The organism is Saccharopolyspora erythraea NRRL 2338, from assembly GCF_000062885.1.
Taxonomy (GTDB): domain Bacteria; phylum Actinomycetota; class Actinomycetes; order Mycobacteriales; family Pseudonocardiaceae; genus Saccharopolyspora_D; species Saccharopolyspora_D erythraea.
The window spans coordinates 5,263,756-5,725,128 of sequence record NC_009142.1 but is presented as its reverse complement, the minus strand read 5'-3'; the positions used below and the strand labels follow the sequence as shown (position 1 = coordinate 5,725,128).

Below are 461,373 nucleotides of genomic sequence, written 5' to 3'. Positions count from 1 at the left end.
CCACGATTCGACCCCGATCACCGAGATTCCGACCGACTGGCCCGACTGGTATCGCGAGATCGTGCAGAACCGGATCGATGTGATCGAGAAGCGCCGCGACATCGCGTTGATCGAGCGTCCGGAGTGCAAGCGCCGCTGGTCGAGCGAGCCGTGGGAGAAGAAGGAAGCCGAGGCGCTCCGCACGTGGCTGCTCGACCGGTGCGAGCGGCGGGATCTGTGGTTCCAGGTGCGCGACGGGTTCGAGCAGCCCCGCACGAGGACTGTCCATCAGCTCGCGGACGCGTTCCGCACCGACGAGGACCTGCACGCGGTCGCCCGGCTGTACGCGACCGACCACCTGGGCAAACCGGACCTCAACCTCTCGCAGGTGCTGGAGCGGATCGTCGCAGACCAGCACGTGCCCTATCTGGCTGCCCATCGCTACAAGGACTCCGGCTTACGCAAACGAGCCCAGTGGGAACAAGTCTGGGAACTCCAGCGCGAGGAAGACCGCACCGGGACGCGCATGGACATCCCGGTCCCGCCGAAATACACCTCCGCAGATTTCCGCAAGACGAGCTACTGGTCGCAGCGCGGGAAACTCGACGTCCCGAAGGAGCGGTTCATCTCCTACCCCGACGCCGCGCCCGGCTCCGATACGTCGCTGCTGCTCGGCTGGGCAGGGTGGGACCACAAGGACCAGGCGCAGGCGTTGGTCAATATCGTCAACGACCGGGGCGAGAAGGAGGGCTGGGGTGCCGAGGAACTGACGCCGGTTCTGGCGGGCCTGGCCGAGGTGATGCCGTGGGTGCGTCAGTGGCACGGCGAGTACGACGAGGAATGGGGCGGGGTGCCGGCAAACGAGTACCAGGCATTCCTGGATGAACAACGCGGCAAGCACCACCTCACTGAGGACGATCTGAAGGCGTGGCGGCCGACGGGCCGTCGCGGCGGCGCGAAGGGTGAACGCCAGTGAGCCAGACGTTTCTGCGCGACGTCATCCACATCCCGGAGTCGGTGCACTCCGGGGACTTCAAGGTCGAGCTTTCCGGGGGGTTCGGCAAGACCGCCGAGAGGGTCGAGCAGTACGTCGTCACCGACCAGCTGCGGACCGCGTTCGGCAAGGCGCTGTCGATCGTGCGGGCCGCGCTGCGCGACGGCAGTTCCCATGCCGCCTACCTGCACGGTTCGTTCGGGTCCGGTAAGAGCCATTTCCTGACCGTCCTGCACGCGGTGCTCAACGACGACCCGGCCGCGCGGGCGAAGCTCGGTCTGCAGTCCGTCATTGCCGACAACGAGTCGTGGCTGTCCGGCAAGCGGTTCCTCATGGTGCCGTACCACCTGGTGGGGGCCACCGACATCGACTCGGCGATCCTCGGGAAGTACGCCGAATACGTACGCATCGAACACCCGGACGCGCCCGTGCCTGCGGTGTACCGATCCGATGCGCTGCTCGCCGACGCGCGGCGACTGCGCGAGTCGGTCGGTGACACGAAGTTCATCGAGATGCTCGGGGAGTCCTCACAGCCCGCCAAGTCGGGCAGCGGTGGCATCAAGGACGTGCCGAACCTCAAGCGGAAGCCGTCCTCTTCGTGGGAGTCGTCCACACTGGACGCTGCGTTCGCCGCGCCGGTGGGTGACGGGAATCGGGACGCGCTGGTGTCGGCACTTTTGTCCGGGCCGATGTCGTCGTACCAGCGGGGCGCCAGCGGCGACGAGAAGGCGTTCATCCCCCTGGAAGACGGCTTGTCGGTCATCTCCCGGCACGCTCGCGACCTCGGGTACGACGGGCTGATTCTCTTCTTGGACGAGCTGATCCTGTGGCTTCAGGCGAAGATGTCCGACCAGAAGTTCGTCAACGAGCAGGTGCAGAAGCTCGTCAAACTCATCGAGTCCGGCAACGCCGACCGGGCGTTGCCGATCGTTTCGTTCATCTCCCGGCAGCGTGATCTTTCGCAGCTCGTCGGCGACGATATCGCCGGCAAGGACGTCAAGAACCTCGAAGCGCAGGTGCACTACCTGGCCGAGCGGTTCGACACCGTGTCGCTCGAAGACCGCAACCTGCCCGCGATCATCAAGGAACGCGTGCTCAAACCCCTGCCGGGCGGTAGGGAGATCCTGGACGAGGCGTTCTCGACGATCGAGTCGAGCAAGGCCGCCGATCGCGAGGTGCTACTCGACGCGGACGGCGCCACCGGGGCGTCGTGGGAGAACTTCCGTGAGGTCTATCCGCTCTCGCCCGCGCTACTCAATGTGCTTGTCGCGTTGTCCGGGGCGCTGCAGCGGGAGCGTACGGGGTTGAAGCTGCTGCAGGAGATGCTGCACCGGCGGCGGAACGACATGAAGGTCGGGGAGCTGATCCCGCTCGGCGACCTGTGGGACGTGCTCGTCGACAACAGCGGTGACGCGTTCACCGACCGGCTCAAGGGCGAAGCAGCTGCGGCCACCCGGTTCTACGCGAAGTCAAGAGCGCACCTCGAAGCAAAATATGGTTCGGGCAGCCAGGATTTCGTCGCGGTCGATCGTCTCGTGAAGACGTTGTTGCTGGCGGCACTCGCGCCGAGTGTGTCCGCACTGGGCCGGTTGACCGGGCAGCGGCTGGCTGCGCTCAACCACGGCTCGCTGCGCTCGCGGACGGTGCAAGCGGGGTCGCTGGTGGTGTCGAAGCTGCGGGACCTGCAGGCTGATTTCGGGGAACTGCGCTCCGAGGGCGACGAGGACCCGGTATTCCGGCTGATGCTGTCCGACCTGGACATCGAGCCACTGCTGGACCAGGTCGGTGAGCAGGACTCGCTCGGCGCGCGGCGGATCTGGACCAAGAAACACCTGTGGGCCGAGCTGGGGATCCGCGACGCCGACAGCAGAGTCGCCGAGCGCGAGGTCGTGTGGCGGGGGACTCGTCGGACCGCCGAGTTCCTGTTCGCCAACGTCCGCGACACCAGCGAATTGCCCGACGCCGACTTCGCGCCGAGCGTGCCCGGACGGGTCCGGTTCGTATTGGACTATCCGTTCGATGATCCTGACAAGTCTCCTGCTGACGACGCCGCACGAGTCGCCCGGCTGCGGCGGGACGAGCACGCGCCGACGATCGTGTGGCTGCCGCACTTCTTCTCCACCCAGAAGGCTGCGCAGCTCGGCCGACTGCTCAAGATCGAGTATCTTCTGGAGCGGGACCGGCTGTCCGACTACGCGGGCACGCTGTCCGAGGACTCACGGCTGAAGATCCGCCACCAGCTGCAGGCCAACGCCGACAACCTCCGCACCCAACTCGTCGCCACGCTCCGGCAGCTTTACGGGATCGCGCAGGTCGACGAGAACGCGGTGGGCCGGCACGTCGGCGAGGACGGGCACCTCATGTCGCTGCAGCCTGGCCACAAGCCGAGGCCGTACGGCGGGGCCGGTTTCGACTACAACGTGCTCGCGCTGGCCGACGGGCTGTTCGACGTGCTGCATCCAAAGCACCCGGACTTCGACGTCAACCGCAACCGCAAAGCGGTTACGAACGCCGAACTGCGCACCGTGTTTTCCTGGATCGCGCAGGCCGCTGAGAACGGCGGTCGCGCCGTCGTCGACGCGAAGCAACTGCCGCTGGTGCGCCGAATCGTGCACCCCCTGGAGCTCGGCGACGTCGCTGACGGTCCTCTTAACCTGAGCTCCGAGTGGCGGAGACGTATCGAACAGGCGGCCGCGCAGCACGGCGTCTCCGGCGACTACCCCGTCGACAAGATCCGCGAATGGATCGAGGAACTCGGCTACACCGGTATGGACAAACCCGTGCTGGGCCTCGTGATCGCCACCTACGCTCTGCTGGCCGACCGGGCGTGGCTCATCAACGGCTCCCCGCTGGGTGAGACACCGGACCTCGACAAGATTGGGCTCGGCCACTCGCTACGCGCCCAGGAACTGCCCAGCGCCGAGGAGTTCGCGCGGGCGCGCGAGCGGGCGGCCGTGGTGTTCGGAGTAAAGATCGCGGAGACGCTGTCTGCTCGCAACGTCGGGAAGCTGGCGAGCGCGGTTCGAGTGCCGGCGAAATCGTCCGAAGAGGCGTTGTCGCAGGTCCGCCACGCGCTGGAGAGGCACCACGCGAAGCTGGGCATTGCAGGGGACGCGCCACGGATCACCTCGACGCTGGACGCGTCCGATCTAGTGGCCCGTCTGGTGCGTCGAGCGGACGGTGACACCGCGCTCGTGCGCGAGCTGGCGGCGGCCGAGTACCGCACAGCCGACGCGTCGCTTGGATCGGCGATCACGTCGGCTCCAAGCCTGGCTACGGCGCTGACGACCATCGAATGGCAGCTTGTCGACTCGGTGCGGTCGTTGGTCGGTGGCGGCGACCCGGTATCGAACCGAGCGGAAGGACTCGTCGACCAGCTGGCGGAGGTCGCCTCGGCTGACGAATGGACGCGGGATCTCGCGCCGGTGTTGCAAGAGTTCCGGCCCGCGGCGTTGCAGCTGTTGGCGGACGCGTTGGAACGGGATCGGCGGAGCAAGGAGGCGGAGCGGGAGAAGGCCGGGCCCGACGTTCCGAACCCGCCGCTGCCGCCAGCTCCCTCTAAGGCCGATGACATCGCCCTCCCCGATAACGGGAGACCGTCGGTATCGGGAACGATTGGGCACCCGACCGAGCAGAGAAATCCGCGGACCACCAAGCGCGTTCGGGCGAGCGCCGTCGAGGACCGCCTCGCCGAGTTCCTCAATCAGCTCAAAGACGAGATCGGTGAACACGCGGCCGCGCACCCCGACGACGAAATCGAGATCACCTGGCACGTCGTCCGTGACGAGGAAGCGCGATGACTCCACCGCCCACAGTGGACCACCGGGTCATCGAGGCGCTCGTCAAAGACCAGCTCCAGCACCACACCAACCGGCGGCTGCTGCTGGTCTACGCCCGCTACGCCGACACGGTGGAGTCTTTCCCGCTAACCGGGCAGCGTCGTCGAGTGCACGTAGCCGACCATCATTCGGTGCTGGGCATGTCCGAGGCGTGGCAACGGCATCTGGCGGACCACCCTGCCGACGACGATCTGCTGGTGGTCACCACCAGCGTGCCGGAGGAGCAACTCGGCTGGGACCTGCGGGCGTATGCGATCAAGCGGTCGATCCGCAACGTTGACCGGGCGCGGATCGTGGCGCAACGGTTCGGGGCGGTCGACGTCGATGCGCGGGTGCGGGCCGAGGAATGGCTTATCGACGGGCTGCTCGACGCCGAACCTTCCACCGGTTGGCCGCGCGCCGGCTCGGTGCTCACCCGGGACCGAGCGATCCGGGCGTTGATCGGCGCCCGGCTGGGCCGCACCGTCCCCGCCGACGGAACTCTGGATGCGGGCACGCTGCTGGAATGGTCACGCGGCGCGGAGGCCGGCAGGTTCAGCGAACTCTCCCCGGCCGAGCGCGACGGGCTGGTGCGCTGGCTGACCGATACCGTCGGACCAGCCGCGGCCGTGCTGCTGCGCCTGGTGGAGGAGGGCAAGGCGACCGACGCGATGCCGTTGGGCGTCGTCGCGGCTGTCGCGGCCGGACCGAACCCGCCCTTGGAAGCCGGACTTGCGCTCGGCGGACTGCTCGGGAGCGCACATGGCTCTGAACTGCGTGCCTTCACCGATGCCGTCGAAGGCACCCTGACCCGGTGGGCCCACGAGGCCGAGGTGAGTCGTAACGGCGAACCCGCACGACGCCGCGTGTGGGAGGTCGTGCGGCGGTCGGACGAGATTGCGGCCCAGGTTAGGTTGACGGAGTCGTTGCGAGGGAACGGGTTCTTGCCCTCGGCGTTCAGCGCGCGACTGCAGGCACTCGCGACTGCCGTGTCGGGGCCCCGGGCGCGCCTAGGCGACGCGGAGCGGGCATTGGAGTCGCTGCGCGATCACGTGGTGGCCCGGTTGGCGCCGGAACGGGTGCGGGTCGCAGAGATGGCCGTGCGTCTGGTGCGGTGGTTGCAGGAGGCTCGGACCGACGTGGCGTCGGTGGCCGACGGCATCGCCCGGTACATCTCCGACACGGCGTGGGTGGACCGGGCGCTGCAGGTGCTTTGGCACGGCGATCCTGGCGGCGACGCGGTCGTGGGCCAGGCGTATCGCTCGGTGTGGGAGGAGATCCGCAGCGTGCGAGACCGCATCGACGAGGCATTCGCGGGGCGATTGGAGTCTTGGGCGCAGCACGCGAGCAGCGTTGAGTCGAGCGGTGCGCTGCTGATCGAGCAGGTACTCGGTGAGATCGCGGCGCCGGTGGCGCGTAAGACTGCCCCTCTGGTGATCGTGCTAGACGGTATGAACGGCGCCGTGGCTGCCGGACTCGGCGAACAGTTGGCGGAGTGGTCGGAGACCAGCCGCGAGCCGGGGCGCCGGGACGCGGCGGTGGCGGCGATCCCGTCGGTGACGCAGATCAGCCGCACGAGTCTACTCACGGGGACCGTGACCGAAGGCGGACAGACCGTCGAGAAGGACGGGTTCAAGAAATTCTGGCGCACACGACGCCGCCAGGCCCAGTTGTTCCACAAAGCCGACATCGTGGGGCAGGCGGGATCGTGGTTGTCGGACGAGCTCTTCGCCGCGTTGGCGGACCCCGACATCGTGGTCGGCGCCGTCCTCAACACGATCGACGACGCCCTGGACCATGGGCAGGAGGGCGACCGCGTCGAATGGCGCCTCGACGACATCACCTACCTGTCCACTCTGCTCAACGAGGCACGCAACTACGGACGCCCTGTCGTGCTGGTCTCCGACCACGGGCACGTGCTCGACCGCGGCGGGCAGCAGACCCAGGCCGACGGAGTGGAGTCGGCACGTTGGCGGCGCGGTGCGCCGAGCACGGGTGAGGTCGCGTTGCGCGGCCCGCGCGTCGTCCCCGGTGACCTCGTGGCGCCATGGCGGGAAGACCTTCGCTACACCCCGCGCAAGGCCGGATATCACGGCGGCGCGTCCCTCGCGGAGATGACGGTGCCCGTGCTCGTGCTGTTGCCGAGCCTGGAACTGCTGCCCAACGGCTGGCACGTGCTACCACGTGAGCGCACCGAACCACCGTGGTGGTCGGCGCGCACCGTGCACGCAGAGACGGAATCGGCACCGGTGAAGGCTCCGTCGCGGCGGAAGAAGACACCCGATCCCGCCGTAGAAGCGCTGTTCCCCGTTGACGCGGCCGCTGTCGAGCCCGTCACCTCGCTGGGCGATCGGGTTGCCTCCGGGGAGGTCTACGAACACCAGCGGAAGCTCGTGCCGCGCCCGCCGGACAATCAGGCGGTCGCGGCGGTGATCGACGCTCTGGCCGCGCAACCCGACGGAATGCTCACCACGAGCGCGGTCGCCGCGGCGGCGGGGCGTGCGGCACGGCGCCCGGAGTTCTTCATGAGCGTGCTCGGTCGACTGCTCAACGTCGACGGCTATCCGGTCGTGTCCGTTGTGGATGGAGGAGCGCGCGTGAAACTGAGTCTGGAGAACCTTCGCACACAGTTCGGGATCGACAAGCCGTGAGCGTGGTCAGCGAAGCTCGACGCCGCGACGTGATCGACGCGTTGCGGCGCGGCACTGTGCCCCAGGCTGGACTGGACCTGCTCGTGGTCGGACTTGACCGGTTCACGACCGCGATGAGCGACGATCTCGACACCGTGGCGCGGGGTGGTGCCGCCTTCCACGCAGTGCGCGGCGAGTACGGGTCGGGCAAGACGTTCTTCTCCCGCTGGCTGGCCGAATCCGCTAAGCGGCGCGGGATGGCGACCTCCGAGATCCAGATCTCCGAGACCGAGACCCCGTTGCACAAGCTGGAGACGGTGTACCGGAGGCTCACCGAACGCCTCGCCACCGCCGCACATCGGCCCAGCGCGCTGCGTTCCATCGTAAACTCCTGGTTCTACACGCTTGAAGAACAGGTCCTCGATGCCGACGAGATCAACCCCGACGACCAGGCTGCCCTCGGCGAGGCCGTCGACGCACTTCTGGAGAAACGCCTCGCCGACGTCGCGCGCACGACCCCCGCGTTCGCCGCTGCCCTGCGTGGGTATCGGCATGCCGTCGACTCCGGCGACACCACCACAGCCGAAGCACTGATCGCATGGCTCGGGGGGCAGAGGTCCGTCGCTGCATCCGCGCGTCGGGCCGCCGGTGTACGCGGGGATCTGGACCACTTCGCCGCTTTGGGGTTTCTGCAGGGACTGTTGACGGTGCTGCGTGACTGTGGGCATCCCGGACTGCTGCTGGTGCTCGACGAGACCGAGACGTTGCAGCGTGTGCGGGGCGACGTTCGGGAGAAGGGGCTCAACGCCCTGCGGCAGCTCCTCGACGAGATCGACGCGGGACGCTTTCCCGGGTTGTTCCTGGTGATGACTGGAACCCCGGCGTTCTTCGACGGGCGTCAGGGTGTGCAGCGGCTGCCCCCGCTCGCGCAGCGTCTCGCCACGGACTTTACGACAGACGCGCGGTTCGACTCGCCGCGCGCCGTGCAACTGCGGCTGCCAGGATTCGACCTGCCGTCCCTGGGCGAGCTGGGGAGACGCGTGCGGAACCTCTACGCCGATGGAGCACGGAATCCCGAGCGAGTGCGTTCCCTCGTCGACGATTCGTATGTGGATACGCTCGCTCGGGCGCTCGCCGGCGAACTTGGCGGTCAGGTCGGAGTGGCGCCGCGGATCTTCCTGCGCAAACTCGTCGCCGACGTGCTCGACCGCGTCGACGATTTCGACGACTTCGATCCCCGGCAGTACTACACCCTCACACTCAGCTCGGGTGACCTATCCGAAGTGGAACGCAACGCGTCACGTGCTGAGGACGTCGACCTGGATCTGCCGTGAGTGATCAAGAATTTCAGCCGTCGTCGGTTGCTCGGGGAAACGTTCCCGAACCGTTCACGCGGCTGCATCCGGTGCTTACACACCACATCGTCAACACGCTCGGTTGGCGGTCGCTACGCCCATTGCAGCGGGAGGCGATCGACCCGGTGCTTGACGGTTCCGACGCGCTGCTGCTCGCACCCACTGCGGGCGGCAAGACCGAGGCCGCGTGCTTTCCGCTGCTGTCAGCGATGGAGACCCACGCCTGGTCGGGCGTGTCGGTGCTGTACGTGTGTCCGCTCAAGGCGTTGCTGAACAACCTCGAACACCGCCTCGACACCTACACCTCCTGGCTCGGGCGCCGGGTCGGGATCTGGCACGGCGACGTCGCGGCCGGGGCTAGACAGCGCCTGCTGCGCGACCCACCCGACGTACTGCTCACAACCCCGGAATCCCTCGAGGCGATGCTGGTCAGCACCAAGGTCGACCACAGGACGCTGTTCGGCGGTCTGCGGGCGATCGCGGTCGATGAGGTCCATTCGTTCGCCGGAGACGACCGAGGTTGGCACCTCCTTGCTGTGTTGGAGCGGCTGATGAGGGTGGCCGGTCGGCCGATCCAGCGGGTCGGGCTCTCAGCGACAGTCGGGAATCCGCACGAACTGTTGTACTGGCTGCAGGGATCGAGGCGTGGTGCGCGGCCCGGGGCGGTGGTGGCACCGGGTGTTCTGAACGGGGGCCACGCCACGCCCCCGGGAACAACGTCTCCGACTCTCGAACAAGAGAAGTCGTCGATCTCGACGAACGCGACCGGAAACACCGGACCCACGCGCATGATGTCCTCAGCCGAGGAAGCAGCAGCCACATCGAACGTCGTTCAGCGGGTGCCTCCGCCCGGCGACATCGAGCTTGACTACGTCGGCTCGGTCGACAACGCCGCCACCGTCATCGCCGCCCTGCATCGCGGCGAGAAGCGCCTGGTGTTCTGCGACTCTCGGCAACTCGTCGAAGAACTCGGCGCGTCGCTGCGGAGCAGGGGCGTGACGACGTTCCTGTCCCACGCATCGCTGTCCCTGGACGAGCGGCGTCGCGCGGAGGAGGCGTTCGCCGACGCCAGGGACTGCGTGATCGTCTCGACGTCCACATTGGAACTCGGCATCGACGTCGGCGACCTAGATCGGGTCATCCAGATCAACGCGCCGACCACCGTCGCCTCGTTCCTGCAACGCCTCGGCCGCAGCGGCCGACGCCCCGGCAGCACCCGCAACTGCCTGTTTCTGGCGTTGAGGAAGGACGCACTGCTGTGGTCAGCTGCGCTGCTGGAGCTGTGGGGGCGTGGGTACGTGGAGCCTGTCACCGCCCCCCCGGAGCCCCGGCACATCGTCGCTCAGCAACTCCTGGCGCTGTGTCTGCAGCACAACGCGGTCGGCGACGCGTTGTGGAGCGAGGAATGGAACGGGCTCGCGCCGTTCGATCGCACCGCTGAGCCGGTCCTGCGCCATCTGCTGAGAGAGGGTTTCGTCGAGCGCGACGGCCCGATGCTGTTCATCGGCCCGGAAGCCGAACGCCGGTTCGGGCGCAGGCACTTCATGGACATGACGGCCGTGTTCACCGCCCCGCCCCAGTTCACGGTGCTCGAGGGACGCCGCGAGATCGGGCACACCGACTCGGCACTGCTGACCGAGAAGGTCGAGGGCCCGAGACTACTGCTGCTCGGCGGCAGAAGCTGGAAGGTCACCAGTATCGACTGGAAGACCCGCCGCTGCTACGTCGAGTCCGCCGACAAGGGCGGCCGAGCGCGTTGGCAGTCCTTCGGCGCGGGGGGAGTCGGTTTCGCGCTTGCGCAGGCCGCACGAGACGTGCTGCTTGGGGCGGTCCCGCCGATCGCGCTGACGCAGCGGGCACAACGCGTGCTGGTCGAACTACGTGAGACGCGATCCGGCCAGGTTAGCGCCGATGCCACAGTGATCACACGCGATGGTAATGACGTCCGATGGTGGACATGGGCTGGCTTCCGCGCGAATGCGTCGCTCTCCGCGACGTTGGAAGACCTAACGGACCAGTACACCCGCTTCGACGACGTGTCGATCCGCCTACGCGGCGACCTAACACGCGAGATGTGGCAGGCGGGAGTCGCCGACCCCGAAACCCGCTCGCGTCTACCGGAAATCGAGGAAAGAGCACTGAACGGCCTCAAGTTCAACGAGGCACTCCCGCAGGAACTGGCAACGTCGACGCTGGCGGCGCGGCTAGCGGACATCGACGGGGCGATCAAGGCGCTGAAGCAATCTGTGCGGTTCGTTGCGCAGGGATGACTGGAATGCGCTTCGGACGCTCTCAAAAACTCCGCCGTGGGCGGTGACCAATGACGGAGAAACCGCGGACGACTGGGACGGAAACCGGCACATTCCTAAGTGGAGTCTGTCAGTTGATCGGCACTGTATCGTCCTGTACCGCTCGAAAAGTCATCGCTGAACCGCCCGGGGCGTCTGGACCTTGCGATACCCGGTCTCGGTGGAGTACTGGAGTGCCCTTGCCGAAAACCTCATCCGTGCAGGTCAAGCTGCATGCTCGTACTCGTGGAGGATGCCGCCGAGGCGATCGCGTCGGCGTATGTCGAGGTGAACGATCTTGTCCGGGTCTGCGATGGGAGTCGGCAATGGGTTCAGCGGGCGGGTGTTCGCGATGCCTTGGTGAGGCCGGTGGGAGTTGTAGAACTGTTCGAACTCACGTAGGGTGTGGAGTAGGTGCCGCTGATTCCAGATCAAAGTGCGGTCCAGCAGCTCACGTCGGCAGGTCTGTACCCACCTTTCCATGATCGAGTTCATTCTCGGCATCTGGACGCCGCTGAGCACGACCTCAATCCTCGAATCCGACAGGACAGTGTCGAATAGGGCGGGAAATTTGCCATCGCGGTCCCGGATCAGGAACCGCGCCCGGCAGTCGGCGTCCTCGAGGTCCGTGATCTCGACGTCCTTGTCCCGGTCACTCATCGGCAGCAGACGCAGCATGGCGAACGCATTCGTCACGCCCAGGTAGGCCAGTCGCAGCAGCACGGTCGATCAGCATGTCGGGTGCTCGACAGCGGCGAAAGCGTCCGGTCGAGCGACTACGGTCGACCTACCCCTACGCCGCACCCGCCGTGTCTCACCAGGGCGGATGAGGTTGTCGGCAAGGGCAGCGTTGATCACCGTCATCACCGGCGCCGCCCGGGGCTTCGGCGCGGAAATCGCTCGCGCGGCGCTGGCCGGAGGGACAACGTCGGGGTCGCGGTGCGCAACCCGGACGGCGGTCTGGTGCCGCAAGCTCAGCGCGGGTAGCGGTTCGCGCTCATCGCTTGCCGACAGCGCAGCATTACAGAGCTATCTCGCGGGTGAACTGCGGAAGTATTCTTGGGCGGGTCCCGGGCGAGGTGGTCGGTGATGTGCTGGAGGTCGATTCGACGAGGATTCGGCCAGATCCTTTTGTGTCGACCGTATGACCATTCCATCATCATTATTTCATGTCTGCTTCGTTGTGGTCACAGTTGGGTAGGGCGTCGACCGTAGGAGCGATTCACGTATATTATTAGCCCTGATATTTCGAGCAGTGCGAGGATGTTTAGAATGCGATAGCCAAAGCTGCTAATAGTGGGCGCATTTGGAGTGCCCTGAGGCTGAGGATTCGAGGGTGCGGTCAGTGCATTTGGATCCATCAGGCCGGGAGTCAGAAGCGCTATAAGCAAGACGGCGCCAGTAAGGATGATCACTGCAGCTATTCGACTTCTCAGGAATTGCACAGCGGAGGGGTGAACGTCGCTGAGGGATGGCCACTTTTCTGGGTTGCTGCGGCGAGCTGCGTGGCGCCAGAGAAGCAGAAGGGAAAAAAATGACAAAAAAGAAGCTGCCTGCTTGTGCTGTATTTAGATCCTCGGAAGCTGGCTCCTCTGGGCGCTGGCCGCCAAGTATATATTCAAGAAAACCGACGACTGCAACATCGAGGCTGAGCATTGTGGCGCCCCAGATTAAAATGGGAGAACGCGCTTTCCAGATGCGAGTGAAATATTCGACGAAAGCATTCCTTGGTTTATTGCCCCCTGTCTCGAGCTCTGGCTGGCCGTTGGCAGCTTGAGCGGCAGGAGCTTCTTCGCGATAGAGGTGGTCGCGTAAATCTGCTGAATAAAAATGTACGCCACCATGGATTTGATCAGCTTGAATCGCATTGGAAATGCTCGACCCATCTATGCTATTTCGGATGTTGGGGGTGCGTTGAGTTTCCTCTTTTTGGAGTAACTTTTCCCTGGCTGTCGGGTGTTCCGGTGTGCTGTGCTCGTCTGTGGTCACATGCCCCTCTAAATCTTCGAATCGTGCGGCCCGGTTCCGTTAGTCTACCCATCGCGATGCGGGGGGTGGTTGTGTGGTAACCCTGCGTGGCAAGCCTATTGGCCCGGCGCAGCTCGGGAACACGCAGAAATAGCTTCCCCACCCCGGGTCTACCTGCTGTTCTTGCAGCTCGTCCGATGTTTCCGCCTGTCCTGTCGAAGGCGTCCCGAGACGGAGCTCGGTTGGACAGGCAGGACGGCTCGGAACCAATCGGTGCCCCCGTCGCATTAGCCGGGCTCCGGTAGCCCGATCCGGATGCATGGTGCGCAACTCCGTCCACCGTCTATTGGGTGGTTCCTGACAGGCCGTTTTGACGCTGGCGCCGGGAGGAAAGTGGGAGGATTGTGTTGGCGAGTTCCGCGTCGTGCCGTTCTGTACGGTAGTGAACGGTAGCGCCCTTGCCTGTGGTTTCTCTATTTGCGCTGGTTGTGCAGCTGGGGGTTAAGGGTTCGTGGGGTTCGAATCCCGCCGTCCCGACGGTCACGACAGCCCGCTGACCTGACGTGAACGCGCAGGTCAGCGGGCTTCTTGATGTTGTCATCGTGATTTTATAGTTGATCTCCGCACTCGGCCCGATCCGATTTTTGGGAGGATCGATCATGGCCGGAGTGAAATGGGTTCGCGGGGTGGGAGTCGATGATCTCGCTTGGCCGGGTGATTTCTTTCCGCGGTCCTGGGTCGTCGTGGCTGGTCAGCATGGGCTTTGCGGTGGGTGGAGAGAAGTGCTACGCCGTCTTCGGTTTTTTCCCGCTGGCATGCTGAGTAGCTCGCCGGTCGGGATTTGCGCCGCTGGTCAAGGGGTCGCGGTGGGGTGTGCTGATGGCTGGCCATGCGGTGTCTTCAGGCGTGTAGTGGGGTCAATGGGGCCCGTAGGTTCGGTGGTGCTTAGGTCTCCCATCGGTGTTGGAGGCTGTCGAGCACTTGGTTCTCGATCTCAGGCGCGACGTGGGAGTAGGCGTCTCTGACCTTGTCGGCGAGGCGGTGTTGCGCTTGCCGGTAATGTCATCCATCGAGGTCAGACTCCGTGTCGGGCACTCGTTGGGGATGCCGCCCAGGCGAGCGCGTCTTCCTATGTCGAGGCGGGCGATCTGGGTGGGGTCGGCGATCGGATCCGGCAAGGAGTGCAGTGGCCGGGCGTTGGCGACGCCTTGGCAGGCCGATGGGAGTTGTAGAAGTCCTCGAACTCCCGTAGGGCGTGGAGCAGGTGCCGCTGATTCCAGACCAAGGTGACCCGCGCTCGGTAGCCCGCGTCCTCGAGGTCCATGACAAGATTCCTCGCAGACTCAGCCACCCACGAGGCGGTCGGATGCGCGGTGGCGCCCAGACCCGGATCCGGCGAGTGTTGTGGTCGATCACCGCGAGGACGTACATCTTTGCTCCGGTCAGGGTGATCGTCTCGAAGAAGTCAGGCCGCCCCGGCGATCGGGCACTCGGCACGCGAGCGCAAGTTCGAATGGTGCTGATGTCGGCGACCAGATGGACCGGCACACGACCCGCTACTACGTCCATGCCCCTGTCGACGCCGTCCTGCGGCCGCACTCGCCGAGGAACTGAAGCCCGCCCCTGTCTTCTCCGAGGAAAGATGATGGCCCATCTCCCCACCACCGGCCCAACCAGCGTTCGCACCACCGGCGACTACTACCAGTGGCTCGTCGCCTGGGAGGCTTGCCTGGTCCTGCTTCGCGAGACCGCCGCCCGCTCGCACAACCCCGTCCGCGCAGTCGGCGTCGAACTCGACGGCGTGGGCAACCTCGACGACGTCGTCCTGCTGCGTGACGTTCCTCCGAACACCTATAAACAGGTGAAGTACGCGGTTGACAGCGCTACGCCGGTCAATGAGGAGTACTTGACCAAGCCCAGTGCCAACGGTGGTCCATCGATCCTTGCGAAGATCGCCAGGACGTGGAAAGGGTTGACCGCGGACGGCGGCAGCGCCGATCTGCGCCTGGTCACCAACCGGGCCGCCGACTCCGAGGACGGCCTGATGGCGGGTCGCGACGCCCGCACCGGCCTCCTGATGCCCAGAGCAGCCGTCGGCGGAGCCAGGTCGGACCGAGGCAAGGCCCGTGCCCGGTGGGCGCAGGAGGCAGGGCTGACCGAGGCCGAGCTCATCGATCTCCTGTCGGTGCTCCGCTTCGACCTGCCTCTGGACATGGTCTGGTACCAGGAGAACCTCCGACTCCTGATGGCTGTCACCGGGCTTCGTCACGACCAGCGGGCGCTTGAGGAGGGGGCCGGCTGGGTCGCCAAAATGGTCCGCGAAGGCCAACGTGAGCTCACGCTGACAATGATCGAGACCGCTGTCGCCGAGCTTGACCTAGAGGCCGGTCCCGCCCGGGCTGTCTTGTCAATCGCCACTCTCAAACCGGACCCGCTGGCGTCGGACGCCGACCATGCCATCAATTGGGTCGACCGCTTCGACGGTGATTCCCCATACACCAAGCGTCGCCCCCTGCCGCCGAACACCTGGTCCCAGTTGCAGGCGGACATCGAGGCCGCGCCGGGACGCCTGCCCGCGGAGACAACCGCCGTATCCGTGACGGGCAGCATCCGTCTCGCGCCGGCCTTCCTGGTCGGTACCACGTTCCGCATGGTCACCGGCACCGACCTCGCGACAGTCCAGCGCGGGAGGGCCGGCAGCCAGCTCTGGTCCACAAACGACCCATTCGACACCGCCCTGGTCCCAGGAGTCAGCGAAGACGAGATCGGCCAAGGTGACGAGATCGCTGTCGCTATCGCCGTCGCGACCGACCCCACTGAGAACGTTGTGGAGTACCTGCAAGAGCAGAACATCCCCGTCCGCAAGCTCACCGTGCTCACCCCACCGGACGGCGCAGCGAACGACGGCTCGCTGCCCGACAGCACCACCGCTAACGCCCTGGCAGTCGGCATACGCGACCATCTTCGCCGCTCCACCCGTCGAGTCCGGCGCCTGCACCTCTTCCTCGCCTGCCCCATGGGACTTGCTGTTCTACTGGGCAACCGGTGGAACCGACTATGTCAGACCGTCGTGTACGAGGACATCAAGATTGACGACGGATACGAACCGGCATTCACCGTGGAGGCATAAAGGGCCTGAGTTGAAGAACGCTGGGCTTCGTGTTCGGAGGTCAGGGCGCAGCTGTAGCCTAGCTGTCCAACGACAGCTGGGTCATTCCATCATGAGCCGTTGCCTTGTCTACCGCGACCTTCCCGCGGTGAGACACCTCAAACCTGGTAGAAGGCGTGGTCGCCAGGAACAGCCGGCGTGAAGGCGAACACGCATGCCCCGTCGTCGCGGACAGAGGAGTGCGTCAACTGACCCGATGCGACCAGTGAGCCCTTCTGGTCATAGACCGTCACCGAGGTTCCCACCGCGATGTCGTTGTAGCCGCGGAATCCGGCACACCCACTGGTCGTGTTGGTGACACCATCCCTCAGGGGCATCGCACCCAGCAGGTTGAACTCATCAGGTGCTGACACCCACGACACCACACCCATGTAGCGCCGATCAACACCATCGCGGAGCCACACCCGCCGCGAATATCGGCCAACCGCCGCGAAGCCCCCGCTTGGGAACAGCTCCACCATCGGAGGCGCTACCCGGGGTTGGGCCAGCGGGGGACGAGGAGAACGGGCCTCATTGGATCACCGGCATAGCAGCGGCCCTCTCAACTCCAGAGCGCTGAAGCAGCGGGTGCAATTACTCATCGACGGCGCACCTGCGGTGTTACCGGGAGAGACGGGGCCGTGATGCGCAGAGCACCGACACCGTGTCTCACGCCAGAATGCAGCCGCCCCGCAGTACGGCTAGCAAGGTGTAAAGACTGCGCGCCCAGACTGGACCGGCACAACCTGTCCTGAGCTTCCCCCGTTTGTCCGGAGGCTTCCGAGTCTGGTCTGCTCGTGCGGACCGAGGAAGGAAGTCGTTGTGGCAGCACCGAAGAAGTACCCGGATGAGCTGCGGGAACGCGCGGTGCGGCTGTATCGGGAGTCGGATCCGAAACCGGCGATCCGGCGGTTGGCCGAGCAGCTGAACGTGCACCCGGAGGCGTTGCGGAACTGGATCCGCCAGGACGAGGCCGACCGCGGCCAGCGGCAGGACCGGCCGGCGACAGACATGGCCGAGGAGAACCGCCGCCTCAAGCGGGAGAACGCCGAGCTCAAGCGGGTCAACGATGTGTTGCGGGCGGCGAGTGCTTATTTTGCGGGCGAGATCGACCCGACCCGGAGGCGGTCATGAGCTTCATCGATGACCATGACTTCTCGGTCGGTCTCGTACTGCGGGTCCTGGACATCCCGGCCTCGACCTACTACGACTGGCGCGCCCGCGCGGCCTGGCCGTCGCGGCGCCACCGTGAGGATGCCGAGTTGCTGGAGCGGATCACCAAGATCCGGTCTTCGCACGAATTCGCCGCCACCTACGGGTCACCGCGGGTGTGGCTGGAGCTGCGCCGCCAAGGGGTGCGGTGCTCCCGCAAGCGCATCGAGCGCATCATGCGGGAGAACGGGCTCGCTGGCGCACACCTACGCCGGGGCTGGAAGCCCCGCTCCACCCGGCAGGACCTCCGCCATTCGTCGGCGCCGGACCTGGTGGAACGTGACTTCACCGCGGATGCGCCCAACCGGCTGTGGGTAGCCGATCTAACCCGGCTGCTCACCGGTGAGGGCGTGTTGTGGCTGGCCTCGGTGCGTGATGCGTTCTCCAACCGCATCGTCGGCTGGGCCACCGCCGCCCGCGCCGACACCGAGCTGGTGCTCACCGCGCTGGAATACGGGCTGTGGTCCCGCGACGTGCGCAGCGGCGAACTTGTCCATCACAGCGACAAAGGCTGTCAATACACCGCGCTCCGGTTCACCCGACGGCTCGCCGACGCCGGCGTCACTCCGTCAACCGGCAGCGTCGGTGACAGCTTCGACAACGCCCTGGCCGAGAACCTGTGGTCCACCATCAAGATCGAGCTGCTGTATTGGCCGGGCACCACATTCGCCACCCGCGCCGAGGCCGACGCGGCGATCTTCCGATATGTGGACGGCTGGTACAACCCACGCCGCATCCAACACGGACTTGGCGGACTGTCACCCGATGAGTACGAGGAGGCCCACCACACCCAACACGATCAACACCATGTCGATAGCATCCGCCCGACCCCAGCCGGAGCCAGATAACCAAGCCTCCGGCAAAGCGGGGGAACCTCAGTCCACCACCTAGCGGGCCCGCCACAGAAACCAAGTGCGGCAACACAGAGCAAGGCAGTAGCCCGACACAGGCACGACATGGGAACTGGTGCCCTGCCGTGGAGTTGGCCTACCTCGCCGCGACCGCCGCGATTGAGCCAAAAGCCCTGGCCACAATCTCATCGCGCTAAGCGCTGCATGATCGGCTGATTCGCGGTGTTGTTGCAGCGAAACTTCAACATACCTAGCAGCGCGGGCAGCATCCGCCGGTCGTGGTTCGAATACAACGATCGCAGCACCGTGCGCACCCACGCCTGAAACGCCCGCTCGTGGGCCTTGGCCACGCGGACCAACTATTGCAGCGTCTTCTCACCGACCACCGGATACAGCGCGGCGCGCACGCTCTCGTCCGGCTTGTCCAGGGCGGCCTCGGCCATCCGGAACAGGATGCCTTCCTTGCCCCGCACCCGCCGCAGATCCTCGGTCAGCTCGCGCTCGACCCGCCGCTCTGCCTGGACGTTGACCTTGTGCACCAGGCTGATCAGCAGCTCCACCAACGCATCGGTGATCTCGGTTTGCCGCACCCAGCACTACGCCGCCAGCAGCGTCAGCCGCACCTCGACCGGCGCGGCACGTAGATCCGAGGGCCCCGACCGCGCCGCCGCGCACGCCACGCCGCCACCAGCTTCTTCGAGGCATCCTCGAACAGTCCCGCCGGAAGCCCCAGCGCGCGTACCGCCGTGAGCTTGTCGATCTCCCGCAGCAGCGTGTCTAGACTGGCTTGGCTCGGGTCGGCCTTCAACTCCGCCAGCAGCCCGCCGCGCTGCCCCTCGGCCTCGACCACCAAGTCCTACAGCGAGGTCCCGCCGGCCCGAGCCGGTGTGCCGTTGAGGGGGTTCCCACTCCCGCGACAAGTGGCCTTGTGCTTGTCATAGCCCAGGTGCTCGGTCACTTCCGCGTCCATCGACTCCCAAGCGGTGCGCGCCGCTTAAACCGCAGGCCATGGCCGCGGCCGAGCGGATCGTGCCGATGCGGGACAGGGCCACCGCCTCTAACCTCGTCTCGCCCCAGAGCTTGGAGCTGTATCGCGAGCTCCCCGGCAACACCGGGGACTACGTATTGGCCCCCGGCAGCGCCAGGTACTGGCCGTGACGGCGCCCGTGGCGTCGGTCAACGTCACCTTGAGTGGGCCGGTGAGCAGCGATTGGCGGTGATCTCGCATGACTGTCTGAGATCTCTTGCGATGGTCGTGTACGGTACGGCACCGGATCTCGCGCTGAGGTTCTTCGATGGGTCCGGTGCACTGGGGAGGCATTGTTTGTCCGGCCAGTTCGTCAATCCCTACACATTTGTGCCGCTGCCTGCGGTTCCGCCGGAGCGGAGCGGTCCGCGCGGCCATTCGGGTGAAGATCCAGAGTTGTTGACTGGGAAACTGTCGGTGCGGATCAAGGCGGTTTCTCCGCTGCTGATCCGGGGGTTCAACAAGCGCAAGAGAGACGACGTCGCGGACGGTCGGATTCCCATGCGGCCCGACGGCACCCCGTTCATCCCGGGTTCGTCGCTGAAGGGTGCGGTCCGTTCTCTGCACGAGACGCTGACAGGAAGCTGTCTGCGGGTGTTCGACACGGATTTCGTGCCGAGCTACCGGGAGTCCGTGCTGCCTCGGAGGCAGCGTCGGATGGCGGTGGTCACGGCCCCGCCCAAGGATGGCAGGCCGCCCGAGATTCGGCTGTGTCACAGCGGTGACTCGCGGAAGCACCGGGTGCACCAGGACATCCTTCGTCAGTACAAGGGTGAACTGGTCTCTGGGCAGCGGTTGAATGTGCTGAGCTGGGACAAGAAGGGTTCACCGGACAAGATCGAGCTGAGCGAATACGGCGATTGGGTGCTGTTCCTCAGCGACAGCGGCGCCCGCGAGAAGGACAAGGCATACAGGGCCCATATCCGGAAGCTGAGCCAGGACATGGGTGTTCTTGACGACGACGTGTGGTCGACGTTCCTCCGCGTTGTCGAGGAGACCGACGACCGCCGAACAGCGCAGCGCGAGCGGTATGGCGATGAAACGACGGCGGACGTCTTCTTCGAGTACGCGCCGGCGAAGGGCAAAGCCGAGTATCTCCATATCGGCAGGCGGTACCGCGCGAGCCCGCATCTCGTCCCGGGACAGCCGGTGTGGGTCGACGTCACTGGCTTGAACCGGATCAGCTGGATCGGGCTGGCGATGAACTGGCGCCACGCCAAGAGCCGCACGTCAGCGGGTCAGCGCGCCACTGGGTATGAACCGTGTGCGAAGTCGACCGAGTTGTGCCCGAGTTGCCGGTTGTTCGGTTCGATCGACCCGAACGAGCGTGCGCCGGAGGAACGGGCGGTGCAGAGCGCCTATCGGGGGCATGTGCGGTTCGGGGATGCGCTCGCGCAGCACGCGGTCACGGGCGAAGAGGTGACGCTGCCTCCGATGGGTGCGCCGCATCCGGGTGCGGGGCAGGCTTATCTGGACAATCGACAGGTCGCCGCCACGGCGGGTGATCCTCCGCTCCGTGAGTGGGGATCGTCCGCCGACGGGCGCACGCCGCGTAGGTTGCGTGGCCGGAAGCATTACTGGCAGGCCGAACGGAACGGGCGCGAGAAGGCGCGGGAACACCACTCGGCCGAGATGGTCACGACAGCCCACGTCTTTCCGGAAGGCACCGAGTTCCGCGCGACGATCACGTTCGTCGATATCGACGAGGCTCAACTCGGCGGACTCCTTGCCACGCTGAGCCCGTCCACTGCACTCGATGCTCCGGATCTGCGGGTACACATCGGTGGGGGAAAGCCGTTGGGGTTCGGGCAGTGCGGGATTGAGGTCGATCTCGAGCACAGCGAGCTGGACCGATCCGGTTCACGGTACGGCGTCGGCGGTGGTGTTCGAGATCTGGAAGCGGAGGCGGACGCGTTGGTTGAGTCGTTCCGAAGCTCGCTCAACGCGGAGGTCACGGATTTGTGGCCGTTGGTGGCCAAGGTTCTGAATCCGGAGACTGTCCCGGGTGATTTGGTGTGGTACCCGCCGGGGGCGGAGTGGGCCAAGCGGCACAGCGGGAACCCTGATGACGTGAAGGAATTCGACGACGGTTTCGAGTTCTGGAAGCGCACCTCGGGCGCCTCCACCAGTGGGGAAGCGAAGGGCGTCAGCGACAGTCCGCTGGTGTCGTTGCCGCATCTGACGAAAGACGCGTCAGAGACGAACCAGGCGATGGACATCGTGGTGAAGTCTGGGGAGCAGGACGCGTGAGCGACTACATGGACATCGGTGTGGTGCGCATTCAGTCCTGGCTCACCCGCACGCCGAAGCTCCGGGGGCGGCGTGGTGGGTCGACGTTGATCACGCAGGCGACCGATCATGATGCGATCCGCGAGGTGCTGAGCGGATTCGGGGAGACGGTCGAGGTCCACTCGGAAGGCGGGCGGATTGATGGTGTGGTCCCGCTGAAACTGCACGACGAAGCCCAGGCGGCGGCCGCAGAGAAGGCGGTCGTGCGGCATATCCGCAGCCGGATGCCGGGTGTCTCGTTGTCGGTCAAGCGCTATTCCGGCGACACCTACGCGGTAGCCCGCTCCGTGGGCGCCCGTCAGGAGCACGAGTGGCCTGCCCCGGCGGTTGACTGGCCCGCCGGACTGCCGTGTCAATGGTGTAGAACGTTGCCCGCCGATCCGGCTCCGGGCGCGCGGGACGAAGACGGGTTGCGGAGGTGCGCGGAATGCCTCGCGCGCGACGCCGCCGCTGGACGCGCCGATGGTCGTGATGTCCCGTTCGCTGAATCCGAGCTGCTGCACCGCCTCGGGATCGCGGAGGCGAAGGTTCCCGATGAGTTCAAGCCGATGGCAGAACTCGATCGCAAGGGCAACCGGCCGGACGCCGACGGCCAGACGCACTTGGCGCTGGTGTATGCCGATGGCAACGCCATCGGGAAGTTCATCACCAGTGCGCTGCGGCACGCGCCGAGGAAGAAGCGGCGTAGCCCGGACTTCGCTGCGGCGATCGATGGATCCACCTGGCAGGCGCTGGTCACGGCGGTGGAACAAATTAGGCAGGAGGATCAGGAGCTGTTGCCGGTCGTGCCGCATTTCGTGGGCGGCGACGACGTGTTGGTGAGCGTTCCCGCGTGTCGCGCATGGCGATTCACCCGCGCTCTGCTCGGTGCGTTCGATGAGGCGATCAAGGAGGCGTCGGGACTGCACACGGACCTGCCGTCGCTGTCGGCGGGTGTCGTCTTCCACCACTACACCGTCCCCTTGTACGAGGTGAACGAGCTGGCGAAGACAGCGCTGCGGCGGGCGAAGGTGCATACCTCCGGGGAGGCGGCCTCGCTGGCCTGGCACGACACGACCCACGATGGGCACGATCCGGTCGCCCGTTCAGCGCTCACTCTCGCCGATCTCGAACAGAAGTGGGACGCGCTGCACCGGCTCGCGAAGCTGCCCAGGTCGGCGCACGCGCGGCTGGAGGCGGTGACCCGCGCCTATGGTTCCCGATCCAGTGAACTTCTCACACACGCGATCCGCGTCGGCTCTGACCAGGTAATTAGACAGTTCCAAGGCTCGTTCGACCTCGCTGACGCACTCGGTATGGCTCGCTGGTGGTGGCACGATGACCAGGCTTGATTTCACGATCACCTTCCACACTCCGTTTCGGGTGGCGCGCGGGCAGGGCGGCGGCGGATCGCACGACACGATCGACGAGCGTGATCAGTTGCCCGCGACGAGCATGGCCGGGGTCGTGCGGGCGACGGCGAAGAAGCTGCTGGGGTCACAGAATCCGGTGATCGACGAGGTCTTCGGTTCGGACGGAAATCCGTCGCCGTGGCGGTGGTCGCCGGTCCGGCCCGACGGCGACTGGCACGGTGCCCAGCCCGCGGCGCGGGTGCGGATCGATCAGCACAGCCGGACCGCGCAGGGGCACATGCTGATACTGGCCGATCACACTGGCGCGGATCAGGGCCGGTTCAGCATCACGAAGTTCCGCTACGTCCCTCGGGAACGTCTCGCGGTGCACCAGGCGGTGCTCAAGGTAGCCGCGCAGGCCACGTGTTCGCTGGGGGCGTGGCGACGTAGAGGATCGGGCTGGGTCGGCATCCGCTGCGCCGAGGAGATCAACGAGGAGACCGTGCGCATTTTCCTGGGGTTGAAACGGTGAAGGACTTGGCCAGGATCACCGTGACGCTGCTCGAACCGATGGCGGCGGGCAAGCGCTTGCGGGCCGATTTTTTGCAAGACACCTACGACCACGTGCCCGGCACGGTGGTGCGTGGTGCGTTGGCAGGACGGTGGATCAACGAACGCGGTGTCGAGGTGACCACGACCGAGGAATTCCTCGACGTCTTCGAGGGCGACGGCGCCTTCGGGCCCTTGCACAATGAGAACAGCCTGCCGGCGCCGCTGAGCGTGAAGGTGCACAAGTACGCGGCGAAGGACGACTGTCCTCGTCTGTGGTGGGACCGGGCGGCTTCGGATGGCGAGCAGGAGCACTGCAAGTGCGGGCAGGCACTTGAGGACAGCAAGGGCGAGTCCACCGGATCGGTAGCGCGACAACGCCGCACGCGTGCCGCGCTCGACGAGGATGGTGTCGTGCGTGAGGGCCAGTTGTTCACTCAGAACAGCTTGCAGCGCGACACCAGGTTCAGTGGCTGGCTGCACGGCCCAGCTGTGCGCGCGCTATGGATCGTCGATCAACCTGTGGACACGGTGTATCTGGGCGGTCGGCTCAAGCATCAGGGTGCCGCGGTAGTGCAGGTCGACACCGAGGTCGAGCCGGAACCGGTCGAACAGCGTGGGAACAAACTCATCCTGCGGTTGCTCGGCCCCGGGGCGTTTGTCGACAAGCATGGTTTTCCCAGTGTGAAGCCGGATTTGGACGAGTTAACCGACGTGCTCCAAGTCGAGGCTCAAGCGGTGGAGAACTGCTGGACCCGCTGGTGCGAGGTCGAGGGCTGGCATGCCGCCAGCGGTCTTCCGAAGCCGGTGGAACGCGCCGTGCAGCCAGGCTCGACATATGTGATCCGTCTGGAGCGGGCAGCGGATGAGCAGGCGCGGAAGCGGTTGATGGCGCGCGGCATCGGTCTGCGGAGACGGGAGGGTTTCGGGGCGCTGTACTCGGTGAAGCAGGAGCCGTTGACCGTCCAGCGCCTTGTGCAGGGCTCGGCGCCACTGCGGAACCCGGCCAGACTCCGCACGGATGTCCCGCTGCTGCGGCAACGGTATGAGCAGATGCTGCGGGGCGAGGTCGACGACACGATGTTCCAGGAAAGCCTCACCGGTGACGGCGGTTACGAAAAGGCGCTTCGACGCCTGTTGAACGTCGTCGAGCCCACGCTGTTCTACGCTGTACTCACCGATCTGGAGTCACACAGGTGAAAGTGACACTGATCACCGCGAGACTGCGCTTCGAGACGGCTGGCGGTGTCGGAGGGACCGAGGCCGGCGCTGGTGAGAACGGATATCTGCAGCCGATCCGCAGGGACCCGGCCCCGAAAGGCAAAGCGAAGGGCAAGGTGTCGCTGCCGGGGACCACGATCGCCGGGAGTCTTCGGGCGCATTGCGCGGCCTTCGACGCCGGACTGGGCGACCTGTTCGGCGACACCCCGGAACAGCTTGCGGACAAGCACGGAAAAGCAGAGGCGATGCGCCGGAGCCAGAAGCGCAACGACGAGAAACCGGAGCGGGCGATGCCGTCGGCGATCCAGGTTCTCGGCACACTGCTACACCGGCGCGGTGAGACCTTTTCGCACACCCGCAACTCCTCAGACCGCAAGCGCGGTGCAGCCCGCACCCACCACTTCCACCGTGTCGAGATGCTGGAGACGGGCACCGAGTTCGACGTGGTGTTGCGATGGGACAACGCCGACGAGGAGTTGCTAGAGCGGTTCCTCGACGTGCTGAAGCAGTGGCATCCCACGCTGGGCCGAGGGGTGACTCGCGGGGCGGGCCGGTGCTCACTGGTCGGTTGGGGCAGAGTCGATTACGACCTGGACAGCCCGGACGGGCTGATGGCGTGGCTCAACACCGAACGGCGTCCGAACCCGGCAGAAACTCCGGAAACGCGTTCCGCCGAGACGTACGCTTTGGACGTCGATCTGTCCATCGTGGACGCAATACACTGCGGCACGGAACTGAACTCGGTCAATGGCCCGAAGCACAACACCCTGACCGCGTTCCGACACGGCGAGGAGTTTGTGGTTCCCGGCTCGACACTCAAAGGCGTGCTGCGGTCCCGTGCCGAATACATTTGCCGCGTCCTCGGCCTGCTGGCGTGCAAGGACCAGCAATGCGGTGAGTGCCGCCCCTGTCTGCTGTTCGGCTTTGCCGGTGAGGAAAACGCGCGTCGCGGCAGAATTGCCGTGGACGATGCGGTGATCGAAGACGCACAGCCAGACTTCCGTCCCCACGTTGCGATTGACCGTTTCACCGGTGGTGCCCGTGACCAGGCTCTGTATGAGCACGAGGTCGTCGCGGCCGGGTGGTTTCCCATGCGAGTCCGGTGGCTCGGAACGGAGACCGGAGCAGAGGCGGCGCAGGACGCCCGGCTGCTGCACGCGGTCGTGGCGGACCTGGACGCGAGATATGTGGGGATCGGCGCTCGAACTACCGCGGGATTCGGCACCGTCGCGGTACGGGAGTGCCGTTCTGCGACATTCGAGGTGTCCGAGCTGGCCGGTGTACTGCGCGATCCGGTGATCGCCTCGACCGAGGACGTGAACGCATGAGCTGGTACCTCCACGGATCTGGTCGCAAGACCCGGAACACGTGGCACGAACTGCTGGAACTCGCCGGCGGGTGGACGGCCTCGTGGGCCGATCACCTCGGCTTTCACCAGGACAAGCTGCCCGCTGAGCCGCCGAAAACCACGCACCTGTGGGCGTGGACACGACACCGGTGGCTGCGAGTTCGCGTCGATCACGACCACTGGTGGGCCGCACTCCTCGTCGAGGGGAACAAAATCGAGGGACCACCCTGGATCGCGCCGGAGCCCGTGGACCCGCCGAACATCACCCCGTTCACGAACTGGGGCAGTCACCGTACCGTCAAACAGTACAGACCTGCCGCGGGAGCGGAAGACGTTCTCAACCGTTACGACATGCTCCAACTCGTGCCACTGCGCCAGACCACCGCACTGTTCATCGGTGACAACACGACCCGCTGAACACAGGAAGAATCCGATGACGAACACGTTCAGCGACCATGCCGGTGACTCGGACGTCGCGGTCGACTCGAGCTTGGCCGAGCGGATGGTGGTGTTCGGATTTCCGAGCGGGATCCGAGTCGAAGCGAAACGATCCGGTGTGGTCACAGCGATGTTGCGCAAGGCCATCATGAGCAGGATGCCGGAGCCGTTGCCGCCGGAGGTATCCGGGCACAACGCCGACGAGCTCACGCACGTGGCGTACCTTGCGGTACCGGATGCGGGAGGCGTGGGCGCGCGGGGCGACATCACGAGCGTCGCGGTATGGACCCCCCGGGGTACTCCCAATCTGGTCTCGCAGATCAGTGCGGCGCTGACAACGGGAAAACCACTTCATCTGGACTTGCCGGGTGTACGGCTGCGACTGCGGCCCCAGGATGCCGAGCCCGTCACGGCTGGGTTGTCGGGTCCGTCCCGAAGCTGGACGACGGTGACGCCGATGGTGCTGGATCGCTACCCGGGTAAGGGCAGGGAAGCGGCGGAGATCGCCCGCACATGCATCCGAAGTGGACTCCCCAGTCCGATCGAAGTGACTACGAGCCGGAACCCGTTCGTCCACGGAGCCGCCGACCTCGGCCGATCGCAACTACCCCGCCGAGACAACCGCCCGTACACCCACGCGAAAATCACGTTTGCCGAGCCAGCAACAGGACCGGTTCTGTTGGGATCACAGAGATATCTTGGAATGGGCCTGTTCCTGCCGACCCATAGCTGAACTCGGACGGCTACCGCGAGAAATGAGGAGCGTCGCTGGGCACGGTGACGTACCAGCGCCGGATCGCGGTACCGCTGGGAAACACTATCTCGCCGCAATGGGACCGACGCCAGGTGTCGATCCCATTGCGGCGAGTTCGGTGCGGGCCAGTTCCGTGACCAGCCGCAATGAGGACCCGACGCTGGGCCCCGGTTACAGATGTGGCCGCTGCCCATAGCCCTCTCCCTCTGGTTGCCGCAATGAGGGCCGACGCTGGGCGCCGGTGACAGTCGCCGACTACACCGACAGCTCTACCGCCATCGTGATGCCGCAATGAGGACCGGCGCTTGGCGCCTGTGACAGCCGGGTACTGGTTGATGCACGACGCAGGGTTTTGGGCCGCAATGAGGACCGACGCTTGGCGCCGGTGACAGCCGGCTGAACAACTCCGGCCGGATGCCGGCAAAGGTGAAGGCGCCGCAATGAGGACCGACGCTTGGCGCCGGTGACAGAAGGTCGGCGGCCGTGCGGATGCGCACCCGGGCATGGTGCCGCAATGAGGACCGACGCTTGTGTCGCGGACGGGTGAATCCTGACCCGGTGTGGGCGGGCGAAATCGGACCCACTCCCTGACAAGTAGGGAGTGATCAGCGTGGAGGACTGGGCAGAGATCCGTCGGTTGCATCGGTGTGAGGGCATGCCGATTCGGGCGATCGTCCGGAAGCTGGGTGTCGGGCGGAACACGGTGCGGCGGGCGTTGGCTTCGGAGGGGCCGCCGCGGTATCAGCGGCCGTCGAAGGGCTCGGTCGTGGATGCGGTGGAGCCGCAGATCCGGGCGTTGCTGGCGGAGTGGCCGACGATGCCGGTGCCGGTGATCGCCGAGAGGATCGGCTGGCAGCGGGGCCTGACGGTGCTCAAGGACCGGGTGCGGGAGTTGCGCCCGTTGTTCCTGCCGCCGGATCCGGTGTCGCGGACGGTGTATCAGCCCGGTGAGCTGGCCCAATGCGACCTGTGGTTCCCGCCGGTCGATATCCCGCTGGGGTTCGGGCAGGTGGGGCGGCCGCCGGTGCTGGTGATGGTGTCGGGCTATTCGCGGGTGATCGCCGCGAGGTTGATCCCGTCGCGGCAGGGCCCGGATCTGCTGGCCGGGCACTGGGCGCTGTTGTCGGGGTGGGGGCGGGTGCCCAAGACGCTGGTGTGGGACAACGAGTCCGCGGTCGGGTTCCGCAAGGCCGGTCGGCCGGTGCTGACCGAGGCGATGAACGCTTTTCGCGGGACGCTCGGGATCGCGGTGATCCAATGCCGCCTCGGTGACCCGGAGGCCAAAGGGCTGGTGGAACGGGCCAACGGCTATCTGGAGACCTCGTTTCTGCCCGGCCGCCGGTTCACCTCACCGGCTGATTTCAACACCCAGCTGGCCGACTGGCTGGTTCGGGCCAACCAACGTCACCACCGCATCCTCGGGTGTCGGCCGGCCGACCGGTGGGAGCACGACGGCAAGCCATGCTGGCCTTGCCGCCGGTGGCCCCAGTGACCGGATGGCGCGCGAGTATCCGGCTGCCGCGTGATCACTACGTGCGGTTGGGCGCCAACGACTACTCGGTGCACCCGTCGGCGATCGGTCACCGCGTCGAGATCACCGGCGATCTAGAGCACGTGGAAGGTCCTGCCAAGGTGGCGGCCTGGTCGCCCGGCATCAGCGGTGTTGGGCGGCGCACCAGAGCATCACCGACCCCGACCACGCCACCGCCGCAGCCAGGCTGCGCCAGCAAGCCCGCCGGGCCAGCCTGCGCCCGGTCGACACACCCGTCGAGCACCGCGAGCTCGCCGACTACGACCGCGCACTCGGCCTCGACACCGACACCACCGATGACCAGGGGGTGGCGTGATGCCCGGCAAACCCACCACCAGTAGTCGCAACGTGGCTGCCGAGATCGCCTACCTCGCCCGGGCGTTGAAGGCACCGTCGCTGGCCGGGGCGGTCGAGCGGCTGGCCGAACGGGCCCGGGCCGAGGACTGGTCCCACGAGGAGTTCCTGGCCGCCTGCCTGCAACGCGAGGTCGCCGCCCGCGAGTCCCACGGCGGCGAGGGCCGCATCCGCACCGCCCGGTTCCCGAGCAGGAAGTCGCTGGAGGAGTTCGATTTCGATCACCAACGCTCCCTCAAACGCGACACGATCACACATCTCGGAACACTGGACTTCATCGCGGGCAAGGAAAACGTGGTCTTCCTCGGGCCTCCCGGCACCGGCAAGACCCACCTGTCGATCGGACTCGGGATCCGGGCCTGCCAGGCCGGACACCGCGTCTCGTTTGCCACCGCCGCCGGGTGGGTAGCCCGGCTCGCCGAGGCCAGCCACGCCGGACGACTCCAGCAGGAACTGGTCAAACTCGGCCGGATCCCGCTACTGATCATCGACGAGGTCGGCTACATCCCGTTCGAAGCCGAAGCCGCGAACCTGTTCTTCCAGCTGGTCTCCGCCCGCTACGAGAGAGCCAGCCTGATCGTCACCAGCAACAAACCCTTCGGCCGCTGGGGCGAGGTCTTCGGCGACGACGTCGTCGCCGCCGCCATGATCGACCGCCTCGTCCACCACGCCGAAGTCATCTCACTGAAAGGAGACAGCTACCGCCTCAAAGACCGCCAAGACCTCGGCCGCGTGCCCGCGGCCACCAACACCAACGACTAAACATCAACAACCAGGGTGGGTCCATTTTCAGCCGCCGCAGCCGGGTCCACATTCGGCCGCCGTTGACAGCTTGGCGCCGGTGACAGCACCGACGATCGCCTCGGCACCGACTACCTCGGCGTGGACGTGCCGCAATGAGGACCGACGCTTGGCGCCGGTGACAGTCCCTGCCCGGACCACGCATGGCCAACCTTCCGAGGCCGCAATGACGACCGACGCTTGGCGCCGGTGACAGCCGGTCGGCGACGCGCCGATCGGTGACCCGCACTGGCACGTGGCCGCAATGAGGACCGACGCTTGGCGCCGGTGACAGCCGTACGACGTGATCCTGTTGGACGAGGCGCAGGACAGCCGCAATGAGGACCGACGCTTGGCGCCGGTGACAGCAAGAACTCAAACGATGAAGTACTTCTATGACACCGAGTTGCCGCAATGAGGACCGACGCTTGGCGCCGGTGACAGGCGACATGGCGAACACCAGAAACCTTCGCCTCGGAAAGCCGCAATGAGGACCGACGCTTGGCGCCGGTGACAGTGGAGCTGGCGTTCCCCCTGCTGCGCTACTGGTGGCAGGCCGCAATGAGGACCGACGCTTGGCGCCGGTGACAGCCGGATCAAGCCGCACTCGCGGATCATCTCCGAGGCGTTCTTGGCCGCAATGAGGACCGACGCTTGGCGCCGGTGACAGCTGTGCTGCCGTTGTGGTTCACCGAGCAGGCCGTTGTGGTTCACCAAGCAGGCCCAGGAGCCGCAATGAGGACCGACGCTTGGCGCCGGTGACAGCTTCGTGCGTGGTGTGCTCGGCGACAAGCTTGGCTTGGTGCCGCAATGAGGACCGACGCTTGGCGCCGGTGACAGGGCGGAGTACTACTTCAACCCCGGGGTGCCCGGGGTGCCGTTCTACTCCGTGCCGCAATGAGGACCGACGCTTGGCGCCGGTGACAGCTGAACGCGCTGGGCAAGGCCAGCACGAAGGGCATCGGCCGCAATGAGGACCGACGCTTGGCGCCGGTGACAGGAGGGCGACGCCGCTGATAGTCCACCAGCCGAGGGGCCGCAATGAGGACCGACGCTTGGCGCCGGTGACAGTACCGCACCATGACCGACGCGTCGGTCAACTACGAGCCGCAATGAGGACCGACGCTTGGCGCCGGTGACAGGCGCGAAGAAGCGCGCAAATCCATGACCGACGAGGCCGCAATGAGGACCGACGCTTGGCGCCGGTGACAGGGCTCCCTGTTGTTGGTGCTCGTGTCCTGCGTTTTCAAAGATCGTTTCGAGTGGATGCTCGGTAGCGATCTCGGCGGTCGCCGATGTCAATCTTACATGCCTGTTTCTCGCTTCTGACCAGGGGTAACCCGTTGCGAGCGCCTCTGCCTGGCGGTGTCGTGGCCGGACCGCTCGCGGACGATCCGGTGGTCCGAGCTGCATGTTGTGACTGCCGTGACTACAGCGATCCTTTGTGACTGCTGCGGTCGCCGCGGGCTGTGTCGTGGGGGCGAAGTCGCTGTTCGGGGTGGAGTCAGGTTCCTCGCCCGCGGATTCCGATCGCCACGCGTGCCGCGAATGCGGTTGGGATATGCAGCTTCTCGCAGAGGGTTTGGGCCTCCGTTAGTTCTTCGGTTGATACTGCCTCGTCTTGGTCGAGGACGTTGACATTGTGCAGTCGCGGATCGTCGATGCCGAGCAGGTCGTAGTGGTGCGCGCCGAGCGTCTCCGGCGCGGCGCCGCGTTCGTCGGGCTCGGTGTCCTCGGTGAGGGGGATGGTGTCTCGGATGGCGTCGACGAAAGCGTCGCGGAGCGCTGGGTGATCGGGGATGAGGATTTTCGCTGGTAGGTGGGTGCCGGTGTCGCGTTCCGTGGGGGTTAGGCGCATCGCGCGGGCCATCATCTGTGCGACGAACAGTGGGGCGACGATGTTGGTGGCGTAGGCGATGGTGGCGATGCGGGGGCAGTCGAAACCTTCGGTGACCATCCGCACTGTAACGATTCCGCATGACCGTGGTTCTTCGGCGGCGATGCGAAGTGTGTTGAGTGCGTGGGGTTCGTCGTGAACGACGAGTCGGGCGAAGTCGGTTCCGGTCGCTTTGTTCAGTGCGTGTGCGGCGTGTCGGGCAGCAACGATGGTGGGAGCAACGAACAGCAGTTTCAGGTGTTCGGCGCCGTCGAGGGCGGCGCGTTGCTCTGCCAGTAATCTGACGGCTTCGGCGGCGAATCCGTTGATCCATTCTGGTGACGCGAACACCTGGGGCAAAATTCCGACTCGTTCTTGCTCGTCGAGGTCTGCGATCTGCTTGCGTGGCTGGGCTTTGGCGCTCGTGAGGTCGATGTATTCAGCGCGGCCGCCGTAGCAGTAGAGGTCGGGTGCGCGCAGTTCGGTGCCGACGAGGTCGCGGGTGGGCACGGACCAGTCGGCGGCGGCCTGCAGCTTGGGAACACCTTCGACGATGAGGCGGTCGTAGTTGACCGTGGAGATCCGGCGCCGGGGATCCGAGCGGAACAGCGTCCCGGTCATGTTGAGTACCGCGTGGGCGTGGATGTCTCCTGATGCGACGTCGCCAACCATGTTCCGCACTGCCCAGCCCCAGGATGCGTCGGTGGCGACGTGGTGGACCTCGTCGAAGACGATGAGCGTCGGCCGTTGGCGTATGCGGGTCGCGTGCACGCCCGCGTAGGTGGGCAGGGATTGGTAGGTGACGATGACGCCAGCGAGGCCGGTGGTTTCGAGTGCGCCGTCGGTCGGGTGTGGGTCAAGGTGGATGCGGAGTTGGGCGAGTTCGGATCGCCACTGCCGGACCAGCGCCGTGTTCGGCACGACGACGACCATGCGCTCCACGTATCCGGCATCGTGCAGGATGCGGAACAGCGCGGCGGCGAAGATCGTTTTGCCCGCACCAGGGGCTGCGTGCAGGACGGCGGTGCCGTAGTTGAAGATCCGCTCGGCGATGACCGGCAGTGCCTGGGACTGCCAGGGTCGGAGGGCGAGTTCGCCGAAGGGCTCGACGTCGTGGTCGCCGAGCCCGAGATTGCAGCGTGGACACCACGCCTGCATGTTCGCGAGTGTGGTGCCGCCACCGTTGTTCCAGGCCACGAGGTGCGCGGCGTGGTAGTCGGCGCCGAGTTCGGTGCCGCAGCGCTGGCATCTTCCGCCTGCGCGTACGTAGAGCAGAACGCGGTCGTGTTGGTAGGGACGCCGTTGTGGGTCGAAGCCGTAGGTGGACATGGGCTTGTTCTTCCAGTGTGGTCATCAGGAGGTTGTGTCCTCAGGGTCGTTCGTCGTATCGCTGGTGTGCTTGTTCTGGTACTCGTGCACGGAGTCGATGACACCGAAGACGAACCCACGGTCCTCTTCGGACAGAAGAAGCGGATCGATATCGACGCTGATGCTGAGTGTTCCAGCACCAGAGGCGAGGACGACGGTGTCGGATGGTGTGGACGTCGACTGTGGTGCGGTCGGCTTCTGTTTGGTCCGGCGCGCGCGCGGCCGGGCTCGGCGGGCCGGTGTGGCTTGCCTGCTGGCCTTGGCGACGCCTCGTTCCCAAAGCGGACTAACCGGGATTTGGGCGAAGTCGGCTGCTTGCATGTAGAATGTGATGGCTTTGCGGCGCGTTTCCCCGTTCTGGCCGAACGTCTCCTTCCACAGATCCATGAGTTGCTGCAATGTTGCGTGGGTTTTGCCGAGTTCGACGATGGCGGCGTAGTGCACGCGCAGCAGTCGCGCGACGACTTCCGGGCGGGAATTCGGGGTGTAGACGATCTCGCTGAGTAGACTCATGGGGCTGCCGTCGTCGTCGATCAACCCGAACTGGCGGCACAACGTGAGGTAGCTCGTCTGCACGCTGCCCGGCATCCAACTGAGATAGCTGCGGTCGATGACGGAAGGCAGGGACGCGTCCGATGCCATGCGGTCGAGGCTGCCGAGGAACGTGCGCCACGTGATGTTGTACGGCGGGGTGAAATCGGTGGTGTCGGTGTTTGCGGTCATGATTGTTGTGCCTTTCAGCGGTTTTGGGCGCGTCAGAGGACCCGATGGCCGGTGGTCGGTAGCCCGTGTCGGCGCCCCAGAAACTCGAATCTGCTATCGGAGTCGCCTGATCCGAGGTCTACTATAAGTATGCGATCTATTGTGGAGTCGATGACGGTGAGCAGCGCGCGGGTCATGTCAGCGACATCGGCACGTGTCAGGTCGCACAGGAACACCGAGTACTGTGTGCGGTCGCCGAAGTCCTCCATCTTCTTCGCGACCAGACGTAGGCGCCGGGGGTCGCGGATGTCGTACGCGACGAGGTAGCGGTGACGGCGCATGATAATCATCTACTAGTGAACGCGGTGTAATGTGGAATCTCGTCGAGCAGGTGGGCGGCGAACAGGCGTGCCTGGATCTCTATAGCCCGACGATAAGTCGTCTTGTAACGAAAGACCGGGTGTATGACTTCGGTGGTCAGGCGACGCTCGTAGGCATCTATCACGTCGCGGCGCCCGGACGAGGTGAGTGCGACCGCGGTGGAGTGGACGTGGAACATCGCCGGATCGGCTTGCAGGTTATTGATCAGCGTCAGGGCTGTGGAGTCGGCGATAAGCGGGCGAAACTCTTCGGCAAGATCCAGTGTGAGCGCGGGCCTGCCGTGCCGAGGCTGGTGATAGAAGCCGAAGTACGGGTCCAGACCAAGGGCGTAGCAGGCAGTGGTGATGTCCTTGATCAGTAGGCAGTACAGGAACGAGAGCAGGCAGCTAACCGCATCCCGAGGTGGTCTGCGGGTCCGCCCCATGGTGTCGAAGGCCGGGCCGGGGAGACGGTGATCTGTCCGGAAGGTCTCGACGAGTCCGGCGAAGTACGTGCGGGCTGCGGCGCCTTCGATGCCGAGCAGCGTGCTGCGGGTCGGTGCCCGTTCGGCGCGGACGGCGTCGGCGTCGAGGCGGTTCAGGAGGTCCGGTTCCTCGACGTGGGGATTGCGGCGCAGCAGAGTGCGGGCGTTGCGGATCTTGCCGCCGACAATGCGGCGGGCGAAGTCGAGTGCGGTGTTCGGTGTCGCGGTGAACTGACGTCTCCGTAGCTCAACGTGCTTGCCCACGGTTGGTATATCGACTGATTTGAGTCTCCCAGTTGTGGAGGTCCACACGACCGGACTGCCCTGCTCGGCAAGTGCGTGCACGGCCTGGCTCGTGACTTGCACCGGACCGGCGGCCACGAGGTGCAGCACGTCGCGGAGCCTGCAGGACAGAAGCTCTTCGTGGTCCTTGCGCACCGCCAGGCGCTCGCTGCGGATGCCGACAGTGGTCCCGGGTTCGGTGACGTAAACAGGATCACGGGCAGGGGCACGTGCGAGAAGCTTCCTTGGCTTCTCGGAATCCCGTTCGGATAGTTCGTTGATCTCGTCCGGCATGCAGATCGGCAGCAGCGCGCACCGTGGGCACTTAGGACTGTGCCGCAGTGGCGGCGGAGGCTGACCTTGGCTCGCGACGTGGCGTGCGCGGAAGAGATGGTGGCGCAGTTCGGCCTCGGCCGTGGCACTCCATGGCACGGGGACGCGCCGACGGACGGAGTCGTACCAGAGGTAACCGTGGGTGCAGTGATAGCCGTGGTGTCGAAGTAGCACGATTTGAGCGAGCAGTTGAATTCGGTCGTTCGGCCACGGCTGCCCGTCGCGCTGCGGCGCGCCCCGCCGGTATTCGACGGGCCGGACGTTCCCGCCGACTGCCTCGACGACGTCGCACACGGCCACGAGTCCGAGTTCGTCGGACGACAGTGCGAGAGCGCAGATGCGCCAGTTCGACGGATCGATACGCTGAGCTGGACGTTCTCGCCCGGACGTCACGTCCACGGAGGCATGGACGTGACGTCCGAGGCGCATCTCCTCGCTGTCGAAGCGGTAGCCCTCCGCGTGCTCCAAGTGGAACAGCCGCGGACAAAACCGGAAGTCGCTGAGCGCGCGGGCGCCGATGGGCAATGGCGGATCCATGGGAGATCATCTCCTGTAGGTAGGTATGTGCCAGGCTGTGACACCCAGGGATGATGCACCCGCACACCGAATCTCGGGATTCACTCGATAGTGGATTGCAAGCGGCCACATCAGACCCACCCCCTCCGGTGAGCTTTTCACCGGAGCAGCCGCGACGGGCGGCTGGAAAGCCAGCAATAGCCATTGGCTGATGCAGAGGCCAACATGAGAGGCCAAGACAGCGACGTACCTGAAGATCCCGTGGCAGCGTGATCGTAAGGAACGCAAGTATGGAGCACCCGGCTGCGGAAAGCGGAGGATCGGCCCGGAACGCTCGTGGTGGCAACTGGATGCTCATCACGGCGCATCGTGGTTATGCGCAGCCGCAGTAAGACCGACGCTGCGCGTCGATGACGGCTGCCGGGCTACACGCTGTAGTAGGGGATCTCTCGATGTGGGCCGCAATGAGGACCGGCGCTGCGCGTCGGTGACGGCTGAGATGGAGATTCACCGGAGCCACGACTTCGCCCGCGACGCCGCAATGAGGACCGACGCTGCGCGTCGGTGACGGTCGAGAACGAGCTGACGTTGCCGGTGTTGTAGTAGGGCCGCAATGAGGACCGAGGCTGCGCGTCGGTGACGGTCGTACCGGCACCAATCAGCAAGCACGCACACCCGATGCCGCAATGAGGACCGACGCTGCGCGTCGGTGACGGCGGGTCTGGATCTTCACGGCTGGACTCCTGCGTACTGCCGCAATGAGGACCGACGCTGCGCGTCGGTGACGGAGGAAGCTGCGCACATCGCAGGCGAGCGACGTGCCGCCGCAATGAGGACCGACGCTGCGCGTCGGTGACGGGCGTTGCACACCAACGTCCGTCTCCGCACCCACCGGCGCCGGCCGCAATGAGGACCGACGCTGCGCGTCGGTGACGGGAACGGTCTGCCCGGCGCGCTGATCGCGTGGTTCCTGCCGCAATGAGGACCGACGCTGCGCGTCGGTGAGGGCCGTCGATGCCGACGGCAACTGGACCTGCGTATGCGGCGCCGCAATGAGGACCGACGCTGCGCGTCGGTGACGGGTACGCGAGCAGGCTGAGATCCATCCCCAGGCCGAATGCCGCAATGAGGACCGACGCTGCGCGTCGGTGACGGCGGGTCTGGATCTTCACGGCTGGACTCCTGCGTACTGCCGCAATGAGGACCGACGCTGCGCGTCGGTGACGGAGGAAGCTGCGCACATCGCAGGCGAGCGACGTGCCGCCGCAATGAGGACCGACGCTGCGCGTCGGTGACGGGCGTTGCACACCAACGTCCGTCTCCGCACCCACCGGCGCCGGCCGCAATGAGGACCGACGCTGCGCGTCGGTGACGGGAACGGTCTGCCCGGCGCGCTGATCGCGTGGTTCCTGCCGCAATGAGGACCGACGCTGCGCGTCGGTGAGGGCCGTCGATGCCGACGGCAACTGGACCTGCGTATGCGGCGCCGCAATGAGGACCGACGCTGCGCGTCGGTGACGGGTACGCGAGCAGGCTGAGATCCATCCCCAGGCCGAATGCCGCAATGAGGACCGACGCTGCGCGTCGGTGACGGGCCCGAACTCCCGGGCCTGCTCTCCGCCGAACGCCTGGCCGCAATGAGGACCGACGCTGCGCGTCGGTGACGGGATCGAGGCGCTGTTCAAGGACCCGGCGATGCTGGAGGCCGCAATGAGGACCGACGCTGCGCGTCGGTGACGGGATCGAGGCGCTGTTCAAGGACCCGGCGATGCTGGAGGCCGCAATGAGGACCGACGCTGCGCGTCGGTGACGGGGGCTCCTTGTTTTCGGTGCCCGTGTCCTGGCTTTTCAAAGATCGTTTCGAGCGGGTGCTCGGTGTCGATCTTAGCGTCCACCGATGTGGATCTTACATGCCTGCCTCTCGCTTCTGACCTGCGGTGATTCGCCGCGAGTGCCCCCGCCTGGTGGTGGCGTCGCTGGGCCGCTCGCGTGTGGGGCCATCCGAGTAGAGGCTGCTGCAGGTCAATCCCGGGTTGGGAAGGGTACGTACCGGCTCGTGTCTCGGTCGAAGGTGAAGGCGGTCCAGCGGCCCCGTTCGGGGGCGAATCGAGCGCCGAGTGCGACGGCGATTGGGATGGGGCCGCTGAGAAAGATGAGTCGATGTCGTTGCGCCCCCGTCGTTTCCGTGTGCTTGCGCCACTCGCGGCAGGCTTGTTCGACGACGGCGGTGAAAGCCTCCCTGGTCTCCGGGATTGTGGTCGACCATGTGCGGAGGCTGAGCAGCGTCCGGGCACCGTGTTCTTGGCAGACCTTCCGGACTGGAACAAGAAAGTCATTGCCGCGTCCCTGCAGGTCCAGGGCGATCGCCGCCACATCGGGATCCCCGTCCTCGAAGGTTTCCATACCGACTTCAAGCGGTGTCGCGGTGGTGGTCGTTTCACGGAGGATCGTCGCGGGGAAGTAGGAGGGAGAACCGTTGTTTCTCTTCCGGCCATGAATGGCGATCTCGTGTGCTTTGTCGGACTTCAGTCGGGTGCCGAACCAGAATCCGACGTTGAGGGGCATGGTTGGAATGAGGTTGATGCGTGCCGAATCCGAAACGGTTGTGGTGGCGATCTGGATGGCGCGTACGACTTCGTCGGCGAGTGCATCGATCTCGTGGTCGTTCCACGGTTTGTTCTCAGGTAGAATGATGCTGGTTTTGAGCGTGGCGGCATAAGCGGTGCAGCTGAACGCAAGGGCGTCTCGGTCTGGGTATGCTCCACGCTTGCGGTCGTCTGCGGTGGCCACGATGCCAACTTGCTGCAATCGCTGTTGTCGGCGGCGCTGCACTGTCCCGAGGACGAGGGTGGCGACCGCAATGGCGAGACATGCCGTGATCCACCAGCGTCCCTTGTCGTCGCCGGTGGCGAACGACTTCACGAACTCGACCCCGAAACCGCCGGTGAACATACCCCCGAACGCGAAAGCGAGAGTGCCGTCCCACACCGCTTGCCATCCATGACTTCTCGCAGGTTCGCTGGAGCCTTCGACGGTGATCTGTGGAGTTTGCCGCATGTCGTCGTCCACGGACCTAGATCGTTCCGGAAGATTGCTTCGAGGGCAACGGGGGAGTTTGGGCACCGGTGTGTCGGAAGCCCGCCGGGAGAACTGCTGAGTGAGCAGCGCGAATGGCCACGTCTGCCAGTGTGAGCGGATCCGTTCGGGACCACGGTGTCGCCGCGGTCGGCCCCGGATGCGGTCAAGGAGATGCTTGAGGCTGGTCTGCTTGATGGTGTGACGGACAACGTCGATCGGGACCGGTTGGCGTTGACCGGGCAGGGCGGGTTCCTGTCCAAGCTGGTCAAGACGTGCCCCGCAACCGAGCCGGATCGTTTGAGTCGCGTCTGGTGCCGAAGGGCCCGCGGTGGGTCGGCGGTCTGGACGAGAACATCCCTCTCGCTGTACGTGGGCGGGGATGGCCGTGCGCGATATTCAGCATCACCTGCAGCGCAACTGGAGCTGTCGCACGAGAAGATCGATATCCAAGATCACCGACACGGTGCTGGAGAGGTCACGGTCCGGCAGTCGCGTCTACTGGAAGAGATATACCCGGTCATTTACCTGGATGCGCTGGTGATGAAGGTCCGTGACGGCCACCAGGGTCCACAACCGCTATGCTCACATCGCCGTCGGTGTCGATCTCGACGCCACAACGCCGCCGTTAACATTCGACTCTCCAGACTCGGACGGTCGTGGCATCGGTCCGCCAGGGCGATTAGGAGCGCAACGCCCACACCGGAATCGGGGTGACTGTGCCGCGCCAGACGTGGCATCGGTTCGCCAGGACCGATGAGGATGCCAACCTTGCCCATGACGATCACTTCGTCTAGCGCCTCGGATCTCGCAGGTCGCGGTGTCCGGCAGAGTGTGGCTGCGCCCCAGGAGCTGTCAGTGAGGGCTGGACGCCTGCGTTGTCCAGCCATCCGGTTGGGGAGAGTCCACGCGGCAGGTGCCAGCGCACTGGCCGGGCGCTGAGTCCCGCCGGGCGGGACTTGGTCCTGGATATTCCGGGTGGGAGGGACAGCGGGGGAGGAATCTGGGAGGCTTGACGTGCGTTGAGCCAGGGATAGTCGGCGTACGAGTCGACTCGGTCCAGCGTCTTGAACCCACACCGGGTGATGGTCAAGCAGGCCGTTTTGACGCTGGTGTTGGGAGGAAAGTGGGAGGATCGTGTTGGCGAGTTCCACGGCATATCGCTCTATACGGCAGTGGACGGGAGCGCCCTTACCTGCGGTGTCGCTGTTTGTGCTGGTGGCGCACTTGTCCGGCCACCGCTGGGGGTCAAGGGGTCGTGGGTTCGAATCCCGCCGTCCCGACGGTCGAAAGGGTCTTCGCAGGTCAGAACCTGTGAAGACCCTTTTTTGATGATCAATGTTCGTTCTTCGAAGTCAAGCATGCCGCTTACCGACACCTTGACTTCGGAGCTTCGCGATGCCCCCGATGGATCTTGAACGGATCACCGACGGCCTGTCTGTGACCTGGGCCGGCTACCTGCGGGACTGGGACCGCAGCCTGCGTTCCGGCAACCGGCCGGAGACCACCCGCTACAACTACGTCCTGGCCGCCGCGCAGCTGGCGCGGTATCTCGCCGAGCACGCGCCCGATCCCGAGGCCGACGCGGCGGCCGAGGACCCGGCCGAGGTCGCCAAGGCCCACATCGAGGCGTTCCAGGCGTGGATGATCGAGACGCGTTCGGCGGCCACGGCGGTCAACAAGCACAAGGCCCTGCAGCAGTTGTTCAAGTGGCTGATGCTCGACGAGGAGGAGATCGATCGTTCCCCGATGGAGCGGGTGCGGTTGCCCAAGGCGCCGACCAAGCTGGTTCCGGTGCTCGAGGAGGAGGCGACCACGCGCCTGCTGGAGGTCTGCAAGGGCAAGGACTTTTTGAGCCTGCGGGATCAGGCGATCATCCGGCTGTTCTGCAACACCGGGGCCCGGCTGGCCGAGGTCGCCCACCTCAGGCTGGAGGATGTCGATCTCAAGACGGAGTCGGTGACCCTCTACGGCAAGGGCGGCAAGGTCCGGCGGGTGCGCATGGGTGCCAGGACCGCCCGCGCGCTGAGCCGCTATCTGCGTGCGCGCGCCAAGCGCAAGGGTGCTGATCTGCCGAACTTGTGGCTGGCTGATCGCGGGGGACAGGCTCTCAACGCCAACGGCATCAAGATCCGCCTCAAGCGGCTGGGCCAGAGGGCGGGCCTGGACCACGTGCACGCGCACCGGTGGCGCCACACCTACGCCCATCAGTGGAAGCGCGCCGGTGGCGACACCGGTGATCTGATGTTGCTGCTGGGGTGGAGTTCGGATGCGATGCCGCGGCACTACGGCGCCAGCGCCGCCGCCGAGCGGGCCCAGGAGAGCCAGGTGCGCATGGGAATCGGCGACGACGTCTGAACGAGCCTTTGCGGGCCAGGCCGATGACAGAAGCGCAGGCGGTGCGGTGTGCACGGAGCACACCGCACCGCCCGCGTTCCGCGACAGTGATCGCAGACCCGAGTGGGGTCTCGGCTACTGCCGTTCTGCTTGTGCGCGTCTCTTGCTTCTCGCCTGAGCGGAGCGTTCGGCGAGGCTGAGCATGTAGGCCATGCGGGCGTGGCGTGCTCGCACTTCCCGCTCCGCTGGATCAAGCTGGCCATGCGGGTCGACCTGCCGCTCGAAGCGAGCGAGAAACGCTCGGGTTCCGTGGCTCGTTCGTGCCGTTCGGTCAGCGGTGTTGGCCCAGGAGGCATGGGCGGCGGCTCGGGCTCGCCGACTGCGCTGGGATGGAGTCATTCCTTGATCGTTAGACATTTTCCCCGATTCTCATTCGCAGTTGGACTTCCTGGGCGCGTTCGGCGGCAGCGCTGGCACCGTAGTGGCGAGCCATCGCATCCGTGCTCCAGCCCAGCAGCAGCATCAGATCACCGGTGTCGCCGCCGGCGAGCTTCCACGCGTGGGCGTAGTTGTGGCGCCATCGGTGGGCGTGAACGCCGGATACTCCAGCGTGTTTGCCTCGTCTCTTCAGCATGATCTTGATCCCGTTCGCCTGCAGTGGCTGGGCGCCGCGTGCGGCCAGCCAGAGGCTCGGCACGTCCGCTGCGCGGTGACGGGAGCGAGCGCGCAGGTAGCGACTCAGTGCCCGGGCGGTTTTCGGTCCGAACCGCACGCGCCGACTCTTCCCGCCCTTGCCCTGGTACACGACCGAGTCGGTGGCCATGTCGAGGTCGTCGGTGGTGAGGTTCGCGACTTCGGCCAATCGTGCGCCGGTGCCGTAGTAGAGACGGATGATCGCCTGGTCTCGAAGGTCGGTGAACGTCTTGCCGTTGCAGGTGTCGAGGATCTTCTTGGTGTCCTCATCGCCCATGACCGGCACCAGTTTGGTGGGTGTGGTGGGGGCCTTGACACGTTCCATGGGTGAGCGGTCGATCTCCTGCTCGTCCTCGGCGAGCCACTTGAAGAACTGCTGCAGAACCTTGTGCTTGTTCAAGGCTGTCGAGGCCGAGCGTGTCTCGATCATCCAGGCCTGAAACTCCTCGATGTGCGCACGCGTCGACTCTGCCGGCGCCGCTGGCCCGGCAGCGCAGTCGGCCGCGTTGTCGGTGAGAAAGCGGGCAAACTGGGCCACGGCAAGGAGGTAGTTGTAGCGCGTGGTCTCGGGCTTCCCCGATGAGCGCAGGGTCCGATCCCAGTCGGCCAGAAGATGGCTCCAGGCTGAAGTAAGTCCTGTTGAAATCCTGCTCACGTCCATCAGCGACCACCGAACGCTGCCCTATGCCCGAGGCTGGATCCAGCATCAAAGTCTGTTCCCGCCTGCACTCTGACGAAGTCCACGCATCCCAGTCTTGGTAATAGTCCACGACTTAGGGAGTGTCGCCGCGTGTCCACTTCGGTCCACGATGTGTCCTGTTTCGGGACACATACGCTCTCCGGGGCCAGCCATCCGCCGAGGAGGGCTGAAGGTTGAGCTGCCCCGGTTTTGATGGAGACCGGAGTGTGTGGATCAGGCGGTCTTCGGGGTGATGGTGGAACGGTAGTGCATGGCTTCGTATTCGGCGGGTGGGACGTGGCCGATCGCGCTGTGGAGGCGGTCGTGGTTGTACCAACCGACCCATTGCAGCACGGCTCGTTGGACCGCGGCCGGGTTCGGCCAGCTGCGTCGTTCGATCAGTTCGGCTTTGAAGGTTCCGTTGAGGGCCTCGGCCATGGCGTTGTCGTAGGAGTCGGCGACCGAGCCGACCGAGGCGGTCACACCGACCTCGGCCAGGCGTTGGCCGTAGCGGATGGACAGGTATTGCCCAGGTTCAAGCGGTCGTTGCAACACCGGCTTATTGATGTAAGAGTAGCAGCTCGTTTAGTTCTTCGGCCGGTGTCTTCCAGCCGAGTGTCTTACGTGGACGAGCATTGAGTGCGGCGGCGACAGCGTCGAGATCGCTGCGGCTGTGCCGCGATAGGTCGGTTCCCTTTGGAAAATACTGACGCAGTAGGCCATTCGTGTTCTCGTTGGTCCCGCGTTGCCAGGGACTGTGGGGGTCAGCGAAGTAGATCTGGAGTCCTGTGTCGATCCGAATTTGGGCGTGCTGGGCCATCTCCGCACCCTGGTCCCAGGTTAGAGACTTGCGCAGTTGGTCGGGCAGGTTCGTGATGGTGGTGGCGACGGCGTCGCGTACGGCTTCGGCGCCGTGTCCGGCCAGCGCTGGGCCGTTCTTGGCGCGAGGACCGCCGTGGCCGGGCATGGGTGGCAGGTGTAGCAGCATCGTGAAGCGGGTGCTGCGTTCGACCAGGGTTCCGATCGCGGAACTGTCCAGGCCGATGATGAGATCGCCTTCCCAGTGGCCTGGAACAGCGCGGTCTTCGACCTCAGCGGGTCGCTGACTGATCATCACCTCCTCGGTAACGAACTTCTTCCCACGGCCTCGGGTGCGCGCTCGAGGCACCCGCAGCGCACGCCCCGTCCGCAAACACGCGGTCAGTTCGCGGCGCAACGCGCCGCGGCCTTGAATGTAGAGGGCCTGGTAGATGGCCTCGTGCGAGATTCGCATCGTCTCGTCCTCGGGAAAGTCGACGGGGAGCCGGTGGGCGATCTGTTCCGGGCTCCACGCCAACGCCCAGCGGCGGTCCTGGCGACGCCCGTGCCGCCGACCGATCCAGCGTGTCTCCGGCCCGGGCACCTCCCGTCCGTCCGGGGCGGAAACAGTGCCGGCGAGCCGGTCTTGCACATACTCCCTCAGCAGGTCGTTCGCGGCCAGCTTGCACACCTTGGGGCGGCCAGCCTGCCGGTCGGCGTGCCACTGCGCGACCGAGGCCCGATAGTCCAGACGCCCGCCGCGGGTCGCCGCATTGCGCCGCAGCTCTCGCGAGATCGTCGACGCAGATCGGCCCAGACGGCGGGCGATCTCACGGACCCCGCACTCCTTGGCCCGCAGCACGGTGATCTCCTCGCGCTCGGCGAACGACAGGTAGCGGCCGCACGGCGGGTCCAGGCTGATCGGTGGCATCCCGCCACCCTCACGGAACCATCGTGGCCCCAACGGCATCGACACGCCGCAGGCGACGGCAGCCTCCTCGCTAGAGAGTCCCTCGGCGATCAGCCGCCAGAAACGCTGCTGCTCCGGCCGCCGATTGACCGGAGGCCGTCCGGAGACCGAAGCGGCGGACGGCCAGCCGCAATCGCCGCACGCGCTCTTCCCTGCGCCACAACACACTCCTACACATTGAGGTGTTGCGACGACCAGTTGAATCCGCCTTGACTACCCCTGTCGGAGTGGTGGATCAGTCCGTCACTGTGCCGGATTTTTCGTTGCCATAGAGCCATTTCCAATGCTTCCAGGGGTAGATCGGTGCGCAGGTGCCCGGCCAGCTGCCAGCCCACGATCATGCGTGAGTAGACGTCGAGGACGAACGCGACGTAGACCCAGCCCGTCCAGGTGCGCACGTAGGTCATGTCCGCGACCTCAACCGGTTGGGCTCGGCGGCCACGAACCGGCGGTCGACCAGATCCGGTGGCCGGGGCGCGGTCGGTTCGGGGATGGTGGTGCGGCGTTTGCCGCCTCGGACGACGCCCTCGATCCCGTGGACGTGCATCAGCCGCTCGATGGTGCAGGGGGCGACCTCGATGCCGTCGCGGCGCAGCTGGTGCCAAATCCGCCGAGCCCCATAGGTGCGGGCGCTGGCCTCGTGCACCCGGCGGATCTGCACGAGCAACTCCTCATCTCGCAGGCTTCGTCGAGCGGGCTTACGGGCCTTGTGGGCGTAGTACGTGCTGGGCGGGAACTCCAGCACCCGACAGATCGGCTCGACCCCGAAGCGGTCCTTGTGATCATCGATCATCGCGGTCACTTCGTCCGGGGACGGTCGAGCTCCTTGGCGAAATACACGCTCGCCGCCTTGAGGATCTCGTTGGCCCGCCGCAGCTCGGCAACCTCGCGGCGCAACCGTGTCAGCTCGTCTTTCTCGCTGGTCGTGGCTCGATCGGTGCGTTCACCGCGGTCGGCCTCGGCCTGCCGGACCCAGTTACGCAGCGCCTCGGGGTGGATACCGAGATCACGAGCGACATGCGCGATCGGCCGGCCGGACTCGGCCACCTCACGCACCGCACGCTCACGCAGTTCGTCGGGTACTTCTTCGGAGCAGCCATCGAACCTTGGATCTCCCATCTGCCAGGACGATCATCCTGGCTTCAGGGCCTCCACCAAACTCGGGGCACCTCAGTCGAGCCTGCGCGTGCAGCTCGCGCATGCGCTCTCGGTCCGCGTCGGTGATGGGGGAGGCGGCCATGTGCTCACCCCCTGATGGCGATCGCAGCCATAGAGGCGAACGCTGGAAGTCAAGTGGGTGGGCTCGTCATAGTTGTACAACTATCTCGAACCCTGCTGGTCAAGCAGACGGCATTGCCATAGTTGTACAACTATGCAGGTCAACGAGGGGTTGCACGCGAAGAGTGGATCTCATTTCGGTAGCCTCCTGCATGCACGTCCCAAACCTCAGGAAGGAGGGATATACCCAATGCACGGAGATGGATCGCCGGGCTGGTGGTGTTGCTGTGTGCAATGCCAGCGGACTGTGCGCGCTGCGATCGTGTCGTTGACGCTGCTGGCGGCGTACGCAATGCGTTTCGTGCTGGCGGGCCAAGGCGTAACGCCCTGACCCACCGACACATCCCTTATGCGTGGGCAGCGGTCAGGCGGCGCACCGAGGTTGGCGGACCTCGACTGCGTGCGGCCTGGCTGCTGCCCAACGACCCGCACTGTACCTAAGTAATAGACAGTCGTATGTCGCGTCCCTAGTCAAGGCGGCGGGTTGACACCGAACGAGGTCGACGCGCTCACGGCTAGGGTTCACGCAAGAGAGCGCCGGCGGCTTCGAACGCCAGGCGGAGGACGCCGACCGGGACTTCGCCGCGTCCGGCGGCGAGCGCGGGTGTGTCAGGTAGCCGACACCGCCGCAACGGGCGATTACGATCCCAAACCGGCTCAACCGCGGTGGGAACAGGGACGCCAACCGGGCGTTGCACCTGCTCGCAATCGGTCGCCCAAGTCGCGACCCCAGGACGCGCGCCTACGCCGCTCGACGCACTGCAGAAGGCAAGTCCAAGCGGGAGATCATCCGGTGCCTCAAACGCTACCTGGCTCGCGAAGTCTTCAAAGCGCTCATCGGCCACAACACCGCACTCCCAGCGCCGTCGCGGACCGCCGAGCCACAACCGGCTTGACGCATAGGAGCATCGCTTAGTGGACGATCCCTTGTAGCGGTCAGTCCGCCTCGCGGAGTCTCACCACGATGCCGTCGGTGGTTGCGGAGCACTCGACGCCACTGCTGTGCAGCAGATGGATGTCGGCGTGTGAAGCCGCCGCGATGATCCCGATCCGGGAGGCTGGCGAATCGACAGTCCAGACTTCGACTGGGGCGGACGGGCTGGGCATACGTAGCTCGACCGCCCGTGGACTCGTTGGCAGAAAATCGAGCGGGCGAGCCAGATCGACTGTCGTTTCGTGGTCCTCCAGAAGTTGCCGCAGTGGGCTCCGGGCCGGTGACCGGCAGAACTCGGCCAGGTCCTCGATCTCCCGAGGTGTTGCTTCGAAATCGTGGCGCCATCCGGCGATGTGGAGGTTTCGGAGCCAGTCACGCACCTCGCGCCACTCGATGTCCTGCGCTTGAGCCTTGCGACCGATCTGGTGAGCGATGCGTCGTGACTTCACACCGCTGGTCAGCAACTTCAGGGCCGTGGTGGTGTCGACGCCGTACCGGATGAAATACGACAAGTCCTCCGGGAGGACGGTCGCGCTGCCGCGTTCCACCAAAAGCTCGTTGGCTTGGGAGACGACCACGCCGACCGTCCAACTGAGGAAATGTTCGAACGCGCCGCTGACCGCGTCGACGGTCTGCTCCAGTCGCCACGAGGGGTTATCGACGGTCGGCAGTATCGCGGCGGCCAGCGCGGGCATGTCCAAGCCCGCCAGCCAGCCGCGCAAAGCCGAGGCTACCGACACGTCGACTGTCGTTTTGGCTCCCACCGTCGGTTTGAATCGCCAGACCTTGCCTGCCTCGGGCAACTCCAGCAACAGCTCGAAGATCCCGGCGTCGTCGAATACCGCAAGCGCTTCCTCGGTGGTTAGGGACATCGTGGTCAGGGACGTCATGCCCGAGTCGGCTTGGGGCAGGTCCTCGTGGCGGGCGGTGACCTCGTCAGCCACCTTCACTGCGATCTGTTCGATCCGTCGAGCGCTGCGTAGCGCGGTGCCGGTCACGGTCCATCGGCGTCGGCTCTCGGCCGGCGTGCGGGCATATTGCTGTTCGACGTGGTTGGCGAAAGCCATCCATCGTCGTTCGATGTGATCCGGCATTTGGGTGAACGCGAGCAGGCGTCGTACAACGTCGCGCGGGTCCGTCGCTGATGCCCATGGGTCGAGTCGTTCGAGGGTCGAGAGGACGAACCACACGAACGTCGCGAAGTCCGCGGCCGCGCCTGATGCCAGCTCGAAGAGAGCATCCGCGGTCTCAGCAATTAGCGCCTCGGCTTCGGCCAACTGGTGCAGTGCGTCATTGGAGTGCAGCGTCGAGACGATCTCAAGATCGTCCGCGGCGGGCTGGAGAACTTCGAAGTGGCGGTCGGCGGGTTTGGCTTGGACGCCCAGCACGATCCAGCCCTCGGTTTCGCGTCCGGCCCGGCCGGCGCGTCCGACCGCGTTGAGTAGCCGGGGCCCGTCCATCTGCTGTCCAGGGTCCTGGCCCTGGTACCGAGTTTCGCAGATGAGCACCGTGCGCACCGGTAGGTTGACGCCGTCGGTGAGTGTCGAGGTGGCGAACATGGCCAGCAGCACTTCGGACCGCATCGCTTGCTCCAACGCGTCCAGGACATCGACCGGCAGTCCGGCATGGTGGTAGGCCACCCCGTGGAGCACGCAGTCGACGAGCGGGTGCTGTACGCCGAGTCGTTCTTCGAGAAACTCGCGGAGCGCTTCGGTACGCGACGTCACATCGAGTCGTTTCGCGACCTCTTGTGCGGCATTGCGGGCGTAGTCGCGGCGCGAGAGGATCATCAGCAGGCTACCGGTGGGAAGCAGCACATGGGCGGTTCTCGCACACAGCAGGTAGAACGGCGTCCTGTTCCGCTCGTAGGTACCGTTCGTGCGACGTTTGCTTTCCATCTCGCCGATTGGCTCGTCCCGTGGGGTGGTCAGTCGCTGGACGTTGCTTTCGGCCGGCCGGACTCGAAGGTCGGCGATCACCGGATAACTGGATCGAGAGGTGAAGGTCTTCGACTTCAGTGGGAGCCGCTGCTCCGCCTCCCACACAACGTCGGAGTAGAGCAGCGCGTGCAATCGCCTTGGACCACGCCAGTCGGAGCTGAACAGAACATCCGGGCGAGTGGGGTCGAGCCAAGCCGCCACCTTGTCCGCGTTGCCCATGACTCCCGACAGCAGGATCAGGCGCGCGTCGGTAGTTGCGAGCACCGCCAGCAGCCACTCGAGCAGGAACCCACGGTCCTGCTGGGCGAGCAGATGCGCCTCGTCGATCACGAACATCGAGAACCGGTCGAGCACGCCCTCCGGGTCGCGTCGCAGCAGGTGCGCCAGTCGCTCCGGGGTCATCACCTCCACCGACGAGTCGCCAGATTCGTCGATGAAGGTGAAGAAGTCGTCAATGCTGATGGCGCCGAAGTCAGGGAGATCGGCGCCGAGCCCCTTCTGTAGCACACGAAGGCGTCCCGACAGCGCTTGGCGCATCTCGCGGCCCAGACTGCGCAACGGCGTTACGTAGCAGACGTCCCCGGGCTGGGTTGCTAGGTGATGACAGATCAGAATCTGCGCCAGCAGAGTCTTGCCCGCACTGGTCGGGACCGAAAGCAACAGCCGCGTGGTGGCCGGCTCCAGAGGGTTCGCCGTGGTACGCATTAACAAGTCCCGCTGAGGCGGCCACAGCGTGAGCACGGGTGGCGCGCCGACGGTGAACGCTTGCGCGACCGCGTCCGGCGTCCCGTCAGGAAGAACGCTCCAAATACTGGAGGTTTCCATGCCGTCGGCGATGGCCAGCAGATGGGCTGTGACCCATCGCGCGTCGTGGTCACCGCCGCCGGCACGGAGGTCGATCACGGAGTGGAGCCCGGCTCGCGCTGCGCGGAGACGTTCACGGTTGCCGTAGCGCAGGAACGCCATCAGCTCAGCGACGGCACGGGTCACCGCTTCGGCGGGACCGAACATGGTCGACTGCAACGAGTCCATCTCGATGCGGGACGCCATGGCCGCGGCCTCGGTACGCCAGACGCGGAGCAGTTGCCCGATACGCGCCACGTCCAGCCCGAGGAACGCCACCCCGGCCCGCAGCGCCATGGTCATGAAACTCTCAGTCGATAGAGACGCGGCGCGCATGTCGGCGCCGAGATCACCGGACTCTCCGGAATCGTGGTCGCCTTCCGGGGCAGAGCCGGGACCATCGAGGAGGTCGTCGACTCGTCGCCAGATCGCTGTGGCGTTGGGGTCCAGATCAGCACGCCGGTAGCCGACCTGAGCGCCGAACGCGAGAGTCAGTCGGTCGCGGACGTCACGGCCCGACTCATTCAAAGCGAGATCGAAAATGTGGGCGGAGACCGCGAACGCGCGCTGTTGACGAGCAGGTGTGTACAGTTCCGGGGACGCGGCCGCGGACGCGATCCCGTGCAAATACCACCCTGCCCGGAGCAGATTTTCATCGATAGCTTCCGGGCGGATGAAGGTTTGCACCTCTAGATCCGCGATGAGGTTGATGAGTTCCTCCACCGACGGCAGCGCGCCCTCCGCGTGCTGGCCGAGCGCGTCGGCGAGTGCCTCAGAGTTCAGAGCACGGTCCACAGATAGCCCCTCACATCACGGGCGAGTCCGGGGAGATCCTCGACTGCCATCAGCAGCCCTTCCATCTGACCGGGTTGCGTGAAGCCGGGAAAGTGCCTCCCCATCGTGCTGAAACACCTGGGCGGTGCCGGGGTCGTGGCGGACGCGACGCTGACCCCGGCACCGGCTCGGTGGCTGCAGTCGATCCAGAAGTCGACCAGTTGCTGACACAACTCACCGACCGGCCCGGGTTGCGTAGAGTGGATACCGGTCAGTTGCGCGAGATATCGCGTCGCATTCGTCGACAGTTGCTTATACGCGGTGCCCACGGTGGTCGACACTGCGGAGCCGCCGACGTGCTGCTTGATTTCCCACAACCGGAATGAGGTCTCCGACGTAACGGCGTCGGAGAACACGACGAAACCATCCCCGCCAGGCTCGGTCACGTTGAACTTGGGCGGATCAAGCAACGCGATGTTCCGGGACCCATGGACGGTCTCACGTGCGTGCAGGTACCACAGCCATTCAGCGACGTGCCCGATGACGTGGATTTCGCTCTTGCCGTCCGGTGGAAGCCCGAACACGCCGTCGAGGAAAGCGGAAACGATTTTTCGATCGCGACCGGATAGTCTTGTACCGGCGAGCGCGGCGGACCGCCACAGCTCTCCAGCTCGAGAAGAACCCGCGCGATTCTTCATCACGGAGTCGGCGATGATCCACGCGATGGCCGCGCGTTCGCGCTCGCCGGCCCCGATGACAGTCCCCAGAAACCACACACATACACCCGGGCTAGGCTGGGTCTTCGGCACTGTCGTGATCAGATTGGTCAGCTTGGCACCGTAGCTATTCGCGACGCGCTGGGCGTCGTTGGCTGCGACCAAGGGCTCCCACGTCGCCGCCGCGGATTGGGTTGAGCCGGGCGACGCGGAGCTCTGCTGCGTTGCACCCGTCACCACGGCATTTTCCTCTCCGCCCATCCTTGAAACGTCAGTCTGCCCACTGCGGGCATGTTATCGCCCACTGACGCTTCGCTGGGCCGGAACGCGGGAACCGTCCGAGCCGGGGCATCTGCCGTCTGCGGGTGTGTCATGAACGAGGATGTACACCCAGCTGGAGGCTGGGCGTGGTCTCGCGTCCGGCCGTGACGATTTCGTCGATCTGCTCCACGGTCAGGCGGCTCGCGGCGGCGAGTTCGGCACTGGTGGTACCAGCGTCGGCCAGGAGATCCACGGCGCCGCCGAGCAGGTACGGCGACGACACCTTTGGGCTTCGGCGGGGCTCCGTGTCACTCGGGCTCCGGCAGCTCAATCCGTATGGTTAGTGCGCAACTCCCCCCTCGGACACAAAAAACTGGTGAGATTTCCCCAGTATTACGTTAAGTCGAACCCGCAGAGGCCAGCGTTGTCCTGCGGGTGTGTGGCATGTGCAGTCCCTGTGCTGCTGGCCCGGTGTGCCTGTGGTCGCCGGGGTGGTGGTGGCCATGGGTGAGCGGATCGTGTCGGCCCTGGTGCCGCAGTCGACGGGTGCTCGGTCGCGTGTCCCGGCCGAGATTCGGCGAATGCGGTCGCGGCTGCCGCTGGCCGAGGTAATGCCCGTTCCCGGTGACGCGTCATGGGTCTACGGGATCGGCCGGGTGGATGCCTCGGGCCGGATCGCGGAGAACACGGTGGTGCGGGCGCTGGGCTGGGCCGCCGGTGACCACGTGAGCGTGAGCGTGCGTGGGGGTGCGGCGGTGGTGCGCCGTGATCCGCAGGGCGTGTTCACCATCCCGGCTGTGGCCCGTGTGCTGCTGCCCGGCCCGGTGCGCACTCGGGTGGGCGTGAGTGCGGGAGATCGGCTGCTGCTGGCCGCTGACCCTGCACAGGATGTGGTCGTGACCTTCCCGATGCGGGCGCTGGATGCGGTGCTGGCTCCGCACACGAGCTCCCTGGTCGGGGGTGAGCTGTCATGAGTGGCGGACAGCCGGAGCAGGCGGAGATCGAGGCCGCACGGCTGGTGCTGGCGCGGATGGGTCTCTCACCGGAGGACTTGGTGGCCGGCCCTCCGCAGCAGCCGGTGGCGCCGACCTTCGCTGAGTACATCCCGAAGGTGTCGGCGGCGGTGTCGGCGGGCACGCGGCGGGTGTATGGCTCGTACTGGAACCGGATTCTCGAGCACTGGGGTGATCGGCGGCTGGATGAGCCGACGGCGCTGGAGATCAAGCAGTTCGCCGAGCACGTCAGAACCCACGTAGTGGCTCGGCGCAATGCCCGTGGTGGGCGGGGTGCAGCCGAGCATCTGATCGCGGCGTTGCGGTGTGTGTACAACCATGCGGTCGCCGACGGGTGGATCGCCGAGGGCGACAATCCGGCTAAGGGGTCCTTGCATAATGATCTTGGTCTGGCATGGTGGTGGCTGGAGTTGATCACGTTTCGATCGTTGGGAGCGTGGGATGGCTCGCCCGAGGCCGTGGGAGGTCAGCGACGAGTTGTGGGCGTTGATCGAGCCGTTGCTGCCCCGGCACGAGCGTCGGTTTCGGTATCCGGGTCGGCGTCGGATCGACGATCGCAAGACTCTGCAGGGCATCTTGTTCGTGCTCTACACCGGCATCCAGTGGGAGTTTCTGCCGCAGGAGTTGGGATTCGGCTCGGGGTCGACGTGCTGGCGGCGGTTGGCCGAGTGGCAGCAGGCCGGAGTATGGGAGCAGTTGCAGCGGGTGCTGCTGGATCGCCTGCGAGCGGCCGATCAGTTGGACTTCTCCCGAGCGGTCGTGGATTCCTCCCAGATCCAGGCCAAACGGGGACGTGGTTGCCCAAAAGTCGGTCCGAGTCCGGTTGACCGTGGTCGGCCGGGCTCGAAGCACCACGTCATCACCGATGCCTGTGGAACCCCGTTGCGGGTGGTGCTGACCGGCAGCAACCGCAACGATGTGACCCAGCTGGTGCCGCTGGTGGAGGAGATCCCACCGGTGCGCGGACGGCCGGGTCGGCCCCGCCGCAAACCCCGCCGCCTCTACGCAGACCGGGCCTACGACCACGACGTCTACCGAGACAAGCTGCGGGCCCGGGGCATCACACCCCGGATCGCTCGCCGAGGTGACGACCACGGTTCCGGCCTCGGCAAGCTGCGGTGGGTGGTCGAAGCCGCGATCGCCTGGCTGCACGGACCACGCCGCCTACGGATCCGCTGGGAAACCCGCGACGACATCCACGACGGCTTCCTCCAACTCACCCACTGCATGATCCTCGCCGCCAAGCTCCCCACACACGCAATCTGAAAGGACCCCTAAGCGTGTGCCCAAACCGCGCCGGTTGCCGTCCACCCGCCGTGGGTTGCCGGATTCCGGCCTGGCCGAAATCAACGAGGTGGCTGCGGCCACGGGCAATGATCCGGCGCTGGATACGTTGCTGCTGCGGCTGCACACCGAGACCGCCTGCCGCCGGGGTGGAGCGTTGGCGCTGCGTCCACGGGATCTCGATCCGCAGCAGTGTCTGGTGCTGTTGCAGGAGAAAGGCGGGACGGTGCGGTGGCAACCGGTGTCGCCGACCCTGATGCGGCATCTGCAGGACCACGCCGAGCATCGGGGTGCGGCCGAGTCGGGTGGGCAGTTGCTGCGGTACGTCAACGGGGAGCCGATCACCCGGCGCCGCTACGACTATCTGTGGAGCAGGCTGGGCTCGCATTTGCCGTGGGTGGCCTCGCAGCAGATCAGTACGCACTGGCTGCGCCACACCACCCTGACCTGGGTGGAGCGACATTTCGGTTATGCGGTTGCCCGGGCTTTCGCCGGGCACACCGACAGCAGTAGTGGGGACGGCGGTACCACGACGACCTACATTCGAGCCGGTCTCGAGGAGGTTGCTGCGGCGGTTGCGGCATTGACCGGCGAACCGCATCCCCTGGCGGCACGCCGCTCGGGAGGTGATGAGTAAGCGATACCGGGCACAGCAAGGCATGGCTCCTTGTCCCGGACGATGCAGTGCTGTGCTGGGCGGCGGGTCGATACTGCTGAAGGTGCCCGATGGTGCCGAAGGTGCCCACATCGAAATAGTGGCACCTTCGGCACCTTCGGCACCTTCGCAAGATCGCGAAGAGCCGCAGCCGGACCACCCCTTGGCCCGATGGGCATCCGCACGTGCGTGAAAGCCCACGCACATTGGACGGATGTTGCGTCGAGATCGGCGAGAGTGTGCTGGACCGTGCCTGAGCTGGGCGATCTAAAAACGAGCGTTGCGTTCGCGAGGGCTCGCTCGCGTGGGCTCGCGTTCGTAAAGCATGGGTTCTACATGGCCACGGGGGCCCGGCCGACAGGTAAGCCTGGTCGTCCCTGCGGTCGACGAGCGGCCTCCACGTCAACCGCGCGGTTCACCTGGAGCGTGTGCCTGCAGGCCCACTTCCGCCCGATGTGTGTGCTACGCGTGAGTCTCCTCGGTCGCCCCGCGGCCGACGCGACTTCGGCCAGCGGCCTTGACAGTGGGTCGCGGTCGGATTCAGTTGATGCTATCTACTGCCGTTTCAGTGGAAAATGAAATCAGTTCACTTGTTGCGCGGGCTGCCGCCGGCGGCAGGACCAGCGGGTGGTGTGCCTACCGGCTGCGCCATCCAGTGGAGTTTTGGGGTTGCTGCGCTGGCGTGGAGCAGCGGAGCCGGGCGCTGAAGGACCCGGCGCGGTGTCGAACGGCCTCGTCGTTGACTATGGGCCTTTCTGCCCTCCGTAGCTCAGCGGCCAGGCTCGACACTGGTGCGGCCTGCCCGCTTGGACGGCTAGTCCACTGCCATCGACGTCGATCCGGCCAGCGGGCGGGCCCTTCGGCATGGTCACAGCTCATCCTGAGGGTTTGAAGCGGGCATGCTTCAGCGGCCTACGGCGGTACGCATCGTCGGCGAGGGAGCGCAGGACACGCGCCGGAGAACGCGATGAGCTGGCCGCACCGGCTCGGTGAGCCCGGCTTTGCCGACGATGGCGAAAAGTCGTCTGCCTCTTTGTCTTGTGTCGGGCCGTGTCATTTGAAAGGACACGGCAATAGCCGCTGTGGACACGGCAAAACTCTTCCGCCGTCGGCGGCTGTCGGGTAGTTGTGGATATGTGGCACGACTTGCCGCGATGTGAAGTCGACTTGGTGGTGATGACGCATGACTCGGCTCATTCGGAATCCAGATGAGGTGGAGGTCGCTGCGGTGACGGTTGCCGTTGCTGCGGCCATGATGTCTTTGTCGTCGTGGCAGGTCCGGAAGTTGATCGCTGACGGAAAGCTGCGGGCGCGCAATACCGGTAAGGCCTACATCATCCCGGTCGCGGCGATCAACGATTTCCTGGCCGGGTCGGATGCTCCGATGCGGCACCCGGACTCGAACTGACTGCCTCGGTTCCCGGTGACGTCACTCTGTTTCGGTGGCAGTAGTTGCGGTTCGACGAGGGTGGCGTAAGCGGCGGTGACAGTCGCTGGTGAGCGCCACCAGGCCGCGAACACCCCTTTATGCGAGGGCCATGCCGTCGCTGACGTCGCTTTCCATTCCGGGCTCGACGCGCATAGCGTCGTCACGCTTTTACTCAGGCTTCGCAACAACCTCTACGGCTCTCCGGTGTCGGTTGGCGGCGGCCGGTGTGCCCTTCTTTTCTGGTGAGGAGACGTCATGTCCTCGGGCAAGAACATGATCTCGATTCCACGCGGTGTCTACGACCTGCTGGTGGCAGAGGCTGCGTGCTGGCGCGAGGCCAGCTGTTGGCTGTGGTCGGAACTGCCGAAGGTGGCGCTGCTGGTGGAATCTCCGCAGGTTCGTGACCTGATCGGTGAGTGGATCGAGTGGGACCGGCGGCGACGGGACGCGGCGAACTCGCATGCGGTCAGCGCCGCGTGCGACTGGAGGCGGGCGGCCGCGGCGCCGACATATGCGGAGCTGCAGCGGCGCCGCGCGCAGCCTGGGCCGACGGCGGAGCAGGCGCGCGCTCGTCATGGCGGGTACCGGGGAGGGCCCGTGGACTGGCATACCGGCCGATGCCTGTCGAGCCGGGGCGAGAGCGCATGAGCATGCGCTACGGCGACTCGAACCATGATGCCGATGCTTGGTACGACTCCGCCGACGACACCGTCTACAGCACCGGCGCGAGTGTGGATGAGGCATGGGAGCAGCGGGAGCGCCGCGAGCAACAGGACCGTGAGGCGGCCGAGGTCGTCAGCATCGGCAGCCGGCGTCCCGCCGAGCCGACGCGGCGCGTGCGGTGGCGCTACGCCAGCGGGATCACGATCAAGCGGCTTATACGGCCATGAGGGACGAGCTCGACGGGTTCGGCGCCGAATGCGCGCGGCCACTGTGGCACTACGGCCAAGCCGAGCTGTGTCTGGTCACCGGTCGGCTGGCTGAGGCACAGCAGATCGCAGATGAAGGTCTCGACGCCGCTGAGGACAGCGCGAACCCATTGCCACAGGTACTGCTCCGTTCGCTGCTGGTGCAGGTCTCGATAAGGCGGTACGAGCTGTCGTTGGCTGGCGAACACCTCTCGTTGGCGGAAAGGGCGATTGCTCAAAGCGGTCAGACCATGTGGCCAAGCTTGGAGTGGGCGAAACTTTTCTTCGCGAAGATACCGGAATCCGCAGGTCCCGCAATCGACAAACTCATCACCGTGTACTCGGAGAATCCTGTTCTTCTGCTGTTGTTGAACGATCAGTACGCGGCGGCGCCGCTGCTGATCCGGATCGCTGATCAGATCGGCATGGCATCCAAAGCCGAAGCCGTGTGCGCGGCGGTTCGTTATCTGGCCTCGGTGAATCCGCGGGTGTCCTCGATGACTGGAGCAGCTGCACATGCGCAGGGGGTGCTCCGAAATGATCCTGAGCTGCTGGTCAAGGCGGTGGAGCACTACCGCTCCAGCGCGCGAGTGCTGGCCAGGGCGGCGGCCATGGAGGACGCGGCGGTAGCGCTGTCCGACTCGGGTGACCACCACGAAGCCGTCAATCTGCTGGAAGAGGCTTCGGCGATCTATGTCGATATTGGTGCGCAGTACGACGCGGTACGTGTGAGGAAATCGTCCCAGCGGGTTGGGAGCAGGCGGTCGAGCCGTCGCGGTAACAGGGAGTTGGGTGGATGGGACAGCATAACTGACTCTGAGCTTCGAGTGGTGCAGATGGTTGCACAGGGCCTCACCAACAAGCAGGCCGCGAAACGACTCTTTCTCTCCCCGTACACGGTGGACAGCCACCTGCGGCATGTCTTCGCGAAGCTCGGCATCAACAGCCGGGTCGAGTTGGCTCGCCAGGTAGCGGCTCGTTCGTAGGAGTTCCGAAGGTCGTCAGCCGTGGTCCTGCTCGACCGCGGTTGTGCATTCAGGCGCTTGGCCGGGACGCCAAGTGCGGAAACGTTACTCGATCACGAAGGAGAATCAGATGAAACTGTGCTGGCTGGACATTCGAGGAGCGGGTGGAGCGAAGGATGCGATCATCGAGGAGGCCGTGCACCAGCGCGTGGACGCCGTGTTGTCCGATGATGTTGCCGACCTCGCATCGCTGCCACCGACCGTCACACGGGTGCTCATGGTATCGCGCGGTGAACTGCCGCGGGCTGCGGACGAGGTCGATGCCGTAATCGTGGACTCCGCACTGGACGCGGAGAGAGCCGAGATCGCCGAGCTGTACCCGAAGGCCGAGATCGGCAGGTTCGTCGAGATCGTCGACTCGGATACCTTGGATCTCGCCTGCGAGGCAGCACGCACCGATCCGTGGAGCGTGCTGTGGTTCCACGAACCCACCAAGATTCCGCTGGAGATCGTGCTGGCCGCCGCCAACAACTCCAAGGGCGGTGTCATCACGGTTGCGCGGAAAATGCCGGACGTCGAAATCCTTTGCGGCGTCCTCGAACGTGGCTCGGACGGCGTCATGCTGGCCGTCAACGATGTGGGCGACGCGACCGAGTTCAAAGAACGGACCCGAGCGAGCACGCCCGACCTTGCTCTTGTGGCGCTGACGGTGACGGAGATCAACGACGTCGGGATGGGCGACAGGGCCTGTGTCGACACCTGCTCGTACCTGCGCGAGGACGAAGGGCTGCTGATCGGCTCACGTTCGAGCGGACTGGTGCTGTCGTGCAGTGAAACCCACCCCTGCCGTACATGCCGACCCGGCCCTTCCGAGTCAACGCCGGCGGCCTTCACTCGTACACGATCTCGCAGAACGGTAGGACGAACTACCTGAGCGAGCTCAAGGCCGGCACGTGCTGGTAGCCGTGGATTCCAGCGGCCGAACGCGCGAGGTCACCGTCGGCCGTGTCAAGATCGAGCGGAGGCCTCTGCTGAGTATCGACGCCGTGTCGGACTCGGGCCGTTCGGCCAACCTGATCGTTCAGAACGATTGGCACGTTCGCGTGCTGGGACCGGGAGGGGCGGTGCTCAACACCACCGAGTTGCGCCCCGGAGATTCGATTCTGGGCTATCTTCCCAACGAGGCCCGCCACGTCGGATACGCCATTGACGAATTTTGCATCGAGCAGTAATGGACGGCGGAAGCGACGGGTTGAACATCGCGGTGGTAGGCGCGGGTATCGCCGGCTTGGCCACTGCCGCGGCACTTGAACGTGCTGGACTGCGGTGTACTGTGTACGAGCGATCGCAGCGGCTGGCTGCAGTGGGCGCGGGTATCCAAATTTCCCCCAACGCAAGCCGTCTGTTGCACAGAGTGGGACTTGCTGAGCGCCTCGAGTCCGTCGCGGTGCGTCCGGAAGCGCTGGAGCTGCGGAGATGGGACGACGGCCGATTGCTCGGGCGAACGGTTCTGGGTGATCGCTGCGAAGAGCTCTTCGGCGCGCCGTACTACACGTTGCACCGCGCGGACCTACACTCCGCTCTTCTGGAGACGGTCAGGTCGGACGTCCGTCTCGGGTACACCTGTGAGGGAGTAGAAGAACTCGAACGCCATGCGCTTCTACGATTCTCGGAAAAGCGTACCGAGACGGCGGACGTCGTAGTCGGGGCCGATGGCATCAAGTCGACTGTCCGGAATGCGCTGCTCACTGATCGCCCTCGTTTCTCTGGACAGGTGGTGTATCGAGGTTTGGTGCCGACGGAGGCCGTTCTGGATCCTCATGATTCGGTTCCCAAAGTCACGGTGTGGCTCGGTCCGGCGCAGCATTGCGTCTTCTATCCTGTCTCAGGTGGCCGCCTGGTCAACTTCGTCGCCACCGTTCCGAGTGAGGACCCCTGGCAGGAGGAATCCTGGATGGCCACCGGCCGCGTTGAGGACCTGCGCCGGGCTTACACCTGCTGGCACCGCCAAGTGCGCCAACTCTTCGCGGAGGCCAATGCTGTGACCCGGTGGGCGCTGCACGACCGGGATCTTTACCCCACCTGGAGTACGGCAAGGCTGGCCGTCGTTGGGGATGCTGCACATCCGATGCTGCCCTTCATCGCTCAAGGTTCGAACCAGGCTGTTGAGGACGCGTTCGCCTTGGCCGCGTCACTCGGAAGCTGTGGTGGTCAGATCGATGCTGCGCTGGAGCGTTACCAGGTGGTGCGAGTTCCCAGGGTTGCTAAGATCCACCGCGAATCGCGCTCTAGTACCAGTAATTTCCACCTGGACGACGGGCCAGCGCAGCAGGACCGGGATGTCACCTTGCGCGACGTACATGAGCTGCACAACCGGTCGTGGCTGTTCGGTCATGATGTCGAATCATCGTTTGAATCGTGACATATTAATAGGATGAGATTACCATGATAAGTTGAGAAACCACTGGACAACGGGGGTGTTGGCGGTGCCGCAAATCGGCGCCGCCAACCACTAATCATCCTGGTGGGAATCTCGTTGAGCTTCTCGACCATTCTTGACTGCGGAATTATTGGGGCGCGGAGGAGTTCAAAGGTTACCGGCTGGTCACAAAACCCTGAGAAAAACCTGAGTTTCCGGTCGGGTGGCTTGACTGCAAGCGTCGCCGCCGACAGTCGTATGCCGCTGGAACCATAGGTTTCCCGGCTACTATGCTTGCGTGCGTGCTTCCTGGGGACAGTGCTGATGCCCGACGGTCGACGGAGCTAATCGAACGACGGGTGAAGCGTGAGGCGACGCGTCTCCGCTTTGCCGGCAGTGGTGGATCTGGCCTGAAGCTCCTGGCCGTGGTCTCCGGATTTTTTGGGAACGCTGCTGGCACTAGCGGTGCCGTTTCTACCGGTCGACCACCAGGTCACCACGCTCAAGTGGCCGACGGCGCAGGGGACGAAGCCGGTATCGGCGCCGCTGGTCACCTATTCGCCGCTGCGCCTTGACCTCGTCGTGCCGTGCGCGGTCGTACGCGGTCTTGATGCTCGCCATGCCGGCCCCGCGGTTGTCCTGAGCACGAACCCACCGCCATCGGAGTACGGCAAGATCACTGGGCTGATATTGCAGGTCCAGGACGGGCGCCTTGTGCTGACCAGTCGTGGTCAGCAGCTAGCCAGCACTGCACTCGTCGGGGATGACTGCGTCGTCAAGGTGCACTCCGACGGGTTCGGCACCGTGGCGAGTGTGAGCGGGCATCCGATCGCACGAGTGAACGATGACGTCCGGCCACAAATGACTGGCATCTACTCCGACCTGGACGCCCGGATTGACGATGTCCGCGGCGTGTCGTTCGAAGCTCAGGTAGATGACCGCTATCAGAGCACGGCGACGCCGATCAAGATCGTGGTGATCGTACTGGCGGTGGTCGCGTTCCTCTCTTCGGTCCTTGCGTTGCGCGCGTTCGATTCACGTGTTGCACGGCGTCCGCGCAGGTTCGCGCCCTCTGGCTGGTGGAAACCCACACCTCGAGACGTCGCGGTGGTGGGTGTGCTGGTCGTCTGGTGGCTGATTGGCGCCATGACGGCTGATGACGGCTATTTCCTGACCATGGCGCGCGTCCGCGCCGATCTGGGCTACGTCAGTGACTTCTACCGCTGGTTCGAGGTTGCAGTGGCTCCGATGGGCTGGTTCGTCGATGTGTACTCGTGGTGGGTGCAGATCTCGACCGCCACGCCGTGGGTGCGCCTGCCTGCTTTGGTGATGGGCCTCGCAAGCTGGTTCCTGATCAGTCGCGAGGTGCTTCCCCGGCTGGGACAGCGAGTTCGGCGTAGCACCTCGGCCGGGTGGGCCGCTGCCGCAGTGTTCCTGGCTTTCTGGCTCCCGTACAACAACGGGCTGCGGCCGGAGCCCGTAGTGGTCGTGTTCTCGTTGCTGGCCTTGTGTGCTGTGGAACGCGCGGTTGCCACAAGCCGCCTGGTTCCGGCGGCTCTGGGGCTCGTTGGCGCTGCTTTGGCAGTGGCCGCGAACCCGCACGGCATGGTGGCCGCAATGGCGTTCGTAGCTGCGGTCAAACCGCTTTTGCATCTGGTACGGCAGCGGGCACGGGAGTTCGGCTGGTTGCCGGTACTGGCCCCGTTGGCGGCGTCGGGCTTCGTGATCCTGGTTCTCGCTTTCTCCGACCAGACCTGGCAGTCGGTCATGGACGCGACCAGGTCGCGAAAGGAAATCGGTCCGGACCAGACCTGGTACGAGGAGATACACCGCTACAGCCTGTTGTTCAGCCCGATCCCGGATGGGTCGCTGACCCGTCGCTTTCCGGTGCTGTTGGTGATGCTGTGCCTGATCACGTGTTTGGTGGTCTTGCTGCGCCGCGGCCAGATCCGGGGAGCGGCGCTGGGACCGAGCCGTCGGCTGCTCGGTGTCACTGCGCTGTCCTTCGTCGCTCTCGCGCTCACTCCAACCAAGCACACTCATCACTTCGGTATCTTCGCTGCCGTTGGTGGAGCGCTGGCCGCGCTGACCGCACTGGCGGCGAGCAGTACGGTGCTCCGTTCGCGGCGTAATCGAGCGGTCTTCTTCGCAGGGTTGATGGTGATCCTGGCGTTCGCGGCGACTGGTACGAACGCATGGTGGTACGTGTCAGGCTGGGGAGTGCCGTGGTTCGACAAACGGCCTTCGATCGAGGGGTATAACGCAAGTACCTTCCTGCTGATCATCGCCGCGATCGCGCTGATCGTGGCATTCGTCGAGCATCTCCGCATCGATGAGCACAACCCAAAGGTCGTCGATCAAAGTCTTGAGGAACGCAGCCGCGCGTTGCGTCTCGGTACCGCACCCCTGTCGGTGATCTGCGCTTTGCTCATCATCGGAGAGGTGGCTAGTTTCGCGAAGGTCTTCCAGGAACAGTGGGGCACGTACAGCCTCGGTCAGGACAACATCAAGCAACTTGCGGGCAACAGCTGCGGCCTCCCCGACTACGTTTATGTCGAGACCAACCCGCTTTCTGGTGTGCTGCGGGTGTCCCCGGACCAACCGGTTAACGCCACGCCTGGAACGAGGGTGCGCAAGCCGAATGAGGCGGAGGAAAGCCCAGACGCCTACCTGCGCGCAAAGATGGACGGCTTCGGGCGCGACGGCTGCCGCCAGGTAACGGAGCCAATCCCGGTGAACCGGACTGGTCACCGCCAAACCAGTTCGGCGGAGAGCGAGCGCCTGTCTGGGGAAGCTACGAGCCGACTGAGACCGGCACCGGTGAGTTGCGCACCGAGTGGTACGACCTGCCGGAACGAGCGCTCAACGGGGACGTTCCGGTAGTTCTCACCCTCGCCGGTTGGGAAGCGGGTGCGAACTCGGTGTTCATCGAGTTCGGTCGGGATACGCCAGATGGTTTCGAGGTGGTGCAGCGTTACCCCGTCGTCCAGGGTCCGGCGGCGCAGTGGCGTGATCACCGCGTGTCCGTCGGAGGACCTTCGGAAGGCGCGACGAAGATGCGGCTGGTCGCCAAGGACAGGGCACTCGGAAGCCACGGCTGGCTCGCAGTTACCGCGCCTCGGGCGCCCCAACTTACGAAAATGACCGACATCGTCGGTGACACACCTACGTTCGTGGAGTGGCCAGCAGCTTTGGTGCATCCCTGCGCCCGGGTCACCAGTAGCCACAACGGAATTGCTGATATGCCCAGGCTCCGGATCGCGGCGGGCGGTGAGGTGCGTGCGATCGGACAGGGATGGTCCTCGCCCGATGCTGGCGGAGCCTTCGGTTGGTTGAGCGTGGCGACGAGCATGCGCGAAATGCCCACGTACTTGAAAAACGACGTCAACAGGGACTGGGGATCGCTCTACGCGGTGGACCCTTATGTCCCGGATGCGTTGCCTGCACAGGTGGCTATGAGCGTTCACACGGAAACGCATTGGGGAACGTGGTCGCCTGGGGGGGCGTGTCAGGTGGGTTGTGTACAAGATCCGATAGTTGATGGAGTACGCACCGATGGGCACGCGTGATTCGCAGCAGCAGGAAGGACATCCGTTCGGGACGGCCGCACAGCCCTCGTCAGCGCGGGACGCGGTCAATGAGATGATCGAGGCAGGCCTGCTCGATGGGCTGATGGACACCGTCGACCGGGGCGGGCTGGCGTTGACCGGGCAGGGCGGGTTTTTGCCCGAGCTGGTCAAAGCCGTGCTCGAGCGTGGGCTGCAAACCGAAATGTCGGACCATCTCGGGTATGACAAGGGGGATCCGGCCGGGCGGGGTAGTCCGAACTCGCGCAACGGTGCCAGCGGTAAGACGATCTCGACCGAGGTCGGCGATGTCGATCTGGAGGTGCCCCGCGACCGGGCGGGCTCGTTCGAGCCGCGGCTGGTGCCCAAGGGGTCGCGGCGGGCCGGCGGCCTGGACGAGATCATCATCTCGCTGTACGCGGGCGGGATGACCGTCCGCGACATCCAGCACCACCTGCAGCGCACCTATGGCACCGAGCTCTCCCACGAGACGATTTCCAACATCACCGACGCGGTGCTCGAGGAGGTCACGGCCTGGCAGTCGAGGCCGCTGGAAGAGATCTACCCGATCATCTACCTCGATGCGCTGGTGGTGAAGGTGCGTGACGGCCACCAGGTCCGCAACCGCTCCGCCCACATCGCCGTCGGTGTCGATCTCGACGGCGTCAAACACGTCCTCGGGATCTGGATCCAGGCCTCCGAAGGGGCGAAGTTCTGGGCCGGGGTGTGTGCCGAGCTGCGCAACCGCGGCGTCAAAGACGTCCTGATCGTCTGCTGCGACGGCCTGCCCGGGTTGCCGGAGGCGATCGAGGCGACCTGGCCGTCCTCGACGGTGCAGACCTGCACGGTGCATCTGATCCGGGCGGCGATGCGGTTCGTCTCGTATCAGGACCGCAAGAAGGTCGCTGCGGCGTTGAAACCGATCTACACCGCGCCCACCGCCCAGGCCGCCGAGACCGCCCTGCTGGAGTTCGCCGAGTCCGACCTCGGCCGCAAGTATCCGGCCGCTGTACGGACCTGGGAAAACGCGTGGGAACGGTTCATCCCGTTCCTGGAGTTCCCGCCCGAAGTCCGCAAGATCATCTATACGACGAACTCGATCGAGTCACTGAACTACCAGCTCCGCAAGATCATCAAAAATCGCGGGCACTTCCCCTCCGACGACGCGGTGATCAAGCTGTTGTGGCTGGCCATCCGCGACATCGAAGACAAACGCGCCCGACAACGCGACAAACAACGCGGACTACCCACCCACCAGCGCAACGCCCCCGCACGCCTGGTCGAAGGCGCCACCGTCCAAGGCTGGAAACAAGCCCTCGGCGCACTCGCCCTGCACTTCCCCGACCGCCTCGACCCCTACCTCAACTGACCCACCCAAAGTCCTATACACAAACCACTTGACAGGCTCCAGTTGGGCGGCGGTGACCGCGGTGGCATCGTCGACCGGCTCCAACCGCACCGCGTCCAGGATCGCCGTCCACGACGTGCGCCCGGTCTCCAGCGCGGCCACGAATGAGTAGGGCCAACCCGGGATGAACTGCGAGGCACTGCGCGAGCGGCCATACACATGGCAGAACAACCGGTCGGGACTACAGGCCGCGTCCGGACGAAGCCACGGCGACACATCCACCGCCAGCACGATCCGCCCATCCGCCGCACGAGGAACAGGCAATCCCGCCAGCGCTACCCGCAGCCGGTCCACCTCGAGGTGGCCATGGTTGACCGCGTCGTACAAGGCACCGTGCCCGCGTCGATGCTCGGCGGTCAACGACAACTCGGCCAGACTGGTGACCGGTCCATCGCTGCACAACACCGCGTCGGTCAGCTCGAACAGCACGTCCGCCCGCCCGGCCAAACACCCGTAGAACCGCTGACGGAACCCGGACAGCTCCCCAAGCGCACCGGCTTGGCCGACGTCGTGCACACTGATCAACTGAAGCCCTTGGTTGTGATCTTCCTTCTGTCGCAAGAACGAATGATCAACCAAGGGCTTCGCCCATGATCAACCGGGGTCACCACGCACCCACCCAGGGTTAAAACTCAAGCTGAGGACGGATCGCACACACCAAGCTCGTGAAGAAGGTAAGTTCCCCGACTTTCTCGGACGCCGAGCCTTGCAGAACGGCCAAAGCACCTACGTCACCGAGCGAGCCGTCATGGAGCTTCGCCCCGCCAATCTCACCGTGCATTATCAGTGGCGGCCGTGCGTGGGCCTGGCTCCTTGGTGATATGGCGTGGCCGGGTGAGCTTTTCGGGCTGCAGCAGCGCATACAGCCTTTCTGGGGTGATGAGGCCGGTGTCGAGGACGAGGTCGGTGATGCTGCGGTCGGTGGTGAGGGCTTGCTGGGCGATGGTGGTGGCGTTGGTGTAGCCGATGTAGGGGCTCAGGGCGGTGATCAGTCCGATGGAGTTGCGGACGGTGTGCTCGAGTTGCGTGCGGTTGGCGGTGATGCCGGTGACGCAGCGGGTGGTGAGGGTGTCGCAGGCGGCGGTGAGGTGGGTCAGCGATTTGAGCGCGCTGTGGACGATGACGGGTTCGAAGGCGTTGAGCTGGAGTTGGCCGGCTTCGGCGGCGAGGGTGACGGTGACGTCGTTGCCGATGACTTCGAAGGCGACTTGGTTGACGACTTCGGGGATGACGGGGTTGACCTTGCCGGGCATGATGCTGGATCCGGCCTGCACGGCGGGCAGGTTGATCTCGTTGAGTCCGGCGCGGGGGCCGGAGGAGGTCAGGCGCAGGTCGTTGCAGGTTTTGGAGAGTTTGACCGCGACGCGTTTGAGCACGCCGGACAGCTGCACGAGGGCGCCGGCGTCCTGGGTGGCTTCGACGAGGTTGTCGGCGGTGCGGACGGGGATGGCGGTGATGCGGGCGAGGTGGGTGCAGGCGCTCGCGGCGTAGTCGGGGTGGGTGTTGATGCCGGTGCCGATGGCGGTGCCGCCGAGGTTGATCTCCAGCAGGAGGTCGGTGGCTTCGGTGAGGCGCTGGCGGTCTTCCTCGAGCATGATGGCGTAGGTCTTGAGTTCCTGGCCCAGGGTCATGGGGACGGCGTCTTGTAGCTGGGTGCGTCCCATCTTGAGGACGTCGGCGAACTCCACGGACTTGTCGTGGAAGGCTTCGGCGAGTGCGCCCATGGCCGTGTGGAGGCGGTGCAGGCCGGTGGTGAGGGCGAGTTTGATGGCGGTGGGGTAGACGTCGTTGGTGCTCTGGGCCAGGTTGACGTGTTCGAGCGGGTGCAGGTGGTGGTAGTCGCCGCGGGTGTGGCCGAGGTGTTCCAGCGCGCGGTTGGCGATGACCTCGTTGGCGTTCATGTTGGTCGAGGTGCCCGCGCCGCCCTGGATCACGTCGACCACGAACTGCTCGTGCAACTTCCCGGCGCGGATCTCGGCGCAGGCCGCGGTGATCGCCTCCGCCCGCCGCTGGTCGAGCAGTCCGAGGTCGTGGTTGGCGCGGGCGGCGGCCTCCTTGACCGAGGCCAGGGCGTTGATCAGGTCGGGGTAGGTGGCGATCGGCGTGCCGGTGATGCGGAAGTTGTCCACGGCCCGCGCGGTGTGCACGCCGTAGTAGGCGTCGGCGGGGACCTCGCGGTCGCCGATCAGGTCGTGCTCCGTGCGGGTTTCGCGGTTGCTCATGACGTCTCCATGCGGCGGTGCGGGTCTGCCCGGCGCTGCACTTGACAGGACGGGAGGTGCCGCTCACTCTGTTGCTCCAATACGCAGAACGCAGTATATTGGAGACCAGGATGGCTAGTGAACCACATGTTGCCGAAGGTGTCACTGCGGAGTCGTCGCCCCCGAATCACGAGCCGAGACGTCGTCGCTGGTGGCGCGTGCCGATGGGAGTTCAGGCGCTGTTGGCGGTGGTGCTGGGCGCCGCGCTGGGCACGTTCGCCCCGGCGGCCGGTGAGCACCTGAAGGTCCTCGGGGACGTCTTCCTGCACCTGGTGCAGATGGTGGTCGTCCCGCTGGTGTTCCCGCTGATCGTGCTCGGGATCGCACGCATGGAATCGGTACGTCACGTCGGCAGGGTCGCGGGCAAGGCGATCCTCTACTTCGAGATCGTCACCACGCTGATCCTGCTGCTGGCCGTGGGGCTGGGGAAGCTGACCGGCATCGGCTCCGGCGCCCCGGTCAATCAGGCCGACGCGGGGTCGTTGAGCGGCATGTCGCAGGGTATCGACTTCCAGAAGCTTCTCCTGGATGCCGTGCCGAAGAACGTCGTGGCAGCCTTTTCCGAGGGCAACCTGCTCGCCGTGATCGTGTTCGCCCTTTTCGTCGGGGTCGCGATGGCAGCGCTGGGAGAGAAGTCCGCCCCGGTGCGCGCAGTGCTGGACTCGTGGTCGTCGATCATGTTCCGGATCGTGGGCTACGTCATCCGGTTCGCACCGCTGGGTGTGCTGGGCTTCATCGCCTACGACGTCGCGCACTACGGCTTGCAGGGCCTGACCAGCTTGCTCGGCTTCGTCGCAGTGGTCTACCTCGGGCTCGCCCTGGTGCTCGGCGTGCTGTTCCCGCTCATCGCCGCGATCTTCCGCGTTCCCTACCTGCGGATGCTGCGTTCGACCGGAGACCTGGCGGGCATCGCCTTCGTCACCCGCAGCTCCGAAGCCGTGCTCGCTCCGCTGCTGAGCCGCCTGGAAGCCTTCGGCGTCAACCGGTCGGTCACCTCACTCGTCGTGCCGCTCGGATACTCGTTCAACACCGACGGCTCCACCCTGTACCAGGGCGTGGCGCTGGTGTTCCTCGCCAACGCCTACGGAACCGACACCAGCGTCCCGACCCTGCTGATGATGGTGCTCGTACTCGTGGTGCTGTCAAAGGGAATGGCCGGCGTCGCCTCGGCCTCGATCGTGGTCCTCATCGCCGCGGGAAACACCCTCGGCCTACCGCCGCAAGGCATCGCCCTGCTGGTCGGCGTGGACTTCATCGTCGACATGGCCCGCACGGCGATCAACGTCGTCGGCAACTCCCTGGCCGCAGTCGTGATCGGGCGGTCCGAACGCGCCTTCAGTCCCGAGACCCAGCCGAAGGCCCCCGAGCGTGTCTGACACCGTCTTCGACCTCCCGTCCTCCCGCGCCGCCGACTACCCAGGGGCCCTCGGTCCCACGATCGGCGTGCTCGGGGGGATGGGCCCGGCGGCCACCGCCGACTTCTACGCCAAGCTCATCCGCGCCACCCCGGCGACCACCGACCAAGAACACCTGCGCGTGATCATCTGGTCTGATCCGACGACCCCCGACCGCACCCGGGCATTGCTCGAAGGCGGGACCGATCCCACCCCGTGGCTGGTGTACGGCGCCCGCGTGCTCGCCGCCGGCGGTGCCGATGTCATCGCCGTGCCCTGCAACACCGCGCACGCATTCCTGCCCGCGGTCGTCGAGCGCGTCGGAGTTCCCCTGGTGCACATGATCGAGCAGACCAGCCGCCACCTGGCCGCGCTCCGGCCTCCGGTGCGCAAGGTCGGATTGCTCGCCACGACCGGCACGGTGCGCGCCAGGCTGTACGAAACATGGTTGGCGACCGCCGGGATCGCGTTGCTGGTGCCCGACTCCACCTCCCAGGCCGAGGAGGTGATGGCCGCGATTCGGTCGATCAAGGCGGGCAAGGATGATCGGGGGCTGCTGGCGAGGGCTGCGCGGCGGCTCGTCGATCGAGATGCGCGGGCCATCATCGCCGGTTGCACCGAAATTCCCCTCGGTCTGGAAACCGGCCAACTGCCCGTGCCCGTGGTCGACCCGACCCAGGTGCTGGCGGAGGCCGTCATCGCTCATGCGCGCGGGGGAGGTCTGAACTGAACCTTCTGCGGTATATTGGACGCAATATGGCACGGTGGGATGAAGCGCCGGTCGAACGGCCGCGCATGAGCGACGCGGCTTACGAGCGTCTCAAGGACGCGATCGTCAGCGGCGAGTTCGCTCCTGGGGAAAAGATCAGGGACAGCGAGGTCGCCCAGCGTCTCGGGCTCAGCCGCACGCCGGTCCGCGAGGCTCTCACCCGGCTGGCCGACACCGGGCTCGTCGAAGCCAAACCCGGCGTCTACACCCGGATCACCACGCTCAACCGCCACGACGTCGCCGCCACCCTGGTCGTGCTCCGGTCGCTGGACGAACTCGCCGTCCGCACCGGAGTCCCGCACATGACCACCGACCACATCGACCGCATGCGCCGAGCCAACGAGGACTTCGCGCACGCCGTTGATCAGCACGACATCACTGGTGCCTTCGCCGCCGACGACGCCTTCCACGGGGTGGCGATCGACGCGGCCGGCAACCCGGTCCTGCGCAGGGTGATCGATCAGCTGCACCCCCAGGTGCACCGGATCCTCTACCGCAAGTTCTCCACCCTGCTCGGCGGGCACGACACCGTCGACCACCACACCAAGCTCACCGAGCTGTGCGCCAACGGCGACGCGGACGGTGCCGCAGGGCTCTCCGCCGAACACTGGGCACATCTCGGCGGACTCATCGACGAACTCTTCGCATCCGACGACCTCGACGAGTCAAGCGCTTGATGTGAGCTACTGGGCCGGCCGCCAGGGAGACGCCGGTCCGGTAGCGGCCGGTGGCTGAGCACAGTCTTTCGACTTGTCCGAGCGCCGCCAACATCCCTGCCGTATGCCGCCGTGGTGTGCCTTCAGGGCCGCGCGCGGCCATCGAGGTACCGCTGACTCCCTGCCACCCATGGACCTGCGGCCCTACCGCCACACGGGTACGACTGGCAGACGCCCGACCCGGTGCCGCCGGCTGACCCGCATGTCCACGCCGTGATCGTTGGATGTGTTGCATTGGAGCGACGATCGGTTTGCCGGCTCGGGCCGGCGGTGGAACGCTGAACTCAGGCGAACCAGGAGCGCAGCCATGACCGTGACCGACCAGGAACGGATCGCCGCCCAGCGCCGGACGATCGACGAGCACATCAAAGGCGAGAACGACCATGACTGGGCGCGGGTGTATGGAACCTTTCTGACCGACGAGCGGGCGTACTACGACGTCGTCCCCTTGAGCACCCGTTTTCCCGGGTTCCAGGGTGTCCAGGACTTCTACCGGCTCATCGAAGCGGCCATCCCGGATTTTCGGGTCGTCGTCACCGCCGAGTACGACACCCCTGGGGCATCCGTGCGTGAGGTGACGATCACCGGGACGCACCGCGGCGAGTACTGCGGGGTCACGCCGCAGGGCCTGCCGGTATCGGTGGAAGTGGCTGCGTTCTATCTCTTCGGAGACGGGCATGAGGCGGGCAAACTCGTCGCCGAGCGTGTCTATTACGACAACGAGACCTTGCTGCGCCAGATGCGCGGCGAAGAGGACTCCCGGGCCGGGGTGGGCCTCTCCGCGAGCTAGACCAGCAAGGTAGCTAGCTGGCGTTCCGGTCGATCCGAACGCCGTGTGTGGTAGTGCCGTCAGCCTGGCTGGTGGGCGGCTCGTCGCTCGACGACCCAGACCGCGACCTGGGTGCGTGAGTCCACACCGAGCTTGGCCAGGATGTGTTCTGCGTGTGATTCGACGGTGCGCTGCTTGATGAGCAATCGTGCGGCGATGTCTCTGTTCGACAGGCCTTCGGCGATCAGCTGTGCCACGTCTTGCTCCCGGCGTGTCAATGGTGACCACTGCGGGTCGTCGCGCTGCGATGGACCTTTTGGCGGGGTGGCTTTGTCGTCCAGTACTTGGTCGAGAGCTTGGTACGGATCCATTCCGGCGACCTTGTTGAAGGCGGTGTCGAAAACCGCTGCACCGAGGGCGGTGCGGGCCTTCGCCTCGATCTCGTTGTGGAGTTCGGCGAGCGGCTGGATCCCCATCAGCGGGACGCCGACCAGCGGCCAGATGCGCGCGAGGGTCCCGAACAACGGGGCCGCGTCTTTGTGGCGGCCGGTACAGGTCAGCGACCAGGCGAGGAATTCCACCGCCATGCCGAGACCGAACAGGTCATGGAGGCCGCGCTTGGTCGCAATGCTTTCTCGCAGTGACGGGATCGCCTGCTGGTGGTCGCCGCGGAGCCACAGGGCGAGTCCGAGTACGACGAGCCCCCATGAGCGGGTCCAGTGCTCACCGTGTTCCCTGGCGATGCGGACGCAGTCCTCGGCGTAATCGACCGCCTGGTCGAGGTCGCCCTGCAACGCCGCGACGAAACCCTGCTGCATCAGCGCCATGACCGCAGGGCTGGCGAGATGATCGAGGTCGCGGTGGCGGCGCCACGCCTCGGAGCAGTACGACCGCGCGGCCGCGAGATCGCCGCTGCTCATCGCACTCAGCCCGGCCACCTGCAGGCCGTAAGCCGCCATCTGCGAGTCCCCCAGCTGCTCGGCCACCCTGCGACACTGCTCGGCGCTGGCGGCGCTGGCGGCCGGTTCGCCCTGATGGGAGGCCGCCCAGCTGTAGACCCACAGCGCTGTGCCGCGTGCCGTGGTCGGTTCGGGGGCCAGCGGGAGCAGGCGGTCGATCCACTGCCGCCCTTCCGCGAGGACGCCGCACGGCATCCAGTAGCACCACAGCGCTCCGGCTATGCGCAATCCGGCCTGGATGTCAGTCCGCTCGGTGAGGCAGAACTCGATGGCCGCCCGCAGGTTGGTGTGCTCGCTGCGCAGGCGGGTGACCCACTGCGTCTGGTTCGGGCCGAACCACTCGGCCGCGGCCTGCTCGGCCAAGCGCTGGTACCAGTCGCAGTGCCGCTGCCGCACCTGTCGTTCCTTGCCGGAGGCGCGAAGCTTCTCCTGTCCGTACCGACGAATCGTGTCCAGCATGTGGTACCGCGCGCGTTGGCCGTGGGGGAGGTCGGAGCGGGACAGGATGGACTTTTCCACCAGGTTCGCCACGAGGACGACGACGTCGTCGCGGGCGATGCCGTCACCGGAGCAGACGCTTTCGGCAGCGTCGAGGTCGAATTCTCCGGCGAACACCGATGCCCTGGCCCACAACCGTCGTTCCTCGGGTGAACACAGATCGAAGCTCCAGTCGATGGTTCCCCGCAGAGTTCGGTGGCGGGGCAGTGCAGTGCTACTTCCGCCGGTGAGCGGGCTGAAATGGTCTTCCAGCCCGGCGAGCAGTTGGTCGATCGACATCCTCCGCAACCGCACGGCGGCGAGCTCGATGGCCAACGGGATTCCGTCCAGGCGCCGGCAGAGCCGGACTGCGGACGAGACGGTCTCAGGGGTGAGGCTGAATCCGGGGGCCGCGGCCGCGGCTCGCTGGTGCAGCAGGTCAATCGCCTCGTACCGTTCGATTTCGTCCGGTCGCGGCGTGCGGTCGGGGTCCGGTAGCGACAGCGACTGCACGGAAAGCAACTGTTCGCCCGGGATCCGCAGCGACTCGCGGCTGGTGGCCAGTACCTGCAGTTCGGGGGCTGCGACCAGCAGCGTTTGCACGAAGTCCGCGCAGGCGCCGATCAGGTGCTCGCAGTTGTCCAGCACCAGCAGGAGGTGCTTGTCCGCCAGATAGTCCAGCAGCACGTCCTGCGTCGGCCGGGACGACCAGTCCCGGATTCCCAGCGGTGTGGCGGCGGCCTGCACCAGCAGGTCCGGATCCTCCAGCGCCGCCAGTTCCACCAGCCAGACGCCATCCCGGAACGCCCTGCGCACCTCAGCGGCGATGCGCAGCGCCAGCCGAGTCTTACCCACACCGCCGGTACCTGTCAGGGTCAGCAGCCGCGTACCCGACAGCAACTGCTCCGCCGAGGCGACCTCCCGGGTGCGGCCGACGAAGCTCGACACATCCTCGGGCAGGTTTCCCAACGGCGGCGTTTCGACCATGGCTCAACCAACCGTTCGTTTGCACTAGGCAATTCAGCCACCCGATCCGATTGTCCCACCATCGCGTTTCGGCGCATCTCCGGCGCGGGGGGCTGCTGTGATGACCAAGGTCGTCTACCTGGCTGCGGTGTCGACGTGGAGGGGCGCAGGCGCGCCCTGGGCCGCTGGATCGCCGAGACGAAACCGCGAAGGTCTGGCCCGAAGTACTCACCGATCTCAGTAATCGCGGTGCCAACGTATCCTCGTCACCCTGTTTCCCATGCAGGCGAGAGATCCAGAAGTTTCCTGGGGTCTGGTCTGCTCGCATGCGGTTGCTGTGGGCGGTGGAGTCCCTGGCCGGTCCAGCAACTGCCTGCGGGGAGATCCAACTGGCGCCTGACAAGCGATCTCAAGACACCGCGCTGGACCCGGTGCCTCGCCATCGAGCGGGAACGACTCCGTCGCCGAACTCAGGGCTGCATACTCACGCGGCAGCTGAGCTACGTGACATGCTGGCTCGGTTCACCGGGCGGCGGCGAATTGTTCCCATCGCATGCGAGTGGCACCTCGCAGTCACGCGAGTTGGATCTTGGGAGCGGACCTCGACGGCATCCTCCTGGCCATCGAACTGGCCGTGGCCGGGACTGCGCGCACTGTCCCTCGAACAGCTCGCCGAACGCCTCCGCGATCGGCACACGCTGCCGGCCGACGGCCGACGCGGGCTGCCGCCACGCCAGAAGACCCTGCCGTTTGTCGCCGGCGTTGGGAGGAAAGTGGGAGGATTGTGTTGGCGAGTTTCGCGTCGCACCGCTCTGTACGGTAGTGGACGGTAGCGCCCGTACCTGCAAATTCTCTGCTCGCGCAGGTTGCGCACTTGTCCGGGCACCGCTGGGGTCAAGGGGGCGTGGGTTCGAATCCCGCCGTCCCGACGGTCGAAAGGGTCTTCGCAGGTCAGAGCCTGTGAAGACTCTTTTTTCATGATCGAGATTCGTTCTTCGAAGTCAAGCACGCCGCTCATCGACACCTTGACTCCGGAGCTTCGCAATGCCCCTTGTGGGTCTTGAACGGCTCACCGACGGCCTCTCGACGACCTGGGCCGGCTACCTGCGCGCTGGCCGTGCGGGTCGACTTGCTGCTCGAAGCGAGCGAGAAACGCCCGAGTTGCGTGGCTGGTTCGTGCGGTTCGGTCGGTGGTGTTGGCCCAGGAGGCATGGGCGGCGGCGCGAGCGCGCCGACTGCGCTGGGAGGGACTCGATCCCCGGTCCTTACTACTGCAACGACAGGTTGTGATGTCTTCGGTAGTGGCTGGTGCGGGTGCGGTGCTGGCTGGTTCGTCGCCATGCGGACCAGTGCAGGATGTGGTCGATGCTGTGGCGGACGGGGCGGGTGATGCGGTTGAACAGGCGGCGGATTTCGCCCTGAGTCAAGGGAATCTGGGGTTCGGTGCTGTTGAGTGAGCCCCGTTACTTTCTTCGTGGTCTCGAAACCGAGGCTCCTGGCCTCCAGGTCCGGTATGACTAGAGCCCCTTGTCGGTCGTGATCGAAAAGGTGGTGTCGCCGGGCCTGGTGGTGCTGGTTGACCGCTGATAGAGGCATGACCACTTGCGGGTAGGTGTTCGTAACGTGGATGCCGGCGGCTGGTGCCAGGCAGGCTGGGACGCAACGACGCACGCGGACGTGTCGCATGGGCAGCGACGAGATCGCCCGGTGGCTCGCGACGTGGGCTGCCGGATCGCGTATCCGCCTGGACTGACTATGCGCCGGCTGGCCGACCTGCACCCGGGAGAGGGCAAGACCGACGCCCGTGACGCGTTCGTGATCGCGGATGCTGCCCGGACACTGCCGCACACATTGCGCTCGATCGACGTCGCAGACGAGGCCCTCGCCGAGCTGACGATGCTGACCGGGTTCGACGACGATCTCGCCGCCGAGTCCACGCGCATTCGCAATCGGCTACGCGGACTCCTGACTCAGATTCACTCGAGCCTGGAACGTGTCCTCGGACCGCGAGCCAGTCATCCGGCCGTGCTGGCACTGATCGAACGATTCCCCACACCCACGGCAATGAACGCCGCTGGGCGACGCCGCTTGGTGGCGACCGCGCCCCGGCAAGCGCCCCGCATGGCCGAGCGCCTGGTCGACGACATCCTGGCCGCACTGGCCGAGCAAACCGTCGTCGTGGCCGGAACCACCGCGGCCGCCACGATCCTGCCGCATCTGGCGTCCTCTCTTCGCTCAGTGCAAGAACAACGCGACGCTGTCGCCGCGCAGGTCGAACACCTGCTGGAGGACCACCCTCTTTCCCGGGTCCTGATCTCGATGCCCGGCATCGCGGTCAGGACCGCCGCCCGCATCCTTGTCGAGATCGGCGACGCCAGCGGCTTCCCCAATGCCGCCTGTCTCGCCTCCTACGCCGGACTGGCACCGGTCACCCGCCGCTCCGGCACCAGCATCCGCGGCGAAAATCCCTCCCGGCGAGGCAACAAACAGCTCAAACGAGCGCTCTATCTCTCGGCGTTCTCCTCACTGCGCGACCCAGCATCCCGATGCTATTACCAGCGAAAACGCGCCGAAGGCAAGCACCACGTCGCCGCCATCACCTGCCTCGCCCGCCGCCGCGTCGTTGTCCTGTTCGCCATGCTCCGCGACCGCACCCGGCTACCAACCGGCTACTCCATCACCGGCTTGACACGGCACATAGAGGCACCTTTTGCGCTGTGTGGCGGGTGATGGCGAGGAACGCGGCGGCGGCCATGGACAGGGTGATGTGGCGGTACCAGGCGGTGTAGCCGCGTGCTTGGTGTTGATCGAGTCCGGTTTCGTTATTGGCGCTCTGGAAGCATTCTTCGATCGCCCAGCGACTGCCCGCCACGCGCACGGCGACAAGTGGCGCTACGACAAGCGCATCGCTTTCGGCTCCGAAGCGTTCCGCAGGGACGCGTTCGACGTTGTCGACGACCTGCCTGCCGGCCTCGTCCTCGCGGTCCGGGAACCCTGAGCCGGGGGTTCCGGCGTGGGCGCCCGGCCGCGGAGAGGCTCGGACCGCTACTCGAGCAAGCCCAGCATGCCCGGCAGCCCCAGGGACAGCGAGGGGATGAAGGTGACGGCGATGAGCAGCAGGACCAGCCCGACGAAGTACGGCACCAGCTTCGGGACGACCCGCTCGATCGACACCCCGCTCACGCCGGTCCCGACGAACAGGACCGAACCGACCGGCGGCGTCATGGTGCCGATGCACATCGCGAGGATGAGCACCATGCCGAACTGGACCGGGTCCATGCCGAGCTCCTCGGAGATGGGCAGCAGGATCGGCGTGAAGATCAGGATCGCCGGCGTGATGTCCATGAACGTACCCACCACCAGCAGTAGGATCAGCATCAGCACCAGAATGACCGCTGACGAGTCCGTCACCGACAGCAGCGCCTCCGCGATCGCCGCCGGGATACCGGTATAGGCCATCACCCACGACATGCCCGCGGACGCCGCGATGAGGAACATGACGATGCCGGTCGCGATGACCGTGCGGGTCACGACATCCTTGAGGGCCGTCCACGACATGCTCCGGTACGCCAGCGACAGCACCAGCGTGTACACCACGGCGACCGCGGCACCTTCGGTCGCCGTGAACACGCCGAACACGATGCCCCCGACCACGACAACGATCAGCAGCAGGCCCGGGATCGCACTGAGTAGGACCCGGAAGCCCTCAGCCAAGGTGACGCGGTCGGCCTTCGGATACTTCTGCCGTCGGGTGAAGACGAAGGCGATCACCATGATCACCAGGCCCATGAGGATGCCGGGTACGTACCCCGCTATGAACAGCGCGGAGACGGACACGCCGCCCGCGACGGTCGAGTAGACGATCGCGGCCGTCGTCGGCGGTATGAGCAGTCCGGTCGGGGCCGACGCGATGTTGACCGCCGCCCCGAAAGCCGGGTCGTATCCGGCTTTCTGCTGGCGATCCTGCAGCGTGCTGCCGATCGCGGCGGCCGATGCCACGGCCGAGCCGGACAGCGCGCCGAACAACATGTTCGCCAGCACGTTGGTGTGCGCCAGCGCGCCGGGGACCCGACCCACCGCCACCAGAGCGAGGTCGACAAGGCGGCGCGCGATACCGCCGGTGTTCATGATGTTGCCCGCGAAGATGAACAACGGGACGGCCAGCAGCGCGAAGCTCTCGATGCCGACGTTCATCTGCTGCCCGATGATGTAGGTGGAGTCGTCCCACGGCAGGAACGCCAACACGGTGACGAACGAGGCAACTCCAAGCGACACCGAGATCGGCACGCCGGTGAACAGCAGGACGAAGAATGCGCCGAACAGGACGGCGACAGCGGTCAGAGCATCCATCAGTCCGTCCCCACCGTCTCGATCGAGACCTCGCTGATGAGGTCCTGCCAGATGTTGAGCAACTGCGCGAACGCGATCGCGAGGCCGGCGACCGGCCCGATCGCGTAGACCAGACCCCGGGAGACACCCAGCAGTGCCGAATAGTCGGCGGCCGAGCTGAGCGCCAGCATCGTGCCGCCGATCACCAGCACGACCACGGCGAAGACCAGCACGAGGACGTCCGAGCCGAGGACCAGCGTGCGCCGCACCGCGGGCGAGAACCGATCCCGCAGGACGACGAGCGACATGTGCTTGCGATGGAGGAACGCGTACGCGGCGCTGATCATCGACGTCCAGATGAGCGCGTAGCGCACGAGCTCCTCGGTGAAGGCCGCCGGCGAGCCCAAGACGTAGCGGGTGAAGACCTGGTACAGCACCAGCAGGGTCATGACGACGAGCAGGGCACCGGCGAATCCCGCCAGCACGCCACCGAGTGCTCGTCGCACCCGGTTGAGACGGTCGAGTGCGGTCATGGCGTGCCTCGCTTCCCGGCCGAGTTGATGACGGACAGAAGCTCCGCGACCTCCGGGTGCTGCTTGGCGTACCCGTCCACCACCGGCCGGGTGGCCTCGCGGAAGGCGGCGGTGTCGACGCCGGTGATGAACTCGACGCCCATCGCCTTCGCGTCGGCGATCGCCTGCTCGGTGGTCTTCGCCCAGTCGGCCTTCTGTTGCTCGGTCGATGCGCGGGCCGCCGCGGTGAGCAGCTTCTCGTCGGCCGGGTCGAGCCGCTCCCAGGTCTCGGTGCTGATCACGAGCATGTCGGGGATCCGGGTGTGCTCGGTCATCGAGAACGCATGGGAGACCTCGCCGTGCGCGCTGTCGGTCAGTACCGTCTCGTTGCTCTCGGCGCCGTCGATCAGGCCGGTCTGCAGCGAGGTGTAGGTGTCGCTGAACGCCATCACGACCGGGGCGGCTCCCAATGCGCCGACGAAGTCGGTCTGCGAGCGCATGTCCTGCACGCGGATCTTGAGCCCGCGCAGGTCTTCCGGGGTCCGCACCGGCGTGTTCCCGGTGTAGAAGGACCGCGCCCCGGAGCTGTAGTAGGTGAGGCCGACGAAGCCGGCGTCGGCGGTCGAGCGGAAGTACTCGGCCATCTGAGGCGAATCCATCACCTCGTGGAACTCCTGCTCGGAGTCGAAGATGTAGGGCAGGCCGAAGGTGTGATAGCCGGGGGCGTAGGTCGCCAGTCCCGGCGCACTGACGCGGGTCATGTCGACGATGCCTTCGTGGAGCTGGCCGAGCACCTCGGGTTCGTCGCCAAGCTGACCGTTTCCGTAGTGCTTCAACACGATTCGGCCGCCGCTGCGCCGCTTGACGTCCTCGGCGAACGAGGCGAGTGCCTTGGAGGTGACGTGGTCGTCGCTGAGGTTGTTCGCCAGGCTTAACACCAGAGGGTTTTCCGGCGTCGCCTCGGCGCTCGTCCGCGCGCCGGATGCCGGCGCGCATGCGGCAAGGGCCGCGACGAGGACCAGGGCGACGATGCCGCTGATCAATCGGTTCCTCATGCCTGCCTCTCTCACATGCCGATCATGTCGATGGGCTCGAACGAGATCGTGACGGCGAGATCGCCGCCGGGGTCGGGGGTTTTGATCAGCACGGATCCGAGCCCGATGTCGTAGTGCCAGCCCGCCTCCGCGGCGTCGAAGTGACTGCGGTGCAGGTACTGCGGGAGGCGCTCGCCGTCGAGGGCGACCCAGTGCGGGCACTGGCCGGGCCGGATGACGTCGAACAGCAGCCGTTCGACGGCGCTCCGGTACCCGCCGCGCCGGGTCAGCTCCAGGCGCACCTGCTCACCGGCGGTCATCCGGATGTCGGTCTCGCGGAACACACCGTCCTCATGGGCACGGGTGAGGCCGTCGTCCTCGTAGAGCGTGAAGCGCGCGTCGCGGTCGGGGGCGCAGATCAAGCGCAGCTCCGTCACCTCGTCACGGGTGAGGCTGTGCAACTGGTTCTCCGCGACCGGAACGACGCCGCCGCCACGCAGGAACAGCGGGATCGAGCCGAGGTCCACCGGCAGTTCCACGACCTGTCCGCCCTCGTAGCGCTCCCGGGTCCAGGCGTTGTAGAACACCTCGCCTTCCGGAAGCCGGACGGCGCGGGTGCTCGCCCCCGGGGTGAGCACGTTGGCGACGAGCAGCGCGTCGCCGAGCATGAACTCCTCCGACGTCTCGTCGAGGGCCGGGTCGTGCTGGAACGCGCTGATCAGCGGTTCCATGATCGGCCAGCCGGTCGCCGCGGCACGCGCCGTGAGCGAGTACAGGTAGGGGAAAAGCCGGTAGCGCAGCTTGACGGCGTCCCGGATGTAGGGCGTGTGGTCGCGGTACATCCACGGCTCGGTCACCGTGTTGTCGGAGTTGACCGAGTGGATCGAGAACCTCGGCTGGAAGACCCCGTGCTGCACCCACCGCACCAGCAGCTCGGGATCGGGTGCAGGGCCGTGGAATCCGCCGATGTCACAGCCGTGGTGCGGGAAGCCGGACAGGCCCATTCCCAGGATCGTGGCGATGTTGTGCCGCAACGACTCCCACGAGGTGGAGTTGTCGCCCGCCCAGCTCTGGGCGTAGCGCTGGATGCCCGCGTGACCGGAGCGGCACACGATGTAGGGACGAGCCGACGGAGCCGTCGCGGCGATGCTGTCGCGGGTCACCCGGCACATGAGGTTCGACATGACGCTGCGCAGACGGCCGATCGTCGCGCCTGCGCCCTCGAAGTCGACGCCGGAGTCGGTATCGATGATGCCGTCGTACTCGCAGTTGTCGTTCCAGACCGACGTCGTGCCCTTGTCCAGGACCGCTTCGGTGAGCCAGCGCTGCCACGCCTCGCGGGCGGCGGGCTTGGTGAAGTCGACGAACCGGCCCGGCCCGCCCCACCAGGCACCGGTGGCGGGGCCGTCACCGGCTGTCGCGGCCGCGTCGGCGCTGCGGGTGACGAAGACGTCCGCACTGCCGAATTCCTCGAGGCGGGGATGGACGTCGAGGACACCGGGCTTGACGTTCGGGGACACAGTGATGCCGCGCTCGGCCATTCCGGCGAAGAAGCCCTCGGGATCGGGGAAGCGGCGCTCGTTCCACGTGAAGACGCACCGCTTCGCTCCGGCCTCGGTCTCCTGTGTGGTGTAGCCCGACGAGAGCTGGAAACCGTCGACGGGAATGTCCTCGGCTCTGGCGATGTCGATGAACTCGGTGATCGCGCGGTCGCTGTCGGCGTCGAGTTCGGAGTAGTACATCGACGAGGCCAGGTAGCCCAGCGCATATTTGGGCAGCAGTGGTGGTCTGCCGGTCAGCATGGTGTAGCGCTGCACGACGTCGCGAATGCCCGGACCGGCGATGAGGAAGAGATCGATGTCGCCGCCGTCGGCGCGGTAGCGGCTGTGCGGGGGCCAGTAGTTACTCCGCTCCCGGCCGAGGTCGAAATCGCAATCGTAGGTGTTGTGGTAGAAGTACCCGACGGCTTTCCGGGTTTCCCGGTTCATCTTGATATAGAACGGGATGTGCTTGTACAGCGGGTCGGTTTCGCGCGGATCGTAACCGAGGGCGTCTTTCGGGCTCATCGTGATGAGTTTTTGAGCCTTGTTCAGCGGCCCCGTGGTCTCGCCGAAACCGTAGAATGCGTCGTCGAGTGAGATCTCGCTGGTGTGAATGCGGCGACCGTTCGAATCCTGCAGATAACCGAGCCCGACGATATCCGAATGCAGCAGTGTGCCCGCGTCGTCGTGGACGCGGATCCGGAACGGCTCCTTCTCGATGTCCACGCGGAGGTTCCCGCCGGTCACCCTGACGAGATCGCCCAGGTCGTCGACGTCGAACGGCAGCGGCGTCACTCGCGTGCGCTCGGCCCCCATGAACTCGTCGAGCCGGTCCGGCCACGCCGTCGTGGTGAGCGTGTACGACTCCTCGGCGAAATCGCCCTCGAAACCGGCGCGAATACGCAGAATGCCGTCGGCCATGAGAATGAGCAGGAGCTCGACACCGTCGGTGTGGACGCGGATCCGGTCACCGGCCCGTTCCACTCGCTCGACTCGTGATGTGACACGCACGTGAACTTCTCTCGATCTGGCGGATTGCCTACTGTCCGGGTGGCGGCGCCGTCGTGGATGACAGTGATGGGACATCGGATGCGGCGGCGCGGGTGTTTCCCTCACCAATCATGAACCGTACCGTCCTGGAGCCGATTCACAGGCAGGTATGCCCGCTCGTAGGGGTACTTGGCCGCCAGGTCGTCGTCGAAGTGGATGCCCAGACCGGGTTCCTCGCTCGGACGCAGGCCGCCGAGGGCGAATTCGTACGTCGGCCCGAAGACCGACCGCGTCTGTTCGCTGTGGACCATGTACTCCTGGATACCGAAGTTGTGCAGTGCCAGGCCGAGGTGCACGGCGGCCGCCAGTCCGACCGGCGAGACGTCCGTCGGGCCGTGCATACCGGACTTGACCTGGTACATCGCCGCGTAGTCCATGATCCGGCGCACGCTCGTGATGCCTCCCGCGTGCGTGATCGGCGAGCGCACGTAGTCGATGAGCTGTTCACGGATCAGGTGCTGGTAGTCCCACACGGAGTTGAACACCTCGCCGATCGCCAGCGGCGTGGTGGTGTGGTGACGCACCCAGCGCAGCGCTTCTTGGTTCTCAGCCGGCGTGACGTCTTCGAGCCAGAACAGGTCGTAGGGCTCCAGGGATTTGCCCAGCTTGGCCGCCTGGATCGGGGTGAGCCGGTGGTGCGCGTCGTGCAGCAGCGCGATGTCCTCGCCGAACTCGCCGCGGACGGCTTCGAAGACCGAGGGCACGTGCCGCAAGTAGGCGCGGGTGTCCCAGGTCTCCTCGGCGGGCAGCGCCGAGCGGCGGGCGGGTTCGTAGTCGTAGCGGGTGTCGTCACCAAGCGAGGCGGCCGCGCTGGAGGCGACGCCGTACACCGAGTCCAGACCCGGCACGCCGGTCTGGACGCGGATCGCCCGGAAGCCCTCTTCGAGGTGCTCGCGCACCGAGTCGAACAGCTCGGGAATGTCCTTGCCGCTGGCGTGGCCGTAGACCAGGCACCGCTCGCGGCTGGCCCCGCCGAGCATCTGGTAGAGCGGCAGCCCGGCGACCTTGGCCTTGATGTCCCACAGGGCGGTGTCCACCGCCGCGATCGCGGCCATCGTCACCGGGCCGCGTCGCCAGTACGCGCCGCGGTACAGGTACTGCCAGGTGTCCTCGATGGCGTGCGCGTCGCGCCCGAGCAGCAACGGCGCGACGTGGTCGGTGAGGTAGCTAACCACCGCCAGCTCCCGGCCGTTCAGCGTGCCGTCGCCGTAGCCGACCACCCCGTCGTCGGTGGTGATCTTCAGGGTGACGAAGTTGCGGCCCGGGCTGGTGACGATGACGTCTGCGCGCTCGATGAGCACTGGTCCTCCTTGACTGAAAACGACGAGTGGTCGCCGGTCCGCCGTGCTCGAGTGATCGGTGCGGTGGCTGCTGGACTCGCGGTCGGTTCAACGTAGGAGTCGCCCCGTAGACTGGCAATCAGTTGCCATTTGTTGCCAACATCAACAGCGGACGACCACGGAGGTACGCGGTGGACCAGGGCAGGCCGACGATCTACGACGTCGCGCGGCGCTGCGGCGTCGCGGCTTCCACCGTGTCGCGCACTTTCTCCCATCCCAGCCGGGTCAACCACGCCACCCGAGAGAAGGTCCGGGCCGCCGCCGACGAGGTCGGTTACCTCCCGCGGCCGCTGGCGCGCGCGGAGGCACCCCGCCGCACGCGGACGATCACCCTGGTCGTCACCGATATCGCCAATCCGTACTACGCCCCGCTGATCAAGGCGGCCCAGTCGCAGGCATTGGAGAAGGACTACACGCTCGTCCTGACCGACAGCGACGAGTCACCGCGTGTCGAGGTCAGCAACCTGCGACAGCTGCTGGCGACCACCAGTGGTGCCATCCTGGCCACCTCCCGCCTGTCCGACGACGTCATCCGCCAGATCGCCCAGCACCGCGCGCTGGTCGTCATCAACCGCGAGATCGACGGAATTCCCAGTCTCGTGGTCGACACCGCGAGAGGGATGCGCAAGGCCGTTCGCCATCTGGCCGCCATCGGGCATCGCCGCATCGCCTATCTCTCCGGCCCTCGCAACTCTTGGATCAACAGCGCACGCTGGCGTGCTGTGCAGGAGGAATCCGGCGCGCTCGGTCTCGACGCGGCGTTCGTGGGGCCGCACGTGCCGAACCTGTCGGGCGGGCACGAAGCCGCCGACGCGCTGATGCTCCAGCGCGCGACCGCCGCCATCGCCTACAACGACCTCATCGCCATCGGCGCCCTGCAACGCTTGCAGACGGCCGGCATCAGCGTGCCCGCGGACTTCAGCCTCATCGGGTGCGACGACATCTTCGGCGCGGACCTGACGACCCCGGGCCTGACCACCATCGCCGGGCCGACCGAACGGCTCGGCAGATCCGCCGTCGACGTCCTGCACGCCCAGCTCACCCACCGCACGAGGACGGATTCCACGCTGTTCGACGCCCATCTTGTGACGCGCGGCTCCACTGCCGCCCCTAGGCATGACAACTGATGGCAACCAGTTGCACTCGTCGCGCGAGATGACGACGCTGCCCGTATGGACCGCGGCATGGCAGCAACCTCCGGGACCCGCTACGACCACGAGCACGCCGGCCCCCTTGCCACACCTCGCGGGGCCGCCCCTGCAGGCCGGGTGCCGCTGACCCCGCACCCGGACCGGCTGCTCCCGTCCGAACCGTCCCAGCGCTGCATCGCGCGGCGGCTCTACGACAGCGTCCGTGACCTCCCGCTGATCAGCCCGCACGGGCACGTCGAGGCCCGCCTGCTCGCGGACGACGACGCGTTCACCGACCCCGCGTCGCTACTGGTCACCCCCGACCACTACGTCACCCGCCTCCTGCACGCCCACGGCGTCCCGCTGGCCGACCTCGGACTGCGCGACAGCGCCGACGACACCGACCCCGCACAGCCGAGGGACGTATGGCGGACCTTCTGCGAGCACTGGCACCTGTTCCTGGGCACCGCGTCCCGGGGCTGGCTGGAGGCCGAGCTGCACGACGTGCTCGGCGTGACGGTGCAGCCCTCGGCGGACACCGCCGACGAACTGTTCGACGAGCTCACCGTCCGGCTGCGCAAGCCCGAGTTCCGGCCGCGTGCGCTGTACGACTCGTTCGCGATCGCGGCGCTGGCCACCACCGACGACCCCACCGACGACCTGTCCTACCACCGGGCCCTGGCCGAGGACCCGTCCTGGTCGGGCCGCGTCGTGCCGACCTTCCGCCCCGACCGCTGCCTCGATGCCACCGGCTCCGGCTGGACCACGGCGCTGGACGACCTCGCCGCCGCCAGCGGCATCGACACCGGCGACTACGACGGGCTCATCCGGGCACTGGAGAACCGCAGGGAGCACTTCCGCGCGCACGGCGCCACGGCCACCGATCACAGTGCCCCCGATGCGCGCATGGCCTTCCTGGACGCCGTGCAGGCGCAGCGCTTGTTCGATGCGGTCCGATCCGGCACAGCCAGTGCCGATGACGCCCGCCTGCTGTCCCAGCAGCTGCTCGGCGAAATGGCCCGCATGTCCAGCGAGGACGGCATGGTCATGGCGCTGCACACCGGCAGCAGGCGCAACCACCACCCGGATACGCTGCGCCGTTTCGGCCCCGACACCGGTCACGACATCCCGCTGCAGGCGGAGTTCACCCGCGCGCTGCAGCCCATGCTGGAGCGTTTCGGCACGAACCCGCGGTTCCAGACGGTCCTGTTCACCCTCGACGAGACCGTCTTCTCACGTGAACTCGCCCCTCTTGCCGGGTTCTACCCCTCGGTCTACCTCGGTGCGCCGTGGTGGTTTCTCGATGCTCCCCGCGCCATGTACCGCTTCCGCGACGCCGTGACCGAAACGGCCGGCTTCTACCGGAACGCGGGCTTCATCGACGACACCCGAGGGTTCTGCTCCATCCCCGCCCGCCATGACACGGCCCGCCGGGTCGACGCGGCCCACTTGGCGGGACTCGTCGCCGAGCACGTGCTCAGCGAGGACGACGCCGCTCTCGTCATCCACGACCTCCACGACCGCCAGCCGCGAAAGGCGTTCCGACTGTGACGACACGACTGACCCGCGCCGCTGCCCACGCACGCCCGCCGGCTCCGGTACGCGCCGTCCACCTCGGACTCGGCGCATTCCACCGGGCCCACCAGGCGGTGTACACGATGGCCGACCCGGATTGGGGCATCGCGGCCTACACGTTCCGCAACACCGAGCTCCCGCGCACGCTCGCCGAGCAAGACGGTCTGTACTCGCTGCAGGTGCGCGGAGAAGGGGAGCCACGGGCGGAGATCGTCGATGCGATCAGCCGTGCCCATCCCGGCAGCGAAACCGACCAGTGGCTCGCCGATCTGGCTTCTCCCGACGTGACGCTGCTGACGCTGACGATCACCGAGGCCGGTTACCGGCTGTCCGGTGACCAGGACGGGACCGCGATCGGCCGCGTCCTCGCCGGGCTGCGCGGGCGTCACCGCGCGAGCGGCGCCCCGATTGCGCTTGTGCCCTGCGACAACCTGCCGGGCAACGGCGGCGTGCTGCGGGAGGCGATCCGCACCGCCGCAGCAGGCGAGGCCCCGGATTTCCGCTCGTGGATCGAGGACCACGTGTCGTTCGTCGACACGGTCGTCGACCGGATCACGCCCGCGACCACCGAGCAGGACGTCACCGCCACCGCGCGGCTCACCGGCTTCGAGGATCGGGCTCCCGTGGTGACCGAACCGTTCAGCGAGTGGCTGCTGGCCGGGGACTTCCCGCTCGGCAGGCCCGCGTGGGAGAACTCCGGTGCCAGGTTCGTCGACGACCTCGCCGCGTACGAGCAGCGCAAACTGTGGTTTCTCAACGGTGCGCACACACTGCTGGCCTACGCCGGTCCTGCGCTGGGGTGCGCGACGGTCGACGAGGCCGTCCGGCACCCGGTGCTGGCGAGGCTGACCGCGTCGTGGTGGGACGTCGCGTCGCGCCACGCGTCCCTTCCGGAGGAGGACTTGGCCGACTACCGGCAGCGCCTGCGTCAGCGTTTCTCCTCCCGCGGGGTGCGGCACAACCTGCTGCAAATCGCCGCGGACGGTTCCCAAAAGATCCCCGCCCGGATCCTGCCGGTGCTGCGCGCCGAACGCGCCGCGCAGCGAATGCCCGATGCCCCGGTCGCGGCGTTGGCCGGCTGGCTGATCCATCTGCGCGACCGCCCGGTCAGCGACCCCCGCGCCGACGAACTGGTCTCATTGGCACACTCGGCGGACGCCCCGCGCCGTGTCCTGTCCGCTCTGGACGTCACCCTCGCCAACGACCGGGAGCTGGTCTCCGCGGTGGAGGACTACGTCGAGCACCTGCGGCTCTCCGCCGGCCGAACCGTGTAAAGCCGCCACCGACGTAATGCGCGACGCAGCCCCCGTATTTCGCTACTCGCCACCCTGATCCGAAGCACCATGCGCGTCACGGCTCGGGCCGAGGAAACACATCCCTTCGTCTTGATCGCGTCGCCGAGGACGGGGTTCGAAGCGATCGTCGTTTCGGTGGTCGCGCCGTGCAGGGTTCAACTTGGCGAGATACTGTCTTCCCCGGTCGTAGGCGCGCTGCGAGCGGTTGCCGTCGTCCACGCCGCCGTAGTTCGGTGCTGGGCGATACGTTTGCGAGGGTCGCGAGCCGGCGAAGGACCAACCCTCGGCACGGGTGGGCCACCGGAACTCGGCGGCTCGCGACGCAGACCGCACCGCAGTGCAGGTCGACGTCACACCGCGACTGCAGCCAGGCGCACCGACCCACCACGAGGCCTACCAGGCACCCAGCGACGTGCCCGGCGCAGAATTCCAGCTCAAGGGAGTGAAGCTCTACACCGCGGAGTGGCATGGTGATTCGCGCGGGTACAAGCTCAACGATCCGTGGACTTACCGCTATCTCGAAGCCTGCCGAGAGCTCGGGATCCGCAACATCCACATCCACAAGGGACCGACGATTCGGCCCTTGGACCGCGACGCGTTCGACGTCGCCGACGTCGACATCGCCGCAACGGACTTCCCGGACCTCAACTTCGTCGTCGAGCACTGCGGCCTCCCGCGCCTGGAGGACTTCTGCTGGATCGCGACGCAGGAGCCGAACGTGCACGCCGGCCTCGCCGTCGCGATGCCCTTCATCCACACCCGACCCAGGTATTTCGCCCAGATCATCGGCGAACTGCTTTACTGGCTCGACGAAGACCGGATCCAGTTCTCCAGCGACTACGCGCTTTGGACGCCCCGGTGGCTGGTCGAACGCTTCGTCGACTTCCAGATCCCCGAGGACATGACGGAATACCCGCCGCTCACCGTGGGCCAGAAGAAGAAAATCCTCGGACTCAACGCCGCGTCCATGTACGACATCGAGGTCCCCGACGATCTCGGAGTGGTCGAAGCGGCGGCGGTGGCCTGAAATGCATACCGCAGAGCTGCAACGAGCCGCACGTCGGCACTGGATCGTGTCTTCGACCCGGAACTGGACGAACCCATCACCGACCTTGGTTTCGTCCGCTCCCTGGAGGTCTCGGACCAAGGTGACATCACTGTCCACCTCCGCCTGCCGACCTCCTTCTGCTCGCCCAACTTCGCCTACCTGATGGCTGCCGATGCCAAGGACGTGCTGTCGGAGCTTCCGCGGGCGCGGGAAGTCGTGGTGGTCCTGGACGACCACCACGACTCGGAGGTGATCAACAGCGGGCTGCTGGAGAGAGCACTGACCGGCATGCTCCGGGACGAGCCGGCGCTGGCCGAGGAAGACCTGCACGACGTGCCCGGTCTGCCGCCCCGGACCTCCTCGGCGAGCAAGCCGTCAATGGCGGGTCGGCATGGAGCCTGACGTTCGCCGGCGAAACGGCCATGCTCACCTTCGCCTCTGGCGTTCCACCGTCGCCTGCCGTTGGAGGCCGGCGGAGTGCGGGCTGGGCGTCGCCGTCTCGAGGTCACGAACCGTCCCGCGCCTGACGTCGCCGGCGCGTGGCAACACCGGGGCCGGATGATCCGCACTCGGATCATCCGGCCCCGGTGTTGTATGAGGCGATACCAGCGGCGTCATGTTCAGAGTCGGTTGTGAGCAGCATCGCCGCTCACACCAGGAAGCCGAACAGCCGTATCGCCTTTCCAGTGCTGCGTCGGCCAAACCGTGGGTGTCTATTGACAGCGCTCCCGCCGTCGCTCATCGTCTGTACGTCCAACGTACAGATGTTCGTCAGTCGCACAGAATCGGGAGACAACGATGCCGATGCGATCGCTGTTGCACAGCGCTTTCACGTCGAAGCTGTACGTGACCGTCCTCGTCGCGATCGCTCTCGGCGCGGCCCTCGGCCTGATCGCTCCGGAGATCGGTGCGTCGCTCGAGCCGGTCGGCACAGGTTTCATCTCGTTGATCCAGATGCTCATCGCCCCGGTGGTGTTCTGCACGATCGTCACCGGTATCGCCTCGGCCGGGGAGCTGACGGCTGTGGGGCGTGTCGGGGTGAAAGCTCTGGTCTACTTCGAGGTCGTCACGACGATCGCGCTGATCGCCGGTTTGGTCGTGATGGATGTGTTCGAGCCGGGTAGGGGGCTCAACGCGGATCCGAACGCGTTGCAGCTCTCGGGTGCGGCGGAGAAGTACCTGCAGACCAGCGAGAGCCAGAACTGGTACGACTTCCTGGTTCAGATCATTCCGCACAGCGTCGTCAGCGCTTTCACCGAGGGCAACGTGCTGCAGGTTCTGCTCATCGCGATCTTGTTCGCCCTCGCGATCAAGGCGCTCGGCAGCCGGGGCGAGCCGCTGGCCCGCGGTATCGGCCGTGTCGGCGAAGCGGTGTTCGGTGTGGTCAAACTCGTCATGTACCTGGCGCCGCTGGGGGCCTTCGGCGCGATGGCCTACACCACGGGCAAGTTCGGGCTTGGAACGCTGACCAGTTTGGGCAGTGTGATCGCGCTGTTCTGGGCCACCGGCATCGTGTTCAGCCTGCTGGTGTTCGGCTTGATCGCTCGGCTGTGCGGGCTGCGGATCCTCAAGCTGTACCGGTACTTCAAAGACGAGCTGCTGATCACGCTGGGCACCTCCAACTACGAGGTCGTGATGCCGCAGCTCATGCGCAAGCTGGAGAACCTCGGCTCGCCCAAGCGGATCGTCGGCCTCGTCGTTCCCTCCGGATATGCGTTCAACGGTGACGGAGTGTGCCTCTACCTCGGCTTCGCGTCTCTGTACATCGCGCAGGCGTTCAACGTCGACCTGTCGTTGTGGCAGCAGATCGGGTTGCTGGCCGTCTTCATGGTCACCTCGAAGGGCAGCGCGGGAGTTGCCGGTGCGGGCTTCGTCATCCTCGCGGCGACCCTGTCGACCACGGGCGCGGTCCCTGTTGTCGGGATCATGCTGGTCTTGGGCATCGACCGGTTCCTGTCGACCATGCGTGGTCTGGTCAGCCTGTCCGGACAGATCATGGGCAGTCTCGTCGTCGCACGCTGGGAACGCGCTCTCGATCTCGAACGTGCTCGCGCCGTCCTCAACGGCGAACCCGTTGTACCCCTGCCTGACCGCGACGGTTCCGCCGAGACATTCCCAGCGCCCACGGCCGACGCGGTCGCCAACACTGCGGGCCCCTCCTGACCCGCCGCGGCACTCCACCTCATATGCATCCTCGGCACGGAAGGATCACAACACTGATGGCACGCCTGGAATACCAGAGCGTTGACAGCGAAATCGCTGATCGGATCCGCGAGCGGCGCGGCGGGCAGCTCACACCACTGGACCAGATGCTGCTGCACAGTCCCCCGATCGCCGACGGATGGAACAGTCTGCTGGGAGCGATCCGCACCCGTGCCGGCCTGCCCGCCGACATCCGGGAACTCGCGATCCTGCGCGTCGCAGCTCTCAACGGTGCCGACTACGAGTGGAACGCGCACGAACCGGTCGCGCACCGAGCCGGGCTCACCCCCGAGCAGACCGAAGGGCTCCGCGTCGACGTCGTGGACCCGGCGGCCACGCTTACGGCACCGCAGCGCGCGGCGCTCGCCTACACCGATGCGATGACACGATCTGTCGAGGTGCCCGACGACGTCTTCAAGGCGCTGCACGAGCACTTCGACGACCGGCACATCGTCGAGCTCACCGCGACGATCGGCACCTACAACCTGGTCTCCCGCTTCCTGGTCGCCCTGCACGTCGGTCGACCGGACGAGGCGACCGAACCCGACACCCTCGACGAGAACGGAGCAGTGGCATGAGCGGTCGACTGGCAGGCAAGGTCGCGATCGTCACCGGTGCGGGCAGCGCCGGTCCGGGTTGGGGCAACGGGCGTGCAACGGCGGCCATCTTCGCCCGCGAAGGCGCACGGGTGCTGGTCGTGGACCGCGACGCCGAACCGCTGGAGTCGACCCTGGAGGTGATCGCTGAGGAGGGAGGCACTGCGGTGGCGCACACGTGTGACGTCACCGACTCCGCAGCCGTCGCGGGCATGGTCGAGGCTGCCCGCACCGCGTTCGGCAGGATCGACGTTCTGGTCAACAACGTCGGCGGCTCACGGCACGGCGGACCGGTGGAACTCGACGAGCAGACCTGGCAGGCGCAACTGGACACCAACCTCTCCAGCGCCTACCTCGGCTGCAAACACGTCATTCCGGTCATGAAGGAGCAGGGCGGCGGTGCGATCGTGAACATCGCATCGACCTCAGGACTGCGTTGGACCGGCTCGGCCCAGGTGGGATACGCGTCGGCGAAAGCAGGCGTCATCCAGCTGTCCAAAGTGGTCGCCGTGCAGCACGCCCCGGACCGGATCCGGGTCAACACAGTGGTGCCAGGACAGTTGCACACCCCCATGGTGGAAGCTCGTCTCGCCGGGCAACGCACCGGCGGCGATGTGGACGCGCTGCTCGCCCAACGCCAGGCCCGCATCCCGCTCGGATTCATGGGAGACGGCCGCGACACCGCACACGCCGCGCTTTTCCTCGCTTCCGACGAAGCGCGATTCGTCACCGGCACCGAGATCGTCGTCGACGGCGGCATGACCGCCCGCTGCGACTGAGTGAGCAGGAGGTTCCGTTGAGCACACCGTCCAATCCCGGCCCGCATCCGGCACCGCACGCTATGACGATCGACGTGCCCGCCGACGCCTGCGACGCGCACTGCCACATATTCGGCCCCACGAGCCTGTTCCCGTACGCGCCGGACCGGACCTTCACACCCCCCGAAGCGCCGCTCGCAGACCTGCAGAAGCTGCACCACCTGCTCGGGTTCCATCGGGCGGTGCTCGTCCAGTCGGCCGCGCACGGCGCCGACCACGCCTCCTTGGTGGCCGCGTTGGAGGAAGGCGCGGGCCGTTACCGCGGTGTTGCGCTGATCCGCCCCGACACCTCCGCGGCGGAAGTCGCCCGCTTGCATGACGCCGGCGTTCGCGGGGCCCGTCTGCATTTCACCCCGCATCTCGGACCCGCGCCTACGCCAGGAGCAATCGAAGCGATCACGGATCTGGTCCGCCCCTACGGGTGGCACATCGCGCTGCACGTCGCCGGCAACGGCCTCGCCGAACACGAGGACTTCATCCGGTCGCTACCGCTTCCGGTCGTCATCGACCACATGGGCCGTGTCGATCTGCGCCAGGGCCTCGACTCTCCTGCGGTGACGGTTTTGCGCCGGCTGCTCGACACCGGGCGGGTCTGGGTCAAGCTCAGCGGCGCCGACCGTCTTGCCACCGTTCCACCGGACATGAGCGACTCCGCCGCGCTCGCCCGGTTGCTCGCCTGGAGTGCGCCGGAACGGGTCGTGTGGGGTACGGATTTCCCCCCACCCCAACACCCACGGCTTCGTCCCCGACGACGGTGACCTGGTCGACCTCCTCGCCGAATTCGCCCTCACGGAGACCGACCGCAGACGACTGCTGGTCGACAACCCCGCGGAGTGCTTCGATTTCCCGCACTGATCACGGAGACATCCGCCTCGCGACACCGTCGAGCGCTCCCCGGCGCCGCGAGGTGGGGTAGATTTGAGCCAGTCCGGGCTGGGGTGAGTTCAGCCTGGAAAGGCCCGCGGGCGAGGGACGGAGAGAGCCAGGAGTGTCACGGGAAGATCCGGATTTCATCGATTCCGTCGACAAGGCCTTCCAGGTCATGATGGCCTTCTCCGCGGAGCACCCGGAGCTGACCATCAGCCAGGCGGCCGAGCTCACCGGCCTCACTCGCGCGACCGTCCGCCGCGTGCTGCTGACCTTCACCCGCGTCGGTTTCGCAACACAGCAGGACCGCCGGTTCCGGCTGACGTCGAAGGTGATGCGCCTCGGCTACGGCTATCTTTCCTCCTCTCCGTGGTGGGAGCACGCTGAGCCGCACATGCGTGACCTGTCCAGTTCCACGCAGGAATCGTCCTCGCTGGCGACGTTGGACGGTGCGGAGATCGTCTACCTGGCGCGGGTGCCGAGTCCGCGGAGCGTGTCGATCACGCTGAACATCGGCTCGCGGTTGCCGGCCTACCCGACGTCGCTCGGCCGGGTTCTGCTCGCGGCGTTGCCGGACGCCGAACTCGATGCCTACCTCGAAGAGGTCGAGCTCACGCCCCTGACCTCGCGCACGATCACAGACCGGCGCGAGCTGCGCGAGGCCCTGATGACGGTGCGCGAGGACGGCTTCGCGTTGATCGATGGTGAACGAGAAGAGGGCGTCCGCTCGGTCGCGGCTCCCATCCGGGACCGCAGTGGCGTCATCGCCGCCCTCAACATCTCGGTCAACGCGGCGCGCATCTCCGCCGGAGAACTTCGCGACCGATGCGCGCCCCTCGTGCGCGAACACGCCGACGCCATCTCCGCCGAGATCAGCCACCGGTAGCGGAACTCGCTCTGCACGCGGGAAATGGGGAACGCAGGACCGAAATGTAGGTCTGTGAGGGCGGAAACGACGACGGCCCCATCGTGAGGCCGATGAGGCCGTCGATCCGGAGAACGGGTACGTGCGGGCTCAGAGGCCGGTGTGGTCCTCCCGGTCCTGTCCGCCGGCGGCCCGCAGTTCCGGGTTCGCGTCGCGGATGGCCGCGGCGTGCTGGACGTGCTCGGCGGTCAGCCTGGCCGCGGCGTCCGCGTCACCTTTTCGCACGGCCTTCAGAATCGCGTCGTGGTCGCACTGCAGCGCCATGGCGGCGTCCTCGCTTCCCCACACGGTCGCGGGCGGGGTGAAGCGCACCCACAGGGCCTCGACGTACTGCAGGACCAGCGGCGACGACTGCGCGTAGATCGAGAAGTGGAACTGCTTGTTCAGGCGCGATAGTTCGGCGGGTGCGGCTCCCTCACGCACCGCCCGGTCGATCTCGGCGTGCTGCCTCTCGATTTCCTGCAATCCCTCGCTGGTCATGCGCTCGACCGCCATCCCAGCGGCCACTGACTCCACGGCCGCGCGCAGCCGGTAGAGGTCGGCCGCGGTCTCCGGGGTCATCTCCCGGACCGTAGCGCCCTTGTGCGTGGAGTAGACGATCATGCCGTCCGCCTCCAGCATGCGCAGTGCTTCCCGGACCGGGGTGGGGCTGACGCCGTACCTCTTGGCCAGCACCGTCTGCTTGATCAGCTCTCCGGGCTGGATGGTGCCGGCTGCGACGTCCTCGCGGATCCGCTCGGCGACCCAGGCCGTGCGGCTCTGCGGCGGGGAGTCCGCGTTGCCGATGGTCATGTGCCGCCCTTCTGTGCGTCGGTGATCAGCGTTCAACAGTCTATTGGCTATCGACTACCCGACGGTAGCCGACCGGTATCCATGGACAACACTCTATAGAGTATGTAGCTTCTCTGCAGCCGCCAACGAGGGCGGCCCGAGCACCGAGCGGGAGAAGTGCATGGACGCACACGCGGGACTGACCCGGCACGTCGCGAAGTGGATCGTCGAGCAGCAGGCACGGCCACTGCCCGCCGGCCTCGACCACCACCTGCGCCGGATGACGCTCGACGCGGTGAGCGGCATGGTGGCCAGCTCGGTGGGTCCGGTGTCCGGGGCTGTCGCACGGCACGCGGCCGCCCTCTACCCCGGTGACGCGGCGACCGCGATCGGGCATGGGGCGTCGTCGGTCCTGGGTGCGGCGCTGGTCAACGGCACCAACGGGCACGGCATCGAGTCCGACGAGGGCTACACCCCGGGCAGCATGCACCCCACCTCGGTGGTCCTGCCGACGGTGTTCGCCCTGGGCCAGAGCCTCGGTGCCGACGCCGGACGCGTGCGCATCGCGGCCGCGATCGGCATGGAACTCGCGTGCCGGATCGCCGCCGCCGGCCACCCGGCCACCCGCAACCGGCACTTCCACAACACCCCGCTGGGCGGAGTCTTCGGCGCCACCGCCGCGGCGGCCGTGCTGCGCGGGCTGTCGGAAACCGAGACCGCGCACGCGCTCGGCATCGCCGGCTCCCACGCGGGCGGGCTGTTCGAGTTCCTCGGGGACTCGGCCGAGGTGAAGCGCTTCCACCCGGGCAAGGCCGCCCGCGACGGCATCGCCGCAGCCGATCTCGCCGTAGCCGGACTCACCGGTCCGACCACGGTCTTGGAAGGCACCGACGGATACTTCGCCGCCTACGCTGGTTCGGTCGGGGAGGCGTGGTTCCCCGAGCGCGTCACTGACGGACTCGGTGAGCAGTGGGTCGTGCTGAAGACCTACGTCAAGCCTTACCCGTGCTGTCGGCACCTGCACGGTGCCATCGACGGTGCGCTGCAGCTGCGTCGCGAGCACGAGATCGACCCGGCCGACATCGCCGCGGTGCGGGTCGAGACGTTCCCGATCGCCGCCCGGCACACCGGGACCGACCTGGACACGATCCTGCAGGCACAGCTGAGCCTGCCCTACGCGGTCGCCGTCGCCCTCACCAGGGGCGCGGTGACCCTGACCGACTTCGAGCCCGCCGCCCGCGACGACGCCGCGGTCCGGGCTCTGATGGGCCGCGTCTCGGTGACCGTCGATCCAGACGCCGACGCCGCCTACCCCCGGTCCGGACGCCCGGCGAGAACCACCGTCGAGTTCACCAGCGGGCGCACCCGCACCACCTGGGTGCAGCATCCGTACGGCGAGCCGGCGAACCCGCTGTCCGACGAGGCGCTCGAGGACAAGGTCCGCGGGTTGTGCGAACCGGTGGTCGGCGCGGCCGCCACCGCCGACCTCATCACCGCTGTCCGGGCCTTCGAGGGGCTGGACTTCCTGGCCGACGTCGACCGCGCGATCCGGTCCCGCGCGCTCGTCGCCGGCCGAACCAGCACGCCCCACGACTGACCGCACCACTTGCGAGGAGCCATCCAATGAGGGTTGGTGTCGAAGCACTGGAGCTCACCTACGGGGAGCACCGAGCCGTGAAGAACCTGGACCTGACGATCCCCGACGGCAGTTCTGTCGTCCTGCTGGGGCAGTCGGGGTGTGGGAAGACGAGCACCATGCGGTGCATCGCCGGTCTCGAGTCGCCTTCCGGCGGCCGGATCACCATCGGCGAGCGGACGGTGTACGACGGGGCGAGCGGGATGTCGGTCCCGTCGCACAAGCGCAACGTCGGCATGGTCTTCCAGTCCTACGCCGTCTGGCCGCACATGACCGTGCTCGACAACGTCGCGTTCCCCCTGAAGATGAAGGGGGCCGGCCGAGCCGAGGCCCGGCGCAAGGCCGTCGGGGTGCTCGACGTCGTCGGCCTGGGCCACCTGGGCGAGCGTGGGGCCAGCATGCTCTCCGGTGGCCAGATGCAGCGGGTCGCGCTGGCCCGATCGATGGCCATGGAGCCTGCGGTGCTGCTGCTGGACGAGCCGCTGTCCAACCTCGACGCGCGGTTGCGCGACGAGTTGCGGGTCGAGCTGCGCCGGATCCAGGTGGAGCGCGGTCTGACCAGCCTCTACGTCACCCACGACCAGCAGGAGGCGCTCTCGCTCGCCGACCGGATCGCCATCATGCAAGGCGGCCGGATCACCCAGCTCGGCACGCCGGAGCAGATCTACGCCGCTCCGGCCAGTGCGTCCATCGCGAGTTTCCTCGGCGTCACCAACGTCTTCGAGGTCGAGAAGTGCGAGGGCAACCGGGTTCTTCTGGCCGGCCACGGTCAGGAGCTCGTGGTCGACGACATCGGCGCCGGCGGCGCCGGCTCGCGTTTCGCGTGCATCAGGCCCGAGCACGTCCGCGTCGACCCGGGCACTCCCGGGGAGACCGACCCGCCGTCGGTGAACCGGTTGCACGGCACCGTCGAAGTGGCGGTCTTCCAGGGAGCTTCGATCCGCTGCACCGTGCGCACCGGCGCCGGTCTGGCGGTGGAGGCGATCTGCCCGCCGCCCACGACCGGCACGCTCACCGCTGGGACCGAGGTCTCGCTCCGCATCGAAGCCCCCGCCGTCCGGTTGCTGCCAGAGCACGTCGCCGACGCGCAGGAGCCGCAGGAGGTCGTTGCCGCATGACCACGACCCCGACCAGACCCGCCCCCGCGGCGGCCCCACCGGATGCCGACGTGCCGCGCCGCAGACGCCGCAATCCGATCCCGCTGCGAACCCGGGTCCTCGGGCTGCCGCTGCTGGCGTTCATCTCCTTCCTGGTCTTGGTCCCCGCGGCGCTGATCGTGGTGGCCGCGTTCGCCACCGACGTGCCCCGGCCGGGCAACTCCGGGCTGGCCTTCACGCTGGAGAACCTGCGGGTCCTCGCGGCTGAGGGAGTGCTCGTCGCGGCGGGCAACTCGCTGCTCATCGCGGTCGGCGCCACGGTGCTGGCGCTGGCGATCGGCGGGGCGCTCGCCTTCGTCGCCGCCCGGACCGACGCCAGAGCCCGCGGCTTCCTCTACCTGATCGGCCTGATGCCGCTGTTCCTTCCGTCCTACGTGGGCGCGCTGGCCTGGTCGATCCTGGCCAGCCCGGGCGCGGGGCTGATCAACGTCGCGTTCCGCGACCTCGGTGCGACAGGACCGGTCGTGAACGTCTACACCATCGTCGGCGTCGTCGTGGTGATGGCGATGTACTACGCGCCCTACGCCTTCCTGATGATTCACAGCTCGATGTCGCTGATGAATCCCGACCTTGAGGACGCGGCCGGCGTGCACGGCAGCCCGACCTGGCGCACCATCCGCTCGATCACCTTGCCGCTGTCGCTGCCGGCCATCCTGGGCTCCGGCCTGCTGATCTTCGTGCTCGTGTTCGAGAACTTCCCGGTCTCGCAGGTGCTGGCCACCCCGGGCGGGATCGACACGCTGCCGACCTTCATCTACAAGCTGATGAATTCCACCCCGTCGCGGGGCAACGAGGCCGCGGTGATCGCGATCGTGCTCGTCGCGGTGGTATTGGCGGTCACCTGGATGCAGCGCCGCTACCTGGCCAACCGCTCGTTCACCACGGTGTCGGGCAAGGGCGTCAAGGCCCGCACGATCGCGCTGGGCCGCTGGCGGACCCCGGCGCTGGTCGTCGCGGTGGGCTACTTCGCACTGTCGATCGTGCTGCCCCTGCTCGCACTGCTGTTGTCGGCGGTCCGGAGCTCGCCGTACATGAGCTCGTTCGGCGAGCTAGCCGAGCCGGGTGCGCTCGACGCCAGTTCGTTCGCCACAGCACTGACTTCCGACGGGTTCCTCGGGGCAGCCACCAACAGCGTCGTGGTCTCGGTCGCCGCCGCGGCCATCGGCACTGCGCTGGCCTTCGTGGTCGGCTACGTGGTGTACCGCACCAAGTCCTGCGGTCGCGGTGCGTTGGAGAACGTGTCGATGGTCCCGTTGGCCATCCCGCACGTCGTGCTCGGTATTGGCCTGCTCTGGACCTGGCTCGTCATGCCGCTGCCGGTATACGGCACGCTCGCGGTGCTGATCATCGGCTTCGTCGCCGTTCAGATGCCGCAGGGGTTCCGGGGTATCGCCGCCTCGATCCGGGCCACCGACCGGGACCTGGAGGACAGCGCCGTCATGCTCGGCGCGCGCCGCAGCCGCGCGATCGCCGTGATCACCGTGCCGCTGCTGCGGGTCTCGGTGCTCTCCACATTCCTCCTCCTGCTCATGCTGAGCATGCGTGAGCTGACCGTGCCGCTCTTTCTCTACACCTCCGACACCGAGATCCTCTCGATCGCCATCTACGACCAGTTCGAGAACGGCGGCGCGCTCCAGGAGGCCTCGGCCACCGCGCTCATCTACTGCGCGATCATGTTCCTGCTCAGCTACCTGCCCCGCCGGTTCGGCGCGGGCCCAGGAGGCCACGGTGCCTGAGACGACGACGTCCCCCCGCCGCGGAGCGCACCGGGTGTGCAGCACGGGGCTGCTGGCCCTCTTGGCCGTGGTGAGCCTGCTGGTGTCGGCCTGCGGAGGATCGGTGCACAACACACCGGCTGCTCGCGCGGCCAAGCTGCTCGCCCCGGCGCAGGTGGACGCCACCGACGGCCTGACCATCGACGGCGAGAAGATCGCCGACAAGGCGCTTTACGAGGCCGCCAGGGGCGAGAAGCTGGTGCTGTACTCGGCCGCGGGCAAGGAGGCCGAGGACCTCACGCTGGCGCGGTTCACCGCGGAGACCGGCATCCAAGTCGAGCTGACCCGGCTGCCGAACAACAAGCTGGCAGAGCGAGCACTGTCCGAGCACGGTGCCGGCCGTCTCGGGGCGGACGTGATCCGGCTGACCGATCCGCGCACCGCACGCGACTTCGGCGAGGCCGGGGTGTATGTGCCCTACCGGACGCCGTTCCACGACAAGCTGGCCGCGGCGGGCGCCACGGTCGACGCGAACTGGTTCCCGGCTTACTACTTCGTGAACGCGATGGCCTACAACTCCGCCATCCACATCCAGAATCCGCCGGACGGCTGGGAGGACCTCGCCGACCCCCGCTACGAAGGGCAGCTCGGGATCGTCGCGATCACCACCGGCGGCACCCTGCAGGCGCTCACCCGGTTCCAAATCGAGGAGTTCGGCCCGCAATACCTCGACCGCCTGGCTGCTCAGCGGCCCCGGGTGTTCAACTCCACCTCGACCGAAGTGGACGCCCTGGCCCGGGGAGAGATCTCGATCGCGACCGTCAGCTTCAACAACGCCTTCGGCGCGCAGAGCCACGGTGCACCCATCCGTCTGGTCGTTCCGGAGGAAGGTGTCTCGGCCTCCGAAGGCCCGCTCGGGCTGACCCCGAAAGGAGCGGACAACCCGGCCGCCCAGGTGTTCGCCAACTGGTCGCTGTCCAAGTCCGGCCAGAAGTTCGTCGGCTCCCAAGGCTTCGTCCCGGTCCGCACCGACATCGGTCCGGTCCGCGCCGGTGAATACGAGCTGCCGACGGCCGACTCACCGCGCTTCCACCTGCTCGACGAGGACGGCTTCGCCCGGCATGCGGAGGCCGACGAAAAGCTGTGGAAGCAGAAGTTCGACTTCATCGGCTGAACCAGCCGCCACGCCCACGGAAGGCACCAGAATGACTTCGACCCTCGACCATCCGGCCGACGGTGCGGACGCTGACGACCTGGCCCGCAACGACCTGCTCGACTCGGTCAACGCGTTCGCCGCGCGGCACCTGGCCCCCGGCGCGCTGGCGCGGGCGCACGACCCGCGCTATCCCTGGGACATCGCCGCCACGCTGGGGGAGCAGGGCCTGCTGGGCCTGACGATCTCGGAGGAAGACGGCGGACAGGGAGCCGGGCTGCGCACCGCGGTCGCGGTGATCCAGGCGGTCGCCCAGCACTGCCCGAAGAGCGCCGACATCCTGCAGGCAGGCAACTTCGGCGCCATCCGCACCTTCGCCCAGTTCGGCACCGCCGAGCAGAAGGCGGCGTACCTGCCCGATCTCCTCGCGGGACGAGGTCTGCTCTCGCTCGGCATGAGCGAGCCCGAGGCGGGGTCGGCAGCCACCGAACTCACCACCAGTGCCGTGGAGGACGGCGACGACCTCGTCGTCAACGGCACCAAGATCTGGGGCACGCACAGCGTGGACGCCACCCTGTTCCTGGTCTACGTCCGCTTCGGCCCCGGCACCCGCAACATCGGGTCGGTGCTGGTCGAACGCGGTGACCCCGGCTTCCAGGTCGGTGAACCGTCGGCCTACATGAGCGGCGAGACCTGGGCCCAGCTCTACTTCGACGACTGCCGCATCCCGAAGTCGCGGATTCTGCTCGGCCCTGGTGGGTTCAAGAAGCAGATGAGCGGCTTCAACGTCGAGCGCATCGGCAACGCCTCCCGCTCGCTGGCGCTGGGCAGGCTCGCGTTCGACCTCGCCCGCGAACACGTGTCCCACCGCACCCAGTTCGGCCGCACGCTCAACGAGTTCCAGGGTGTGCAGTGGACGTTCGCCGAGGCCGCTGTCGCGTTGGACGCCGCCGACGCCCTGCTCGCCCGTGCGGTGGCCAACGCCGAGGACGGGCTGCCTTCGGCCTACGAGACCACCGTCGCGAAGTACGCCGCCAACACAGCTGGGTTCCAGGCGGCCGACGCGGCGATGCAGATGATGGGCGCGCTGGGCTACAGCACCGAATCGCTGGTCGAGTACTGCCAGCGCCGCACCCGCGGCTGGATGATCGCCGGCGGGTCGCTGGAGATGATGAAGAACCGCATCGCGGAGGAGATCTTCGGCCGCCGGTTCCCGCAGCGGGCGGCGTCGTGAGCGGCGATCGGGGACCGGTGCGTGTCGAGCGCGACGGCGATGTCGCCGTCGTCGTGCTCGACAACCCGCCGGTGAACGCGAGCACGGCGGCGGTCCGGGCCGGGCTGCTGGACGCGTTGCGGGCGACCGCCGCGGACGAGACGGTGACCGGCGTAGTTCTGATCGGTGCGGGCAAGCACCTGATGTCCGGATCGGACTTGCGCGAGTTCTCCGTCGACGAGCTGCCGGAACCGCAGCTACCCGAGGTCCTTGCCGCGATCGAGGCACATCCGCGGCCTGTGGTCGCGGCGCTGTCCGGCGCTACGCTCGGCGGCGGACTGGAACTCGCCCTGGCCTGCGACCGCCGGGTCGCTCTCGCCGACTGCCGGGTCGGACTGCCCGAGGTCGGCCTCGGGATGATCCCGGGAGCCGGGGGGATCGTCCGCGGCCTGCGGCTGTTGGAACCTGACCGCCTGCTCGACCTGGTGGTTGCGGCCGAACCGATCCCGGTCGGGGTGGTCGGCGAGCTTGGCCTGGTCGACGAGGTCGTCACGGATCGGCTGCGCGACGCCGCGGTGGCCGCGGCCCGGAGCACCGCCAAGCGCGTGCTCAGCACCCTGCCGCCACGGACGGGGAAACCGGGGCTGTTCGAGGAAACCGCCCGTCGGCTGATCTCCCGGCACGGAGCAACCCCGGGCGTCCTGGCCGCGGCGGGTGCGGTGCTGGCCGCGACCGCGCTACCCGCGACGGCGGCACTGCGGCACGAGCGCGCCGAGTTCACCCGGCTGCGGCGCGGGCCCGAGGCCGCCGCCCGAAGGCACTTGTTCTTCGCTCGAACCGCGGTCGCCCGGGCCGGACGACCCAAGGCCGGACGTCCGATCCGGACCGTCGGCGTGGTCGGGGCCGGAACGATGGGTGCCGGCATAGCCCGGGCGTTCGTCTCAGCCGGCGCCGACGTGGCCCTCGTCGACCGCGACCCGGCCGCGCTGGAGCGGGCCGCCGACCAGGTGGCGCGTGCCGGACGCGATGCCGCCGCCCGGCTGCGCACCGGGACCGCGCTCGACCTGCTGTCGGATGCGGATCTGGTGGTGGAGGCCGTCGTCGAGGACCACGGCGTGAAGGCCGCCGTACTCGGCGAGGTCGCCGGCGTCGTCCGACCAGGACTGCCGCTGGCGACCAACACTTCCTACCTCGACATCGACGCGCTGGCGGCGACCGCCGCCGACCCGGAGCGAGTGCTGGGCATGCACTTCCTGGCTCCCGCGCACCGCACTGGCGTGCTGGAGGTCGTGCGAGGACGAGCGACTTCCCAGGACGCGCTGGACCACGTGCTGTCCGCGGCGCGCCTGCTGGGCAAGCTCCCGGTGATCGTCGGAGTCTGCGACGGGTTCGTAGGAAACCGGATCTTCTCCGCGTACCGGCACCAGTGCGAGCTGCTGGTGGAGGAGGGGGCGACGCCGCGGCAGGTGGATGAGGCGCTGCTCGACGTCGGCGTCGCGATGGGCCCGTTCGCGGTGGCCGACATGTCCGGACTCGACGTCGCCTGGCATGCGCGCAGGCGCCGGGACGCCGCCCGGGACCCGCGCGAGCGGTACTCGGACCTGGCCGACCGGTTGGTGGAGAAAGGCAGGCTCGGGCAGAAGACCGGCGCTGGTTGGTATCGGTACGTCACCGGGGATCGCACCCCCTACGACGACCCGGCCACCGAGGTGTTGATTGCCGAGGCCCGCGCCGCCCAGGGGATCACCCCTCGGGAGATCGGCACCGTGGAGATCGTCGAAAGGGTGCTGACTGCCACTGCGAACGAGGCAGCGCTGGTGCTTGCCGAGGGAATCGCGACCAGGCCAGGTGACATCGACGTGCTGATGACACGTGGTTACGGCTTCCCGGAACGCCTCGGTGGACCGTGTCACTGGGCGGCCACCCGACCGCCCGCGGAGTACGCGGCAGCCCTTCAACGGCTGGGTGCGGCTCTCGGATGGGGCTTCCGGCCCGGTGACCCGGACTTGCTGTCCTGACCGGACCGCGCTGTCCGGTCGCCGCCGTCTCAGGAGATCGGTCAGTCGAGCAGCACGGCGTGCTGGGCGACTGACGCCACGACTCGGCCGTCCCGGTCGAAGAGGGTGCCGCGGGCCAGCCCGCCGCGCTCCCCGGCGGCCGGGCAGTCCTGCACGTAGAGCAACCAGTTGCCCAGGTCGGGGTCGGCGTGGAACCACATCGCGTGGTCGGCGCTGGCCGCGGGCCGGTGCAGGTCCGCCCGCTCACCGCGGGCCCGGGCGATCACCGGCACCAGCGAGCGGTCCGAAGCGAACGCCAGCACCGCGCGCCGCAGGTGGCTCTCGGCGCCCGGAACCGGATCGGCTCGCAGCCACAGGCAACGCGGTGCCGATGGTTCACCCGGTGGATCGTCCACCGGGCGCACGTCCAGCGGCCGGGAGGCGGTGCGCCAGTCCCCGTGCGGCGGCAATCGGACCCCGTCCGCGGGCAGCCCGGCGGCCCGCCGCTGCGGGAGCGAAGGGAGCGACTCGGGTTCCGGCACCTGAGGCGGCCGCACCGAGGCGGTGGAGCTGTTCGTCTCGCCGGGGCCGAGCGAGACGAGCCCGGTGACCAGTTCGCGTCCCGACTGCTCGGCACCGACGGCGAGCACGGTGCGGGTGCGGCCCGTTCGGACAGTGCGGACCGGGTACGCGATCGGCTCGTCTGGCCGTCCGGGGCGGAGGAAACAAGCGTGCAGCGACTCGACGACTCGGCGGGCAGGTGCGTGTGCGCCGGCCGCCAGGACGAGTTGGGCGAGCAGGTGGCCGCCGAACACGCGTTGGTCGAATCCGGCCACGGGGAAGCCCACCAGGCATCCGTCCTCGCGGCGCAGTGCGATCCGGTCGACGAGCGGGGTCCGGTTGATCACTCCGGGAAGAGAGGTTTCGTCGCCGCTGGGTCCGGCGTCGGTGCATTCCATGTCGATGTGGTCCACACCGCAGACACTACAGTAAATATTCTATAGACTATGAACAAGGTGACGCCGGTTCGGTCCGGTGGCACGCCGCATTCAGCCGAGGAGAGCCGATGGCACCGAACCCCACACCGTCGCAGGCTGACCGCGCTCCGGGCGTGGCCGCGCTGTCCGGCCCGTTGCTGCACCCCGCGTCGGTCGCGATCGTGGGAGCCTCCGACGACCCGAAGAAGACGACCGGCCGCCCCCAGCGGTTCCTCGCGGCGGCCGGCTACGAGGGCACCGCCTGGTTCGTCAACCCGCGTAGGGGGACAGTCCAGGGGGTGAAGGCGTACCCGAGCCTGTCCGCGCTGCCAGCCGTGCCCGACCACGTCTACGTGATGACCGGCGCCGACGCCGCCGTCGACACCGTGGCCGAGGCCGCCCGCCTCGGCGTGCCGGTGGTCACCGTGCTGTCTTCCGGCTTCGCGGAGGAAGGCGCGGAGGGCAAGGCGCGCGAGGACCGGCTGCGCGCTGCCGCCGCGCAGGGGCCGACCCGGGTCGTCGGCCCGTCCAGCCTCGGCGTGGTCAACCCGCGCAACGGCGTCATGCTCACCGGTAATGCCGCATTCGGCGAGCCGGATACCCCGACCGGCGGCATCTTCGTCGCCTCGCAGTCGGGCAGCGTGATCGGCGCGATGGTGTCCCGGGCGCGCGGCCGCGGGATCGGGTTCGCCGGCCTGGTCTCCACCGGCGGCGAGGCGGACCTGTCGCTGGGGGAGATTTGCTCGGCGACCCTGGACGACCCGGAAATCACCTCCTACGCGCTGTTCCTGGAGTCGCTGCGACACGCCGGTGACCTGGCCGACTTCGCAGCCGCGGCCCACCGCGCGGGCAAACCGGTCGCGGTCTACAAGCTGGGCCGCTCCGATGAGGCGGCGGCGCTCACCGTGTCGCACACCGGTGCCCTGGCCGGGGAGGACAGCGAGGCGGAGGCATTCTTCCGGGCGTGCGGTTTCGTCCGGGTCGCCACTTTCGAGGGCCTGTGCGAGGCGCCGGCGCTGCTGGAGCGGATTCCTTCGGACGGCCCCGCCCGACCGAGGGTCGGCGTCGTCACCACCACCGGCGGCGGCGCGGCGATCATGGTGGACCAGCTGGCGTTGCGCGGCCTGTCCGTGCGCGGGCCCAGCCGCGAGCTTGTCGAACGCATGGCCGCCGCGGGTGCCCCGGTGCCGCACAGCTTGATCGCCGATCTCGGCCTGGCCGGCGCGAAGCACGACGTCGTCTCCGCGGCGCTGCGCGAGCTGCAGGACTCCGGTGAGTTCGACCTGGTCCTGTTCGTCATCGGCTCCTCGGCCCGGCTCAACCCCGAGCTAGCCGTGCAGGCGCTGGCCGAGCGCGGCGGGCATGCCGTCCCGGTCGTCGGTTTCGCACTGCCTGAGGCTCCGGACGCGGCGAATCTGCTCGCATCCTCCGGCGTTCCCGCCTTCCGCACTCCCGAGTCCTGCGCGGACGCGATCGCCGCCGCATTCTCCCGCCGGTCGGCCACCATCGACCCGAAGCGAATTGCCGGTCTCCCTGACGGCACTCCCCGGCTTCTCGACGAGCAGGTCTCGGCCGAGTTGCTCGCCGGTGTCGGTGTGCCGGCCTTGCCGTCGGTGGCGCTCAAAACCGCCTCGATCGACGACGAGGTCACCCTGCCATTCGGCTACCCGGTCGTGGTCAAAGCGCTTTCCGACCAGCTCGCGCACAAGACCGACGTCGGCGGCGTCGTCCTCGGTGTCGCCGACGCCGACGCGCTGCGCGCCGCTGTTCGCAAGATCGCCGTCGACGTCGCGGAAAGGGCCGGAATCACTGTCGACCGGGTGCTCGTGCAGCCGATGGCGGACAAAGGCGTGGGGGAGGTGCTGGTCGGCTACCGGCGTAGCCCGGACGTCGGCCCGGTCGTGGTGCTGTCCACCGGCGGTGTGCAGGCCGAGCTGTACGACGACAGCGCCATCCGGCTGGCCCCGGTGGATCGAGCCACTGCGCAAGAGATGATCGACGAGGTCACCGGTCTGGCTGTGCTCAAGGGGCACCGGGGCACGCCGGCTGGCGACGTCCCGGCTCTGGCCGACGCTGTGGTCGCGCTGTCACACCTCGCGGTCGAGCATCCGTCCATAGTGGAGGCAGAGGCGAACCCGGTGCTCGTGCGCACCGAAGGGGTCGTCGCGCTCGACGCGCTGGTTCGCCGTATCGATGACGAGAAGTCCGGACGTGCGTGATGCGGTGATCTGTGTGCCGCGGCCCCTGCGGGGCACACAAGGCGTCCACGGTCGTCAAGGAGCTGATGGACCGGAGCGGGCTGGACCGGCCGCCGTCGCGACGTGCAGTTCGAGTAGCGCTTGTTGCTCGTCCGGAATGCGCTGAGCGTGACAGGCGGATGCGCAATGCTGGCACTGGCCACCGCGCGGACGCCACGCAATCGGAGGGTCGGTGGCCGACCAAGTCGTTCCCTGGACTGTGAATGGGCAGACACCGAGACGGTCGTCGAGGCGGACCCTGCACATCCGGGCGGCTGCGAATATCGACTCCTTTAGGGGTCCTTGCATAATGATCTTGGTCTGGCATGGTGGTGGCTGGAGTTGATCACGTTTCGATCGTTGGGAGCGTGGGATGGCTCGCCCGAGGCCGTGGGAGGTCAGCGACGAGTTGTGGGCGTTGATCGAGCCGTTGCTGCCCCGGCACGAGCGTCGGTTTCGGTATCCGGGTCGGCGTCGGATCGACGATCGCAAGACTCTGCAGGGCATCTTGTTCGTGCTCTACACCGGCATCCAGTGGGAGTTTCTGCCGCAGGAGTTGGGATTCGGCTCGGGGTCGACGTGCTGGCGGCGGTTGGCCGAGTGGCAGCAGGCCGGAGTATGGGAGCAGTTGCAGCGGGTGCTGCTGGATCGCCTGCGAGCGGCCGATCAGTTGGACTTCTCCCGAGCGGTCGTGGATTCCTCCCAGATCCAGGCCAAACGGGGACGTGGTTGCCCAAAAGTCGGTGGTCGGGTCGCCCTATCGCATCGTCGTCACGACCAGGCCGATCGAGGGAGCGGCGCTCGCCCCGCTCCAACGGATCGGCTGTAGCCGCTACGAACTCCAGCCTTTCGATGACGAGGCGCTGCGCCGCTTCGCGGAGAACTGGTTCGTTGATGACGCCGCCCGGGCCGATAGGTTCGTGCAGCAGATCCGCGAAGCACATCTCGACGAGCTGGTCCAGGTGCCGTTGCTGGCGACGATCGCGGCGATCATCTTCCAGCAGCACCAGGACCGGCCGCTGCCCGGCAACCAGTACCAGCTCTACGAGGCGTACCTCGCTTTCCTGCTGCCAGCTCGTACGTCCGTGTCCGGGCCGTTCGAGGAACGCCGCACCGAGCTGTTGGAGCACCTCGGCCGCGTCCGGTTGGAGACCGACACCTCGCTAGTAGGGCTTTGTTGGGTTGTTGATCTTCTGTGTGATGATTTTGTTGTGACTCCGGAGGAGATGCAGGTCGTGCGGCCGCGTGTGGAGGCGTTCGCGGCGGAGATGCTGGCGGGGGTGCCGCGGCGGGATCAGCGGGCCAAGGGCGAGTTGTATCTGCGGGGGTTGCTGCTGGATGGTCAGCGCAAGTCGATGCAGCCGATGGCCGAGCGGCTTGGGGTGGATCATCAGGGTTTGCAGTAGTTCATTTCCTCGTCGACCTGGGACGATGCCGCGGTGCGACGGCGGTTGGCCGGCTGGGCTGAGGACTTCATCGAGCCTCGGGCGTGGGTGCTGGATGACACGGGGTTTGTCAAGGACGGCGCTGACTCGCCGGGGGTGGCCCGGCAGTATTCGGGCACGCTGGGCAAGACCGGCAACTGCCAGATCGGCGTGAGTTTGCACCTGGCCACGGATTGGGCTTCGGCGGCGGTGAACTGGCGCCTGTTTCTGCCGGTCAGCTGGGACGATCAGACCACCGACGATGCCGAGACCGCCGCGGCGATCCGCCGTCGCCGCGCCCGATGCAAGATCGGCGACGAAGTCCGGCACCGGGAGAAGTGGCGCCTGGCGCTGGATATGCTCGACGAGGCGAGGACGGACTCGGGCCTGTCTGATCGGCCGGTAGTGGCCGATAGTGGCTACGGGGATGCCACCGCCTTCCGCCTCGGGCTGGACCAGCGGGGCCTGAACTATGTCGTCGCGGTCAAGGCCAGCACCAGTGTCCAGCCGCACGACGTGGTGCCGGTGACACCGACATGGTCGGGCACTGGCCGCCCGCCACAGCCGGGCTATCCGAGCAAGCCGACCACCCTGCGCGAGCTCGCCTTGGCCGCCGGACGAGGAAGCCTGCATCAGGTGACCTGGCGTCACGGCAGCAAGAAAACCCCGCATAACCGCACCGGTGCGATGCGCTCGCGCTTCCTGGTGCTGCGGGTGCGCCCGGCCAACCGCCAGATCCCGCGGGCCACCGACGGCAGCCTGCCCGCGTGCTGGCTGCTGGCCGAATGGCCCCCGCGCGAGCCCGAGCCCACCGACTACTGGCTGTCCAACCTGCCCACCGACACGCCCCGGCGCGAACTGGTGCAACTCGCCAAACAGCGCTGGCGCGTCGAGCACGATTACCGCGAACTCAAAACCGGCCTCGGCCTCGATCACTTCGAAGGCCGCAGCCTGGCTGGCTGGTACCGCCACGTCACCCTGGTCAGCCTTGCCCAGGCGATCTGCACCCAGCTGCGCTACGACCCAAAAGCCCCTGCGCCGGCCTGACCCTGTATGCCGTCGTCCGCGAACTCCAGACCCTGCTGGCCGTCTGGACCGGCGCCTGCCACACCTGCCACCGCCCCTGGCAACCCAACCAAGACCGATTACCGACCTAACAAAGCCCTACTAGGGTCCGCCGCATGAGTGGTGAAGCGCACTTACTGGCGTATCGGAAGCCGTCGGTCCTCGACGCCGGCGGGCTGGGACTGCAGACGGCCGGCGGCACCGCGCTGGCCGGTCCGGCCGCGAACCCCGGTTCTTCACCGGATTCCTCACCGACGCCGCGCCCGCGGCGGCCGGGTTGCAGGCGGTGGTCAGGGTCGCCAGGTCTCGCTATCCCGAACTGACCGGCCGGGTCGCCTACCGCGATCCCGTGGTCACCTGCAACGGCGACCGGCTCCGCTTCGAGTCCTTCTCCCGCTGCTGCGGCGTGTACACGCGGCTGGACGTGCTCTCGGCGGGGCTGGACGGTGAAGTCCACGACCGTGGAACGACCAATGTGGACATCAACGAGCCGCTGCGCCGGATGCTGGCCCGGGTCGGCGGACGTGATCCGCTGCACCTCGCGGTCGGTCCCGACGACCTGACGGCGACCACGCTGGACGGTTCGGCGGTGGAGAAGAAGGTCGCACTCCCGCAGCGGTGGCTTCGCGGCTTCGCCGAGGTGCAGGTCATCACCTCGGGGTTCGAGCCGCGCGCGGAGCTGTCGGCGGCGGAGGCGGCCCGGCTGCTGCGGTCGCTGGGCACCGGCCGCGCCCGTTGGGCGGTGCCCAGCGGGAAGTCGTTGCGGTTGACCGGAAATCCGGTGCCCGGAGCGGTGAGCGTGGCCGGGGCGCACAGGCTGGAAGCGCTGAGGCCGTTGCTGCGGTTCACCCGCGCGCTGCGCGTGTACGGCCCGGCCGTCGGCCGCGGCGCGGCGCCGTCCGCGAGCGCGTGGGAGCTCGACCTGCCCGGCATGCGGCTGGTCGTGGCGCTGTCGCCGGAGGTCCGGCGCGGGTTCTCCGGCGAGGGCGCGGTGCTCGCCGCGCTGGCAGCCGACGAGGTCGAGGCCGATGCCGAGCTGATCGGGATGCTGCTGGCGTTCGAGCCCCGCGTGGAGGTCGACCTGCTCGCCGAGCGCTCCGGGCTCGCGCAGCACCGGGTCCGCGCTGCGCTCACCCGGCTCGGCACCGCGGGCCAGGTCGGCTACGACCTCGCCGAGGCCGCCTACTTCCACCGCGAGCTTCCGTACGACGCCGCTGCCGCGGTCGAGATGAATCCGCGTCTGCGGAACGCCAGGGCCCTGGTCGAAGCCGGTGCGGTGCGCATCGAAGGCGAAGTCGCGACGGTCCTGGTCGGCGACCACGCGCATCGCGTGCACGTGCCAGTGGTGGGTGGAGCACGGCGGCAGCCGGGGCAAGTGCAAGCACGTGCTCGCAGTTGACATCGCAAGGGGGAACGCATGACCGACTGGCCGAAGTTGCGGGAACTGATCGAGAGCGACGACGCCTTCGGCGTGAAGGAGGAGGTGTCGGATCTGCCGGCGGACCAGCGGCGCGCGCTGGTCAAGCCGCTGACCGAGTACGAGCGCGACCTGCGCCTGGAGGGCCGCGACTGGCTGATGCGCTCGGCGCTGGCGATCGCGGGCTCGGCGGTCCTGTCCGCGTCGGCGCTGGCTCCCTGGCTCTCCCGGGGATCGATTGGCGAGACGCCCGGGCGCACCGATTACGACTGGAGTGCGCACGGCCCGCCGCGGACGGTCGCCGACCACGTCCTCGACGTGCTGCGGGCGCGTGGCGTGCCGTGGTTGCCGGACTTGGCGGACAAGCTCGCGTCGCGACTGCGGCCACGGGGCGAACGCTGGGCGGCGACCGGGCACGAGATGGCGTGGTTGATCACCGAACTCGCCGGCCCCACCCTGCCGTTGACCGATGGCTACGTCTTCCACTTCGCATTGCGGTGGCGAGCCTGGGTCCTCGGCAGCGCGACGGGAATAGTCCAGGCAGTCCGCGACGATCGGCGTCTTGTCGAGCTGGTCCCACGACTGTTCGAAGTGGACACCGTGGCGCGCCTGATCACCACCCCGGGGTTCAGTGCCGACGGGGGCTGGCCGAAGGCGCTGCTCGCACTGGCGGAGGAGGGCGTCGTCGACCGCCTCGTGCTGCTCGACGGCTGCCTGGCCCGGCTCCAGCGCGGCGGCACGCGGGACCAGTGCCGTGGGCTGCTGGATCTGCACGACGGTCTCGCACCGGGACTCGACGAACTCGCCGCCCGCGCGGGCGATTACGCCGCGCTGGTCCCGGACTGCCATTCCAGGGTGGCGGCCACGGGGCAGCGCGAGCTCCGCAGGCTCGACGACGCCGGGCGGCTCGACCTGGACGTCCTGCTCGACGTCAGCCGTGCGGTGTTCGTCCGCAGCGAGAAGAAGCTCGGCCGCGCCCAGCTGTCCTGGCTGGACGAGGTGGTCCGGCGCGCGCCGGAGGCGCTGGCGGCGGTCGCCACGGCCTTCGGCCACGACGCCCGCGACGTGCAGGAGCGGGCGGTGAAGCTCGTGCTGAAGCACGGTGTCGACCCGGTGGTGCGCGACGAACTCGCGGACGCGGCCACCGCTCTCCCCGCTGATCTGCGGGAACGGCTGTCCGGCGTCCTCGGTGAGGTGGAGGCCGAACCGGAGCCGGAGCCCGTCCTGGCCGGTGTCGCGCGGGCACCGATGCCACCGCCGTTGGCGACTCCGGACGAGGTCGCCGCGGCCTACGCCAGGCTGCTGCCCGGCAGGTGGGAGCAGACGAGGCAGATCGACGTCGTCGAGGTCGAACGGGTCCTCGCCGGGCTGGTGTCCTTCTCCTTCGCTGATCGGGACGCGCTGCGGGCGGCGTTCGAACCGCTGGTGGCCAAGCAGCCCTGGCTCCGGCCGGAACAGCCGGACTGGAGCCGTCTGCGGCCCTGGTACAGCCCGACGGAGACCGGCGAGATCGTCACGACGATTCGCGGTGTGTTCGGCGATCCACAGGGCGACATCGACAGCGAGATCCCTGATCTGCCTGCTCACCAACATTGGCGAGCGCGACTGACCGAACCCATCAACAAGCTGTCGCTGTGGATGGAGCGGCTGCACGAGATCGCTCTCGGCGTCGTGTACGCCCCGCGCCCGTTCCTGATGGCCACCCCGACCGAGACATCCGGTCTCATCGACCCGCACGTGCTGGCCGACCGGCTGGAAGAGGCGGACCGGCAGGGGTTCGAGCCGTGGTCGGTCGACCTGCTGCAGGCGCGGCTGCGGCTGCCTCGCCACGTGGACCCGGCCGTGGTCGACCGCCTGGACGCGCTCGGCCCGCCGGGTGTGTGGGTGGCGAGATGGCTCGACGACGGCGGATCGGGCGATGCCCGGACGACGCGCGTGGAGGAGCAGGTGCCCGTGCGCAGGTACATGCCGCAGCCGAGCTACGAGCCGCGAACCCGGGTCGAGGTGGAGTTCTCGCGACCGGAGCAGGACATCGGCTCCGTCGTGCTGGGCGGCGAACACTGGCGCGGCTGCTGGCCGAGCGTCCTGCCCGCATACCGGGACGCGATCGCCGCGCATCTGGTTCCGGTGCTCGAAGGGGGAGCCAGGCGGATGGGCCCGTTGCTGCCGCTGTTGGCCGAAGCCCACGGTCCCTGCGGGGACGGGATGAGCACCGCGCTGGCCTTCGGGCTCGGAGCCGGCGAGCGGGACGACCGCGCCTACGTCGTCGACGCGCTGATCACGCTTGCCGGACGCGGCGAACTCGACGGCCCGGGCCTGGGCGCGGCGATCGCGCACCTGGTGTCCCACCAGGAGCTGGTGCTCTCCCGTGTGGTTGCCGGCGCTGGGCGATGCCGTTCACGCTGGCGCGGGCGCGCAGGTGGGCGAGATCGTGGCTGCCGCGCTGCCCGGGCTGCTGCCCGCCGACGGCGACAGCCCCAGGGCGGGCCTGGCCGACCTGCTCGCGCTCGGTGTCGGCACCTGCCCGCCGGGCGAGCCGGTCCCCGGCCTCGCCGAGGTGGCGGCGCGTCCGGGTTCCAGCCGGTTCGTCAAGGAGGCCCGCAGGCTGCACGGGCGCACGAAGGCACACGATGGAGGTGGCGAACCCCGGTGATCAGTTGCCAGGCGACGGCGAACCCGCGGCGTCGCCGCCTGCCCCGCCGTCGCCCGGCCCGGCCAAGAGGTGCGCAGCCTGGGTGCTTATGAGCCGAGTCGACCTCGGCGTAGGCCACCAACTGCGCTGCCACCGACGCCGCGACATGAACCCGGCGCGCAGACCCCTGTAGGGCGCCAAAACTCGGTGCACGTAACTGACCAGTGATTTCGTTGCCCCGGCGTCAAGCGGCGTGTACTTGGTGTCGCGGTCACGGGTGAGGAACCGGAACGATGCGGCGCGGTCGCCGAGGTCGGCCAGGAGGCTGCGGGCGGTTCGGGTGGTCCAAGCTCCGGCGGGGTGGGCGGGTGACTCCGAGGATGTGCACGGTGCGGGGACGAACCTCCAGGACGAACAGGACGTACAGCCGACGAAGGCTGATGGTGTCGACATGGAAGAAATCGATCGCAAAACAATGCGGACGTTGGGAAACATGACGACAATTTCCCATCGGCAAGCGATGTGCTGGGCAAGCCCGAGGGGCGATCGGGAACATCAACGGTCAGCGGGCAAGAATTGAGACATCCATCCTGTTGCAGGATGCGACATTTCATGGCCTGTGCGGGGGGAGTTGGCCCACTGTCGGCGCTGTGACCTGCGGTGGGCCACCTTCGGTGGTAGAACGAGCGCGTGACTTCGTCGGTGAAGGTGGCCCCGTTCGGCTTCCCTGTTGCGCGAAGCGAATTTTTATGTCCTCTTTGGCAGGCCGATAGCTTCGGATTCATGGAGTGGAGCTTTCAGACGGCCGAAGAGCTCGTTGCCGCGTTGCGCGCCGGTGCGGTGACATCGGTGGAACTGACCGACGAGGCGATCGCCCGCATCGAGCGCGACGACGAGGTGATCAACGCGATCTGCGTGCCGGACTTCGACCGTGCGCGGGCCGCCGCACACCGGGCCGATCAGGCACGCGCGCGTGGTGAGGACCGGCCGCTGCTCGGCATTCCGGTGACGGTCAAGGAGTCGTACAACATCGCCGGGCTGCCCACGACGTGGGGCATGCCGCCGCACCGGAACTACATGCCGGCCGAGGACGCGGTACAGGTGTCGCGGCTCAAGGCCGCGGGCGCGGTGGTGCTCGGCAAGACCAATGTGCCGTTGGGGCTGCAAGATGTACAGAGCTTCAACGAGATCTACGGCACCACCACCAACCCGTGGGATCACGATCGCACGCCGGGCGGATCCTCCGGCGGGTCGGCGGCGGCCCTGGCGTCCGGGTTCGGCGCGCTGTCCATCGGCTCCGACATCGCCGGCTCGCTGCGCACCCCCGCGCATTTCTGCGGCGTCTACGCGCACAAGCCGACGCTCGGACTGGCAGCCAACCGCGGTATGGTCCCCCCGTCCGAGCCGGCATTACCGGCCGACCTCGACCTCGCCGTCGTCGGTCCGATGGCGCGCACCGCCCGCGACCTCACGCTCCTGCTCGACGTCATGGCCGGACCGGACCCGCTGACGTTCGGCGTGGCGCACCGTTTGGCACTGCCGCCCGCCCGCCACGAGCGGCTCTGCGACTTCCGGGTGTTGGTCCTCGACGAGCATCCGCTCATCCCGACCGGGTCCGCCGTGCGGGCGGGCGTGAACCGGGTGGCCGCCGCGCTGGTCGACGGCGGCGCCCGCGTCGAACGGCACAGTCCGCTGCTGCCCGGTCTGACCGAAGGCGCGACGCTCTACATGCGGTTGCTGATTTCGGGCTCCGTTGCGCGTTTCCCCATCGAATCGCACGAGCAGCTGCGGACCCGCGCCGCCGGACTGAGCGCGGACGACCAGAGTCTTGACGCCGTGCGGCTGCGCGCCATGGTGTCCAGCCACCGCGACTGGATCGAGGCGAACAACCGCCGCGAGCTCCACCGCCACAGCTGGCGGCAGCTGTTCGCCGAGTTCGACGCCGTGGTGTGCCCGATCACGCCGACGCCCGCGTTCCCGCACGACCACAACCCCAATCCGCTGGAACGGCGCATCGACATCGACGGCGTCGAGTACCCGTACTTCGACCAGCTCGTCTGGGCCGGCCTGGCCACCATGCCCGGCCTGCCCGCCACCGCCATACCCGCGGGCCGGTCCCCCGAGGGCCTGCCGGTCGGAGTGCAGCTCATCGGTCCGATGTTCGAGGACCGCACCCCGCTGCGGCTGGCCGAACTGCTCGAGCAGAAGACCGGCGGCTTCCAGGCACCGAAGTAGGGCGTACCGGCCAGCCGGCGGGGATACGGCAGGGACAGGCGTTGTCGAGAACTCCCATCCTGGTTGGCCCAGGGTGGTGGGCTTCGAGGAGTCGGGGGTCAGAGAGCGGGCCAGGGGCGGGCGTCCCGCAGCAGTCCGAGCATCCCGGAGACGAGCCGCATCTGCTCGACCGTCCGGATGTCCGCCTCCAGCAGCCGCGGGCTGCACACCAGCACCGCCACCGACTGCGCTCGCGACAGCGCCACGTTCAACCGGTTGCGGGACAACAGGAAATCCAGTCCGCGGGGCAGGTCGATCGCTGACGAGGATGTCATCGTCGTCACCACCACCGGGGCTTCCTGGCCTTGGAACCGGTCCACCGTGCCGACGCGCACGTCGCCGAAACCGGCGCCGGCCAGTGCGTGCGTGACCGTCCGCGCCTGCAGGTTGTACGGCGCCACCACGAGGAAATCCGCGTCCGTCAGCGGACGGCCCTGCCACGTGCGCCCGTGCAGGTCCGCGATCACCGAGACGACCTGCTCCGCTTCCTCGATCGACCGCGTGGTGTTCCCGCGGTGCTCCACCGACGCGAGGTACAGCCCGGAGGCGAAGCCGTCGACCGAACGGTCCGCGGATGGGTGCGAGTGCAGCAAACCCGCGTACGACAACCGGGAAACCGGCGCGCACACCGCCGGATGCATGCGCCGTGTCTGGTCCAGGAAGTAGCCCAGCTCGGGCGGCATGATGTCCGCGCCGCCGATCAGGTGCCCCAACGCCGACGCCTCTGCACCCGCCGGGTGCGTGCCCTGCACGACCTGCGGCAGCTGCTGCGGATCGCCCAGCAGCACCACGTTCTTCGCGCACATCGACACGGCCAGCGCATCCGCGAGCGCGAACTGCCCGGCCTCGTCGATCACCAGTACGTCGAACGGTTCTTCGCGCACGGCGGCGTTCGCGAATGTCCACGCGGTGCCGCCGACGAGGTGCCCGTCGTTGTGCTCGTCGCGCCATTTGGCCAACGCGTTGTTCGTTTTCGGCTGTTCCCACGGCAGCGCGGGATCCGGCGCCCGACGCGGCCGTTTCGCGCACGCCGCCGACGGCGCGTTGCCGAGCGCGGCGGACAGCACGTTCTCCACGGCCTTGTGGCTGTTGGACGTCACACCGACCGTGCGCCCGGACCGCACGAGGTGCGCGATCAGCTTGCCCGCCAAGTACGTCTTGCCCGCCCCGGGCGGGCCCTGCACCGCGAGCACCGACCCGTCGAGCGCGTCGACCGCCTCGATCACGGTGGCCACCGAGTCCTCGCCGGGTGCGGGCAGCGCACCGCCGCGCAACCGGGGGATCCGGCGCAGCAGGTCCACGCCCGGATGCGCGGGCAGCTCCGGGAGCGATTCCCCGACCAGCCGGGCCAGGTCGGCCACGGCCTGGTCCTTCGGCGCGGGCCGCACCGGGCCGCCCGGCAGGACCGCGACCGGTCGCTCGTTCGACGTGCTGTCCGGTGCGCTGCTCTCCTCCAGCGTCAACTCGACCGCCGACGCCGCCACGACTTTCGCGTCCCGCGCGTCGGCGCCGTACCGCAGCCGCACGCTGTCCCCGACCGCGAACGGATGCGGCCGGTCCGGGTCGCAGGCCACTGTGAGCGTGCGCTTGGCCGTGCGCAGCCGTCCCGACGGCGGCACCCATTCCCCCGCGGACACCGACACCGGCACCGCACAGGTCGTGTCCACCTCCAGGTCGCCGACCGGTGCGGCGAGCTGCCGGAAGAACTCCCACCACGCCGGGTTCGTCTCGCGCCGGTGGTATCCGACAGAGGCGGCGAGCAGGGCGCGAGCGTGGTCGTCCGAGGTGAAGTCGGCGGGATCATCGGGCAGGCCGTCGAGCAGCGGGTCGACCAGCGCCGCCAACGCGGACGCGCGTTCGGCCCTGCGCAGCGCGGCCTCTTCCTCCTCCGTCTGCCGCAGGAGGGCGTCCACTTCGGACTCCGGTGCCGGGGTTGCGAGCTCGATGCCCGCTTCCTCGCGGACGCGGTGCAGGAACTCCAGCAGCCGCAACGTGGACACGCAGTCGTACTCGTTGTATTCGGCGATGCCGCGCAGCACCTCGTCGGCCTCTTCGACGTCGCCGGCCTTGGCGAGGGTCAGGTAGTCCTCGTAGGCCTCGATGCTCGACGCGGCCGTCTTCACGTCGCCGTCGCGGGCTTCCGGCATGTACAGCGGTTCGAGGTACTTGATCGAGTACGACCGCTGGCCGACGCGCAAAGCCTTGCGCACGACGGCGTACAGGTCGATCATCCGGCCGCTGCGCAGCAGTTCGTCAACCGCTTCCTCGCGGGTTCCGTGCACCGCGGCGAGCCGCTTGACGGCTGTGACCTCGTACGGCGCGTAGTGGAAGACGTGCGCGTCCGGATCGTCGGTCAGCCTGGCGGTGGCGAAGTCGATGAACTCCTCGAAAGCACGCTTCTCCTGCGCCCGCGTATGCGCCCAGAACGGTGTGAAGCGCGCGTCGGGCGTGACGGCGCCGAACAGGTACTCCAGCCCGGCGCCGGCGAGCGCATACGGGTCGCCTTCCATGTCGAAGAAGATGTCGCCCGGGCTCGGTGGTGGCAGCTCGGCCAGCGCCGACGGGTCGATGACCTCGTACGCCAATTCTCCGGTTTCGTCCTGCCGCACCTGGATCGCGGCCTGCGCGCGCAAGGTCGTGAACGTGCCCACCGACATGTCACGCGGCCGGTCCGCCGGCTCGGCGGTGGCGAGTGCGTCGATCGTGCCGAGCCCGGCCGTCACGAGCTTGCGCCGCTGTTCGCCACGCATGCCCGCGACCAGCGACAGATCCCGGTCCGCCTCACGTGCGGACGAGCAGTGGTCAGCGAAGCCGCAGCCGGTGCAGGCGGGGCGTTCGTCGGCCCACATGCGTTCCGGCAGCCGTGGCGGCCGGGTGACCAGCCGGTCGCGGAGGCGATCGAGCAGCGGCAGGAAATCGTCGACGCGCAGGCTGCGTGTGGTGCCGTCACCGAGCAGCAGGTGCATCTCCGGCCCGGCCGGCCAACCGGCACGGCGCAACGCGTCGGCGTACGCGGTGAGCTGCACGACCGCGGACGGCTTCGCGTGCCGCGCGAGCTTCGTGTCGTAGACCTCGTAGCGGCCCTGGTGGTCGCGGAGCAGGAAATCGGCGCGGCCGGAGAACTCGCCGTCGTGGAAAACAGCCTGGTAGACCACCGGCGCGCTCGCCCGCAGCGCTTCCTCGGTGGCCTTCGCGGCGGCGACCTGGTCGCGCTCGTCGACTTCGATCACGGTCTCGCGCTCGCCACGCAGCCGTTCGAGCGTGGCTGCCTCGTGCGCGCGGCCGTGCTTGACGGCCAGCCGGTCGGGCGCGGAGCTCGGGCGCGGCGCGCCGGGCAATCCCGCCGCCAACGCCTGCTTGAGGATGCTGCGGTGCTCGCATTCGAGCAGGTCGGCGAGGTCGGACGGGGTATGCATCGCCTGGCAGTCTGACATGCGCGCCCGTCCAGGTCGGCGCCGTGGGTGCCGACACGCCCTGGCTCGCGGCGCGCGATCACCGCTGCGGTGGCAACGGCGCCAGGTCCCGCATCCAGGCGACGTAGACCGACCGCTTCCGTGACGTAGCGGTGCAGGTTTTCGACGGTGAAAGATCCTCACCAAACTACGGGTCGCTGTTCGTGGGACCGTGGAGCACCGTCGCATGCTCTGACAAGGGAATCGCAGGTCAAAGCCTGTGAGGGTCCTTAGAGCGGCGGCCTGTCACACCCGTGGCCCGGCGCCTTTCCGTTGCCGGGCCACGGGTTCCTGCCGGTCAGTGCAGGGACTGCACCGCGTCCTTGTTGAACGCGACGAGGTCGGTCAGTCGGTCGTTGAGTACCTTGTCGGCCCATTGCGGGTCGGCGAGCAATGCGCGTCCGACGGCGACCAGGTCGAACTCGTCTTGTTCCAGGCGGTCGAGGAGCAGTTCGATGCTCTCCACCTTTGCGCCGGCGGCGCCGGTGAGGGAGGAGGGCTCGAAGACGCTGTCGAGGCCGACCGAGCCGACGGTGATGACCGGCTTGCCGGTGACCTTCTTCGTCCATCCGGCGATGTTGAGGTTCGATCCGGAGTCGGGGAACTCCGGCTGCCAGTAGCGGCGGCCGGAGGCGTGGAAGGCGTCGACTCCGGCGTCGGCCAGCGGGGTGAGCACGGTCTCCAGCTCACCGGGGTCCTCGGCGAGCCGGGCGTCGTAGTGGTCGGCCTTCCACTGGGAGAACCGCAGCACGACGGGGAAGTCGGGCGCGACCCGCTCGCGGATGGCGGCCACGATGTCGGCGGCGAACTTCGTCCGGGAGACCAGGTCGCCGCCGTAGGAGTCGGTGCGCCGGTTGGTGCGCTCCCACAGGAACTGGTCGATGAGGTAGCCGTGCGCGCCGTGCAGTTCCACGCCGTCGAAGCCGATCCGCTCGGCCTGCTGCGCGGCGTCGGCGAAAGCGCGGATGACGTCGTCGATGTCGGACAGCGTCATCGCCTCGCCCGCGGGGGTGCCGTCCAACGCGAGCCCGGACGGCCCTACGCTCGGGGCTTCGGGGAACGGCGGTGCTCCGGCCGGCCGCTGGATCCCCACGTGCCAGATCTGGGGCATGATCTTGCCGCCGTGCGCGTGCACCGCCTCCACGACCCGGCTCCACCCGGCGAGTTGCTGCTCGCCGTGGAAGCGGGGGACCTCGCCGCTGAAACCGGCGGACCGGTGGTCGACGAAGGTGCCCTCGGTGATGATCAGGCCGGTCCCCGCCGCGGCGCGGCGGGCGTAGTAGGCGGCCACGTCCTCGCCGGGAACGCCGCCGGGGGAGTGCTGGCGGGTCATCGGGGCCATGACGATCCGGTTCGCCAGCGTGGCCGAACCCAGCGTGAACGGGCGGGACAGTGCCTGAGCTGCGCGGGTGCTCACCGTGTCGATCTCCTGCCGTGCGTGTGCGTTTAAGTGTGCAAGTCAAACATACATTTCGTCCTCCGAAGTGTAACTGTGATGATTGCTAGTCTGGGACGGGAGCGGGCGTCGCGTAAGCTCGGTCCTGATCTGCGGGCGGAGGTGGAGACCATGTTGGACATCCGGTTCTCCCGCGCGCTGCAGGTGATGCTGTTCCTGGCGCTCGCCGCCGAAGACGGCTCCACCGCGTTGAGCTCGGCCCAGTTGGCGCGCGGTCTGCGCGCCAACCCGAGTCTGGTCCGCAAGCTCCTGGTCCCGCTGACGAACGAGGGGCTGGTCGTCTGCACCAAGGGCCGCGCGGGTGGGGCCCGGCTGGGGCGTCCGGCGGATCGGATCACGCTGGCGGAGATCTACCGCTGTGCGGTCGGCGACAAGCCCCTGTGGGCGTGCTCTCCGAAGGCGGAGCAGGTGTGCCTGGTCACCGCGCACGCGGCCGAGTACTTCGCCGCGCTCACCGCCGAGGCCGAGCAAGCGGTGCTCGCCTCACTCGGCGACCGCACCCTCGCCGAAAGTGTGGGCGAGCTGCGCAGCCTCGACGCGGAGCCCGATCAGTAGAACCCGTCGTCGTGCCGTCCGGCCTCGCCCGACGTCGTCGGGGCGGTTCAGGGATGCCGCACGGGAAGAAACTGGTGATCAGGTACGGCGATCGCGGTTCCGATGGGTGCGGCGATGCCTTGCCCGCGGTGCTGTTCGCCTGCAACCCGCACACGACTCGGCCCGCCAGGTGATTTCGTCGTCAAGTGGGCGCCGCCGAGCGTCAATCGAACGGATGTGCGAGCATATGGGCGTGGCTGAACTCCGAGCCGGATAGGGAGGTCGAGTTGGCGGTCAAGATCGTGCACACGACGCGGACGCAAGAGGTGCGGTTCGGTGATCGGGCAACGGCCGAGCACTACGCCGCCCAGTACGGCGGCCTCGATGCTTGGCGGGTCCTGCCGGTCCCCGGGGGACATCCAACCGGCGGGACCCGAACAGGCCACCGCGACTCACCCTTGGTCCGGCCGACCACGGTGAGATGGACACGCCCGTGAATTGCAGAAAGTCCGCTTTCGTCCGCCGCTTGAGTCGGCACGACTGGTGCTATGTCGTCGATGAACTGCCCACAGGCGTACTTAGCGAGCACTGCTGAGCTGAACGAGCTGACTCGGGCCGATCCGCAAGTTCTGTACGAGCTTGGGTGGCCTCGGCGAAGTCCGCATTGTCACGCGTGGACCTGACTGCACTGGTGATCGACCTCGAAGAATGAGCTTGAGCATGCCGTTGACCCTTGCTTGATCTGGGAGTCAAGGGGTCGTGGGTTCGAATCCCGCTGTCCCGACGGTCGAAAGTGTCTTCGCAGGTCGGAACCTGTGAGGACCCTTTTTTCGTAATCATGCGTGTCGCGGTTCAGGCGTGCCGCTGGCGACGGCGATGATCTGGGCGCCCGCAGTAAGGCTGCGTCGACATCGCTGGGCGTGTCTCCGATGAGGACGACCTGCGCTGCGGGAATCGGCGTGCCTGTTGCGCGTTTGCGGGCGATGGTGACGAGCACGGCTCGGTCGCGATGGTCGTCGCCGTAGGCGCCGATCGAGAGGTCGAGCGGCGATGATGTCCTCGCCCGGTGCGTGACCACGGCGTGCGACGGCCAACGGGCCTGACTCGTCGCCAGGCCACCGTCCTGATGCCTCATCCAGATGCGGGTCCCGCGGCCCAGCGGCGTCCGCGTGCCGAGAGGTCGCTGAGCATGGTGGCTACCTGGTCGGCTGTGTATTCCGTGTCGTGCTCGAGCCACCACGCGAGCGCCCCGATCAGCTCGCCCGCCCACGCGCGCGCGACGAATTCCACGGGGATGCGCGGGGTGTGGCCGGATTGTTCGGCGCGTGCCCGGAACAGCGCCTCGGCTTCGTCGCTGGTGCGTTCGTAGAACTCGCGCAACGGCCGGCCGTCGCCGGCGCCCTGGAGGATCACCCGGTAGACCGCCTTGTTCTTCTCGGCGTGCGTGAAGATGCTGCGCAGGGGATCGCCGGTGAAGCCGTCAGGATGCTGCGCCTCGTACTCCGCCATCCACGCAGCCCGATCGGCGGTGAGCGAACGCACGATGTCGACGAGGATGTCCTCCTTGGCTCGGTAGTGGGCGTAGAAGGTCGCCCTCGCCACGTCCGCGCGGTCGAGGAGGTCCTCGACGGTGAGTGAACCGAAGCTCTGTTCGGTGCACAGCTCGATGAGCGCCTCGCGGATCGCGCGGCGGGTGCGGCGCACTCGTCGGTCGCCGCCTCCGGACTGCGGTGGCATGGCCCGGCTCCTCTCCATCGGCTCCTCGGTTCGGCGGGTCGCGCTCTCATGATTCCCCACCCGGCGTGGGTGGCGGTGCGAAGGGCAGCGCGCCGAGACCGCGGTCGGCTCTGGTGTCAACCGGGGACGCGGCCCCGCGTCCGAAGACGCGATTCGTAGTCGTCGCCGTCGCCGCGGCGGCGACCCCGAGCAGTTGAGGCGCATTGACCATCGGCGTGACTCATCCTACGATCTCATACACTCAGTTCAAAAACATACAATCTGTTCGATTGTGGAGTGTGTCTGTGGCGATCGCTGATGAGGGCCCCCGGTCCACGGCTGCGCCGGCCGAACGCTCCATCGCCCAGGCGCAGGTACTGCTACCCGAACTCGTGGCGCTCCGACGGGCGAGCATGGGCGCGGAGGACTTCTCCTGCATCGCTCAGCGCGTGCCGGCAATGATGCTGATGCTGCCGGCGAGTCCACCCGACCTCGACGGGACTCCTGCGCCGAACCACTCCCCGCACGCGGTGTTCGACGACGCCGTCCTCAGCGACCAAGCCGCCGCGCTGGCGCTCCTCGCCGCTCGGACGCCGGCCGCACACGCGACCCGCTGACCTTCCCGATCCACCGGAGGAGAGCACACGTGAACCTCGCCCAGTTCCTGCGCCGCAACGCGGTGCACCAGCCCAACGCCGAGGCCGTCGTCTGCGAGCAGACCCGGCTGACCTACGCCCAGCTCGACCACGACTCCGACCGGCTCGCCGCCGCGCTCCAAGACCTCGGTCTGGTCGCAGGTGATCGGGTCGCCACGCTGTCCTGGAACTGCGCCGAACTCGTGGTGACCGAGTTCGCGCTCTACAAGGGCGGTTTGGTGCGGGTTCCGATCAACGCCCGGCTGAGCGAGGGCGAGGTCGCGCACTTGTTGCGCGAATCCGGTGCCCGCGTCCTCCTCGCCGGTCCCGAGCACATGCCGGCGGCGGTCGCCGCCGCTGCGGACAGCCCGGTCGAGCACGTGGTCGGGCTCCCGGGCGCCGAGGGCGCGCAGCACAGCTACGCCGACTTCCTGTCCCGAACCGACGCGCCGCCGGCCTGGGCGCAAGTGCGCCCGGAGGATCCCGCAGTGCTGCACTTCACCTCCGGCTCCACCGGAGCCCTCAAGGCGGCGGTCCAGACGCAGGGCAACCGGCTGGCCCTCATGCGCAAGTCGGCCTCCAGCCCCGAAGCCCGCGTCGGTACCGGCCAGCGACAACTGCTGGTCGGCCCGATCACGCACGCGTCGGGAATGCCGATCATCGGCACCGCGTTCGCCGGTGGCTGCCTCGTGGTGCTGCGCGGCTTCGAGCCCGAGCAGGTGCTGGACACCATCCAGCGGGAGCGCGTGACGCACGCCCTGCTCATCCCGACGATGATCAACTCCATCCTGCAGGCCTGTTCGCGCGACGACTTCGACCTGTGCAGCCTGGAACGCGTGGTGTACGGCGCCGCCCCGATGACGCCGACCCGCATTCGCGCGGCCTGGGACTTCTTCGGCCCGGTCCTGGCGCAGGCGTACGGGGCCGGCGAGACCACCTCGGCGGTCATGTTCCTCACCACCGAAGACCACCGGCGCGCCATCGAGGACGGCGAGCAGGAGCTGCTGTCCTCGTGCGGACGACCTTCCACCGAAGCCGAGGTCCTCGTCGTGGACGACGACTTCCGAGAGGTGCCGCCCGGCGAGGTGGGCGAGATCGTGGTCCGCGGCCCCGAGGTGGTACCCGGCTACTACGAAGCCCCGAAGCTGACCGCATGCAGCTTCCGCGACGGCTGGTTCTTCACCGGCGACCTGGCCACCCGCCGCGAGGACGGCTACGTGTTCATCGTCGACCGCAAGAAGGACATGATCATTTCCGGCGGATTCAACATCTACTGCGTGGAAGTGGAGGCGGTGCTGCACCGGCACCCCGACATCTGCGACGCAGCCGTCGTCGGCGTGCCCGACGACCAGTGGGGCGAGGCGGTCAAGGCCGTGGCGGTGCGGCGTCGGGGATCCGCTGTGGACGCTGAGTCGCTGATCGAGTTCTGCGGCGAGCGCCTGGCGCGCATGAAGCGTCCGCGATCGGTCGACTTCGTCGAAGCCTTGCCGATCAACCAGAACGGGAAGATCGACCGGAAGGCGATCCGCGAGACCTACTGGACCGGCGCCGAGCGCCGGGTCAACTGAGGAGGCCCGATGACCTTCACCCTCGAACCCGACTACCGCCACCTGCCCGAGCTGCAGGAGTGGATCGTCAAGCTGCGGGCCTACCTCGACGAGGAGCTGATCCCGTTCGAGCGCGAGCAGGCCATCACCGCCGAAACCCGCGTCGACCGGGCGACGCTGCGACAGGTGTGGCGGCGGAGCCGCGAGCTCGGCTTCTACGGCATCAACCTGCCACCAGAGCTGGGCGGCCACGGGCTGGCGCACCACGATCTGTGCGTGCTCAAGGAGGAAGCCGCAGCCCGCGGGTCGGCGCTGTTCCCCAACGTCTTGGGCGACATGGGCGGGCCGCTTCGGGTGGGCGTGGCGCTCAACGCCGCCACGCCAGAGCAGCTGGAGCGGTACTTCCTCCCAGTGGTCCGCGGTGAACGCGCCTGCTGCTTCTCCCTCACCGAACCCGGAGCCGGGTCCGACATCCGGCGGATGACCACGACCGCCCGACGCGACGGCGACGGCTACCGGCTGACCGGTCGCAAGGTCTTCAGCTCCGCGGCACCCTTCGCCGACTTCGCGATCGTGGTCGCCCGCCACCGCGACGAGGGCGAGACCTACAGCGCGTTCATCGTCGACTTCGACGCCGCGGGCTGCACCGCACTCGATGGCGAAACCCCGATGTCCGGCCAGCACATCGAGGGCGACGTCCTCCTGGAGGACTGCTTCGTGCCCGCCACCAACGTGCTCGGTCCCCTCGGCAAGGGGCTCCAGGTCGGCGTCGGCCGGATCAACATGAACCGACTGCTGCACTGCCCCACCATGATCGGCCTTGCCCGGCGCGCCCTCCAGCTGTCGCTGGACTACGCCCGATACCGCACCGTCTTCGGCGGCCCCATGATCGAGTTGCAGGCGATCCAGCACCACCTCGCGCAGATGTCCACCGACCTGCACGCCGCCCGTGCGATGGTGCTGGGAACAGCGGCCCAGGCCGACCGCGGTGAGCCGGTCGTGGTCGAGGCCAACATGTGCAAGCTGTTCACCGCCGAGGCTGCCTTCCGGGTGGCCGACCTCGCGGTGCAGATCCACGGCAAGACCGGCGTCACGCAGGGACATGAGGTGGAACAGATCTTCCGCGCCCTGCGCATGTTCCGGATCGTCACCGGCACCACCGAGATCCACAAGAACGCGATCGCCAAGGGGCTCGCGGCCGGAGCGGCGCGGTGAGCGCCGCCCGGCCGAAAGGGGCACCCGGGCACGGAACGCGCCTGTCGCGCGGCAAGAACCTCGCTCTGCTCACCGCATCGACGTCCATGGACAACGCGGAGAACAGCATCACCACGGTGATGTTCCCGCTCATGCGTGACGCCTTCGGGCTGTCGGCGGCAGCACTGGGCACGATCACGGCGGTCGCCAAGGTCGCAGGCGCCGCCACAAGCGTCCCCTGGGCGATGCTGGGCCGGCGGTACTCGCGGCGGTCCGTGCTGGCGATCTGCTCCGGGTTCTGGGGCGTCTGGATCATCGCCGCGGGCACGTCCACGAACTTCACCGCGTTCCTCGTGCTCTACAGCATCGGAGCCGCCGGATTCGCCGGCTCCGGTGCCATCGCCCTCGAGATCCTCGGCGACGTCTACGCCGACCACCACCGGGGCCGCGCCACCGGAATCCTCTACGCCGGGGTCGCCGTCATCACCGGCGCCAGCGCTCCGGTGTTCGGATCGCTGGCGCACTTCGACAACGGCTGGCGCTACGGCTACCTCCTCTCCGGCACGGTCTGCCTGATGGTCGGAGTCTTGGTCCTGGTCTTCCTCGACGATCCCCGGCACCAACCCGCCCGTCACGCACCGCGTCGCGGTGATCTCGCGGCCGAGGTCCGGAAAGCGGGCGACGGCCTGCGCGAACTGCTCCGCATCCGGAGCTTCCGCTACCTGCTCGCCCAGCGCCTCTTCTCAGGTCAGAACGTGATGATGACCTTCGGCATCGTGTTCCTGGTCGAGGAGCGCGGGTTCTCGACCTCGACCGCCGCGGTCGCCGCGGTGCCGTTCTCCCTCGGGTATGTCGTCGGCACCCTCCTCGGCGGGCGAGTCCTGGACCGCCTCCACCTGGCACTGCCCCGAAGTGGCCGCGTCGTGATGCTCCAGGTCAGCCAGCTCGGCTTCGCCGCCATCGCCTTCGTCACGCTGCAGATCACGGCGGAGAACATCGCCTCGTACGCAGCGCTGTTCGCGATGCTCGGGTTGCTCCAGGGCCAGGTTCCCGTCGTGAACCGCCCACTGGTGATGGCGGTCGTCCCCCCGCACCTGCGCGCCATGGCGTTCGCCGTCTCGGTCTACCTGGTCGAGTCCCTCGCCTACGGCGGGTACGCACTGCTCACCGGATACCTCGGCGACCAGATCGGACTGCGATCCTCGCTGGTTCTCATCACCGCCGGACTCACCGCGGCGAACGGCCTCGCCTCTGCCGCCTTGTACCGCCCTTATGCCCGTGACAGCGCCGAAAAGCCGCACCGGGAAATCACCATCCACGCAGGCTGAAGCTACCGTGATGTTGCCTTGTCCGACGGGCATGGGCGAAAGGCACCACCTGCGCGGAGTTTCTCCGCCGCGCCGCCGACTGGTTCGCCCGTCAGGGCATCATCCACATTGAGCGAGTTCTCGGCCAAGTACACCTATAACGTGCGCCGCGCTGGCCGCGGCTGTTCCGTCTCCCCAGGGGGCCCGGGGAGACGCGTACCAGGCGAGCGTGTCGGCTGGGACCTGGCCTGCCGACGTGCCCGCGTGATGTCCATGCCGCGCGAACCCGCAACGAGGACCGGGATCTCGTGCGGTCGGCTCGCGCTGGACATCGAGCAACCGAAACTGCCCCTGGATCTGTACCTTGTCGCTGGTCAGCCGGTTGTTCGTTGGCAGGACAGGCACAGTGTTGTCTTGGGGATGGCGGTGAGCAGTTGCAGCGGTATGTCGGACCCGCACGCACGGCAGAGGCCGTACATGCCGTCACGCATCCTCGCCAATGCCACCTCGATGTCTGCCAGCGCGCGCCGGGCGCCGCGCATCATCAAGGCATTCACCTCGCGAATTGCTGCTCCGGCTTCTTGGTGAGCGTGCCGTGCAGTGGTTCCGGTACGACTTCGGGCTTCGAGCTCGGTGAGCTGTTCGCGGCGGAAAGCGAGCTGCTGCTCCAGAGCGCTTCTCAGGGCAGGCAGGTGCGCCGCGAGACTGCCGATGTACTCCCGCTGTCGCGAGAAGTCCTCGTGATGGCGGCGTGGTTCCGGCACTCCGGTTCTCCGGCTTGCGATGAGCTGACCCATCCGTGTTGTCCCCTCCAACATGACCAACGCGGGCACCGAACGCGCTTTCGACGAGGTCGAGGGCGGCGTTCCTGGCACCTCCCAGAGTGCTCGCCCGCCATCCGGCTCGGCCGGGGCTGCTTCCGGCCAACAACTCGGCGGTTCTTTGCCTGGGTACGGCACGTGCTCGGCCGACCACGCCTGGTGACGGTCGGAGGCTGGTGAGGGACTGGCGGGTGACCTTGGAAGTTCCGGGACATATGACCCTCGGCATGCTGTGGGAGACCGGCCACTGTTGGTGTTCGGACGGGGTTGTGCAGGACCTGTCCTCACGAGACCGCGGCGGTCGACGCCGCCCACCTGGACGTATGGTTGGGCGGAGGGCGAATCACGCAGTGTTCGAAGCCGGTCCGCTTGAGGATGCGTATTGATCAGCGGGATCGCCCACCGCAGAGCGCAGGAGGTGGGCTCGGCGCGGCAACGGTCAGTCCTGGAGGGCGGGACTGAAATGGTCGGCAGAACGGGCCAAGGGCGCAGACCCACGGCGTCCGATACCGACACGGCGTCGGCTTGGTTGGCAGCGGTGGCGGAGGCCGCCAGCCGCGCCGCAGGCGGTGTGCCGGTGGAACTGCTAGGTGATTACCTGCCGCTGCTGGCCGAGGCTGCCGCCACTGGGCGGCGCCCGAAGCGCTCGGAGCTCAAGGTGGTGGATGCGCTCGGGCATCGGGCCGCCGAGCTGGGGATCTCGGCCGGGAGCGCGGTGGAGCTCTACCTCTCGGCGGCCTGGCGGCTGTGGCGACAACTTCCAGAAGTGGCCCGCTCGGACGACCCGGAGGAGGTGAGGGCGGCTGCCGAGGCGGTTCTGCACGTGGTGGCCGACTCGGTGGCGACACTGGCCGAGGGGTACACGCAGGCTCGCCGCCAGCTGGTTCGGTGGGAGGAGACGCTGCGCCGGGAACTGATCGATGACCTGTTGCGCGGGGACGCCGATGTCGGTGGGCTGGTGGAGCGCGCAGAGCCGTTCGGCCTTGATCTGAGTCGTACTCATCGGGTGGCGCTGGCGGCCCCCTCCGGCCGGTCGACGAATGCCGAGGCCGCGACCAGTTCTCTCGAAAAGGTCATGCTGGACTGGTTGGGCGACCGCGACGTGCTGGTCGCCACGAAGGAGGGTGTGCTGGTCGTGCTGGCGCCCGCAGATGCTGACCCGAAGGCCACGTCAGGCGCGCAGGGAACCAGCCGCCTTGGCGAGCGGATGCACGCGGAGCTGAGTCGCCTACCGCGCGGCAAGCCCTGGCGGATAGCGGTCGGTCGAGGCTACGCCGGGTCGTACGGCATCGCCCGCTCGTACGAGGAGGCGCGCGACACGCTCACCATGGCCTCCACGATGCACCTGGACAGCCCGGTGATCTATGCCGAGGAATTGCTTGTCTATCGCGTGCTCTTCCGCGACCAACCCGCGATGGTCGATCTGGTGCGAGGGGTGCTCGGCCCGCTCACTCGCGCCCGCGGCGGCGCTGAACCGCTGCTGGCGACGTTGGAGGCCTTTTTCGCCACGGGCGGCGTGGTCACCGACACCGCGCGACGCCTGCACTTGTCGGTGCGTGCGGTCACCTACCGGCTGGACCGGGTGAAGGCGCTCACCGGTCACGCCCCCACGAACCCGGCGCACCGCTTGACGTTGCACGCGGCAGTGCTGGGCGCAAGGTTCTTCGGTTGGCCCCAGCATGAGCTGCCGGCACGCTGACCGTTGCACCTACCTCGGCCGAGCCGAGTTCACGACCTGGAATAGTTCGGTTCTCGCAATGACATAGGAGCTGTTCCTGTTCTCGGCGTGCTGAAAACCTGCTCTGACCCGTCGGGCTTGTGCGGCGGAATCAAACGCGGATCAACCAGACGAATGCCGCAACAACGGCCACGATCGACGCGCTGCCTGGGAACCCGAGGTCCAGCAGCAAAGCGACGAGAAGCAGCAGCGGTGCGACAACCGCCCACATGCGGTTGCGTTGCGGGCCTGCCGCGTCGATTTCGTGCTCCGCCTCGTGCAACATATGGCGTTCGTGTTTGTCGAGCATCCCGCAACCCTCCCGTTACCCGGCCTCGGCGCTCGAGTCGAGCAGGGAACCGAGGAGCGTCACCTGTGCCTTCGACAATGCCGCACTTCCCGCTCACCCGCCGCGTCCGTGCTGGGCAAGCTCCGAGGGGCGAAGTTGCCGATGCCATGCACCGGCGACGCGGTCCCTACGCCACAACACCGACCGCGCAGCGAGTCGGGGCGGTCACCGGGACGACCAGCAGTGCGACGTTTGCCGAGGCTCGGCAATGTGAGGCCGCGGTTGTTGGCCAGGTGCGACCGGAGATGCGGGCGGCGAACCCGGGCAGAATGAAACCAACCGGACCGGCAGGGCGGAGTTTCCCGCATGCCGGTCATTCGAACATTTCCCCGCGTTTCGGAGGAAGTTCACTGTTGCCGGGAGGTCCCAGTGCGTTCCACTCGCGATTTCGGCGCCGCCGATGTCGGATACACGCTGACCACAACGGAACAATGGACGCGGCGCAGACCGTGGCTCCGAGGGTTTGCCGGGACCGGTCGCGCTGATCGGCCGGGGGAGAGCCGCATCATCGTCTGCAGCTGGCTCAACCGGATCGGCAAGCAATGGGCCACCATCACGAACCGAACGTAGCGCAGTAGCGCCCTTGGGAAGGACCCGCCATGGCACGCACCGGATCACAGCAGATCAGAGTGCTTGCAGAGCAGGCCGGCGTGAATCCCGTCCAAGGGTCGACACCCAATTACCTGAGGCGGCGAGAACACGACCGCTGGCGACCAACCGACTGGGTCGTGCTGGTCGTGGCTCTCGGGGCGATCGGGGCAGGGCTTGTCCTCGGCCAGGCACTGCTCCTCGCCGGTGGCCTCTTCCTCGCCGCCTCCATCAAGCCTCTCCGGAAGCCCAACAGCACCACACGGCGCGGGGGAGGTACCGATCGATGTCCAGGGAGGTCATGATGTCGCAGGAGCTGATGTTCGCGTTGGCGTCAGCCAACGCTTTGCGTGACGCGCTTGATCGTGCGCGTGCTGAAGATTTCGCGCAGCAGGCGGGGTGGGCTCGCGCTGAAGCCCAGAAGCTGGAGCACCTGGCGGGGTCGGCGGCACGCGGCGGGAGCGAGTATCCCGCGCTCAGTGCGGGTTTGGCCGAGTTCGCCGTTCGGATCCAGGAACATCTCAACGCGCGCCAAGCCGGCTGAGTGTGCCGCTCGACCCGCGGCGGCGCGCTGCAGCCGGTCCCGTTCTCGCCGACCGATGCCAGCCCGACGGAGTACGCACCGGAGGACCCGGGTGGTCCTGGTCGAGATCGACACGTGCTCCCGGGCTGGTCACCGGTCCGGGTGTGAGGCATCCGAATCGGCCTCGCCGCCCGTGTGCCGGACACGTTGATCATCCCGTTGGGTCCGAGGTAGGCGCGTTTGCGACCTCCTCGACCCCGTACAGCCGCGGCTGCGCCGCAACCGTGGCAACCGGCACGACAGCGCCCAGCTCACCCCGCCGGTTGATGCTCTGCCGACGTTCCAGGGTGAACGCGGTCGACCGTGGCAGCGGCCGCGGTGGACGACGGCGACCCCGGCAACGACATCTGTTTCCACCGCCCGCGGCACGTCGTACTTCCAACCAGCCAGGTGACCTCAGTTGCCGTGGCGCCGCGGTCAACGCTCGCCTCCGGCTTCCTGCTGGCGCTATGGAACACGCAGTGGGGCCTGGTTTGGTTTTCAGCCGTGACGAGCGGCTTTTTCGCGTTGGGCGAGGCAACAGGGTGGGTATGCCGGATCACTGGCCGACCGTGCGCCTGGTAGCCATCAGATTGCTTCTGCGTCGCCTCCAGCCGAGCAGGTCACTCGGAGGGTTGGTTGTGATCGCCCGAAGACGTGGCCCACCTTGGCTCGGAGGACTTGGGCCGGACGGTGTCTGCATCGCCGACCGCAGTTGCGTTGTGCCGACGTGCGACCGCCCGTGAGCGATCATTCCGGGTGCTCGCCGATGATCGCTCACGGGCGTGCCGGGAGCCTCGTCAGCGGACGGCGAAGGGCTCGGCCGTCTGCGGAGACGGAATCGTGGGTTCGTCGGTCTTGGGCCCGGGAATCGTGTCGATGCCTTCCATGTCCTTGGTGAAGTCGACCGGCTCGTCGTCCATGAAGGCACGCGGGTTAAAGCCTTCGTCGACCATGACACCGTGCACCCGGCGTCGCTGCATGCCGAAGTTGCCCGCGTCGTAGAGCGGGAGCAGCGCAGCCTCGCGCAGGTAGCGGTCGAACCGCTGCTTCTTGTCCACGGAGTTGACGCCGACCACCTGCATGCACTTGTACACGCAGTCGAACAGCATTTCAGTGCAGTGGACCTTGCACATGGCGCCGAGCATCTCGCCGTGGTAGCCGTGCTGGTCCAGGTAGTGCGCCGACTTCCAGCAGAAGTACCGTGCAGCTTCGATCTTCGTCGCGACATCACCGAGGACGTAGCCCGGGTACTGGTAGTGGATGATGGGCTTGGGCCCACCACCCGTGTAGGTCTTCGCCCACCGCAGCGCGTCCTCGTACGCCGACCGCGCCACCGCCACCGCGCCGATCCCGGCGACCGGACCGGACCAGGCGAAGTTGCGGTTGATCACCAGATCGCCGTTGCCCTTGGTGCCCTCGATGAGGTTGCTCGCCGGAACGCGGGCGTCCTCGAAGACGATCTCGCAGTTCGGTGCGCTGCGCTGTGCCGAGGTGCTGATCGAGCGGTAGGTGATCCCGGGCGTGCCGCGCTCGACCATGATGGCCGACAGCCCCGCGGTACCGCCCGACTCGGAACCGGTGCGCACGACCACCAGGTTCAGGTTGGCGCCCTTGTTGTCCCAGCCCCCGACGTTGCACGGCCAGTACTTGCGGCCGTTGATCACGTATTCGTCACCGTCGAGCCGTGCGGTGACGTGCATGCCCGCACCGTCGATGGCGGGCGCGTCGAAGTTCGCAGTGCCCCCGGGTGTACCCGGCGGCTCGCTCGCCGCGTAACCGACGAGGAATTCTCCGCTTTCGTCCGCGGTGGCGGAGCCGATGAACCGCTTCTTCTGCTCCTCGGTCCCGTAGTACCAGACCGGCATCAAACCCAGTCCGTTCACCAGCACGGTCGTGCCGAAACCGGGATCGACCGCCTGGATCTCCTCCGCGGCGATGACGAAATCGACGTTGGACAACCCGCCCCCGCCGTACTCCGCCGGAAGCATGGAGAAGGGGATACCTCGCCGGCACGCTTCGGCATACGCGGGCTTGGCGAGCTGGAATCCCTTCAACGGATCGGGTTCCGCGTCTATCTGGTCCGACACAGGCGCGAGAACTTCTTGCGCGAAAGCACGAGCGGATGATTGAACCTCTCGCTGCTTCTCGGTAAGTGTGAAGTCAATGGCCATCGCAATCTGACCCCCGATTTAATCGGATCCGACCCACACCAAAAATTGTCGAAATGGTCGGTGTGCGTCAAATCACAGGGTAGCACCGGGGTGTGAGCGGTGCTGGCCTGCTCGGCCGCACTGGCTCCGACCGCTGCGGTACGGCCACGCCAACGCCAGGACTCCCACGATCTCTGGCGCGGTCACCGGTCTCATCGAGGGCGGCCCCTGCGGGTCCGCCTGCCTGCTGTATGCGAGCCAGGGCGCTGGCTCCGTCCTCGACCACATCGACCAAGCACGGACCAGCACCCTCGGAAATCGAAGCAAACGCCGGTGACGGCCTCCGGACTCCGCCCGATCAGCACGCTCGGGCACGATGGCCGGTCCTCGCCCTGCTCATCGGGCGCCGGGAATGCAGATTGTCTGATTCGGATTGATGATATCGGGGTTGGCGATGTGGTTGTAGTGCGCGAGCTTCTGCCAGGCCACACCGTACCGCTGGCCGATCTGCGAGAGTGTGTCGCCGGACTTCACCGTGTATGGCGTACACACATCAGGATGCGCGTTCGGATGCAGGTAGAGGTATTGACCCGGAGATCTTGTTCGGATCCTGGATGCCGTTCATGCTGGCAAGCATGTCCATGTCCACGCCGAACCACTGGGCGATCTCCGAAAGCGTGTCGCCTCGCTGTACCGTGTACGTTTCACAGTCCGTCATCGGACACTCCTAGAGTTCCTGGGGCACGCGCCCAACTGCCTTGGGAGGCCGGGGCGATACCTGGAGCCACCTGTCAAGCGAATGCGGGAACCTTGACGGGAATGCAGATGCGCTGGCCCGCCTGTATCACATTCGGGTTCGGAATGTGGTTGTAGTGGGCCAGGTCCTCCCATGACTTCTTGCCGGGGCGGGCGGCCTTGAGGTGGTTCTTCTCGGCGATCTCGGACAGCGTGTCCCCGCTCTTGACCTCGTAATGCTTGATCTCCTGGCCCTTCTTCGCGAAGAAGTTGATCTTCTGGCCGATCTGGATCATGTCCGGATTCGGGATCTGGTTGTGCTTGGCGAGCTCCTGCACGGTGTAGCCGAACCACTTGCCGATGTTCGTGAGATTGTCGCCTGATTGCACTGTGTAGGAACTGCACGCCTGTGTCGTTGTCATCGGATCTCACCTCCCACTGGCCGTCCTGCGGGCCTGTGCCCTCGAGGAACGGCGACTCACCCCCAGTCCGGCACAGATGACGTACCCCGGCAATGGGTCTTCAGGTCCACTGAGGATTCATCCGGGCAGGGTCCCCTTGAACCGCTGAAGTCCACTTCTCCCGGGCGGGTGAACCGGCGGAACCAGAGCCGGTACCTCCGACGATCAGGACGTCCGCCACGGGTACGCCCACCAAGTCCCCTACCAGGACGGCCACCACCACACCCGGTACGCGGACCACCCCGCAGCCAACGCCCAGTCCCGATGAGCAGCCGCCACCGGACCAGAACCAGACCAACGGTGCCGCAGCGCCGACGCCGGAGCAGGCCACGCCGGTGACCGAGGCGAGCGAGCAGGCGGTCCAGCTCAACCCCGCGGCTGCGGTTTCCCTCTGGACCGGGGTCATCTCCCTGTTGTCTTCGTTGGTGGCCCTGGTCAACTCGGTCCTCACGACGCGCACACACCTTCGCATCTCCACCGAGCGATCCCGTCCACGGCAGCGGCGAGACCGCAGACGAAAAGCCAGGTGAAGAGAACACTTCGCGTCGCTCCCGTCGCTCCGTCGTGCGCGGGCATCGCCAACACCCTTGCTTGTTCTCCACACACCGGGTACTCGAGGCGCCTGGATCCGAGGTTCGATCCGGGCTGCATCCCGTTTGAACCTCCGTGGTTCATTCTCGGCTGCCCCGAAGACCTGATGATGAGAGCAGGAGGGAAGCGGCCTCCTCGGCGCCCCTGGACGTAACAGCGAGCCGATACGTCGGCGGGCGTGCGGTCAGGGGTCGGACATGTGGCGCCGGAGGAAGCCGTTGACCCGATCTCAGCCAGGGAGGAGTCGCACGATGCACTCACCCAATCCCATTCAGTGCGTGGTTCCGGACTACGTCCTCGTCGAGATCGCCAAACGGGGCGATGAAGCCGATCGAGACGCCGCTCTGAGCACGCTGGCGGTGTCCACCACGTTGCGTTCGGCGCGATCCCAGGCCGAAGCGGCGCGCTCGGCGGCGGGTACACCGCTCGTTGCCACGGCCGGTCTCCGGGAGCCGACGATGGACCGCGTGATCCGCGACGCGAAGACCGGTGTCGACACCGGCTCGCCCATCGTGCGCAAGGAAGGAGACGGTCGTGTCGGCGACCCTGCTGTCGACGAGGCGTTCGACCACTTCGGTATGACGTGGAAGTTCTTCTTCGAGGTGCTGGCGAGGAACTCGATCGACAACGCGGGGATGACCCTCGACGGAGTCGTGCACTTCGGGAGGAAGGTGGACAACGCGTTCTGGGACGGCGACCAGATGCTTTTCGGGGACGGTAGCGAAAGGTTGTTCACCCGGCTCACGAAGTCGCTGTCGGTCGCCGCGCACGAGCTCGGGCACGGCGTCATCCAGTTCGACGGTCCGCTCGTCTACCAGGGGCAGTCCGGGGCGCTGAACGAGCACATCGCGGACGCCTTCGGCGTGATGGTGCACCAGTGGGTGCACCACGAGACCGTCGAGGAGGCCGACTGGCTGTTGGGCGCGGAGATCCTCGCCGAGGGAGTGAAGGGGAAGGCGCTGCGGTCGATGAAGGAACCGGGCACCGCCTTCGACGACCCCAGGTTCGGGAAGGACAAGCAACCCGCCCACATGAAGGACTTCGTGGTCACCGCCGGCGACAACGGCGGAGTGCACATCAACTCGGGAATCCCGAACAAGGCGTTCTTCGAGATCGCGTCCGCGCTCGGTGGCCGCAGTTGGGAGCGTGCGGGCCGGATCCTCTACGCGACGCTCGGGCACGAGCAACTTCGCCGGAACGCCGACTTTCGCCAGTTCGCCCGGCTGAACCACCGAGTGGCGGGTCAGCTCTTCGGGGTCGGCAGCACCGAAGCGGAAGCCGTCGCCAACGGCTGGGCCTCGGTCGGGGTCGAGATCTAGGCTTGACCACGGGCCACCCTGCTCACCGCGCGGGCAGCCCTTAGTCTTCCCGGCGTGGGTGTTGAGCGACAGCCGTGGACGATGGCCCTGCAACGCACTGGAGGGCTGTTTGCAGGCGCCGAACTGACGACGTCGGTCCGTTCCGCCGACCTCGACGACGAGTCGCGCGAAGCGCTCGAACGCCACATCGAGCAAGCCGGGTTCGAACAGTTGGCGCAGCGGTCGCCGATCACCGGTCCCGGCGCGGACATGTACCAGTACGAAGTGACCCTCGAGCGCGGCGGTCGTCGATCAAGCGTCGTGGTGTCCCAAACGGCGGTCCCCGACAGTTTGCGGCCCCTCGTCGAATGGCTGGAGCAACGGGCGATCGACGAACAATGAGTTCGGTGTAGACCAGAGGCCGCATTGAGGCAGGCCTTCCGCGAGTTCGATGGCGCGAACCGGATCGCACCCGTCAGGTGTGAGCCCGCACTGACAGGACGCGGCCTCCGGAAGGAGGAGGACTTTCGATGGCCAAGCACACACGTGTCTATCCGGATCGAACCGGTGAGGTGGCCTCAGCGCCCTACACGCTGGTTCCTGCGCGAGAACGACGTCGGCGGGGTGGCGTCGGCAACCGCAACCGCCTTTTCCGGACGTGACTCGCGGACCTGGCGCAGCTGGTGGACCGCCTCGTCGGGTGGGATCGGCTGCCTACCCCGTTCGGTCTTGCGACGCTGTTCGGCCTGCGGCTCCGGCTGCGCGATCGGAATCTGCACGACACTTCGGGGCTCCCCGCGGTGAACACGCCGCCGCTGGAGGCCCCGTCCGCTCGCCACTTGGTGAACCGGACCGCGGACGGCAGCTACAACGATCTCGACGATCCGGCCATGGGCATGGCCGGATCCCGGTTCGGGCGCAACATTCCGCTGGCGTGCATCGCCCCGGCAACGGAATCCGAGGTTCTGACGCCGAATCCGCGTGAGGTGAGCCGGGCTCTGTTGACGAGGACATCGTTCGTCCCTGCCACGACGGTGAACTCGTTGGTCGCGGCCTGGCTCCAGTTCGTGATCAGGGACTGGTTCAGCCACGGTACGAGCCCGACGGAGGATCCGTGGGTCGTACCGCTGGCTGCTGACGACCCCTGGATGCAGCCGCCGATGCGGATCATGCGCACCCCGGACGACCCGACCCGTCCGCCGGGAGCCACCGACCTGCCGCAGACGCGGGTGAATGTGCTGTCGCACTGGTGGGACGCCTCCCAGATCTACGGAGTCAGCGCGGATGAGCAGAAGGGAATCCGAACCGGTAAGGCCGGCAAGCTGCTCCCGCTGCCCGATGATCCGGCGAAAGACCCGTCCCGGGTGCCGGGCTTCTGGCTGGGGACCGAGATGATGCGGACGCTGTTCACCCGCGAGCACAACGCGATCTGCGACCGCCTGCGCGCGGAGTACCCGACCTGGCCGGACGAGGAGCTCTTCCAGCGGGCGAGGCTGGTCAACGCCGCCTTGATCGCCAAGATCCACACCGTGGAGTGGACGCCCGCCGTGATCAGCCATCCGACGACGAAGGCCGCTCTGCGGGCGAACTGGTTCGGCCTGGAGGGAGAGCGGGTTCAACGCCTGTTCGGTCGACTCACCGACAGCGAGGCCGTCAGCGGTATCCCCGGTGGAAAGGCCGACCACTACGGTGTCCCGTACTCCTTGACCGAGGAGTTCGTCGCCGTCTACCGGATGCACCCGTTGATCCGGGATCACTGGCACCTGCGACACGTCGCCGACGACTCCACCGCGCGCGACTGCGATTTCCGCGATCTGGCAGGACCCAACGCGTTGCCGGTGCTCAACGACATCGGAATGGCTGATCTGCTGTACTCGTTCGGCACCTTGCACCCCGGGTTGGTGACACTGCACAACTTCCCCAGGCACCTCCAGGAGTTCCGTCGTCCGGACGGGAACTTCCAGGACCTCGCGGCCACGGACATCCTGCGCTCCCGGGAGCTCGGTGTCCCGCGTTACAACGAGTTCCGCCGGTTGCTCGGCCTGGCACCGGCGAAGGACTTCCACGACCTCACGGGGAACCCGGAGTGGGCCGAGGAGATCGACCACATGTACAGGGACATCGAGAACGTGGATCTCATGATCGGCCTGTTCGCGGAGCGGCTCCCGGCCGGTTTCGCCTTCAGCGACACGGCTTTCCGGATCTTCATCCTGATGGCGTCACGCCGGCTCAACAGCGACCGGTTCCTGACCGACTACTACACACCCGCCGTGTACACCCAGGCCGGGCTTGACTGGGTCGCCGACAACTCGATGTCGACCGTCCTGTTGCGCCACCACCCGCAACTGCGCAGTTCCCTTGCCTCGGTGGTGAACGCCTTCGCGCCTTGGACCACATCAGGGGTCTAGTACGGCATCGCGTGGGGCGCCGGTTCACGGTGCCATCGCGGAGCAGATCGCGAAGGCCACCTCTCGGCCGGTGACGTCGGCATGTCCCTTGATGAAGTCGTCGGCCAGGAGGTTGTGGGGGCACCGGGGTTGCCACGTGTAGCGTGCACCCACCGGGAGCAGCGTCGCGGCTACGGCCTCGGAAGTCCTTTGGGCGCCGTTGCGGCCCATTCCGCCGTAGGTGTCGGTGGCGTCGCCGACGAGGCTCGCGGCGTCCCCTGAGATCCGGGACGCGATGGCGTAGGCGATGCCGACGGCGCGGTCGTTCCGCGTGTGTGTGGCAAGAACAGGCCCGTTGATCTTCTTCTCCGCGATGATGGCCCGGAAGTGTCCGTGTTGACCGGGCTTCCAGTGCTCGGCGAACCCGTGGTGCGAGAAGGCGGCCTGGAGAAGGGACAGCGTGGTGATCGTGTCGGCGGGGAGCGCTTTGCTGGCAGCAGCGGCCAGGCGGGAGCCGAAGCTGTGGCCCACGAGGTGGACGTGCAGATCGGGCCGCGCTCGCTTGATGTCGGCCAGCACCGGGGCGAGACCGTTCTCGCCGATCCGGCCTGCTCTGTGCTTCATGGTGTAGTAGGTGGTGAAGTTGACCAAGTGCAGCGCCGCGCTCCAAGTCCCGCCGAACAGGGTGTCGAACGCCGCCATGTCCTCACCGGCGTCGACGTCGAGGCTCGCGCCCTCGGGCGGTGCGAGCGCGACCGGGAGGGCCAGGCGGTGCATGAGCTCCTCACCGGGAAGGGTGAACAGATCGGTCGCGCCGTCTTCGGGATCGAGCGTCGTGGAAGCGAGCAGCGACCGCATCTGTTCGGCGAAGGCCGCACGCGCGTCGGCCGTGGACAACCCGGGTACGAGGGCGGCCGCAAAGTCGAGGGTTCGCTGAGCCGCGGGGTCGGGGAAGACGGTTCGGAGCTCCCGGATCTGCTCGAGGATGATCTGTGAGTCGATCGGTGGTGCGAGGGCCGTCGATCCGGCTGCGACGAGACCGGGTTCGGTGAACCTCTTGGACGGCCACAGCACGGCTACGACACCGATCGTCCGGCCGGCGGGCTGTGGCCCGGCTCCGGAATCGACGGCGGCGCGGAGCGACGAAGTGAGGTCCCGGTACAGCCGGAGAGCTTCGGCCTTGTCGTTGTTCCACCCGTGGCTGAGCACGAGCAGATCGGTCACGGCCTGGTCGCCAACAAGTCGGAGAACGGGGTCAGCGCTGCCGACGACGTGGGCGTCGCTGTCGAACTCCAATTCCGCACCCGGGAATCCAGCGAAGTCGGTCATCAGTCCTCCCCGGTGTGAAGTCCGAGGCCCGCTAGCGCTCCTCGAAGACGAGGTCCTCGAGCGGCGTCGTCAGCTTCACGGTCTGGTCGGCGACGTTGATGACGAAGTCGAACCCGGTCGAGTGTCCGGTGGAGATGATGAACAGGCGATCGCCGCGCTCCTCGACGTAGTCGCGGAACCCCGCCAGCGAGGGGTCGCCGTCGTTGAGCACGAGGTAGTCGGCGAGTCGGCGGAACAGCTTCGGCATGATCACCGCCGATTCGGTCAGCTGGCTCAGACCCTCGACCTTGATTCCCGAGAAGGTCAGGTCGAACGGCCACAACCCGCTGCGGCGGGACTTGGCGCGCTCGGTCGCGTCGATCATCTCCGTGCGCAGGTCCGGGAAGAGCTTCCGGTAGAAGGTCGGGTAGGCCATGCCCTGCAGCAGCAGGTGGTGGTTGGCGGTCTGCTGGACCGCGGCGACGTCGACGTGCATCGGCTCGCCGCTCGGGCCAGGAGCACGGCCGCGGCCGGCGAACGCCACGCAGCGCCCGTGCACATCGGCTCCTCTGGTGAAGATGTAGCCGGGCGCATGCTCGGGAACCGTGCTGGTGACCGTGTCGCGCTCGTCACGACGAACGTCGGTGAAACCCACCCACGTCAGCAGCTCCTGTAGGGCCGCCTGTCCGAACTTCGGTGGTTGGTGCACCTCGCCCGCCTTGGTGGGGTAGTGCGTTTCGAGGGTGTCGATTCCATCGAACCGCAGTTGCGCTCCACCCTTGGCATTCCGGCGCACGGGTCCCGGAACCAAGTCCCACTCGGCGGGCTTGTTCGGGTAGAAGCGGATCGAGTCACCGTCCGGGCGCGACCCGACCAGTCGGTAAGTGCCTTCGATGACGATCACGGACATGTCGGCGCCTCCCAGCTCCGGGTGTGCGGCGCGCACGAGCGCTCGCACTCAAGTAAGGCGTGGCGGCTACCCGGTGGCAATGAATCCCCGGATCCACCGAGGATTCAGATCCGGGACTGGTGCGGTGATGCGTGCGCACCGAAGCTCCGTGCCAGTTTGGATCCCCTTTGAACCTGACGGCCCATTCCCGGTGCCGCTGCGGGGACCGGACGATGAGCAGGGGAGCGGAGCACGATGTCACGGATGGACATCGCAAGACCGGCGACGGTTGCGAGCATGGCCGAGTCCGGGGAGACCCCATCCCCGGAAGGTGGTCGGCTGCACCGGTTGCGGACGGGCCTCGACCCGCCCACCGGCACCCCTATGAACGACAGCGAGGTGGCACGCCTCAGGGACCCCCTCGCCGTCCTGCTGTTCCAGCACGGCACGTTTCCCGCGACCCTGCGTGAGCTGGTCGCCGCACTCGATGCGGCTGAGGGACCGCAGGCCGTCCCGGTCCAGATGACCTTCCTGGCAGGCGAAGGCAGCCAGCTCCCCTGGACTGAACAGACCAGGGACGTGGCACGGCAACTGCGGTGCCTGGTTTCTCGCGGGCGCAGCGAGGAGCAGACCGAGCTGTTGGTGACCACGGGTCCGGAGGCCGACTCGCCTGCCGTATTCCTGCAGGTCCTCGCCTGGGACGACGACAACGGGGTCTTCAACTACTACCTCCGGGTCGAGGGAACCACGGCGTGGATCTACGCGGGGGACTCCCACGACGCGCTCGAACCGGCCACGCGCGGTCAGGGCCCGTTCGCCGCGCACGTCAACGGCAGCGTCGTGATGCGTGAGCTGCGCGAGCCCTGGAACAACTGGCATTCCTCACGCGCCGGTGCGCACGACGCGATCCCGCCGGACAGCCCGCTGCGAACCGACCCGCTTTGGCGTGATCGCCAGAGCGCGGACGTCTTCGAGAAGCAGGTCGCCAAGCGGTGCATCGAGCGCTGGACCAGGGCCCGGCTGCGAGCCATCACCGATCGTTCGAGCATCGAGCACCCGGACCGGCTGCTGCGGCATCTGTTCCAGACGACAACGGTGAACCTGCGCACGACCGACAGCGAGAGCGCGGCCATCGATGACTCCTCCGATCTGGCCCTGCCGCTGACTTTCCTGTTCAACCTGGAGCTGCTGGAGGACCTCGGGATCGAGACGCCGGGCCAGGCACCCCTCGTCCACGGCGGCCACTACCGCGCCAGCCTCGCTCGCTACCGGTTCCGTCTTGAGGACGGGCAAGGCGCGCAGTGGCCCGGTGACACGCACTTCGCCTTCCTGTTTCCCGAACCGGCGCTGGAAGACAACGAGGTGGTGCGTCAGGCGGTCCGGTCGGGCTTGCTCACCGCCCGTTTCGCCGCGTGTGCGCTGATGGTCGACTTTCCCAATCCCGTGTACTCGAAGCGCCGAGCCGCGCTCTTGCGGCACGCGCCGACGGTTGCGGCACTGACGGAGAGCGGCTCGGACCTGTCGGAGCGAACGGCGGAGCGGATCACCACCGCGGCCGCTGCACTGGGGGAGGAGAGCCCCGAGCGGGAGTTCGCCGAAATGTGGCAACTCCACAAGGACGAGTGGAAAGCCGGACTCTCCGAACGCCTCAACAGCTACCTCGACGCGGTAACCGAAGTCGTGGCCACCGACGACGGCTTCGACTCCTACGTCCTGCTCGCGGAGTCGCGGCGCCGGAGCTTCGCCGGCACCGCCCTCAACGAGTTCCCGCTGCTTCTGCCGCGGACGGACATCCCTGCCAACCTGCCGGTCCTCGCGATGCGTCGCGACGGCACCGTCATGTCAGAGCCGGTTCAGCAAGGCGACCGGTGAGGAGAACGAACATGTTGCTGACGCGGTTCGACCCGATCGGACATGTGGACGACGTGGGCGACGAAGCCAGGAAGCTGTGGAGCGATGCGGTCAAGAGCATCTTCCAGCAGGTCCGTGCCGGGCAACCGGTTCAGAAGGACAACGACGCGCCACGAAGCCAGTTCTACGATCCGACCGAGACCGAAACGGCGGCGGATGCCGTCGAAGCCGAGATCAGCTGGTCGGCGTTCCCCCGGCAGATCCGCCGGAACTTCCCGGGGGACACGCAGCGCTGGCGGCGTGCCGAAGCCTCCCGGGAGGTGCAGGACGAGTACCTGGAATGGAGCGCCACCCGGGATTCCGAAGGGAAGATCCGGAAAGTCACCTTCACCTGCGAGCCTCGCGAGTGGTGGACGTTCCTCGCGCAGACGGCGCCGGAGACCCTCGTCAGGCTGTACCAGACGTTCCTCAGCGAGCAGGTGTCGAAGGCAGACCTGTTCGACTCCCAGGGGAACTACATCGTGCGCAACCGGTGGAACCGCAGCACCACCGAAGGTGCGATGCACCTCGTCCACGATCCGAACTCGCTGTTCGCCGAGGTCGAGCTCGCGGGTGCGGCCACCATCGTGCGCCACCGCGACGGCAACGTGCTCACCCGCGAACAAGAACTGATCAAGTGCGGCCTCTACGGGGCCCCTGAGCGCAACAGCGATCCGCACATCGGTGGTGAGGTCAACGCATTGGCCCGGCAAAAGGCGAGCGTGACCCTGAAGAATCCCATCGGCCTCTACATAGGAGGTCTGTCGACAGGAGATTTCCGCACACCCGACGGTTCGGATCCCGCCACCTACTGGCGCTACGTGCGGGGCGCGGAGAACCATCCGGTCCGGGCCGTGTACGAGGTCCCCGCGGAGGCCGGATTCACCGTCAGCGACATCACCATCGACGGCCAGCCCATCTGGTTCGGCAGCCAGCTCGCCGATCACATCACCGTGAAGCTGATCGGTGTCGCATGCCGCTTCGGGCAGAACGACATCCCGCCGATGGAATGCGTCCGGCTGAGACTCCAAGCCGGGACCAGCGCTCTCGCACCGTCGTTCGCCCCACCGGACAACCTCGGCCAGGCGCGGTTGCCATCGCGCTACGCCGCGGCCTGAACGCTTCGCAGTCGTGGGAGGTTTGGATGTCGGAGCATGACTGCACAGCGGTGTTCTTCGACCTGGGTGACACCCTCGCATCGGTTGCGGTTGGCCCCGACGGCCGCACCATCGTCGAGCTGAAGGTGTTCGACGATGTGCGGCCGATCCTCGACGACCTGCGGGAACTCGGCTGCCCTCTCGGCCTGATCTCCAACCCCGGCGCGATTTCGCACGACGAAGTGGACCGCTGGCTCCACACCAGCGACCTGGCATCCGTGCTGGAACCCGAACTGATCGTGCTCGGACGCAAGGACTCGCCGCGGTTGTTCCGGACCGCGGCACGTCTGGCCGGGGATCCTTCCGTCGCGACGAGCGTGTTCGTCGGCGAGGATGCCACCGAACGTGCTTTTGCCCGCGAGGCGGGTTTCCGGGTCGCGCCGCACCCGAGGCTGGCCCGCGCCGTGGTGGAAAGCGGCGGCCCGCTGACGTTCCTGCGCGCGACGGTTCCCGAGGGCGGCGCGTGGGCCGAGGCGTTCGATCGGTGCGGGGCAGTCGCCTGCGACGTGACGCCCGGCCCGCCGACCACCGTCCTGGGCGTCGGTACGTCGAACTCCGTGCAGGCGCTCGAAGGTCTGGGCTGGAGGGTCGAACGCCTCGGAGGACCCGGGCTGCCGGCGACCACAGACCTCTACCTGATCCGCGACCTGGATGTGTCAGCTGTCGGTGTGCTCGGCCGGAAGCTGGGAGACGACAACGCGATCCTCGCGTCCACGGGGCAGGACGTGCTGCTCGCGGTGCCCGGTGGCAGCGAGGTGGAGGACCTGCATCTCGCGGCAGGTCAGCACGGGCACAACCTCAAACTGACCCCGTTGAGCGGGCTCGGCAAGCGCCCGGTCGACCTTGGCCGGGAACCGGCCGTGGCCACCGGACTCGGAACCGCGGCGTTGGAGCGAACCGAGGCGGACGTGCTTGAGCGGACCGTGACCGCAACGCGGGTGCAGGACATCATCGCCCGTTACACCGGCGGAGCCACCGCCGACGGGCCTCCGTTGCGGAGCCGCCACATCCTCCACGCCGACAACGCGACGGCGGTCGATCGCGCTGTCGCCGAGCTGGCGGCCATGGACTCGATGGTGTCGGTGCGGCGACACCGATTCAGCCATCAGGGGCGCGCGTACGAGAACGTCGAGGGCGAACTCCCCGGCAGTGGACTTGAAGGCGTGGTCGTGATCTCAGCGCATCTGGACTCGACGGCCGCCCGCCAACCAGGCTTCCGCGCCGCCAGCGATCCGGCTCCCGGAGCCGACGACGACGGGAGCGGTCTTGCGGGCGTCCTGGCCGCAGCGGACGCGGTCTGCCGCTTGGCCCGGACCCTCGGCTCGGCGCGCCGCACAGTGCGCTTCGTCCTGTTCAACGCCGAGGAGCACGGGCTGGTCGGAAGCCGCGCCTACGCCCGCGACCAGGCGGCGCAGGGGGTGCCGATCACCGCGGTGTTCCAGATGGACATGATCGGCTGGGATGCCCGGAGCGGCCGGAGTTGGGAGCTGCACGCCGGGTTCTCCGGCGACCGGGACGTCGAGCGCGCCTCCCAGGCGCTCGGGAAGCTGGTTGCGGAAGAGGCTTCGGCGGTTTCTCCCGATCTGCTCGCCCCGCAGCGCTACGGCGGGACCATCGCCGACCCCGCCGAGACCCGCAGCGACCACCACAGCTTCCACCTCCACGGTCGGCCGGCATGTCTGGCGTCGGAGGACTTCTTCATCGGCCCGGACCGGGACTCGGAGCCGGACGCCAACCCGAACTACCACCTGCCGGCCGACAAGGCGGTCGAGGTGGACTTCATCGCCGACATCGCGCGGGCCGTGACCGCCGCGGCCTGGGTCACGGCGACGCGACCAGCTCGGTGATCAGCCCGGTCTGCTCACTCCGCCGATGCGCCGTAGCCGCTGTGCACCAGCGAAATTCGGATCGTCGGCCCGGTGCGGATGGAGTTCGGGTTGGGAATCCGGTCGTAGTACGCGAGCGGCTTCCACCTGGCGTTGTGCCATTCACCGATCTCCGCGAGCCTGTCGCCCCTGCACCTTGTAGGGCAAGGACCATTGGCCGTGTCGGCGCCGGCTCGTGGCTGGATAGCGTGGAGCAGTGCCGGCGTCGGCTTCGGAGGCTGGGAACGACCGCGCTGAGCGAGGGTGGTTCGCGTGATCGAACTCGTCATCATCGCCGCGACGAGGTTCTACCGCGAGGGCTTGGCCCTCGTCCTCCAGAGCGTCGGCGGCTTCGAGGTGATCTCGACCGGTGCGGGCATCGAGGACATCGCGACCGACCCCGCCACGTCGAACAGGGGAGTGGTCCTGCTCGACGTGACCGGTTCGCAGGACGGGCGCAGCGCCGTGATCTCGTTGCGGACTCGCGATCCCGGGCTCCGGGTCGTCCCGATGAACGTTCCCGAGAAGGAATCCGACATCCTCGCGTATGCCGAGCTGGGCGCCGCGGGATACCTGACACGGGGTCACTCCATCGCCGAGCTGGTTCGCACGGTCCGGAGCGCCGCGGCGGGGGAGTTCCGCTGCTCGCCCTGTGTCGCCGCGGCACTCAGCCCGGGAGCGGCGCAGTCCATCGTGTCAGCGGGGCTTCTGAGCCACCGAGAAGCGGAGATCGCGGAACTGCTGGAACAGGGGTTGTCCAACCAGGAAATCGCCCGGCGGCTGTGCATCGCGTTGGCGACGGTGAAGAACCACGTGCACAACATCCTGGACAAGCTGGGCGTGCGGGGCCGTGCCGAGGCCGCTGCCTGGGCGCGGGTGCAACGGCTGGACCGTTCCGCTCTGCTCCGGACGACGGGCGCCCGGACACCGCCGGCCACCGGGGTCCGTCCGGCAACGGTGCCCGTAGACCGCCAGGTGAACCGGTGAACCCAGGGTGGACCACGAGGTCCATTCCCCTGGCTCCTGCTGACCGGGACCATACGTGTCCATATCGGCGACGCCGGGGTTCTGGAGGCCATCGTGAGCGACCTGGAGGGCCAGCGGGGCAGCCCACCGATGTGGGGCGCTCGCACGTGGCCGTGGGGACAGCGGACCTTGGCGCGCATCGCCGAGCTGCGAGCGCTTCTCGAGTTCGAGTGGAAGCGCGCGGAACGGGACTCCTGCGTCGAAGAGCTCAAGGACAGCGCTCGCGCACATCTGAAAGAGGCCGAGGAAGCTGTCGGCTCCGCGCGGAGGTGGTGGCCGCGCGCCGGCCAGGTGGACAGTGCGCTGGCCAACATGAACTCCGCGCACACCACCATCATGCGGATAGCCCCGCTCGAAGACCTCCGGGGCATGCTTCCCGACCTCGTCGCGCTGGTCGAGGAAAATCTCCTGCTGCACGACCAACGCAGGTCCAAGATCGCGAAATCCATGCGGGACTGGAAGAACGACGGCAACATCTCGCAGCGGCACACGGTGGTCGACGCGGTGCGCGCCGCCTACCGCGTCCAGGAGCGCGAGGTGGTCCGGGTACGGAGCTTCTCCCGCATCGTGTACGGGTGGGCGGCGGGGCTCATGGCGATCAGCATCGCCGTCGCGATGCTGGGCGCGGTCTACGACGACGCGGTTCCGATGTGCTTCCACCCGCTCGGCACGATCGTGTGCCCCACATCGGGCGGGGCTTTCACGGGCGATCTCGACCACGACTACCACCTGGCGACGAGGCCGTGGGACTACGTGGTCGTCGAAACGGCAGGCCTCGTCGCCGCCGCCGTGACCGCCGCCGCCACTCTTCGCCAGATCAGGGGCACCGCGACCGCCTACAACGTGCCCCTGGCGTTGGCGGTCCTCAAGCTGCCGACCGGTGCGTTGACGGCAGTGCTGGGACTGCTTCTCATGCGCGGGGAATTCGTACCCGGGCTCACCGCTCTCGACACGTCGGCGCAGATCGTTGCCTGGGCGATCATCTTCGGCGCCGCGCAGCAGCTGTTCACCCGGTTCGTCGACGAGCGTGGCAACGCCGTCATGCAGGCCGTCGCGGGCCCGGAGAGCCCCCGCCCCCCGACGGCTCAACGTGGGGGGAGCTCGCCGCACGTCCAAGAGGTCGACTAGGCACCACGGGACGCGGGGGACAAGGAGCTCCGTCACGTGAACACCAGGATCTTCCTCGCCGACATGCCCCTGCTCGTGCGCGGGATCATCGAAACGGCTGTTCGACAGCGACCGGATCTGATCGTGGCCGGTGCACTCACGCACGATGTGAACCGGATCGTGGACGCGATCGACACGGCACGAGCAGACATCGTCGTGCTCGAAACCAGCCGGTCAGGCGGCGCCGAAGTGCTCATCCGATTGCTGGAGCGGCGTCCACCGAAACCATTGCTGCTGATAGGCCAGGGCGGCGGCGCGATGTTCCGTTGCCAGCCGCTGGGCGAGCTTTCCCCGCAAGCGCTGCTCGAGTCAGTCGAACAACTGTGACCGACTGTGAGTGGCCGTCACCGCGGGTGTGGCGCGGAGCTGCACCGGTGTGTGCCCCGGCGTAGCATCAGCAGTTGGCGTCCATGTCGGGCTTGGGTGCCGGACTCCGCAGCACTGCCGGTGGTGCGGGGCGTGGCTGCCGTGGGGGACGAATCGGGAGCGCCACGGCGGCGGTGTTCGCGCTTCAGCAGTGCCGACAAGCGTTGTGGGGTCATCGGCGGCCCGATGTAGTTCACTCATGCTTTGCTCGCTGTGGTGGTGCGTCATGGTTGAGGTCGTGGTGATCGCCGAAACCAGGTTCTACCGGGAAGGTTTGGCACTGGCGCTGCATCAGGCCGGGAACTTCGACGTCGTCGCGGCCGCCGCGCCGGCCGCGATCCGGCAGGCGCCGGGGGAGCGCTCCCGGGTCGTCCTGCTCGACGTGGGGCATTCGGCGGACGGCCCCAGCGCTGTCGCCGCTTTGCGAGCAGGGAACCCGCAAATGCGCATAGTTGCCATGGGCGTGTCGGAGGGCGAGGCCGACATCGTCGCCTACGCAGAAGCCGGTGCGGCCGGTTATCTGACCCGTGACAACTCGGTCGCCGAACTGGTCAGCGCGATCGACAGCGCGGCGAAAGGGGAGGTGCGCTGCTCGCCCCGTATCGCGGCGGTGCTGAGCCGCAGGGTCGCCGAGCTCGCCGGCGAGTTGCAGCCCGCCGGCTCGGACCACGGGCTGAGCCGCCGCGAAGTGGAGATCGCGGTCCTGATCGAGCAGGGTCTGTCCAACCAGGAGATCGCGCATCGGCTGTGCATCGCGTTGGCGACGGTGAAGAACCACGTGCACAACATCCTGGAAAAGCTGGGCCTGCACGCGCGTGCGGACGCCGCCGCGTGGACGCGGCGGCAACGACTGGACCACAACGCTTTGGTCGGTCACCTGCCCGACCGGGCCGTCCGGTGGCGCGGCAACCGCGGGTAGCGAGACTCGGGACGATCGGCTGAAACCGCACCCGCCCACCCGCGTCGTGGTCCCGTGCCCGGCCGGTGCACGCACGACCCGTCCACGCGAGAGCGTTCCGGCGGGGCTCCTTTTCGCGATATCAGTGCGGCATCAGCAGTGGCCGTACGATCGCTTGGACCGCCCACGACGATGCGTTTTCGGCTCGCGATCAGTCACTTGCTGTGGCAGAGAAGCCTGCGGAACGAGGGAGGGCCCGATGTCCAGCTCAGTGGTGAGCTTTGTCGCGATCGTCGTCGGTCGCTCTGGTGCGATGAGCTTGAAGCCATGCTGATCTACTCGATGAGCGTGTCGGTGGACGGCTTTATCGCCGACCGCGAGGGCGCGTTCGGGTGGACAGTCCCCGATGAGGAGCAGTTTCGCTTCCACATCGCGCAGACACGCGAGCTCGGCGGCTTTCTGTGCGGCCGCAGGCTTTACGAGACCATGCTGCCGTGGGAGACGGATCCGTCGATGCGCGAGGACGAGCTCGGGGCCGCGTTCGCCGACGTCTGGTGCGCTATCCCGAAGGTCGTCTTCAGCCGCACGCTCGACAGCGTTGAGGGCAACGCGCGGCTCGCCGAGGCGTCGGTGGGCGAGGAGGCCGCTGCGGCGCTCGACGCGACCGACAAGGACGTCTCGATCGGCGGCGCCGGCCTGGCCGCGGCAGCGATCGATCTCGGCCTCGTCGACGAGCTGCGCATGTTCCGCAATCCGGTCGTCGTCGGTGGCGGCACGCCCTTCCTGCCGCCGGTCACCGAACACGTTCGGCTGGACCTGGTCGAGACCAGGACGTTCGGCTCGCGTGTGATCTACGAGCGCTACGGACGCGCCCGCGACGAGTCGGACTGACACCGCCGTCCGAGCCCTCAGCGCCTCGCCGGGCCGGGTATTCGCCGCGCTGGCCGAGCATGCCAGCGTGGAGACGGCCCTGGCCGAGGCTCCCGAACCAACGGGGGCGGCGCGGCTCGTGATTGACACCGTTGCCCGGTCACGCCTGGCCACTACCCACGTCGCCGACCACACCGAACCGTGTCGGCGCTGCGGCAAGCCCACCACCCAGTTCGCACTGCTGGTCACCGCTACGGGGCACACCTTGTGTGGCACGCGTGTGCGGCGACTGCACCGGTCCCCGCCACCGAGTCTCCGACACCTAGCCGGGCGCCCAGCGCCTCTGAAGCGCCATTGCCGAAACGAGGCGGCAGGTGAAGAGAGCAACGTGACCGAATGTGAATGAGTTTCGTCCTAGCGAGCTTCGGTCGGACTTGGAGGCTTTCGATGGTCACGGGCGTACGCCGCGGCTCGTTCCACCGCTGCGGTGAGCGGGTGGACACGATGCCCCGAAAGAGAACGCGGTGGCTGCGACCGCACACGCTCTGGCGCGAGACACTGAAGTGGTGAGTAGCGAGCTGTCCGGGCAGGTTGTTCCTGCAGCGGGGGACTTGGCCGTGGCGGCGTTGCGGTCGGCGACCCAACGTCTCATCGGCACGCGCTGCGCACAGGCCGCCTTGGTGCCTGCGTGGCGTTCCGCTGACTGGCTGACGCTGCGGGTGCTGGGTGATTTCACCTCCGCGACCCAGCGCCAGTGGGCGATGGCGCTGACCGACTACGACGCTGTGCTCACCTCGGGTGACCAGGTGCGCGTGGTCTTGGCCCTGCACGCCCGCGAAGTTCTGCGCGCCTGGCCGGGCCGGTTGACCATCGAGACCATCAGCACGGTGGCCCGTCGCGGTGGCTTGGTCGCCTGCGACTGGCACGACGGCTGGGGTCGCTGCTCGCTGACCGACACCGGGCGAGCGGTGTTCGCCGCGATCGAGGCTCCCCTGCCCGGTACCCACACCACCACGACTCCGGCCGCCCATTCGTAACGGCCTGCGTACCGGAGTTCGAACAACCGCAGGGTAGGCGCTTCGAACGTTAGTTCGCCTCCTGTCCGGTGGCCGCCACACTGCCGTTGCTGGAGCACGGTGTGGTCGGCCGTGATCGGATCTGCCTGGGCGTCGTCCTGCTTGCAGGGCTCTGTCGGCTTCGCGTTCCACTTGCGCATGCGCAACTCGCGCCTTTTCGTTGGCAGGTGCCGGGTCAACGGCTCCTGAAGGCTTGGAGTGGTAGGCGGCCGGCCGGGAGGGGGCACTGGCGCCTTTCCGGACGTAGGCGAAGGCGCTGATCGGACGATGCGGGTATAAAGGTTATTGAGCCTTGATGACTCAAGTCGGTTCTCTGCGTCGATGGGGAGGACGTCATGGGACGGGCGGTAGGTATCGATCTGGGCACCACGAACTCCGTCGTGTCCGTGCTGGAAGCGGGCGAGCCCACGGTGATCGCCAACTCCGAGGGCTCGCGGACCACGCCATCGGTGGTGGCCTTCGCGAAGAACGGCGACCTGCTGGTCGGTCAGCCGGCGAAGAACCAGGCCGTGACCAACGTGGATCGCACGATCCGGTCGGTCAAGCGGCACATGGGCACCGACTGGAAGACCACGATCGACGACAAGGTCTACACGGCGCAGGAGATCAGCGCTCGGGTGCTGATGAAGCTCAAGCGCGACGCCGAGTCGTACCTGGGCGAGGAGGTCACCGACGCGGTGGTGACGGTGCCCGCCTACTTCGAGGACGCTCAGCGCCAGGCCACCAAGGAGGCCGGTCAGATCGCGGGCCTGAACGTGCTGCGGATCATCAACGAGCCCACCGCGGCGGCGCTGGCCTATGGTCTGGACAAGGGCGAGAAGGAGCAGACCATCCTGGTCTTCGATCTCGGTGGCGGAACCTTCGACGTCTCGCTGCTGGAAGTCGGCGAGGGCATGGTGGAGGTCAAGGCGACCAGCGGTGACAACCACCTCGGTGGTGACGACTGGGACGAACGCATCGTCGAGTGGCTGGTGGAGAAGTTCCGCGCCTCGCACGGCATCGACCTGACCAAGGACCGGATGGCCCTGCAGCGGGTGCGGGAGGCCGCGGAGAAGGCGAAGGTCGAGCTGTCGGCATCCTCGCAGACCAGCATCAACCTGCCCTACATCACCGTGGACGCGGACAAGAACCCGCTGTTCCTGGACCAGACGCTGTCGCGCGCCGAGTTCCAGCGGATCACCTCGGACCTGCTGGAGCGCTGCCGCAAGCCGTTCAACAACGCGATCCGGGACGCCGGGATCAAGGTCGGCGACATCAACCACGTGGTTCTGGTCGGCGGCGCGACGCGGATGCCCGCGGTCAACGATCTGGTCACCGAACTCACCGGCGGCAAGCAGCCGAACAAGGGCGTCAACCCCGACGAGGTCGTCGCGGTGGGTGCGGCGCTGCAGGCGGGTGTGCTGCGCGGTGAGGTCAAGGACGTCCTGCTGCTGGACGTCACGCCGCTGTCGTTGGGCATCGAGACCAAGGGCGGCATCATGACCAAGCTGATCGAGCGCAACACCACCATCCCCACCAAGCGCTCGGAGACGTTCACCACCGCCGACGACAACCAGCCGTCGGTGCAGATCCAGGTGTTCCAGGGCGAGCGCGAGATCGCCGTGCACAACAAGAAGCTGGGCAGCTTCGACCTCGCCGGCATCCCTCCTGCGCCGCGCGGCGTGCCGCAGATCGAGGTCTCCTTCGACATCGACGCCAACGGCATCGTGCACGTCAACGCCAAGGACCTGGGCACCGGCAAGGAGCAGTCCATCAAGATCAGTGGCGGTTCGGCGCTGCCCAAGGACGACATCGACCGCATGGTCAAGGACGCCGAGGCCCACGCCGAGGAGGACCGCAAGCGCCGCGAGGACGCCGAGACGCGCAACCAGGCCGAAACCCTGGCGTACCAGACGGACAAGCAGCTCACCGACAATGCCGACAAGATCCCGGCGGAGACGCGGGACAAGGTGCGGGCTGCCATCAACGAGGCCAACGAGGCCCTCAAGGGCGACGACATGGACCGCATCCGCTCGGCACGAGACCGCCTGATCACCGAGGCCCAGGCCATCGGGCAGGCGCTCTACACCCACCAGTCCGCAACCGGGACCAACGACGCCGGCGGCGAGACCGGTTCGGCGACCTCTGCCGACGCGGACGGCGTGGTGGACGCCGAGATCATCGACGACGACAACACGAAGTAGAGGTAGGGCACCACCGGCACCGCGCCGGCGCGATGGGCCATCGCCCGAATCGTGAAAGGCCCCTCAGCCGGTGCCGGTCAGGGGGCCCAGTCGGCGTGGTCCGCGTACTGTCCGTCGCCGCCGTCGGTGACGACCAGGTGGAGCAGACGCACGCCGGTGATGTCGAGTCCGAGGGGCTGAGCCGGTTGGCCGGCGGTGAGCGGGCCGGTGTCATGCACCAGTTGCCCGTCCGCGTACACCTGGAACGTGACGCTGCCGCCGCCGGCTTCGTCGTCGACTCCCACCGCGGTGTCGAATCGGGTGCAGGTGCCTGCGGGGTAGGCGCGCAGGTGGCTTGGCGCGTGGGTGCCGAAACCGTGCTGGTAGCCCTGCCCGGCGATGGTGAGCTGACCACCGTCCGTCAGGGCCTTCCCCGCCAACGGCGGTGTTCAGGCCGACCGGCCCCCACCCGTTGACCTGGATCACCGGCAGCCGCGATAGCGCCACGGCGTTCGGTTGTGCGGGTGGCTGCGGTGTTTGCTGCCCGGTGGTCGCGGGCTCACGGACCCGAGGCCAGAGCACGAACTGGAAAGACCCAGCCACGCGCCCCTCGCGACCGCGTCATCGCCTGCGCCCCACCCCCGCGTAGATCTGCGAGCCGCCGGGTTCGTCGGCCTGCTCCGCGTGGTCCGGGCGCCACTGCGCGGTGCCCACCACGCCGGGCTCGACCAGTTCGAAACCGGTGAACAGCTCGTGGATCTCCGCGCGCGTACGAGGGTGGATCGGGTCCGTGCTGCGCTTCATCACCTCGACCACCTCGGCCATCTCGTTCGGGCTGATGTCGGCGGTGAAGTGCGACAGCGCCAGGTAGCTGCCGGGGGCCAGCGCGTCCCGGTAGTGCGCGATGATCGCCGGCGCGTTCTTGTCGTGTGACACGAAGTGGAACACGCCGGCCATGATCAGGCCGATCGGCTGGGAGAAGTCCAGCAGCCGCCGGGTTTCCGGGTGCCGCAGGATCGTGTCGGGTTCCCTCATGTCGGCCTGGATGACCGTGGCGTTGTCGTTGCCCTCCAACAGCAACTGGCTGTGCGCGACGGCGACGGGCTCGTAGTCGACGTAGACCACCCGAGCCCGCGGCTCGACGTCCTGCGCGATCTCGTGCACGTTGCCCACCGTGGGGATGCCCGAACCGACGTCGAGGAACTGACGCACGCCCTGCTGCGACAAGAACACCACGGCGCGGCGCAGGAAGGCCCGGTTCGCCCTCGCGACGTCGCGAGCACTGGGCAGCGCGGTCAAGAACTTTTCGGCTAACGCCCGGTCCGCGGCGAAGTTGTGCGCTCCGCAGAGCAGGTAGTCGTAGAGCCGCGCCGCACTCGGGACCTCCTTGTCGACGTGGTCCGGTACCCATGTAGCCCGTTCGGTCACGGTTGCCCCTCGAAAGACTGGTGCCAGTGGGTGTCGGCAATGCTACGGGGGGTGCAAGCCGGGCACCAGGAGTACCTGGACGCGGCACAAGTGCGATTGACCCTGCTCAACCGCAACCCGCCGGGCACTCCCGACCGAGGTGTGAGCATCAGCAGTCGCCCTCCGCCCGCGTTCAGGTGCACGACGCGGTGCAGCCCGCACGGGTGGCGAGACATCGTGGAGGTTGACGGCCGGTCAGGTGTATCCGGGCGGTACCGAATCCGGCTCCCGGAGATGCTCGCTCAGACGCCGCAGTACGCCGTCGAGGTCCTGCAGGCGGCTTCGGAGCTGGTCGGCGTGCTCGGGATCAGGGTCGTTGTCCAGCGCCAGCGCTACCTCGTCGCGCAGGGCCAGCAGCCGGGCACGGCGCTCGCGGTAGGGGTCAGTGGTGGGCATTGGGACCTGCCGCCGCGGGGAGTTCGGGCGCGCTCGACGCTGGACCGCAATGTCTCGATGAGGTCGACAGCTTCGGTCTCGCGCGGCGGTGGGATGCCGGGTTCGAGGGCGCCGCTGCCTCATGCGTCACCGGCTATACCCGCCAGGTCGCGCGGCCCGCCATTCCGTAGTGCTTGAGCGCGAGCGCGCGTTCGGGCCGCACGGCCACGAAGCAGGCCTCCGGCGACTCGGGGCCACCGGGTGCGAAGTCGTCGAGGTTGTAGCTGAACACACCGGTCCAGAGCCGTCGCTTGGTGTCGATGTCGGTGTGCACGGTCGCCGTGCCCCAGATCTCGACGCCGTCACCGCTCTCGTCGACCTGCCAGTGCAGGGCGACGTTCGGGTTGTGGTCGATGTTGCGGACTTTCACGGAGTTGCTGCCGGTCGAGATCCACAGCGTGTCCTCCTGCCACGCCGGCCAGACGGGCACGACGTCGGGTTTGCCGTCACGCCCGACGGTGGCGATGTGAGCCCAGTGCGACAGGCGCGCGGTCTCCGCCTTCACCTCGTCAAGTTCCACCGTCTCCTCCACGTGGTTTACGCGGCGGACCTCGCCCGCGGCGAACCCAGGTGACCAGCGCCCAACGTAACGCCGCCGTGCGGTCAACGCTCGCCGAGTCGCCGACTCGTCGGACGGGTCCTGTCCAGCGGACAATGCTCCTGAGGGAAGCCGAGCACGGTTGGTTCGCGATGCCTGAGCTCGTCGTCATGGTCGGACCGCAGGGGTGCGGGAAAACGACCCGGGTCGAACGGCACCTGGCCCGCACACATGCGGTCGTCAGCAAGGACCACTGGCCCAACGCGCGCCACCGTGAGCAGCGACAGCAGCGCGTGGTGCGGGAGCTGTTGTCGGAAGGACGCAGCATCGTCGTCGACAACACGAACCCGTCCACGGCCGATCGCGCACCGCTGGTCGAGCTGGCCCGGGAGTACGGCGTCCCGGTCCGCGCCATGTACTTCGATGTGCCGCTGGAGACGTGTCTCGCCCGCAACGCCGAGCGGCAGGGGCGCGCCCGAGTTCCCGAGAAGGCGGTGGCGGCGACTCGCAGGCTCTTGGCCCCGCCCTCGACAGCGGAAGGCTTCGCCCGAGTGGATGTGATCGGTGTCTGATGGACCGCTGCGTGGGCCGCAACGGCGGGAATCGCTCAGCGATTGCGCCGGGTCACGACCACCCTGCCGTGGCGAGTTCGAGCAACTCCTGCAACCGCAGCCCGGCGCGTTGAGGCTCGCGGACCTGCCGCTGCGGACTGCCGAGGCGGACTGCCGGCGCAGCACGGGCCAGCACTGCTGGTGGTCGATGTCGGCGGTGTCGTAGCGCAGCGACCCCCGGGGCCGAACAGTTCGACGACGGCGTGCGGGCGTTGCAGCATGAGCGATCTGGGTGTCCCGGCCGTGCCGGAAACTCGTTCGGGCAGATCAGTCGTGGCGTCGTGCGGCAGCCTGCCGTGGGCACTGCGATGATGAGCACCAACGCTCTTGCCTCTGAGAACATCGGCCCGGTGGGGCCGACGGTACTGGGCCGTGACAGTGTCGGGGTGCTGTTCATGCAACCAGAGCACGGGATGGGTGAGCTGGGTCGTTGGATGACGGTGGTTGCCGGCGTGGGCGCCGGCGTCAACGCGGGGGTGTTCTTCGCGTTCTCCGCCGTCATCATGCCCGGTTTGCATGAACTACCGGCCGCTGTGGCGATCCCTGCCATGCAGGCGTTCAATCGCGCCGCGGTCACCGCGCCGTTCATGTTGGTGCTGCTCGGTACCGCCATGCTGTGCGTGGTGGTGATCATCCGAGGATTCATGAGGTGGAGCACGGCTTCGGGCTGGTGGATGCTCGGCGGTGCCGTGGTCTATCTGCTCGCGGCGATCGTGATCACCGGGGTGTGCAGCGTTCCGATCAACGACGCGATCGATGCGCTCACCCCGTTCAGCAGCGGCGCGGTCGCGAGATGGGGTGACCTTTCCACTCAGTGGCTCTGGTGGAACCACCTGCGAGCGCTCGGCTCGATCGGCGCTGCCGCTGCGCTCGCGATCGCGATCGCGTTGCGCCCGTCCGGACGGTAGTGCGATGCCGGGCCTGCCGTGCACGGGCAACCGCGCGACCGATGCCTGACAACTCGCGGATTCTCATCAGGCTACGAGCGGGACACCACGATCGCCCTCGCCGAACAGCGCCGGGACGAGGCTGGCGCATACCTCGTCCCCCAGGCCGAGATCGAGTGCCTGGTGGGTGACGTTGTCGCTGGCGATCGTGACGATTGTTTCCGGCGATCTCGCGTGCCTTGGCGATCGCCGCTGGTACTCAGTCGACGAAGGTCGTCGGCGGCCATCAGCGCGCGTCAGTCCAACGGCGGGATCGGATGATCGGATCGGACCGCAATGGTCGGGCACGGCAGGGCTGGCTTCGGCCAGGGTTGATGTCGAAGGGAGCCCTGATGATCTCGGCGCTGAACCGGCTCGTTGATCTTGTCGAGGAACATCTCGCAGAGGAGTTCGACGTCGACGCAGCCGCCAGGTCGCTCGGCACGACCGAGTACCACCTGCGCCGGATGTTCTCGTCGTTGGCCGGCATGCCGTTGTCGGAATACGTGCGCCGACGCCGCATGACCGTCGCCGCCGCCGACCTCGTCCGGGACGAGGACGATCTGCTCAGCATCGCCGTCCGGTACGGATACGGTTCGACGGAGGCGTTCGGGCGGGCGTTCCGGGCAGTCCACGGCGCCCGCCCCAGCGACGTCCGCCGGGACGGAGGCCCCCTTCGCACACAACCGCAGATCAGGTTCCGCCTGACCGTCGAAGGGAGCATTCCCATGGACACCCGCATCGTCGAGCGCCCCGCCTTCCGGCTCGTCGGACACGCAGCCCGGGTTCCGCTGATCCACCGGGGCATAAACCCGCACATCCAACGGCACATCGCCGCACTGGCGCAGGAGGAACATGCGCGGCTGAAGGCCCTCGGGGACACCGAGCCGGGCGGCCTGCTGCAAGTCTGCGACGACCTCGACCCCGACGGCACCGAGGGCAGCGAACTGACCTACCTGCACGGGGTCGCTGTCTCCCAGGCCACCCCGGCCCCCGGGGACCTCGACGCGATCGAGGTGCCGGCCGGTAGGTGGGCGGTCTTCCACACCGCCGGACCGCATCCTCAGACCCTACAGGAGGCCTGGGCTGCGACCGCGACCGAGTGGTTTCCCTCCAACCCGTGGCGTCTGCGGCCGGGGCCCTCGATCGTTGCGGTCCTCGACCGCGCGGATGACTTCAGCACCGCGACCTGCGAGCTGTGGCTGCCCATCGAACCGGCGTGACGGACCCAGCGGAAAGCTCAACAGCATCAAGGCTCCGGCCCGCCCCCCGTTGGGAGGCGGGCCGGTGCCGCTGAAACATTGACGACGCCACCGGCGGACCACCTGCCCGTCGTCGCGACGATCGACACCAGCCTGCTCTCGACGCCGTAGCCAAGTCGGATGCAGGCCCGCTGTCTACGCAGCGCGGGGTCGGGTCGTTCCGATCCGGCACGGGAGAGCATCCGCGTGGAGCGGGACCCGACCGTGCCGGTGATGGTGGATCTGCGGCTGGCTGTGCGGGGCGACGCGCTCAGACGAGGAGGAGCGACTTGCCGAGCGTGGCGCGTTCGGCAAGTGATGTGTGGGCATCCCTGGCTCGTGCCAGTGGGTAGGTCGCGCCGATGACCGCGCGGATTCGACGCTCGGCGGTCAGCGTGAGCGCCTCGGTGAGCAGTTCTCGCACGGTGGTCTGGTCGGGGGGACCGGCTTCCAAGGAGTTGGTGACCGTGACCTGACGCTGCTCGGCCACCCGCGCATCGATGTCGGCGAACCCGCCGTTGGAGGTGCCGTAGGTGACGAACCGTCCGCCCTCGGCCACCGTGTCGAACACCGCCTTGCCGAGTTCTCCTCCCGCGCCGTCGAATGCCAGGTCGACCCCCGCGCCGCCCACAGCGTCGCGGACCCGGTGCTGCCAACCGTCTTCCGAGTAGTCGACCACGACCTCCGCGCCCAACTCGCGAGCCAGCGCCAGCTTGCGCTCGCCTCGCGCTGCCGCGACCACCCGCGCGCCGGCGTTGCGCGCCAGTTGCACCAGCAGCGAGCCCGCGCCACCGGTCGCCGCCGCGACCAGCACCCACTCGCCCGTGGCGATCTTTCCCTCCCGCGCGAGCTTCAGAGCCGTGACCCCGTCGTGCAGCATGGCCGCCGCCTGAGTGGAGTCCACCCCGTCGGGCACCTCCACGACTTCCTCCATGCCGGCGACGACACGCTCCGCGTACCCACCGGACCCCCGGACGAGGACGTGGCGCCCGACCCAGGCCGGATCGACCCCCTCGCCCACAGACAGCACCCGGCCCGCACCACCTCCGCCAGGCACATACGGAAGCTCGGTGGGAAAGAACTCTCCACCCCACCCACCACGCAACAACGTGTCGAGGTAGATGACATCAGCGACGGCCAACCCCACCACGACCTGCCCCGGACCAGCGACCGGATCGGGAACTTCCTCGGGCACCAGCACCTCGGGCCCACCGAACTCACGCACCCGGATCACGCGCATCGTCACACCACATCCCAGATTCGATCGAACTTGGCGCCACCGTAAAAGCTCAAGCAAGGTCGAGGTCAAGGCGCTTCCGCCGGAACCCGCGCCGGTATGCGGGGTATTCCCGTGTGATCACCGCGCGCATGCTCCCGTCCCGCCAAGGCCCGGATCTGCTGGCCGGGCACTGGGCGCTGCTGTCGGGCTGGGGGCGGGTGCCCAAGACGCTGGTGTGGGACAACGAGTCCGCGGTCGGGTTCCGCAAGGCCGGTCGGCCGGTGCTGACCGAAGCGATGAACGCCTTCCGCGGGACGCTCGGGATCGCGGTGATCCAATGCCGCCTCGGTGACCCGGAGGCCAAAGGGCTGGTGGAACGGGCCAACGGCTATCTGGAGACCTCGTTTCTGCCCGGCCGCCGGTTCACCTCACCGGCTGATTTCAACACCCAGCTGGCCGACTGGCTGGTTCGGGCCAACCAACGTCACCACCGCATCCTCGGGTGTCGGCCGGCCGACCGGTGGGAGCACGACCGGCAAGCCATGCTGGCCTTGCCGCCGGTGGCCCCAGTGACCGGATGGCGCGCGAGTATCCGGCTGCCGCGTGATCACTACGTGCGGTTGGGCGCCAACGACTACTCGGTGCACCCGTCGGCGATCGGTCACCGCGTCGAGATCACCGGCGATCTAGAGCACGTGGAAGTGTCCTGCCAAGGTGGCGGCCTGGTCGCCCGGCATCAGCGGTGCTGGGCGGCGCACCAGAGCATCACCGACCCCGACCACGCCACCGCCGCAGCCAGGCTGCGCCAGCAAGCCCGCCGGGCCAGCCTGCGCCCGGTCGACACACCCGTCGAGCACCGCGAGCTCGCCGACTACGACCGCGCACTCGGCCTCGACACCGACACCACCGATGACCAGGGGGTGGCGTGATGCCCGGCAAACCCACCACCAGTAGTCGCAACGTGGCTGCCGAGATCGCCTACCTCGCCCGGGCGTTGAAGGCACCGTCGCTGGCCGCAGCGGTCGAACGGCTGGCCGAACGGGCCCGGGCCGAGGACTGGTCCCACGAGGAGTTCCTGGCCGCCTGCCTGCAACGCGAGGTCGCCGCCCGCGAGTCCCACGGCGGCGAGGGCCGCATCCGCACCGCCCGGTTCCCGAGCAGGAAGTCGCTGGAGGAGTTCGATTTCGATCACCAACGCTCCCTCAAACGCGACACGATCACACATCTCGGAACACTGGACTTCATCGCGGGCAAGGAAAACGTGGTCTTCCTCGGGCCTCCCGGCACCGGCAAGACCCACCTGTCGATCGGACTCGGGATCCGGGCCTGCCAGGCCGGACACCGCGTCTCGTTTGCCACCGCCGCCGGGTGGGTAGCCCGGCTCGCCGAGGCCAGCCACGCCGGACGACTCCAGCAGGAACTGGTCAAACTCGGCCGGATCCCGCTACTGATCATCGCGAGGTCGGCTACATCCCGTTCGAAGCCGAAGCCGCGAACCTGTTCTTCCAGCTGGTCTCCTCCCGCTACGAGAGAGCCAGCCTCATCGTCACCAGCAACAAACCCTTCGGCCGCTGGGGCGAGGTCTTCGGCGACGACGTCGTCGCCGCCGCCATGATCGACCGCCTCGTCCACCACGCCGAAGTCATCTCACTGAAAGGAGACAGCTACCGCCTCAAAGACCGCCAAGACCTCGGCCGCGTGCCCGCGGCCACCAACACCAACGACTAAACATCAACAACCCAGAGGTGGGTCCAATTTCAGCCGCCCCAGCCGGGTCCACATTCGCCCGCCGTTGACAACGTGGCGCGTGACTGCCATGGGGGCTTCTCGCTCACGCCTGGACGTGCCCGACAACCCGCTCCGTGCCCACGGGTGCTCGAGGCTCCTGTTCGCCGTACCGGTCGCATACTTGCCGCATGTCTGCGGTGCCATCAGCTCCGATGGGTCCCAGGGTGCATTCGCTGAACCGTCCGAACATGGTCAGTGTGGGCACCATCGTGTGGCTGGCGAGCGAACTGATGTTCTTCGCGGGCCTGTTCGGCATGTTCCTCAGCGTCAAGGCCCAGACCGCGGGGCCGTGGCCACCGCCGCCCTCGGAGCTGAACCTCCCCTACGCGGTCCCCTTCACAGTGATCTTGGTGAGCTCGTCGTTTGCCTGCCAGTACGGGGTGTTCGCCGCCGAGCGCGGAGATGTCTACGGGTTGAGACGGTGGTACGTCCTCACGTTGATCATGGGGACGGTGTTCGTGCTGGGCCAGGCAGGCGAGTACTACTCGTTGATCTACGGGCACGCGACGACGATCGCCTCGTCGGCTTTCGGGACCGTCTTCTACATGACCACGGGCTTCCACGGTCTGCACGTCATCGGTGGCCTGGTCGCCTTCGTGTTCCTGCTCGTGCGGACACTGCTGAGCAAGTTCTCCCCAGCGCAGGCCATTGCCGCGATAGTCGTGTCCTACTACTGGCACTTCGTGGACATAGTCTGGATCGGCCTCTTCGCGATGATCTACCTGATTCCTTGAGCGCAGGGGCGTCATCGCGAGATCGCCTGCGGCCCGGTGTCAAGATGGCGTTGGTCGCCAGCGACAGGCTCTGCTGCTCGTGGTGACGCCGTCGCACGGTGCCTTCGTGGGCGAAGAACAGGTCGCCCGCAGCGAGCCGGTCAGCAGCTTGCCCGCGTCGGGACACGCTGCACGCCTCGCGACGGGAGCCGAGCCGGTGCAGGGTGATCCCGCCGAGGTCGCGGATGTGGAAGCACCTGAGCGTCCTGGATGGGGCTAGGCACGGACACCGGCCTCGAATGAGTCCTCGATCGTCTTCCGCCCCTACCCGTGACCCCAGGCCCAGTCCAGGACTCCAATCGCCCTGCAAGCGGCCCCGCCAGCTCAGAGCCGAACCGGCGGGGCCTTGGTCTCCTCCGCGTCCGGACGCGGAAGACACCCACTCTGGCTTTCCCGGACACGGCCGGTCCTGAACCACCCCAGAGCACCACGCCCGACTCGGGACGCCCGTGTGAGATCGCCGTGCGCAAGCGTGTGCGCTGCGGTGTGCTGGGGTGTACGGCGTTAGAGTGGTGGTTGGTTGAGCAAGCAGCCACGGATCACCACGCCGAGCGAGGTGCGGTGCCGACTGTTCTGCTCCCACCGGGTGACCGGGATCGGACCCCGGACGAGCTCAGAGCTTCGGCTGTTCCTCCTCGGGGTGGGCGAGTGAGGAGAACGAGATCATGACCACCTCACCCGAGCAAGCCGGAGACATCGATACCCTGGACGTGGCCGAGCGGGCCGGCCGGTTGAGCCTCCACGTGGACCACTACCGACCGCACACGGTTGTGCTCACCGCTCGCGGCCAGCTCGATGCCACGAACGTCGCGCGCTTCGCCGAGGTCCTGCGGTCCCGCCTGTTGACCGCCATACGGGCGATCGTGGTGGACCTGCAGGGCCTCACCTTCCTCGGGATCCCGGGCCTGGACGTGCTCGGCCAGGCCCACCTGCACGCCAGTACTCACGGCCAGCGCCTGTACTTGGTGGCCGACCACCCAGAGGTCCTGCGCGCCCTGCGGGTGGCCGGGCTGGCACACCTGGCCCAGCATTCCAGCGTGGAGACGGCCCTGGACGACGCTCCCGACCCTGCGAGGGGTGGGAGTCATGACTGACACCGCGGCCCGCTCACGCCTGGTCACCACTCACGTCGCCGACCACACCGAACCATGTCTGCGCTGTGGCAAGCCCACTGCGCAGCGTGCACTGGCGGTGACCGGCACCGGGCACACCTGCGTGGCACGCTCGCTGTGCGGTGAGTGCACCGGCCCCCATCACCGAGCCGCAGACAGCGAGAGCGACAACCCGAGCGCCGGAAATCTCGGGCGCTCGCGGTAAACGCTTGCCAACGCGCGCGCAATGAGGTCAGTCCTATCGTGCCCGCTACAGGCCAGACCGCGACCTTCCGCAGAGCGAACGCGCGGACGGGCCACGTCACGCGTTCGCCGGCAGCGGCGCCTCGTATCCACCTGACCGTCGTGAGCGGGGCGCCGCTGCTTCCGGGGCTGCGGTGTGCGTGGCTCGTGCGAACCGCACAACATCGGCGATGAAAGTCCCGTCTACCCAGGTCAGGTGCAAGACAGCACCGAGTCGGGCCAAACCCGAGATCTTGGGATCGAAAGCATCAGCCTCAGCAGGATCTCGAGCACAACGAAGCCCTCCTCGCCGGTGAGCACGCTCGGTTACACCTACGGCCGCCCCCAGTACACGCACCCGAGAGCGGGAGGCCGAACGGCCCTGGCCGCCCCCGGGTCGCTGGGTCACGCTCAGCACACGCGCACATGGACGATGGGTAAGGAGACCGTGGTGACCGAGCAACCGCCCCTGAACCCCCGTGAGGTGCGGGTCGCGTTGATGGTCGAAATCCTGCACACCTACCAGGCCCGCAACCTCGCCCGCGCCCGCAACGACACCGCCACCGCACGCCAAGCCCAGCACCACCTGGCCGTGCTGCTGGATCAGCTGGCCACCGCCCGCACCACCAACCCCGTCGGCGCCCACCGAGTCGACCGTCCCCGCTGACGCCCCCGGCTGCACGCGGGCGCCTGCTCCGTTCACCTCGCTGCGGATTGTGGCACCGGGTCAGCCCGCCAAGTGCATCACCATCGCGTCGCGGGGGCCTCGCGGACGGTGGCGAGCACGGGTCCGCTACGGGTCAGCGCCGACGCACCTCGTCGGCGCGGCCGGAGGCCAGACCACCACGGCGGGCGATCGTCGCGATGGTTCGATGGTCATGCGCCCCGGCCCCACGCCGCCACGGTGTCGTAGTCGCCCACCGCCATACTCATTGCCGTTCACTTGGCGGCGCCTCATGGTCGTCGAGCCCGTCAAGCACAAGCAAGCCGCCAGCGCCACCCACCGACCCACAGCGGGACCAGAGCCGCCGTTCGCTCCCCTCTCCTCAAGGCATGGCTGGCGCGCGGCGAGGTGCCGGTGGTGGCCGTGGTCGCGGTCGGTGGCGGTCTCGGCGCCGCCGCGCGATTGTCACTGAGCGAGGAGCTTCCGGTGGCGATCATGATCGTCGACGCCCCCGAGCTGTCCCGGCGTTCCTGCCGCAGCTGGAGGAGCTGACGGTTGAGGGCCTGTTGACCATGGAGAAAGTCGAAGGCCCGGCGTACGGCGAGTCACCGGTCACACTCCGGCGGGGAATCGCCACCGAGCTCGCAGACCCTCGCCGAGCTGTCCACCGTCACGGACATGACGTGGGTGACACGGCGCTCACCGCGGTTCATGCCCGATGACGTCGATGGCCGGGTGCTGGCCACCCGACGCGAAGCCGCCCGCCGCGCCGGGATCCCCGACACCGGCGGGCCCCGAGCCCAGGGCGACATCGTGATGGTGCCCAGCGTGCGCGAGGCCCGGGACCGCGGCGTGCTGCGGGCCGATCCGATGTTCGACCGGATCATCGAACACGGTGTCGCCTGGGAAGACGGCACCACGCTGGTGCACCGGCTTCAGCCCCCGGCTTGAGCACCTCGCACCGCTCGGGTTGGACCGGCGCGAGGGTGTGGTGGCCATCGAACAGACCCGCTCGGCGAGCGAGCCGCGCCTGCGCCTGCTCGGCTACGGGGACTGGACGGGCTGGGCTCGGCCACACTCGTCGGCACGGCCAAGGCGGCGGTGGCCGAGATCGCCGACCAGCTTCAGCAGCGCGAAGCCGGCTGACCCGCACGAGGGCGGGTGGCCAGGGCCAGCAGCGCCCCTGCCGCCGTCATCACGCCCAACACGACGAACAGCGCCGGGTAGCCGCCCAGGGCTTGTGCCAGTGCGGCGCCGCCCCAGGGCGCGAGGGCGATGGCGAGCATGAGTGGCGCGGACAGCAGCCCGGACAGGCGTCCGTAGGCGGCGGTGCCCCACCGGTCGGACACGGCGGTGGCCTGCAGCAGTGTGAACACGCCACGGGTCATGCCCACCAGCACCGCGGCGGCCACCAGCAGCAGCGGTGGGCTGGGGATGAGTCCGAGCAGCACGGTGGTCGCAGCGCAGGCCGCGAGGATGATCGCGGTGCGGCCGCGGGGACTGGTGTGGCGTTGCAGGGGCGCGTAGCCCAGGCGTCCGAGGACCTGGCCCAGACCGCCGAGCCCGAGGGCCCAGGCGGCCAGGTGGGTGTCGAGTCCGCGTTCGGTCAGCAGCGGGACCTGGTTGATCACGACCGCGTAGACGCCGAAGCCGCCGATGGCCATGGTCGCCAGCAGTGCCAGGAACGCGCGGCTGCGGGCGATCACGGCCGCGACACCGGGGCCCGAGACGTGGTCATGATGACCATCCTGGGGCCAGGGCAGGGTGAGGCTGGCGTGCAGCGGGATCGTGACGACACCGACCACCACGGCGAGCACGAGGTAGGTGGCACGCCAGTCCAGGTGCTGGTTCAGCATCGCGGTCAGCGGCGCGAACACGGTGCTGGCCAGCCCGGCCACGAGCGTGAGCGCGGTGAGGGCGCGAACGCGGTCGGGCCCGTACCAGCGGGTGAGCGCGGCGAACGCGGGCGGATAGAACGTGGCGGCCATCGCCAAGCCGGCGACCGCCCAGGCGAGCAGGAACAGCTCGTAGGTCGGGGCGTAGGCGATCCCGATGACCGTGGGCACGGCCAGGACGGACCCGGCGGTCATCACCGCGCGGGGCCCGCGGCGGTCCAGCCACCGCCCGACGGCGATGCCCGCGACGGCGGCGACGATCTGGCTGACCGAGAACGCCCCCGTCACCGCGGGCAGCGACCACCCGGTGTCGAGACTGATGCTCGGCGCGAGGACGGGGAAGGCGTAGTAGAGCACGCCCCAGCTGGTGATCTCGGTGATGCACAGGGCGGTCAACGCCCACTGCCGCCGCGCCTGCGGGGTCACGGGCGCGGAGACAGCGGTGTCGGTCATGCAGCCATCCTCGGGCATCAGCGCTCGCGGGACGCCGGAGCACTCAGGTCGACGAGCTCGGCCTGTGGGGAGCTGCAGCAGCCGCCACCCTGGTCGGCTTCGGGTTCGTCGAACAGCCCGGCGCCGCCGCACACGCCGGTCTCGGGCAGCACGAGCTCGACGCGTTCGGCGGCCTCGGTGTCTCCGGCGAGGGCGGCGGCCAGGCTGCGGACCTGCTCGTAGCCGGTCATCGCCAGGAACGTCGGCGCGCGGCCGTAGCTCTTCATCCCTGCCAGGAACACCCCTGGCTCGGGGTGGGCCAACTCCTTTGCGCCGTGCGGGTAGACGGTGCCGCAGGAGTGCACGTTGGGGTCGATCAACGGCGCCAGCTCGACCGGTGCTTGCAGCACCGGGTCCAGGCCGAGGCGGATCTCCGAGAGCCAGGACAGCTCGGGGCGGAACCCGGTGGCCACCACGATCTCGTCGACCGGTTCGGTCTTGGTGCCCTCGAACGAGGTCAGCACCAGCCGGTCGTCCCCGTCGGTCTCGACCGAGGCGGTGCGGAACCCGGTCACCGTGCGCACGTATCCGGCCTCGGCGGCCTGCTTGGCCCGCTGGCCGAGCGCGCCGCGCGCGGGCAGTTGGTCGGCTTCGCCGCCGCCGAAGACCGTCCCCGCCGTGCCGCGCCGCAGGATCCACACGATCTCGGTGCCGGGTTCGGTCTCGGCCAGCCGCGCCAGGCTCACCAGGGCGGTCAGCGCGGTGTGTCCGCTGCCGGCGATCGCGATGCGCTTACCCGCATACCGCGCCCGCTGCTGAGGATCGGTCAGGTCCGGGCCCCGGTAGGTGATCCGCTCCGACGCCGCGTGCTCGCCGAGCGCGGGCAGCCCGTCACCGCCCAGCGGGTTCGGCGATCCCCAGGTGCCGGAGGCGTCGATGACCGCCCGCGCGGTGATCCGCTCATCGCCGTCGGCGGTGGCCACGTGCACGGTCAACGGCTCGGCCTCGCGCCCGGCGTCGACCACCCGGTCCCGGCCGCGCCGCGCCACACCGCTCACCCGGGCGTTGAACCGCACCCGTGCGCCGAGTGCCGCGGCGAGGGGCTGCAGGTATCCAGCGACCCAGTCCGCGCCGGTGGGGTAGCCCGCCGGGTCCGGGCGCTGCCACCCGTGCTGGTCCAGCAAACGCGCGGCGGCAGGGTCGATGAGCTCCGACCACTGCGAGAACAGCCGGACATGGCCCCACTCGCGCACCGACGCGCCCGCCTGGCTGCCGGCTTCCAGCACCAGCGGGTCCAGGCCGCGTTCGGCGACGTGCGCCGCCGCCGCCAGTCCGACTGGCCCTGCCCCCACGATCACGATCGGCATCTCGTCCATGACCTCTACCTTTCCATCGATACTCTTCGATGAAGCTGAGGTGAATCTATCGACGTACATCGATTGACGCAACCATCGATGTGCATCGATACTGGGGACATGACGACGGCTCCCGAGACGCCCGACATGCGACTGCTGCCGGCCGAGGCCGCGGCGACCTACGCGGAATGGTTCTCCTGCCTGGCCGAACCCACGCGCGTGCGGCTCCTGCATGCTGTGGCCGCCGCGGGCTCGACCACGGTGGGGGCGTTGACCGAACAGCTGAGCATCAGCCAGTCCACCTGCTCGCACCACGTGCGCAAGCTCGCCGACGTCGGCTTCGTGGTGCTGTCGAAAGAGGGGACCACCACCCGGGTATCGGTCAACACCGCCTGCTGCACCGGACTCCCGCACGCCGCCGAGGCGGTCATGGGCATGCTCGACCGCCCCTGCTGCCCGACCGACCTGCCCGACGACGTCACCATCCGCCCCCTCGAAACAAGGGATTGGTCAGCGGTGCGCCGCATCTACGCCGAAGGCATCGCCACCGGCAACGCCACCTTCGACACCGAAGTCCCCGCCCGCAACACCCTGGAAGCCAGATGGCTCCCGGAACACCGCTGGGTCGCCGAGGTCGACGGTGAAGTCGCCGGCTGGGCCGCCATCACCCCGGTGTCCAACCGCGACTGCTACGCCGGAGTCGGCGATACCTCCGTCTACGTCGGCGACGGCTTCCGCGGCCGCGGCGTCGGCAAGACCCTGCTGCACAAGCAGGTCACCGAAGCCGACACCCACGGCCTGTGGACGCTGCAGACCTCGATCTTCCCCGAAAACCGCGCGAGCCTCGCCCTGCACTACTCCGCCGGATTCCGCACCGTCGGCCTGCGCGAACGCATCGCCGCCCACCACGGCACCTGGCGCGACACCGTCCTGCTCGAACGCCGCCGTGCCTGCGACACCTGCTGACCCCGGCCCGAACCTCACATTCCACCCGTCACCCGCCACAGGGGTCGACGGTCGATGAAGGGTGCCCAATGCACCACCACGCCGCCATCGATACGCACGACGGCGCCCTCGCGGGCAAGTGCACGGGCGTCGTCAACGACCTCGCCCACAAGCGCAGCGACGTTGTCGGCGTCGCCCTCTACCGAGGCGCTGCCTCGTAGGGCCCACTCCGCATCGACGGGCGAACTCGCGCAGGGACTCCGGTCCGGCGGGGACTGCCGGAGGTCGTGCACATGTGGCCGCCGGACCGCCTGGAGTCCTTTTTCGGCGTGCCGCACGAGAATTCCGGTGCGCTGGCCGTATCGCGGCCGAAGGACCCGACTCGGTGGCCGCCCTGGTGCTGGAGCCGGTCATCCACCTGCGCGCGATGGCGGCGCGGCCCGCCGACTACCTGCCGAAGGCGAGCGTGCCCACGCGCCCCTTTGCATGGGCACGCTCGTATCGGCTTCTCATCGGTCTCCTCCTCCGTGGCCAGCACACTGTCGCGGCACACACAGCTCATTAGGGGATGCGCTCAATGTAGCGCCGGCGCAGTTCGCCGCGCTGGCCGTGGAAGATCCGCCGCGCCAGCGCCTGGCGGCCCTCCTGGAGGTTGACCTGGGCCCTGATGTCCCGGCGGTAGCCGGTGTCGTCGACCAAGCGCAGCACGTGCAGGGTCTTGTGGATCCGCCCAGCGTCGCCGCGCGCCGGGAATCGCCGTGGCGGCGCAGGTCATGCTGGACTCTCCAGACGGTGCGCGCAGTCGGTGAGGTGGCGGCGTTCGGGGGCGCTCGTGGTGCGGCGGGCGGCCTCGCGATAGGCGCGTGCGGCGGCCTCCTGTTCGCCCAGCAGCTCCAGCAGGTGGGCGCGGGTGGCGAGCAGCCGGTGGTGACGGGCCAGGTGCGTCGACTTTTCTTTCATACCGCCTTCGAGCAGCCGGAACGCCTGTGCAGCGTGAAGGATCAACCTGTCTCGCTGTTCGTCAGACCACCCGCCCGGAGGTGAGCCCGGACGATCGAGCGACCGTCCGAAGCCATTCGGCGGAAAAGGCCTGGTGCGGCGAGGTCGAGCATATCCCGCAGAGCCGCCGTCGCCAGCGCGACCGCCCACACCACGGTGCGCGCCCCGACTGCAGAGCGCGGCCATACCTGAGGAGCTGGGCCCAGGATCACCTCTTCTGCCGCCGTTCGGCGGCGTTGGCAGTCATACCGCCGCGGCGGCTTCGGCGAGTCGTGCCGTGAGTTCGTCTGCGTTCGGGGTCCAGGTGCCGCGCTGGACGTCGAGGCCGTCGAGGCGGCGGTGGATACCGTCCTTGGAGGGGCGAGTCAGCGCACAGGCCAGTCGTTGTGGCAGCAACTGCTCCGGTGACCTGCTGGCTGGGTAGGCTTCCTGATCAGGAGATCTTGTGGCGGGGTGGTCGCGCCGGTGTTCACCGACGAGGAGCACGAGGCATTGCGGCGCCACGCGATCGGCCAGGAGACGCCGGCCAGGGTCGGGCCGTGAAGTGCGGCCAGTCGACCAAGTCGGGTGCACCGTGCGGGCAGGCTCGTGGACGGCGGGACTGTTCATCGCATCTGGCTTCAGATGCCACCTCAGCGCACGGGATCGCGCTGCACTCGGTCCTGAGCATGACCGCTGGCGACATCTGGTCGATCATGCCGCCACCGAACAGTCCAGCCGGCGGCCCGCGTGTTGGTCGTGGCCGGTGCGCAACGATCTCGGTCGGTGTGGGGCCTGCGGGAGTCACGCTGGTGACCTGGTGCTCGACCACGATCACGTCACCGGCGGGGAGCGCGGCTTTGCGAGTTGGAGCGGTTGATCGACGGGGCGGGTCTGACGCTGTTCCCGGTGGGCATCGAGAACACCGACAGGATGCCATTGCTCCGATCAGGTGTGTCTGCGTCCCAGGTGTGGTGCGCTTGTGGATCTTGTACCTACCGTGGCCGGGCGGCGCATCCACGGCCGCGTTCAAATGCCCACCGAAATCATGGAGGGATGCTGTTATGGGTTCTGCTGTCAGCGATATGGCGGTAGCGCAGCAGCCGGAAGGCACGCTGCTGACGGCCACCGAGGCGGCGCTCGCCGCCGAGTTGGAGACGGACACGACGAACTTGGCACCCGAGGACGCGTAAGCGGTGCCGTCCGGTGGGGAGCTCGGCGGCGCTTGCCGGCTCTGGCCGTCTGGGGCGCCGTCAAGCTCCCCACCGGCCCTCGGCGGTGGGGAGCCGGCGACCGCGGCCATCGAGCAGGCTGCCCTGAGCTTGGGTCTGCGGCCGCGCTGGCGACTGTGGGCGGGTCCCGTATCGCTGGCGGAATGTGATCTGCTCGACGAGGCCGGAGCTCCCGCTTCGGGGGCCCGTGGCCTCGGCAAGGGGCGAGACCAGGCCGAAGCCCGCCTTTATGCACTGGCCGAGGCACTGGAGCGGTTCCTCACGGGTCCGACGAGCCTGGACAGTGCGGCCGTGCGTTTCATCGCCGCCGAAGAGCTCGCCGACGGCGTGCTGGCCGAAGAAGCGAGCGCGCCACTGCTCAGGCAGCTCACCGGCAGCGAAATCGCGTGCTATGCATACCAGGCAGTTCACGCCGGCCAAGAGGGCGCGACAATCCCGCTCTACCTGGGTGCCCCCTGGTATGCGGGTCAGGACGGACACGTCTACCGGGACCGCGTCGGCGACCGCGCCGATTACCAGGGGCTGTCCCGTTACTCCGTCCAGTCCGGTTATGGCCTCGCACCTACCCAGGACGAGGCCACTGTTCATGCCTTACTGGAGACGGTGGAACGTGACGCTTGCTCACTTCTGACTGTCCGCACCTTCATGTCGGGTCGACAGCCCACCGTCATCGACCCGCACACCCTGCCGGAAGACCTCGCCCTGCTTCATACCCGGGCCCAGCGTGAACTCGACGCCACCGTCCATCTCATCAACGCCACAACCGACCTGGATATCCCCACCGTCCTCGCCTACTGCACCCCCGGTGACGGAACCCCCTATCGCCGCGGCCAAGCTGCCGCGCTCGCCACACGCGACGCCGTCACCGCCGCGATCACCGAGCTCCTCGAATCCCAACTGCCCCATACAGCGCCCCCGCCCACTGCTCTGACTCCGCTGAAGCCCTATCCGGCATTGCACCGCTGCGCCCGCTTCGACTTCACCGACGCCTTGCAACGCGCGCACACCACAGCGTTCTTCGACCGCCCCTCACCCGAAGCCCCTCGTGCGCAATTGGACGAACTTCTCGCCCGTCTGGCCGCGGCAGGGTTCACCGCCTACCGCCGTCACGTGGCTGTACTGCCAGGCGAGGTGAGCGCTGTGCACACCGTGGTGCCAGGCTTGGAACGGTTTTTCGCCGTCGTCAAAGGGGCGCTCGTTCTTCCTGGCCCCCGCGGCCGAACGTGCTGACACTCGGCGATGACTCGAAACTCCACTCGCTCACGCGCTCTCCCCTTCGGTCGCTGTGGCCGCTCAGCTGTTGCGGCGATTTCGGCATCAACCGCGTCGGTCTTGCCGGCACGCCGGCGGGTCTGCCGGTTCGACCGGACGACCTCAATAGCCTTCAGACCCTGCGTCCGCAGGTGGCGGGCCAAGCCGACGCCGTAGGAGCCGGCGCCTTCCAAACCGAAGCAGCACAGCACGCCGAACCCAGTCACCCAAGACACGAGCTGGTCGCGGCCGGCCGTGGTTGCCGGAACCGTCGTAGTGCCCAGCAGACGCCCGAACTGGTCCAGCGTGCCGCGACACGAATCTCGGAGTGTCGTCTCCCACCGTCACGACAACGTCGGCATCCTGCACAGCAGCGGGCACGTGTCGCAGCTCGATGACCTTCCGGCCCGGCACGACCGGCCGCGACGGAGGGCAGAACTACAGTGCGATCACTCGGGTTCCGATCAGGCCACATCCCCGCCACCGGCCGCGCCGGTGGCGCCCACCCGATCGGTCGGCGTATCGCTTACGAGGCACCACAGGCCCCTTGGATTTCGGGGCAGACCGGGCGGGCGAGCGCCGGAGATCATCTTGCCTGTAGTTGGATTTTAGGCCCCCGCTACCGGAAGGCCGTCTCCGGCAGAGATCAAAGCAGCCAACGCCGCCACTGGCCAGGCCCCAAGCGGACGCGACGGCCCCTCGGCATCAGCGCCACTCAGTCCTTTCCCAACACCACGCGGATCACGTGCCGGGCGTTGTGCGCCATCGCCGGGTTTGTCTTCCGGTAGTACGGCAGCGCGACCAGCGCCTGCGAGAGCGTCCGGGCCCTGCCGCGGGTCCAGGTCGCGTCGTCCACGCCCAGCGCCTCCCGAAACACCTCCCGTGCATCGGCTGGCAGCAGGTTCCACGCCGGGAACAGATCGCAGGCCGGATCGCCCACCCCCATACACCCGAAGTCGATCACCGAGGTGAGCCTGCCACTGTCCACCAGCAGATTGCCCGGCATCAGATCGGCGTGCAGCCACACCGGCGGACCGTCCCAGCCCGGGACACGCAGCGCCTCCTCCCATACGGCGGCCGCAGCATCGCAGTCGACGCCCTCCTGCGGGATCTCACGCAATTCCTCGATGGCGGCCCGGGTCGACGTATCGAGCGAGGCGAGCGGCCCACCGCGGTGGGCCTCCGGCGCGCCCGGCAGGGTGATGCTCCGCATCGCCGCTACGAACTCGGCCAGATCCTTGGCCAGCAGCACGGGCTCGCTCAGCGCCTCCGTCTCGGGGTTCTGCCCCGCCAGCCACCGGTACACCGACCAGGGCCACGGATACCCCTCGGCGGGACTGCCTGCTCCGAGCACTTCCGGGATGGCCGTGGGTAGATGGGGCGCGACGAGGGGCAGCCATTCCTGCTCCATCGCTACGTCTTCGGCTCCGCCTTTCACCAGCGGCAGCCGCACGACCATGCCGTCGCCCAGCCGATACATGGCGTTGACCGTGCCGCCGGAGGGATAGCGCTCCACCGGCAGCCCCGCCCACTGCGGGAACTGCTCGGCGATCAGCCGCCGTACGAGACCGTCGTCGATGGGGTGCCAGCTGGGATGCACCTGCCCTGTGCTCATGGAGCACCATCCGATCGCCAGACGCCACGAGACGTCAAACGCTTTCCGGCTAGCACTACACCTACTCGTGCCGCCCAGGGCGGAGAACCCGCCAGCACGAATACGCGCCATCCGCGGATCGGGCTTCCCACCGCCACCGGTTCCGGCTGGTGGCTGAGGGAGACGGTCGTCGCCGCGTCGTGCACGGCGCTGGGCAAGAGTACCGAGGCAGACCGGGTTATCGGCGAGACCAAGACGAAGATCGCCGATGTCCGCAACGCTACCCGAGGCAGGCCGGCAAGACGTTCTCCCTGTCCATGGGACTTCGCCTAGCCAGGTGTTCACCCTGGTCCCCCGCAGGACTTCGCGGTCAAGCAGATCGAACAGCTCGGTATGAAGGTCTCACCTTCACTGGTCGGCACCCAGCAGGTCAACGGGACGCCGACCGGCATGCTCGGAGCCGAAGAACTGGACAAGCTCAACGCTGACCTCGCCATCACAGCCTTCGCCAACCCAGCAGCCCGGCAGGGCGTCGAAGCCAACTCGCCCGGCGCCCCTTGCCCGCCCTGCGCAACGGCGCCTACGCAAGGCAAAGTTCCTCGTCCTATCGGGACACCCTTCCAAGCGGTGGCACTGATCCAATCCACATCGCATATGCGCGATTGACTGCGGGGCTGGTCCCGGCCGGGCAATCGGGACCAGACCCCGCAGTCAATCGTCAAATTCGATGCCGACGTCCTTGTGGGTTCAGCTCCTGGCGAGGTCTTCCCTGGCGAGGAACGTCTCAACGTCGAACATGTTGCCCTGCGAGCGGTCGATGACGTTGAGCAAGCTGGACATGCGCGAGGCAGCCTCCACCTGCTCGTGCAGGAACCACAGCAGGAACTGCTCGGCGAGGTAGTCGCCCTCCTCCCGCGCAGTCTGCGACAGGGTGGTGAACTCCCCGGTGACCTCGGCCTCATGTTCCACGGCGAGTGCGACCAGCTCGCGCGGGTCGCCGAAGTCGTTGCGGACGGTCGGCACGGCCGGGATCTCTACGGCGATGTTGTTGTCCATCATGTACCGGACGATCTTCATCGCGTGATCGCGCTTCGCGCTCGCCCGACTGTAGAAGTAGGCCGCCAGACGAGGCAGGTCACGCTGGTCGAACCACACCGCCATCGCCAGGTACTGCTGCGAGGAGGTGAACTCGTTGCCCACCTGGTCTTCCAGCAAGTTCTGCGCACGGGAAGTGCGGGGTTCGATCCTCTTCACAACGCTGGTCATGGACGGAAACTAGTACCCGCGCACCGGTATGCGCCAATTCTTCCGGAATTTCAATCCTATCGAGCGACAAGCACCAAGGAAAGGCAAACCTTAATTATGCAAGCGAACCCTCAGTTCATACCCTTCCTTTTCGTCAGCATAGCGCATTCAGCGGAAGATACTGCCCGTTTGCCCCTCGCGCTGCAGGATATCTTGGTCGAGCATGAACGGATGCCTGTTACCGATGTTGTCGAACTCATCCTGGCCGATCATCGGACGTTCGAAAGGCTGTTCCGCGAGTTACGTGACAGCCTGGGCGATCGCGCCGAGCACCAGCGCGAGCTGTCCGGCCTGCTGGTCGCCCACGCCGTGGCCGAGGAGCGCGAGGTGTACCCGGCGCTGCGCCGGTATCTGGACGATTCGGTGATCGAACACGGCTCCGAAGAACACCTCGATGGGCACCAGGCTCTACTGGATCTGCTGGAGAGCCCCGAAGTCGGCTCTGCCCACTGGCGGGCTCGGCTCGACCACCTCGAAGAAACAATCGCCCACCACCTCGACGAGGAGGAACAGGCGATCCTGCACCAGGCCACGCGAAGCGTACCCGAGCCAGTCCGCACCGACCTCGGTCGGGCGTTCGTGCGCATACGAGAACGCGAACTCACCGCGGACTGCGGCAGTCCCGACCGGGTGCGAGAACCCGTCCGCGCTCTCGCCCGCGACTAACAACTCGTTTCAGAATGAGGTTGGTAGTTGGCGGTAGCAGATCAGGACGCATCCGAGCCGGAGGAGCCCGAGGTGGATGTCGGCGCGGCGTTCGTAGCGGGTGCGGAGGCGTTTGTACTGGTGCAGCCAGGCAAACGTGCGTTCCACGACCCGGCGGACCTTACCGAGACCGGAGCCGTGTCCGGTGTTGCGGCGTGCGATACGCGGAATGATTCCTCGTTCGCGCAGGGCTTTCCGGTGATGTTCGTAGTCGTAGGCGCGGTCGCCATAGAGCCAGCGAGGCCGTTGCCAAGGCCGACCGCGCTTACCACGGATCGTGGGCAGAGCCTCGACCAGCGGGATGAGTTGGGTGCTGTCGTGGCGGTTGCCGCCGGTGACCGTCACTGCCAGTGGGATACCGCCGGCGTCGGTGATCACATGGTGTTTGGTGCCGGTGCGAGCCCGATCGACGGGCGAGGGGCCCGTCGCCGCCCCCCTTTGAGCGCCCGCACATGCGATCCGTCGACCACCACAGTGTTCAGGTCGAGCCGATCCAAAGCCCGAAGCTGGTCCAGCAGCAGCTCGTGCACCGCGTTGAACACCCCGGCCTCGCTCCAGTCCCGCAACCGCCGCCAGCACGTCACTCCGGAACATCCCGCCACCTCGTGCGGTAGTTCCCGCCAGGTGATCCCGGTCTTGAGCACGAACACGATCCCGGCCAGAGCGGCCCGATCGTCGACCGGCAACCGGCCCGGGTACCGGCTCCGGCGAGGCGGACGCGCCGGGAGCAACGGCTGCACCCGAGACCACAACTGATCTGGCACCAACTCCTCGATCACACCATGACCATGCACCGAGTCGATCAACCATCGCTATCAGACACGCCCATTATTTTGAAACGAGTTGTAAGACGCCAGCGGAAGTCGTGGCCTGGATTCAAGCGCCCCTGGGATGCCCTGTGTTTGGTGCTCGCTGCGCAGGGAGCCCGAGGGCGTCCATCCGCTGCTTGTCGCAGCAAAGAACCTTCGACTATCCGATATGGACGATTACTGGTTCGCCCGCCTGCCGGCTTGTCGATCCGAGTCGGCAACTCCTGGGCGTGTCACCAACTGCTGACTGCGCGCTGTACAGAGCCGACCACGGTCGCGAAGGAGTCACCGGCGGTAAGCAGGGCGAGGTCCGCTCGCGTGTCGACATGCCCAACACATGCGGTAATCCGAGCAGAAAGGTAATCCGAGCAGAAAGTGGGTGCCGACCGGCCTCAGCCCAGGGGCGGGTCGCCACCCACCTTGAAAGCGCCAGGAACCGTGCTCTCATAGGAGCACACCGCTATGCGCTCTTATCCAGTAATCTTCGAGGCGTCGTCAGAGTGCGGTGCGGAAGGGGCCTGCGACTTCGTAGGTGATGCCGCCGCTGCTGGAACCGCTGGTGCCGCGCTGGGAGGAGAAGTACAGGCGGTTGCCGGCGGGGTTGAACGCGACGCCGCACAGTTCGGAGGCCGACTGGCCGGTGACGCGCAGGAACGGCGCGATGACGTCGTCGGGGGTGATGATGCAGATCTCCATGTTGCCGCCGTCTTCGGCGACGTAAAGGTCGCCGACGGCCGCGCCGGTGATGTTGTCGACACCGGTCAGCGGCGGGTTGCTGGTGAGATTGTCGTCGTAGGCAACGTGCAGCTGGTTGGCGGCGGCGTCGTAGGCCCAGACTCGGTTGTCGCCCTTGGTGGTGAAGTAGCAGATGCCGTTGCGGTAGTAGGCGCCCTCGCCCCCGTTGAAGATCTTGGCTCCCGCGACCTGGTCGCGAGTGGGTGTGGAACTGCCGTCGGGGTCTGGCACCGTGACCCAGGACAACGTGGTTCCGCTCTCGACGAGGACCTGCAGGGTGCCCGACGACAGATCGCCCCAGATGGTGGGGACGAAGCGGTAGAAGCAGCCGTCAGTGGTGTCCTCGGTCTGGTAGATGACCTTGCGATCGGGGTCGCAGGCGACCGCTTCGTGCTTGAAACGACCCATTGCGTCGCGCCGCACGGGCGCCTTGGCACCCCACGGGTCGGTCTCGAAGTTGTAGCCGAAGTCGGTTTCCTCGCAGGAGACCCAGGTGTTCCACGGCGTGGGGCCGCCGGAACAGTTGCGCGTAGTGCCGGACAGGATGGAGTAGGCGCCGGTGATGGTGGCGTTGGCATCGAACCGGATGGCGCTGACGCCACCGGCACCGGTGCCCATCTCGGCGTTGGACACGTAGATCCACCCGGTGCCGTCGGCGAAGCAAGCGCCGCCGTCGGGCGCGCTGTGCCAGGTGAATCCCGTGCCGGCGACCTGCTGGGTGGAGCGAGCGATCACGCGGCTGGCGAATCCCGCAGGCAGCTCGATGCCGTTGGCATCAGCGGCCTGCAGAGCACCATAGGGGCTGGGGCCGGTCTTGGCGGGGTAGGCGATGGATTCCCGGGTGACGCTGAATCCCAGGGTCGCCACGGTGCTGCCGATCACCGCGGCGCGGAGGAAATCCCGACGTTCCACGACGTTCTCCCTTTCCAGGAGCTGGAACATGATGACCTGCGGGGGTGCGCAGGCATCAGGCAATCTAGAAGGGCGCATGGTCTCGGATCAGTGCTGGAACCGTGAACTCTGCACGACTGACGAGTGACCAGGAACGGCTGGCTCACCATCGACCGGTCCTGGCCGCTGCGCCAAATCGATCTGGCGATGACACCACTTCCGTTGCGATGAACGACATCGGCGATCGCAAACGCACCGGAAGCTTGCGGCAAGGTTCCATAACGGCTCAGTGCCCACCCCGCAGTGGGATGGGCACCGAGCCACCTTGCCCGGACTCAGGCGGAATCAAGCGCCTGCACGATGCGGAGCCAGGTTGTGGATCTCCTCGTACAGCACGTCAGGACGATCGCTGATGATCCCGTCCACACCGCGGTCGATCAGCGTGCGCATCAGGACCGGATCGTTGACCGTGTACGGGTTGATCCGCATTCCCCGCGCATGAACAGCGCCAATGTAGTCGGGTGTCGCCGCCGAGTGATGCGGGTTGACCTGATTGGAATACGTGGCCACGTCCGCGAGCTGCTCCGCCGTCGGAGCCCCGAGCACGCCGACCTGCACCTGCGGCAGCAGGCCGTGGAAATGGCGGATGAAGTCCCAGTTGAAGCTCTGCACCACCAGGTGCCGCGCCGTCGGGTCGGGTTGCACCCACCACGGGCGCTGCTTGAGCTCGTCGGCGATGCGTTCGGCAATCCCCGGGTACAGTTCGGGGGCCTTCGCCTCCAGCAGCAGCCCGGACTGGGAGCGTTCCAGCACGTCCAGCACCTCGGTCAGGGTCGGGACGAGCTCGCCTGTGTATCGGGGATCCTTCCAGGAACCACCGTCGAGAGTGCGGACCTCGTCGAGGGTGAAGTCCGAGACCCGCCACGGCGCGCGGGCGGGGAACTTCTGCTCGACGTCCGTAGTACGCGCCAGGGTGGTGTCGTGGATGACGACCAACTGGTGGTCCTTAGTCTGCTGGACGTCGATCTCGACCAGATCTGCCTTCATCTCCACGCCCAGCCGCACCGCGGCCAAGGTGTTCTCGGGTGCGTACGCGGACGCTCCGCGGTGCGCGATGTTTGCCACCGTGGCCTGAGCGACGGTCTCCGCGGTCGCGGCCGGTCCTACGACCGTCGACACCACGAGAGCGGCTGCGGCTACCGCGATGCGGTGCAGCATGTGATCTCCTCGTCAGATTTGTCCGAAACGACGAGAGAAGACTGCGCAGCGGTGGTAGCTCGAACCTGATCGTCGGTGGGCCGGGCGATGTCTCCGCGGTGAACCCTCCGGACCCATTCGAGACAACATCGATCAGCTGGGCGCTGTGGTCGTGTCCTGGGCTGGTGTTCGGGGTGATTCCCGTGCGCCGGCACCGAACTCGGCGACGTAGTCGGGGCCCCGCGCCCGCGGAGATGGCTCCTCCACAATCACGGCGCGGCCGCTGCTGTGGCTGCCGGCTCCGCGGTCGCGGGGATGGCTCTGACGCCCGCAACGCCGTCGTGGCGCAGTCCTCGTCGGCCCGCGTTCGCGGGGATGGCTTCCTGACCGAGGTGCTCGACCTGTTCACTGCCCAGTCGGCCCCGCCTACGTGGGGATGGCTCCAGGAACTGAGTACCCCGAACCACACAGAACGGCGCGCCATTGGAAGTTACGGCGGAAGGATTCGACTTTGTTCTTCCGCTGCCACCAAGTTCATTCCAACCGGACGACGTAGCCATCTTTCCCCTCGACTCTCGTGACCTTCCAGCACGAGAAGTCGTCTATACGAGCGCTTCACAGCCTGAATCGTTGGTTGTCTCCTCCGTGCCATGCCCGTTGGGTCACGAGCGCGCCATTGGCGGTCGACGAGTTCTGGACCTCCAGGACCTTGCCACTGTGGACTGCCACGATTCGGTGGTAGCCATCGCCGAGTGGCTGGAGGCGGAATCGTTGGTGACTGCCACCATGCCACGGAAATTGTACGACAGTAGCACCATCGTCGGTGGACGCGTTAAGCACATCGAGAACGCGGCCATTGCTCTCCACAACGATTCGATAGGTGCCGACGTCCCCGAGTGGCTCGAGTCGGAAGCGTTGGTTGTTGCCGCCGTGCCAGTCCCACTGGGTAAGTCGCGCCCTGTCCGTCATGAGATTGCCTTCGATGTCCAGAGCCCGTCCGCTGTGCTTGGCCGTGATCCGTGCGCCGAGCAATCGGAATGCCTGGTTGGCACCCCCGTGTGCTGACATCTGAACTATTTGGGCGCCGTTGGCGGTAGCCGCGTCCTTGACGCTGAGGGCTTTTCCGCTGTGGGAGGCAACGATCCGAACACGTCCGTCGGTAGTTGGCTCGATCCGGAACCGCTGCTCGTTGCCGCCATACCAGTCCCACTGGACAACATTCGAACCATCGCCGATGGACCCATTAGCGATGGTGAGTACCTTCCCGCTATGCTCGGCGACCAGACGGTACTGGGTGTTCGGGAGTGCATAATTACCGAGTGGCTCTGCGCGGAAGAGCTGATTATTGCCTCCGTGGTGATCCCACTGGGTAAGCAGAGCGCCATTCACGGTAGACCCGTCCTTGACGTCGAGCACCTTTCCGCTGTGGCCCACGAATATCGGCACACCACGCATGTGGAAGCGTTGGTTGGCGCCACCGTGCCACGACCATTGCACGATCTCCCCGCCGTCGGCGGTAGACGCGTTGTGTACGTCGAGGGCCTTGCCGCTGTGTTTGGCGACGAGGCGAACTTCGCCGTTTCCCAGCGGCTCGAGCCGGAACCGCTGGTTGTCACCGCCGTGCCACGACCAGGCGACGATCCTGGCGCCGTCGGCGGTCGAGCCCGCGTCGACGTCGAGGACCTTGCCGTTCATATGATTGGCGATCCGGTAGTAACCGTCACCGAGAGGGTCGAAGCGGAAACGCTGGTAGATGCCATCGTCCCAGGCCTGCTGGGTAATCCGGGTACCGTTGGAGCCCGGGGGTTTGACATGCAGCGCCTTGCCGCTGTGCTTGGAGATGAGCGCTGTGCCGAGGGCCCATGGCGATGTCCATCCCAGGTGAGACGCAGTGTATTCACAGGTCGCCCAGGTGTTTTTTCGCATCAAACAGGCGACGCCGCCGCCGGGGACGCAGCCCCCGTCGAAATTGTCGTTGGGCGTCCGCCAGTACCCATGAATACCTCCGCATTTCTCATTGCTGCCCTCCCGGTACTCGTCCGGACAGCCGAAGATATGACCGGTCTCATGGGCGAACACCCGGTCGATATTGCTGGGCCCCCAATCGCCATTGTTGTAATCCATCACGACACGTGGGCCGCCAGGGACGCCAGCGTACGCGAAGTGCCAGAGAGGATACTTGGTAAAGAAGACGCAGTAAGCCCACTCGGTGCCGAGGCGACGGCGCAAGGCCTGAACGTAATCGTGTACGCCGTTCCAGTTCCCCTGGTGGCCGAGAGCGGCAACCGCCGGATCCCGCCATCGCGCCTCACGCTCATCGCCGCGAAGGTCGATGAGAAACCTTTGGTTGTCGCCACCGAGCCAGTCCCATTGCTGGAGCCTCGCGCCGTCGGCAGTCGAGATCCCCTCGACGTCGAGGACCTTTCCGCTGTGCTTCGCGGTGATCCTCATATCTCCGTTCCCTTGGTCCTCCACGCGGAACCTCTGGTTGTCGCCGCCGTGCCATGACCTTTGGGTCAGGAGCGCGCCATTAGCGGTGGACGCATCCTTGACATCGAGGACCTTGTTGCTCTGCTCGGCAACAAACCGGACATAGCCATCCCCGACCGGTTCCATGCTGAAGTGCTGATTGTGCCCGCCATCGTCATCACTTTGGACAATCTGGGCGCCATCAGTGATCGAGGAATCTTTAACCTCGAGGACCTTCTTGCTGTGTTTGGCTTTGAGACCTACGAGCGGTAAGGGGTCCGCAGTAACGCTGACGGCTTTTATCTCGTGCGAGAACGTCAGAGGTGCTCCGGGGCTCTGCGTTGCCAGCCAAGTCAGGCCATTCTGAACCTCCGCCACGACCTCAGCCATCTCGGTAAGTGTGAACTTCGTTGCAGCGGTCGGTCCATCGACGATCACGAGGCCGACGCCCACGGTGCCGGCCAAGCGTCCAGACGTTGCCGACGGGGGAAAGATGACCGCCCTGCTGTCTTCGCGAAGCTCCGGGAGCCCCAGGACCGCAGCACGGTCCGCTGCTGACGGCCCGGGCGGCGCCTCCACGGCTGTGCCAGCCCCGTCTTCGTGCCCCAGCGCCGTCGGGCCTTCCAGTCCCTCTGCGTCCCAGGGCTGTCCTTCTCGCGGGCGGCTGGCCTTGCGGTCGGCGTACTCGTCGGAGCTTCGCATCGCCAAGGCGTTCAAGCCCAATCGACCAGTCTCATCCAGGTCGTCATGGTCCATGGTCGAAACAGCGGGAGCGGCACCGGTTACGCCGCCATTCGGTAACAGCGCTATTCGGTCGGGCTCCTCCGCCCGCTCCTCCGGGTCTAGAACAACCGCGACGCGAGGTCCGTAACGGTGCAAGACTCGGGGTGTCTCACCCTCTTGCGCTTCGTCGCTCTCGTCGGGCGGCATGAGCTGGGGAGGAAGGTCCACACCCATGGGCCCCACGACGATTGACTCGGATACAGGGATGTCACCAGCCATGATGCAACCATTCCCTCCGTGAGATCTTGGCGAAGTAGTGTCGAAGTAGCGCCGTCAGCAGAGGTCAAACTGCCAGGGTGAACAGGGAACCGTCGGCACACACGACTGATGTCCTCCGGTGCGCTTTCCCGGACTCGATCCAGGCACGGTGGCACGGGCGCAGCTAGTGCTGGTACTGCTCCCGCAAAGCCGAGCGGCACTTAGGTGCCCAGCGTGGGAAGTTTCGATGACTCAGCCATTTCGAACCCCAAAGTCCACTAGACGACACAACCAGCCTCAGGGTGCTCCCCCGCGCATCACAACGGACAAAAGGCCCATATCCCTGGCTGGGGTGTCCGACCAGCCACGACAACCCCCGAGGCGTTTCATCTCGGCGTTCGTGTACCTGTCCTGTGGCTCTCAGCAACGAATCGGGTATCAGACTGCCTTGCTCTTCCCCGGGATCGAGACCGTGGTGGGAGATGCGAGGCCCGCTCGCTTCCGGTCTTCTCCCCTCGAGCAGATCAACGCCCGGCTCCGCCGAGCCGAACAGACCACCGCCGGCACCCCCGACCGGGACACCTACCTCAACGTCGTCCCGTTCGACGACCAGTTCCACCTCTCCGGCACACCCGCCACTCGATTCACCCTCACCGAAGACACCACATCCCGGCTCCGCACCGACTCGTGGTGCCAGTGCGCGCGCCGCAAGAACACCGCCCGATTCGAGCGATGGAACGACACCACCCTCGAAGAGTGCGGCGTCGTCCACGCCGCGCGACGCTGCCGCCGCCTGGTGCGCATCGACTGATCGCCGCGTCCCCACCGCAGTCATGCCCCTCCGACTTCTTCCGGCGCGGGCCTGACCTGCGTCATGAATTCACTCGCTGGCACCTCCACCACCCACGAAAGGACACCGATATGGCCAAGCCCGTATGACCTCGTGCTCGCGGCCCCTGCCGACAGCTTCGCCGAACAAAGGCCTGCAGTGATGCCCGGACACGTTCCTGGACTCTTCCCCAGCGGCACCAGTTGAAGGGACACGCCGAGGACGTGTTCGGCAGCAAGCCGTAGCCCTTCCACCGCGCCGACGCGGGCACGGCCGGTGACACGCTCGCCGTTCCATTTCGTCTTGACGGTCATGGCCATCAGGTCAACACCACTTCCAGCGCGAGGGAAGGGCAGTCGGCCGCCGTCATTGCGGGGACGCACGGATGACGATCGAGCGCCACGGCAGGGCGACCCGCGAGCCAGTCGGTACCACTGTGGACAGATGGGAGTAAGACGAGGTTTCGCTGATCACCTCGGTGCCGGCGTCGTTGCGCACCAGGCGCCACGTCGCGTCGACAACGGGCCCGCACGGTGGCGGGCGCGCCGAACACGTCGCCGTAGGCGCCGCTGCCTCCGAAGGACTCGATGGTGACGTTCTGCCCGGCTTGGGCGAGCACGAACGCGGGGATGCCGATCAAAATGCACACACCCTTTCCGCTGCGAGGGGCTATGAGGAATCAGGCGATCACAGTGGAGAGCAACAAATGCTGCCTGATGCCTCGCACGGGTTGTATCGCCGATACCGCCAGCCGTCGTAGCGCGGCCAGGCCGAACTGGGCGGAGGATGCGGTGAGGCCCCGCACCTGTGGTTGCGGGTCCTCACCACCACCAATGCTAGCTACAGAGGTTGAACTGTCGGGGTTTGATCACGGCGTGTCGGGCTGACGGCGGCTGATGGATGCGGTATCTGGTTCGGGTGCGGTATCCCGATGGTGGTGGGCTCACAGCTGAGGGTCGTGCCCGGCGTGAGGCGGTTCGGTTGCAAGCGGCGAAGTTGTTCGCTCAGGACGTACCGGTTCCGGAGATCGCCAAGCGATTGCGGGTGTCGCACAACGCTGTGTATGTGTGGCGGCGGCGGTGGCTCTCAGGCGGGGAAGCGGGCTGGTGTCCAAGGGGCCCTCGGGGACCGAATGTCGGCTTTCGCCCAAGCAGCAGGACCGGCTGGCCGCCGCGCTGCGAGAAGGCCCCGCTGCACACGGCTACACCGAAGATCAGCGGTGGACCCTGGCGCGGGTGGCTGATCTGATCGCTCGACTGTTCCGGGTCAACTACACCCTGCGCGGAGCCTCGATGTTGTTGCACCGCATGGGATTCAGCCCGCAGATGCCCGCGCATCGCCCGATCGAACGCGACGAAGACACCATCGCCACGTGGCGCGAGGAGGTGTGGCGGCAAGCAAAAATCTAGCGGCCGAGCGTGGTGCGTGGATCTGCTTCGAGGACGAGACAGGTCACACGCTGCGGCCGCCGAAAGCACGGACCTGGGCACCACGCGGCCACACCCCGGTGATTCCGGTGTCAGGCAAGGGATCCGGTCGTGTCTCGGTCGCCGGTCTGTTCTGCGTCCGCCCCGGAAAACGTCCACACTTGTTGTATCGGGTCAAGGTCCACCGTGCTCGCAAGGGCGAACGCCGCAGCTTCGCCGAAACCGACTACGCCGCCCAGCTGGATGCCGCCCACCAGTATCTCAAGGCCCCGATCGTGGTTGTCTGGGACAACCTGAACACCCATATCAGCGCCGCGATGCGGCAGCGGATCGCCAGCCGGGACTGGCTCCACGTCATCCAGCTCCCGGCCTACGCCCCCGACCTCAACCCCACCGAAAGCGTCTGGTCCCACGTCAAACGCAGCCTCGGCAACCTCGCCGTCACCAACGTCGATCACCTCGCCACTGTCGTACGCAACCGACTCAAACGCATCCAGTACCGGCCCCACCTGCTCACCGGCTTCCTCGCCCAAACCGGCCTCACCCTCGAACCGGAGCCGCCCTAATCTTGATCATTCAACCTCTGTAGCTGACCTGGTAGTCGACTCGATCTTGTCGAGGAGGACGTCGATTGGTGCATCGGCAAGCTCGTTCAATTCTCCGCCGATGTATTTGCCACTCATATTTTGGGCGGTGGCGATGCCACTGCCCAGCAGCCCCAGTCCAGCCGCCGTCACGATCGCGACCACCCACGAACGCCAGCGCATCGAAACTCTCCCTTCGGTGAACGTTGGAGACAGTTGACCATGGTCCGTTGGACTGGGTCCCGCGCTCTGTGTCATCGGATTGATCGACATCCGAACGTGTAAGTGCCGTCGATGCTGTGTGCGCGATCTCCGGTTACGGGCACACGACGGTGCCGCGCAGCAGGCCAACCAGGCGCAGCGGTCGGATCACGGTCTCGCGGGTGCGCAACTTGTCGGGCTGTCGGCGACGTCCTTGGCGCGGCAGAGGCTGAACGAGCCGATCGTGACGTTCGACCACTGGCCGGCGGTGCCGACTCCTCGCCGGTGCCGAGCCAGTACTCGGCCTGCGCGCACGCCGCCGACTTGAATGCGCCGATGTGCTCGGCTTCGGTCGGCATCCCCGCGGCGTGCCGACATTCACCGTGCTCGTCGCCACCGCCCGTGCCCAGGGCAACCGTGACAACGACGTCCACCACACCGCCGAAGGCGAATTGGTCGACTTCGCACCGACCTGCGACCTCGACCTGAACCACCCGGACGACCGGTGCGGCGACAGCCGTGCCTTCCAAGGACTCGACTCCGGCAAAGCCACCACGACAACCGTCGTCGCTGAGCGCGAACTCACCTTCCAGCAGTACCGAGACGCGTTCTACGCACAAGCTCTCCTCCGAGCTCGACACCGTATACAGCGAAGCTGAACTTCACGCCAACGCACACAAGTCCGCACACCACATGGCGGAAATCGCTGGTGACCTCCCGGTCGGCACCGTTGTCCGGCACTGCAACACCGACCTGATCGTCAGCCCCGAGGACCAGGACACACCGTTGCTCGACAACGGTCTGGTCTACATCGACATCTACGACGACGACCGTGACGAGCGGTTCCCCGCCCGGGTCAATCCCGTCGACCGCTGGAACGGGTGGGCGGTGCCGCTGTTCAGCCGCCGGCCAGCGGAACGGTACCTGCGGCTTCTCCCGCACACGGTTGGTGATCGACTTCGACTTCACGTGGATCTCAATCGTGTACGCCTCCTCCGTGCCCGCTTCGACTGGCACTCGGCTTGGGCCGCCGTCGAGACCCCGTCCGGATCCACATGCCAACGCCGCCGCGAGTGGATCAGCACACCATCAGAGCCGCTTCCCAGATCGTGCGCTGTGGTCCGTCCGCGTAGCGGTGCAAGGCCAGGGCGATGCCCGCTGCACCATCGAGGAACCCCAGGCGGGGCCGCGACGAGGTGTTCTCCCTAGCGAACCGAAACGGGTGCTCCGGGGTGGGAAGGTCCAGCACGCGCTCGGCGAGCCGGGGAAGCTGCGCCACCAGCCGAGCGTCACCGGTGTCGTGGGCCAGCACGGAGGTGAGGTGCAGCGCGCCGGCTCGTCCATGGCAGAGTCCCGGCTCGACGGGATCGTTCTCACCGTCGAGAACGATGTCCTCCAGTGCAACGGTGCCCGGCCATTGTCCGCGTTCGTCTTGGTAGGTGAGCAGCTCTTCGGCGATGCTGGCGATGGCTTCGTCGTCGCCGGGGACGCGGATGCCGGCTTGCCGGGCGAAAGCCAGCAGCGTCATGGGGCCGCAGATGCCGTGGGCCAGGCCGAGGTTGAGGCGTCCGCACGGGAAGTCGTGTGGCCGTGCCGGGTTCGGCACGGTGGACACCCACCATCCCGGCACGGTCACACCGTGTGCCGCAACGGGGGCGGTCAGGCGCACCAGGTAGGCGAGGAGGTGGCGCAGCAGCGTGTGATGCCGAGGATGCAGCAGGAGATACCGCCCGATACCGCTGGCCCCGGAGATGACGTCGTAGGCCCGGATCGGCGCTCCGGGTATGCCGGCGTCGAGTCGGGCACGTTCCCGCGCGAGCAGCTCGGCCACGTGCCGGGTCACGAGCTCGTCGGTCACGCGGAGCAGCCCTGTGTAGTCCTGGCTGCTGCGTCGGGCCGCACTGGCTGCCCATGGCTAGGGCCACGGGCCCCTGGAACAGGCCGCCAGCGCCACGGAGGGGTTCCCGCGCGGCGATTGAGAGGTAGGCGTGCGCGATGTTCCGGTGCCGCTGATCGACATGGGAGAGTTCGGCGAACAGCAACACGATCCCGGCCGAGCCTTCCCCCAGGGAATGCCGGTGCCACGGCGGCTGGCGGGATGTCGGGCTGCGTGCGGCCGTGGCGACGTGCTCCACGTGGTCGGGGTCGGCGAGCGCCTCGGCCACGTCGGCGACCACGGCACGCGCCCGCTGTTGCGTCTCCTGCCCGATGCGGGCCGTCATCGTGCGTTCCTGCGGCGATCCACCTCGGCTTGCACGATGCCGCGGGCGATCGCGTAGGAGTCGCGTTCGGTGTTCCGGTCGGTGCCCAGGAACCGGTTGTGGTGCATGTGCAGCACCGATTGGAGCACGGTGGACGGATCCGACCACCGACGCGCCTCGGGATCGGCCAGGGCGTGCACGTAGTCGCGTACCGCGACCGCCCGCTGCTGCCACATCCCGAAGAGTGTGCTGCTGCCCGGGTATGTCCGCAGCTGCGCCCAGTCCGGCGGCGTGATGAGGTGCTGTGCCTGCCCACGGCGGTGCTGAAATGCCACGTGATGCTCGTCTTTGGCGAACGTGCGCAGTATCCAGTCCTCCCAGTTGCCGAGCAGCGCGGCATTGGTGATGCCTGCGGTAGCGGCCTGCGCGCAAAACCTGGAGCTCAGGTCGACGACTCCGGCGGCCGCCATCAGGAGCGGCTCGACGGGGAGCTTCCCCGACCGCTGGAGCTTCAGCTGCGTGAGCACCGCCAGGCTGTCGGCGTGGAACACGCGCTCGTCGGCTGCCATCGCCGGCGGGCCGCCATAGCGCTCCCATTCTGGCCGGTAGGTGTCCAGCGCCAGTCGCTGGACCAGACCGAGCCCGCGCACCCGTTCGGTCCACGCGCGCAATCGGGCCAGGACCTCATCCTGGAGTTCCCGGGCAGGGCCGTGCAAGCGCAGCCGCAGATGCGGGTGGGGATCCCGGTACCGCAGGAAGAACCATCGATCGACCGTCTCGGGAAGGCATGTGAGCAGCTGCGGCAGGTGGTCGGTGAGCACCTCGTCGTGGCGTTGCGGTGAGCAGTACTGTGCGCGGCACGGCCCAGTGCGCGCGCCAGGCCTGTACCCGGTCCCGCCACTCGACGAACGGGCTGTGGCTCTCTCGCAGCGCCTCCGGTGCCAGCCACCGGGCCGGGGACAGCACGATGCGTCCCCAGCGCAGTCGAGGCAAGAACGGGAGATTCTCGGCCGCACCCCAGGCCCACCCGCCCGCCGCATCGGCCTCGGTGGCCGCGACGTCCTGCAGAAACCGGGCCAGGTTCGGAGCACGGACGCGGGAGTTGAGCTTGTGGAAGGTACTCGGCCGCACTTCTCGCCCCGTGTCGCGTTCCACCACGAACAGGCGGCGGGAGTCCGCGCACACGGCCAAGTCGTCCGGTTCGAGCGATGTCGGGTCGTCGGTGTAGGTCGCGATCGAGATCATCCGCGGCAGCCATTGCGGGACTTCGACGACGTTGCCGTTGCGCGCCATATCGGGCGGGAAGGTGACCTGAGCGTGGATCGCATCGGCATCCGCGGACCACTCGACGATGTCCGCGAGCCGCGTCGCGATCGACGGTGGCAGTATCCGCGCGAATCGCCCGAAGGTGGCCCCGGCCGTCGGCGCCACCGTGGTCAGCGCCAGGTGGAAGCGGCCCTCGTCCAGGGCGGCTGGGGATTCGGCCAGCCAGGCGGATGCTATCGACGTGGTGTTGATCGTGTTGGGTGTAGTGGGCCTCCTCGTACTCAATCGGGGGAGAGTCCGCCGAGTCCCTGCTGGATGCGGCGCGGGTTGTACCAGCCGTCGATGTAGCGGAAGATCGCTGCGTCGGCCTCGGCGCGGGTGGCGAATGTGGTGCCCGGCCAATACAGCAGCTCGATCTTGATGGTCGACCACAGGTTCTCGGCCAGGGCATTGTCGAAGCTGTCGCCCACGCTGCCGGTCGACGGTACGACGCCGGCATCGGCCAGCCGCTGGGTGAACCGGAGCGCGGTGTATTGCCCAGGTTCAACCGGTCGTCGCAACACCGGCCTATTGATGTGAGAGTAGCAGCTCGTTCAGTGCTTCGGCCGGTGTCTTCCAGTCGAGTGTCTTGCGTGGACGGTCATTGAGTGCGGCGGCGACGGCGTCGAGTTCGTCGTGGTTCCATCGGGCGAGGTCGGTTCCCTTGGGAAAGTATCGGCGTAGCAGGCCATTTGTGTTCTCGTCGGTGCCGCGCTGACAGGGGCTGTGCGGGTCGGCGAAGTAGACCTCGATCCCGGTGTCGATGCGTAGCTGCGCGTGCTGGGCCATTTCTTTACCCACCGTCCCAGGTCAGGGATCGGCGCGGTTGTTGGGGCAGCGTGGTGATCGAGGACGCGATAGCATCCCGGACGGCCTCGGCACCATGGCCGGCCAAGGCGGGGCCGTTGTGCGCCCTCGGCTCGGTCCCGTAGCCCTCCATGCGCGGCAGGTGTAGCAGCATCGTGTAGCGGGTGGACCGCTCGACGAGCGTGCCGGGCGCGGATTTGTCCAGGCCGATAATCAAATCTCCCTCCCAATGCCCGGGGACGGCGCGATCTGCGGCTTCGGCGGGCCGCTGACTGATCATCACCTCTGGCGCCACCATGCCATCGTAGGTGCGGCGGGCTCGCGCACGCGGCACCGGCAGCGCGCGGCCGGTGCGCAGACAGGTGACCAACTCCCGTTTCAGGGCGCCGCGGCTTTGGACGTAGAGCGCCTGCTATATCGCCTCATGGCTGATCCGCATGGACTCATCATCGGGGAAGTCGACCGGAAGCCGGTGGGAGATCTGCTCCGGGCTCCACGCCATGGCCCACCGGCGGTCTTGGCGCTGGGGCTTGTTCCTTCCCTTCCACGGCGTGGTAGCAGGCCCGGGAACCGGGATTCCGTCCGGACGGCGAATCTGTCCCGACAGCCGCTCCTGCAGCTAATCACGCAGCCGCTCATTCACGACGAGCTTGGCTGTCTTGGGACGGGGGGCCATCAGCTCCGCCTTCCACTGCGCTACCGAAGCACGGTAATCGAGCCTCCCTGCACGGGTCGCCGCGTTGCGACGCAGCTCCCGCGAGATCGTCGAGGCAGCGCGTCCGAGGAAACGCGCGATTTCCCGAACTCCGGCGCCCTGGATCCTCAACAACGCGATCTCTTCCTGTTCCTCAAAGGACAGATAGCGGCCCGCGAGAGGGACGATCACGAACGTCGACATGCCGCCACGCTCCCGGAACCAGCGGCTACCAGCGGCCTGCGACACGCCGACCGCGATAGCGGCGTCCTCGATGCAAAGCCCCTTGGCGATCTCACCCCAGAACAGCCGCTCCACATCGCGGCGACGCGACGGCTTCTCCGGCGACTTCATCGGCGCCCGCCCCGTCAGCTCCTTCATCCAACCGGCTGGCCTGCCCATCAACACCTCCACGATCAAGGTGTTGCGACGACCAGTTGAATCCGTATTGACAGCCTTTGTCGCTGTGATGGACGAGTGCGCCGCTGCGCACGTCGCGGGACCACAGCCCGTATTCCAACGCGGTGAGCACCGGTTCGGTGTCGGCGCGGGCGGCGGTGGCCCAGCCGACGATGCGGTTGGAGAACGCATCACGCACCGAGGCCAGCCATAACACGCCCTCACCAGTGAGCAGGCGAGTCAGATCGGCTACCCACAGCCGGTTGGGCGCGGTGGCGGTGAAGTCCCGGTCGACCAGGTCCGGCGCCGACGAATGGCAGGGGTCCTGCCGGGTGGAGCCGGTCTTCCAGCCCCGGCGCAGATGCGCGCCAACGAGCCCGTTCTCGCACATGATGCGCTCGACGCGCTTGCGGGAGCACCGCACCCCTTGGCGGTGCAGCTCCAGCCACACTCGCGGTGACCCATAGGTGGCGGCGAATTCGTGCGCCGACCGGATCTTGGTGATCCGCTCCAGCAACTCGGCATCCTCACGCTGCCCCGGAGGAGGTGCAGGCCACGATCACCGACCTGCACAACGCCGGCTGCGACATCCTCACGATCACCCAGTACCTTCGGCCATCCGCCAGGCACCACGCCGTCGAACGCTGGGTCAAGCCCGAGGAATTCGCCGAACACGCCCGCTTCGCCACCGAGACCGCTTCGCAGGGGTGCTGGTGGGCCCGCTGGTGCGCTCCTCCTACCGCGCCGGACGGCTCTACGCGCACGCCGTGGCCGCCACGACCCCATGACGACTGTCGGAAACCGGACGGATCCGCCCGAACACCTCGGTAACGTCGGCTCGATCAGCAACGGTTCGGCCAGTCCCCCGCCTGTTCCGTCGCCGTCCTGCCGGACGGCGACACCCGCCCCTCCCTCACGACACCACGTCCCGCCCGGAGCCGGTAGATCAGCCCCCATCAGCCCTCGGCGAAGGGCTCGAGCGGCAAGCCCCCGTGCTGGCCGCTCTCCCCCTCCCCGCGTCGAGACGGCATCAGCCGAGACCCCACCCCAGGGTCCGGCAAGTTGATTCCACCATGGAGGTATTGATGTCCTGGTCCGAGCTTGACCAGCAGATCTGTGTCTCAGCAGGCAGTCCACAGGGTTCGAGTAAACGGGCAGCAATGGGACGCGTGATCGAACGCATGGGCAAGCTACCGCAACCGCCGAGCACCTGCTGCGCCAGAGCCAGGGTCAGGACAGCTGATCGCATCGGGTCGCGGCGGGATCGTTGGCCGCTCCTTCCTCCCAGCGCACATTGGAGACCGTCATCTCGAGCGAACCGTTGGTGTTCATCAGCCACGGAGTGTTGATGGCCCTCGGATCCCACTGCTCGGCCCGGTTCTCCACGAAGCAGCGCAGCGGCAGCTTGACCGTCACCTGCTTCCCGACCGGCAGCTGCTTGAGCAGCTTCGTGTCGGTGACCTTTGCGCGACACGGGTAGGTGCAGTGCACCTCCATCGACACGGCGCTCGTCGGCGGTTTGAGCAGTGTCGCGTCGAAGACGATCGCACCGTTGTTGTCGAAGTAGCGTGAGAGGTCCTGGTTGCCGCCTGATCCTGGCTGGCTTTGGAAGTAGACCTGGGCGCCGCCTTCGCCGGACCAGGTCACCTTGAGTCCGCCCTTGCCGTCTGGCCGTGCCGCGACCGGTCCGTCCTCGGCCCCGTTCGCCCCGAACTCGGTGCCGGTCCAGCCGTTCTTCTCGGAGCCGACGAGGCCGACAAACGGCTTCGCCACCGTGCCGTTGAACACCGGCAACGGCCCACCGCGCTGCGTGGTCCCGGCGACGGGTTCGGGGTCGCGCGTTTCGGTGTTGCTGGTGGTGATGTAGGTGGCGATGACTGCGATGACCGCGATGACCGCGATGGCGGCAGCGACGGGGATGAGCCATTTTCTGAGGTTGTTTTTCGGTGGTGCAGTGCTGGGTAGTGGCGGTGGGGGTGTCCTGATCGTGGGTGGTGTGGTGAGCGTTTGGGGTGGGGTGACCGGCTGGTGATTCTTGTAGGTGGGTTGGGTATTGCGGGTTGCGGTGGTGGCGGCGCCGAGGGCGACGGTGTGTTTGGGGTGGAGGGCGGCGCGGATGGGTTTGTTGAATTCCTTTGCGAGGGTTTGGTGAATGAGGGGGATTCGAGAGGAACCGCCGGCGAGGAGGATGGCGCTGACGTCGTTGGCGTGGATGCCGGCTGAGGTGATGGTGCGGTGAACCGCGTCGGTGGTGAGTTGCAGGGAAGGGTGGATCATGGTGTTGAGGTCCTGGCGGGAAAGGTAGACCTCGTCGTTTCCGGTGGGGAGGGGGATGATGAGGGTGAGGTCAGGTTCGGTGGAAAGTCGTTCTTTGGCGCGGGTGATGAGGGTGTGGATGGCGGCGAGCGCGCTGGCGTGGATGGGGTCTTCGGGGTCGAGGGCGCTGATAGCGCCGTCGAGTTTGTCGTCGAGGTGGGTGAGCAGGGCGTCGTCGAAGTCGATGCCGCCCATGTGCTCGATGCCTTCGGGGGTGCCGAGGATTTCCATGCCGTGCGGTTGGACGCGGAGGATGGTGGTGTCGAAGGTGCCGCCGCCGAGGTCGTAGACGGCGACGATTTCTCCGTTGCCGAGTCGGCGTTCGTTGGTGTAGTGGGTGGCGGCGGCTTCGGGCTCGGTGGTGAGCTGGTAGTGGGGCATGCCTGCGAGGCGGGGCACTTCGGCGAACTGTTCGCGGCGGTAGGGGCCCCAGATCGCAGGGCAGGTGAGGGTGATGGTGGCGGGTGGTCCGCCTTGGGTGGTGCTGATCTGGGCGAGGACGTCGCGCAGTTGGGCGGCCATGAGGGCGGCGGGTGTGTAGGCGGCGCCACCGAGGATGAGTCGGGTGGGGTCGCCGAGGCGACGTTTGAAGCCGCGGGCGAGTAGGCCGGGGTTGGTTGTGGCGTTGGGGGAGTTGGCGGCGGCGAGGCCGGTGAGCAGGGTGCCGCCGGGGCCAGGAGTGGCCAGGGAGGGGACGACGATGCCGGGGCCCAGGTTTGCCATGCGTACCCCGGTGGATGTTGCTACGGCGGCTGAGGTGAACGACGTTCCGAGGTCGATGCCCACGCCATACGACACGGCGCTCTTTCCTTCCCATTGCCACGAAAGTGAAGGTGATCACAGCTAATCGGAACCACACTATCGCCACAGGCCGATTGGTAGCGAGCTCGACCCGTGGAGGCTGTCCCGTTTAAACACCGGGGATGACACTTTTGTACAGGCGCCCGATGAGGCTGTGAGGGGCACGGGAACGACGCCGCCGTCGGCGCGTTCTTGCCTGCTGAACTCTGAGGGTTTGCTGACCAGCAGTGAGGTGGTGGCGCGCCCGAGCGTCAGCCACCCGGCCAGGCGCAGCAGGTCGGACCACCACCGCACCGCACGAGCTGTTCAGAGCGCCACAGCTCAACGCCTTCGCGATCACCTTCGAAGGGCGCATCCTTAGATTCAACCGGTCAGAGCAACACTGCTGGTTGAGGAGCGCGCGTGGCGAGGCTGGGTCGGCCTGGGATGTCGGATGAGATGAAGGAGGACCTGTGGCGGCGGTGGAGGGCGGGGGAGTCGATCAGCGTCATCTCTCGTGAGATCGGCAAGCCGCCGGGCTCGGTGTTCACTGTCCTCAAGCACCACGGCGGCATCGCTCCGCAGTCCCGCAGACAGCGTGCTGGATCGCTGACACTGCCTGAGCGAGAAGAGATTTCCCGGGGATTGAGCGCGGGATACTCGTTTCAAGCGATCGCCGCGTTCTTGCAGCGAGCGGTGTCGACGATCAGCCGGGAAGTCACCAAGAACGGCGGTCGCCACGCCTACCGGGCTACCGCAGCCCAGGAACGTGCGCGTGAGCAGGCTCGCCGGCCGAAACCATGCCTGCTTGCTCGCCAGCCTGCGTTGCGTGACGAGATTGTGGCTCTGCTGGGGGAAGAATGGTCTCCTGAACAGATCGTGGGCCACCTGCGTCGGCACGGTGGCGACGCCGCAGAGAGGACAATCAGCCACGAGACGATCTACCGATCGATCTACACCACCCGCTGGAAGGTGATTCCACGAGAGTTGTGCAAGCGGCTGCGAACCGGTAGGCCGATCCGCAAGAACAAGCGCAACACGGTCAAGGGCCAATGGCGATCCCAGATCATAGACGCCCGACCGATCGAGCAACGCCCCGATACCGCCCAGGACCGCAGCACCCTCGGGCACTTCGAAGGCGACCTCGTGATCGGGGCGAACCACAGCCAGGTCGCCACCCTGGTCGACCGCAAGACGCGGTATCTCGTGAGCGTGAAACTCCCCAGCCGTCACAGCACCGTCGTCGTTCCCGAGCTGATCAAGACCTACGCTGGCCTGGACCCGCGGCTACGCGACACGCTGACGTGGGACCGGGGTATGGAATTGGCCGAACATAAGCGATTCACCGCTGCCACCGGGGTAGATGTGTTTTTCGCCGCGCCACGCAGCCCTTGGCAGCGCGGCACGAACGAGAACACCAACAAGCTGGTGCGCCAGTACCTGCCCAAGGGCACCAACCTCGCGACGTTCACCCAGGCTGAGCTCGACGCGATCGCCACCAAGCTCAACACCAGACCCCGCAAGTGCCTCGGCTTCCGCACCCCCGCAGAGGCTGTTGCCTTGACCGGTTGAATCTAAGGCTGCTTTTTTCAGGAACTCGTTCTCCATCCGCAGCCGCCGGACCTCGGCCTCCAGCTCGCTCAACCGGGCACGCTCCACAGGACTCATCTCGGTGTCGGGTTCGGGGTTGTCCCGCCGCCAGGCGTGCACCCGGTTGCCCAGGGTCCCGGGGTTGCTCTCCAGCTCCCGAGCCACCTCGGCCACCGGACGGCCGCTGGCTACGACCAGCTGCACCGCCTCAGCCTTGAACTGCGGACTGAACTTCCGACGCTTCTCCGGCACAGGTACATCCTCTCAATCGAGAGGCCCTGTCCAAGATCCTTGGTACACCTCAGACCACATCCTGCACTGGTCGGCATGGCGACGAACCAGCCAGCACCGCGCCCGTACCAGCCACTACCGAAGCCATCACAACCTGTCGTTGCAGTATTAGTAGGCAAGCTGCCCGATGCCGCCATCCACGCGCAGCACGGTGCCGACGGTGTAGGCGGACTCGTCCGAGGCTAGATAGACAGCCGCCTTCGCCATCTCGGTGGCAGACCCTAGACGATGGAGGGGTACGGTCCGCCGGAGTTCCTCGTAGATGGCGGCTTGGCGTTCGGCACCAAGCGGCTTGAACGCATTGGTGACAGTCGGCCCCGGGCTCAGTCCGTTGATCCGGATACCCCGGTCCTTCAGCTCATAGGTCAGCCCGCGGGTATAGGACAGCAGGCCCGCCTTGGCGGCGCCATAGACTGCCGCGTTCTCGTGTCCGATGAAGGCCGAAACCGATCCGACAAGAATGATCGAGGACTTCTGTGAGAAGAGCGGCAACAGGGCCTTGATCAGAAAGAACGGGGTCTTGAGATTGGTGGCGACGAGCCTGTCGAACGACTCCTCGTTCCATTCCTCGATCGGGAGATGGGTGACGTCGGCGGCGTTGCTCATCAGGATGTCGAGCTTCGGCCACTCCGCCTGTAGCCGCGATGCGAGCGCCGCCTGGCCGGGTACGTCGCCGGCGTCGCTGACGACGGTGAGCAGCGGCCCCTCCAATTGCCGAGCGACCTCATCCAATCTTTCCTGGGAGCGGCCGGTGATCGCGACGGCCGCTCCCTCGGGCGAGAAACTCACGGGCCGTTTCCAGGCCGATCCCGCTCGTCCCGCCTGTGATCAGTGCGTGCTTTCCCTGAAGACGACCCATGAACTCTTTCTCCTCACTTGGCGCCACAAGGCGCGTGGTTCGACAACGATGACGGGCTGCCCCCGTCGGCACGAGGCACCACTCGGCCGGCAGCCGACGTCGACTCAGATCGCGGTTCGGCCACCGTCAGCGGCCACGACCGCCCCGGTCACATAGCTGGCCCGGTCACTGGCGAGAAAAGCGACCACGTGCGCCACTTCGGCCGGGTCGGACGTGCGCTTGAGCGCGGTGGTCAGGCCCACGCCACCCATGTCCGGACCCATCGCCGAGACCACCTTCGAGGTGCGCATCGGGCCCGGAGCGACGGCGTTGACTCGCACGTTCGACGGGGCGAACTCTGCCGCCCAGGTGCGAGTCAACGATTCGACCGCCGCCTTGGTGGCGCCGTAAACAGCCATTCCCGGCATGCCGAGGCCGGCCGCGGTAGAGCTGACGTTGACGATGCTACCGCCGCCGTTGGCGCCCATCTTCGGCGCGAACAGCGCCGTGAGCAGGAATGGCGCACGCACATTGACCGCAAAAGCAGCGTCGTAGCTCACGATGTCCTGCTCGGTGGTCGGGCCCAACGTGACGACGCTCGCGTTGTTGATCAGAATGCTCACAGCTCCGGCCTCCTCGGCCAGCTGACGCACGGCCGCCGGGTCGGCCAGATCGGCTGCCACGAACCGTACCGTCGGGGCCGAGTCGCCGCCGACCGAGCGAAGGTCCTCCACGACCTGGGCACCGCGCTCGAGGTCGGTGCCGGTGATGATCACGCCAGCTCCCGCCGCGACCAAAATCTCGGCCGTCGCGTGCCCGAGTCCGCCTATCGCGCCGGATCCGGTGATGAGTGCCGTCTTTCCAGCCAACTCCATTGCTTCACCCTTCGCGCCCGGCAAGTGATCGGCGACTTCTATGCAGCCGTTCAAAAAGTACGTGATCGAGGCTACGACTTCTTGAACGACTCGTCAAGAAGTCGTAGCCTCGATCACGTGGCACGCACCGGACGCCCCCGCGGATTCGACAAGGACCAGACGCTGACGCTCGCACTCGAGCTGTTCTGGTCCCGCGGCTACGGGGCGACATCGGTCCAAGACCTGGTGGACGCGCTGGCCGTCGAACGCGGCAGCCTCTACGGGACCTTCGGGGACAAGCGCCGCTTCTACCTCAACGCCGTCAGGCTCTACTGGGATGTCTACGAGCGGCGCCTGATCGCCGCGCTCGACACCGCCCCGCTCCTGCCTGCGCTTCGTGAGATTCTGACTCACCCGGCACGCCTGGACGAATTCATCTCCGACGTGGGCGAACCGCATGGCTGCCTGGTCGGCAACACCACCGCCGAACTCGTACCCCACGACAGCGAAGCCACCGAGGTCGTCGCCCGCTCATATCGCCGGTTCACCGACATCGTCACCGACGCGCTCCGTCGCGCACAGGCCACCGGAGAAGTCACCGACAACGCCCACCCCGAGGCCCAAGCCCAGCTACTGCTCTACATCGTCCACGGCCTCTCTCTCGTATCGAGGGCAGGCCTCGACAGGACCGCAGCCCTGGCCGCGATCGACACCGCGATCGACGCGTTGCGGGCGTGACCGAAACCATCGCCAGCCGATGGGTGATCGACCGGGGGCTCGACATGCGGGTGGCCTGGACCGACCACCGTAATTGCTACCGCGATGCCAGTATCGGCCAGGACACGCCGTTTCAAACCAAACCCCAGTTGGCGCAACGAATGCTGCGCCGATTGTTGGACAATCCATCTGGCTGGGACACCAGGAGATCAACTACTGTCAGGCGATCTCCCGCGTACCGCGTTCGCCACGCCGACCGGCCGATGCGCGCCAACACACCAGCCCCGGCAGCCCTGAAACGAGGCTGGCAACGTCGTCTCTCGTGTGGCGCGCCGCTCGATGAGCAGCGGCGAGCTGGCCTACTACATCGTGCACACCACCCACCCTCAGCCACTGATCGAACTCGTTCGGGTCGGCGGAAGCCGACGGCGTGCCGAGGAAACCTTCCAGTTCGCCAAGAACGAGATCGGGCTCGACCACTATCAGGTCCGGCGCTACGAAGCCAGTTACCGCCATACCAACCTGACCATGCTCGCCGCCCATTCTGAGGTTCCCCAGGCTCCCCGAAAACTCTGGTCTGCCCCGGGTTCCGGGGAGTCGGGTTGCTGGATTTCATGCCACAATGGTCATGTTCTCGAACTCTATCGGAGTGCGCCAGCCGAGGCTGCTGTGCCGTCGTTGGCGGGACGCGTTCGCCACACGCGGCGCGCACGTCGTGATTGCCAGTCGCAAACTCAACAACTGCCGGAAAGTCGCTGAGAAGACGCGGGCTCGGCAGGGAGTGCGCGCGCTGCCAGTGGGGTGCAACGTCAGTGAGTGAGCTCGGTGCGACGATCGCGATCACCGGCAGCGAGCACCTTTGCCGACATGAGGCGACCGAAGCCGCTGCTGGTGCCGGTGGTACACCAGGTTTTCATGGGTGGATTCCTCTCTGCCGCGGTGTAGCGGCGGGAAGACGTCCCGCCAGGCGGGGGCCTAGCGCTTGTCGACGGCGAGGCGGCCGTTCAGGATCACCATGCTGAGGTCGCGAAGGTTGCCGATGTCCGCAGTGGGATCAGCGTTGAGTACGAGCAGGTCTGCGCGCTTGCCGGGGGCCACCGTGCCGAGGTCGGGGCGGACACACTGCCGCGACGCGCCGCGGGTGCCTGCGGCCAGCACCTGGGTGGGCGTCATCCCGGCCGCCACCATGAGTTCGGCCTCTTCCAGAGTGTTGGCTCCGAATAAGCCCCGACCGCTGAAGGTGTCGCTGCCCAGCGCGATGTGCACGCCGACTTCAGCGACCTTCTTGAGATTGCCACGGGCGTCCGGGTGGGCATCGTCGATCCAGAGCGTGGGCGCGTAGGTGACGCCGTGTTCGAGCATCAGATCGATGAGCGAGTGGTCGGTGAGGGGCTCGACGGTGACACCGTGCTCCAGGCCGTCCGCCCCAGCCTCGATCGCCTCGCGTGCCGCGGCTTGCTGGGTGGTGTGGACGGTAACTCGAAGACCCCTCTCGTGTCCGGTCTCGATACCCGCCCGAAGGAGATCGAGGGGAAGCCGTTCCAACTCGACACCATCCGGAAAGGCAGGATTCTGCCAGAGGTACTTCGGCCCGTGTGCGCACGCGCCTTCCGACAGGAGTTTGATCGCGTCCACCTTGCGGTCAGCGAGGTGGTGCACCAGGTCGCGGATCTGCTGCACGCTGTCGACCTCTCCGGTGAAGCGTTCGCGTGCCCAGGGGTTGCCGCTGAAGACAGTGGCGGCGGGATGCCCGTCGCGTCCGGTGATACCGCAGCCGGTCGCCAACAGCCGCGGGCCCCGCAGCGTGCCTGCGCCGATTTTGGCCCGCGTGTCCAGAATTCCGTCCGTCGGATCGCCCACCGACTTGATGGTGGTGATCCCGTGGTCGAGGAACAGCCCGAGCTTTCCGGAAAGCTCGTTCTCCTCGAAGGCCCGCATCGAATTCGGACCGGAGACCGCGCGCACGTCGTAGAAGTGGATATGAGTGTCGATCAGGCCCGGCATGACCCATCCTTCGGCCGCATCCACCTCCTGTATGCCCCTGAGCGGCTCGACCGAGACGGATGCGATCTCTCCGCCGTTGATGGCGACGTCGTACAGACCGGCGAGCGCCTGGTACCCATCGAAGATATGTGCGCGCCTGATCACGAGGTCGTAGGTCGCAGGGCCGCGAGCCTCGTTGCTGGCAAGTGCTTCGGGTTCCTGGGGCATCGCTCTCACTCCTGGTGCGTTCTGAGTAGGTGTTCGGGCCGTGGTGCACGCGGATGGATCGTTCGGCCGCTGACATCGGCAGCCGGGAGGGCCCGAAGCGCTCACCCCGGAACGACTGCAACTAAACCAATTGCGGTTAAGTTATGCGCCATGACGCAGTGCGCGCATGCATCACCGCTTGGTCAGTGGCCCCTCGGTCCGTTGTCGGAGGCCAGTATCTGCTGCAGCAGGCCGGCGATCGTCGTCCTGCCGAGCTGTTCCTCCAGAGCTCGTTCCGCGCTCTGGAACTCGATGTCAAGCAGCTCGCCGATGTTGCGTCCGACCTCGCACACCCCGCTGGGCGGATGCGTGTGCCGCGAGAAGATTTGCCCCTCCTCGACGGCGGCGTACGCGTCATAGAGCGTGATATCCCGCGGGGCGCGAGCAAGAGACCAGCCACCCCCTCGACCCTCGGTGGACCACACCAGCTCAGCGTTCCGCAAGCGGCCGAGGATGCGGCGCACGAGGACTGGGTTGCTTCCAAGGCTGTCCGCGATCTCCGCGGAAGTTAACGAGCCTTCACGTCGGTGCGCCAGCATCGCAAGCGCGTGAATTGCGACCGCGCTCCTACTGCTGAGCCCCGCCAACTCCTGCTCCTGTCATCGCCACCGATCAACTGAAACCAGACTAGTTGCAGTTATGTCGATCGTCAACCGAGCTGTCTTCTGAGCAGGTCAGTTGCAGGGTGACGACGGCCTGGACGAGGCTGGTGATGCGGGTTGTGGAGCGTCGCAGCTTGCGCAGGAGCCACCAGGACTTTATGGAGTCGGTTAGTTTGAGCACCTCCGCACTCATTTCGTCCTGGCGGCCATGCCCGCTTCGGTGACCTGCAGCGAACGGCCACCACGCTCGCCCTCGCTCGCCGATCCGCCCTGGAGCGGATGTCGCCGCCGCAGATCAGCCCTTGTCGACGGAGGCCCCGTGATGACCATCTTGACGCTGTCCGATGCCCGCGCGCTCGCCACCGCGACGATGACCAGGATCAGCCACACTGCCGACGAAGCCGAGATCATCGCCGATCATCTCCTCGACTGCGAACTGCGCGGGCTGCTGTTCGGCGGTCTCGCCCGTGCACTGTCCATCGTCGAGCGGATCCGCGCCACACCGGAATCCCCGGGCCGCATCCGGATCGTCGCCCAGACCGCGGTGTCGGCGACCCTCGACGGCGGCGACAAGGTGGGCTACTTCGTCGGCATGCGTGCGCTGGAACTGGCGTGGACAAGGCACGCGCGCGGGAGCGCAATCGTTGGCGCCCGAAACCTGGTGCACCGGCATGTTCTCCTACGTACCTGGAGAAAGCGGCGAAAGCCGGGCTCGTCGGAATGATCGCCGGAAGCGGGCCTGCAGTGGTGGCGCCGCACGGGCTACCGACGGCCGGTTCGGCACGAACCCGATCGCGTTCGGCTTCCCCTCCACCTCGGCGCCGGTGACCTGGTACATCGGAACCGCCGCGGTCATGTACGGCGAGGTGGTGCTCGCGACTCGGCTCGGCGCGGACCTTAGACCGCATCTCATTTGGGTGTGCCCTTGGGCGGGGGATATCGTTGATCAACTGTGAGCGATGTGGAGAAGTGGTGTCCGGAGCCGTTGTGGCTGCTGGCGCGTTCGCTGTTGCTCGAAGCGCCGCAACGCCACCAGGGCGGAGGTCGGCGTCGGCTGGACGACCGCGCGGTGCTGGCCGCGATCCTGTACGTGCTGCAAACCGGGTGCGCCTGGTCAGCGCTGCCCACCTCGTTCGGAGTCAGCTGCGCCACCGCACACCGCCGGTTCACCGAGTGGTCCCAAGCCGACGTGTTCACCCGGCTGCACCAGGAACTGCTGGACCTGCTCGGCACCGCTGGAGCGATCGACTGGTCCCGGGCGTCGGTGGACAGCATGCATATCCGGGCGGGCAAAAGGGGGACCTGACCGGCCCCAGCCCGGTGGATCGAGGCAAGCCCGGCTCGAAGATCCACGCGATGAGCATTCGCTTGCGAGAGCTCACTGGTCAGCGGATTGCGCGCGGCCGTGACGCCGCCGGCACAGCCGCCGGCGGCTGGCGGGAGACGCCCGTCGCGGTCGGTGTGTGAGAATCCGCCGCATGCCTGGTGGATGGGAATTGGTCGTGTTCGTCGTTCTTCCCCTGGTGGTTGTCGGCGGGATCGTTGCCTTGATTGCGTTTTTGATGCGCCGAAGCTCCTGATCGGGGTTGCTTTCGTTCCCTCGACGCACATGCGTGGGGAGGGCGTTTCGGCGGTGAGCCCGACGTGCGGCTCACGTGCTGGGTCTCTTGTCTTGTAGGGCGTCGAGCCGGGACGGGTTCACGCGGTCACTAGTTCGATTGCACGGGCTCGGCGTCGCCGAACGGCGCCGTGCTCGTATTCGAGATCGAGGGCGGCGGCTCAACGTCGGTGACCAGCGGTGGTCCGACGCCACCATCGGCGAAGGCCGGTGCCCTGGATCGATGCCGGTACTCACCGTACGGCTCGACACGACTGGCGGCCGTCGAGGCCGCGAGGCGTCACCCCGCTGTCGGCGTGAGGGTGTACTCCTGCGGGGCGAGGTCGGCGGCGAGTTCGCGGATCAGGGCGCCGATCTCGGTGAGGCGGTCGGTGGTCATGCGCTCGGCGGGGCCGGTGACGCTGATCGCGACGTCCCGCGAGGTCGTGGACGTGAGGGCGATGCCGACGCAGGCGATCCCGGCTTCGTTCTCCTGGTTCTCGATCGCCCATCCGTGCGTGCGCGCGGCGTTCACCGCGTCGCGGAAGCGGTCGCCGAGCGTGGGGTGCGCGTGGTCGGGGTCGGCTTCCTCGACGTAGCTGGTCAGGAGGGAGTCGCTGGGGGGAGCCGCGGCGATGAGCGCGCGTCCGAGTGCCGTGCTCGCGATGTGCGCGCGTCGGCCGACACGCGACCACACGCGGACGGAGCGCTCCGGCTCGATCTTGTCGAGATAGACGACGCGGCGTCCGTCGAGCACTCCGAGGTGGACGAGTTCCTCCGTCCGGCGCGACAGTTCGAGCAGCAGCGGCCGGAACAGCAGCGGCAGGTTGTCGTCCGCACCGAAGGTCCGCACCATCCGCCTGAGCGCCTCGCCGAGGATGTAGTTGCGGTCGTCGCCGTCGCGCGCCACGTAGTCGCGGTGCGCGAGGCCGCGGAGCAGCCGGTGGACCGATCCCTTGTTGATCCCTGTGCGCGCCGCGATCTCGCTGAGCGCGAGTCCCTCGGGGCCTGCTGTCGCGACCGTCTCGAGCACGACGAGTGCGCGGTCGAGGCTCGTGACGGGCGGCGTCTCCGACGTGGGTTCGGTCTCCATGGCTCCATTGTCTTCCCGGTCGATGTTGCATCGCGCCTCCACGTCAGTCTAGCTTGTGGTCCGACATACAAAACGAGCGGTTCGCCATGTGAAACGCAACGCGCGGCAGTGCTGGACCACCGCCCGTGCGTCGTGGAAGGACAAGGACGTCATGACACAGCCACTGGGCCGGAAGAGTCTGCTCGCTGGATCGCGCCTCGGAGCGTCCGCGCCGGACCGGACGGGAATCGTTCACCTCGGCCTTGGCAACTTCCACCGCGCGCACGGCGCGGTCTACACCGCGCAGGCGATGGCCGCCGCCGGTGGGGACTGGGGCATCCGCGGCTTCGCGCACTCGTCGGACCGGGTCGTAGCTCCGATGCGAGCCCAGGACAACGTCTACTCGATCCTCCAGCTCACCGAACGCGGTGCCGAGGCGGGACTGGTCGACGTCCACCGCGACACCGGCGTGGCCGCCCAGGACCCCGCCGCGGTCGTGGACGCGATCGCGGATCCGGCGCACCGCATCGTCTCGCTCACCGTCTCCGAGGTCGGCTACACACGCGACCCCGCGACCGGCAGGCTGGCGCTCGACGCCCCCGAGGTCGCTGCGGACCTCACGGCAGGCTCGACACCGCGCACCGCGGTGGGCATGATCGCCCGCGGTCTCGAGCAGCGCGCCGCCTCGGGCGAGCCGTTCGCCGTCCTGTCCTGCGACAACCTCCAGTCCGCCGGCGACGTCACGCGCGCCGTGGTGGAGGAGTTCCTGCAGGCGGCAGGCGTGAGCGATGACGTGTTGTCGTTCGTGTCCTCGTCGGTGTCGTTTCCAAACGGGATGGTCGACCGCATCGTGCCGAGGACGACCGACGAGCACTCACGTATCGTCGCGGATCTGCTCGGCGTCCAGGACCTGTGCCCGGTCCCCGCCGAGGAGTTCACCATGTGGGTTCTCGAGGACGACTTCGCGGGCGGTCGTCCCGCTTGGGATCTGGCCGGCGCGACGTTCTCGAACGAGATCGAGGCCTACGAGATGGTCAAGCTGCGCCTGCTCAACGGATCGCACTCGCTCATCGCCTACCTCGGAATCCTCTCCGGCGCACCGACGATCGACGTCGCGTGGGGACAGGACTTCGTGCGCGAGGCGGTCCTGAACGGGATCACCGACGACTACCTGCCGACGTTCACCCCGCCCACCGGGTTCGACGCCGACGCGTACGTGTCGGAATTGGACGCCCGGTGGCGCAACCCGCTCATCGGGCACGCGACCACCCAGGTGGGCACGGACGGATCCCTCAAGCTCCTCCAGCGCATCCCCAACGCTGCGCTCTTCCACCTCCGGCGCGGCGACATGCCGCACCACCTCGCGCTGTGCATCGCCGCGTGGATCGCGTGCGTCGCCCCACCGGCAGGCTTCACCCCGGAGCCGCTCGCCGAGCGCATCGTCGAACCCGCCCGCGACCGGCTCGCCGCCGCCGTCGACGGCGCCGTGACCGTTGCCGACCACGTGCGCCGGATCATGAACGGCGGTTTCTTCCCGGACGCCCTCGCCGAGCAGGACGCCTTCACCGTCCGGGTCGCCGACCTGCTCACCCTCGTCGTCCGCGACGGTGTGCGCGCCGCGGCCGCCGACGTCGCCGCCTCCCGCTGAGCCTGCCTTGCCGACCTCCTGGAGCTGATCAACGATGAAAGGCCTGTTCATCCACGGCGCCGAGGACATGCGCCTCGAGGACGTCGCCGTCCCCGAACCCGCCGACGGCGAGGTGCTGCTGCGCGTGCGGTACGTCGGCATCTGCGGTTCGGACCTGCACTACTACTTCCACGGCAAGAACGGGGAGAACGTCGTCCGCGAGCCCTTCGCGCCCGGTCACGAGTTCTCCGCGACCGTCGAAGCCGATCCGAGTGGCCAGTGGGCGAAGGGCACGCCGGTGACCGTGCACCCCGCGCGGTACGGCACCCCGGTGGAGGGCATCGCGGACCGGCCGCACCTGTGGCCCGGCGGCGACTACCTCGGCAGCGCCGCGGACTTCCCGCACCGCCAGGGCGCCGCCGCGGAGTACGTGCTCGTCGAAAAGCCCATGCTGCGCAGGCTGCCCGAAGGCCTGTCGCTGCGGGACGCCGCGCTCGCCGAGCCTCTCGGCGTCGCGCTGCACGCGCTCACGATCGCCGGTGGCCACCTCGGGGACCGCGCGCTCGTGCTCGGCGCCGGTCCTGTCGGCCTGCTGATCGTCGCGGCGCTCGCCGCTCGCGGCGTCGAGCACGTGGCCGCCGGGGACATCCAGGAATCCGCCCTCGACCGAGCCCGCGCGCTCGGCGCCCACGAGACGCTGCTCATCGGACGCGACGACGTCCCGACGACGTCCTATCCCGTCGTGTTCGAGTGCTCGGGTGCGCCCGCGTCGCTCACCCAAGCGGTTGCGTCGGCGGCCCGAGCAGGCGTCGTCGTCCAGGTCGGCATGCTCGCCGACACCGCGATCGGCGTGAACCTCGCACCGCTGGTGTCGAAGGAAGTGCAGCTGCGCGGCACGTTCCGCTTCTCGACGGAGATCGACGAGGCCGTCGACATGCTCGCGGCCCACCCCTCGATCGCCCAGGTCGTCACGCACGTGCTCCCCGCGACCGAAGCGGTGGAGGCGTTCGCGACGGCGAAGGACTCCGCTGCTTCCGGCAAGGTCCTCATCGAGTTCTGACCTCCCCCGTCCACCTATCCCGTCCCCCCGAAACTGAAGGAACAACGATGTCCACTTCAGCACCGCCGCCCGACACGGGCACCACGAAGGACAGTCCGGCCGAGCGCAGCACCGGCGATCTCGCACGCGCCGCGATGTCCGGCTGGCTCGGCACCGCGCTCGAGTTCATGGACTTCCAGCTGTACTCGCTCGCGGCCGGGCTCGTCTTCGGCCAGCTGTTCTTCGCCGGCGAGAGCCCTGCGCTCGCGGTCGTGTCCGCGATGGCGACGTACGCGGTCGGCTACGTCGCCCGCCCTGTGGGTGCGTGGTACTTCGGACGGCTCGGCGACCGGGTGGGGCGCACCAAGGTCCTGTTCATCACGATCGCCCTCATGGGCGGTGCGACGACGCTCATCGGCGCCCTGCCGACCGTGCACGACATCGGCATCCTCGCGCCCGTCCTCCTCGTGGTGCTGCGCCTCGTGCAGGGCTTCGGCGCCGGTGCGGAGATCTCCGGCGCGGGCGTCATGCTCGCCGAGTACGCGCCGACCAAGCGTCGCGGCATCATCGCCTCGCTCGTCGCGCTCGGCACGAACTGCGGCACCCTCGGTGCGTCGGCGATCTGGGGCATCCTCGTCGCCGTCCTCTCCGAGGAGCAGCTGCTCGCCTGGGGCTGGCGCATCCCGTTCCTCGGCAGCGCCGTGATCCTGCTGTTCGCCGTGTGGATCCGGTTCCGGCTCAAGGAGAGCCCGGTGTTCGAGGAGAGCTCCCACGTCAACGAGGGCGTGGCGCTCACGACGGACGAGGTCCGGGCGAAGGCCGAGCAGGAGAACGACACCCCCATGCTCGAGGCACTCGAGCAGAAGAAGTGGCGCGCGCTCGTACCCGCGTTCCTGCTGCGCTTCGGACAGGCGGGCAACTCGGGAATCCTGCAGACCTACATGGTCTCGTTCATCACCGTCACGCTCGCGATGTCGGCCTCGGTGGGCACGAGCGTCGTGATCGTCTCCTCGCTGTGCGCGTTCGTCACGGTGCCGATCGTCGGCGCGCTCGGCGACAGGTTCGGCCGCCGGCGGATGTACCAGGTGATGAGCGTGATCTCGCTGGTCCTCATCGTGCCGACGATGATGGCGGTCGCGGGAGCGCACGTCCCGCAGTTGTTCGTCGGCTACATCGTCATGCACAACGTGTCGGTCATGGCGCTGGCCTCGCTGGAGAACCTCACGCTGCCGGAGATCTTCGGCTCCCGGCACCGCTACGCCGCGACCGGTGTCGTCAGGGAGATCGCCGCGATGATCGCCACCGGCATCGGCCCGGTCGTCGTGGCGGCCTGGGTGGCCGCGACGACCGGATCGTGGATCCCGATCGCGATCATGCTCGGCGTCTTCACGGTCTGTCCGCTCATCGCGACGTTCCTCATGCCCGAGGTCGCGGGACGCGACCTGAGGGATCCGCGCAACGCGGTCTGAGCACCCGCCTCGGGTCCGGCGGCAAGCCGCATCCGAGGCGGTTCCCATATCGTCCACTTTCGACAACCACCACCGATCGCGCGGCCCCGGAAGGAAGCGAGCACCGTGAGCATCTCGACCGTCGACGTCGTCGTCACGAGTCCCGGACGCAACTTCGTCACCCTCAAGATCGTCACGTCCGACGGGGTAGTGGGGTGGGGCGACGCGACGCTCAACGGGCGGGAGCTCTCAGTCGCGGCCTACCTGCGGGACCACCTCGCGACCACGCTCATCGGCCGGGACGAGGACCGCATCGAGGACACCTGGCAGTACCTGTACCGCGGCGCGTACTGGCGACGCGGGCCCGTGACGATGGCCTCGATCGCCGCCGTCGACATGGCGCTGTGGGACATCAAGGCGAAGAAGGCGGGCGTTCCGCTGTACCAGCTGCTCGGCGGAGCGAGCCGCGACAAGCTCCGCGTGTACGCCCACGCCTCCGGCAACGACTACGAGGCGTTGGCACAGGCGATCCGCGGGTATGTGGACGAGGGCTACACCGCGGTGCGCGTTCAGACGGGCGTTCCCGGTCTCGATCGGGTGTACGGCGTCTCGGATACGGCCAAGCCGGGGGAGAAGTACGACTACGAGCCGGCGCATCGGGCGGCCGGCGGCAGCGCCGCGACGCGTCCCGAGGAGGAGGACTGGGACACGCCCGCGTACCTGCGGCACGTTCCGTCGATCTTCGAGAAGGTGCGCGAGGAGTTCGGACCGGAGCTGCGGCTGCTCCACGACGGACACCACCGCATGTCGCCGATCGAGGCGGCCCGGCTGGCGAAGTCGCTCGAACCGTACGACTTGTTCTGGCTCGAGGACGTCACACCCGGCGAGGACCAGGAGGCGTTCCGGCTCATCCGGCAGCACAGCACGACCCCGCTGGCCACTGGTGAGGTCTTCAACTCGGTGTACGACTACCAGACGCTCATCACCGAGCGGCTCATCGATTATGTGCGGTCGGCTCCCACGCACACCGGCGGTGTCACGGGCATGAAGAAGCTCCTCGACTTCGCCGAAATCTACGGAATCCGCTCCGGCATCCACGGTCCGACCGACGTCTCGCCGATCGGCATGGCGGCCGCGCTCCACATCGACCTGGCGATCCACAACTTCGGCATCCAGGAGTACATGCCGCACAGCGAGCTGGCGCTGGAGACGTTCCGCACGTCGTACACGTTCGACCGCGGCTTCCTGCATCCCGGCGACAACCCCGGTCTCGGCGTGGAACTCGACGAGGAGCTCGCCGCGCGCCATCCCTACATCGCCGCCTACCTTCCGGTGAACCGCCTGCTCGACGGCACCGTGCACGACTGGTGAGTCGAGAAAGGACAGACCTCATGAGCCAGCGTCAGAGCTTGCCGCGACGGACGGCCGCCTCGCGGCTCGTCGTGGTGATCCGCGGCGAGCGCGCCGAGGACTACGTGCCGGTCATCGACACGATGGTCGAGGAGGGGGTGCGGAGTTTCGAGCTCACGCTGACCACTCCCGGGACGATCGCCGCGCTGCCCGGGCTCGTCGAACGATACGCGGAGACCGCCGACATCGGTGTCGGCACCGTGACCAGGCCTGGAGACGTGGACGCTGCCGCCGAGGGGGGAGCGCACTACCTCGTCACGCCGGTCTCCGATCTCGCCGTCGTCGACCGCGCCCTGCAACGCGGCATCGCGATCGTCCCGGGTGGACTCACTCCCACGGAGCTGTTCTCCACCTGGGACCGTGGCGTGTCCGCGGTGAAGGTGTTCCCCGCGGGCCAGGTGGGTCCCGGATACCTGAAGGATCTGCGTGGTCCGTTCCCGGATCTGTCCGTCATCCCGTCTGGCGGGGTGGACCTCGAATCGGCGCGGGCGTGGCTGGCGGCCGGTGCGGCGGCGGTCAGCGTCGGTGGTCCGCTGCTCGGGGACGCGCTGAAGGGCGGCGAACTCGGTGCGCTCGGGCGACGGGCACGGCGGTTCGTCGAGGTGTGCGCGGGGAGTGGAACCGAATGACGGCCTCTCGGGTTGTGACGCTGGGCGAGACGATGGGCTTGCTCACCGGCGGGCGCATCGGCTCGCTCGCGCACGTGTCCGAAGCGCATGTGGGCATCGGTGGCGCGGAGACCAACGTCGCCGTCAGCCTGAGCAGGCTCGGGATCGCGGTCACCTGGATCGGCCGGGTCGGAGACGACTCGCTGGGGAGACGGGTCGTGCGCGAGGTCCGCGGCGAGGGCGTCGACGTGCGGGCACAGGTCGACCCCGAGGCGCCGACCGGCCTCATGCTCAAGGAGCTCACGGGGCCGGGGACCTCGCGGGTGTACTACTACCGTGCGGGTTCCGCCGGTTCGCGGCTGGCAGCCACCGACGTGCCCGCGGGTCTCGTCGAGAGCGTCGGGCTCGTGCACCTCACCGGTATCACTCCGCTGCTGTCGGACTCCGCGCGCGAGGCGTGTCTTTCCGTCGTGCGCCGGGCGCGGGCCGCCGGGGTGCGCGTGAGCGTCGACGTGAACTACCGGTCGACGCTCGCTCCTGCCGAGGTCGCCGCGCCGGTGCTGGGCGAGCTCGTCGAGGAGGCCGACCTCGTGTTCGGCTCCCCGGACGAGCTGGCGTACGTGGTTCCCGGTGGCGTGGCGGATGACTCTTCGGCGATCGACGAGCTGGCCCGCGCCCTCGACCCCACGGGCGGGCGCGAGATCGTCGTCAAGCGCGGCGCCGACGGTGCGTCGACCTACGCCGAGGGCACGGTGGCCCACGCTCCTGGCCATCGCGTCGATGTCGTCGACACGGTGGGAGCGGGCGATGCGTTCGTGGCCGGCTACCTCAGTGGCGACGTGCAAGGCTGGAGCGTCGAGGAGAAACTCGCCCGGGCGAATGCCTGTGGCGCCGTGATGTGCACGACCCCCGGCGACTGGGAGGCCGCCCCGACCCCTGCCGAGATCGAGGCATTCTTGGGCGCCGACGTCGACCCGGTCCAGCGCTGAGGCAGCCATCCCTGACAGCGACTATGGCAGCGCACTATCAGACCGAGGCCGAGGTCGGTGCGGTGCTGCCGGATCGGGTAGCAGCGCGTTTGTGGTGGTCACTGGACGTCGGCGGGTGGTTGTTACCGGCATTCGACGACATCAGGAGACGTGAACCGGACTTGTCTCCCGGATCACGAGACGTGCCTGCCGTAATCGAGGCGCTGCGACGGCTACCGGAAATCCTCACCTTGCCCCTGGCCCGCAGCTGCTACTGCTTCTAAGGACCTGGCTGAAGAGTTCCGGGCTCGAAACGAGCTGACCGAGACACCTCGGGAGGCATCGGAACACCGGAAGCACCCGGTCGGCGCCGATGATCTTGATCCACGACCGCGGTCATGTCCGGTCGCGGTGGTGTTGCGGACTGATACCGCGGGCTCGTTTGAAAGCGGCGCTGAGCGCGAACGCGCTGCCATAACCGACCCGACGGGCTACGGTGTCGATCGTGGCGTCCGACTCGACGAGGAGATCGGCGGCCCGGTCGATTCGCCACTGGGTGAGGTACGCCTTCGGTGGCATGCCGACGAAGTCGGTGAAGCGGCGGGCCAACGTCGCTCGGGACACCCCGGTCTGCCGGGCGAGCGCGGCCACCGTCCAGGGATGGCCGGGGTTGCTGTGTATGAGTCGCAGGACGGGCCCAACGACGGGATCCCCGTTGGCTCGGAACGAGGCAGGCGCATCGGTATCGGGCCTGGTGAACCATTCGCGGAGGATGGCGACCAGCAGGAGATCCAGAATTCGTTCGAGCACCAGATCTTGGCCGGGCTCGTTTCGCACGGTCTCCTCTGCGAGTAGCGAGACCAGCGCGGATTCGACGTGGGCGGCACTGGGGATGACCAGAAACGGCGGCAACGCGCTGAGCAGGCGTGTGGCGCTCTCGCCCGGTCCCTGGCACTTGCCGATCAGCAGCACCGACGAGTCGTCCGCGCCGTCGTCGCAGTTGCGCATGCCGTTGATCCAGGTGCGCACACCCATGTCCGCGGCCTCGGGCAGCTCCGCTCCCGCCGCGGTCGTCCGTCGGGGGCCGGGCTGAACGACCACCTGGGTCGGCGTGCGCGGATCGTCGGCGAAGGTGAACGTGTCCGGGCCACGCATCACCGCGATGTCGCCCGCGTCCAGTCGCACCGCATCGCCGGTGCTGGGTACGACCCAGGGCGTCCCTCGCAGGATCGCCACCACGTTGAGCGGCGCCCTGTCCCGCACCTGCACCGACCACGGTGGTTTCAGGATGGAGCGCAGCACGAACGCTCCCCTGGCCCAGGTTCCGTCGAGCAAGATCGACAAGGGATCCATTGGCGCAGTATAAGACGCACCATTATGGGCCTGCGAGCCTTGAACATGGCCCGCAATCGGGCATCCCGGTAGATTGCGGATCATGACAGCGACTGGACCGACAACACTAGTCCTCGCGGGAACAGGCAAGACCGGACGCAGGGTCGTGTCCGGGCTCACCGCTCGTGACGTGCCGGTACGCGTTGGCTCACGGCGTGCTGACCCGCCGTTCGACTGGGAGGACGACACCACGTGGGAACCCGCGTTGCGAGGAATGGACGCGGTTTATGTGGCCTACTACCCTGATGCGGCGTTCCCCGGTGCGGCCAGGGCCGTGGGTGCCTTCGCGGACCGCGCGGTGGCTTGCGGCGTCCGGCACCTCGTCCTGCTTGCCGACCGCGGTTCGGCCGAGGCCGAGCGGTGCGAACAGGCGGTGCGGGACTCGGGCGCGGAGTGGACCATCGTGCGGGTCGGGTTCATCACGCAGAACTTCAGCGAGGCGTTCCTCGCGAATCTGGTCAAGGCCGGTGTGGTCGCGCTTCCGGCCGGCGACGCCGCGGAGCCGTTCACCGACGCGGAGGACATCGCGGACGTCGCCGTCGCCGCGCTGACCGAGAGCGGCCATGCCGGCCAGATCCACGAGATAACCGGGCCACGACTGCTCACCTTCGCCGATGCCGTCGGCGAGCTGTCGAAGGCGACCGCCAGGGAGATCCGTTACCTTCCGGTCACGCCCGAGCAGTTCATCTCGTCGCTGACCGAACGAGGTGTGGCTGCCGAGTACGCGAAGCAACTGGCCGGCCTCATGGTCGAGGTCTTCGACGGCCGCAGGGCCCAGGTGACCGACACCGTCCAGCGCGTTCTCGGCCGCCCGCCCCGCGACTTCGCGGATTATGCCCGTGAAACGGCCGCAACCGGAGTCTGGGATGCCCCTGCTCAGTCCTCTCGTGAAGCCTGACTTGCTCGGGAAGCCGGGGCACAGCAGCTCGCCAGGCCCGACATGAGCACCGGCGGCCACGGCCCGCACCGCCTGCGTCAGATGTTCGTCATGTGGCTGTCGATCTACCCGGCCCTGACCCTCGCGTTGTGGCTCTTCGAACAGTTCGGCTTGTCGCAGCTCGCCCTGCCGCTGCGCACGCTCGTCTTGACCGCCGTACTCGTGCCCGCCATGGTCTACGTACTGATCCCCGGGGTCACGAACGCGCTCAAGCGCGCGAGGCGGGTCAAGTCATCGGCGCAGTCGTGATGCGCCGAGCTCTCATCGGATACTCGGTCCACCCGTAGCACCAGCGACGTACCACGAGCCGATCCCTGTACCGCCTCAACACTCGATACAAACGCGTGATCAGGTATTTCTCCGAGCCGACCATGCTGCCTGTCGTGCTCGACGATCACGTCACCGAGGGAGTCAGGGCCGCCGGACGGGGGCATTGCGGGCGACAACCGTGGTCGTGGTCTTGAGCGAGACCCTGGTGTCGTCGATGGTTGTTCCGGGACGAACGACAGCGGGTTCGGCGACATCTCGTGAAACGAAGACGAGAACGACAACCAACCGGACCCCCTGAGCACGTTCCTTCTCGTGCAATCCGGCAAATCACGAGTGCCCTGCATCACCGACGCCAGGACCGGGGAAGGTGACCTGTAATGTCCGAATCAAACCATCGCCGGGTACGTCCGATTCTGTACGTGTCATCGACAGCCGTTCTCGCTGCTGTGCTGGGAATGGGTGTGGTCGCCGACCAGACCGGGGCAGGACCCGAGTCCCTCCAGGCTGACGGCTCGATCACGAGTCGGACCATCAAAGGACCTGCGTGCAAGTCGCCGGTTGGCAGATGCTTTGTCGCCACCTTCGAGGGAACTCTCGAAGGGCCTGCCGAGTTCGTGGCGAACAGCGTCAAGCAGACTCCGCAGCCGGGCATGATTTTGATCAATGGAAACTTCGTCATCCACGACAAGCGCGGAGATATCACCTGCATCGAGGACTCACTGCTCAACACTGCTCCGGGAAGCGATGGTGAGCCGGATGGTGAGTTCGTCTTCCTCTGTGAGATCACCGGTGGCACCGGGAAATGGGCCGGTGCCACCGGCCACCTGCAGGCCACCGGGAACTTGCAGGGAATGGAGGGCGCAGCTCGCTACATCGGAAAGATGAACGTCAAGGAGTAGCCCGGGTGCTGAAGTAGTCCGGCCCGCCACCGGGCGAGGCATGGCGAACGCAGATCAGTACCTGCCTCCAGGTGCGACAACCGGATGTTCCTTCCCCGTTCGTCGATCGAGCGCATGAGGAATGCTCATGCGCAGCGGTGGCGCGCGACGAGGGAAGAGAATCGTGCTGGGATTCTCGGCCGCTCGAACATCGACCCGCGGGCGCCGCCCGAGTACGGTGTGGGCATGGTGCCGCCGGGTGCGTCGGCGGGATTCGAGTTCGGTCAGTTCGAGCTGCAGGAACTATGGGCAAAAGGTCCGAGCAAGCAGACCGAGACCAGTCCTTTGCTGGTTGTTCGTGTTCAACACAGGTCAAATTTCCATTCGCCACAGAATGCGGGGCCCAGCAGCGTGTTGGTGAACGAGCAAGATGGGGCAGGACATGAGGCCGCGACCAGCTACCGCAGCCATCGTGGAGGTCGGCGCATTCTTGTGGCGATCGCAGGAGCGCTGATCCTGATCGGGCCGGTCGTGGTGGGGAGTTCCGTTCTGCCGCGGACAGTCGCGGACGTCGGCCACATCGACCCGCTCGCGCGGTTCTTGATCGCGTTGGCGTCGATCGTCCTGCTCTGCCACCTCATGGGAGGGCTGCTGCGGAAGCTCGGTCAGCCTGGCGTGATCGGGGAGATTCTCGGGGGAATCGTGCTGGGACCGTCGGTCTTCGGGGCGCTGTGGCCCGGCGGCCGAGCCTGGATGTTCCCGCCGGAAGTGGTGGCAGCACTGGAGATGGTGGCTCAGCTCGGGCTGGTGACCTTCATGTTCGTGCTCGGCTGCGAGATGCATGTGCACCATGCACGTGTTCACCGCAAGGCCGTCGGATGCGTCGTCGCAGGCGGCATCGGTCTACCCTTCGCCGGCGGGGTGGCCGTTGCGGCGCTGGCGCAGCCGGTGCTCGCCGGACCGGTCCCGCAATCGATGACCTATCTGCTGTTCTTCGGCCTGGCGGTGTCCATCACGGCGCTTCCCGTGCTGGCGAGGATCCTGGTCGACCTGCAGTTGGACGGCCAAAGGCTGGGTGTGGTCGCGCTGACCTCCGCGGCCATCAGCGACGGCATCGCATGGCTGGCCTTGACTGTCATCCTCGCCGCCACCGGAACCGGCGGCACTGGACAGGTCATCACCACCGCAGGCCTCGCCGCTTCGTTGACGGCCTTCGTCGTGCTCTGCGTCCGCCCGACGTTGGCCTGGGTGTTCCGGTATGCGACGCGGTACCAGGCCGCCGACCAGCTTCTTCTTCCGCTGTTGCTGTCCGGCGCGATCGCGTTCGCCGCCGCCACCCACCTCATCGGCCTGCACCCGGTGATCGGAGCTTTCCTCTTCGGCCTCGCGGTTCCCCGCGGATCTGCCGTGGTAACGCGGATCAGTCGTCAGTTGCACGGATTCACGGTGCTCGTCCTGCTGCCGTTGTTCTTCGCGGGCGTAGGCCTGAGTACCTCCCTCGGGCTACTGGGTGACTCCCCGGAACACTGGTTGCTGTTCGGCGTGGTGCTGCTCGTCGCCATCGTCACCAAGTTCGCCGGGGCGGCTGGGGCGGCCCGGCTTGCGGGAATGCCGTCGAATGACGGGTTGCGGCTCGGCGCCCTGATGAACTGCCGCGGTGTCACCGAGCTCGTCGTGGCCACGATCGGCCTGCAGAGTCAGATCATCAACGCTCTGGGCTTTACCGTCCTCGTCCTGGTGGCACTGATCACCACGGCGACAACCGGACCGTTGATGCAGGTGTTCGCCCCGCGCCGGGCGAACCAAGATCTGCAGGACGAGCCGAGTGTGCGTGAGCCCGACACCCGAGTCGGATGACTGGCCCGGAGGGAAATTGCTCAGCGCTCCCGGACTGGCCACGCTGACCTCTTCAACGGCGCGATCGTGCGGTCGTCAAGCTCGGTGATGCTCTTCATCGACGTGGCGGCCGAGACGATCCGTGTTCGACATTCTTCCGGCCCAGCTCGCCTGGATTGAGCTCCGGTAAATGGGCCAGCAGGAAGAACAGCTGCAGCAGGCCGCGGCCGCCTCGGCGAACTCGCGGATTCTCCTGAAGAAGAAGTAGGTAGGCGATCGGGGATCAAATAACCATCTTGCGTTTCTGCATGAATACCGCGTGAGAACGTATGGTATAGCCGTGAGGAACAGGAGATTCGTAAGGAGAACCATGCCGACTGGAGACGCTATGAGCAGCTCGTCGATGAGCGTTGTGGACGAAGCGCACGCGGCGCCGCGTCGCACGGACTGGGTGGCCCTGGCACGCGAAATCGGGCCGGCGTTCGCGGAACGAGCGGTGGACTACGACGAGAGGGACGAATTCGCTGCCGAAAACTACGCCGAGCTGAGGGCGCACCGTTTCTTCTCCGCCGGTGTGCCGACTGAGTTGGGTGGCGGCGGTGCTTCGCACCCGGAGCTGAGTGCCATGCTGCGCGAGCTGGCCCGTCACTGCGCTTCTACCGCGCTCGCGCTGTCGATGCACACCCACCTCGTCGGCACGGCCGTGTGGCGCTGGCGTCAGGGAGAACCGGTGGAGCCGTTGCTGCGGCGCGTCGCTGAAGACGAGGTCGTCCTGGTCGGCACCGGGGCTTCGGACTGGGTCGACTCCTCCGGCACGGCCAAGAAAGTGGAGGGTGGCTACCGCGTCACCGGGCGCAAGGTCTTCGGCAGCGGCTCTCCCGCCGGCACGCTGCTTCTCACCAGTGCGGTGTATGAGGATCCTGCGGAGGGACCGACCGCGCTGCACTTTCCAGTACCCATTGCCGCAGAAGGCATGACCGTGCTGAACAACTGGCGAACCATGGGGATGCGCGCGACCGGCTCCAACGACATCCTGCTCGAGGATGTCTTCGTGCCGGAGAGCGACGTCTGGCTGCGCCGTCCAACGGGCCAGTGGCACGCCTTCTTCACCATCGTCGCCGCGATCTCGCAGCCGCTGATCATGTCGGTTTACACCGGTCTCGCGGAAGCCGCCTCGGATATGGCGCTCGGCATCGCGCGCAAAAAAAGCAGGAGAGGACTCGACCTCAATCTGCCGTACCTGCTCGGCGAGATGGAGAACAGCTTGGTGACGGCGCAGCTCGCGGTGCAGAACTTGGTGGACCTGTGCGACGACTACGCATTCGAACCGACCGTCGCGACCGCCGACGCCACGATGGTCCGCAAGACAATCGCTGCCAACGCCTGCGTCCGAACTGTGGAGAAGGCGCTCGAGGTGGCAGGTGGGGGCGGCTACTTTCGCGGCTGCGGGCTGGAGCGCCTGCTGCGCGACGTACACGCAAGCCGGTACCACCCTCTTCAAGAGAAACGTCAGCACCTCTTCACCGGCCGCGTCGCTCTGGGGTTGGACCCGGTAGGTTAGTCGTGTGTCGCTTCGCGTCCGAGCATGGAGAACCGAGAGGGATCCGTGATCCGACCCGGAAGACCGCCGCTTTCGCCGCCCCTTCACGACGGACCATCGGTATGAGGTGTCGGGTGGTCGACTGTGTAAATTGCCCAGTCGACCACCAGCAAGGGTAGGACAGGACGGTTCAGGGCCGCCGCTGTGCAGCTCCGCGCGGGTCGAGCAAGGCTGGAGAGCTGTTGAGCGAGAAGATTCCGCCGGCCTGATCTTGACGAGATGTAACGCAGGAACATAGATTTTCATCGCGCGCTGGGTCGATCGCATTACAAGTGGTCCGCCGGCGCGGAAGCTGCCGCTGTCATCACCAGCGATCGCCTGCCATGGGAAACTGCGATACCGCACAAGCCATACTCCGGTACCTGAAGCGATTGAAGGACAGACAGGGAAGACCCGCGACGGTTCACGCGTGGCTGAATACTGATATCAGGTGCTTTCTTCGACCGCCGTCCCTTAGTGCCGAAGAGGAGAGGTCATGCCGTCAGAGCACCCGGCTACCCCCGGCGAGCCCAGCATCGTCTCGCTCGACTCGATGAAGAACGACATGCAACCGGTCGACATCGGTACCTTTCGTGCGATTATGGGAAGCCTGCCGACCGGCGTTTGTGTGGTCAGTGCGATCGACAAGGAGGACGAGCCGCGTGGGCTGACCTGCAACGCGGTCTGCAGTGTGTCCCAGGAACCACCGCTGGTACTGGTATGCGTCGACCTGCTGAAGGAAAGTCTGCACGCACTGCGCGACAGCGGTGGATTCGTGGTCAACGTACTGCGCGAGGATCGCAGCCGGGTGTCTCAGTTGTTCGCTTCCCCCTCCGCCAGCAAGTTCGACGGAGTCTTCTGGGAAGCGAGCGAGGTGCTCAAATTACCGATGCTGACCACCGACGCGCTCGCGTACGCGGAATGTCGCATCGTGGCCGACCTCCAGGTCGGCGATCACGCCATGCTGGTCGGCATGATCGTAGGCGGTGAGCCCCCGCTGGGCGGTCGTCCGCTCATGTACTGGCGTCGTGGCTACTCCAATTGGCCGGAAGCAGCGATTCCGAACGGGATGGGGAGGCCGACCAACAGCGCCTGATACCGACAACACGTCAATGTGTCCATCTTCTCGGCCGGGCACCACAATCGTGGACGGAGTATGAAACGGTGAACACACAACGCCACAGCAACGACAAGACGCCCTACGACGTCGCGATTCTCGGTACTGGTATCGGCGGGTCGATGCTCGGCGCCATCCTGGCCCGTCACGGTGCCAAGGTACTGCTGATCGATGCCGGCCAGCACCCCCGGTTCGCCATCGGTGAGTCGACCATTCCCTACACTCTGCTCACCCTGCGGATCCTCGCTGATCGGTATGACGTGCCAGAGATCAAAGCGTTGGCGACCTTCACCGACACGAGCCGCACCATCGGGAACACCTTCGGCGTGAAGAAGCACTTCGGCTTCCTGCTGCACCACGAGAACGAGCCGCAGGACCCACGAGAGGTCAGCCAGTTCAACACACCCGGGCTGCTGCACGAGGCCGCACATCTGCACCGGCAGGACACCGACGCCTACCTGTTCCACGTTGCGATTCGCTATGGCTGCACGGCGCGGCAGAACTGCCGGGTGGCCGAGGTGGAATTCGACGACTCAGGCGTGACCCTCGAGACGGTCAACGGCGAGCAGTTCCGCACCCGTTATGTGGTCGACGCGAGCGGTTTCCGCTCACCCTTGGCCGAGAAGTTCGGGCTGCGGGAGGACCCGTGCAGGTTCAAGCACCATTCACGGTCCCTGTGGAACCACATGCTCGACGTCACTCCAACGGACAAGGTGCTCGACCGCCCGCGCGAGCACCGGCCGCCGGTGCCCTGGTATGAAGGCACTGTCCACCACATGTTCGAACGGGGCTGGTTCTGGGTCATTGCCTTCGACAACAACAAACTGTCGAGCAACCCCCTGTGCAGCGTGGGCCTGACCCTCGACGAACGCCGGTACCCCAAGCCCACCGACATCTCACCGGAGGAGGACTTCTACCGGCACGCCGCACGGTTCCCGGATGTCGCCCGGCAGTACGAGGGGGCCAAGCCGGCGCGGGAATGGGTTTCGACGCCTCGGCTGCAGTACTCGTCGAGCCACACCGTGGGTGACAGGTGGTGCCTGCTCGCGCACGCGGCCGGCTTCATCGACCCGCTGTTCTCCCGCGGTCTGTCCAACACCGCAGAGGCGGTGAACTCGCTGTCCTGGCGGCTGATACGCGCTGTCAAGGACGACGACTTCTCCGCCGAGCGTTTCGAGTACGTCGACCGGTTGCAGCAGCGCCTGCTCGACCACAACGACGAACTGGTCAACGCAGCCTTCATCTCCTGGTGCGACTACGACCTGTGGACCGCGGTGTTCCGCGCCTGGGCGAGTGGGACCAATGCAGGCAGCTACCGGTTGTCCAAGGCCATCACCGAGTTCGCCAAGGACGGCCGCGACGAACACTTCATGGCCTTGGAGGAACCGCCGCACCTGGGGTTGTACTGGCCGGACCACGACGGTTTCGCCAAGTTCTTCGAATCCATGGTCAGCCAGTGCGACCTGGTTGAGCAGGACATGCTCAGCCCGCGGCAGGCAGCCGACAACATCTACACCCAACTGCGCGAGGCCGACTTCGTGCCCAAGCATTTCGGTTTCGCTGAACGGGGACAGCGCTTCATCAACCCCACGCCGATGCGGTTCATCAAGACCGTGCGGTGGGCAATGCGTGAAGGCGACCCCAAGCTGCGCGGACTGATCATCAACAACGCCAAGGAGGCGCTCAAGGCTCGGGTCAAGGGACAAAAGCTGTACTAGCCGCGGCGTGGACCGATGATCGATCGTCCGTGCCAGTCGACGATGTGAGCACCAGGATCCAGGTACCGAGCGCCGGCTGAACTTCGGCGCCGCCTGGTTCCTATGGGGCGACCTGTTTCCTGCCGGCGAACCCCTACCCCGACCCCCGAAGTCGAATTCGACTGCGCGACACGGGAGGACGCAATGATAGCGGCCACCTCCGCCAGGACCGTCAGCTCGCAGTGGATTGGTGGCGAGTGGGTGCCCTCCGACGCCGACGACGGTATCGCCGTCATCGACCCGAGTGATGAAAGCACCGTGGCGACAGTGCCCGCCGGCACCGCCACCGATGCAAGGCGCGCGGTGGCGGCGGCTCGTGCCGCTGCCGACTCATGGGCGCGAACCAGCGCGACGGAACGGATCCGATTCCTGGAACGGTTGGTAGCCGGCCTGAAGGCCCGGGCGGACGAACTCGCCGATTCGATCACCACCGAAGCCGGTGTGCCCACCAGGGTGGCACAGCGGGCCCAGGTCGGCCTGGCCATCGAGATCGCCGAGTCCTTTGCGGACATCACCGCGAAGTTCGAATTCGAACGAAGGGTCGGCAACTCTCTGGTGGTGCGCGAGCCGGCCGGCGTGGTCGTGACGATCACGCCGTGGAACGTGCCGTTGCTGCTGAGCCTGCAGAAGATCGTGCCCGCGCTGATGGCCGGCTGCACCGTTGTCCACAAGCCCAGCGAGCTCGCCCCGACGAATTCCTACCTGCTCGCCGAAATCATCGCCGAATGCGACTTGCCGCCGGGGGTGTTCAACCTGGTGGTCGGTGAGGGCGCGGTGGCGGGTGCGGAGCTGGCCGGCCACCCCGAGGTGGACCTGGTGTCGTTCACCGGTTCGGTGCGCGCCGGGCGTGAGATCGGCCGACAGGCAGCGGAGCAGATCAAGCGGCTCCACCTGGAACTGGGTGGCAAGAGCGCGAGCATCGTGCTCGAGGACGCCGACCTGGAGCCCGCGGTGCGCGCCACGGTGGATCAGGTCTGCTTCAACACTGGCCAGACATGCCTGCAGTGGAGCCGGCTGCTGGTGCCGTCGCACCTTCAGCAGCAGGCACTGGAGCTGGCGGGGGAGATCGCCGGTCAGTACAAGGTCGGCCCGCCGAGGGATCCCACCACCGACCTCGGCCCGTTGGTCTCGTCCGCCGGTCTGGAGCGGGTGCGCGGACACATCCGCACCGGCATCGAGGAAGGCGCCCGGCTGGTGGCCGGGGGAGCGGAGGTGGTGGAGGGACTGCAGGCCGGTTACTACGTGCGGCCGACGGTGTTCGGCGACGTCACGGAGTCGATGAGGACAGCCCGCGAGGAGATCTTCGGTCCGGTGCTGTCAGTGCTGCCCTACGACGGGGAGAAGGAGGCGATCCGGATCGCGAACGCCACTCCGTACGGGCTGCACGGCGCCATCTGGTCAGGTTCGTCGGACCGCGCGCAACGGGTGGCCAGGCAGGTGCGTACCGGGCAGTCGGACATCAACGGAGGTGCATTCAACATCCTGGCACCATTCGGCGGGATGAAGCAGTCCGGCATCGGCCGGGAATGCGGCGTCGAGGGACTGGACGGGTTTTGCGAACTCAAGTCACTCCAGTTTCCTGACCGCTCGGCCAAGCTGGTCGGTCCGCACCTGCGTGACGAGAAGCAGCCATGAGCCCAGGCGAACGCTTCAGCTACCGAACTCGGCCTTCGAGGAGTACATACGATGAACCTGAACAAGAACGGATCTGGCCGAGCCGACGACGGATTTGTTCGGCTGGGTGGACTGTGGCATTCCACGTTTCGGCGGCTTCTCAGCGGAAAAGGTCTCTGGCTCGGCGAGATCTTCAGCAACGCTGCGCGCAGGCACCCCGGGACCGAAGTCGAGCTCGACCGTCCGTTGCAGTGCTTCGCCGAGCGCGGGCTGCACTTCACGGTCACGCAGCTGTCCGAGCTGGTCGACGAGCTGGCCGCGCGGCTGGGGGCGGCCGGGGTTCGGCCGTCCGAGCGGGTCGCGATCTACAAGACCGACAACTTCGACATCGTGCTGCTGGCCTGCGCGGCTGCCCGGATCGGTGCCGTGCCCGCCTTGCTGTCGCCGGCTCTGGACGGGGAAGTGGTCGCCAAGCTACTGGACCGGATCGGCCGGCCGTGGCTGATCACGGACGGTGACACGCTGGACGGCGAGCTGCGGGAGGTGCCGGTCGCCGACATCACTCGGGCGGTCCTGCTGTCCGCGGGAGCGTCGCGGCCGGACGCGATCTCGCTGAGCTCGCACACCGGTGCACCTCGGCGTCAGCCGGTGCGTCAGCGCCCGCGCGACCCGATGGTGATCACGCACAGCTCGGGTACCACCGGACTACCCAAGCTGGCCGTGCATTGCCCGGAGGGTTTCTGGCACCGGCAGGCTCCGCAGAAGCTCATCGCCTGGCCGATCCGCGGCCGGGAGAAGGCCGCGCTGAGCATGACTCTGGTACACGCCCGGTTCTACATGGCACTGGAGATGTTCCTGAACCGGGGAAACTCGATGGTGGTGGCCGTCGACCCGGACCCGGCGAAGATCGGCCCACTGCTGGTGCGGACCCGGCCGGGATTCCTGGAGACCCACCCCAACACCTTCGTCGACTGGGAGGTCCTGGCCGATGCGCCCGGCGCACCGCTGTCCAGCGTGCGCTTCTTCAACGCGGCGTTCGACGCGATCCACCCGAGGACGATCAGCCGGATGCTGAACGCGTCCCGTCGGTCCCGACCCCTGTTCTTCCGGTTCTACGGCCAGTCGGAAATCGGTCCGGTGTCGGGCTACTGGTACACGCGGCGCAGCGCCCCCAACGCCGTCGGCCAGTGCGTGGGTTTCAAGCTGTTCGGCTTCATCTCGATGCGCATCGTCGGCCCCGACGGTCGTCGGCGGCGCGCCGGCCAACCCGGTCACATCGAGGTGCGCGGCCCGAGCGAGATCCTGACCTACCTCGGCGAGGAGGAGCGCTACGCCAGGGAGGTGCACGACGGCTGGTGGCGGATGGGCGACATGGGCTATCTGGATCGATGGGGCCGGCTGTACCTGCGCGACCGGGAGGTCGACCAGATCGAGTCGATGAAGAGCACCCTGGAGACCGAGGACCTCCTCATGTCCAGGTTGGACGAACTGCGCGAAGTGGTGATCGTGGCCGGGGTACGCGGCCAGCCGGTTCCGGTGGTGGCGACGACGGGAGAGCAGCCATTGGACGAGGAGCGTTGGCAGCAGGCGACCCGGGACCTGCCGACGATGGCGCCGGTGGTGCAGTGCCGGCACGAGCAGTTGCCCTACACGGCGACGCGGAAGGTCCGCAGGCGCGAGCTCACCCGCCTGCTGCGGGAGGGAGGCATCGCCGACAACCAAGCGCAGTGAGCGATCCGAAGCGGTCTGACAACGAGGGGACTCAACGTCGCATGGATTTGCGGGCGTCGAACCGCCGGGCGCTGGCCCTGGTCAGTGAGCTGATCGCCGCCCTACGGCCAGAACAACTCGGCCTGCCCACGCCGTGCTCGGCATGGACCGTGGGCGACCTGCTGCGCCACATGATCAGCCAGAACAAGCGATTCGCGGCCGCGGCCAGGGGAGAGGATGCCGACGCAGCCTGCCCGTTGGACGGCGGCGAGCTCGGTGACGATCCGGCGGCGACCTACCGGGACTCCGCTGACCTGGCCGTCGCGGCGTACCTGGTCGAGGACATCGCCGGCCGACGGATGGTGCTGGAGGAACTGCCGGGACCGCTACCCGCGCTGGTCGCGATCAGCTTCCACTTCACCGATTCCCTGGTGCACGGCTGGGATGTGGCAAGGTCCATCGGGGTACCGTTCCAGCCGCCGGACGAGCTGTCCGGCGCCGCGCTCGGGATCGGGTCCCGGATTCCCGACGGGGCCCGCGGGCCCGGGGGAGCGTTCGGCCCGGCCGTCGAGCCCGTTTCCAGCGCCGGCGATTTCGATCGACTGCTGTGTCTGGTCGGCCGCGACCCGTACTGGGCTTCCCCGGTCACATGAGGTGGCGGGTCGGTCCGCGTCGGCCCCGCAGAATGCTGGATTCCCGCTGACCGAGCCCGGAGTTTTCACACCGGAACGCGCCCTGGTTCTTGTGAACATCCGCCGGGTATTCAACGACTTGTTGTCAAGGCGCTTTGCGTCGAACCACGTGTCCTTGTTCGCGACTGAACTGGATCGTTCGAAACCGATGACAGGATCATGCTGGTGGGTTTGTGTCAGCTCGCATGTTCGGTACATTTGATCCGCTCGCGGAATTTCTTCCGGTTGTGCGAGTTCATCAGTGGGACGGCACTCGCGTGCTCAAGGAGAGCAAATGCGGCAATTTGCGGAATATTCTTCGGTTGTGTCCGGAACCGACCGATTGGCCGATGCGGTGTCGAAGTGGGCAGAACGCAGTGGCGCGCGAACTGCTGTCCGCGCGTTCGACGGCGTCCTCAGTTTCGCTGAACTGGAGGATCGGACGCGGATGCTCACCGGCAAGTTGGCGGCCGAGGGGGTTGGCCCGCAGACCTCTGTCGGGCTGTTGCTGGGCAGATCCCGGCTCGGGCTGCCCGCCCTGCTCGCCGTCTGGTCGCTCGGCGCCACAGCGGTGCTCATCGATGAGCGGCACCCGGTGGACCGGGTCAACTTCCTGCTGCGCGACGCCGGCGCACAGCTGCTGTTGGCTGATCAGCTCCCAGCAGGTGCGGCACCGCGGCGGGTCCGCACGATCAGCTCAGAGGTCACCGGTGCACAGCCGGCCGACCCGGTGACGCCGAATCCGGACGACTGCGCCTACATGGTCTATACCTCGGGCACCACGGGCTGGCCCAAGGGCGTGGAGGTGACTTACCGCAACCTCGGGATCTTCCTCGACGCGCTCGCGAGCCTCGAACTCGAGCCAGGCGGCATGGGCGTCAACGCGGTCTCTCCCGCGTTCGACGGCTGGCTGTGGTGCACGCTGCTGTACCTGCTGCACGGACAGGGCATGGCAGTCATCGACCTCGCGGCCGAAGAAGGCTCCGGCGACCTGTCCGCGCTCGTCGCCGAGCACGAACCGACGACCGTGTGCCTCACCCCGACCCTGGTGTCGGCTCTGGAGCCGATCCCCGCCGCGGATGTGGTCGTGGTAGCCGGCGAGCCCTGCCCGCCGAGCCTGCTCCCCCGGCTCTCCCACGTCCCTCGCGTGCTCAACGTGTACGGCCCCACCGAGACGACGATCGCTGCAACCTGGGCCGACAGCGCCCACGGCGACGACCCGGCGACCATCGGCCGAGCGCTGCCCGGCTACCTGACCTATGTGCTGGACGGGAACGGCCGGCCGGTCGAGCGTGGCACCGAGGGCGAACTGTACGTCGGCGGCCCCGCGGTGGCCCGCGGCTACTGCAACCGTCCCAGCCTGACCGAACAGCGGTTCCTGCCCGATCCGTTCCTGGGCGGCGACGCCCGCATGTACCGCACCGGTGACCTGGTCCGGGAACGAGCCGACGGGCAACTGGAGTTCCGCGGCAGGGACGACGAGCAGGTCAAGGTGCGCGGCTTCCGCGTCGAGGTCGGCGAGCTCGAGAGGGCCGCCCAGGGCATCGACGCCGTGCAGGCGGCCGCCGCGTACGTGATGTCCAACGGGGACAGCCTGGGCCTGGCCGTGACCACAGCGCCCGGTACGGATCAGGCCGAGTGCACGAAGCAGGTCCGCGAACATTGCGCCTCCCGGTTGCCCGACTTCATGGTGCCTTCGGCGGTGGAAGTGGTCAGCGTGCTGCCGGCGCTGCCTACCGGCAAGATCGACCGGGCGGAGCTGGCTCGGACTTCCCGCGTGGTGACCACAGGACAGGCCCCTGGCACCGAACGCGAACACCAGGTCTGCGAGGTCTGGAGCAGCCTGCTGCCGCATCCCGTCCACGACGTCACGGCCAATTTCTTCGAGCTCGGCGGCCACTCGCTGCTGGCTGCACGTGCGGTCGGAGCCCTTCGCCGGCGCACCGGACTGCCGGTGTCGGTGAAGCATCTGCTGGCCGAGCCGACCGTCGCCGCGCTAGCCCGCGAGTTGGATCTGCTCGCGCTGGCCCAGTCGGGAGACTCGTGATGGGTGGCTCCTGGCTGGTGCCTTGGCATCCACGCCCCGACGAGCATCCACTGCTGGTGTGCATGCCCCCGGCGGGCGCGGGATGTGGGCAGTTCGGAGCGTGGCAAACCGCGTTGGGCGACGACGTCTCAGTCGTCGGGGTTCAGCTGCCGGGCCGGGAAACCCGATGGGCGGATCCAGAACCGTCCACGATGGGGGAGGCGGTCGAGGCGGTGGTGGCCGAGTTGACCGGCCTGGTCTCCACCGGCCACCCGACAGTCCTTTTCGGACACAGTTTCGGCGGGCTGCTCGCCTACGAGGTCGCCGGATCGCTGTGGCGGCAGTGGAGAACCTGGCCGCGCGCCCTCGTGGTGGCGGCGTGCAAGCCGCCCAGGGAGTGGGTCGGCGCGGGCCGGGGCCTGGCCGACGACGAGGACGAGCTGACCGATCTGCTTGACGCCCGCGGGCTGGAAGCCGAGGACATGGACGAGGACAGCCGGGAGTTGATGCTCGAAGTCCTGCGGCAGGACGCCCGGTTGTCGCTCAGCTTCGCCGAACCCGACCAGCCGGTGGTCGACTGCCCGCTGGAGGCGTGGGGTGGTCGGGACGACCTCACCGTCTCGCACGAGCATGTGGCCGACTGGCGGGACTACGCGGGCGGTGAGTTCCAGGAACGGCTGTTTCCCGGTGGCCACTACTTCTGCCTGGAGACGCCTGCTCCCGCTCTGGAACTGCTGCGCTCGATGGCTTGTCAGTCGCCAATCGACACGAAGGGAGGCACGCTGTGATCCAAGCGCCGACAGTGGACCTCACCGACCCCGAGCTGTTCTCCAGCAACAGGTTCTGGGAGGTGCTGGCCTGGTTGCGGGCCAACGACCCGGTGCACTGGCACCCGGATGCCGAGGGTTCCGGCTTCTGGGTCGTCACCCGCTATGACGACGTGACCGCCGTCTACGCCGACGCCGAGACGTTCAGTTCCCGGTTCGGCATGCGGCTCGGCAGCAATGACGACGCGGTATCCGCGGTGTCGCAGCGAATGCTCATCGTGTCCGATCCACCCGACCACACCCACCTCAAGCGAGTCCTGTCCAAAACCTTCGGTGGCAGCGAGATGTCCCGCCTGGAAGGGCTGGTGCGGGACGTTGTGCGAGAGGTGGTGGCCGACGCCGTCGAGGCGGGCGAGACCGATTTCCTCGATGTGGCCAAGCTGATCCCGAACTACGTCGTGTGCGCGGTCATGGACCTGCCCCGCGAGGACTGGGCCTGGGTCGGCAGGACGACCACCGACGCGTTCGAGGGCGAGGACGAGGAGACCCGCAGCGGCGCTCACGGCGAGATCTTCCTCTACTTCGACGACCTGCTGCGGCAGCGCCGGGGCGGCTCCGGCGAGGACTTCATCAGCCGGGTGGCGCGCGATCGGCGGGCCACCGACGTGCCCGACCAGGACCGGCTGCTCACCGATGAGGAGATCGTCTTCAACTGCAACGGCGTGCTCGCCGGCGCCAACGAGACGACCCGGTACTCGACTGCCGGCGGAGTGCTCGCCCTGGCGGAAAATCCCGACCAGTGGCGGAAGCTGCGCGAAGGCGGCGCGGCCGCGATCCCAGCCGCCGTCGAGGAGATCTTGCGGTGGACGGTGCCGGGCGTGCACGCACTGCGCACCGCAACTCGGCCGGCCACCATCCGCGGCCAGTCGATCGGAGTCGGCGACCGCGTCACCATCTGGAACGTCTCGGCCAACCGGGACGAGGCCGTGTTCGCCGACGCCGACAGTTTCGTGGTGGATCGCTCGCCCAATCGCCACATCACCTTCGGCGCCGGTCGCCACCTGTGCCTGGGTGCCCGGCTGGCACGACTGGAGCTCTCCGCTTTCCTCAGCGAGCTCCTCGACCGGGTCGAGGAGATCGAGCTGTGCGGAGAACCGCAGTACAACGCCTCCAACTTCACGTGGGGACTTCGCGAACTACCGGTACGGCTCGTGCGGAAACAGAAAGTGCCCTGAGAAGATCGCAGATTGGAGACAGCAAGTGGAACACAAGGTGCAGAAGGTCGTGATTCTCGGCGGAGGCACTGCGGGATGGATGACCGCGTCGTACCTCGCCAAGGCGTTCGGCAAGGATGTAGGAGTCACCGTCCTGGAGGCGCCGACCATTCCCCGCATCGGGGTTGGCGAGGCCACGGTCCCCAACCTGCAACGCGTCTTCTTCGACTTCCTCGGGCTGGAGGAAAAGGACTGGATGCCCGAGTGCAACGCCAGCTTCAAGACCGCGGTCAAATTCATCAACTGGTGCACCCCGGGGCCGGGACAGCCCGATCCGCGGCCGACGCCGACCGGATCTGATCACTTCTACCATCCGTTCGGGCTCCTTCCGGAGTGCGATCGGCTGCCGTTGTCGCATTACTGGGTCCGCGATCGGCTGGCCGGCACTTCGACCCAGCCATTCGACTACGCCTGTTTCCCGCAGACCGCGGTCATGGACGCCTACCGCGCACCCTGCTGGCCGGACGGCAAGCCCGCCGTGACCTACGCTTGGCACTTCGACGCCCATTTGGTCGCTGATTTCTTGCGTCGCTTCTCCACCGAGACGCTCGGAGTGGTGCACGCCGAAGGAGTCATGTCCCGGGTGCAGAAGGATGCGAATGGATACATCACCGCACTGCTGACCGAGGCCGGCGAGGAAATAAGTGGCGACCTGTTCATCGACTGTTCGGGGTTCCGCGGCCTGCTCATCAACGAGTCGATGGGCGAGCCGTTCATCGACATGAGTGACCAGTTGTTGTGCGACAGTGCGGTGGCTGCCTCGGTGCCGGACGAGGGGACGGCCGTCGAGCCCTACACTTCGGCTATCGCGATGCCTTCCGGTTGGACCTGGAAGATCCCGCTGTTGAACCGATTCGGTTCCGGCTACGTGTATTCCAGTTCCTTCGTCGACCAGGACCAGGCAACCGAGGAGTTCAGTCGGCTTTGGGGGCTCGATCCGGCATCGAGTTTCAACCACGTGCGCTTCCGCGTCGGCCGCAATCAGCGGGCGTGGGTGAAGAACTGCGTCTCCATCGGGCTGTCCTCGTGCTTCCTCGAACCGCTCGAGTCGAGCGGCATCTACTTCATCACCGCATCGATCTACCAACTGGCGAAGCATTTCCCCGACAAATCCTTCCATTCGTCTCTCGTCAACGCGTTCAACCGTGAGATCGAGGCGATGTTCGAGGACTCGAAGGACTTCATCCAGGCGCACTACTACTTCTCGCCGCGTACGGACACGCCGTTCTGGAAGGCCAACAAGGACCTGGTTCTCAGCCGCGACATCCTGGAGAAGGTCGAAACGTACCGCGCGGGGCTTCCGGTCAACGCTCCAGTAGTGGACGGCGGAACATATTACTCGAATTTCGAAGCCGAGTTCCGGAACTTCTGGACCAACGGCAGCTACTACTGCATCCTGGCTGGACTCGGCGTCCTGCCCGACGCCCCTCTGCCGTCGCTGGCGCACCGCGACGGTTCCGCGGAGAGCAAGGCACTGTTCGAGCAGGTTCGCGAAGAAGGGCGTTACCTCGCCGAACACCTTCCCAGTACGGCGGAGTACCTGGAGACCATTCATCCGACTGTCTCCGCGCGGTGACCGCCGGTGGCATGCACGCAAGATCACGCCGGAAAAGCCAACTAATGATCTTTCGGTATTTGGGTGATCTTGTTTGTCATAGGTGGAGGCCGGTGTGGTCGAGGAAGGAGAAGCACAGTGGGTAGCTGCTGCCGATGCGTTGCAGGCCGGTCTCCGCGGCGGTGTGTGCTTGGTCGATGGTCTCGGGGCAGAGGTTGGCCAGTTCGGTTGCTTTGACGTTGCCCCAGATCTGTTCGACGGGGTTGAGGTCGGGGGCGTAGCCGGGAAGTGGCTCGACGCGCAGCCAGTGTCGTTGGGTGGCCAGCCAGGCTTTCATGGTTTTCGAGCGGTGGGCGGGCAGGCCGTCCCAGATCAGCGTCACCGGCGCACCGTCGAGGTGGTCGTGCAGGTCGGTGAGGAACTCGATCAGCGAGGCGGTGTCATAGGCCCCGTGCTTGGCCTGAAACACCAACGTCGCTTGGCTGCGATCGGGCCGGTAGGCCAGCGCGGCCGACATCGACATCCGTGTCCAGGAAAAACGGTGCCGCAATACCGGGGTCCGGCCTTTCGGTGCCCAGGTGGCCCTTACTGCCGGGAGCAGGGAGAATCCGCTCTCGTCTTGGAAACAGATCCAGGCCCCTCGGCGCCGGGCCCCCTTTTTATCCGCGGCCACTCGGTTTTCACCCATTCCTCGATCGCGGCCTCATCACGCTCGACGGCTCGTCGTGCTGGTCTCTGGCGGCTCCAGCCGAGCCGCTGACGCAGAATCACCCACGTCTGCGACTGCGAGTACCGCACGCCGGTAAGACGTTCGATCACCTCCGTCACCCGGGCCAGCGTCCACATCTCGGTGGGAAACCCGCCTGCGCGCGGGCCTTTGAGCAACTCGGTCTCGATCTCGCACAGCTGCTCATCGGAGAGTTTGGGTATCCGCCCGGCGCGACCGGCACCGGTCAGCGCCCCGGCGCCACCGGTCGACCACGCCCGGTGCCACCGCGACGCGGTCTGCTGCGACACGCCCAGCGCCGTGGCCACATCGACCTGCCGCTCGCCGCGATCGAACATCTCCGCCGCCTGCATCCGACGCTCCCGCAGCGCGTCGAAATCCCGCCTACCGGCCCGTTTACCAGCACGGGCCTGCTCACCCGTCGACCGTGAAGACCTCGCCACCCCAAAACCATCCCATGCCGGAACACAAAACAACCCCAGCGACTCACCCTATTACAAGAAGATCATTAGCTCATCCGGATCGGTGACCACACCATCGCACTGGCCGGGGCATTGCCTCCGGGTGGTGCCGACGATCGATGGCGCGTCGGCGACGATGTTTCCAGGTCGTTTCCTGCGATCTTCGAGCAGGACTGGCCGGATACATCGTCGCCGTACCAGATCTTTCGACGGGACGCCGCGAGTTCCAGGAAGCCGGCCGGGTACGAAGCGGGTGTGCGCGTGAACCCGCGGCTGACCGCGGCCTCTTGGCGGTCACGGCAGGCGCAGGTTGATCAGGTGCGGCGAGGTGAAGGTGGTGTGGTCACCGGATCGCTTGCCGGGCAACGGGAACAGCCGTGCGGACAGCGGCTTGGCCAGCCGGGTGGCGAACGTCGCCGTGTCCAGCAGCAGACCGGCGATGTCATCGATGGAGCTGTCCTCCGGCAGCGGCACGGTGTCCAAACCGGTTCCGCAGACCGCCGAGCAGGCCAGCAACTGGTGCGTCCTGAGGCGACCCTCTGCCCACTCGCGCGCCAGTACGGCGTCCTCCATGACCGGTAGCATCAGTCCGTTGTAGCCGCAGGTCGGCAGGTTCGTGCTGCGCAGTGCCTCGGTGATCGCTCCCACCACCGCGACCGTGCCGGGAGCACCGAACCTGCCGGCGAGGCCGAGCTCTACGGCCGTCCCGATGCTGGTGTCGACCGACGGTGCGGGCGAGAGGTCGATGCCACCGAATCGCAGCCCGGACTCCTCAGCCAGTCGCTGCCCGAGCCGCACCACCGGAGTCGCTTCGGTGATCAACGCTTCGCGCACTCGCACAGTGATCGAGGCAGGGTCGAGGCCGTTGCCGTGGGAGAGCGCGGCAGTCACGATTCCGGCGCCTTGAAGGCCAATTGTGAGTGCGTCCGGTCCCTGGTGGTAGCTGGCTGGAAAAAACGGGTGGTCGGGCGGCACGCAGGCAAGAGCCGCGAACCGGAAGTTACCTACTCCTGCCTCGGTCCGCCGCGCGATCCGGAGCATCGTGCGGGCCGTCGGCTCCACCGCATCGACCAGAATGCCGTGCTGTGCCGTGGCGATCTGGACGGCGCAGTTCAGCGCGGGGAGATCCGGTATCAGTTCCTCGATCACCGCGATCTGCTCCAGCAGGACATTCCGCCGTGTCGCCTGCGCTGCCCCCAATGAGAAGTGATCGATACCGAGGCGATCTAGGTCGGCTTGTAGGCGGCGGGCGTAGGAGATCAGCTCGTCGGGTCGGCCCGGGAAGTCGTCGAACACCGGAGGGGTGGTGATGCGGACCGTCTGCACCTCGTAGCCGGCTTGCCGGTAGGCGGCGTCCACCACCCGCAGCCGGGTGGCAGCGTCCGCGAGTCTGGATCCGGACAGCGGGTGGGGACCCGCGAGTCCCAATGTGATGGTGCGAATCACCGGCTGACTCATGGCCGCTCCCAAATCTTCTCACCGACCGCATCGGTGCACGCAGAACACGCCCACTGGGACGCAGGAAATCACGAAAGCCGGAGAAGTCAGCGCTCTTCGAGCTGTGCCGCGAATTCGCTCCAGGCCCGTGCGTACCCGCGTGCCAGCTTCGCCACCGAGGCCGCGCAGTGGTCGGGCACCATTTCGGCGATCCTTTTGGGTGCCGTCATTTCCACCCGGTTCTGGTCCAGCCACCGGAGCAGGAACCGGCCCGCCTCCTTGAACCGCAGCGATGGGTCTGCCTTGAGATTTTCCAGGATGGCGGCAACGTCACTACCGCATGCGGGGCCCGGCGTCTCGATCGTTTCTTGAGGAGCGCAGATCTCCGGCGGCTGGGGTGTGGTCAATGATTCTGGTGCTTCCTGCTGCCGCAATGCAGGATCCTGGCCTGCACGCACGCGTTGCCGCACGCCATGCACGGTGGAATGCGATACCCCGGCCTCGTTCGCAATGGCGCGGATCGACGCGGTGGGATTCTCGGTCAGCAGTTTGGCGACCTGCCGTCTGGCCGCGGAGCCGTTGGCGGGTCGCACACGGCCGTCCTTGCCCACCCTCGTGGGTGACCGGGCATCGTGCGAGTTCGAACGCCAGCGCAGCTTGCCGACAGTCCCTGCGGAGAGACCGGTGACGGTGGCGATCCTCCGGTTCGACCAGTGCGGGTACAACTGGATGATCCGGGCCGCTGCCGTGGTCCGATCAGCCCGGGTCAGCGGCAGTCCGTGCGCGATGTTCATCTGTACCGCGAGCAGGAAAGCATCGCCATCCGTGCCCTCGTACACTCTTGCCTCGATTTTGTCCTCACCACGCAGGGTTGCGGCGTGAACCCTGTGTACTCCATCGATGACCCGCCCGGATCGACCGTGTACGATAATCGGAGGTAGTCGCTCCTCGGACTCGGCGAGCAGTCTGATGTGCTCGTCATCCGCGCCGGCCCGCCGTGGGGAACCATCAATCAGCAAAGAATTGATCGACAGAGTGACTATCGGCAGATCATCCGACCGGATGGGCTGCCATTCGGTCGGCTCAGGGGTGGTTTCCTCATGCGAACCTTCGTGGGTCATCGCGGAATGTCCCTTCGTGAAAACCTATGACATCGTCGATGCAGACCACGGAGCCGCTTGTCCGATCAGCAGTGGTGTCGGCACAACCGACGATGCGACATGCCGGCCTTGGCTGGTCAAGCTTGACGATCCCCTCGGGCAGGACGGCGGGCAGCACTACTGCGGGTAGGCCGTGACCGGCCTCCGGCTCCCGTCGTGCCCCACAGGCCGGCACCGCCCAGTACCGGCGAGCCGGCAAATCGTGTGGAGGCTTCGCTTTCCCAGGTAAGCGTGTCTCCGCACAGCAGCTTTCCCCAGCGGGCGCACCAACGACCCAGGATGGTAGGAGCGCCCTGGTTCAGGACGGGATACCATTTTGGAAGGCGTAGTCGCGGGCGGACATCGGTCGCAGATCTTTGACGTTGTTCACCATATATTGTTTGCAATATATGGTGATACTTTAGTGTAACCCCGGGGGGCGTGGTGCTGACAATGTGCTCAACAGGCGAACCGACTGCGCCAGACGGGTGCGGCGGAAACTCACCGTGCTGGTCCGCGGCGTGTTCGGTTTTCGCGTGTGGGGCGATGGTCGGTCTTTGGCCGACGGTGATGCGGTCGTCGTAGAACATCGCCGGCGTGTTCAGGACGACTTTCCGCCCGGAGGTGCGTCCGGTGACGTTGGTCTGGTTCCGTTGCGGGCTGCGAATGACGAGGTAGAGCACCTTCAACGCGGCTTGCTCGTCGGGGAAGTGCCCGCGTTGGCCGGTGGCTTGCCGGAAGCCGGCGTCGAGTCCTCACGGCATTGGTGGTGTAGATGATCTTGCGAATCTTCCGTGGGAACGCCAGAATCGGTGTGAACTGCCAGCAGCACGCCGGAACCCTCATGGTGGGCGCGATCGGCGCTCTCGGTGGGGTGCTGATCCCCCTGATGTTCCGCGCCTCTTCCGGAGATGCCCTCGGCAGCGGTTCTACCGCGTTCGCCGTGTTCCTGGTCGGCTGTGTGGGATGCGCCGTCATCACCGGAGTGGTCTACGTGCCGGGTGTTTCCGCGAGCGCTGGGGCGGCTCAGTCGGTCGCCCGGCACTCGTCCACATCGGAGATCACCCATGTCTGAGCAACCCGAGGTTGAAACGCACTGCCCGTACTGCGCCCTGCAATGCGGCACCCGGCTGGCCGATGCCGGCGCAGGCGTCACGATCACGCCTACGGAGTTCCCGGTCAACCGGGGCGGTCTGTGCCACAAGGGGTGGACCGCTGCGGAACTGCTCGGCTCGCCGGACCGAATCCGGCGCCCGTGGGTCCGCCGCGACGGGAGGCTTGTTCCCGCGGACTGGGAGACGGCCCGGGACACCGTGGTCGAGGGACTGCTCGCCGCACGGCGTCGGTACGGACCGGACGGGGCAGCGGTGTTCGGTGGTGGTGGGCTGACCAACGAGAAGTCGTACCTGCTCGGCAAGTTCGCCCGGCTGGCCCTGGGAACGCGGCACATCGACTACAACGGCCGGTTCTGCATGGCTTCGGCCGCCGCGGCCGGGAACGCGGCCTTCGGTGTGGATCGCGGACTGCCGTTCCCGGTGACCGACCTCGCCGACGCGGACGCGGTGCTGCTCGCGGGTGCGAACGTGGCCGAGACGATGCCACCGCTGATGCGTCACTTGGTCCGGCCGGATCTCATCGTCATCGACCCTCGGCGCACGGCCACGGCCGCGCGGGCCGCCCTGCACCTGCAACCGGCTCCGGGCACCGACTCCGCGCTCGCGCTCGGCCTGTTGCACCTGGCCGTCGTCGACGGGGAGGTCGACACGACCTACGTCCGCGAGCGCACGCACGGGTTCGACGCCGCGTGGCGGCGTGCGGTGTCGTGGTGGCCCGAACGCGTCGAGGAGGTGACCGGGGTCGCTGTCGGAGACCAGCGGGCGGCAGTGCGCATGCTCGGCGCCGCGAAGAACGCCTACGTGCTGACCGGCCGCGGCGTCGAACAGCACAGCAACGGCGTGGACACGGTCGGGGCGTTCATCAACCTCTCCCTCGCGCTCGGCCTTCCCGGGCGCGCGGGCAGCGGATTCGGATGCCTGACCGGGCAGGGCAACGGCCAGGGCGGTCGGGAGCACGGGCAGAAGTCCGACCAGCTACCCGGGTACCGGTCCGTGGTCGACCAGGCCGACCGCGAACACGTCGCCCGGGTGTGGGGAGTTGCTCCGGACTCGCTTCCCGGGGCGGGCCGCAGCGCGTACGAGCTGCTGGACTCGCTGGGCACCGCGGACGGCCCGAAAGCGCTGCTTGTGTTCGGCTCCAACCCGGTCGTGTCGGCGCCCCACGCCAGGCACGTCGCTGAACGGCTGGCTGCGCTGGATCTGCTGGTGGTGGCCGATTTCGTGCCTTCGGAGACCGCCCGGATGGCCGATGTCGTCCTGCCGGTCACGCAGTGGGCGGAGGAGGAGGGCACCGTGACCAACCTGGAGGGCCGGGTGCTGCGGCGACGGCGTCTCCGTCGGTCTCCGCGACACGTTCGCACCGATCTGGAGGTTCTGCGTGGTCTCGCGGTTGCCCTCGGAGAGCCCGCGGAGCGGTATCCGGACGATCCCCGGGAGGTTTTCGACGAGCTGCGGCGAGCCTCGCGTGGAGGAAGGGCGGACTACTCGGGCATCAGCTACGACCGTCTTGATTCCGGTGCGGCTCTGCACTGGCCCTGCCCCGGCTCCGACCACTTCGGCACCCCTCGGATGTTCCTGGACGGGTTCGCCCACTCCGACGGCCGTGCCAGGTTCGTGGCCGTCGACCACACCCCGCCCGGGGAGGAACCGGATTCCGAGTACCCGCTGCACGTCACGACGGGCCGGGTGCTCGCCCAGTACCAGTCCGGCGCGCAAACCCGCAGGATCGCCGAGCTGAACGATGCCGCACCCGAGGCCGTCGTCGAGGTGCACCCCGACACCGCGCGCCGCGCCGGACTGCGGGACGACGACCTGGCGGTCATCAGTTCCCGGCGTGGCAAGACCCTGGCAAGAGTGCGGGTCGTCGCCACCATGCGCCAGGACACGGTGTTCCTGCCCTTCCACTTCCCGGATCAGCACAGCGCCAACCTGGTCACGAACCCCGCGCTGGACCCGCACAGCAGGATTCCGGAGTTCAAGGTCGGCGCGGCGCGGATCGGACCATGCGGCGAGGGGGCCGGATGAGGCACGTGCTCGTCGTCGGCAACGGACCGGCGGCGCACCGGCTCGTCGAACGCCTGCGAGAGCGCGGGTTCGCGGGGTGGATCACAGTGCTGGGCGCCGAGCCCAGGCCCGCCTACAACCGGGCGCTGCTCGGCTCGGTCCTGGACGGAACTGTTCGGGCTGCCGAACTCGAGCTGCCTGAGCTGAACGCGGACGTACGCCTCGGGGTCGAGGCGACCCGCATCGATCGGCGGATGCGTCGGGTGCACACGTCGTCGGGCACCGAGTTCTCGTACGACGAGCTCGTGCTCGCCACCGGCGCCCGGCCGAGCACGCCGGACGTGCCCGGGCTGCGCGGGCGGGCGGTCACCACGTTGCGCGGTCCGCTGGACTGCGCGCGGGTCGCCCGGCTGCGTTCTCACGTGGTGGTGCTCGGCGGAGGAGTGCTGGGAGTCGAAACGGCGTGCTCGCTGCTCCGGCGGGGCGTGCGCACCACGCTCGTGCACGCGCGGCCGTGGTTGATGGAGCGGCATCTGGACGCGGTGGCCGGGCGTCTGCTGGCCGAGCGGCTCGAAGCGCTCGGCGTGCGGACGGTGCTCGGACGGGCCGCGGCCGGCTTCGGCGACGGTGGGCTCGTGCTCGACGACGGCACCCACGTCAGCACGGGAGGCGTCATCGTCTGCACCGGCATCCGTCCCAACATCGAGCTCGCCGAGCCTGGCGGCGTCGCGGCACGACGCGGAATACTCGTCGACGACCGGATGCGCACCAGCGACCCCCACGTCCACGCGATCGGCGACTGCGCCGAGCACGACGGCGTGACCGCCGGGCGGCTCGGACCGGCCTGGGACCAGGCCGAAGCGCTGGCCGGCCAGCTGACCGGTACCGACGCCCGCTACGGAGGCGGCGCGAGCATCGTGCGTCTTCGAACCAGGCACATCGATCTTGCCGCGCTCAACACGGCGATGCCGAGCGACAACACCGACGTGATCACCCTGACCGACGGGGACGGGGCGCGGTACGCCAGGCTCGCGGTGCGCGACGACCGCGTCGTCGAGGCGAACATCGTGGGCCTTCCCCGCGCGATCAGCAACCTCACCCAGCTCCACCGACGCGATCTTCCCCTGCCGCGTGAGCGATTCCACCTGCTCCTCGGAGAAACACCACCGAGCGGAGCCGGCCCGACCGAGGTCCCCGGTAACGCGCTTGTCTGCCGGTGCAACAACGTCACCAGGCAGACCCTGCTCCAGGCGTGTCGCCGAGGAGCACGGGACGTGGACTCCCTGGCCCGGATGACGCGGGTGACGACCGGGTGTGGTGCGTGCGTCGACGACGTTCGCCGGATCTGCGCGCAGGAGGGCGTTGCGCCCACCTGAATGGTGAGGAAAAGGGGTGTCCACCATGTCCAGAACCCTCGTCCTGGTCGGTCACGGGATGGTCGGCCACCGGCTGGTCGACAACCTCAGCGACGGAGATGGCGGGGACGACTGGCGCATCGTGATCCTCACGGAGGAACCACGTCCGGCCTACGACCGCGTTTCGTTGTCGTCCTATTTGGATGGCAAGACGCTGGCCGACCTCAGCCTGCTCAGCCACGACAGGTGCAGTGGTCCGGCGATCGAGTTGCGGCTGAGCACCAGGGTGCAGTCGATCGACCCGCATCGGCGGCACGTCACCACCAGCGACGGTGCCGGGTTCGACTACGACGTCCTCGTGCTGGCCACCGGGTCTCGCCCGTTCGTCCCGCCGGTGCCCGGCAACGATCTCGACGGATGCTTCGTCTACCGCACCATCGACGACCTCGACCGCATTCGAGAGGCGGCCGCCGGAGGTGGTGACGGTGTCGTCATCGGCGGCGGCCTGCTCGGGTTGGAGGCCGCCAACGCGTTGCGGTTGCTCGGGATGCGACCGCACGTCATCGAGCGAGCGCCGTGGTTGATGCCGACGCAGCTGGACCGGGGCGGTGGACAGCTGCTGGCCAGACTCGTCGGTGACCTCGGACTGCGCGTGCGCACCGATGTCCTGCTCAGCTCGATCGACTCCACGCCGGACGGCCGGGTCCGTGCCGTCACGCTGGCTGACGGCACGGAGATCGAGACCGGACTGGTCGTGTTCGCCGCCGGGATCCGGCCACGGGACGAGCTCGCGCGTCGCAGCGGACTCGCCGTCGGCGACCGCGGTGGTGTCCTGGTCGACGAGCACTGCCGCACCAGTGACGAGAACGTCTGGGCGATCGGTGAATGCGCGGCGATGTTGGGAACCTGCTACGGCTTGGTGGCGCCCGGATACGCGATGGCGGACACCGTTGTGCAACAGCTGCTCGGCACGGGGGCGACCACCTTCCCGGGCGCGGACACCTCGACCAAGCTGAAATTGCTCGGCGTCGACGTGGCCAGCTTCGGCGACACCAGCACCGGCGACGGGATCGAGATCGTGTACGCCAACGAGGCGTCCGGTACCTACGCGAAGTTCGTGTTCAACCGGGACGCGCGGGTGTTGCGTGGAGGCATCCTCGTCGGCGATGCCGAACCGTACTCGCTGTTGCGGACCTTCGTCGGCGCGGAGCTGCCCGTCGCGCCGGAGCACCTCCTGCTCCCGGCCTCCTGACCGGGCGCCGACGCCCCGGTGCGGAGCGGGTTACTACGGCGCATTTCATCGGTGCGGCTCTGCTGCTCGTCAGCGACAATGCGAGCTGGCCCATGGCCACCTACATCGCAGCACTGGCGGCCGTGTCTTCGCCGCGTCCCCTTCCTCGCCGTTGAGACACGCCATCGCCGGCTTGACCGCTGGTTGGGCGACCCTGCACTGCGCAGGCGGTCCTGGCTATGGGCAGCCACCGGCACGTGTTGGCTGCCGCAGCAACACGGCAGCCAACACGTGGGTCAGTGGCGGACACCTACGTTCGGGCGGCCGCGGTCACCTGCCCGCGCTCATTGGTCGCGGTGGGTCACGAAGCGGGCGAGGGTGCTTAGTTCATCCGCACGCTTGACGGGTTGGGCGAGCCGCAGGTGCTCCATGGAGCGCGCGAGCAGGTCGTCCGCCTGGTCCTGGCTCCACGCACGCCCGCCTGCGGCCTCGACGAGCGCGGCAACCTGCAGGAGTTCCTCTTCTTCCAGGGCCTCATCCCGGTAGTAGAGGTCGGCCAGTTCCCGCCCTGCCGGGTTGTCGGCGGTGAGGGCTGCTACGACGGGTAGCGACTTCTTGCGGGTACGGAGGTCGGAGAAGGCGGATTTGCCCGTCCTGGCCGGGTCGCCCCAGATTCCGAGCAGGTCGTCGACGTGTTGGAAGGCGAGTCCGACTCCCTCCCCGAACGCGCGCTGGTGGTCGACCTGTTGCGCAGTGCCATCGCCGAAGATCGTCCCCAGCGCGCAGGCCGCGCCCAGCAACGCACCGGTTTTGTTCTCGGCCATGGATACGCATTCGTCGAGCTGGACCGCACGGCGGTCCTGGAACGCGATGTCGACGAACTGGCCGGCCACGAGACGCTGGACCGCGTCGGTGAGCAGTCGGATCGCTTTGGTGGCCGATGGGTGCTCGCTCGCGGCGAGCACGTCGCAGGCCAGGCTGAGCAACACGTCGCCGACGAGGACGGCGTTGCCGATCCCGAACACCGTCCACGCGGTAGGACGGTGGCGACGGGTCCGGTCGCCGTCCATGACGTCGTCGTGGAGCAGGGAGAAGTTGTGCACCAGTTCCACGGCGACCGCCGCCGGTACCGCAGCCGTCGCCGAGCCGCCTACGGCTTCGGAGGCGAGCAGGGCGAGCGCCGGCCGGATCGCCTTGCCGGCGCCGCCCTCGGCGGGCCTCCCGTCTTCGTCCCACCAGCCGAGGTGATACCCGGCGACTCGGCGCGCGGTCGCAGGCAGCGTGTCGATGGCAGCGCGCAGCGCGGGGTCGGTGTGTCGGCGAGTCCATTCGAGCACGTCGTGCGCCGAGTGCTCTGCCGGCCTGATCCCGGTGGTGGTCATGCTCTCTCCTCCTCAGCGTCCGATCTCGACGTGTTCGAGCACGCCGAGTGCATCGGGTGTGAGCACGGCGGCGGAGTAGTAGGCGCTCACCAGGTAGGAGGTGACCGCCCTGTCGTTGATCCCCATGAACCGCACGTTCAGGCCGGGCTCGTACTCGTCCGGAATGCCGGTCTGGTGCAGTCCGACCACGCCTTGTTCGTCCTCCCCGGTGCGCATGACCAGGATCGAACTGGTGCCGGTCTCGCTGATGGGGATCTTGTTGCAGGGCAGGAGTGGAACACCGCGCCACGCGTAGACCCGGCTGCCGTGGAGTTCGACGGTGTCGGGATAGACACCGAAGCGCGAGCATTCCCGGCCGAACGCCGCGATGGCCCGCGGGTGGGCCAGGAAGAACTCCGACTTGCGGCGCCGCGCCAGGAGCTCGTCGAGGTCGGCCGGCGTGGGCGGGCCGCTGTGGGTCTCGATGCGCTGACGCAGGTCAGCGCTGTGCAGCAGACCGAACTCGCGGTTGTTGACCAGCTGGTTCTCCTGCTCCTCCCGCAGCTCCTCGATCGTCAGCCGCAACTGCTGCTCCAGCTGGTCCATCGGCTGGTTGTAGAGGTCGGCCACCCGCGTGTGCACGCGCAGGATCGTCTGGGCGACGCTGAGTTCGTACTCGCGCGGGTTGAGCTCGTAGTCGACGAACGTACCGGGCAGCTCGACCTCTCCGTCATGTCCGGACGCGAGGTCGATCACGGCTTCACCGTACTTGTTGTGCGCCGGTTTCGCGCTGCTTCGGAGGTGTTCGAGGTGTGAGCGCAGCACAGGTGACTGCGCCGCGAGCTCCTGGAACGACTGCCGCGGCAGTGCGAGAACGATGCATGGCGTGGCGGCCTGCGCGGTGAAATCCCACCTGTGGTCCTCGCTGACGAGGGCCTGCTCGCCGAAGTAGCGGCCGTCGGCGAGGATGTCCAGAACCGGCTGATCGCCGTACTCACCGGTGCCCATGGTCTTGACCTTGCCGTGCGCGATGAGCAGCAGCTCGTCCGCCGGGCGGTCGGCGGAGACCAGCACGTCGCCCGGCTCGTAGTCGCGCCGGACGAAGCGCTCGGCGACCGCGCCCAGCACAGCGTCGTCGTCGACGTCGCGCAACAGCGCCAGTTCACGCAGTTCCGGTGGCACCACGTACACCGAGTCGCCGGTGTTGGAACAGGTCACCAGTCCGTCACCGAGGGCGTAGGTGAGCCTGCGGTTCACCCGGTATGAACCGGCCTGGGTCTGCACCCACGGCAGCTTGCGCAGCAGCCATCGCGGGCTGATGCTCTGCATCTGGGGCGGCGTCTTGGTGGTGGTCGCGAGGTTGCGCGCCTGGGCGGTTCCCAGGCTCAGCTGCCCGGACGCGGCGGTGTCCCCGGCATGCTGCGGTTCGGTCATGAAGCTCACCAATCAGGTTGTGCTGCGAAGCGATTCGCTGGTTCAGCGGTTGAGGCCGGTTGCGGAAGATCCGCGTCGAGCCAGCCGGGCGGCAGAGGTCCCGATGCCGGTGGGCCCGGAAAGACGCCGACGCAATGGCAGGTGTGGCTCCGGCCCGGTGCCGTGGTGGTGTTCCGATCGAGTGCGCCGCAGCTCCGCATCGGTGTAGCGGACACATCTGCGATGCCATTCGAGGATTCCCGACGTCCAGTCCTTCAACTCGTCGCACTGGCGCGTGAGGGCTGTGCGGGCGGCCTCGTCGAGTTCGAACTCGTCGATCAGGGTCGGCAGCTCCTCGGCGAGGATGCGCTCGAACTGCCGCATCCGAGCCTTCATCAGGTCGGCCACGACGTCCCGTGCGGTCAACCTGTCCACACCCAGGAAGTTCTCAACGACCAGGACCATGTTGTGGACCTCGCCTTCGAACTCGATCTCCTTCTGGTACGAGAACAGGTCGTTGGTGAAGCAGGCGTAGTCCTGCGCGGACCACTCCAGCTCCCGCATGACTCGAGTGCGGTAGATCTCCGCTGGTACGACCGCGGCGTTGGCGAGCCTGGACAGGCTCATCGTCATGTCCGAGCCGAACGTCCGCCGCCGCATCTCGATGTAGTCGACAGGATCGGGAATGCGGTTCTGGGTCTGGTTGGCCAGTTCCCACAACCAACTGGAGGTCATGTCCTCGACCGCCTTGCGGAACTGCCGACGCGAGTCCGCGGGCATGGGCCCCGCGGTGCGCCGCCACAGATCCGCCAGGCCGCGTTCGAGCACGTTCGCCGGCTCCGGAACCCCACCCCCGTCAATCGGCATGAACGCCGACAGCCGGTCGTTGCACACCTTCGCCGCGGCCAGATTGCGCGTAGCGCCGAAGACCACCGGGAAGAAGTCGTCGCCATAGGTGCCCCAGGCGAGCCAGTCCGAGGACAGATCGAGCTGCTCCGGGCCGGCGTCGGCGTGGATCATCGCGGCGCAGTGCGGGAAGTCGAAGCCGACGAAGCGGCGCTCGTTCCAGACACCCCCGACTTCGGATCCGGGCACGGAATCGAACATGCCCATCTCCCGCGCCCAATCGACCGCGTGCTGCCGAGCAGCGTCCAGGTGCGGGCTCATCCGCACCGGGAACGGCATGTAGATCTCAGGCAGCGGAAGATGACCGACGGGTGCGAACGGGGCGTGGGAATGCTGCTCGCGGTGTCGTCGGATCCCCGGCCGGACCCGCGCGAGTGCGTTGTGCGCGGCGGAGGTCCCCAGTCCGGTGGGACCCCCGAACGGGCTGCGCGCACCAGCGAGGGCACCGTCGTTCATGTAGCGGCTGGATCGCAGGTGCCACTCGTGGCCGCCGGACTGCCAGTCCTGCAGACCCTTGACGTAGGTGAGCACCGCTGCGCGTTCAGCCGGATCGAGGCCGTACTCCTCGCACAACGGTGGTACCTCGGTGAGCGCGGTGTTCTCGAACTGCTGCAGGCGCGACGTCAGCAGTTCGTTGGTGGTGTCAGCGGCCTCCTGCGGACCGCAGTCCAGGAACCGCTCGAATACGAGCACACCGTTGTTGAGCTCGCCCTCCTCCTCGGTCTCACGCTGGTAGGAGAAGATGTCGTTGCGCAGGTGCACGGCGTCGGCGAAGGTGTCCTTGAGCACGCTCATCGGCCGCGTACGTGCGATCTGCGCCGGAACCTCGACGCGGGCGGCGAGCTCGACCAGGTCGGCGGACCACGGGGCACCTCCGACGCGACGGCGCATCTCGACGTAGTCGATCGGATTGGGCACCTGACCGTGGGTGATGTTGGTCAGCTCCCACACGCAGTCCTCCAGCAGGTTCCGCGTGCTCTCCGAGAACCGGCGCAACCAGTCCGCGGACATGATCGGGACACTGCGGGCCCACAGATCCACCAGACCCCACTCCACCGGGTTCTTGGCGGTGGGCTGTTCGGCTGTGAGCTCTGCCGGCATGAAAGCGGCGAGACCGGCCAGGTACTCCCGAGCCCCGGTCAGATCCCGGGTGCGCTTGTAGTACTCCAGGAAGTGATCGTCGAAGTAGAAGACCCACACGTACCAGTCGGTCACGAGCCCGAGCTCATGCGCGGTCGCGTCGGGGTGGGTGTAGGCGCACAACAGCGCGTAGTCGTGCGCGTCGAAGGTCGCCTCGTCCCACACGGCCTGGTCGTCGCCCAGGGGGCCGCCCGGCAGCATACCCATCTCACGCGCCCACGCCTTGCTGTGCTCGCGTGCTGTCTCCAGGTGCGGGTTCAGGCGCGCCGGCCACGGCACGTAGAACTCGGGCAGTCGAAATGGCTGCATGGTAGGCACTTTCAGCTTTCCCGGCCGAGTTCCACGTGCTCCAGCACGCCCAGCGCATCCGGGACGAGCACCGCTGCGGAGAAGTACGTGCTCACCAGGTACGAGATGATCGCCTTCTCGTTGATCCCCATGAACCGCACCGACAGGCCCGGCTGGTACTCGTCCGGAATGCCGGTCTGGTGCAACCCGACCACGCCCTGGTTCTGCTCTCCGGCCCGCATCAGCATGATCGAGGTGGTGCGGGTCTTGCTGACCGGGATCTTGTTGCACGGGAAGATCGGCACACCCCGCCAGGCCGGCACGTGATGACCGCCGAAGTCCGCGCTCTGCGGGTACAGGCCCCGGCGGCTGCACTCCCGGCCGAACGCGGCGATGGCGCGGGGGTGCGCGAGGAAGAAGCTCGGCTCCTTCCACACCGTGGACAGCAGCTCGTCCATGTCGTCGGGAGTCGGCGCCCCGCCGCGGGTGTGGATTCGCTGACGCAGATCAGCGTTGTGCAACAAGCCGAAATCGCGGTTGTTGACGAGCTGGTTCTCCTGTTCCTCCCGAAGTTCCTCGATCGTCAGCCGCAGCTGCTGCTCGACCTGGTCCATCGGCTCGTTGTAAAGATCGGCTACGCGGCTGTGGACCCGCAGGATGGTCTGGGCGACGCTGAGCTCGTACTCGCGCGGCTTGAGCTCGTAGTCCACGAACGTGCCGGGGAGGTCGACCTCGCCGTCATGTCCCGAGGCGAGCTCGACGGTGGCCTCGCCGTAGGGATTCTGCGCCCGCTGCAGCTGGCCCCTGGTGCGCTCGACCTGATCCCGCAGTGCCTCGGAGCGGTCGGACACCTCTTGGAAAGCCTGCCGCGACAGCGTCAACACCGTGCAGGGTGTGACCGCCTTCGCCGTGAAATCCCACGTCTCCTGTTCCCCCAGCAGAACCCGGTCGCCGAAGAACTCACCGTCGGCCAGCACGCCGAGGACGGTCTGGCCGCCGTACTCACCGGCGCCCAGCTGGTTCACCTTGCCGTGCGCGATGACCACGAGCTGGTCGGCCGCCTGACCCGACTCGACGATCGCGTCTCCTGGCTCGTACTCGCGCTGGGAGAACCGACCCGCGAGTGCCTCGAGGACGCCGGTGTCGTCGAATCCGCGCAACAGCGGCAACTCGCACAGCTCTGCCGGAACGACCTGAACCTCGGCACCGGTGTTCGTGGACGTGACCCGCCCGTCCCCGAGGGCGTAGGTCAGTCGGCGGTTCACCCGGTACGCGCCGCCCTTGGCCTCCACCCACGGCAACAGCTTCAACAACCACCGCGACGTGATGCTCTGCATCTGCGGCGGGGTTTTCGTCGTCGTCGACAGGTTCCGCGCGGCGGCGGTACCCAAGCTCAGCTGGGCCTCCGCGTTGTCATTACCGTTGGAACCAAACGATTCGGTCATATTGCACCACCACTTCACGTCGCCACCAGCTGTCGGCATCACAGACCCGGAACGACGGCTTCGGCGTCCTCCGAAGGGGACTGTGAGCCACGGGGGTGATCTTGCAGATCCCCCCGGAAGACTGTCGACAAGGCAAGAGAATTGTCACAGAGTGCTCATTCGGCTTCTCTGTGTGACGACTCTGTGGTATCCACATGCGACGGCCTCTGTGAGTGCACTGCTCGCGTCGAAGTGGTTCCGCTGCACGCAGCCTTCCGCGACACCTCCCTGCTCCTGCGGCGCGCAACTGTTCCTTTTCGGACCGTTCCCATCGCTTTGCGGATATGCCGTGCTGCCACCAGGTGTCCGCCGTTGAGCATCAGACCGGGTCTTGGCGTGCAGCTTGCCGGTGAGGTCGTGGTACCTGACAACCGCTCGACCACACGGCGCGCTTCGTGTCCACTGAGGCTGGCGGGACGGGTTCGCCGCAACGGGAATGTTTCTCATGTCGGAAGCCGGACCGTGCGTCCATTGCCGCAGTAGAGGGACGAAGTGATCAAGTGAACTGATACGTGATCCTCACTGTTCAGGACTTCCAGCCATGTCCCCCCGTGCGGAATCTGACTTACAACTCGTTTCAGAATAATGGGCGTGTCTGATAGCGATGGTTGATCGACTCGGTGCATGGTCATGGTGTGATCGAGGAGTTGGTGCCAGATCAGTTGTGGTCTCGGGTGCAGCCGTTGCTCCCGGCGCGTCCGCCTCGCCGGAGCCGGTACCCGGGCCGGTTGCCGGTCGACGATCGGGCCGCTCTGGCCGGGATCGTGTTCGTGCTCAAGACCGGGATCACCTGGCGGGAACTACCGCACGAGGTGGCGGGATGTTCCGGAGTGACGTGCTGGCGGCGGTTGCGGGACTGGAGCGAGGCCGGGGTGTTCAACGCGGTGCACGAGCTGCTGCTGGACCAGCTTCGGGCTTTGGATCGGCTCGACCTGAACACTGTGGTGGTCGACGGATCGCATGTGCGGGCGCTCAAAGGGGGGCGGCGACGGGCCCCTCGCCCGTCGATCGGGCTCGCACCGGCACCAAACACCATGTGATCACCGACGCCGGCGGTATCCCACTGGCAGTGACGGTCACCGGCGGCAACCGCCACGACAGCACCCAACTCATCCCGCTGGTCGAGGCTCTGCCCACGATCCGTGGTAAGCGCGGTCGGCCTTGGCAACGGCCTCGCTGGCTCTATGGCGACCGCGCCTACGACTACGAACATCACCGGAAAGCCCTGCGCGAACGAGGAATCATTCCGCGTATCGCACGCCGCAACACCGGACACGGCTCCGGTCTCGGTAAGGTCCGCTGGGTCGTGGAACGCACGTTTGCCTGGCTGCACCAGTACAAACGCCTCCGCACCCGCTACGAACGCCGCGCCGACATCCACCTCGGGCTCCTCCGGCTCGGATGCGTCCTGATCTGCTACCGCCAACTACCAACCTCATTCTGAAACGAGTTGTAAAGCACTCCAGCAACGAGCGCCACATGTGTACCGGGACTCTCGTGTCGGCACGTGGATCTGTAGCCTCGCCAAGTTCCGATTGCAGGCCCGCGCGCAAAATGGCTCAACGCCCGACAGGCGGCTCGATCCGGGCCGGCGGTTTCCGCGGTCGGTTTTATGAAACCGGTAACCCTTCGTGTCCGAAATGACTACGTTGTGTGTTCGAGCGCTGCTATCGCTAGTGGGATTGAACTCGCGAGCTTTACTGTGACTGAGACTTCCTACCAGGTAGGAGTCGGCCATGACCAGCGAGTTCTCATCCAGAATGCACCGTCGCCGTGACGTGCTCAGTGCCGCCGCGGTGCTTGCTCTGGCCGGCGCGTGTGTCCGTGAGGAGGCACTCGGTCCGACCGACACGCGCGCTGCGTCGCAGGAGACGTTCGCCGAGCCCTCCCGCCGGCTGTCCGGGGAGCTGCGGATCCTGCTGTGGAGCCACTTCATCCCCAGCCACGACCAGTGGTTCGGCGCCTTCGCACGGAACTGGGGTAGCAGGGTCGGCGTCAACGTGACCGTCGACCACATCGACCAGGCGCAGATCCCGACGCGCATAGCCGCCGAGGTGCAGGCCGGCAGGGCCACGACGTCATCCAGTACATCGCACCGCTGTCCCAGTTCGAGCCGGCCATGCTCGACCTCCGCGACCTCACCGACGAGGCGGTGCGGCGCTGGGGCCCGCAACTGGAGCTGTGCCGCAAGTCGACGTTCAACCCGACCACCGGGAGGTTCTTCGCCTACTCGCCGGGCTGGGCACCCGATCCCGGGAACTACCGCCGGTCGCTGTGGGAGCAGGTCGGCATGCCGCAGGGGCCCTCCAACTGGGAGGAGTTGCTCATGGGCGCCGATGAGATCAAACGGCGCACCGGGACCCAGTTCGGTCTCGGCCTGTCCCAGGAAATCGACTCCAACATGGTCCTGCGCGCGCTGATGTGGTCCTACGGCGCATCGGAGCAGGACGCGCAGCAGCAGGTCGTCCTCAACACTCCCGAAACGGTCGCGGCCGTGGAATACATGGGCCGCCTCTACCAGCAGGCGATGACGCCCGAGGTGTTCTCGTGGAACGCGGCGAGCAACAACCAGGGACTGGTCGCGGGGAAGCTGTCCTACATCGTCAACTCGATCTCGGCGTGGCGCACCGCCCAGGGAGCGAACCCACCGGTGTTCGACGACACCTTCTTCGTGCCCGCGCTGCGGGGTCCGAGAAACGCGCTCGCCGCGCAGCACGTCATGTACAACTGGGTGATCCCGCAGTACGCGCCCGGCGCCGACGCGGCGAAGGAGTTCCTCCTGCACTACACCGCGAACTTCGCGTCCGCGACGTACCACTCGCAGATGTACGACCTGTGCGCGTGGCCCGGGCTGACACCGCAACTGGACGGCTGGCTGACGGCCGACCCCTTCGGCGCGCGGCCGCCGGACAAGCTCAACCTTGGACCGGAGCGTGGCGCCACACCCCGCCCCGGTCGTTTCGCGACAACCCGCAGGCCCGGCTGACCTTCGTGCGATCCGACCTGTCGTCGATGCGCGAGGCTGCCCGCCTGGGGCGCGACCTTCCCGCTGAGGACTACGACGTCGTGCTGTTCACCCTCGGCATCTTGGCGGCCAAGAACCGGGAAGAGACCAGCGGACGCATCGAGCGGGACATGGCGGTCAGCTACCTGAGCCGATTCGCCGTCCTGCAGGGTCTCAGTTCCAGGCTCGGGGCAGCACGCCCGGACGATGCGCCGCAGCCACGCGTGTTCGTCATGGGCTCTCCCGGAACCGGAATCCGCGGCAACCCCGAGGACCTCAACGCCGAGGGGCCATACCGGGCGGTGCCCGTGTACATGAACACCGTCGCCGCCAACGAGGCCCTCGTGCTCGCGGGCACCGACCGGCTGCCGGGTCCGGCGTACTTCGGCTTGAACCCAGGCCTGATCAAGACCGACATCCGTTCGAACTACCTGGGCGAGGGCAGCATCGCGCACCGACTGGCCGAAGCTCTCATCGGAATCACGGGCCAGTCGCCGCAGACATACGCCAAGCGGATCCTGCCGCTGCTGTTCGCTCCGGGTCTGGAGGGACGCACCGGCGTCATGTTCAACAACAAGGCCCAGCCGATCCTGCCGTCCCGCGGATTCGACAAGGCTCACGCCGACCGCTTCATGACAGCCTCGGAGGCTCTCCTGCGACGAGCACTCCGCTGATTGCGGCGCTTTCTTGATGCGCTACATGTGAAGGAGAGGTCACCTGCGAGTTCGCCGTAGCGCTGGTCGATCGAGTGCGGTCGGTTCCCGTGCGCGGGTCGTGGTTTGCCTGTGCGAGGGCGGGGAACTCCGGTATTGACGGCAGTGGTTCAAGTACCGTGACGAGGAGCGTGATCATGTCCACCGAGCACACTCCGGCTGATGACATCGTCTACGACCTGGTCAGCGTTCAGTACCACGCACTGCAGGGCGCGGAGAACAACGACAAGTACAAGCAGGACGCTCACGATCACGACGACGTGCGTTCGTTCTTCGAGGAAGTGGCCAAGCAGGATGCCTGGCGGGCCGAACGCTGCCACGAGTTGCTGGCCAACCTGACGGGCGGAGGCCGTGGTTTGAGCGCGAGCGCGGGCTAGCGGACTGGGGCTGCCGCGAACCCGTTCCCGTCGAACGCGAGCCATCGCGCTCGACGAAACGACCACGCACCTGAGTGGTCTCGCATTCGCCTGTTCACCCGCCTTGGGAAGGCGCTCGGTTCGCGTACTCGCGGAGCTTGGAAAGGCGGTGCGAGCCGTCGATCATGCGGACGGTGCCGGACTTGGAGCGCATGACGATCGACTGGGTGCTGCACTGGTTGGTGCGGTAGTGCACGCCCCTGAGCAGCGCGCCGTCGGTGATGCCGGTGGCGCAGAAGAACACGTTCGGGGCCGTTCGAGCACGCCGGTTGCGCAGGAACTCACCGAGTTCGACGTTGCCGGACATGCCCCCATCGTGCGCCCTCTCCGGCGGTCAAGCCCGCGATTCCCCAAGGCGCGTCCAACACTGTGACCAGCGGATTTTCCGAATGGGTAGACCCGCTGGTTTCGTTTTTGGCCAAGTGTGGGAGTGCGAGGGTGGCTATCGGCCCCGCACCGGTGGGATGGGTCGCCGACCATCGCCAGGGAACTCTCAGGGCTGGATCGGGGATTCACCGGATTCGGCGCTCCGGCCACCGGCGGCAACCTGGTGGTCGTGTCGAAATCCAACTCGCAGCGGTGGCGGCAGGTCGTCGTGTGGCTGCACGTGCTCGCCTCGGTCGGCTGGATGTCGCTGGCGCTCGTCCTGTTTACCCTGCTCGTGGTGAGTTTCACCAGCGGTGACCCGGGCGTGCGGATCAGTGCGACGTCGATGGCGCACGTGGTGGACATGCGCCTGCTGGCGCCGTTGGCCAACGCTGCGGCGTTCACCGGGTTCATGCTGGCCGCCTCGACCGCGTGGGGGTTCTTCCGCCACTGGTGGGTGCTGGCCAAGTTCGGGATCACCCTCGTCCAGCTCTACGCGGGGATCTTCATCCTCTCCGACGCGCTGCAGGCCTCCGTGGAGGCCGCGCGGGCCGGCCTGCCGACTCCGCCGATGTCGCAGCTGGTCGGCACTGCCCTGATGGCGTCGGCGATCGCCTTCCAGACATGGCTGTCGGTGGCCAAGCCGTGGCGCCGAACCCCGTGGGCCGGCAAGGAGAAGCCGTCGCTCGCGCCGAACCGGGTCTTCGCGGCGACCGTCGCCGCAGTGCTGGCCGACATCGCGACCGGCATCGTTCTCGGGTTTCCGTCGCCGCTGTGCCAGCTGGTCGTACTGACGATTCGCCTGGTCGCCCGCCGCCGACCCGAACGGAGTCGGCAGCGAGTCGGGATACAGCCGGTGTAGTTCGAACATCCGAGCCCCGCGGCTACCGATGGCCGGGCCCAGCCACCGCGCGCAGGGACTCAGTGGTGCCCGGCCCCGCGGGTTATCCGTCGGTTGCCACTACGAAGCGAGGGCATCACGGCTGTGGCGCGGCTCGTGTGTGGGATTCTGATCGCATGGCACCCGCCAGGTCACGGCTCAGCTGGGTTGACCTTCCGCGGACTGTTCGTCGCCAAGCGGAAGGCAAGTGGTCCGCCCGTGTGGTGTCCGAACAGAGATGCTCAGGCGGGTACACCGCCGGGATTGCTTCACGTTTGAGGCTCGACGATGGCCGACGGGTCTTTGTCAAAGCCATCCCTGACAGCGACTGCATGGCAGCGCACTATCAGACCGAGGCCGAGGTCTGTGCGGTGCTGCCGGATCGGGCAGCGCCGCGCTTGTGGTGGTCACTGGACGTCGACAGGTGGCTGCTACTGGCCTTCGACGACATCAGGGGACGCGAACCGGACTTGTCGCCAGGGTCACGAGACGTGCCTGCCGTACTCGAGGCGCTGCGAAACCTATCGGAAGTACTCACACCTTGCCCCTGGCCCGCAGCTGCTACTGCCTCGGAGGAGTTGGCTGGAGAGTTCCGCGCCTGGAACGAGCTGACCGCGACACCTCGGGAGGGGATCTCGGAATGGGCCCGTCAGCATGCCACCGCACTGGCCGGGATCGAGCGGCTGTTCCTCGAGCACACCGAGGGCGACACGTTGCTGCACACCGACCTCCGCGCCGACAACATGCTCATCGATGACGCCGGAGAGGTCCGCGTGATCGATTGGTCGTGGGTTGTGCGTGGTGCCGGATGGCTGGACCTGGCGTTTCTGGTGCCGCAACTGATCCTGGCCGGACACACGCCCCGGGCCGCGGAGAAGACGCTGTCCTGCCTGCCTGCGTGGCAGCAGGCACCGGCGGATGCGCTCACGTCGTTCGCCGCGGCGGTTACGGGGGTGTGGGAGCGGGGCCGCCTGGCCGAAGGCCCTGATCACCTGCTGGCGTATCGGCAGCGCGCGGTGCAGGCTGGGGCAGCGTGGCTTGAGCACCGACTACGATCGTAGGGCGGGCGTTCAACGGGGGCTTCCACCGGATGACCCAGATACCTCAACCGAGGTCCACCGGCGCGTGCGTGGATCGAGCCGGGTCAGCGGAAGATCGCGAGCGCCCACATCTTGAGGACACCGGCCTGCTCGTCCCAGGTCTCCACCTTGCCGAGCACACGGGCCGAGAACGGCGCCTTTTCCTCCGGCAGGGCGTCCTGCTCGCGGAGTCCGCTGCGGGTGATCTTGACCCGGACATGGGCGTTGCCGGAGGGGTATGGTGCGCGCAGGCGCGCGTAGTCCTTGTCCGACCCGTCGCCCTCCTCGTACTCCTCGAAGCGCCCGTCGATCGACAGCAGCATCCTGCTGTCGCTCAGCTTCGCAACACCGGCCGGGTTGTCTGTGAGGGTCCTGTGCGGGTGGATCTCGCCTTTGTGGAAGTCGGCGTAGACGATTGCGTCGGCCTTCTCGAGCTCGCGCACGACCTTGCGGATCGCGGTGATCGGCGACTCCTCGGCCTCGAAGGACTCCGTCGTCGAGCCTTCCCGGTTCCGGCCTCCTACGATGCTGAACAAGCTGCTCTTCACCTCGCCGCGTCCCTCCGCGGTCTCCCGGGTGTACTGCTCCACTCGCCTCTTGAGCGCCCGCACGTCGCCGCGGTACTGGAGGATGTCCATCACCAGGGCCTCGTTGAGGTACATGAGGATCTCGTGGTCGCCGATGACGCCAGCCATGTCGCGGGAGCGGCGCATGCGGCGCACGTGCAGAACCACCGCCGCGGCCACGAGGCCGGCGCCGGTGAGCATGAGGATCCAGAACCACGGGTTATCGGCAGCCACGGATCTCCTTGAACGCCTCGGAAAGTGATGTCGCGTTGGCGTCGACCATGCGGCCGCCGGTGGCTCTCGCCGCCTGGTCGAGCTCGCCCGGATTGGCCTCGCCGAAGCGGACGGTGTAGGTGTGCACGGCCTTCGCCGCGGGGTCCCGTGCCTGGTGGTTGCGCAGGAAGTCCTGCAGGGAGATGCCGGCGTTGTTCTCGCCGTCGGTCATCAGCATGATCGTGACGGGCTGTTCGGGGTGGTCCCGGGTCGCGGCCGCGGCCTTGGCGTAGGCGGCCTCCAGTGCCGACCACACGCCGGTGGTCTGGTCGAAGCGGTCGGCGGCGATGTAGTCCTGGACGGCCTTGAGGTCGGCTTGTCCGGTGATGGTGAAGTCCCGCTCGTCGAGCACGTGGCCGCCGAACCGCATGATGGTGACCATCTCGCCCTTGTAGAAGCGCACGAACTTGCCCACCGCGGACGGGTCGGCACCGCTGAAACCGGCGAACGCCGATCGCAGGGCGGCTATTCGCGGCCCGCTCATCGACGCCGAGAAGTCGAGCACGAATATCACGTGCGACGGATCGCGCGACTGCGGTCGGGAGTACTCGGCGGCGAGCCGATCGATCGTTTCCTTGCGCTCCGGGAAGTACAGGGTGTTCGTGCTGAACTCGCCGAACCGGGGGTCGCGCGGAACCTGGCTGTCCAGCGGGCGGCGCAGCGTCCGTTCCATGATCTTGCGCTGGCCCTGCTCGGACTTGAACCAGTTCACGACCGCCTCGTAGCTGTCCCGCTTCGCCGGATCGAGCAGCAGCATCGGGTAGTCGGCGAGGACGATGCCGTCGCGCGGGTAGAGGATCTCCAGCGGCTCGCGCAGCTTTCCGCTGGCGTTGAGGGAAAGCAGCACCGACTCGTAGTTGATCAGGGCGTCGGCGTCGTCCTGGTTGGCGGCGTAGGAGTCGGCGAGCCGGCGCGAGGTGTCCCCGGTGAGGGTGCGCCCGGCGAAGAAGCCGCGGAGCCGGTCGCAGCTGATGTCCTCCTCGCGCAGGGCGCCGCCGGTTCCCGCTGCCGCCGTTGCGACTCCGATCAGCGCGGAGAGCGCGCTGCTCGCGTGCTTCGGGTCCGCCATCCCGAAGCGGACCATTCCCATGGCCGACAGGTCGGCCAGGTCCGCCCAGGAGAGGTGCTGGTCGGTCGTGGTGGCTCTGAGCAGCTCGGCGACCGCCGGTTTCACGCCGATCGCCAGTGGCGAGAACATGAACCTGCTGCTGATCGGCCGTTCTCCGGTGAACCCGATCTGCTTGAGCTTCAGCTCGAAGTAGCGGTCCGTGGACAGCCAGGCGATGTCGTGCCGGTAGTCGCCGGGGTTGAGCGCGTTGGTGGCGTCGATGGTCCCCCGGTGCTCCATGACGAGCTCGATGCCGGTTTCGCGGCGCAGGTCGTCCAGTAGCGGGCCCATGTCGGCGAGTTCGGACGAGGCGAGCACCCGCAGGGTCGTGTGCGGCGGCGGCAAGGGCGTCGCGCACGCGGCGACCAGGCCGAGGACGGCGAGCAGGACAACGGCGGAAAGCCTTCGACGCCCGGCGCGACGCCGCAAGCCCGCGCGATCGCCCAGCCGCATCATCGGCAACCGCCGATCGTGGTGATGAGCATCTCGAACAGGTCGAGTGTCGGCAGGTACGCGCGGGTGTGGTCGTTGCCGGCGGACGGTGCTTCGATTCCGCGGTCGTTGAGCAGGCGGGTCAGCTGCGGGCTCGCGGTGTCCTGCTCCGCGTCGAGCACGCGGAAACCGAGTTCCACCGCCCGCGTGCGCAGCTGCGGATCGGTGCGCAGCAGCTGGGCGAGCTTCCTGCCGTTGTCGTTGAGCGCGATGAACGCGGGCTGGGTCTCGAAGTGGTCGGCGGGGTAGAGCAGTACCCGGTCCTCGTCGGGTTGTCCCGCGGGGCGCCGCAACTGGTGGGCGAGGTACTGGTGCTCGTAGATCACGACGATGGGCGCGATCCGCTTGCCCTCCGGCGACAGGTAGAAGGGAACCCTGTCGGGTGTGGGCGCGCCCTGTGCACGGTAGAGCGGCTTCATCGACTCGGCGAGTGCAGCCACTTCGGCCTCGGAAGAGGCGACGCTGCCGCCGTTCTTGGCGTAGGCGATCAAACCCTGGTAGGTGCCGCCGGAGTTGGACAGGCACACGTCGCAGGTGTGGGCGAGCACCAGGTTGTTGTTCTGGATCCCGTGCTCGCGGATGCCGATGTCGTTCCAGCGCGTGCCCAGCTCGGTGAGCTCGACGAACCTGCTGACGTCGATCCGGTAGTACAGCGGGCTGTTGCTGTCCGGGGTCATGGGTGTGGCGATACCCAGCTCGTGCAGCGCCTCGGCGTAGGGCCGGTAGGTGGCGAGCACGATCGGGCTGACGAACGGGACGTAGGCCTGGGCGCCCATGTTCGTTTTCATGATCATCTCGGCTGCCGGCTGGCCGGAGGGGAACACGAAGTCGTAGCGAGCGACGTCGTGCGTGGCGACCTCGCGTGACCCGGAGTTGTCGACGATGACCTCGAAGTTCTTGCGCCGCAGGATCTCCTGGACCGTGGTGTCGCGGAAGAAGTCGACCTTCGAGCCCATCTTGCCCCGCACGACGGTGACCGCGGGCGCCGGCTGGGCCGATCGGACCAGGGCGGGCGTCAGCACCAGCACGACGAGTCCGACCAGGCCGAGGGCAAGCACCGAGGTGAGAGCAGGACGAGGCGGAGGTTTTTTGATTTCCAACTGCGGCTCTGCGGCCACGTGCCCCTCCAGCGGTCCCCCACGGCGCCTTCGCCTTCAGGGATACTCCCGCATGGTGAACGTGATCGGAAGAGCCGATAACGCTTCAGCCTTCGGTGGGTCGGCGTCATGGCCGACGAACCCCCACCGGTTTCGGGAACACCATCCCACATCGAGATCACGCGGTTGGCGGCGGCGTGTGTTCCTTGATCGGCTTTGGCCGTCGGGGTAGCGGGCTGGTTACGGGAAAATCCCCGGTCGACGTGCGGATACACCGATGTGCGGGCCTTTGCTGGTCGATCTGATGTGGTGTCGAGACCGCCGGCAAAGGCCCGTCCACCTACCCACACCCGGGTTCGATGACAGGCAGTCGGGGCCGGCGGTGCGGCACGAGTCGGGTCAGGCCCAGCGCTTGACGAACTCGATCGCCGCGGAGCCGACCTCCAGGGGGTTCGAGGCGCTCAGGAAGTGCTGCCCGCCCTCGATGACTTCCAGACGCGCCTCGGGGGAGCGGGTGAACATCTGGATTTCCTCCTGGGCGTTCGCCACGGAGTACACCTGGTCCGCGGTGCCGTGCAACCACAGGACGGGGCAGCGCACCTCGTCGAGCCTGCCGTGGAGCCCGTCGCGGTCCCGCAGGTTCACCGTGCTGACGCGCAGCCGGTGGCGTCCGGCGTCACCGGCGTAGTTCGCGCGGTAAGTGGTGAGCCAGAACGCGCGTTCCTCGGCCGGAAGGCCGCCGATGGCTGTGTCGAACACGCCGTCCACGAACTCGTCCGGCACGACCCAGTCCTCGCCGACCGGGTCTGCGAGGGCGTCGATGGTCGGTGTGTTGAATCCGACCCCGTCCCAACAGCCCAGGTCAACGCTGCGCGGGCTCTCGAAGTCCATCGACGTGCCGAGCGGGATGAGGCCCTTCACGACATCCGGGGCGAGCAGCGCCATGCGCGCCGCCACCCAGCCGCCCTGCGAGGTCCCCAGCACGAAGGCCCCGTCGATCCCGAGGGCAGCGAGGACCTGCAGGTTCGCGACCGCGCTGTCCCAGTAGGTGAAGTGCTGGTACGTGGACCTCGTGCGGCCGTGCCCGTAGGGCTCGATGGCGAGCAGGTTGGCCGCGGACCCGAGCGCCGTGTCGGCGAACTGCGGCCGGAACAGCTCGGCCGAGGTGGTGTACGAGTTGATCAGGACCAGCGTCGGGAGTGCGGGGTCGTACGGCCTGCCGAAGGTGTATCCGACGGTCGAACCGCCCAGGTGCGGGATCTCGACGGTTTGCTCGACATTGCTCATGGATTGCTCCTCCAGTGCAGGGAATCTCTGAGACCTGGCGTTGGCATCGCAGGATGTAGACGGCGGCGAGTCTAGGTTCGGCTTCCGCCTCGGCGACATCGGTCAGCTGACGTATCTGGGTCCTTCGTGACCCGTGGCCGTGTCAGCGCGCCCTGCCAAGGTTCTCCAGCCGTAGGTCAGAGCGACGAATGAGCGCTGCGTTGAATAAAGCGCAGACCTTCCCGGGCGGCCAGCGCAGCTACCTCCGCACGGGACGCCACTGCGAGCTTCGCCAGGATGTGCTCGACATGGGTCGAGACCGTGCGCCGGCTTACGACGAGAGCATCGGCGATCTCGGGGTTGCTGGCGCCGACAGCGAGGAGCGTGACGATCTGCAGTTCTCGCACGGTGAGGTCGTAGGGCGCAGGCGTCTCACGCTCGGCCACGAGCACCGTTGCTCCCGCGCACCGGGTCAGATCGATTCGATGGAACGTCCCGGCCTCGTCGATCCAGATGTAGCGGCCGTCCCTGTGCGGAACCGACGTCAGAAGCAGTGGCCACAACGGTCCCTCCGAGCGGAGAATCGGACCGACGTCCCGGCCGGGAATGCGTTGCTCGAGACCGGCCCCGATCAATGCGACGTGCGCGTCGCCGTACACCTCGTCCGCGAGAACGCGGTAAGGCTGCAAGAGATCGCTGGTTCCGGCAAGTAGTGGGCGAAATTGCTCAACGGTTCGTCGCCTGTCGTCCGTGGCCGCACGGGACGTGCTCCAGTTCATGTGAACGGCGCCGACATGAGAACCGTCGGGCAACGACAAAGAAGACGTGAGACCTTCATGGAACCCGGCGGGAATCAGGTGCTGCTCAGCGATGGACGTCACGGCGAACCGGATGTTCCAATCACGCGCCAGATCCGACCAGCGGAGCGCCGAACGGACCCTGTTGCGAACGAGGTGGAAAGCCGGATTCTCCGTGTCCGGAACGAAGTCGTCCAGAAGCCGCCTGAGTGCCGCGTCCGAGTAGCCGTCGGCGGCGAGCAGCTCGTGCTGCGGAGTCGGTGCGAACGGATTCGAAGCCGTCAACATCACCGCGTCGCATCTCACGAGGTCGCGAAGCAGGTGGACGAGTTGCTCGGCTCGCTCAAGCACGCTGGCAGACGCGACTGGTGACATGAAAGCGTTGGGGCTTTCGTACGAGAACTGCCCGGCCACCGTACCCACTTCTCACCAGCCACTCATTGCTGACAGGTCGACCCTTTCCGCGGCCATGCTACCCAAACGATGGTCGCAACGATTGCCCCAAACGTTCCGGTAACAGGCAAGAGCGGCCGATGTGGCTGCAATGGTGGTCGTACCCGTAGTGGCCTCCCGCGTGCAGCGCGGTGATCGCGCCGCACGCGGGCCGGAGGCTCAGCTCCGCCGGAGCAGGAACGGCAGGGCGGCGTCGAGGAGGGCCTGTGGTGCCTCCTCGGGGACGTAGTGCCCGCAGTTCTCGATCACGACGACGTCGGTGACCTCGGAGGCGAGGGCGTTCACCTCGTCGGCCATGTTCTCGCCGCCGAGGGCGTCGCCGGCCACGGCGAGCACCGGTGTGCTGATCTTCTGCCGCAGTCGAGTGCGGGTCTGTTCCATGATGTCGTCGATGGCCCGGTAGTACTCGAAGCTCGCTTTGAGCGCTCCGGGCAGCCGCATCGCCCGCACGTAGGTTTCGACGGCTTCGGGGGCGATCGCGGCCGGATGCGCGGCCTTGGTCCTGAACTGGTGTCCGAAGTAGACGTCCTCCCGCCCGGCGACGAGCTCTTCGTTGACGCCGTGGGCCCGGTTGAAGTTGAAGTGCCAGAGGAAGTCGCTGGTGCGCCGGTCCCCGAGCAGCGGCGGGGACGGCGAGACGCCCGGGACGATCGCGTCGACCAGGACCATCCGCTCGATCGGGCCCGGGTGGTCGGCGGCCATCGCGTAGCCGGTCCACATGCCGATGTCGTGGCCGATCATCGAGAAGCGGTCGTGGCCGAGGATCTGCATCAGCCGGTGGAACTCCGCGGCGGAGGTGGTCGAGTCGTACCCGGTGTCGGGCTTGTCCGACAGCCCGCTGCCGCGGGGATCGACGGCGATCACGGTGAAGTGCTCGGCGAGCGCCGGCATGACCAGCCGCCACTGGTACCAGAACTGCGGCCAGCCGCCGACCAGCAGCAGGGGCGGGCCGTCGCCGCCGCTGACGGTGTGCAGCCGGACGCCGTCGACGTCGACGAGCGCGCTGGTGAACGTGTCGGTGAATCCCTCGGGCAAGCCGGGGACTCCGGTCGCGGAGCCGAATCCGGTCGGGGTGTCCGTGGGTGTGCGCATTACTTCTCCTATCGGTCGGTGGAGGGTCGTGGGCCTGGCGGGAAGCCGTGCCCACGGGCGCTCAGCGCGGTGATCGAGGCGACGGCGGCGAGGGCGAGCACCGCCCACGGGAACGCGGCCGGGCCGACGGTGTCCAGCAGTGCCGCGCCGAGGGCGCCCCCGCCGAAGATGGCGAGGTTGAACACGGCGGTCAGCATCGCCTGCGCGAGGTCGGCCTCGTGTCCGGCCGCGTCGGCGGAGGCGGTCTGGAGCTGGGTGGCGGCACCGCCGAAGGCCAGTCCCCACAGGACGATCGCGAGGTAGAACAGTGGCGGAGTCGCGCCGCCCAGCCCGAGCGACAGCGCGGCGAGACCGAACACGGTCAGCCCGGCGAGGACGAGACGGCGCAGCGCGCGGTCGATGATGCGCCCCGTGAACCAGATCCCTGCGAGTGCGGCCAGGCCGAACAGCAGCAGCACCAGGTCGACCCGGCCGGGCACCTGCACCTACGCCAGGTAGGGCGCGATGTAGGTGTAGAGGATGTTGTGCCCGAGCATCCAGGTGAACACGACGAGCAGCACCGGAGCGACTCCGCGGATGCCCAGCACCCGCAGCACCGGGGTCCGCTCGGCGGTGCTGCGCCCGGGCCGGTTCGGCACGGCGACGAGGGCCCAGCAGATGAGCCCCACGGCGATCATCGACAGCGCCGCGAAAGTCCAGCGCCAGCCCACCATCGCCCCGGCGAGGCTGCCCAGCGGCGTGCCGATCGACAGCGCGATCGGTGTACCGACCATGGCGACCGCCAGTCCGCTCCCGGCTCGCGACGGCGGGACGATCGCACGGGCGTAAGCGATCATCCCCCAGAGCAGGCCGGAGAACGCCCCCGCGACGAACCGCGCGCCGAGCGCGACGGCGAAGCCACCGGCCAGCGCGGTCACCGCGTTCGCCGCGGCGAAGCCGCCTATCCCGATCAGCAGCAGGGGTTTGCGGCTGATCCGCTCGGTGAGCCGGATCGCCGGGACGGCCGCGAGCACGGTACCCAGGGCGTAGGCGCTGACCAGCTGCCCGGCGAGGGCCTCGCTGATCCTGAGCCCGGATGCCAGTTGCGGCAGGAGGCCGGCGGGGGCGGTCTCGGTCATGATGATCACGAACCCGGTCAGCGCCATCACCAGCAAGGGCGCCCACGGGAGCCGCGCCTCCGGCGGACCTTTACCGCGGCGAGGAGGGGAATCTATTTCTAGATCAGTCACTCCAGAAGTATCGGTCACCGCGGCGACCCGTTGTCAACGGGTTCTGGATCACTTAGTCTGGAAGTAGTTTCCTTCCGAGGAGGTAGAGATGGCACGAACCGGCCGGCCGCGTGAATTCGAACGCGACGCCGCGCTGCAGGTCGCCCTGCGCCTGTTCTGGCAGCACGGGTACGAGGCGACCAGCCTCGCGCAGCTGCGGGAGGCGATGGGCATCTCCTCGGCCAGCTTCTACGCCGCTTTCGGTTCCAAGGAGGCACTGTTCGACGAGGTCGTCCGTGCCTACATGGCCTCCTACGGCCGTGTCACCGAGGCCGTCGCCGACGACGAGCTCCCGCCGCGGGAGGCCATCGAGCGGATCCTGCGCGCCTCCGCGCGGATGCAAACCGAACCCGAGCACCCCACTGGCTGCCTCATGGTGCTCGCCGGGGCGGCCGGGTCAGCCGATCACGAAGGTGTCCGCGCGCTTCTGGCCGAGCGCCGCTCCGCGGTTCGACGCAACGTGGCGGCCTGCGTGCGCCGCGCCGCCGAGACCGGCGAACTCCCCGCCGACACCGACCCGCCGAGCATGGCCGCCACGTTCACCGGCTTCCTCTGGGGAGTCTCGGTGGAGAGCCGCGACGGCACCCCCGCGGACTGCCTCGACGCCGCGATCGACCACCTGATGCAGATCTGGGACGCGAAAGCCGCAGCAGCGGCGTAGTGCGGGCCCTTGGAAACCTGTAGCTCAGGCCAATCTCTGGCGTCCGGAAGCGAGTTCGGCGTGGTAGCTGCCGCCAGACGTAGCGCCGGCTATGTCGGCGCTGGCGTGGTGGTTCACCGCGCGGAGGAGGTCGCGGAGATGGCGGCTTTCTTGCTGTCCGAGCGTGCGTCGTGCGTCAACGGCAGTTCCCGTTTCGTCGACGGCGCGTACTCGGCCCGTTGACGTCCGGCGACAGTTCCGGCACATCTACGCCGGCATCTCGGCGGCTGCTCGCGAGATCGCGGCGTGCGGGCGGGCGCTTGCTGTGGCGGTTGCTTTCGCCGGAGGTGCGTTCAACCAAGGTGCGGGTGTCCGCCAGGTGACGGGCGAGCGAATTCGCGCCACATGAGTCCCTGTTCTTGCTTGCGCCCCTGGTTTCACATTGGGTAGCCGGATGGACGCTTACAGTGACGGTCGCATCGAGGAAAGGGGGAGTTGCGAGTGCTCATCCGCCACGTGACACCTCACCCCGACCAGGGGTGGCAGGTCACCGACTCGCACGGCCAGTGCACAGCGATGTACGGCAGCCAGCAGGACTGCCTCGCCCGCGCCAACGTCGACCTGCACCGAGGCGGGGGTGGCGAGCTCGTCATCCACGGTCGGGACGGGCGGGTCCAGGATCGGCGCACCATCGTCCCCGAGCCCCGTCGCGGCCATGATCGATAGCGACCGCCGCGGACCAACCGGTCCCCGTTGGCGTGACCCGCCGTCGAGGTTGTCAGGTGAGAGGTCATGACTTCGGAGGCTGTCGGTGGCCCGCACGCTGCGCTCAGGCAGGCGGTCGCGGCTGTGGAGCAGGCCGCCAGGAGCCGGGACTTGCGCGATCGGGCCGGCGACGCGGAACTCGAGGGCCTCGTCGAGGACCTCGCGGACGCGTTGCTGAGCTTGCAGAGGCTGGTGGTGGCGGTGTCCGAACGGACGTTGGACATCGACGACCGCCGCAGTCCGCGAGCCCGTTCCGGGCCGGGGCGGAGCAGCGGTGGTAGCGATCCGATCGCGGCTCTGGCTCGCTTGCACGCCGCGCTCCTGCTCGCCACCGAGAGCGCCGCGGACAGCCACGAGGTGTTCCGCGCTTCTCTGCGTCGCCACGCATAGGTAGCATTTGCGGAATGTTGTCCTCGGCCGTGCGCACCGCGTGAATTGTTTTCCTTGTCAGAATTTCGGAGCGGATGTGACGACTCACCGCCGACGGTCGACAGTGGATGCCCGATCGGAAAGTGCGCGCGCCAACACACTGTGTGGCTTCGCAAGATTTCTGCCCTGAACACGGGTTTGAAGATCAGGCGTACAACTGATGATTTTGTGAACAGTGCATGAACCCACTCGCCGGGTGGCGTGCGGTCGGGCAGTATCCGTCAGGTGTCGGTGCCGCTTGGCGACGTGCGTTTCGCGTATCAGCCGCTGATCAACGTGCGGATCGGCGGCGTCGTCGGCGTGGAAGCACTGGCGTGTCCACCGAGCGGCGACCTCGATGAGCTGTTCCGCCGGGCGGAGCGCGATGGCATGCTCGCCGAGGTGGATGCCCGGTTGGCCGCGAACGCGGTGGCTGACTTCGCCGGACACGGGACGCCGCTGCCGCTGCACCTCAACGTGCTGGCGAGCACGGTCGCGGACGCTCCCGAGCGGATGGACGCGGTCCGCAAGGCGCTGCGCGATGCCGGGCGGCTCGAACAGGAGGTCACTCTCGAAATCAGTCCTCCTCTCAGCGGACTGGGCGAGCGGCTGCCGGCCGGTGTGAACACCTTGCGCGACTTCGGGTTCCGCATCGCCCTGGACCGTGTCGGCGGTGGAGAAGTACCCCTGGAGCTCGTGGCGGACCTGCGTCCGGATGTGGTGAAACTGGACCGCCGCGTGTTGCAGCTCCTCCCGGAGCGACTCCACCGCCTGACCATCCTGGACTCCGTCCGCCAGATCTGCGAGGCCACCGGCGCCAGAGTGGTGGTGGAGGGTGTGGACAGCCAGGAGCACCTGGCGCTTCTGCGGCATCACGGTGTCGCGTTGGGACAGGGGAACCTGCTGGCGCCCGCCGTCCGGCGACCGCCGGAGAACTCCTGGGCCTCGTCCGCCTGGGTCGACACCCGCGATCCGGCTGTGCCCGCGATCGCAACGCGCTCCGCCGCCGGGCCTTTGGTGACCGACTTCATCACGCCGGCGACGATGTTGCCCATCGATGTCAGTACTGACGAGGTCCGTCAAACCTTCTGAGATCACCTGCGTCGTGCTGGTCGACGAGGACGGCCGTCCACAGCAGACCATCACGCGCAACCGGTTCCTGCTGGGGGTCGCGGGACCCTACGGACATGCCCTGCACGTCAGGAAACCAGCGGCGCGCCTTGCGGATGAACCCCGCGTGTTGACGACCTCGTACAGCGCAGATGCGTTGATCAACGAGTTCGGCTCGGCCGGTGAGGCCGACCTGCTGACCCAGTACGCCGGGCCTTTGACGCTGCGGGTCCTCACCTGGCTGTTCGGCTGCCCGACCGATCTCGGGCAGCGCTTGCTCGCCGACATGGCTCACATCGCCGACGCGGCCGATGCCGGCGCGGCCGGAGAAGCCGGCGCTGACCTCGACGAGTGCCTTCGGCGCCTCGTGCACCTCAAACGCGGACATCCCGGCAGAGGCGTCACATCGCGGCTCATGGCGCACTCCGCGCAGCTCAGCGACGACGAGGTGGTCCACCAGCTCGTCATCCTCATGGGCGTCAGCGGCGAAGCGCAGCAGAACCTGATCTCCAACGCACTGCGCCTCCTGCTGTCCGACGAGCGGTTCGCCGGTGACCTCTCCGGCGGCTCCCTTCCCGTCGAGGACGCGCTCGACGAGGTGCTCTGGGCGGACCCGCCGATCGCCAACCACTCGACCGCCTACCCCACGCGAGAGGTCCACCTCGACGGCGTCCACCTGCCGCGGGTGAACCGGTGGTGATCAGTCTCGCCGCGGCCAACAGCGACCCGGCCCGAACCTCCACGCACAGAGCCGGCAACCGAGCCCACCTGGCTTTCGGTGCGGGCCCGCACGGGTGTCCTGCCCAGCGGCCCGCCCGCATCATCGCCTCCGCGGCCATCGAGAAGCTGCTCGACCGGCTACCGGAGATGCGGCTGGCATGCCCTGCCGACCGGCTCTCGTGGCGGCCCGGTCCGTTCTACCGCGGTCTCACCGCACTTCCCGTGTACTTTCCCCCGGTCGCCGTGGCGGTGCCGCTCCAGGACGACTGCACGCGAACCGACGGGTAATACGGGGCCATCTGACAGCGCGACTCCGGGCTGTGTTGATCATGCGTGCGGGGCGCAGCCGTCGGTAGTGTGGCGACATGGCCCAGATCAACTTCAGCTCTCGCGTCGGCGTCTGGTGGACCAGCGACGCGTGGCCGATCAACGACGTGATCGCCCGTGCCCGCGAGATCGAGCAGCTCGGCTATGCCTCGTTGTTCTACGGCGAAGCCGGCGGCAAGGAGACCTTCACCCAGGCCGCCGCGCTGTTGGGCGGCACCGAGCGGCTGGTGGTCGGCACCGGCATCGCCAACATCCATGCGCGCAGCGCCCCGGCCAGCGAATCCGGTGCCCGCACGCTCGGGGCGCTGCACCCGGGCCGGTTCGTGCTCGGGCTGGGTGTCAGCCACGCCCCGCTGGTCGAGCGCGGCTACGCCGGCTCCTACTCCAAACCGCTGAGCACCATGCGGGAGTACCTGCGGGCCATGGACGCGGTGCCGGCCGAGATCGAGCCGGGGGAGCAGCGCCCTGCCCGGTTGCTGGCCGCGCTGGGCCCGAAGATGATCGAGCTGTCCGGCAGCGCCGGCGACGGGGCCCACCCGTACCTGGTGACCCCGGAGCAGACCGCACGCACCCGGGAACTGCTCGGCCCCGGCAAGTGGGTGGTCAGCGAGCAGGCGGTCGCGCTCACCGCGGACCGGGAGACCGGGCTGCGCCGCGCGCACCAGCACCTGCACATGTACTCGCAGCTGCCGAACTACCAGAAGTCGTGGCTGCGCCAGGGGTTCGACGAGTCCGACCTGGTCGTCGGAGGCTCGGACAAGCTGGCCGAGCACATGGTCGCGATCGGTGACGCCGAGGCCGTCGCCGCCCACGTGAAGCGGCACCTGGACGCGGGTGCCGACCACGTGCTCGTCCAGGTCCTCGGCGACGACCCCTCCACCGACCCGCTACCCGGGCTGCGCGAACTCGCCCCGGCCCTCGGCCTGAGCTGACCACGCCCGGACCGGTGGTCCGACACCGCGAGTCCCGCGGCACGCGAGCGCCGCCGGGCTCGCTTCCTCGTCCCAATCGAAACATGCGTCGCTCCTGTCCAACCCGTCGGTGAGGCGGCTCGAGAGCGTGGTCTCCGGTGTCGCCGTATGGCAGTATTCGTCCTGAGTGGCCGGCTCATTTGGCAGTAGCCGACAAGGGAACGACCGCGATGCGAGCTGTCGGCACCGAGCGCGCGGGGCCTGTGGTTGACGGGCTCACAGTGCGCGACGTGCTCGCGATGGGGATCCTCGCCGACGCGGTCGTGATGGCCGGGGCCGAGGGCTTGGACCGTCCGGTGCAGCGGATCAACGTCATGACGGTGCCCAACATCCTTCCTTGGACCAAGGAACACGAGTTCATGCTGAGCACCGACTACCCGCTGCCGCGGTCGGAGGACGAACTCGTCGAGCTGGTGCGGCAGTTCGCGGGCAGAGACGTCGCGGTGTTCGGGATCAAGTTCGGTGCCTACACCCGGGGACTGCCGCAGCGGGTTCTCGAGACGGCCGACCGGCTGGCGTTCCCGATCGTGAGGATTCCCGAACACGTGGCCTTCGACGACATCCTCAGCCGCGTCTTCTCCGACATCGTCAACCGGCAGGCGGCCACCATCGCCAGGGCTCAGGAGATCCACAGCTCTTTCCTGCACATCGTGCTCGCGGGCGGGCAACTGCCCGAGATCGCGGCGAAGCTGTCGGAACTGCTCGGCGGGGTGGCCGTCTTCGTGGTCGACGAGGACGGCCGGACCAGGGCCTCGGTGCACGATGCCGACCAGCTCGACCGGCTCGTCGCGGCCGGTCTCCTCGATCGGCACGGCCGTTTGCGCGTGTCGCACCTCGGGCTCGGCTCCCAGGCGGTGGCCCAGGACCTGATCGCCGTCATCGCGCCGGTCTCGGCAGGCGAGCTCAGGTACGGCCGGCTGCTGGCCGTTGGTCCTTCCGAGCAGATGGGTCCCGAGGTCACGGTCGCTGTCGACCAGGCCGCGGTGGTCGCCGCGCTGGACGTGACGCGGCAGCTCGCCGTGGCCGCGGTGGAGCGGCAGTTCGCTTCCAACATGCTGCACGACCTGGTGACCGGCAGGGGGGCCGACATCGATGGCGCGCTGGCGCGCGGTGCCGCGTTCGGCTGGGATCTGCACCGTCGACTGGTCGTCGTGGTCAGCCGCGCCGAGTGGGCGTTGTCGTGTGGAAGGGTGAAGTCCACGGACCCGGTCCTCACCCAGCAGCGCTGCCTGGATCTGTGGTCCTCCGAGGTGCACAGCCAGGATCCTGGCGGCGCGGCGGCGGGGTTCGCGACCGACCTCGTGGCCGTGGTCGGTGCCGCCGACGACGATCCGGGCGCGGCCGCGCGTCAGATGTGGACAGCGCTGAAGGCGAAGACCCGGCACGAGTTCTCCATGGGGGTCAGCTGCCCCGTCGAAGATCCGCGGCAGCTCTCGGCCGCCTACGAGCAGGCGCGCAAAGCTCTGCACATGGGACGGCGGACCCGGGGCCCGGGCAAGGTCACGTTGTTCTCGAAGCTCGGGCTCTTCCGCCTGCTCGGTCTGATCGACGACGTCGACGAGCTGCGCGGGTTCGTCGACGACGCGCTCGGCTCGCTCCTCGGCCTCGAACGCAGGGAACGCGCGGAGCTGCTGAAGACGCTCGAGGTCCTGCTGGACAGCCATCTCAACGTCGCAGAGGCCTCTCGCGTGCTGCATTTCCACTACAACACCATGCGTTACCGGATCAGGAAGCTCGAGCGGCTCGTCGGGCCGTTCATGTCCGACAGCCGGCTGTGCCTGCAGCTGTCGGTGGCGTTGCAGGTGCGCGACATGCTCGAGGTCACCAACTGATCGTCCGCACCGCCGGCTGGTCCGAGCACATGGCGAAAGTTGTCGACGACCGAGCAGTTTCCTCGGCAACTATCGCCACTGCCCAGCTACGGCGGGCCGTCTAGGCTCGTTGGCACAGGTTCGACCAGGCATCTGACTCGAAGGCGGAGTTTACGCCGTCGACCACCCCCGAGGAATCCGGAGGGGGAGCCGTGTCGGAGATCGGACAATACCTCGGCAACGGTCTCACGCTGGGAGCGATCTACGCGCTGATGGCGGTAGGCCTCACGCTCGTTTTCGGCTACATGAACGTGGTCAACTTCGCCCACGGCGAGTTCTACATGATCGGGGCCTATCTGTCCTACACGGTCGCCGACGTTCTGGGCCTGTCTTTCATCAGCGGACTGCTCGCCGCGGTCCTGGGCGCGATCGTGCTCGGACTGGCGATCGACTCGGGCGTGCTGCGCAAGCTCCGCGAGCACGAGGACATCGCTCTGCCGATCCTGGCCACGATCGGGATCTCGATCCTGTTGCAGAACGGGGCGATGCTCGTGTGGAGCCCGGTTCCGCAGACCGCCGGGTCACCGTTCTCCAGCGACAGCATCGACCTGCTCGTGGCGCGCACGACACCGCGCAACATCTTCATCGTCGTCGTGGTCGCGGTGACGATCCTGGCGGCGCACCTGCTGATGACCCGCACCCGCATCGGCCTGGACATGCGCGCCACGTTCCAGGACTCGACGGCGAGCTGGCTGATGGGCGTCAACGTCCGCCGCGTGTACGCGATGACGTTCGCACTGGGAGCGGCGCTGGCCGCGCTGTCGGGCGTGCTCATCGCGACGATCTTCCAGATCACCCCGACGATGGGGGCGCTGGCCACGGCGAAGTCGTTCGTTGTGGTCATCCTCGGCGGACTGGGCTCGTTCCCCGGGGCGATCGTCGGTGGGCTGCTGCTCGGCCTGGTCGAAAGCCTCGGCGCCGGATACCTGTCGGCCGGGTACAAGGACGCGTTCGGGCTCCTGGTCCTCCTCGCGGTGCTCCTGCTGCTTCCGCAGGGACTGTTCGGCGCGCGCAAGGTGGTGCAGGAATGAACACCTTGCTCCGGTCCCGCGTGTGGCGCGTCGCGGTGTCAGTCGCGGTCGTGGGGCTGCTCTTCGCCGGCGGGATGCTGGCCGGGCCCTACCAGACGCAGATCGCCGTGCTCGCCGCGATCTACGTCATCATGGCCAGCAGCCTGAACCTCGTGCTCGGCTACTCGGGCCTGCTGAGCCTGGGCCATCAGGCCTACTTCGGGCTCGGTGCCTACGTCTCGGCCATCGCCTCCACCGCGCTGGGGGTGCCGATGGTGCTGGCCGTGGTGGTCAGCGCCGTCGTCGCGCTCGTCGTGGCCTGGTTGATCGGGCGTGTCACGCTGCGGCTGCGGGCGGCGTTCTTCGTCATCGCGACCTTCGCCGTGGCCGAGATCTTCCGCCAGGTGGCGTTGAACTGGGTGGAGCTGACCGGTGGGCCCATGGGGTACTCCGAAATTCCGCCGATCGGGATGTTCGGGTACGAACTCGTGCGCCCGAAGGAGGTCTTCCCGGTCGTTTTCGCCGTCGCGTTGTTCATCGTGATCGCGATCGCGCGGCTGGCGTCCTCCGGACTCGGCTACAGCATGCGCGGGTTGGCCGAGAACGAGAACCTGGCGCGCGCGGTCGGCATCGACACCAGCCGGAACGCGACCATCGCGTTCAGCCTCAGCGGGGCGATGGCCGCGGTGGCGGGCTCGCTGTACGCGCACACGGTCGGGTTCGTCTCTCCGGAGGTGTTCGGGTTCGCCATCATGATCAACACGCTGTTGATGGTCATCGCGGGCGGAATGGGCACGGTGCTCGGGCCGGTCATCGGGGCGGTGCTGTTCACCCAGCTCCCGGAGATGCTGCGGTTCAGCGACGAGTGGCGGCTGGTGATCTACGGGCTGGTGCTGGTCCTGCTCGTGCGGTTCATGCCGCGTGGGCTGTGGGGCACCGCGCTGCACGTGATGCGGCAGCGCGCCTTGGCCGCGGAAGCACCGGCCGGGGACGAGGGCGAGGCCGATGCCGCCGAGAAGCTCGACCGCAAGGGGGCGCGCCATGCCCAGTCGTGAGCTCGTCATGAACGGGAACGTGTCCACAGAGGACTCGCTCGTGGTGGACCGGCTGACGGTGTGCTTCGGCGCGCTGTGCGCGGTGACCAGCCTCGCGCTGGAAGCCGAGCCCGGCCGCATCACCGCTCTCATCGGTCCCAACGGTGCCGGGAAGTCGACCGTCTTCAACGCCATCACCGGATTCGTTCCCGCGGCCGAGGGCACGGTCCGGCTGGGCGCCGAGCGGTTGACCGGCCTGCCGCCGCACGTCATCTCCCAACGCGGTGTGGTGCGGACGTTCCAGAAGCGCAGCTTGTTCCCGCGGTTGACGGTGTTCCACAACCTCCGCATCGGTTTGCACACCACCGAGCCGAGGTCCGTGTTCGGCACGATGCTCGGTGTGCCGCGATGCCGGCGTGCGCAGCACGAGGTGGAGGCCACGGCCCGCGAGCTGGCACGTTTCGTCGGGATCGAGCAGGAGCTGGAGCGCGAGGCCCGTGCCCTGCCCTACGGCCGGCAGCGGATGCTGGCGGTGGCGATCGCGCTGGCGGCACGTCCGGCGTTCCTGCTGCTCGACGAGCCGTCGGCAGGGCTGAACCGGACCGAGACCACGGTGATGGCCGGTCTGCTGGACCGGGTGCGCAAGGCCGGTGTCGGCGTGGTCCTGGTCGAGCACGACATGAAGTTCCTGTTGGGCATCTCCCACCACGTGGCGGTGCTCAACGCGGGCGAGAAGATCGCGGAGGGGACTCCCGCCCAGATCCAGGCCGATCCGCAGGTGCGCGCGGCGTACCTCGGCGAGAGGACCGCGACATGATGAGCGTTGAGGGTCTCACCGCGGGATACGGCCGTGTCCCGGCCATCGTGGACGTCACCATCGACGTGGCGGCCGGCGAGCTCGTCACGATCATCGGCAGCAACGGTGCCGGCAAGTCGACGCTCCTGCGTGCGCTTTCCGGACTGATCCGGTGCTCCTCCGGGACCGTGCGGTTCGACGGTGCCGACATCACCAACCTGTCGCCGCACCGGATCGTCAAAGCCGGACTCGTGCACTGCCCCGAAGGCAGGCACGTGTTCCCGATGCTGACCGTGCGCGAGAACCTGCGGATCGCGGCACGGCACGGCCGGTCACGAGAGACCGAGCGCCTCGAAGAGGTGCTCACCCTGTTCCCGAGGCTGGGGGAGCGGCTTTCCCAGTCCGCCGGAAGCCTGTCCGGTGGCGAGCAGCAGATGCTGGCCATCGGACGCAGCCTGATGGCGGATCCCAGGCTCGTCATGCTCGACGAGCCCTCCCTGGGACTGGCCCCGCTGCTCGTGGCGCAGGTGCTGGAGGTGGCCGGTCGCATCCGGGACCGCGGTCGCACGGTTCTGCTCGTCGAGCAGAACGCCGAGCTCGCACTGCAGGTCGCGGACCGCGCGTACGTGCTCGAGCGCGGCCGGATCACCAACTCCGGCGCGGCCGGCGAACTGGCCGGTAGTCGTTCGATACGCGAGGCGTACCTCGGCGGATGAGCCGGGAGGGAGGCCATGATGCGTCACCGTCATCTCGCCGCACTCGCTGCGTCGGTGCTGCTCGTCACCACGGCATGCGCCGGCGGGGGAGCGGGCAATCCGCAAGAACTCACGATCGGGGTCGCACAGCCCCTGAGCGGGCCGGTGGCCAGCTCGGGCCAGGCGGTCGCGCACGGGGCCGAAATCGCCGCCGAGGAGATCAACGCGGCCGGCGGTGTCAACGGCAAGAGGATCGCGCTGCGCATCGAGGACGATGCCAACGATCCCGCCACCTGCGTCAACGTCGCGCAGAAGCTGGTCAACGAGGCGCAGGTCCCGGTCGTGATGGGCGGCTGGGGATCGTCGTGCACGCTGGCGATGCAGCCGATCCTCGAACGGGCCTCCGTGCCGCTGCTGGTCGAGACCTCCAGCTCGGACAAGGTGACCGACAAGGACCAGTCCGGCGGTGAGTGGACCTTCCGCCTGTCGCCCACGTCCTCCATGGAGGCCGTCGCGCTGGAGCCAGTGCTGAAGGGCATGCAGATCAAGAAGGCCTACACCCTGTCGGTCAACAACGACTTCGGTCTCGGCGCGGCCCGGCACTTCGGCGAAACCCTCACCCGTACGGGAGCGCAGGTCGTGGGTGGTGCGAAGTTCGAGCAGAACGAGCAGAGCTTCTCGACCTTCGTGACCCAGGCCATCGCCTCCGGCGCCGACACCTGGGTCGTCACCACCGACGCCAGCCAGATCGCGTTGCTGCTCAAGGAAGCCCGGGGCCAGGGCGCCACGGCCCGGATCATCACCACGGGCGGGTCCAACAGCCCCGTGCAGGTGGTCCAGCTGGCAGGCCCGCAGGCCGCGGAAGGCAGCTACGCGACGATGTTCTTCGCCAGCTTCGACCCCAGCAAGGCCGCTGCGCCGCAGGAGGCGGAGCGCTTCATCGCCGCCTGGAACGCCAAGGGCTACAACCCGGGAGAGGCCCCCGAGGGAGTGCGCGGCTACCAGGGGATCAAGGTCATCGCCGCGGCGATGGGCGCCGCGCAGAACCCGGCCGACCCCAAGTCGGTGCGTGATGCGCTGGCAGGAGTGTCCGTGCCCGGAGCCATCTACGGCGACATCAGGTTCCAGACATGGCGCAACCTGGTCAACCAGACGGTCCCACCGGTCTACCTGGTGCGCACCGTCAACGGCCAGGTCGAACTCGTCGGTACCGGGCAGCCGCCGTACTGACACCGACCAGGGGAGGCCCAGGATGTCCGTCGCATTCGGACTGGCGGTCGAGAACTTCACGCCGCAGGAGCGCGAGCCGAGCATGGACGAGATGGTCGGCTACGCCACCAGGGCGGAGCAACTGGGATTCCGGTCGCTGTGGGCGTGGGACCACCTGTTCCTCGGAGCGCGCCGTCCGTTCCCGTTCCACGAGTCGCTGACGACGCTGACCGTCCTGGCGGCGCACACCAGGCACGTCCAGCTCGGAACGGGGGTCCTCGTGCTGCCGATCCGCGATCCGGTGCTGCTGGCCAAGGTCACCGCAACGCTGCAGACGGCTTCGGGCGGGAGGTTGCTGCTCGGCATGGCCGCCGGTTGGTACGAGCGGGAGTTCGACGCGGCGGGTGTGCCCTTCAAGGGCCGTGGCCGCATCTTCGAACGCAACCTGGAGATCCTTCACCGGCTGTGGGGCGAGGACGGAGTGACGGGGGAGTACGACCAGACCCGGTTGCGCAACGTGCGCATGCTGCCGCTTCCGCAGCCCCGGCCGAAAGTGCTCATCGGTGGCTACGTCGACCGCGTGCTCAAGCGCGTGGCCACCCGCGGCGACGGCTGGATCACCTACTTCTACACCGCCGAGAGCTTTTCCCAGGCGTGGGCGAAGATCCGCGACTTCGCCGAGGAAGCGGGGCGCGATCCGGACGAGCTGTCCAACGTGGCGCAGCTACCGCTGTGCATCGCCGATTCCTACGAGGAGGCCGACCGGCTGGTGCGGCGCTACGTCGACGACTACTTCGACATGGCGCCGTGGAGCGAATCGACCGCGGACAGCGCGATCAGGGGCACACCCGAACAATGCGCCGAACAGCTGGCCGCACAGCTCGAGGCCGGAGTGCAGCACGCGGTCTTCGCTCCCTTCGACTACCGGCTCGAACAGATCGAGCGGTTCGCGGCCGAGGTGTGGCCGCTGCTGCAGAGCGCACCCGCGGGGAGCGTGCGATGACGGCCACGACATTCCGCGAAGCGCGCGTCGACCTCGAACGCCATGCGCGACCGGTGCGGGACAAGACGTGCACGGCCGCTGAGGCGCTGCGGCTCGTCGAAGACGGTCACCACGTGGGCATCGGGGGAACGCTGTACTCCCGCACCCCGATGGCGCTGGTCTTCGAGCTGCTTCGCCAACGGCGCCGGGGCCTCACCTTGTCCCGGCCGCTGACCTGCTACGAGGCCGAGTTGCTGCTGGTGACCGGTGCGGCTGACCGCATCGTGACCAGCTGGGTGGGCATCGGGCTGAACTGGGGCCTGTCCCGGGTTCTCCGGCACTACGTCGAACGAGGTCTCGCGGTCTACGAGGAGTGGAGCCACCTCGGCATCGGGCTGCGCTACAAGGCCGCGGCGATGGGCGTGCCGTACCTGCCGACGCTGACGATGCTCGGCTCGGACCTCGCACGCGTGGACGAGACCACCACGGTGCGGTGCCCCTACACCCATCAGCAGCTGCTCGCGGTGCCCGCCCTGCACCCCGACGTGGCACTGATCCACGTACATCGCGCGGACGTGTACGGCAATGCGCAGGTCGACGGCTACCGGCACATGGATGCCGACATGGCGCGTGCCGCGCGGCGCGTCGTGGTCAGCACCGAGGAGATCGTCGAGCCGGATGCGATCAAGGCCAGCCCGTTCAGCACCATGCTGCCGCACTTCGCCGTGGACGCGGTGGTCGAGGCACCGTACGGCTGCTACCCCCACGAGTGCTACGGCCGGTACGAGGCCGACACCGACCACTTCGACGCCTACGTGGAAGGCATCCGCGAGCACGGGTTGGACGGCGTGCGGCACTACGTCGACGAGCACGTGCTCAATCACCGCGACTTCACGGGCTTCCTCGCCGAGGTCGGTTCGGCACGGCTCGACCGCCAGCGGCAGCGTGCGGAGGAGTTGACGTTCCGATGAGGCCGAGTCCTACCGAGATCATGACGGTGACCGCGAGCCGTCTGCTCGACGACGACGCGGTGGTGTTCGCGGGCGTGGGGATTCCCCTGCTGGCCTCGGCGCTGGCCCGCCGGCGGCAGGCGCCGAACCTGACGATCGTGCTGGAGGGCGGCATCGTCGGCACGCATCTGGTCCCGGGCCGGCTGCCGATCTCCACCAACGAGATGCGCGCGGCGTTCGGTGCTCCGATGCTCACCGACATCACCGACATCTTCCTCTTCGCCCAGCGGGGGTTCTTCGACTACGGCATCCTCGGTGCGGCGCAGGTCGACAGGTACGGCAACATCAACACCAGCTACATCGGAACACCGGAGGCGCCCAAGGTGCGCCTGCCCGGTAGCGGCGGCGCCAACGACATCATCTCGCTGTGCAACGAGATCTTCATCGTGACCACGCACGAACCGCGGCGCTTCGTCGAGCGGGTCGACTTCATCACCAGCCCGGGCCACCTGCGCGGGGAGAACACGCGCGCGGAGTCCGGACTGGTGTTCGGCGAGGTGAGCGCGGTCGCGACCGACCTCGCGCTCCTGGACTTCGCAACGGAGTCGCGGCGCATGCGGTTGCGTGCTCTGCAACCCGGTGTCTCGGTCGCCCAGGTGCAGGAGGCGACGGGGTTCGAGCTGCTGGTGCACGAGTCGGTCGACGAACTGCCAGAGGTGACCACGGACGAACTCGCGATTCTGCGCGACCTCAACGGCGCCGAGGTCGGTGCGGCGTGATCGGAGGATGGCCATGACGACGGGCGTGCAGCGACGGGTGGGCCTGATGATCCCCTCGTCGAACACCATGATGGAGGCCGACTTCACCCGCGGTCTGCCGGACGGCATGACGCTGCACACGGCGCGCATGTACATGCGCGACACCACGCGGCAGGGCGAGGAGCGCATGCTCGACGAGTTCGCGCTCCCGGCCGCGCGGGACCTGGGCACGGTGTCCCCGGACGTCGTCGTGTTCGGCTGCACCAGCGCGGGCGCCCTGCGCGGCAGCGACTACGACGCGCGCCTGTGCGCGCAGATCAGCGAGGTCGCCGGAGCACCCGCGATCAGCACGATCCAGTCGGTGCGCCACGCGATCCGTGCGACAGGAGCCCGGCGGATCGGTGTCGTGACGCCTTACGTGGACGAGCTCAACGCGAAGATCAAGTCCAGCATCGAGGACGACGGCATCGAGGTCGTGCGGATCGCCGGCCTGGGCATCACCGAGAACTTCACGATCGCGCAGGTTCCGCGCGACACCATCGTCGAGTTCACCGTCGCAACGTTGTCGGACGTGGATGTCGATCTAGTTTTCGCATCCTGCACCAACTTCGGTGCGATGGCGGCGATCCCCGGCATCACGCGGGCGCTCGGTCTCCCGGTCGTCACCAGCAACCAGGCGGTTCTCGCCGCCACGGTCGCGAGTGCGGGGCAGGAAGCCGCCGTCTGAGGCGGTCGCGAGGAGGTTGCGGTGGTCTGCGTTCCCTTCGAGTACACGGCGGTGTCCACCTACGACGACGCGGTTCGAGCGCTGGTCGAGCACGGGGAGGACGCCAAGGTCCTCGCGGGTGGTCAAAGCCTCGGACCGATGCTCGCGTTGCGGCTCGCGCGTCCCGCGGTGGTCATCGACATCAACGACATCGACCAGGGGCAGCCCGAGGTGGCCGGCGAGGTGCTGCGCATACCCGCGCTCACACGACACCGGACTGTCGTCGACTCGCCGCTGGTCCGCCAACACGCACCGATGCTCAGCGAGTGCACGTCCCGGGTGGGCAACGTGCGGGTGCGCAACCGCGGGACGATCGGAGGCAGCCTGGCCCACGCCGATCCCACCGCCGAAATACCCTGTGCGGCGCTGGCGCTCGGCGCCGACATCGTCGTGCGGGGCCCGGACGGCGACCGCGCGGTGCCGGCGCGTGACTTCTTCGTCACCTACCTGACCACGGCGCTCGAGCCGTCCGAAGTGGTCCGAGAGGTCCGGCTCCCGGCGCTGCGGCCGCAGCAGGGGTGGAGCTTCCACGAGTTGGTGCGTCGCGCATCGGACTTCGCCGTAGTCGCCGTGGCCGTGGTGGTGGAGCTGGAGTCCGATGCCGCGACGGTGCGGTCGGCGGAGGTCGCCCTGGCGGGCGTGGCCGACCGGCCGGTTCCAGCCGGGCGGGAGGCCGTCGCCCCGCTGATCGGGTCGAGCGGCGCCCCGGCCGAAGTCGCTGCCGCGGCGGCGGCCATCGCCGGGAACACCTCGCCGGACGGCGACGTCCACGCCTCCGGCGCCTACCGGCGACGGCTGGTCGACGTGCTGACCAGGCGCGCCCTCACCGAGGCGCTGGGGCGCGCACGGACGAGCGGAGTGGTCACATGAACAAGAGACTCGTGAGCCTGTCGGTCAACGGCCGCCGGTACGACGTGTGGGTCACGCCCAGCGACCTCCTGCTCGACGTGCTGCACGACGAGATCGGGCTGCCCGATGTCCGCTACGGGTGCGGAGAAGGGGTGTGCGGAACCTGCACCGTCGAGTTCGACGGGGAGCCGATCAGCTCGTGCCTGATGTTCGCGGTGCAGGCGCAGGGCCACGAGGTGACGACCGTGACCGGCTTGCTCGGCGAGAACGACACCCTGCATCCGCTGCAGGAGTGCTTCCTCGCCCATGGCGGCTCGCAGTGCGGCTTCTGCACACCGGGCATGGTGCTCACCGCGCATTGCCTGGCACGTCGCGGCAACCGTCCCAGCCGTGACGAGATCCGCTACGAGCTCGTCGGCAACCTGTGCCGCTGCACCGGCTACACGAAGATTCTCGACGCGATCGAGGACTACGTCGACAAGACCGCCTCGGAGAAGCCGTCATGAGCAGCGATGTCCTGACCACGACCGGTCCCGCGACGATGCGGGTGGTCGGTCGGAGCCTGGCGCACCACGATTTCGTCGACAAGGTGAAGGGATCTCAGCTCTACGCGGCGGACTGGAAGCTTCCGGGCATGCTCTACGCGCGCGTGGTCCGTTCCCCGTTCGCGTCGGCGCGGATCAAGTCCGTCGACCTCGACCAGGCGCGAGCGCTGCCGGGTGTCGCCGCGGTGCTCACGGCACGCGATGTGCCTTGCAACCGGATCGTGGAACACGCCTCGGGCGGCCTCGGGGAGCTCACCGTCGCGATGCCGGTGCTCGCCGGCGACCGGGTTCGCTACGTCGGTGAACCGGTCGCCCTCGTCGCCGCGGTGAGCCAGCAGGTCGCCGATGAGGCGGCCGAAATGGTGGACGTCGACTACGAGGACCTGCCCGCGGTCTTCGACGCGGAGTCCGCTCTGGCCGACGACGCACCGCGCGTGCACGACGAGGGCAACGTGCTCGTCACGTGGCACCTCCAGCGGGGGGACGTGGAAAGCGCCCTCGCCGGCGCCGACGTGGTCGTGGAAGGCGAGTACCGCAGCCAGCGCGTCGAACACGCCTATCTCGAGCCCGAGGCCGGGGTGGGCTGGATGGAGAACGGGGTGCTCACGCTCAGGGTGTCGACGCAGGTCCTCGAGCACGCCGTGGAAGTCGCCGAGATCCTCGAACTGCCCAGGAACAAGGTGCGCGTGATCGGCACCTACATGGGCGGCGGGTTCGGCGGCAAGGAGGACATGACCGTCGAGCCGTACCTCGCCCTTCTGGTGTGGCACACCAGGAAGCCGGTGCGGATGGTCTGGGACCGCCAGGAGTCGATGCAGGCGAGCACGAAGCGCCACCCGTTCGTCATGCGCTACCGCACCGGGGTGCGGCGCGATGCCACCATCGTCGCCCAGGACATCGACATCACCGGCGACGCGGGCGCGTATCCGTACCTGAGCGCGCGCGTCATGTTCGCCGGTGCGGCGGTGGCGTGCGGGCCCTACCGCACGCCCAACGCCTCGGTGCGTTCACGGGCGGTGTTCACCAACACCATGCCGACCAGTGCGTTCCGCGGCTTCGGCGCCATGCAGGTGGTTTTCGGGTACGAGTCGCAGATGGACCGCATCGCCGACGCTTTGGGCATGTCGACGACCGAGGTGCGTCGACGCAACTTCCTCGACAAGTCCGACACCATCCCCACAGGCGAGTCGTTGTCCACGGCCGTCGCCGTCGGCGAAACCATGGAGCGCGCGCTGGCCCGGCTGGGCGAGAAACCAGCGCCCAGCGGGTCGACCAAGCGGGTCGGCCGCGGGTTCGCCTGCAACATGCAGCCCTACGGGCGGACGGTGTGGTTCCACGACCGAGCGTCGACGTGGCTGAGCCTGCAGCCCGACGGCACCCTGCTCCTGCGAGCCGGGATCACCGATCTGGGCGCCGGTCAAGCCGCCAGCCTGTGCCAGATCGCCTCCGAGGTGCTGGGTGTCCCCATCGACGAGATCAGCGTCTACATCGGGGACTCCGCGCTGAACCCGGAGGCCGGGGGCACCTTCGGCACCCGGCAGTTGTACATGTCCGGCAACGCGGTCCTGCATGCCGCGCAGGGGTTGCGCGACAAGCTCGCTCCGGTCGCTGCCGAGGTGCTCGGTTGCCCGGCCGATGCGCTGGCGTTCGAGGACGGGCTGGTTCGCGTGGTGCGGGACACGGCGCCGAGCACCGGCATCACGCTCGCCGAGCTCGTCGCCGAATGCGACGAGCGCGGAGTGGACACGTCCCATCTGGCGCTCTGGCGAGCGACTCGGGGCACGTTCGACCCGCAGACCGGGCAGGGCGACAGCTTCCCCGACTACACCTACGGATGCCACGCGGCCGATGTCGAGGTCGATGTGGAGACCGGCGAGGTCGGGGTGCTGCGCTACGCCGCATCCCACGATGTCGGGCGTGCCATCAACCCGATGCGCGTGGAGGGCCAGATCCAGGGCGGAGCGATGCAGGGCCTCGGTTATGCGTTGATGGAGGACGTGCCGCTGGAAGAGGGCCAGTGCGTTTCGAGCCTGTTCGCCAGCTATCTCATCCCCAGCTCGATGGACATGCCCGACGTCGAGGTGGACATCGTCGAGAGCGGCGAGGGCAAGGGGCCGCTCAACGCGCGAGGGATCGGCGAGCCGCCGATCGGGCCTTGTGCCGCCGTGATCGCCAATGCGATCACCGCGGCGATCGGACAGCGCCCGACGTGCTTGCCGATGACCGCGGAACGTGTGTTGGAGCTTTGCGGCCGCGTGGCGGAGACGGAGGTGCCCACGTGACGACCGACCACCGAGCATGCGAGTTGTTCTTCAACGACAACGCGCTGCGCGTCATCGAGGGCATTTCGGCGGACCGCGCGCCGCTGGAGTTCCACCAGCGCATGCCGGACTATGCGCGCACACCCCTGCTGGACTGCCCGCCGCTGGCTGACGACCTCGGTGTCGCACGGCTGTGGGTGAAGGACGAGAGCACCAGGCTGGGCCTCATGTCCTTCAAGGTCCTCGGCGCGTCCTATGCGATCTACCGCACGCTGTGCGACCGGCTCGGTGCCGAGCCCGAGTGGCGCGATGTCGACGAGCTCCGTCGCGAGCTGAGGCCGCTCGCGCCGATGACGCTCGCGGCCGCCACCGACGGCAACCACGGGCTCGCCGTCGCCCACATGGCCCGCCTGCTCGGCTTCTCCGCGCGCGTGTACGTGCCCGCCGACATGGTTGTCGCTCGCATCGAGGCCATCGAGGCGGAGGACGCGGTAGTCACTGTCGTCGACGGTGACTACGACGACGCGGTGCGCAGGTCGGCCGAGGACGAGTCGGACGAGTGCATCGTGGTGGCCGACACCTCGTGGCCGGGCTACGAGAACATCCCCTGGTCGGTCATCGAGGGCTACTCGACGATCTTCTGGGAAACCGACGACGAGCTCCGTGAGCGCGGTGCCGCGCAGCCGGACGTCGTCGCCGTGCCGATCGGTGTGGGCGCCCTCGCCGCGGCGACCGTTCGCCACTACCGCCGCCCGGACGCGGTCGCGACGCCACGTTTGATCGGCGTCGAACCGCTGCCTTCGGCGAGCGTGCTCGAGTCGCTGCGCGCGAGGCGTCGCGTGACCGTCCCGGGCCCGCACGAGTCGATCATGGCCGGTTTGCGCTGCGGTACCCCGTCAGCGCTGGCCTGGCCGCTGTTGCGGGACGGGATCGATGTCCTGGCGGCGATCGACGATGCGTACGCGTGCGAAGCGATGCGCTCGCTCGCCGCGGTCGGCGTCGTCGCCGGCGAAACAGGCGCGGCCGCTCTCGGCGCGCTCCGCGCGGTGGTCGAGAAGTCCGGTCGCGGAGGCGAGCTGCCATCCGACGCGTCAGTGCTCGTCGTCGTCACCGAAGGCGCGACCGATCCCCAGACCTACGCACGAATCGTCACAGCCGGCGGCAGTGACTCCTGATCAGGAAGGGGAAGATCCTGTGAACACCCGAACTTACAACGGCCCTCTGATCGACCTGGCCGGGGCCGTCGACCTGCACTGCCATCCGTACCCCGACCTGTTCCCCCGCCTGGCCGACGACTTCGACATCGTCCGCGCCGCCCGGGACGCCGGCATGAAGGCCATCGTTCTCAAGTGCCACCACGAGAGCACCGTGTCCCGCGCTTACCTGGTGCAGCGAGTCATCCCCAACATCCGGGTGTACGGCGGGATCGTGCTCAACTACTACGTCGGCGGCATCAACGCGGCCGCGGTCGAGGCGGCTCTGCGGCTCGGTGGCAAGGAAGTGTGGATGCCGACGGTCGACGCCGGCTACCACGCCCAGATGCACGGCGGCACCGGCGGGTACGACTCCCAGGCGGGCGGACGCAGCCGAGCGGAGGGCATCTGGATCGCCGATTCCGACGGCAAGCTCAAACCCGAGATCAAGGAGGTGCTCGAACTGGTCGCCTCCTACGGCGCCATCCTGGGCACCTGCCACCTCGCGCCGCGCGAGATCGTCGCGCTGGTCCGAGAGGCCCGCGACGTCGGGGTGGAAAAGATCGTCGTGACTCACCCCTACTTCAAAGTGCCCAACCTGGACCTCGACACGCTGGAGGAGATCGCGCGCCTCGGGGCCATGCCGGAGTTCGGCTACTGCACCGTGTCTCCGGCCTGGCACTACGCCATCCCGGAGAAGATCGCGCACAGCATCCAGCGGATCGGGGCCTCGAGATGCCTGTTGGTCTCCGACACCGGCCAGCGCCACAACCCGCTGCCTTCGGAAGCCTTGCGCATCTTCGCGCAGACCGTGTTCGAGAAGGGAGTAGCGGAGGCCGATGTCACGCGCATGATCACGCGCAACCCGCTCGACCTGATCGAGTACGCCAACGACGCCGGCCCGTCGCAAGCCGACCTGGCCTGGGCCCGGTCGCTGGTCGAGGACCCGTGCTCCTACACGGGCCACGACTGGCACGAGATTCCGAGCGCCCGGCACGAGGTGTCTCCCGAGCCACTTGGCAGTCATGATGATGCCGCACGATCCCGGAGGTGACCGGAACACGCTGGACCTCAGCGATCGCCTGGAACGAGGAGTCGTCACCGCGATCGTCGCTCTGGCAGGGCTCCTCCAGCTGGTGGTCGTGGTGGTCATGGTGTTCGGCCATTTCGACCCGGGCCTGTTCGTCATCGCCTTCGCCGCGCTCACGACCTGCGCGTGGTTGATCATCCGGGTCAATTCATCGCACAGCCAATCGCGCACGAAGCCCCACGAGCCCGACCCGTGGTCAGGCTCCACCGCGCACTACTCACCGTGAGGGGCGTGTTGCCGACGGCGCAGCCACGCCTGCTCCGGGATCCGGGCCGCTGGGTCCAGGCGCTCGAGTGGTGTGGACGTGCACCGTCGGGCCACTCGCGGGGCCCTCGGTCGCCCGCGGCCTGGGGGCGCTCAGCGGGGGAGACCTGCACCGGTGGCAGGCCCTGCTCGCCGAGCAGCTCCGGCAACAGCACACCGATGCTGTCGGCGATGCGGACCGCGACGGTGAGGCTGGGCTCGCGCTCGCCACGCTCGATCTTGGACAGGGCCGCGCGCGACACCCCGCTGCGCGCTGCCAGCGCTTCCAACGTCATCCGCGCCTGATGACGTCGCGACCGCACCCGGGCCCCGAAGCTCGCATCCACAGCACAGCTCTTACCATGCCCGAACGCCGCGGACACCCACAGCGCCGGGACGAGCACGTCGCACAGTGGCCGCTGCCCTCCGCCCACCCAAGGGTGATCAGTGTTCGAAATCCTGCCGTTTGGCGACGAAAGCGCCTCCTAGCAGCGCGGCGAGGGCGACCGCGACGCCGAACGCGGTCGCTGCGGACGGCAGGCCGATCCCGTCGCTGAGGTATCCGGCGAGCACTGGCAGCACCCCGGCTGGGAGGTAGCCGCCGGCGTTGAGCGCGGCGTTGGCCTCGGCCAGGCGGGTTGGCGGCACCGACGCGCCCAGCAGGGAAAGCCCACCGAGCTGTCCGAGTCCCTGTCCGGCGCCGGCCAGCAGCGCGGCCAGCACCAGCGCGGGCACGGAGGCACCGTGCACCGCCACGAGAAGGCTCACCATTGAGCCGATCGTGGCGCCCGCGCTGAGCAGGAGGATGCGGCGCACCGCAAGCCCGCGCACCGCGAACTGCACCGCCGTCGCGGCGGTGAACAGCACGAAGATCGTCGCGCCGGACACGATCCGGTTGTCGGTGCCGAGCAGGTGCGACAGCAGCGACGGGCCGAGCGAGAGCACGAACCCGACCGCCGAGATTCCCGGTGCGAACGCGGCCAGCCCCAGTGCGAGCTGTCGCCGGTTCGCGCGGGGTACGGCGGGCAGCCGCACCCAGGAACCACCGGCCGAGGCGGTGCGCCGGGGTAGCGGCATCCGGACCATGACCAGGAACGCCGTGGCCAGTACCGCTGCGACCAGCACGAACACCGCGACCGTCGGGCCGGGGAGCGTTTCCGACAGCACCCCGGCCAGAAGCGGCCCGAGTCCGGCGCCGAGGACCATCGCGGTCGAGCCCAGCAGGGAGGCCAGCCGGGACCGCCGCGGTCCGGCGACGTCGGAGACGGCGGCGGTTCCGGCGGACAGGATCGCGCCGACGGCGATCCCGGTGAGCAGCCTGGCCAGCACCAGCGTCGGCACCGTGGTCGCGGTGGCGAAAAGCAGGCACGCGAGCGCGCCGAGCAGCAGCGCGGGCAGCAGGATCGGCTTGCGTCCCAGGCGGTCGGAGGCGATTCCCGCGACCATCAGCGCGCCCAGCAGTCCGACGATGTAGGCGGCGTAGACGACCGTCACCACGCCTGCGGAGAAGCCGATCCGGTGCTGCCACAGCACGTAGAGCGGAGTGGCGGCGTTGGACAGCACCATCACCGCGGTCACCGGCCACGCGGCCAGCCAGATCTCCCGGCGGGGTGGTGCGGGCGCCGGTGCCGGCAGGACCTGCGTCATGAGAACTCCTCGTCATCCCTTGTACGATCAGACTCGAACTTAGTCATCAGTACGAGAAAAGTCGTACAGGAGATCGCGAGGTGTAAGCGATGTCACCGCGTGCCGCCGGGGCCGACCTGCCCGCGCCGCTGCCCGAGCCCGCCGTGGAGAACCTGCGGTTGGAGACCGTGTTCGGGGCGCTGTCCGACCCGCTGCGCCTGGAGATCGTCCGCAGGCTGCTGCTCGAGTCCGAAGACTTCGACCACACCTGCGGCTGGTTCGGCTTCGACCGCCCGAAGTCCTCGCTGACCCACCACTTCCGCGCGCTGCGCGACGCCGGCCTGCTGCGCCAGCGCCAGTACGGCCTGGAGCGGCGCAGTCACGTCCGCGTCGACGACCTCAACGCGCGGTTCCCCGGGCTGCTCGACCTGGTCGCCGCGTGGAAGCCCTGACGGCTTGCGTTGTGTTGGGCCGGGTGTCCAGGACTGGTCTGTGAATCGTGTCTCCATCGAACAAGATCAACTCACGTGAAGCCTGTGCGCCGACAGGCTGAAATCGGGCCCGTGCAGTGCGGCACTCGGGCTGTTCGGGCTGTTGGTGTTCCTCCCGCTGTTCTTCACCCACACCACCGGGCTGTCGCTAGCGGAGTACCTGCCGCTGGTCAGCCTCATGTACGGGGCGAACCTGCCGCTGGCTTGATCTTCGGAGGGATCGGGGACCGAAGGTCGGACTGCAACCCCTGCGGCTCTTCGGAGCGGCCCCGCCGGCTCGGGGCTGAACCGGCGGGGCCTTGGTCTCCGCCGCGTCCGGACACGGAAGAGACCCGCTCTGGGCGTTCCCCGGCGAGGCGATCCCGAAGCACGCGTCAGTACGGCCGTGCTGACCTCCGTGCGACGCGCGCCCCAACCTGCACGAACCTGTGCGCGAGTCAAGCTCATGATGCGTGGTGTTCGGTTTGCTGTTGCCGGTGTTGTGCACGCTTGCGCCGTTCCTGTTCGCGTTTGCTGTAGGTGGCGCGCATGACGGCGTTCCTAGTCTCCAGACTGGAGCCGACAGCACCGGCGATGGTGCCCATGGAGCTTGCCAGCCACACCAGCGTCGCGTAGTCGCCGGCGTCGGCGGGGTGGCCCAGCACGGCCGAGAGGTAGGGGGTCGCGGTCACGGCGAGCGAGGCCAGCCATGTCAGGGCGAACAGGACGATGTACATGCACGCCACGCCGATGAACAGGGTGAGGAGGGTGGCCACGTTGTACAGGAAGGCTTCTTCGCGCGTGTTGCGGTCGCGCCCGCGTTCCCAGAGGCCGTTGTCGATGACCAGCCACGTCACCATGGCCGAGATCGCGACGAACGAGATGAGCGCGAGCCGGGCGGTCGACAACGCGTCGGCCATCGACCACATCGTGGGGTAGAAGATCCCGAACGCGGCGGTGGCCATGGCGGCGGCGATCGCCTTGGACAGGCTGGGGACCAGTCGCCACGGGCGGTTGTCGCGCGCCATCCCGCACAGCAGCCGGGCTCTGCCGCGTACGCCGCTGAGGGTCAGCTGTACGTCGACGTCGCTGGAGGGGACCTGCCTGACCGGTGAGATCCGTTCGGTCGCGCGGCGGGCGACGTGGTGGTGGGACGGCGCCAGCGGCCGGTGCCCGCTCAGGCCGTACTTCTCGCGCACGACCATGCCGATGATGTGGACGAGCACGTTGGCCAGGTGCGGCAGCAACCGCGCCCATCCGATGGCGGGAAGCGAGGCCAGTGCGACGCCCTCCTCGGCGCGGATGTCGGCGACGACCGGCTGGGTGCCGTTGCGGCGGGGCAGGTCGGTCAGGCACACAATGACGTCCCACCCTTCGGCGGGCATCCGCTCCCGCGCCCGTTGCTCGATCGGAATCCGGCCGTCGCCGTCCAGGGTGAGCTCGTCGGTGCTCACCTTGATCTCCCATGTGGTCTCATCGGACACCTGCCGGGCGAGCATGTCCGGCAGGCGTTGCGCGACCTGCCCCGCGAGTGCTGTGGGCGGCCCGGGGTCTGCTTCCAGTCCGATGACCACGCGATCGGAAATCGTCATCTGCTGCGTTTCACGCGAGTTCGGGATGTCCGAACAGAGGTGCGTAGTTGGTGGGCAACTGGCTGAGCACGTGGTTGAGCTGCCCCCTTCGATGCTCTCGGCCACCGTGGTGAGCACCGCGCTCGCGTCGGAGCGGACCGCTTCGGCTCCGGCCTTGTCCAATCGGCTGGAAATCTTGTCGAGGAACTCGTCCACGCTGAGTGACTGGGCGGAGTCCCGGACCGACAGCAGACCGGCGATCCCCTCGGGGAGCTGGGCGGCGAGATCCTTGGCTTCGTCGCCGGTCAGGCGCTCGCCGAGGGTTTCCAGCACGGCACGTACGGCGTGTGCGGCCTGCTCTTTGCCTTCGTACTCGCCGCGTTGCTCGACCTTGGCGAGGAACTCGTCCTTCTTCACAGCGGCCTCCGGCTGGCGAGATGCACTTCCCACCTTGGGGCTTGCACGTCGTCGGAACCGCGAGTGCCTCAGCCCGTCAGCCGGAACTCCACCGCTCGGAGAGCCTGCGCCCTCGTCGGCGAGGCCGGAGGGCGTGGGGCGACGTCGGACGGGAACCGGGTGGTTGCCGTCGCCGGGACTCGTCGGACGGCGTGGAGGCGGCAGGGGACTGGTGGGGGCAGCCCTGGAGGCGTACGGTGATCGGCGGTGTGCCGGGAAGTCTGGTCGGCGTGTTGTTGACCGGTCTTCTGGATGGAGCACTCGCTGATGAGATCAGCACGGCTGTTCGCTCGCCTTCGCCGCGCGGTGTTCGCTCGGCATTCGAATCCCTGGAGCGCGTGGTCCCGTTGGTTGACCGCGCCTGTGGTCCTGGTTCCGGTGTGGACGCGGAGCCGGCGGCACGCCGTGGTCGTCGGCGTGTGGTTCGCGCTCAACCCGGTCGTCTTCCCCGCGCCCGCTGACCAACGAGCGTGGGCGACGAGGGCCATGCTGGGTGAGGAGCTGTGGATCGTCGCCCGTCCCAAGGACGCGGCGTTGGCCGTGAACGCCGCGGCCACCGGTGCGGGACTGGTCGCGCTGGTCGCTGCCAGGCGGCGCCGTCCGGTCCCCGCTGGTGCGGCGACCGTTGCCCAGATGCTGCTGTTGCTCGTGTACTGGGAGCTCATGGCGCGCTACTTCGAGGCGCACCGCGATGCCGGGGAGGGCTGCTGGAGCTGATCTACCGGACCCGGGCGGGACAGCAGGAGATCGCTCGCTGGTGCAGCGATCGGCTCGACCAGTGGCACATTCCGCACACCCGCCGGATGCTCGCGGTGCGGGGCGTTGCCACACACGTGGTCACGGCCGGAGAGAGCGGTCGCACGGTCGTGTTCCTTCCGGGCACGAACTTCAGCGCCGCCACGTGTCTCCCGCCGGCGACCGCGTTGTGCGCGCGTGCCCGGGCCGTCGTCGCAGACCTTCCCGGTCAACCGGGATTGAGCAGCGCAGAGCGGATTCCGCGGGGTGCTCGACTGCAGTGGTACGGGCGCTGGCTCACCGAACTGATCGACAAGATCTCGGATGAGCAGGTCGTGGTCATGGGGCATTCCCTGGGGGCCGCGATCGCGCCGGCCAGTGACTCGCCGCGGGTCGGACGCCAAGTTCTGGTCTCGCCCGGTGGCCTGACCAGGCTTCGGCTCAGCCCCGCCGTCGTCAACGCCTCGGCGGCGTGGGTTCTGCGTCGCAGCCCGGCTGTCGGCGCCGGACTGCTCCGCACGATGCACGGCCCGGACCACACGCCACGCCGGATGCTGGTCGACTGGATGACTCTCGTGGCCAAGCACGTCCGCACCAGCACCGACCCGGGCAAGGCTCCGATCGGTGCTCCCGACGTGGACCGGTCCGTCCTCGTCGGGGACCACGACGTGTTCCTGCCAGTACGCGCTCTCGCGCCGGCGGTTCGCGACACCCTCGGGATCGAGCCGCACGTCGTTCCTTCGGCGGGACATCTGGTGATCGAGGAACAACCCGCCCGGCTCGTGAGCGCATGTCTTGGCTGACCCGGAAACCGAAGCCTCAGCGGATTCTTCACGCTCCCCGCCGTAGGACTCCGCCCCGTAGGGGAAATCCCGGCCGCGAGACGGTGCCCGGACAGCGGCACCGTCTCGCGGTCCTCGCCCGCTGCCGGGTCAGCCGGTCTTCTCGAGCTTCCTCACCTCACCGCTGCGGATCTTGGCGCGGTACTCGGCGAGTTCCCGCTTGACCACGGGGATCATGATGTACAGGCCGATGATGTTGAACAGCGCCAGCGCGAACAGCACGGCGTCGGCGAAGTCGAGGACGCTGGTCAGGGTCAGCACGGATCCGACGACGACGAACAGGCAGAACACGACGTTGTAGATGTGCTCGCTGGCCTTGTTCTTGCCGAACAGGAACAGCCACGCGCGCTGGCCGTAGTAGCCCCAGGTGATGATCGTGGAGACCGCGAACAGGACCACGGCGACGGTCAGCACGTAGGGGAACCACGGCAGCACCGTGGCGAACGACTCCGAGGTGACGGTGACGCCGTCCGGGGTGTCGCCGCCCGCGATGACGGTCGCCTGGGCGTCCTGCCAGAACTGGGTCTTGGCGATCACGATGGTCAGCGCGGTCATGGTGCAGATGATCACGGTGTCGATGAACGGTTCGAGCAGCGCGACGAGGCCCTCGGTGACCGGGTGCTGGGTGCGCACGGCGGAGTGGGCGATCGGGGCCGACCCGAGGCCGGCCTCGTTGGAGAACGCCGCGCGCTGGAACCCGACGATGAGAACGCCGATCGCACCACCGAACCCGGCGGCCGGGGTGAAGGCGCCCGCGATGATCTCGACGACCGCGCTCGGCACCGAGGTGATGTTGACGCCGATGACGATCAGGCAGGCGGCGATGTAGATGACGGCCATGGCCGGCACCAGCTTGCTGGTCACCGCGCCGATGGACTTGATCCCGCCGATGATCACCAGGCCGACGACGATCGCCAGCACCACGCCGAACACCAGCGCCGCGCCGTCCCCGCCCAGCGGGCCGGTGTCGCCGCCGGTGACGTCCCGGAGCTGGGCGAAGGTCTGGTTGGCCTGGAACATGTTGCCGCCTGCGATGGCGAAGAACAGGATCATCAGGGCCGCGAGCACCGCGAGCACCTTGCCGATCGCCGCGCCGGCCGGGCCGGGGATGCGTTCGGCGAGGCCCTTGCGCAGGTAGTGCATGGGGCCGCCGGAGACGGTGCCGTCGGCGTCGATCTCGCGGTACTTCACGCCGAGGGTGCACTCGACGAACTTGGTGGCCATGCCGAGCAGACCGCACATGATCATCCAGAAGGTGGCGCCGGGGCCGCCGATCGTCACGGCGACGCCGACGCCGGCGATGTTGCCCAGACCCACGGTTCCCGACAGCGCCGAGGACAGCGCTTGGAAGTGGTTGATCTCGCCGGGTTCGTCCTTGCTCGTGTACTTGCCCCGGACCAGGTCCACGGCGAGTTTGAACGCGCGGATCTGGATGAACCCGAATGTCACCGTGAACACGGCTGCGGCGATCACCAGCCACGCCACGATCCAGGGGAAGGTCACGCCGAACACCGTGACCTCTCCGAAGACGAGGTTGTAGAAGGCGTCCTTGATCGGTTCGAACGCGGAGTTGATGGTGCTCTCGATGTTCCCGAGCGTTCCGCTCTCGCTGGTGAGCGCGGGCGGGTTCGCGGCTGCTGCACGTGTCTCGGCCATTCGAAGAGTTCAGCACCGCGTGTTGCGCGCCATAAGTCTGAGATATCTCCTAAGTGTGAAACCGAGGCCGTCTCGTTGCATGAAAGTGTTGATCGACACTTTCCGTAGTCGGCTGGTTGCGATTCGAATTCGTCGGGATTGGTTCGACTTTTCCTTGCAGGTCAGGCGAAGGAAGGGCAGCGGTCGAATTGCGAGCGTCGCCAGGTGGCAGGGTGGCGGGGCCGACGACGATGGGACGGAGGTCTCCGTCCCCAAGCGCATTCTGCTGCCACTGCAGCAATGGCCGCTGTCGCCCAGGGCCTGTCCTCAAAGCCGGATGACGATTCGGCGCTCGTAGGTGGTCGGGTCGAAGCGGTGGGTGGCCGCCGGTACTGCCTCGGCGTTGTCGGCGGGCTTGCTGGTCGGCGCGTTCGGGAATGGTGGCCTGGATGCCGCGGCGTCGTAGGTAGCCGCGGATCGCGGCTGGAGTAGCCCTTGTCACCGTGCCCAGTGCGGGGCGGTCCGGCGCCTGTGTACGACCCGGTGGTGCGACGGGCTCCGGCAGCGTGCTGGTGGGCACGCACGATGCCGCGTCGGTCAGATCATGCCTGCGCACCATGGCCCGTGATCACAACAGGCCAACCACATCCGCGTTGCACTACTAGTGTCGTGAGTCGTTAATTCGTTGGCAGTAGGCTGCGAGGGTTTGGAAGATTTCGTCGGCGGTCTTGGTCCAGACGAAGGGTGTGGGGTCGGCGTTCCAGGATTCGATCCAGGCGCGGACGTCTGCTTCGAGTTCGGTGACGCTGCGGTGGGCGGATCGGCGGAGTTTGCGGTTGGTCAGCTCGGCGAACCACCGTTCGACGAGGTTGAGCCAGGAGGCGCTCGTGGGGGTGAAGTGCACGTGGAAGCGCGGGTGGCGCAACAACCATTTCTTGATCACGGGTGTCTTGTGCGTCGCGTAGTTATCACAGATCAGGTGCAAGTCCAGTTCGGCGGGAGTGTTCTTGTCGATGGTCTTCAGGAATTTCAGGAACTCCTGATGGCGGTGCCGCCGGTAGTGCTGGCTGATGATGGATCCGGTGGCCACGTCCAGGGCGGCGAACAGGCTGGTGGTGCCGTGCCGGACATAGTCGTGGGTCATGCGCGCCGGGGTGGTGGGCATGACCGGCAGGATCGGCGCGGTGCGATCCAGAGCCTGTATCTGGGATTTCTCATCGACGCAGAGGACCAGGGCGTTTTCCGGTGGGTCCAGGTAGAGGCCGACGACGTCTCGGACCTTTTCCACGAACAGCGGATCGGTGCTGAGCTTCCAGGTCTGCACCAGGTGCGGCTTGAGCTCAAAAGCCCGCCAGATCCGGGAAATCGCCGTCTGCGACATCCCGACCGCGTTCGCCATCGAACGAGTCGACCAATGCGAGTCCTCGTTCGGCGGCGCCTCCTCCAGTGTCTTGGCGATCACGGTTTCGACCTGTTGGTCAGTGATCGTGCGCGGGGCACCCGGCCGGGGCTCGTCCGACAATCCCTCCAGGCGATCAGCGACAAAGCGGCGGCGCCACTTCGTCACCGTCGGAGGGGAAATCTGCAACTGCCGCGATACGTCCATGTTGGACACTCCCTCGGCGCAGGCGAGCACGATCCGTGCCCGCAACGCCAACGCCTGCGCGGTTTTCGGGCGACGCGCCCACCTCTGAAGCGTCTCCCGTTCAGCGTCCGTCAACGCCAAATCGGGCAAACGCGGACCTCTACGACCCATCACCAAAACATACAACAAACTTCCAACTCAGGACACTAGTGGCTGGGTGTCAGTTCGCCGCTGAGCTTGTCGTGGAGGTGGGCGCTGGGCTCGTTCAGCCCGATGATCTCGACGGTCTTGTCGCGCTGGGCGTACTTGGTCTCGATGGCGTCCAACGCGGCGACGGAGGAGGCGTCCCAGATGTGGGCCGCGGACAGGTCGATGACGACCTCGGGGGGATCGCCCGCGTAGTCGAACCGGCCGACGAGGTCGTTGGAGGAGGCGAAGAACAGCTCCCCGGTCACCCGGTAGACCACGCTGGTGCCGTCGGGGGCGGAGACGGCGGTGACCTCGGCGAGATGGGCCACCCGCCTGGCGAAGATGACCATAGCGGTGATCGAACCGGCGACGACGCCGATGGCCAGGTTGTGGGTGGCGACCACGCAGACCACGGTCATCACCATGACGGTGATCTCCCCGGCGGGCATCCGCCTGAGCGTTTTCGGGGCGGTGGAATGCCAGTCGAACGTGGTGAACGAGACCATGACCATGACCGCGACCAGGGCTGCCATGGGGATGTCGGAGACGACCGGGCCCAGCGCGATGCACAGCACCATCAGGAAGGCGCCGGCGAGGAAGGTGGACAGGCGGGTCCGGGCGCCGGAGACCTTCACGTTGATCATGGTCTGGCCGATCATGGCGCAGCCGCCCATGCCGCCGAAGAGCCCGGTGACGATGTTGGCGATGCCCTGGCCGATGGATTCGCGGGTCTTGTTGGAGCGGGTGTCGGTGATGTCGTCGACGAGTTTGGCGGTCATCAGCGACTCCATGAGGCCGACCAGTGCCATTGCGAAGGCGTAGGGGGCGATCGTGGTGAGCGTGTCCAGCGTGAACGGCACGTCCGGCAGGCCCGGCACCGGCAGGGAGGAGGGCAGGGCGCCCTTGTCGCCGACGGTCGGCACCGCGATCCCGGCCGCGACGGTGATGACGGTGAGGACCACGATGGACACCAGCGGTGCCGGAACGATTGTGGTGACCTTCGGGAACAGCACCATCAGCGCCAGCCCGGCGGCGATCAGCGGGTAGACGGCCCAGGGCACGCTGGTCATCTCGGGGACCTGTGCCATGAAGATCAGGATGGCCAGGGCGTTGACGAAGCCGACCATCACGCTGCGCGGCACGAACCGCATCAGCTTCGCCGCGCCCAGCGCGCCGAGGGCGATCTGGAACACCCCGGCGAGGATGACCGCGGCGACCAGGTAGCTGAGGCCGTGTTCGCGGTTCAACGGTGCGATCACCAGGGCGACGGCACCTGTCGCGGCGGAGATCATCGCTCGGCGCCCGCCGACGATCGCGATGGTCACCGCCATGGTGAACGAGGCGAACAGGCCGATCGCCGGGTCGACACCGGCGATGATCGAGAACGAGATCGCCTCGGGGATCAGCGCGAGCGCGACCACCAGGCCGCCGAGGATCTCGGTGCGCCACACCTTGGGATCGGAAAGCCAGTCGGGGCGCAGGCCGCGCGGACGCGCGGCGGAGAACACAGCTGAGGAAGGCAAGGAAACAAACCTGTCGTACTCGGGCACGCCTGAGGTGTGCGGGAACGGCGCGCAGGATGGCCAGCGCACGTGGAAGGGCGCGTGTGGGCTGGAGGGGGTGCGGAAGCCGACGCGGCGGCAAGCGAGGCCGGGTGTCGCCTCAGCCGCGATGCATCACGGCGCCGACACGAGCAACACGCGCACGATCTCTCCTGTGGAACAACGAATCGTCGCCGGGGGCGTCATCGGCCCCGACACGGCACAGGCGGGCCGACCCTGCCCGCGATCGCCGGAACTCTACCCTAACGTTAGGGTAGAGTCGCGCGGGGCTGCGGTCTGGTGCCGCCCCGGCCGGAGCGGAAGGGCCCGAGCGTGGACGGCAGGCACATGCAGATCGGCGAAGTCGCCGCGCGCACCGAGTTGTCCTTGCGCACCATCCGGCACTACGAGGAGACCGGTCTGGTCATCCCATCGGCCCGGTCGCAGGGCGGCTTCCGCCTCTACGGCGAGCGGGACGTCGAGCGGCTCATGGTGATCCGCCGGATGAAGCCGCTGGGCTTCACCCTGGACCAGATGCGGGACCTGCTGGAGATCACCGACCGCCTGGACGCTCCCGAAGGCGTGCCCGACGCGGAGCGGGCAGCCCTGCTGGACCGCCTGCGGGAGTACGAACGAGCCGCAGCCGGACGCGTGCAGGAACTGCGGACCCAGCTGAGCCGAGCCGAGGACTTCGCCGAGACCCTTCGCATCCGGCTGCGAAGGGCCCGGTCTGCCGGCTGACGGCTGCGTTCACGGCTCTTCGGGGTCGACGACATCGGCGAGTGCATCCAGTCCCGCTTCGATCGGCCGCTGGTGCGCACCAACTCGGCCAGCAAGCCTCGTCGGAGGGGGGGCTGCGATGTCGCAGTGGGGCGTACCGAGCGCTTTGTCCGCGAGTGGGGTTGATCAGGGTGTGGCGGTCACGGCACGGGAGCGGTCGGTGGCGAGGTGCAGCGCGAGTCCGCCCAGGACAGTGCCCATCACGTAGCGTTGGATGCGCAGCCACGACGGGCGGGCGCCGAGGAAACTCGCGATGGATCCCGCCGAGAGCAAGATCAGTGCGTTGACGGTGAACGCGATCGCGATCTGCACCGATCCGAGCACGAGGCTCTGGGCGGCCACGGACCCGCGCGCGGGGTCGACGAATTGCGGGAGAAGTGAGATGTAGAGGACCGCGATCTTGGGATTGAGCAGGTTGGTCAGCAGTCCCATCGCGAACAGCTTGCGCGGTGGGTCGGGGCGCAGCGTGCGCGGTTGGAACGCCGACGTGCCGCCGGGTCGGACCGCCTGCCACGCCAGATACAGCAGATACGCCGCCCCGGCCAGTTTCAGGGCGGTGTAGACGGCCGGAACGAGGGCGAACACCGTGGCGATGCCGGCGGCCGCCGCCGCGAGGTACACGAGGAAACCGACGACGACGCCGACCAGCGAGATCATGCCCGCGCGTCGGCCCTGGGTGATCGAGCGGGACACCAGGTAGATCATGTTCGGACCCGGCGTCAGCACGAGACCCAGCTCCACGACGGCGATTCCGATGACGGCGGACAGGCTGACCATGACGCTCAACCTACTGCATCGTTGAGCGGCGCCGACTGGTTTTCAACGTTCGTGGGCGCACGGACTCCCGCTCCGGAGAGCAGCAGACCAGACGCCCCGCCGGATCAGCCAAGACCTGGACGTTGAGCCCATGACGCCCACACCAGGTGGAAAAAGCCTTCCTCGATCCGGTGATCTGTCCTTTATGGACGGCCCGGTCTCGTGCTCGGATCACCGTCGCGCAGGGTGCACGCGTGGCCTGCCGTCAGACCGTCTCGTCCGAGACCATCCGGCCGTCCGCCGGATCAGCGCTCTGCCTCCGGCCGGCCGCCTGCTGATGCGATGCGGGTGCCCCGGTGCCGCGAGCCCGGAACAGCGCGGGGATCAGCAGCAGCGCCAGCAGCCCGCCGGCCAGGGACAGCGTCGAGAACCCGGCCCCGGCGGCGACGACCCCGGACATCGCTCCGCCGCCGGCTCCGCCGAGCGCGATCAGCACGTCGGTCGTGCCCTGCACCCTCGCCCGGTTCGCCGGCACCGTCGCGTCGACGAGCAACGCCGTCCCGGAGATCAGGCCGAGGTTCCAGCCCAGACCCAGCAGCGCCAGCGCCACGATCAGCAGCGGCAGGGAGTCGGCCGGCGCGAACGCCGCGGTGACCCCGGCGAGCAGCAAGGTCACCCCGGACGCGACCGCCATCGGGACCCGCCCGACCCGGTCCACGAGCGCACCGGTCACCAGCGACGGCAGGTACATCGCGCCCACGTGGATGCCGATCACGAGCCCGACCGCGCCCAGTCCGTGACCGTGCGCGCGCATGTGCACCGGGGTCATCGTCATGATCGCGATCATCGAGATCTGGGTCAGCACCATCACCGTGGCGCCGACGACCACCCCGGGCCTGGCCGGGGGAGCCACCGCCGGTGCGGAGGTCGCCTCCGCGGCCGACCGTTCGAGGTGGCGCGCCACCAGGAACGGGTCCGGGCGCAGCAGCGCGAACAGCACCGCACCCGCGCCGAGGTAGCCACGGCGGCCAGCAGGAACGGTCCGGCCAGGGCGGGCACCCCGATCGCGAGCGCACCCAGCGGTTCGACCAGGTTCGGCCCGGCCACGGCTCCGAGCGTGGTGGCCACCATCGCCAGGCTGATCGCGGTGCCGCGGGCGACCGGGCGGGCGAGGTCGGCTCCGGCGTAGCGGGCCTGCAGGTTCGTCGCCGTGCCCGCGCCGTAGACGAACAGCGCGACGAGCAGCAGCACGACATTTCCGGTGACCGCCGCGACCACGACCCCCAGCGCGCCGATCCCGCCCGCGGTGAAGCCGAGGCCGATGCCGAGGCGGCGGCCGTGGCGCTGGGTGATCCGCCCGACCAGGAATGCCGCCAGCGCGGATCCCAGGGTGAACAGCGCCGTCGGCAGCCCGGACAGGTCGTCCGAGCCCAGCATCTCCTGCGCCAGCAGCGCGCCGACGGTGATGCCCGCCGCGAGCCCGGCGCCGCCGAGCACCTGCCCGGCGACGACGACCACCAGCACCCGGCGCTGCAACGCCGTGCGGGCGGCCTCGTCGGCCGCGATCCGGTCGGCGGCGCGCACGTCGTCGGCGGTGCTCACTCCGCCCACCCGCAGACGACGAGGTAGCCGTCGACGGTTCGCAGCCGGTCGGAGCCGGGGTCGTCCGGCAGCGCATGGCCGAGGTCGCGCTGACGCACCTCGCCGATCCACCTGTCGTGCTGGTACTCGTGGTTGATGATCGCGGTCAGCAGCGTCTGCGCCACGATCTTGAGCTGGGCGGGCGCGCCGACGTCGCCGGCGCCGATCGCCTCCAGCCGGGCGTGCACCCGCTCGGCGACGGTGTCGCGGAACTCGCCGAGCCTGCCCGGGCCGGGCAGCGGCAGCCGCAGCTTCTCCGGGTTCGCCGAGTCCATCACGTCGTCGAGATCGGGCATCGGGCTCGGTTCGGCCGCGGTCAGGTTGCGGACCATGAAGTGCGCGACGTGCGCCTGGTGCCCGAGGTGCCAGCCGATCGGGCTGAAGTCCTCCTCGGGCCGCCAGTGCAGCTCGTCGGCGCTCAGGTCGCGCCAGAGCTCGTCGGTGTAGGCGCGGGCGCGGTCGTACTCGGCGAGCAGCTCGGGGATCTCGAACATGTGGTTCTCCGTGGGAATCATGGTGCGGTGCGGGTCAGGTCCCGGCGGGACAGTACGGCGGTGGCGGCGCGGGCGGCAGCCCGCAGCGCGCCCTCGATGTGGCCTGCGTGGTGGGTCGCGGTCTCGGTGCCCGCCCAGTGCAGGCGCCCGTCGAGGGCGGGCTGCCGGTAAGCGGGGTGGCCGAACAGGTGGTGGCCGGCGCCGGCGTCCCGGCCGGGTGGGCGGGTGAACGGTTCCGCGCTCCAGTCGTGGACGTGCAGCTCGAGCGGGTCACCGGCCTCGGGGCCGAACAACCGGGCGAGCTGCCGCCGCGCGCTCTCGCCGAGCGCGGGGTCGGGTGAACCGGGCGTGGCGGCGATCGCGAAGCCGAACAACGCGGCCGGCTCCCCGCCGGAGCCGGACATGTCGTGGATCTCACGCAGCGGTCCGGCGTGGCTGACGGCCGCACCGGCGAGGCCCCGCTCGCGCCAGAACGGGCGCCGGTACCGAGCGACGACCTTGACCGTGTCGGCCATCCAGGTCGGCGTGGCTCGTGCCAGCCGCAGCAGTGGCTCCGGCAGGGCCGGGGTGATGTCGATCGTCGCGGCGGCGAGTGCGGGCGGGACGGCGACGACGACCTGCTCGGCGGCGACGTCCGCCGTCCCGGCCCGAACCAGCACGGCGTCGCCGGTACGGCGAATCGCGCTGACCGCAGTGCCGAGCCGCAGCGACCCGGCCGGCAGCAGCCCGGCCAGGGAGTCGGTGAGCGACTGCGCGCCGTCGCCGAAGCGACCGGCCGCGACGTCGATCGGGTTGCCGTCGATTCGCTGCACCAGCGGTGCCCCGTCGGCGTCGGACGCCTCGAACAGCGCGTTCCCGGCGGTGTGCTGGTCGAAGGTCCGGATGGCGAGCTGGGCGGTCTCGCCCGCCACCAGCGTCTCGTGCGGCCAGAACCAGGTCGCGCCGAGGTCGAGCCTGCCGCCCTCGCTCCAGTTCCCGGTCGGCACCGACAACAGCCGGCCGCCCGTGCGCCCACGCGCCTCGGCGACCAGGACGTCCGTCCCGGCCGCGGCCAGCGCCGCCGCACAGGCCAGTCCGGACACTCCGGCACCGACCACCACCACGTCGAACCGGTCCACCGGCCACATCCTCGTCTGCTCCCCGCGCGTCGGGCTTCGCACCGCCGTGATAAACCGGCTGAGTACCCCAGGGCGGCGTCGGAATGCCGTCGCCCGCGTCCCCCATGCTCGGGCAGGGCGTTCACCGGCGGAACCAGGAATCGGCGCATGACCGACATGAAGAACATGCATGCCGACCGGCTCAAGGTCGTCCAGCTCTACTACGCCCGCGCGGCTGCGGACCTCGGGTCGTTCTCGCGTGCCGCGGCGGCTCTCGGTGTCACCCAGCCCGCGCTCTCGCACGGCATCGCGGCGCTGGAACGCACACTCGGCGGTCCGCTGTTCGACCGCACCACGACCGGTGTGACGCCGACCGCACTGGCCAACCGCGTGCTGCCGCACCTGCACGCCGCGCTCGGCTCGCTGGACGCGCTGCTGACCGAGGCGCGCGCGGCCACCCGGGCGGACGCCGAGCCGCTGCGGCTCGGCGTGTCGCCGATCATCCACCCCGACCTCGTCGGCCGGGCGTTCGAGGCCGCCCGCGGCCGGTTGCCGGCGTCGCCGGTCGTGCAGGAGAAGGACCTCGCCGAACTGCGCCGCGAACTGCTCGCCCGGAGGCTGGACCTGCTGCTGGTCCCGGCCGTGCCGGACGCTGGGCCGGTGCGCCGCCGGGAGGTCACCAGCGAGCCGCTGCACTACCTGACCGACGACTCGGCCGCGTGGTCGCGGGACCCGGTCGAGCTGAGCGAGCTCTCCGACCGCTCGATGGTGATGATCGGCGACGCGTGCGGGCTGGCGACGATGACCCGGCGGCTGTTCGCCGACGCCGGTGCCCGGCTGCTGCCCTATCCCGGCGAGGCCGACAACTACCGCAGCGTCGAGGACTGGGCACGCCTCGGCCTGGGCGGCGCCCTTCTCCCGCTGTCCCGGTTCCAGGCCGGTGCACGGACCCGCCCGGTGCACCGGGACGGACATCCGGTGACGATCCACTATGAGGCGCAGTGGCTGGCCGAGACACCGCGAGCCGCCGCCATCGAGACCCTGCTCGACGGGCTCGTCGCCGCCTGACGGTGCCGGCGGACCGCGGTCACGGCCGCAGCACCATCCGGCAAACGCGCGCGACCGCTGCGCATCGACTCCACGGCCTCGGCGGCCTCGTCGAGCTTGCGGACCTCGGTCCACGGCCGGATCCCGGCCGCGACGGCGAAGCGCATCGCGTCCTGGATGTCGGTGGGGCCGCCCGTGACATGGCCGCGGACCCGCAGGCCGCGCATCACCAGCGCGCCGACGTCCAACGACAGCGGGTCCGATCCGATGCCGCTGAGCAGCAGCTCGCTGCGACGGCGCAGTCCGGTCGCGGCCTGCTGCGCGACGCCGGTGTCGGCGGCGGTGGAGTAGATCAGCGCCGCACCGCCGAGATCGCGCAGGGCCGCGCCGACGTCGGTGCCGGACGAGTCGACGTAGTGCGCCGCGCCCAGCTCCCGGGCCGCGGACTCCTTGTCCGCCGAGCGTGCCGGGGCGACCACGGTGAACCCCATCGCGGCGGCGAACTGCACCGCGAGGTGCCCGAGACCGACGATGGCGACGGTGTCGCCGAGGCGGGCACTGCTGGAACGCAGCGCGTGCTGCAGGACGTGATTGACAGGTAAGTGCCTCTTCATCGGGCGATGCGGCTGGAAAGTTGTCTGATGACACTGTCTACTCGTGGTCAACCAGTGCAGTTGTTCCAGATAACGCGAAGAGCAGGGGCGCAGAGGGGAAACCGGATGATGACTGCCCCGCAAGCCTGAAGGCGGCTTCGGTCTGGCCTGGACAACCGGAGTGGTGGCTTGCGAAACTGCTGAACACAGGTGCGCAAGCAGCGGGAAGTAGAGTTCGGCATGGCGCCAGCTCAGCGCAGCGCGGTGTCGACCTCTTTGCCTCCTCAGAAGGGCAACTTGCCCGTCGACATCACGACTTTCGTAGGACGTCGACGCGAAGTCACCGACGTCAGGCAGTTGCTGTCCTCGTCACGGCTGGTGACGCTCACCGGCGCGGGCGGCGTGGGCAAGACCCGACTCGCCCTGCAGGCCGCGAGGAACGTGCGGCGGGCGTTTCCCCACGGGGTGTGGGTGGTCGAGCTGGGTGCGCTGCGGCAACCCGGCCTCGTGGTCGAGGCCGCCGCCGCGACGCTGGGTATCGAGGGGCGTTCATCTCGGGGATTGATCGACCAGCTGTCGGACTACGTTCGCGACAACCACTTGTTGCTAGTGCTCGACAACTGCGAACACTTGCTCGACAGCTGTGCGCTCCTCGCGGACCACCTGCTGCGGACGGCCCCGCGCCTCACGATTCTCGCGACGAGTCGTGAAGCGCTCAACATCACGGGGGAAACCGTCTACCCGGTCCTGCCGATGTCACTTCCCGAGCCGCAACCCCCACTGCCCTCGGTACAGGCGCTCAGCCGATACGAAGCGGTCGCCTTGTTCGAGGAACGGGCGAAGGCGATTCGGCCCGGGTTCACCGTCGACGACGACAACGCGGCCGCCGTGGTGCAGTTGTGCCGGCGCCTCGACGGGATGCCGCTGGCGATCGAGCTGGCGGCGGCGCGGCTGCAGGCCCTGTCGGTGGAGCAGGTCGTCCAACGGCTCGACGACCGGTACCGCCTGCTCACCGCCGGCAGCCGGGCGGCGCTGCCGCAGCAGCAGACCCTTCGCGCGCTGATCGACTGGAGCCACGATCTGTGCACTCCTGCCGAACGCGTCCTGTGGGCGCGGCTGTCGGTCTTCGCGGGCACGTTCGACCTCGCGGCAGCCGAAACCGTGTGCGCTGGTGACGGCATCGAGGCGAATGACGTCGCCGCACTGGTGGTGGGACTGGTCTCCAAGTCGGTGCTGCTGCTGGACGGGGACTCTCCGCAGCCGAGATACCGGCTTCTGGAGACGATCCGCCAGTACGGTGCCGAGCAGCTCACCTCCCTCGGCGACGTTGCCACGCCTCGTCGTCACCGCGACTACTTCGCCGACCTCGTCGCGGGCGCGGAGCGAGGTCTGTTCACCCCCGACCAAGCGCGGTCGTTGGGCCGGCTCCGCCGCGAGCACCTCAACCTTCGGGCGTTGCTGGAGTTCTGCGTGACGGTCCCGGGGGAAGCACCCACCGGTCTCGTCGCCGCGTCCGGACTCTGGCAGTACTGGCCCTCGTCAGGCTCTCTCAGCGAAGGACTGCGTTGGCTCGACGGTCTGCTGGCGATGTCTCCCGAAGCGACGGAGCAGCGCGCATGGGGCCTGTCGGTCACGGCATGGCTGGCCATCCTGCAAGGCGACCTGACCAGTGCCGCTGACAGGCTGGACGAGGCCCGAACGCTCGGCCAGGACCTGGACGACAGGAGGACGCTCGGCTATGTCGCGCTTTTCTCCGGCATCATCACCGCTCTGCACGGCGATCCACAACGCGCGAGGTCGCTCTACGAGGAAGCGCTCGCCTACCACCGGGTTGTGCACGAGCCGATCGGCATCGCCATGGCTCTGTACCGGTCGGCGCTCATCGCGTTCCTGAACGGCGACAGCCAAGAGGTGCACGCGCGATGTGACGAGTGCTGCTCGCTCTGCGACACCTACCACGAGCGCTGGTGGAAGGCCTACGCGTTGTGGGTGCTGGGCCTGCAGGTGTGGCGCGACGGCGACCCGCAGCGAGCGACCGCCGTCCAGTCCGACGCCGTCCGGCGCTTCCACGAAGTCAACGACCTCCTCGGCGCGGCCCTGTCGATGGAGGCCATCGCGTGGGTCGCAGCCGAAGGACCACGCGACGAAGCCTGCCGCGCGGCCACCCTGCTCGGCGCGGCCGACACCCTCTGGCAGGCGCTCGGTACTCCGCTGGCGGAGTTCACTTACCTGAGCGGATACCGCCGGGACTGCGAAAAAGCCGTGCGACGAACCTGCGGTTCCAAGGCGTACGAGTCCGCGTTCGACGACGGTAGGCACCTCGACCTGGATGACGCCGTGCGCATCGCGCTCGGTGATGCCCCGCAGCGCACCGAACGAGCCGCTTCGCAGGACGAATGGTCCCTGCTCACGCCCAGGGAACGCGAAATCGCCGCGTTGACCACCGAAGGACTCAGCAACAAGGAGATCTCCGCTCGCCTGGTCATCTCCCAGCGCACCGCGGAAGCCCACATCGAGCACATCCTCGTCAAGCTGGGATTCAGCTCGCGAAGCCAGATCGCCGCATGGGCGGCGGAACACCAGCCGACCACGGGCTGAGACCACATCTCATTTGGGGTTGTTATGGATCAACAGGTCCAGCTTGACAGCTCGGCGGTAGCAGATCGCCGCGCACGCCAGTTGGGCGAATGCCGCGTAGTGAGCTGCTTTGGGCAAACCGGGAAGTCATAGCCCTTGTCGCCGTGCAGTTTGTGCGGCCGACGCCGGGGCCGCCCCGTAGGCACCTTGACCGGCGCGACGGAATCGACTACGGCCTCCAACTCCCGGTGGTCGTTGCGGTTGGCCGCCGAGACGACCACGGCCAGTGGAATGCCGCCGCGTTCGCTCATCGCGTGGATCTTGGAGCCAGGCTTGCCTCGATCTACCGGGCTGGGGCCGGTCAGGTCCCCCCTTTGGCCGCGCGGACGTGCATGCTGTCGACCGACGCGCGCGACCAGTCGATCGCCCCGGCGGTGCCCAACAGGTCCAGCAGCGCCTGGTGCAGCTGGCTGAACACCTCCGCTTGGACCCATTCGGTGAACCGGCGGTGGGCGGTGGGAGCGCTGACCGCGAACGAGGTGGGCAGCGCTGACCAGGCGCACCCGGTTTGCAGCACGTACAGGATCGCGGCCAGCACCGCGCGGTCGTCCAGCCGACGCCGACCCCCGCCTTGGTGGCGCTGCGGCGCATCAGGCAACAACGGACGCGCCAGCAGCCACAACGGCTCTGGGCACCACCTCTCCACATCACTCACAATTGATCAACATATCGCCTGCCTGGAAACACACCCAAATGAGATGCGGGCTGAGGTGGAGGGGCGGAGTAGTCCTGGTCGCGGGCGGAGGTCTCAGGAGATGGCTTTTTCCAGCCGCGTGCCGCGACGTCAGGTGCGGCTGGCCAGTACGATGTGGACGCTGGATCCGCGGTACATGTCTTCCTGGAGTGCTTCGACCCGGTAGTCCCGCTGTTCCAGCAGTGTGACCACTTCGGACAGACGACCGTGGATGTCGTGCACCTCGACCGCGACGTTGTGGATCTTCGGCCAGTTGTCGTCGGTGATTCCTCGTAGGACGGCCGGCTCTGCCCGCTCCACGTCGATCTTGAGCAGGTCGACCCTGCCGAGGTCGTGGTCGGCGATGATGCGGTCGATGGTCGTCACGGGAACGGTGTAGCGCTCGGTGCGCCGACTGAAGGTCTGCACGTAGTCGTGAACGGAGTCGGCGATTCCGAGGTTCGATGCCACCGCGGCGATGTTGCTCCTGTCGTCCTCGTCGTCGGTCTCGAGCGTCGTCATGGCTTCGGCGTCGGGGTAGTAGGTCAACTCGGCGCTACCCGGTTGTTCGCCGACCGCCGTGTTCAGGGCGGTTGCGTTCGGGGCGAAGGCGGTGAGGTTGGCGGCGAGGCAGGCGAAGGTCGCCGGTGCCGGTTCGCAGGAGATCAGCCGAACGCCTGGTATGCGTTCGGCCGCGAACAGCGAGAACAGCCCGATGTGCGCCCCGACATCGATGATGCTTCCGCCGGCCGGGATGTCCAGCAGGTCGAGCCGGTAGCAGTCGGTGCGGATCTCCTGCCAGACGAGTCCTGCGTTCCTCGCATTGACGCAGGTGACGACGCGTCCGTCCGGCAGCGTCAGATCGCTGGTCGGGGCGGCGGTGTAGTTGTCCATGGTGTTGCGCCAATCTGCTCGTGACCACCCGGGGTCACCGGTTGTCCGACCTGGTCAAGTCCTTGGGGGTGGCGTTCAGTCTGGAGCGCGGGCGGTTGGTGCGTCCAGCTTCGGCGCATTGTCGCGATCGGCGGGTGCGGGGTGATGTTCAGCAGTCGGCGAACTCGTCGATGATCTGCTCCGCCTGCGCGATCTCGCCGCTGAGCGGGTGGTCCTCCTCGATCAGGGGTAGCCGGCGGGACGCGCGCGCGAAGGCCTGGCCGATCGGTGCGTCCGGCAGTTCGGTGCCTGCGAGCCGGAGTGCGCGGACGGCGCCGAGCAGTTCACAGGCGAGCACGGTGCGGTAGGCGCTGATGGCCGCGGAGGTGCTGCGCGCGGCCTGGGTGGAGAAGCTCGCGTGGTCTTCGAGGCCGCGCGAGATCACCGCGGTCCCCAGCGTCACCGGGGCCGCCGCGTGGCGGAGCTGGCCGAGCGCGTCGTGCGCGACGTATTCCAGGATCATGATCCCGGAGCTGCCCGGCGGGCCGGAGGACAGGAATGGCGTGAGGCCGGTCAGCTCCGGTTCGACGAGGTCGCTCAACCGTGCCGCGGACAGCTCGGCGACGTGGTGCAGCGCGGCGCGCAGGCTGTCCAGGGACAGCGCCAGGTATGCGGTGGAGAACTGGCCGTGGTGGTACACCCGCTCGCTGTCGACGTGGATGAGCGGGTTCTCGGCGGCGGCGTTGAGGTCGATGGACAGCACCCGCTCCAGTGCGTCCGCGGCGTCCAGCGCCGGGCCGTGCACCTGCGGGAAGGCGCGCAGCCCGAACGGGTCCTGCAACCGCCGCCCTTCCGGCGGATCGACGTCCAAGCCGAGGATTCGGCGCATCTCCGCCGCGCAGCGCACCGAGCCCGGGTGCGGACGCGCCCCGTGCACCTGCTCGGAGAACGCTTCCGGGGAGCCGCCGAGGGCGCAGAAGGACAACGCGGCGATCACGTGGCTGGCGTGCAGCAGCCGGCGCAGGTCGTGCCAGGCGAGCACCGACTCGGCCAGCGTCGCGGCGTTGCTGGAGATGAACGCGAGCGCGTCACCGGGGCTGATCGGTACCGGGTCGAGCGATCCGACGTGCCACGGCCGCTGACCGGCGATGGTCAGTCCGATCTCGGCGAGCGCGCTTAGGTCGCCGGTCCCGATGGCGCCGCGGGAGTGCACCAGCGGGAGGGCGCCGACGCGCAGCGCGGTCTCCAGCGCGTGCAGCAGCCGCGGGTGCACACCGCTGCCGGCGGCGGCGAGCTGGTTGAGCCGGATCACCAGCGTGGAGCGCACGATCGCGTCGGGAAGCGGCTCTCCGGTGCCTCCCGCGTGGCTGCGGAGCAGGCGGAGCCCGTGCTCGTCGGCGGTGTCGGCGTCGACGACGGCGTGCCGGTTGGCGCCGACGCCGGTGGTCCGCCCGTAGACCGACCGCTTGGCTCCGATGTCCAGCGCGAGGCGGTAGGTGCTCTCGGCGCGGCGCACCGCGTCCTGGTTCAGCTTCACCGATGCGCTGCGCCGAGCGACGCGCACGACATCCGCACAGCGCAACCCCTTGCCGTCGATGCGGACTCGGCTGCTGTCTGGCATGACCAACCCCTTGACAATTGTTCATTCAAATCTGATGCTGCATGAAACTCCCCATTCATCCCGCTGGCAAGGGTGGTACCCGGATTGCCCGGTCCTCTGCAGGAGCTCTTCACCGAGCACCGGCTGACCCCGGCCCAGCGCCGGATCGCGGCGTACCTGCTGGCCAACGTCGACACCGCCGCTTATCTCACCAGCGTCGAGCTCGCCGAGGCCGCGGCGGTGAGCCAGCCGTCGGTGACGCGGTTCGTCGCACTGCTCGGGTTCGACGGTTACGGGCATTTCCGCCGCTACCTCCGCCAGGCCGGCTCCGAGCCGGCCGCCGACCAGGACGCGCGGGGCTCGAAACTCCAGTCGGGCATCGACGAGGACATGAGGAACCTCGCCAGGCTGCGGACCGAGCTCGCCGACGACAGCGCCCTGCGCACGGCCGGCACCGTGCTCGCGTCCTCGAACCCGTTGGTGGTGCTGGGTTTTCGGGTCTCCGCTCCGCTGGCTTCGCTGTTCGGCTACCTCGCGGCGAAGATCCACCCCGATGTGCGCCTGCTGATCTCGGGCGGGAGCATCGTCGGCGACCAGCTGCGCCACGCGCGCCAGTGCGGCGCCGACGCGACGATCGTGTTCGCGATGCCGAGGTATCCCCGCGAGACGCAGCGCGCCATGGTGCAGGCCCGTGACCTGGGTCTGCGCACCGTGCTGGTGACGGACAGAACCGTGTCCGCACTGACCCCCGACGCCGACGACGTGCTCGCCGCCGCGGTGGGCGAGGAACTCGTCTTCGATTCGCACGCTGCGGTGATGTCGCTGTCGACCTCATTGCTCGAAGCGATGGCCGATGCCGCGGGAGCCTCCGCGCGGCGACGATTGGAGAACTTTGAGCAATACGCGGCAGACCAGGAGCTCTTCCTCGACGACTGAGGCGGCGTCGTTCGACGACGTCCCGCTGAACCGCTTCCACCTCAAGATCACCGCGTTGACCTTCGGCGCGAACTTCTCCGACGGCTACCAGCTCGGGATCATCGGGATCGCGCTGACCCTGATCGCTCCGCAGCTCGGCCTGGGCCCGGCCTGGCAGGGCCTGCTCGGCGCCTCCGCGCTGATCGGCATCTTCCTCGGCAGCACGGTGGTCGGCTGGGCGGCGGACCGGATGGGCCGCCAGCGCCTCTACATGCTGGACTTCCTGCTCATCGCCGTCGCATCGGTGCTGCAGTTCTTCGTCACCGGGCCGGTGGAGCTGTTCGTGCTGCGGCTGCTGATCGGGTTCGGGATCGGGGCCGACTACGCGCTCGGCCCGACACTGGTCGCCGAGTTCGTGCCGCGCCGCTACCGCGGCGGGCTGCTGGCCTCGCTCACGGCGATGTGGACGGTCGGCTACATCGCCGCGTTCTTCTTCGGCAACTACCTCGTCGGGTTCGGTGGTGACTCCTGGCGTTGGCTGCTGCTGAGCAGCGCGATCCCCGCGATCGTGGTCCTGCTGGTGCGGATCGGCACTCCGGAGTCACCGCGCTGGCTGGTCAGCCGGGGCCGGCTGCACGAGGCCAAGGCCGTGGTCACCCGCTTCATCGGAGCGCGGGTCGACTTCGACGCGTTCGCCGCCCAGCACGTGCCCGAGCGCCGTGCGACCTACCGGGAGCTGTTCGGCAGGCGCCATTGGCGCAACACCGCCTTCGGTGTCCTGTTCTACAACTGCCAGGTCATCCCGTACTTCGCGATCTACACGTTCCTGCCGCTGGTGCTGGCGAAGATCAACCTGGACGGCGACGAGTTCCTGGGCGATGCGCTGCTCAACCTGTTCCTGCTGCTGGGCGGCATCGGCGGGCTGTGGCTCGTCGCGAAGCTCACCCGGCGCGGGCTGACCATCGGCTCGTTCGTGGTGATGGCGCTGTCCCTGGCGCCGATCGGCATCTGGCCGGACGCTCCCACGGCTCTGCTGTTCCCGCTGTTCCTGGTGTTCACCTTCACGATGTCGGCGTCGTCCAACCTCGACCAGGTGTACCCGCCGGAGCTGTTCCCGACCGAGCTGCGCAGTTCGGGCGTCGGGCTGCTCAACGGGATGAGCCGGATCGGCTCCGCGATCGGCACCTTCCTGCTGCCGATCAGCTTCGACTCCCTGGGCTTCTCGCCCACGATGGTGGTCCTGACGGCCATCCTGGCCGTGGGCGCGGTCGTGTCCCTGGCCTGGGCACCGGAGACGAGAGGGCTCGCGCTCGACTGAGGGCGGGGCCTGCCACGTCGTTCACGGCAATTCCGGCTCGGTCTCGGGTGGCTGCGTTCTTGTGCAGGCCGCGGGGAGAGGTCGGGCCGGGTCGCGGAAGTCGCGGGCGAGGGTGTCGCAGAGTGCGCTGGTGGCTTGCTCGGGGTCGGTGGTCCAGAGCGTGAGGGAGTTGCCTGCTGCGGCGGCCAGACGCGTTCCGTCGGGGGACCAGATCAGGGTCGAGATCGCGTCGGGTGTGTCGGCCACGGTGCCGGTCAGGGCGGCCCATCGGGTTCGGGACGGGAGGTCCCGGATGAGGATCGCGTTGTCCCGCGTGGCCAGGGCGAGGCGTTGGGAGTCCGGGCTGAACGCGAGGGCGCGGCCGAAGTGACCGGGGATGTTTCCCAGCGGTGTGCGGGTGGTCGCGTTCCACAGTGCCACGCCGGTGGCGGTGCGCACTGCCAGGATGCGGCCGTTCGGTGAGTACCGGGGCACGAGGTCCCCTGCGGGGCCGTCGGGCACCGGCAGCGTGATGGACCGTCCGTTCGTCAGATCCCACACCCCGAACGTTCCGTCCACACGCGTGGTCGCCAGGTGTTGGGAGTCGGGGCTGAAGGCGATCGCGGCGTCGGGTTTGACGTCGGTGACCGTGTGGATCAACCTGGCGGCCGGGCCTTCGACGTTCCAGACGTGGAGGCCGTCGGGCCCGGTGGTGGCCAGCAGCGTGCCCTGGGCGTTGACCGCACGATAGGTGTCGGGACCAGTGACAACGGCGATGGGCGTGCGAGTAGCCACATCGCCGACCGTGATCGTGCGGTGCCGTGGATCGTCGGCGCCCGTGACGGCGACGAACCGCCTGCCCTCGGCGCTGAATCCGGCGAGGGTCGCGTCTGATGTGCCTGGTAGGAGAGGGGTCGAGTCGCGGCGTAGCTGCTCGGTGGCCCAGGTGGTGAGTTCGCCTGCTTTGTAGGCGCCGAGCAGGTTTCTGCCCTCGGCGCTGAAGGTGAGCGCTTCCGGATACGGGCCGCTGTCCCGCCGTGTGGGGAGCCGGTTCGTGTCCCACAGCGTGATGATGCTGCCGTAGTTCCACGAAGTCATGGCGATGACGCCGGTCGCGCTGACACTCATGCTCGAGGAGCCTTGGTCGGGGCGTGCGGGTACCAGCCGCACGGGTGGCCCGCTGCCGTTGTGATCGCGTCGGTCGATGCTGCCGTCGGCGTTGGCGATGAACAGTGACTGGTCGGCGGGGGAGAACGCGAAGTCCAAGATCACCATGTCCTGGTCGATCCTCACCTTGGGTGTGCGGGTGGCCAGGTCCCAGATGATCGGTCCCGTGCCGTCGGTACCCATCGTGGCCAGCGTCCGGCCGTCGGTGCTGAACCTCGGGTCGAAGTGCTTGTACGACTCCGGCAGCGCAGGCAGGTGGCGTCGCGCGGCGAGGTCCCAGAGCCCGACTCCCACTGGGTACGACGCGGAGTAGGCCAGAGTTCGGCCGTCGGGTGAGAACGACACCGAGAAGCCGTTTTCGACCGGGAGAGCCTCGATGAGCCGCCCGGTGTCGAGATCCCAGAGTTCGATGCGTGTGCCGCCGGCAGCGGCGAGCAGCCGGCCGTCCGCGCTGAACTCGAGATCGTTTCCCTCGGCTGTCGACGGCAGGCTCTTGACCGGCTGGTCCGGTGCATCCAGCCGCCACACGTCGATGCGTCCGGTGTTCAGTGTGGTGCTGGCAGCGACGCGGGTTCCATCGGGAGAGAACGCCGCGGCCCCGTACGGGGCGGGACGGTCCGTCCTGTTCGCGGCGGGGGCGGTGAGTCGGGTGCGCAACCGTCGGGTGGCGACGTCCCAGACGTGCACCTGGTCGTCGGCGGAGGCGAGCAGGCGCCCGTCGGGGCTGAACGCCAGCTTGTTCATCCCGGTGACCGATTTGCTGCTGGGCAGCGTGCCGTGATGAACGAGGTGCCCGGCGGTGCTCAGCAGCGCGCTGCGCCCTTCGGCGGTGGCAGTTCCGTCGAGCGTGGTGGTGTCGTGGGCCTGGACGCTGAGGCGGATCGCCGCGGCGGGATCGGTGTTTTGCGCGCCGCGCGCTTGCTGGGCCAGTTGTCGCGACAGGGTCTGCTGACCGCGGTTGTAGACGCTGACCGCGGTCACCGACGCCACGACCAGCAGCAGCGCGAGGCCGGCGCACGCACCGTGGAGCACGCGGGTGCGGAGCACGCGAGCGCGGTGTTCGCGCTGTTCGGCGGCGATGCTGGCGTCGAGGAAGTCACGTTCGCGCCGCGCCAGCGTCGGCTCCGCGCGATGCACCCAGTCGCGGGTGATGGTCAGCTGCGCGCCCCGGTACAGCGCGCCGGGGTCGTGGTCGAGGTGCTGCCAGGTGGTGGTGGCGTTGGTGAGCTCGCGGTGCAGCCGCAGGCCTTCGCGGTCGGTGTCGATCCACTGCCGCAGCCGGGACCAGGAGCGGATGAGTGCTTCGTGGGTGATCTCGATGCCGTCGTCGTCGACGGTGACCAGCCGCGCGCGGGCCAGGGCGTCGAGCACCGCGTGGGTGTCGGCATCGGAGTCGAGTTCGGCGCGGGTGATGCGACGTTTGGTGTCCTCGGTGCCCTCGCCGGGCGCGACCAGTCGCACCAGCAGACCCCGGGCGCGGCGCTGCTGGGCCTCGGTGAAACCGGTGTAGAGCTGCTCGGCGGTCTGGGTCAGGGCGTGTCGGATACCTCCGGTGGCTTCGTAGCCGACCAGGGTGAGGGTGTTGCCGCGACGGCGCTGCCAGGTCTCGCGCAGCGCGTGGGAGACCAGTGGCAGCATCCCGACCTGCCCGGCGGCCTGTGCGGTGATCTCGGCCAGCAGCGCCCCTTCGACGGTGCAGCCCTGGCCAACGGCGGGTTGGGTGATCGCGCGGCGCAGCTCCTCGGTCGACATCGCCCCCAGCAGTGCCGGCGTCCGCAGCGCCGGCACCAGCTCGGGGCGGTCCAGGCAGCGGTCGAAGAAGTCCGACCGGATGCCCAGCACCACGCGCAGCCGGGAGTGGCCGGCCTCGGCGGCGGTGGCCAGCTGGGTCAGGAACCGCGTGCGCTGCTCGGTGTCGCGGCAGAGGGTGAAGATCTCCTCGAACTGGTCCACGAGCAGCACCAGTTCGGTCCCTGACGGCTCGTCGGCCAGTGCGGTGAGCACCGCCAGGTGCAACGCCTGCGGGTCTTCGCCCAGTTCGCCGTGGAGCCGGGCAGCCGATTCGCCGGTGTGACGTGCCACCTGTGCGGCGAGCACCTCCAACGGCTGCTGAGTCGGTGTGCACACCGCCACCCGCGCCCCACCGGCTCGCAGTTTCGGCACTACCCCGGCGCGCAGCAGCGAGGACTTGCCCGCACCGGAGGCGCCGATCAACGCCACGAACCGCTCGTCGCGCAACCGGGCCAGCAGGTCCTCGACCACGTGCTCCCGGCCGAAGAACCGGTCCGCGTCCTCCGGCTCGAACGCGGCCAGTCCGACATACGGGCACTCGAGGTCGGATTCGCAACCGTGGTTCGATGTGGTGGCGGATTTGTTCTGCGCGGCGAGTTCGGCCGTCACCCCCTGCCAGCGCTGCTCCCACTCCTGCCGCTCGCCGCCGCACGCCTGCACGTAGGCCAGGGTCACCGCCAGCGTCGGCAACCTCTTGCCGCCCGCGGCCTCCGAGAGCGTGCTCACCGAGTAATGCGTTCGCTGTGCCAGCTCCCGGTATCGCGGACTACCCGCCTTCTCACGCAGACGCCGCAGCTCAGCCGCGAACTCCGCCAACGGCCCGTTGTCCAGCGGACGCTCCGGACGAGGCACCCGCACACCTCCATTCGATCAACGCCCGATTGTCTAGATCCGCGTTGTCCGGAGTCCAGCCACCGACCATGGACAACCCATCCGGACTAGACAGGTCACCACGGGCACCGACGGCTGGGGGTCGACGGAGCCCGGACCGGGGGACGGCCCCTGGCAGCCTCCCGTCGGGACGCTGCCAGGGCCACCCCCCAGGCCACGTCACCGGCTCTGGACACCGGTGGGGAGGTCTACTACTCGCCGTGGTGTTGGCGTGTGCGGCGTGGCGCTGTTCGCGGCTCAGACGAGCAACTGCTCACTCAGGCGGAGCTGGTCGTCCACGCACCGGTGTCGGCACAGGTGGTGAACCCGAACCGGGAGGCCGCGTCCCGTGCGACCTCGTTGGCCAAAGCGACCTGCAGGACCCGCAGCGTCTCGGTGCCGGGAGTCGCGTTCTGGTAGAAGGACCTCAGGGCCTGCATCTCCGTCACCAGCTTGTCGATCTTGGCGAGCCAGTCGTCCAGCCCTCGCCGATCAGCCTCGGGGCTCGGCGAAGCAGCAGCCAGGCAATTCGCCCGCGGGTTCAACGCCGCCGAGATCGCCCCGCGCACCCCGTGTCGCCTCCCCGACGAGTGCCTGTGGCCGCCCGCCTCACCGGTCGTGAGCAGTCCACTTTCGTGGAATTGGCTGTCGGGTCCGAGGCCAGATGCCGGTTAGGCTGCCGCCAGTACTGCTGTCGTTGGCGCACCTGGCATACCACCGAAAACGCGCGCAGTCTCCTTGCTCTCCAGTTTGGCGAAAGGCCCTTTCATCGTGACCCGTCCTCGTGACTTCGCCCAGGTCGACGTCTTCTCCTGCGCCCCGTACCTCGGCAACCCGGTCGCGGTCGTGCTCGACGCCGATGGCGTGGAGACCGAGGACATGCAGCGCGTGGCACGGTGTTCTCGGAGACCACGTTCGTACTGCCGCCGACCACCCCGGAGGCGGACTACCGGCTGCGGATCTTCACCCCGGACGGTGAGCTGCCGTTCGCCGGTCATCCCACGCTCGGTTCCGCGCACGCCTGGCTGGAGAACGGCGGCACGCCTCGTCGCGACGACCGCGTCGTGCAGGAGTGCGGTGCCGGACTGGTCGAGGTCCACCGAGGTGAGGGCGTCCTGTCCTTCGCCGCGCCGCCCACCATCCGCGACGGGGCACTGGAGCAGGAGTTCCTCGACGAGGTCGTGACCGCGTTCGGGATCAGCCGGGACCAGGTGCTCGACCACCAGTGGGTCGACAACGGACCCGGCTGGGCCGTGGTCAGGCTCGCGACGGCCCAAGAGGTGCTGGCGCTGGAACCGGATCTCTCGCGCATCCCGACCGCGATGGTCGGTGCTGTCGGGGCCTACCCCGAGGGGTCGCCGTTCGAGTTCGAGTTGCGCACCTTCGCCCCCGGCGTCGGCGTGGCCGAGGACCCCGTGTGCGGCAGCATGAACGCCTCGGTCGGCCAGTGGCTGACCCGCACCGGAGCAGCCCCCGCCCGCTACCGGGTCTCCCAGGGTGCCCGTCTCGGCCGGGCCGGTGACATCACGATCACCGCCGACCAGGACGGCGCGGTCTGGGTCGGCGGAGCCACCGCCACCCGCATCCGGGGGACCATCAACCTCTGACATGGACGGGTAGCCGAACACGAGCAGACCGCGAGCCGGCCCGCGCCATCCGCGTCACGCCCGTGTTGCACCGATCGCCACCCCACGCCGTCGGCATCGATCCAATTCCTGCATCGACCGATGCACAAGCTGAGTTGTTCCCGCATTGCTCAGCGCTTAGCGTCCATGGACATCGCGCACTCACCTGGAGGTCACTGACGATGTCCGACGACGCTCCATCCGCGCCGGCCGGGCAGTCGGGGTGCGCGCTTCTGTCTTTCGATTTCGCCTGCGGCGCCGTGGTTGTCATGGACGGCAGGCGGATTCTCGCGCACAACCCGCCGCCGTCGAACTGAGATTCATCGACACACCGAAGTCGAAGGAGACCGACGTGAGTTCTCCCGCGGAGCCCGACGCGCGGCTCGTCGCCTCGGGTGCGGCCAAGTTCTTCCGGCGCATCCTGCCGATGCTGGTCCTGATGCTGGTGATCAACCAGATGGACCGCACCAACGTCGGCTTCATCAAGGAGCACGTGCAGGTGGACATCGGCGTCGGTGCCGCGGCGTTCGGGCTCGGCGCGGGCCTGTTCTTCGTGGGCTACGCGCTGTTCGAGGTGCCCAGCAACATGCTCCTGGAACGGGTCGGTGCGCGTATGTGGCTGACCCGCATCATGATCAGCTGGGGTCTCGTGACCGTCGCCTCGGCCTTCGTGCAGAACGAGGTGCAGTTCGCCCTGGCGCGGTTCCTGCTCGGGGTGTGCGAGGCGGGCTTCTTCCCGGGCGTCATCTACTACTTCACCAAGTGGCTCCCGGACGCCTACCGGGGCCGGGCGAACGCGGTCTTCCTCGGCGGTTCGGCCACGGCCTACATCGTCACCGGGCCGATTTCCGGTGCGCTGCTGGAGATGCACGGCGTCGGCGACATCGCAGGCTGGCGGTGGATGTTCTTCTTCGAGGGCGTGGTGTCGGTCGTCGTCGGGGCGCTGGCGATCTTCGTCCTGCGCTCGCGCGTCGAGGACGCTCCGTGGCTGACGCCGGAGGAGAAGTCGGCGCTGTCCGCGGCGGTCCGGCGCGACGCTGAAGCCCGTCGCTCTGCGGGCACCGTGTCGCGCTGGCGGCTGTTGCTCGACGTCCGGATCGTCCTGCTGACGATCGTCTTCTTCGCCATCGGCCTGACGACGGCGGCGATCACCTTCTGGCTGCCGAGCCTCGTCGGTCAGATCGAGGGCACGTCGGACTTCGCCGTGGGTCTGCTGTCGGCCATCCCGTGGCTGTTCGCCGTGGCGGCGATGTACGTGCTCGCGAAGCGGACCGACGGCGCCCCGGACCGGCGTCCGTACCTGGCCGGCGCGCTGGTGCTGTCGGCGGTGGGCGCCTTCCTCGCCACCGTCGGCGGTCCGTGGTTCGGGCTCGTCGCGCTGGTCGCCGCGGCGATCGGCGTCAAGTGCGCGTCGACGATGTTCTGGCCGCTGGTCCCGCAAACCCTCGATGTCCGGGTCGCCGCGGGCGGTATCGCTCTGATCAACTCGCTGGGCAACCTCGCCGGCTTCTTCGCGCCGTCGCTGCTGGGCTACATCGAGGAGTCGACCGGCAGCACGGACCTCGCGCTCTACGTGTTCGCGGCGGCGTCCCTGGTCGTCCTGTGCGCGCTGCCTGGGCTGCGCCGCGTTCGCGAGGCGAGCCCGGCCGCGGCCACCGAGCGGGTGGGGACGTAGTCGTGCTGGATGCGGAGATCGCGGCGCTGTACGACCGCCGGGACGCCGCGGGCGTTCTGCCCACGTTCGAAGGCGGTCCGTCCGCCGTAGAGGCTCGGTCCCGGTACGCCGCGTTCCAGGCGCTCTACCCGAAGCCGGAGTTCGAGGGTAGCGGCGATCGAGCGGCGCACGATCCCCGGCCGCAGGGGCGGCATTCCGGTGCGGGTCGTGCGGCCGCACCGGCCGCGAGGGGCGACCGTCGTCTACTTCCACGGCGGCGGTTTCGTGGTCGGCAGCGTCGACACCCATCTCGACCACGCCATCCGGATTGCCGCGAGCACGGACGCGGTGGTGGTCAGCGTCGAGTACGCCCTCGCTCCCGAGCACCCGTTCCCCGCCGCGTGGGTCGACGCCGTCGATGCGGTCGAGCACGTCATGGACGATCCGGAGATCGGGGGCGAGGCAGGTCGGACGGCCGTGGCCGGGGACAGCGCGGGTGGCAACCTCGCTCTGGGCGCCGCGTTGCACTGCCGGGACGCGGGCCGTCCTCTGCTGGGGCAACTGCTGCTGTACCCGGCGACGGACCTTCGCCTGCTGGCCGCGATCCCCAGCCACGCCACGGTCAACGGGTTCTACGCGGGCACCGATCACGCGGCCCTGGAGGATCCCCGCGTCTCGCCCGTGATGGCCTCGCACGCTGGGCTGCCCCCGACCGTGCTGAGCGTGGGAAGCGAGGACTTCCTTCCACCTCGGAGCGGTCTCGCGGGCGGCCGAGGCCGCGTGCGCCACCGTCGTCGAAGCCTTCGCCGAGCTGCTCGGCGAAGCGGCACCACACCGACCCTGAGGAGAGGACCTGCCGATGCCGACCAGGCAGCGCATCGCCGACGTCGAGATCACCCCCGTCGCATTCCAGGACCCGCCGCTGCTCAACGCGGTGGGGGTGCACGAGCCGTTCGCGATCCGCGCGATCGTCGAGATCCGCACGGACGAAGGGCTGAGCGGCCTCGGCGAGACCTACGGTGACACCAAGCACCTCGAGCGGCTCCGGCGGGCCGCCGAGCTGGTGACCGGCACGGACGTCTGGGACCTCAACGCGCTGGCGGGCCGGGTCCGCACCTCGCTGCAGGGTGACTCCGGCACCGGCGGGCACGGGATGGCCGGGATGGTCACCGACTCCAGCACCGCCGACGCCGTGTTCTCCCCGTTCGAGGTCGCCTGCCTGGACATCCAGGGCAAGGCCACCGGGCTCCCGGTGAGCAGCCTGCTCGGGGGAGCGGTGCGGGACCGGATCGACTACTCCGCCTACCTGTTCTACAAGTGGGCCGGGCACCCCGGCGCCGAGCCGGACACCTGGGGCGCTGCCTTGGATCCGGACGGCGTCGTCGCGCAGGCCCGCCGGATGATCGACGACTACGGCTTCTCCGCGATCAAGCTCAAGGGCGGGGTCTTCGAGCCGGACGAGGAGATCGCGGCGATCAAGGCCCTCGCCGAGGCCTTCCCCGGGATGCCGCTGCGGCTGGACCCCAACGCGGCGTGGACGGTGGACACGTCGATCCGCGTCGGCCGGAAGCTCGACGGCGTCCTGGAGTACCTCGAGGACCCGACCGGCGGCATCGAGGGCATGGCCGAGGTCGCGCGGAAGCTCCCGATGCCGCTCGCCACGAACATGGCGGTCGTCAGCTTCGCCGATCTGGACCCCGGCATCCGGCGGAACGCGGTGCGAGTGGTGCTCTCCGACCACCACTTCTGGGGCGGCCTGCGGCGCTCGCGGCTGCTCGCGGGCATCTGCGAGACCTTCGGCATGAGCCTGTCCATGCACTCCAACAGCCACCTCGGGATCAGTCTGGCGGCCATGACCCACCTCGCCGCCGCGACCCCCAACCTCACCTACGCCTGCGACACGCACTGGCCGTGGAAGGACCAGGAGGAGGACGTCGTGAAGCCCGGCGCGCTGACCTTCAGCGAGGGCGCGGTCGCCGTCCCGACCGCGCCGGGTCTCGGTGTCGAGCTCGACCGGGACAAGCTCGGCGCGCTGCACGAGCAGTTCCTGCGCTGCGGAATCCGGGACCGGGACGACACCGGCTACATGCGGCGGATCGACCCGGCCTACGAGCTCCGCAAACCCCGCTGGTGACCAGCGGAGCGCACCATCGTGCGGGCGTCGGCAACCTCCTCAGGGACCTGGAGGGCCAGGCACCGTCCACTGAGGACGCGTCAGTCCACGATGCGGGAATACCACAAGGGGCTCCGAGGAACACCCGTCACCGTATGTGCATTCCTGATCACCCACCTGTAGCTGCTGTGTAGTCGCCACGCCCTGCCCAGCGACGATGGGGCCCACGCCGGGACGGCACCCGCCCCATGCTGGTTTCGGGCGCCGGTGTGATGGGATTGACCCAGATGGTCATGGTCGCGATCATGACCAGGACAGGACGCTGGCCCGCATGGGCCACGGCCACTCCGCCGCCGCTGCCGGTGTGGTCATCGCCGTGCATGTTGGAGCGATGTATCTGCCTTCTCCTCTCAGCGGTTTCCTGGTCGACCGCTTCGGCCCTGTGCGCGTTGCCGCGGCGTCGAGTGTGACCCTGCTCCCCGCCGGTCTGGTGGCGGCCCCGGCCCCTGGGGCATTCGGCACGGTTGTGCATTGGACGATTCCGCAAGTGAAAGTGGTGTATTCATGGTCCGCTCCGAGCTGAAACGAACCGTGTGCGGTGCTGTCGCCCTCACCGCCGTGGCCACGAGTGTCGGTGTCAGCTCCGGTCCCGCGCTGGCTCAACCGGGCACGCCGAACACGCTGTCGGAGGCGCAGCGGCAGCTTCGTGATCTGTCTCGCAACGCCGAGCTCCTCACCGAGGAGTACAAGAAGGCGCAGGACGATCACGCGGCGCGCAAGGCCGACCTGGACCGGGCCACCACGGAGGCGGACACGGCCCAGCGGGTGGCTGACCAGGCCCGAACGGAGGAGGAACGGTTCCGCGGGGAGGTCGACCAGCTCACTCGCGCGTCGTACCAGGGAGCGCGGGTGAACCAGCTTTCCGCTTTGCTGGTCAGCGAGAGCCCCGACGACTTCCTCGATCGGGCGTCGGTCATCGAGGTTCTGGCCAAGGACAACAACGAGGCGATCTCGCGGCTGTCCGATGCCACGCACCAGGCCGAGGACGCGCAGCGGCGGGCGCAGGACGCCCGCGGGCGTGCCGCGAGGGCCGAGGCCGACGCCGCGCGGATCACCGGCGAGATCGCCGCGAGGAAGGGCGCGATGGACGCCGAGGTCGCCCGGGTCAAGCAGCAGTACGACCGGTTGAGCCCGGCCGAGCAGGACTCCTTGTCCGGTGAGAGCAGCAACGTCGGCTCGATCGCCGGGGCCGGGGCGGCGGTCCAAGCGGTCAACGCCGCGCTGGGCAAGCAGGGTTCGCCCTATGTCTTCGGTGCCAAGGGCCCGAGCCAGTTCGACTGCTCCGGGCTGGTGCAGTGGTCGTACAAGCAGGCCGGGGTGGACGTGCCCGGGTCCACCAAGTCGCAGGTCAGCGAAGGCCGCGGTGTCTCGCGGAGCGATCTCAGGCCCGGGGACGTGGTGTTCTACTACAGCTCGGCCAGCCACAACGCGATGTACATCGGCGGGGGCAAGGTGGTGCACGCCCCCACCGAAGGCCAGGACGTCACCGTGGAAGAGCTCGACGAGATCGGGGACGTCAACAGCATCCGCCGGTTCGTCGGCTGAAGCCGGCCCGGCGCACCGCTGCGACGTCCCGGTGGACGAGGGCGGTGCCCGTCGGGTCCACAGTGGCCTTTCGGTGGAGGTGCGAGTGCCGGCGGAGCGTCAACCGGCTCCGCTGTTCCCGGTCTGGTCCCCGGCATCGAGGGAGTCGAGCCAACGGTGGAGACGGGCTCCCTGGCGCATCATGATGTCCGGGTCGCGCAGGGCGTTGGCCAGCAGCGACATGCCCTGGTACGCGGAGACGAAGGCGACGGCGAGGTCATCCGGGTCGGGCAGGCCCAAGGCGCGGAACTGGTGTCCGGCCCATTCCAGCAGGCGCCGGATCACCGTGCCGGCCTGCGCATCGAGGGTTCCGTCGGTGCGTTTGTCGAGTTCGACGGCCAGGGTGCCGGTGGGGCAGCCGTGTCGGGCGGCGACATCGCGCTGGTCGATCCAGGCCTCGACGAGGGCTTTGAGGCGGTCGCGCGGGTCGGGTAGCTGGTCCAGGCGGCTGGTGAGCTCGTCCAGGTGCGCGCTGTGCTCGGAGAGCGCGGCCATGACCAGCTCGTCCTTGGTCTTGAAGTAGTAGTAGACGTTCCCGACGGGTACATCGGCCGCGCGCGCGATGTCGGCGAGGGTGGTGCGCTCGACGCCCTGCTCGTGCAGGACCCGCGCCGCCTCGGTCGTCAGCCGTCGGCGCTTGTCGGCCGCCCGTGCCCGGGGCTTCGCTGAGTCAGTCACCCAACTAACTATAGACAACCGTCGCTGAGCCGGTGCTATCGTACGAGTTAGTCAGTCAACTAACTAATAAAGGGAACTGCGATGATCGTGGTGACAGGCGCGACCGGAAACGTCGGGCGGACCTTGGTGCCCCTGCTGGCCGAGGCGGGTGAGGACGTCGTGGCCGTCTCGCGACGTCCTCAGCCCGACGGACTCGCCGTCGGCATCCGGCACGTCCGGGCCGACGTCGGCAACAGCGCGAGCATGCGGCCGGTCCTCGACGGTGCCGACGCCTTCTTCGTCCTGCTGGGCGGCGAGCTCAACAGCCACGGCGAAAGCCCGGACGCCCTGCTCGACGTGGCCCTGCAAGCCGGGGTCAAGCGCGTCGTCCTGCTTTCCTCCCAGATCAACTCCACTCGCCCCGAGGCTCCATCGCACGCCCGCCTGCGCGACTTCGAGGCCGCCGTGCGCGCGTCCGGAGTGGACTCCACGGTCCTGCGCCCGGGCGGATTCGCCTCCAACGCCCTCGCCTGGGCCGAGCTGGTCCGCACCGAACGCACGATCTTCGCCCCGTTCGGCGATGTGGCATTGCCCGTCGTCGACCCGGCCGACATCGCCGCGGTCGCCGCGGTGGCACTGCGCGAAGAGGGGCACGCGGGCCGTACGTACGAGCTCACCGGGCCCGAGGCCGTCAGCCCGCGCCGGCAGGCCACGGTGATCTCCCGGGTCTTGGGCGAGGAAGTCGCCTTCGTGGAACTGTCCCGTGAACAGGCCCACGCCCACATGGCGCGGTTCATGCCCGAAGAGGTCATCGACGGCACCTTGGACATCCTCGGCCTCCCGCTGCCGGCCGAACAGGCGATCAGCGCCGATGTGGGAAACGTCCTCGGCCGCCCGGCCAAGCCTTTCAGCGAGTGGGTCGAGCGCAACCTGCCGGCCTTCCGGTAGGAGCGCTCCGGGCGTGCGAAGAGTGCGCCCGGCACACTCCCCGGCCGCGGCGGCGGTCCCTCCGTTGTCGTCGGCGACGGCACCCCGGCGGTGTTCGCACTGTCCGCTGAGGACTCCGGTCGGACTCATGCTCATTCCTCAGTGGTCCGGAACCACGGCGTCACGACGGGCCACTGGCGGCACATCCCGCCCGGAGCGCGCATACCCGTGCATGCAGGAACGGGAAGTGCGCTACGAGTTGTCACGAGCCGTGGCTACAGTGGCGACCCGTAGGTCTGTGGAACGTCGAGCCCGCTCGAGCACTTGCGCTGCAGCCTGCCGCGCTCCTCCGTTCCCGTCCTGTGGGACTGCGGAGCTGTGGACTGCGCTGTGGTCGGTCGCTCCACAGCGCTGTCACCGCCTGGTCCCAGGCGCTGTGACCAGCGAACCGTCACGACGGTGACGCGGTGGCGCTTAGACCACATCTCATTTGGGGTTGTTATGGATCAACAGGTCCAGCTTGACAGCTCGGCGGTAGCAGATCGCCGCGCACGCCAGTTGGACGAATGCCGCGTAGTGAGCTGCTTTGCGCTCGTAGCGGCGCGCCAGCCGACGGAATCGGGAAACCCACTCCAGGGTGCGTTCGATGACGTAGCGGTGGCGTCCCAGTCGCTTGGCCGACTCGATGCCCCGGCGGGCGATCCGGGCGATGATGCCCCGTCGACGCAACGCGTTCCGGCAAACCGGGAAGTCATAGCCCTTGTCGCCGTGCAGTTTGTGCGGCCGACGCCGGGGCCGCCCCGTAGGCACCTTGACCGGCGCGACGGAATCGACTACGGCCTCCAACTCCCGGTGGTCGTTGCGGTTGGCCGCCGAGACGACCACGGCCAGTGGAATGCCGCCGCGTTCGCTCATCGCGTGGATCTTGGAGCCAGGCTTGCCTCGATCTACCGGGCTGGGGCCGGTCGGGTCCCCCCTTTGACCGCGCGGACGTGCATGCTGTCGACCGACGCGCGCGACCAGTCGATCGCCCCGGCGGTGCCCAACAGGTCCAGCAGCGCCTGGTGCAGCTGGCTGAACACCTCCGCTTGGACCCATTCGGTGAACCGGCGGTGGGCGGTGGGAGCGCTGACCGCGAACGAGGTGGGCAGCGCCGACCAGGCACACCCGGTCTGCAGCACGTACAGGATCGCAGCCAGCACCGCGCGGTCGTCCAGCCGACGCCGACCCCCGCCTTGGTGGCGTTGCGGCGCATCAGGCAACAACGGACGCGCCAGCAGCCACAACGGCTCTGGGCACCACCTCTCCACATCACTCACAATTGATCAACATATCGCCTGCCTGGAAACACACCCAAATGAGATGCGGTCTTAACGACTCACGACACTAGCGCCAAGTTGTGGCGGCCCGGCGCGAGGCAAGGCACCGCTCGAACGGGCAGTGCATTGCCGTGCGTCGGGACTGCGCGGTTAATGGATTGCCACAGCCGGGACCGAGCAGCCACGATCGCACCATGACTGCGACCGTTCCGGTAACCCTGCTGCTGGCTCGTGGAGTGTCCGTGGCTGACCAGCAGCAGGCGGTTCCGTCGGGCAGGCGCGACACGTCGCTGCCGTGACGGCCGCAGTCGTCGCGGGGTTGTTGGCCGGGTATGGGATCGCGATCCCGGTCGGTGCGGTCGGTGCCTTTCTCGTCGTGTTGACCGCCCGCACCTCGTGGCGTGTCGGTGTGGCGGCGGCTCTCGGCGTTGCGACTGTGGACGGCGTGTACGCGCTGGTCGCCGTGGTCGGCGGCGGCGCGCTGGTCCGGGTGGTCACACCTGTCGCGGATGGGCTGCGATGGATCGCCGCCGGGGTGCTGGTCGGGGTGGCCGTGCAGATCACGGTCGGCGCGGTGCGCCGGTACCGGATTCCCCAGCCGGACGGACGTTTCGAAGGTTCGCTGAGTCCTGCCCGCGCGTATGCGGCGCTCGTTGCGATGACACTGCTGAATCCCACCACGATCATCTACTTCGTCGCGGTGGTCGTGGGCGGCCAGGCGAGCATCGCGGACACCTGGCCGGAGCGGTTGCTGTTCGTGGCCGCCGCGTTCACCGCGTCGGCGAGCTGGCAGCTTCTCATCGCCAGTGGCGGAGCGCTGCTGGGGCGCACGCTCACCGGCCGCCGCGGCCGACTGGGCACGGCGCTCACCTCCAGCGCGGTGATCGCCACACTCGCCGTGCTGACCGTGGCGGTGTGATCAAGCTGCCTCGCGAACAAGTGACGTCGGTCGCTCAGGGTCGGGCCAGCTTCTGCGCGCAGAAGCCGTCCCACTCGGGTACGCGGATGACGGGAGTGGCTCCCGACGACTCGCCTCGGCCGGACGAGCTGGTCGCGAAGGCGAGCCCTTGGACGCACACCCGCGCGACGTTCGGGAAGCCGTCGGCGTTGCGGTAGACCTCTACGTAGTCGACGTCGCCGATGAGGTCCGGTGGTGAGCCCTCTTTACCGCCCCGGTCACCGAGCTGGTCGGAGCAGCCGGTCAGCCCCAGCGCCAGCACCGTGGCGAGGACAGCGACCGGTTTGCCGACTCGTGGAGCGGGGCGCGAGCGCTTGAGCGTATTCACTTGGGCTCCCCCAGGGGCTCGCAGTGAGTTGCGGACCCCGATCATGCCCTACGGGGCTGACGCTGAGCGGCTGCCGAAGGGGTGAGAAGCCCCGCTGGGGCCGGCTGGCCGAACGGCTCAGCAGGGACCAGGCACGGTGGAGATGCCGGACGGCTGGCGGAGGACGGTCTGCCCGGCTATGAAGTGACGAGGGGCAAGCCGAAGACGGGCTGACGCCCCGGCTGATCGTCCCCGTCCAGGAGAGCATGGCATGACCACGGTGATAGACATCGATGCCCGCGGTGCGCGGCACTGCGAGACGACAGCCCTGGGGGTGCTGCTGCGGCACCAGGGACTCGATCTGTCCGAGCCCATGCTCTTCGGCCTCGGCTCCGGTCTGTCCTTCATCTATTGGGACAGCAAGAACATGGGGTTTCCGTTTCTCGGGGGACGGGTCAAGCCTTTCGAACTCACCAGGAACCTCGCCACCGGACTGGGGCTGGAGCTCGTGGTGCGGGAGACCGCCTCGCCCCGAAGGGCATGGGAGAACGTGGTGGCCTCCATCGACGCCGGCCACCCCGTGGGCCTGCAGCTCGACAGCTACTACCTGGACTACTTCGGGTCGCCGGTGCACTTCGGCGGTCATGTCGTCGCCATGTACGGCTACGACGACCGCGACGCCTACCTGGTGGACACCGACCAGCAAGGCGGAGCGGTGTCCACCAGCCTGACCAGCCTCGCCCAGGCCAGGGCAGCGCGTGGCCCGATGGCCGCCAAGCACCGGTCCTTCAACCTCACCGCTCCGCAGAACCTGCCGTCCCCGCAGGGTCAGATCATTCCCGCCATCACCGCCTGCGCCGAGGCCTTCCTCAACCCGCCCATCGCCAACCTGGGCCACCGAGGCATCGAGAAGGCCGGCAAGCTGGTACGCACATGGCTCCAGCGCACCGACAGCCCTCAGCGGGACCTGCCGCAGGCCGCCCTCCTGATGGAGAAGGCCGGTACCGGCGGCGCCCTGTTCCGCAACCTCTACCGCGACTTCCTCGCCGAAAGCGCCGAACTTGTCGACAGCCGCCACATGCGCACCGGCCACCGGCTGTACACCGAGGCAGCCACCCTGTGGACGGAAACCGCGGCGTTGATCGCGAAAGCCGGCGAGTCAGGCGATGTTGAGGACCTCGTGCGGGCAGGCACTGTCCTCGGCGATCTGTCCCGCGTGGAGCGAGAGGCCATGCAGGCGCTGAGCTGCCTCGGGGAGTGAATCCTCAGGCCCGGCCGGGATCAGCCGGGTAGGGAACGTCCGGTGCGCAGGTCGATGACGTGCCGCTTCTCGCCGATCACCATCTCCGGTGCGCCGAAGTCGACCCGGCACAGGGGGTTGTCCAGGTGCGGTAGCTCGGCGGGGCGCCCGTTCTCGTCCAGGTCCGCGACCCGGCCGTCGATCGTGAAGGCTCCGTGCCGGTGCAGGGCCAGCCGCACGCCGTGGCGCGTGCGGTATTCGACGCCGTCGTGCCGGAAGTCGGGCTCGCCGAGGGCGTCGACGAACTCCGCGAACGAGCCGTCGGTGGCCCCCCTGCCCACCACGCACACCCACGCGACACCCGGCCCGCGAGGGCGGAGCTCCTGCCACGCGTTCGGCCCGCTGGTCAGGAAGCCGCAGCCGCCCTCGGTGGCCAGCGCGACGTAGCCCTCCGCGCGCCTGCCCGCGACCCACGGACCCCGCGTCGTCCATTCGTCCATCGTGGACAGCGGGAACCAGCCGTGGGTGAAGCCCATCGGGTCGTGTTCCGGGATGTCGTGGACCGCCAGGACGGTGTCGGTGTGCTGGCGGGTGCGGGGCAGCACGCGGTGGCCCGCCCACGCGTTCGGCCGTGCCGAGGAGTGCGTCGCCGCGCTCGGCGGATGGGTGACGTGCACCTGCGTCTCCGGCCCGAGGACGGCACCCCAGACGTGCTCCTGCAGGCCGGGAAGACCGCTGCGGTAGTCCTGCACGCTGGAGAGCATCACGTCCGGCGTCTTGTAGACAAGCAGGTCCGATGCGTACGGCCGGGACAGCAGGTCGTGGTGCGAGCGGTATTCGCCCGCGTAGCGCTGTCTGCCGATCCATTCCTCCGGAAGCTCCTGCGCGGCCGCGACGATCGCCTCGGGCACGGTGTAGCGGTGGGCGGTGGCCAGCACGGTGGCGGGCAGCGTGGCGGCGTTCAACGCGCCGGTGCCCCAGCACACCCACATGATCGACGCGGTTTCCTCCATCCGCGCACTGCGCTGGGTATGCACGTACGACCTGCCGTGCGCGCAGGCGTGGGCGCCGCGCCACGAGTTGACCGCGAGCGTGAACAGGGTCTTGTCGAGCAGTCCCGCGGCCAGCTCGGCGAGCTTGGCGTCGTCGGCGAACTCGACCAGGGAGACCAGCGCGAGCACGTCCACGGCGACGTAGGCGTTGGAGTCGAACTCGCTGAATCCGGCCGCGAGCTTGCGCACGAGCCACTTCTCGGCGAGCACGCGGCCGTGCTCGGCGTGCTGCCTGCCGGTCCAGCCGGAGTTCGCGAAGACCTCGTCGGCGAAGGTCTGGCCCGCCAGCAGCTCGGCGGTGTGCCAGACGAGCTGGTGGTTCTCGGTGAAGTAGCACATCGCGTCCAGGCCGGGCTGGTCGATCCAGTACTTGAAGCCGCGCAGGGCGTCGGCGACCCGCGTGCGGACCCCCTCGGGCCACGTGCCTTCCGGCAGCCGGTGCCACAGGTGCAGCAGGCCCAGCGCCTCGAAGTCGGCGCAGTCGGCCCGCTTCTCGATCATCCACAGCGACCGGTCGAGCGACTCGGCGTGCAGTCGGTGGCCGGGGTCGAGGGCGGCCGAGGCGAGCTCGCCGGCGCATCCGTTCGGCTGGGTGCGGGCGTGCTCCAACAGCTCGCGGCGCCACGTCCGCTCGTCGCCGGCGGGTTCGGCGCGGTAGTGCCGAGGCAGCAGCCGGACGGGGAACTCGCGGAAGACGGGGGAGCGCTCGTCGTCCAGGAACACCCGCAGAACCGCTTCTCCGGTGCTGAGCATCGACGCGGAGTCCCGCTCGCCCGAATCGGGCGGAGGTAGCTCGACGACCGCCTTCCCGCCGTCGAGCCGGACCCGCTTGCCGACACCGCCCACCTCGACGCGCAGCGCGGGTCCGTCCGGCCCGTGCAGCTCGACCTCGGTGCCCAGGTTGCCCCACGACGGCGTGCCGACCGAGTCGAGCACCTGCTCGGCGAGCTCGCCGATCCGTTCGTCGGCTCCTGGGCTGGGCAGCACGACCCGGACCGGCAGGCCCTCGACGCGCAGCCGGAGGATCTGGCGGCACTCCCGGAACCCGACCTGCCAGGAGCAGACCACGACCTCGTTCACGCCCGGCGGCAGCCACACCCTCGTCGCCTGCTCGGCGGGCTCCATGTAGGTCACCGACTCCGACCGCGCCACGCATTCGCCGTTGACGTAGAGCAGCGTCGGCCCGGTACTCGCCAGCCGCAGCGTCCGCCACTCCGCCTGGTCGACCTCGAGCGCGGTCGCCGCGAGCGCGACCCGGCATTGCGGGGTGAAGCAGAACTCGCTCCAGTCGACCAGACCGTCCCCGGCCGTGTGCGTCCGCCGCCAGGTGCCCGCGTGCGCGGAGCCGTCCGGACCCGTGTAGCTGACGGGACCGCCTTCGACGACCGCGGGCGGTGCCTGCTCGCGCAACGGCGCCGCCCGGTGGAGCCGGGCTTTCAGCGGTGTGACGTCCGGGCCGTTGGTGAGCACCCATCTGCCGTCCCGCCCCCAGGACGATCCCGTCGAGGGCACCAGGTCCGGCAGCGCCGCGACGGGCTCGCCCCACGCTCCGGCCACCAGCCAGTCGCGGACGGTGCCTGCCTCGTCGAGCCGGTGCACGGTGCGTCCGGTCATGGATGCCAACCTCATTTCAGTCCGGTTTGCGCGATGCCGCGCACCACGTGCTTCTGCAGGACCAGGAAGATGATGACCACCGGGATCATGCTGACCACCGACATCGCCAGGATGTAGTTGAACGGCACCACTTCCTGGCTGTTGAACTGCGCGATGGCCACCGGCAGGGTGTAGAGGTCCTGCGACTGCGCGATCACCAGCGGCCAGAGGAAGTCGTTCCACCGCCAGATGACCGAGAAGATCGTCACCACCGCCAGCGCGGGCCTGCACAGCGGCAGCACCAGGCGCAGGAAGATCCGCAGCTCGCCCGCGCCGTCCACCCTGGCGGCCTCGATCAGCTCATCCGGGATGGTGAGCATGTACTGGCGCAGCAGGAAAACCCCGGTGGGTGTGGCCGCGGGCGGGATGATCATGCCGAGCAGCGAGTTGGTCATCCCGAGCTGTGCGACGACCTGGTGCAGCGGGATCAGGATGATCTGCAACGGGATCATGATCGTGCCGAGGGTGACCAGGAACAGCGCGTTGCGGCCGCGGAAGTTGTACTTCGCCAGTGCGTAGGCGGCCATCGCGTTGATCGCCAGGGTGAGCGCAGTGGCGCCCACCGTGACGATCGCGCTGTTGGTGACGTAGACGCCGAAGTCGAACTCCGAGAGCGCGCCGGTGTAGTTGTCCAGCCGGAAGCTCTCCGGCAGCAGGCTAGGCGGTCGCGCCGCCAGCTCGGTGCGGGTCTTGAACGACGCCAGTACCGCCCACACCACCGGTGCCAGCACCAGCACGCTCAGCGCGATCAGGGCGGCGTAGGTGAGCACCTGGCCTGTTCGAGGCGGAGGTCCTCCGGAGGTACCGGTCCACGACGGCGCCGGAGACTTGCGAGGGGCCGGACGCAGCGCGCCGATCACATCGACTCCTTCCTGCGGCCGTACAGGAAGTTCAAGACCGTGAGCGCGAAGATCGTGCAGAACAGCACCACCGAGCCCGCGGCCGCCAGCCCGTACTGGATCGGCGACTGGAACGCGTGCTCGTAGATGTACTGCACCATCAGGGTCGTGGCCCCGAGCGGTCCGCCGCCGCTGAGCGTGTAGATGAAGTCGAAGGACTGGAAGCCGGCGATCATCGCCAGGATCACCACCACCAGCGTGGTCGGCCGCAGCAGCGGCCAGGTGATGTGGCGGAACCGGTGCCACGCCCCGGCCCCGTCCAGGTGCGCGGCCTCGTAGTAGGAGCTGTCGATGGCCTGCAGCCCCGCCATCATGATCAGCGTGTAGAAGCCCGCGTGCGCCCACACCCCGACGAAGACCGTCGCACCGAGCGCGAGCGGCCCGCTGACCAGCCAGCCCGGCTCGGGCAGCCCGACCGCGCCGAGGATCGCGTTGAGCGCGCCCGAACGCCGTTCCAGGATCCAGCCCCACAGCAGGCCGACCACCACCGGGGAGAGCAGCACGGGCAGGAAGAACACGGCGCGGAAGAAGCCGCGGGCCCTGATCGGTTTGGTCAGCAGCATCGCCAGGCCGATCGACGCCGCCGTGCAGACGGCGACGAAGGCCACCACGAAGATCACCGTGGCGCCCGCGGCCTGCCAGAACTCCTCGTCGGTGAACAGCCTGCGGTAGTTCCTGGTGCCGACCGGTGTGAAGGCGCGGCCGTTGTTGCTGTTGTAGAGGCTGATGTTGAAGCCGTTGAGCGCCGGGTAGATGATGAAGACCCCGAACACCAGCATGTTCGGCAGCACGAACAGGTAGGGCGCCAGGCGCTGGTTCCACGGTTTGGCGCCCCGCTTGCGCGCCGACGGCGGTCGCACGCTCGTGGCGGGCGGGGACTCGGTGGTCGTCATGGGATGGCCGCCTCCAGTGCCTCCTGCGCCGAGGTCCGCATCCTCGCCACGGTGTCGGGCACCGACTGCCTGCCGACGATCGCCGCCGCCAGCTCGTCGACCACCGCGTCGGCCGTCGAGTCCATCCCGGGGCTGTAGGCGGAGCTGAAGGCGGCCGGGTCGGTCCGCCTGACGTCGTCGAGGAAGACGTCCATCTCCGCGTCGCGCCGGGGGTAGTCGACGCCTTCGGCGAGGAGGTCCTTGCGGGTGGGCAGGAAGTGCGCCTCCCTCGCGTACTTCTCCTGCGCCTGGCGGGAGTTCATGAACGCGACGAACTCGGCGGCCAGCCGCGGGTTCGTGGTCTGGCGCAACGCCACCATGAACTTGCCTCCGGGGAACCCTCCGCAGCGCTCGGCGCACGGGTTGGGCAGCACGGTCCAGCCGAACTGGGCCTCTTCGTCGAACTGGCCCGTCTGCCAGTTGCCGCTGAAGTAGACCGGCACGTCCTCGCGCAGGAACATGTCGTCGGCGCCCTCGTACTTGGTGCCCGACTGCACCCAGAAGTCCCGGTACATCGTGCCGTCGTTGTTCAGGTCCACGAACAGCCGCGTGGCCGCGGCGGCCTTGGCGGGGTCGAGCTGCACCGCGCCGTCGGTGCCGAAGTAGTTCGTGCCGAACTGGTTGAACAGGCCGGCCACCCGGGCGCCGGACTTGTCGAACGCGATGGCGTAGGGCGAGCCCGACTTCTGCTGCACCACCCTGGCCTTGGCGATCAGTTCGGGCCAGCTCACCGGCCGGTCCTTCGGCGGCAACGCCACTCCCGCCCTGGCGAACAGATCGGTGTTGACCAGCGGGCCGTTCATGGTCAGGTCGCTGGCAACGGCCACCGTCTCCCCGGCGGGGCCGCTGGTGGTCTCCCGCGCCTGGTCGAGGAACTGGTCGCCGATGTCGGCGCCGTTGGCCGAGAGGTCCAGCAGGTCGCTGCGGAACGGGCTCAGGTTGGTCAGCCGGGCGACGTCGGGCGCGTGCCCCGCGGCCAGCCTGCCCTGCAACTGCTGCTCCAGCTCGGAGTACGGCAGTATCTGCAGGTCGACCGTGGCGCCGGTGCGCCGCTCGAACTCCGCGATCAGGTCGCGGGTCACCTTCTCGTCGGGCCCGTCGGTGAAGTACGTGTAGGTCAGATGGCCGGGCGGGGAGCCGTTGCTCGCGGGACCGAAGTCGGTGCCGGGTGCGCACGCCGCGAGCGTGGCCAGCGCGACCGCCGCCGCGCCGATGACAGCTCCCGTGCTCCGTCGCATCGGGTTCACCTCCGCGCTGCGTCCAGCCCGCGTAGAAAGCGCTTACTAGCCTTGCCGCGGAAGGCTAGAGGTCGCCTCCGGGTGCGTCAACGGCCGAACGCGGCACGCCCGAGTCGGCCCGCGCTCGCGATCACCACGCCCGAGTCGGGCCGCGCTCGCGCTCCCGCTGCCGGACGGACGCGTGCTCAGCTTCTCCGGGTGATACGTGAGAAAAAGATCCCGGCGCCGGAGAACGCCTGAGTTTCCCGCGCCGCCACGCAAGGCGAGTTCAAGACAGGAACTCAGCGCGGGGGCCACTGCGGAAGGCCGGCGCCCGGTGGCGCCACCGACTCCCTGGCCAGCAGTTCGGCGGGCATCCACAGCATCCGGCCGGGCGCGGTGAGCGGCTCGGCTCCGGCGGCGATCCGGCCCGCGCGCCGGGCGCCCTCGCGCAGCGGGAGCCGGACGGTGGTCAGCGCGGGCACCGCGTCCACCGCGGCGGGCAGATCGTCGAAGCCGGCGACGGAGACCTCCGCGGGCACCGCGACCCCGTGCTGGCGCAGCGCGGCGATGACTCCCAGCGCCATCAGGTCGTTGGCCACGACGACGGCGGTGCTGCCGCTGGCGACGCGCATCAGCTCCAGTGCGGCGTCGAAGCCGGAGGCGCGGGAGAAGTCGCCGTGGACCACCGGTGCCGCACCGTCGCCCAGGCCCGCATCCGCCAGCGCCGCGCGGTGACCTTCCAGGCGGCTTCGCGTCGTTCCGTGGCCCGGCGGCCCGGCGACGTAGGCGATCCTGCGGTGCCCCAGGGCCAGCACGTGCCTGGTCAGCGCCTGTGCGCCGCCGCGGTTGTCGTATGCGATCACCGGCGCCTCGACCCCGGGCGGGGCCGGCCTGCCGCAGAGCACCACCCCGGTACCCGCCGACTGCGCCTGGTCGATCAGCGCCGCGGTGGCGTCGAGGTGTTCGGGTTCGTCGCTTCCGCCTCCCGTGAGCACGATCGCGCGCATGCGCTGGCCCAGCAGCAGCCGGAGGTACTTCAGCTCGGCGGCGGGCGAGCCGGCGGTGTTGCAGATGACCGCGAGCAGGCCGGAGTCGGCGGCCTCCCACTGCAGGCCGCTGGCCTGGATGCCGAAGAACGGGTCGGAGACGTCGCTGACGATCACGCCGATCACGTCGGAGGAGTGCGCGGCCAGCGCGCGGGCGGGTGCGTTGCCGACGTAGCTGAGCTCTTCGAGCGCCCGTTGCACCCGTTCCCGGGTCGCGGCCGAGACCGGGTAGTTGCCGTTGAGCACTCGGGAGACCGTCGCGGTGGACACCCCGGCCCGTGCCGCGACGTCGGCGAGCGTCGAGGCCATCGGCACTCCTTCGCGGTCCTCCTCCAACGGCCGGTGGCCGCCGCGTTGACAGTTTCCAAGTGGGTGCCTAGCTTACTCGGACAGCAAGCGCTTTCTACGGATGGGACTGGTCCGTTGCCCGAAGTGGCGCTCGTGGGTGTCGGCGGTTACGGCGCCTGGCATCTGCGCAACCTGGAGCGGCTGCGCCAGGCGGGCGAGGCGAGGCTGGCCGCGGCCTGCGACCCGATCCCGGCCGCGCGCACCGCCGAACTCGGCCCGGTCCCGGTGTACGGCGACCTCGACGAACTCCTCGCGCGACACCGCATCGACGTCACCGTCATCGCAAGCCCCATCCCGACGCATGCGAGGCTCGCCGCCACCGCGTTGCGCGCCGGCACCGATGTCCTGCTGGAGAAGCCACCGGTGACCAGCAGCCACGAGCTGTCGCGGCTGCGGGCGCTCGCGGCGGAGACGGGCCGGTCGGTGCAGGTCGGGTTCCAGAGCCTCGGTTCGCACGCCCTGCCCGCACTGACCGAGCTGATCGGCTCGGGAGCACTCGGCGCGGTGACCGGCATCGGCGGCGCCGGGGTGTGGGTGCGGCCCTTCGAGTACTACCGCCGGGCGCCCTGGGCGGGCCGTCGGCTGCTCAACGGCGAGGCCGTCGTGGACGGCACGCTGACCAACCCGTTCGCGCACGCGGTCGCCACGGCGTTCGCGGTCGCGCAAACGGGTTCACCGGAGCGGACTCCGGACGGCGTCGAGGTGGAGCTCTACCGCGCGCACGACATCGAGGCCGACGACACCGCCTGCCTGCGGGCGCGGTTCGGCGGTTCGGCCGCGGTCGTGGTGGCCACCACCGTGTGCGGGCCGCGTGACCAGGACCCCTACGTCGTGGTGCACGGCGAAGAGGGACGGGCGGTCCTGCACTACGAGCGCGACCGGCTGACCGTCGAAAGCCGCGAATCCGGGACCTGGCGACGCACCTACGGCCGCACCGACCTGCTGGAGGACCTGCTCGCGCATGTCGCCGATGGCCGGTCCACACCGCTGCTCGCTCCGCTGCACCGCAGCGGCGCGTTCACGGCGGTGGTCGACGCGGTGCGGCAGGCGCAAGAGGTCCGGCGCGTTCCCCCTCGGTACTGGCGCGACGACGCGGGAAGGAACCGGGTCATCCACGGCATCGACGAGTTCGTGCGGAGGGCGGCCGAAGACATGGCGTTGTTCTCGGAACAGGGCATCGAATGGGCGAGCGGGAGCACCTCTGGTGAGTGAGCTGGCGCTGTGCATGACCGCCGATGCCGTCGAAGTGGGCTTCGGCGGCACCACCCTGCTGCGCTACCTCTTCCGTCCGGACCTCGCGCGGACCGACTCACCGCGACCGTACGCGCACCCGGTCCGCACCCTGGCGGGCGACGAGATCACCGCGGTGGGTCCCGAGGACCACCCCTGGCACCTCGGCATCAGCATGGCGGTTGCCGACGTGGACGGCGACAACTTCTGGGGCGGTCCCACCTACGTCGACGGCTCGGGCTACCGGTACCGCGAGGACCACGGCGAGGTCCGCCACCGCCGATGGGCGGACGTGTCGGTGTCGGCCGACTCCTGCGAGCTCACCGAGGAGCTGTCGTGGCTGGCGGCCGACGGCCGCGTGGTGTTGGCGGAGGCGCGCGTATTGCGCGTGGACGGCGTCGATCCGCGTTTCGGCAGATGGATGCTGCACTGGTCCTACCGGCTGCGCAACGTCTCCGACCGTTGCGTGCGCCTCGGCAGCCCGGCGACCAGCGGCCGCTCCGGGGCGGGCTACGGCGGTCTCTTCTGGCGCGGGGCAGCGACGTTCCGCGACGGCCCGGTGTCCACTGAGGACGCCAGCGGCGAGCACGCCGTAAACGGCGCGTCGGCTCGGAGCCTGACGTTCACCGGGGAGACGGCCGCGCTCACCTTCGCCTCGGCGGATGCCGACCCGGCGACCTGGTTCGTCCGCAGCGCGGAGTACCCCGGCGCCTGCCCGGCCCTGGCGTTCCACGACCGCCTGCCGTTGGATCCCGGCGGTGTGCTGACCGGGCGGTACCGCTTCGAGATCACGAGCCGTGCCGCGCCTGGTGCCACCGCCGCAGGGGAATACCGGGACAGGGAGTCCTGATCCGGACCGTCGGAGTTCGGCGGTGACGAGCGGCTCCACCTCGTTGTCACGTTCGTTCGTCAAGTGCTGTCCAGCGTCTGCTGGCCGCCGTCGTAGACGAGCAGTCCGTCATCGCGAACCCGCACCCCGCGGATGGGCTGGTGTTCCGTGATCGAGCCGTCGTGCATCAGGTGCCGCACAGCGATCCCGCGGGTGAGTTGCAGGAAGTCGGAGATCATCCGCCGGTGGCAACGCCACCACAGGGATTCGCCGCACATGATCGCGGTGGTGCGGGTGTGGGCCTCTTCGGCCAGCTCATCCGCTGCGTCGACGAACTCCGGAGTGCGCATGTGCCCCGCGTACGCCCTGAACGACTCGTTCCTCCACATGAGATCGGGTGAGTCGGGAGTGAGCTTCCGGAACCCGCCCAGGCGTCGGTCCCAGCGGTAGGCGATGTCCTCCCGTGGCAGCCAGTGCTCCATCGCGGACCTGCTCATGTCCGGATTGCGGCGGCTGCCAGGGGCGGTGCGCACGTCCACCAGGCTGGTCACGCCCGCGGAGCGGAGCAGCCGGACGATCTCCGCCTTCGCGGCGGTTCCGTGTCCGACGGTCAGCAGCGTCGCCTTCGCCATGTTCCTGCCCCGCATCGCGTACGTGGTGTGAGTCTGGCTCAACAGCGACGCTCTCGCCGGTCAGACGCTCCGAGGCTGCGGGTAGCCGGAGGAATCCGCTCGGTCACGTCCGTGCGTGAAGGGTTGGCCTTTCGCTCCGCAGCAACTATCGTACGTCAACCAATTGAGTTGAACAGTCGTACGATTAGTGGTGAGGTTCGGTGGACGAGCAGAATCGCGGAACCGGCCAGGGCCGGATGCGCAGGCGGACTCTGCTGGCCGCCGGACTCGGGTTGGCCGGCACCTCCGCGCTCACCAGCGGGTGCGGTGGGGCGGGTGCGGCACCGCTGCCCGACGGAGCGGCGACCGGTACGCCGCGAGCCGGCGGCGTGCTGCGCATCGCGCGACCACCAGCGTCGCAGGCCGAGACGCTTGATCCGGCCAGTTCCCTCTCGGCGTACGAGTACCTGGGCGCGCTGTACAACCGGGTGGTCCGGCTCGGCCGCGACGGCGAGGTCGTGCCGGATCTGGCCGAGTCGTGGGAGTCCGATCCGCTCGGCGTCCGGTGGCGCTTCCGGCTGCGCCGGGACGTGCACTTCCACGACGGGAAACCGTTCACCGCGGCCGACGTCGTGCACACGGTCCGGCGCATCCTCGACCCCGCGACGTCCTCACCGCAGGAGGGCGTGCTGTCGCCGCTGCTCGATCCCGCCGGGATCACAGCGCCCGACGAGCACACGGTGGAGTTCGCGCTGAAGTCGCCGAACGCGGAGTTCCCCAGCCTGCTCACCGCCTACCAGTGCTACGTGGTGCCCGAAGGCAGCGGCGCGACCATCGGCGATACCGGGATCGGCACCGGTCCGTTCCGGCTGGAGTCCTTCACCGCGGCCGGCCGCGGGCGGGTGGTGGCCAACCCCGACCACTTCGCCGGCGCCCCGGTGCTGTCGGCCATCGAGTACTTCTCCATCGCCGACATGCAGGCCAGGGCCAACGCGTTGCTGGCAGGGCAGGTCCACCTGCTGTCGCAGACCAACCTCGACTTCGCGACCGCGCGGGTGATCAACGCCTCGCCGCGCACCACGATCGCCCGGTCGCCGAACTCCCAGTGGTACGGGCTGCCGATGCTGTGCACGGCGCCGCCGTTCACCGACCCGCTGGTGCGCAAGGCTTTCAAGCTCGCCTACGACCAGGAGTCGGTGTTCGGCGTGGCGATCCAGCGGGCGGGTTCACCGGGCAACGACAACCCGGTGCCACCGGGGAATCCGATGTGGACCGACTACCGGGTGCCCCACGATCCCGACCGGGCACGGGCGCTGCTCAAGCAGGCCGGCCAGGAGAACCTCGCGCTCGACGTGTACACCTCGGCCTACGACCCGGTGTTCACGCCGATGGCGCTGGCGTTCGCCGACTCCGTCGCGGCAGCGGGCATCCGGTTGCGGGTGCGCAACGCGTCGGCGGACTCGTACTACTCGCAGATCTGGATGCGGCAGCCGCTGTGCGCCACCTACTGGTACACCGGCCGGCCGATCGACCAGCTGCTCAACCAGATCTTCCGGAGCGGGTCGTCCTACAACGAGACGAGCTGGGCGGATCCCGCTTTCGACGCGATGCTCGACGCCGCCCGCCGCGAGATGGACGAGGGCCGCCGCCGGGTGCTGTACCAGGACGCCCAGCGCTACCTGGTGGACAACAGCGGTTCGATCACCCCGATGTTCGCCGACAGGCTGGTCGGGATCTCGCGCGACGTCGTGAACTACTCGGAGTACGGATTCGAGTTCGACCACCTCCACATCGGCCTCCGGAGGCAACCGTGAGCGACCATCGTCCATTTCCGCTCGCGGGTTGCCGACCGGGTGCGGGTGTCCCGCAAGGCATGGAGGCAACCGTGAGCGTGCATCGTCCATTTCCGCTCGCGGTTGCCGACCGGGTGCCGGTGTCCCGCAGGGCAGGGGGAGCGTGATGCCGAACTTCGTCCTGAAACGCCTGGGATCCGCGGTGCTGACCATCGTGCTGTCCTCGCTGATGGTGTTCTTCGCGGTGCAGGCCCTGCCGGGTGACGTGGCCAGCCAGGTGCTGGGCCGCGACGCCACGCCGGAGGCGGTCGCGGCGATGCGCGAGCAGCTGCACCTGGACGAGCCGGCGTGGCAGCGCTACCTGTCATGGGTGGGTTCCGCGCTGCACGGCGAGTTCGGCACGTCCCTGGTCTCCGGAGACCCGGTGGCAGCGGATCTGGGGCTGCACCTGCGCAACACCGCGCTCATCGCGGTCGTGACCGTCGTCCTGGCGATCACGCTGTCACTGGCGCTGGGCGTCATCGCCGGGTTGTACCGGGACCGGTGGCCGGACCTGGCGATCTCGTGGCTGAGTCTGATCGGCATGAGCATCCCGGAGTTCGTCGTGGCCACCCTGCTGGTGCTGGTGTTCTCGGTGACGGTGCCGCTGCTGCCTGCGGTGGTGCTCGACGGTCCGAACGCGACCGTCGCCGACCTGCTGCCCGCGATCTGGCTGCCCGCCGCCGCGCTGGGCGTGGTGATGGCGGCCTACATCGTGCGGATGGCGCGGACCAGCGTGATCGACGTGATGGCCGCCGACTTCGTGACGACCGCGACGCTCAAGGGGCTCGGGCGCTGGCGGGTGGTCACCCGCCACGCCCTGCCCAGCGCGCTGCTGCCGACGCTGAACGTGATCGCGATGAACATCGCCTGGCTCGTCGGCGGGGTCGTGGTGGTGGAGAACGTCTTCAACTACCCGGGGGCGGGGAAGCTGATGCTGGAGTCCGTCTACAACCGCGACCTGCCGATGCTGCAGGCGATCGCGCTGCTCGGCGCGTGCGTGTACGTGGTGTGCAACCTCGCCGCCGACCTGGCTGCGATGGCGTTGAACCCCAGGCTGCGGACCGGGGGAGGGAGGGCGTGATGGTGGCGTTGCGAACTCGGCTGCCGCGGTCGGCGACCGCGCGGGTCGGGCTGGCCGTCGTGGGGGTGCACATCCTGCTGGCGGTCGTGGCCCCGCTGCTCGCCCCGTACTCGCCGGTGGCCAACGATCCGGCGCAGGCGCTGCTGGGCGCCGGCTGGCAGCACTGGGCGGGCACCGACCAGTACGGGCGGGACGTGCTCTCCCGCGTCCTGCACGGCGGCCGGTACGCGCTGGCGGTGTCGTTCCTGGCGACGCTGTGCACCGTCGGGCTCGGCACGCTGATCGGGTCGTTCGTGGCACTGCGCGGCGGGTGGCTGGACAACGTGGTGATGCGGGTGCTGGACGCGGTGCTGTCGGTACCGCCGATCCTGGCCCTGCTGGTGATCGTCACCGTGTTCGGCACCGGTCCGGGCGTGATCGTTCTGGCCGTGACGGTCGTCTACACCCCGGCGGTGGTGCGGGTGGTTCGCGCCGCGGCGCAGGGCGTGGTGCCCGCCGACTACGTCACGGCGGCCCGGGCGCGCGGTGAGCGGACCATGCCGATCCTGGTGCGGGAGATCTTCCCGAACGTCGTCGACGTGGTGTGCGTCGAGTTCGCGATGCGCGCGTCGTGGGCGGTGCTGCTGATCAGCTCGTTGTCGTTCCTCGGGTTCGGGGTGAACCCGCCCGCTCCGGACTGGGGGCTGATGGTGGCGGAGAACCGCACGGCCATCACCGTCGTGCCGCTGGCCAGCCTTGCCCCGATCGTGGCGCTTGCGACCCTGGTGGTGGGCCTGAACCTGGCAGCCGACGGGCTGTCGAAGGCCTGGGGCGTGGACCGGATCCGGAAGGGGGCGGCATGAGCATCGTCGAGGTGCGCGACCTCTCGATCGCCTATCGCGCCGGCCGCCGCGAGGTGCCGGTGGTGCGGGAGGTGTCGCTTTCGGTCGAGGCCGGGCAGACGCTGGCGCTGGTGGGCGAGTCCGGCAGCGGCAAGTCCACCATCGCCGGGACCCTGCTCGGGCACCTGCGCCACGGTTCCCGGAAGACCGCGGGCGAGGTCCGGATCGACGGCGAGGACGTGTTCTCGTTGTCCGGCAAGCGACTCCGCGCGCTGCGCGGCCGCACCGCGGCGATGGTCGCGCAGAACGCGGGCTCGGCCCTGACACCGTCGATGCGCGTCGGGCGGCAGCTCGACGAGGCCTTGCACGGGCAGGGGCTCACCGCCGCGGCGCGCCGGAGCAGAGCCGTCGAACTGCTGGGCCAGGTGCGCTTGCCCGAGCCCGAGTCGCTGGTCAAGCGCTACGCGCACCAGCTCTCCGGTGGTCAGCAGCAGCGCGTGGCGATCGCGATGGCGATCGCCGCCCGGCCGAAGGTGCTGGTGCTCGACGAGCCGACCACCGGTCTGGACGTGATCACCCAGCGCGGCATCCTCGACCTGCTGTCCGCCCTGGCCGGCGAGCTCTCCCTGGCGACGGTGCTGGTCAGCCACGACCTCGGCGTCGTGGCGGCGATGGCCGACCACGTGCACGTTCTCCGCGCGGGCCGGACCGTGGAGTCGGCCCCGTCGCGGCGGCTGTTCTCCGCGCCGGCCGAGTCCTACACGCGGCAGCTGCTGGCCAGCGTGCCGCGGATCTTCGACCGCGGCCTGGTCGAGGTCGGCGAGGACGGTGAGCGGCACGCCAGACCACGCGCCGAGGTGGCCGACGCCGAGCCCGTGGTGGACCTCGACGCGGTCCGCGTCGGCTACGGGAAGCGCACCGTGGTGTCGGACGTGTCGTTGCAGCTCCGGCGCGGTGAAGTGCTGGCGCTGGTCGGGGAGTCGGGCAGCGGCAAGTCCACGCTCGCCGCGTCGCTGGCGGGGCTGCGCGCTCCGGCCTCCGGCCGGTTGCGCTACCTGGGCGAGACGCCGGGCGACCTGCGCGTCCCGGCCGGGAAGCGGCCCAGGGACCTGCGGCGCAAGGTGCAGCTGGTGTTCCAGAACGCCGACACCGCGCTCAACCCCCGCCGCAGCATCCGGGATTCGGTGCGCAGGCCGTTGCGCCTGTTCGGCATCGTGCCGCGTGCTCAGCGCGCCGCCCGGACCGCCGAGCTGATCGAGTCCGTGCGGCTCGACGCCGCGTTGGCGGAGCGCCTGCCCGCGCAGCTGTCCGGTGGCCAGCGCCAGCGGGTCGGCATCGCCCGCGCCCTCGCCGGAGCGCCGGAGGTGATCATCGCCGACGAGATCACCACGGCGCTGGACGTCTCGGTGCAGGCGCGGGTGCTCGCCCTGCTCGACGACCTGCGCCGCGAACACCGGCTCGCCTGCCTGTTCATCAGCCACGACCTGGCCGTGGTGCGCGGCATGGCCGACCGCGTCGTGGTGCTGCACCAGGGCGAAGTGGTCGAGCAGGGCAGCACCGAGGCCGTGTTCGCCGGGCCCAACCACCCCTACACGCGAGCACTGCTCGACGCCGCGCTGGAGCCCGACCCCGAGGCCGCCGGCACCGCCGAACCGGCCCTGGCCTGGGCCCACGACGACCACGACGAGACCTGGATCGACGCCGGCGAGGGGCACCTGATCCGGCGGTGGAAGGAGATTCGGTGAACTTCCGGGAGCACTTCGACCGGCAGGTCGCGGTCGAGGAGTGCTGGATCCCGATGCGGGACGGGACGCGGCTGCACGCGCGGATCTGGCGGCCGGCCGACGGCGAGCCGGTGCCCGCGCTGCTGGAGTACCTGCCCTACCGCAAGGGCGACTGGACCGCGCCGCGCGACGCGCAGCGGCACCCGTACTACGCGGGGCACGGCTACGCCTCGGTGCGTGTCGACCTGCGCGGCAGCGGCAACTCCGAGGGCGTCATGCTCGACGAGTACACCGAGACCGAGCTCTCCGACGGCGTCGAGGTCATCGAGTGGCTGGCGGACCAGCCGTGGTGCTCCGGCGAGGTCGGGATGTTCGGCATCTCCTGGGGCGGCTTCAACTCGCTGCAGATCGCCGCGCTGCGCCCGGAACCGCTGAAGGCCGTCGTCACGGTGTGCTCCACCGACGACCGCTACGACAACGACGTGCACTACACCGGAGGCGCGGTCCTCGGCGTCGACATGGCGGCGTGGGCGGGCACGATGCTCGCGTTCACCGCGCGTCCGCCGGACCCGGCGGTGGTCGGCGACGACTGGTCGAAGATGTGGCGGGAACGCCTGGAAGCCGCCGAACCCTTCCTGCACGCCTGGCTGGCGCACCAGGAACGCGACGACTACTGGCGGCACGGCAGCATCTGCGAGGACTACTCGGCGGTGCAGGCCGCCGTGCTGGCTGTCGGCGGCTGGGCCGATCCGTACCGCGACACCGTGTTCCGGCTCGCCGAGCACCTTTCCGCGCCGGTGCGCGGCATCGTGGGGCCGTGGTCGCACCAGTACCCGGACCGCGGGCTGCCGCCCGGACCGGCGATCGGCTTCCTGCAGGAAACCCTGCGCTGGTGGGACCACTGGCTCAAGGGCGCCGACACCGGTGTCCTCGACGAGCCGCTGCTGCGCACCTGGATGCAGGAGCCCGCCGCGCCGAGCACCTTCTACCCCGAGCGGCCCGGCCGCTGGGTCGGCGACGACTCCTGGCCGTCGCCGTCGGTGCGGCCGACGCGCTACGGCTTCGACGCGGAGCTTGCGGGCTCGCAGGTCGTCGTGTCCAGCCCTGAGCACACGGGCATCGACGCGGGGCGGTTCTTCCCGTTCGGCAACCGCAGCGACCTGCCACCGGACCAGCGGGAGGAGGACGGCCGCTCGGCCTGCTTCGACTCGGCTCCGCTGGCCGGACGCGTGGAGATCCTCGGCAGGCCCCGCGTCTCGCTGCGGATGAGCTGCGACGTCGAGCGCGCCAACGTCACCGTGCGGCTGTGCGACGTGGCGCCCGACGGGTCCTCGACGCTGGTCACGAGGGGAGTGCTCAACCTGTTGACGCGCAACGGCAGGGAACGCGCCGATCCGTGGGTGCCGGGCGAGGTGGAGGAGGTGACCGTGGACCTGTCGGCGATCGCCTACGCCTTCCCGCCGGGGCACCGCATCCGGGTGGCGGTCTCCACCGCGTACTTCCCGTGGGTGTGGCCGCACGGCGAACGCGCCACCGTCGAGCTGGAACCGGCCGCGAGCGCGCTGGTGCTGCCGGTGCGGTCCGCGCCCGAGCGGGCGATCGATTTCGCCAAGCCCGAGCACGCACCGCCGCTGGAGGTGCGGACGGGAAGTGCCGCCCAGCGCCCGGAACGGGTGGTGCGCCGGGACGTCGCCAGCGGTGAGTGGGTCCTGGAAGTCGATCCCAACTACGGTGGTTCCCGGACGTTCCCCGACGGGCTCACCTACACCGAGAACGCCACCGAGACCTACCGGATCCGCGAGGACGACCCGCTCTCGGCCAGCGCGACATCACAGTGGACAATCAGGCTGCAGCGCGACGACTGGCTGGCCGAGGTCAACGCCACGACCGAACTGCGCGCGACCAGGCAGGAGTACATCGTGGACAGTCGGCTGGACACCTCCTCCGGCGGGGTGGAAGTGCTGTCCCGCAGCTGGCAGCAGCGGATCCCGAGGACCTCGGCATGACCGGCCGCCGGGCGGTGCCCGCCGAGAAGCGCAGCAGGCACCCCACGGAGGTGCGTCGCCGCCAGGTGGTGCGCGCGGCCCTGGAGCTCATCTCCGAGCAGGGCATCGCCGGTGTCAGCGCCCGCGACATCGCCAGGCACGCGGGCGTTTCGCCGGGCACGATCACCTACCACTTCTCCGGGGTGCGGGAGATCATCGCCGAGGCGATAGCGCTGGAGATCGACGAGTACTACACGCCGCTGATGGCGGAGTTGCGGACCCTGGGTCCGCGCGAGGCGCTGAGCAGGCTGGTCGAAGCGCTGTTCACGCCGGAGACCGAGCGGCACTGGCGGATGTGGTTCGAGTACTGGCTCGCGGGCCTGCACGACGACGACTTCGTCGACCGGCAGGCCGGCCGCTACGCCACCTGGCAGGGCCAGATCCGCGACATCATCGTCGCCGGGCAGGACGCGGGCGTGTTCACCAGCGGCGACGCGGCGGAGGTAGCGGTGCGGTTCGTCGCGCTCACCGACGGTCTCGCCCTGCAGTGGCTGCGGGGCGTCCCGCCCCTGACGGGCGAGCAGGCGCGAGATCACCTGCGCCGCTTCGCCGCCGACGAACTGGGGGCATGATCCGTCACGGCGTTGCTGAGGCTGTCCTCGAACGCGCCTCGAGTAGCGGCGGGGGCGAGCAAGACCGGTCAGGGCTTGAGGTCGGCCCAAACGCTCGCCGGGCCGCGGTGGCGGAAGTTCCCGCGCCACTGGGTTTTCTCGGGCACCACGGTGGTGGACGGATAGCGGCTCAGCAGCGCGGCGACACTGCTGGAGAGCAGCTGGTAGCTCAGAGCGGTGGCGGGGCAGGCGTGGTCGCCGCGCCCGAGCGCCAGATGCGGGTTGGGGCTGCGTGTCAGGACCAGCTCGTCCGGGTCGTCGAACTGCCGCGGATCCCGGTTGGCCGCTGCCAGGGACAACAACAGCGTTTGCCCGGCCCGGACGCGGACTCCGTCGATGTCGAGGTCGACGAGTGCGAAGCGTGGCGCGGCCAGTCCCTGAGGGGTGTCGAACCGCAGTGCTTCGGCGACCGCGACGTGCCGGGCCGCGGGGCTGTCGCGCAGCACCGCGCGATGCCGGGTGCCGGCGAGCAGCCGCAGGAGGACCACGCCGAACGCGTCCACGAGCGGCTCGGTGGGGACGAACAGCAAGTAGAACACCTGGGCGGCCAGCTCGTGCGCGCTGAGCCGGCCGTGGTGGTAGGCGGCCTGGAGCTCGCCCAGCAGGCCGTCCCCGGGGACGGTGGTGGCGGTCTGGATGATCTCGGCCATGCGTCCCAGCGTGTCGCGGGCCCGCACTTCGGCCCCGTCCTCCTGCCGGCGAGGGGCGAGTAGGGCGTCGTGCGCCCATTCGGCGAACGCCTGATGAGCAGGATCGGGCAGGGGCAGCACCGCGCGCACCGCCGTGAGGGCCAACGGGAACGCGAGCTCGGCAACGAGGTCCACCGGCTGGTCCGGGGCCAGCGCGGCGACCAGGCGGTGCGCCTCTGCCTCCACAACTTCGACTGTCCGATGTAGACCGGTTCCGGTGAAGGGCGAGGAGATCAGCTCTCGCAGCCGATCGTGCTGGGCCGCGTCGACAGCCAGCAGGTGCGGGCGCAACTGCGGCGGCAGCTCGAATCCCGCGTAGTCCTCTCCCGCTCCGTGGTCAGGATCGACCGACAGGCGGGTGTCGTCGCGCAGTAGGTCGCGCACGTCCGCGTACCGGGTCACCAGCCACGCCGGGGGCCCGTCCGGGGTTCGCACGCGGACTGCCGGAGTCTGCTCCTGGAGTGCGGCCAATCCGGGGAACGGGTTGGTCACCTCGTCCAGCACGTCCTGTTCAAGCATGGGTCACCCGGGTTCGGTGAGGGGGTTGGTGGCACGGTGGGCCGGCACGGCGGCTACCAGCGGGTGCGGCAGCCGCCAAGCGCGGCCGATCTCGCAGAGGGCGCGGACCTCCATCGCGAGCCGGTAGTCGGGATCTCCGGGCGGGTTGCGCCACAGCAGCGCGCCGTGCGCGGCCATGTCCGCCTGCCCGGGGTCGGCGTCGGCGCGCTGGTATTCGCGGATCATCGTCGTGCCGTCGAAGGTCTGCCCGGCGGCGTGGGCGCGCAGCCCGGCCGCGATCCGCGCCGCCTCGATCGCCGCGTGCCGGACGCGCCCGTCGAGGCCGAGCCGGTCCGCTTCGGCGTGGGCGAACCGGTCGACCTCCGGGTCCAGGTGCGGCCGCAAGGCCCGCAACAGGTCGTTGGTGGCGATCAGTCGCCGGTACAGGACGGTCACGGCCGGGGTGTTGTCGGCCAGGGCGGGGTTGACGACCCGCAGCGCCGCGTACAGGGGACGCAGGTCCCGCCAGGTGCGGACCCGCAGCGCCCATCGGGGTACCAGCGGAACGGACCAGCCCAGCGCCATCGTCACGGCGCCGAGCGTGGCCAGTCCCGGCGCGAGGGCGGTCGACACCCACGTGAGATCGGCGCCGGCCCACGCCGCGGCGACCTGGGCCGCCTTGCCGGCGGTGTAGCCCAGGGCGATGACGCACCCGATGGGAACCAGCCCCAGCCCGGCCCGCAGCCACGGCAGCCGGCTGGCTAGCGCGGTGCGCCGGCAAACCCGCGCCAGGTGCACGAGGTTGGTGGAGTAGGCCGACCACCAGGCGATCTGGAATGCGACGGCGAGTGGGTCCAGGGCGTAGTGGGCATCGAAGTCGAGCGGGTGCGAGGCGTCGTGCACGTCCGCGAGCGTGAACAGCACCGCCATCGCGGCGACGGCTGCCGCGGTCACCACGAGCTGGCGGCGCCCCGCGGCACGCGCGCGCCGCTGGGGCATCTCCAACGCGTGGTGGCACACCACGGCGGCGCCGAGACTGATCGTGACGCCGCTGTAGACCACGAGGGTCGCCAGGTTGGGAACGCCGGTGAGCCGATCGATCGCCTCGTAGTTGGTGGGGATGGCGGCGACGAACGCTATGGTCAGCGCGAAGTGCGCCACGGCAAGTCCCAGGACCCGCACGTTCTTCGGGTCGAGGATCAGCGCGCGCGTCTTGGAGGCGACCACGGCCAGCATGAGCGCGCCGGCGAGTGCGTAGCCGAGTGTGTACAGCACGGTCCGCCCCTACCCGAGCAGATCCTGGAAGCGCTGCAACGCGGCGGCGACCTCGGCGGGCATGTCCTGGCGTTCCTCCTCGGCGGCCCGCCAGGACGCCATCCGGACGTGGCACAGCGCAGCCAGCATCTCCGCTTCGATCTCGTGCCCGTGCTCGCAGGTCGTCCGGCTCAGCACCTGTTCCAGCACGTCGTCGGGCAACGTCGGGAACATGGTCCGCAGCGCACCGAGGGAGTCCGGCTCCGGCGTGCCGACATGGCCCCACACCAGGTGCATGAGCTCGTGGAGCCAGACGTGCCACCGGTGCGATGTCCGCAGCTGGGCGTCGGCGACGACCAGGATCGCCTCACCGGTGGTGAGCACCAGCCCGCTGGGCGCGGCCGCGGGCAGGTCGACCACGCCGAAGAAGATCGGCTTGCCCAGGCGCCCCTCCAGCGCGCCCCGCAGGTGCTCCATGCGGAACCGCCGGGGTACGCCCAGCTCGCGCAGTCGCCGTCCACTGCGCCACCGCAGCACTGGCCGCGTCCACAGCCAACCGGCGTGGTTGCCCACGGTCTCTCCCGCTCCCCACCTCGTGACCTTCATCCATCCCGCCGTCGTTCGCCCTCGTCAGGGGCGGGATCCGGGCGGGCGCGGAACGCCTCCAGGACCGCCTTGATCGCGCCCGCGAGCTGTTCGCGGGACTCGGGGGCGACGTCGGCGGTGAGCTGCCGCAGAGCCAGCTCCCGGACACCGAGCGAGCCCACCAGAGCAAGCCGGTCCAGGTCTTCGCCCTGGGGTCCGGGCAGCAGCGCGCTGGGGGAGACATCGAAGAACCGGGCCAGGAGTTCCACCTCGGTCAGTCTCGGCACGGCCCGGCCGGTGAGCAACTTCCACACCTGGGTGTGGGAGATCGAGTGGTTGGTGTTCGCCCGGATCCAGTCCGCTGCCTGGGCTGCCGTGTACGGCCGCCCGGTCTGCGGGTTGGTCTGCTCGAACAGCGTCCGTAAGCGGGTGCGGAACGCATCCGCCAAGCTCTCGTCTGTCACCCCAGGGTCGTTCATGCATCTGAGCCTAAGCGCGGCGGCCGGCCGGGTCACCGTTGACTCCCCCGGATATTCACTCGTGTTGAGATCCGGGCTCGGAGTTTTACAGGTGTTGATGTAGTGTGATCGCGCCAGGGATGTGCGGGCAGCGCGTGGATGGCCAGGCGCGCGATGTAGCACCGGTGCGATCAGCGAGGACGGGCGATGCGGTTCGTCGGCGGAGTGCGCGTGGATGAGTTCCACGCACCGCGGGCCCGCGGTGCCCGGTTCTCGCGTGGGGTGCCGGAATCGTGTGCCGCCGAGGAAGTCTCGACGCCATGGGGGTGCGCCGAGGCTGTCGGCCACCAACACCGGACCGCCCTGGCCTGGGGGTGAAGGGGCACCGGGGGCAGTTGCTGCCCGCCTGGTGACCCCAGCGCACGGAGGGAACGTGCGCTGGGAAGGGGAGTGTCAGGTTGGCGTCCAGGGGGCGTGGCGCCAACCTGGGCTCCAGTCTCGTCGAGCGGCGCTGTACAGCCCGGCACTCGCCTATGCGGCCGACTCCTGATCTCGTGCGCACCTGGCCGACCATTAAGGGGTCCTTTCAGATTGCGTGTGTGGGGAGCTTGGCGGCGAGGATCATGCAGTGGGTGAGTTGGAGGAAGCCGTCGTGGATGTCGTCGCGGGTTTCCCAGCGGATCCGTAGGCGGCGTGGTCCGTGCAGCCAGGCGATCGCGGCTTCGACCACCCACCGCAGCTTGCCGAGGCCGGAACCGTGGTCGTCACCTCGGCGAGCGATCCGGGGTGTGATGCCCCGGGCCCGCAGCTTGTCTCGGTAGACGTCGTGGTCGTAGGCCCGGTCTGCGTAGAGGCGGCGGGGTTTGCGGCGGGGCCGACCCGGCCGTCCGCGCACCGGTGGGATCGCCTCCACCAGCGGCACCAGCTGGGTCACATCGTTGCGGTTGCTGCCGGTCAGCACCACCCGCAACGGGGTTCCACAGGCATCGGTGATGACGTGGTGCTTCGAGCCCGGCCGACCACGGTCAACCGGACTCGGACCGACTTTTGGGCAACCACGTCCCCGTTTGGCCTGGATCTGGGAGGAATCCACGACCGCTCGGGAGAAGTCCAACTGATCGGCCGCTCGCAGGCGATCCAGCAGCACCCGCTGCAACTGCTCCCATACTCCGGCCTGCTGCCACTCGGCCAACCGCCGCCAGCACGTCGACCCCGAGCCGAATCCCAACTCCTGCGGCAGAAACTCCCACTGGATGCCGGTGTAGAGCACGAACAAGATGCCCTGCAGAGTCTTGCGATCGTCGATCCGACGCCGACCCGGATACCGAAACCGACGCTCGTGCCGGGGCAGCAACGGCTCGATCAACGCCCACAACTCGTCGCTGACCTCCCACGGCCTCGGGCGAGCCATCCCACGCTCCCAACGATCGAAACGTGATCAACTCCAGCCACCACCATGCCAGACCAAGATCATTATGCAAGGACCCCTAAGGGGTCGTTTCAGGCCAAGTCGACCAGTGGCACGAGCTGGGTGACGTCGTTGCGGTTGCTGCCTGTCAACAGCACCCCCAACGGAGTGCCGCAGGCGTCGGTGAGGACGTGGTGTTTCGAGCCCGGCCGGCGATCAACCGGACTCGGACCGACTTTTGGGGCTACCACGTCCCCGCTTGGCCTGGATCCGCGAGGAATCGACCACCGCGCGGGAGAAGTCCAGCTGATCAGCCGCACGCAGGCGGGCCAGCAGCACCTCCTGCAACTGCCCCCATACCCCGGCCTGCTGCCATGGGGAAGAAACGCCCACTGAATCCCGGTGTAGAGCACGAAGAGGATGCCCTGCAAGGTCCGGCGGTCATCGACCCGACACCGACCTGGGTGCCGGAACCGGCGCGGATGTTCGGGTACCTATTAGGGTGATTGCGCGGCGGGCGGTTCCGGGCAGTCGCGACATTCCGGACGATGGCGGAGAAAAAGCCCGTGATCGGATGCAATCCTGGTATATGCCAACGATTTTGGCATCGGTGGGGCGTTGGTGCGGCGTTGGCGAGCTGGGCGAGCATTGATCCGTTTGCGTTGTTCCCGCACTCACCCGGGATGGTTGCGCTGTGACGAATCCGCTGGTCGCCGAACGCGAGGACTCGACGCAGGGGTTCAGCGGGGTGCCGATCCTGGAGTCGGTGGACGAGACCCGCAAGGCGATCGAGTCCGGTGACTGGGCGGCCGGGGTGCTCGGTGCGGTGGGTACCGGTCTGGACGCGTTGGGCATGGCGTTGGATCCGTTCGGGGCGATCCTGGCCGCCGGGGTGGGGTGGCTGATGGAGCACGTCGGCCCGGTCTCGGACGCGCTGGACTCGCTGACCGGGGATCCGGACGAGATCAAGGCGCATTCGCAGACCTGGAAGAACATCGGCGCCGAGCTGGGCGCGATCGCCGGGGACATGGCCGGTCTGGTCGACAAGGACACCGCCGCCTGGACGGGTGCGGCTGCTGAGGCCTACCGCGCCCGCAGTGCGGATACCGGCAAGTTGATCACGGCTGCGCGGAGTGCGGCCGAGGGGGCTTCCAGCGGGATCGCCACCGCCGGGGAGGTGGTGGGGGCGGTGCGCACGCTGGTGCGCGACATCATCGCCGAGCTGGTCGGTCATCTGGTGAGCTGGGCGTTGCAGGTGGTGGCCACCCTGGGCATCGGTCTGACCTGGGTGGTGCCGCAGGTGGTGGCCGAGGTCGCCAAGGTCACCGCCAAGATCGCCGACATCACCACCAAGCTGGTCAAGGCGATGCAGTCGCTGATGCCCATGCTCAAAAAGCTCGGCGGTTCCTTCGACGAGGCGGCCGACGCACTCAAGAAGATCAAGAACAACGACAGCACCGCCCCGCCGCCGAAGCCCGGTGAGGGGGCCCGTGGCCCCGCTCCCAACGGGCCCGACTCCGCCGGGCCGGGGCCGAACCCGCCCGGCCCGGGGCATAACTCCGGCGGCCCAGGGCCGAGCTCGACCTCGTCCAACTCCGCCGGACCGGACTCCACCACGTCGAACTCCGCGGGACCGAACACGAACCCACCGCAGGATTCGTCGCGGGGCGGCAACGGCCCCGGGGCCGGCACGACCGGGGGCGGAGACGGCCCGGGTCCCGCGAACACCAGGTCCGCGGGAGCCGACGGGCCGCCGTCCGGCATGCCGAACCCGCCGCGCATCGGTGCCGTGTCCGCTGAGACCCGCCCGTGCAAGGGCGACCCCGTGGACGTCTCCACCGGAGAAGTCGTCCTGGTGCAGCGCGACATGGCCCTGCCGCACCCGCTCGAACTCGTGCTTGAGCGCACGCACCTGTCGGGCTACCGCGCGGGACGCTGGTTCGGCCCGTCCTGGACGTCCACCGCGGACCAGCGGCTGGAGGTCGGCCGCGAGCACGTCTGCTACTTCGCCCCGGACGGGGTGCGGCTGGTGTACCCGCTGCCCGCCGTCGGCGCCGAGGTGCTGCCGCTGGAAGGCGCGCGCTGGCCGCTTCGCCGCCGGACCGCCGACACCTACGTCCTGACCGAGGCAGGGCGGGGACGGACGCTGGAGTTCGCCCCGCGGGGTCGAGGTCCGCTGCCGCTGGTGCGGGTTGCCGACGACGACGGCAACACCATCGACTTCGAGCACGACGAGCGCGGTGCTCCGCGGCGGCTGTCGCACTCCGCCGGCTATCTCGTCGACCTCACGACGTCGGACGGCCGGATCACCGCCGTGCGTGTCCTCGATCCGGGCTCCGACCTCGCGGTCGCGGTGATGCGCTACGACTACGACGGCCGCGGTCGACTGGTGGGCGTGACCGACTCCAGCGGCGCTCCGCAGCGGTTCCACTACGACGACGCGGGCCGCATGACCGGCTGGGAGGACCGCAACGGCGGCTGGTACCGCTACGTCTACGACTCCTCCGGCCGTTGCGTGCGGACCGTGGGAGACCGCGGGTTCTTCGACGGTTCGTTCAGCTACGACCGCGAGCGCCTGGTCACGACGTTCACCGACTCCCTGGGCAACAGCACCGAGATCCACCTCAACGCAGAGAACCAGGTGCTGCGCGAGGTCGGTCCGCTGGGCGGCACCACGTCCCGCACCTGGGACCGCTACGACCGGCTGCTCTCCCGGACCGACCCGCTCGGCCGCACCACCGGCTACGAGTGGAACGCCGACGGTGAGCTGGCCGCCGTCGTGCGGCCCGACGGCAGCCGGGTGCGGATCGAGCGCTGGACCCAGGACGCGCTCGACATCGCGGTGGATGGCCCCGACGGGCGGACCTGGCGCCGGAGCTACTCCGGCGAGGCGATCCCGGACCCGCTGACCACGCAGCTCGGTGTCGCCGAAGGCGTTGCCGACTCCGGTGCGGACACCGCTCCGGCCGACGCGCTCGCCGACGAGGTCACGGCCGGCAGCTCGGACGACCGCACCGAGACCGACCTGTTCGGGCGTCCGCGGGTGGTCGTGGACCGCGACGGCGGCACCACGCAGCTGACCTGGAACGTCGAGGGACGGCTGCTGTCGCGCGTGCTGCCGTCGGGTGCCCGCGAGCAGTGGCAGTACGACCGCGAGGGCAACCAGCTTCGCCACGTCGGTGCGCTCGGCCAGGTAACCGGGCACGAGTACGGGCGGCTGGACCTGCTGACCGCGACCGTGGACGCGACCGGTGCGCGCACGACCTACGACTACGACACCGAGGCCCGGCTGGTGGCTGTCACCAACCCCAACGGCCAGATCTGGCGCTACACCTTCGACGCCGAGGGCAGGCTCGTCGAGGAGAGCGACTTCGACGACCGCGTGACCCGCTACGCCTACGACGCGGCCGGGCAGCTGCTGCGGTCGGTCAACGCCGCGGGTGAACAGGTCGAGTACGGCTACGACGTGCTGGGCAACGTGGTGTGGCGGCGCACGCCCACCGAGGTCGCCACCTTCGCCTACGACCCGGTCGGCCGGCTCGTCGAGGCGGCCAACGGCGACGCCACGATCACCGTCGAACGGGATGAGCGGTCGCGGGTCACCACCCACACCGTCAACGGGCTCACGGTGGCGTTCCGCTACGACGACGGCGGCGGCGGCGTGCACCGCCGCACACCGTCCGGTGTGGACAGTTCGTGGACGTTCCACGACGGCCTTCCCGCCGCATTGCGCCTCGGCGGGCACCACGTCGCGTTCACCCACGACGAACGCGGCCGCCAGACCCGTCGGCAGGTGGACGACGTGTGGGTGCTCACCCAGACCCACGACGCCGAGGGCCGCCTGACCGGGCAGACCGTCACCGCCGCCGGCAACGAGGTGGTGCGGCGCTCGTTCGGCTACCGGCCCGACGGCGCGCTCGCCGCCGTCGACGACAGCGGGGCGGGAACGACGCGCTACGAGCTCGACGCCGCGGGCCGCGTCACCGAGGTGCTCGCGCCCGGGCGTTCGGAGAGCTACCGCTACGACGGCACCGGCAACCTGACCGCCTCGGACACCGGGGGCGGGCTGCTGCGACACCGGTACCGGGGCAACGCGCCGGCCGGCCTCGGTGCGGTGAGCTACGAGCACGACGCGCAGGGCCGCTTGGTGCTGCGGCGGGTGCGGGACGCCGCGGGCACCGAGCGCGTGTGGCGGTTCACCTGGAACGCGCTCGACCGGCTCACCTCGGTGGTCACCCCGGACGGGGCGTGGTGGGCATACCGCTACGACCCGCTGGGGCGCCGCATCGCCAAGCAGCGGCTGGTCGTCCGGGCGCCGGGGACGGCCCCGGCGGTGGCCGAACAGGTCGACTTCGTGTGGGACGGCACGGTGGTGGTCGAGCAGCGCACCGGTGCCCACGTGCTGACCTGGGAGTACCACCCCGACGACGGGCACCCGGTCGCCCAGCTAGAGCAGTCGTCCGCGACCAGGGCTCGCTTCGCGGGCGTGGTGACCGACCAGATCGGCAGCCCGGTCGAACTGGTCGACGCCGCGGGCGGCATCGTCCGGCGTGCCCGCTGCACCCTGTGGGGCCTGGTCACGGGCTCGGAGGCCGCCGCGACGCCGCTGCGCTTCCCCGGCCAGCACCACGATGCCGAAACCGGGCTGCACTACAACGTCTACCGCTACTACGACCCGGTGACCGCGCGGTATCTGAGTCCGGACCCGCTGGGCCTGGAGCCGGCGCCGAACGCGGTCGCCTACGTGCCGAACCCGCTCGTGGCCTGCGACCCGCTCGGTCTCGCGTCGCAGGGGTCTTCGTGCGCCACGGGCGGCGACGGTGGCGGCGGAGGTCGGGGGCAGAAGCGCCGCAACGCCGACGGAGACGCCAACCACGCCGCCGACACCAGAGGGGGCCCGCGGCGCAGCGACCGGCAGCGCGAGCAGAACATCCGGCGCCAGGAGGAGAGCGGCGGTCGGATCACCCGTCACGGCGGCAGCCGCCCCGCGCCCACCCAGGAGCCGTCCCAACGCGGCACGTGGAACGAGCGGAGCCGGCCCGGCTACAACGACGGGACCAAGGACCAGGTCCTCGACCGGATGGAGCGCAACGACCGCGGCGACTACAAGTGCCAGGGCCAGTGCGAGAGGTTCCTCCCGGAACAGGACATCACCATCGACCACGTCCGGGACTGGAAGACCTGGATCAAGGACACCGCCGCCCCGGACGAGAGCGGGAAGATCACCTCGCAGTCCGCCAAGGACGCCTACAGCGACATCCGCAACCTCGAGGGCCTGTGCGGTCCGTGCAACAGCTCGAAGAACGGCCCCAAGGGCATCCACGACTGAGGCGGCCGGAAGCGTTTCCGCGGGCCGAGGCGATCGACCGGGGCAATGCCGAGGCTGTCAGCCCCTGCCTTGCCCGCTGACCCCATCCACACGCGTCGTCGAACCTTCGTCCGTACGTGGTGTGAGCCGCCCTCGTCACGGGACCGGTGGTCGCTGGATCGGGGTGCTGCCGTTGCGGGTGCTGGGATTTCGGGCTGCTGTGAGGTCCCCGGGGCCCGATGCCCCGGGGCGTGGTGTTCCACGGTGCACGACCGGTCAGATCGTGGGGAGATGATCCGGATGAACGTCACTGTCGAGCCTGTGAAGTCCGCGGAGATCGAGGACGTGGCCGCCGGAGTGGAGGCGCTGGTCGACTCCGCCGAACCGCGAGGGGAGTTCCGGGACAGCCCGCTCACCAACTGGCTTCTCATCCTTTCCGCGCCTCTTCCGCGTCCCAAGAAGAAGTGACCGGGTGCGTGGTCGATGGAACGCGCGAGCACTGGTTCCCGTCTGGCTGAGGCGGTCCAGAACTGCGCGCTGTCGGTGGTGTCCGCCCTGCGGGGCGGACACCACGGCGGCGTGCTCGAACCGGCGGGCGTGCCGGATCCGGTGATGGTGGGGGCGGTGCGCGTGCTGGGTGCCGACGTGCTCGCCCCGCGGGCTTTCCTCGGCCTCGCTCCGTCCGCCACCGACCTGGACCTCGTGCGGGCGGTGGCTCTGTGTGGTCTTGCAGAGGGGGCGTCGGTGCCGGTGGCGTGGATGCACTGGGGCCTGCGCGCGGCACTGCACGCGGCCGATGGGGAGCGCGCTTTCGCCGCGCCGGTGGGAGAACCGGAGTCCGCGTGGGTGGCGACGGTGTCCTGGCCGGTGCTCACACACCGCTTGGCGCAACTGGCCGCGTTGGCCGCCCCGAATCTGGAGTGCACCGTGGCGGCGCAGGCATCGACGCGAGTGCCGGATCTGGCGCGGGGATTCGCCCGCGCGGTGCGCCGCGGGGACTGGTTGCAGGCCGCAGGGGCCGGGCGGTGGCTGGCCGCTCTGGGCGGCGCTCCGGCCTCGCTGGGGCTGGCCAGGGGAATGGAGTTCGTGGAGCACTTCGGCGGCGCGGGCGACGCTCGGGTGCGGCTGCATGTGCAGGCTGCCCGACTGCTTCAGGAAGCGGGGCCGTGATGCGCTCACCGGCGCTGCTGCACCAGGTCGGCGCGCGGGCCTGGGACTGGTTGGCGGCCCACCGCGAGCACTTCCGCCCCCGCCCTGGCGAAGACAACCCTGCCGAGGCGCTGAAAGCGGTGGGGGAGCTGACGATGGCCGCCGCGGTCCTGCTGCGGGAAGGCGTCGCCGGCTCCCGGCAGGCCGCCAGTGCCCGCAGCCTGCTGGACTTCGCCTGGTACGACGCGCTCGACGCGGGCGACATGCTGGAACGCATGCAACGCGAGGCGCCGCTGACCTCGGCGTGCATGGAGGTCTACGTCCACTTCCACGAGCGCGGCTACCGCCATCCTGGGCTCGAAGACACCCTGCGAGTTCTGCGGACGCTGCGGGGCTGCTCGGCGGCGGAGACGGCGCCGCACCGCAAGCTGGGCATCGCCCTCGCCGAGCAACAGCTCGGATTGGCCGTTGCCGGCGTCGACGATGCTGTGCAGGCCACGTTGCTGGGTGGGTTTCCCGAACCGTGGACGGTCGACCACCACGTCGCCTACGCCATCACCCACACCGTCTTCTACCTCACCGACTGGGGTGCTCGTCCCGACCAGGTTCCCCCCGAGATCGCCGACTACCTCGACCTGTGGTTGCCGGTGTGGACCGAGGAATGCATCGAGCGACGACATTGGGACCTGCTCGGGGAACTGCTGGCCACCGATGCCTGCCTGCCGAAACCCGCTCTGGACACCGAAAGCTGGCAGCACCTGGCCGTCGCGCAGACAACCGCCGGCGCCCTGCCCGCCATCGGCGATGTCCCGACCGGGGACGCCGATGAAGTGTTCGAGCTGGTCTACCACCCGACTCTGGTCGCGGCCTTCGCCGCCACGCTGGCGACCTCCCGCGTGCTGACCGCTCTGGCAGCGACCCCGTGACCGCCCAGCCCACCAGTACGCTCGCCGACCGGCTCCAGCGGGCCGCCGAGACCGTCGACGCGCCGGACGTGGTGTTCGCCTTCTCCGAGCGTGGTCACCGCACCGTGGTCACCGCCGGTACCGCTTCGGTCGGCCGGTCGCGGGAGCACCTTCACTACGAGATCGGCTCGGCCTCCAAGACGTTCCTCGGGCTGCTGCTGGCCGACTTGGCCACCTCCGGTGTCCTCGACTACGACACCCCGGCCCGGGACTGCCTGCCCATCGCACTGGGAAGACCCCGTGCCAGCGCGGAGATCACGCTGCGGCACCTGATCACCCACACTTCGGGGCTCCCCAGCGTTCCCCACCAAGCGGCCTTCTACCGCCACCTCCTCTGGCGCCCCAATCCCACCAACCCCTACGCAGCGTTCACGCAAGCGCGGCTGCTGGCGGCGTTCCACCGCCACGGCGCCCGTGCCCGGCCGGGACTCCGCTGGTGTTACTCGAACTTCGCCGCCGCGGTCCTCGGCCACGCCCTTGCGCAGGTGACCGGCACCGCCTACGACGATCTGCTCGCCCAGCGCATCCTCGCGCCGATGGGGCTGCGCCAGACCCGACTGGCGCCCGGGCCGCCGGGCACGGACGCCCCGGGCCATCGCCGCGGCGGCTCCACCCGAGTGCCTCCGGTCGAGCTGGGCGCGGTCGCCCCGGCCGGCGCCGTCCGCGCCACCCCGGGCGACCTGCTCACCTACCTCGAAGCCCACCTCGCGCCCGACGACTCACCCCTGCACGAGGCGCTGGACGCGGTGCGCACCCCGCATCCGGTGTCACGACCCCGCCACGCGCCCGCCCGCACGCTGACCTGGTTCCTCGACGACACCGAGCACGGCCCGGTGTACTTCCACGGCGGCGCCACCTTCGGCCAGAACGCCTACCTCGGCTACCGGCCTGCCACCCGCACCGCACTGGCCGCCATCGCCACCCGCCGCCACGACCGCCGCAACGTCCTGATCAACACCGCGCACGCGCTGCTCACCAGCACACCGACCTAGGAGCACGGCGAGATTTGCCAGGAACAGGAGCGAATCCGGGTCAGTGCGCGAGCCACTGCCGGTAGGTGGTCCTGGCGATGACGGCGTCGTGAGCAGGTTCTCCCTGGTCTGCTGGAAGAAGTCGACCGAGGCGTCGTCGAAGGTCGGCGAGTTCGTCAGGCTTCGGCCTTGCCCGTTCTGTCCTGGCGTTGGGTCAGCTCGTCCTCGTCGACAAGGGTGAGCATCGGTTTGCCGGGTTCGCAGAGCATGGTGACGATGAAGCGCACCGGGATGTCGTCGCGATTGTTGCCGTCCGGTAGTGGATGACGTCGCCGCCCGGTTCCCAGAACGCCTCTCCGGCGGGGACGACGCGCGGCGACTGTCCCTCGAGTTCGAACACCATTTCGCCGTCGAGCACGTAGCCGAAGGCCGGTCCGGCGTGGCGGTGCGGTGGGGTGCCGGGATCGCCCGGTGGGAACTCGACGACGATGGTCATCGCGTGCGCACCCTCCGGGATGTGGGGCGGTTCCGCCTCCTGCACCACGGTGATCGCCGACTTCCACGCGTCGGAGCGTGGCTTCTGCCCGGTCGACTCGATGTTCGGCATGGAAACGCCTCCCTCGGTGCTGCCCGCGAATCCCGGTCTTCTTGAGCGCGACCGGCATGAACCGGCGCGGACGCGTGGAGGGCATGCGGCTCCCTCGCGCCACGTTCCAGCATGCCGTTGGCGGTGGGGCGGCAACCTGGGGCTTTGGTCCTCATCGAGTGCGACCGGGCCGAATCCGGGCCAGCGGGGCAGCGCGTGCCGGAGCAGTGTGGTGACCAGGTGCGGCAGCGTGGCCGGGTCGGTGACGATGACCGGGACCGGCAGCAGGAGCAGCACGAACCGGCGGAACCGGTGGGTGCCGCGCAGGGCGAGGTCGAACGCGCGCCGGCCGGGCCAGGTCCGGCGGCGTGCGACCCGTGGTCGCTGGGGAAAGAGCCGGAATCCGTCCCGGCCGTCGTGCTGTTCGCCTTGGTAGACGGCTTGACCCATCGTCGCCGCGTGGCGACGGGAACAGGGTTGGTGATCACGTTGAGGTGCCGGTGACCGCGGCCGGGGTTGTACGCGATCTCGCTGGGCGAGTGGGTGACGACCGAATCGGTGTTGTGCGGTGCGATTGCAGCGCGGATTCGCTGATCTGGGTGCGTCCGTTGCCACTCGGCACTCGTTGACTCCTGGAAGGGACGTGCTGTGATGGGTCGTCTCGTGCTTGCTGTCGTGATCGTTGGATTCGCGTTGTTCGGGGGCGCCGCACCGGCGAGCGCGCAGACAGCGGTCCTGGACTGCGACATCGTTCCGATCGACGGCGTCTGCATCGCCTGAACCCCGCCGTCACTCGCCGTGCGGTCAAACCGGAATATTCAGCCTTATTCGAGGCGGTTTTTCTCCCCCGGCCGCGTTGTGGGTGTCAGTCGTGCGGAATCACCGTGATGTCCAAATGGCTCATCCTGTCTCCTTCTCTTGCGACGGCGGCCGGTGTCTGCGCCGCGAGTGGCGGCACTTCCAGAAACATCCGTCGACCGACCAGCCTTTCCACCCCGACGCCACCAACTGCGTGGGGGCGGTCGTCAACGACACCGACCGCACCATCTACCTCATGGAGTGGGAGTACGGGAATGCTCCGGGCGACCGGACCCGGTGCCGGTCGGTGCCGCCGCACTCGGGGGTGGCGAGCCTCGAACAGCAGGGTTCTGACGGCGGGTTCGGGTCTGTTTCGATGGACTCCGGCACCGGGCGCGCGTGCAAGCCGCTCGATCCGACGGACAACCTGACCTCGCATCGGTCGGGACAGAGCTCCTGATCCGCACGTTCCAAGTGCGTAGCGGTCACCGCGGCGACCGCAGGCGGCCGTTTGGCTCGGTGGCCGCCGCGGTCTGCCCGGGCCGGATGCGACCGAAACTCGCGTTCAGCGCCCGTTGCGAAGGGGCGAGGGTGTCGGGAGGTCGTTGTCTAGAGTCGGGCGCATGGATTTGGACCTTTCCGGGCGTTGCTTCATCGTCACCGGCGCGAGCAAGGGACTCGGTTTCGCCACGGCACGGGCACTGGTGGAGGAGGGCGCGAACGTCGTCGTGTCCTCCTCGTCCGAGGAGAACACAGCCGCCGCGGTCACCGCGCTCGGCGAGGCCGCGCGCGGGCTGGCCGCCGACATCACCGATCCCGACACCCCTCGCCGGTTGGTCGAGCACGCGCGCGAGCAGTTCGGCCGCCTCGACGGCCTGTTCGTCAGCCACGGCGGCCCGCCCGCGGGCCCGCCCAGCGCGCTGGACGACGACACGTTGCGGCGCGGCCTGGAGATCGCCGCGATCGCACCGATCCGCATGGCCCGCGAGGTCGCCGCAGAACTCGGCGACGGCGGCTCGGTGCTGGTGCTGACCTCGACCTCGGGCGCGGAGCCGCTGACCGGGCTGGCCAGCTCGAACGTGGCGCGGCCCGCCACGCAGGGCTTCGTCAAGGACCTCGCCAACGAGGTCGGTGCCCGCGGTGTGCGGGTCAACGCGCTGCTGCCGGGCCGGTTCGACACCGAGCGCTCCCGGGAGCTGTCCAGGGGCAACCCGCAGGCGCAGGAGGCCGCGGAGCAGGCGACGGCGTTGAAGCGCTCGGGTGACCCCGCGGAGCTGGCCGCCGTCGCGGCGTTCCTGCTCTCGCCCCGGGCCTCGTACGTGACCGGGGCGGCGTGGACGGTCGACGGCGGGCGGCGCGCCGAGATGTGAGCACCGCCGGGCGTCTTCGCCAGGTCACCAGCGCCGTCGGAGTCCGGCGGTGGTGGTGACCTGGCGTGCGGGGCAGGACCCGCGTGGTTAGCGTGATGCGGTGAGGAAGACGCACCCGCGCGCGGGGCCACGGCTGTCCCACCGGCGCGCGTGAACCGCCAGTCCGCGACGCTGGTGCTGCTGGCGTTCGCGATGCTGATCGTCTCGCTCGACCAGTACATCGTGGTGGTCGCGCTGCCCGAGATCGGGCGGGAGCTGGGGTACTCCGCGCAGTCGCTGCAGGCCGTGATCAGCGCGTACGCGGTGGCCTCCGCCGGGTTCCTGCTGCTGGGCGGCCGGGCGGCCGATCTGGTAGGGCGGCGCAGGGTCTTCCTGTTCGGGCTTGTGCTGTACGGGGGCGCGTCGCTGGCCGGTGGGCTCGCGCCGACGCCGGAGGCCCTGCTCGTCGCCAGGGCGGTGCAGGGGTTCGGCGGCGCGTTCGTCTACCCGGCCACCCTGGCGCTGGTCAACGTCACGTTCGCCGAGGGCCGCGAGCGCAACCGCGCTCTGGCCGTGTGGGGAAGCGCGGGTGCGGCGGGCCTGGTGATCGGCGTGCTGCTGGGCGGCGTCCTCACCTACGCCCTCGGGTGGGAGGCGGTGTTCTTCGTGAACGTGCCCCTGGCCGGTGTCGCCGTGTTCGCGGCGCTGCGGCTGATTCCTCCGGACCCGCGCCGGGACACCCATCGGAAGTTCGACTTGCCGGGAGCGCTCAGCGCCACGCTCGGCGTCACGCTGGTGGTGTTCGCGCTGATCGAGGGCCCGGGTTTCGGCTGGGGATCGCCCGCCATCCTCCTCAGCGCCACCGCGGGACTGGTTCTGCTCGTCGTGCTCGTGGTCATCGAGCGGCGCAGTCGAGACCCGCTCGTGCCGCCGCGGCTGCTGGCCAACCGCAGCCTCGACACGGCGGTGGCGATCGCGTTCCTGTTCATGGCGACCTTCGGTTCCGTGCTCTACTTCCTGTCGCTCTACATGCAGGACGTGCACGGTTACGACGCGCTGGAAACCGGCGTCGGGTTCCTGCTCCCGACCGCGGTCGTGGTCGCCGGTTCGGCCCTGGCCGGGCGGGTGGCGACGCGGTTCGGGCTCCGATCGACGCTGGTCGTGGCGCTGTCGATCGGGGCGCTCGGCGCCCTGGCGCTGGGGCTCAGCATGTCGCACGACAGCTCGTACGCCGCGCTGGTTCCCGGGCTGATCGCGCTCAGCATCGCCGACGGCGTCGTGTTCACCACGATGTTCATCGCCGCGGGCACCGGTGTGTCCGACCGCGACCAGGGCATCTCGTCGGGGATCGCCTCCACCGGGGCCGGGGTCGGCGCCGCGGTCGGACTGGCCGTGCTGGTCCTGGTCGCCAACCGCGGCACCGAGGGGCTCGACGGTGAGGCGCTGCGCATCGCCACCGCGGACGGTCTCAGCGCGGCCGTGCTCGTCGTCGCGGCAGGCATCGCGCTCACGGTGCTCGCGGCTCTGCCCCTCGCCATCGGCCGTGAGCCGTCCACGAACGTCCCCTGCCCACGCCGGCTGGCCGCGCCCACACCGCAGGAGCCCACGCCGTAGGAGTGCTTTCAACCTGAAAGCATCGCTCAGCGGCTGATGCCCACTTCCCGGCCGACCAGGCGGTCGGAGGTGTCGATCGCGATGGTGTTGCGGCCCGCGTTCTTGGCCCGGTAGAGAGCCCGGTCCGCGGCGGTGAACAGGGCCGGCAGCGTGGTGGGGCCGGCCGCGACGCCGACGCTGATCGTGGGGCTCGGTCCGCCGCCGAGCTTGGAGTGCCAGTCGTGCTGCTGCACGGCACGGCGGATCCGCTCGGCGACGGCGGGACCTTCCTGATCGGTCCGCTCGCGCAGCAGCAGGACGAACTCGTCGCCGGCCCACCTGCACAGCAGGTCGTCGGGGCCGCACTCGCGCTGCACGACCCGCCCGGCCTCCTGGAGCACGAAGTCGCCCACGAGGTGCCCGAACCGGTCGTTGATGTCCTTGAACCGGTCGACGTCGAACAGGATCATCCACGGCGTACCGCTGTTGGCGATCGCGCGCTCGAGCAGGGCGGGCCCGCGCCGGTCGAAGCCGAGCCGGTTGACCAGTCCGGTGAGCGGGTCGCGGGTGGCCGCCCGGTCGGCGGCTTCGGCCCACTGCTCGGCCTGCGCGGTGAGCCGGTGCTGTTCCAGGGCCTGGCCCAACCCGGCGTGCAGGACTTGCAGGGTTGCGTCGCCGGCGCGGATCGCGCGGCGCAGCGCCGACACCTCGCCGACGTGATCGCCGAGCTCGGCGCAGATCGCGGCGAGGTCCTGGGAATAGCGCCTGGTCAGCAGCGCGTCCCGGATGCTTTCGGCGAGATCGGTCGCCGAGGCGGCGAAGTCCCTGGCCTCCACCAGCCGTCCCTGGGTCCGCCGGACGCAGGCCAGCGTCCAGTTCGCGACCGACGCGCAGAAGAGGTCTTCCGCCCCGCCGTCGCCGGTCACCGCCTCCCGCGCCCTGTCCTCGGCCTGGGCGAGCTCGCCGAGCCCGGCGAGCGCGCGTGAACTACCGGCCAGCGCGCGCCGTCGCACCGCTCGGCCGCCTGGCAGCGAGAGCGTCTCGTCGAACAGGACCAGCGCCCGCGCCAGCTTGCTGACCGGGTCGGGGTCATCGCGGTTCAGGGCCCGGTGGGCGTAGGCCGTGCCTTCCAGCAGCAGGCAGTGGGCGAGCGTTTCCCACGCACCGGCCTCGCGTGCCATGCGCACCGCGGTGGACAGCAGCTCCATGGCGGCGGCGCGGTGTCCTTCGAGGAGGTAGCCGAGCATGCCCAGGGTGTGCGCGGCGGCGGCCTTCGCGGGCCGTCCTGTGTGCACCCCCGCCCACGCCTCGGCGGCCAGTTCCAGCGCCAGCAGGACGCGCCCGAGCCGCCAGGCGAGGATGGCGCGGTGGGCGAGCACCGCCGAACGGTCCCAGCCCGGTTCGATCGTGTTCGGGGCGGCGGCGATGGCATCGTCGAATAGCGCCTCCGACTCCTCCAGCCGACCAGCGTCCAGCAGGAACCGGACCTCGCGGTCCCGATCGGGGATGTGCCTGGCCAGCAGTGGGTCGGTGTCGTGCACTTGCGCTCCTCGGAGTCCGGTGCCCGGGGCATCCGAACCATGCCGTTGTGGCACACGCTACGGGAAGGGTTGCACTACGGGAAGTGATGATCGAATCGGGGTGCGTTCCTCGGAGAATCCGAATTGTTTTCAAAATGGTCGTGGGAACCATCGATTGGACGATGGCAAGCTTCCAGGTGAGAGTCTGTCGAGTGAGGATTCCGGTTGCCTTCGACGAGATCGTTTCCCTGCCTGCTTCCCGGGTTTGGAGGTCGGAGGTGAAAGCCGGCCTGGCTACAGACTCGGGTCACGGTGGGTAATGTGTCCATTTAGGACTGTCATGCGAACCGGGAGTGCGGCGAGCTGCTCGGCGGGCGTGGTGAGCGGGTTGTCCGCGAGGACGGTGAGGTCGGCCCGGTAGCCGGTCGCGAGACGCCCGGCCTCGTGCTCCTCGCCGGCGGCGTGGGCCGGGTGCAGGGTCATGGCCTGGAGCGCCTGCAACGCGGTGAGCGCCTGGCCGGCGTTGTGCGGGGGCAGCGTCAGGTCGCGGCTGGGGCGGCGGTGGCGTGCCCCGGCCATGACTTCCAGCGGCGGGTGGGGCGCGATCGGCCAGTCCGAGCCGAGCACGACGGTGGCGCCGGAGTCCCAGAGGTCGCGGCAGCGCCACGCGCGCGAGGCGCGTTCCTCGCCCAGACGGCGCGACCAGTTGTCGGTGTGGTCGGCCCGGGTGAAGTCGCAGCAGTGCGTCGGCTGCATCGACGCGATCACGCCCAGCTCGGCGAAGCGGTGCAGCGTGTCGTCGGGAACGGTCTCGATGTGCTCGATGCGGTGCCTCGCGCCGGCGCCCGCGCGCGCGAGCGCCCGCTCGACGGAGCAGACGCCCCGCTGCACGGGACCGCGCTGTGGACGGCGGTGGCGGCCGGGATCACGCTGATGGCCTCGGGGCCGCTGTCCTACACCAACAGCGCCGACTTCTCCCGCTACCTGCCCACCGGGACGTCACCGCTCGCGGTGGTGGTGTGGACGGGACTCGGTGGCTTCCTGCCGAGCGTGGTCGTCACCTCCGTGGGCGCGCTCGCCGCGACCACCGTCGACATGAGCGACCCGCAGGCGGGGCTGGAGACCATCCTGCCTGCCTGGTTCCGGCCGGTGTTCCCGCTCGCGCTCGTGCTGGGCTCGATCGCCATCAACGCGATGACCACCTACAGCTCGGGACTCGCGCTGCAGGCCATGGGCGTGCGCATCCGCCGGTCGCTCAGCGTCCTGGTGGACGGCGTGCTCGCCGTCGCGCTGACGCTTTACGCGCTGCTCGTCTCGAACTTCCTCGACACCGTCAGCAACGTACTGCAGCTCACGGTCGTCCTGCTCGGACCGAGCATGGCCATCTACGCGGCCGACATCCTGTTGCGCCGCAACCGGTACGACGGTCCGGCGCTGTCCGTCGAGGCTCCGGGCGGCCCGTTCTGGTACACCGGCGGCGTCAACTGGGACGGTGCCACCGCCCTGGTCGTGGGCACCGGTGCGGCGTCCCTGTGCGTGAACACGCAGTTGTACACCGGTCCGGTCGCCCGTGCGCTGGACGGTGTGGATCTCGCGCTGCCAACGGGAATCGCCCTGGCCGTGGCGGCATACGCGATCCTGCTGCGCCCACGTCCGTGACCGGGAAGCTCTTCCCCGGGGTGAGCGCGGCCTCCCGCCGCCGCACCGGCGGCGGCGGGAGGCCGGCGGCGGTCAGCCGTCGCCCAGGACGCGGAGCTTCGTCGAGACCATGCCGGTGTTCTTGCAGTCGGCCTCGACGTCGAAGGTGCCCGGCTGCGCCGGATCCGCCACGGCCGTGCCCTGGAAGTGGCCCGGCCCGACCTGCCTTCCGCCGACGCCACCGGGGAACGCCTCCGAGAAGACGCCCTCGACCTCGTCGTTCTCGCAGAACGCCTCGACGTTCACCGTCGCGAACCGCGGGACGGTGTCCGGCGAGACGACCACCCGCGAGCCCGGCACGGGGGCCTCGGCGGCCGCCCTGCCGTTGAGGGCCTGCTCGTCGGCGGCGTTGGTGGCGGCGTTGGCCGCCACGACACCGCCGGAGAGCCCGGCCAGGGCGACGGCGGCGAGAGCGCCGGTCATCAGCTTGCGCATGGGGTTTCCTTCCGGTCGGCCCGGCCTTGTCGCCGGGATCTGCCGGGGTTTACGCAGCGCCCGCCGATCCGGTTTTCGGTCCTTCCGCGGTCGATCTAGTTCCAGGTGGCTTGCCGTTGGTGGGTCTGGGACCACCGCAGCCGCTGGGGAAGCTCGTCGACGGTAGTCGGTTCGGTTTCGAGCCAGCGCGTCAGTGCGGTGAGGTCTTCGGCGGTGTGCACCGGCCCCACGGGCATGACGGCACCCAGCGGCTTGCGTGCGCTGGTGCACGGCTGCACGAGCACGATGGGTCCTCCTGCCCGTGGCGCTGCTGTCTTTCCGGCGTGGCAGGAGAGTGGGCCGAGGGGGCAGTTCGCGCGTACGAGCACAGCGTGGGGACAGCGGCGGATCGTGTCTCGCAGCGCGGCGAGGATCGGCAGCTGCCCGTCGTCCTCGCAGTCGTCGCAGAGGATGGCGGTGAAGCCGGTCCGAACGCTGTTCCCGGTCCTGCGGTGTGGTTGTCGATCCATCCATTCCCCTCGGATCGCGCCGACGTTCCGGTTGCGCCCAGGTGTCGTCGTGTCGCTGCGGCACCCGCGCTAGCCGCGCATAATGATAACCATTTTCGTTAAGCGAGGGAAGGGGCGTCCGGATGCCGACGCCTGCGCGAATCGAGTGATCGTTCCGACGGGCGTCGCCGGTTGCGGTGATCTACCGCGCGGATCGAGATCGACAGGGCCAGGGTGAGATCACGCCTTCCACCAGGAAGCGCCGGTAGCACCTTCCCGAGGAGTTGATCAGCATGCGTCGCGCGTTGACGGCGACCCTTCTGGGCGGCCTGGTCGCGGTCGGAGTACTCACGGCCCCGAACACCGCAGCCGCCCTGACCGACAAGGAGTGCGTGGAGGCCGGAGGCAAGCCCTCCAGCCGGAAGTCAGGAGTCGGCTCGGTGTTGCAGGTCAGCCTTCAGGTGTGCGAGGGAGGCCGGTACGACGGGGGGCGCATCGACGGACTCCGCGAGGAGCCCCAGAATTCCGGCCGTCCCGAGGAATCCCAGAACTCCGGACAGCACGAGGAACCCCAGGCATCCGGACAGCACGAGGAACCGCAGGATTCCGGACAGCACGAAGATTCCCAGGATTCCGGACGCCACGAGGAGCACCGGGGTTCCTGAGCCGGTGTGGCGGTAGGCGGCCGATTGGGGCGTGGTTCACGCTTCATCACCGCGCGCCCTGATGCAGGCCGCCTGCCTACCAGGTACTCGTCGCCCGTCCTCCCCGGCCGGCAGGCCGTTCTGATTCCGCCGGTGGCGTAACCGATTCCCGCCGCGTGGCCGCGGGCCTACCGTGGTCGGCATGCACCCTCCGATCACGGGCACGGCCGCGGGCGTGCCGTTCACCGCGCTGCCGCCGGCCGACGGCGGTCCCGCGCCGCTGATCGTCACCTGGCACATGCTGGACGCGCCGAGGTCGGACGCCGCGTTCGCTGCCGCGTTGCCGATGGACGACCTGCCCGCGTGGCGGGTCCACCTCGGGATGCCGATGTGCGGGGCGCGCATGGTCGACGGCAGCATGGACGCGGGCTTGGAGTTGCTCCGCAAGGACCCCATGATGTCCGTTTTGTACCCGTTCGTCAGGCAGGCGGCCGAGGAGTTCCCGGCGGCGCTCGCGTCGATCCGTGCGCAGTTGCCGGTCGGTGACGGCCCGATCGGCGTGCTCGGTGGGTCGCTGGGAGGGGCCGTCGCGCTGCGCGTCCTCGCCGGCACCGACATACCGGTCTTCGCGGGGGCCGTGGTGAACGCCGCCATCCGGATGCGGTCCGTCGTCGACCTGTTCCCGGGCGACTACCCTTACGACGCCGAGTCCGGGAAGGCCGCCGACAGCATGGACTTCGTCGCCAAGGCGGCCAGCATCGCCGGTCGCGCGCCGCTGCTCGTCGTCAGCGGCGAGCTGGACCACCTGGCCCTGCGCGCCGACGCGTTCAGCCTGGTCGACGCATTGGGGGAGTGGTCCGAACTGCTGTCGATCCCCGGGCTGGCGCATCCGCTGGCCGACGAGCCCGGCATCGAGCCCGCGCCACAACTGCCTGCGGCCCGTGAGGTGGACGCCGGCCTGACCGCCTGGTTCCGACGCCACCTCACGGATGCATCTCGGTGACGCCGACCTGATCGGTCGCGTCGCGGACCCGCTCAGGGCGCCGGGCAGCCCGCTGACCCGGTGCGGGTGTTGCTAGTCCTGCTGAGGCTCCTGGGCAGGACGAGTCTTCAAGAGGTTCGACTGGGACACGAAGTCCAGGAACTCGGCGTAGGTGACGTGGCCGTCGCCGTCCTGGTCGAGCTGCCGCATGAGGTGCTCGACCATCTGCTCGATCTTGGCTGCCGCATCCCCGGCCGCGTCCTCGGCGGGGCTCTGGCGGTCGAGGTCGTTGAGATGTCTCAACAGCAGAGCCGTGATCTCGTTGCGGTCGAGCACACCGTTGGAATCGGCGTCGGACGACGCGAAGAACGTCCTGGGGTCGAACTCGTACATCCCCGTGTCCACATTCGCCATGCTGGTTCCCATCAGGTCGGCCGTCGGCGATGTCATGATCTCACCGCCTGAGCCACTCCGTCAGCAGAGGGACGTGGGTACCATTCCCGGATGGAGTTGCGGCAGCTCGAGCACTTCCTCGCTGTGGTGCGCAGTGGCAGCTTCACCGGCGCCGCACGGGAGGTGCACGTCGTCCAGTCGGCGTTGAGCACCTCGATCCGCAAGCTCGAGACCGAGCTGGGCGCACCGCTGTTCGAGCGCACCACTCGCCGGGTGCTGCTGACCGAGGCGGGACGGGCGCTGGAGCCGATGGCGCACCGGATCGTGGCTGACGTCGTCGCTGCGCGTGGCGAGGTGGCCACGGTAGCGGGGCTGTCGCGTGGCCGGGTCGCGATCGGCACCATCCAGACGCTGACCGAGGTCGATCTGCCGGGGGAGCTCGGAACGTTCCAGCGGCGTCACCCCGGCGTGCGCATCCACGTGCGCCAGGGTCTCGTTCCCGATCTGATGGCCGCGGTCGGCAACGGTGAGCTGGATCTCGCCTACCTCGCACCCGAGGGGCCGCTCGCGGAGGAGCTGGTCAGCTTCGCCCAGTGGCGGCAGAAACTCGTGCTGCTCGGCTACCCCGGACATCGGCTGGCGCAACGACGGCGTGTTCGGCTGGCGGAGTTGGACGGTGAGCCGTTCGTGGACTTCAGCGGCAGCGGACTGCAGGACATGATCGGTCGCAGGTTCGCCGACGCCGGAGTTCGCCGTGACCGGGTCTGCGAGGCCACGCACGTCCCGCTGCTGGTCGAGCTGGTGGCGGCCGGTCTCGGGGTGAGCATCGTGCCCGAGCCGGTCGCGGCGCGATCCGGGCTTCCCCACGCTCGAATCGAGCAGCCGAGCCTGAGCAGGCCGATTCACCTGGCCGGCCGAGGAGCGGAACCGGTGAACCCGGCCGCCCGCGCCCTGCTCCAGCACCTCACGGGTTGATGTTCGCCGCTGCGCCGTGGTCGTGTTCGGCGTAGAGGAGCCCGGCGCCCGCGAGAAGAGCGACCAGGCCGAGCAGGGTGGCACCCGTGACGGCCAGGATGAACCCGATGATCAGGACCCGCACGCCGAAAGCCCGCAGCAGGCCGGCCATGTCGGCTGACGGCATAGCCGTGTCACGTCCAGGGGCCTCGTTCACCGGTGACGCTCCTCGTGGGCGATGGCGGCCGCATTCGCTGCAACCGCAATGGGGACAACTTTCCGCTGACCAGTCTTCGCCAGGGTGCATCGCTCAGGCCAACACTTCTTTTTGATGCCGTTAATCTTTGATATCGATGGATCAAGAACTTCGTGCGTTGCTGTGCACGAGGTCGAGACGGAGGTCGCAGCCCGAATCGCTGCCGTGCGGGCGCTCCGCACCGGTGTCGTGCGGCGCCTACCGTGGTCGATCCCCTTGCAGGGCTGCGATTGTGGCCACGTTGTGCGCCCGGTGGCCGGGTCGGATGCTGGCCGCATGTGGGAGGTCGTGGCGCTGTTGCTGGTCGGGGTCGCGGCGGGAGCGTTGAACGCCGTCGGCGGTGGAGTCACGTTCGTGGCGCTGCCCGCGTTGGTCGCTGCCGGGACTGCCCGCTGTCACGGCGAACGCGTCGTCGACCGTGGCTCTGCTGCCCGGCGCACTCGCCGGCGCGTGGACCTACCGAGGCGGAGTGGTCCAGGTGGGAACCACGTCCAAGGCCGCGTTGACCGCGGCCGGCGTGTTCGGGAGCGCGCTCGGCGTCGGGCTGCTGCTGGTCCTGCCCGCGGAGTCGTTTCGCGTCGTGGTGCCATGGCTGCTCGGCGTTCGCGACCGTGGTCCTCGCGTTCGGGCGCGGCGTTTCGCGCTTGATGACCGCCGCGACAGGCCATCCGATCGACCTGAGCGCCAAAGCCGTCTTGGTCAGACAGACGGTGCTGGCCGCGAATGGCGGCTACTTCGGTGGTGCCGTCGGCATTCTCATGCTTGCGTTTTGGAGCGTTGAGGTCGGTATCGACCCCGGTACGGGTAACCCGACACGGCCGCTGGGCTCTTCCTCTTCGCCTCCGACCTCTGGAGCTACGCCTCGCCGATCGTGGCCCTGTTGGTCGGTGCTGTGGGCGGCGGCTTCGCCTGTGCGCACCTCGCACGCCGTTCGCCTTCCTGCGCACTGCGCGGCATCCTCCTGACCACTGCGGCGACCATGACCGTCCTGTACTTCCTCGGCGGTTGAGAGCACGGCGCGCCGGTGGAGCCGTTGGCCGCCGGAACTCGACCGGCGGCCAACAGCTCCGGGAGATCAGGCCGGGCGTCCCGCTTCGAAGCACTCCGCAGCGCCGCGGCATCGGCGGAGGTCGGTCAGGGCCGCGTGCAGTGAGTTCCGTTGCTGCTCGCTCAGGTTCGAATACGTGTTGTTGAGCTGGTCCGGGTCCGAGCGCTTGTCGTAGTACTCGCGATCACCGTTGTCGTACTCGACGTAAGTGCCTTCTGGGGTCCGTATGGCGTAGTAGGTCGGCGGGTTGCCCTGGCGCCGCTTCTGCCGGTCCGGGTCTCGGGGCGCGTGGTTCGGGCCGTGGTGCTCGACCAGCGAAGCGGTCCGCCACGGGCTCTGCCGGCCGTGCAGTTGCGCGGCGAAGCTGCGTCCGTCCACATCGGGCGGTGTGGGTGCTCCGGCCAGTTCGGCGAAGGTCGGGCGCAGGTCGATGTTCTCCACCTGCGCTCCGGGGCGGGAACCTGCCGGCACGCCGGGCCCGGTGATGGTCAGCGGCACGACCACGTCGGTCTGGAACGCCGTCTGCTTGCCGTTGCGCAGCCGGTGCTCGCCCATGTGGAATCCGTTGTCGGAGCTGAACACCACGTAGGTGTTGTCCGCCTGGCCGGTCTGCTGGAGCGTGTCGCGGATGTCGGCGAGCATGTCGTTGATCGACTGGATGGACTGCGCACGCAACCGGTACTGCTCGTCGATCTTCGCCTGCTGCTTCTGGTCGAGCGGCGGCATCCCGCGCAGCCAGCCGGGTTTGTCGCTCATGTCCGCCTCGTTGAAGGCGGGGCCGCGCGGAGCGGTCAGCCCGGGGAACAGGCCCTCGTGCCTCGGCGCCGGAGTCGAGGGCCCGTGCGGGCTGAAGGTGTTCAGCTGCAGGTAGAAGGGCCGGTTCGCCGCGGCGTTGGAGCGGATGAAGTCCGTTCCCTTCCTGTTGAGCACGTCGGTCAGGTAGTCGTGCGGTGCGTGGCCGTGGTCGACGACCTGCCCGTTCTCGTTGAGCTGGTAATCGTACTGCTTGTAGCCGTCCCCGGCCACGGCCCAGGTGTTCCACCCCGGCGGCACGTAGTTCGGCGTCCCGTCCACGGTGCCGTCAGGCCGGTAGCCGTTCATGTACTTGCCCATGAACGCGGTCTGGTACCCGGCGCCTTGCAGCTGGGTGCCGATCGTGGAGCGCTCACCGCCGGTCTCGTGGAACTTGTGGAAACCGCCGTCGGCGCCGGAGTTGGTGAACACGCCGGTGTTGTGCGGGTACTTGCCGGACAGCAGCGAGGAGCGGGACGGGCAGCACAGCGAGTCGGTGACCGAGTACTGCGGGAAGTCGGCGCCTTGCCGTTGCATCCGCTGCACCTCCGGCAGGTACCGGACCAGGTCGGAGCTCAGGTCGTCGGTCAGCACGACGACCACGTTCGGCTTCGCCGCACCAGGCGGCCTCGGCGGCGCGTCGGCGGCCTGGTCCGCCAGCGGGGATGCGGGAGCGTTGCCGCACGCGGCGAGCACGAACAGCGCGCTGGTCGCGGCGAGGAACCGGGTGAGCAGATTCCGAGATCGCAAAGCGGGCCCCAAATCATCTGTGAGGTGTTCCCGCTCCAGCGTGAGGGGAGAAGCTGAAGACGACCTGAATCGCCTCGTCATCTCGGCAGGGTGAGCCGGAACACCGCGCCGTCGCCCGAGTGCTCGACGCAGCTCAGGTCGCCGCCGTGGGCTCGGGCGATACCCCGGGCCACCGGCAGTCCGAGGCCCGCGCCACCGCCGGACCGGCTCTGGTCGAGACGCACCCACCGGTCGAACACGCGCTCCCGCTCGCCGGCCGGCACGCCTGGCCCGTCGTCGGTGACGGTGACCTCGGCGAAGCGCTCGCCGCCGGTGACGCGCACCCGCACGGACCCGCCATCGGGGGTGTGCTTGCGGGCGTTGTCGAGCAGGTTGGTCAGCACCTGGCCGATCCGGTCGGCATCGGCGCGGACCACCGTCGGCTCGCCTTGGACGTGCCACCGCAGCGACGGCGCGAGCAGCTCCATGCGCTCGGTTTCGCGGCGCGCCAACCCGTCCAGGTCCACCGGCTCGCGCGCGAGCTCGAGACCGGCATCGATCCGGGCGAGCGAGAGCAGGTCCTCCACCAGCCGGCCGGTCCGCCGTGCTTCGCCGATCAGCAGTGCGGTCATGCGTTCGCGGGTTTCCGGGTCGGCCTCGGCGTGCAGCAGCGCTTCGGCCGCGGCCCGCACGCCGGCGGTCGGCGTGCGCAGCTCGTGCGCGGCGTCGGCGACGAACCGCCTGGTGCGTGCGGCGGACTCGCGTGCGTCGCGCTCGGCTTCCTCCAGTGCGCCCAACGCCTCGTCGAAGGCGGCGGCGGCCTGCCCGATCTCGGTGTCCGGGCGATCCGGGTCCAGCCGTCCACCCCGGCTGCCCCGGGTGATCGACCTCGCCAGCGTCGTCATCGCGTCCAGCGGACGCAGTGCCACGCGCACGGTCAGCAGCAGCGCCAGCGCGGTCCCCGCCACCGTGGCCGTGACCACCACGAGCAGCAGGCGGTGCAGCCGGGCCGTGGCGGCATCCTGCTCGGCGGTGCTGCTGAGCAGGGTCAGCAGCGCCCCGCTCGGCAGCGGCTTGGTCCGGGCCTGCTGGTTCGGCGCCGGATCCAGCAGGGCGGCCGGGCCGACCACGTGACCGTCGGGGGCGGTGATCCTGGCCAGCACGCCGCGGCCGCTGACCCGGCGGGCGATCTGCGCGAGCGGCACGTCGCGGCGGTCCATCTGAGCGGCCATCACCTCGCGGTCGACGAGCTGCCGGCGGGCGTCGGCCCGGGACTGCGCGGTGAACAGCGAGGCGACCGCGATCGCGCTCGCCACCAGTGCGCACGTCAGGACCCCGAGCACCGCGACCGTGATCCGGCGGCGCAGCGACGCGGTAGGCAGCTGTCGGCTTCCGGGGGTCACGGCTCCTCCGCGCGCAGGGCGTAGCCGCGCCCGCGAACCGTGTGCACGAGCCTGCGGCCGTGCTGCTCCAGCTTGCGCCGCAGCGCGCTGACGTGGACCTCGACCAGGTTCAGGTCCACGTCGAGCGACTGGTAGCCCCACACGCCGGTGAAGATCTGGAGCTTGCTGACCACCCGGCCCCGCTGCGCGACGAGGTAGCACAGCAGCCGCCACTCCGTCGCCGTCAGCGCGAGGACCGAACCGGCGCGCACCGCCACCCCGGCATCCTGGTCGATCACCAGGTCGTCCACCTCGACGGTGGCCGCGACCCGTCCCATGCGGCGAAGCACGGCCTCGACCCGGGCGACCAGCTCTGCGGTGTCGAAGGGCTTGACGACGTAGTCGTCCGCGCCGGAACGCAGCCCGCGAAGCCGGTCGGGCACCGAGTCGCGGGCGGTGAGGATGACGACGCCGAGATCCGCGCCGGAACGCAGGGTCTCCAGCACCGCGAAACCGTCACGGCCCGGCAGCATCAGGTCGAGCACCACGACGTCCGGCCGGAAGGTCCGCACGACCTCTTCGACGCCGCGACCGTCGGGCCGCAGCTCGACTGTGTGGCCGGCGGTGCGCAGACCGGCTGCGACCGCTTCCCGGATCGGCGCCGAATCCTCGACCACCAGCACGCGCGCCGCCATCACGTCCGCCCCGGCCCGACCGTCCCGGTCGGCGGTTCGGTGTCGATCAGCAATGCCATGTCCGGCGCTACCCCGCAAAGCGTGTGCGAGCGACATCGTCGCGAGCGCGCGCAGCGTACCTCACCGGTGACCCGGCCGGCACCGGCCGAAGCACGGGGTCCAGCGCTCCCTTTCAGCTCAACAGTACTGGGATCTTGTCCGAGTCCGCGTTCATTCAGCCAACACCTGCGTGACTTTCGCCCTCGACTTCCCACAACGCGGTCAGCCATTCCGGTTCGCGGCCGAGGTGCTGGTTGCGTGGCCACGCCAGGTCACCGACATGCCGGCGAGTCGCCGGCGACCAGACGCGCTGTGTCGGTTGCTGCATGGCGCGCGAATCATCCGGACCGGCCTACGGCCGCACCTTCACCACTGAAACACCGTGATCTTGCTGGACCGAGCTCCAGCCGCAAACCGACACGTGTACCAACCCACCTGGCAGCGATCTGCTCCCAGATCGCTCAGCGCTTCGCGTCGAGAACCGCGGTGAGGGCGTCGTACGTCCGCTGGATCGCACCCACCTCACTGGTTATGACGGTCGCGCCCGGTCTCCTCCGGATCACCTCGGCGAGCTGGTCGTACATGGCCGCGAGATGCGACTGCCCGCCTTGCCGCGCCACGATCTCCTTGACCTGCTGGTGCCAGGGCATGTCGTCATTCTCGCCACGGAGTGCGAAGCGCTCCACGGCTCGCTCCTTGGTGTCCATCAACACGATTTCGCAGAATCTGGCGCCGTTGTCGTGCGCGACGGCCTCGAAGCGCTCGATCTCGCTCAACCGTCCCAAGAACTGCGGCATGACCACGTCACACCCAGAATGCAGGTGCGTGCCGGCCATGCTCAGGGCAATCGGCCGCACCAGCTTCCCGGTCTCCTCGAACCGGTCACGCGAGCCGCCGATCAATCGCCTCAGCTCGTCCGCGTCGAGGTTGAGCACACCCACGTGGTCGTCCGCATAGCGCCGCGCAAGTGTCGACTTCCCAATACCAGGGGGACCGTTGAGGTGGATGAGACGGGCCACGCGCAGAGTCTGGAGTCGCACAGTGTCCAACGCCGTGTTCGGCCAAGTGTTCGATCGGCCGGTTCGCGGTGGTGTCGACTCGTGCGCGTGGTCGCCGTTAAGCTGGGCTGACCAGTACGTTCAGGGCTGGAGGTCCAGATGACCGACGTAGCCGCGGAGCCGGTGGTGGCCGACGTCCGTGATGGGATCGCCACGCTCACGCTCGACAACGCCTCCCGGCGCAACACGCTGTCGGTGGCGACCATGCAGGAGATCACCGCGGCGCTCCGCGAGGTCGGCGGGTCCCAGGAGGTGGGTGCGGTGGTGGTCCGGGCCGAGGGGCCCGCGTTCTCGGCCGGTCACGACCTGGGTGAGATGCTCGACCGCACGGTGGAGGACGAGCGGTACGTCTTCGCGGTGTGCACGGAGATGATGCAGACCGTCCAGGAAATCCCGCAGCCGGTGATCGCCGCCGTGCAGGGTCCCGCGCTGGCCGCGGGCTGCCAGCTGGTGGCGACCTGCGACCTGGCGGTCGCGGCCGAGACGGCGGTCTTCGGCACGCCCGGTGTCAAGATCGGCCTGTTCTGCTCGACGCCGATGGTCGCGGTGAGCCGGGCGATCGGCCGCAAGCGCGCGTTGCAGATGCTGCTGACCGGGCAGGTCATCGACGCGGCCACGGCCGCGGACTGGGGTCTGATCAACGAGGTCGTCGCACCGGGGCGGGTCGATGAGCGGGCCGCGGAGCTCGCCGCCCAGGTCGCCGCCGCGAGCCCGCTGACGCTGAAGATCGGCAAGCAGGCGTTCTACCGGCAGATCGACCTGCCGCAGGACCAGGCCTACGCGGAGATGAGCGAGGTCATGGCCACCAACGCCATGACCTGCGACGCGCAAGAGGGGATGAGCGCGTTTCTGGAGAAGCGGCCCGCGGTCTGGCGGGGTGAGTGAGGAGCGGCGAGCACTTCTGGACGCTCGGGTAGCGGTAGGGAAATGGCGAGCGCATGGCGGCCTGCCGCATCGGCCTGAACGGGAGCATCCCGAAGCTTCCTCGCTGCTGAACGGAATCCGGACAAGTTCGTCGAAGTCGGCATCGACTCCATATCGGGCACTACGCCGCATTCCTGCCGGGTGCCGCACGGGGATGGATGCTCCGATCGGGTCGCCTCGTTGCGATGTACGTGTGTCGTGAGCGATCGCGAAGCAACGTCCCCCCGCTGCCGCACGTCTTCCATGCGGGAACACGTTTCCCTCATAGGAAGTCGTCGAACAGATCCAGGCAGGAATGCAGAGATGTTGAGCAATGCGATGAAATCGACCGCGACCGCCGTGATGGTCTCGGGCGCACTGCTGGGGTCGGGTGCGACTGCGATGGCGGAGTCCGCCGCCCCTGCGACCCCGGCGCTCGTGCCGGGCACGCCGTGCACGGTGACCGCCAAGGCGTGCGTCAGCCTGTCCAAGAACCGCGCGTGGCTGGTTCGGGACGGGCAGGTGTACTACGGGGAGGCGTCCGCGCTGGGGGGACGGCCCGACGCCCCGACTCCCACCGGCACGTTCCACGTGCAGTGGAAGGACAAGGACCACGTCAGCGGGGAGTTCAACGCCCCGATGCCGAACTCGGTGTTCTTCGCACCGGGTGGGATCGCCTTCCACCAGGGCAGTCTCACCAAGAGGTCGGCGGGGTGCGTCCACCTGTCGAAGAAGTCGTCCGAGGTCTTCTTCAACAACCTCAACCCGGGTGACGAAGTCCAGGTCGTCGCCTGAAGCACGTCAGTAGTGGTCGCGGGGAACGGGAGTTGTGAACGAACTCCCGTTCCCCGTTTCTCTGGGGGGATTCCGGTGCGACAGGAGCGTCAGCGGCGCGACATCCGCCGCTGTGCGGTCACGCGCCGGGTGTGCCGTTCCACGTGGAGGTCGCCGTGCCGGTGGTCTCCGTTGTGGACGGTGACCAGGCCGGTGCAGACGTCGCAGCCGCCGTTGTGCGGGTTGTGGTTCTGGTCGAGCGCCAGGCTCCACTCATTGACGGTGCGACCCCGGTTCCGGGTGCAGTCGATGATGTTGTTCATGTCGTCGAAGTGCTGGTTGCCGACCCAGGTGCCGCCGGACATCTCGCTGCCGTACTGCGGGATGCGACCGGCCGCGATCCCGCCGCGGTGCGCCGCCTGGTCGCCGACCGGGACCGGCTGACCCATCCGTTCCACGGCGAGGACTGACACCGGGCCACCGGTCATGCGGGGTCGGGCGCCTGCGCGGCGATCGCGGACAGGAGGAGTTCCAGGGTCGTGTGGAACGGCGTGCTCTGCATCTGCACGTCGAGCTCGTCGGCTCCCGCCGCGATGTTCGGGTACTGCTCGGCGGGGAGTGCGCGGTACACGTCGTGCCAGGTGGCCGCTTCCGCGTGCAGCTGCTCGGGATCGGCGGCGTCGATCGTGGAATCCAGTGCCGAGAAAGCCAGCACCAGGCTGATGAAGCAGTGGTAGTGGCGGACCGCGTCCGCCGGGGCGAACCCGGCGCCGCGCAGGATGCCGAGCATCGTCTCGACCGCGGCCACCTCGTGCCCTCGGCCGGTCACCACCGAGGTGACCAGCATGGCGGCCCGGGGATGGGCTCGGTTGGTGCGGTAGATGAGCTCCGCCGCGGTGCGCAGGTCCGCGACCCAGTCGCCGCTGGGGTGGAAATCGGCGAAGGTCCTGCCGATCAGTTCGTCGGCGATCGCGAGCACGAGTTGGTGCTTGCCGTCGAAGTAGCGGTACACCGCGGTGGCGTCCGCGCCGAGCGCCGCCCCGAGCCTGCGCATCGACAGCCCGTCGGCGCCGTGCAGTTCGATCAGCCGCAGCGCGGTGTCCACGATCAGCTCCTCGGACAGGACCTGGCCGCGTCGGGTGGGGCGTCGGCGGGTGCGGTGTCGGGGTACCCGGCGGGAAGTCACGCCCGGAGCTTATGTCAACACCATTGACCTAACCAGGGCGTGAACGTTCACTTTCGGCGGACGTGACCGTGATCTGGACCAGGAGTTCGGAACAATGGGAAAACTGGTTGGGCGGACATCGGTTCTGCTCGCTCTCGTGCTCGTGCTGGCCGCCTGCGGCGGGCGCCCGCCCGCTGAGCAGGACGACGAGATCGCCGGCGCGCGGGCCGCGGAAGCGGCCAACGCGCTGCCGCGCGCCGCGCTCTACGACACCGCGCCCGGCACGGCGGCACCGGGCTCGGTGCTGCGTTCGGAGCGGGCCACCGGGTGGCAGTTGCCCGAGGGCGCCGCGGGAAACCTCGTCGTCTACAACTCCCGATCGGCGCAGGGCACGCCGGTGGCGGCCTCGGCGGCGGTGCTCACCCCGGCGGGCCCTCCGCCGCCCGGCGGGTGGCCGGTCGTCGCTTGGGTGCACGGGACGAGCGGTGTGGCGCGGCAGTGCGCACCGAGCCTGATGAAGGACCTGTACTACCCCGACGAGATCGCGAACTGGCTCGAACAGGGGTACGCCGTGGTAGCCGCCGACTACTCGGGACTGGGTGCGGGCAGCGGGCACGAGTACATCACCATGACAGCCAACGCCAAGGACGTGCGCTACTCCATCGCCGCGGCACGCCAGGCGGTGGCCGGGCTGAGCGAGCGCTGGGTCGCGGTCGGGCACTCCCAGGGCGGCCAGGCCGTGTGGGGCGTTGCCCGGCAGGAAGCCGCCGAACCCACCGGCAGGTTCCTCGGTTCGGTGGCGATCGCCCCGGTGACGCCGTACGACCGGCTCCAGCGCGAGGTCGCGGACAACGAGGGCCAAGGCCAGTACCTCGCCTACGTCGCCAGCTCGATCGCCGCGCAGTACCCGGCGTTCCAGCCGCGGAACGTGATGAGCGACAAGGGGATGAGCAACTACGAGCGGTACCTCCACGAGGGCTGCTGGACCTATGGACGAGCCCTCAGCGGCACGGGCACACCACGAGAACTGTTGCGACCTGATTGGTCACAGGACGCCGCTGTCCGCGAGTTCATCGAACGCAATCGCTATGCGAACGCGCCCCTTGCGGGGCCGATCTTCGTCGCTTCCGGCGCAGCGGACACCGACGTCGCCGCGTCCACTGTGGCGGAGGTAGCGGCGGAGCAGTGCGGTCAGGGCACGCCCGTCGACTACCACGATTACCCCGGCGACCACGAAACCGTGATGCGGCAGTCGGCCGCCGACCGGTCGCGGTGGGTCGCGGACCGGTTCGCCGGTGCGCCGGCACCGAACACCTGCACCGTCCGATGAGGACTCCCGGAGGCGTCGCGGTGTCGATGGCGTGAGTTGTCGACCTGGTCTACGAGGCGTGCTGGCAGGAGCAGCACGCGAGAAGCGGACGTGACCGCGTCGATGCCAACGGCGGGGTCACCTCCTGCTGTGCCAGGCCGGCGAGGAGCACGGACGGTGAGCACGGCAGCCCTCCTGCGGCCACACTCGGTAGCCGCATTGGGCTGAATGCGGCGCATGCCGGGGCGGTCGTCACCACGGCCCTGGTTTGCGGCGCCCGCAAGGCTCGGTCACCGTTGCCCCGGGGGAGTCCACATGAGCGGGGCGGAAGTTCTCATCTGCGGGCTGCTGGTGTCGGTGGCGGTGCTGGCGGCCGTGGCTCGGCTGCTGTCGATCCCGTACCCGATCGTCCTCGTGGTCGGGGGAGCGGCGATCGGGTTCCTGCCGGGGCTGCCGCACGTCCACCTCGATCCGGAGATCGTGCTGGTGGTCTTCCTGCCGCCGCTGCTGTACTGGGCCGCGCTGTCGGCGAACTTCCACGACCTGCGGGAGAACCTGCGGGCGCTGACGCTGAGCTCGGTGGGCCTGGTGCTGGCCACGGCGGGCGCGGTGGCCGTGCTGGCGCACGCCCTCGTGCCAGGGCTGTCCTGGCCCGCCGCGTTCGCGCTCGGAACTATCGTCTCGCCCACCGATCCGCTCGCGGCCGGGCTCGTCATGCGGCGGCTGGGCGCGCCGCGCCGGCTCGTCAGCGCCGTGGAGGGCGAAGGCCTGTTCAACGACGCGACCGCGCTGGTGGCCTACCGGGTGGCCGTGGCGGCGATCGTCGGGGAGGGCATGTCGTACGGGAACGCCGGGCTGGCGTTCGTGGCAGGCGCCGCAGGCGGCATCGCCATCGGGCTGGTGGTCGGCTGGCTGGTGGCGCTGATCCGCCGCCACACCACCGACGCCCAGGTGAGCCTGACGATCTCGCTGCTGAGCGGGTACGCCGCTTTCATCCCCGCGAACGCGCTGGGCGCGTCGGGAGTGCTCGCGGCGGTGACCACCGGGCTCTACATGGGCGTTCGCGGCGTCACCACGCTGCCCGCCCGTACCCGGTTGCAGGGCTTCCTGGTGTGGGACATCATCAACTTCCTCATCAACGCGGTGCTGTTCGTGCTCGTGGGCCTCCAGCTCCGCAGCGCTCTGGAAGGGCTCGCCGAATACACCGCAGCCGATCTCGCCCGGTACGCGCTGGCGGTGGCCGGGACGGTGGTGGTCGTCCGGCTGGTCTGGTTCTTCACCGTCCCGTACCTGATCCGGATCCTCGACCGGCGGCCCGGCCAGCGGGAGCGCCGCGTCGGGGCGCGGCACCGGCTGGTGCTGGCGTGGAGCGGCATGCGCGGCAGCGTCTCGCTGGCCGCCGCCCTGGCGCTGCCGCTCGCCGTCGCGCCCGGGTTCCCCTTCGCGGCGCGTGACCTGATCATCTTCCTGGTCTTCGCGGTCATCTTCGCCACGCTCGTGGTGCAGGGGCTCTCGCTGCCGGGCCTCATCCGGTTGCTGCGGGTCACCGACGAGGGCGCCGAGGAACGCCAGGAACTGCGGGCCCGGCTGGAGGCGACCGAGACCGCACTCGCCCAGATCGACGAGCTCGCAGCCGAGGAGTGGACGCGCGACGACAGCGTCGAGCGGATGCGCCGCGCCTACGAGTACCGGGGCCGCAGGCTCGGGGCGCGCGCGGACCAGGAGTCCGAGCACGACTACGAGGACCGGTCGCTGGCCTACCAGCAGATGGTCCGCGTGGTGCTCCAGGCGCAGCGGACGACGGTGGTGCGGCTGCGCGACCGCGGGGAGATCTCCAACGAGGTGATGACGCGCATCATCCGCGACTTCGACCTCGAGGAGGCGCGGCTGGAGATCTGACCAGTGCGGGGACGGTATTGGCCGACCGTGCGGGAGCATCGCGGATGAGCCGGCCGTAGCGGTCCGGCCTGGCGGGTTCGACGGCGGTTCGGTGATCGGCCGGGTGGGAGATTCACCACGCCGGGCCGACCTGTTGCAGGCTGTGCCCGCGACTAGGCTGGCGACGGCCGGCGCAGATGGGAGAACACCGATGACCACTGTGCGCGGAAGCTCCGTGGACGTCCCGACCCCGGACGGCACCGCAGACGCCTACCTGACGCACCCGGACGACGGACAGCCCCACCCCGCGGTCCTGCTCTACATGGACGCGTTCGGGGTGCGCCCGCACCTGGCCAGGATGGCCGACCGCCTCGCCGAGGCGGGTTACACCGTCCTGGCCCCCAACGTCTTCTACCGCCACGGGCGGGCCCCGGTGGTCGAACTGCCCGAGTTCATCGACCCGGGCGCCCGGCCGGATCTCTTCGAGCAGATCATGCCGATCATGCGGGACCTGACGCCCGAACTGGTGATGCGCGACGCCGACGCCTACCTGCGCTGGCTTGCCGAAAGCCCGCTGACCGCCGACAGCCCGGTCGGCATCACCGGTTACTGCATGGGTGCCGTGATGGCGCTGCGCACCGCGGGCACCTACCCGGAGCGGGTCGCCGCGGCGGCGGGGTTCCACGGCGGGAACCTGGCCACCGAGGCACCCGACAGCCCGCACCTGGTCGCCGACCACGTCACCGCCGAGCTCTACTTCGGCCACGCCGACCAGGACCACGCGCTGCCGCCGGAGCAGATCGACCGCCTCGAGGACTCACCCGGGCCGGTGTCCGCCACTGCTGCGAGGTCTACCCGGGCGCACCGCACGGCTACACCCAGGCCGACACCGCCGCCTACAACGCCGAAGCGGCGGAACGCCACTGGACCGAGCTGCTGGAGCTCTTCAAGCGCAACCTCTGACCGCGCACGTCGCCGCCGGAACAGGACACTGTGGACGCCGGCTGCGAGAGCCTGTCTTCGAAACCGCCTTGCGGCTCTGAGGGGAGGCCGCTCTGACGCGGGTGCTGTCGTGCTGGCGGTTCGGGTCATGGGCCAGTGAGCGGCATCCCGGTGCTGGATGTCGGGCCGGTCCTGACCCGCTGGCGGGGGTGCTTCCTGGGACGCCCGGGCGTCAATTGCCCGGGCGGCCGTGCGGGAGGCTGGGGTGTCGCCGGCGGTGGCGCCGGCGCTGCGGTCCGAGGGCGCCAGCGGGCCGGGGTCTCGGCCATCGTCAAGGCCAGCACGAGCCAGAACATCATCGCGATGCGTTCCAGGTTGGCCGGATGGTCCAGGAGGCTCATCAGCATGAACGCCGTCAGGCCCGAAAGGCAGGCGACTCCGGTGGCCGAGCCGTCCCGGGCGAGGCGGGCGGCCGAGATGACTCCGACGACGGTCACCGCGGTGATCCCGAGCATGCCGAGCACACCCGCCTCAACCAGCCAGTTCAGCCAGAGGTTGTGCACGTGGGAGAACTCGACGTCTCCCGGCGCGCGGGCGTCGATGACCGCGCCCGCGCGTTGCAGGCCGACGCCGAGGGGGTTCGTGCTCGCGACCTCGATGGCCGCTTCCCACGCCTGCCCGCGGACGCCGAGCGCGGCGCCTGCTCGCGAGCTGATCGCGATCACCAGTCCGACGCACGCCAGGCCGCCCACGCCGGCAGCGGTGGCCAGGCGGAACCCGGAGCCGCTGAAGCGCGGCATCAGCCGGCGTGCCGCGACGAGCACCAGGATGCCCGCGGCGGCGGCGATGTAGCCCGCCCGCGAGAACGTGGTCAGGACCGCGCCGTAGCCGACTCCGGCCAAGATCATGACGCTGAGCCGGGCCGTCCGCTCCGACAGCAGCGTCGCCGCGAGCGCGGCGATCGGCGTGAGCATCACCAGGAACGCGGCGAGTGTGTTGGGGTTGGCGAAGGTGCCGATGGAACGGACCAGCGTGTCGGGCCCGCAGTCGGCGTCGCCGAGCAGACCGCTGCGGCAGAAGCCGGTCGGCGTGGCGTTGGTCGCCTGGCTAAGCGCCACCGCGCCGGCAATCGACACCGATGCCAGCGCGAACACCGTCAGCGCGTGCCAGGACTCGGGGTGACGCCGTCGCATCCCGACGAGCAGGTAGTACACCGCCACCTGGGGCAGCAGGCCGCGCAGCGGCGCGCTGGTGCCGCCCCCGGCGACCGTGGCGAGCAGTGCCGACAGCACGACCACGCCGACGAGGACGTCCATCCGGGTGCGGAACGAGCCGACTCCCGCCCGGTCGAGGACCAGTCCCAGCAGACCGAGCAAGACGACCAGACGCAGCGGCGTGAGAACGCTGACCAGCGGCTCGCTGGGCAGGAAACCGCTCGCCGACTCCAGTACGACAACGGCGACCGCGGCACCCGGCATGATCTGACCGGGAGCAGGGGAGAACGGCTGCGACGGCGTGGTCGACTTCCACCGCGGCGACGGCGTCGACTTGTCGGCGAACACGTCCCAAACTCGCATCCGAGCGTGCCCCGCGAGTGACACGCCATCGTGCGTGAGGGAACAACCTCGTGAAACGCACCGGTTTTTTCCTGCTCCGGCGGGTTCCGGTACATGGAGGTGTCACCTGATGAGTTGGTGAACACCCCATGGAGGGGCTCGCCGGGCGACGTGCCGCCGGGCAGTATCCACCAGGTGGCGGTGCTGCTCGATGACGTGCGCTTTCCAGAATGATCCGCTGAGCGGGAGGTCGCGCGTGGAGATCAGGGAATGATGTCGGGAATCGCAGTCCTGCAGATGCTTTGCGCCGTGCTGATCCCACTGGCAGTGGCGTTGGCCGCGGCATCGATCACGGTCCGCGGAGCGGTTCTGGCGAGACGGCTCGGGATCGCCGCCGGCGCCCTGGCGGCAGCGGAGCTGGCGCTGATCGTGATCGTGTCATTCGTCTGACGATGCCGCCGCGCTGAGGGCCGGGGTCGCGGCGCGCCGGCTCTTCAGCACGTTGCGTCGCGTCGGCACTCCGCGGGATGCCCTGCAGCACCTCCTGGCTGTGCGGGCGGCCCGCCCGGCAAACGTTGCGCGCCGCTGCCCAGAGACCGCGAGAGCCTCCGGGCAGCAGCCCGCGACAGGTCACTTGCCCGGTTTCCACCCGTCCTCGCCGGGCCACTTCCAGTCCTTCTGGCCGGGCCACTTCGTGGCGTCCGGCCCGGCGGGCCACTTGGGGTTGCCGTCCGGTTTGCCCGGGCGGTCGCGGAACTCCTCGATCGTCTCGTGGCGACCGCTCGGGCGGTCGAGCTGGTGGTACTTGTCGATCAACTCGTCGACCTTCGCGGGCGGAGTATCACCCGGGTACCTGCCCATGTGGTTGATCTCGTGGCGCACGCCCATCCACTTGTCGTACTCCTCCCCCTTCTTGTCCCCGCCCGGCCAGTCGAAGTCCGCGGAATCCCGGAAGTCGTCCAGGAAGTTCTTGCGCTCCACTGGATCCTTGATGTCGTCCGCGACCTTGATGATCTCGTTGGGAATCTCCTTCCGGAGGTCCTTGGCGTACCCGGCTGTCTGCTCGAATGCGGCGCTCGGGGCCTTCGGCGGCTCCGGTGTGTCCTTCTTGCTCGGGATGTACTCTCCGTCGATCCTTTTCTCGACGACCGGCCACTTGTCCACGACGCTACCGATGGCCGAGTTCACCGGGCCGTTCCCGAGGGGCAGGTTCTCGAACTTGTTGTTCATCCCCTCGAGCTTTTCGGTGTACTTCTTGGTCATCTCGTCTCGCTGCGGGTGCCCCGGCGGATAATGGTGGTCGACCCAGGACCTGAGGTTGTCGCGCATCGTCTGGAACGAGATGATGTGCCGCTGGTCGTTCCGCGGGCCGTTCTTCCCGGAGTTGTAGCCGGTGCCCGGCGGGGTCGATGTCTTGTCCGCCTGGGTCTTCTTCTCCGTATCGTGGCTGAACGGCTTGCGGTCCCACGGATCCTTCTTGGTCCTCTTGTTCCCGTTGCCCGTCGTCGGAGGCTGGTTGCCCGAACCGTCGTGCTTGCGCTTCGTCCCGCCCTTCGCCAGGCCCAGCGGGTCGGCGGCGCTGTGGGGGTTGTCGACGTAGGCGACCGGGTTCGGTGCCGGGGCGAGGCCCAACGGGTCCTGGCTGAGGTAACGCCCGGTAGCGGGGTCGTAGTACCGGTGGACGTTGTAGTTCAGCCCGGTTTCCGCGTCGGCGTACTGGCCGGGGAACCGCAGCGGCGTCGTCACCCCGTTCGGCTGCACGGGCAGCTCCTTGCCCCACAGGCTGGTGCGGCCGTGCCACGCGAGCACGCCGTTCGGGGCGATGAGATCGGTCGGCGTCCCGACCGGGTCGGTCACGATCGCGAAGAACCGCCGGCTGCCGTCCGCGCCGATCTCGTGCTGCGCGACCGGGGTGTCGTCGTCCGGGCGGTGCTCCCAGGTCGTCACCGTGCGCCGGCCCTGCGCGTCGGTGTGCACCTGCTCGATCAGCGTTCCGCCGTCCCAGACGAAATCGACCTGCTCGGCAACGGCGCCGTCGGCGGCGAGCCGCTGCTTGGCGATCCGTCGACCGATCGGGTCGTAGCGATACCGCCACAGGACGCCCTCCGGCGTCGTCACCGCGACGAGCTGGTCGTAGGAATCCCAGGCGTACCGCCAGCCGCGGCCCGCCTCGATGCGCTGCACGAGTCGGCCCTGCGCGTCGTACTCGAACTGCACCGCGCCCGCCGCGACCAGCCGGTTGCCCGCGTAGCGGCGCGGTCCGGTCGCGGCGTCCGGGGCGCCACCGGCGTTGAGGATGTTGCCCAGCCCGTCGTACTGGTAGTTCTCGCGCCGGTCCGGGGAGATGACTTCGACGACCCGGCCGGTCCGGTCGATCTGGTAGCGGATGCTTCCCGACAGCCGGTCGTCGGTGCCGATCAGTTCGCCGTCGGGCCGGTAGCGGAACGACCGCGCAAGCACGAGCTGACCCGAGTGCCCGGTCACGGTCTGGGACACGAGCCGATGCTCGCTGTCGTAGTTCTCCTCGGCGGTCGCCGCATCGTCGATCCGGGTCCGTGCTACGCGACCGGCCTCGCCGGTGGTGTAGCGCAACGAATGCCCGCCCATCGACAGCGCGATCGGCCTGCTCGTCCCGTCGCAAGCCCATGCACTGTCCACACCGGACGGTGTGCGCCTGCGGACCACCTTGTTCGTGTCGTCGTAGTCGAACGCGACGGTTCGCTGGTTGACCGTCTCGGCGGTGATCCGGCCCTGCTCGTCCAGCTCGAGCTCCAGGACGGCGTCGTCGTTGGTGGCCCTGACCAGGTGGCCGACAGGGGAGTAGGTGTAGGTGGTGACCGACGACGGGGTGCGCCATTCGACGAGGTTGCCGAGCAGGTCGAAGACGTAGTCGGTCGCCTCGCCGGCACCGTTGACCGAGCGCACGAGCTGCCCGGCGGCGTCGTAGACGTAGCGCAGCACCCGGCCGTCGAAGTCGGTCTCCTCGACCACCCGGCCCGCCAGGTCGCGGACGTAGCGCCAGGTCTGGCCCTGCGGGTTGGTCACCGAGGTCAGCCGCCGCTCGGTGTCGAAGGTGCGCTCGGTGCGCGCCCCGTTCTCGTCGACGCAGGCCAGCTCCGTCTCGAACGGGCCGTACTCGGCGGCGGTCACGCCGCCCATCGGGTCGATCCGCGCGATCTGGTTGCCTTCCGGGTCGTAGCGCCACTGCTCGCGGGCGCCCAGCGAGTCGACCCGCCAGGACCGGTGGCCGTCCACGGTCCAGCCGAGCTGGATCCGCGAGCCGTCCGGCGCCGCCTCCTCCCGGGGCCGCCCGAACAGGTCCAGCAGCGGCCGGTCGGGCTGGGCGCTTCGCGGCTCGGAGGTGCCGGCGCCTCGGTCGGAGCGGAGGTCGTCGACGTCCAGATCCGGCGCTGTGCCGACCTTTCCGCTGAACGGGTCCGGGGCCTCGCCGGCGTAGACCCGGGTCCAGGTGTTCTCGCCGTCGGTCACGATGATCGAGGCAACGGTGTCGTCGGTGCTCAGGTCCAGTTCGACCACGCTGCCGTCCGGGCGGGTGATCAGCCACGGGCGGCCCGCCGCGTCGTACTCGTAGTGCGTGGTCCGTCCCAGCGGGTCCGTGCGCGACAGCAGCCGGTCGTGGCGGTCCCAGGTCGACAGCGTCGTGTTGCCGAGCGCGTCGACTTCCCGCACGAGCTGCTTCGCGGCGTTGAACTCGAACTCCTTCACGCCGCCGAGCGAGTCGGTGTACCGCGTGATCGCCCGCTGACCGTCGTCCGAGTAGGAGAACTGGGAGTCGAAGTAGCCCTTGTCGCCCACCGTGCGCACGACCCGGCCGTGCTCGTCGTAGATGTAGCGGAACCAGAAGCCGTTGCGGTCCTGCCACTCCGTCAGCCGGCCGGCGCTGTCGTACTGGAACCGCAACGCCTTGCCCGAGGAGTTGATGACCGCTGCCAGCCGGCCCTGGTCGTCGTAGCCGTACCGCATCACCGGCACATCGGCACCCTGCCGCGGATCGACGACCCGGATGCCGGTGACCCGCTCCCGGGCGCTGTCGATCTCCACCCGGTAGCCGTCGGAATGCCGGATCACCTTGGGCGGGCCGAACCGGTGGTGCTCGATGTCGATCCGACGGCCGTCGTCGTCCTGGACCGCCATCAGCGGCATGAGCCTGCCGCCGGTCACCAGCGGCGCGAATCGCATGGTCTGCTTCCGGTCCGGGGTGTCCAGGCTGTAGCCGCCGTCCTCCCGGATGCGCAAGGGCCACCGCGGGCCTTCGACGGGCAGCACCGGGGAACCGGCCGACGGCAGCGGGTAGACCAGGATCATCCCGTCGGGCGAGAAGTAGCAGACGTTCTCGTCGTCGACCTCCAGCCGCTGGTCCAGAGTCGAGGTCCACGACGGGCCGAACCAGCGCCCGGCGCGGTACGACGAGACGTACATCCGCTCGACCACCAGGCTCAGCGGGCCGAGGATCTCGAGGTCGGTCTCGGTCATGACCATGTGGCCCGTGGCCATGTCCACCGGTTCGGAGCCGCCCGTGCAGATGCCGTCCGCCGGTGTCTTGCTGTCCACGGGGTTGGACGGCTTGTTGCTGTTCGGGGTGTTCGGGTTGTTCTTGGCGCCCGACGGTCCCGCCGACGCGGGGCCGGACGACGACGGGCCGCCGGAGTTGTCCGGGCCGCTGGATTTCGGCGGCGGGTCCGGGTTGCCCTTGTCACCGCCCGGCGTGGGTCCCGGGTCGGCGCTCGTCGAATCGGTCTGGGCGGGGGGAGGGCTGCCCTTGTCGTTGGGCGGCGGGTCGGGGTTGCCCTTGTCCTTCGGCGGCGGATCGAGGTTGCTCTTGTCCTTCGGGCCGGGTTCGGGCTTCGGAGCGTCCGACTTGCCGCCGTCGGCCTTGATGTTCTTCAGCGACTTGGCCGCGTCGTCGAAGCCGTAGCCGAGCTTCTTCAGCAGCGGCGTCAGCTTCTGCATCGCCTGCACGAGCTTCTGGGTGATGTCGGCGATCTTCGCCGCGGTCTTGGCCACCGCGGCGACGACCTGCGGCACCACCCACGTCAACCCGATCCCGAGCGTCGCGATGACCTGCAGCGCCCAGCTGATCATGTGGCCCATGAGGTCGGCGATGATGTCGCGCACCAGGGTCCGGACGGTCCCCACGACCTCGCCGGCGGTGCCCACTCCGTCGGCGGCACCGGAGGCGGCGCTCGCCGCGGCGGCGATCAGGTTGCCGGTGTCCTCACCGCGCTTGCGGTACGCGTCGGCGGCCTCACCGGTCCACGCCGCCGTGTCCGCCTTGATCAGGTCGGCCAGTTCGGTCTTGAGGTCCTCGAGCTCGGTCGAGATGTTCTTCCAGGTCTCGGAGTGCGCCTTGATCTCGTCCGGGTCGCCCGTGAGATCGTCCAGCGCCTCCGACAGCGGGCCCACGTGCTCGATCAGCCAGCCCACGCCCGCGGCGAGCGCGGCGCCGAACGGGTCCATCGCCGCGCCGAGCGCGTCCAGCGAGGTGCCGACAACGCCCAGCACGCCGCCCGCCCAGTCGCCGCTCTCGATGGCCTTCCTGGTCTCGTCGACCGACTCGGCGATCGCGATGCCGGTGAACGACTGCGTCGAGTCCTTCCGTTCGGCGACCAACGGATTGCTCAAGGACAACTCCCCAAATTCTCGGTTCGTGCGCCGGCGGTCCGGCCAACGACGTCATCGCTGCCGCCGGCAGCGACGGTGCCGCGCACCACATCGTCGGGCTGCCGGAAGGTCCGACTGCGGCAAGCGGGGTACCTGGAAGCCCGGTGTGCACCCGCCAGTCCGGCGCGGCGCGGTCCCCCCATGACGATCATCGTATAGACCGCCCGCCGGGGTCCGTGGCGAAACAGCCGTGCCCGGACGCGCGCGGGCCCGGCCCGGGGCGAGTGACCTGGGCCGGGCACGTCTGCCGATCAGTCCAACGCGGCGGCGAACATGCCGGGCTCGTAGGACCCTCCCCGCTGGTGCACGATCACCGCGAGCCGGTTGGCCGCGTTGATCAGGGCGACCAGGGAGACCAGCGCCGCGATCTGGTCGTCGTCGTAGTGCTCGCGCACCTGGGCCCAGGTCTCGTCGGACACGCCGGGGTGGGCGTCGGCGAGGCGGGTGCCCTCTTCGGCCAGTGCCAGCGCGGCCCGCTCGGCCTCGGTGAACACGGTGGACTCGCGCCAGGCGGCGACCAGGTGGAGCCGCACCGGTGTCTCACCGGCGGCCGCGGCCTCCTTGGTGTGCATGTCGATGCACCAGCCGCAGCCGTTGATCTGGCTCGCGCGCAGCGACACCAGCTCCTGCGTGGATCTCGGCAGCGGCGACTGGTGGATCACCAGGCCCGCGCCGGCGAACCGCTTGGCGAACTTGGCGGCGATCTCGTTGGTGAACAGGTCGAATCGGGCGTCCACGGCTTCGTCCTCTCTCGTGGTGTTGCGCTGGACGAACACGAGATGCCCGCGACCCGAGCCCTGTGACAACGTGTGATGCGCGCCACGTCGAGCCGGCCTGGCTGCCCTTCCGGTGTCACAGAACGGCGGGCTCCGGCGTCTGGTGGGTGGCACAGCCGAGAACGAGGAGGAGCCACTCATGGCCGGCACGTCGCAGACCGCGCCCGGCGATCGCGGCAGGGGCAGCCGCGACGACGTCCCGGGTCCCGCCACCGAGGCGTTCCTCGCCCACCGGAACCTGCTGTTCACCGTCGCCTACGAGATGCTCGGCTCGGCCGCCGACGCCGAGGACGTCCTGCAGGAGACCTGGCTGCGGTGGGCGGGTGTCGATCTCGGCGCTGTGCGGGACCGGCGCGCGTACCTGGTCCGGATCACCACCCGCCAGGCACTCGCCCGGCTGCGCGCGCTCGGCCGCCGCAAGGAGTCCTACGTCGGCCCCTGGCTGCCCGAGCCGCTGCTGACCGCGCCTGACGTGGCCGAGGACGTCGAGCTGGCCGACAGCGTCTCGATGGCGATGCTGCTTGTGCTGGAGACGCTCAACCCGACCGAGCGGGCGGTGTTCGTGCTGCGCGAGGTGTTCGACGTCGGCTACGACGAGATCGCCGAAGCCGTCGGCAAGACCCCGGCAGCGGTCCGCCAGATCGCGCACCGGGCACGGGCGCACGTCGCGTCGCGCAGACCGCGCGGTGTCGTTTCCGCGTCCGAGACCAAGGACGCGCTCGATGCGTTCCGGCGGGCGGCCGAAACGGGCGAGATGCAGGGACTGCTCGACATCCTCGCGCCGGATGTCGTGTTCCTGGGCGACGGTGGCGGGGTCAAGCAGGCCGTCCTGCGACCCGTCGTGGGAGCGGGCAAGGTGGCCCGCCTGCTCGCCGCCGGGCTGGGCAGGCTCGCGGGCACGGCGTCGCTGCTGCCGGCGCAGGTCAACGGCTACCCGGCGCTGGTGCTCCGGCGGGGCGGCGAGCTCGACACCGTCGTGGCGGTGCGCATCGACGACGGCCTCATCACCGGTCTCTACGCCGTGCGCAATCCCGACAAGCTGTCGCACATGGAGCGCGAGACCACCCTGCGCCGCTAGGGAATGCTCCGCGGCGGTGCGGAGTTGGCGTCTGCTTCACGCCCTGGAGATCAGGTGGGATCGGTGGGCCCGGATGCGCGCAGGAGTGACTCGATGCGGCGCATGACGTCGAGCTGGGCGGGGTTGTAGAGGTCCACGAGGGCTTTGCCGACCGTCTGCTCGGCGAACTGCGCTCCGCCCGGGGCGTCGGCGTTGGCGTCCCGCAACCCGGGGTGCTCCGCGTGGAGCGCGCGGACGTAGGGGACCAGGCGTTCGGCCACGTCCTGGCGGGTCGGCTCGTCGGCGTCGGCGGGAAGCTCGCCGAACTCCGGGGCCGTGGGATCGTCGGGAAGGTCCTGCAGCATCTCGGAGTAGGCCTGCATGCCTCGTGGCCCGAGGACCCGGGTCAGGACGACGACGAAGGAGCGGTCGGCTTCGGACAGCTCCGGAACTGCGGCGGGGGCGAACTCCGGGGGCAGGTCGGTCGGCACGGCCTGGCGCAGGATGACGGCGAGTTCGCCGCGGGCCCGCTGGAGGCGTTCGATGGTGGCGGCCAGCTCGGCGTCGAGGGCGCGCAGGGCGTCGGCCGGGTGGTCGTCGGCCTCGCCCATGGCGGCGATCTGGGACAGCGAGAACCCGAGGTCGGTCAGGCGTTTGATCCGCAGCAGCCGCACCAGGTGGGCCACGCCGTACTTCTTGTAGCCGTTGGCGCGCCGCTCGGGCTCGGCGAGCAGGCCGACCTCGTGGTAGTGCCGCACCGCCCGCAGGCTCGTGCCGGCGAGCTCGGCGATCTCGCGGGTACTCCACGCCACAACCGTCACCTCGTCCTCGAAAGCGGCTCGGTCGGCGTGGTCGCGCCGACGGGTTCCAGTCGAAACCGTGCCGTAGCGGCATGGTCAAGCGCAGTCGCGCCGCGAAGCGCGAAAGTGGCGAGGGGCACTCCGCTCGGGGATCGAGTGTGCCGCAGCAGCCAGGTGTCTCCTCGGCTCCGACGCGACCGCCCGCAGAGGCAGCGACGACCATGAATTCCGAGGAGGAACTGTGCTCCTGCCGTCCGCCCGCTGCACCCTCTGACCCTTGGGTCAGTTGTCCTGCTCTTCTGCCGGGATGTCGAGAATGGTCAGGAAGGCCGACGCCGCCGGTGTGCGGGTGTAGCGGCTCCAGATGACGTATTCGACGCGGGCGGCCGCGTCGGCGACCTCGATGGTGGTCACGTCGGTGAGCTGGGGCACGTATGCGGCCGGGAGCATGGCGATGCCGAGGCCTTCGGCGGCGAGCCGGGCCACGAGGTACGCGCTGGTCACTTCGAACGCGACGTCGCGGCTGAGCCCGGCGGCCGAGAAGGCCAGGTCGGACTGGGCGCGTCCGGCTGTCCCGGCCGGAAGGTCCACGAACACCTCGGACGAAAGCCTGCGCAGGTCGGTGGTGGTTTCGCCGGCGAGCGGGTGGTCCGGCGCGACCACGGCGACGAGCCGGTCGCGGGCGAGCTCGTGGGCGTTGACGCCGTGGAGCCGCGCCGTGGTCGGCAGCCCGAGGAAAGCCACTTCGATGGCGCCTTCCTTGACCTGCTCGACGAGCTCCTCGCTCGCGCCGACGCGCAGGCTGATCCGCACGTGCGGGTACTGCTGGTGGAAGTCGCGCAGGGCGCCGGGGATGTCGACCGCGGCGACGGTGGCGATCAGGCCCACGGCGAGCCGTCCGCGCACCTCGCCGACAGCGGCGGCGGCCTCGGCGGCTGCACGCTCGGCGGCGTCCAGGCACAGGCGTGCGGCCGGGAGGAACGCCGCGCCGGCCGCGGTGAGACGCACCCGGCGGCTGGTGCGTTCGAAGAGCCTCGCGCCGAGTTCCCTTTCCAGGCGGGCGATTTGGTGGCTGAGGGCGGACTGGACGACCAGGCACCGTTCGGCGGCGCGGGTGAAGCTGTTCGTCTCGGCGACGGCGATGACGTAGCGCAGCTGCTGGAGCTCCATGTATCCATCTTGTCCCGCGATCGATGAAGTGACAAACATGTGTTGGACTCATCGATCGCTGCCGGGTGAGATTGCGGGTATGACAAGTCCAGCAGCACGGATGGATGCCGGCGGAGTCGGCGGAAGTGCTCCTCATGGGGATCTGTCCCGCACCGCCCTGACGGCGTTGGCTCCCGCGGTGTGGGGCACGACCTACGTCGTCACCACCGAGCTTCTCCCGCCCGGACACCCGCTGTTCGCGGGGCTGCTGCGGGCGTTGCCCGCCGGCCTGGTCGCGCTGGCGATCGGCCGTGCACTGCCGCGCGGAGCGTGGTGGGGGAAGGCCGCGGTGCTCGGCGTCCTGAACATCGGGCTGTTCCTCCCGCTGCTGTTCATCGCGGCGGAACGCCTGCCGGGAGGTGTGGCCGCGACCTTGGCGGCGGCGCAGCCGCTCATCGTCGCCGTCCTGGCGGTGGCGGTTCTCCGCGAAAGCCCCTCCGCCTGGCGGTTCGTCTGGGGCGTGACGGGGGTCGTCGGAGTCGGCCTGGTGGTGATCGGGCCGAACGCGGCACTCGACGCCGTGGGGATCGTGGCGGGCCTCGCGAGCGCGGCCTCGATGGCGCTCGGGGTGACGCTGACCAAGCGCTGGGGCAGGCCCGCCGAGGTCGGTGCCACCGCTTTCGCCGGGTGGCAGCTCACCGCCGGAGGGCTGTTCCTGGTGCCGGTCACCTCCCTCGTCGAGGGGGCACCTCCCGCGATCGACCTGGGCGCCGCCCTCGGCTACCTCTGGCTGGGGCTGGTCGGCGGCCTGGTCGCCTACGTCCTGTGGTTCCGCGGGGTCACCGCGCTGCCCGTCACCTCGGTCGCGGTTCTCGGCCTGCTCTCGCCGCTGGTCGCCGCCGTTCTCGGCGCCGTGCTGCTCGGTCAGGCACTCGGCCCGGTCCAGCTCGTCGGGTTCGCGCTGTCGCTGGCCGCGATCGTCGCGGGACAGCTTCCGCAGCCCGCCCGCTCGTCTGTTCCACCCGCAACCCCGGAAAGGACACCGCGATGAAGATCACCGTCGTCGGAGCCGCAGGCATGGTCGGTTCGCGCGTCGTCAGCGAAGCCGCGAGCCGGGGACACGATGTCCTCGCCGTGTTCCGGAAAGCAGCGCCGGCAGACCTGCCGCCCGGCGTGACGGCGGTCGAGGGCGACGCGAACGACCCTGACCACATGAGCGGGCTCTTCCACGGCGCTGACGCGGCCGTGGCTGCGACCCGCCCCGCACCTGGCAGCGAGGACGGCGTCACCACGACCACGACCGCGCTGCTCGACGCGGCGGGCGCCGCCGGGGCGCGCATCCTCGTTGTCGGCGGCGCCGCGCCTTTGCAGGTTCCGGGACACCCCGGCCTGCTCGTCCTCGACAGCCCGGAGTACGTGCCGGAAGCAGTTCGCACCATCGCCGCCGCCAGCCTGGCGCAACTGCAAGCCTGCCGATCGCACCCTGCCGACTGGGTCTACGTCAGCCCACCGGCGCTCCTCGAACCCGGACGTCGCACCGGGAAATACCGGCGCGGCACCACCACGCTCATCACGAGCGACGACGGCGCATCGCGAATCTCAGCCGAGGACCTCGCCGTGGCCGTCGTCGACGAGCTCGAGAACCCGCGCGAGGACAAGCACTTCACGGTCGGCTGTTAGGGCCCTGCACGGCCCTGTTCGTCCGAACCCACCACGAGAGGTAGGCGGCACACCCATACTGGCCGGGTTGATCTCGGAAGAAGGGGCAGTCATGACCAACCAGCCGAGGCCGTCTTCGGCGTCGGACGAGGCGCACCGTCCGCCGGAACCGCGCGGCAACGGCCTGGCCATCGCCTCGTTGTGCGTGTCGGTGGCCGGGCTCGTCACCTGCTTCGGCGCCGTCTTGCTCGGGCTGATCGGAGCGATCCTCGGGCACATCGCACTGCGGTCGATCGATCGCGACCCCGGTCACTACCGCAACCGGGGTGTGGCACTCGCCGGCGTCATCGTCGGCTGGATCGCCTTCGTGCTCATGGGCATCGGCTCGTTCCTGTTCTTCTTCGTCGTCACAGCGCCCAGCGAATCCTCCAGCGTCCTGAACGGCATTCTGAGGACCATCTTCGGCGGCTAGGCCCGCGATCACGCCGCTACCAACCGACTTGCCAGAAGTGCTTGCCGCGCAAGCATTCGCGCACGTCCGGGTCCGGGTGTTCGCGGAGGGCGGCGAGCCGGTCGCGGCACGAGCCGGTCCGGTCGCCCAGCCTTCGTCCGGCGAGGACCAGTTGGACGGCGAGCAGTCCGGGGACCGACCCGTCGAGCGTGCTGAGGTGGTCGGCGACGGCGAGTGCCGTGTCCAGTTCGTCCGGGCGCAGCGGGGGCTGGAGCAGCCCGTACGACTTCCACCGGTAGGGGCGTTCGTCGATCGTCGCGACTAGTTCGGTCCAGGAGTCCGGTTCCGGCGGTCCGGCGAGGGAAAGTCGTGCGAGGTGCATGAGCAGCGGCACTGCCGCGGCGTGCATGTCCACGCGCTTGCACGCGTCGGCGAGTACGCGCGCCGCGCCTGCTTCCTTCTGCTCCTGCGTGGGGATCGACCAGCACGACAGCAGCTTTTCCAAGTGCTTGCGCGCCGTGGCGGAGCCGTTGCCGATCTCCGTGGTGAGTTGGTCGGTGACGGCGCGCAGCGCGCGAAGACCGTCGTCGTGGCGGGCGGCGCGGCAGAGCAACGACGCCATGGCGCCGAACGCCGTCGGGGGTGCCGTCACCGCGGCAACCGGGTCCAGCCCCGCGAGCCCCCCGGGTGCGTACTGCCACCACTCGGCATACGCGCCGATGACCTCGGCATCCCTGGTGTCGAGCGCACCGGCGAGGGTGCGCGCGAGTACGGGTCGCTGGTCGCCGGTGACCTCGGCGGGGCGGAGGTCGAGCACCGGAGCCCTGACCGCTTCGCCGCCTCGGACCGCCTCGCCCAGGATCGCGGGAACGCGGTCGTCCTCGCCGAGCACGCCCACGAGTGCGGCGACCACGGCGGCTCGGGCGTCGCGGTGGAGATCCGGTGTCCGCCACGCGGCCACGAGCAGGTCCGTGCCGCCCACCAGGCGTCGGCCCGCGAGGAGCCGCACCGCTTCCTTGGCCGCACCCACGGACTTGCGGCCCAGCACGAACGGACGGAGCGCCTCGATCGCCCGCGAGTCCGGGAGCGAGTCGACGCATTCCGCGAGGGCTCGGACGGCGGCCCGGCGAGCCGGACCGCCGTCTTCTGTGGCGTGCCGGAGCAGGACGTGCAGGGCTTGGCCGGCGGGCGCGACGCGGGCCAGTGTTCCGAGTGCTGCTGCGGCGACCGGTGGTGCGGCGCTGTCGGCGAGGGCGGTGAGCGAGTCCGGATCGGACAAGGCCGCGACGGCCATTTCCCGTTCCACCATGGGAAGATCGGCATCGAACGCCGCCGTTGTCGCGCCGGCTTCGGCGAGTTGGCGTTGGGTGGGTGTCCACCTGCCGCGTCGCCCGGCAGGAACGGCGGGCGGCGCCTTGTCCCGCGAGAGCACGCGGTCGAGCAGGTCGGTGCGGCGGGTCGCGACCACCTGCCACACGCACTCGATCCGTCCCAGGGCGGGATCGTGCTCGACCAGCTCACCGACGCGGTCTTCGCGCGTCGAGGGGGCGGCGATCCACAGCTTCGCCGCTTCGGCGGCATCGCGCGGCTCGGTGGCCGTCCGCGAGATCGTGCCGAGCAGTTCGTCGAGTTCGGGTATCGAGCCGGGCTCGACCATTGCGGCCAACCGGAAAACGGCATCGAATCGGCCACTGCGGACCTGGTGGTCGAGTCGGGAGCGCAGTTGCGACCACAGCCGTCGCCCGAGGTCCCGGCCCGCGACTTCCACCGGCGGGCGCGGCGATCGGGAATCGCCGTGCAGGCGAACAAGAAGGGCCTGCAACTCCTCCGCGCGCTCGGCCGACGTCTCGGTCGACGCGTGGGCGAGGGATCGGGACAACCACCGGGAGACCAGGGAGAAGCAGGTCTCGGTCGCATCCCGGGAACCGGTCACCGCCGCGACGACCTCGCGCGGTACCGACACCGGGACCGCCGACAGCAGGGCGGTGGGCGCGTGGGCGATCGGGCGCAGTGCCGCCACCCGGACGAGATCCTGGTCGTACCAGGCGCGTCGGGCCTCGGTGACCGCCCGGGAGAACGCAGTGCGATCACCTTCCAGCACCGCGCATCCCAGCAACGACTCCCAGGCGAGGCGGCGTTCCTGGTAGCGGTGGCTCGCCGTCGCTTCGGACAGAGCCGGGGCCGCCTCCGGGTAGGGCAGCATCCCGGTCATCTCCAGATGGCGCCATCCGCAGGTGGGCCTCTCGAGATCAGCGAGGATCCGGCGGGCCAGCCCGACGCGATCCTCCGGTGGCAGTTGGCGCACTTCGTCCACCGTGACGTGCGTGGCCACCTGCTCGTCCGGGTAGGCGCGTTCGAGCACGCGACGCCGCGTGTGCGGTGGCATCGCTTCGAGCACCCTGCCTCGTACGGGAAGGGCCGCGAACTTCCTCAGCAGTCTCGCGACCTGTTCGACGTCCAGACCGGCGATCGCGTTCCGGGCGCCGGAGGACAGCCGGACGTCGTGGTGGATCGGCCAGTGCTGCGCGGACGGGGCGTCGAGAATCGCCTCCGGTTCGGTCAGCAGAGCCGACGTCATCCGAGGATCCCGGGTCAGCGCGACTTGGCGCAGTCCGGGGTGGTTTCGCAGCACCGAGGCGAGCTCCCGCGGTGCACGGGTGGCCAGCACGTCCAGCACACCTCGGTATCCGAGAAGCCCCCCGTTGCGACGCCGCCAGTCCTGGGTGGGCAACTCGCTCACGAGATGTCGCGCGACCACCGCGGGTGCGGTGCGGGCGAGCCTGCGCAGAAGGGTCGTGTTCGACCCGGCGAGGGGCAGCCAGTGCTCGACCACCTTCGGTGAACACGCTGGTAGCAACCGCGCGACGTCGGCTCGCCCGTAGCGATCTCGCACGAGCGGCACGAGTGCATCGGCGAGTTCGCGGCGCCGAGAGCGTCGCAGCACCCCGTAGACAGCGGTGCGGTCCCGAGCAGTCGAGTGCTCCACCAGCGCGGTCAGCGCGCGGTCGGAGACCGGTAGCCGGATCGACGCGGAGAGGGCGCGGCGACGCAGGACCGGGTCCGCGAGAGCCCGTTCGACGGCGTTCAGGTCGCGGCGGACCACGGCCAGGTGCAGGCCGATGTGGCGTTCGTAGGTGTTCCCGGCATCGAGGGCGGTGTGGATCCGCTCGTAATCCGCGGCCGACATGGCACGGGCGCGGGAGGCCAGAGTGCGCATAAGCGCGGGAAAGGGCAGGGCGTCCAGATGTTCCAGGACCGGTTCGCCCGCGGGAGGAATGGGAGCTGTGGTCCCCTGCCGTTCGGCTCGGGGTTCGTGGGCGCTCACCAGATGGAGCGGGTGTCGTCCTTTCGCATGATCATGGGGCCCATGATCCATGCCGCCCGCCGGTTTGGCAATCGGCATGCGGCATGCGGCCTCGGATGGCTAGAGCGGGTAGGGCCCGAATCGGCCCCATGCCACCAATATCGGCGGTGCGGCGAGGTAGAGCATTCCGAAGACCGCCGCGACCGGGCCGATCGAGCCCTGCATCGCCCGCCGCGCCGGGATCGCCAGTGCCGGCGCCACCAGTGCCAGCGCGGCTATCGGGGTCAGGATCGTGACCTCGTCGATCAGTCCGGGAACCACGAGCGCGGTCCCGCAGGCGGCCGACAGGACACCGCCGACCCGCGCCGCGGGGCTCGGCCCATCGCCCAGACGGACCTCCATGCCGTGCATGTGGACCCGCTCGTTCTGGCGCAGAGCGGTCATCAGGCCTGACGGAATGGTGAGGAAGGCCATGACCCCCTGCAGAACCCACAACAGCGCATCCACGACGACTCACCTCGGCGGAGGACTATAGCGGCGAACGTCGTGGTGTGGTCCCGAAACGGACAACGTCGCTCATGCGGGATCGCGAATTGTGTGCCGTCGTCGACCCGGTGAGAACCGACCGCTGCTGATCGCGTCGCGCGGTTGGCGCGGGCTCTGCCGCACTCTGCCGTCCATGTCGGCCAGCGCGGGAGGTCAGGGCACCGGACCGTCGTCATTCCCGTCGTCGTGCTGTCGATCTCCAGTCCATCGAGGTTGACTGTTGACAGTCGACTGTTGGCCGCGTTGACTGTGCGGCACTGGCAGCACGAAGGGGTGCCGATTGAAGACACAGACCTCCGAGCTCGGGTGCTCGACCATCTCGTTCCGCCACCGGGCGTTACCGGAAGCGCTCCGCACGATCGCGGGCCTCGGTCTGTCCGGCATCGACCTCGGCGGCCTGCCCGGGGTGTGCGACCACATCCCCACGCCGCTGGGCGACCACGCCGACCACGTCGTGCGCGGCCTCGGAGAGCACGACGTGCGGACCTGGGCGATCAACGTCGACCCGGGGGCGATGAACGACCCCGGGCTGGACGACGGCGTCCTCGAGGCCACCGGCGGCGCCCTGGTCTCGCTGGCCGCACGCCTCGACGCGGCGATCATCGTGCCCTGCGGTGCGCAGGCGAGGGACCCGTTCGTCGACGAGGCCACCGACCTCGACCGGTTGGCCCGCGGTCTGCGGCTGCTCGGTGACCTGGCCGCCGAGCGCGGCGTCCGGCTGCTGGTCGAGGGCCTGCACCACCACCGCTTCTGCCACACCCGGGAACGCGCCGAAGCGCTGCTGGAACGGGTGCCCGCAGACTCGGCCGGGTTCGTGTTCGACGTGAGCCACGTCGTCGCCGGGGAGATCGACGAGGTCGCTTTCGTCCGCGACTTCGCCGACCGCATCGAGCACGTCCACCTGCGCGACGCCGTGCCGGGCGATATCAACCTGAGCCTCGGCCGCGGACGCGCCGACTTCCCGGGCGTCATCCGCGCCCTCCGCGAGCACGGCTACCCCGGCCGCTACGTGCTGGAACTGGAAACCCACGACGTGGCCGAGGCCGACCGCGAAGCGGCGGCCGCTCGAGCCGTCGACCTCATCGCCCCGCACCTCATGGCCTGAAAGCCCAACCCGCAGAAACCCGACGGCACACCAACCCCACAAAGACCCGAAGGCACACCACCCACAAATGCCCGACGGCGCACCCCGACCAGCAAGGAGAGAAGCATGTCCACCACTCGCACCGCCGTGATCACCGGAGCCGGCTCCGAACGCGGCATCGGGCGCGAGACGGCGCTGCACCTGGCCGACGCCGGCTTCGCCGTCGCCGTGCTCGACATCGACGGCGAAGCCGCCGAGCGCACCGCGGCCGCGGCGGGGGAGCGCGGCGCAGTCCCCGCGCTGGGCCTGGCCGCCGACGTCACCGACGCCGCCTCGGTCGGGCGGGCCGTCGGCGAGCTCGAGTCCTCCGACCTGCCGCCGGTCGCCGCTCTGGTGAACAACGCGGGCATCACCCGGCCCACCCGCTTCCTCGACATCGAGCAGGCGGAGTGGGACCTGGTCTTCAGCGTCAACGTCACCGGCACGTACCTGGTCACCCGGCGGGTGCTGCCCGGCATGATCGAACGCGGCTACGGCCGGATCGTGAACCTGTCGTCGGTCAGCGCCGAGCGCGGCGGCGGCGTGTTCGGCGGCTCGCACTACTCGGCCGCGAAGGCCGCCGTGCTGGGGCTGACCCGGGCGCTGGCCCGCGAGGCCGGGCCGCACGGCGTGGTCGTCAACGCGGTCGCACCCGGCCTGATCGACACCGACATCACCGGTGGCGCGCTCGCCGGTGAGCGCAAGGCGAAGCTGATCGCCGACATCCCGGTGGGCCGCAACGGCCGCACCGAGGACGTCGCGGCCACCGTCACCTTCCTGGCAGGCGAGCACGTCGGCTACATCACGGGCGCGACCTTCGACATCAACGGCGGCTCGCACATCCAGTGAGTTCGCGGGACGGGATGCGAATTCCCGACTTCCCGTAGTCGTGTCGTCACCGTCCGGACAAACGCGATCCGATTGCAGAGCGAGCGCGGACCGGAATTCCGGTCGTGGTTGACTGCCGGAAACCAGGCGACCAGCGCGCTCGAAGAACCACGCCGGGAAGTCCTTTGCTTGCCGGCCTTTCCTCAACGTCGAGGATCACGGAAAGACAGGCGTCATGCCCCATTCGATCATTCTTCTGCACACCGCGATCGCGTTGGTGGGAATCATCGCGCTGATCGTGGCGGCACGGCTGAACCCGGTGGTCGTGCTGGTCCTGGGTGCGCTCTACCTGGGACTGGCGACCGGTCTCGGTGTCGAGGGGACCACCGAGGCGGTCACCGAGGGCTTCGGCAAGCTCATGGCCGACGTCGGCCTGATCATCGGCTTCGGTGTGTTGCTGGGATCTATTCTGTCGGCCACCGGAACACTGCAAAGAATCGTGGAGGTGTTCCTCCGGATATTCGGTCGCGGAAAATCTCCGTACGCGCTCGGGCTGGCATCCGGCGTCGTGTTCCCCGCGATCTACTTCGACGTCGCGCTGGTGATGCTCGCGCCGATCGCGCGTTCGGTGTCCAGGCGCACCGGGATCAGCGTGGCCGCCGTCGGCGGAGCGCTGGCCATCGGCCTGGAAGTCGGCCTGCTGATGATCCTGCCCGGTTCGGCGGCGCTGGCGGTCTCCGGCGCGCTCGGCGCCTCCCTCGGCATGATGCTGCTGGTCGGCGGCGTGGTCGGCATCCTGTCGATCGTCATCAGCGTCTTCCTGCACGGCAAGCTGATGCGGCGGACCTGGAACCCGGCCAAGGACGAGGCCGAGTCCGACGCGACCTCGCTGGGGATCGCCGTCGACGAGGTCGAGGAGCCCAGGCGCCGGCTGCCGCTGATCGTGCTGCTGATCCCGGCGATCGTGCCGCTGCTGCTGATCGTGGCCGGCACCGCCACCGAGATCGCGGGCGCCGAGATCGGCTGGGTGACGCTGCTGTCCGATCCGGTGGTGGCACTGCTGATCGGCCTGCTGCTGGGCTGCGGGATCTGCGGCTACTCGCTGTCGATGCGGGCGGTCGAGCAGGCGCTGAGCCGGGGCGCGGCCACCAGCGGCACGATCCTGCTGTTCAACGGCGTGGCCGGTTCGCTGGGCGAGGTCATCAGCCGCAACGGCGTCGGCGACATCGTCGCCGGGACGTTCCACGCGAGCAGCTTCTCCCCGCTGGTGCTGGCCTGGGTGGTCGCCGCGCTGCTGCGGCTCGCGCAGGGCTCAGGGTCGGTCGCGGCGATCACCGGCGCGACCCTGCTGCTGCCGGTGGTCGGCTCGCTGGGGCTCAACCCGGTGCTGGTCGTGCTGGCGGCGGCGGCCGGCGCGAGCTTCGGCGGTCACGTGCACGACAACACCTTCTGGATGTTCCGCGGTCTGCTCGGCCTGTCCACCCGCGGCGCGTTCCAGGTCTACACCGTCGCCCAGTCGATCATGTCGATCGTCGCGCTGCTGCTGGTCCTCGGCGCCAGCGCGATCGTCTAGCGGAGGAATCGTGACCCGACTTTCCAACGATCCGGCCCGGTTCACCGAGGACGCGATGGCGGGCTTCTGCGACCTCTACCCGCAGTACGTCCGCGCGGTCGACGGGGGAGTGGTGCGTTCGGCTCCCGGGCCGCGCGGCAAGGTCGCCGTCGTCATCGGCGGTGGTTCGGGCCACTACCCGGCGTTCTGCGGCGTGGTGGGGCCCGGCTTCTGCGACGGTGCCGTGGTCGGCAACATCTTCACCTCGCCCTCGGCGCAACTGGCCTACAACGTCGCGAAGGCGGCCGACCGCGGCGGCGGCGTGCTGTTCGGCTTCGGCAACTACGCCGGGGACAACATGAACTTCGGCGTTGCGCAGGAACGGTTGCGGGCCGGAGGAATCGACTGCCGCACCGTGGTCGTCACCGACGACGTGGCGTCAGCACCCGCGGGTGAGGAGGAGAAGCGACGCGGCATCGCCGGTGACTTCGCGGTGTTCAAGCTCGCTTCGGCGGCGGCCGAGGAAGCCCGGTCGCTCGCCGAGGTGGAGCGGGTCGCCCGGGCCGCCAACGACCGCACCCGCACGCTCGGCATCGCCTTCGACGGCTGCACCCTGCCCGGGCAGGACCACAAGCTGTTCACCGTGCCCGCCGGGAAGATGGGACTGGGCCTGGGAATCCACGGCGAGCCCGGCGTGTCCGATGTGGACACGGCCAGTGCTTCGGAGGTCGCCGACACCCTGGTCGACGGCGTGCTGGCGGAAGCCCCGGACGGTGCGGGCGGTCGGGTCGGCGTCATCCTCAACGGGCTCGGCGCCACCAAGTACGAGGAGCTGTTCGTGGTGTGGGCGCGGGTGGCCGAGCGGCTGCGCGCGGCCGGGCTCGAGATCGTGGAGCCGGAGGTGGGCGAGCTGGTCACCAGCCTGGACATGGCCGGTGTGTCGCTGACCCTGGTCTGGCTGGACCGCGAGCTGGAGCGGTACTGGTGCGCTCCGGCCGACACCCCGGCCTACCGGAAGGGGCCGCGGCCCACCACCGCTGTCGCGCCCCAGCACGTCGAGGACGGTGTCGCCGACAGCGCCGTGCAGTACCCGCAGGCCACCCCGGAATCGGTCGCGTGCGCATCGACCGTGGTGGAAGTGCTAACCGCGGTGCAGCGTGCGATCGGCGAGGCCGAGGACGAGCTCGGCCGCATCGATGCGGTGGCCGCCGACGGTGACCACGGGCGCGGCATGGTCAAGGGCTCGACGGCAGCCGTCGAGGCCGCCGCGGCCGCCTGCGCCGCCGGGGCCGGAGCGCGGTCCGTGCTGGCCGAGGCGGGCGACGCCTGGGCGGCGAGGGCGGGAGGCACCTCCGGCGTGCTGTGGGGGACCGGCCTGCGCGCCTTCGCCGAGTGCCTGGGCGACGACCGCACGCCGTCGCGGTCCGACATCGCCGCAGGTGTCGCGGCGTTCGCGGAAGCCATCCAGCGCACCGGCAAGGCCGAGGTCGGCGACAAGACGATGATCGACGCGATCGTTCCGTTCGCCCGGTCCTTCGCCGCGGAGGGCTCCTGGCGCCGGGCCGCCGCGGCCGCTCGCCAGGCCGCCGAGGACACCGCGTCGCTCACCCCCAGGGTCGGCCGCGCCCGGCCGCTGGCGGAACGCAGCATCGGCACCCCCGACGCCGGTGCCATCTCGTTCGCCCTGGTCGCCGAGACGACTGCCCGAGCAGTGGAGGCAAGTGATGAGTGAGGCCGAGCCGTTGCGCGTCGTCGTGGGTTCGGACGACGCCGGCCTGCAGTACAAGGACGTCCTGAAAGGCGACCTGGCGGAGGACCCGCGCGTCGGGTCCGTTGTGGACGTCGGGGTCAACGGCGACGACGTGACCGCGTACCCGAACATCGCCATCGCCGCGGCCGAGATGGTCGCGCGCGGCGAGGCCGACCGCGCGTTGCTGGTGTGCGGAACCGGTCTGGGGGTGGCGATCAGCGCCAACAAGGTCAAGGGCATCCGAGCGGTCACCGCGCACGACAGCTTCTCGGTGGAGCGGTCCGTGCTGAGCAACAACGCCCAAGTGCTGACCTTCGGCCAGCGCGTCATCGGCCTGGAGCTGGCGCGGCGGCTCGCCCGGGAATGGCTCGGCTACCGCTTCGACCCGGACTCCGCGTCGGCCGGCAAGGTCGCCGTCCTCTCCGACTACGAAGGGTGCTGAGCAAGTACCTACCGAGTCGGGACGAGGCTATCGACGGCAAGTGCGTGCCGATCATCGGGCGAGATGCGGTCGAGGATCTCGTCGTGGGTGAGCTCGGCCCAGCCGAGCCGGTGCAGGGTGCGTCCGGTGTCGCGGAACTGCTCGCCCGACAGCAGGGACATGATGTTGATGGTCGAGCTGATCATCGGCGTCGGCACACCGGCCGTGGCCGCGAGCGCTTCGAGCGGGACCAGGGTGGAGGCGATGTCCTCGCGCAGGAAGCGGTGGTCGAGCGACTCCGGTGCCGGGATCGTCTGGTACGCCTCGACGCTGCGCATGGCGTCGAGCACGCAGGTGGTCCGGCAGCCGTAGTAGCGGTCGAGGACCTGGGCCATCGGCGTGAGGTCCGCACCGTAGGCGTGGGCGACCGCGCGGAACTCCCGTTCGGCCTGCTCCAGCAGCACCACGGTGCGGTCCGACATGCCGTCGAGGTAGAACAGCAGCTCCTCGCCGCGCTCGATGCTGCCGAGGTTGGCCAGGGCGATCGGGGCGTGGGCCACGGCGCCGAAGTCGGTGAGCCCGCGCTCGATCAGGTTCCGCGCCGGTTCCACCCACGGGAACCACTCGCGCAGCAGGGGAGCGCACCGCGTGACGGACTCCCGGCGGGCACCGGAAAGCAGGTTCCACCGTTTCACGCCGAGCACCGCCACCCCGTCGGTGTCGCGGGGCCGCGCCGCGAAAAGCGCGTCGGTTTCGACCACGTCGACGCCGTGCCGTCCTTCGCGGCTGAGGGCTTCGGCGAACTCGGCGCTGCCGCACAGCTTGCTGGAGAACAGCACCACCACGTGGTCGCCGGTCAGGTGGGGCGCCAGCGCGCGAGCGATGTCGCGGTAGGCGGTGGTGATCGCGGCGACGACCAGCACACGGCAGTGGGAGGCCAGGTGGGCCGGGTCGCCGGTCACTTCCCCGACCGGGAAGCGGCCCTCCAGGGACCCGGTGGCCCGGATGCTTCTCGTGCGCCGGATTCCGCCGATCCGTGCGGGATCGCGGGTGCACAGCCGCACCATGCGTCCGATCGAGGACAGGTAGGCCGTCACGGCCAGTCCTTCGCCGCCCGCTCCGATCACGCCGATCTCGTCCACCTGCGAATCCCTCCGCCGTTGGCGCCGCTCGGCAGGGCCAGCGGGTACCCGCCGAGCGCATGTCGCGTACGGCCACAGGTCGTGGACACCTGGCTCGCGGTTCCTGCCGCCGCAGGGTGTGTGCGCTAGCGCACAACGAGCGTGGCTTACAGGGCGACGGGGCCCAAGGACGTTGACGCCATGACGGCTCGGTGCAGGCCCGTGGTCAGCGGGTGGTGGCGGGCCTTCTGCGGGTGGGACGTGCCGAGCACCGCTGAACCCGTTGCGGCCGGCTGCTGCCGCCGGGTCAGGGAGCGGTCCAGCAGGGTGGTTCCGGAGGAAGGAACCAGCAGTGGCGCAACCCGATCCGTCGCGGACAGCTACCTCCGACGGCGGGGTCCACCTCCGGCTCCTCTGGCCCCAGTGGCAGGGTGCCGGCACGGCCGGCGTCGAGGCGTTCGCCTCCGAGCTCCCGCTCGAGGTCGCCCGCCGCGGCTACGCCGTGGGCACCGCGGTCCTCGAAGCGGTCCTGCCGCCGCACGACGGCCCCACCGCGACCGCGCCGGTCACGATGTCCGACGAGGGTCTGGACGTGCGAGACGGAGTTGAAGCCAAGTCGGCCGTGCTCGACCAGCTCGCGAGCGCGTTCGAGGTCATCCGCGGACACGATCCGGCGCGCATCACGACCCTCGGAGGGTAGTGCTCGGTGAGCGTGGCACCGTTCTCCGAGCTCGCCCGCAGGTACGGCGACGACCTGGCGGTCGTCTGGATCGACGCGCACCCCGACATCGGCACTCCGCGCAGCGAGTACCCGGGCCACGATGGCCGTGGCCGCGCTCACCGGCCACGGTGATCCCGACGTGCAGGAATTGCTGCCCGCGACCGTCTCGCCGGACCGGGTCGCCCTCGTGGGGCTGCACTCGTGGACCGATGACGACTTCCCCAACGTCGCCGAGTGGGGAATCCAGTCGTTCGGCCCCGACGAGTTGCGCGCGACCACACGGCCGGTGCTCGACTGGCTCGAGGCCACCGGGTGCTCGCGCGTGGCGATCCACTTCGACGTCGACGTGATCGACAGCGATGAACTCGTCCTGGGCCTCGGCGCGGAACCCAACGGGCTCACCAGCACCGAGGTGCGGCGGATCGTGGCCGACGTCGACGAGTCCGCGGACGTCGTCGGGTTCACGATCGCGGAGTTCATCCCGCGGCAGGTGATGCACCTGCGGCAGACCTGCGGGGCTTCCCGCTCCTCTCGTGACCGCCGGCTACCCGACCGTCTTGCGAGGGTGGGCGGCCGCTTGGCGCTCAGGGCGGTAGGCGCCGCGTGTGACCAGCCTGGAAATTCCGGCCGCGAACCGGGAGGCTGTCTCCCGTAGCGCTTCGATCGGCGTGAGGACATCGCGGTCCTCCGGCCGCCGGGTCGGTCGGCTCCGCGAGTGGTCGCGCGAAACCTACCGACGGGAGCTGCCCATGCGGACCGGCCACCTCGAGACCGCCGTGCCCACCGGAGTCGACCCGCACCAGTACACCCGCGACCTGGCCCGCGCGCACGAGGCCGTGCTGTCCGGGCGGCGGCCGCCGGTGCAGCCCCGGCCGCTGATCCGCCAGTCGTGGGGACGGGTGCGCAGCCAGGGCGTCGACCCCGACCGGGGCGGGGACTGCAGGCCGGCGTCCTCCGAGGAGGTCGAGCAGCGGCGCGCCACCTGCGGTCTCACCGGGGACGCGCTGCTGGCGCTGCGGACCGGGCTGGTGCCCGCGGCCGAGAGCACGGGGCACATCGTGGTCATCGTCGACGTCGACGGCCGGGTGCTGTGGCGCGAAGGGCATCCGTCGGTGTTCCGGCGCGCCGACCGGCTCGGGTTCGTCGAGGGGGCGAGCTGGGCGGAGAACGCGGTGGGCACCAACGCCATCGGCACCGCGCTGGTCGAGGACCGGCCGGTGCAGGTCCACTCGGCCGAGCACTTCGTCCGCACCCACCACGCCTGGACCTGCGCCGCGGCGCCGATCCACGACGCCGCCGACGGCCGCCTGCTGGGCGCGGTGAACATCAGCGGACCCGCCGGCACCGTCCACCCCAGCACGCTGGCGCTGGTGCACGCCGTGGCCGGACTCGCCGAGGCGCGGCTGCGCGAGGCGCATCGCACCCGGCTCGACCGGCTGCGCGCGATCGCGGCGCCTCTGCTCGCCAAGATCGACGGGCAGGCGATGGTGACCGACCGCCACGGCTGGGTCGCCGCCTCCACCGGCATGCCGCCGACCGACCGCGTCGTGCTGCCGGAGCGCCCCGGCGCCGAGCGGGTGTGGCTGCCCGCGTTCGGTACCTGCTCGTGCGAGCCGCTGCCGGAAGGGGTGCTGCTGCGCCCGGAGGGGCAGCGGTCGGTGGCCGGGACCCGGCTGGTGCTCGACGTCGGCTCCGCCCGGCCCACGCTGACGGTGCACCGCGAAACCGGCAGCTGGACCTACCCGCTCAGCGGCAGGCACGCCGACATCCTCCTGCACCTCGCCGGGAACCGGGCGGGCACCAGCGCGGCCGACCTCGCCGAGCACCTGTTCGCCGACCGCACCAGGACGGTCACCGTCCGGGCGGAGATGTCGCGACTGCGCAAGCGGTTCGCCGACCTGCTCGACCACCGGCCGTACCGCTTCCACACCAACCTGGAAGTCAGCGTCACGAAGGGCCCGTGAGTCCTTTCGGTCGCCACAGCGAACCTGCATTCGTGTCCCTATTTTGGAGTGGCGAATTCTTTCTTTTGGAGCATGTCACCGAAAAGCATTTCGACACCACCTTCGGCGCCAACGTGAGGGGCATGCTCTTCACCGTCCAAAAGGCGCTTCCCCTGCTGAATGACGGAGCCTCGGTGATCCTCACCGGCTCCACCGCGGCGGGTTCCGGTGGCGAGGCGTTCGGCGTCTATGCCGCGTCCAAGGCAGCCGTCCGTTCTTTTTCCCGAACCTGGGCCAATGAGCTCAAGCATCGCAAGATCCGTGTCGACACCCTCGTCCCCGGGCCCATCGCAACACCCGGCACCGCCGGCCTCGCCCCCAATCCGGATGAGGCAGCCAAGCTGTGGGACTTCTTCGCGAGCCGGGTTCCCCTGGGTCGCATGGGGCGCCCGGATGAGGCAGCCGCCGCGGCGCTCTTCCTCGCCGGCGACCAAAGCAGTTTCGTCACCGGTACCGAGCTCTTCGTCGACGGCGGCCTCAACCAGATCTCACCGCCCGCAGCTGAGCTCGGCCGACGAACCCGTGGAGAGGCATTGGGCCATCGGGAGCCGCGGACCGCCCCAGTGGGTTGAGTTGGGACCCATACCGCGAACAACGCCAGGCCGGACTGCTCTGGGACTGGCAGAACGGACGCGAGTTCACCGCTGTACGCCGGGGGAAACGGATCCCTGATGACCGACGATCTTCCCTTCACCCCAAGGTCGAGACAAGGAGAAGACGACCGTCGGCCCGGCGGGCGCGCATGGTGCCCCGACGCTACTGCGCCCCGAAGCCGGGCGGCAGGTCCGCGCGCCGTGCTGAACGGTCGAGGTCCGCTGGCCGAAGCCGGTAAAGCTCCACGCGTTGCCCGAAGTACTTGTCGGTCTCCCCAGCCCATTCCATGCCGTTTTCACGCACCGTTTCAGCTGCCTGGACGTTGTCCGGCTGGACCACCGCGAAAAGCTCATCGACCTCGTGCCGGAACGCCCACCCTGCAAGCGCGAACATCGTCTCACTCGCGTAGCCGTGCTCCCAGAGGTCCGGATGCAGGTGCCACCCGACTTCGAGGTCCTGGTTGCCGGGCGGCAGCCGCAGCAGAGTCGCGCCGCCGATCACGCTGTTGTCCTCGCGCCGCTGGATGCACCAACGCCCAACCGGCGGGACCGCCCTGGCGTCCTCGGAGATCCACTGCCGCAGCAACAGGCGCATGGCTGGAAGGTCAGGGACCTGTTCCATGATCGGGCTCAGCCACCGCGTCACCTCGGCGTTCCCGTAGACGCCGAGCGCCGCTTCCGCGTCGTCGATGTGCCAGGTTCGCAGGATCAACCGATCCGTGCCCAGCTGCCGAGCCATGGTCCCAGGATAGCCATGGTCAGCCGCGGTCTACCGGTCACACCGTGCAAGACGAGGCCGAATGCAGCCTTCGTGGCCGGCCGCCGAGTCCGCTCAGAACTGGGGCGCTCGCCGTTCCAGGGCCCCGGCAGGTCTCCGGGAACGGTAGTTCGAATGCTGCGGTTCGCTCGGGGCAGTCCTCTTCCCGTCGACCTCCTCGAGGGGCATCAGGTCGCGTCAAGGGGGCAAACCCTGCGCAACCTCCCACACGCACGAGGGTGCCCCCTTGACCCGACCTGATCGGGCGGAGCCAGGTCAACGGGAAGAGGACAGAGCTCCTCCCTTGCAGGTGGAGACCGCGTATCCGCACCCCGCCGAACCAGTCGCAAGTCGGCAAAGGCCGTGGGTAACGACAGGGCACGAATAGAGGTCCCCCATAGCGACCGAAAGAGACTCACGGGCTCGGGCTCAGCGCAGCACGGACTCGATGGCTTCTCGGGTGGCGTGCGGGTTCTCCATGTGCACCATGTGCCCGGCGCCGTCGACGAAGCGCACCTCCACGCGGTCGCCGAGCGCCGAGGCGTTCGCGCTCGGCAGCACCGCGTCCTGGCGGCCCCAGACCACCGCCAGCGGCACGTCGGCCTCCGCCAGCATCGGCCCGGTGTCGATGGCCTGGGCCTCGCCGTGCAGCAGGGTGCCCAGCAGGGTTTCCAGCGCCTCCTGCACGCCGTCGATCCGCTTGTACTTCAGCAGGTCGTCGACCAGCCGGCGGGTCACCTGGGACTCGTCGGCGAACAGCTTGCGCAGGTGCGGTTTGAGCTCCCGGCGGGTGCTCGCCGCCACGAACCCGCGCAGGTACTCGGCGTCCACTTCGGACCCGATTCCGGCGGGTGCGATCAGCGTCAGCGACCGCACCCGGTCCGGGACCGACGCCGCGGCGTTGGTGACCACGGCCCCGCCGAGGGAGTGGCCCACCAGGTGCGCCCGCTCGATGCCCAGCTCGTCGAGGAATGCGATGAGGGTGGCCGCCAGCTCGTTCACCGATCCGTCGCCGACGTCCTTGGTCGACGCGCCGTGCCCGGGCAGGTCGAGCGCGTAGACGGTGCGGCCCTCCGCCAGCGGTTCCTGGACGAACAGCCAGGAGTTCTTGTCGCCGCCGAAGCCGTGGACCAGCACGACCGCCTGCGGGCCCTCGCCCATCGACGCGTAGGAGATCATCCGGCCGCCGACGTCGACCTCGGCCACCGCCGGACCGGCCGCCTCCTCGACCTCGCCGGAGGCCAGCTGCTCCTGCGCCTCGGCGACCACCTCGTCGATCTCGCTGTCGGGCACCTCGGCGGGCGCGACGACCGCGATCGTCGCGCCGACCGGTGCGTCCGAGCCCGCGGCCACCACGATCCGGCGCAGGACGCCCTCGCCGGTGGACTCCAGGGTGCCCGCGATCTTGTCGGTGTCGATCTCGGCGAGGTCGTCGCCGTCGGAGACGTCGTCGCCCTCGGAGGCCCACCAGTCGGTGATCTTGCCGGTGGTCATCGACAGGCCCCACTTGGGCATGGTGACCCGGTGAATCCGCTCGTCGGTCATTCAGCGCTCCCAGCTCATCACGTTCTTGACCGCGTTGACGACCCGCTGCGCGTCCGGGATGTAGAGGTCCTCCAGCACGTCGCTGAACGGCACCGGGGTGTGCGGCGGGGTGACCATCTCGATCGGCGCGAGCAGCGAGCCGAAGCCCTGCCGGGCCACCAGCGCCGAGACGTCGGTGGCCAGGTTGCACCGCGGCGAAGCCTCGTCGACGACCACCAGCCGCCCGGTGTTCTCGACGCTTTCCAGGATCGTCTCCTCGTCGAGCGGGCTGGTCGTGCGCGGGTCGATGACCTCGCAGCGCACCCCCGACCGCGCCAGCTCGTCGGCGGCCTCCGCGGCCACCGAGACCATCCGGCCGAACGCGACGATGGTCAGGTCGTCGCCCTCGCGCACGATGTCGGCCTCGCCGAAGGGGATCGTGTACGGCTCCTCCGGGACCTCCCCGGTGGTGTCGTAGAGCGCCTTGTGCTCGCAGAAGATCACCGGGTCGTTGTCGCGGATCGCGGTGGTCAGCAGACCCTTGGCCTCGTACGGCGACGACGGCAGGACCACCTTCAGCCCGGGGATGTGGGTGAAGATCGGGTACAGCGACTGCGAGTGCTGCGCCGCCGCGCGCAGCCCGGCCCCGTACATGGTGCGGATGACCACCGGCGTGACGGCCTTGCCGCCGAACATGTACCGGAACTTGGCGGCCTGGTTGTAGATCTGGTCCAGGCACACCCCGAGGAAGTCGATGAACATCAGCTCGGCCACCGGCCGCATGCCGCGGGTGGCCGCGCCGATTGCGGCGCCGACGAACGCCGACTCGGTGATCGGGGTGTCCAGCACCCGGCCGGGGAAGCGGTCGTAGAGCCCCTTGGTCACGCCGAGGACGCCGCCCCAGGCGTCGTCGGCGCCGGGCGCTCCGGCGCCGCCCGCGTTGTCCTCGCCCATGACGATGACGCTCTCGTCGCGCTCCATCTCCTGGACCAGTGCCTCGTTGAGCGCTTCTCGGTAGCTGATGGTGCGTGCCATGTCGGTCCTCCCGGGGCTCAGTAGGAGATGTAGACGTCGGTCTCGAGGTCGTCGCCGGTCGGTTTGGGCGCCTCCAGCGCCGTGGCCACGGCCCGGTCGATCAGCTCGGTGACCTCGCGGTCGACGGAGTCGAGCTGTTCGTCGGTGAGCTGGCCCGCGCTGGTCACCCGGCTGCGGAAGGTCTTCAGGCAGTCCAGCTCGGCCCGCGCCCGCGCGACCTCGTCGCCGCGGTAGGTCTGCTGGTCGCCCTCGAAGTGGCCGTAGTAGCGGGTGAGCTTGACCTCGATCAGCGTCGGCCCGCCGCCGTCGCGGGCCCGCTCGACCGCCTCGCCCGCGGCCTCGTGCACGGCGAAGAAGTCGAAGCCGTCGACGATGACGCCGGGCATCCCGAAACCCGCCGCCCGGTCGGCGATGTTGTCGGCGGCCACCGACCAGGTGGCGGCGGTGGCCTCGGCGTAGCCGTTGTTCTCGGCGACGAAGATCGCGGGCAGGTTCCACACCGAGGCGAGGTTCATCGCCTCCAGCGTGGTGCCCTGGTTGCTGGCGCCGTCGCCGAAGAACGCGACGCCGACGCCGCGGGTGCCCTGCTGCTTGGCGGCCAGCGCGGTGCCGCAGATCAGCGGCGGGCCACCGCCGACGATCCCGTTGGCGCCGAGCATGCCCTTGCTCAGGTCGGCGATGTGCATCGAGCCGCCCTTGCCCTTGCACGCGCCGGTCCTGCGGCCGTAGATCTCGGCCATCATCTCGGTGACGTCCACGCCCTTGGCGATGCAGTGGCCGTGGCCGCGGTGGGTGCTGGCGATCGTGTCCCGGTCGTCGAGGTGGGCGCAGACGCCGGTGGCCGAGGCTTCCTCGCCGGCGTAGAGGTGCACGAATCCGGGGATGTCGCCCTTGGCGAACTCCTCGTGCACCCGCTCCTCGAACTCGCGGATGGTGCGCATCGTGCGGTAGCCGTCCAGCAGCGCGGTGGCATCCAGCGCGCCGGTCGGCCGAAGGGTTCCGGTCATGATCATCCTCCCGCGATGTGCAGTGCGAAGCGCCGCGGGCAGCCCTCCCGCGGCACGGCCTCGGCCCGGGGCCTCATGACGGCCTCGGCGAGAGCGGCGGTGGTGGGGTCAGCAGCCGCTGCCGCGCGGCGGCCTCCAGCACCGATCGGACGTCCACCACTCGGGGACCCTGGTCGGAGAGGGTGACCGCGACCGGCGTCCCGGGACCGAACTCGAGCTCCCGCTCCCCGTCGACGGCGACGGTCCCGGCCGGTGTGGCGCTGACCCGCCGCTGCCCGAGCGGCAGCGGGCGGGCGTCGGCGACCTCGACGGCGACGATGCGCCCGGGGGCGATCGGGGCGAGCACGGTCTGGCTGGACGGGCGGCCCCCGGCGAGCTCGATCGCCACACCCACCGGATCGTGGCGCGCGGTCGGGAGCAGCTGCCCGGCGATGCTGGAGAGCCCGATGGCGTGCGGCTCGGCGAACGTGCAGTACAGCTCCCGCAGCTCGTCGACCTGCCAGAGCGCCCGCGCGCCGACGTGCGCGGTGGTGGAGACGCACACGTCGACCAGGGCGGGCTCGCGCCGGTCGCCGCACTCGACGTGCAGCACCTTCGCCTGCCGGGTCGCGTCCGCCCGGCCGGTGGCCACCAGCGCGGCGGCGCTGCCCGCCACGGTCGCCTCCCACATCTCCGGGAAGGCGTTGTTGGTGCCGGTGCTCAGCGGCAGCAGCGCGGTGTCGCCGAGTTCGGACGCGGCCGCGCGGACGGTGCCGTCACCGCCGAGGACGATGATCACCTCCGCGCCCTGCGCGCGCATCCGGCGCACGTGCCTGCGGGTGTCCTCGGCGGTTCCGGTGAGGGTGTCGAGCTCGCAGAAGTCCAGCCGCGGCCAGCGGCCGGGGTCCTGCCCGGTGCGCTTGCGGGCGGCCCGCAGCACGCCGCCCGCGACGCCGAAGTCGTCGGTGGAGACCAGGACCCGCTCGACGCCCAGCGCGCCCGCGGCGGCCACCAGGCGCAGGACCATGTTGGTCTTCTCGGCGTTGGGGAAGACCGAGGCGTGCGCGACCAGCCGCCGGATGTCCCGCCCGGACATGGGGTTGGCGATGATGCCGAGCGCCGAGCCCGGCACCACGGGCAGCTCGCCGGCCGGGCGCGGGGGCGGCACGAGCCCGTCGCCTGAGGGGTCCTGGTGCACCGTCGCCTCCAATCCCCATCGTGTAACCCAGATCACGTCGGGGCGGATTCAGCAGACCCGATCCGCGGTGCGCCGAGCAAGGGTTGCAATTGGTTGCATTTTCGATTCCGGGGCGCCGGACCACAGGACGACCTCACCCGTTCGAGTTACGGCGTCGGGTTTGCCGAACGGCTGCCGGGCACGGCGATGGCCTGCTCCGCACTGGAGGCACCCATGTCCGTGATGCTGTACTGCCCAGACATCAATCCGAGCGAGTCCACGCTTCACCAGGCGGTGCTGTACGGGGGCAGGTTGTCCTCGCTCGTTCCTTGCGGGGCAGCGACGAACTCCTCGCTCCCGCGCTTCTGCGACATCAAGACGCGAGGCTCTGCCAAGCGATCGTGCCGGTAGGGGAGCTGGACGCCTCGGCGGATGTTTTCCCGGTGTGGCCGCGAAAAGCGGCGATCCGCCGTTGGCTCGCGACGGCCCGGATCTCCACCCAGGCGTCGCGGCCTCTGGTGGCCGGCATCCTGCCGTCCGGGCTGAAGGCCGCGTCGTAGATGCCGTCGGAGTGACCGGTCACCGGTGGCGATGTGCTTGCGGCCGGCCACATTCCACAGCCGCACCGTGCGGTCGGTGCCGGCGATGGCGAGTAGCGCGCCGTCCGGATCCGGCGGCACGGCGGCCGGACCTTGGTCAAGGCCGACATGCTGGCAGTCTCCCTCTGATCGGTGCCGTCAGGAGGATTCGGCGTCGTGCGAAAAGCGCATGCCCTTCAGCGGGTCGCAGTACATGATCGGGCCCAGGGCGGTGGCCAGCGCCGGACGGCCGGGGTCTGCTCCAGCCACTCGTGGTCGGTCACCGACGAGGCACTCGGCGAGTAGTTCGGTCGCTCGGGAAAGAGCTGTTCCCGCGCTTCGACTACGGCCGGGTGGTCGATGTCGTACCAACGCGCTCCGGGCTCGGGATCGCCCCACCACTCGGGGAGCCGGTGATCAACGAGGTTTCCGCGCGTCGGTCCGCAGGACCGGTCACGGGAAGCATCTCGCTCGGGCGTGAAGCAACCCGTCCGTCGTCGGCGGGGCGGTCCTTGACGCCGCGGCCATCGGCTTCCTGGTGTCGCCGGAGGCCGGATTCATCACCGGCGTGATGCTCCCGGTCGACGGCGGCCTGATCGTCGACGGCACCTTCGACCGGTCTGCGATCGCGGAACCGGCAACGTGACTCGTGCGGTGAACGGATACCGGTGAGGCGCTTGGGGCGCTACGGCCGCGCCAGGACTCTCACGGGGCGAAGCCGTTGCCCAGGGCGACGCGGAGGGCGTCGAGGTGGGTCCGGCACACGGTCCGGGCGCGGTCCGGTCCGGGAGCGGCGCGGGTGCCCTCGTAGTCGCAGATCCACGTGCGCGTGCAGGGGTTTCGGTAGACGTGTGGTGCGTGGTGCCTGTGGGGCAGGCCGTTGCCGCGGTGCGGGGAGAAACCGAGGCCGTCGTGGGTGGGGGTGACTGGTGTCGGGTGGACGTACATGGCGAGTCGTGTCCTGGGCTGGGTCGGGGGTCTGGTGGTGATTTCCACGATCGCCCGTGAGGGGCCCGTAGGACGACGGGAGAAATACCAAGGAACCTACGTACGTAGCCCTTCTCGGGACCTTCGGCCCTGGCTCCGCTCGCCCGCCCGTGGGCTCCTCGTGGCCAAGCCGGATGGATACCGTCCAGTAGTCTTCGCGGGAAGCGCCCCGCGCGGACCGGCCAACGATGGTGCGGTTGCTGTTGGCGGACGAGTGCGGTGCGTCGTGACGCAGGTGGCCCTCCCGGACGTGACTGGTCTTCCTCATGAGCTGACGAGCTTCGTGGGGCGCCGCGAGGCGACCACGGGGCTCAGGCGCGCGCTGGCGGACTCGCGGCTGGTCACGCTGACCGGCTTCGGCGGCATCGGCAAGTCCCGGCTGGCGCTGCACGTGGCGCACGAGCTGCGGCGGGCCTTCCCGGACGGCGCGCACCTCGTCGAGCTCGCCGACGTGCACGACCCCTCGCTCGTGCCGCACGCCGTCGCGGCGGCCATCGGGCTGCACGACAGGTCCGCGCGAGACCTGGAAACGGTGCTCGTGGACTACCTCGCCGGCCGGAACCTGTTGCTCGTGCTGGACAACTGCGAACACCTGTTGGACGCGTGCGGCCGGCTGACCGCCGTCCTGCTCACCGCCGCCCCGCGGCTGCGGGTGCTCGCGACCAGCCGCGAGCCGCTCAGGATCGCCCCGGAGCAGGTCTGGCCGGTGCCGCCCCTGCGGGTTCCTGCGGAAGACGGCCCGGGGATGGCGAAGGACCAGGAGGCGATGCGGCTTTTCGAGGACCGGGCCGCGGCCGTGCTGCCGGAGTTCTCGCTCGACGAGGACAACGAGCGGGCGGTCGCCCGGCTGTGCCGGCGGCTGGACGGTGTCCCCCTGGCGATCGAGCTCGCCGCCGTGCGCGTGCGCATGCTGTCGGTCGCCGACATCCTCGACCGGCTGGAGAGCCGGTTCGACCTGCTCAGCAGCGGGCCGCGCACGGTAGCCCCGCGGCACCGGAGCCTGCGGGCGGCCGTCGACTGGAGCTTCGACCTGTGCACCGAGCAGGAGCAGCGGCTGTGGGCGCGTTGCTCGGTCTTCGCGGGCGAGTTCGACCTCGACGCCGCCGAGGACGTGTGCGCGGGTGACGGGTTGACGACCCAGGACGTGTTCACCGGCATCGCCGGGCTGATCGACAAGTCCATCCTGGCCAGGGTGGGCAGCCACGCGCAGAGCCGGTACCGGATGCCGGAGACGATCCGCCAGTACGGCCGGGAACGGCTCGCCGAGGCGGGCGGTGAGGCGGCGCTGCTGGGTCGGCACCGCGACCACTGCCTGCACGTGGCCGAGCAGTCCGACGCCGAGTCGACCGGTCCGCACCAGGCCGGCTGGATCAAGCGCCTCAACGTCGAGCGCGCCAACTTCTGGGCCGCGCTGGAGCACTGCGCCACCACTCCGGGCGAGGCGCGAACGGGCCTGCGCATGACCACCGCGCTGTGGTTCTACTGGGTCGCGTGCGGTTGCGTCCGGGAGGGACGCAACTGGCTCGACCGCGTCCTGGCCCTGGATGCGGAGCCCAACGCCGAACGGGCCCGGGCGCTGTGGATCAACGGGTGGGTCGCCCACCTGCACGGAGACCGCGACGCGTCGCTGGCCCTGCTGGAGGAGAGCCGCTGCCTCGCCGGGCGCCTGGGAGCGGAGACCGGGCTGAGCCACGCGATCCAGTTCCTCGGCGACACGCAGATGTGGGACGGCAACCTGGCGGCGGCCGGTCCGTTGCTCGACGATGCCCTGCGGCGCCACCGCGCATCGCGGCGCTGGACGGCTCCCGGGCTGATCACCTTCGCGCTGCAGGCGTCGACGGCGGGGCTGCGAGGCGACGTCGACCGGGCGATGGCCTTCCTGCGCGAGTGCCGGGCGGTCTGCGAACCGCTCGGTGAGCGCTGGGCGCTGTCGTGGACGGAGTGGAACACCGGCGTCGTGTGGTGGGCGGCGGGTGAACCGGACGAGGCGGCCGAGCACGTGTCGTCGGCCCTCCGCAAGAAGCAGCAGCTCAACGATCTGGTCGGGATCGCGTGCTGCGTCGAGGTGCTGACCTGGGTGGCGGCGGCGAAGGGGGACGCGCGCCGGGCGGCCGTGCTCTTCGGGGCGTTGGGGAAGCGGTGGGACCTGATCGGCTCGCCGCTGTTCGGGTCCGAAACGCTGTGCTCCTGGCGTGAACCGGCCAAGGCGCGGGTCCGCGAGCAGCTCCGGGGCGCCGTTTTCGACTCGGCGCGCCAGGAAGGCGAGCGGATGGACCAGGAGCGGACGGTGGCTTACGCCCTGGGTGAGACTTCCGCTGCGCGGGCGCCGGCTCGAGCCGGGACGGCGTCCGAGGGCGAGCTGGCGCTGACCAGGCGCGAACGCGAGGTCGCCGCGCTCGTCGCCGAGGGCAAGTCCAACAAGGAGATCGCGGCCGACCTGGTCATCTCCCAGCGCACCGCGGAGGCCCACGTCGAGCACATCCTGGTCAAGCTCGGCTTCACCTCCCGCCTGCAGATCGCGACCTGGGTGGCCCAGCGCGAGCAGCGATGACGTCCACCGTCCGCAAGGGAGCGGAGAGCGACCACTGTGGACGAGCGGCTGGACGGCGTCCTGCCCTCCGCTGCGTGCGGGTGACGTCCGCTACTCGATTGCGAACACGCCTGCCCGCCGGGTGAGCCGGCTGCGAGAATCCCCGTCGCAATCCGCGAGGCCGCGTCGATTCACGTGAGGGTTCGGTGACCATGCAGATCCAGGACTTGCAGCAACACCGTCTGTTCCACATGCACCAGAAGATCACCATGATGGTCAACCGCTATCGCATCTTCGCCGACGACGGTTCGGGCGCGCCGGGTCCGCTCGTCGCTTTCGTCGAGCAGAAGCGGATGAGCTTCAAGGAACACGTCACCCTCTACGCTGACGAGAACAAGCGGTCGGTGCTCGCGGCATTCCAGGCGCGCAAGGTGATCGACCTGGCCAGCGCCTACGACGTGACGACGCCGGAGGGGGGTTCGGTTGGCGTCTTCGGCAAGAGGTTCGGCAAGTCCCTCCTGCGCTCCACCTGGCAGCTCGAGCAGCCCGGCCGGCAGCCGATCACCGTCCGCGAGCGCAGCATGGGCATCGCGGTGTTCCGCCGGGTCTGGGGTGCCCTTCCGTGGGTGGGCGACCTGCCGTTCCCGTTGCGGTACCACTTCGACTTCGTCCAGGACGCGAGTGCGGTGGGCGCGGTGGACAAGAAGACCCGGTTCCGGGACCACTACCTGGTGCGGATCGACGATCCGGACCTGGACCGCCGACTCGTGCTCGCCCAGGCCATCGCGTTGGACGCCCTGCAGTCCCGCTGACCTCGCGGCCCGCGGTTCCTTGACGCCCGCGGATGGACGAACGACAATATTGATGTTGATCTTGAACGCTCGTGTGGCGCCGAGGTCGGAAGGAGCACGATGAACGACGTCGACCTTGGCACGGATCGGGCGCACGGTGCGCGGATCTACGACTACATCCTCGGCGGCAAGGACAACTACGCCGTAGACCGGGCCGCGGCCGAGGCCACCAAGCGGATCTGGCCCGCGCTGCCGGTCCACATGCGCGCCAACCGCGAGTTCATGCATCGCGCGGGCCGCTACCTGGCCACCGAGTGCGGGATCGACCAGTTCCTCGACATCGGCACCGGCATCCCCACCCCGCCGAACCTGCACGAGGTCGTGCAGGAGGTGCGCCCGGACGCCCGCATCGTCTACACCGACAACGACCCCATCGTGCTGGTCCACGCCCGCGCGCTGATGGCCGGCAGTGAGCAGGGCCGTACCGCCTACGTCGAGGCCGACCTCCGGGACCCGGACACGATCCTGTCCTCTCCGGAATTCCGCGAGACCCTCGACCCGAACCGGCCGATCGGGCTGATGCTCATCGCGGTGGTGCACTTCATCGAGGACGACGACGAGGCGCTGGACGTCGTGCGGCGCATCGTCGACGTGCTGCCCTCCGGCAGCCACCTGGCGGCAACGGTCGCCACCGACGACTTCGCCCCGGAGATGCTCGCCGAGGTCCGCCGCACCTACCACGAACACGGCGAGACCCTGCGCTGGCGCGACCTCTCCCAGACCGAGCGCTTCTTCGACGGTCTCGAACTGGTCGACCCCGGCATTGTCCAGATGCACAAGTGGCGCCCCGACGACGACACCTACCGGCAGATCCCCGAAGCCGACATCGCCATGTACGGGGCCATCGCCCGGAAGCCCTGACCGCGACGTCGTGTGCGGCGGTCGATCCCGCCGCGTCGCCGAAAGACCGCGACGGCGGGAGTAGCAGCCGTTCGGCCGGGAGCACATCGGCCGAACGGTCAGAGAAGCCTCGCACGAAAGAAGATCGGAACCTGTCCATCAGGTTGATGTCCAGGCACCTCCGGATGAATACGGTCGACGCGGTAAGTGCAGTCGATCTACGAGGGGGCGCGAATGCCTGGCGCCGCACGACGAACGCTGTCTCTGGTCGGTGGGATCCTTGCGGGAGCCGCTCTGGTCTTACCCGGTTCGGTGGCCACCGCGGACACCCGGCCGTTCATCATCGGTGGCCACGACGCCACCGAGCAGTACTCCTTCATGGTCTCGCTCCAGCAGGGCGGGCAGCACGGCTGCGGCGGCAGCCTGATCCGGCCCGACTGGGTGGTCACGGCGGCGCACTGCGTCGGTGCGCCGGACGGGATGACGGCCCGGATCGGCAGCACGGACCGCACCGGCGGCGGCTCCGAGGCCAAGGTCACCCAGGCCATCGTCCACCCCGACTACAACGGCGGCGCGGGCCCCGGCGGGGACATCGCGCTGCTGAAGCTGGACCACGCCGTGGAGCAGAAGCCGATCGCGATCGCACCGGACCCGGGTGCGGCGGGCACGGCCACCCGCATCATCGGCTGGGGTATGACTTGCGACGATGAGCAGCAGTGCCCGGAACTGCCGGTCACGCTCCAGGAACTGGACACCGAGCTCGTGGACGACGCCCGGTGCACGAACTTCGACGGCGGCACCGAGCTGTGCACCGACAGCGACACGCCCGACGCGATGGGCTGCTTCGGTGACTCCGGCGGACCCCAGGTCGTGGGCCGCCCCGGCGAGTGGCAGCTCATCGGAGCCACCAGCCGCGACGGGGACGACGACCCGAAGTGCGCGACCGGCCCCGGCATCTGGACCGACGTGACCGCCTACACCGACTGGATCGACCAGCAGATCGGCGGCTGACGGTTCCACCGCGCAGAAGCGGTCCGTCCACTTGCGACCGCCCGACGCGACTGCACGCCAGCCGCGTCGGGCACTCGTGGTGCGGCCGCATTTCTCGCGATCACCCCACGTTGATTACCAGGGATGGCGCCGCGGGCGGTGCCGGTGGTTCTGCGACGCGACGGCACCGCCCGCGGCCCGGCGGTCAGCGCAGTGTCGGGCGCACCGCGGCGGTCGCGCTGACCACGTTCTTCAGGGCGGCCTCGACCTCGGTGTAGCCCCGGGTCTTCAGACCGCAGTCGGGGTTGACCCACAGCCGCTGGGCCGGAACGGCCTCCAGCGCGGCGCGCAGGAGGGCCGTCACCTCCTCGGTCTCGGGCACGCGCGGCGAGTGGATGTCGTACACGCCGGGACCGACGCCCCTGGCGAAGCCGACCGCGTTGAGGTCGGCCAGCACCTCCATGCGGGAGCGGGCCGCCTCGATGCTGGTGACGTCGGCGTCCAGCGCGACGATCGCGTTGATCACGTCACCGAACTCCGAGTAGCACAGGTGGGTGTGGATCTGAGTGGAGTCGGCGACCCCGGAGGTGGCCAGCCGGAACGACTCCACCGCCCAGTCCAGGTACTCCTCGTGCCGGACCGAGCGCAGCGGCAGCAGCTCGCGCAGCGCGGGCTCGTCGACCTGGACCACCCGGATGCCCGCCGACTCGAGGTCGCGCACCTCGTCGCGGATGGCCAGCGCGACCTGCCCGGCTGTGTCGGCCAGCGGCTGGTCGTCGCGGACGAACGACCACGCCAGGATGGTCACCGGGCCGGTGAGCATGCCCTTGACCGGCTTATCGGTGAGCTTCTGGGCGTAGGTGGCCCACTCGACGGTCATGGGGTCCGGGCGGGAGACGTCGCCGAACAGGATCGGCGGGCGCACGCACCGCGAACCGTAGGACTGCACCCAGCCCTTGTGGGTGCTGACGAATCCCTCCATGAGCTCGGAGAAGTACTGCACCATGTCGTTGCGCTCGGGCTCGCCGTGCACCAGCACGTCCAGTCCGAGGCCCTCCTGCAGTTCGATCACGCGCTGGATCTCGTCGCGCATGCGCTGCTCGTAGGCGGCCTCGTCGATGGTGCCGTTGCGCAGTTCCGCCCGCGCCTTGCGGACGTCGGTGGTCTGCGGGAAGGAACCGATGGTCGTCGTCGGCAGCGGAGGCAGCCGCAGCGACTTCTCCTGCGCCTCCCGCCGCAGCGCGTAGTCGCTGCGGCGGGAGTGCTCGGGCCGCAGCGATTGCAGCCGGGCCCGGACGTGGTTGTTGCGTACGCGGTCGGCCTTGGCGCGGTCGGCGACCGCGGCGGCTGCGGCGAGTTCGTCGGCGACGGCGTCGCGTCCCTCGCGCAGCGCGCGGCCCAGCACGACGACCTCGCGCACCTTCTGCACGGCGAAGGCCAGCCAGGACTTGACCTGCGGGTCGATCCGCTCCTCGGCCTCGACGTCGTAGGGCACGTGCAGCAGCGAGCACGAGGTGCTGACGGCGACCTCCCCGGCCAGGCCCAGCAGGGTCGCGCCGGTGGTCAGCGCCTTGTCGAGGTCGGTGCGCCAGATGTTGCGGCCGTCGACGAGTCCGGCGACGAGCGTCTTGTTCCGCAGCCCGGACAGCGTCGGCAGCTTGTCCACAGTGGAGGATCCGGCGACGAGGTCGACGCCGAGCGCATCGACCGGGGCGGAGGCCAGCACGTCCAGCGCGTCGCCGAGGTCGCCGAAGTAGCCGGCCACCAGCAGGTTCGGCCGGCCCTCCAGCTCACCGAGCTTGCGGTAGGCGGCGCGCAGCGCGTCCAGCTCCGTCTGCGAGCGGTCGGCGGCGAAGGCGGGCTCGTCGAGTTGAACCCACTCGGCCCCGGCCCGCTTGAGCTCACCGAGCAGTTCGGCGTATGCGGTCAGCAACTCGTCGAGCTTGTCCAGCGGGTGGAACGACTCCGGCGCTCCTTCGGCGGACTTGGACAGCAGCAGGAAGGTCAGCGGGCCGACGAGCACCGGCCGCGTGGTGACGCCCAGGTCCGCGGCTTCCTGGAACAGCCGCACCGGAGTCCGGTCGCTCAGCGAGAACCGCGTGTCCGGGCCGATCTCGGGAACGAGGTAGTGGTAGTTGGTGTCGAACCACTTCGTCATCTCCAGCGGCGGCGTCGAGTCCACGCCTCGAGCCATGGCGAAGTAGGTGTCCAGCGGGTTCAGCCCCAGCTCGGTGTAGCGCGGGGGCACCGCACCGAAGGTGACCGCGGTGTCGAGCACCTGGTCGTAGTACGAGAACGTGTTGCCGGGGACCGAGTCCAGCCCCGCGTCCTGAAGCGTGCGCCAGGTGTCGACGCGCAGCCGGCGCGCGACCTCACGCAGGTCCTCCGCGCCGCTGCGCGAAGCCCAGTAGCTTTCCAGCGCGCGCTTGAGTTCCCGGTTCGGTCCGATCCGGGGGTAGCCGAGTACGGTCGATCCGATCTTGGTGGTCAACGCCCTCTCCTCGCGAGCTCGACGGCATGGGCTCCGAGGTCCGGGCGAGGGTGTGCGGGAGCGCCAGCGGGCAGCGTCGGGCAGCCGCGGTGGGCATCCGCCAGGTCCTCCCTCGAGACCTCGGATCGGCGTGCACGGGTGTGCACGCACCGGTGGCAGGTCTTCGGACTCGCGGGCGCTTCCCGGCCTCGTCGTGGCCGGGTGTTCCTACTGGCCGTCGCTTCCCAGACGCTGTGGTCCAGTGCTGTTCCCGGTCTCCTCGGACCGGGGACGGCGTTCGTTCCCGCTCACCGCTGCGGGGCAGTCCCGGATTCGCACCGGGTTCCCTCTTGCCTCGACCGCCGCGGTCGCGGCTCTCGGCCGCGTCCGTGGCGGACGAACCACCAGCACACGACAGGCTAGTGACCCGCTCTCGGTTGGCAAGCCCTCCCGAAGGGTGGTCGCATCGGAATGCGTGCATCGGCGGGACGGCAACTCCGGTCTGAAGTCGTCGTTCACGCGCCTGAGCCGCATCATGAGAGGCCGGTCACATCCGGCGGTCTTCGGTTTCGCTCAGCGGCCGTGGAACCCCGCGAAGCCACACCGCGCACCGGGCCATACGGTCGTGCCGGATGCGGTGATCGGGCTGGAAGGAGTTGGTACGGGTGGGCGACGTCAACGGCGCTCTCGACGCGGTGCGGCGGAACTGGGACCGGCGGGCCCGCGACTACAACCGCTTCTACCGGCGTTTCAGCGCGGACCGGCGCGATGCGTGGCGCACGGCGTGCGAGAAGATCGTGCCCGCCCTGCGTCCGGGCGGTGCCGGGCCTCTCGATGTGCTGGATGTCGGCACGGGCACGGGGTTCCTCTCGACGCTGCTGGCCGAGTTGGGGCACCGCGTCACCGCGGTCGACCCCTCCGCGACGATGCTCGGCTATGCGCGGGAGGAAGCCGAGCGCCGCGGCGTCGATGTGAGTTTCCGCGAGTGCGGGGCGCACGACGTCGAAGATCTCGCGAGCACTTTCGACCTCGTCACCGCGCGGTACGTGCTCTGGACGCTGCCCGCACCCGTGCGGGCCACTGCCGCGTGGAGCCGAGTGCTCCGGCCGGGTGGCGCGGTGCTGATCGCCGACAGCACCTGGCACACCTGGCGCGGCGACGGCAGGCGGCTGCTCGCGTCGCTGCGACCGGGTGGCGACCACGGGTTCGCCTGGAGGCTCCTGCGCGACTACGTCCGCATCGGCCGGGCTACGCCGAACTGGAAGGGGCTGACCCCGCAGCGCGCGCAGGCGATCCTCGCCGCCGGCGGGTTCCGGCGGGGCGAGCGCTTCGACGACCTGCTGCCGGAGTTCGCGCGACCGGTGGGCGAAGGGTTCTTCATCACCGGCGCACGCGTTCGGTAGGCCGTCGCCGGGCTGCTCCGAGGTCGCCCTGGCCCGCCATGTCTGGATGAGCGTCCACGTGGCGCGGAGGAACAGGCGGGAAATCTCTTGCGGCGCCTGGACATCATTTTCGGCACACCGGCCCCGATCGAAGGCGCCGAACGCGTGGACGGCCCCACCGCGCGGATGATGTCGGAGGCTGTCAGATCCGCAGGTGTGGTTGCACGCGGGACCATCGTCGAGCCGGACGGCAACGGTGCGCTCCACAACACCGCGTGGGTCTTCGACCGCGCCGGGGCGCTGCGCGGCACGTACCGCAAGATCCACCGCTACTGATTCGACACCGGTGAGCCCGCCGCCCGCCGCCCGCCGCCCGCCACGCGCCGGCGTGAGGCCCGACCGGTGCGCGGCAGACGTACCTCGATGCACCAGAAGGCGGCGCCACCGCTGTGCTCGGTGACGCCGCCTCCGCCGCGCGCGATTGACTGGCCGTTCCGGCATGCCACTCCGCGCGGCGAGACCTATCCGGACCCGACCGTCACACGAAGTCGATCCGGTGCTCGGTGACCGGATACCCGGCCCGGGCGAAGGCGGCGGCCATCGGGCGGTTCGTGGTGTCGGTGGCGGCCGCGATCCGGTCGGCGCCCTCGGCGACGAGCAGGTGCGTGGCCTCCACCAGCAGGTCGTAGGCGTAGCCGTGGCCGCGCTGCTCGGGCAGCACGCCGATGTAACCGATGATTGGGTCGCGCTGGTTGCGGCCGGGGATGCTCAGCCCGGCGAGCTCGCCGTCACCGGTGAAGGCCAACCGCCACCAGGAACGCGGACTGGGCATGCCCAGCATGAGATCCAGGTCCTCGCGGGCGGCGGCGTCCAGCCCGGACTCGTCGGTGGCGCGGCGGGCGTGGGCGTCGAGCGTGCCTTCGTGCACGCGCCGGAAAGCCGCGAGGAAGACCTCGTCGTCGGATTCCGGGCGGAACTCCAGCCGGCCGGGGCGGGGCGGGAGGCCGTGGTCCGGGGTCCAGCGGTAGCGGTGGCGTTCGACGAGGAACCGGAGTCCGGCCGCGGTAGCGGCGGCGATCCGGGCGTCCGCGGCCTCCTTCACCGCCGGAACGTCGCGCCAGTCGGGTGGCAGGACGAGGGTGTACTCGGTGCGCAGCGGTGCGGTGCGCAGGAGTTGCACGGCAGCGTCGAAGTCGGTGAAGTCCAGGGCGTCCAGGACGAACGGGACATCGAGTCCAGTGCCTCCCCGCCAGGCGGCACGGGCGACCACGGCGCCCTCGCGCAGCGCCACCCAGGTCCATTCCGGACGGTATTCGCCGGCGGCGACCAGAACGTCGTAGGTGTGGATCGGGGAAGCTGGGCCGAGCAGCCCGGCTTCGGGCAGTGATTCGAAGAGCGGCCCTTCGTCGGCGACGAGGGGCCGGATGACCAGACGGGTCACGGGTTTCCTTCCGGGAGAGCGCTCCCGGTCAGGACCTCGGTGCCCTCGTGCCGAGGCGGGAGCGCGCGGATGTCGTGATCACGGCGCTCACCTCCTCGTTGTCGTAGGGCTCACGCAACCTAGCCGGAACACGCGGCGCGTGGCAACGCTTTTGTCGTCCGAGGCGGGAATGCGGGTCGGCCGATCCTGCGTCGGACGGCGATGCTCCTCGACGGGAACACCTGCCGACGGTGGCACCGGTTTGTCCGCTGCCACCGTCGGCGATCGCGGGATCGAGGTCAGATCACCGGCCCAGCGGTCCACGGCTCATGTTGATGATCACCTTCTCGCCCTCGACCAGCACCTCGTAGTCCACGCCGGCGTCGAGGCCGACGGTCATCTCGGCGGTGCCGTGGGAGTTGTCGTTGACGACGGCGCTCTTGGCGGTCGGCAGGTCGAACGACTCGGGGCCCGCGGTGGTCCGGGCGGCGTCGGCGGCCTCCACGTGGACGTGCAGGAAGGCTTTGCCCTCCATGCCCTCGACCGGTTCGGCGGAGCCGCCCCAGACCGGGGCCTCCTCGTTGAGCTCGTGCTTCATCAGCCTGATGCCGCCCGACAGCTCCGGCAGCGTGCTCAGGTCGAAGACCACTCGCTCCTCGGGGCCGTGCAGGCCGCCTCGGATGTCGATCTCGCCCGGCTTGTTGTTGATCACCTGGCCGCTCTCGCGGACCTCGCCGCTCCTGCCGGTTCCAGTGGCCTCAGCGCTGCTCTCAGCGACTTCGCTGCTCTCCCCGGCCGCGCCGCCGACACCGGGCGACGCCTGGTTCCCGTTGGCCTGTCCGGGAGCGGGCACGGCCGGCTGCGCACCCGCCGAGCACCCGGTCAGCACGAGCGCGGACAACACGACCGAGCCGGTGGCGACGGCGAGCTTGCTGTGGAAAGACATGACGAGTGCCCCCTTGTTCTGCTGATGCCTTGCAGACCGTGAGACGCGCCGAGAGCCAGGAGGTTCCGTCACATCGGCCGATTGACCGAATCTGCACGGGCCACCGCCTGCTCGGCCTCGCGTCCATCCATTGCGGATCCGCACACCGGACTTGGGCCGGACGCGGCATCGCGGCGGCCTCGCCGCTGCGGTGGGTGTGCCGTTCAGGTCGCGCGTTGCGGCTTGACCAGCGGGAAGGCGAGCGTGTCGCGGATGGAGCGGCCGGTGAGCAGCATGACCAGGCGGTCGACGCCGAGCCCGAGGCCGCCGGTGGGCGGCATGGCGTACTCCAGCGCGGTGAGGAAGTCCTCGTCGACGTCCATGGCCTCGGCGTCGCCCTCGGCGGCGAGCCGGGCCTGGTCGGCCAGCCGCCGCCGCTGCTCCACCGGGTCTGTCAGCTCCGAGTAGCCGGTGCCGAGCTCGGTACCGAAGGCGACCAGGTCCCAGCGCTCGGCAAGCCTGGCGTCGTGGCGGTGCGGGCGGGCCAGCGGCGAGACCTCGGCCGGGAAGTCGCGGTAGAAGGTCGGCCCGGTGGTCTCGGCCTCCACCAACCGCTCGTAGAGCTCCAGCAGCACCGCCCCGCGTCCCCAGTCCCGCAGGTGCGCGATGCCGTTGTCGTCGCAGAGGCGCCGGAGCCGTCGCACGGGTGTGTCCGCGGTGACCTCCTCGCCGGTCGCGGCCGACACCGCCTCGTGCACGCCGATCACCGGCCAGTCGTCCGCGAGGTCGGTCGCGACATCGCGGCCGAGCCGGTCGCGGCCGGTCACGACGGTCGAACCGGTCGCGGCGACCGCGGCGGCCACCACCAGCTCCCGGCACAGCTCGCGCATCGTGGTGTAGTCGCCGAACGCCTGGTAGGCCTCCAGCATCGTGAACTCCGGGTTGTGCTTGTGCGACACGCCTTCGTTGCGGAACGCCCGGCCGATCTCGAACAGCCGCTCGACGCCGCCGACGCAGAGCCGTTTGAGGTAGAGCTCCGGGGCGATCCGCAGGTACAGGCGCAGGTCGTAGGCGTTGATGTGGGTGCTGAACGGCCGCGCGTTCGCCCCGCCGCGGACCGGTTGCAGCACCGGCGTCTCGACCTCGACGAAGTCGGACCGCACGAGCACGTCCCGCAGCGCGTGGGTGGCCGCGCTGCGCGCCCGCAGCACGGAGCGCGCCTCCGGCCGCGTGATCAGGTCGAGGTGGCGGGCGCGGACGCGCGAGTGCGGATCGGACAGACCGCGGTGCTTGTCGGGCAGCGGGTGCAGGCACTTGCCCGCCAGGGTCCAGCTCTTGGCCAGCACCGTCAGCTCGCCGCGGTCGGAGGTCACCACCTCTCCGGTCACCGACACCTGGTCGCCGAGGTCGACCTCGCCGCGCCAGGCCACCAGCAGGTCGTGGCCGCTGTCGTCGGCGGTGAGCAGCACCTGGAGGTCGCCGGACCAGTCGCGCACGGTCGCGAAGCACAGGCCGCCGTGGTCTCGCAGGCGCATCACCCGGCCGGCCACCGACGTGGTCTCGCCGGTGCGGGTTCCGGGCTCCAGCCCACCGTGGTGCTCGGCCACCGCGCGGCACGGTTGCGTGCGGGGCACCTCGGGCGGGTACGGGTCGACGCCTGCCTCGCGGAGCTCGGCGAGCTTGCGCCGCCGCACCTGCTGCTGCTCCGGTTCGGCGGTCGGCTGCGGTGCGGTCGGCGCCGTCGCCGAGGCCTCGGGCCGCGCGCCGGACACCGTCATCGCCCGGCGGTGGCCGAAGGCGGGTACGAAGCCCTCGGCGATGGCCGAGGCCAGGCCCACGCGGGCGAGCTCGCGGTGCTCGGCGAAGGCGATGTAGCGGGGATACCAGTGCGGCTGGTACTTCACGTTCGACCGGTACAGCGACTCCAGCTGCCACCAGCGCGACAGCAACAGCAGCAGTCCCCGCCAAGCCCGCAGCACCGGGCCCGCGCCCAGCCGCGCGCCTTCCTCGAACGCCGAGCGGAACACCGCGAAGTTCAGCGACACCCGCGTCACACCGAGTACCGGCGCCGTGCGCATCAGGCCCGAGACCATCAGCTCGACCAGCCCGTTGTCGGCGTCCGGATCGCGGCGCATCAGGTCCAGCGACAGACCGTCGCGGCCCCACGGGACCAGCGACAGCAGGGCGTGCCGCCGTCCGTCCGGTCCGACGGCCTCCACGAGCACGCAGTCGCCGTCCTGCGGGTCGCCGAGCCTGCCCAGCGCCATCGAGAAGCCGCGCTCGGTGCCGCTGGTGCGCCACCGGTCGACCAGTTCGACGATCTCGCGCATCTCGGCTCCAGGCACGTCCCGATGCCGCCTGACGCGCGTGCGGTACCCGGCGCGGTGGACCCGGTTGACCGCCTGCCGCACCGGTCGCATGTCCCGGCCCGCCAGGCCGAACTCGGCGGTGTGCAGCACCGCCTCGTCGCCAAGTTGCAGCACCTTCAGCCCGGCCCGGGCGAACGCGGCGGCAGCGGGCTCGCTGAGCCCCATCGCCGCGGGCATCCAGGTGTACTCCCGGCACATCGCCAGCCAGTCCTGGATCGCCGGGGCCCACGCCTCGCGGTCGCCGACCGGGTCGCCGCCCGCCAGGCACACCCCGGCGACCGGACGGTAGCTGATCGCCGCCTTGCCGCTGGCCGAGAACAGCGCCGACCGGTCGCGCCTGGTGGCGAAGTAGCCCAGCGAGTCGCCGTCGCGGTCGTCCAGCAGCTGCCGGATCCGCTGCTCCTGCTCGGGCGTCAGCGCCGCGGCCACCCGCTGGGCGGCGAAGAGGACGAACAGCGTCGCGAACAGCGCGGCGCTGCCGAACAGCCCGAGCAGCAGGTTGACCCAGCCCGGGGCGTGGCCGACGCGGGTGACGTCGAAGACCACCGCGCCGCCCAGCACCCGCTCCACCGTCCAGGTCAGGCGTTCCCGCGGGTCGTCCAGCGAACCGGGGAACACCGTCACCAGGCCGAAGCCCAGCGCCACGGACGCCGCGACGAGTCCGCAGAAGGTGGCCGCCGCGCGGCGGACGCTGCCGGTGCCGGTGCGCCCGTAGAACTCGCCCCGCGCCCACACCAGCAGCGTCAGCGCGGCGAGGCTCACCGCGACGTTCACCCCGAACGGCCACGGGCTGACCGGCACCTGCCGCAACGTGCCCATCTCGTCGATCCACAGCGAACCCTCGCCGCCCGCGGCCAACAGCACCGCCAGGTCCACGAGCAGCTGGAGCAGCACGATCGCCGCGAGAATCCGGTGCGCGACCCACTTGCGCCGCTTCAGCGCCGCCGCGAGCACCACCAGGAAGGCCCCGTAGGCGAGGTTGGGCGGGGCGGGGAAGACGACGTCGTCGACGAACCGGCGCACCGGCTGGACGTGGCCGTGCAGCACCAGGCCGACGGCCGCGAACGAGCACAGCAGGGCGATCGCGAACACGAGCCCCGCGGCCGCGCCCGGGACGCGGTCGCGCCACCGGAACCGCCGCGCATGCTCCACCACGGGGCCTCCTCAGCGTCGCGAGCCGATTCTAGGCGTCGGTGACGGCCTTCTCGCGGCGCAGGCGGTGCAGGGTGGCGGTGGTGGTGATGACGGTGGCGGTCCAGGCCAGGCCCAGCGCGTAGCCGCCGAGGACGTCGGTGAACCAGTGCGCACCGAGGTAGATCCGGGAGAAGCCCACCAGCAGCGCGAGCAGGACCGCCGCGGCCCAGGCGGTGACCTGGTGCCCCCACTGCGGCCGGCGCGCGGCCGCGAAGTAGGCGATTGTGGCGCAGGCCGCCGCGGACTGGGCGGCGTGCCCGGAGGGGAACGAGTAGCTGCCGGTCTCCACCAGCATCAGCGCGAGGTCGGGCCGGTCGCGGCCGATGAGCAGCTTGATCGCGTTGACCAGCACGGCGGCGCCGGCCACCGTTCCCAGCGCGGTGGTGACCGCCCGGCGCCGGTGCCCGCGCGCGGTCAGCAGGGCGGCGGCCAGCGCGGTCGCGGGCACCGCGATCCACGCGCTGCCCAGCGCGGTGACCACCTGCATGGCGACCGTCAGCCAGCCGGTGCGGTGCGCGACGAGCCAATGGGACAGCGGGCTGTCGTCGGCGGCCAGCTCCTCGTGCCCGAGCACGTCCTCGGTGATCTTGCCGAAGGCCCAGCCGCAGCCGACGATGAGCAGCAGCCCGAGCGTCAGGGACAGCCCGAGGGCGCCACCGGGGTGCAGCCGCCGCGCCAGGAAGGCGAGCTGGCGCCGGAAGCGGAACCGCACCGCGCGCACCCACGGCAGCTCCAGCGCGGAGGCGGTGACCACCCGGATGCGGTCGCGGTGGGTACCGGCCCACCGGGCTGCCGCGACGACCGCGACGACCATGGCCAGCAGGACCAGCAGCACCAGCCCGGCGGAACCGGCGAGGTGGGCGACGGCCTGGTAGGAGTGCCCGGCCGCGTACCCGAGCAGGACGAACCCCGGTCCCCAGACGAGGCCGCCGACGACGGTGTAGAGCAGGAAGGTCCGATACGGCATGCGGCTCGCGCCCGCGACGAACGGCAGCAGCGACCGCAGCACCGAGACGAACCTGCCGAACAGCAGTGCCCGGCCGCCGTAGCGTGTCAGGGCGGTTTCCACCTTCTCCCACCTCGCGGCGCCGATGCGGCGCCCGATCCATCCGCGGCGCAGCGCCGGGCCGATCCAGCGGCCCACCTCGTAGCCCAGCAGCGGCCCCGCGAGCGCCGCGGCGGTCGCCACGAGCACCATCAGCGGCAGCGACACGTGGCCGGTGAAGGCGAGGAAGCCGCCGAGCAGCAGGGCGAGCTCGCCGGGCAGCAGCAGCCCGGCGAAGACGGCCTCGCCCGCCGCCAGCACTCCGACGACGACGTAGGCCCACGGCGACGCCAGACCGGCGAGGTCGCCGAGCATCCAGTCGTTCAAGGCGACCTCCGTGCGCGGGCCGGCGTCCCAGGCAGGAGTGGTCGGGGTGGTGCGGAGGTCATTTCACGACGCTACCGGCGCACCGGCGGACCTGGCTAAGCGGTGGCGGTTCGCGGGCGCGGCCAGCCGGAGCGCGGGTCCACTGTGGATGACTGTTGAAGGATCGAACCTGTGTTCCTGTGCCGTGGCGTGCGAAGTCGGGCGAGGCGGCTACCGTGGTGGGTCCGAGCCGGTTCGTCAGCGCGCCGGGAGGAAGCACATGGACGATTGGCAGCTGACCGCCGCCTACTCGTCGGGTCTCGGCGAGGTGCGCTGGGAGAAGCTGGGCGCTCCGGATGCCGAACCGCTCGTTCTGCTCCACGGCACGCCGTTCTCCTCCTACATCTGGCGGGACATCGCCGCGACGCTCGCGCACCGGTACCGCGTCCACGTCTGGGACATGCCCGGCTACGGAGTCTCCGAGATGTCGGAAGCGCAGGACCTGTCGCTCGGCGCGATCACGAGCGTCTTCGCCGAGCTCCTGGACCACTGGGGCCTGGCGGAACCGCTGGTGGTCGCGCACGACTCCGGTGGGGCGATCGCCCTGGGCGCGCATCTGCTGCACAACGCCCGGTACCGCAGGCTCGCGCTGGTCGACGCCGTCGCGCTCGGACCGTGGGGCAGCGCTTTCTTCGAAGTCGTGGGTGGGCACGCGGACGTCTTCGCCGGCCTGCCGTTGCGGGTGCACCAGGCGCTGCTGCGCGAGTACGTGAACAGCGCGAGCAGCCGCGGGCTGCATCCGGCAACGCTCGACGCCCTGGCGGCCCCCTGGATGGACGAGCCCGGCCAGGCGGCGTTCTACCGCCAGCTCGGGCAGCGCACGAACGATCCCTCGTTCATCGACGAGATCCAGGGCCGGTACGAGCGGATCGGGATACCGGTCAAGATCTGCTGGGGGCAGGACGACACCTGGATGCCCGAAGCGCGCGGACGAGAACTCGCCGCCCGCATCCCCGAAGCGACGTTCCACCCCGTCCCGCGCGCAGGCCACCTCGTGCAGGAAGACAATCCCGCCGACCTCACCGCGACGCTCGTGGACTTCCTCCGGGGATGGGGACCTTTCACGGGCGGCGGGTGATGAGGTCGGCGAGTTCCGCCAGGCGCGACTGACGTCCGCTCGTGAGTTCGTGGTGGTCGGCCCAGCCGTAGGCGAGGTACATGGATCGGACGCCGAGCCAGCGCAGGGGTTCGAACTCCCATCGGCGGGTGGTGTGTCCTACCCAGGGCAGCCGGGTGAGTTCGGTGTCGTGGCCGAGCACGAGGTCTCGCAGGGTGCGTCCGGCGAGGTTGGTGGTGGTGACGCCTTGGCCCACGTAGCCGCCTGCGTGGCCGAGTCCGGTGCGGGGGTCGTAGGCGGCGCTGGAGCACCAGTCGCGGGGCACTCCGAGCACGCCGCACCAGGCGTGTGTGAGGCGGTGGTCGCGGGTGACGGGGAATCTGCGGTGCAGGATGCCGGTGAGGGAGCGGATGGTGGCTTGCTGGGTGGCTCCGTCGCGGTCGGTGGCCGATGCGTACCGGTAGGGGATGCCTCTGCCGCCGATGGCGATCCGGTCGTCGGCGGTGCGTTGGCCGTACATGTGGGAGTAGCACTTGTCGCCGAGGGTTTCGCCGCGGCTCCAGCCGATCTGGTCCCAGACCTGCTTTGGCAGCGGTTCGGTGACGATCATGGAGCTGTTCATCGGCAGCAGGGTTCGCCGTTGGCCGGCCAGGGAGGCGGTGTAGCCCTCGGTCGCTCGCAGGATGACCGGTGCCCGGACGACGCCGCGGTCGGTGTGGGCGAGGTGTGGCTCGATCCGGGTCGCGGTGGTCGATTCGTAGATGCGCACGCCGAGCGATTCGACGACATCGCCCAGTCCGCGCACATAGCGCGCGGGTTGGATGCGGGCGCAGTGCGGGGTGTAGGCGGCGAGCGCGGTGTCGGGGATGTTGATGCGTTCCCGCAGTTCGTCGCGTTCGAGGATGCGGGAGTCGAGCACGCCCCAGTGGTGGTCGTCCTCGACTCCGGCCCGCAGCCGTCGCGCTTGGGGTGCGGAGGAGGCGATGCGGATCGTGCCGCCTTTGATGATGTCGGCCTCGATGCCTTCGGTCCGCGCCACGGCGACGAACTCGTCGACCGCCTCGTTCATCAGCCGCTGCTGGGACCTGACCGACTCGGTGCCGTAGAGCTTCGCGAACCGCTCGCGTGATCCGGCGATCAGTCCCGATGCCCAGCCGCCGTTGCGGCCGGAAGCACCGAACCCGGTGAACTCGCGCTCCACGATGGCGATGTCGAGCGAGGGATCGGACTTCTTCAGGTAGTAGGCGGTCCACAGTCCGGTCAGGCCGCCGCCGACGATGCAGATGTCGGCGCTGATGTCACCTGGCAGCGGGGGTCGAGGTGTGGGGCGGCCGCCCAGGGCGTCGAACCAGAAGGACACGTTGCCGTTGACCAGGCCGGTGCCTGTCGCGGAACTCATGCCGGCGTCACAGCCCCAGCAGCGGGGGGAGCTCGGACAGGTCGCGGATCTCGTCGTAGGGCTGGTAGTGGTCGCTGCCTTTGAAGCCGTAGCGGTTGACCCAGACGCGGCGGTGGATGCCGAGGGCCTTGGTGGGCATGATGTCGTAGTCCCAGCCCTGGGCGACGTGGGTGATCTGGTCGCGGGTCTGCGGGAGCACCGAGAACAGCTTCTCGAAGGCCTGGCGCCGCGGCTTGTAGGCGCGGGCCTGCTCGGCGGTGACGACGTGGTCGAACGGCACCCCGATGGCCTCGAGGTGGTGGGGGATCAGGTCGTCGTCGCTGTTGGTCAGGATCGCGATGTCGTAGTGCTTCTTGAGCGTGCGCAGCGCGTCGGGCACTTCCGGGAATGCGGGAAACTTCTCGGCGGCGGCGATCAGGCGGTCGTAGTCCTCGTCGCGGTATTCGATTCCATGCAGCAGCATGCAGTTCTCCAGGGAGTCCCGGAGGATGTCGCGGTAGCGCCGGTAGGGCTGGACGACGCCCTGGAAGCGCATGACGCGCAGGTTGTCGAGGAAGACCTCGTGGTCGACGCCGACCTCGTCGAGGCGGTCGCGGACGATGGGCAGCGTCTCGCGGTTGAGGTCGAAGTCGACCAGGGTGCGGTAGCAGTCGAAGGTGACGACGGGGCGAGGGCTCATGGTCGCTTTTCCTTTGGTCGGGCGGCCGGAGAGCCGCCGGCGGAAGATGCGCTGACTCCTCCGGCGAGGTGTCGCTCACGGGGCGCGGCGGAGTGGTTCGTGGCAGACGCTACGCCTGGCGCGGGCCCTGGCCGGTTGACAAAACGTCCAGTCCTGCCCGGTGCGGCGGACAGGTCATGCCGTGCCCGGCCTGGAACCTCGCCGAAGGCGCGACTACCAGATGTAACGCATCGATCGCGGAGAGAGAACAGCGCGCGGGGGAGTCGAGGCGTCGTGTCAACGAAGCCGCCCACGAAGTGACAATCTGTCTGTGTCCACCGGGGGTGGTCTGGCGCACAGTGAACGCAGTCCGCCTTCGCCACCGAGAGGCACCGCCGATGACCACCACCCTGGACGATGTCCCCGTCACCCGCTTCCACCGCCGCCTGGTCACCGTCGCGATGGGCGGGCCGTTCTGCGACGGCTACCTGCTCGGCATCATCGCGGTGGCCCTGAGCCAGATCACGCCCCAGCTGCGGCTGGGCTCGGTGTGGTCCGGCCTGCTGGCCAGCTCCGCGCTGATCGGCGTCTTCGTCGGCGCGCTGGTCTTCGGCGCGATCACCGACCGGATCGGCCGGCGGCTGATGTACGTGCTCAACCTCGCGGTGTTCGTCGCCGCGTCGATTCCGCAGTTCTTCGTCACCGAGGCGTGGCAGTTGTTCGTGCTGCGGCTGGTCATCGGCATCGCCGTGGGCGCGGACTACCCGATCGCCTCGGCCATCACCGCCGAACTGGTGCCCCGCAAGCTCCGCGGTCCGTCGCTGTCGGGTCTGGTGCTGTCGTGGTGGATCGGCTACGGAGTCAGCTACTGGGTCGGCCTGGTCCTGACGAACCTCGGCCCCGACGGGTGGCGCTGGATGCTGCTGTCGGGCTCGGTGCCGGCGCTGGTGTTCCTGCTGATGCGCGCCGGGGTGCCGGAGTCGCCGCGGTGGCTTGCCAGCCGGGGCCGGATGGACGAGGCGACCGCGATCGTGCGCAAGTACGTCGGTCCGGACGTGCGGGTCGACGACCTGGTCGCGGAGAGCAAGGCACCGCAGCGCAACGGGTCCGGGCTGGGCAACATCGGCGAGGTGTTCCGCCGCGGCTACACCAAGCAGGTCGTGTTCTGCTCGACGTTCTTCATGTGCCAGGTGGCGACGGGCTACGCGATCCGCACGTTCCAGCCGCAGATCCTCGAGTCGATGGGCGTCGGCAACGCGACGGCGAGCTCGGCGGTGATGATGCTGATCCCGATCCTGGGCGTGACGGCCGGCCTGTTCCTGGTCAACCGGCTCGGCAGGCGGCCCTTGCTGATCGGCACCTTCGTGGCGATCTTCGCGTCGCTGCTGTGCCTGGCGCTGCTGCCGCTGCACTTGGCGTTGCCGATCATCCTGCTGTTCGTGCTGTTCCACTTCGCCGAGGCCGCGGGCAGCGCGCTGCAGTTCCTGTACCCCAGCGAGCTGTTCCCCACCGATCTGCGGGCGACCGGGGTGGGCTTCGCCTCCGCGATGAGCCGCTTCGGCTCGGCGGGTGGCACGTTCTTCCTGCCGCTGCTGATCGCCGGTGTCGGCAACACCGGGACGCTGCTGATCGGCGCGGGCATCACGCTCGTCGGCCTGGTCGTCTCGCTGGCCCTCGCCCCGGAGACCAAGGGCCTGGGCCTCGCGGCCGCGAGCAACACCAGCGCGGCTCCCGTCGAGGAGCGGGCGGTGTCGTGAAGGACGTCGCAAGCGCCGGTGGCCGACCGCCCCGCCTGCCGTGACCGCCGTTGAATTCGGCGCCCGCAAGGCGCAGGGTGTGGTGGTGAACAGCGACGGCGGGACTGTGACGCTGGGTGAGGTGCTGTCCCTGCCGGTGCTGGCTCGCGGGCTGCCCAAGGTCCTCGCCGGCCAGGACCGGCTGGACCGGCCGGTGCGCTGGGTGCACGTCACGGAATGGGCGAGTCCCGCCTCGGCGCTGCGGGGCGGGGAGCTGGTGCTGACCACCGGCATCGGCTTCCCCGCGCGGCTGGACGACTACGCGGCCGAGCTCTGCGACGTCGGTGCCGCCGCCGTGGTGCTGGAGCTCGGCCGCTGCTACCGGGAGGCGCCGCACGAACTGGTCGCGGGCTGCCGTTCGCGCGGCGTGCCGCTGGTGGTGCTGCACTGCGGGGTCAAGTTCGTCGACGTGACGCAGGAAGTGCACGCGATGATCCTGGGCGGCCAGCTGCGCACGCTGCGGACGGCGCAGCGCATCCACGACACCTTCACCGCGCTCTCGCTGCGCGGCGCCGGGCCCGACGAGATCATCCGGGCGGCGGCGACGATGACCGGCCGGGCGGTCGTGCTGGAGAACCTGGCGCACCAGGCGCTGATCTTCGCGTCGGTCGAGCGGGTCCTCGACGACGTGCTCAACCGGTGGGAGGAGCGCTCCCGCGCCACGCCCTCGCCCGCCGAGCGCACCGACGTCTGCGGGCAGGAGGGCTGGCTGGTCACCTCGGTGGAGTTCCGAGGGCAGCAGTGGGGCAGGCTCGCCATGCTCCCGGCCAGCCCCGCCGAGCAGCACTTCCACTCCGAGCACGTGGTGATCCTCGAGCGCGCCGCGGTCGCCCTCACGCTGGCGCGGCTCACCCGCGAGACCCGGTGGGAGGAGCAGGCGCACCGGGACGCGCTGCTCGACGTGCTCGAGCAGCGGCAGCTGTCCTGGCGCGACACCCGGACGAGGATCACCGCGCTGGGCGTGCCGGTCCAGGGACGCAGGCTCGCCGTCGTCGTGGTCCGCGTCGACGACCGGGCCGTGCTGCTCGACAAGCTGCGGGCAAGGCTGGAAGGCAGCGCTCTGGTGGGCGATCTCGGCGAGCGCGGCGTCGGTGTGCTCCTGTCGTTCCGGGAGCCGGGTGGCTGGCGCGCGCTGGCCGAGGAGATCACCGAGCTGGCCGGCGCCCCCGTCCACGTCGGAGCCGAGGTGGGTGAACTGTCCGAAGTGGCCCGGTCCGCGGCCGAGGCCGAGCAGGTCGCCGACGCCGTCCCGCGGGGCGGGCCGCCGGGGGTCCACACGGTCACCGACATCGGTCTCCCGGAACTGCTCTACGCCTTGCGCGAGGACCCCCGGGTGCAGTCCTACGCCGAGCGCCAGCTCGCACCCCTGCTCGCCTACGACCAGTGCCACGGCACGGACCTGCTGGCCACGGTGCGCCACTACCTGGCCTCCGCGGGCAACAAGTCCATCGCCGCCCGGCGGGGCCACCTCTCCCGCCAGGCCCTCTACCAGCGGTTGCGGCTCATCGAAGAGGTCCTGCACGGCGACCTGGAGGCAGGCGACTTCCGCGCCCAGCTGCACGTCGCGGTAGCCGCTCTCGACGCCCAGCGCGCCGGACGCGCCGCCCGAGCCGAGGGCGGCGCGCCCGGGAAGTGACCGCTGCCGGTCTCACCCCTGCGGCACTGGGAACCTGTCTTTGATCTTCGAAGTGGCGGAGCCGGAGGGTGTCCGAGGTTCCGCCACCGGAACCGCCACGCAAGATGAGTTCAACGACAGCCTCTGGGGCCGGTCACGGCCTCGGTGTCGTCGGGGCCGCGGTCGGCAGGGCCGCGGTGGGTGCGGGTTCCGGCGGCTCGGCGGACAGGCTCCCCGTTCCGAGCGCGGCGCCGTTGGCCGACGGGGTGCCCGGTACCGGCTCCGCGGCCAGGTCCTTGGCGAGCGACACCGCGACTCCGACGATGATGAGCAGGAACGGTGCCGAGCTGACGATCACCATCTGCTGCAGCGCGTCCAGGCCGCCTGCGGCCAGCAGGGCGATCGCCGCTGCGCCGGTCACCACGCCCCACAACGCCAGCACCCACGACCGCGGGTGCTCGGCGCCGCGGCTGGTGAGCATCCCGAGCACGAACGTGTTGGCGTCGGCTCCCGAGACGAAGAACAGCACGACGAGCACGATCGTGGCCACCGAGCTGACCGCGGGCATCGGCAGCGACTGCAGCGTGGCGAAGAACGCCGAGTTGGCGTCGGCGGCCGCTGCCGCCGCGACCCGGGTGGTGCCGGCCAGGTCGCTGTGGATCGCGGTGCCGCCGAAAGCGGTGAACCAGACCGAGAAAACCAGGCTCGGCACCAGGAGCACGCCCACGACGAACTCGCGCACCGTGCGCCCGCGGGAGATCCGGGCGAGGAACACCCCCACGAACGCGCCCCACGACAGCCACCACGCGAGCATGAAGTAGGTCCAGGACTGCATGAAGCCGAGATCGCCGCTGGCCGGGGTGATCAGGCTGGTGGAGATCAGCTCGCTGAGGTAGCGGCCGACCGACTGCACGTAGAGGTTTTCCAGGTAGATGGTGGGGCCGACGACGAGGACGAACACGAACAGCAGCCCGCCCAGGCCCATGCTGGTCTCGGACAGGTAGCGGATCCCCCGGGAGACGCCGGTCAGCGCGGACGCGGTGAACAGCAGGGTGATGATCCCGATGATCGCGAACTGCACGGGCCGGGAGTCGGGGATCCCGAACAGGGCGGTGAAGCCGCCGTTGACCTGCAGCGCACCGAGCCCGAGCGAGGTCGTGGTCCCGAACAGCGTCGCCAGGATCGCGCACACGTCGATGGCACCGCCGACGGGGCCCTCGGCGCGGCGGCCGAGCAGCGGCCGGAACAGCGCGCTGACCAGACCGGGCTGCCCGCCTCTACGGGGTCGTCGTCACCGAGAGCGGCACGGTCGACGAGGACGCCACGAATACGCGCCGGGAGCGGATCCGGGAGTCCCGGCGCTCCCGCATGACCCCGCCTGCTGCCCGTGCCGGCGACAGCACGGTCACGGGTGAACCCACCGGGATCTGGGGTGCCTCGCTGGTGACCTGGCCCGGTCAGGCGGGACCGACGGCCGGTTGCCGCCACTGCGGCGCCGTGCTCGGCAGCCTGGCGAGGGGCTGGGAAGGCATTGCGGGCAGGGTGTCGCTCGGACCGGAGGACCTGGGCGGCGACGTGCGCGTCCACGAGTCGCTGACTGCCGTCGCCCACGTCTGCCCGGACTGCGTCACCGCGCTGTGGGTCGACACCGAACCGGCCGCGGGCAAGAGCTGGCGGGACTTCGCGCTGCACACCTGACCGGCGTTGCACACGAGCGTGCCCGCACCTTCTCGTGCGGGCACGCCCGTAGCGCGTCAGCCGCAGGGTCTTCAGTCGTCGCTGGAGGTGGCGAACCCGGCGGAGATGAGGTTCATCACGGAGGAGTCGGCGAGGGTGGAGACGTCGCCGATTTCGCGGTTTTCGGCGACGTCGCGCAGGAGCCGTCGCATGATCTTGCCGGAGCGGGTTTTGGGCAGTTCGGGCACGACCATGATCTGGCGGGGTTTGGCGATGGGGCCGATTTCGTGGGCGACGTGGTCGCGTAGGGCCTTGATCGCGGCTTCGCCGGAGGCCTGGTCGTCGGCGCCGCCGCGCAGGATGACGAAGGCGACGATGCCCTGGCCGGTGGTGGGGTCGCTGGCGCCGACCACGGCGGCCTCGGCCACGGTGGGGTGGGAGACCAGGGCGGATTCGACCTCGGTGGTGGAGATGCGGTGGCCGGAGACGTTCATGACGTCGTCGACCCGGCCGAGCAGCCAGATGTCGCCGTCGTCGTCGTATTTGGCGCCGTCGCCGGCGAAGTAGTAGCCCTTGTCGGCGAACTTCGACCAGTAGGTTTCGCGGTAGCGGTCGTCGTCGCCCCAGATGCCGCGCAGCATCGCGGGCCAGGGCTGGTCCAGCACCAGCAGTCCGCCGCCGCCGTGGCCGACCTGCTCGCCGGACTCGTCGACGACCTTGGCGGCGATGCCGGGCAGCGGGACCTGGGCGGAGCCGGGTTTGGTGGCGGTGACCCCGGGCAGCGGCGAGATCATGATCGCGCCGGTTTCGGTCTGCCACCAGGTGTCGACGATGGGGGCGCGGTTGCCGCCGATGTGTTCGCGGTACCACATCCAGGCCTCGGGGTTGATCGGTTCCCCGACCGAGCCCAGCACCCGCAGGGTGGACAGGTCGTAGCGGGCGGGGATCTCCGCGCCCCATTTCATGAAGGTGCGGATGGTGGTCGGCGCGGTGTAGTAGAGCGTGACGCCGTATTTCTGGACGATGTCCCAGTGGCGGCCTTCGTGCGGGGTGTTGGGGGTGCCTTCGTAGATGACCTGGGTGGCGCCGTTGGCCAGCGGCCCGTAGACGATGTAGGTGTGGCCGGTGACCCAGCCGATGTCGGCGGTGCACCAGTACACGTCGGTTTCGGGTTTGAGGTCGAACACGGTGCGGTGGGTGTAGGCGGCCTGGGTGAGATAGCCCCCGGAGGTGTGCAGGATGCCCTTGGGGCGTCCGGTGGTGCCGGAGGTGTAGAGGATGAACAGCGGGTGCTCGGAGTCGAAGAACTCCGGGGTGTGGGATGCGGGCCGGCCCTCGACGACGTCGTGCCACCACTGGTCGCGGCCGTCGTTCCATTCCACGTCGGTCTTGGTGCGTTGGACGACCAGGACGTGTTCGACGCTGGGGGTGGCGGCCACGGCCTCGTCGACGTTGGTCTTGAGCGGCATGGCCTTGCCGCGGCGGTACTGGCCGTCGGCGGTGATGACGACCTTGGCCTGGGCGTCGTTGATGCGGGTGCGCAGCGCTTCGGAGGAGAACCCGCCGAACACCACGCTGTGCAGCGCGCCCAGCCGGGCGCAGGCCAGCATCGAGTAGACCGCCTCGGGCAGCATCGGCAGGTAGATCGCGACCCGGTCGCCCGCGCCGACCCCGAGCGAGGCCAGCGCGTTGGCGGTGCGGGAGACCTCGCGTGCCAGCTCGGCGTAGGTGATGGCGCGGGAATCGCCCGGTTCGCCCTCCCAGTGGATGGCCACCCGGTCGCCGTTGCCGGCCTCGACGTGGCGGTCCACGCAGTTGTAGGCGACGTTGAGTTTGCCGCCGACGAACCACTTGGCGAACGGGGCGCCGGACCAGTCCAGCACCTGCTCCCACTCGGTGTCCCAGTGCAGGTGGCGGGCCTGGTCGGCCCAGAACGCCTCACGGTCGGCGTCGGCCTGGGCGTAGAGCTCCGACGTCGCATTGGCTTGGGCGGCGAACTCCCCGGACGGCGGGAACGCCACCTCGGCTGCGGACCTCGCGTTCTCGGCGTCGATGCTCACGACCACTCCTCGCTGTGCTCAGTGCCTGTCTTCGAACTCTCCTCGCGTGGCGGTGCTGGTGGCGGGTGGGCAAGCGGCTCCGCCGCCTCGTAGATCAAAGACAAGCTCTCACTTTGCGTGTCGGTCAACGTAAGTGGATCGAGTGAGGCCCGGCACGTTCCTCGCGACGGAATGCCGGACAGTCACGACGGAATGCGTCCAGGGCGCGACGAACGGCCGACGAAAGGGGTCCCTCGCCTGGGTGGCATGAACGGAACTAACATCCAGGCATCCTGTCGACGGCGATGGGAGCGACGATGCCGGTGCCCGCCGACCGCACGCTCCACCACGAGCTCCTCGGGGCGTGGTGGCCGCGCTCGCGCACCGCGGCTTCGGTGCTGCACATCGCTCGCCGGGTGGTCGACGACCTCCGCGAGGGCGCTGCCGGCCCGCGCGCCTCGGCGGCGGCCCGTGACCTGCGCAAACTGCTCGGAGCCCGCGCGGTGGGGCTCGCCGACCTGTCCGGCGCGGTGCGCTGGTCGGGCAGCCCGCGGACCGCGCCGGACCCGGAGCGGCTGGTGGCCGACGTGCTGGACACCGAGGACCGCAGCGGTCGTCCGCCGCTGGTGGCGATGCCGCTGCTGGTGTTCGAGGAGCTCGCGGGGGTGCTCGTGGTGGACGGCGACACCCGGATGACCGCGGTGCGCGAGGTGGCGGCCTGGACCGAGGCCGCCCTCGAACGCGCGCGGCTGGAGAACTCCGCCGACCTGGCCGCGCAGGCCGAGCTGCGGGCCCTGCGCGCGGAGATCTCGCCGCACTTCATGTACAACGCGATGACGGTGATCGCCTCGCTGGTGCGCTCCGACCCCGACCGCTCGCACGAGCTGATGCTCGACTTCGCCGACTTCATCCGATACGGACTGGCCCGCCACCGGGAGTACACCACGGTCTCCGACGAGTTCCACGCGATCGAGACCTACCTCGGGCTGCAGCGCGCGGTGCTCGGCGATCGGCTGAAGGTGCAGATCAGGGTCGCGCCGGAGGTGCTCGCGGTCGCCATCCCGTACCTGGTGCTCGAACCGCTGGTCGAGAACGCGGTGCGGCACGGGATCGAACCCCGGCTGACCCCGGACGGGCAGGGCACGGGGCTGGTCCAGGTGCAGGGCGAGGCCGAGGGCACCGACCTGGTGATCAGCGTGGAGGACGACGGCGTCGGCATGGACCCGGCCCGCGCGCAGGCCCTCCTGGCCGGGCAGGACTCGGCGGAGAGCATGGGGCTGGCCAGCGTCGACCGCAGGCTGCGCACGGTGTACGGGGCGTGGTACGGGCTGGTCGTCGAGACCGCCGAAGGCGCGGGTACCCGGGTGGTCGTCCGGGTACCCCGGTTCCAACCGGGGGTGGTGCCGTGATGCCCGCAGGACTGCGCGTTCTCGCCGTCGACGACGTGGCTCCCGCGCTCGACGAGCTGTGCCGGCTGTTGCGGGAGGCTCCGGAGGTGGCCGAGGTCGCAGGCGCGGTCGACGCGGTCGCCGCGCTCAAGATGATCCGGACCGCCCGCTTCGACGCGGTGTTCCTGGACATCTCGATGCCGGGGCTGGACGGGCTGGAGCTGGCGACGTTGCTGGCCAGGCTGGCCGATCCGCCCGCCATCGTGTTCGTCACCGCCTACGACCGCCACGCCGTGACGGCCTACGACATCGGCGCGGTCGACTACCTGCTCAAACCGGTGCGCGTCGAGCGCCTGGCGGCCGCGCTGGAGCGCGTGGGCAGGATGCTGGCACCGGAGGAACCCGCGAGCGCCGAGCCGCCCGCGCCGCAGCCGGACGCGATGGCCGCGCTGCCGGTGGAGGCGGCGGGCCGGACCCGCTACGTGCGGCGCAGCGAGGTGCGGTTCGCCGAAGCCCAGGGCGACTACGTCCGCCTGCACACCCCGAGCGGGGTGCACGTCGTGCGGATGCCGATCTCCAGGCTGGAGGAGTACTGGGGCGACGCCGGTTTCTCGCGGGTGCACCGCAGCTTCCTGGTGTCGCTCGGCGCCGTGCGCGAGCTGCGCAGCGACACGACCGGGGCGCTGATCGCGCGCACCGACGTCGGCGACGTCCCGGTCAGCAGGCGGCACGCGCGGGACCTGCGCGAGAGGCTGCTGCGGGACGCCCAGCGCAGCGAGCTCGCCCGGTCCGGCCGGGGCGAGTGATGAGCGCTCGCAGGCGGGTCACCGTGATGAGCCCGCAGACGCGGGTCGCGCACGCCCGCCGCGTGGTGCGCCGCCGCTGGCGGGCCCCGAGGCTGGACCTCGCCGAAGCCGGGCGTGCCCGACGGCTCTACCAGGCCCAGCGCAGGCGGGGCGCGGTGACGCTGTCGGCGCTGTTCGCCCTGCTGTTCGGGCTGCCGGTCCTGTTCGCGTTGGTGCCGGCGCTCGACGAGGTCCGGCTGTTGGGCGTCCCGCTCTCGTGGCTGCTGCTGGTGGTCGTGCCCTTCCCTGCGATGGCGGCGCTGGCCTGGTGGCAGCTGCGCCGCGCCGAACGGGCGGAGGGGGGCTGATGTCCGCCGCGGTCGCCGTGGCGCTGATCGTGCTGCTGACGCTGCTGATCGGCCTTCGGGGCGTGGCGGCGATGCGCACCACCTCGGACTTCCTGGTCGCCTCGCGTCAGGTCTCCCCGCTGGTCAACTCCGCGGCCGTCTCGGGCGAGTACCTCTCCGCGGCGTCGTTCCTGGGCGTCGCCGGGATCATGGTGTCCGACGGCGTGGGGGCGCTGTGGTATCCGGTCGGGTTCACCGCGGGCTACATCGCGATGCTGGTGCTCGTCGCCGCGCCGCTGCGGCGGTCGGGGGCCCTCACGGTCCCCGACTTCGCCGAGGCGCGGCTGGCCTCGCCGGGTCTGCGGCGGGTCGCCGCGGTGGTCGTGCTGATCATCGCCGGGCTGTACCTGGTGCCCCAGTTCAGGACGGCGGGGCTGGTGCTGAGCGTGGTCAGCGGCACGCCGTACTGGGTGGGCGTGGTGCTGGCAGGCGCGGTGGTCAGCGCGACGCTGGCGCTCGGCGGGATGCGGGCCGCGACCTACGTCCAGGCGTTCCAGTTCTGCCTGAAGCTGACGCTGTTCATCGTGCCCGCGGTGTGGTTGCTGCTGCAGGCCGGCCCGTCGGTGCGCCACGACGCCCTGCACCCGGTCGAGATCACCCGCTTCGCCGAGGACACCCCGGTGGTGTTCCAGGTGGACGTGGTGCTGGAGGTCGGCGAGCCGACGCCGGTGCGCGGCCCGGACGGTGCCGTTTCGCTGCTCCCGGCCGGAGAGCACGAGATCACCGCCGGGCGCACGGTGGTCTTCGGCAGCGGTGCCCCCGTGCCCGGTCTGCGCGGCGCCGACGTGCCGGGCGGGCACGACTGGCGGCGTCCGCTGCTCGACCTGGAGAACGCCGAGCACCCGCTGCTGGGCACGTGGGCGGTGCTGGTGGCCACGATGTTCGGCACCATGGGCCTGCCGCACGTGCTGGTCCGCTTCCACACCAGCCCGGACGGCCGGTCGGCCCGCCGGACCGCCGCGCTCACCGTCGTGCTGCTCGGCGTCTTCTACCTGTTCCCGGGGATCTACGGAGCGCTCGGCAGGGTGCTGGTGCCCCACCTCTACCTCTCGGGCGTGACCGACGTGCTCGTCGTCGCGCTGCCCACGCGGGTGGACACCGGCTGGCAGGGGACGCTGTTCACGGCGCTGCTCACCGGCGGGGCGTTCGCGGCGTTCCTGGCCACGTCGCTGGGTCTGCTGCTGGTGGTGTCCGGGGCGATCTCGCACGACCTGGCCGCGGGCGGTCTCGGCCAGCTGCGCGTCGCGGTCGTGCTGGCCGCGGCGGTGGTGGTCCTGCTCGCGCTGCAGGCCGCGCACCTGGCGGCGGGGACGCTGGTGACCTGGGGTTTCTCGGTCGCCGCGGCCACGTTCTGCCCGTTGCTGGTGCTGGGCATCTGGTGGCGGCGGCTGACCAGCGCGGGCGCGCTCAGCGGCGTCCTGGTCGGCCTGACGGCGTCGTCGGCGGCCATCGCGGCCACCCTGTTCGGCCCACCGCTGCCGGGCTGGCTGGCGATCCTGGTCGCCCAGCCCGCACCCTGGGCGGTGCCGCTGGCGTTCGCCACGATGGTGGTGGTCTCGTTGCGCGGGTATCCGCCGCCGTGGGCCGAGGCGGCCATGCTGCGGCTGCACCTCGACGAGGAGTCCAGGTCGGCCCAGCGGGTGCGGTGACTCCGTCCCCGGAAACGCCGCGGTACCGGTGTCCGGGCCGGGCTTCGCGGAACCGTTCGACCTGTTCCGGGTGCCGTTCGTGGACCGTTCGTCGCGCCCGTCGTCTATCGGACCGCGATCGGTTCTCCCTCGAGTGTGACGCGCCTAACGTGTCGCGCACCACTCGTTAGGAGGCTGTCGTGACTAGGAGTGAGCGAGCTGAGCCAGCGCCCACTGCGGACGTGTGGCGCGAAGTGCACGAGAGTGCGGAGTTCCGCGTTCTCCGCCACCGCCTCCGGGGATTCGTGTTCCCGATGACCGCGTTCTTCCTCGCCTGGTACCTGGTGTACGTGCTGCTGGCCGACTACGCGCAAGGATTCATGTCCATCAAGCTGGTCGGCAACATCAACGTGGGCCTGGTGCTGGGGCTGCTCCAGTTCGTGTCCACGTTCGTCATCACCGCGCTGTACGTGCGGTTCGCGAACCGGCACCTGGACCCGGTGGCCGACCGGATCCGCGCCGAGGTCGAGGGGGCTGAGCGATGAACAACCTCGCGCAAGGCGTGGAGGGCAGCAGCCCGCTGCTGAACATCAGCATCTTCGCGGCCTTCGTCGTCGTCACCCTCGTCGTCGTGCTGCGCGCCAGCCGCAACACGCGGACCGCGTCGGACTACTACGCCGCCGGTCGCGCGTTCTCGGGGCCGCAGAACGGAATCGCGATCTCAGGTGACTACCTGTCGGCGGCGTCGTTCCTCGGCATCGTCGGCGCGATCGCGGTGTACGGCTACGACGGCTTCCTCTACTCGATCGGCTTCCTGGTCGCCTGGCTGGTGGCCCTGCTGCTGGTCGCGGAGCTGCTGCGCAACACCGGCAAGTACACGATGGGCGATGTCCTGGCGTTCCGGATGCGACAGCGCCCGGTGCGCGCCGCGGCGGCCACCTCGACACTCGCGGTCAGCTTCTTCTACCTGCTGGCGCAGATGGCCGGAGCCGGTGTGCTGGTCTCGCTGCTGCTGGGCATCACCAGCGGCACGGGGCAGGCCGTGGTGATCGCGATCGTCGGCGTGATCATGATCGTCTACGTGCTGGTCGGCGGCATGAAGGGCACGACATGGGTGCAGATCATCAAGGCGGCGCTGCTGATCAGCGGTGCGGCGGCGATGACGCTGTGGGTCTTCGGCAGTTTCGGGTTCGACCTCTCGGCCGTGATGCAGGCGGCGGTCGACCGGGCCGGGGAGACGGGGGAGAAGCTGCTCAACCCCGGCGCGAAGTACGGCAAGAGCGAGGCGAGCAAGCTCGACTTCCTCTCGCTGGGCCTGGCGCTCGTGCTCGGCACCGCCGGTCTGCCGCACGTGCTGATGCGGTTCTACACCGTCCCGACAGCCAAGGAAGCCCGCCGCTCGGTGGTCTGGGCGATCTGGCTGATCGGCCTGTTCTACCTGTTCACGCTGGTGCTCGGCTACGGCGCCGGAGCCATCGTCGGACCGGAGGCGATCAAGAGCGCACCGGGTTCGTCCAACTCGGCGGCTCCGCTGCTCGCGCAGGCGCTCGGCGGCCCGGTGCTGCTCGGCTTCATCGCGGCGGTCGCCTTCGCGACGATCCTCGCGGTCGTCGCCGGGCTGACCATCACCGCGTCGGCCTCCTTCGCCCACGACATCTACGCGAACGTGATCAAGAAGGGGCAGGTCGAGGACAAGGCCGCGGAGGTCCGGGTCGCGCGGATCACGGCGCTGGTGATCGGTGCCGTCGCGATCGTCGGCGGAATCCTGGCGCGCAACCAGAACGTCGCGTTCCTCGTCGCGCTGGCCTTCGCCGTCGCCGCGTCGGCGAACCTGCCGACGATCCTGTACTCGCTGTTCTGGAAGCGGTTCAACACCTCCGGAGCGCTGTGGTCGATCTACGGTGGACTGGCCACCACGATCGTGCTGATCGTGTTCTCCCCGGCCGTCTCCGGTGGCGACGAGGCGATGCTGACCGGGGTCGACTTCCACTGGTTCCCGTTGCAGAACCCGGGCCTGGTGTCCATCCCGCTGTCGTTCTTCTTCGGCTGGCTGGGCACGGTGCTCTCCCGGGAGCACAACGAGGACAAATACGCGGAGATGGAGGTGCGTTCGCTCACCGGAGCAGGGGCGGAGAAAGCCACCGTGCACTGAATCCCGGCTTCTGACCGAGGCGATCGACCCGGATGGACATCGGTCCGTCCGGGTCGATCGTTGCGTGGCGGGCCGCCGCGCAGCCCGCTCGCGGGAACCAGCCGCTCGTGCGCCGCGTCGCAGCAGTTGATCAATCGGCCAGAGGAGGAGCGGCGCATGACCGAGCTGACCGCGTACGAGGCCACGTGGCTCAGTGTGCTGGAGGAACTGCGCGGGTGCCCGGACATCAGGCTCGACAACGGCGACCAGGCTGAGCGGGACCTCGCCGGCGACGCCGACCAGGTGTTCGCCGAACTGGCCGAACGGGACGGCATCGAGCTGGACCCGTCGCTGAAGAGCTACCACCTGCGCTTTACCAGCATGGCGGCGGTGTGGGACGTCCCCGATCCGGAGTACGAGGAGGAATCGCTCATCGCCGGGGAGTTCGACCTGCTCAACATCCACCAGGCGGTCCGAGGGGGTGCGCTCCTGGCACGCCTCTACGACCCGACTCCCGAAGAACGGCAGCTCTATTCCGAGCTGCGCAGCTTCGACGGAACCGGGGAGACCGGAGTCGGGCATCTCTCGATGCTGCGGATCCAGCCGGGCGTGGCCGATCCCGAGCTGTGGTTCGACGCGACGACCAAGGGCTACCACCGGATGGACGTCGACTATCCCGGATATCTCGAAGCGCTGCGCATCACGAAGGGCACCTTCGGCTGGCAGTTCCTGTTCACCGACGTCTCGATGCACGACGAGGGTCAGTTCGCGGTCTCCGGGCGGTTCATGGAGATCATGCTCGACCTCTTCCCGAAGCTTTTCCCCGACCACGACTACGCGCCGCTGCGCGAGCGCCTGGCCGAACGCCGCCCCGGCTTCCGGGCCTGAACGACACCACCCGGTCCGCCGGTCGGCAGGGCCGGGTGGTGCGGAACCGCTGCGGGCGACTGCCGCAACGGGCCGAATGGCCGAACCGGCTCTCGTGTCCGAGGGTGGGGACCGGACCGCGGCTGGAGGTGGCCGCACGGCGAATTGGGGGAGCGATGCCGAAGTACCTGGTGCAGGGCAGCTACACCGCCGAGGGCACGAAGGGAGTGCTCGCCGAGGGCGGAACCGGGCGGCGGGAGGCAGTAGAGAGGGTCCTCAGCTCGTGCGGCGGATCGCTCGAGTCGATGTACTTCGCGTTCGGTCCCGACGACTTCCACATCGTCGTCGACATGCCCGACGACGTCTCCATGGCAGCCACGGCCATGGCGGTGCGGGCCACCGGGGCCGTCACGTCCAGGGCGGTGCAGCTCCTGCGCCCCGAGGAGATCGACGAGGCCGCGAGGAAGAACCTCGACTTCCGCGCCCCCGGTGCCTGACCGCCGACGGCGGTCCGTGACCGGCCACCACGCCACCGCGCCGCTCGCCGGTAGCGGCGCGTTCACCTGAAGTCGACGCGAAGTGCTGGTTTTCGCCCGTTCGAAGGAGCAAGATCAGCGGTCGTGCCCCTCACCCGGGGCTCGCGTGGACTCTTCGGGAGGAAGGCCGTGGGACGAAGTCGGTTGGGCCGTGGCGTCGCGGTGATCGGCGCCGCGCTGCTGGTCACCATGGTTTTGCCGGGGGCATCGGTGAGTGCGGCCGGTGAGACGGTGGACGTCCGGTTGATCGCGTTCAACGACCTGCACGGCAACCTCGATCCGCCGACGGGTTCGTCTGGACGGGTGACGTTGCCGGACGGCAGCACCGTCGACGCCGGAGGCGCCGCCTACCTCGCGACGCACGTGGACCGGCTGCGCGCCGAGGCTCGCAACTCGGTGGTGCTCTCGGCGGGGGACAACATCGGCGCCTCGCCGGTGAAGTCGGCGCTGTTCCACGACGAGCCGACCATCGGCCTGCTCAACGAGATCGGGGTCCGCGCCTCCGTCGTGGGCAACCACGAGTTCGACGAGGGCTACGCCGAGCTGCGGCGCATCCAGTCCGGCGGTTGCCACCCGGCCGACGGGTGCCAGTTCCGCGAGCCCTACGACGGGGCGGATTTCCCCTACCTGGGCGCGAACGTCACCTTCGACGACGGTAGGCCCGCCCTGCTGCCGTTCAGGCTCGAACGGGTCGGCGGGACGCCGATCGGGATCATCGGGGTCACCCTGGAGGACCTTCCCGCGATGGTCACGCCGGAGGCGGTCGAGGGGCTCGAGTTCGGCGACGAGGTCGAGGCGATCGACCGCACCGCCGACGTCCTGGACCGCTTCGGGGTGAAGGCCCAGGTCGTGCTGCTGCACCAGGGCGACGGCACCGAAGGCGGCGGCCCCGACGACTGCCGCGTGAAACCGGGCCCGGCCTCGGAGATCGCCGCGCACGCCTCGCCGAAGGTGGACGTGGTCTTCACCGGACACAGCCACCAGCAGTACAACTGCGTGGTGAACGACCCCGCGGGCAACCCGCGGACCGTGCTGCAGGGCGCCTCGTTCGGCCGGCTGCTGTCGGTGGCCGACCTGACGATCGACAGGCAGAGCCGGGACGTGGTGCGTGCGCGGACCCGAGCGCGCAACGAGGTCGTCACCCGGGACGTGCCGCCGGATCCCGACGCGCAGCGGCTGATCGACGAGGCCGCGGCGAAGGCGGGGCCGATCGCCAACCGCCCGGTCGGCACGATCGCCGCGGACCTCGTGCGCCAGGCCGCGCCCTCCGGCGAATCCCCGCTCGGCGACGTGATCGCCGACGCGCAGCTGGAGGCGACCGCCGCCGGCGGCGCGCAGGTCGCGATCACCAACCCAGGCGGGATCAGGACGGACCTCGTGCACGCCTCTTCCCCCGCCGGTGAGGGCGACGGGGTGGTCACCTACGGCGAGGCGTACGCGGTGCAGCCCTTCGGCAACGTCATGCAGACGATGACGTTGACCGGCGCGCAGTTGAAGGCCGTTCTCGAACAGCAGTGGCAGCCGGGCGCGACGCGCGTCCTGCAGGTCTCCGCCACGTTGCGCTACACCTACTCGGCCTCCGCGCCAGTGGGTTCGAAGGTCTCCGGCATCACCGTCGCCGGTCAGCCCGTCGACCCGAACGCGCCCTACCGGGTCGCGGTGAACAACTTCCTGGCCGGCGGTGGCGACGGGTTCACCGAGTTCACCAGGGGCACCGACATCACGGGAGGTCCGGTGGACCTCGACGCGCTCATCGGTTACCTGGGTGCGCACCCCGCAGTGGCGCCCCCTCCAGCGGATCGCATCACGGCGACCCCGTAGGCAGGGACCTCTCGTCGGCCCACCGCGGTGGGCCGACGAAAGGTGCTGAGGCGTCTCGGGGTTCTCAGGGGTGCAACCGCGCGCCTTTGGGGACCTTGTCCACCGCGTTGCGCGGCCCGTGGACGGCCATTCCCACCAGGTCGAGCCGGTCGGTTCCCACCGCCCGCACGGCCGCCCGGTTGTCCCGGTCGTTGCCGGTGCCGAACAGGTCCGAGGTGAACACGGCCATCGGCAACGAGCGGGAGAGCGCGCGTCCGTGCGCGGCGGTCAGCACCTCCTTCGTCCCTTCGAAGACCAGCACCGGCTGGCGGAACATCGGCAGGTACGCGGTGCCGTCGGCGTCGGCGTACGGCTCGCCGATCACCTCGGGTGAGGCGGTGCCGATGCCGCTGACGACGAAGGCGGTCACGTTCAGCCGTTGCCAGGACTCCAGGTCGTCGCGCAACAGCACTGCGATCTTCGTGTCGAAGCGAACAGGTGCGTTCTCCGCCCCCGCACCGGCCTGGCTCTCGGTCCCTCGCGTCGTTCTCATGCCCCGGATGGTGCGGGCCGCACGCCCTCGCGGTCTTGTACGTTCTTCGCATGGCGTCCCAGCAGGAGATCTCCGCTTGGCGCCCGTCGGTCCCGGGCGTCACGGAGGTTCTCCACGCCCGTTTCACGGAGCACGTGTACCCCATGCACGTCCACGCCGCCTGGACGCTGCTGGTCGTCGACGACGGCGCGGTCCGCTACGACCTCGACCGCCACGAGCGCGGCACCCCGGGCAACACCGTCAGCCTGCTGCCGCCGCACGTCCCGCACAACGGCTCGGCCGCCACCGCCCACGGCTTCCGCAAGCGCGTGCTCTACCTCGACACGACGCTGCTGGACGAGAGCTTGATCGGGCCGGCGGTCGACGCTCCGGACCTCACCGATCCCGTCCTGCGCACACGTGTCGGACAGCTGCACACCGCACTCTCGAACAGGGGAGACGAGCTCGAGGCGGAGAGCCGCCTGGCCCTCATCGGCCAGCGCCTGCGTAAGCACCTGCTACCCAGGGCGGCCGTCGCCGGCGCGGTGCCCGTCCGCGGCATCGCCCAGGACCTGCGCGACATCCTCGACGAGCGGCTCCTCGAAGGCACCACGCTGGCCGGGACCGCGCGCCTGCTCCACGCCCACCCCGCGCACCTCGTGCGTGCGTTCAGCGCCGCGTTCGGCATCGCACCCCACCAGTACGTGACGTCCCGCCGCGTCGACCTCGCCCGCCGGCTGCTCCTCGACGGACGGCCGCCGGGCGAGGCGGCTATCGCGGCCGGCTTCTACGACCAGTCCCACCTCACCCGGCACTTCAAGCGGGTCCTGGGCGTGGCCCCGGGCCAGTACGCCCGGACCGGGGCGACGCTCCGGCGCGAACGCGTGGGCTGACTTCAGCGCTTGGCCGCTGTTGTCCCGTCATTCGGCCCTTTGCGCCCCACGAGGTGGAAGACGCGGCTGAGCCCGCGGTAGGGGTCTCGCCGGCCGGCTTCGAGCTCGACCGCGGCGGCCGCCGCCACCTGCTCCGAATCGCCCGGGTCCAGCTCGGCTCCGCTGAAGTCGAGCCAGTCGACGAACAGCCACACCCCGTACCAGCGCAGTGGCTCCACGCCGCGGCTCCGCACGAGCTCGCTGAGCTCCTCCACCGTGTCGGCTCGGGTCGGCACTCCCAGCACCCCGATCTCGCCCCTGGCGTCGAAGGACGCCAGGGCGTCGTCCCACCGCCGTTCCAGGGCCGGGCGCACCGCCATCGCGTTCGCGTTGCCCGCCATGATCGAGACGATGCCCCCGGCAGCGGCGCACCGGCAGAGCTGGTCGACCAACGGCTCCGGCTGCTCCTGGTACCCGAGCACGCCATGGCACAACACGGCGGCGAATCGCCGGCCGTTCACCGCCTCGTCGGCGTTCTCGCCGTCGGCTTCCAGGAGCGTCACCCTCCGCTGGGCCTCGTCAGGCAGCCGATCGAGGCGCTGCCGGGCCTTGTCCAGCATCGCCGACGACGGGTCGAGCAACGTCACGTCGTAGCCGGCCTGGGCCAGCGGGAACGACTGGTGGCCCGCGCCGCCGCCGACGTCGAGCACCGGCGCCGGAGGCGGCGGCAGGTGCTCGAGCAACTGCTGGTGCAACACATAGGTGCGCACGCGCCCCTTCACCGAGGCGTAGGCCCCATCGGCGAACTGGTCGGCCAAACCGGCCCAGGTGTCATCGTCCACGCCCGACGATATCTCCGCCGCTCCGCAGGGCCACCACCAGATGTGCAGGGTCCGTCGGCCCTACGGAACCTGGCGGGGCCGTGCTAGAGCGGTATGAGTCGCTGCCGACGGGAGGGGGCCGCAGATGGACCACAAGAAGGTCGACGAGTTCCTCGGGCGGTTCGTGAGCGACCTGGCCGCGACCGAGGCCGCGGGCTCGGTCGTGATCGGGCACCGGCTCGGCCTCTACCGCGCGCTGGCGCAGGCCCCGGCGACGCCCGACCAGTTCGCCGAGCGGACCGGGTACGACCTGCGCTACCTCACCGAGTGGCTGCGCGGCCAGGCCGCCGGCGGCTACGTCGGCTACGACCCGGCGACCGGGGAGTTCTCGCTCAGCGAGGAGCAGGCGTTCTGCCTGGCCGACCCGAACGGCCCGAACCTGCCCGCCGCGTTCCTCGTCGCGCTGGGCATGCTGCGCGCCGAACCCCGGATCACCGAGGCGTTCCGCACCGGCGCCGGGTTCGGCTGGCACGAGCACCACGAGGACGTCTTCGTCGGCTGCGACGCCTTCTACCGGGCCGGCTACGTGGCCGAACTGGTGGCGAGCTGGATCCCGGCGCTGGAGGGGGTCGACGCGAAGCTCACCGCCGGGGCCCGGGTGGCCGACCTCGGCTGCGGGCTCGGCTCCACCTCGGTGCTGATCGCCCAGGCCTACCCGCGCACGACCGTCGTCGGCTCGGACTACCACGCCGAGTCGATCGAGCTGGCCCGCAAGCAGGCAGCCAGGGCCGGGGTCACCGACCGCGTCACCTTCGAGGTCTCCACCGCGCAGTCGTTCACCGGCGGCGACTTCGACCTGGTGACGATGTTCGACTGCCTGCACGACATGGGAGACCCGCTCGGTGCGGCCCGCCAGGTGCGGCGGGCCCTGGCACCGGACGGGACCTGGCTGCTGGTCGAGCCCTACGCCGCCGATGACGTGGAGGACAACTTCAACCCTGTCGGACGGCTGTACTACAGCGGCTCCACGTTCCTCTGCGTCCCCAACGCTCTTTCCCAGCCGGGCGGGTACGCGCTCGGCGCCCAGGCCGGCGAGAGCGCGACCCGCCAGGTGGCCGCCGACGCCGGTTTCACCCGATTCCGGCGCGCCACGCGGACCCCGTTCAACCTCGTCTACGAGATCCGGACCTAGGAACCTGTTGGTCGCCGGACGCCGGGGCCTCGGCGTCCGGGGACGACTACCAGGGCGTCTCCGACCGCACGTTCGCCGGTGGCGTCGGACGGGGAGTTGGCCGGCTTCCCGTTGACGACGAACGAGGTCGAGCCGCCGCTGTCGAGGTTCATCGCGTTCACCGCGCCCAGCGAACGCATGAAGCGCGCCGCTTCCAGCAGGGTGAAGCCCGCGCTGCTGCCCGGCCGGCGCCCGTCGACGGTGACCGGCAGCAGACGGCCCGCCTGGTCGATGCCGGCCATGATGCGTGGCTGGCGCCGCACTCCCCACAGCGAGTTCGCTGCTCGTCCACTCCGGCTCCGCCGGAGCGGCCGGAAACCCCGACGCGGTGCTCGTCAGCAGCAGCACGAGCGAGAGCGAGCCGGTCGCGAGCGCGGTGCGAGGGCACTGTCCCGACAATCGTGACCAGTCGTGCAAAACCGGCTCGAACCGGCCGGTGCACCGTTGCCGCCGCGGGTTCCGCGGTCACCGCGGGAGGGTCTGGGTGACCCGCCACAGCCGACGGGGCAGATCGCCCTCCTCGAAGGCGTGCACCTCGTCGAGCGTCCAGCCGTCGGCGAGCGAATCGACCAGACCGCGCGGGAAGAAGTGGACGGCGAAGCCGTCGTGCTCGAAGATGTCGTCGCCGTGCGCGACGCCGGTGCCGTGGTGGGCGTCTCCGGTGTGGCGGACGGTGTAGACGAGCACCCCGCCGGGCCGCAGGACGCGGTGGATCTCGCCGACCAGGGCGTGGATCTCCTCCGTGGACAAAGCCATGCACAGCAGCATGTGCGCGAAGACCGCGTCGACGGACGCATCCGCCGAGGGGAGCGGATGCCGCACGTCGTGCACCGCGGTGGTGACCCGCTGCTCGACCTGCTGCGCGCGGGCGGCATCCCGGAGCTGCTGAAGTCCGGACGAGCTGAAGTCGAGGGCCTGGACGGTGAAACCCTCGCGGGCGAAGTGCAGCGCGTCGCGGCCGTGCCCGGCTCCCAGCTCCAGCACGTCCCGGGCGCCCGCGGCGCGGAAGACGCCGGCCGCGTGGACCGCGGGGGCGGACGGCTCCTCGCCGTACATACCGGGGTGGGCGCTGTAGGTGTCCTGCCAGTGCGCGCGTTGGCTCTCGGCCAACTCGTCGTCCACCACGTCCTCCATCCCTCTCCCGTGCGCCCTCAGCGTAGCCATCCCACTGCGACGGTCGTTCCACGCGGCAGACGCTCGGCGGCATGGAGCCGGTCCAGCCGGGGTAGCCACGAGGGATGCCCGAGCTGCCCGATGTCGAGGGGTTCCGCCGAGTGGCCGCCGAGGCCGCGCGCCAGCGGGTGCGTGACGTGGAGGTGTTCGATCCGCAGGTGGTGCGCGGTCTCGTCGAACAGGTGCGGGGCCGCTACCTGGGCGAGGCCCGCAGGCACGGGAAGTGGCTGGTGCTGCCGACCTCGTCGCGCGACGGCGACGATCCGCCGTGGCTGCTCGTGCACTTCGGCATGACCGGGATGCTGCTGCGCTGCCCGCCCGGCGAGGACGTCCACGCCCACGACCGCGTGGTTCTGCACCTCACCAGGGACGACCTGCGCTACCGGGACATGCGCAAGCTCAAGGGCATGCGGGTCGTCCGGCGGTCCGAGGTGGACGGGTTCCTCGACGAGCTCGGCCCGGACGCGGCGGCGGTGCCCCTGCCGGACTTCCGCGCGTGCGTCGGCCGGGGCCGGCGCGCGTTGAAGTCGGCGCTGATGGACCAGTCGACGGTGGCCGGGCTGGGCAACCTGTGCGTCGACGAGATCCTGTGGCGGGCCCGGCTGGACCCGAAGACGCCCACCACCGAGCTCGACGGCGACCGCTGGCGGTCCCTGCACCGGACGATGCGCTCGGTGCTGCGGCAGGCCGAACGCGCGGGGCGGGTGCCGGACCGGCCGTCCTGGCTCACCGGGCACCGCGACGACCCGGGCGAACGCTGCCCGCGCTGCTCCGGGACGTTGCGGCGGGCGAAGGTGGCCGGGAGAACGACCGTCTGGTGCCCGGCGTGCCAGCGGGGTTGAGCCGGGTTCCGGCTCAGCCCGTGCCTTCGGCCGTGCGGCGAGCGAGGATGTCGTGGCGGCGCTCGCCGAGTAGCACGTCCTGCTCGCGGTCGATCCACTGCCTGCGCAACACCCCCAGCGCGATGGACATGGCCGTCTCGCGCACGCCGGGCAGCGCGCCGAGCTCGTCGGTGACGAACGACGCCAGATCGTCCTCGCCGCGGAACACGCCGTGGTGGATGAGCGCTGAGCTGCCCGCCACCATGACGGTGAACCGGCCGGAGGGATGCCGGGACAGCGCGTCGAGCGCGCTCGGGATGTGCTGCGGCTGGACCTTGACCGCGCACAGCGCGGTGACGGGGAAACCCACCGCGGCGGGCTCGACCTCGACGCGCGGTCTCGCGGCACCGCCGTCCAGCAGGGACTGGATGACGCGGTAGGCGGTCGACCTGCTCAGGCCGAGTTCGCGGGCGACCTGCGCCGCCGAGATCCGGCCGTCGTCGAACAGCAGCCGCAGGACGTCGAACTCGGTGGTGCTCAGCGGCGGGACGGTCCGCGGTTCGCTGTCGGTGCCCGGTAGCCCGTGCTGGGACAGCGCCGACGCCTGCTCGGTGCTGAGCCGTCCGATGCGCCAGTCGATGCCTTGCCGGACGGGGCGCAGCACGAGCTCCGAGTGCAGGGACGCGACGCCGGGGATGCTCGGCAGGTCGCGTGAGAGCAGCCTCCTCGAGTCGGTGCCCCGCAGCGGGTAGATGGTGCAGTGGATGTCGGCGTCGCCCGTGGTGATCAGGATCGACTGCGCCTCCGGGACCGCTTGGAGCGCGGTCGCGACCTGCTCGGTCCGTCCGGGCTCGCAGCGGATCCACACCACGTAGGGGTTGCCGCTGGTGATCAGCGACCAGTGCACCGTGGAGATCACCCGCACGAGCCGCCGCCGCTGGAGCTGCTGCAGCCGCCGGCCCACCGTGGTCGCCGAGCTGCCGAGCACGTCGGCGATCACGTTCAGCGGCACCCGGGGGGCCAGTTGCAGCGCCGCGATCAGGTCGAGGTCGGCGTCGTCGAGAGCATCCACGTGGGCATCCTAATCGGAACGATGCACCCGATGACAGGCTTTCCATTGACACATCATCGCGCCGTGGTGTTGCATTCGCGCACAAGTTTTCAGATGGAAGGCGGTGGCGGCGTGCGTCGAGCGGTTCGGGAACGACCGGGAACCTCGCTGGTGCTCCGTGCGCTCGAGGTCGTGGACCGGGTCGGAAACAAGCTGCCCCATCCGTTCTGGCTGTTCGTCATCCTGGGCGCGCTGGTGGTCCTGGCGAGCTGGCCGCTGGCCGCGCTCGGGGTGTCGGCGGTCTCGCCCGCCGACGGGGAGCGCATCGCCGTGCGCAGCCTCGTCTCCGGTGAGGGCGTGCGGATGATGCTCGGCGACCTCATCGACAACTTCGTGAACTTCCCGCCGCTGGGCCTGATCGTGGTGGTCATGCTCGGCGTCGCGGTCGCCGACAAGACCGGACTGCTGCCGGCGATGATGCGCGGTGCCCTGTCGAGGGTGCCGCCCAGGCTCGTCACGTTCGCCGTCGCGCTGACCTCGATGTTCGGCCAGGTGGCCTCCGACGCGGCGTTCGTGGTGATCATCCCGCTCGCGATGGTCGCGTTCCGGGCGGTGGGGCGCAGCCCGGTGATCGGTGCCGTCGTCGGGTACGTGTCGGTCGGCGGCGCGAGCAGCATCGGCCTGGTCATCACCGGCAGCGACGCGGTGTTCGCGGGCGTCACCACGTCGGCCGCGCACACGATCGACCCCGGCTACGCCGTCACGCCGGTGTCGAACTACTACTTCTCCGCGGTGTCGTCGGTGATTCTGGCGATCAGCATCACGGTGGTCACCGAACTCGTCGTCGCCCGCAGGGTGGCCGCGATGAACCGCGCCGAGCCGGAGCTCACCGACGTCGAAGAGCTGCCCGACATGACGCTGTCCGCCGGGGAGAAGACCGGAGTGCGGCGAGCGATGATCGCCGCCGCCGCGTTCCTGGCCGGTGTCGTCCTGGCGGTGCTGCCGTCCGGGTCGCCGCTGCGCGGCGACGGCGGGTCCATCGTGGACTCACCGCTGATGGACAACGTCGCCGTCGTGCTGATGCTGTTCTTCCTCGTGATCGGCGTCGTCTACGGCGCCACCACGGGCACGATCACCGCACCCGGTGACGTTCCCGAGCTCATGGCGCGGGGCCTGCGGGAGCTCGTGCCGGTGCTCGTGCTGTTCTTCGCCGCGTCGCAGTTCCTGGGCTACTTCAAGTGGACCAACATCGGCCAGGTGATCGCCATCGGCGGTGCCGATCTGCTGCGCTCGCTGGGCGCGAGCCCGGTGTTGATCTTCGTCGGCGCCATCGTGCTCGTGAGCGTGCTCAACCTGCTGCTGACCAGCGGGTCGGCGATGTGGGCGCTGGTGGCACCGGTGCTGGTCCCGATGCTCATGCTGCTGGACATCCAGCCGGAGACCACGCAGGCGCTGTTCCGCGTCGCCGACGCGCCGACCAACAGCCTCACGCCGATGAGCCCGTACTTCGTCATCGCGCTCGGCTTCATCCGCCGGTACCGGCCGTCGGCGGGCGTCGGCACGCTGATGTCGCTCGTGCTGCCGCTCGCGCTGGTGAACCTGTGCGTGTGGACCCTGCTCTTCCTCGCCTGGTACGGACTCGGCCTGCCGCTCGGCCCGGGCGTGCCGATCCGCTGACCGCCACCTCCGCCGTCCACAACAGACAGAAAGGCCCCGCGCCATGCCCGCCCGGCGATTGTCCGACTGGTGCCACGACCGGCTCGATGCGATGCTGGCCGACCTCCGGCTGCTCGTGACGCACGAGTCGCCCAGCTCGCGGAAACCGCTGCTGGACAAGACCGCCTCGGCCATCACCACCTGGCTGACCGACCGGCTCGGCCGCCCCGACGAGTGCCACCGGCACCAGCACGACGACTGCGGCGACCTCCTGGAAACCGTCTACTGCGGTACCACCGCAACCGAGGTGGTGCTCCTCGGGCACTACGACACCGTGTGGCCGGAGGGGACTCTGGCGGACTGGCCGTTCGAAGTCCGCGACGGCGAGGTGACCGGACCGGGCGTCTTCGACATGAAGGCAGGTCTGGCCACCGGCGTGTGGGCGCTGCGCGCACTGCGGGAGCTCGACCTGCCGCGCCCCACCGTGCGGCTGCTGTTCAACGGCGACGAGGAACTCGGCAGCCCGCACTCGCGGGCCCGGATCGAGGAAGCCGCCGCCGGGGCCGCGGCGACACTGGTGCTCGAACCGGGCAGCGGGTGGGACGTCAAGACCGAGCGCAAGGGCGTCGGCATCTTCGCGCTGACCACCACCGGTGTCGAGTCGCACGCGGGGCTCGACCCGGCGGCGGGCGCGAGTGCCGTGCACGCGCTGTGCGAACTGGTCGGCCGGCTCGTCGCCGCGCAGGACCTGGGCGCGGGCACCACGATCAACGTCGGCACCATCACCGGCGGCAGCGCGCGCAACGTGGTGGCCGCATCCGCCTCGTGCCTGGTCGACATCCGGGTCGAATCCACCGAGGAGGCCGAGCGGATCGACCGAGTCCTCGCGGGACTCCGGCCCGCCGACCCACGCGTCACCGTGGCGGTGCACGGCCGGTGGAGCAGGCCGCCGATGCGGCTCACGCCGTCCGGGCGGCGGCTGTTCGCCCTCGCCGACGAGGTTGCCACCGAACTGCGCGGACCTCTCGGCGCGCTGCACGTCGGCGGCGGCAGCGACGCGAACTTCCTCGCCGCGCTCGGCTTTCCCGTGCTGGACGGGCTCGGCGCCAGCGGCGGCGGAGCGCACGCGCGGCACGAGCACGTCCTGCTGGAAGCGCTGCCTCACCGGACCGCACTCGTGGCGGGCCTGCTGCACCGGCTCACCACCGAGCGGGTGTAGCAGCGCTGCCGCTCGCTACGACCGCTCCTCGTCGTCCGCGGGAACGCTCATCTGGAAGGTCATCATGGTGGCGGCGACCGGAATCGTGCCCTGAGTGCTCGGGGGCCGGCTTCGCGCGTGGAGCCGGTCGACGAGGTCGGCCAGGTCACGGCGGAACTCCTCCCATTCCTCGGGCCGCACCCACAGGTCGGCGTCGACGATCACCGCTTCTCCGGGCACGCAGCGCTGCGACCGCCAGCGCATGTTCACGGCGAGCGCTTCCGACAGCAGCGCAACGCTTTCCGGCCGCGATGACAGGTGCGTGCCGTGGACGGTCCGGTAAAGCCGCTCCCGGCCGCCCCGCTTGGCGCGGACCTCGTCGAGCTCCACCAACCCGACGTCGACCAGCTTGCGCAGGTGCTGGCTGGCCAGGCCGTGGGAGATGCCGAGCGCCCTGGCCAGACCGGCCGCACTCCGCGGAGCCGACCAGATCAGCGACAGCATGCGCAGCCGCACCGGATGCGCCAGCGCCCGCAGGGCGGGATCGGCGTTGCTGCCGTTGGGATCGTTCGCCACCGCGACACCCTAGCACTCGCTAGGGTGTGGGGCGTGGTTCCGGAACGAGCGGCCACCGCGATGGTGCGGCGGCGCACCGCGGCGCGGCGCGATGCCGCCTACTACCTGACGGGGATGACCGCGGCGCTGCTCGGCGGGAGCACGATGGTCCTCGTCGCCGGTGTCTGGGTGAAGGACCTGTCCGGCAGCAGCTCGCTCGCCGCGCTGGTCTCGGCCTGCGTCTACGCGCCTTCCGCGTTCGGTTTGCTCGCCGGTCTGGTCGCCGACCGGGTGCGGCGGAAACCGCTGCTCGCGGCGACCAACGGCGCCGCCGCCATCGCGATGCTGCTCCTGCTGGCGGTGCGTTCGGACGACCAGCTTTGGCTGATCTACGTCGTGATGACCTGCTACGGCACCGCACTGGTGCTGACGGATCCGGCGGAGCAGGGACTTTTCGTCGCGCTGTTGTCCACTGAGGAGCGCAGGCGCATCAACGGCGCCCGCATGGCCATCCAGGAGGGCGGCAAGATCGCGGCTCCGCTGCTGGGGGTCGGGCTCTACGCCGCGATCGGCGGTGGGCCGGTCGCGTTCGCCTCGGCGGTGGCGTTCGCGGTTGCTGCCGTGGTCATCTCGCGGCTGCGCGTCTCGGAACCGTCGCCGTCCGCCCCGCGGGGGCGGCGGCGCGGCGAACTGGTCGCCGGCTTCAAGCACATCGCGCGGCGGTCGGCGCTGCGCACCGCGACGGCCGGCGCGACCATCGCGATGTTCGCCTCCGGCACGCTGATCGCGGCGAGATTCGACCTGGTCGACGCACTCGGCTACCCACCCGGCTTCATCGGCGTCGTGACCGGGCTCCTCGGGGTGGGCTCGCTGGTCGCGAGTCTCACCAGCTCGTCCGCGATCCGGCGGTTCCGCGAACCGAACGTGCTCCTGTTCGGCCTCGGCAACGCGTGTGCGGGATACCTGCTCACCGCCACCGGATGGCTGCCGGGTGTGCTCCTCGGCTCCTTCGTGCTGGGCTTCGCCCTGCCGTGGACGGTGATCTCGCAGATCAACCTCAGCCAGCGGCTCACACCGGTGCGGCTGCAAGGACGTGTCGCAGCGGCGGCGGGCCTGCTGCTGTTCGCCCCGCAACCCCTGGCCAACCTGCTGGGCGCATGGGCCGTCGAGGCGGTCGGCTACCGCGTGCTCTACCTGGTCGCGGCCGTCGTCGCGGCGGTGAACGTGATCTGGTCGGTACGACGCCCGCTGCGGTAGCGACGGACTCAGGGAGTCGTGCCGGGGTGATCGGAGTCGAGGAAGTGCGCGAGGCGTGGGAGAACCAC

At 68.7% G+C, this 461,373-nt stretch carries 384 protein-coding genes, 29 pseudogenes, 2 CRISPR repeat arrays, 1 riboswitch and 1 other annotated feature (2 of these 417 cut by a window edge); of the genes and pseudogenes, 242 read left to right on the top strand and 171 right to left on the bottom strand.

Features of this window, described 5'->3' with window-relative positions; all coding sequences use genetic code 11:
- The 5 genes in view from pglX to SACE_RS37925 are tightly spaced (each overlapping or abutting the next) and all read left to right on the top strand, a layout consistent with a single transcriptional unit that may run on beyond the window.
- Positions 1-955: the 3' portion of a BREX-2 system adenine-specific DNA-methyltransferase PglX gene (gene pglX / locus SACE_RS24750; protein WP_009942485.1), read on the top strand. The gene continues 2,702 nt to the left of window position 1, outside the view; 955 of the gene's 3,657 nt are visible here — the last part of the coding sequence; its start codon lies off the left edge, out of view; it ends in the stop codon at positions 953-955.
- The gene (locus SACE_RS24745) at positions 952-4,773 is read left to right on the top strand and encodes a BREX-2 system ATPase PglY family protein (protein ID WP_009942486.1); all 3,822 of its coding nucleotides are present in this window, start codon (positions 952-954) and stop codon (positions 4,771-4,773) included. The genes pglX and SACE_RS24745 overlap by 4 nt, the downstream gene beginning before the upstream one ends.
- Positions 4,770-7,442, top strand: a complete 2,673-nt coding sequence (gene pglZ / locus SACE_RS24740; RefSeq protein ID WP_011874613.1) for a BREX-2 system phosphatase PglZ — start codon at positions 4,770-4,772, stop codon at positions 7,440-7,442. Before SACE_RS24745 ends, pglZ begins: the two co-directional genes overlap by 4 nt.
- Positions 7,439-8,755: a BREX system ATP-binding protein BrxD gene (gene brxD / locus SACE_RS24735; RefSeq protein ID WP_009942488.1), complete on the top strand. Its 1,317-nt coding sequence runs from the start codon at positions 7,439-7,441 to the stop codon at positions 8,753-8,755. Before pglZ ends, brxD begins: the two co-directional genes overlap by 4 nt.
- Positions 8,752-11,046: a DEAD/DEAH box helicase gene (locus tag SACE_RS37925; protein ID WP_011874611.1), complete on the top strand. Its 2,295-nt coding sequence runs from the start codon at positions 8,752-8,754 to the stop codon at positions 11,044-11,046. Before brxD ends, SACE_RS37925 begins: the two co-directional genes overlap by 4 nt.
- A gap of 243 nt (positions 11,047-11,289) precedes the next feature.
- On the opposite strand, the gene SACE_RS24725 is transcribed toward SACE_RS37925, so the two are convergent.
- Together SACE_RS24725 and SACE_RS37920 are read right to left on the bottom strand one after the other, a co-directional pair.
- Entirely contained in the window at positions 11,290-11,787 is a 498-nt protein-coding gene (locus SACE_RS24725) for an integrase core domain-containing protein (RefSeq protein ID WP_009942489.1), read from the bottom strand.
- 567 nt (positions 11,788-12,354) lie between these two features.
- Positions 12,355-13,053, bottom strand: a complete 699-nt coding sequence (locus SACE_RS37920) for a hypothetical protein (RefSeq protein ID WP_143538214.1) — start codon at positions 13,051-13,053, stop codon at positions 12,355-12,357.
- A 1,621-nt stretch (positions 13,054-14,674) separates the two neighbouring features.
- Here SACE_RS37920 and SACE_RS24720 point away from each other — a divergent pair.
- Positions 14,675-16,162, top strand: coding sequence for an SAVED domain-containing protein (locus SACE_RS24720; protein WP_009942490.1), 1,488 nt, complete (start codon positions 14,675-14,677; stop codon positions 16,160-16,162).
- Positions 16,163-16,299: 137 nt separating this feature from the next.
- Here the strand turns inward: SACE_RS24720 and SACE_RS24715 are convergent, their stop codons facing one another.
- A complete protein-coding gene (locus SACE_RS24715) occupies positions 16,300-16,662 on the bottom strand; it encodes a hypothetical protein (RefSeq protein WP_021341696.1) in 363 nt (120 codons plus the stop codon).
- 340 nt (positions 16,663-17,002) lie between these two features.
- Between SACE_RS24715 and SACE_RS24710 the strand changes: the two genes are divergently transcribed.
- Both SACE_RS24710 and SACE_RS24705 read left to right on the top strand, forming a co-directional pair.
- Positions 17,003-17,314, top strand: a complete 312-nt coding sequence (locus SACE_RS24710; RefSeq protein WP_009942492.1) for a transposase — start codon at positions 17,003-17,005, stop codon at positions 17,312-17,314.
- Positions 17,311-18,240, top strand: coding sequence for an IS3 family transposase (locus SACE_RS24705; RefSeq protein WP_009942493.1), 930 nt, complete (start codon positions 17,311-17,313; stop codon positions 18,238-18,240). The genes SACE_RS24710 and SACE_RS24705 overlap by 4 nt, the downstream gene beginning before the upstream one ends.
- A 188-nt stretch (positions 18,241-18,428) precedes the next feature.
- On the opposite strand, the gene SACE_RS39500 is transcribed toward SACE_RS24705, so the two are convergent.
- The 3 genes from SACE_RS39500 to SACE_RS39490 are packed head-to-tail and all read right to left on the bottom strand — an operon-like array spanning position 18,429 to position 19,093.
- The gene (locus tag SACE_RS39500) at positions 18,429-18,593 is read right to left on the bottom strand and encodes a hypothetical protein (protein ID WP_011874609.1); all 165 of its coding nucleotides are present in this window, start codon (positions 18,591-18,593) and stop codon (positions 18,429-18,431) included.
- A 9-nt stretch (positions 18,594-18,602) separates the two neighbouring features.
- Positions 18,603-18,833 carry a transposase gene (locus SACE_RS39495; RefSeq protein WP_009942495.1) on the bottom strand — a complete coding sequence of 77 codons (231 nt, stop codon included), beginning with the start codon at positions 18,831-18,833 and terminating at the stop codon, positions 18,603-18,605.
- Between the two features lie 23 nt (positions 18,834-18,856).
- Complete coding sequence (locus SACE_RS39490) at positions 18,857-19,093, bottom strand: hypothetical protein (RefSeq protein WP_009942496.1); 237 nt, start codon at positions 19,091-19,093, stop codon at positions 18,857-18,859.
- A 474-nt stretch (positions 19,094-19,567) separates the two neighbouring features.
- On the opposite strand from SACE_RS39490, the gene SACE_RS24690 reads away from it, so the two are divergent.
- From SACE_RS24690 to istB (SACE_RS24655), 8 genes and pseudogenes are all read left to right on the top strand, one after another.
- Positions 19,568-21,520 carry a TIGR03986 family type III CRISPR-associated RAMP protein gene (locus SACE_RS24690; RefSeq protein ID WP_157355914.1) on the top strand — a complete coding sequence of 651 codons (1,953 nt, stop codon included), beginning with the start codon at positions 19,568-19,570 and terminating at the stop codon, positions 21,518-21,520.
- Complete coding sequence (locus SACE_RS24685) at positions 21,517-22,890, top strand: Cas10/Cmr2 second palm domain-containing protein (RefSeq protein WP_009942499.1); 1,374 nt, start codon at positions 21,517-21,519, stop codon at positions 22,888-22,890. Before SACE_RS24690 ends, SACE_RS24685 begins: the two co-directional genes overlap by 4 nt.
- Positions 22,877-23,422: an RAMP superfamily CRISPR-associated protein gene (locus SACE_RS24680; protein WP_021342039.1), complete on the top strand. Its 546-nt coding sequence runs from the start codon at positions 22,877-22,879 to the stop codon at positions 23,420-23,422. The genes SACE_RS24685 and SACE_RS24680 overlap by 14 nt, the downstream gene beginning before the upstream one ends.
- Positions 23,419-24,639 carry a type III-B CRISPR module-associated Cmr3 family protein gene (locus tag SACE_RS24675; protein ID WP_009942501.1) on the top strand — a complete coding sequence of 407 codons (1,221 nt, stop codon included), beginning with the start codon at positions 23,419-23,421 and terminating at the stop codon, positions 24,637-24,639. The genes SACE_RS24680 and SACE_RS24675 overlap by 4 nt, the downstream gene beginning before the upstream one ends.
- 2 nt (positions 24,640-24,641) lie before the next feature.
- Positions 24,642-25,988, top strand: coding sequence for an RAMP superfamily CRISPR-associated protein (locus tag SACE_RS24670; protein ID WP_143538213.1), 1,347 nt, complete (start codon positions 24,642-24,644; stop codon positions 25,986-25,988).
- An 18-nt stretch (positions 25,989-26,006) separates the two neighbouring features.
- The gene (gene csb2, locus SACE_RS36875; RefSeq protein ID WP_081468226.1) at positions 26,007-27,179 is read left to right on the top strand and encodes a type I-G CRISPR-associated protein Csb2; all 1,173 of its coding nucleotides are present in this window, start codon (positions 26,007-26,009) and stop codon (positions 27,177-27,179) included.
- Between the two features lie 622 nt (positions 27,180-27,801).
- Positions 27,802-29,047 (top strand): annotated as a pseudogene (gene istA, locus SACE_RS24660) (IS21 family transposase).
- The gene (gene istB / locus SACE_RS24655) at positions 29,047-29,847 is read left to right on the top strand and encodes an IS21-like element helper ATPase IstB (protein WP_044547099.1); all 801 of its coding nucleotides are present in this window, start codon (positions 29,047-29,049) and stop codon (positions 29,845-29,847) included. Before istA ends, istB (SACE_RS24655) begins: the two are co-directional and overlap by 1 nt.
- Before the next feature lie 128 nt (positions 29,848-29,975).
- Positions 29,976-31,077: direct repeats of the CRISPR family, unit length 36 nt; unit sequence GCCGCAATGAGGACCGACGCTTGGCGCCGGTGACAG.
- Between the two features lie 292 nt (positions 31,078-31,369).
- Here the strand turns inward: istB (SACE_RS24655) and SACE_RS24650 are convergent.
- The 5 genes from SACE_RS24650 to SACE_RS24630 all read right to left on the bottom strand — a co-directional run bounded on the left by SACE_RS24650 (position 31,370) and on the right by SACE_RS24630 (position 38,855).
- On the bottom strand, positions 31,370-33,070 hold the full coding sequence (locus tag SACE_RS24650) for a DEAD/DEAH box helicase family protein (RefSeq protein WP_009951451.1): 1,701 nt from the start codon (positions 33,068-33,070) through the stop codon (positions 31,370-31,372).
- 24 nt (positions 33,071-33,094) lie between these two features.
- Complete coding sequence (locus SACE_RS24645; RefSeq protein WP_009951453.1) at positions 33,095-33,832, bottom strand: hypothetical protein; 738 nt, start codon at positions 33,830-33,832, stop codon at positions 33,095-33,097.
- A 32-nt stretch (positions 33,833-33,864) separates the two neighbouring features.
- A complete protein-coding gene (cas2, locus tag SACE_RS24640; RefSeq protein ID WP_009951455.1) occupies positions 33,865-34,152 on the bottom strand; it encodes a CRISPR-associated endonuclease Cas2 in 288 nt (95 codons plus the stop codon).
- Positions 34,153-34,157: 5 nt separating this feature from the next.
- Complete coding sequence (locus tag SACE_RS24635) at positions 34,158-35,807, bottom strand: CRISPR-associated endonuclease Cas4/Cas1 (protein WP_009951457.1); 1,650 nt, start codon at positions 35,805-35,807, stop codon at positions 34,158-34,160.
- A 437-nt stretch (positions 35,808-36,244) separates the two neighbouring features.
- Positions 36,245-37,596: direct repeats of the CRISPR family, unit length 33 nt; unit sequence GCCGCAATGAGGACCGACGCTGCGCGTCGGTGA.
- 212 nt (positions 37,597-37,808) lie between these two features.
- On the bottom strand, positions 37,809-38,855 hold the full coding sequence (locus tag SACE_RS24630) for an SAVED domain-containing protein (protein ID WP_143538212.1): 1,047 nt from the start codon (positions 38,853-38,855) through the stop codon (positions 37,809-37,811).
- A gap of 144 nt (positions 38,856-38,999) precedes the next feature.
- On the opposite strand from SACE_RS24630, the pseudogene SACE_RS36870 reads away from it, so the two are divergent.
- Positions 39,000-39,474: pseudogene (locus tag SACE_RS36870) on the top strand (transposase); the annotation flags it as partial.
- 794 nt (positions 39,475-40,268) lie between these two features.
- Positions 40,269-41,219: a tyrosine-type recombinase/integrase gene (locus tag SACE_RS24625; RefSeq protein WP_011874602.1), complete on the top strand. Its 951-nt coding sequence runs from the start codon at positions 40,269-40,271 to the stop codon at positions 41,217-41,219.
- 388 nt (positions 41,220-41,607) lie between these two features.
- Here the strand turns inward: SACE_RS24625 and SACE_RS24620 are convergent, their stop codons facing one another.
- The 6 genes and pseudogenes from SACE_RS24620 to SACE_RS37905 all read right to left on the bottom strand — a co-directional run bounded on the left by SACE_RS24620 (position 41,608) and on the right by SACE_RS37905 (position 45,457).
- Positions 41,608-42,552 (bottom strand): tyrosine-type recombinase/integrase, encoded by a 945-nt coding sequence (locus tag SACE_RS24620; RefSeq protein ID WP_031334572.1) that lies wholly within the window; start codon positions 42,550-42,552, stop codon positions 41,608-41,610.
- 252 nt (positions 42,553-42,804) lie between these two features.
- Positions 42,805-43,098, bottom strand: a pseudogene (locus SACE_RS24615) (integrase core domain-containing protein); the annotation flags it as partial.
- Positions 43,099-43,129: 31 nt separating this feature from the next.
- On the bottom strand, positions 43,130-44,389 hold the full coding sequence (locus tag SACE_RS24610; RefSeq protein ID WP_420803740.1) for an IS30 family transposase: 1,260 nt from the start codon (positions 44,387-44,389) through the stop codon (positions 43,130-43,132).
- Between the two features lie 119 nt (positions 44,390-44,508).
- Entirely contained in the window at positions 44,509-44,745 is a 237-nt protein-coding gene (locus SACE_RS37230; protein ID WP_009951013.1) for an IS3 family transposase, read from the bottom strand.
- Positions 44,742-45,131: an IS3 family transposase gene (locus SACE_RS37910; protein WP_011874599.1), complete on the bottom strand. Its 390-nt coding sequence runs from the start codon at positions 45,129-45,131 to the stop codon at positions 44,742-44,744. Before SACE_RS37910 ends, SACE_RS37230 begins: the two co-directional genes overlap by 4 nt.
- Positions 45,066-45,179: a sequence feature (AL1L pseudoknot), on the bottom strand. (Overlaps the previous gene by 66 nt.)
- The gene (locus tag SACE_RS37905) at positions 45,137-45,457 is read right to left on the bottom strand and encodes a transposase (protein ID WP_029622171.1); all 321 of its coding nucleotides are present in this window, start codon (positions 45,455-45,457) and stop codon (positions 45,137-45,139) included. It overlaps the preceding feature by 43 nt.
- Positions 45,458-46,263: 806 nt before the next feature.
- Here SACE_RS37905 and SACE_RS36850 point away from each other — a divergent pair.
- Positions 46,264-46,443 (top strand): annotated as a pseudogene (locus SACE_RS36850) (IS110 family transposase); the annotation flags it as partial.
- 109 nt (positions 46,444-46,552) lie between these two features.
- Here SACE_RS36850 and SACE_RS24590 read toward each other — a convergent pair.
- The 3 genes from SACE_RS24590 to SACE_RS37900 all read right to left on the bottom strand — a co-directional run bounded on the left by SACE_RS24590 (position 46,553) and on the right by SACE_RS37900 (position 51,367).
- Entirely contained in the window at positions 46,553-50,128 is a 3,576-nt protein-coding gene (locus SACE_RS24590; RefSeq protein ID WP_009951018.1) for a DEAD/DEAH box helicase, read from the bottom strand.
- Positions 50,113-51,084, bottom strand: a complete 972-nt coding sequence (locus SACE_RS24585; protein ID WP_143538211.1) for a hypothetical protein — start codon at positions 51,082-51,084, stop codon at positions 50,113-50,115. The genes SACE_RS24590 and SACE_RS24585 overlap by 16 nt, the downstream gene beginning before the upstream one ends.
- 109 nt (positions 51,085-51,193) lie before the next feature.
- Positions 51,194-51,367 carry a hypothetical protein gene (locus SACE_RS37900; protein ID WP_009951019.1) on the bottom strand — a complete coding sequence of 58 codons (174 nt, stop codon included), beginning with the start codon at positions 51,365-51,367 and terminating at the stop codon, positions 51,194-51,196.
- 220 nt (positions 51,368-51,587) lie between these two features.
- Here SACE_RS37900 and SACE_RS24580 point away from each other — a divergent pair, with 220 nt between their 5' ends.
- The 12 genes and pseudogenes from SACE_RS24580 to SACE_RS24525 all read left to right on the top strand — a co-directional run bounded on the left by SACE_RS24580 (position 51,588) and on the right by SACE_RS24525 (position 64,692).
- A complete protein-coding gene (locus SACE_RS24580; protein ID WP_143538210.1) occupies positions 51,588-52,058 on the top strand; it encodes a hypothetical protein in 471 nt (156 codons plus the stop codon).
- A 480-nt stretch (positions 52,059-52,538) separates the two neighbouring features.
- On the top strand, positions 52,539-53,363 hold the full coding sequence (locus tag SACE_RS24575; protein ID WP_011874594.1) for an IS5 family transposase: 825 nt from the start codon (positions 52,539-52,541) through the stop codon (positions 53,361-53,363).
- A 16-nt stretch (positions 53,364-53,379) separates the two neighbouring features.
- Positions 53,380-54,018 (top strand): site-specific integrase, encoded by a 639-nt coding sequence (locus tag SACE_RS24570; RefSeq protein WP_009951322.1) that lies wholly within the window; start codon positions 53,380-53,382, stop codon positions 54,016-54,018.
- A gap of 1,201 nt (positions 54,019-55,219) precedes the next feature.
- A complete protein-coding gene (locus tag SACE_RS24565) occupies positions 55,220-55,444 on the top strand; it encodes a helix-turn-helix domain-containing protein (RefSeq protein ID WP_009951323.1) in 225 nt (74 codons plus the stop codon).
- Between the two features lie 276 nt (positions 55,445-55,720).
- Complete coding sequence (locus tag SACE_RS24560) at positions 55,721-56,113, top strand: hypothetical protein (protein ID WP_011874593.1); 393 nt, start codon at positions 55,721-55,723, stop codon at positions 56,111-56,113.
- A complete protein-coding gene (locus SACE_RS24555; RefSeq protein WP_011874592.1) occupies positions 56,110-56,355 on the top strand; it encodes a hypothetical protein in 246 nt (81 codons plus the stop codon). Before SACE_RS24560 ends, SACE_RS24555 begins: the two co-directional genes overlap by 4 nt.
- Complete coding sequence (locus tag SACE_RS24550) at positions 56,352-57,359, top strand: helix-turn-helix transcriptional regulator (protein ID WP_009951326.1); 1,008 nt, start codon at positions 56,352-56,354, stop codon at positions 57,357-57,359. The genes SACE_RS24555 and SACE_RS24550 overlap by 4 nt, the downstream gene beginning before the upstream one ends.
- A 109-nt stretch (positions 57,360-57,468) precedes the next feature.
- Positions 57,469-58,570: pseudogene (locus SACE_RS24545) on the top strand (3-dehydroquinate synthase II family protein).
- Positions 58,570-59,760, top strand: a complete 1,191-nt coding sequence (locus SACE_RS24535) for an FAD-dependent monooxygenase (protein ID WP_031334651.1) — start codon at positions 58,570-58,572, stop codon at positions 59,758-59,760. Before SACE_RS24545 ends, SACE_RS24535 begins: the two are co-directional and overlap by 1 nt.
- A 438-nt stretch (positions 59,761-60,198) precedes the next feature.
- Positions 60,199-62,640 (top strand): arabinosyltransferase domain-containing protein, encoded by a 2,442-nt coding sequence (locus SACE_RS24530; protein ID WP_308196716.1) that lies wholly within the window; start codon positions 60,199-60,201, stop codon positions 62,638-62,640.
- Positions 62,583-63,326, top strand: coding sequence for an arabinosyltransferase C-terminal domain-containing protein (locus SACE_RS39985; RefSeq protein WP_308196715.1), 744 nt, complete (start codon positions 62,583-62,585; stop codon positions 63,324-63,326). The genes SACE_RS24530 and SACE_RS39985 overlap by 58 nt, the downstream gene beginning before the upstream one ends.
- Entirely contained in the window at positions 63,313-64,692 is a 1,380-nt protein-coding gene (locus SACE_RS24525; protein WP_011874587.1) for an IS256-like element ISSer2 family transposase, read from the top strand. Before SACE_RS39985 ends, SACE_RS24525 begins: the two co-directional genes overlap by 14 nt.
- A gap of 30 nt (positions 64,693-64,722) precedes the next feature.
- On the opposite strand, the pseudogene SACE_RS36840 reads toward SACE_RS24525, so the two are convergent.
- Positions 64,723-65,247, bottom strand: a pseudogene (locus SACE_RS36840) (transposase); the annotation flags it as partial.
- 254 nt (positions 65,248-65,501) lie between these two features.
- The gene (aspA, locus tag SACE_RS24520) at positions 65,502-66,953 is read right to left on the bottom strand and encodes an aspartate ammonia-lyase (RefSeq protein WP_011874585.1); all 1,452 of its coding nucleotides are present in this window, start codon (positions 66,951-66,953) and stop codon (positions 65,502-65,504) included.
- A gap of 203 nt (positions 66,954-67,156) precedes the next feature.
- Between aspA and SACE_RS24515 the strand changes: the two genes are divergently transcribed.
- The 4 genes from SACE_RS24515 (at position 67,157) to SACE_RS24500 (ending at position 70,661) form a co-directional block, all read left to right on the top strand.
- On the top strand, positions 67,157-68,368 hold the full coding sequence (locus SACE_RS24515; RefSeq protein ID WP_009951348.1) for a dicarboxylate/amino acid:cation symporter: 1,212 nt from the start codon (positions 67,157-67,159) through the stop codon (positions 68,366-68,368).
- Positions 68,361-69,116, top strand: a complete 756-nt coding sequence (cuyB, locus tag SACE_RS24510) for a cysteate racemase (RefSeq protein WP_009951349.1) — start codon at positions 68,361-68,363, stop codon at positions 69,114-69,116. The genes SACE_RS24515 and cuyB overlap by 8 nt, the downstream gene beginning before the upstream one ends.
- A 65-nt stretch (positions 69,117-69,181) precedes the next feature.
- Positions 69,182-69,832, top strand: coding sequence for a GntR family transcriptional regulator (locus SACE_RS24505; RefSeq protein ID WP_009951350.1), 651 nt, complete (start codon positions 69,182-69,184; stop codon positions 69,830-69,832).
- Positions 69,833-70,178: 346 nt separating this feature from the next.
- Entirely contained in the window at positions 70,179-70,661 is a 483-nt protein-coding gene (locus SACE_RS24500) for an ester cyclase (protein WP_009951351.1), read from the top strand.
- Positions 70,662-70,720: 59 nt separating this feature from the next.
- Here the strand turns inward: SACE_RS24500 and SACE_RS24495 are convergent, their stop codons facing one another.
- Positions 70,721-73,063, bottom strand: coding sequence for an ATP-binding protein (locus SACE_RS24495; RefSeq protein WP_009951352.1), 2,343 nt, complete (start codon positions 73,061-73,063; stop codon positions 70,721-70,723).
- Positions 73,064-74,749: 1,686 nt separating this feature from the next.
- On the opposite strand from SACE_RS24495, the pseudogene SACE_RS24490 reads away from it, so the two are divergent.
- Positions 74,750-75,731 (top strand): annotated as a pseudogene (locus SACE_RS24490) (IS110 family RNA-guided transposase); the annotation flags it as partial.
- Here the strand turns inward: SACE_RS24490 and SACE_RS36835 are convergent.
- Positions 75,720-75,920, bottom strand: a pseudogene (locus SACE_RS36835) (IS701 family transposase); the annotation flags it as partial. The pseudogenes SACE_RS24490 and SACE_RS36835 overlap by 12 nt on opposite strands.
- Here SACE_RS36835 and SACE_RS38205 point away from each other — a divergent pair.
- A complete protein-coding gene (locus tag SACE_RS38205; RefSeq protein WP_009951355.1) occupies positions 75,843-76,040 on the top strand; it encodes a hypothetical protein in 198 nt (65 codons plus the stop codon). The pseudogene SACE_RS36835 and the gene SACE_RS38205 sit on opposite strands and share 78 nt — an antisense overlap.
- Positions 76,041-76,087: 47 nt before the next feature.
- Here the strand turns inward: SACE_RS38205 and SACE_RS24480 are convergent, their stop codons facing one another.
- From SACE_RS24480 to manD (SACE_RS24460), 5 genes are read right to left on the bottom strand one after another with little or no spacing between them, the layout of a single operon-like run.
- Positions 76,088-77,392, bottom strand: coding sequence for a TRAP transporter large permease (locus SACE_RS24480; RefSeq protein ID WP_011874579.1), 1,305 nt, complete (start codon positions 77,390-77,392; stop codon positions 76,088-76,090).
- Entirely contained in the window at positions 77,392-77,904 is a 513-nt protein-coding gene (locus tag SACE_RS24475) for a TRAP transporter small permease (protein WP_011874578.1), read from the bottom strand. The genes SACE_RS24480 and SACE_RS24475 overlap by 1 nt, the downstream gene beginning before the upstream one ends.
- Positions 77,901-78,938 (bottom strand): TRAP transporter substrate-binding protein, encoded by a 1,038-nt coding sequence (locus SACE_RS24470; protein WP_029622029.1) that lies wholly within the window; start codon positions 78,936-78,938, stop codon positions 77,901-77,903. Before SACE_RS24470 ends, SACE_RS24475 begins: the two co-directional genes overlap by 4 nt.
- An 11-nt stretch (positions 78,939-78,949) precedes the next feature.
- On the bottom strand, positions 78,950-81,574 hold the full coding sequence (locus SACE_RS24465) for a glycoside hydrolase family 31 protein (RefSeq protein WP_197537711.1): 2,625 nt from the start codon (positions 81,572-81,574) through the stop codon (positions 78,950-78,952).
- Positions 81,571-82,809, bottom strand: a complete 1,239-nt coding sequence (gene manD / locus SACE_RS24460; protein ID WP_009949934.1) for a D-mannonate dehydratase ManD — start codon at positions 82,807-82,809, stop codon at positions 81,571-81,573. The genes SACE_RS24465 and manD (SACE_RS24460) overlap by 4 nt, the downstream gene beginning before the upstream one ends.
- Positions 82,810-82,979: 170 nt before the next feature.
- Between manD (SACE_RS24460) and SACE_RS24455 the strand changes: the two genes are divergently transcribed.
- The 11 genes and pseudogenes from SACE_RS24455 (at position 82,980) to SACE_RS24410 (ending at position 93,265) form a co-directional block, all read left to right on the top strand.
- Entirely contained in the window at positions 82,980-83,975 is a 996-nt protein-coding gene (locus tag SACE_RS24455; protein ID WP_009949935.1) for a LacI family DNA-binding transcriptional regulator, read from the top strand.
- A gap of 57 nt (positions 83,976-84,032) precedes the next feature.
- A complete protein-coding gene (gene uxaC / locus SACE_RS24450; protein WP_011874576.1) occupies positions 84,033-85,529 on the top strand; it encodes a glucuronate isomerase in 1,497 nt (498 codons plus the stop codon).
- Positions 85,526-86,827, top strand: a complete 1,302-nt coding sequence (locus tag SACE_RS24445; RefSeq protein ID WP_081468390.1) for a mannitol dehydrogenase family protein — start codon at positions 85,526-85,528, stop codon at positions 86,825-86,827. Before uxaC ends, SACE_RS24445 begins: the two co-directional genes overlap by 4 nt.
- A gap of 448 nt (positions 86,828-87,275) precedes the next feature.
- Positions 87,276-87,875: pseudogene (locus tag SACE_RS24440) on the top strand (amidohydrolase family protein); the annotation flags it as partial.
- A gap of 39 nt (positions 87,876-87,914) precedes the next feature.
- Positions 87,915-88,052, top strand: a pseudogene (locus tag SACE_RS40290) (iron-sulfur cluster assembly protein); the annotation flags it as partial.
- 6 nt (positions 88,053-88,058) lie between these two features.
- Positions 88,059-88,298, top strand: coding sequence for a hypothetical protein (locus SACE_RS40285; RefSeq protein ID WP_009949939.1), 240 nt, complete (start codon positions 88,059-88,061; stop codon positions 88,296-88,298).
- A 396-nt stretch (positions 88,299-88,694) separates the two neighbouring features.
- Entirely contained in the window at positions 88,695-90,059 is a 1,365-nt protein-coding gene (gene dctA / locus SACE_RS24430) for a C4-dicarboxylate transporter DctA (RefSeq protein ID WP_011874573.1), read from the top strand.
- Positions 90,060-90,115: 56 nt separating this feature from the next.
- Positions 90,116-90,676 (top strand): carboxymuconolactone decarboxylase family protein, encoded by a 561-nt coding sequence (locus SACE_RS24425; protein WP_009949941.1) that lies wholly within the window; start codon positions 90,116-90,118, stop codon positions 90,674-90,676.
- Positions 90,673-91,473 carry an SDR family NAD(P)-dependent oxidoreductase gene (locus SACE_RS24420; protein WP_009949943.1) on the top strand — a complete coding sequence of 267 codons (801 nt, stop codon included), beginning with the start codon at positions 90,673-90,675 and terminating at the stop codon, positions 91,471-91,473. Before SACE_RS24425 ends, SACE_RS24420 begins: the two co-directional genes overlap by 4 nt.
- Before the next feature lie 17 nt (positions 91,474-91,490).
- Complete coding sequence (locus SACE_RS24415; RefSeq protein WP_231849767.1) at positions 91,491-92,270, top strand: amidohydrolase family protein; 780 nt, start codon at positions 91,491-91,493, stop codon at positions 92,268-92,270.
- 230 nt (positions 92,271-92,500) lie between these two features.
- Positions 92,501-93,265 (top strand): IclR family transcriptional regulator domain-containing protein, encoded by a 765-nt coding sequence (locus SACE_RS24410; protein ID WP_009949946.1) that lies wholly within the window; start codon positions 92,501-92,503, stop codon positions 93,263-93,265.
- 129 nt (positions 93,266-93,394) lie between these two features.
- On the opposite strand, the gene SACE_RS24405 is transcribed toward SACE_RS24410, so the two are convergent.
- Positions 93,395-94,096: a GntR family transcriptional regulator gene (locus SACE_RS24405; protein ID WP_044547539.1), complete on the bottom strand. Its 702-nt coding sequence runs from the start codon at positions 94,094-94,096 to the stop codon at positions 93,395-93,397.
- 160 nt (positions 94,097-94,256) lie between these two features.
- On the opposite strand from SACE_RS24405, the gene SACE_RS24400 reads away from it, so the two are divergent.
- From SACE_RS24400 to SACE_RS24375, 6 genes are read left to right on the top strand one after another with little or no spacing between them, the layout of a single operon-like run.
- Positions 94,257-95,672, top strand: a complete 1,416-nt coding sequence (locus SACE_RS24400; protein ID WP_009949949.1) for an MmgE/PrpD family protein — start codon at positions 94,257-94,259, stop codon at positions 95,670-95,672.
- A 26-nt stretch (positions 95,673-95,698) separates the two neighbouring features.
- On the top strand, positions 95,699-96,829 hold the full coding sequence (locus tag SACE_RS24395) for an ABC transporter ATP-binding protein (RefSeq protein ID WP_009949950.1): 1,131 nt from the start codon (positions 95,699-95,701) through the stop codon (positions 96,827-96,829).
- Complete coding sequence (locus SACE_RS24390; RefSeq protein WP_009949951.1) at positions 96,826-98,604, top strand: ABC transporter permease; 1,779 nt, start codon at positions 96,826-96,828, stop codon at positions 98,602-98,604. Before SACE_RS24395 ends, SACE_RS24390 begins: the two co-directional genes overlap by 4 nt.
- Positions 98,597-99,757: an ABC transporter substrate-binding protein gene (locus tag SACE_RS24385; protein WP_231849759.1), complete on the top strand. Its 1,161-nt coding sequence runs from the start codon at positions 98,597-98,599 to the stop codon at positions 99,755-99,757. The genes SACE_RS24390 and SACE_RS24385 overlap by 8 nt, the downstream gene beginning before the upstream one ends.
- Before the next feature lie 31 nt (positions 99,758-99,788).
- A complete protein-coding gene (locus tag SACE_RS24380) occupies positions 99,789-100,970 on the top strand; it encodes an acyl-CoA dehydrogenase family protein (protein ID WP_009949954.1) in 1,182 nt (393 codons plus the stop codon).
- Positions 100,967-102,967 (top strand): 3-hydroxyacyl-CoA dehydrogenase NAD-binding domain-containing protein, encoded by a 2,001-nt coding sequence (locus SACE_RS24375; RefSeq protein ID WP_021341790.1) that lies wholly within the window; start codon positions 100,967-100,969, stop codon positions 102,965-102,967. The genes SACE_RS24380 and SACE_RS24375 overlap by 4 nt, the downstream gene beginning before the upstream one ends.
- A 41-nt stretch (positions 102,968-103,008) precedes the next feature.
- Here the strand turns inward: SACE_RS24375 and SACE_RS24370 are convergent, their stop codons facing one another.
- Positions 103,009-103,920 (bottom strand): acyl-CoA thioesterase, encoded by a 912-nt coding sequence (locus SACE_RS24370; protein WP_009949956.1) that lies wholly within the window; start codon positions 103,918-103,920, stop codon positions 103,009-103,011.
- A gap of 92 nt (positions 103,921-104,012) precedes the next feature.
- On the opposite strand from SACE_RS24370, the gene SACE_RS24365 reads away from it, so the two are divergent.
- The 6 genes and pseudogenes from SACE_RS24365 (at position 104,013) to SACE_RS24345 (ending at position 114,933) form a co-directional block, all read left to right on the top strand.
- Entirely contained in the window at positions 104,013-106,142 is a 2,130-nt protein-coding gene (locus SACE_RS24365) for an acetate--CoA ligase family protein (protein WP_011874569.1), read from the top strand.
- A gap of 391 nt (positions 106,143-106,533) precedes the next feature.
- A pseudogene (locus SACE_RS36830) lies at positions 106,534-106,875 on the top strand (transposase); the annotation flags it as partial.
- 496 nt (positions 106,876-107,371) lie between these two features.
- Positions 107,372-108,631: pseudogene (locus tag SACE_RS24360) on the top strand (IS701 family transposase).
- A 1,289-nt stretch (positions 108,632-109,920) separates the two neighbouring features.
- A complete protein-coding gene (locus tag SACE_RS40280) occupies positions 109,921-110,070 on the top strand; it encodes an SWIM zinc finger family protein (RefSeq protein ID WP_197537710.1) in 150 nt (49 codons plus the stop codon).
- Entirely contained in the window at positions 110,067-112,811 is a 2,745-nt protein-coding gene (locus SACE_RS24350; protein WP_009948917.1) for a DUF6493 family protein, read from the top strand. Before SACE_RS40280 ends, SACE_RS24350 begins: the two co-directional genes overlap by 4 nt.
- 670 nt (positions 112,812-113,481) lie before the next feature.
- The gene (locus SACE_RS24345; RefSeq protein WP_011874565.1) at positions 113,482-114,933 is read left to right on the top strand and encodes an amidase; all 1,452 of its coding nucleotides are present in this window, start codon (positions 113,482-113,484) and stop codon (positions 114,931-114,933) included.
- 98 nt (positions 114,934-115,031) lie between these two features.
- On the opposite strand, the gene SACE_RS24340 is transcribed toward SACE_RS24345, so the two are convergent.
- Together SACE_RS24340 and SACE_RS24335 are read right to left on the bottom strand one after the other, a co-directional pair.
- Positions 115,032-118,388: a TM0106 family RecB-like putative nuclease gene (locus tag SACE_RS24340; protein WP_009948919.1), complete on the bottom strand. Its 3,357-nt coding sequence runs from the start codon at positions 118,386-118,388 to the stop codon at positions 115,032-115,034.
- A 334-nt stretch (positions 118,389-118,722) separates the two neighbouring features.
- On the bottom strand, positions 118,723-119,841 hold the full coding sequence (locus SACE_RS24335) for an NADH:flavin oxidoreductase (protein ID WP_009948920.1): 1,119 nt from the start codon (positions 119,839-119,841) through the stop codon (positions 118,723-118,725).
- A 150-nt stretch (positions 119,842-119,991) separates the two neighbouring features.
- Here SACE_RS24335 and SACE_RS24330 point away from each other — a divergent pair, with 150 nt between their 5' ends.
- The gene (locus SACE_RS24330; protein ID WP_031334239.1) at positions 119,992-120,435 is read left to right on the top strand and encodes an RrF2 family transcriptional regulator; all 444 of its coding nucleotides are present in this window, start codon (positions 119,992-119,994) and stop codon (positions 120,433-120,435) included.
- Between the two features lie 1,110 nt (positions 120,436-121,545).
- Here SACE_RS24330 and SACE_RS24325 read toward each other — a convergent pair.
- A complete protein-coding gene (locus tag SACE_RS24325) occupies positions 121,546-122,118 on the bottom strand; it encodes a TetR/AcrR family transcriptional regulator (RefSeq protein ID WP_231849757.1) in 573 nt (190 codons plus the stop codon).
- Between the two features lie 317 nt (positions 122,119-122,435).
- Here SACE_RS24325 and SACE_RS24320 point away from each other — a divergent pair, with 317 nt between their 5' ends.
- The 4 genes from SACE_RS24320 to SACE_RS36820 are packed head-to-tail and all read left to right on the top strand — an operon-like array spanning position 122,436 to position 126,834.
- Positions 122,436-122,747 carry a hypothetical protein gene (locus tag SACE_RS24320; RefSeq protein ID WP_009948924.1) on the top strand — a complete coding sequence of 104 codons (312 nt, stop codon included), beginning with the start codon at positions 122,436-122,438 and terminating at the stop codon, positions 122,745-122,747.
- Positions 122,748-122,776: 29 nt separating this feature from the next.
- Positions 122,777-124,333, top strand: coding sequence for an acyl-CoA synthetase (locus SACE_RS24315; protein ID WP_009948925.1), 1,557 nt, complete (start codon positions 122,777-122,779; stop codon positions 124,331-124,333).
- 9 nt (positions 124,334-124,342) lie between these two features.
- The gene (locus SACE_RS24310) at positions 124,343-125,527 is read left to right on the top strand and encodes an acyl-CoA dehydrogenase family protein (protein WP_009948927.1); all 1,185 of its coding nucleotides are present in this window, start codon (positions 124,343-124,345) and stop codon (positions 125,525-125,527) included.
- A complete protein-coding gene (locus tag SACE_RS36820; RefSeq protein ID WP_021341446.1) occupies positions 125,524-126,834 on the top strand; it encodes an MFS transporter in 1,311 nt (436 codons plus the stop codon). The genes SACE_RS24310 and SACE_RS36820 overlap by 4 nt, the downstream gene beginning before the upstream one ends.
- A gap of 353 nt (positions 126,835-127,187) precedes the next feature.
- On the opposite strand, the gene SACE_RS39470 is transcribed toward SACE_RS36820, so the two are convergent.
- Positions 127,188-127,610, bottom strand: coding sequence for a TraR/DksA family transcriptional regulator (locus SACE_RS39470; protein ID WP_231849756.1), 423 nt, complete (start codon positions 127,608-127,610; stop codon positions 127,188-127,190).
- A 487-nt stretch (positions 127,611-128,097) separates the two neighbouring features.
- On the opposite strand from SACE_RS39470, the gene SACE_RS24300 reads away from it, so the two are divergent.
- Complete coding sequence (locus tag SACE_RS24300) at positions 128,098-129,333, top strand: PucR family transcriptional regulator (RefSeq protein ID WP_081468370.1); 1,236 nt, start codon at positions 128,098-128,100, stop codon at positions 129,331-129,333.
- A 130-nt stretch (positions 129,334-129,463) separates the two neighbouring features.
- Here SACE_RS24300 and SACE_RS24295 read toward each other — a convergent pair whose 3' ends face one another.
- Positions 129,464-129,661 (bottom strand): hypothetical protein, encoded by a 198-nt coding sequence (locus SACE_RS24295; RefSeq protein WP_009948932.1) that lies wholly within the window; start codon positions 129,659-129,661, stop codon positions 129,464-129,466.
- Positions 129,662-130,574: 913 nt separating this feature from the next.
- On the opposite strand from SACE_RS24295, the gene SACE_RS24290 reads away from it, so the two are divergent.
- Positions 130,575-130,832 carry a hypothetical protein gene (locus SACE_RS24290; protein ID WP_009948933.1) on the top strand — a complete coding sequence of 86 codons (258 nt, stop codon included), beginning with the start codon at positions 130,575-130,577 and terminating at the stop codon, positions 130,830-130,832.
- A gap of 818 nt (positions 130,833-131,650) precedes the next feature.
- Here the strand turns inward: SACE_RS24290 and SACE_RS24285 are convergent.
- The 4 genes from SACE_RS24285 to SACE_RS24280 form a co-directional block, all read right to left on the bottom strand.
- Positions 131,651-133,024: an acyl-CoA dehydrogenase family protein gene (locus SACE_RS24285; RefSeq protein WP_081468368.1), complete on the bottom strand. Its 1,374-nt coding sequence runs from the start codon at positions 133,022-133,024 to the stop codon at positions 131,651-131,653.
- Between the two features lie 375 nt (positions 133,025-133,399).
- A complete protein-coding gene (locus SACE_RS38900; protein ID WP_197537709.1) occupies positions 133,400-133,537 on the bottom strand; it encodes a LysM peptidoglycan-binding domain-containing protein in 138 nt (45 codons plus the stop codon).
- Between the two features lie 19 nt (positions 133,538-133,556).
- Entirely contained in the window at positions 133,557-133,721 is a 165-nt protein-coding gene (locus tag SACE_RS36805) for a LysM peptidoglycan-binding domain-containing protein (protein WP_021341448.1), read from the bottom strand.
- Positions 133,722-133,794: 73 nt separating this feature from the next.
- Entirely contained in the window at positions 133,795-134,160 is a 366-nt protein-coding gene (locus SACE_RS24280; protein ID WP_231849755.1) for a LysM peptidoglycan-binding domain-containing protein, read from the bottom strand.
- A gap of 881 nt (positions 134,161-135,041) precedes the next feature.
- On the opposite strand from SACE_RS24280, the gene SACE_RS24275 reads away from it, so the two are divergent.
- The 3 genes from SACE_RS24275 (at position 135,042) to SACE_RS24265 (ending at position 138,496) form a co-directional block, all read left to right on the top strand.
- The gene (locus tag SACE_RS24275; RefSeq protein WP_009948936.1) at positions 135,042-136,109 is read left to right on the top strand and encodes a M4 family metallopeptidase; all 1,068 of its coding nucleotides are present in this window, start codon (positions 135,042-135,044) and stop codon (positions 136,107-136,109) included.
- 54 nt (positions 136,110-136,163) lie between these two features.
- Positions 136,164-136,490: a protealysin inhibitor emfourin gene (locus SACE_RS24270; protein WP_011874561.1), complete on the top strand. Its 327-nt coding sequence runs from the start codon at positions 136,164-136,166 to the stop codon at positions 136,488-136,490.
- 281 nt (positions 136,491-136,771) lie between these two features.
- Positions 136,772-138,496, top strand: coding sequence for a peroxidase family protein (locus tag SACE_RS24265; protein ID WP_009948938.1), 1,725 nt, complete (start codon positions 136,772-136,774; stop codon positions 138,494-138,496).
- Between the two features lie 24 nt (positions 138,497-138,520).
- Here the strand turns inward: SACE_RS24265 and SACE_RS24260 are convergent, their stop codons facing one another.
- Complete coding sequence (locus SACE_RS24260; RefSeq protein WP_009948940.1) at positions 138,521-139,804, bottom strand: hypothetical protein; 1,284 nt, start codon at positions 139,802-139,804, stop codon at positions 138,521-138,523.
- A gap of 31 nt (positions 139,805-139,835) precedes the next feature.
- Positions 139,836-140,693, bottom strand: coding sequence for a thermonuclease family protein (locus tag SACE_RS24255; protein ID WP_011874558.1), 858 nt, complete (start codon positions 140,691-140,693; stop codon positions 139,836-139,838).
- A gap of 243 nt (positions 140,694-140,936) precedes the next feature.
- Between SACE_RS24255 and SACE_RS24250 the strand changes: the two genes are divergently transcribed.
- The 10 genes from SACE_RS24250 to dnaK all read left to right on the top strand — a co-directional run bounded on the left by SACE_RS24250 (position 140,937) and on the right by dnaK (position 153,170).
- Positions 140,937-142,544 carry a hypothetical protein gene (locus tag SACE_RS24250; protein ID WP_231849754.1) on the top strand — a complete coding sequence of 536 codons (1,608 nt, stop codon included), beginning with the start codon at positions 140,937-140,939 and terminating at the stop codon, positions 142,542-142,544.
- Between the two features lie 11 nt (positions 142,545-142,555).
- A complete protein-coding gene (locus tag SACE_RS24245; protein WP_011874557.1) occupies positions 142,556-143,680 on the top strand; it encodes a hypothetical protein in 1,125 nt (374 codons plus the stop codon).
- 26 nt (positions 143,681-143,706) lie between these two features.
- Positions 143,707-145,566, top strand: coding sequence for a M28 family peptidase (locus SACE_RS24240; RefSeq protein WP_011874556.1), 1,860 nt, complete (start codon positions 143,707-143,709; stop codon positions 145,564-145,566).
- A 291-nt stretch (positions 145,567-145,857) separates the two neighbouring features.
- The gene (locus SACE_RS24235) at positions 145,858-146,571 is read left to right on the top strand and encodes a LuxR C-terminal-related transcriptional regulator (protein ID WP_009948946.1); all 714 of its coding nucleotides are present in this window, start codon (positions 145,858-145,860) and stop codon (positions 146,569-146,571) included.
- Positions 146,572-146,664: 93 nt separating this feature from the next.
- Positions 146,665-147,738 carry a hypothetical protein gene (locus tag SACE_RS24230; RefSeq protein WP_231849753.1) on the top strand — a complete coding sequence of 358 codons (1,074 nt, stop codon included), beginning with the start codon at positions 146,665-146,667 and terminating at the stop codon, positions 147,736-147,738.
- Positions 147,739-147,774: 36 nt separating this feature from the next.
- Positions 147,775-148,104, top strand: a complete 330-nt coding sequence (locus tag SACE_RS24225; RefSeq protein ID WP_009948948.1) for a hypothetical protein — start codon at positions 147,775-147,777, stop codon at positions 148,102-148,104.
- 277 nt (positions 148,105-148,381) lie between these two features.
- Positions 148,382-149,062, top strand: coding sequence for a LuxR C-terminal-related transcriptional regulator (locus tag SACE_RS24220; protein ID WP_231849752.1), 681 nt, complete (start codon positions 148,382-148,384; stop codon positions 149,060-149,062).
- Positions 149,063-149,368: 306 nt separating this feature from the next.
- Entirely contained in the window at positions 149,369-149,932 is a 564-nt protein-coding gene (locus tag SACE_RS24215) for a dihydrofolate reductase family protein (protein ID WP_009948950.1), read from the top strand.
- Positions 149,933-150,477: 545 nt separating this feature from the next.
- Complete coding sequence (locus tag SACE_RS24210) at positions 150,478-150,948, top strand: hypothetical protein (protein ID WP_143538207.1); 471 nt, start codon at positions 150,478-150,480, stop codon at positions 150,946-150,948.
- Positions 150,949-151,322: 374 nt separating this feature from the next.
- Positions 151,323-153,170 (top strand): molecular chaperone DnaK, encoded by a 1,848-nt coding sequence (gene dnaK / locus SACE_RS24205; RefSeq protein ID WP_011874554.1) that lies wholly within the window; start codon positions 151,323-151,325, stop codon positions 153,168-153,170.
- A gap of 77 nt (positions 153,171-153,247) precedes the next feature.
- Here the strand turns inward: dnaK and SACE_RS24200 are convergent, their stop codons facing one another.
- The 4 genes from SACE_RS24200 to SACE_RS24185 all read right to left on the bottom strand — a co-directional run bounded on the left by SACE_RS24200 (position 153,248) and on the right by SACE_RS24185 (position 155,571).
- Complete coding sequence (locus SACE_RS24200; RefSeq protein WP_009951422.1) at positions 153,248-153,589, bottom strand: NPCBM/NEW2 domain-containing protein; 342 nt, start codon at positions 153,587-153,589, stop codon at positions 153,248-153,250.
- Positions 153,590-153,770: 181 nt separating this feature from the next.
- Positions 153,771-154,577: an SAM-dependent methyltransferase gene (locus SACE_RS24195; protein ID WP_009951423.1), complete on the bottom strand. Its 807-nt coding sequence runs from the start codon at positions 154,575-154,577 to the stop codon at positions 153,771-153,773.
- A gap of 234 nt (positions 154,578-154,811) precedes the next feature.
- The gene (locus SACE_RS24190) at positions 154,812-155,012 is read right to left on the bottom strand and encodes a hypothetical protein (RefSeq protein WP_009951424.1); all 201 of its coding nucleotides are present in this window, start codon (positions 155,010-155,012) and stop codon (positions 154,812-154,814) included.
- A gap of 133 nt (positions 155,013-155,145) precedes the next feature.
- A complete protein-coding gene (locus SACE_RS24185) occupies positions 155,146-155,571 on the bottom strand; it encodes a pyridoxamine 5'-phosphate oxidase family protein (protein ID WP_231849751.1) in 426 nt (141 codons plus the stop codon).
- A 170-nt stretch (positions 155,572-155,741) separates the two neighbouring features.
- Between SACE_RS24185 and SACE_RS24180 the strand changes: the two genes are divergently transcribed.
- From SACE_RS24180 to SACE_RS24170, 3 genes are all read left to right on the top strand, one after another.
- The gene (locus SACE_RS24180) at positions 155,742-156,161 is read left to right on the top strand and encodes an ATP-binding protein (protein ID WP_011874552.1); all 420 of its coding nucleotides are present in this window, start codon (positions 155,742-155,744) and stop codon (positions 156,159-156,161) included.
- Between the two features lie 350 nt (positions 156,162-156,511).
- The gene (locus SACE_RS24175; protein ID WP_198139947.1) at positions 156,512-157,108 is read left to right on the top strand and encodes an anthrone oxygenase family protein; all 597 of its coding nucleotides are present in this window, start codon (positions 156,512-156,514) and stop codon (positions 157,106-157,108) included.
- 371 nt (positions 157,109-157,479) lie between these two features.
- The gene (locus SACE_RS24170) at positions 157,480-158,349 is read left to right on the top strand and encodes an AraC family transcriptional regulator (protein WP_009951429.1); all 870 of its coding nucleotides are present in this window, start codon (positions 157,480-157,482) and stop codon (positions 158,347-158,349) included.
- Between the two features lie 289 nt (positions 158,350-158,638).
- Here the strand turns inward: SACE_RS24170 and SACE_RS24165 are convergent, their stop codons facing one another.
- Entirely contained in the window at positions 158,639-159,676 is a 1,038-nt protein-coding gene (locus SACE_RS24165) for a zinc-binding dehydrogenase (protein WP_331386493.1), read from the bottom strand.
- A 44-nt stretch (positions 159,677-159,720) separates the two neighbouring features.
- On the opposite strand from SACE_RS24165, the gene SACE_RS24160 reads away from it, so the two are divergent.
- The 7 genes and pseudogenes from SACE_RS24160 to SACE_RS38580 all read left to right on the top strand — a co-directional run bounded on the left by SACE_RS24160 (position 159,721) and on the right by SACE_RS38580 (position 165,096).
- On the top strand, positions 159,721-160,515 hold the full coding sequence (locus SACE_RS24160) for a Mu transposase domain-containing protein (RefSeq protein ID WP_011874550.1): 795 nt from the start codon (positions 159,721-159,723) through the stop codon (positions 160,513-160,515).
- Positions 160,515-161,314: pseudogene (gene istB / locus SACE_RS24155) on the top strand (IS21-like element helper ATPase IstB). Before SACE_RS24160 ends, istB (SACE_RS24155) begins: the two are co-directional and overlap by 1 nt.
- A gap of 188 nt (positions 161,315-161,502) precedes the next feature.
- Positions 161,503-162,108 carry an aa3-type cytochrome oxidase subunit III gene (gene ctaE / locus SACE_RS24150; RefSeq protein WP_170108600.1) on the top strand — a complete coding sequence of 202 codons (606 nt, stop codon included), beginning with the start codon at positions 161,503-161,505 and terminating at the stop codon, positions 162,106-162,108.
- A 704-nt stretch (positions 162,109-162,812) separates the two neighbouring features.
- The gene (locus SACE_RS24145) at positions 162,813-163,241 is read left to right on the top strand and encodes an STAS domain-containing protein (RefSeq protein ID WP_009951051.1); all 429 of its coding nucleotides are present in this window, start codon (positions 162,813-162,815) and stop codon (positions 163,239-163,241) included.
- A gap of 691 nt (positions 163,242-163,932) precedes the next feature.
- Complete coding sequence (locus SACE_RS24140) at positions 163,933-164,148, top strand: hypothetical protein (protein WP_009951052.1); 216 nt, start codon at positions 163,933-163,935, stop codon at positions 164,146-164,148.
- A gap of 414 nt (positions 164,149-164,562) precedes the next feature.
- Positions 164,563-164,697 (top strand): hypothetical protein, encoded by a 135-nt coding sequence (locus tag SACE_RS39835; RefSeq protein ID WP_011874546.1) that lies wholly within the window; start codon positions 164,563-164,565, stop codon positions 164,695-164,697.
- A 126-nt stretch (positions 164,698-164,823) separates the two neighbouring features.
- Positions 164,824-165,096: a hypothetical protein gene (locus tag SACE_RS38580; RefSeq protein ID WP_009951055.1), complete on the top strand. Its 273-nt coding sequence runs from the start codon at positions 164,824-164,826 to the stop codon at positions 165,094-165,096.
- Positions 165,097-165,269: 173 nt separating this feature from the next.
- Here the strand turns inward: SACE_RS38580 and SACE_RS24130 are convergent, their stop codons facing one another.
- Together SACE_RS24130 and SACE_RS24125 are read right to left on the bottom strand one after the other, a co-directional pair.
- Positions 165,270-166,493: an MFS transporter gene (locus tag SACE_RS24130; protein ID WP_009951057.1), complete on the bottom strand. Its 1,224-nt coding sequence runs from the start codon at positions 166,491-166,493 to the stop codon at positions 165,270-165,272.
- 17 nt (positions 166,494-166,510) lie between these two features.
- Entirely contained in the window at positions 166,511-167,848 is a 1,338-nt protein-coding gene (locus SACE_RS24125; RefSeq protein ID WP_009951058.1) for an FAD-dependent oxidoreductase, read from the bottom strand.
- A gap of 99 nt (positions 167,849-167,947) precedes the next feature.
- Here SACE_RS24125 and SACE_RS24120 point away from each other — a divergent pair, with 99 nt between their 5' ends.
- Complete coding sequence (locus tag SACE_RS24120; protein WP_009951059.1) at positions 167,948-168,793, top strand: helix-turn-helix domain-containing GNAT family N-acetyltransferase; 846 nt, start codon at positions 167,948-167,950, stop codon at positions 168,791-168,793.
- 540 nt (positions 168,794-169,333) lie between these two features.
- Here SACE_RS24120 and SACE_RS36795 read toward each other — a convergent pair.
- A pseudogene (locus tag SACE_RS36795) lies at positions 169,334-169,504 on the bottom strand (Tn3 family transposase); the annotation flags it as partial.
- Between the two features lie 39 nt (positions 169,505-169,543).
- Positions 169,544-169,732 (bottom strand): hypothetical protein, encoded by a 189-nt coding sequence (locus SACE_RS24110; protein WP_021341895.1) that lies wholly within the window; start codon positions 169,730-169,732, stop codon positions 169,544-169,546.
- Positions 169,733-170,814: 1,082 nt separating this feature from the next.
- Here SACE_RS24110 and SACE_RS39830 point away from each other — a divergent pair.
- Both SACE_RS39830 and SACE_RS24105 read left to right on the top strand, forming a co-directional pair.
- Positions 170,815-170,943, top strand: coding sequence for a hypothetical protein (locus SACE_RS39830; protein WP_009951066.1), 129 nt, complete (start codon positions 170,815-170,817; stop codon positions 170,941-170,943).
- A gap of 129 nt (positions 170,944-171,072) precedes the next feature.
- On the top strand, positions 171,073-172,212 hold the full coding sequence (locus SACE_RS24105) for a YcaO-like family protein (RefSeq protein WP_011874542.1): 1,140 nt from the start codon (positions 171,073-171,075) through the stop codon (positions 172,210-172,212).
- A gap of 62 nt (positions 172,213-172,274) precedes the next feature.
- Here the strand turns inward: SACE_RS24105 and SACE_RS40275 are convergent.
- Both SACE_RS40275 and SACE_RS24100 read right to left on the bottom strand, forming a co-directional pair.
- Positions 172,275-172,538: pseudogene (locus SACE_RS40275) on the bottom strand (IS110 family transposase); the annotation flags it as partial.
- 410 nt (positions 172,539-172,948) lie between these two features.
- Entirely contained in the window at positions 172,949-173,848 is a 900-nt protein-coding gene (locus tag SACE_RS24100; protein ID WP_011874541.1) for an aminoglycoside phosphotransferase family protein, read from the bottom strand.
- 372 nt (positions 173,849-174,220) lie between these two features.
- Between SACE_RS24100 and SACE_RS37895 the strand changes: the two genes are divergently transcribed.
- The gene (locus SACE_RS37895) at positions 174,221-174,493 is read left to right on the top strand and encodes a hypothetical protein (protein ID WP_143538206.1); all 273 of its coding nucleotides are present in this window, start codon (positions 174,221-174,223) and stop codon (positions 174,491-174,493) included.
- Positions 174,494-174,574: 81 nt separating this feature from the next.
- On the opposite strand, the gene SACE_RS24095 is transcribed toward SACE_RS37895, so the two are convergent.
- The gene (locus tag SACE_RS24095; RefSeq protein ID WP_011874540.1) at positions 174,575-175,093 is read right to left on the bottom strand and encodes a ferritin; all 519 of its coding nucleotides are present in this window, start codon (positions 175,091-175,093) and stop codon (positions 174,575-174,577) included.
- Between the two features lie 168 nt (positions 175,094-175,261).
- Here SACE_RS24095 and SACE_RS36790 point away from each other — a divergent pair, with 168 nt between their 5' ends.
- Positions 175,262-175,798, top strand: coding sequence for a hemerythrin domain-containing protein (locus SACE_RS36790; protein ID WP_231849750.1), 537 nt, complete (start codon positions 175,262-175,264; stop codon positions 175,796-175,798).
- A 9-nt stretch (positions 175,799-175,807) separates the two neighbouring features.
- Here the strand turns inward: SACE_RS36790 and SACE_RS36785 are convergent.
- The 4 genes from SACE_RS36785 to SACE_RS24065 form a co-directional block, all read right to left on the bottom strand.
- Positions 175,808-176,616 (bottom strand): IS5 family transposase gene (locus tag SACE_RS36785; RefSeq protein ID WP_085982275.1). Its coding sequence is split into 2 segments (ribosomal slippage): positions 175,808-176,277 and positions 176,277-176,616, totalling 810 coding nucleotides; the frame shifts between segments, so codons are not numbered across the junction.
- Positions 176,617-177,141: 525 nt separating this feature from the next.
- Positions 177,142-178,293: an alkaline phosphatase PhoX gene (locus SACE_RS24075; protein ID WP_011874538.1), complete on the bottom strand. Its 1,152-nt coding sequence runs from the start codon at positions 178,291-178,293 to the stop codon at positions 177,142-177,144.
- A 324-nt stretch (positions 178,294-178,617) separates the two neighbouring features.
- Positions 178,618-179,490 (bottom strand): glycerophosphodiester phosphodiesterase, encoded by an 873-nt coding sequence (locus SACE_RS24070; RefSeq protein WP_009950711.1) that lies wholly within the window; start codon positions 179,488-179,490, stop codon positions 178,618-178,620.
- Positions 179,491-180,084: 594 nt separating this feature from the next.
- Positions 180,085-182,403 carry an RICIN domain-containing protein gene (locus tag SACE_RS24065; protein WP_162131623.1) on the bottom strand — a complete coding sequence of 773 codons (2,319 nt, stop codon included), beginning with the start codon at positions 182,401-182,403 and terminating at the stop codon, positions 180,085-180,087.
- An 868-nt stretch (positions 182,404-183,271) separates the two neighbouring features.
- Between SACE_RS24065 and SACE_RS24060 the strand changes: the two genes are divergently transcribed.
- Complete coding sequence (locus SACE_RS24060) at positions 183,272-183,730, top strand: hypothetical protein (protein ID WP_231849748.1); 459 nt, start codon at positions 183,272-183,274, stop codon at positions 183,728-183,730.
- Between the two features lie 20 nt (positions 183,731-183,750).
- Here the strand turns inward: SACE_RS24060 and SACE_RS37890 are convergent, their stop codons facing one another.
- Both SACE_RS37890 and SACE_RS37885 read right to left on the bottom strand, forming a co-directional pair.
- Positions 183,751-184,068: a hypothetical protein gene (locus SACE_RS37890; protein WP_143538205.1), complete on the bottom strand. Its 318-nt coding sequence runs from the start codon at positions 184,066-184,068 to the stop codon at positions 183,751-183,753.
- Positions 184,068-184,388 (bottom strand): hypothetical protein, encoded by a 321-nt coding sequence (locus SACE_RS37885; RefSeq protein ID WP_157894869.1) that lies wholly within the window; start codon positions 184,386-184,388, stop codon positions 184,068-184,070. Before SACE_RS37885 ends, SACE_RS37890 begins: the two co-directional genes overlap by 1 nt.
- 260 nt (positions 184,389-184,648) lie before the next feature.
- Here SACE_RS37885 and SACE_RS40270 point away from each other — a divergent pair.
- From SACE_RS40270 to SACE_RS24050, 3 genes and pseudogenes are all read left to right on the top strand, one after another.
- Positions 184,649-184,816: pseudogene (locus SACE_RS40270) on the top strand (helix-turn-helix domain-containing protein); the annotation flags it as partial.
- A 38-nt stretch (positions 184,817-184,854) separates the two neighbouring features.
- Positions 184,855-185,157, top strand: coding sequence for a helix-turn-helix domain-containing protein (locus SACE_RS39460; RefSeq protein WP_011874534.1), 303 nt, complete (start codon positions 184,855-184,857; stop codon positions 185,155-185,157).
- A complete protein-coding gene (locus tag SACE_RS24050; RefSeq protein ID WP_231850085.1) occupies positions 185,061-185,741 on the top strand; it encodes an IS630 family transposase in 681 nt (226 codons plus the stop codon). The genes SACE_RS39460 and SACE_RS24050 overlap by 97 nt, the downstream gene beginning before the upstream one ends.
- Before the next feature lie 6 nt (positions 185,742-185,747).
- Here SACE_RS24050 and SACE_RS37875 read toward each other — a convergent pair whose 3' ends face one another.
- Positions 185,748-185,942, bottom strand: coding sequence for a hypothetical protein (locus SACE_RS37875; protein ID WP_143538202.1), 195 nt, complete (start codon positions 185,940-185,942; stop codon positions 185,748-185,750).
- 386 nt (positions 185,943-186,328) lie between these two features.
- Here SACE_RS37875 and SACE_RS24045 point away from each other — a divergent pair, with 386 nt between their 5' ends.
- Complete coding sequence (locus SACE_RS24045) at positions 186,329-186,619, top strand: DUF7715 family protein (protein WP_143538201.1); 291 nt, start codon at positions 186,329-186,331, stop codon at positions 186,617-186,619.
- Positions 186,620-187,038: 419 nt separating this feature from the next.
- Here the strand turns inward: SACE_RS24045 and SACE_RS24040 are convergent.
- The 6 genes and pseudogenes from SACE_RS24040 to SACE_RS24010 form a co-directional block, all read right to left on the bottom strand.
- Positions 187,039-187,860, bottom strand: a pseudogene (locus SACE_RS24040) (lanthionine synthetase LanC family protein); the annotation flags it as partial.
- Between the two features lie 318 nt (positions 187,861-188,178).
- Entirely contained in the window at positions 188,179-188,958 is a 780-nt protein-coding gene (locus SACE_RS24035) for a thiopeptide-type bacteriocin biosynthesis protein (RefSeq protein ID WP_231850084.1), read from the bottom strand.
- Positions 188,846-189,712, bottom strand: coding sequence for a lantibiotic dehydratase (locus SACE_RS39455; protein ID WP_231849747.1), 867 nt, complete (start codon positions 189,710-189,712; stop codon positions 188,846-188,848). The genes SACE_RS24035 and SACE_RS39455 overlap by 113 nt, the downstream gene beginning before the upstream one ends.
- Positions 189,709-189,990 carry an IS3 family transposase gene (locus tag SACE_RS24030; RefSeq protein ID WP_021341843.1) on the bottom strand — a complete coding sequence of 94 codons (282 nt, stop codon included), beginning with the start codon at positions 189,988-189,990 and terminating at the stop codon, positions 189,709-189,711. The genes SACE_RS39455 and SACE_RS24030 overlap by 4 nt, the downstream gene beginning before the upstream one ends.
- A gap of 4 nt (positions 189,991-189,994) precedes the next feature.
- Positions 189,995-191,348: pseudogene (locus tag SACE_RS35935) on the bottom strand (IS30 family transposase).
- Positions 191,263-191,883, bottom strand: coding sequence for an IS3 family transposase (locus SACE_RS24010; RefSeq protein ID WP_009950726.1), 621 nt, complete (start codon positions 191,881-191,883; stop codon positions 191,263-191,265). Before SACE_RS24010 ends, SACE_RS35935 begins: the two are co-directional and overlap by 86 nt.
- A 20-nt stretch (positions 191,884-191,903) precedes the next feature.
- Here SACE_RS24010 and SACE_RS38885 point away from each other — a divergent pair.
- Positions 191,904-192,133: pseudogene (locus SACE_RS38885) on the top strand (lipoyl synthase); the annotation flags it as partial.
- Between the two features lie 463 nt (positions 192,134-192,596).
- On the opposite strand, the gene SACE_RS24005 reads toward SACE_RS38885, so the two are convergent.
- Positions 192,597-194,480, bottom strand: a complete 1,884-nt coding sequence (locus SACE_RS24005; RefSeq protein ID WP_011874528.1) for an Hsp70 family protein — start codon at positions 194,478-194,480, stop codon at positions 192,597-192,599.
- Between the two features lie 405 nt (positions 194,481-194,885).
- Between SACE_RS24005 and SACE_RS24000 the strand changes: the two genes are divergently transcribed.
- Positions 194,886-196,034 carry an IS30 family transposase gene (locus tag SACE_RS24000; RefSeq protein ID WP_044547533.1) on the top strand — a complete coding sequence of 383 codons (1,149 nt, stop codon included), beginning with the start codon at positions 194,886-194,888 and terminating at the stop codon, positions 196,032-196,034.
- 39 nt (positions 196,035-196,073) lie between these two features.
- On the opposite strand, the pseudogene SACE_RS40265 reads toward SACE_RS24000, so the two are convergent.
- From SACE_RS40265 to SACE_RS23990, 3 genes and pseudogenes are all read right to left on the bottom strand, one after another.
- Positions 196,074-196,304 (bottom strand): annotated as a pseudogene (locus SACE_RS40265) (transposase); the annotation flags it as partial.
- A 147-nt stretch (positions 196,305-196,451) separates the two neighbouring features.
- Positions 196,452-197,132 carry an SDR family oxidoreductase gene (locus SACE_RS23995; RefSeq protein WP_009951479.1) on the bottom strand — a complete coding sequence of 227 codons (681 nt, stop codon included), beginning with the start codon at positions 197,130-197,132 and terminating at the stop codon, positions 196,452-196,454.
- 174 nt (positions 197,133-197,306) lie between these two features.
- Positions 197,307-198,056 (bottom strand): SDR family NAD(P)-dependent oxidoreductase, encoded by a 750-nt coding sequence (locus tag SACE_RS23990; protein WP_011874525.1) that lies wholly within the window; start codon positions 198,054-198,056, stop codon positions 197,307-197,309.
- Positions 198,057-198,173: 117 nt separating this feature from the next.
- On the opposite strand from SACE_RS23990, the gene SACE_RS23985 reads away from it, so the two are divergent.
- Positions 198,174-198,773, top strand: a complete 600-nt coding sequence (locus SACE_RS23985) for a TetR/AcrR family transcriptional regulator (RefSeq protein ID WP_009951481.1) — start codon at positions 198,174-198,176, stop codon at positions 198,771-198,773.
- 318 nt (positions 198,774-199,091) lie between these two features.
- Positions 199,092-199,511, top strand: coding sequence for a hypothetical protein (locus tag SACE_RS37865; protein ID WP_143538198.1), 420 nt, complete (start codon positions 199,092-199,094; stop codon positions 199,509-199,511).
- Between the two features lie 216 nt (positions 199,512-199,727).
- Here SACE_RS37865 and SACE_RS23980 read toward each other — a convergent pair whose 3' ends face one another.
- Both SACE_RS23980 and SACE_RS23975 read right to left on the bottom strand, forming a co-directional pair.
- Positions 199,728-200,963: an amidohydrolase family protein gene (locus SACE_RS23980; protein ID WP_009951482.1), complete on the bottom strand. Its 1,236-nt coding sequence runs from the start codon at positions 200,961-200,963 to the stop codon at positions 199,728-199,730.
- A gap of 182 nt (positions 200,964-201,145) precedes the next feature.
- Positions 201,146-201,589: an Rrf2 family transcriptional regulator gene (locus tag SACE_RS23975; RefSeq protein ID WP_009951483.1), complete on the bottom strand. Its 444-nt coding sequence runs from the start codon at positions 201,587-201,589 to the stop codon at positions 201,146-201,148.
- A gap of 337 nt (positions 201,590-201,926) precedes the next feature.
- Here SACE_RS23975 and SACE_RS39450 point away from each other — a divergent pair, with 337 nt between their 5' ends.
- Positions 201,927-202,328, top strand: coding sequence for an Ldh family oxidoreductase (locus SACE_RS39450; protein ID WP_011874521.1), 402 nt, complete (start codon positions 201,927-201,929; stop codon positions 202,326-202,328).
- A gap of 228 nt (positions 202,329-202,556) precedes the next feature.
- Positions 202,557-202,972, top strand: a pseudogene (locus tag SACE_RS23965) (transposase); the annotation flags it as partial.
- Positions 202,973-203,502: 530 nt separating this feature from the next.
- On the opposite strand, the gene SACE_RS23960 reads toward SACE_RS23965, so the two are convergent.
- Complete coding sequence (locus SACE_RS23960; RefSeq protein WP_009948816.1) at positions 203,503-204,294, bottom strand: IclR family transcriptional regulator; 792 nt, start codon at positions 204,292-204,294, stop codon at positions 203,503-203,505.
- Between the two features lie 151 nt (positions 204,295-204,445).
- Between SACE_RS23960 and SACE_RS23955 the strand changes: the two genes are divergently transcribed.
- The 6 genes from SACE_RS23955 (at position 204,446) to SACE_RS23930 (ending at position 211,394) form a co-directional block, all read left to right on the top strand.
- Entirely contained in the window at positions 204,446-205,921 is a 1,476-nt protein-coding gene (locus tag SACE_RS23955; protein ID WP_011874519.1) for a mannitol dehydrogenase family protein, read from the top strand.
- Between the two features lie 34 nt (positions 205,922-205,955).
- A complete protein-coding gene (locus tag SACE_RS23950; RefSeq protein WP_009948819.1) occupies positions 205,956-206,960 on the top strand; it encodes an L-idonate 5-dehydrogenase in 1,005 nt (334 codons plus the stop codon).
- A gap of 47 nt (positions 206,961-207,007) precedes the next feature.
- Positions 207,008-208,408: an MFS transporter gene (locus tag SACE_RS23945; RefSeq protein WP_009948820.1), complete on the top strand. Its 1,401-nt coding sequence runs from the start codon at positions 207,008-207,010 to the stop codon at positions 208,406-208,408.
- A gap of 105 nt (positions 208,409-208,513) precedes the next feature.
- Positions 208,514-209,758: a D-mannonate dehydratase ManD gene (manD, locus tag SACE_RS23940; protein WP_011874518.1), complete on the top strand. Its 1,245-nt coding sequence runs from the start codon at positions 208,514-208,516 to the stop codon at positions 209,756-209,758.
- 20 nt (positions 209,759-209,778) lie between these two features.
- Positions 209,779-210,426, top strand: coding sequence for a bifunctional 4-hydroxy-2-oxoglutarate aldolase/2-dehydro-3-deoxy-phosphogluconate aldolase (locus tag SACE_RS23935; RefSeq protein ID WP_009948824.1), 648 nt, complete (start codon positions 209,779-209,781; stop codon positions 210,424-210,426).
- Complete coding sequence (locus SACE_RS23930) at positions 210,423-211,394, top strand: sugar kinase (protein ID WP_011874517.1); 972 nt, start codon at positions 210,423-210,425, stop codon at positions 211,392-211,394. Before SACE_RS23935 ends, SACE_RS23930 begins: the two co-directional genes overlap by 4 nt.
- 375 nt (positions 211,395-211,769) lie before the next feature.
- Here the strand turns inward: SACE_RS23930 and SACE_RS23925 are convergent, their stop codons facing one another.
- Positions 211,770-212,726, bottom strand: a complete 957-nt coding sequence (locus SACE_RS23925; protein ID WP_009948826.1) for an AraC family transcriptional regulator — start codon at positions 212,724-212,726, stop codon at positions 211,770-211,772.
- Between the two features lie 82 nt (positions 212,727-212,808).
- On the opposite strand from SACE_RS23925, the gene SACE_RS23920 reads away from it, so the two are divergent.
- The 14 genes from SACE_RS23920 to SACE_RS23855 all read left to right on the top strand — a co-directional run bounded on the left by SACE_RS23920 (position 212,809) and on the right by SACE_RS23855 (position 230,777).
- Positions 212,809-213,663 (top strand): NAD(P)H-binding protein, encoded by an 855-nt coding sequence (locus SACE_RS23920; protein WP_021341523.1) that lies wholly within the window; start codon positions 212,809-212,811, stop codon positions 213,661-213,663.
- Positions 213,664-213,705: 42 nt separating this feature from the next.
- Positions 213,706-213,951 (top strand): putative antibiotic biosynthesis monooxygenase, encoded by a 246-nt coding sequence (locus tag SACE_RS23915; RefSeq protein ID WP_009948829.1) that lies wholly within the window; start codon positions 213,706-213,708, stop codon positions 213,949-213,951.
- A 440-nt stretch (positions 213,952-214,391) separates the two neighbouring features.
- A complete protein-coding gene (locus SACE_RS23910) occupies positions 214,392-214,871 on the top strand; it encodes a hypothetical protein (protein WP_231849744.1) in 480 nt (159 codons plus the stop codon).
- 84 nt (positions 214,872-214,955) lie between these two features.
- The gene (locus SACE_RS23905) at positions 214,956-216,707 is read left to right on the top strand and encodes a cation:proton antiporter domain-containing protein (RefSeq protein WP_143538197.1); all 1,752 of its coding nucleotides are present in this window, start codon (positions 214,956-214,958) and stop codon (positions 216,705-216,707) included.
- Positions 216,708-217,074: 367 nt separating this feature from the next.
- Positions 217,075-218,247 carry an acyl-CoA dehydrogenase family protein gene (locus tag SACE_RS23900; protein WP_021341521.1) on the top strand — a complete coding sequence of 391 codons (1,173 nt, stop codon included), beginning with the start codon at positions 217,075-217,077 and terminating at the stop codon, positions 218,245-218,247.
- Positions 218,248-218,761: 514 nt separating this feature from the next.
- Positions 218,762-219,361: a flavin reductase family protein gene (locus SACE_RS23895; protein ID WP_009948833.1), complete on the top strand. Its 600-nt coding sequence runs from the start codon at positions 218,762-218,764 to the stop codon at positions 219,359-219,361.
- Positions 219,362-219,429: 68 nt separating this feature from the next.
- Positions 219,430-221,100, top strand: coding sequence for an NAD(P)/FAD-dependent oxidoreductase (locus tag SACE_RS23890; RefSeq protein WP_011874512.1), 1,671 nt, complete (start codon positions 219,430-219,432; stop codon positions 221,098-221,100).
- 183 nt (positions 221,101-221,283) lie between these two features.
- On the top strand, positions 221,284-222,774 hold the full coding sequence (locus tag SACE_RS23885; protein ID WP_009948835.1) for an aldehyde dehydrogenase family protein: 1,491 nt from the start codon (positions 221,284-221,286) through the stop codon (positions 222,772-222,774).
- 51 nt (positions 222,775-222,825) lie between these two features.
- Positions 222,826-224,484: a class I adenylate-forming enzyme family protein gene (locus SACE_RS23880; RefSeq protein WP_009948836.1), complete on the top strand. Its 1,659-nt coding sequence runs from the start codon at positions 222,826-222,828 to the stop codon at positions 224,482-224,484.
- Positions 224,481-225,116 (top strand): TIGR03086 family metal-binding protein, encoded by a 636-nt coding sequence (locus SACE_RS23875; RefSeq protein WP_231849742.1) that lies wholly within the window; start codon positions 224,481-224,483, stop codon positions 225,114-225,116. Before SACE_RS23880 ends, SACE_RS23875 begins: the two co-directional genes overlap by 4 nt.
- 313 nt (positions 225,117-225,429) lie before the next feature.
- On the top strand, positions 225,430-227,181 hold the full coding sequence (locus SACE_RS23870) for a non-ribosomal peptide synthetase (protein WP_231849741.1): 1,752 nt from the start codon (positions 225,430-225,432) through the stop codon (positions 227,179-227,181).
- Complete coding sequence (locus SACE_RS23865) at positions 227,181-227,948, top strand: thioesterase II family protein (protein ID WP_308196714.1); 768 nt, start codon at positions 227,181-227,183, stop codon at positions 227,946-227,948. Before SACE_RS23870 ends, SACE_RS23865 begins: the two co-directional genes overlap by 1 nt.
- Entirely contained in the window at positions 227,945-229,162 is a 1,218-nt protein-coding gene (locus SACE_RS23860) for a cytochrome P450 (protein WP_009948841.1), read from the top strand. The genes SACE_RS23865 and SACE_RS23860 overlap by 4 nt, the downstream gene beginning before the upstream one ends.
- 25 nt (positions 229,163-229,187) lie before the next feature.
- Positions 229,188-230,777, top strand: a complete 1,590-nt coding sequence (locus tag SACE_RS23855; protein ID WP_009948842.1) for a tryptophan halogenase family protein — start codon at positions 229,188-229,190, stop codon at positions 230,775-230,777.
- A gap of 76 nt (positions 230,778-230,853) precedes the next feature.
- Here SACE_RS23855 and SACE_RS23850 read toward each other — a convergent pair whose 3' ends face one another.
- From SACE_RS23850 to SACE_RS40360, 5 genes and pseudogenes are all read right to left on the bottom strand, one after another.
- The gene (locus tag SACE_RS23850; RefSeq protein ID WP_081468363.1) at positions 230,854-231,444 is read right to left on the bottom strand and encodes an IS630 family transposase; all 591 of its coding nucleotides are present in this window, start codon (positions 231,442-231,444) and stop codon (positions 230,854-230,856) included.
- Positions 231,342-231,926: a winged helix-turn-helix domain-containing protein gene (locus SACE_RS23845; protein ID WP_331386508.1), complete on the bottom strand. Its 585-nt coding sequence runs from the start codon at positions 231,924-231,926 to the stop codon at positions 231,342-231,344. The genes SACE_RS23850 and SACE_RS23845 overlap by 103 nt, the downstream gene beginning before the upstream one ends.
- Before the next feature lie 312 nt (positions 231,927-232,238).
- Positions 232,239-233,402, bottom strand: coding sequence for a DUF711 family protein (locus SACE_RS23840; RefSeq protein ID WP_009948846.1), 1,164 nt, complete (start codon positions 233,400-233,402; stop codon positions 232,239-232,241).
- Between the two features lie 86 nt (positions 233,403-233,488).
- Entirely contained in the window at positions 233,489-234,502 is a 1,014-nt protein-coding gene (locus SACE_RS23835; RefSeq protein WP_081468364.1) for a ParB/RepB/Spo0J family partition protein, read from the bottom strand.
- Positions 234,503-235,083: 581 nt separating this feature from the next.
- Positions 235,084-235,342, bottom strand: a pseudogene (locus SACE_RS40360) (transposase); the annotation flags it as partial.
- Between the two features lie 22 nt (positions 235,343-235,364).
- On the opposite strand from SACE_RS40360, the gene SACE_RS23830 reads away from it, so the two are divergent.
- From SACE_RS23830 to SACE_RS23815, 4 genes are read left to right on the top strand one after another with little or no spacing between them, the layout of a single operon-like run.
- Positions 235,365-235,595 (top strand): hypothetical protein, encoded by a 231-nt coding sequence (locus SACE_RS23830; protein WP_011874506.1) that lies wholly within the window; start codon positions 235,365-235,367, stop codon positions 235,593-235,595.
- Positions 235,588-237,660: a molybdopterin oxidoreductase family protein gene (locus tag SACE_RS23825; protein ID WP_009948850.1), complete on the top strand. Its 2,073-nt coding sequence runs from the start codon at positions 235,588-235,590 to the stop codon at positions 237,658-237,660. Before SACE_RS23830 ends, SACE_RS23825 begins: the two co-directional genes overlap by 8 nt.
- A complete protein-coding gene (locus tag SACE_RS23820; protein WP_011874504.1) occupies positions 237,657-239,015 on the top strand; it encodes an FAD-dependent oxidoreductase in 1,359 nt (452 codons plus the stop codon). The genes SACE_RS23825 and SACE_RS23820 overlap by 4 nt, the downstream gene beginning before the upstream one ends.
- Positions 239,016-239,040: 25 nt before the next feature.
- Positions 239,041-240,246: an NAD(P)/FAD-dependent oxidoreductase gene (locus SACE_RS23815; protein WP_011874503.1), complete on the top strand. Its 1,206-nt coding sequence runs from the start codon at positions 239,041-239,043 to the stop codon at positions 240,244-240,246.
- 323 nt (positions 240,247-240,569) lie between these two features.
- On the opposite strand, the gene SACE_RS23810 is transcribed toward SACE_RS23815, so the two are convergent.
- Genes SACE_RS23810 through SACE_RS23795 form a run of 4 tightly spaced genes read right to left on the bottom strand, consistent with a single transcriptional unit; the run spans position 240,570 to position 246,778 of the window.
- Positions 240,570-241,607 (bottom strand): family 2 encapsulin nanocompartment cargo protein polyprenyl transferase, encoded by a 1,038-nt coding sequence (locus SACE_RS23810; RefSeq protein WP_009948854.1) that lies wholly within the window; start codon positions 241,605-241,607, stop codon positions 240,570-240,572.
- Positions 241,608-241,619: 12 nt separating this feature from the next.
- Complete coding sequence (locus SACE_RS23805) at positions 241,620-243,020, bottom strand: family 2B encapsulin nanocompartment shell protein (RefSeq protein WP_009948855.1); 1,401 nt, start codon at positions 243,018-243,020, stop codon at positions 241,620-241,622.
- Positions 243,021-243,062: 42 nt separating this feature from the next.
- Positions 243,063-245,354 carry a family 2 encapsulin nanocompartment cargo protein terpene cyclase gene (locus SACE_RS23800; protein WP_009948856.1) on the bottom strand — a complete coding sequence of 764 codons (2,292 nt, stop codon included), beginning with the start codon at positions 245,352-245,354 and terminating at the stop codon, positions 243,063-243,065.
- An 11-nt stretch (positions 245,355-245,365) separates the two neighbouring features.
- Positions 245,366-246,778 (bottom strand): family 2B encapsulin nanocompartment shell protein, encoded by a 1,413-nt coding sequence (locus tag SACE_RS23795; RefSeq protein ID WP_031334300.1) that lies wholly within the window; start codon positions 246,776-246,778, stop codon positions 245,366-245,368.
- A gap of 674 nt (positions 246,779-247,452) precedes the next feature.
- Between SACE_RS23795 and SACE_RS36765 the strand changes: the two genes are divergently transcribed.
- The 4 genes from SACE_RS36765 to SACE_RS23770 all read left to right on the top strand — a co-directional run bounded on the left by SACE_RS36765 (position 247,453) and on the right by SACE_RS23770 (position 250,911).
- Positions 247,453-248,261 (top strand): IS5 family transposase gene (locus tag SACE_RS36765; protein ID WP_085982277.1). Its coding sequence is split into 2 segments (ribosomal slippage): positions 247,453-247,792 and positions 247,792-248,261, totalling 810 coding nucleotides; the frame shifts between segments, so codons are not numbered across the junction.
- Positions 248,262-248,936: 675 nt separating this feature from the next.
- Complete coding sequence (locus SACE_RS23780) at positions 248,937-249,803, top strand: ABC transporter substrate-binding protein (protein ID WP_009949205.1); 867 nt, start codon at positions 248,937-248,939, stop codon at positions 249,801-249,803.
- A gap of 80 nt (positions 249,804-249,883) precedes the next feature.
- A complete protein-coding gene (locus SACE_RS23775; protein ID WP_231849740.1) occupies positions 249,884-250,495 on the top strand; it encodes an SDR family NAD(P)-dependent oxidoreductase in 612 nt (203 codons plus the stop codon).
- Positions 250,496-250,671: 176 nt separating this feature from the next.
- Positions 250,672-250,911 carry a hypothetical protein gene (locus SACE_RS23770; protein WP_011874501.1) on the top strand — a complete coding sequence of 80 codons (240 nt, stop codon included), beginning with the start codon at positions 250,672-250,674 and terminating at the stop codon, positions 250,909-250,911.
- A gap of 94 nt (positions 250,912-251,005) precedes the next feature.
- On the opposite strand, the pseudogene SACE_RS23765 reads toward SACE_RS23770, so the two are convergent.
- Positions 251,006-251,197 (bottom strand): annotated as a pseudogene (locus SACE_RS23765) (fructose-bisphosphatase class II); the annotation flags it as partial.
- Positions 251,198-251,500: 303 nt separating this feature from the next.
- On the opposite strand from SACE_RS23765, the gene SACE_RS23760 reads away from it, so the two are divergent.
- Both SACE_RS23760 and SACE_RS39980 read left to right on the top strand, forming a co-directional pair.
- The gene (locus SACE_RS23760; RefSeq protein WP_011874500.1) at positions 251,501-252,178 is read left to right on the top strand and encodes a hypothetical protein; all 678 of its coding nucleotides are present in this window, start codon (positions 251,501-251,503) and stop codon (positions 252,176-252,178) included.
- A gap of 155 nt (positions 252,179-252,333) precedes the next feature.
- Positions 252,334-253,257, top strand: a complete 924-nt coding sequence (locus SACE_RS39980) for a phosphotransferase (protein ID WP_331386492.1) — start codon at positions 252,334-252,336, stop codon at positions 253,255-253,257.
- 83 nt (positions 253,258-253,340) lie between these two features.
- Here SACE_RS39980 and SACE_RS23750 read toward each other — a convergent pair whose 3' ends face one another.
- From SACE_RS23750 to SACE_RS23715, 8 genes are all read right to left on the bottom strand, one after another.
- A complete protein-coding gene (locus tag SACE_RS23750; protein WP_009949213.1) occupies positions 253,341-254,075 on the bottom strand; it encodes a hypothetical protein in 735 nt (244 codons plus the stop codon).
- On the bottom strand, positions 254,062-255,678 hold the full coding sequence (locus SACE_RS23745) for a substrate-binding and vWA domain-containing protein (protein ID WP_009949214.1): 1,617 nt from the start codon (positions 255,676-255,678) through the stop codon (positions 254,062-254,064). The genes SACE_RS23750 and SACE_RS23745 overlap by 14 nt, the downstream gene beginning before the upstream one ends.
- Positions 255,675-256,772, bottom strand: coding sequence for a hypothetical protein (locus SACE_RS23740; protein ID WP_009949215.1), 1,098 nt, complete (start codon positions 256,770-256,772; stop codon positions 255,675-255,677). Before SACE_RS23740 ends, SACE_RS23745 begins: the two co-directional genes overlap by 4 nt.
- A gap of 438 nt (positions 256,773-257,210) precedes the next feature.
- The gene (locus SACE_RS23735) at positions 257,211-258,098 is read right to left on the bottom strand and encodes an alpha/beta fold hydrolase (protein WP_009949217.1); all 888 of its coding nucleotides are present in this window, start codon (positions 258,096-258,098) and stop codon (positions 257,211-257,213) included.
- Between the two features lie 176 nt (positions 258,099-258,274).
- Entirely contained in the window at positions 258,275-259,288 is a 1,014-nt protein-coding gene (locus SACE_RS23730; RefSeq protein WP_143538196.1) for a helix-turn-helix transcriptional regulator, read from the bottom strand.
- A 198-nt stretch (positions 259,289-259,486) separates the two neighbouring features.
- Positions 259,487-260,419 (bottom strand): alpha/beta fold hydrolase, encoded by a 933-nt coding sequence (locus tag SACE_RS23725; RefSeq protein WP_009949219.1) that lies wholly within the window; start codon positions 260,417-260,419, stop codon positions 259,487-259,489.
- 8 nt (positions 260,420-260,427) lie between these two features.
- Complete coding sequence (locus SACE_RS23720; protein WP_009949220.1) at positions 260,428-260,904, bottom strand: MFS transporter; 477 nt, start codon at positions 260,902-260,904, stop codon at positions 260,428-260,430.
- The gene (locus tag SACE_RS23715) at positions 260,905-261,564 is read right to left on the bottom strand and encodes an MFS transporter (RefSeq protein ID WP_231850082.1); all 660 of its coding nucleotides are present in this window, start codon (positions 261,562-261,564) and stop codon (positions 260,905-260,907) included.
- A 172-nt stretch (positions 261,565-261,736) separates the two neighbouring features.
- Between SACE_RS23715 and SACE_RS23710 the strand changes: the two genes are divergently transcribed.
- From SACE_RS23710 to SACE_RS38200, 23 genes are all read left to right on the top strand, one after another.
- Complete coding sequence (locus SACE_RS23710) at positions 261,737-262,348, top strand: TetR/AcrR family transcriptional regulator (protein ID WP_009949222.1); 612 nt, start codon at positions 261,737-261,739, stop codon at positions 262,346-262,348.
- 480 nt (positions 262,349-262,828) lie between these two features.
- On the top strand, positions 262,829-263,053 hold the full coding sequence (locus SACE_RS23705; protein ID WP_009949224.1) for a DUF2188 domain-containing protein: 225 nt from the start codon (positions 262,829-262,831) through the stop codon (positions 263,051-263,053).
- 66 nt (positions 263,054-263,119) lie between these two features.
- Entirely contained in the window at positions 263,120-263,482 is a 363-nt protein-coding gene (locus SACE_RS23700; protein WP_009949225.1) for a hypothetical protein, read from the top strand.
- A gap of 264 nt (positions 263,483-263,746) precedes the next feature.
- Positions 263,747-264,592, top strand: a complete 846-nt coding sequence (locus SACE_RS23695; RefSeq protein ID WP_009949226.1) for an EAL domain-containing protein — start codon at positions 263,747-263,749, stop codon at positions 264,590-264,592.
- Entirely contained in the window at positions 264,558-265,310 is a 753-nt protein-coding gene (locus SACE_RS23690; RefSeq protein WP_143538195.1) for a cytochrome, read from the top strand. The genes SACE_RS23695 and SACE_RS23690 overlap by 35 nt, the downstream gene beginning before the upstream one ends.
- A complete protein-coding gene (locus tag SACE_RS23685) occupies positions 265,307-265,618 on the top strand; it encodes a cytochrome P450 family protein (protein ID WP_143538194.1) in 312 nt (103 codons plus the stop codon). Before SACE_RS23690 ends, SACE_RS23685 begins: the two co-directional genes overlap by 4 nt.
- Positions 265,619-265,695: 77 nt before the next feature.
- On the top strand, positions 265,696-266,589 hold the full coding sequence (locus SACE_RS23680; protein ID WP_009949231.1) for an LLM class F420-dependent oxidoreductase: 894 nt from the start codon (positions 265,696-265,698) through the stop codon (positions 266,587-266,589).
- 209 nt (positions 266,590-266,798) lie between these two features.
- Positions 266,799-268,460, top strand: a complete 1,662-nt coding sequence (locus tag SACE_RS23675; RefSeq protein WP_011874493.1) for a PucR family transcriptional regulator — start codon at positions 266,799-266,801, stop codon at positions 268,458-268,460.
- A gap of 191 nt (positions 268,461-268,651) precedes the next feature.
- Positions 268,652-269,530 (top strand): branched-chain amino acid ABC transporter permease, encoded by an 879-nt coding sequence (locus SACE_RS23670; protein ID WP_009949235.1) that lies wholly within the window; start codon positions 268,652-268,654, stop codon positions 269,528-269,530.
- Positions 269,527-270,564, top strand: coding sequence for a branched-chain amino acid ABC transporter permease (locus SACE_RS23665; protein ID WP_009949236.1), 1,038 nt, complete (start codon positions 269,527-269,529; stop codon positions 270,562-270,564). Before SACE_RS23670 ends, SACE_RS23665 begins: the two co-directional genes overlap by 4 nt.
- On the top strand, positions 270,551-271,360 hold the full coding sequence (locus SACE_RS23660) for an ABC transporter ATP-binding protein (RefSeq protein ID WP_157355961.1): 810 nt from the start codon (positions 270,551-270,553) through the stop codon (positions 271,358-271,360). The genes SACE_RS23665 and SACE_RS23660 overlap by 14 nt, the downstream gene beginning before the upstream one ends.
- Positions 271,357-272,055 carry an ABC transporter ATP-binding protein gene (locus SACE_RS23655; RefSeq protein WP_011874490.1) on the top strand — a complete coding sequence of 233 codons (699 nt, stop codon included), beginning with the start codon at positions 271,357-271,359 and terminating at the stop codon, positions 272,053-272,055. Before SACE_RS23660 ends, SACE_RS23655 begins: the two co-directional genes overlap by 4 nt.
- A gap of 15 nt (positions 272,056-272,070) precedes the next feature.
- Positions 272,071-273,264 (top strand): ABC transporter substrate-binding protein, encoded by a 1,194-nt coding sequence (locus SACE_RS23650; RefSeq protein WP_009949239.1) that lies wholly within the window; start codon positions 272,071-272,073, stop codon positions 273,262-273,264.
- A gap of 22 nt (positions 273,265-273,286) precedes the next feature.
- Positions 273,287-274,246, top strand: coding sequence for an LLM class flavin-dependent oxidoreductase (locus SACE_RS23645; RefSeq protein WP_009949240.1), 960 nt, complete (start codon positions 273,287-273,289; stop codon positions 274,244-274,246).
- Positions 274,243-275,196, top strand: coding sequence for a CoA transferase subunit A (locus SACE_RS23640; protein ID WP_009949241.1), 954 nt, complete (start codon positions 274,243-274,245; stop codon positions 275,194-275,196). The genes SACE_RS23645 and SACE_RS23640 overlap by 4 nt, the downstream gene beginning before the upstream one ends.
- A complete protein-coding gene (locus SACE_RS23635) occupies positions 275,193-275,954 on the top strand; it encodes a CoA-transferase subunit beta (protein WP_011874488.1) in 762 nt (253 codons plus the stop codon). Before SACE_RS23640 ends, SACE_RS23635 begins: the two co-directional genes overlap by 4 nt.
- 13 nt (positions 275,955-275,967) lie before the next feature.
- The gene (locus SACE_RS23630) at positions 275,968-276,660 is read left to right on the top strand and encodes a maleate cis-trans isomerase family protein (RefSeq protein ID WP_009949244.1); all 693 of its coding nucleotides are present in this window, start codon (positions 275,968-275,970) and stop codon (positions 276,658-276,660) included.
- A gap of 21 nt (positions 276,661-276,681) precedes the next feature.
- Positions 276,682-277,569, top strand: coding sequence for an FAD binding domain-containing protein (locus tag SACE_RS23625; RefSeq protein ID WP_009949246.1), 888 nt, complete (start codon positions 276,682-276,684; stop codon positions 277,567-277,569).
- Entirely contained in the window at positions 277,566-278,054 is a 489-nt protein-coding gene (locus SACE_RS23620) for a (2Fe-2S)-binding protein (protein ID WP_009949248.1), read from the top strand. Before SACE_RS23625 ends, SACE_RS23620 begins: the two co-directional genes overlap by 4 nt.
- Positions 278,051-280,375: a xanthine dehydrogenase family protein molybdopterin-binding subunit gene (locus tag SACE_RS23615; RefSeq protein WP_009949249.1), complete on the top strand. Its 2,325-nt coding sequence runs from the start codon at positions 278,051-278,053 to the stop codon at positions 280,373-280,375. The genes SACE_RS23620 and SACE_RS23615 overlap by 4 nt, the downstream gene beginning before the upstream one ends.
- Positions 280,372-281,529: a diaminopropionate ammonia-lyase gene (locus tag SACE_RS23610; RefSeq protein ID WP_009949251.1), complete on the top strand. Its 1,158-nt coding sequence runs from the start codon at positions 280,372-280,374 to the stop codon at positions 281,527-281,529. Before SACE_RS23615 ends, SACE_RS23610 begins: the two co-directional genes overlap by 4 nt.
- A 19-nt stretch (positions 281,530-281,548) precedes the next feature.
- Positions 281,549-282,601 (top strand): DUF6282 family protein, encoded by a 1,053-nt coding sequence (locus SACE_RS23605; protein WP_009949252.1) that lies wholly within the window; start codon positions 281,549-281,551, stop codon positions 282,599-282,601.
- A complete protein-coding gene (locus tag SACE_RS38200; protein ID WP_011874487.1) occupies positions 282,573-282,863 on the top strand; it encodes a hypothetical protein in 291 nt (96 codons plus the stop codon). Before SACE_RS23605 ends, SACE_RS38200 begins: the two co-directional genes overlap by 29 nt.
- Here the strand turns inward: SACE_RS38200 and SACE_RS40260 are convergent.
- Both SACE_RS40260 and SACE_RS23595 read right to left on the bottom strand, forming a co-directional pair.
- A complete protein-coding gene (locus SACE_RS40260; RefSeq protein ID WP_372491186.1) occupies positions 282,781-283,203 on the bottom strand; it encodes a helix-turn-helix domain-containing protein in 423 nt (140 codons plus the stop codon). The genes SACE_RS38200 and SACE_RS40260 overlap by 83 nt on opposite strands.
- 121 nt (positions 283,204-283,324) lie before the next feature.
- Complete coding sequence (locus tag SACE_RS23595) at positions 283,325-284,527, bottom strand: MFS transporter (RefSeq protein WP_009949257.1); 1,203 nt, start codon at positions 284,525-284,527, stop codon at positions 283,325-283,327.
- Positions 284,528-284,616: 89 nt separating this feature from the next.
- On the opposite strand from SACE_RS23595, the gene SACE_RS23590 reads away from it, so the two are divergent.
- On the top strand, positions 284,617-284,958 hold the full coding sequence (locus SACE_RS23590; protein WP_009949258.1) for an ArsR/SmtB family transcription factor: 342 nt from the start codon (positions 284,617-284,619) through the stop codon (positions 284,956-284,958).
- A 482-nt stretch (positions 284,959-285,440) separates the two neighbouring features.
- Here SACE_RS23590 and SACE_RS23585 read toward each other — a convergent pair whose 3' ends face one another.
- Positions 285,441-286,964: a DUF2267 domain-containing protein gene (locus SACE_RS23585; RefSeq protein ID WP_009949260.1), complete on the bottom strand. Its 1,524-nt coding sequence runs from the start codon at positions 286,962-286,964 to the stop codon at positions 285,441-285,443.
- Between the two features lie 291 nt (positions 286,965-287,255).
- Between SACE_RS23585 and SACE_RS23580 the strand changes: the two genes are divergently transcribed.
- Positions 287,256-287,720, top strand: a complete 465-nt coding sequence (locus SACE_RS23580) for a DUF6653 family protein (RefSeq protein ID WP_308196713.1) — start codon at positions 287,256-287,258, stop codon at positions 287,718-287,720.
- Positions 287,721-287,806: 86 nt separating this feature from the next.
- Positions 287,807-288,541 (top strand): alpha/beta fold hydrolase, encoded by a 735-nt coding sequence (locus SACE_RS36755; protein ID WP_081468438.1) that lies wholly within the window; start codon positions 287,807-287,809, stop codon positions 288,539-288,541.
- A gap of 129 nt (positions 288,542-288,670) precedes the next feature.
- Here the strand turns inward: SACE_RS36755 and SACE_RS23570 are convergent, their stop codons facing one another.
- The 4 genes and pseudogenes from SACE_RS23570 to SACE_RS23560 all read right to left on the bottom strand — a co-directional run bounded on the left by SACE_RS23570 (position 288,671) and on the right by SACE_RS23560 (position 293,512).
- Positions 288,671-290,236 (bottom strand): alanine/glycine:cation symporter family protein, encoded by a 1,566-nt coding sequence (locus tag SACE_RS23570; protein WP_009951585.1) that lies wholly within the window; start codon positions 290,234-290,236, stop codon positions 288,671-288,673.
- 367 nt (positions 290,237-290,603) lie between these two features.
- A pseudogene (locus SACE_RS40255) lies at positions 290,604-290,799 on the bottom strand (hypothetical protein); the annotation flags it as partial.
- Between the two features lie 77 nt (positions 290,800-290,876).
- Entirely contained in the window at positions 290,877-291,971 is a 1,095-nt protein-coding gene (locus tag SACE_RS23565) for an IS630 family transposase (RefSeq protein WP_011873748.1), read from the bottom strand.
- 35 nt (positions 291,972-292,006) lie between these two features.
- A complete protein-coding gene (locus tag SACE_RS23560) occupies positions 292,007-293,512 on the bottom strand; it encodes a SulP family inorganic anion transporter (protein ID WP_011874484.1) in 1,506 nt (501 codons plus the stop codon).
- A 351-nt stretch (positions 293,513-293,863) separates the two neighbouring features.
- Here SACE_RS23560 and SACE_RS23555 point away from each other — a divergent pair, with 351 nt between their 5' ends.
- Positions 293,864-294,271: a MerR family transcriptional regulator gene (locus tag SACE_RS23555; protein ID WP_009951236.1), complete on the top strand. Its 408-nt coding sequence runs from the start codon at positions 293,864-293,866 to the stop codon at positions 294,269-294,271.
- Positions 294,272-294,436: 165 nt separating this feature from the next.
- On the opposite strand, the gene SACE_RS23550 is transcribed toward SACE_RS23555, so the two are convergent.
- From SACE_RS23550 to SACE_RS23535, 5 genes are all read right to left on the bottom strand, one after another.
- Positions 294,437-295,087: a LysE family translocator gene (locus SACE_RS23550; protein WP_009951237.1), complete on the bottom strand. Its 651-nt coding sequence runs from the start codon at positions 295,085-295,087 to the stop codon at positions 294,437-294,439.
- 244 nt (positions 295,088-295,331) lie between these two features.
- A complete protein-coding gene (locus SACE_RS39975; RefSeq protein ID WP_308196712.1) occupies positions 295,332-295,979 on the bottom strand; it encodes an MFS transporter in 648 nt (215 codons plus the stop codon).
- Positions 295,934-296,668 (bottom strand): MFS transporter, encoded by a 735-nt coding sequence (locus SACE_RS39970; RefSeq protein ID WP_011874483.1) that lies wholly within the window; start codon positions 296,666-296,668, stop codon positions 295,934-295,936. The genes SACE_RS39975 and SACE_RS39970 overlap by 46 nt, the downstream gene beginning before the upstream one ends.
- Complete coding sequence (locus SACE_RS23540; RefSeq protein WP_009951240.1) at positions 296,665-297,201, bottom strand: DinB family protein; 537 nt, start codon at positions 297,199-297,201, stop codon at positions 296,665-296,667. Before SACE_RS23540 ends, SACE_RS39970 begins: the two co-directional genes overlap by 4 nt.
- A 17-nt stretch (positions 297,202-297,218) precedes the next feature.
- Complete coding sequence (locus SACE_RS23535; protein WP_009951242.1) at positions 297,219-298,328, bottom strand: flavin monoamine oxidase family protein; 1,110 nt, start codon at positions 298,326-298,328, stop codon at positions 297,219-297,221.
- Positions 298,329-298,466: 138 nt separating this feature from the next.
- Between SACE_RS23535 and SACE_RS23530 the strand changes: the two genes are divergently transcribed.
- Positions 298,467-299,366 (top strand): LysR family transcriptional regulator, encoded by a 900-nt coding sequence (locus tag SACE_RS23530; RefSeq protein WP_009951243.1) that lies wholly within the window; start codon positions 298,467-298,469, stop codon positions 299,364-299,366.
- Here SACE_RS23530 and SACE_RS23525 read toward each other — a convergent pair.
- Entirely contained in the window at positions 299,288-299,959 is a 672-nt protein-coding gene (locus tag SACE_RS23525) for a zinc-binding dehydrogenase (RefSeq protein ID WP_011874481.1), read from the bottom strand. The two genes, SACE_RS23530 and SACE_RS23525, sit on opposite strands and share 79 nt — an antisense overlap.
- 276 nt (positions 299,960-300,235) lie before the next feature.
- On the opposite strand from SACE_RS23525, the gene SACE_RS23520 reads away from it, so the two are divergent.
- The gene (locus SACE_RS23520) at positions 300,236-302,536 is read left to right on the top strand and encodes an ATP-binding protein (RefSeq protein WP_193755470.1); all 2,301 of its coding nucleotides are present in this window, start codon (positions 300,236-300,238) and stop codon (positions 302,534-302,536) included.
- A gap of 125 nt (positions 302,537-302,661) precedes the next feature.
- Here SACE_RS23520 and SACE_RS40405 read toward each other — a convergent pair.
- The 4 genes and pseudogenes from SACE_RS40405 to SACE_RS23505 all read right to left on the bottom strand — a co-directional run.
- Positions 302,662-302,978 (bottom strand): annotated as a pseudogene (locus SACE_RS40405) (transposase); the annotation flags it as partial.
- 57 nt (positions 302,979-303,035) lie between these two features.
- Positions 303,036-303,221: pseudogene (locus SACE_RS40400) on the bottom strand (transposase); the annotation flags it as partial.
- A 138-nt stretch (positions 303,222-303,359) separates the two neighbouring features.
- Positions 303,360-304,142 carry an FkbM family methyltransferase gene (locus tag SACE_RS23510; protein ID WP_009950801.1) on the bottom strand — a complete coding sequence of 261 codons (783 nt, stop codon included), beginning with the start codon at positions 304,140-304,142 and terminating at the stop codon, positions 303,360-303,362.
- A gap of 148 nt (positions 304,143-304,290) precedes the next feature.
- The gene (locus SACE_RS23505; protein WP_011874478.1) at positions 304,291-305,742 is read right to left on the bottom strand and encodes an aromatic amino acid ammonia-lyase; all 1,452 of its coding nucleotides are present in this window, start codon (positions 305,740-305,742) and stop codon (positions 304,291-304,293) included.
- Positions 305,743-305,826: 84 nt separating this feature from the next.
- On the opposite strand from SACE_RS23505, the gene SACE_RS23500 reads away from it, so the two are divergent.
- The gene (locus SACE_RS23500) at positions 305,827-306,657 is read left to right on the top strand and encodes a MurR/RpiR family transcriptional regulator (RefSeq protein WP_009950803.1); all 831 of its coding nucleotides are present in this window, start codon (positions 305,827-305,829) and stop codon (positions 306,655-306,657) included.
- A complete protein-coding gene (locus tag SACE_RS23495; RefSeq protein WP_009950804.1) occupies positions 306,614-307,954 on the top strand; it encodes an MFS transporter in 1,341 nt (446 codons plus the stop codon). The genes SACE_RS23500 and SACE_RS23495 overlap by 44 nt, the downstream gene beginning before the upstream one ends.
- Before the next feature lie 21 nt (positions 307,955-307,975).
- On the opposite strand, the gene SACE_RS23490 is transcribed toward SACE_RS23495, so the two are convergent.
- Positions 307,976-311,743, bottom strand: a complete 3,768-nt coding sequence (locus SACE_RS23490) for an nSTAND1 domain-containing NTPase (RefSeq protein WP_011874477.1) — start codon at positions 311,741-311,743, stop codon at positions 307,976-307,978.
- A 296-nt stretch (positions 311,744-312,039) separates the two neighbouring features.
- Positions 312,040-312,330 (bottom strand): hypothetical protein, encoded by a 291-nt coding sequence (locus SACE_RS23485; RefSeq protein ID WP_009950807.1) that lies wholly within the window; start codon positions 312,328-312,330, stop codon positions 312,040-312,042.
- A 202-nt stretch (positions 312,331-312,532) separates the two neighbouring features.
- Between SACE_RS23485 and SACE_RS23480 the strand changes: the two are divergent.
- From SACE_RS23480 to SACE_RS23465, 7 genes and pseudogenes are all read left to right on the top strand, one after another.
- Positions 312,533-313,368: pseudogene (locus SACE_RS23480) on the top strand (PhzF family phenazine biosynthesis protein).
- 200 nt (positions 313,369-313,568) lie between these two features.
- On the top strand, positions 313,569-313,703 hold the full coding sequence (locus SACE_RS39825; RefSeq protein WP_269453508.1) for a hypothetical protein: 135 nt from the start codon (positions 313,569-313,571) through the stop codon (positions 313,701-313,703).
- Positions 313,704-313,738: 35 nt separating this feature from the next.
- A complete protein-coding gene (locus SACE_RS23475; protein ID WP_009950810.1) occupies positions 313,739-315,061 on the top strand; it encodes an MFS transporter in 1,323 nt (440 codons plus the stop codon).
- A 198-nt stretch (positions 315,062-315,259) separates the two neighbouring features.
- On the top strand, positions 315,260-316,063 hold the full coding sequence (locus SACE_RS40245) for an alpha/beta hydrolase fold domain-containing protein (RefSeq protein ID WP_009950811.1): 804 nt from the start codon (positions 315,260-315,262) through the stop codon (positions 316,061-316,063).
- Positions 315,963-317,174: a glucarate dehydratase family protein gene (locus tag SACE_RS23470; RefSeq protein WP_372491185.1), complete on the top strand. Its 1,212-nt coding sequence runs from the start codon at positions 315,963-315,965 to the stop codon at positions 317,172-317,174. The genes SACE_RS40245 and SACE_RS23470 overlap by 101 nt, the downstream gene beginning before the upstream one ends.
- A gap of 310 nt (positions 317,175-317,484) precedes the next feature.
- Positions 317,485-317,736, top strand: coding sequence for a hypothetical protein (locus tag SACE_RS38185; RefSeq protein WP_152538742.1), 252 nt, complete (start codon positions 317,485-317,487; stop codon positions 317,734-317,736).
- A gap of 35 nt (positions 317,737-317,771) precedes the next feature.
- A complete protein-coding gene (locus SACE_RS23465) occupies positions 317,772-318,758 on the top strand; it encodes a C40 family peptidase (protein WP_231849738.1) in 987 nt (328 codons plus the stop codon).
- A 99-nt stretch (positions 318,759-318,857) separates the two neighbouring features.
- On the opposite strand, the gene SACE_RS23460 is transcribed toward SACE_RS23465, so the two are convergent.
- Positions 318,858-319,475: a TetR/AcrR family transcriptional regulator gene (locus tag SACE_RS23460; RefSeq protein WP_009950815.1), complete on the bottom strand. Its 618-nt coding sequence runs from the start codon at positions 319,473-319,475 to the stop codon at positions 318,858-318,860.
- A gap of 81 nt (positions 319,476-319,556) precedes the next feature.
- Here SACE_RS23460 and SACE_RS23455 point away from each other — a divergent pair, with 81 nt between their 5' ends.
- Positions 319,557-320,402, top strand: a complete 846-nt coding sequence (locus SACE_RS23455; RefSeq protein WP_009950816.1) for an SDR family oxidoreductase — start codon at positions 319,557-319,559, stop codon at positions 320,400-320,402.
- Between the two features lie 465 nt (positions 320,403-320,867).
- On the opposite strand, the gene SACE_RS36735 is transcribed toward SACE_RS23455, so the two are convergent.
- A protein-coding gene (locus tag SACE_RS36735) for an IS5 family transposase (protein WP_085982278.1) occupies positions 320,868-321,703 on the bottom strand; the annotation gives its coding sequence in 2 pieces (ribosomal slippage) (positions 320,868-321,349 and positions 321,349-321,703; 837 coding nt in all).
- 292 nt (positions 321,704-321,995) lie between these two features.
- Between SACE_RS36735 and SACE_RS23440 the strand changes: the two genes are divergently transcribed.
- Positions 321,996-322,619: a LysE/ArgO family amino acid transporter gene (locus tag SACE_RS23440; RefSeq protein WP_009950317.1), complete on the top strand. Its 624-nt coding sequence runs from the start codon at positions 321,996-321,998 to the stop codon at positions 322,617-322,619.
- Positions 322,620-322,653: 34 nt separating this feature from the next.
- Here the strand turns inward: SACE_RS23440 and SACE_RS23435 are convergent, their stop codons facing one another.
- Positions 322,654-322,986, bottom strand: a complete 333-nt coding sequence (locus tag SACE_RS23435) for a hypothetical protein (RefSeq protein WP_231849737.1) — start codon at positions 322,984-322,986, stop codon at positions 322,654-322,656.
- A gap of 250 nt (positions 322,987-323,236) precedes the next feature.
- Here SACE_RS23435 and SACE_RS23430 point away from each other — a divergent pair, with 250 nt between their 5' ends.
- Positions 323,237-324,226, top strand: a complete 990-nt coding sequence (locus SACE_RS23430) for a BtrH N-terminal domain-containing protein (RefSeq protein WP_009950321.1) — start codon at positions 323,237-323,239, stop codon at positions 324,224-324,226.
- A gap of 20 nt (positions 324,227-324,246) precedes the next feature.
- Here SACE_RS23430 and SACE_RS23425 read toward each other — a convergent pair whose 3' ends face one another.
- From SACE_RS23425 to SACE_RS23405, 5 genes are all read right to left on the bottom strand, one after another.
- On the bottom strand, positions 324,247-326,871 hold the full coding sequence (locus SACE_RS23425; protein ID WP_009950322.1) for a hypothetical protein: 2,625 nt from the start codon (positions 326,869-326,871) through the stop codon (positions 324,247-324,249).
- 11 nt (positions 326,872-326,882) lie between these two features.
- A complete protein-coding gene (locus SACE_RS23420; RefSeq protein WP_009950323.1) occupies positions 326,883-327,680 on the bottom strand; it encodes a carbohydrate ABC transporter permease in 798 nt (265 codons plus the stop codon).
- 86 nt (positions 327,681-327,766) lie between these two features.
- The gene (locus SACE_RS23415; RefSeq protein WP_009950324.1) at positions 327,767-328,702 is read right to left on the bottom strand and encodes a carbohydrate ABC transporter permease; all 936 of its coding nucleotides are present in this window, start codon (positions 328,700-328,702) and stop codon (positions 327,767-327,769) included.
- The gene (locus SACE_RS23410) at positions 328,699-329,979 is read right to left on the bottom strand and encodes an ABC transporter substrate-binding protein (RefSeq protein WP_009950325.1); all 1,281 of its coding nucleotides are present in this window, start codon (positions 329,977-329,979) and stop codon (positions 328,699-328,701) included. The genes SACE_RS23415 and SACE_RS23410 overlap by 4 nt, the downstream gene beginning before the upstream one ends.
- A 281-nt stretch (positions 329,980-330,260) precedes the next feature.
- Complete coding sequence (locus SACE_RS23405; protein ID WP_009950326.1) at positions 330,261-331,316, bottom strand: LacI family DNA-binding transcriptional regulator; 1,056 nt, start codon at positions 331,314-331,316, stop codon at positions 330,261-330,263.
- A gap of 123 nt (positions 331,317-331,439) precedes the next feature.
- On the opposite strand from SACE_RS23405, the gene SACE_RS23400 reads away from it, so the two are divergent.
- Both SACE_RS23400 and SACE_RS23395 read left to right on the top strand, forming a co-directional pair.
- A complete protein-coding gene (locus SACE_RS23400) occupies positions 331,440-332,567 on the top strand; it encodes a Gfo/Idh/MocA family protein (protein WP_009950327.1) in 1,128 nt (375 codons plus the stop codon).
- On the top strand, positions 332,560-333,435 hold the full coding sequence (locus SACE_RS23395) for a DUF6807 domain-containing protein (RefSeq protein ID WP_009950329.1): 876 nt from the start codon (positions 332,560-332,562) through the stop codon (positions 333,433-333,435). Before SACE_RS23400 ends, SACE_RS23395 begins: the two co-directional genes overlap by 8 nt.
- A 59-nt stretch (positions 333,436-333,494) precedes the next feature.
- Here the strand turns inward: SACE_RS23395 and SACE_RS23390 are convergent, their stop codons facing one another.
- On the bottom strand, positions 333,495-334,061 hold the full coding sequence (locus SACE_RS23390; RefSeq protein ID WP_231849736.1) for a DUF488 domain-containing protein: 567 nt from the start codon (positions 334,059-334,061) through the stop codon (positions 333,495-333,497).
- A gap of 185 nt (positions 334,062-334,246) precedes the next feature.
- On the opposite strand from SACE_RS23390, the gene SACE_RS23385 reads away from it, so the two are divergent.
- From SACE_RS23385 to SACE_RS23360, 6 genes are all read left to right on the top strand, one after another.
- Positions 334,247-335,839, top strand: a complete 1,593-nt coding sequence (locus tag SACE_RS23385; protein ID WP_009950332.1) for an ABC transporter substrate-binding protein — start codon at positions 334,247-334,249, stop codon at positions 335,837-335,839.
- 145 nt (positions 335,840-335,984) lie between these two features.
- A complete protein-coding gene (locus SACE_RS23380) occupies positions 335,985-336,941 on the top strand; it encodes an ABC transporter permease (protein ID WP_011874473.1) in 957 nt (318 codons plus the stop codon).
- Positions 336,941-337,783, top strand: coding sequence for an ABC transporter permease (locus tag SACE_RS23375; RefSeq protein WP_011874472.1), 843 nt, complete (start codon positions 336,941-336,943; stop codon positions 337,781-337,783). Before SACE_RS23380 ends, SACE_RS23375 begins: the two co-directional genes overlap by 1 nt.
- Entirely contained in the window at positions 337,780-339,507 is a 1,728-nt protein-coding gene (locus SACE_RS23370; protein ID WP_009950336.1) for a dipeptide ABC transporter ATP-binding protein, read from the top strand. Before SACE_RS23375 ends, SACE_RS23370 begins: the two co-directional genes overlap by 4 nt.
- Positions 339,504-341,492, top strand: coding sequence for a CocE/NonD family hydrolase (locus tag SACE_RS23365; RefSeq protein ID WP_009950337.1), 1,989 nt, complete (start codon positions 339,504-339,506; stop codon positions 341,490-341,492). Before SACE_RS23370 ends, SACE_RS23365 begins: the two co-directional genes overlap by 4 nt.
- Positions 341,489-342,103, top strand: coding sequence for a TetR/AcrR family transcriptional regulator (locus SACE_RS23360; protein ID WP_009950338.1), 615 nt, complete (start codon positions 341,489-341,491; stop codon positions 342,101-342,103). Before SACE_RS23365 ends, SACE_RS23360 begins: the two co-directional genes overlap by 4 nt.
- A 68-nt stretch (positions 342,104-342,171) precedes the next feature.
- Here the strand turns inward: SACE_RS23360 and SACE_RS23355 are convergent, their stop codons facing one another.
- The 6 genes and pseudogenes from SACE_RS23355 to SACE_RS38425 form a co-directional block, all read right to left on the bottom strand.
- Positions 342,172-343,350: a cytochrome P450 gene (locus SACE_RS23355; RefSeq protein WP_009950340.1), complete on the bottom strand. Its 1,179-nt coding sequence runs from the start codon at positions 343,348-343,350 to the stop codon at positions 342,172-342,174.
- Positions 343,351-343,353: 3 nt separating this feature from the next.
- Positions 343,354-344,604 carry an MAB_1171c family putative transporter gene (locus SACE_RS23350; RefSeq protein WP_011874471.1) on the bottom strand — a complete coding sequence of 417 codons (1,251 nt, stop codon included), beginning with the start codon at positions 344,602-344,604 and terminating at the stop codon, positions 343,354-343,356.
- 9 nt (positions 344,605-344,613) lie between these two features.
- The gene (locus SACE_RS23345; protein ID WP_011874470.1) at positions 344,614-345,156 is read right to left on the bottom strand and encodes a hypothetical protein; all 543 of its coding nucleotides are present in this window, start codon (positions 345,154-345,156) and stop codon (positions 344,614-344,616) included.
- A gap of 29 nt (positions 345,157-345,185) precedes the next feature.
- Positions 345,186-345,647, bottom strand: a complete 462-nt coding sequence (locus SACE_RS23340) for a transcriptional regulator (protein WP_011874469.1) — start codon at positions 345,645-345,647, stop codon at positions 345,186-345,188.
- 565 nt (positions 345,648-346,212) lie between these two features.
- On the bottom strand, positions 346,213-347,037 hold the full coding sequence (locus tag SACE_RS23335) for an IS5 family transposase (protein ID WP_011873634.1): 825 nt from the start codon (positions 347,035-347,037) through the stop codon (positions 346,213-346,215).
- A 98-nt stretch (positions 347,038-347,135) separates the two neighbouring features.
- Positions 347,136-347,525 (bottom strand): annotated as a pseudogene (locus SACE_RS38425) (transposase family protein); the annotation flags it as partial.
- A gap of 203 nt (positions 347,526-347,728) precedes the next feature.
- Between SACE_RS38425 and SACE_RS23330 the strand changes: the two are divergent.
- From SACE_RS23330 to SACE_RS23315, 5 genes are all read left to right on the top strand, one after another.
- The gene (locus SACE_RS23330; protein ID WP_011874467.1) at positions 347,729-352,363 is read left to right on the top strand and encodes an RHS repeat-associated core domain-containing protein; all 4,635 of its coding nucleotides are present in this window, start codon (positions 347,729-347,731) and stop codon (positions 352,361-352,363) included.
- Between the two features lie 279 nt (positions 352,364-352,642).
- On the top strand, positions 352,643-352,810 hold the full coding sequence (locus SACE_RS38420; protein ID WP_009948861.1) for a hypothetical protein: 168 nt from the start codon (positions 352,643-352,645) through the stop codon (positions 352,808-352,810).
- A 15-nt stretch (positions 352,811-352,825) separates the two neighbouring features.
- Positions 352,826-353,512, top strand: a complete 687-nt coding sequence (locus SACE_RS23325) for a hypothetical protein (protein WP_009948863.1) — start codon at positions 352,826-352,828, stop codon at positions 353,510-353,512.
- Positions 353,512-354,417: a DUF6895 family protein gene (locus SACE_RS23320; protein ID WP_011874466.1), complete on the top strand. Its 906-nt coding sequence runs from the start codon at positions 353,512-353,514 to the stop codon at positions 354,415-354,417. The genes SACE_RS23325 and SACE_RS23320 overlap by 1 nt, the downstream gene beginning before the upstream one ends.
- Complete coding sequence (locus SACE_RS23315) at positions 354,414-355,448, top strand: serine hydrolase domain-containing protein (RefSeq protein WP_009948866.1); 1,035 nt, start codon at positions 354,414-354,416, stop codon at positions 355,446-355,448. Before SACE_RS23320 ends, SACE_RS23315 begins: the two co-directional genes overlap by 4 nt.
- Positions 355,449-355,641: 193 nt before the next feature.
- On the opposite strand, the gene SACE_RS39445 is transcribed toward SACE_RS23315, so the two are convergent.
- Positions 355,642-356,310: a cupin domain-containing protein gene (locus SACE_RS39445; RefSeq protein WP_231849735.1), complete on the bottom strand. Its 669-nt coding sequence runs from the start codon at positions 356,308-356,310 to the stop codon at positions 355,642-355,644.
- A 598-nt stretch (positions 356,311-356,908) separates the two neighbouring features.
- On the opposite strand from SACE_RS39445, the gene SACE_RS38180 reads away from it, so the two are divergent.
- The 3 genes from SACE_RS38180 to SACE_RS23290 all read left to right on the top strand — a co-directional run bounded on the left by SACE_RS38180 (position 356,909) and on the right by SACE_RS23290 (position 359,774).
- On the top strand, positions 356,909-357,271 hold the full coding sequence (locus tag SACE_RS38180; protein WP_009948871.1) for a hypothetical protein: 363 nt from the start codon (positions 356,909-356,911) through the stop codon (positions 357,269-357,271).
- A 163-nt stretch (positions 357,272-357,434) separates the two neighbouring features.
- Complete coding sequence (locus tag SACE_RS23295; RefSeq protein ID WP_009948872.1) at positions 357,435-358,181, top strand: SDR family NAD(P)-dependent oxidoreductase; 747 nt, start codon at positions 357,435-357,437, stop codon at positions 358,179-358,181.
- Between the two features lie 150 nt (positions 358,182-358,331).
- Positions 358,332-359,774: an MFS transporter gene (locus SACE_RS23290; RefSeq protein ID WP_009948874.1), complete on the top strand. Its 1,443-nt coding sequence runs from the start codon at positions 358,332-358,334 to the stop codon at positions 359,772-359,774.
- A 26-nt stretch (positions 359,775-359,800) separates the two neighbouring features.
- Here SACE_RS23290 and SACE_RS23285 read toward each other — a convergent pair whose 3' ends face one another.
- Both SACE_RS23285 and SACE_RS23280 read right to left on the bottom strand, forming a co-directional pair.
- On the bottom strand, positions 359,801-361,294 hold the full coding sequence (locus SACE_RS23285) for a GGDEF domain-containing protein (RefSeq protein ID WP_009948876.1): 1,494 nt from the start codon (positions 361,292-361,294) through the stop codon (positions 359,801-359,803).
- A 273-nt stretch (positions 361,295-361,567) separates the two neighbouring features.
- Positions 361,568-362,164, bottom strand: a complete 597-nt coding sequence (locus SACE_RS23280; RefSeq protein WP_009948877.1) for an amidohydrolase family protein — start codon at positions 362,162-362,164, stop codon at positions 361,568-361,570.
- 21 nt (positions 362,165-362,185) lie between these two features.
- Here SACE_RS23280 and SACE_RS23275 point away from each other — a divergent pair, with 21 nt between their 5' ends.
- The gene (locus SACE_RS23275; protein ID WP_021341639.1) at positions 362,186-362,932 is read left to right on the top strand and encodes a cytosine permease; all 747 of its coding nucleotides are present in this window, start codon (positions 362,186-362,188) and stop codon (positions 362,930-362,932) included.
- 72 nt (positions 362,933-363,004) lie between these two features.
- Here the strand turns inward: SACE_RS23275 and SACE_RS23270 are convergent, their stop codons facing one another.
- The 3 genes from SACE_RS23270 to SACE_RS23260 form a co-directional block, all read right to left on the bottom strand.
- Entirely contained in the window at positions 363,005-363,406 is a 402-nt protein-coding gene (locus SACE_RS23270) for a hypothetical protein (protein WP_009948879.1), read from the bottom strand.
- A gap of 95 nt (positions 363,407-363,501) precedes the next feature.
- Complete coding sequence (locus SACE_RS23265; RefSeq protein ID WP_009948882.1) at positions 363,502-363,690, bottom strand: hypothetical protein; 189 nt, start codon at positions 363,688-363,690, stop codon at positions 363,502-363,504.
- Between the two features lie 629 nt (positions 363,691-364,319).
- The gene (locus SACE_RS23260) at positions 364,320-364,547 is read right to left on the bottom strand and encodes a hypothetical protein (protein ID WP_009948883.1); all 228 of its coding nucleotides are present in this window, start codon (positions 364,545-364,547) and stop codon (positions 364,320-364,322) included.
- 193 nt (positions 364,548-364,740) lie between these two features.
- Here SACE_RS23260 and SACE_RS23255 point away from each other — a divergent pair, with 193 nt between their 5' ends.
- Positions 364,741-365,541 carry an alpha/beta hydrolase family protein gene (locus SACE_RS23255; protein ID WP_009948885.1) on the top strand — a complete coding sequence of 267 codons (801 nt, stop codon included), beginning with the start codon at positions 364,741-364,743 and terminating at the stop codon, positions 365,539-365,541.
- A gap of 72 nt (positions 365,542-365,613) precedes the next feature.
- Here SACE_RS23255 and SACE_RS23250 read toward each other — a convergent pair whose 3' ends face one another.
- On the bottom strand, positions 365,614-365,970 hold the full coding sequence (locus tag SACE_RS23250) for an EF-hand domain-containing protein (RefSeq protein ID WP_009948887.1): 357 nt from the start codon (positions 365,968-365,970) through the stop codon (positions 365,614-365,616).
- Between the two features lie 54 nt (positions 365,971-366,024).
- Between SACE_RS23250 and SACE_RS23245 the strand changes: the two genes are divergently transcribed.
- Positions 366,025-366,888, top strand: coding sequence for a LysR family transcriptional regulator (locus SACE_RS23245; protein WP_009948888.1), 864 nt, complete (start codon positions 366,025-366,027; stop codon positions 366,886-366,888).
- On the opposite strand, the gene SACE_RS37835 is transcribed toward SACE_RS23245, so the two are convergent.
- Positions 366,878-367,084: a hypothetical protein gene (locus SACE_RS37835; RefSeq protein WP_143538190.1), complete on the bottom strand. Its 207-nt coding sequence runs from the start codon at positions 367,082-367,084 to the stop codon at positions 366,878-366,880. The genes SACE_RS23245 and SACE_RS37835 overlap by 11 nt on opposite strands.
- Before the next feature lie 919 nt (positions 367,085-368,003).
- On the opposite strand from SACE_RS37835, the gene SACE_RS39820 reads away from it, so the two are divergent.
- Positions 368,004-368,132 (top strand): hypothetical protein, encoded by a 129-nt coding sequence (locus tag SACE_RS39820; RefSeq protein WP_269453506.1) that lies wholly within the window; start codon positions 368,004-368,006, stop codon positions 368,130-368,132.
- A 66-nt stretch (positions 368,133-368,198) separates the two neighbouring features.
- Here the strand turns inward: SACE_RS39820 and SACE_RS23235 are convergent, their stop codons facing one another.
- From SACE_RS23235 to SACE_RS23220, 4 genes are all read right to left on the bottom strand, one after another.
- Positions 368,199-369,713, bottom strand: coding sequence for a sulfatase family protein (locus SACE_RS23235; protein WP_009948890.1), 1,515 nt, complete (start codon positions 369,711-369,713; stop codon positions 368,199-368,201).
- A 77-nt stretch (positions 369,714-369,790) separates the two neighbouring features.
- Positions 369,791-371,095 (bottom strand): HAMP domain-containing sensor histidine kinase, encoded by a 1,305-nt coding sequence (locus tag SACE_RS23230; RefSeq protein WP_009948891.1) that lies wholly within the window; start codon positions 371,093-371,095, stop codon positions 369,791-369,793.
- The gene (locus tag SACE_RS23225) at positions 371,092-371,769 is read right to left on the bottom strand and encodes a response regulator transcription factor (RefSeq protein ID WP_009948892.1); all 678 of its coding nucleotides are present in this window, start codon (positions 371,767-371,769) and stop codon (positions 371,092-371,094) included. Before SACE_RS23225 ends, SACE_RS23230 begins: the two co-directional genes overlap by 4 nt.
- A 500-nt stretch (positions 371,770-372,269) precedes the next feature.
- Complete coding sequence (locus tag SACE_RS23220) at positions 372,270-372,827, bottom strand: AAA family ATPase (RefSeq protein ID WP_037303706.1); 558 nt, start codon at positions 372,825-372,827, stop codon at positions 372,270-372,272.
- 138 nt (positions 372,828-372,965) lie between these two features.
- Between SACE_RS23220 and SACE_RS23215 the strand changes: the two genes are divergently transcribed.
- Both SACE_RS23215 and SACE_RS23210 read left to right on the top strand, forming a co-directional pair.
- Entirely contained in the window at positions 372,966-373,751 is a 786-nt protein-coding gene (locus tag SACE_RS23215) for an enoyl-CoA hydratase (RefSeq protein ID WP_009948894.1), read from the top strand.
- A 357-nt stretch (positions 373,752-374,108) separates the two neighbouring features.
- The gene (locus tag SACE_RS23210) at positions 374,109-374,564 is read left to right on the top strand and encodes a L,D-transpeptidase (protein ID WP_009948895.1); all 456 of its coding nucleotides are present in this window, start codon (positions 374,109-374,111) and stop codon (positions 374,562-374,564) included.
- An 89-nt stretch (positions 374,565-374,653) separates the two neighbouring features.
- Here SACE_RS23210 and SACE_RS23205 read toward each other — a convergent pair whose 3' ends face one another.
- On the bottom strand, positions 374,654-375,016 hold the full coding sequence (locus SACE_RS23205; protein ID WP_157894868.1) for a glycosyl hydrolase: 363 nt from the start codon (positions 375,014-375,016) through the stop codon (positions 374,654-374,656).
- Positions 375,017-375,027: 11 nt separating this feature from the next.
- Complete coding sequence (locus SACE_RS23200; RefSeq protein ID WP_031334391.1) at positions 375,028-375,729, bottom strand: TetR/AcrR family transcriptional regulator; 702 nt, start codon at positions 375,727-375,729, stop codon at positions 375,028-375,030.
- Positions 375,730-375,823: 94 nt separating this feature from the next.
- Here SACE_RS23200 and SACE_RS23195 point away from each other — a divergent pair, with 94 nt between their 5' ends.
- From SACE_RS23195 to SACE_RS39965, 3 genes and pseudogenes are all read left to right on the top strand, one after another.
- Positions 375,824-377,038, top strand: coding sequence for a lipase family protein (locus tag SACE_RS23195; protein ID WP_011874458.1), 1,215 nt, complete (start codon positions 375,824-375,826; stop codon positions 377,036-377,038).
- A 294-nt stretch (positions 377,039-377,332) separates the two neighbouring features.
- Entirely contained in the window at positions 377,333-378,916 is a 1,584-nt protein-coding gene (locus tag SACE_RS23190; protein WP_009948899.1) for a Na+/H+ antiporter, read from the top strand.
- A 190-nt stretch (positions 378,917-379,106) separates the two neighbouring features.
- Positions 379,107-379,858: pseudogene (locus SACE_RS39965) on the top strand (dienelactone hydrolase family protein).
- Positions 379,859-379,983: 125 nt separating this feature from the next.
- On the opposite strand, the gene SACE_RS23180 reads toward SACE_RS39965, so the two are convergent.
- Complete coding sequence (locus tag SACE_RS23180; protein WP_011874456.1) at positions 379,984-381,414, bottom strand: O-antigen ligase family protein; 1,431 nt, start codon at positions 381,412-381,414, stop codon at positions 379,984-379,986.
- Between the two features lie 288 nt (positions 381,415-381,702).
- Between SACE_RS23180 and SACE_RS23175 the strand changes: the two genes are divergently transcribed.
- Entirely contained in the window at positions 381,703-381,843 is a 141-nt protein-coding gene (locus SACE_RS23175) for a hypothetical protein (RefSeq protein WP_011874455.1), read from the top strand.
- Positions 381,844-382,023: 180 nt separating this feature from the next.
- Here SACE_RS23175 and SACE_RS23170 read toward each other — a convergent pair whose 3' ends face one another.
- Both SACE_RS23170 and SACE_RS23165 read right to left on the bottom strand, forming a co-directional pair.
- On the bottom strand, positions 382,024-387,036 hold the full coding sequence (locus SACE_RS23170) for a DUF6531 domain-containing protein (protein WP_011874454.1): 5,013 nt from the start codon (positions 387,034-387,036) through the stop codon (positions 382,024-382,026).
- 290 nt (positions 387,037-387,326) lie between these two features.
- Positions 387,327-387,812, bottom strand: a complete 486-nt coding sequence (locus tag SACE_RS23165) for a carboxymuconolactone decarboxylase family protein (RefSeq protein WP_009948904.1) — start codon at positions 387,810-387,812, stop codon at positions 387,327-387,329.
- A 178-nt stretch (positions 387,813-387,990) separates the two neighbouring features.
- Here SACE_RS23165 and SACE_RS23160 point away from each other — a divergent pair, with 178 nt between their 5' ends.
- The gene (locus SACE_RS23160) at positions 387,991-388,929 is read left to right on the top strand and encodes an RNA polymerase sigma-70 factor (protein WP_009948905.1); all 939 of its coding nucleotides are present in this window, start codon (positions 387,991-387,993) and stop codon (positions 388,927-388,929) included.
- Positions 388,930-388,979: 50 nt separating this feature from the next.
- Here SACE_RS23160 and SACE_RS23155 read toward each other — a convergent pair whose 3' ends face one another.
- Together SACE_RS23155 and SACE_RS23150 are read right to left on the bottom strand one after the other, a co-directional pair.
- Entirely contained in the window at positions 388,980-389,720 is a 741-nt protein-coding gene (locus tag SACE_RS23155; protein ID WP_009948907.1) for a MerR family transcriptional regulator, read from the bottom strand.
- A 270-nt stretch (positions 389,721-389,990) separates the two neighbouring features.
- Entirely contained in the window at positions 389,991-390,878 is an 888-nt protein-coding gene (locus SACE_RS23150) for a LysR family transcriptional regulator (protein ID WP_009948909.1), read from the bottom strand.
- Between the two features lie 100 nt (positions 390,879-390,978).
- Between SACE_RS23150 and SACE_RS23145 the strand changes: the two genes are divergently transcribed.
- The 3 genes from SACE_RS23145 to SACE_RS23135 all read left to right on the top strand — a co-directional run bounded on the left by SACE_RS23145 (position 390,979) and on the right by SACE_RS23135 (position 392,988).
- Entirely contained in the window at positions 390,979-391,908 is a 930-nt protein-coding gene (locus SACE_RS23145; RefSeq protein ID WP_173401322.1) for an EamA family transporter, read from the top strand.
- Positions 391,905-392,537: an NAD(P)-dependent oxidoreductase gene (locus SACE_RS23140; RefSeq protein ID WP_011874452.1), complete on the top strand. Its 633-nt coding sequence runs from the start codon at positions 391,905-391,907 to the stop codon at positions 392,535-392,537. The genes SACE_RS23145 and SACE_RS23140 overlap by 4 nt, the downstream gene beginning before the upstream one ends.
- A 91-nt stretch (positions 392,538-392,628) precedes the next feature.
- Positions 392,629-392,988 (top strand): DUF4190 domain-containing protein, encoded by a 360-nt coding sequence (locus SACE_RS23135; protein ID WP_009951095.1) that lies wholly within the window; start codon positions 392,629-392,631, stop codon positions 392,986-392,988.
- Between the two features lie 16 nt (positions 392,989-393,004).
- Here SACE_RS23135 and SACE_RS23130 read toward each other — a convergent pair whose 3' ends face one another.
- Together SACE_RS23130 and SACE_RS23125 are read right to left on the bottom strand one after the other, a co-directional pair.
- Positions 393,005-396,154 carry a hypothetical protein gene (locus tag SACE_RS23130; protein WP_231849734.1) on the bottom strand — a complete coding sequence of 1,050 codons (3,150 nt, stop codon included), beginning with the start codon at positions 396,152-396,154 and terminating at the stop codon, positions 393,005-393,007.
- Between the two features lie 237 nt (positions 396,155-396,391).
- Positions 396,392-396,778, bottom strand: a complete 387-nt coding sequence (locus tag SACE_RS23125) for a hypothetical protein (RefSeq protein WP_009951098.1) — start codon at positions 396,776-396,778, stop codon at positions 396,392-396,394.
- 319 nt (positions 396,779-397,097) lie between these two features.
- Here SACE_RS23125 and SACE_RS23120 point away from each other — a divergent pair, with 319 nt between their 5' ends.
- The 5 genes from SACE_RS23120 (at position 397,098) to SACE_RS23100 (ending at position 402,512) form a co-directional block, all read left to right on the top strand.
- Positions 397,098-397,922 (top strand): sugar phosphate isomerase/epimerase family protein, encoded by an 825-nt coding sequence (locus SACE_RS23120; protein ID WP_009951100.1) that lies wholly within the window; start codon positions 397,098-397,100, stop codon positions 397,920-397,922.
- Positions 397,923-398,027: 105 nt separating this feature from the next.
- Positions 398,028-398,789, top strand: coding sequence for an SDR family NAD(P)-dependent oxidoreductase (locus SACE_RS23115; RefSeq protein ID WP_011874451.1), 762 nt, complete (start codon positions 398,028-398,030; stop codon positions 398,787-398,789).
- A gap of 214 nt (positions 398,790-399,003) precedes the next feature.
- The gene (locus tag SACE_RS23110) at positions 399,004-400,341 is read left to right on the top strand and encodes a GntP family permease (RefSeq protein ID WP_009951105.1); all 1,338 of its coding nucleotides are present in this window, start codon (positions 399,004-399,006) and stop codon (positions 400,339-400,341) included.
- A 10-nt stretch (positions 400,342-400,351) separates the two neighbouring features.
- Positions 400,352-402,052: a dihydroxyacetone kinase family protein gene (locus SACE_RS23105; RefSeq protein ID WP_009951106.1), complete on the top strand. Its 1,701-nt coding sequence runs from the start codon at positions 400,352-400,354 to the stop codon at positions 402,050-402,052.
- Complete coding sequence (locus SACE_RS23100; protein WP_009951107.1) at positions 402,045-402,512, top strand: ribose-5-phosphate isomerase; 468 nt, start codon at positions 402,045-402,047, stop codon at positions 402,510-402,512. The genes SACE_RS23105 and SACE_RS23100 overlap by 8 nt, the downstream gene beginning before the upstream one ends.
- 8 nt (positions 402,513-402,520) lie before the next feature.
- Here the strand turns inward: SACE_RS23100 and SACE_RS23095 are convergent, their stop codons facing one another.
- A complete protein-coding gene (locus tag SACE_RS23095; protein ID WP_009951108.1) occupies positions 402,521-403,633 on the bottom strand; it encodes an NAD/NADP-dependent octopine/nopaline dehydrogenase family protein in 1,113 nt (370 codons plus the stop codon).
- A gap of 331 nt (positions 403,634-403,964) precedes the next feature.
- Here SACE_RS23095 and SACE_RS38880 point away from each other — a divergent pair, with 331 nt between their 5' ends.
- From SACE_RS38880 to SACE_RS23075, 5 genes are all read left to right on the top strand, one after another.
- A complete protein-coding gene (locus tag SACE_RS38880; protein WP_011874449.1) occupies positions 403,965-404,312 on the top strand; it encodes an arginase family protein in 348 nt (115 codons plus the stop codon).
- A 6-nt stretch (positions 404,313-404,318) separates the two neighbouring features.
- A complete protein-coding gene (locus SACE_RS39810; protein ID WP_011874448.1) occupies positions 404,319-404,465 on the top strand; it encodes an arginase family protein in 147 nt (48 codons plus the stop codon).
- Positions 404,434-404,988, top strand: coding sequence for an arginase family protein (locus tag SACE_RS38870; RefSeq protein ID WP_009951110.1), 555 nt, complete (start codon positions 404,434-404,436; stop codon positions 404,986-404,988). Before SACE_RS39810 ends, SACE_RS38870 begins: the two co-directional genes overlap by 32 nt.
- A gap of 94 nt (positions 404,989-405,082) precedes the next feature.
- Complete coding sequence (locus tag SACE_RS23080) at positions 405,083-406,297, top strand: helix-turn-helix domain-containing protein (RefSeq protein ID WP_009951111.1); 1,215 nt, start codon at positions 405,083-405,085, stop codon at positions 406,295-406,297.
- 32 nt (positions 406,298-406,329) lie between these two features.
- Entirely contained in the window at positions 406,330-406,908 is a 579-nt protein-coding gene (locus SACE_RS23075) for an SDR family oxidoreductase (RefSeq protein ID WP_231849733.1), read from the top strand.
- A gap of 184 nt (positions 406,909-407,092) precedes the next feature.
- On the opposite strand, the gene SACE_RS23070 is transcribed toward SACE_RS23075, so the two are convergent.
- The 6 genes from SACE_RS23070 to SACE_RS23040 all read right to left on the bottom strand — a co-directional run bounded on the left by SACE_RS23070 (position 407,093) and on the right by SACE_RS23040 (position 413,934).
- Positions 407,093-407,668, bottom strand: coding sequence for a GNAT family N-acetyltransferase (locus SACE_RS23070; RefSeq protein WP_009949816.1), 576 nt, complete (start codon positions 407,666-407,668; stop codon positions 407,093-407,095).
- A gap of 447 nt (positions 407,669-408,115) precedes the next feature.
- Positions 408,116-409,231, bottom strand: a complete 1,116-nt coding sequence (locus tag SACE_RS23065; RefSeq protein ID WP_009949817.1) for an acetoin dehydrogenase dihydrolipoyllysine-residue acetyltransferase subunit — start codon at positions 409,229-409,231, stop codon at positions 408,116-408,118.
- The gene (locus SACE_RS23060; protein ID WP_009949818.1) at positions 409,232-410,245 is read right to left on the bottom strand and encodes an alpha-ketoacid dehydrogenase subunit beta; all 1,014 of its coding nucleotides are present in this window, start codon (positions 410,243-410,245) and stop codon (positions 409,232-409,234) included. It lies immediately after the preceding gene.
- Between the two features lie 17 nt (positions 410,246-410,262).
- Positions 410,263-411,252, bottom strand: a complete 990-nt coding sequence (locus SACE_RS23055; protein WP_009949819.1) for a thiamine pyrophosphate-dependent dehydrogenase E1 component subunit alpha — start codon at positions 411,250-411,252, stop codon at positions 410,263-410,265.
- 73 nt (positions 411,253-411,325) lie between these two features.
- The gene (locus SACE_RS23050) at positions 411,326-412,429 is read right to left on the bottom strand and encodes an ATP-NAD kinase family protein (protein ID WP_011874445.1); all 1,104 of its coding nucleotides are present in this window, start codon (positions 412,427-412,429) and stop codon (positions 411,326-411,328) included.
- A gap of 1,262 nt (positions 412,430-413,691) precedes the next feature.
- Complete coding sequence (locus SACE_RS23040) at positions 413,692-413,934, bottom strand: hypothetical protein (RefSeq protein ID WP_009949825.1); 243 nt, start codon at positions 413,932-413,934, stop codon at positions 413,692-413,694.
- Between the two features lie 289 nt (positions 413,935-414,223).
- Between SACE_RS23040 and SACE_RS23035 the strand changes: the two genes are divergently transcribed.
- From SACE_RS23035 to SACE_RS23020, 4 genes are all read left to right on the top strand, one after another.
- On the top strand, positions 414,224-416,524 hold the full coding sequence (locus SACE_RS23035) for an ATP-binding protein (RefSeq protein ID WP_011874442.1): 2,301 nt from the start codon (positions 414,224-414,226) through the stop codon (positions 416,522-416,524).
- A 191-nt stretch (positions 416,525-416,715) separates the two neighbouring features.
- On the top strand, positions 416,716-417,315 hold the full coding sequence (locus SACE_RS23030) for an LURP-one-related family protein (RefSeq protein ID WP_011874441.1): 600 nt from the start codon (positions 416,716-416,718) through the stop codon (positions 417,313-417,315).
- 99 nt (positions 417,316-417,414) lie between these two features.
- Positions 417,415-418,215, top strand: a complete 801-nt coding sequence (locus SACE_RS23025) for an SAM-dependent methyltransferase (RefSeq protein WP_009949828.1) — start codon at positions 417,415-417,417, stop codon at positions 418,213-418,215.
- 291 nt (positions 418,216-418,506) lie between these two features.
- Entirely contained in the window at positions 418,507-419,205 is a 699-nt protein-coding gene (locus tag SACE_RS23020) for a S1 family peptidase (RefSeq protein WP_009949829.1), read from the top strand.
- Positions 419,206-419,389: 184 nt separating this feature from the next.
- Here the strand turns inward: SACE_RS23020 and metE are convergent, their stop codons facing one another.
- Positions 419,390-421,675 carry a 5-methyltetrahydropteroyltriglutamate--homocysteine S-methyltransferase gene (metE, locus tag SACE_RS23015; RefSeq protein WP_009949830.1) on the bottom strand — a complete coding sequence of 762 codons (2,286 nt, stop codon included), beginning with the start codon at positions 421,673-421,675 and terminating at the stop codon, positions 419,390-419,392.
- Positions 421,676-421,812: 137 nt separating this feature from the next.
- A riboswitch (cobalamin riboswitch) is annotated at positions 421,813-422,075 on the bottom strand.
- Between the two features lie 244 nt (positions 422,076-422,319).
- On the opposite strand from metE, the gene SACE_RS23010 reads away from it, so the two are divergent.
- Both SACE_RS23010 and SACE_RS23005 read left to right on the top strand, forming a co-directional pair.
- Positions 422,320-423,057, top strand: coding sequence for a class I SAM-dependent methyltransferase (locus tag SACE_RS23010; protein ID WP_009949831.1), 738 nt, complete (start codon positions 422,320-422,322; stop codon positions 423,055-423,057).
- A gap of 87 nt (positions 423,058-423,144) precedes the next feature.
- Positions 423,145-423,372 (top strand): nitrilase-related carbon-nitrogen hydrolase, encoded by a 228-nt coding sequence (locus SACE_RS23005; protein WP_009949832.1) that lies wholly within the window; start codon positions 423,145-423,147, stop codon positions 423,370-423,372.
- 202 nt (positions 423,373-423,574) lie between these two features.
- On the opposite strand, the gene SACE_RS23000 is transcribed toward SACE_RS23005, so the two are convergent.
- From SACE_RS23000 to SACE_RS22985, 4 genes are all read right to left on the bottom strand, one after another.
- Positions 423,575-424,477, bottom strand: coding sequence for a GNAT family N-acetyltransferase (locus tag SACE_RS23000; RefSeq protein WP_009949833.1), 903 nt, complete (start codon positions 424,475-424,477; stop codon positions 423,575-423,577).
- A 283-nt stretch (positions 424,478-424,760) separates the two neighbouring features.
- Positions 424,761-425,402, bottom strand: a complete 642-nt coding sequence (locus SACE_RS22995) for an AMIN-like domain-containing (lipo)protein (RefSeq protein ID WP_009949835.1) — start codon at positions 425,400-425,402, stop codon at positions 424,761-424,763.
- 203 nt (positions 425,403-425,605) lie between these two features.
- Positions 425,606-428,905, bottom strand: coding sequence for a bifunctional lysylphosphatidylglycerol synthetase/lysine--tRNA ligase LysX (gene lysX / locus SACE_RS22990; RefSeq protein ID WP_009949837.1), 3,300 nt, complete (start codon positions 428,903-428,905; stop codon positions 425,606-425,608).
- Positions 428,906-428,933: 28 nt separating this feature from the next.
- Complete coding sequence (locus SACE_RS22985) at positions 428,934-430,316, bottom strand: bifunctional DedA family/phosphatase PAP2 family protein (RefSeq protein ID WP_009949838.1); 1,383 nt, start codon at positions 430,314-430,316, stop codon at positions 428,934-428,936.
- Positions 430,317-430,575: 259 nt separating this feature from the next.
- Between SACE_RS22985 and SACE_RS22980 the strand changes: the two genes are divergently transcribed.
- On the top strand, positions 430,576-431,433 hold the full coding sequence (locus tag SACE_RS22980) for an alpha/beta fold hydrolase (protein ID WP_009949839.1): 858 nt from the start codon (positions 430,576-430,578) through the stop codon (positions 431,431-431,433).
- Here SACE_RS22980 and SACE_RS22975 read toward each other — a convergent pair.
- Both SACE_RS22975 and SACE_RS22970 read right to left on the bottom strand, forming a co-directional pair.
- Complete coding sequence (locus SACE_RS22975; RefSeq protein WP_009949840.1) at positions 431,417-432,811, bottom strand: NAD(P)/FAD-dependent oxidoreductase; 1,395 nt, start codon at positions 432,809-432,811, stop codon at positions 431,417-431,419. The two genes, SACE_RS22980 and SACE_RS22975, sit on opposite strands and share 17 nt — an antisense overlap.
- 7 nt (positions 432,812-432,818) lie before the next feature.
- A complete protein-coding gene (locus SACE_RS22970; protein ID WP_009949841.1) occupies positions 432,819-433,490 on the bottom strand; it encodes a haloacid dehalogenase type II in 672 nt (223 codons plus the stop codon).
- A gap of 377 nt (positions 433,491-433,867) precedes the next feature.
- Between SACE_RS22970 and SACE_RS22965 the strand changes: the two genes are divergently transcribed.
- Complete coding sequence (locus SACE_RS22965) at positions 433,868-435,226, top strand: MFS transporter (protein WP_009949842.1); 1,359 nt, start codon at positions 433,868-433,870, stop codon at positions 435,224-435,226.
- A 40-nt stretch (positions 435,227-435,266) separates the two neighbouring features.
- A complete protein-coding gene (locus SACE_RS22960) occupies positions 435,267-436,901 on the top strand; it encodes a PucR family transcriptional regulator (protein WP_009949843.1) in 1,635 nt (544 codons plus the stop codon).
- A gap of 133 nt (positions 436,902-437,034) precedes the next feature.
- Here SACE_RS22960 and SACE_RS22955 read toward each other — a convergent pair whose 3' ends face one another.
- Entirely contained in the window at positions 437,035-438,117 is a 1,083-nt protein-coding gene (locus SACE_RS22955) for a BCCT family transporter (protein WP_231850080.1), read from the bottom strand.
- Positions 438,118-438,248: 131 nt separating this feature from the next.
- Between SACE_RS22955 and SACE_RS22950 the strand changes: the two genes are divergently transcribed.
- Positions 438,249-438,578, top strand: coding sequence for a hypothetical protein (locus SACE_RS22950; RefSeq protein WP_009949846.1), 330 nt, complete (start codon positions 438,249-438,251; stop codon positions 438,576-438,578).
- Between the two features lie 71 nt (positions 438,579-438,649).
- Here SACE_RS22950 and acs read toward each other — a convergent pair whose 3' ends face one another.
- Positions 438,650-440,617: an acetate--CoA ligase gene (acs, locus tag SACE_RS22945; protein ID WP_011874436.1), complete on the bottom strand. Its 1,968-nt coding sequence runs from the start codon at positions 440,615-440,617 to the stop codon at positions 438,650-438,652.
- A gap of 296 nt (positions 440,618-440,913) precedes the next feature.
- Here acs and SACE_RS22940 point away from each other — a divergent pair, with 296 nt between their 5' ends.
- The 9 genes from SACE_RS22940 to SACE_RS22900 all read left to right on the top strand — a co-directional run bounded on the left by SACE_RS22940 (position 440,914) and on the right by SACE_RS22900 (position 450,159).
- Entirely contained in the window at positions 440,914-442,005 is a 1,092-nt protein-coding gene (locus SACE_RS22940) for a sensor histidine kinase (protein ID WP_011874435.1), read from the top strand.
- Positions 442,005-442,790 (top strand): LytR/AlgR family response regulator transcription factor, encoded by a 786-nt coding sequence (locus tag SACE_RS22935; protein ID WP_009948388.1) that lies wholly within the window; start codon positions 442,005-442,007, stop codon positions 442,788-442,790. Before SACE_RS22940 ends, SACE_RS22935 begins: the two co-directional genes overlap by 1 nt.
- Positions 442,790-443,137, top strand: a complete 348-nt coding sequence (locus SACE_RS22930; protein ID WP_011874434.1) for a membrane protein — start codon at positions 442,790-442,792, stop codon at positions 443,135-443,137. Before SACE_RS22935 ends, SACE_RS22930 begins: the two co-directional genes overlap by 1 nt.
- Positions 443,137-444,825, top strand: a complete 1,689-nt coding sequence (locus SACE_RS22925; RefSeq protein ID WP_009948390.1) for a sodium/solute symporter — start codon at positions 443,137-443,139, stop codon at positions 444,823-444,825. The genes SACE_RS22930 and SACE_RS22925 overlap by 1 nt, the downstream gene beginning before the upstream one ends.
- A 179-nt stretch (positions 444,826-445,004) precedes the next feature.
- A complete protein-coding gene (locus SACE_RS22920) occupies positions 445,005-445,349 on the top strand; it encodes a DUF485 domain-containing protein (protein ID WP_029621841.1) in 345 nt (114 codons plus the stop codon).
- On the top strand, positions 445,346-446,956 hold the full coding sequence (locus SACE_RS22915) for a solute symporter family protein (RefSeq protein WP_009948392.1): 1,611 nt from the start codon (positions 445,346-445,348) through the stop codon (positions 446,954-446,956). The genes SACE_RS22920 and SACE_RS22915 overlap by 4 nt, the downstream gene beginning before the upstream one ends.
- 156 nt (positions 446,957-447,112) lie before the next feature.
- Positions 447,113-447,823, top strand: a complete 711-nt coding sequence (locus tag SACE_RS22910; protein WP_009948393.1) for a hypothetical protein — start codon at positions 447,113-447,115, stop codon at positions 447,821-447,823.
- Between the two features lie 155 nt (positions 447,824-447,978).
- Positions 447,979-448,299 (top strand): GYD domain-containing protein, encoded by a 321-nt coding sequence (locus SACE_RS22905; protein WP_009948394.1) that lies wholly within the window; start codon positions 447,979-447,981, stop codon positions 448,297-448,299.
- A 228-nt stretch (positions 448,300-448,527) separates the two neighbouring features.
- Complete coding sequence (locus SACE_RS22900) at positions 448,528-450,159, top strand: bifunctional metallophosphatase/5'-nucleotidase (RefSeq protein ID WP_044547965.1); 1,632 nt, start codon at positions 448,528-448,530, stop codon at positions 450,157-450,159.
- A 64-nt stretch (positions 450,160-450,223) separates the two neighbouring features.
- On the opposite strand, the gene SACE_RS22895 is transcribed toward SACE_RS22900, so the two are convergent.
- Entirely contained in the window at positions 450,224-450,691 is a 468-nt protein-coding gene (locus SACE_RS22895) for a DUF2000 domain-containing protein (protein WP_037304240.1), read from the bottom strand.
- A gap of 50 nt (positions 450,692-450,741) precedes the next feature.
- Between SACE_RS22895 and SACE_RS22890 the strand changes: the two genes are divergently transcribed.
- Entirely contained in the window at positions 450,742-451,563 is an 822-nt protein-coding gene (locus tag SACE_RS22890; RefSeq protein WP_009948397.1) for an AraC family transcriptional regulator, read from the top strand.
- A gap of 2 nt (positions 451,564-451,565) precedes the next feature.
- Here the strand turns inward: SACE_RS22890 and SACE_RS22885 are convergent, their stop codons facing one another.
- Positions 451,566-452,384 carry a class I SAM-dependent methyltransferase gene (locus tag SACE_RS22885; protein ID WP_009948398.1) on the bottom strand — a complete coding sequence of 273 codons (819 nt, stop codon included), beginning with the start codon at positions 452,382-452,384 and terminating at the stop codon, positions 451,566-451,568.
- A gap of 124 nt (positions 452,385-452,508) precedes the next feature.
- On the opposite strand from SACE_RS22885, the gene SACE_RS22880 reads away from it, so the two are divergent.
- Entirely contained in the window at positions 452,509-453,555 is a 1,047-nt protein-coding gene (locus SACE_RS22880) for a class I SAM-dependent methyltransferase (protein WP_009948399.1), read from the top strand.
- Here SACE_RS22880 and SACE_RS22875 read toward each other — a convergent pair.
- Both SACE_RS22875 and SACE_RS22870 read right to left on the bottom strand, forming a co-directional pair.
- Positions 453,552-453,857, bottom strand: a complete 306-nt coding sequence (locus SACE_RS22875; RefSeq protein WP_009948400.1) for a phosphodiester glycosidase family protein — start codon at positions 453,855-453,857, stop codon at positions 453,552-453,554. The two genes, SACE_RS22880 and SACE_RS22875, sit on opposite strands and share 4 nt — an antisense overlap.
- 202 nt (positions 453,858-454,059) lie before the next feature.
- Complete coding sequence (locus SACE_RS22870) at positions 454,060-454,716, bottom strand: class I SAM-dependent methyltransferase (protein ID WP_011874429.1); 657 nt, start codon at positions 454,714-454,716, stop codon at positions 454,060-454,062.
- Positions 454,717-454,832: 116 nt separating this feature from the next.
- On the opposite strand from SACE_RS22870, the gene SACE_RS22865 reads away from it, so the two are divergent.
- The gene (locus tag SACE_RS22865) at positions 454,833-455,609 is read left to right on the top strand and encodes an Fpg/Nei family DNA glycosylase (protein ID WP_009948402.1); all 777 of its coding nucleotides are present in this window, start codon (positions 454,833-454,835) and stop codon (positions 455,607-455,609) included.
- A gap of 13 nt (positions 455,610-455,622) precedes the next feature.
- Here SACE_RS22865 and SACE_RS22860 read toward each other — a convergent pair whose 3' ends face one another.
- Positions 455,623-456,660: an Lrp/AsnC ligand binding domain-containing protein gene (locus tag SACE_RS22860; protein ID WP_009948403.1), complete on the bottom strand. Its 1,038-nt coding sequence runs from the start codon at positions 456,658-456,660 to the stop codon at positions 455,623-455,625.
- Between the two features lie 93 nt (positions 456,661-456,753).
- Between SACE_RS22860 and SACE_RS22855 the strand changes: the two genes are divergently transcribed.
- The gene (locus SACE_RS22855) at positions 456,754-458,316 is read left to right on the top strand and encodes an AbgT family transporter (RefSeq protein ID WP_044547521.1); all 1,563 of its coding nucleotides are present in this window, start codon (positions 456,754-456,756) and stop codon (positions 458,314-458,316) included.
- Between the two features lie 43 nt (positions 458,317-458,359).
- Complete coding sequence (locus tag SACE_RS22850) at positions 458,360-459,514, top strand: M20 family metallopeptidase (RefSeq protein ID WP_009948405.1); 1,155 nt, start codon at positions 458,360-458,362, stop codon at positions 459,512-459,514.
- A 15-nt stretch (positions 459,515-459,529) separates the two neighbouring features.
- Here the strand turns inward: SACE_RS22850 and SACE_RS22845 are convergent, their stop codons facing one another.
- On the bottom strand, positions 459,530-460,069 hold the full coding sequence (locus SACE_RS22845; protein ID WP_009948406.1) for an ArsR/SmtB family transcription factor: 540 nt from the start codon (positions 460,067-460,069) through the stop codon (positions 459,530-459,532).
- Positions 460,070-460,102: 33 nt separating this feature from the next.
- On the opposite strand from SACE_RS22845, the gene SACE_RS22840 reads away from it, so the two are divergent.
- The gene (locus SACE_RS22840; protein ID WP_157355953.1) at positions 460,103-461,305 is read left to right on the top strand and encodes an MFS transporter; all 1,203 of its coding nucleotides are present in this window, start codon (positions 460,103-460,105) and stop codon (positions 461,303-461,305) included.
- An 8-nt stretch (positions 461,306-461,313) separates the two neighbouring features.
- On the opposite strand, the gene SACE_RS22835 is transcribed toward SACE_RS22840, so the two are convergent.
- A protein-coding gene (locus SACE_RS22835; RefSeq protein WP_009948408.1) for an alpha/beta fold hydrolase crosses the window boundary here: on the bottom strand, positions 461,314-461,373 show its 3' portion. 717 nt of this gene lie beyond the right edge of the window; only the last 60 of its 777 coding nucleotides appear in the window; its start codon lies off the right edge, out of view; it ends in the stop codon at positions 461,314-461,316.

Coding starts and splice junctions, on each gene's coding strand:
- pglZ (WP_011874613.1), top strand. CDS start 4,770: ATGACTCCACCGCCCACAGTGGACCACCGGGTCATCGAGGCGCTCGTC.
- SACE_RS24720 (WP_009942490.1), top strand. CDS start 14,675: ATGATGGCCCATCTCCCCACCACCGGCCCAACCAGCGTTCGCACCACC.
- SACE_RS24715 (WP_021341696.1), bottom strand. CDS start 16,662: ATGGTGGAGCTGTTCCCAAGCGGGGGCTTCGCGGCGGTTGGCCGATAT.
- SACE_RS24705 (WP_009942493.1), top strand. CDS start 17,311: ATGAGCTTCATCGATGACCATGACTTCTCGGTCGGTCTCGTACTGCGG.
- SACE_RS24680 (WP_021342039.1), top strand. CDS start 22,877: ATGACCAGGCTTGATTTCACGATCACCTTCCACACTCCGTTTCGGGTG.
- istB (WP_044547099.1), top strand. CDS start 29,047: ATGCCCGGCAAACCCACCACCAGTAGTCGCAACGTGGCTGCCGAGATC.
- SACE_RS24650 (WP_009951451.1), bottom strand. CDS start 33,070: ATGTCCACCTACGGCTTCGACCCACAACGGCGTCCCTACCAACACGAC.
- SACE_RS24645 (WP_009951453.1), bottom strand. CDS start 33,832: ATGACCGCAAACACCGACACCACCGATTTCACCCCGCCGTACAACATC.
- cas2 (WP_009951455.1), bottom strand. CDS start 34,152: ATGCGCCGTCACCGCTACCTCGTCGCGTACGACATCCGCGACCCCCGG.
- SACE_RS24635 (WP_009951457.1), bottom strand. CDS start 35,807: ATGGATCCGCCATTGCCCATCGGCGCCCGCGCGCTCAGCGACTTCCGG.
- SACE_RS24625 (WP_011874602.1), top strand. CDS start 40,269: ATGGATCTTGAACGGATCACCGACGGCCTGTCTGTGACCTGGGCCGGC.
- SACE_RS24620 (WP_031334572.1), bottom strand. CDS start 42,552: ATGGACGTGAGCAGGATTTCAACAGGACTTACTTCAGCCTGGAGCCAT.
- SACE_RS37230 (WP_009951013.1), bottom strand. CDS start 44,745: ATGACCTACGTGCGCACCTGGACGGGCTGGGTCTACGTCGCGTTCGTC.
- SACE_RS37910 (WP_011874599.1), bottom strand. CDS start 45,131: ATGATCGATGATCACAAGGACCGCTTCGGGGTCGAGCCGATCTGTCGG.
- SACE_RS37905 (WP_029622171.1), bottom strand. CDS start 45,457: ATGGGAGATCCAAGGTTCGATGGCTGCTCCGAAGAAGTACCCGACGAA.
- SACE_RS24585 (WP_143538211.1), bottom strand. CDS start 51,084: ATGGGCGGAGAGGAAAATGCCGTGGTGACGGGTGCAACGCAGCAGAGC.
- SACE_RS24580 (WP_143538210.1), top strand. CDS start 51,588: ATGGGTGAGCGGATCGTGTCGGCCCTGGTGCCGCAGTCGACGGGTGCT.
- SACE_RS24575 (WP_011874594.1), top strand. CDS start 52,539: ATGGCTCGCCCGAGGCCGTGGGAGGTCAGCGACGAGTTGTGGGCGTTG.
- SACE_RS24565 (WP_009951323.1), top strand. CDS start 55,220: ATGACTCGGCTCATTCGGAATCCAGATGAGGTGGAGGTCGCTGCGGTG.
- SACE_RS24560 (WP_011874593.1), top strand. CDS start 55,721: ATGTCCTCGGGCAAGAACATGATCTCGATTCCACGCGGTGTCTACGAC.
- SACE_RS24555 (WP_011874592.1), top strand. CDS start 56,110: ATGAGCATGCGCTACGGCGACTCGAACCATGATGCCGATGCTTGGTAC.
- SACE_RS24550 (WP_009951326.1), top strand. CDS start 56,352: ATGAGGGACGAGCTCGACGGGTTCGGCGCCGAATGCGCGCGGCCACTG.
- SACE_RS24535 (WP_031334651.1), top strand. CDS start 58,570: ATGGACGGCGGAAGCGACGGGTTGAACATCGCGGTGGTAGGCGCGGGT.
- SACE_RS24525 (WP_011874587.1), top strand. CDS start 63,313: ATGGGCACGCGTGATTCGCAGCAGCAGGAAGGACATCCGTTCGGGACG.
- aspA (WP_011874585.1), bottom strand. CDS start 66,953: ATGAGCAACCGCGAAACCCGCACGGAGCACGACCTGATCGGCGACCGC.
- SACE_RS24515 (WP_009951348.1), top strand. CDS start 67,157: ATGGGAGTTCAGGCGCTGTTGGCGGTGGTGCTGGGCGCCGCGCTGGGC.
- SACE_RS24505 (WP_009951350.1), top strand. CDS start 69,182: ATGAGCGACGCGGCTTACGAGCGTCTCAAGGACGCGATCGTCAGCGGC.
- SACE_RS24500 (WP_009951351.1), top strand. CDS start 70,179: ATGACCGTGACCGACCAGGAACGGATCGCCGCCCAGCGCCGGACGATC.
- SACE_RS24495 (WP_009951352.1), bottom strand. CDS start 73,063: ATGGTCGAAACGCCGCCGTTGGGAAACCTGCCCGAGGATGTGTCGAGC.
- SACE_RS24480 (WP_011874579.1), bottom strand. CDS start 77,392: ATGGATGCTCTGACCGCTGTCGCCGTCCTGTTCGGCGCATTCTTCGTC.
- SACE_RS24475 (WP_011874578.1), bottom strand. CDS start 77,904: ATGACCGCACTCGACCGTCTCAACCGGGTGCGACGAGCACTCGGTGGC.
- SACE_RS24470 (WP_029622029.1), bottom strand. CDS start 78,938: ATGAGGAACCGATTGATCAGCGGCATCGTCGCCCTGGTCCTCGTCGCG.
- uxaC (WP_011874576.1), top strand. CDS start 84,033: ATGGCAGCAACCTCCGGGACCCGCTACGACCACGAGCACGCCGGCCCC.
- SACE_RS40285 (WP_009949939.1), top strand. CDS start 88,059: ATGGCTGCCGATGCCAAGGACGTGCTGTCGGAGCTTCCGCGGGCGCGG.
- dctA (WP_011874573.1), top strand. CDS start 88,695: ATGCCGATGCGATCGCTGTTGCACAGCGCTTTCACGTCGAAGCTGTAC.
- SACE_RS24425 (WP_009949941.1), top strand. CDS start 90,116: ATGGCACGCCTGGAATACCAGAGCGTTGACAGCGAAATCGCTGATCGG.
- SACE_RS24420 (WP_009949943.1), top strand. CDS start 90,673: ATGAGCGGTCGACTGGCAGGCAAGGTCGCGATCGTCACCGGTGCGGGC.
- SACE_RS24405 (WP_044547539.1), bottom strand. CDS start 94,096: ATGACCATCGGCAACGCGGACTCCCCGCCGCAGAGCCGCACGGCCTGG.
- SACE_RS24400 (WP_009949949.1), top strand. CDS start 94,257: ATGGACGCACACGCGGGACTGACCCGGCACGTCGCGAAGTGGATCGTC.
- SACE_RS24395 (WP_009949950.1), top strand. CDS start 95,699: ATGAGGGTTGGTGTCGAAGCACTGGAGCTCACCTACGGGGAGCACCGA.
- SACE_RS24390 (WP_009949951.1), top strand. CDS start 96,826: ATGACCACGACCCCGACCAGACCCGCCCCCGCGGCGGCCCCACCGGAT.
- SACE_RS24380 (WP_009949954.1), top strand. CDS start 99,789: ATGACTTCGACCCTCGACCATCCGGCCGACGGTGCGGACGCTGACGAC.
- SACE_RS24365 (WP_011874569.1), top strand. CDS start 104,013: ATGGCACCGAACCCCACACCGTCGCAGGCTGACCGCGCTCCGGGCGTG.
- SACE_RS24350 (WP_009948917.1), top strand. CDS start 110,067: ATGACCGACTGGCCGAAGTTGCGGGAACTGATCGAGAGCGACGACGCC.
- SACE_RS24345 (WP_011874565.1), top strand. CDS start 113,482: ATGGAGTGGAGCTTTCAGACGGCCGAAGAGCTCGTTGCCGCGTTGCGC.
- SACE_RS24340 (WP_009948919.1), bottom strand. CDS start 118,388: ATGCATACCCCGTCCGACCTCGCCGACCTGCTCGAATGCGAGCACCGC.
- SACE_RS24330 (WP_031334239.1), top strand. CDS start 119,992: ATGTTGGACATCCGGTTCTCCCGCGCGCTGCAGGTGATGCTGTTCCTG.
- SACE_RS24310 (WP_009948927.1), top strand. CDS start 124,343: ATGACCTTCACCCTCGAACCCGACTACCGCCACCTGCCCGAGCTGCAG.
- SACE_RS39470 (WP_231849756.1), bottom strand. CDS start 127,610: ATGGGTCAGCTCATCGCAAGCCGGAGAACCGGAGTGCCGGAACCACGC.
- SACE_RS24300 (WP_081468370.1), top strand. CDS start 128,098: ATGGTCGGCAGAACGGGCCAAGGGCGCAGACCCACGGCGTCCGATACC.
- SACE_RS24295 (WP_009948932.1), bottom strand. CDS start 129,661: ATGCTCGACAAACACGAACGCCATATGTTGCACGAGGCGGAGCACGAA.
- SACE_RS24290 (WP_009948933.1), top strand. CDS start 130,575: ATGTCCAGGGAGGTCATGATGTCGCAGGAGCTGATGTTCGCGTTGGCG.
- SACE_RS24285 (WP_081468368.1), bottom strand. CDS start 133,024: ATGGCCATTGACTTCACACTTACCGAGAAGCAGCGAGAGGTTCAATCA.
- SACE_RS36805 (WP_021341448.1), bottom strand. CDS start 133,721: ATGACGGACTGTGAAACGTACACGGTACAGCGAGGCGACACGCTTTCG.
- SACE_RS24280 (WP_231849755.1), bottom strand. CDS start 134,160: ATGACAACGACACAGGCGTGCAGTTCCTACACAGTGCAATCAGGCGAC.
- SACE_RS24275 (WP_009948936.1), top strand. CDS start 135,042: ATGCACTCACCCAATCCCATTCAGTGCGTGGTTCCGGACTACGTCCTC.
- SACE_RS24260 (WP_009948940.1), bottom strand. CDS start 139,804: ATGACCGACTTCGCTGGATTCCCGGGTGCGGAATTGGAGTTCGACAGC.
- SACE_RS24255 (WP_011874558.1), bottom strand. CDS start 140,693: ATGTCCGTGATCGTCATCGAAGGCACTTACCGACTGGTCGGGTCGCGC.
- SACE_RS24250 (WP_231849754.1), top strand. CDS start 140,937: ATGGACATCGCAAGACCGGCGACGGTTGCGAGCATGGCCGAGTCCGGG.
- SACE_RS24245 (WP_011874557.1), top strand. CDS start 142,556: ATGTTGCTGACGCGGTTCGACCCGATCGGACATGTGGACGACGTGGGC.
- SACE_RS24240 (WP_011874556.1), top strand. CDS start 143,707: ATGTCGGAGCATGACTGCACAGCGGTGTTCTTCGACCTGGGTGACACC.
- SACE_RS24215 (WP_009948950.1), top strand. CDS start 149,369: ATGCTGATCTACTCGATGAGCGTGTCGGTGGACGGCTTTATCGCCGAC.
- dnaK (WP_011874554.1), top strand. CDS start 151,323: ATGGGACGGGCGGTAGGTATCGATCTGGGCACCACGAACTCCGTCGTG.
- SACE_RS24190 (WP_009951424.1), bottom strand. CDS start 155,012: ATGCCCACCACTGACCCCTACCGCGAGCGCCGTGCCCGGCTGCTGGCC.
- SACE_RS24180 (WP_011874552.1), top strand. CDS start 155,742: ATGCCTGAGCTCGTCGTCATGGTCGGACCGCAGGGGTGCGGGAAAACG.
- SACE_RS24175 (WP_198139947.1), top strand. CDS start 156,512: ATGAGCACCAACGCTCTTGCCTCTGAGAACATCGGCCCGGTGGGGCCG.
- SACE_RS24170 (WP_009951429.1), top strand. CDS start 157,480: ATGATCTCGGCGCTGAACCGGCTCGTTGATCTTGTCGAGGAACATCTC.
- ctaE (WP_170108600.1), top strand. CDS start 161,503: ATGTCTGCGGTGCCATCAGCTCCGATGGGTCCCAGGGTGCATTCGCTG.
- SACE_RS24145 (WP_009951051.1), top strand. CDS start 162,813: ATGACCACCTCACCCGAGCAAGCCGGAGACATCGATACCCTGGACGTG.
- SACE_RS38580 (WP_009951055.1), top strand. CDS start 164,824: ATGACGTGGGTGACACGGCGCTCACCGCGGTTCATGCCCGATGACGTC.
- SACE_RS24130 (WP_009951057.1), bottom strand. CDS start 166,493: ATGACCGACACCGCTGTCTCCGCGCCCGTGACCCCGCAGGCGCGGCGG.
- SACE_RS24125 (WP_009951058.1), bottom strand. CDS start 167,848: ATGGACGAGATGCCGATCGTGATCGTGGGGGCAGGGCCAGTCGGACTG.
- SACE_RS24120 (WP_009951059.1), top strand. CDS start 167,948: ATGACGACGGCTCCCGAGACGCCCGACATGCGACTGCTGCCGGCCGAG.
- SACE_RS24110 (WP_021341895.1), bottom strand. CDS start 169,732: ATGAAAGAAAAGTCGACGCACCTGGCCCGTCACCACCGGCTGCTCGCC.
- SACE_RS39830 (WP_009951066.1), top strand. CDS start 170,815: ATGGGTTCTGCTGTCAGCGATATGGCGGTAGCGCAGCAGCCGGAAGGC.
- SACE_RS24100 (WP_011874541.1), bottom strand. CDS start 173,848: ATGAGCACAGGGCAGGTGCATCCCAGCTGGCACCCCATCGACGACGGT.
- SACE_RS37895 (WP_143538206.1), top strand. CDS start 174,221: ATGAAGGTCTCACCTTCACTGGTCGGCACCCAGCAGGTCAACGGGACG.
- SACE_RS24095 (WP_011874540.1), bottom strand. CDS start 175,093: ATGACCAGCGTTGTGAAGAGGATCGAACCCCGCACTTCCCGTGCGCAG.
- SACE_RS24070 (WP_009950711.1), bottom strand. CDS start 179,490: ATGCTGCACCGCATCGCGGTAGCCGCAGCCGCTCTCGTGGTGTCGACG.
- SACE_RS37890 (WP_143538205.1), bottom strand. CDS start 184,068: ATGGCCATGACCGTCAAGACGAAATGGAACGGCGAGCGTGTCACCGGC.
- SACE_RS37875 (WP_143538202.1), bottom strand. CDS start 185,942: ATGCGCTGGCGTTCGTGGGTGGTCGCGATCGTGACGGCGGCTGGACTG.
- SACE_RS23990 (WP_011874525.1), bottom strand. CDS start 198,056: ATGGAGTTGGCTGGAAAGACGGCACTCATCACCGGATCCGGCGCGATA.
- SACE_RS37865 (WP_143538198.1), top strand. CDS start 199,092: ATGAGCAGCGGCGAGCTGGCCTACTACATCGTGCACACCACCCACCCT.
- SACE_RS23980 (WP_009951482.1), bottom strand. CDS start 200,963: ATGCCCCAGGAACCCGAAGCACTTGCCAGCAACGAGGCTCGCGGCCCT.
- SACE_RS39450 (WP_011874521.1), top strand. CDS start 201,927: ATGACCATCTTGACGCTGTCCGATGCCCGCGCGCTCGCCACCGCGACG.
- SACE_RS23960 (WP_009948816.1), bottom strand. CDS start 204,294: ATGGAGACCGAACCCACGTCGGAGACGCCGCCCGTCACGAGCCTCGAC.
- SACE_RS23955 (WP_011874519.1), top strand. CDS start 204,446: ATGACACAGCCACTGGGCCGGAAGAGTCTGCTCGCTGGATCGCGCCTC.
- SACE_RS23950 (WP_009948819.1), top strand. CDS start 205,956: ATGAAAGGCCTGTTCATCCACGGCGCCGAGGACATGCGCCTCGAGGAC.
- SACE_RS23945 (WP_009948820.1), top strand. CDS start 207,008: ATGTCCACTTCAGCACCGCCGCCCGACACGGGCACCACGAAGGACAGT.
- SACE_RS23935 (WP_009948824.1), top strand. CDS start 209,779: ATGAGCCAGCGTCAGAGCTTGCCGCGACGGACGGCCGCCTCGCGGCTC.
- SACE_RS23930 (WP_011874517.1), top strand. CDS start 210,423: ATGACGGCCTCTCGGGTTGTGACGCTGGGCGAGACGATGGGCTTGCTC.
- SACE_RS23925 (WP_009948826.1), bottom strand. CDS start 212,726: ATGGATCCCTTGTCGATCTTGCTCGACGGAACCTGGGCCAGGGGAGCG.
- SACE_RS23920 (WP_021341523.1), top strand. CDS start 212,809: ATGACAGCGACTGGACCGACAACACTAGTCCTCGCGGGAACAGGCAAG.
- SACE_RS23915 (WP_009948829.1), top strand. CDS start 213,706: ATGAGCACCGGCGGCCACGGCCCGCACCGCCTGCGTCAGATGTTCGTC.
- SACE_RS23905 (WP_143538197.1), top strand. CDS start 214,956: ATGTTCCTTCCCCGTTCGTCGATCGAGCGCATGAGGAATGCTCATGCG.
- SACE_RS23900 (WP_021341521.1), top strand. CDS start 217,075: ATGAGCAGCTCGTCGATGAGCGTTGTGGACGAAGCGCACGCGGCGCCG.
- SACE_RS23895 (WP_009948833.1), top strand. CDS start 218,762: ATGCCGTCAGAGCACCCGGCTACCCCCGGCGAGCCCAGCATCGTCTCG.
- SACE_RS23885 (WP_009948835.1), top strand. CDS start 221,284: ATGATAGCGGCCACCTCCGCCAGGACCGTCAGCTCGCAGTGGATTGGT.
- SACE_RS23880 (WP_009948836.1), top strand. CDS start 222,826: ATGAACCTGAACAAGAACGGATCTGGCCGAGCCGACGACGGATTTGTT.
- SACE_RS23870 (WP_231849741.1), top strand. CDS start 225,430: ATGCGGCAATTTGCGGAATATTCTTCGGTTGTGTCCGGAACCGACCGA.
- SACE_RS23865 (WP_308196714.1), top strand. CDS start 227,181: ATGGGTGGCTCCTGGCTGGTGCCTTGGCATCCACGCCCCGACGAGCAT.
- SACE_RS23850 (WP_081468363.1), bottom strand. CDS start 231,444: ATGGGTGAAAACCGAGTGGCCGCGGATAAAAAGGGGGCCCGGCGCCGA.
- SACE_RS23840 (WP_009948846.1), bottom strand. CDS start 233,402: ATGAGTCAGCCGGTGATTCGCACCATCACATTGGGACTCGCGGGTCCC.
- SACE_RS23835 (WP_081468364.1), bottom strand. CDS start 234,502: ATGACCCACGAAGGTTCGCATGAGGAAACCACCCCTGAGCCGACCGAA.
- SACE_RS23830 (WP_011874506.1), top strand. CDS start 235,365: ATGGTGGGCGCGATCGGCGCTCTCGGTGGGGTGCTGATCCCCCTGATG.
- SACE_RS23825 (WP_009948850.1), top strand. CDS start 235,588: ATGTCTGAGCAACCCGAGGTTGAAACGCACTGCCCGTACTGCGCCCTG.
- SACE_RS23820 (WP_011874504.1), top strand. CDS start 237,657: ATGAGGCACGTGCTCGTCGTCGGCAACGGACCGGCGGCGCACCGGCTC.
- SACE_RS23815 (WP_011874503.1), top strand. CDS start 239,041: ATGTCCAGAACCCTCGTCCTGGTCGGTCACGGGATGGTCGGCCACCGG.
- SACE_RS23810 (WP_009948854.1), bottom strand. CDS start 241,607: ATGACCACCACCGGGATCAGGCCGGCAGAGCACTCGGCGCACGACGTG.
- SACE_RS23805 (WP_009948855.1), bottom strand. CDS start 243,020: ATGACCGAACCGCAGCATGCCGGGGACACCGCCGCGTCCGGGCAGCTG.
- SACE_RS23800 (WP_009948856.1), bottom strand. CDS start 245,354: ATGCAGCCATTTCGACTGCCCGAGTTCTACGTGCCGTGGCCGGCGCGC.
- SACE_RS23795 (WP_031334300.1), bottom strand. CDS start 246,778: ATGACCGAATCGTTTGGTTCCAACGGTAATGACAACGCGGAGGCCCAG.
- SACE_RS23780 (WP_009949205.1), top strand. CDS start 248,937: ATGCTCGACCTCCGCGACCTCACCGACGAGGCGGTGCGGCGCTGGGGC.
- SACE_RS23770 (WP_011874501.1), top strand. CDS start 250,672: ATGTCCACCGAGCACACTCCGGCTGATGACATCGTCTACGACCTGGTC.
- SACE_RS39980 (WP_331386492.1), top strand. CDS start 252,334: ATGGCACCCGCCAGGTCACGGCTCAGCTGGGTTGACCTTCCGCGGACT.
- SACE_RS23745 (WP_009949214.1), bottom strand. CDS start 255,678: ATGATGCGGCTGGGCGATCGCGCGGGCTTGCGGCGTCGCGCCGGGCGT.
- SACE_RS23735 (WP_009949217.1), bottom strand. CDS start 258,098: ATGAGCAATGTCGAGCAAACCGTCGAGATCCCGCACCTGGGCGGTTCG.
- SACE_RS23725 (WP_009949219.1), bottom strand. CDS start 260,419: ATGCGCACACCCACGGACACCCCGACCGGATTCGGCTCCGCGACCGGA.
- SACE_RS23715 (WP_231850082.1), bottom strand. CDS start 261,564: ATGGCGCTGACCGGGTTCGTGATCATCATGACCGAGACCGCCCCCGCC.
- SACE_RS23710 (WP_009949222.1), top strand. CDS start 261,737: ATGGCACGAACCGGCCGGCCGCGTGAATTCGAACGCGACGCCGCGCTG.
- SACE_RS23700 (WP_009949225.1), top strand. CDS start 263,120: ATGACTTCGGAGGCTGTCGGTGGCCCGCACGCTGCGCTCAGGCAGGCG.
- SACE_RS23690 (WP_143538195.1), top strand. CDS start 264,558: ATGTCAGTACTGACGAGGTCCGTCAAACCTTCTGAGATCACCTGCGTC.
- SACE_RS23680 (WP_009949231.1), top strand. CDS start 265,696: ATGGCCCAGATCAACTTCAGCTCTCGCGTCGGCGTCTGGTGGACCAGC.
- SACE_RS23675 (WP_011874493.1), top strand. CDS start 266,799: ATGCGAGCTGTCGGCACCGAGCGCGCGGGGCCTGTGGTTGACGGGCTC.
- SACE_RS23665 (WP_009949236.1), top strand. CDS start 269,527: ATGAACACCTTGCTCCGGTCCCGCGTGTGGCGCGTCGCGGTGTCAGTC.
- SACE_RS23660 (WP_157355961.1), top strand. CDS start 270,551: ATGCCCAGTCGTGAGCTCGTCATGAACGGGAACGTGTCCACAGAGGAC.
- SACE_RS23655 (WP_011874490.1), top strand. CDS start 271,357: ATGATGAGCGTTGAGGGTCTCACCGCGGGATACGGCCGTGTCCCGGCC.
- SACE_RS23650 (WP_009949239.1), top strand. CDS start 272,071: ATGATGCGTCACCGTCATCTCGCCGCACTCGCTGCGTCGGTGCTGCTC.
- SACE_RS23645 (WP_009949240.1), top strand. CDS start 273,287: ATGTCCGTCGCATTCGGACTGGCGGTCGAGAACTTCACGCCGCAGGAG.
- SACE_RS23640 (WP_009949241.1), top strand. CDS start 274,243: ATGACGGCCACGACATTCCGCGAAGCGCGCGTCGACCTCGAACGCCAT.
- SACE_RS23635 (WP_011874488.1), top strand. CDS start 275,193: ATGAGGCCGAGTCCTACCGAGATCATGACGGTGACCGCGAGCCGTCTG.
- SACE_RS23630 (WP_009949244.1), top strand. CDS start 275,968: ATGACGACGGGCGTGCAGCGACGGGTGGGCCTGATGATCCCCTCGTCG.
- SACE_RS23620 (WP_009949248.1), top strand. CDS start 277,566: ATGAACAAGAGACTCGTGAGCCTGTCGGTCAACGGCCGCCGGTACGAC.
- SACE_RS23615 (WP_009949249.1), top strand. CDS start 278,051: ATGAGCAGCGATGTCCTGACCACGACCGGTCCCGCGACGATGCGGGTG.
- SACE_RS38200 (WP_011874487.1), top strand. CDS start 282,573: ATGATGATGCCGCACGATCCCGGAGGTGACCGGAACACGCTGGACCTC.
- SACE_RS23595 (WP_009949257.1), bottom strand. CDS start 284,527: ATGACGCAGGTCCTGCCGGCACCGGCGCCCGCACCACCCCGCCGGGAG.
- SACE_RS23590 (WP_009949258.1), top strand. CDS start 284,617: ATGTCACCGCGTGCCGCCGGGGCCGACCTGCCCGCGCCGCTGCCCGAG.
- SACE_RS23580 (WP_308196713.1), top strand. CDS start 287,256: ATGGAGCACTCGCTGATGAGATCAGCACGGCTGTTCGCTCGCCTTCGC.
- SACE_RS36755 (WP_081468438.1), top strand. CDS start 287,807: ATGCTCGCGGTGCGGGGCGTTGCCACACACGTGGTCACGGCCGGAGAG.
- SACE_RS23570 (WP_009951585.1), bottom strand. CDS start 290,236: ATGGCCGAGACACGTGCAGCAGCCGCGAACCCGCCCGCGCTCACCAGC.
- SACE_RS23565 (WP_011873748.1), bottom strand. CDS start 291,971: ATGGGTCGTAGAGGTCCGCGTTTGCCCGATTTGGCGTTGACGGACGCT.
- SACE_RS23550 (WP_009951237.1), bottom strand. CDS start 295,087: ATGGTCAGCCTGTCCGCCGTCATCGGAATCGCCGTCGTGGAGCTGGGT.
- SACE_RS23540 (WP_009951240.1), bottom strand. CDS start 297,201: ATGTTCGAGATCCCCGAGCTGCTCGCCGAGTACGACCGCGCCCGCGCC.
- SACE_RS23535 (WP_009951242.1), bottom strand. CDS start 298,328: ATGTGGCCGGTGGACCGGTTCGACGTGGTGGTGGTCGGTGCCGGAGTG.
- SACE_RS23530 (WP_009951243.1), top strand. CDS start 298,467: ATGACCGACATGAAGAACATGCATGCCGACCGGCTCAAGGTCGTCCAG.
- SACE_RS23525 (WP_011874481.1), bottom strand. CDS start 299,959: ATGAAGAGGCACTTACCTGTCAATCACGTCCTGCAGCACGCGCTGCGT.
- SACE_RS23510 (WP_009950801.1), bottom strand. CDS start 304,142: ATGGACAACTACACCGCCGCCCCGACCAGCGATCTGACGCTGCCGGAC.
- SACE_RS23505 (WP_011874478.1), bottom strand. CDS start 305,742: ATGCCAGACAGCAGCCGAGTCCGCATCGACGGCAAGGGGTTGCGCTGT.
- SACE_RS39825 (WP_269453508.1), top strand. CDS start 313,569: ATGTCCGACGACGCTCCATCCGCGCCGGCCGGGCAGTCGGGGTGCGCG.
- SACE_RS38185 (WP_152538742.1), top strand. CDS start 317,485: ATGGGCCACGGCCACTCCGCCGCCGCTGCCGGTGTGGTCATCGCCGTG.
- SACE_RS23455 (WP_009950816.1), top strand. CDS start 319,557: ATGATCGTGGTGACAGGCGCGACCGGAAACGTCGGGCGGACCTTGGTG.
- SACE_RS23430 (WP_009950321.1), top strand. CDS start 323,237: ATGACCACGGTGATAGACATCGATGCCCGCGGTGCGCGGCACTGCGAG.
- SACE_RS23425 (WP_009950322.1), bottom strand. CDS start 326,871: ATGACCGGACGCACCGTGCACCGGCTCGACGAGGCAGGCACCGTCCGC.
- SACE_RS23415 (WP_009950324.1), bottom strand. CDS start 328,702: ATGACGACCACCGAGTCCCCGCCCGCCACGAGCGTGCGACCGCCGTCG.
- SACE_RS23410 (WP_009950325.1), bottom strand. CDS start 329,979: ATGCGACGGAGCACGGGAGCTGTCATCGGCGCGGCGGCGGTCGCGCTG.
- SACE_RS23405 (WP_009950326.1), bottom strand. CDS start 331,316: ATGGCCTCGACGCTCGCCGACGTCGCGGCACGGGCCGGGGTGTCCACC.
- SACE_RS23390 (WP_231849736.1), bottom strand. CDS start 334,061: ATGCGGGGCAGGAACATGGCGAAGGCGACGCTGCTGACCGTCGGACAC.
- SACE_RS23380 (WP_011874473.1), top strand. CDS start 335,985: ATGCCGAACTTCGTCCTGAAACGCCTGGGATCCGCGGTGCTGACCATC.
- SACE_RS23375 (WP_011874472.1), top strand. CDS start 336,941: ATGGTGGCGTTGCGAACTCGGCTGCCGCGGTCGGCGACCGCGCGGGTC.
- SACE_RS23370 (WP_009950336.1), top strand. CDS start 337,780: ATGAGCATCGTCGAGGTGCGCGACCTCTCGATCGCCTATCGCGCCGGC.
- SACE_RS23360 (WP_009950338.1), top strand. CDS start 341,489: ATGACCGGCCGCCGGGCGGTGCCCGCCGAGAAGCGCAGCAGGCACCCC.
- SACE_RS23355 (WP_009950340.1), bottom strand. CDS start 343,350: ATGCTTGAACAGGACGTGCTGGACGAGGTGACCAACCCGTTCCCCGGA.
- SACE_RS23340 (WP_011874469.1), bottom strand. CDS start 345,647: ATGAACGACCCTGGGGTGACAGACGAGAGCTTGGCGGATGCGTTCCGC.
- SACE_RS23335 (WP_011873634.1), bottom strand. CDS start 347,037: ATGGCTCGCCCGAGGCCGTGGGAGGTCAGCGACGAGTTGTGGGCGTTG.
- SACE_RS38420 (WP_009948861.1), top strand. CDS start 352,643: ATGAACGTCACTGTCGAGCCTGTGAAGTCCGCGGAGATCGAGGACGTG.
- SACE_RS23325 (WP_009948863.1), top strand. CDS start 352,826: ATGGAACGCGCGAGCACTGGTTCCCGTCTGGCTGAGGCGGTCCAGAAC.
- SACE_RS23320 (WP_011874466.1), top strand. CDS start 353,512: ATGCGCTCACCGGCGCTGCTGCACCAGGTCGGCGCGCGGGCCTGGGAC.
- SACE_RS38180 (WP_009948871.1), top strand. CDS start 356,909: ATGGCTCATCCTGTCTCCTTCTCTTGCGACGGCGGCCGGTGTCTGCGC.
- SACE_RS23295 (WP_009948872.1), top strand. CDS start 357,435: ATGGATTTGGACCTTTCCGGGCGTTGCTTCATCGTCACCGGCGCGAGC.
- SACE_RS23270 (WP_009948879.1), bottom strand. CDS start 363,406: ATGCGCAAGCTGATGACCGGCGCTCTCGCCGCCGTCGCCCTGGCCGGG.
- SACE_RS23255 (WP_009948885.1), top strand. CDS start 364,741: ATGCACCCTCCGATCACGGGCACGGCCGCGGGCGTGCCGTTCACCGCG.
- SACE_RS23250 (WP_009948887.1), bottom strand. CDS start 365,970: ATGACATCGCCGACGGCCGACCTGATGGGAACCAGCATGGCGAATGTG.
- SACE_RS23245 (WP_009948888.1), top strand. CDS start 366,025: ATGGAGTTGCGGCAGCTCGAGCACTTCCTCGCTGTGGTGCGCAGTGGC.
- SACE_RS23225 (WP_009948892.1), bottom strand. CDS start 371,769: ATGGCGGCGCGCGTGCTGGTGGTCGAGGATTCGGCGCCGATCCGGGAA.
- SACE_RS23215 (WP_009948894.1), top strand. CDS start 372,966: ATGACCGACGTAGCCGCGGAGCCGGTGGTGGCCGACGTCCGTGATGGG.
- SACE_RS23210 (WP_009948895.1), top strand. CDS start 374,109: ATGAAATCGACCGCGACCGCCGTGATGGTCTCGGGCGCACTGCTGGGG.
- SACE_RS23195 (WP_011874458.1), top strand. CDS start 375,824: ATGGGAAAACTGGTTGGGCGGACATCGGTTCTGCTCGCTCTCGTGCTC.
- SACE_RS23190 (WP_009948899.1), top strand. CDS start 377,333: ATGAGCGGGGCGGAAGTTCTCATCTGCGGGCTGCTGGTGTCGGTGGCG.
- SACE_RS23180 (WP_011874456.1), bottom strand. CDS start 381,414: ATGCGAGTTTGGGACGTGTTCGCCGACAAGTCGACGCCGTCGCCGCGG.
- SACE_RS23160 (WP_009948905.1), top strand. CDS start 387,991: ATGGCCGGCACGTCGCAGACCGCGCCCGGCGATCGCGGCAGGGGCAGC.
- SACE_RS23150 (WP_009948909.1), bottom strand. CDS start 390,878: ATGGAGCTCCAGCAGCTGCGCTACGTCATCGCCGTCGCCGAGACGAAC.
- SACE_RS23145 (WP_173401322.1), top strand. CDS start 390,979: ATGGATGCCGGCGGAGTCGGCGGAAGTGCTCCTCATGGGGATCTGTCC.
- SACE_RS23140 (WP_011874452.1), top strand. CDS start 391,905: ATGAAGATCACCGTCGTCGGAGCCGCAGGCATGGTCGGTTCGCGCGTC.
- SACE_RS23135 (WP_009951095.1), top strand. CDS start 392,629: ATGACCAACCAGCCGAGGCCGTCTTCGGCGTCGGACGAGGCGCACCGT.
- SACE_RS23130 (WP_231849734.1), bottom strand. CDS start 396,154: ATGTCGGCCGCGGATTACGAGCGGATCCACACCGCCCTCGATGCCGGG.
- SACE_RS23115 (WP_011874451.1), top strand. CDS start 398,028: ATGTCCACCACTCGCACCGCCGTGATCACCGGAGCCGGCTCCGAACGC.
- SACE_RS23110 (WP_009951105.1), top strand. CDS start 399,004: ATGCCCCATTCGATCATTCTTCTGCACACCGCGATCGCGTTGGTGGGA.
- SACE_RS23100 (WP_009951107.1), top strand. CDS start 402,045: ATGAGTGAGGCCGAGCCGTTGCGCGTCGTCGTGGGTTCGGACGACGCC.
- SACE_RS38870 (WP_009951110.1), top strand. CDS start 404,434: ATGGCCGTGGCCGCGCTCACCGGCCACGGTGATCCCGACGTGCAGGAA.
- SACE_RS23080 (WP_009951111.1), top strand. CDS start 405,083: ATGCGGACCGGCCACCTCGAGACCGCCGTGCCCACCGGAGTCGACCCG.
- SACE_RS23070 (WP_009949816.1), bottom strand. CDS start 407,668: ATGGCTCGGCAGCTGGGCACGGATCGGTTGATCCTGCGAACCTGGCAC.
- SACE_RS23065 (WP_009949817.1), bottom strand. CDS start 409,231: ATGACCGACGAGCGGATTCACCGGGTCACCATGCCCAAGTGGGGCCTG.
- SACE_RS23060 (WP_009949818.1), bottom strand. CDS start 410,245: ATGGCACGCACCATCAGCTACCGAGAAGCGCTCAACGAGGCACTGGTC.
- SACE_RS23055 (WP_009949819.1), bottom strand. CDS start 411,252: ATGACCGGAACCCTTCGGCCGACCGGCGCGCTGGATGCCACCGCGCTG.
- SACE_RS23040 (WP_009949825.1), bottom strand. CDS start 413,934: ATGTACGTCCACCCGACACCAGTCACCCCCACCCACGACGGCCTCGGT.
- SACE_RS23030 (WP_011874441.1), top strand. CDS start 416,716: ATGCAGATCCAGGACTTGCAGCAACACCGTCTGTTCCACATGCACCAG.
- SACE_RS23025 (WP_009949828.1), top strand. CDS start 417,415: ATGAACGACGTCGACCTTGGCACGGATCGGGCGCACGGTGCGCGGATC.
- SACE_RS22995 (WP_009949835.1), bottom strand. CDS start 425,402: ATGTCTTTCCACAGCAAGCTCGCCGTCGCCACCGGCTCGGTCGTGTTG.
- SACE_RS22980 (WP_009949839.1), top strand. CDS start 430,576: ATGGACGATTGGCAGCTGACCGCCGCCTACTCGTCGGGTCTCGGCGAG.
- SACE_RS22975 (WP_009949840.1), bottom strand. CDS start 432,811: ATGAGTTCCGCGACAGGCACCGGCCTGGTCAACGGCAACGTGTCCTTC.
- SACE_RS22970 (WP_009949841.1), bottom strand. CDS start 433,490: ATGAGCCCTCGCCCCGTCGTCACCTTCGACTGCTACCGCACCCTGGTC.
- SACE_RS22965 (WP_009949842.1), top strand. CDS start 433,868: ATGACCACCACCCTGGACGATGTCCCCGTCACCCGCTTCCACCGCCGC.
- SACE_RS22950 (WP_009949846.1), top strand. CDS start 438,249: ATGACCCCGCCTGCTGCCCGTGCCGGCGACAGCACGGTCACGGGTGAA.
- SACE_RS22940 (WP_011874435.1), top strand. CDS start 440,914: ATGCCGGTGCCCGCCGACCGCACGCTCCACCACGAGCTCCTCGGGGCG.
- SACE_RS22935 (WP_009948388.1), top strand. CDS start 442,005: ATGCCCGCAGGACTGCGCGTTCTCGCCGTCGACGACGTGGCTCCCGCG.
- SACE_RS22930 (WP_011874434.1), top strand. CDS start 442,790: ATGAGCGCTCGCAGGCGGGTCACCGTGATGAGCCCGCAGACGCGGGTC.
- SACE_RS22925 (WP_009948390.1), top strand. CDS start 443,137: ATGTCCGCCGCGGTCGCCGTGGCGCTGATCGTGCTGCTGACGCTGCTG.
- SACE_RS22915 (WP_009948392.1), top strand. CDS start 445,346: ATGAACAACCTCGCGCAAGGCGTGGAGGGCAGCAGCCCGCTGCTGAAC.
- SACE_RS22910 (WP_009948393.1), top strand. CDS start 447,113: ATGACCGAGCTGACCGCGTACGAGGCCACGTGGCTCAGTGTGCTGGAG.
- SACE_RS22905 (WP_009948394.1), top strand. CDS start 447,979: ATGCCGAAGTACCTGGTGCAGGGCAGCTACACCGCCGAGGGCACGAAG.
- SACE_RS22900 (WP_044547965.1), top strand. CDS start 448,528: ATGGTTTTGCCGGGGGCATCGGTGAGTGCGGCCGGTGAGACGGTGGAC.
- SACE_RS22895 (WP_037304240.1), bottom strand. CDS start 450,691: ATGAGAACGACGCGAGGGACCGAGAGCCAGGCCGGTGCGGGGGCGGAG.
- SACE_RS22890 (WP_009948397.1), top strand. CDS start 450,742: ATGGCGTCCCAGCAGGAGATCTCCGCTTGGCGCCCGTCGGTCCCGGGC.
- SACE_RS22880 (WP_009948399.1), top strand. CDS start 452,509: ATGGACCACAAGAAGGTCGACGAGTTCCTCGGGCGGTTCGTGAGCGAC.
- SACE_RS22865 (WP_009948402.1), top strand. CDS start 454,833: ATGCCCGAGCTGCCCGATGTCGAGGGGTTCCGCCGAGTGGCCGCCGAG.
- SACE_RS22855 (WP_044547521.1), top strand. CDS start 456,754: ATGGAAGGCGGTGGCGGCGTGCGTCGAGCGGTTCGGGAACGACCGGGA.
- SACE_RS22850 (WP_009948405.1), top strand. CDS start 458,360: ATGCCCGCCCGGCGATTGTCCGACTGGTGCCACGACCGGCTCGATGCG.